Consider the following 461,373-nt stretch of genomic DNA (forward strand, 5'->3'; position numbering starts at 1 on the left):
CCGCGCGACCAGCGTGGGCAGGTGGTTGAGGGCGCCGACACCCGGGTGATGAAGCCGCTGTCGCCCTGATTTCGCGCGGGTTGCGGTGTCTCAAATGTAAGCATCCTGTTGACAGGGATGAACACGCTCGCCCACTCTTCCGGGGTGGGGCGCCGGTCACGGGCTCCCGGGTGGTGCGGCTGTCACGACGGGCGGAGGGGCCTGGACGTAGTCGTCATCGCCTTGCGTTGTAAACGGTTCCGCGTGCCCGCGCGTGGTTCCCGCCGACATGGCGCTGCACCCTTCTGCGGCAAGACTCCCTGGATTTATTGCGCAAGCAAAGGTGTTTCGTCCGCTCATGAAAACGATTTCAAAGCCCCTGGCCCTGACGGCCGCCATCGCGCTCTCGCTGAGCGCTTCCGCCTGGGCTGCTGCCCCGGCCGCCGCCACCGACGCGTTCACCGTGCTGACCCTGGAACAGACCCCGGGTGAGCTGGACGCCGCCGTGGTCGCCGCGCAGCTGGAGCAGCTGCAGGTCGATGCAGTGACCGTGCGCAACGTGGAGCGCCGTGCCGACCGCGTGGATCCGCTGCAGGGCCTGGCCGATGCGCTGGGTTATCACTATCGTTTCGTGACCGCCGATCCGGCCGCCGCGCAGCAGACCGGCAGCGTCGTGCTCACCCGCCTGCCGATCGAGGCCGAATCGGGCACCGAGCAGCCGTCGCTGAATTACCTGCGCCTCAACGATGGCCGCCACGTGGTCGCGCTGTACACCAGCGCCGCCGATGCGGCGGCACTGCCCCCGCTGGTCACCGGTTCGCGCCTGGGCGCGCCGGCCGTGCTGCTGGGCGCGGTCAGTGCCGATGCAGCCACCACCGCAGGCTTCGATCCGTCGCGCGTCGCGCTGGAAGCCAATGAAAGCTACTTCAGCGATGGCTTCCAGTCCGCCACGTCGGCGGCGATCAAGCTGCGCACCCATGACGGCAAGAAGGGCACCACCGCCGCCACGCTGCTGACCCTGGGGTATGCCGCGCCGGTCGGTGGCGACACGCCGTGGATGGACACCGGCCTGAACGCCGATGCCCGTGCCAAGGCGCTGGTCGCGCAGATGACCGTGGATGAGAAGTTCCAGATGCTGCACAGCTACTTCGGGCTGGGCAAGGATGGCGGTCCGCTGCCGGAAGGCGCGGTCGGTTCGGCCGGTTTCGTGCCGGGCGTGCCGCGCCTGGGCATTCCGGCGCAGCAGTCGGCCGATGCCGGTGTCGGCGTGACCAATCCGGGCGGCCTGCGCAAGGGCGACCACGCCACCGCGATGCCGTCCGGCCCGTCCACGGCCTCCAGCTGGAACCCGGATATCGCCTTCGCTGGCGGTGCCACCATGGGTCGCGAAGCCTGGCAGCAGCGCTTCAACATCCTGTTGGCCGGCAGCGTCAACCTGCAGCGCGATCCGCGCAATGGCCGCAACTTCGAATACGCCGGTGAAGATCCCCTGCTGGCCGGTGTGCTGGTCGGTGAGTCGATCCGCGGCGTGCAGAGCCAGCATGTCATCTCCACGATGAAGCACTTCGCGCTCAACGACATGGAGACCTCGCGCAATTTCCACAGCGCCGAGATCGGCGAGCAGGCGATGCGCGAATCGGACCTGCTGGCGTTCGAGATCGCCATGGACATCGGTAAGCCCGGTTCGGCGATGTGCTCGTACAACCGCATCAACGGCACCTACGGCTGCGAACACGATTACCTCATGAACGAGGTGCTCAAGCAGGAATGGAAGTTCCCCGGTTTCGTGATGTCCGACTGGGGTGGCGTGCACAGCGGCTCCAAGGCGGCGCTGGCGGGCCTGGACCAGCAGTCGGCCGGTGAAGTGTTCGACAAGGCGGTCTATTTCGACGAACCGCTGCGCCTGGCCGTGGCCGGTGGCGTGGTGCCGCAGGCGCGCCTGGACGACATGGTGAGCCGCATCCTGCGCACCATGTTCGCGCACGGCAATTTCGATCTGCCGCCGGTGCATGAGCCGATCGACGACGAGGCCGGCTTCCACGCCGCGCAGCGCACCGTCGAAGAAGGCAGCGTGCTGCTGCGCAATGCCGATGACCTGCTGCCGCTGGGCAAGGACGTGCAGCGCATCGTGATCATCGGTGGCCATGCCGACAAGGGCGTGATCGGTGGGGGTGGTTCGTCGATGGTGGGTTGGACCGCGCGGGGCACCAATGCGGTGCCGGGCGTGATGCCGACCACCTGGCCGGGCCCGGTGATCTTCCACCCGTCCTCGCCGCTGGAAGCGCTGCGCGCCGAGCGTCCGGATGCCCGCATCGATTACGTGGATGGCCGCGATGTGGCTGCCGCCGCGCGCGCTGCCGCTGCCGCCGATGTGGCCATCGTGTTCGCCACGCAGTGGTCGGCCGAATCGGTCGATCTGCCGCACATGCAGCTGCCGGACAACCAGGACAAGCTGATCGCCGGGGTGGCCAAGGCCAACCCGAAGACCGTGGTGGTGCTGGAAACCAATGGCCCGGTCGAGCTGCCGTGGCTGCAGCAGGTGCCGGCCATCCTGCAGGCCTGGTACCCGGGCATCCGGGGCGGTGAAGGCATCGCCGCGCTGCTGACCGGCAAGGTCAATCCGTCCGGTCGCCTGCCGGTGACCTGGCCGACCGATGTCAGCCAGCTGCCGCGCCCGCACGTCAACGGCCTGGGCTTCAATCCGAAGAACAAGCCGGATGACACCATCGACTACGACATCGAAGGTGCCAACGTCGGCTACAAGTGGTTCGCCGCCAAGGGCCTGACCCCGCAGTACGCGTTCGGCCATGGCTTGTCCTACACCAGCTTCGGCTACGACAACCTGCAGGTGGTGGTGGACGGCCAGCGTGTGGTCGCCAGCGTGGACGTGCGCAATACCGGCAAGGTCGCCGGTGCGGATGTGCCGCAGCTGTACCTGCAGCTGCCGCAGGGCAGCACCACCCCGATCCGCCTGATCGGCTTCCAGAAGGTGACGCTGCAGCCGGGCGAAAGCCGCCGTATCCGCATTGAAGCCGAGCCGAAGACGCTGGCCAGTTTCGATACCGCTGCCAAGCAGTGGAAGATCGCCGGTGGGCAGTACGAAGTGCAGCTCTCGCGCGCGGCCAATGCACCGGTGCAGCGCGTGCCGCTGGAGCTGGCCGAGCAGGTGGTCCGCTGAGCTGACTGGCGGGGCACGACCGTGGGTCGTGCCCCCGGTTACCCCGGCAGGTGCTCGCGCAGGTGCGCCAGCAGCAGCCGGACCCGGCGCGAGGGCTGGGTGGTGTTGGGAAACACCGCATACACGCCCTGGCGCGGGAAACGATGACGGCGCAGGATCGGCAGCAGCCGGCCCTGCGCCAGATCGTCATCGATCAACCACTGCGGCAACACCGTCGCGCCGGCCCCGGCCAGCGCGAATGCGCGCAGCGTGGAGGCGTTATCGACCGTGACCACCGCATGGGCGGGGTTGCAGGCAAACACCTGGTCGCTGCCATCGGGCGCCACCAGCGGTAGATCCGCCAAGCGCGGATACCCCAAGCGTGGCAGCGTGCGGATCCAGTCCGGGTCATCGCGCGCGGCATCATCGGGCAGCGTGGACAACAACGACGGCGCGGCGACCGCGCACAGCGCGTGCTCGTCCAGCAGGGTCGCGCGCAGCTGCGAATCCTGCAGGCGCCCCAACCGGATCGCCAGATCGAACCGCTCGGGAATCAGGTCCGCCGGTGCCGGTGAGGTGGACAGGTGCAGGCGCAGCTCGGGATGCAGGGCGCGGAAGGATTCCAGCACCGGCACGACCCGGGCGATCGCATACTCCGGCGTGGTGGTCAGCCGCAGCGTGCCACGCAGCTGCAGCTGTTCGCTGCGGGCCTCCTCGATGGCGAGCTCGGCGGTGGCCAGCAGCGTCGTGCAATGCTGGTAGAAACGCTCGCCGGCCTCGGTCAACGCCAGGCTGCGCGTATTCCGCACCAGCAGGGTCACACCCAGTTCCTGTTCCAGCCGCTTGAGGTTGAAGCTCACCACCGCGCGGCTCTGGCCGAGGCGCTGCGCGGCCGCGGTCAGGCTGCCGGCGTCGACAATCGCCTTGAAGGTCTCGAAGCGGTCCAGGCTGACCATGGCGGTGCGCTGACTGTCAAAAAAGGTTTGACAGTCTGGCATCCGGTAGCCCGTATATCCAGCCGCCGCCAACGCGCATGCTGCCGCCTCGCAATCGGAGCGCCGCATGACATACCGGGCCAAGGTGGAAACGCTGTACCTGCTGGGATTCTCGCTGGACCTGGTGAACATGTTCATCGGTACCGTCGCCTATCCGGCCATCGCCGCCGACCTGCAGGCGTCCGTGCCGCAGCTGGCGTGGATCGGCAACGCCTACATGCTCGGCCTGACCCTGGTGATTCCACTGGGCAGCTGGCTGGCCGCGCGCCTCGGCGAGCGCAGGGTGCTGTGCCTCTCGCTGGCCCTGTTCACCGTGGGCGCTGTGCTGGCAGGCACCGCGCCGAGCATCGAGTGGCTGAACGCGTGGCGCCTGATGCAGGGGCTGGGTGGCGGGCTGTTGATTCCGGTCGGGCAGGCGATGGCCTACCGCGAATGCCCACCGGCCGACCGCGCGCGCTTGACCGCACGCATCATGGCGGTGGCGCTGCTGGTGCCGGCGCTGTCGCCGACGCTGGGCGGCCTGCTGGTCGAATGGGGCTCGTGGCGCGGCGTGTTGCTGGTCAGTGTGCCGCTGGCCATGGTGGCCTTGGCGCTGGCGGCCGCGTGGGTGCGCCCGGGTGCGCCGGTGGCTGTACCGGCGCTGGATCGGCGCGGTCTGCTGTTGGGCTCACTGGGCCTGAGCGTGTTGCTGGTTGCGCTGAGCCTGTTGGCAGAGCCGGGGCAGCGGATGCTCGGCGCGGGCCTGCTCGTGGTCGCCACCCTGGTGCTGGCGTTGTATGCCCGCAGTGCGCGCCTTACGGATCATCCGGTCCTGCAGTGGTCGCTGCTGCGGCATGCCTCGCTGCGGCTGGCGATGCTGATCTATCTGCTGGTGCCAGGTACGTTCATCGGCACCCAACTGGTGGCCACGCTGCTGCTGCATCGCCAGGGCTACGGGGCCGCAGCGATCGGGGGTTTCATGCTGCCGTGGGCGATCGCCTCGGCCTGCGCCATCGCCACCACACGGCACTGGCTGCCACGCATCGGGGCGCGCCCGCTGTTGAGTGCCGGCATGGGATGCCAGGCGGTCGGCATCGCGTTGTTGATCGGCCTACCGGCCAGTCAGCCGTGGTTGCCGGTACTGGCCTTCGCGCTGATGGGGCTGGGCGGGAGCCTGTGCAGCAGCAGCGCACAGACGCTCGCGTTCCAGACACTGGCGGACGCGGAGCTGCTGCCGGGCAGTGCGCTGTGGAATCTCAACCGCCAACTCAGCTTCTGTCTGGCCGCCGCGCTGTTGGCCTGTGTGCTGGCAGTGCTGACCTCCGTGCTGCCAGCGCACGCGTTCCCGCTCACCCTGATGCTGGCGGCGGGCATGAGCCTGCTGCCGATGCTTCTGCTATGGCGCCTGCCGGCGTCTTCCCTTGCCTTGAGAGCCTCCCCATGAATGACACGCTTGCCTTCAACGAGATCCATGACCTGCATGTGCTGATCGAAGACTGGTTCACCGGCCGCTCGCCGGTGGCTGCGCTGGACACGCTGCTGGCCCGTTTCAGCGAGGACTTCAGCATGGTCGGGATCCGTGGCATCCGCCTGGACAAGCCCGCGCTCGCCGACCTCTTCGCCTCCGCCCATGGCAGCCGGCCCGGGCTGCAGATCACGGTCGATGCCATGCAGTACCTGCCGCTCGCGCCCGCCGCCTGCGCGGTGCGCTATCGCGAGGATCAGATCGGCGCGGAGGGCACCGGCCATCGACGTGAGGCCTTGGCGGTTCTCGTGAGCCGCCCGGACGGCACGCTGCGCTGGCAGGCTTTGCACGAAACGGTGGTTGGCGGCTGAATGCGCGAAATGGCCACGGAACAGGCCGATCGGCATCTACCGGCGCAGGCCGCGCGGCGCTAGGCTGCGGGAGTTGCCATCACTGCCGGGAGAGCCCCATGCGTGTGCGTGTAGTGCCAGTTGCGCTGTTGAGTCTGATGGTTGCCGCCAGTGTGTCGGCGCAGACCTCGCCGATGACCCCGGACATCCCCGCCAAGGGCTTCGTGACGCCCACGGCGCAGGACAACTACGACAAGCGCGTGGTGATGGTGCCGATGCGCGATGGGACGAAACTCTACACGGTGATCGTGGTGCCCAAGGGCGCCAGGCACGCGCCGATCCTGCTGACCCGTACGCCTTACGATGCCGCCAACCGTGCCAAGCGCATGGATTCGCCGAACATGCGCGACATCCTGCCGCAGGGGGATGAGGTGTTCGTTGATGGCGGGTACATCCGGGTGTTCCAGGACATCCGCGGCAAGTACGGCTCCGAGGGCGATTACGTGATGACCCGGCCGCTGCGCGGGCCGCTCAACACCACGAAGGTGGACCACGCGACCGACGCGTGGGACACCATCGATTGGCTGATCAAGCATGTACCCGAAAGCAATGGGAAGGTCGGCATGCTGGGTTCGTCCTATGAGGGCTTCACCGTGGTGATGGCGCTGACCAACCCGCATCCGGCACTGAAGGTGGCTGCGCCGCAGAGCCCGATGATCGATGGCTGGATGGGCGATGACTGGCTCAATTACGGTGCGTTCCGGCAGGTCAATTTCGGCTATTTCACCGGTCAGCTGGCCAAGCGCGGCAAGGGGCCGTCCATTCCCAGCGTGGGCTACGACGACTACACGACCTTCCTGCGCGCCGGCTCGGCCGGGGACTACGCCAAGGCCAATGGTCTGGATCAGTTGCCGTGGTGGCACAAGCTGATCGAACACCCCAGCTACGACGCGTTCTGGCAGGAGCAGGCGCTGGACGCGCGCATGGCCAAGACCGAGCTGAAAGTACCCACGATGTGGCTGCAGGGGCTGTGGGACCAGGAAGACATGTGGGGTGCGGTGCACAGCTATGCGGCGATGGAGCCGCGCGACACCGGCAACACGCTGAACTATCTGGTGATGGGGCCGTGGCGGCACAGCCAGGTCAACTACGACGGCAGCAGCTTGGGCGCCTTGAAGTTCGACGGCGATACCGCGCTGCAGTTCCGCCGCGATGTGCTCAAGCCGTTCTTCGATCAGTACCTGGTGGATGGCGCGCCCAAGGCGCAGACGCCGCCGGTGCTGATCTACAACACCGGCGAGAACCACTGGGACAAGCTGCAGCAGTGGCCGCGCAGCGTGGCGCAGCCCAGGCCGCTGTATCTGCGCGCGGGCGGCAAGCTGTCCTTCGAGGCACCGCAGGCAGGTGAGGCCACGTTCGAGGCCTATGTGTCCGATCCGGCCAAGCCGGTGCCGTTCGTGCCGCGCCCGGTCCGGTTCGCCGACCGCGATATGTGGACCAGCTGGCTGGTGAAGGATCAGCGCTTCGTGGATGGCCGGCCGGACGTGCTGACGTTCGTCAGTGAGCCCTTGACCGAGCCGCTTCGGATCGGCGGTGCGCCGCAGGTCAATCTGCAGGCAGCCACGAGCGGCAGCGACAGCGACTGGGTGGTGAAGCTGATCGATGTGTATCCCGACCAGACGCCGTCGACGCCGGAGATGGGCGGCTACGAGCTGTCGGTCTCGATGGCGATCTTCCGTGGCCGGTACCGGGAGAGCTTCAGCGATCCGAAGGCGATCGCGAGCAACCAGGTGCTGGACTATAAATTCGGTCTGCCGACCGCGAACCATGTGTTCCAACCGGGTCATCGGGTCATGGTGCAGGTGCAGTCGAGCCTGTTCCCGCTGTATGACCGCAATCCGCAGACGTTCGTGCCGAACATCTACCTGGCCAAACCGGGCGATTACCAGAAGGCGACGCAGCAGATCTGGCACGCGCCGCAGCAGGCCAGTTTCATTTCATTGCCTGTGTACTGAGCGCCGGAGTATCGCCCGCACGGATGTTGCCGGATGCATTGCATCGCCAAGGGACAGGCGCTAGCGTGCAGCTCCACTTTGCATGATGCGACCGATGAAAAGGATGTTCGTGGTAGGCGCGCTGATGTCGCTGGCAGGCGGCGCGCCGGCGCAGTCGTTCACCGTGCTGGGCAATAGTTTCGGCGCCGAGGCGCTGGTGTCCCTCGATGGCCGCCTGCTGGTGCCGCCCAATGGCGCGCGCATGCATCGGCTGTCCGCCGACCGCTGGATGCGTGCGCAGGGCCCCACCACGCCGCAGCAGTGGTACGACGATGCAGGACGACTGCTGCGTGAGGACCGCGGTTATACCGAGTACCACGAACGGTTCGTGCTGCCGCAGGCCGCACCCGGTGATCCGTTGTGGGAGGCGTTCATCCAGGCCGATGGTGAGGCGGTCGGTGGCCGGGGCGTGGTGGATGCGCTGGGTCAGGTTCGTTTTCCAGCGCTGAAGGATGGCGAATGGGTGCCATTGGCGATACCCGATCGCGTGCTGTGGAACGCCCGCAGTGGTCCGCTGCGCTTCCATGACCTGCGCGGGCGCGCGGTCATGGAACTGGACGAGCGGCAGGTCCAGTGGGTGGCTGGGCCGTTCGCCGGCCGCCACGTGTATGTCGCGTGCAGTGTCCAGGTGCCTGAGCACTGCGACGTGCGGGATGAATCCGGTACGACGCTGTTTTCCGATGACATCGACGCGCTGCTGCCGGTCACCGACGGTGGCTGGTGGCTGCGGCGGGGCGAGCTGTGGCGGCGGGTGGATGCACAGGGCAGGGCGACGGACAGCGCGCGCTACCACCAGGATGGCCTGTATCCCCGTTATCGCCAGTATGGCGGCACTGCGGGCCGGCGCGACTGGCCCGAGCAGGTCAACCGGCATGCCACCGGCAGCGCCGACGACACGCCCGAGCCCGGCTGGCTGATGGCCGACGGACACTTTGCCGCACGGCACGGCAACGTGCGCCTGGACTACTGCGGTGGCCGCTGGCAGGTGCTGGACAAGGAGGGCGTCCGCCCGCCCACCGCTGCCCCGGCCGCGCTGGCGGTAGTACTCGACGAACCCGATGCCGAACAACGGCAGGCACCGCCGTGGCGCGTGCGGCATCCCACCGAGACCGAGACCGCAGCGGTGCTGGACTGCAATGGCGAGGTCGTGTTCGCGCCTTCAGACGTGACCCGGTTCGACGCCGTCGGCACTGGATTGCTTGGAAGGTTCGTCGGCGAATCCGCGCCGCGCCTGTGGTGGGATGGACGCACGGCCTACACGGTGCCTGCCGACATGGCCATCGACGAAAACCACGTCGCCCCGCCCTTGCTGGTGCTCCGGGAGCAGGCCGCCGGCGTCAACCACCTGTACAACCTCGAGCGTGGCCGAATCGTGGGTCGTCCGTTCGAAGGTGTGGTGCGCATGGACGGTGGCCGGGTGGTGTTCCGCCGGGACGGAAAACTGGGCATGATGCTGGCCGATGGCAGCGAACCGGCGCCGCCGGAGAGTTTCGATATCCTGCCCTGGGGCACGGATCGCACCTGGACGCGCCGCTATCTGGACGGGGGCGATGAGGAACTGGTCCTGCTGGAGGCCAACCATCAGGTGCTGCTACGACGACGCCTGCTGTTCAGCGGCGTGGAGCTGCAGTCCACCTGGCAAGGGGATGTGGAAAGCCAGCCGCTGACGCTGGTGAATCTCGGCACGATGCGCTTTGCCGATGGCGAATACTTCGTCCAGCAATGGCTGGACCGCGACGGACAGGTGCTGCTCAGTGACATCAGCTGCCCGGCACCCGGCAATGGCCCGCCCTCGAAGGGGAAGGGCGTCCTGCTCGGGCGCGGGTGGCGCGTGGACAGTGTGCCCACGCGCCCCTGCAAGCTGCCCCGGGCGCTGCTGCCGGTGCTTGCCGGCGGCGATGTGACCGATGCGATGCGCGACCGGTAACCGCGCGCGGATCAGCCTGAAACGCTGGGGTAGTCGGTGTAGCCGTGCGCACCGCCGCCGTACAGCGTGTCCTGGTCCAGGTCGGACAGCGCTACGCCGAGACGGAAGCGCTCGACCAGATCCGGGTTGGCGATGAAGGGGCGGCCGAACGCGATCATGTCGGCATAGCCCGACGCCACGGCCGCTTCCGCGCGTGCCTGGTCATAGCCGTTGTTGGCGATCCAGGCACCGGTGAACTTGGCGCGCAGGGCGGCGTAGTCGAAGGCGATGTTGTCGCGTGGGCCACCGGTCGCCCCTTCGATCACATGGATGAAGGCCAGCGGGCCGATGGCATCCAGGCGCTCCACGACGCGTTCGAACAAGGGCTGCGGGTTGGAATCCTCCGCGTCGTTGGCCGGTGTCACCGGCGACAGGCGCACACCGGTGCGTTCGGCGCCGATTTCCGAGACGATCGCGCGGACCACTTCATCGAGCAGGCGGGTGCGGTTCTCGATGCTGCCACCGTAGCCGTCGGTGCGGTGGTTGCTGCCATCGCGCAGGAACTGGTCGATCAGGTAGCCGTTGGCGGCATGCACTTCCACGCCGTCAAAACCGGCGGTGATCGCGTTGCGCGCGGCCTGGCGGAAGTCCTGGATCAGGCCGGGAATTTCGTCCAGGCGCAGGGCACGTGGTTCGGAGACCTCTTCAAAGCCCTTGGCCGTGAACGTTTTGGTGTTGGCACGCAAGGCACTCGGTGCTACCGGGACCTCGCCCTCGGGCAGCAGGCTGGTGTGCGAGATGCGGCCGACATGCCACAGCTGCAGCACGATCTTGCCGCCGCGTGCATGCACCGCATCGGTGACCTTCTTCCAGGCGTCGATCTGGGCTTGGCTGTAGATGCCGGGTGTGTCGAGATAGCCCTGGCCCATCGGGCTGATCTGGGTGGCCTCGGCGATGATCAGGCCGGCGCTGGCGCGCTGCTCGTAGTACTGGATGGCGAGCGGATTGGGGATGCGGTCGTTGATCGCGCGGTTGCGGGTCAGCGGTGCCATTGCGACGCGGTTGGCGACGTCGATGGCCCCCAGGCGGGTGGGGGAGAACAATTGGCCGTCATTGGAGTCTGTCATGGGTTTACCTTGGGGGAGGGCGGCCGCCATCGGCGGATGAAAGAAGGGATGTGGGCGTACGACCCCGAGCATAGGCCCAGGTGCGTTTCAGTGATGGGAAGGATTGTTGCGAAGCATCCTGTGCACGTTCTGTAACGTTTTCGCGGCGTATGGTCCAGGCATGGGCAGGTACTGCCCGCAGCCTTATTCCAACCCGAGGAACAACGCGATGATTGATTATCAACTCAAGGGAAAGGTCGCCATCGTCACCGGCGGCGTCTCCGGCATCGGCCTGGCCGTGGCTGAGCTGCTGGCCGATTCCGGTGCAGCGGTAGCGGTGTGGGATCTCAAGGCCGACGCCGTCGAGAAAACCGCCGAGACGCTGCGGAAGAAAGGCGTGAAGTCGATCGGCATCGCCTTGAACGTCACCGACGAGCACGCCGTTGAAGCGGCCGTGAAGCAGACCGTCGAGGAACTCGGCGGGCTGGATATCGCGGTGAACAACGCCGGTATCGGCGGGCCGTCGGCGGCCAGCGGCGACTACCCGGTGGAGGGCTGGAAGAACGTCATCGACGTCAATCTCAACAGCGTGTTCCTTTGCCAGCGGGCGCAGATCCAGGCGATGCGCAGCGCGGGCAAGGGCGGCAGCATCATCAACATGGCCTCCATCCTCGGCCAGGTCGGTTTCAACAACTCCGCGGCCTATGTCGCGGCCAAGCATGGGGTCGTCGGTCTGACCCAGACGGCGGCGTGGGAGCACGCCGCGGACAACATCCGCATCAATGCGGTGGGCCCCGGGTTCATCGCCACGCCGTTGCTGGACAAGATGGACCCGAAGGTGAAGCAGGCGCTGGAGAGCAAGCACGCGCTCGGCCGGCTCGGCACCCCGGAGGAAGTCGCTGCGCTGGTGGCCTGGTTGGCCAGTGCGGACGCCAGCTTTGCCACCGGCACGTACTACGCCATCGATGGCGGTTATCTGGCGCAGTAAGCCTTGCAGCGGCAGGCTCACCCGGGCCTGCCGCTGGCTTCACGGTGCTAAGACGCCCTTGTCTGCGACGCTCCGTCCATTGCAGGATGAGAGGTGCAGATGGGACTGGAACAAGATCTATCAATCCTGCTGCGGATCGCCGTGGCAATGTTGCTCGGCGCCACGCTCGGCATCGAGCGGGAGATGGGCAAGCATGCGGCTGGGCTGCGCACGCACATGCTGATCGCCGGTGCCGCCGCCCTCATTGTCGGGCTCGGTGACAGCATTGCCGAGCACTTCCAGGAAGAGCGCTACCGCGACCTGCTGCAGGTCGATCCGGTCCGTCTGATCGAAGCAGTGGTGGCCTGCGTCGGCTTTGTCGCCGCCGGTACGATCCTGCGCGGTTCGCGCGACGATCAGGTCAGCGGCCTGACCACGGCCAGCTCACTGATCATGGCCGCAGCGATCGGTATCGCGGTCGGCATCGGCGAGTACGTGATCGCTGTCGGAGTGAGCGTGTTGTGCCTGATCGTGCTGGTGGTGTTCAGCCGTATCGCAAAAAAACTGGAGTCGTCATGAGCAGCGAACGTCCCTTCGAGATCCAGCGCATCGACCATGTGGTGCTGCGCGTGCAGGATCTGCCACGCGCGGTACGCTTTTACTGCGACGTCCTGGGCTGCACGGTTGCCCGCGAGCGGCCCTCGCTGGGCATGGTGCATCTGCATGCCGGCGAATCGCTGATCGATCTGATCAGTGTCGACGGCCCGCTGGGGCGCGAAGGTGGCGCAGCACCTGGGCGGGAAGGGCGCAATGTCGAGCATGTCTGCCTGCGCGTGGAGCCGTTCGACGCCGAACAGGTGCGCGCGCATCTGCAGGGGCTGAAGGTGGCGCTGAGTGGACCGGCCGAGCGCAACTACGGCGCGGAGGGCGACGGTCTGTCGCTGCGCCTGCGCGATCCCGATGGCAACTCGGTCGAGCTCAAAGGCCGCTCCAACGACTGCGGCTGTTAAATGGTACTACCAATAGGCGAGCCTAGACCTATGGTCTAATAGGCTCGCCTTGCGTTTGGCGTTTCAATGCGGGCAGTTTCAACGACTTCCATGAATATTGGTACTACCAATACGCATCGTTGAACGTTCTTGGCTCGTGCGGTGATGACCGCGCGGGCCCCTGTCCGTCTTGATGAGATCCGCCGATGCAGGCCTGGCAACAACTGTATGACCCCGCTGGCAACCTCTGGCTGTCCAGCCTGATCGCGCTGCTGCCGATCGCCTTCTTCTTCGTCGCCCTGGCTGTGCTGCGCATGAAGGGGTGGCTGGCCGGCACGATCACCGTAGCGATCGCGTTGGCAGTGGCCCTGCTGTTCTACCGGATGCCGCTGTCGCAGGCGTTCGCGGCGGCCGGGTATGGCTTCGTCTATGGCCTGTGGCCGATTGCCTGGATCATCCTGGGCGCGGTGTTCCTGTACAAGGTCTCGGTCAAGACCGGACAGTTCGACATCATCCGCGCCTCGATCCTGTCGGTGACCGAAGACCAGCGCCTGCAGATGCTGATGGTCGGGTTCGCGTTCGGCGCGTTCCTGGAAGGGGCGGCCGGCTTCGGTGCGCCAGTGGCGATCACCGCCGCGCTGCTGGTCGGGTTGGGCTTCAAGCCGCTGTATGCGGCCGGCCTGTGCCTGATCGTCAACACCGCGCCGGTGGCGTTCGGCGCGATGGGCATTCCGATCATCGTGGCCGGGCAGGTGACCGGGCTGGATCCGTTCGAGATCGGGCAGATGGCTGGACGCCAGCTGCCGTTCCTGACCCTCATCGTGCTGTTCTGGATCATGGCGATCATGGATGGCTGGCGCGGGGTCAAGGAAACCTGGCCGGCGGTGCTGGTAGCCGGCGGTTCCTTCGCGATCGCGCAGTACCTGACCTCCAATTTCATCGGCCCGGAGCTGCCGGACATCACCGCTTCGCTGACGTCGCTGGTCTGCCTGACCCTGTTCCTGCGCAGGTGGAGGCCCGTGCGGATCTTCCGCTTCGATACCGAGACCAGCGCTGAAGCCGCCGCCCAGGCACTGGAGGCCCCGCGCTATTCCACCGGCCAGATCATCAAAGCGTGGTCGCCGTTCCTGATCCTGACCGCGATGGTCACGATCTGGAGCATCGCGCCGTTCAAGGCACTGTTCGCCGCCGGCGGCGCGCTGGAGCACTGGGTGCTGAAGATTCCGGTGCCGTCGCTGGATCAACTGGTGCAGAAGATGCCGCCGATCGTGCCGGTGCCGACCGGGTACGAGGCGGTCTACAGGTTCGATGCGGTCTCGGCGACCGGCACGGCGATCATGCTGGGCGCGGTGATCGCAATCGTGCTGCTGAAGATGCGCCCGGCCGCGGCGCTGCGCACCTTCGGCGAAACCGTCAACGAGCTGAAAGTGCCGATCTATTCCATCGGCATGGTGCTGGCGTTCGCCTTCATCGCCAACTACTCGGGGTTGTCGGCAACGTTGGCGCTGGCCCTGGCGCATACCGGCAAGGCCTTCACCTTCTTCTCGCCGTTCCTGGGCTGGCTGGGCGTGTTCCTGACCGGTTCGGACACCTCGTCCAACGCGCTGTTCTCGGCGCTGCAGGCCACCACGGCACAGCAGATCGGTGTGTCCGAGGTGCTGCTGGTCGCGGCCAATACCACTGGCGGGGTAACCGGCAAGATGATCTCGCCGCAGTCGATCGCCATCGCCTGCGCGGCGGTCGGCCTGGCCGGCAAGGAATCGGACCTGTTCCGCTTCACGGTCAAGCACAGCCTGATCTTCACCGTGATGGTCGGCATCATCACCACGGTCCAGGCCTACTGGCTGACCTGGATGATTCCCTGAGCCCATGCGCGGCATTCCGGCCACCGGCATCGACCCCATCGCCCGCCACGCGGGCGACAATGGCGGCATGAAAAATGAACGCCTGTCCGACAAGGTGGCCGCGCAGCTGCGTGGCCTGATCCGTGAGCAGAACCTGCAGCCGGGCGACCGGCTGCCGGCCGAGCGACCGCTGGCGGTGCAGCTGGGGGTGTCGCGGACGGCGCTGCGCGAAGCGATCGCGCAGCTGGCCAGCCAGGGCCTGCTGAGCGCGCGGGTCGGCGGCGGCACCTACGTGAGCGAGCCGGCGGCCCGGGCCCGGCAGACCATCGATGAGCCGTTGATGCCGTACCTGCCGCTGTTCCAGGGGGACCCGGAATACCGCTTTGATGTGCTGGAGATCCGCCACGCGCTGGAAGGGGCGACCGCCTGGCATGCGGCATTGCGCGCCACCGACGAAGACCGCGCCAAGATCCGCCAGGCCTTCGACACCATGATGGCCGCGCACGGCAAGGACGATCCGGCCGGCGAGGCACAGGCCGATGCGGCCTTCCACCTGGCCATCGCCGAGGCCTCGCACAACCTGGTGCTGCTGCAGGTCATGCGCGGCCTGTTCGACCTGCTGCAGACCAATATCTCGCAGAGCCGCGAGAAGCTCTATACCTCGGCCCGCACCTTTGAGCCGCTGTCGGTCCAGCACCGCGAGATGATGGATGGTGTGCTCTCCGGCGACCCCGAACGCGCACGTGCCGCCGCGCACGCGCACCTGGAATTCGTGCACACCTCCCTGCGCACGCTCGACGACAACGAAGCCCGGCGCGCACGTGCGTCGCGGCTTCCTTCTTCCCACGGTTGACCCATGATCATTTCCGCCTCCACCGATTACCGCGCCGCGGCGCAACGCCGCCTGCCGCCGTTCCTGTTCCACTACATCGATGGCGGCGCGTACGCCGAGCAGACCCTGAAGCGTAACGTTGCCGACCTGTCGGACATCGCACTGCGCCAGCGCATCCTGCGCAACATGTCCGATCTGAGCCTGGAAACGGAGCTGTTCGGCGAACGCCTGGCGATCCCGGTGGCGTTGGCGCCGGTCGGACTGACCGGCATGTACGCGCGCCGCGGTGAGGTGCAGGCGGCGCGGGCGGCGGCGAGCCGGGGGATTCCGTTCACGCTGTCCACGGTGTCGGTCTGCCCGATCGAGGAGGTGGCCCCGGCCATCGATCGGCCGATGTGGTTCCAGCTGTATGTGCTCAAGGACCGCGGCTTCATGCGCAATGCGCTGGAGCGGGCCAAGGCGGCCGGCGTGACCACGCTGGTGTTCACCGTGGACATGCCGACGCCGGGCGCACGTTACCGCGATGCGCATTCGGGCATGAGTGGCCCGAACGCGCCGGCGCGGCGCATGCTGCAGGCGGTGACCCACCCGCGCTGGGCGTGGGACGTCGGCCTGTTCGGCCGCCCGCACGATCTGGGCAACATCTCCACGTATCGCGGCAGCCCGACCGGCTTGGCCGACTACATCGGCTGGCTGGGCAACAACTTCGATCCCTCCATTTCGTGGAAAGACCTGGAGTGGATCCGCGAGTTCTGGACCGGCCCGATGGTGATCAAGGGCATCCTCGATCCGGACGATGCGCGCGATGCCGTGCGTTTCGGGGCCGACGGCATCGTGGTCTCCAACCACGGCGGGCGCCAGTTGGACGGCGTGCTGTCCACCGCGCGGGCCTTGCCGGCGATCGCCGATGCGGTCAAGGGTGAGTTGAAGATCCTGGCCGATTCGGGCATCCGCAACGGCCTGGACGTGGTGCGCATGATCGCGCTCGGCGCGGACAGCGTGCTGCTCGGCCGCGCCTTCGTCTATGCGCTCGCCGCGCAGGGCGAGGCCGGCGTGGCCAACCTGTTGGATCTGATGGCCAAGGAAATGCGTGTGGCGATGACGCTCACCGGCGCGAAGACCATCGCCGATATCAGTGCCGATTCGCTGGTGGACGCCACCCGGCGCCTTGCGGTCGCACCGTGAGCGGCGTCGGCAGCGATAGGGCCACGTTGCTTGCGCAGCTGCGCGGCATCGTCGGCGACGCGCACGTGCTGTCGGGCGACAAACCGACCCGGCGCTTCCGCAGGGGCTACCGCTTCGGCGACGGCCCGGTGCTGGCGGTGGTACGCCCGGGCACGCTGCTGGAACAGTGGCGCGCCCTGCAGGTCATCGTGGCGGCCGATGCCATCGTGATCATGCAGGCCGCCAACACCGGCCTCACCGGCGGCTCCAGCCCCGATGGTGCCGATTACGACCGTCCCGTGGTGATCCTCAGCACGCTGCGCCTCACCGGCGTGCAGCTGATCAACGCGGGCCGCCAGGTGGTGTGCCTGCCTGGGGCGACGTTGGACCGTCTGGAGAACGTGCTCGCGCCGCTGGATCGCGAGCCGCACTCGGTGATCGGTTCGTCGTGCATCGGCGCGTCGGTGCTGGGCGGGGTCTGCAACAACTCCGGTGGCTCGCTGGTGCGGCGTGGCCCGGCGTATACCGAGATGGCGCTGTTCGCCCAGGTCGATGCCCACGGCCAGCTGCAGCTGGTCAATCATCTTGGCATCGCGCTGGGCGACACCCCCGAGCAGATCCTGGAACGGCTGCAGCGCGGCGACTACGCGCCCGCCGATGTGGACAACGGCAACGGCCGCGCCGCCTCCGACCCGCGGTATGCCGAGCAGGTGCGCCAGGTCGATGCAGCCACGCCGGCGCGCTACAACGCCGATCCCTCGCGCCACTACGAAGCCTCCGGCTCGGCCGGCAAGCTGGCGGTGTTCGCGGTGCGGCTGGATACGTTTGCGCGCGAGCCGGGTGAGGTGTTCTACATCGGCAGCAACGCGATGGAGGATCTGACCGCGATCCGCCGCCATCTGCTGACCGCGTTCGAACGCCTGCCGATCTCCGGCGAGTACCTGCACCGCGAGGCGTATGACATCGGCGAGCGCTACGGCAAGGACACCTTCCTGCTCATCGATCGCTTCGGTACGGCCCGGGTGCCGGCCGCGTTCGCGTTGAAAAGCCGCGTCGATGGCTGGTTCGAAAGTCTCGGCCTGCGCGGGGTCACCGACCGGGTGATCCAGTGGGCGATGCGCTGCCTGCCACGCCATCTGCCCGCGCGCATGGGCCAGTTCCGTGACCGCTACGAGCACCATCTGCTGCTCAAGGTGTCGGCGGTGGATGCCGCCGCAACCGAAACCTTCCTGCGCAATCACTTCGCTGACGGCGAGGGCGACTTCTTCCAGTGCACCGCCGGGGAGGGGCGCAAGGCGTTCCTGCATCGCTTCGCCGTGGCCGGCGCGGCCGTGCGGTATCGCGAAGTGCACCGGCGCGAGGTCGAGGACATCGTGGCCCTGGACGTGGCACTGCGACGCGACGACCGCCAGTGGGTGGAACACCTGCCATCCAACCTCGATGCACGCCTGGCCGGCAAGCTGTATTACGGCCATTTCCTGTGCCACGTGTTCCACCAGGACTACATCGTGCGCAAGGGGGAAGATCCATTGGCCATCGAGCACGCGATGTGGGCGCTGCTGGATGCGCGCGGTGCCGAGTATCCGGCCGAACACAACGTGGGCCACCTGTACCCGGCCAAGCCGCCGCTGGCGGCGTTCTACCAGCAGCTGGATCCGAGCAATACGTTCAATCCGGGCATCGGCCAGACCCCGAAAACGCGCGGATGGGGCAGCTGCGACTGCACCACCCACGGGTAGAGCCACCCCATGGGGTGGCTCTACCCGCGCGGAATCACTCGCAACGGACGGCGGTGATCACGTTGTCCTTGTCGATGAACACCCGCAGGCGATCCTGGCGCAGGTCACGGGTGGTGATCGTGGCCGGGCCGATCGGGTTGATCAGGCCGGCGCCGCTCTGTAGCAGCAGCTTGCGCATGTTGGCTTCGTCGGCCGGCTGGCCAACAGCCCAGCCCAGCGCATCGGCCTTGCACAGGCCTGGGCCCTTGATTTCCGGCCCCGGCGTGCTGACGCAGGCGGCCAGTGACAGGGTGCCTGCGAGCATGATCGCGGCGAGGGGATAGCGGTAAAGGGATGTCATCGGGTCGCTCCTGCGGGGTCAGGCGCCGACCATACCACCGCGGTGCGCAGGGACGTGTGGTGGCTACCCTGGCGTTACACTGACGGCCTCTCACGATCGATCATGCAGGGAGTCGCAGGTGCTGCACGTGTTCATGCTTGGCGGGCGCCATGCCCGGGCCAGGATCGAGGTCCACGATGTGGCCTTCGCCAACGTCGATGTCATCGAAGAGGCCTACCCGCAGTTGCGCCAGGAGTGGTTCGGCGAACGCAAAGGGCTGCATGTCGATGGCTGGCTCGCGGTGGATGGGGTGGAGGCGTACCAGGTGCGCTTCGGCGAGGTGGCCCCGGCGGCGGGCGCGCCGCGGCTCTACTTTCTCAATCTCGGCGGGTATGCCGCCGGCGCGCTGGGCGAGGCCCATGACTACCGGCTGCTGGTCGCCACCAGTGTCGAAGAGGCCAAGCACAAGGCCAGGGCGCTGCGCGATGTCAGCTGGTTCAAGCCGCATACCGATGCCCTGCTGGAGGTCGATGACTGCATCGCCATCGATCAGGTCGGCGGCCGGTATGTGCAGCTTGAGCGCGGGGAGCACCAGGGCATCGCGCTGGTCAGTGACTACATCGTGATCGGCTGAACGGCCCCGATTGCCCGCGGCCGTGCCGCTGGCGCATAGTGTCGCGGTCTTGTGAGGTCCGGCGATGTCGCCGCGACAGGTCAACCAACGGAAGTAGCGCATGCAGAGCAGGAAGATCACCGCCGCAGTGATCGTGACGCTGGGAATGATGATGGCAGGCAACGCCGTGGCGGCCGAGCCGGACGCACCGGTGTTCGGTGGCTGGCGCAACCTGCATTCGGCCAGTGGCGCCGAGCCGGTACTGAGGAACCAGCCGTTTGCGATCCTGCCGGGCGAGGTTGCCAAGGGCGAGCGCTTCGCGATCCTGGACCGCGAGAACAAGCAGGCAGTGTGCTGCCTGGTGGTGGACAGCGACCGCCTCGATGCGATCGCGCTGGAGACCCGCTACCGGCTGCCCGGGGTATGGATCGCCGATCTGCTCGGCAACGAGGACTACAACCGCCGGCACGGCGACCCGCATGTGTTCGCGATGAAGCGCGAAGGCGAGCTGGTCGACCACGTCTTCTCGCAGGAAGGCGGCGGCTACAGCGACCTCGGAGGCCTGCTGCTGCCGGCCGGGGCTGCGCTGGATGCCGGCGGCAGCATCAAGCTCGGCACCGTCATGTACCGCCTGCAGGTGCAGTCGCAGCGGTTCGCCGATGACAACGGCGCGCTGGATCGTTACACCCTGCAGCCGCCGGCACCGGCCGCGCCGGTGGTGGTCGAGGTGCCGTACAGCACCTACTGACACGGAAGCGACAGAACCGGCACGGTACAATCGCGCCCGCCCACCGGCCGTGCCGGCCGGGCCCGCATCCTTGTCCGAGCCTGTCCGTGATCGCCCGATTCTTCCTGTCCTGTGCGCTGCTGCTGTTGGCCGCCTGCGCCACGCCGGCCCGGCCACCGGCCAAACCGCCCGCCAATCCAGACGCCCTGTGGGGCATCATCCAGCGCGATTGTGCCGGCGATGCCGCCCCCCGTGGCAGCTGCCTGGCGGTGGCCGCCGAGGCGCAGCGCCGCGATGTGCTGCTCAAGGATTCGCACGGCCACTACCAATTCCTGGTGTTGCCGCTGGACCGGGTCTCGGGGATCGAAAGCCCCGCGCTGCTGCGGGCCGGAGCACCGAACTACTTCGCCGCGGCCTGGGCCGCCCGCAGCCACACCGAGCAGGCGCTGGGCCGGTCCCTGCCGCGCGACGTGGCCAGCCTGGCCTTGAACTCCCCGCATGGGCGCTCGCAGCACCAGTTGCACATCCACGTGGATTGCCTGCGGGCGGATGTCCTGACCCAGCTGCGCCGGCTGCAGCCCTCCATCGGCGCGGACTGGCAACCACTGCCGGAGCCGCTGCGCGGGCATGCCTATCTCGCCCGCCAGCTGCCGGGTGCCGAGCTCACCGCGAATCCGGTCCGTCTGCTGGCCGCTCATCTGGCCGAGCCTGCCGATATCGGCAACTGGTCGCTGGTGGTGGCCGGGCAGACGGACCCCGCCGGTGCCCCGGGCTTCGTGCTGCTGGCCACCCGGCTGGACCTGGCAGCGGGCAACAAAGCCAGTGGCGAGGAACTCCAGGACCATGCCTGCGCCGTGCTGACCGGTGCAACCGGGCCGCTGGAGGGCGTGCTGTGAGGCGCACCTGGGCGTGGGCGGTATGGATGGTGCTGCCACCGTTGCCCGCGTTGTGCTGGGCAGCGGCGGATGACGCGGGTGCACGCCTGCAGGACGTGTCCGGCAATCGGCTGATACCGCTCGCGGCAGCGCCTGCAGGGGCAAGTGATGCGGCGGCCGGCGACCAAGGGTTCGACCCGCGCTGGTACTGCAGCGCGGACCAGCACTGGTGCGTGCGCGTGCAGCCGGGCGACGACGAGGAACAGGTGGTGCTGATCGTGCGTGAGCGCTCCGCTGGCAGGGATATCTCCCGCCGCGCGCTCGCGCTGGCCATCGGCAACGCCGAGGGCGGCCTGCAGCCTTGGCCGGCCCTGGTCAAACTTGGCCCGGCCGCGGGGGGCGGTGTACTGGTCGGCGTGGATGCCCAGGCCAGCACGATGTACTCCGGCGGCGGCGCCAGCGTGACCGAGCGGGTCGTGGCGCGCGTCATGCGCCACGCAGCCGACGCCGACTCTGGCGAGGTGCTGCGGCTGCCGGTGCAGGGCCATGCCAGCATCCGCGCCTGCTTCAGCGAGCGTGATATGGACCTCCGCGCCGGCGCCTGTCACGACGAGTATGGTTTCGATGCAGCGCTGAGCCTGGATCCGGCTGGCGAGGGCATGCCGGTGCTGCGCTATCAAACGCACGCGCACCGGTTTCCTGCGTTTGCCTCACGCAACCAGGATTCGCTTGCGCATGGCCGGGTAAAAACGTCGGAACTGCGCACCGTGTCGGATCCGGCCTGCTCGTATCAGCGGGTGTACCGCTTCCAGAACGGTGCCTATATGGCCGATCAGGCATTGCCGGACTGCAGCGAATTCACCGAACTGTAGTGGGGCGCGGGAATCCAACGCGCGATTGAAATAAAAACCGCGGACGTGGCACGTTATAGTGGCCGTTCAATGCGGTTCCCGCTTTCGCGCCCGGGCTGACTGGCGCGTCGTATCCGACTTAATCCATGACTGCTGAAACCACGACTCCGCTCGCCGCTGCGCCGTCCCAGGCCACCGGTCCGCTGTTCTACCAAGCGCCCGTGCCGCTGCGCTCGGATCTGCATGCCGCCTGGCGCCTGGTGCCCGACACCGCGCATTTTGCTGCCGACACCAATGCGATCCCCGCCGTGATCGGCGAGTTCGGCTCGCTGGCCCAGCATTACCCGATCATTTTCACCGGGAAGGACGCGATGCCGCTGGTGGCCGTTGGCCTGGCCCAGCGCAACCTGTTCGTTGCCGATGGCGTATGGGACGAGCAGAGCTACGTGCCGGCCTACGTGCGCCGCTACCCGTTCGTGTTCATGCAGGCCGGTGAGCAGGACGAGTACGTGCTCGCGCTCGACTCGGCCGCCAAGCAGGTCAACCAGGGCCAGAGCGAGGACGGCGTGCCGCTGTTCCAGGATGGCAAGGCGACCGAGATTGTCGACAACGCGATGCGCTTCTGCGGCGATTACACGCGCGAGCATGATCAGACCCGTCGCTTCACCGCCGCGCTGATCGAGAACGATCTGCTGATCGACCGCAACATCGACGTCACCCTGGCCGATGGCCGGCAGATGTCGATCAACGGCTTCCAGGTCGTGGATGTGGAGAAGTTCGCCGCGTTGCCGGACGCCACCGTCGTGGCCTGGCACCGGAGTGGCTGGCTGGCGCTGGTGCATCACCACCTGAGCTCGCTGGCACGTTTCAGCGCGCTGGTGAGCCGTCAGAGCGCGCTGCCTGCCGACGCCTGATTCAAGGCGCACGGGCCATCACGGAAACGGCGGCCGCAGGGCCGCCGTTTTTCGTTGTGCAGGGCAGGGCGCGGATCAGTCGCGGGTGCTGACTTCCCAGTTGGCATGCACCACGCCCGGCTGCCGCTGCAGGCGGGCGACCACGGCATCGAGCTCGTCGGCACTGACCGCCGTGCTGACCAGGATCGCGACCAGCTCGACCGGGCCGTCGCCGTGTTCGATCACCTGCACGTCGCTGACCGGGTACTGCGCGGCCTCCAGTGCGTCCACCAGGCGTTCGCGTGCCAGGGGCGTGGCGGCAGGGTCCACGCTCAGGCGCACCTCGTAGGTCGCTTCAGAGGCGGCCTCATTGATCGGGATGCGGTTGATCGCGTTGACCAGCGGGCGCAGCAGCGTGTTGCCGGCGATGATCAGCACCGTCAGCAGCGCGCCTTCGGCCAGCATGTCCGCACCGGTGCACGCACCGACCGCCGCCGAGCACCACAGCGTCGCGGCGGTGTTCAGGCCACGCACGTTCATGCCTTCCTTCATGATCACACCGGCGCCGAGGAAACCGACCCCGGACACCACGTAGGAGATCACCCGCACGGCTTCAGCGTTGCCGGCGATGCGCATGCCCAGATCCACGAAGGCCGCTGCGCCGACCGCGACCAGCACATTGGTGCGCAGCCCGGCGGTGCGCTGGCGGTACTGCCGTTCCGCGCCGATCAACGTGCCGAGCACGAACGCGGCGACCAGGCTGACCACGGTGTCCAGGAAGGGATGCAGCTCGAAGGTCTGGATGAAGCGCATGCGGAGTCCTTGCAGGGCAGGGCTTAGGCGAAATCCCGATAAGCATATCCCGGGCGGTCATTTCCCCCTTTTCCGCCTGTTCAGCAGAATCACGGCCCCTCCCTCACTACACTCTGGCACGGGCCTGCCCGCGCCGGTACGTAGCTCTTTTACCGGAAATCTGCATGTCTGTGCTGTATCGCCCGCTGCGTCGGCGGGTCCTGGTTCTGTCGTTGCTGCCCCTGCTCGGCGCAGGTTCCATGGTCCACGCGGCCGATGCGCCCACCCAGCTCGATGCCGTCACGGTCACCGGCTCGCGCATCCCCCGCGCCAGCGTGGAAGGCCCATCTCCGGTCACCGTGATCACCCAGGAGCAGATCGAGGCGCAGGGCTACCGCAGCGCCTTCGAAGCGCTCAGCGCGCTGACCGAGAACACCGGCAACGTGCAGGGTGAGGATTTCGGCAACACCTTCACGCCGGCCGCCAACACCATCAACCTGCGTGGCCTCGGCCCCAACCGCACCCTGGTGCTGGTCAACGGTCGCCGCCAGTCGGATTACCCGCTGGCCTACGAGGGCTCGGTCAATGTGGTCAACCTGGCCAACATCCCGAGTGCGTTGATCGACCGGATCGAAGTGCTGGCCGGGGGCGCCTCGGCGGTGTATGGCTCCGATGCGATCGCCGGTGTGGTCAACATCATCCTCAAAAAGACCTACGACGGCGTCGGCATCAATGTGCGCGCCGGCACCACCGAACAGGGCGGCGGCGACAACCAGCGCCTGCAGGCGGTCGGCGGCGGCTCGGGCGAGCAGTGGGACGCGATCTTCGGGCTGGAGATCGCCAACCGCAAGGCCATCTACGGCTCGCAGCGCGATTTCATGGATTCGCTGACCGACGATCCGCGTGGCGTGGCACCGCTGGCGACGGCGGTGGCGTATCGCCGCAACGCCTCCACCAATAATTACATCGATCCCGGTGCCGACGGCTGCGATGCCACCAGCACGCTGTATGGCGACAGCGTGTTCCGCGCGCAGAATCCGCGCCAGGGCTGGTACTGCGGCAGCAATGAGGCCGCGCCCACGTTCTGGACCGTGCAGACCGAGAAGCGCAACATCGACGCCTACAGCGCGGTGACCTGGCGCTTGAACGATCGCCAGGAACTGTTCGCCGATGCGGCCATCGGCACCGCGCGCATCTACAACAACACCCGCGCACCGAGCTGGACCTCCTCGCGCAATTACTTCTACAACCAGAACAGCGGTCAGCTGGAAAGCTGGTACCGGCGTTTCGCACCGGAAGAGATCGGCGGCGTGCAGCGCAATGCCAACCGGTTCCTTGAGCAGTCCTGGTCGTTCAACGTGGGCGCGCGTGGCAGCATCGGCGGCTCGGACTGGGATTACGAAGCGGCCTACAGCCGCTCGCGCTATGAGAACAAGACGCAGCGCCCGGGCCTGTTGATCGGTATCAACGAGTACCTGCTCGGCCCGCAGCTCGGCACCCGCAATGGCGTGGAGGTCTACGCACCGGATCCGTCGCGCCTGTACCAGCCGCTGACCCCGGGCGAGTACGAGGGCCTGTCGGACCGTTACGAGAGCCGCAACGCTGCGTGGCTGCAGACGGCCAGCGTCAGCGTCAACGGCCAGCTGTTCGATCTGCCCGGTGGCCGTGCCGCGCTGGCAGCCGTTGTCGAAGCGGGCAGCCAGGGCTACAGCAACCGCCCGGACCCGGCGTTGGCACAGGGCGTGTTCTGGAACCTCAATGCCGGCATTCCCGCCGGTGGCGAACGTGATCGCTATGCGGCCGGCGTAGAGCTGCAGCTGCCGTTGCTGGAGCGCCTGACCGCCACCGTGGCTGGACGCTACGACCAGTACCGCGCCGCCGGGGACCACCTGGGCAAGACGACCTGGAGCACGGGCCTGGAGTTCCGTCCGTTCGATACGCTGCTGCTGCGCGCCAGTGCAGCGACCAGCTTCCGTGCGCCGGACATGAACTACGTGTTCGCCACCGAAACGCGCGGCTACAACCCCGGCATGACCGACTACTGGCGCTGCCGAAGTGCGGGGCAGGCATACGATGACTGCGACTTCAGCGGGCTGGCGATCGACTACACCAGTGGCGCCAACCCACAACTGCAGCCGGAAACCGCTACGTCCTACGGTCTGGGCTTCGTGTGGTCGCCGTCGGCCAACCTGGACTTCACCGCCGACTACTACGACATCCGGATCGACGACGAGGTCACCAACCTGGATGCCACCCGCATCCTGAAGGACGAAGCGGACTGCCGCCTTGGCCAGACCGTGGGTGGCGACGCACGCGACATCGGCTCGGCACAATGCCAGGACGCGTTGCGTCGCGTGATCCGCAATCCGGCCGATGCCGCCGTGCAGCCCAACCAGGTGGTGCGCGTGCTGATCAATCCGATCAACGCCGCCTCCGAAACCGTGCGCGGCATCGACCTGAAGTCGAACCTGCGCTGGGACGCGGGCCGCTATGGTCGCTTCTCGGCCCGCGTCGCGTACTCGCTGGTGATCGATCACAGCTACCGCCAGTTCGCTGGCGATGACGTGCAGGACCAGCGCAACTCGCTGGATTCCTACCAGTGGCGCAGCAAGGTCAACGGCAGCGTCACCTGGGCGATCAACGACTGGACCGCCACCCTGTACGGCATGCGCTACGGCTCGCTGCCGAAGACGGACGGCAGTGGTCGCATCGCGCCGTACATGACCTACAACGCCAGCCTGTACCGCAAGCTCAACGACAACGCCACGCTCGGCCTGATCGTCAACAACCTGCGTGACAGCCGCCCACCGGCAGACAAGAACGGCGGTGGTTGGCCGTTCTACCCGGTCGGCAACTACGACCCTTACGGCCGTCAGTTGTGGCTGGAGTTCGACTACCGCTTCCTGTAATCCGCTCGCGGGCCCGGCAATGCCGGGCCCGCTGCGTCTGGGTCACAGGCGTCGAAGCTGCTCAGATCACAATCGCGCCCAATACCGCCAGTGCCAGGATGATCAGCAGCACGCCAGACAGGCGCTCGATCCACGGCAGCGCTGCGTTTAACCGGCCCATCGCTGCCGCGCGCCCAACCATACCGGCCATCAACAGGTCCCAGCCGAGCACCACCGCGAACATCCACACCGCATAGAACAGCCGTGTTCCGGCGGTAGTGTCCGGCCCACCCAACATGGCCGCCAAGCTGGCGTAGAACAAGGCGTTCTTGGGGTTGAGCAGGGCGGAGGTGGCGCCCAGTCCGAGGGCTCGGAACCACGCCGAACGCTGTGCCAGGCGGGACAGCTCCGCCGGTTGCTCACCCGGCAGACGCAGTGAGGCGGTCCCGGCATGGCGCAGGAACAGCAGGCCGATGTAGAGCAGGAAAGCGCAGCCCGCTATCTGGATCACCTGAAACAGCGCGCTGCCCGCCTGCAGCCCCGCGACGCCGAAGAATGCCAGCGCAATATAGGCCCCATTGGCCAGTGCAACCCCGATGCAGGCGCCGCTTGCAACACGCCAGCCCTGACGGATTGCGGTGCGGGTGATCAGAAAGAAGTCCGGCCCGGGCGACAGCAACGCCAGAAAGTGCACGGCAGCAACGAGCAGAAACTGTTCCATGGGGGGTAGGCAGGCTTCAATGGGGCGCCTGACTGTGCCGGTGTTGCGGGTTGATGTATTGCACGATATTGCGCAGTACTCAGCGGCGATAACGGCCTGGCGTAATACCGGCGTGAGCCTTGAACAGGCGCTGGAAATGGCTCTGGTCTGCAAAGCCGAGCGCGTGTGCGACCTCGGCCAGCGGTTGCCCTTGAGCAAGGCGCTCGCGGGCGAGATTGATCCGCCGATTGAGCTGCCAGGCATGTGGCGTCAGCCCAGTGGCCTTGCGAAACGCCCGGATCATCGCGTAGCGGTCCATCCCCGTGCATGTGGCCAGATCGGCCAGCGACACGCTCGACATCGGCGCGGCATCCAGCAGGGCGAATGCTGGCTGCAGTCGCCGGTGTTGCGCTGCGCTTGCGTCCGGGGCGGGAACCGGCGCCCCGGCAGTGACGTCGAGATCGTCGATGAAAGCGACGATGGCTGCTTCTTTTTCTCCGGGATCGGCACCGGAGAACAGCAGGGCATTCATGTCGCAGAACGTCCGGTAGCGCGCAAGGCTGCGGTCGATCCGGATCAGCGGCGCCGTTGGGGCGCTTTTGTCGATGGATTGCATGTCTTCTGTGACTGCCGCCACCCATGCCGCATCCAGATGCAGCATCTGATAGCTCCAGGCGGTGTTGGGCGCCGGATTGCAGGCGTGTACACGGTGCGCCGGCACGATGACCAAGGTGCCTGGTTGAAGGCGGTGCTGTCCGCCAGGCGCGCCGCTGAAAATGCTCTCACCCGCGTCCACGGCGCCGATCGACCAGGTTGGATGACTGTGCGGGCGGTAACAGGCCCGGCTGTTGCACGCGCGGCGTGACTCAACCCAAGGCAGCCGGGGGTCGCGCCAGACGTCATTATCCGAGGCAATGCGGCCGGAAGGGCGGCGCTCGCGTATGCTCACCGCCTGACACTCACTGCAATCCATGCGCCATGGTAAATCACCTTCACTACCGCCGTGCGCTGCCAGACGACGCCGCTGCCTGCATCGATCTGCGCGGACGCACCCGCGAGAACGCCTTCTCCGCCGCTCAGCTGGCCGAACTGGGCATCACCGAAGACAGCTGGGCGGCCGGTATCCGTGACGATGCATTGCCGGGGCATATCGCACTCGAAGACGGGCGGCTGGTCGGCTATTGCTTTGGCGATCGCGAAGGCGGCGAGATCGTGGTCCTGGCGTTGCTGCCGGCCTATGAAGGGCGGGGCATCGGTCGGCACTTGCTGGATCTGGCCATCGCCGATCTGGTCGAGGCGGGCCATACGCGGCTGATCCTGGGGTGTGCAGCGGATCCGGCGGTGCGCTCGCACGGGTTCTATCGTTATCTCGGCTGGCGGCCGACCGGTGAGATCGATGCGCTGGGCGATGAGGTGCTCGAGCTGCACGTGGGCGCCACGCCGTAGGATCGGGGTAGGGCGTAGCACTGACTCCGTGTCGGGATCATCCGCGTCGCGCGTCCAGCGTGCGGCAGGTCACGGCTGGGGATGATGGGCCGGGGAGATGCTGCAGCCTCCTGGAGGGAGCTGAGCCATGCCTGTGTGGATGTTGGCCATCATGATGAGCGCTGCAGCGAGCGAGGCTTCTCCGCGGCAGGTGCACACCTGTGTCGTGGAAGGCAACCGTCAGTACCAGTCCACGCCGTGCAGCGGCCGGACCGAGCGCATCCGTGACATGCCGCCGCCTGTGGATACGCGCGCCAATGCGTTGTACATCGAATCGCTTCGCCAGGAGCTCAAGTCCAAACGGCGCGCAGAGACCGCACCGGCGCGCCCGCGCCGGTCGCCGCGCCGCAACGTGCGGCCGGCGCCCGCCTTCCGGGGCGCAGTGATCTCGGTACATGCCGATCCGCTCCGGTGCGATGCCGCGCGCCGCCAGCGCGAGGCAACCTACGCAAAGGCGGGTGACCGCCCGAGCCTGGCACTGAGCCGGCGGATGGATGACCTGGTGCACGATGCCTGCCGATGAGGTGCAGGCATCGTCGGCAGTCACTGCCGTCAGTGGCGGTCCATCAGATAGCGCGCCACGGCATCGAACGCCGGCAGGGTGGTCGGGTCATTGGCGCTGTTGCCGGCCACCGGGTGCGAGCCGAACCGCGCGATCACCACGCGTGCGGTGGGATCGATGTACAGCGCCTGGCCGTGCACGCCGCGCGCCATGTAGGCGCCATGGTCGTTGTGCGATATCCACCACATGCCGCGATAGCTCCAGCCCGGCAGCTGGGGATAGCCGGCCTTGGCGAAGGCCTGCTTGTTGCCGCCAGCGCGGATACGGGCGATGGCGGCGGCGGGCACGATGGGCTGGCCGTTGATCTTGCCATCGTCAAGCAGCAGTTGGCCGACGCGGGCCAGATCACGCAGGCCGGCATTGAAGCCGCCGCCCGCAAACGGCGTGCCGGTGGAATCAACGGTGTAGTACGCGTCCTGCTCGGCGCCAACGCGTTGCCAGATCCGCGATTGCAGCACCTGTGCAACCGACTGCCCCGTACGCCGGGCGATGATCCAGCCCAGCGCGTCCGTATTGATCGTTTTGTAGCCGAACGCCTCGCCGTGGCGGCCCTGCTTCTGCACGGTCTGCAGGTAATCGTAATAGCTGCGCGGCCCGGTGTAGCCGGGGGCAGGGGGCAGGGTGCTGCCCGCGGCGGAAAACGCCCAGACCTCGGCGTTGGGGTCGGCGTAGTCTTCGCTGTAGCGCAGTGCCGTGGTCATCTCCAGTACCTGCTTGACCGTGGCATCGCCGAACGCACTGTCCTTCAGCTCGGGAACAATCGCGCTGACGCGCTGGGTTTCATCGATCACCCCCTCGGCGACCAGCATCTCGCCGAGCAGGCCGGTCATCGACTTGCTGACGGACATCGCACCGTGCTGGCCGTGCTCGTCCAGGCAGCCGCTGTAACGTTCGTAGACCACCACCCCGTCGTGCAGCACCACGATGCCGTCGGTGTAGTTGGCCGACAGCGACTGTGCCCAGGTCATCTGACGGTTGGTGCCGGTGGGCGTGAACGACAGCGCGTCGATCGCGGCATCCAGCCGACGCGGCAGGTCATGCGCGGCACCCGGTCCCCGGCTGACGCCCACGGTGGGCATCAACTGGCGGAAATGGCAGGCCGTCCAGCGCAGCTTGGGGAAGCTGAAATAGTCGTCATCCGTGTAACGGATGCGCTTGTCTTCCGGCGGCGGCGCGCCCTGCATCCAGCCCAGCCGCCTGGGATCGGACGCTTCGGCCGACAGTGGCGGCGATGCGGGCGGGGCCGGGGCGGCAGGGGCGGCGACCGGCAGGGCGAGCGCGGCAACCAAGGCCGCGGCCAGCCGTGTGCGGGAGGACACCAGGGCGGCGCGCGCGCGGGACAGGGCGCTACGGGGGCGTGGAACGGGCATGGTGCACTCCTTGCTGATGCGCAGTACGTCTGCGCCACCAAGGGTACTGCACCGGAAAGAACGACGGCGCCCTCGGCGCCGTCTGTCACGTGCCCTGCAACTACAGGGCGTCATGCCGTTACGGGTTGCCGGGGTTGCCCTGCTGGGTAGGGTCCGGCGTGGCCGTCTCGGCCGATGGCAGCGATAGTGCCGGGTTCAGCTGCTGGGCCTGCAATGTCTGGATGCGCTGGTTGAGCGCGTCCAGTTCGCTGTGGCTGCTGCGCAGGTCCGTGCTCAGGCTGACCGCCTGCTGCTTGGCCTGTTCCAGCGAAGCGCTGACCTGCAACGACTGTTGGCGCTGGAGATCTGCTTCCTGCTGCAGGCTGCGCAGCCGCTCTTCGTTGTAAGCGACCAGATTCTCGGTATAGCGCTTGCCGGCCTGCAGGCGGGTGGTGTCGATATACACCTGGGCCAGCTGCTCGGTCTGCTCGACGAATGTGCGGTAGACCTTCTCGGCATTGTCGACCGAATCGGTCTTGATCACGCGCCAGAAATCCTTCTCGTGGAACAGCGCCACGTAATAGTTCAGCGTGCTGGTATTGAACAGCAGGCTGGCACCATAACTGCCGTTATAGGTGGTGCGCAGCTCGGTGAGCTGCTTGGAATCGACCAGCTGACGCAGTTCATCCACGGTATTGCGGACCACCGGCGCCGGGCGCGCAGCGGCATCCACGGCCGGCTCGGCACGCGGTGCGCGCGCGGCCAGGGCCTGCGGGACCACGCTCAACGTCAGCAGCAACACAATCCCACCGGTCAGCGCGTGCGCGACGATGGAACCAACCCCTTTTCTCTCTCGCATATTCAGGCCATCCACGAGTGGATTATCAGTGAAGTAAAGTCCCCGCCGGAGTCTAGCACGCACAATCGCGTGGTCTGCACTCCGCCGCAGCGTCAATAAACCAACTGCGCCGGGGTGCACTGGATGGACTGCATGTGCACGTCGGTCCGGCCCAGCTCCAGCCCGAGTATCTGGGCCAGGGTCTGCGAGAGCAGGGTGCCGACGCCGTTGAGGAGCGGCTTGAGGGTCTCCAGCACCGGGGTCAGTGCCAGGCACAGCAGGCCGCTGCAGCGGACCTGGTCGGTGCCGGGGTCGGTCACCCCGGTGCCGCCGCCGAGGTCCTGCAGGCCGCCGGGCCGGGTCTGCATGTAGGAGGCCAGGTTGGATTTCACGCAGTTGTTGTAGTTGAGCAGGCTGCTGAGCAGGCTGTTGCAGCGGTTGATCACCAAGCCGCCAAGCAGAGAGCCGAGCAGGCCGCTCAATGCTCCCATGCCTTCGCCGGTGACCGTAGCGTTGTAGCCGTCCCAGACGGATCCCGCCTTGAAACAGGTATCGAGATACAGAATCCCGCATGCGAACGGCACGCCATTGGGTACAGTCCAGTCGCCCAATGCACCGACGCCATGCACCGGATCACCATGGCGCAGCAGCTCGATGGTCTTCTTGGCATCGTAGAACCCATTACCCGGATTGGCCGCCTTGAGATACTGGTCCGCCAATCGATTGGCGATAGCAGCGTCGGTGGTGCCCTGCTTGCCCGGGGTGACCACGTTGCTCAGAACGCGCAGCAGCTCGCTCACCAGGCCTGAGACGGCCGATCCGACCTGCGCCTGGTTGAAGTAAGTGGACGCGGTCTCTCCGGCGGCCAGGGTGATGGCTTCATCGTGGGTGAGCGCAGTGAGGGAAATCTTGTCGGTGACCAGCGGCGCCCCCAGCAGGGTCAGCAGCTGCTCGTTCTGCAGCCCGGTATCGCACACGTTGCGCTGCGAAAACTGACTGGCCGCATCCACACGGCCGACGCAGGCGCGCAGCAGCGACGACTGCACCCGCACCGTGGCCGTTGGCGGGGTGGCGCCACAGTTCAGTGCTTCCAGCGTGCCCATCGCGTTGGTCACATCGGCATAGATCGGCAGGTTCAGACGGATGCCCAGCGTATTGAGGATGGGGCCGAGCAGCGCCAGGCCGCCGGTATCGATATTGATCTTCAGCCGGACCTGCGCATTGTAGGCGCGCGTGCCGACACCGCCGATGGCGATGGACGGCGGTTCAATGATCGCCGCCTGCGTTTTGACCATGCCAAGGATGTCCAGATTGTTGACCGTGACCCCGTTGCCGCCATTGGCGATGCTGATGCTGGTGGTGATCAGGTCCAATGCGCTGACGTCGGCCTGCAGTGCCGGCGCTGCCGGGCCTTCGGGAGCCACGATGTGTGCGAACAGGCCGCCCGCGGCATCGGTGCTGCCCAGCTGGATAGTGAGTCGGTTGAGATCGAGCTTTGCCGCGAGTGCATTGCGCAGTGCACTCAGGTCCACGTTGGCGACACCCCTGTTGGTCAGCACGGTGGCCGTGGCATCCAGCAGCTGCCCGAGCGAGACCCGGTTTGCGGCCAGCAGTGCGTTGAACTCGGCGACGCCGATATTTGCGTTGACTGGAATTCCCAGTGCCTGCAGCAGGCCGCCCGGGCTGACCTTCGCCTGGGCCAATCCGTCATAGCCAAGCAGGGTGGTCCGGTCCAGATTGACACCCACCAGATTGAGCACGTTGCCCAACGGCGTCGTGCCATTGACCCGCAGCAACTGCGAGCCCACCGAGAACACCGCGATCGGCGGGGCGCGGGTCGCCACGGCCTCCGCACGCAGCGTGGGCAGGCGCGTGTTCTGGCCGAAGAACGGCACGACCGAGCGCGTCGCGACCACTTTGACCGCGTTGAGCGGGCTGGCCGCGTCCAGGATCATGCTGAAATGATCGTCCGCACCGCGGCTCGGGTTCCAGTTGCCGCACTGGATCGCCAGCGTGCCGGTGAAGCCGTTGTCCTTCTGCGCGTTGCCGCGGGCGGCGCTGTTGTCCGTGCGGTTGGAATTGCACAGGTCCAGCCGCTGCGCGCCGGCCATCGAGGCCAGGTCCACCACCTTCTGCGCATCGCGCTTGGCCCAGTACAGATAGCCCACTTCGACCAGGCCGAGCATGCCGACCAGGCCAAGCAGCACCAGCATCATGGTGACCGACATCCCGCCGCGCAGCCGCCGTCGGGACGGCCGGGGTGCGTAGGCGCTGGAGTGGTGCATGGCCTTGCCCTCCTTAGTTGGTGTCCGCGACGTCCTTCTTGACGCTGGTCTTGAGGAACTCGGGAATCTCGTGCTCGAAGCTCTTGAGGTAGCGCGCGTAGCTGGCGGCGGCCTGGTCACCCAGGATCGGCAGCCGTGCCCCGGCATGGGTGCCCTGGGCCTGCATGCGCAGCAGGTCGCGGGTGGTCTGGCCGATCTCGCCGCGCGGTGGCGGGGTGGTGCGCGACACCCGCTTCGAGCAGCGCCTGCTGGCTGCCGGGCACTTCCGCGCGTGTCTACAGCGGTTGGTCTTTCCCGAATTCAGCCTGGACAGTGGCGCGTACTCGCTGCCGATCTTCGCCAGTGGCAGCTTCGGGCAGGGCGTGATCGCCCTGGCGATGGCCGTCTCCTGCGAGCAGCCGATGTGGGCCAACGGACGCTGGGTCCCGGCCGGGCAGGTGATGGTGTTCGCCGAGGACAGCGAACTCAACGTGCGGCCGCGTCCTGGTGGCTGGCAATGGGCGGTGCTGCTGATCCCGCGTGACGTGCTGCAGCGTGAAGCCGTGGCCAGAATGGGGCGCGAACTGCGGTTGCCGCGCAGCGGGTGGTGCAGCCGCGCTGCCGCGCCTGCCGATGCGTGGAACCTGCGCTACGGCGTTTCCAAGGCGCTGGAGGCGGCCGCCCATGGGGAGGGACTGGTCACGCCGGAACAGGTGGCAGCGCAATCGGCCCTGCTGCTCGGGGCGTTCGTGGACGCGGTCAGCGTGACTGACACCGGGCCATCGCGAGGCGCGGACCCGAGCTGGATCGAACGCCAGCGCGATGCCGTGGTACGCCGGGCAGAGGACTACCTGAAAGCGCAGCTGGATCGCCCCTTCGACAGCCGCGCGCTCTCGCTGGCGCTGGGGGTGGGCGAACGCCAGGTGGAACGCCTGTTCCGTGATGCCTACGGACACGGCCCCTGTCATTGGCATCAACTGGCCCGGTTGAATCAGGCCCGCAGCGCGCTGCTGCACGCGGACTGCCAGGACAGCGTTACCGACATCGCGCTGCGACTGGGCTTCGGGCACCTCGGGCGCTTTTCCGTGATGTATCGAAATGTCTTCGGTGAATGTCCGCGAGACACCCTGCGACGCTGAATGCAGGGCTGAACAGCGTGTCCCTGGGCGGATGAAACAGTGTGCCTCGCATCACGACCCCATCACGCGGTGACTCGCATGTTCGGCAGGCTGCCGCTGCACCGCGATGCCATGAGCGGGCGCCTTCGCGCTGGTTATCAGGCACCCGTGCACCGGCAGGTCAATCAGGGGATGATTGAAGCCAATGGAGGCAGTGCAATGAGCGTTTCGTGCGCGCAGTCGGTGTCTGTGCCCTTCCGCAAGGTGGTCGTCGCTGACGACCACATGCTGGTGGCGCAGGGCATCGAAAGATTGCTGATGGACTGTTTCGAATCGATCGTGCTGGTGTCCTCCGGCGAGGAACTGCTGGACTCGCTACGCCGCGAATCGCCGGACGTGGTCGTCTCTGACATCAGCATGCCCGGTATCAGCGGCATCGACGTGATGCGTCAGGCCCGCAGCGAGGGGTGCCTGACGCCCTTCGTGTTCCTCACCATGCACGACGAATCCAGCATGGCGGCCGAGGCCATCCGGGCAGGCGCGCGGGGATATATTCTCAAAAGTGCGGCCGGCGACGAGCTGGTCCGCGCGATCAACGGGGTGATGGACGGCCAGACGTATGTGACGCCGACACTGGCGGCCAACGCGATCGTGGCATCGGGTCGCTGCCAGTATGTACTGACCGACAAGCAGCTGCGCATTCTGGAATACGTGGCGCGCGGCCTGCGCTCCAAGCAGATCGCTTACGAGCTTGGGGTATCGGTGCGGACGATCGAATCGCACAAGTACGCGATCATGCAGGAACTGGGCGTACACGGCACGCTGGAGCTGGTGCGCAAGGCCGAGTTGGAAGGTCTGATCCGCCACTAGGCCGCCCGCCTGCGGGTGGGCAAGTAGATTTACTTGCCCGCCAACGGTTGTTTTTCCCTTGTTACCGTACTGTGTCCGGCCACATCATCGTGGCAGGCATCGAGCGGGCGAGTGCGATGAATGCTGTCCGTGTGTTGCTGGCCGAGGATGGATGCGCGATGGGGCGGCAGCTGCGTAGCCTGCTGTCCCAGCAGTTCCAGGTGATTGGCCTGGTCCAGGATGGCGCCTCGCTGGTGCAGGCGGCGCAGAGCATGTTGCCGGATGTGGTGGTCACCGATATCGCGATGCCGGAAATGAACGGATTGGAAGCCGCGCGCCGGCTGCGCCTGCAGCGGCCTGTGCTGGGCGTGGTGTTCATCACGGTGCATGCCGAGCCCCAGATGGTCACGCAGGCGATGGGCCTGGGAGCGTGCAGCTATGTGCTCAAATCCGACGCAGGCGATGACCTGCTGCCGGCGGTGGCGGCCGCCCTGAAGGGCGAATCGTTCGTCTCGCGCTCGCTGCGCGGCCCGCGCAAGGGCTGATCCCGCTACTGGCGCGGGCAGTCAGACCAGGATGCCGAGCAGCTTGCGGGCCAGCTCATCCACCGACATCGCCAGCAGCACCAGCGGCAGCAGAGGCACGATGGCGTGCAGGGCGATCCACAGCAGATTCCAGCGGTTCAACGGCAGCACCGACATGCTGGCCAAGCCCTTGTATACGCCGCTGAAATCAGCGAACGCGGATGCATCGCCATGGTCCAACAGGGAATCCGCGTCGGCCCCCTGTCGTGACCCTGATCGCCAGCGCTGGTCGAACAGCGCCGCGGCCCGATTGCCCAGCGCATCGAAGCGGTACAGCGCATGGCGCTTGGCCCGCATCATGCTTGGCATCATGACCAGCAGCGGCGCCACCAGCAGGAGCGTGGCACCGATGACATAGCCGGCCAGCAGGTGGCGCAGGTCATACAGACTCTCGCCCAGATAGTGAACATGATTGACGCACGCACCGGCGACCAGAATGCCGCCGGCCAGGGCGAGCACCGCGAAGCGTTCCTGCGCCATGCCCAGGAACGCCAGGCCGCCAGCGCCATCCGGGTGCTCTGCGTGCAGTGCCAGTCCTACACGCGGCAGTCGCCAGAGCAGGCCGGTCCACAGCACGAAGCGCCACAGCCAGAGCAAGGCCAGCAGCCGGAACAGCGGCACGGCGACCCATTCGTACCAGCGTCCGGCGGCCGTCAATGCACCGTGCTCCAGCCGCCAGTCGGCGACGCCCGGCAGCAGGCTCACGCTGTCCGTGCCGAACAGCAGCGGCAGCCATGCGATCACCACACAGAGCGCTTCAGGCAACCAGCCATCGCGCCAGCGGCGCACCTTCGCCAGCAGTGCGGCCAATCTTTCCTGTCGCTGCGGTGGCACCAGGCCGGCGCGGGTCAATTGGCGGAACGCATTGCGCAGCAAGGTGTCCGAGCGCGGGGCGGCAAGCACCAGCAGAGGCATCGCCAGCAGCACGCGGGCGAGGGTTGCGTAGTCGCCCAGCAGCGGCATGCCCGGCGGGGGCGTCCACAGGGTGCCCGCGCGCGCGGTCATCACCACCAACGGCGCCAGCGAGATCACCACCAATGCCACGGCGATCCACAGCGAGAGCCGGGCGGTGCCGCGCAGCATGCCGGCGGCCTGCAGCAGCCGGTGCACCAGTCCGCCGCGCATCAGGGAGTAATGGTGCTGGTCCAGGTGCATGGGGGCAGCCCGTGGCGAAGAAAGAGAAGGCGCGGCTGCAGCGGGCAGCGGACGCGATGTCGCTGAGCATAGCGCTGCCTTTCCACGCGTTGGACGCAGTAAAAATACTGGGGAGGTTGCAGTAACAACTCGATTGTGTGGCTACCGGGCGGCGCCCAAGCTGGAGGCCTGACGCAAGGATCCCGCCCATGCTCCTGGTGATCGATATTCTGACGCGCTTCTGGACCGACATGATCGATCGCGCGGATGGCCCCATGACCTTCCGCTTCTTCCTGCAGCCGACGATGGCACTGATCGCGGCGTTGATCGATGGCATCAAGGATGCCAAGGCGGGCAAGGCGCCCTATGCCTGGTTGATGGCGCACAGCTCTGCGGGTGACCGGCTGGTCGCCTGGCGCGAAGGGGTCACCGCGACCGCCCGGATTCTTCTGCTGGGGGTCGGCATGGATGTGATCTACCAGTTCCGCATGTTCGGCGGTTTCAAGTATCCGGTGGAAGCCTTCGTCATCGCGGTCGTGCTCGGGTTCCTGCCGTATCTGATCCTGCGCGGCCCGATCACCCGCATCGCCAGCTACTTCCTGCACCGCAAATGACCCCCTCACGAGACGACCCGCCGATGAGTGCCCAGGACCCCCGCGAGCAGCTGACCGAGCGTGCGCTCACCATCGAGCAGGCCAAGACGCTGCTGGGCGGTGCCGATGCCACCTCGATGGAGCTTTCCTCGCGGCGCACCGGGATGTCATTCCAGCGCACGCGCATGAGCGCGGATCGCACGCTGATGTCGATCATCCGCACGGCGCTGTCGCTGATCGGCTTCGGTTTCACCATCTATCAGTTCTTCGGCCACATGCTGGAGGTGCCCGGCGTTGGCCTGCGCCCGCATGCGCCACGCAACTTCGGCATCGCGCTGGTCGGCCTCGGCATGGTTCTGCTGACCCTCGGCATCCTCTATCACATCCGCTACATGCAGGGCCTGCGTGCCGAGCGCGAGGAGATGATCCGCGAAGGCCTGATCCACGGGGAGAGTCACTACCCGATCTCGCTGACCCTGATCACCGCCGGCCTGCTGTGGCTGCTGGGCCTGCTGGCGATCGTCAGCATGACCTTCAACGTGGCACCGTTCGCATGAGTGTCGTGGCCGATAGCATGATCGAGCTGGCCGGCGGGGTCTTCAGCATGGGCTCCAACGATCACTATCCCGAAGAGCGCCCGGCGCACAAAGCGCGGGTAGGGCGGTTCCGGATCGATCGCTACCCGGTGACCAACCGGGAGTTCGCCCGCTTCATCCGGGCCACCGGCCACGTCACCGCAGCCGAGCAGGCAGCCGACCCGCGTGACTATCCGGGTGCGGACCCGGCGCTGCTGCAACCGGCCTCGGTGGTGTTCGTGCAGCCGCCGCACCCGGTGGACATGGGCAACACACACAACTGGTGGCACTACATTCCCGGGGCCGACTGGCGGCATCCCCGCGGTCCGCTGTCCAGCCTGCAGGGCCTGGAGGATCACCCGGTGGTCCACGTCACCTTCGCCGACGCGCTGGCCTATGCCCGGTGGATGGACAAGGACCTGCCGACCGAGGCCGAGTGGGAATTCGCGGCGCGTGGCGGCCAGCAGAGTGGTGAGTTCGCCTGGGGCGACACCTTCATCCCCGGCGGCCGCCACCAGGCCAATACCTGGCAGGGCGAATTTCCTTGGCAGAGCCTGGAGGAGGACGGCCACCGCTGGACGTCACCGGTCGGCAGCTATCCGCCCAACGGATACGGGCTGTACGACATGATCGGCAACGTCTGGGAATGGACCCGTGACTGGTATCAGCAGCATGACCAGCTGCAGGGCAAGCCGTGCTGCGCGATCGACAATCCGCGCGGCGGGCTGCGTGAGCGCAGCCACGACCCGCGCGATCGAAGCGCGGTTCCGCGCCGGGTGATGAAAGGAGGCTCACACCTGTGCGCGCCGAACTACTGCAGGCGCTACCGGCCTGCGGCGCGCATGGCGCAGCCGATCGATACCTCCACCTGCCACCTCGGCTTCCGCTGCGTGGAGCGCGGATGAACCCGAACCCCCCGCACTGCGATGCCTACCGGAGCCCCGACGATGCTTCCTCTCAAGGCGTGGCTGATCGCCATCACCGAACCGGTGGTGGTGATCATCGACGCGATGGCCCTGGTGCTGATCGCGATGGCCACCGTGGTGGTGTTCGTGAGGGCCGTGCGGCTGGCGCTGCGCGGCCATCTGACCAACGTCGAGCGCCGCGACCTGTGGTTGGGGTACGGGCGCTGGCTGGTGGCCGGGCTGACCATGCAGCTCTCGGCGGACATCATCGAATCGTCGATCTACACCAGCTGGGACGCGATCGGGCAGCTGGCCGCGATCGCGGTGATCCGCACGTTCCTGAACTACTTCCTGGAGCGCGACATCGCCGATGTCCGCGAACGTCAGCGTGCCACGCGGCCGGCGCCGGAGCCGGAGCCGCTGTGAGGTGCGTATCCATGAACCTGCACCCGTGCCGGAGGGCCACCGCATGACCATGTCCTTTCTCCGCCTGCCGCGTCGCTGGCCACTGGCCCTCGCGCTGGGCTCGCTGGCTGCACTGTCCGCCGCGCCGGCATGGGCGACCGAGGGCGCGCTGGGGCGCTCGATCACCGGCATGCAGATCACCTCGTACGCCGGTGTGATTCCACCGGAGCCGGGCATGCAGTGGTCGCTGAGCTACATCCGCTACAACGGCAAGATCAGCGGCGACCGCCCCGCGCCCATCGCCGGGCAGATCTCGCTGGGCCTGGAGGCCGACGTGAACCTGACCGCTGCCACCGGGGTGTGCGTGTGGCCGACCAAGCCCGGGCGCTGGAACTTCGCTTCCATGCTGACCGTGCCGTACATCGATGCCGAGGTCACCGCCAACCTGGCAGGCCCGCTGGGCAACCGCTTCCAGACCAAGGACCATGCCTCCAACCTGTTCGACGTGTACTTCGCCCCGGTGATCGCCGGGTTCCACATCAGCGAGGTGCAGCACCTTTCCTTCGGTGTGTACGTGTATGCGCCCACCGCCAAGTACGACCCGAACCGGTTGGCCAATCCGGGCATGAACATCTGGACGTTCTCGCCCAGCGTGGGCTACACGCACCTGTTCCAGAAGGGCACGCTGGAATTCAGCGTGCTGGGCGCCACCGACTGGTACACCCGCAACGACGATACCGACTACAAGAACGGCGTGGTCGCACGGGCCGATGCGCTGCTGGTCAAGCGCACCGCCAGTGGCTGGGGGTTCGGGGCCGCCGGTGGCTGGATCCAGCAGCTGCAGGACGACAAGGGCGACACCGCCGACCGCCTGGGGGGCTTCAAAGGCCGCTCGTTCGGTATCGGCCCGGTGCTGACCTACGGCAAGAAATGGTCCGGCGGCGAGCATGTGGATGTGTCGTTCCGCTATGTCGGCGAATTCAGCGTCAAGAACCGCTTCGAAGGCGACCCGTGGAGTCTGTCGATCAGCGGCGGCTTCTGATCCCGGCCGCCTGCCGGCGGCCACCTGTTTACCGTGCCATGGAGTAACGGTCATGTCCTCTGCCATTCCCCCGGTTGCGTGGTCGGCCTGCCTGATGCTGGCCGCGCTGGTGCCCGTCGCGCACGGCGCTACCCGTGTTGCCACTGCCGCACCGCCCCCGGCTGCACCGGCCGACGCCCCCGAGCGCGATCCCGAGGCGTTGGCCGCCCTGGACCGCATGGGCGCTGCGCTGCGTGCGCTCAAGCAGTTCTCGCTGAGCTCCGACGCCAGCACCGAGATCGTGCTGGAAGACGGCCAGAAGGTGGAACTGGATGGCGTGGTGACCTACAAGGTGCGCGCCCCGAACCAGCTGTTCCTGGAGCTGCGCAGCGATCGTCAGTTGCGCCAGCTGTTCTACGACGGCAAGGCGCTGTCGCTGTATTCGCCGCGCCTGAAGTACTACGCCCAGGTGGACGGACTGAACAGCACGCTGGGCGAACTGGTGGAGGATGCCGCCGCCCGCTATGGCATCGACATGCCGCTGGCCGACATGTTCCTGTGGGGCACCGACAAGGCGCCCAAAACCGCCATCCGTGGCGCGCTGCACATCGGCGGTGGCACGGTGGACGGCGAGCCGATCGAGCAGTACGCGTTCAAGCAGGACGGCGTGGACTGGCAGCTGTGGGTCAGCAAGGCCACCGCATTGCCGAAGAAGCTGGTGATCACCTCACTGGATGATCCGGCGCTGCCGCAGTACCGCGCCCACCTGCGCTGGGACACCCGCAGCGCCGTGCCCGCGACCGCCTTCCAGTTCACGCCGCCGGCCGATGCCGCCCGCATCAAGCTGGTGCCGGTCGCGGTGGTCGTCACCGATGCTGGGCAGGAGAACTGACATGCGTACCGTGATCAACCGCTTCTTCGTGGCCTCCTCCCTGGCGGCGGGCATGCTGCTGGCGCTGCTGCTGGCCGTGTCCGCACCGGCCAGCGCGCAGCGCAGCGGGTTCCATGGCGGCGGCGCGCGCGCCAGTGCCCATACCAGCATCAACCGCCCGGTACAGCGCCCGCAGGGCGGCAACGTGAACCGCGGGGCCAACATCAACCGCAACATCGACAGCAACCGCACCGTCAATCGCAACGTGAACCGCAACGTCAATGTGGATGTGAACTACCACGACGACCACTGGAACCACTGGGACGATCATCCCTTCGCCACCGCTGCAGCGGTGACGGCGGGCGTGGCCGTGACCTCGGCGGTGATCGGTTCGATCGTCAATTCGGTCCCGCCCAGCTGCGTGACCACGGTGATCAACGGCATGGCCTACCAGCAGTGCGGCAACGTCTGGTATGAGCCGCGCTATGCCGGGACCACCGTGCAATACGTGGTGATCAATCCGCCGCGTTGACTCGGTAGTTTTTCCCGCCTCTCTACCGTAGTTATGCGCATTACGCGTGGCCGGCAGTGCACTACCGTGGGGCTGTAACCACCGGCCACCACGGCCCGCCCCAGGACGGCTGCGACCGCAGCGCGTCTTTCCATCCCGCCTTTGGAGACTCGCGTCATGAAAGCCTTTGCCATCGCCGTCCTGGCGACCTCCCTGGTTGCCTGTGCATCCACACCGACCGTCAAGACCGACTTCGATCCGTCAGCCAGTTTCGCCTCCTACAAGACCTACACCTGGGCGATGAAACCCCAGGCAAGCTCGCCGCTGGTGCAGCAACGCATCATCGACGGCATCAACGCACGTTTGCAGGCCAAGGGCCTGCGCGAAGCGCCCAACGGCGACATCGCCCTGGCAGCGCATATCGCCACCGGCCAGAAGCAGACCCTGGATACGTTCTACTCCGGGACGGGCATGGGCGGCTGGGGCTGGCGGGGCGGTGGCTGGGGTGGCGGGATGGCCATGGGCAATGCCACCACCACGGTGCACACCTATGACGTCGGCACGCTGGTCGTGGATATGTTCGACGCCAAGACCAAACAGGCGGTCTGGCGCGGCACCGCCAGTGGCACCGTGCCGACCTCGCCGGACAAGGTCAACGCGGCGGTGGAAGCCGGCCTGGACAAGCTGTTTGCGGCGTTCCCGCCGGGCACGACCGCCGCACGCTGATCGCTGCGGCACGGCCTGAGATGCGTTCAACCGCGTGGGCCCGCGCCGGGCTGTTCCCTCCCACCGGCCCGGGCCCGCGCACTTGGCTTCCCATCCCCGAGGTGCACCGTGTCGATCGGCCATGCCGTACGCCTGCTCTCGCTGTTGGGCGTGCTCACGCCCTGCGCCGCGATCGCCCAGCAGCCCGCCGCTCCATCGCCTGCGCCGGCGCCCGCGGCCGCTCCGGCGCCGCGGGCGTCCCTGTTCCGTGACGCGCAAGACGGCCGGTTCGACATGTCGCGCTGGTTGCTGGAGCACCGCGGTTTTCTGCCGGTGCCGATCATCGTGACCGATCCCGCCGTGGGCAATGGCGGCGGCGTGGCGCTGGCGTTCTTCCATCGGCCACCGGCGTCGGCAGCGGCAGGTGAGGGCGGCACCCCGAAGATGGTCACGCCGGACATCTATGGCGGTGGCGCGATGCGCACCTCCAATGGCAGCGAAGCGTATGGCGTGGGCGCCTCGCTGCACTTCGACGATGACCGTTGGCGCTACCGCGGCGGCGTCGCCAAAGCGTCGTTCAATCTGGGCTTCTATACGCCCGGCACGGTGCTGCCCGCGCAGAAGATCGACTACAACATGGACGGCCTGATGTCGTTCCAGCAGGGCTTCCGGCGCCTGGGTGACCGCGATCTCTATGTCGGCCTGGCCTGGATCTACATGGATCTGGATATCGGCTTCGATGTCGCCTCCGACCGCGATCGTTTCCAGCCACACGAACTGTCCAAGCGCAGCTCCGGGCTGGGCCTGTCGCTGGAGTACGATTCGCGCGACAACCCGTTCACGCCTTCCAGCGGCTGGCTTGGCATGATCGAAGGCAACGCGTATCTGCCGGGAATCGGCAGCGATGCCAGTTTCCAGAGCTATCGCGGGCACGCCTACGGTTACTGGCCGATGGGCAAGCATTTCGTGCTCGGCGGGCGCGCGGATGCCCGCTGGGCCAACGGTGAGATTCCGTTCTATCGACTGCCCTACATCGACCTGCGCGGCATCGGCTCGGCGCGTTACCAGGACACGCGGGCTGCGGTGCTGGAGAGCGAGCTGCGCTGGAACATGACCCAGCGCTGGGCGCTGATCGGCTTCGTCGGTGCGGGGCGCACCTGGGGCCGGCACAACAGTTTCAGCGACGGCGCCAGCCAGGTGTCAAAAGGCGCGGGCGTGCGCTATCTGATCGCCCGCCAGCTGGGCATGCATGTCGGCGTGGACTATGCGTGGGGGCCGGAGGACGACACGTTCTACATCCAGGTCGGCAGCGCGTGGCGCTGAAACGCCCCGGGCACCGTGTATCGCGCGCCTCGGCGCTCGCCGTGGCGTGGCTGTGCGCCAGTGGCGCCCTGTCGCCGCTGCAGGCCGCCGAACCGGTGGTTGCTGTCGCTCCGGCAGGCCAGGCAGACCACTGCGGCGTGCGCGGCCCGGGCGACACCCGGCCACGGGTCGGGCTGGCGCTGGGCGGCGGCGGCGCACGCGGTATCGCACACGTGCGTATCCTCAAGCAGCTGGAGGCGCTGCACGTGCCGGTGGACTGCATCGCCGGTACCAGCGCCGGGGCGCTGGTTGGCGCCCTGTATGCCTCCGGCTCCACGCCCGAACAGATCGAGCAGCTGGTGCTGAGCACCGAATGGCTGAGCCTGTTCACCGACACCCTGCCACGCCGTGAGCGTTCGCTGCGACGCAAGGCCGACGACTACGCCCAGCTGGCACCGATCGGCATCGGGCTCGGCGGCGAGGGCAAGGCGGTGGCACTGGCCGGTGGCGTCTCCGAGGGCGAAAAGCTGATCGCCCTGTTCGAGCGCGCCACCGGCGGCGGCCGGGTCAATGGCCGCTTCGATGACCTGCCGATCCCGTTCCGGGCGGTCGCCACAGACATCAATACCGGCATGCCGGTGGTGCTGGCCGAGGGCAGCCTGCCGATGGCGATGCGCGCGAGCATGTCCTTGCCGGGCATCTTCCGGCCGGTGGTGATCGACGGGCACGTGCTGCTTGATGGCGGCCTGTCCAACCAGGTGCCGATTGATGTGGTGCGCGCGATGGGGGCCGACCGGGTCATCGCGGTGGACGTCGGCACGCCCTTGAGCGCGCTGGATCGCGACGCCAGCCTGGTGGATGTGATCAGCCAGCTGAGCGGATTCCTGACCACCCGCAGCGCGCAGGCACAACTGGACAGTCTGGGCGCGCAGGATCTGTTGATCTCGCCCGATCTGACCGGCAAGGTGGCCACCGGCGATTTCGACAAGGCGCCCGAGGCGTTGCGGATCGGCCAGCTCGCCGCCGACCAGGCCGCGCCGGCGCTGCAGGCGTTCGCGCAGGCGCCGCAGGAGTACACACGACTGGCCGCCGAGCGTGCCGGTCGCACGCATCCGGTGGCACCGGCCATCATCGATTTCGTCGAGGTCGACAACCACACCGGCTATGCCGATGCGCTGCTGCTGTCCTATCTCCCGGTCCACGTCGGCGCGCCGCTGGATATCGAGGCGATGCAGGCCGGTGTACTGCGCGCCTACGGCATGGGAACGCTGGCCAGCATCAACTATGAGGTCAAGCAGCGTGACGGACGCACCGGCGTGGTGGTGTCCGCGTATGCCAAGCCCAACGGACCGGTGTACCTGGAAGCCGGGCTCAGCCTGAGCAATGATCTGGAAGGCAATCACGAAAGCAACCTGCGCGCCGGCCTGCTGTTTTCGCCGCTGTCGCCCTACGGTGCCGAAGCGCGTATCGCCCTGCAGATCGGCAGCGAGCCGGGGCTGACCGGCCAGTACTATCATCCGTTCGATCTGCACGATCGTTACGCCTTCCAGGCGGGCGGCGGGTTCCAGACCCGCAGCTTCAATCTCTACGACGATGACGGCGACAAGATCGCGCGCTATCGCGTGCGTCGTACCGGTGCGACGCTGGCCGTGTTCCGCAATGTGTCCAATGTGCTGGCGCTGTCGGTCGGCGTGCAGCGCTATACCGGCAATGCGGAGGTGGAAGTGGGCGACCCCACCATTCCACGGGTGAACTTCGACGAGGGCGCGTGGATCGCGCAGGCGACCCTGGACGATATCGACAGCGTGTACTTCCCGCGCGATGGTTATCTCGTCACGGCGGGGACGTATCAGTCCAGCCCGAGTCTCGGCGCAGATGCCCGCTTCGGCCAGATCGATCTGGATGCCGTGGCCGCCAGATCGTTTGGCAAGCATGCGCTGCAGCTGGGGCTGCGCTATCACGTGACCGCGTCGGGCACGGCGCCGGTGCAGAATCTCTACCGCCTCGGCGGGCGCTGGCGGCTGGCCGGGTTCCAGCACAACCAGTTGACTGGCCAGGACTATGCGCTCGGGTTCGCCGGCTATACCTATGAGTTGGGCAAGCTGCTGGGCCGCTCGGCGCAGGTCGGGGGCACGGTGGAGTACGGCAATGCCTGGCAGCGACGCAGCGACATGTCACTGAGCGACGGCATCTGGAACGGCAGCGTGTTCCTCGGCTTTGATTCGTGGGTCGGCCCGTTGATCTTCGGCATGGGATTCCGCGAAGGCGGCGAGAACGTGCTCTTCATCGAGCTCGGGCAATCGCTGTGATGCCGGCCAGCGGCCGGCACTGCCAGTCACCACACCTGCGAGAGAATCACCCCGAGCGCGCCGCACCAGCAGACGATCACGAACCAGGCCAGCACCGCATTGGCACTGATGCCGCGGTGGCGGACGAACAGGCTCAGCACCAGCGCCGCCACCAGGGGCAGGACGAACAGGCTGACGATCCAGACCAGCGGATGGCCATGCATGGGAACTCCTTGGCCTGCCGGCTCAGTTCAACGTCTTGTCGGGGTAGTAGCGGGTGCCTTTGACGGTCAGCTCCGCCGCCAGACCGCTTTCGGTCATCTGGTACACCCAGACGTTCTCGGAAATCTGCACCGCGCCGGTGAGCCCACCGCCGGCCTTGTCCACCTTCGCTGCCAGCGTTGCCTGGCCGCCGATCTCGATGCCGCGTGTGATGAAATCCTGATACGCCTCGGGCGTCTTGAATACCCAGACCAGATCGAAGGTCTTGGCGCCAAAGCCCAGTCCGGCCTGGATCTCCACCATGCGCATGAAGGTTTCCTGCCCGCTGCGGTTGTCGATGGCCACGCCATGCCCACCGCCGCCGCCGGCAATCAACACCTTGACCCCGAAGCTGCGGAAGACCGCGTACCCCGCCGATTGCTCCACGGCCTGGCGCGCACCGGGCTGTGCGGCATACAGCCGCGAGAGCACTGCGGCGGTGGCGGTACGCGCCTGGTTCTGTGCCTCGCTCTTTTCGGTGGAGGGCGGTGCGTCGCTGCGAGTGGGCGTGGAGGTGCTGCAGCCGAGGGGGGCCACGCCCAGCAGGATCAGGGCGGTGCCGGCAAGGAGAGAACGGTTCATGGGAAGCTGCCTCATTCGGGAAAGACCAGGGTCACGATCAACCGGCCGGTCCAGCGACTGGCGTACTGCGGCCGGTCCACGTTGTAGAAGCCGCCGACACCGATGCTGACCGGGGTATGGCCGAGCCTGAGCACTTTGGAGACAGTGGCGCCCAGGGGCACCGTCCAGGCATCGCCGCTGGCCGCCTTCCAGTTGTAGTTGGTTTCCGAGGTGACGCTGAGTGACCAGCCATCGGGCAGATTGCGGGTTACGAACGGCTGCACGCTGGTGCTGCTGACGTCCTCGCGGCCGCCGTCGCCACCGACCGACCAGACATGATTGGCCAGTGCGCCGACGGTCCACGCCTTGGTCTTGTGGACCAGGATGAAGGCCGGGCCGAGCGAGTATTTTCCCGTGCCGAGGCTGTCGTGCGACGCGGTATCCAGCAGCGCGGCGAAGCCGTAGCCGAATTCGGTGCCGTGCGCTTCAGCTGCAGTCTTGGGGATGTAATACCCCTGCACGAACAGGTCCCCGGTGCCGTGCTTGTCCTGCGGAAACTGGTTCCAGCTGAGCGGCAGGATCGGGCGCAGGATGAACTTGCCGTTCTCGCTGACGAACGGAATCACCGGCTGGATCTTCAACTGCTGGTTGTGCGCATCGCCGCCGGGCCCGACCGAGCCCTGGTAGTTGTACTGGAACGGCACGGAGATCAGCGCCGCGCCGGGATCGGCGAGCTTGCGTGCGATGTCGTCGGAGGACGCCGATCCGGCCGGCGCCTGCTGCGCGGCGAGGGGCGCGGCACCCAGCAGGGCGAGCAGCGCCAGCCAGACCGGATGCCGCCGGCACCTCATCGCGGCGCATCCACGACGATGTACTGCACCGTGGTGCCCGCATAGCGCGGCTGATACCAGGCGTTGTCGCACTGCTGGTAGCCGATGCCGTTGACGACGACCGTGCTGCAGTCCACCGGCAGCGAGTAGACGATCGATCCGATCACGGCCGACGTAACGGCCACGCCTGCGGTGAACGCGGCGGCATCCCAGAAGGGATGGTCCCAGTACGGCGGCGGGGGCGGCGGAGGGGGTGGCCCGGGCGGATGCGGCCCGGGGCCAGGGCCAGGGCCAGGTCCAGGCGGATGAGGTCCCGGGCCGGGTCCCGGCCCCGGAGCAGGGTGGGGGCCGGGACCGGGGCCAGGATGCGGGCCCGGCTCCGGGCGCGGGCCCGGGCCGGGATGCGGGGCGGGGCCCGGCCCCGGCGGGTGCGGGGTGAATCCACCGCCGCCGTGGGGCATGCCACCCCCGCCGAAGCCGCCGGCATGGGCGATCGAGGGGTGGGCAAAGCCGCGCAGCCCGGGGCGCGCCCCGGCATCGGCAGGCAGCAGTGCGGCGCCGAGCATCAGTGTCATCAGGGCCGGGGCCAGCGCGGCGCGCAGGCAAGCGGAACGGTCCATGCTCAGTTCTCCCCGTCAGTGGTCTGTACGGCCAGCGCGACCGGTACGAACACGATCTTCGTCGCACCCTTGGGATCGAACGCCAGCTCTTTGGCGGTCACCGTGCGCCGCGTATCCCAGTTCAACGTAGCCTGGTAGGTGGGCAACGCGGGATCGCTGTGGCTGGTGATCGCCAGCTGGCGGGGCAGGTGGGTCGTGTCGGAAATCCAGACCTGCCAATCCACCCCGGGTTGCCGGAAGGCGTAGTGCTGGGTGGCCTCGCCCCCGATGCGGGCGCTGCCGATGCGCAGCGCGGACTGCAGCTGATCGGTCGGAAACGCCGGCGTGCCCCACAGGAACAGATCGGCCAGCGGCAACTCGATGCCATAGGTCGTCGCCGATTCGGTCAACAGCGCCTGGCTGCTCTTGTTCAGGCCCTCCAGCGTGGCGTAGTACTTCAGCCGCGGCGAGTAGATCGTCAGCGCCTTGCCGTCGTAGAACAGCTGGCGGTGCTGGTCCTCGCTCTGTATCTCCACGAAGAAGTGGTCCGGGCCCAGCACGCGGTACGCGACGGTGCCGGGCAGGGCGATCTTCTGGCCGTCGTCGAGCACATACTCGGTGCTGGTGGTGGCGTTGAGGGTGAAGTGCGGCAGCGCGCGCAGGGCCGCGCCCATGCGCGTGAGCGCCTGTACGGCCTGGGCATCAACGCTGGCCGCTGCGGGCTGCGCCGTAAGCGGAGGAGGAAGCAGGAGCAGCGGTCCGGCCAGGACCAGCGCCAACAGCAGGCCCGATGAGGTGCGCGGCATGACAGTCTCCAGAGTGTCGTCGGTGGGGCGCGCGACGGGCCGACCCTGCCGACACTCTGCGCACCGCCCACGCGGCGGACAACCGGAGTTACACGGTAACGCGCTAGGTATTTATACGCAGGCACCGGCCAGCGGCCGGCGGCTGTGCAGGGGCATCATGGTGTCCGGGGGGAGGCCGGTCCGCCGGCGGCGATCCAGGCGTCCACGGCCTGGCTGACCACTGTCATGGGCATGGCCCCGTTGCCCAGGATCAGGTCGTGGAACGCACGGATGTCGAAGCGGTCGCCCAGCTCCCGGCGTGCCTGCTCGCGCAGTTCCAGCAGCCGCAGTTGGCCCATCTTGTAGGAGGCGGCCTGACCCGGCTGCACCAGGTAGCGGTAGACCTCGATACGCACATCCGCCGGGGTCATGCCGGTCTTGTCCTGCATGTAGGCGATGGCCTGCTCGGGCGTCCATCGTTTGCGATGCAGGCCGGTGTCTACCACCAGCCGCACCGAGCGGAACATCTCGGCCTGCAGGCGGCCCAGATCACCGGCGGGGTCGTCGCGGTACACACCGGTCTCGGCCATCAGCTGCTCGGCGTACAGCGCCCAGCCTTCGCTGAACGCACTCGGGTTGAGGCTGCGGCGCAGCATCGGCAGCTCGGTCAGGGTCTGGCCGATCGAGATCTGGAAATGATGCCCCGGCGCGCCCTCGTGATAGGTGAGGGTGGGAATGCTCCAACGCGTATTGGAGGTGATGTCGCCCAGGTTGATGAAGAACGTGCCCGGCCGCGAGCCGTCCATCGCCGGTGGGTAGTAGTAGCCGCCGGGCGAGGTGGCCTGCATGTGCGCAGGGACCGGCTGCACCAGCAGCTTCTGCGTCGGCAGGTGGCCGAAGTAGGTGGGCAGGATCGGATCGAGAGCGCGCAGGCGCTGTTCGATGTCGCCGATCAGCTGCCTGCGGCCAGCGTCGCTGTCCTCATACAGGTAGCGCGGGTCCTTGCGCAGCTGTTCGATGCGGGCGGCCACGCTGCCCTCGCGCAGGCCCAGCTGCTTCAGGCGGTCATCCATCGCCGTGTCCAGCCGCGCCACTTCGCGCAGGCCGATCTGGTGGATGGCATCGGCATCCAGATCGGTGCTGGTGTACCAGCGCAGGGCGGCATCGTAGTAGGCCTTGCCCTCGGGCAGTGCCCACATGCCGTTGTTGCCGGGATGGGTCGCCAACGTGGCCTGCACGTTGTCGAGCAGGCGTTGATAGCCCGGGTTCACCGCGTCCCGCACCGCGGCGGTGGCCTGCGCGATCAGTTCAGCACGACGGGCCGCCGGGATGGACGGCACCTTGTCCAGCTTGCGCTGCAACGACAGCACCCACAGGCTGTCCTGCGGCGCCGGTTTCAGCAGTGCACGGTACTGGTTGGCCGCGCCTTCCAGCGCAACCGCCGGCGGCACCACGCCCTGTTGGGCCTGCATGTCGACGTTGGCGCGGACCTGGTCCAGCTTGGTGCCCATCGCCTGCAGCCGTTCAATATAGCGGCGGGCGCTGGTCTCGTCGGTCACCGCGTGCTGGTTGTCCATGAACTGTGGCAGGTTGACCGGCAGGCTGAACAACTGGTCGATCGCGTAGGTGCTGCCGCCGACCGGCAACCACGCCGCGGCCCATGGCACGGCCATCAGATCGATCTGGGTCTGGTAGAACCAGCGTGCCAGGCCGTCGCTCAGGCGTTGCTGTGGGTCCAGCGGCGCGCCTTTCCAGGCACGGATCTGCGCCAGGTTGTCGACAAGAAAGCGGCGGTTGACCTCGCGCCGGGCCAGCGAGACGTCGGTCAGCTGGCCGGACAGATCACCGCTGGCATCGTCGCTGATGCCGAGCATGGTGCGCAGTTCCGGATCGGCGTTGATCGCAGCCATCGTCTGCGCATCGAGCAGGGCGTTGAACGAGGCGGTGGCCGGTGTGCTCACCGTGGACGGCGCCTGCGCATGTGCATCGGCTCGCGGCAGCAGCAGTGCGCCTGCGATGGCCAGTGCGAGCAGGACAGGGACACGGCGGGCAGGCGAGGTCGTAATCACAGGGCGATCTCCGTTGGCGGCAGGCTGCGGGCAGGCTACGCCTGCACGGGTGCGGCTGCACCTGCGGATCGTCATGTCTGCGCAGGCGGGCAGATGCGGGCAGCGTGCAGGCACTGCCGGCCGCGCACGGTTGGCTATCTGGATATGCCCGGAAGTAAGGACATCGGTGCGGCGCCGTTGGCTGCGCCGAATGAAATCAGTGACTTGCCCCGCACTCGTTACCCACCTGCGCACCGGGGCGCGAATGCACGCGTCCGCACCGATTGACGCTCTGCAACAAGTTTGCAACATGTCCCGCAGGGTCACCTGGGGACGTGTCTTGCCTGCTTCGAATCTGCCACGGCGATGTCGCCGCTGACGTACCGCCTGCGCTGTTCCATCGTCTTCTTCGGGCGTGATGCCCGATCTCTTCGGAGTTGTCATGAATCCTCGCGCCACCGTGCTGCGACGTCGCCGTCTGTCCGTCGCCGTGCTTGCCAGCCTGTTCACCACCGTTCCGGTCCATGCTCAGACCGTGGCAAGTGCGCCGGCGGTCACCCAGCTCGACCAGCTCACCGTCCTCGGCAACCGCACCCAGGCCCGCACCGTGCTCGAATCGCCGGTGCCGATCGATGTGCTGAGCGCGCAGGACATCCGCAGCAGCGGCTACACCGATATCAGCCAGATCCTGCAGTCGCTGTTGCCCTCGTTCAATTTCCCGCACCCGACCACCCCGGATGGCAACACCCACATCCGCTCGGCGACGCTGCGCGGGCTGTCGCCGGACCAGACCCTGGTGCTGGTCAACGGCAAGCGGCGGCATGCCAGTGCGTGGGTTAACACCGGCGGCACGGTGGGCAAGGGCGCGGTCTCGACCGATCTCAATGCGATCCCGGTGAGTGCGATCGAGCGGATCGAAGTGCTGCGTGATGGCGCGTCTGCCCAATACGGTTCCGATGCGATTGCCGGGGTGATCAACATCGTGCTGCGCGAGGATGCGGGCGTTGAAGGGCGGGTCAGCCGCGGCACCACCCGCGACGGCGGTGGTGGCACCACGGCCGTCGCCCTGGACACCGGCGTGGCCTTTGCCGACGGCGGCGGCCTGCACCTCACCTGGGACTATCGTGACCGCAAGGCCGCCAACCGCGCCTTGCCCGATACCCGTCAGCAGTACTTCGGGATCGGCCGCAACGGTGCACCGGTGGCGCCGTCGGGCACCTTCGGCTCCGGTACCGGCCTGGCCCCGATCGGGGGCGCGGCGGCGGGTGCAGTGGCCGACCCACGCGAAGCCAGCATCGACCGCGATGCGCTGTGGCGCTTCGCCGACTCGGCCGACACCGTGGAAAAGACCGTGTTCGGCAACCTGCGCAAGCCGCTCGCCTGGGCGGAAGGATGGGAGGCGTATGCGTTCGGCGGCTACGGGGTAAGCGAGGGCAGTTCCAACGCCTCCCTGCGCCGCGCTGGCCAGGTCGAGAACGTGCGCGCGATCTACCCGGACGGGTTCCTGCCGTGGGTCGATACCCAGAGCACCAACGCCTCGCTCGGCGCAGGCATCAAAGGTCTGCTCGGCGACTGGCACTGGGACCTGAGCAGCGTCTACGGCCGCAACAAGCTGGTCTACCGCACCCGCAACACGCTCAACGCCACGCTGGGTGCGGCCAGCCCCACCGCGTTCTACAACGGTGCGCTGGAGGCCTCGCAGTGGACCACCAATCTGGATGCGAACAACAGCATCGAGCTGGGCTGGCACGCACCGCTGCGGCTGGCGATCGGGGCGGAGTTCCGCCGCGATACCTACGGCATTTCGCCCGGCGAGCTGAACTCCTACGTCTGGGGGCCGGCGCGGGTGCTTGATGGCCCCTCGGCCGGCGCGGTGCCGACGATCGGCTCGCAGGGCTTCGCGGGCATCCAGCCGGCGGACGCCGGCAACCATCACCGTCACAACGTCTCGGCCTACGCCGAAGCGGAAACCGATGTGACGGATCGCTTCCTGGTCTCGCTGGCCGGGCGCTGGGAGGACTACAGCGATTTCGGCAGTACCACCAACGGCAAGCTGGCCCTGCGCTACCAGCTCGACGGCGGGGTGGCGGTGCGCGCCTCGGTCAGTACCGGCTTCCATGCGCCGGCCTTGGCCCAGCAGTACTTCAGTTCCACCAGCAGCCGCACGCTGAACAACGCGGTGACCGGGGTGCCCGAGTACGTGCTGGTGCGCACCGCACCGGTGGATACGGTGGAAGCCCGTGCCCTGGGGGCGCGCTCGCTGGAGCCGGAGCAGGCGACCAATGTCACGGCGGGCCTCACCTGGGGCATCGGCGGGCTGAGCGCGTCGGTGGATGTGTACCGGATCGACATCGACGACCGGATCTTTCTTTCCAGCAACTTCGTCGATGCGGCCGGGTCCACCGCGATCCGTGACTACCTGGCCGCACTGGGCTCACCGGGCGTGACCAGCGTGCGCTACTTCAGCAACGCCGCCGATACCCGCACCACCGGCGTGGACGCTTCCGCGCGCTACCGTTGGGAGCTGGCGGACCATGGCAGGCTCACCGCGACCGTCGCGTACAACCGCAACAAGACCGAGCTGACCCATGTCGCCTCGACCCCGGCGCAGCTGACCGCGCTCGGCGTGCGCACGCCGTTGTTCGATGTCACCGAGCGCACCCGGGTGGAGAAAGGCCAGCCGCGCGACAACCTGACCCTCGCGCTGGGCTGGGATGTCGGCCGCTGGGGCCTCCACCTGGGCACGCACCGCTATGGCGAGATCGAAGGCGTGGCGGCGACCAACCAGAGCGCGGCCAATGTCGCCGCCTTTGCGCAGGGCTCGACCCGTTTCCGCACGCTGCCGACCGAAGCGGGTAGTGCTGGCAATGTCGATGTGATCCAGAAGCTGGAGGCGCGCTGGGTCACCGATCTGGACATCGCCTTCCGTGCGACCGAGACGGTGACGTTGGTGCTGGGCGCCAACAATCTGTTCAATACCTATCCCACCCGCAACATCGCCACCACCCCGCAGGTCTCCGGCGCGGATACCTTTGGCGTGTTCCCGTACAGCGAGCTGTCGCCGTTCGGTTGGAGTGGCACCTACTACTACGCACGCCTGGAGGCCCGTTTCCAATGACCCGTTCCACCACTGCAGGCCACCTGCCTGCCGATCCGCAGCGCCGCTACTGGCTGCGTGCCGGGCTGACCAGTGCCGCAGCGGTCGCGCTGGCGCCGGCCGCTGGATCCGCTGCACCGGCCGCTCCGGCAGGCGTGACGGCCGCCGGGAGCCCCACGGACCTGCTGCGGCTGGACCTCAATGAAAGCAGCTACGGCCCGTCACCTCGGGTCGGGCCCGCGGTACAGCGCGCGCTGGCGGAGGCGCCGCGGTATGTCAGCGCCGCGCAGCTGCAGGCGTTGCAGAGCCAGATCGCCACGCTGGAAGGGGTCGCGTCCGAACAGGTCATCGTCGGTGAAGTGCTCGAAGCATTGGGCCAGCATCTTGCGCTGAGCCAGGGCGCGGGCGGTTTCATCTACAGCGTGCCCGGGTATGGCGCCCTGGTGGATGCGGCCAGGCCCTTTGGCGGCCGGGCGGTGGAAGTGCCGTTGAACGCGCGGCTGGAGAATGATCTGCCCGCATTGCTGGCGGCGATCGCGCCGGATACCCGCGCGCTGTTCGTGGTCAATCCGCACAACCCGTCCGGCACGCTGAGCCCCGGGGCCGAGTTCGATCGTTTCGTGAGCGCCGCGCAGGCGCGCACGCTGGTGATCGTCGACGAGGCATACCTCGACTACCGCGAGGATGCCGCCACGTTGAGCGCGGTGCGCCTGCTGCGGCAGGGCCAGAACGTGGTGGTGTTCCGCACGCTGGGCAAGATCCATGCCCTGGCCGGGCTGCAGGTCGGGTATGCGCTGGTGCCTGCGGCGCTCGCCGGGGCACTGCGCCAGCGCGGCGTCGGCGGCGCGCACGCGCAGAACCAGTTGTCGCTGGCGGCTGCATCGGCCGCGCTTGCCGATCCCGCCCACGTGGCCCAGGTCCGGCGCAGCGTGGCGGCGGAGCGGCGGCACTGGCAGCAGGTCCTGAGCGGGCTGCGCCTGCGCTCGACCGAAGCGGCCGGCAATTTCGTGTTCGTCGATACCGGGCACCCCCATGCAGCCGTCGCCGCCGGGCTCCTGCAACAGGGCGTGCGCATCGCCCGTGTGTTCGCCCCGTATGACACCTGGGTGCGGATCACCGTCGGCACGCCGGCGGAGAACCGGCGTGCACAGCAGGCATTGCGCAGCGTGCTCGCCCAGCTGGGCAAGGCCCAGGGTGGGGCGGCGGCGTAGACGCTGCCCGACGCGCCGTCAGCCGCCGATGCGCTCGAAGCCATCCGCGCTCCACTCCTCACTGCCCACACCGTGATGGATCACGAACAGGCCCTGCGGATCGTAGCGGCGCTTGGCGGCCTGCAGCCGGGGGTAGTTCGGCCCCCAGAACGCCTGCTGCCAGTCTTTCTGGAAGTAGTCGCTCTCCGAGACATAGGCCGGGGCCGAGGGCGCCACCACGCTCAGGGCCTTGTAGGCGCGCGCCACGTTCAAGGCGCCCCGGCGTGCCCGGGGCTCATCCACCGTGCGCCCCAGGCCCGGATACACCGGCCCGCTGGCATTGCCGATAATCGCCAGCGCGAAGGCGTCCAGCACGGCCGGATGGGTGGCCGTGTCGCGGCTGGCGGCCAGCGCCGCCGCCGGCGCACCGAACAGGCCCTTGTTGCAGTGCAGGCCGACATCCATGTGATCGGCGGCCGCACAGATCGCCGCGGCCGCCTGCTCACGCTGCGCATCGTCCAACAGCCCCGATGGCAGCCACGCCGATGCGTAGCCATGCAGGAACCAGCCGACCTGGCCCTGGTCGCCCTTCCACAGCATGTGCCGGGAGGAGGCGCCGTCGCGGGTGTCCTCGGCGATGAGGGCAGGGGCGTGCCGGCGGAAGAAGTCCGCGTCCCAGAAGTCTCTGGCCGGCATCGCCAGTGCCTGCAAGGGTTCGATGAGGGTGTAGGCCGGCCGGGCGCGGATCCAGTCCAGGAACGGCGTCCAGGTCGCTTCGGCGGCGTCGCGCGACAGGCCCTGGAACACCATCGAGATCGACAGCCGGCGCGTGTCCTTGAAGGTGAACTGCTCACCCCAGTGCGGGTTGCACAGGGTGTCGCGGTAGAAGCGGAGCATCTCCACCGCCAGTGCCTGCCAGCTGGCGTCGTCGCTGGCCTGGATCTGGCAGGAGACGCCGCCGAAGGTGTCGGGCAGGTCATGGGTCCGCAGCGTCATCCGGGTGACGATCCCGAAGCTCGCCGCGCAGCCGCCCTTCAAGGCCCAGAACAGGTCCGGGTCGTTGTCGGCGTTGACAGTGCGGATCTGCCCGTCGGCGGTGACGATCTCGGCTTCGAGCAGGCTGGCCGCGGCCGTGCCATGCGCTTTGGAGAAACTGCCGAAGCCGCCGCCGGTGACCAGGCCGGTCACGCCTACCGAGGTACAGCCGCCGCCCTGGACATAGCGCCCACCGCGGGTGGTGACCGCATCGTAGGCATCGATCCACATCGCCCCGGCGCCTACGCTGACCGCCGGCTGCGGCGCCGTGCCCGCGCGGGCGTTGTGGGCGACGAAAGCATCGTGCAGCTCGACCTGGTTCATCGCGCGGGTCCAGACCAGCAGCGAATCCGGCGCGCAGGAGGTGCCGTGATAGCTGTGCCCGCCGCCTTTGACCACCAGGCGCAGGCGGTGGGTGCGGGCGAAGTTCACCGCCGCGGCCACATCGGCGCTGTTGGCGGCGGCCACCACCTTCGCGCTGGGCACTGACCGCCACGTGCCGAAGTAACCACTGGTCTGGGTGAGCGCGGGCGCATCGCCGAGGAAGAACGGATTCTGCAGCTGCTCCAGCGCCGCGGTGCGGGTGGCGGCATCAGCGAGGAAGGGGGACTGCGGCACCGACAGCCGACCGCCGACGGCACGCGACAATCGGTCCCACTCGGCGGCAGCGGGCCACCCTGCTGCGCCCGGCCGGACCCTCGCACGCGTCGCTGCGAAGGCAGGGCCGGCCTTGAGCAGCATCGGCAGCAGCGGCAGGGTCAGCCCGGCCTTGAGGCAATCGCGTCGTTTCATGAGGGTCGTTCCTGCGGCAGTAGCGGGGTTGATGCCAGCGAGTGTGTTCCCGCAGAGGCCCGCCGGCCTTGGCCTGGGGCCGGATGTCGGTGATCAAGGGACGAGTGGCGGGGGCTCGGGGGCGGGCGGCGCCAACCGCAGACACGTCGGTCCCGCGCCGATTGACGCATGCCCGACGCGGCTTACCCTAGTCTGGTTCCATTGCGCTCGCGGCCGTCGCTGGGCGAGTGCCCCACGACATCTGGATCCATGCCCACCTCGAACGACCCCGCCCCCGGCGCACTGGCCACCTTCACCCCGGCCACGCGCGATTGGTTCACGGCAGCCTTCGCTGCGCCCACGCCAGTGCAGGACCATGCCTGGGCGGCGATCAGCGCCGGCCAGCACACCCTGGTCATCGCGCCGACCGGCTCGGGCAAGACCCTGGCCGCGTTCCTGCACGCGATCGACCAGCTGTTCCGCAGCGGTGAGCAGCAGGGCGGTGGGCGGCCGGCGACGGCGACGCCGACGCCCACCAAGCGCGGCACCCGTGTGCTGTATCTCTCGCCGATCAAGGCGCTTGGCGCCGATGTCGAGCGCAACCTGCAGAGGCCCCTGCAGGGGGTGAGTGCCGAACGCCAGCGGCGCGGCGATCCGGCGGTCACCCTGTCCGTCGCGATCCGGACCGGCGACACCACCCCGGCGGAGCGGGCGCGGCTCCTGCGGCGTCCGCCCGACATCCTGATCACCACGCCCGAATCGCTGTTCCTGATGCTCACCTCACAGGCGCGCGAGACGTTGCGCGAGGTGCATACCGTCATCATCGATGAAATCCATGCGGTGGCCGGCAGCAAGCGCGGCACCCACCTGGCGTTGAGCCTGGAGCGCCTGGATGCCCTGCTGCAGGTGCCCGCGCAGCGCATCGGGCTCTCGGCCACGGTGCGCCCGGTGGAGGAGGTCGCGCGGTTCCTCGGCGGCGACCGCCCGGTCAGCGTGGTCCAGCCGCCGTCGCGGCGGGCGCTGGAGGTCCGGATCGTGGTGCCGGTCGAGGACATGGCCGACATTCCGCCGCATCCCGCGGCCGCCGATGCACCCGCTTCCGCCGGCCGGGTCGGCTCGATCTGGCCGCATGTGGAGGCCAGCATCCTGGACCAGGTGCTGGCGCGACGTTCGACGATCGTGTTCGCCAACTCACGGGGCGTGGCCGAAAAGCTGACTGCCCGGTTGAATGAACTGCATGCCGACCGTGTCGCCCGTGGCCAGCTCCCGGCGCTTGCATCGATAGCGGCGGCTGCCCCCGAGCACTACGGGTCGTTCAACGGCGGCACCGCCGGGCGGGCCGCTGGAGCGGACGCGCTGATCGCCCGGTCGCACCATGGTTCGGTCTCCAAGGAACAGCGCCGTGAGATCGAACAGGCGCTCAAGTCCGGCGAGCTGCGCTGTGTCGTGGCCACCTCCAGCCTGGAGCTGGGCATCGACATGGGGCTGGTCGATCTGGTGATCCAGGTCGCCGCGCCGCCGTCGGTCGCCAGCGCGCTGCAGCGGGTGGGGCGGGCCAGCCACCAGGTCGGGGGCATCTCCACCGGCCTGGTCTACCCGCGCACACGGCGCGATCTGATCGATGCGTCCGTGGCGGTCGAGCGCATGCTGGCCGGTGGGATCGAAGCGATCGATCCGCCGCGCAACCCGCTGGACGTACTGGCCCAGCAGACAGTAGCCGCGGCGGCGATGGAGACACTGGACGTGGACGCCTGGTATGCGCGCGTACGGCGTGCCGCGCCGTACCGTTCGCTGCCGCGCAGCGCGTTCGATGCCACCCTGGACATGCTGGCCGGGCGCTATCCCTCCGATGATTTCGCCGGCTTCCGCCCGCGGCTGGTCTGGAACCGGGACACCGGTGCGCTGAGCGCGCGGCCGGGCGCGAAACAGCTGGCGGTCACCAGCGGGGGCACCATCCCGGACCGTGGCATGTTCGGTGTGGTGCTTCCGGAAGGCGAGGAACGTGCCGGGTCGCGCCGGGTCGGTGAACTGGATGAGGAGATGGTCCACGAATCACGGGTCAACGATGTGGTCACCTTGGGCGCCACCTCGTGGCGGATCGAGCAGATCACCCATGACCAGGTCGTGGTGACTCCCGCACCGGGGCGTTCGGCCCGCTTGCCGTTCTGGCGCGGTGAGGGCGTCGGCCGCCCGGCCGAACTGGGCGAGGCGGTGGGTGCCTTCATTGGCGCGCTGGATGCCGGTGTCGCGGAAGCGGGCATGCCGGCCGGGCTGCGGCAGCGGCTGCAGGCCTGCGGATTGGCGGACAACGCGATCACCAACATCGCCGGCCTGCTGGCCGAACAGCGTGAGGCCACCGGCGTGCTGCCCACCGACCGCACGCTGGTGCTGGAGCGCTGCCGCGATGAGGCCGGTGACTGGCGGCTGATGCTGCATTCCCCCTATGGGCGGCGCGTACACGATCCCTGGGCGCTGGCGGTGGCCGCGCGCATCCGCGAACGCTGGGGCGTGGATCCGGCGGTGGTGGCCAGCGACGACGGCATCATCGCGCGGCTGCCCGACGCGGAGGGGCGCCTGCCGGGCGCGGAGCTGTTCCTGTTCGAGCCGGAGCGGCTGCGCAGCGACGTCACGCGCGCCGTGGGCGGCTCGGCCCTGTTCGCCGCGCGCTTCCGCGAATGTGCCGCACGCGCACTGTTATTGCCGCGGCGCACGCCGGGTCGTCGCTCGCCGCTGTGGCAGCAGCGCCTGCGCGCCGGTGAACTGCTGGCCATCGCGCAGGGCTACCCCGAGTTCCCGATCCTGATCGAGACCGCACGTGAATGCCTGCAGGACGTCTACGATCTCGATGCGCTGGGCATGCTGATGCAGCGGCTCACCGACGGCCGCGTGGCGATCGCCGATGTCACCACCGAGGTGCCGTCGCCGTTCGCGGCGAACCTGCTGTTCGGCTATGTCGCCGAGTTCATGTACGGCACCGATGTGCCGCTGGCCGAGCGACGCGCGTCGGTGCTGTCACTGGACAGCGGCCTGTTGGGCGATCTGCTCGGCCAGGTCGATCTGGGCGACCTGCTGGATGCGGGCGTGGTGGAGCAGGTGGGCAGCGAGCTGCAGCGCCTGGCGCCCGACCGCCAGGCACGCGGCAAGGAAGGGGCGGCCGATCTGCTGCGCGAACTGGGCCCGCTCACCGATGAAGCGATGGCGCTGCGGCGGGTCGATGACGATCCTGCCGGGCATCTGCACGATCTCGCCGCCGAGCGGCGTGCGATCCAGGTCCAGATCGCCGGCCGCCTGCACTGGGCGGCCATCGAAGATGCCGCGCGCCTTCGCGATGCGCTGGGGGTCACCCTTCCGCGCGGCATCCCCGAGACCTTCCTGCAGGCCTCATCGGACCCGCTGGGCGAGCTGCTGGGCCGATATGCGCGTACCCATGCGCCGTTCACCACGGCCGAGGTGGCGGCCGCGTTCGGAGTGGGCGTGGCCGTGGCCGATGCGGCACTCACGCAGCTGGAGACGCAGGGCAAGCTGCTCAAGGGTCGTTTCGGTGTGGCGCGTCGCGATGCCGAGGCCGTCGGCGCGGCCGCCGAGCCGGCGCCGCTGGCCCGTCACGAATGGGTGGGTGAGGCGGTGTTCCGTCGGCTGCGGGTGCGCTCGCTGCAGGCGGCACGCGAGGCGACCCGGCCGGTCACGCGCGACGCCTATGCCCTGTTGTTGCTGGAGCGGCATGGGCTGCTGGCCGATGCCGAACAGGCTGCACGTGGCATCACTCACCGCGGGCCGGGTGCGCTGGAGGGCATCGACGGCGTGCTGCGCGTGGTGGACCTGCTGGCGGGCGTGGCGCTGCCGGCGTCGGTGTGGGAACAGCAGATCCTGCCTGCGCGCGTGGTCGATTACGCGCCGGCGATGCTCGATGAGCTGCTCGCTACGGGCACCGTGGTGTGGGCCGGGCACGGGCGGCTTGGCGAGGAGGATGGACTGGTCTCGCTGCACCTGCAGGAATTCGCGGCAGAAACGCTGCCCGCGTTGGCGGTGGCAACCGCGCTGTCGCCGCTGCAGGACGCGCTGCTGCAGGCGCTGGCCGACGGTGGCGCTTACTTCGCGCGCCAGCTGGTCACTGCGGTGGGCACGCACGGGGCGCGGGCCGGCAGCCCGCCCATGGAGATCACCGCCGCGCAGCTGCACGATGCCTTGTGGGGCCTGGCCTGGTCGGGGCACCTGACCACGGATCTGTGGGCGCCGCTGCGTGGCATGGCCGGTGGCCGCGCGCTACGGCCGCGGGTCGCGCGCGCCTCGCGGCGCGGTCGACGCGTCCGTGGCATCCCGATGCACGACACGCCCTTGGCCGACGGCGCGCCGGCGGTGATCGCCAGCTTTGCGGCCCCCGCGCTGGCCGGGCGCTGGTCGCTGTTGCAGCGTGAGGCGATCAGTGACACGGCGCGCGCGGTGGCGCTGGCCGAGGGGCTGCTGGACCGGCACGGCATCGTGACCCGCGGGGCCGCGATGGCCGAAGGGATCGCCGGCGGCTTCCCGGCGCTGCAACAGGTGTATCGCGGCATGGAAGATGCGGGACGGGTGCTGCGCGGGCGCTTCGTGGACGGGCTGGGCGGGGCCCAGTTCGCCGACCGGCTGATCGTGGATCGGCTGCGTGGCGTCGCCGAGGCCCTGCGGCCCGGTGCTGCCGAGGTGGCGATCGGGTTGTCTGCGGTGGACCCGGCCAATCCGTTTGGCACCGTGGTGCCCTGGCCGGTGCACGGCTCGGCGGTCCGGCCGGTGCGACGTGCCGGCGCCGTGGTGGTGATCGGCGGCGGGCGGCTGCTGATGTATCTGGCCCAGGGGGGGCGTCAGCTGCTGACGTTCTTCGACGCGGACGATGTGTCCCTGGCAGGTACGACGGCTGCCGCGGCGCAGGCGCTGGCCAGCGCACTGCGGCGGGGCCGGCGCACCTCGTTCACCGTGGAGCTGATCGACGATGCGCCGGCCCGACGCGATGGCCTGATGGACGCGCTGCGGGCCGCCGGTTTCTCCAGTGCGCCAAAAGGCATCGGCTGGGAAGGATGAGCAGGGGAGGCGAAGACTTACTGATGCGATCTAAGTAGAAACACGCTGGCCGCCATCGCGACCCACACCGACTATTGAGCACCACCGTCGTCGGAGAAGTGCATGGCCAGCTCATCCGCAAAGAAGAAGCCCGGTTCATCCGCAAAGAAGCCCAACATCCTCGTCATCTGGGGAGACGACATCGGCATCTCCAACCTGAGCTGCTACTCGCGCGGGTTGATGGGCTACCAGACCCCCAACATCGACCGCCTGGCCAACGAGGGCATGCTGTTCACCGACTCCTACGGCGAACAGTCCTGTACCGCCGGCCGCTCATCGTTCATCACCGGGCAGAGCGTGCTGCGTACCGGTCTGTCGAAGGTGGGCATTCCCGGTGCGCCGGTCGGGATGAACGAGAAGATCGTCACCATTGCCGCGCTGCTGAAGAACGAGGGCTATACCACCGGGCAGTTCGGCAAGAACCATCTTGGCGATCTGAACCACATGCTGCCCACCAACCATGGGTTCGATGAGTTCTACGGCAACCTCTACCACCTCAATGCCGAAGAAGAGCCGGAGATGTACGACTACTTCCCCAAGGACGAGTTCGGGGATTTCATCGAGACCATCAAGCCGCGCGGGGTGATCCACAGTTTCGCCACCGACAAAGATGACAGCACCGACCAGAAGCGCTGGGGCAAGGTAGGCAAGCAGAAGATCGAGGATACCGGCCCGCTGGACCGCAAGCGCATGCTGACCTGCGATGACGACTTCGCCGAGCGCGCCAAGGGCTTCATCAAGAAGGCGAACGACGACGACACGCCGTTCTTCGTCTGGGTCAACTTCACCCACATGCACCTGTATACGCACACCAAGGAAGAGAGCAAGGGCCAGGCCGGGCGTTGGCAGTCGCCGTACCACGACACCATGGTCGACCACGACAAGAACGTGGGCTCGCTGCTCGATTACCTCGACGAACTGGGCATCGCCGAAGACACCCTGGTGGTGTACTCCACCGACAACGGGCCGCACCGCAATTCGTGGCCGGATGGCGGCATGACGCCGTTCCGCAGTGAGAAGGACACCAACTGGGAAGGCGCGTTCCGGATTCCGCTGGTGGTGCGTTACCCGGGCAGGATCAAGCCGGGCTCGGTGTCCAACGAGATCGTCCAGCACCATGACTGGCTGCCGACCTTCCTGGAACTGGCGGGCAACAAGGGCGTGGTCAACGACCTCAAGAAAGGGGTCAAGGCGATCGGGCGCACCTACAAGAACCACATCGACGGCGTCAGCCTGCTGCCGTATCTCACCGGCAAGGAGGAAAAGTCGCCGCGCAAGCTGTTCGTCTACATCTCCGATGATGGCGACATGCTCGGCATCCGCTACGACAACTGGAAGGTGACGTTCATCGAGCAGCGCTGCAAGGGCACCATGCAGCTGTGGGGCGAACCGTTCACGGTCATGCGCATTCCCAAGATCTACAACCTGCGCACCGATCCGTACGAGTTCGCGGATGTGACCTCCAATACCTATTGGGACTGGTACATCAACCACGTCTACATCGTGTACGGGGCGATCGCGCTGCTCACGAAATTCAACGAGACGTTCGTGGACTTCCCCAAGATCCAGAAGCCGAACACGTTCACGGCCGACCAGGCCGTGGAGAAGCTGCAGGAAGCAGTGACGGGCAAGTAGCGGCTGCGGCCATCGCGTGGAAGGATCGACGAACGGGGGGGCGGAATGTCCCCCCATTCGCGTGCCCGTTCCGTCAGGCGGCCTCGGAGGCTGCCTGTTCGTGGGTCGGGGCGTACGCCGGGTAATCGACGTAGCCGGCCGCGCCGCCGCCATAGAACGTTTCGCGATCGGCAGGGGCCAACGGCCAGCCATGCTGCAGGCGTGCCACCAGGTCCGGGTTGCTGATGAAGGCAGTGCCGAAGGCCGCCAGGTCGATCAGGCCCGCATCGATCAGCTGCTCGGCGCGCTCGCGGGTCATGCCGCCGGCGAGGATGAGTGCGGTCCCGGGCAGATGCGGCTTGAGCGTGCGCAGCAGGCCACTGAAGCCCGAATCGCCCGCGCCATCGACCGACTTCTGGCCGACCTTGAAACCGGACTGGTCCATCAGGTGCACATACGCCAGGCCGCGCTGCCCGATGGCCTGGATCAGGGCGGTGTAGGTCGCGTCGATCTCCGGGTACAGCGGCATGTCGAACAGCTGGCCATAGGGCGACAGACGGATCGCGGTGCGCGACGCGCCGATGCGGGCGACCACCGCGTCGATCACCTCCAGCGTGAAGCGCAGGCGGTTGTCGAGCGTCTGCGGACCATACGCGTCGGTCCGATCATTCACGAGCGGGTTGATGAACTGCTCATGCAGGTAGCCGTTGGCGCCGTGGATCTCCACGCCGTCGAAGCCGGCCTCGATGGCATTGGCGGCCGCCTGTGCGAAGTCGGCCACGATGCGCGGGATCTCATCGGTCTGAAGCTGGCGAGGCGCCGGTGAGGCGACCAGCGCGGGCGTGCCGGTGTCGTCATAGCCGAACGCCTGCGCGCCGACCGGCAGCTTCGAACTGGCGCTGACCGGACGCGCAGCGTCGGCCTGGATGGTCGGGTGGGAGACGCGGCCCACATGCCAGAGCTGCGCGAACATGCGGCTGCCCAGGGCATGGACCGAATCGGTGGTCAGGCGCCAGCCGGCGATCTGCTCGGCGGTGAAGATGCCCGGGTTGAACAGATAGCCCTGGCCTTCGCGGGAAATGGGCGTGCCTTCACTGACGATCAGGCCCGCGGTGGCGCGCTGGGCGTAATACAGCGCGGTGCGCTCGTCGGCGGCGTCATGCGGGGCGCGTGCACGGGTCAGCGGGGCCATGACCACGCGGTTGCGCAGCGGGATGCCCGCGAGGTCGAACGTATTGAAAAGGGAGCTCATGGGGGTTCCTGAGGGTGCGAGGGGGAGGGGCGTGGCGGGTCCGCCATGCGTTCCCCTCATCGTATGGGCGTGCGATATCGGCCACAATGCGATGATTCGGCAAATGACTATTGCTGAAACAGCAATCAGGTTCCCAAGGCGCCCACCATGCAGCTCAAAGCCCTCCGCTATTTCCTCACCGTCGCCGCCACCGGCAGCTTCCTGGCCACGGCGCGCCAGTACCGGGTGCCAGCCTCATCGGTGTCGCGCTTCATCGCGGCGCTTGAACAGGACGTGGGGCACCAGCTGTTCTACCGGAGCACCCGGGCGGTGCGGTTGACCGAGGCGGGCGAGCAGTTCCACCAGCAGGTGCGCGACGCCGTGGATCTGCTCGATGACGCGGTCGGGCAGCTGGAAGGCCGCGACGCCGAGCTGCGCGGCCTGATCCGCATCAACGCCCCCGAGTCGCTGGGGCGGCTGCACATCGCGCACATCGTCAACACGTTGCAGGCGCGGTATCCCGAGCTGATCGTCGAGCTGACCCTGACCGACACGCTGATCGATCCCGTCCAGGAAGGCGTGGATATCATCATCCGGGTCGGGCTGCTGATGGATTCGGGGCTGATCGGCAAGGTCATCGCGCCCCACCGCAACATCCTCGCCGCCAGCCCGACCTATCTTGCCGCGCATGGCACGCCGGTGGTGCCGGAGGATCTGCTGCAGCATCAATGCCTGGTCTACAAAGGGCAGCTCGGCATCCAGAAGTGGTATTTCCGTTCCTCGCCGGAGGTACCGTTCAAAGCGGTGAACGTGACCGGCCCCCTGCGCAGCAACAATGCCGAAGCGCTGCTGGCGGCAGCCATTGCAGGGCGTGGCGTGGTGCTGTTCCCCACCTGGCTGTTCAACGCGGAAATGCTGCGTGGCGGCAGCATGGTCACGCTGCTCGGCGACTGGGAGTTTTCCCCGCAATCCGAACGGGTGTATCTGCAGCTGCTCTCGCCGGAAAACAGACTGCGCTCACGCAAGGTCCGCGAAGTGTCGGCCTTCCTCACCGAGGCGATCGGATCGCCGCCGTACTGGGATCGTGCTGATCCGTGAGCCATGGGCACCCCCATCACACCGGGGGTGGCAGGATCGGAAGAGATTCGCCCCCTCACCAGGAGACCACCATGGCTTCGACCGTTGTCCTGACCCGATCATGGGTCATCCATCCGTTCCACGCCGCTGTACTGGGCGGCGTGCTGCCGCTGTTCCTCGGCGCACTGCTGGCGGACTACGCATACTGGAGTTCGTACGAGATCCAGTGGGCCAACTTTGCGTCCTGGCTGCTGATCGGTGCGATGGTGATGACCACGCTGGCCCTGCTGTGCGGGATCGTTGGTCTGGTCCGTGGCAGTCGCAACCTCGCTTACGTGGTGATTCTGGCGGTGATATGGGGCGTGGGCTTCATCAACTGCCTGCACCATGCGCGCGACGCTTGGGCAGTGATGCCGGCGGGGCTGGTGCTCTCGGTGATCCTGACGGTGCTGGCGCTGGTCGCCACCTGGGTGGGCCTGTCCAGCCTGCGCGTGGGAGGTGTGCGATGAGCCGCCAGACGACGTTCCGCCTTCTTTCGGTGTCCGCGCTTGCGGTCGCACTCGCTGCCTGCAGCGGCAAGGCGCCCGAGCTGGAGCAGTATGGCGGCAACCCGGAGATGCCCAAGCCGCATCGCGGGTTGATGCCGGACATGACCATCGCCAAGCCGGCGCAGTGGGGCGACATGTTGCCGACGGTGCCGAAGGGCTACCGCATCTCGGCGATCGCCACCGATCTGGGCATTCCGCGGCAGACCCTGGTGCTGCCCAACGGCGATATTCTGGTCGCTGAAGGTCGTGGCGGCAGTGCGCCTGCCCTCAAGCCGAAGGATGTCATTGCCGGCAAGATCAAGGCCAAGGGCAACACGTCAGTCAAGAGCGGCAACCGCCTGACCCTGCTGCGCGACGCTGATGGCGACGGCACCTACGAACTGAAAACAGTCTTTGCCGACAAGCTCAACGCGCCGTATGGCCTGGCGATGATCGGCAATGCGATCTACGTGGCCAACCAGGATGCGGTGGTGCGCTTTGACTACCAGGAAGGCCAGACCAAGGCGAGCGGCGCACCAGTGAAGCTGACCGATCTGCCCGCGGCGATCAACCATCACTGGACCAAGGCGATGACCGCCAGTGCGGATGGCCGCTATCTGTACGTGGGTATCGGCTCCAACAGCAACATCACCGAGCGGGGCATGGCGGTGGAGATCGACCGCGCGCGGATCTGGCAGATCGATGTGGCCACCGGCGCGCACAAGGATTACGCCACCGGTATCCGCAATCCCACCGCGCTGGCGATCCAGCCGGGCACCGGCACGCTGTGGGCGGTGGTCAACGAGCGCGATGAGATCGGCCCGAACCTCGTGCCCGATTACCTCACCTCGGTGAAGGAGGGCGGCTTCTATGGCTGGCCTTACAGCTACTGGGGCAAGAATGTGGATCGCCGGGTGATGCCGCAGAATCCGGAAAAGGTCGCCTCGGCCATCGCACCGGATTACGCGCTGGGCTCGCATGTGGCCGCACTCGGGGTGGCGTTCTCGTCGCCGGTGATGGGCACCCGGTTTGCCGATGGCGTCTTCGTTGGCGAGCACGGCAGCTGGAACCGCAATCCGCCGGTCGGCTACAAAGTCGTCTTCGTGCCCTTCAGCAATGGCCGTCCGGCCGGCGAGCCGATCGATTTCGTGAGCGGTTTCTTCGGCGAGGACGGCAAGACGCGCGGCCGCCCGGTAGGTGTCACGGTCGACCCGCGTGGTGCACTGATCGTTGCCGATGACCTCTCCAACACGATCTGGCGGGTCACTCACGACGGGACGCCCGCCCAGCCATAATCCTTTACGGGGACGGAGGGGATTAATAATTACCTCCGTCCCCGTTAAGAGGGGGCTTGACCTTCCCATGATGGGAATCTTTAGGGTGGCAGGTAACCTCACCCCAAGGACTGCCCCATGTCTTCTGTTGCTTCCCGGTCCGGCGCGCCGCTCAGCCGCCTGAGCCTGCCCATCGAGGGCATGACCTGCGCCTCCTGCGTGGGCCGGGTGGAGCGCGCGCTGACCGCCGTCCCCGGCGTGCAGACGGCGTCGGTCAACCTGGCCACCGAGCGGGCCGATCTCAGCTTCATCGGGGCGCCCGATCCTCAGGCGGCGGTCCGTGCCATCGAACGCGCCGGCTACACCGTGCGCGAAGCCACCACCGAACTGAGCATCGAAGGGATGACCTGCGCGTCCTGCGTTGGTCGCGTGGAGCGCGGCCTTGCGCAGCTGCCGGGCGTGATCGCGGCCAGCGTCAACCTGGCGACCGAACGGGCGCAGGTGCGTCATCTGGCCGGTACGGTCTCCGTCGCCGATCTGCTGGCTGCCGTGGAAAACGCCGGCTACACCGCGCGCGTTGCAGGCGTGAGCACGGCTGCGGCCGGTGATCAGGAGGAGGAACGCCGCGAAGGTGACGCCCGCGCGCTGCGCCGCTCCCTGTTGCTGGCGGCGCTGCTGACCCTGCCGGTGTTCATCCTGGAAATGGGCTCGCACCTTGTCCCGGCCATGCACCACTGGGTGATGCATACCGTTGGCCTGCAGACCAGCTGGTACCTGCAGTTCGCGCTGGCCACGCTGGTGCTGTTCGGGCCGGGCCTGCGCTTCTTCCGCAAAGGCGTGCCGGCACTGCTGCGCGGCGCCCCGGACATGAACTCGCTGGTCTCGCTCGGCACCGCGGCGGCCTATGGCTACTCGGTGGTCGCCACCTTCGCCCCGGGCGTGCTGCCGCCGGGCACCGCCAACGTCTACTTTGAAGCGGCGGTCGTCATCGTGACCCTGATCCTGCTCGGGCGAACGCTCGAGGCGCGGGCGAAGGGCCGTACCTCGCAGGCGATCAAGCGCCTGGTCGGGCTGCAGGCGCGGACTGCACGCGTGCAACGTGGCGGTGAGAACGTCGAGGTGCCGCTGGACGAGGTCACGCTCGGCGATGTCGTACTGGTCCGCCCGGGGGAGAAGGTGCCGGTGGACGGCGCGGTGGTGGAGGGGGCGTCCTATGTGGATGAGAGCATGATCACCGGCGAGCCGGTACCGGTGGCCAAGGCCGTGGGCGCCGAGGTGGTCGGGGGCACCCTCAACACCACCGGTGCCTTCAGCTTCCGTGTCACCAAGGTGGGCGGGGATACCGTGCTGGCCCAGATCATCCGTCTGGTCGAGCAGGCACAGGGCTCCAAGCTGCCGATCCAGGCGCTGGTCGACCGGGTCACCATGTGGTTCGTGCCGGCGGTGATGGCTGCAGCCGCGCTGACCTTCCTGGTGTGGCTGGTGTTCGGTCCGGCACCGGCGCTGACCTTTGCGCTGGTCAATGCGGTGGCGGTGCTGATCATTGCCTGCCCTTGTGCGATGGGCCTGGCCACGCCGACCTCGATCATGGTCGGCACCGGCCGCGCGGCGGAGCTGGGCGTGCTGTTCCGCAAGGGCGAGGCGCTGCAGGCACTGCGCGATGTGAGTGTGATCGCGCTGGACAAGACCGGTACGCTGACCAAGGGCCGTCCCGAACTGACCGACCTGGAGCCTGCCGATGGTTTCCAGGCCGATGAGGTGCTGGCGCTGGTCGCTGCGGTGGAAACCCGCTCGGAGCATCCCATCGCCGAGGCCATCGTGGCTGCCGCCAAAACGCGTGGGCTGGCACTGGCGCCCCTCGAGCGCTTCGAGGCGGTGCCCGGCTTCGGTGTGTCCGCGCAGGTCGGTGGCCGCACCGTGGCCGTCGGCGCGGACCGCTACATGACCCGGCTGGGTCTGGATGTGACCGCCTTCCGGCCCACCGCGCAGCGGCTCGGCGAGCAGGGCAGGAGCCCGCTGTATGCCACCATCGATGGGCGTCTGGCGGCGGTGATCGCCGTGGCCGACCCGATCAAGGAAAGCACCCCCGCGGCGATCCAGGCCCTGCACGCGCTGGGCCTGAAGGTGGCGATGATCACCGGTGACAACGCGGCCACGGCGGCGGCCATCGCGCGCCAGCTGGGCATCGATGAAGTGGCCGCCGAGGTGCTGCCCGATGGCAAGGTCGCCGCGCTCAAGCGTTTCCGTGCGGGTGGCGCCAAGGTGGCCTTCGTCGGTGACGGGATCAATGACGCACCGGCGCTGGCCGAGGCCGATGTCGGCCTGGCCATCGGCACCGGCACCGATGTGGCGATCGAGGCGGCCGACGTGGTGCTGATGTCCGGCGACCTGCGCGGCGTGCCCAACGCGATTGCCCTGAGCCAGGCGACGATCCGCAACATCAAGCAGAACCTGTTCTGGGCCTTCGCCTACAACGCGGTGCTGATCCCGGTGGCCGCTGGCCTGCTGTACCCGTTAAACGGCACGCTGCTCTCGCCGATCTTCGCTGCGGCGGCGATGGCATTGTCCAGTGTATTCGTGCTCGGCAATGCGCTGCGGCTCAAGCGATTCCATGCACCGATGCAGGCCGATACGCTGGGCACCGGCATGGTGGAAAGTGAGATGAGGACCGGACGATGAATATCGGTGAAGCCGCGACGTTTTCGGGCGTGTCGGCAAAGATGATCCGCTATTACGAGCAGATCGGCCTGATCCCGCCGCCGGCGCGCTCGGAGGCGGGCTACCGGCACTACAGCCCGCAGGACGCACACAGCCTGCGCTTCATCCGCCGCGCGCGCGATCTCGGTTTTTCAGTCGAACAGATCGGCGAACTGCTGGTGCTGTGGCAGGACCGCGAGCGTGCCAGTGCCGACGTCAAGGCGGTGGCGCTGTCGCACGTGGGTGGGCTGAAGGCGAAGATCGCTGAGCTGCAGGCGATGGTGCAGACGCTGGAGCATCTGGCCGCGCACTGCCACGGCAATGACCGGCCGGATTGCCCGATCATCGCCGGCCTGGCCCAGCCCGTTTCCGCGCCGGCGGAGACCGCATCAGCCGGCAAGCCTCGCAAAACCCCGTTGTTCGGTGCGGATACGCCGGTGTCCTCGCGCGGGCGCGCGGCCCGCACGCCACAGTCCTGATCGACCCGGTGGCGTTCATGCCCTGCACAAAGGGCGCGGACGCGTTAAGGCCTTGACCTTGCCACGTTGTCATCCCCGACAGTGGGCTGACACCCACCACGGCGAGGTCGCCCGATGCATCGTTTCACCCTTCCCACCATGACCTGCGGCGGCTGCGCCCGCTCCGTCACCAAGGCCCTGCAGGGCGTTGATCCACACGCACGCATCGAGACCGATCCGCCCGCGCGCGAAGTACGCGTGGAGAGCGACCGCGAGCGGGCCGCCTTCCTGGCCGCGCTGGCCGATGCTGGATTCCCTGCCACGCCATGAGTTGGCGGTCCCACGCCATCCCGGAGGACAACGCATGTGCATGAAACATCTTCTGCCGCTGCTGCCGTCCCTGGCGGCGTGGGGCACCGTGAAATCCGATGCCGTCGCGGCGGCTCAGGCCTTGGTGGCGGACGCGAGTCGCTTCACCAGCACCTCAGCCGCTTCGGCCGACGAGGCCGGATTCTGGCCGGTGATCAGCAAGCCATCGCTGACCACATACGAGCCCCAGTCCGGTCCCTTGGAATAGTGGCCGCCCGCCGCCTTGAGCATGTCCTCGACCAGGAACGGCACCACCTCGGTCAGGCCGACGGCATCTTCTTCGGTGTTGGTGAAGCCCGTGACCTTCTTGCCCTGCACCAGCGGGGCACCCTCGGCAGTCGTGACGTGACGCAGCACGCCCGGCGCATGGCAGACCAGCGCGACCGGCTTGCCGGCGGCGATGAAGGCTTCGATCAGCGCGATGGAGTGGGTGTCTTCGGCGAGGTCCCACAGCGGGCCGTGGCCGCCGGGATAGAACACGGTATCGAACTCGGCCTGCGAAACGCTGTCCAGCCGCACGGTGTTGGCCAGCTGCGCGTTGGCATCCGCGTCTGCTTCGAAACGGCGGGTGGCGTCGGTCTTGAAGTCCGGTTCGTTGCTTTTGGGATCCAGCGGCGGCCGCCCACCCTTGGGCGAGGCCAGCACGATCTCGGCGCCCGCATCCTTGAAGGTGTAGTAGGGCGCGGCCAGCTCTTCCAGCCAGAAGCCGGTCTTCTTGCCGGTGGCGCCGAGTTCGTCGTGCGAGGTCAGAACGATGAGGACTTTCATGGATGATGCTCCTGTGGGTGCTTGATTAGACTGGTCGTCTAGTGATGGGGCCGAGAAAAACACGCCGATGCCGGCGTGCGTGAGACAGGCCTTTGTCAGGGGGCGGTATGCAGAAGGCGGGCGGTCAACGCCACGGCGTCATCGAACGGGCCGGTGGTGCGGGCGATCTTGACCATGATGCTGGTCCCCAGCCACAGCTGATACAGGCTTCGGGCGACCGCCTCGGGCGGCTCCCGTGTTGCCACCGATCCGTCGGCCAGACCCGCTGCAATCGCACGCGCCAGCTGATCGGTGATCCCCGTGGTGCCCCGCTGGAGTGCGGCCCGCATGGGTTCGGAAAGGTCCGCCACTTCGGCACCGAGCTTGACGGCCAGGCACTTGCCCTGGCAGTCCTCGAAGGACTGGCTGTCCTGCCAGGCGCGGAAGTACACCGCCAGTTGCTCGGCCTTGGTCTGGCCCGGCTGGCGGAAGATGCGGTCCATATCGGCGAGATAGGCGCTGAAGTAGTCCTCCAGCAATGCCTCGCCGAAGGCTTCCTTCGAGGCGAAGTAGTGGTAGAACGAGCCCTTGGGAACCCCTGCCGCGGAAAGGACCTCGTTGAGGCCGACGGCGGAAAAGCCTTTGGCGCCCATGATCCGCTGGCCGGTGGCGAGGATCGTGTCACGGACAGGGGAGGCGGTGGTGGGCGAGTTCATGGACGCCACTGTACGCTTGATTAGACCGGTCGTCTAGTGCCTGCTTGCGTGGTCTACGGGAAGCCGGCCAGCGGCCGGCACTCCCTCGTTCGCGGGCGGCGATCGCAGACTCGGAACGGCCGGATCAGGGTATATTCCCCGGCCCCATTTTCATTGCCAGATAGCGCCCCGCCATGAGCACGCCCCGCAAGCATTACAAACACCCCGCAGAATCCGAGATCGGCAACGGCACGATCTACCTCGAGGCGCAGGGCGATGTGATCGTCCGGCAGGTGGAGAGCTACCGCAGTGTGCTGGTCTGGGCCGACAAAACCGGGCAGGCCGATGAGCGCTTCCCGCTGTCCGATCAGCCGCTGTCCTGGCTGGATCTGGATTCGGATGACGCCATCACCGCCAGCCAGTTTGAAGCCGTCTGGAAGCAGGCCAAAGCCGTTTCCGGCTGAGCGGGCCGAAAGGCTGGCGTCACACCGTCCAGCCGGGCCTTTCCGCCGCCACATGCATCAGCTGATCCAGCTGGCGCAGCGCCCGGTGCAGTTCCTGCCGGTTGGCGGCGGCACCCAATGAGATCCGCACCGCATCGTTGATCGCCACCCCTTCGGGCGTGAACGCCGATGACGGTGCGATGCCCAGCCCCTGCAGGCGCGCGGCGTGGGTGAGGCTGGCATCGGTCCAGTGCGCGGGAAGACGGCACCAGGCGTGCACGCCCGCGCAATGCTGCAGGAACCGCGGCGACAACGCCGACCGCGCCAGATAGCGTCGTTCGGCCGCTTCGTCCTGCACCAGTGTCAGCATGGCCTGGGCGGAGCCGTCCAGGATCAGCTGCGTCACCAGGGCGTTCATCAGTGGCGGTGCCATCAGGTTCACCGCGCGCAGCGCATCCAGCATCGGCTGCCGGTCCATGCCTTCGGGAAGGCGCACGAAGCCGGTGTGCAGGCCTGGACTGAGGCACTTGGAGAGCGTGGAGATGTAGCAGGCGTGCCGTGGCGCCAGCAGCGCGAGCGGGGCAGGGGCGTCCTCCAGCAGCAGCCAGTAGGGGTCGTCTTCGATCAGCTGCAGGTGCTGCGCGCGGATCACCTCCGCCAACGCTTCGCGGCGTGCCTGCGGCATCGTGTGGGCGGTGGGGTTCTGCGCGGTCGGGTTGAGATAGACCACGCGCGCACCCCGTTCTTTCGCGGTACGGGCCAGCCCATCCGGGCGCATCCCGTGCTCGTCGCACTCGACCACCTGAAGGTGCCGCTGCAGCACCCGCGCGGCATGCAGCAGCCCGGGATAGACCAGCGGCTCGCACAGAATCGTGTCACCGGCGTCGGTCAGCGCCAGCAACAGGGCGGACAGCGCAGCCTGCGCGCCTTCCGTGACGATCAAGGTGTCGGCATCCAGCTTGCCGAGGATCGGCTTGAGCCACTGTTGTGCAGCCCGATGATCCGCCCGGCTTCCGCCGCCCACGTGATAGGTCATCAGGTTGCCGACGTCGCTGCGGGTCAGCACCGATGACAGGCCACGCTGCAGCATGTCCGCGACCTGGCCGCCGCCGGGGCTGGGCGGCAGGTTCATGCTCAGGTCCACCAGCTGGGCAAGTTCCACCTGCGGCGGCGCGACGAACGACCCCAGCGGGCCACGCGCATCGATCAGCCCGCGCTTGCGTGCCTCGGTGAACGCACGGGTGATGGTGGTGAGGTCCACCTTCAGCTCGGTGGCCAGCGCACGCTGTGCGGGCAGGCGCTGGCCGGGACGTAACGCACCGGACCACACCGCACGTTCCAGCGCCTGCACGATGCGCAGGTACACCGGCCCGTGGCCATCGGCGATGAGGGGGCTCCATTCCATGCGCGCATGGTACGCGCGCCAGGGCGAGCGGCTGCGACAGTGTGTCGCATCATGTATGGATCATGTCGTTGCCTAACGTACGCGGCTGCGGCGGGCACCCTCCATGCATATCGGTCATGCAGGGGGGTGTTCGCCACTTTTCATGATCCGGGCCGCCCGGCCCGGCACTGCGTTGGAAGGGCCGTCACGCATGAACCCCGCTACACACTCCGCTCTCCGCGCCACGCTGGCCGGTCGAGCCCGCGCCGGACGCTGGTTCGGCCTGGCAGCGCTGCTGCCGCTGCTCACAGGCTGCAAGAACCTGGAGCTGTTCAATCCCATGGGCAGCATCGCCGAGCAGGAAATGCAGCTGATCCTGGTCTGCACCGGCCTGATGCTGCTGGTGGTGATCCCGGTGATCATCCTCACGCTGTACTTCGCGTGGCACTACCGCGAGGCGAACAAGAAGGCCACCTACGCACCCAACTGGTCGCACTCCACCGCGATCGAAGTGGTGGTGTGGACGATTCCGTGCCTGATCGTGGTCGTTCTGGGTGTGTTGATCTGGAAGAGCACCCACGCGCTGGATCCCTACCGCCCGATCGAATCGGACACGCCCGCGCTGCGCGTGGAAGTGGTCTCGCTCAACTGGAAGTGGCTGTTCATCTATCCGGACCACAACGTGGCCACGGTCAATGAACTGGTGATGCCGGTCGATACGCCGGTCGCCTTCAAGCTGACCTCCGAGTCGATGATGAATGCCTTCTTCGTGCCGCAGCTGGGCAGCATGGTCTACACCATGCCGGCGATGCAGACCCGCCTGCACCTGATCGGGCACACGCCGGGCACCTATGCCGGGATGTCATCGGCCTACAGCGGCGCGGGCTTCTCGGACATGAAGTTCGATGCGCGGGTGATGACGGCGGCGGACTTCGACCAGTGGCTGGCGCAGGCGCGTGGCACCGCCCAGCACCTGGGCCAGGCCCGTCTGGCTGAACTGGAGAAGCCCACCCATGGCGCGCCGATGCAGCGTTTCGCCAGCGTGGATACCGGCCTGTTCAACAGCATCCTGCGCCGCTATGGCGACATGCCCGACGACGAAATCTGCCTGCCCGGAGAAGAGCCCGGCGCGAAAACCCAACTCGTGAGCCTGGCCGCGTCTGCCAGCCGTACCGCGGAGAACTGATTGTGCTTGGAAAGTTGAACCTCGAAGCGATTCCCTACCACGACCCGATCATCATGTCGGCGCTGGTGGGCTCGCTGCTGCTGGGCGTGGCGATCGTCGCGGCCATCACGTATTACAAGAAGTGGGGCTACCTCTGGACCGAGTGGATCACCTCGGTGGACCACAAGAAAATCGGCGTGATGTACATCATCCTGGCCCTGGTCATGCTGGTGCGTGGCTTCGCCGATGCGCTGATGATGCGTGCCCAGCAGGCCATCGCCGCCAATGACAGCGCCGGCTACCTGCCGCCGGAACACTACGACCAGATCTTCACCGCGCACGGCGTGATCATGATCTTCTTCGTGGCCACCCCGCTCATCGTGGGCCTGATGAACATCGTGGTGCCGCTGCAGATCGGCGCGCGCGACGTGGCATTCCCGTTCGTCAACTCGCTCAGCTTCTGGCTGTCGGCGGTGGGCGCAGTGCTGGTGATGCTGTCGATGTTCGTCGGCGATTTCGCCGCGACCGGCTGGGTGGCGTATCCGCCGCTGTCCGGCATCGAGTACAGCCCCACGGTGGGCGTGGACTACTACATCTGGTCATTGCAGGTCTCCGGCATCGGCACCACGCTGACCGGCCTGAACTTCATCGTCACCATCCTCAAGATGCGTGCGCCGGGCATGGACCTGATGAAGATGCCGGTGTTCACCTGGACCGCATTGATCACCAACATCCTGATCGTGGCGATCTTCCCGGTGCTGACCGCGACCCTGGCGCTGCTGACCATGGATCGCTATTTCGGGATGCATTTCTTCACCAATGACGCCGGCGGCAACGCCATGATGTACGTCAACCTGATCTGGATCTGGGGCCACCCGGAAGTCTACGTGCTGATCCTGCCGTGCTTCGGCGCGTTCTCGGAGATCATCGCTACGTTCTCGGGCAAGCCGCTGTTCGGCTACCGCTCGATGGTCTATGCCACCTCGTCGATCGGCATCCTGTCGTTCTTCGTGTGGCTGCACCACTTTTTCACCATGGGCTCGGGTGCGAACGTCAATGCCTTCTTCGGCATCATGACCTCCATCATCTCGATCCCCACCGGGGTGAAGCTGTTCAACTGGCTGTTCACCATGTACCGCGGCAGGATCCGTTACCACTCCTCGACGATGTGGACCATCGGCTTCATGGTCACCTTCGCGCTGGGTGGCATGACCGGCGTGATGCTGGCGATCCCGGGTGCGGATTTCGTGCTGCACAACAGCCTGTTCCTGATCGCGCACTTCCATAACGTGATCATCGGCGGCGTGGTGTTCGGCTGCCTGGCCGGCATCAGCTTCTGGTTCCCGAAGGCCTTTGGCTTCACCCTCAACGAGCGCTGGGGCAAGATTTCGTTCTGGTGCTGGCTGGTCGGCTTCTATCTGGCCTTCATGCCGCTGTACGTGCTGGGCTTCAAGGGCATGACCCGCCGCATGAACCACTACGGGGTGGAGGGTTACCAGCCGTGGCTGATCGTGGCCGCCATCGGTGCGCTGGTGATCGCCGCCGGTATCGCCGCGATGTTCATCCAGTTCTATGTCAGCGTGCGTGACCGCAAGGCCAACATGGACCTCACCGGCGACCCGTGGAATGCGCGCAGCCTGGAGTGGGCCACGTCCTCGCCACCGCCGTTCTACAACTTCGCCAAGCTCCCGGCGATCACCTCGCTGGAGCAGCATTGGGACGACAAGCAGCACGGCCGGGCCTGGCAACGCCAGGACACCTACGAGGACATCCACATGCCGCGCAATACCGCGTCGGGTGTGGTGATCTCGGTGTTCAGCCTGGTGCTGTGCTTCGCCCTGGTCTGGCACATGTGGGCGCTGGCCGGCATCGGCCTGATCGGTGTGATCGCGACCTTCGTGCTGCGCTCGTATGACCGTGATGTGGACTATTACGTGCCCGCCGCCGAGGTGAAGCGCATCGAAGAGGCGCACTTCGCGCAGATGGAAGGAGCCAAGGCATGAGCGGCGATACCCTGACCGCTGCCACGCAGCACGGGCGGCTCGCGGCCGGTCATCACGACCACGCCCACGAGCACCACGACGACGGCAACAAGACCGTCGTCGGGTTCTGGATGTACCTGATGGGCGACTGCCTGATCTTCGCGGTGCTGTTCGCCACCTTCGGCGTGCTGCTCAACGGAACGGCCGATGGCCCCAGCGGCAAGGACCTGTTCAAGCTCGGCTTCGTGCTCTCCGAAACGGTGGTGCTGCTGCTGAGCAGCTTCACCTTCGGCCTGGCGATGCTCGGCATGCAGGCCGGCAAACGCAACCAGGTGGTGGGCTGGCTGGCCGTGACCGGCGTGCTCGGTGCGGTCTTCATCGGCATGGAGCTGTATGAGTTCGCCGAGCTGATCCATGAAGGCGCCACCCCGGATGTGAGTGCCTACCTCTCGGCGTACTTCACGCTGGTGGCCACCCACGGCCTGCACGTCACCTTCGGCCTGCTGTGGCTGGCGATCATGATCCACCAGGTGCTGACGTTCGGCCTGGACGGCATCGTGCGGCGCCGCCTGGCCTGCCTGAGCCTGTTCTGGCACTTCCTGGATCTGATCTGGATCTGTGTGTTCACCTTCGTCTACCTGAGGGAGTTTGTATGAGCGGCCACGCCACTCTGAAGGGCTACATCCTCGGCCTGCTGCTGTGCCTGGTGCTCACCGGCGCCTCGTTCGGCGTGGTCATGACCGATCTGGTGCCGCAGCCGCTGCGGCTGACCGCCATCGTGGTGCTGTGCGTGGTGCAGCTGGTCGCCCAGTTGGTGCTGTTCCTGCATATCGGGGCAGGGCGCAGCCAGCGCGAGAACACCGGCATCTTCCTGTGCACCGCGTTCCTGATCGCCATCGTGGTGGCCGGTTCGCTGTGGGTGATGCACAACGCCAACCTCAACATGATGCCGATGCAGATGTCGGCCGCGCCATGAGCTGGTCACGCTCGGGTGTCCTGGCTGCCGGGCTGCTGTTGACGTGTTCCGTGATGCCGGTGGTGGCTGCGGCCGCGCAGGCCCACACCGCGGCAACGGTGTCGGTCAGCGATGCGTGGGTGCGCCTGCCACCGCCGGCGGCGAACGTGGCGGCCGGGTATGTGCAGCTGCATAACGGCGGCGGCGAGGACCGGCTGCTGTCGGCCGCGTCCCCGGCGTTTGCCGAGGTGCAGATCCATGCCATGCGCATGGACGGGGAAGTGATGCGCATGGAAGCGCTGCCCGATGGCCTGGCCTTGCCGGAGGGCCAGACCGTCGCGCTGCAGCCCGGGGGATACCACCTGATGCTGCTCAACCCGAAGCGGCCGGTGTCGGCCGGCCAGACGGTGCGGGTGACGCTGCAGTTTGCCCGCAGCGCAGCGCAGGTGGTGGAGTTCAGTGTGCGCGATGGCCTGGTGCCGCACGGGGCGGTGAAGTGACGCGCTGGGCAGCGGCGGGCCTGCTCACGCTGGCGCTGCTGGGCGGCTGCGCCGACCGCCAGGCGCCGGTGATGGGCCAGGCGGCACTGGGGGCGGTCAAGTTTGAGAGCAGCGACGGGCGCACGCTCGCCATCCGCGATCTGCAGGGCAAGCCGACCCTGCTGTTCTTCGGCTTCACCCATTGCCCCGAAGTGTGCCCGCTGAGCCTGGTCAAGGCGGTTCAGATCAAGCAGCTGCTGGGCCCGGCGGCAGCGCAGCTGCAGGTGGCCTTCGTCACCGTCGACCCGCAGCGCGATACGCCTGCGCACCTGCGCGAGTATCTGGCGGCCTTCGATACCACGTTCCTGGGCCTGGCCGCTGACGAACCCGGTACCCGCGCCATCGCCGAAAGCCTGGGCGTGAGCTATCGGCGCGTGGGTGAGGGCGACATGGCCACCTTCGAGCACACCGCCTCGTGGTTCCTGCTCGGCGCTGACGGGCAGCTGCAGGATGTCTACGGCTATGCAATGAACGAACAGGACATCGTCGAGAAGCTGCGCGTGCGGCTGCCGGTGGCGGGAGGGATCGCGCGGCCATGAGCCGGGCCGGCACGCACCGCGCGGACGCCGTGCTGCTGCTCGGCTCGGCCGGCTGCGCGCTCACCGTGCTCGATACCAACGTGGTCGGCGTGGTCCTGCCGACCATCGCCCGCGATCTGTCGGCCTCGTTTGCAGACATCGAATGGGTGGTCAGTGCCTATGTGCTGTGCTTCGCCTCGCTGCTGCTGCCCGTCGGCACCCTGGCCGACCGGATCGGGCGTCGCCGCCTGTTCCTGATCGGCTTGAGCCTGTTCGCGCTGACCTCGGTCGCGTGCGGTATCGCCGGCACCGCCATGGCCTTGTACCTGGCACGGGCCGGGCAGGGGGCGGCCGCAGCGTTCATGCTGGCGCCAGCGCTGTCGCTGATCGGCCATGCGCACCGGACCCCGACATCACGCGCGCGCGCGTGGGCGATCTGGGGCGCGATCATGGGCCTGACCATGGTGCTCGCGCCACTGATCGGCGGCGCTATCGCCACCTGGTTTGGCTGGCGCTGGGCCTTCCATATCAATCTTCCGCTGTGCCTGCTGCTGGCGAGCCTGAGCTGGGCCTTCGTGCCCGAGTCGCGCGATCCGGTCAGCCGCCGCATCGATGTGCCGGGCGTGCTGCTGTTCGCCGGCAGCATGCTGTCCTGGACCTGGGCGCTGATCCGTGGCCCCGTGGAGGGCTGGGGCAGTGCCGCGGTGCTGCCGTGGCTGCTGGCCGGCACCGCGTTGGGCGCGGGCTTCATCGTGGTCGAGCAGCGCCGTGCCCAGCCCATGCTGGATCTGCGCCTGTTCCGTGCGCCTGCACTGGTGGGCGCGGTGCTGGCGATGTTCGCCTACGCCGCCTGCGTGCAGGTGATGGCCTCGTTGCTGCCGTTGTTGCTGCAGAACGCCCGCGGTGACAGCGTGCTGCAGGCCGGCATGCACATGCTGCCGTTCGCGCTGGCGATGCTGCTGCTCCCGTTCGCGGGGCGCCGGCTGGGGACGCGGTGGGTGTCCGGTCGGATCCTGGCGCTGGGCCTGGGCGTTGCCGTGATCGGCAACCTGGGCATCGCGTTGGCGCTGTGGCTGCACAGCGATTCCGGTCTGCTGCTGGCGATGGCCGTGCTCGGCAGTGGCGGTGGCCTGCTCAACGGCGAAACACAGAAGGCGATCATGAGCGTGATCCCGCCGGACCGCGCCGGCATGGCCTCCGGCATCAGCACCACCGCGCGCTTCTCCGGCATCCTGATCGGGTTCGCCACGCTGGGCGCGGTGTTGTCCAGCCACGTACGCGACGCCGCCCGCGGGGCGCTGAGCGAGGCAGGGCAGACAGGGTCGCCGGCGCTGATCGAGCGCGTGGTGGTCGGCGAGCTGTCCGTGTCCGGAGCGGCACACGACACCCTGACACTGCTGGCGCGCCAGGCGTATGCCGATGGCGCCGCGTATGCATTCGTGACCGCAGCGGCGATGGCGCTGGTAGCGATGCTGCTGACCAGCACGCTGATGGCCAGGCGCTAGACAGTCCGAAGCTGGCGTCCGCGCAGGGCGTGGATCCGGCCGGCCGTCACCACGCGCGGGCGCGCACGTCCCAGCAGGCAGCCGTGAACGTCACTGAATCGGCGTCGACGAACGGCTCGAACGCACGCAGCACCGCGTCGATCACCTGCGTTCGGACGTCCGCGACAAGGTCGCCGTTTCGCAGCGCGCTCCCGACCGGTCCCAGCAGCGAAACGTACGTTGCCAGATCCGCGCGTTCGATGCGGCACACCACATCCAGCGGCAGCAGCTCGATATCCTCCCAGCCGCTGTCCCTCAGGATCTGCTCGACCCGGGCCTGGTCGGCAAACGCAAACTGACCCGGTGCCCCGGGCTGGCGAGGTGGCAAGCTCAGCCAGGGTGCCGCGGCGCGCTCGGCGCTGGTCATGAACGCGTTCTCGTCCGGACCGCGCCAGGCCAGCGCCTGCAGCACGCCGCCGCGTTTGGCGGCGCGCTGCAACTGACCGAAGGCCTGCACTGGGTCATCGAAGAACATCACGCCAAAGCGCGACACGATCCGGTCCAGACTCCCGGGTGCGAACGCATGCTGCTGCGCATCGGCGACGATGAAGTCCACTGCCAGCCCGGCGCGCTGCGCGCGTTCACGCGCCAAGGCGAGCATCGGGGCCGAGATGTCGACCCCGGTGACGTGTGCCTCCGGACCCAGCCGCCCGGCAATGGCCAGCGCCACCGCGCCGGTCCCGCAGCCCACATCCAGCACCTGGGCATCGGTACCCGGCGCGATGGCATCGAGCAGGTGAGTGGCCAGCGGTGCGAACATCTGATCGAGGATGCGCTGCGCCTCCACCCAGGCCTCACCGGCCGGGCCATTCCATAACGCGTGCTGCGAGGTGTCGGTCATTGCAGGGCTCGATCTGGCATTGCCAGTGGAATAAGGAGGCTGCACTGTGCCACCTCAACCAACGTTGAGGTCAAGTGGCCAGGCCTCAACCCCGCCACACATCCACGAGAAGTTTCACGTTCAACACGATGATCAACCCGCCGATCAGCCACGACAGCACGATCAGCCAGCGTGGCGCCACCAGCGCCCCCATCTTGGCCTTGTCCGAGACGAACCGCACCAGCGGCACCACCGCGAACGGCAGCTGCATCGAGAGCAGTACCTGGCTCAGCACCAGCAATCGCGCGGTGCCTTGCTCCCCATAGATCGCGGTGACCACCACCACCGGCACGATCGCGATGCCGCGGGTGATCAAGCGCCGTGCCCACGGGGCGATCCGCAGGCGCAGGAAACCCTCCATCACGATCTGGCCGGCCAGCGTCGCCGTCACGGTGGAGTTGATGCCCGAGGCGAGCAGGGCGACCGCGAACAGGGTCGAGGCCAGCCCGACGCCGAGCATCGGCGCCAGCAGCTCATACGCCTGCTCGATCTCCTGCACGTCGGTACGGCCCTGCGCATGGAACACGGCGGCGGCCAGGATCAGGATCGAGGCATTGATGAACAGCGCGAGCATCAACGCGATGGTGCTGTCCGTCACCGCCCATCGCAGCGCACTGCGGCGTCCGGCATCGGTGCGCGGATAAGCGCGGGTCTGCACGATGGAGGAGTGCAGGTACAGATTGTGCGGCATCACGGTGGCACCGATGATGCCGATCGCCAGGTACAGCGCCTTGGGGTCGCTCACCACCTGCGCGTGCGGAATGAACCCGGCGAGCACCGCCTGCAGCGGCGGCGCAGCGATGATCATCTGGATCGAAAAGCAACCGAAAATCACCAGCAGCAGCGCGATCACGAACGCCTCCAGGGCGCGGAAGCCGCGGTTCATCAGCAGCAGCACCAGCACCACGTCTACCGCCGTGATGATCGCGCCGGCCAGCAGCGGGATGCCGAACAGCAGCTTCAAGGCGATCGCGGTGCCGATCACCTCGGCCAGGTCGCAGGCGATGATCGCGATCTCGCACAGCAGCCACAGCCCCAGGTTGACCGGACGCGAGTAATGATCGCGGCAGGCCTGCGCCAGATCACGCCCGGTCGCGATGCCCAGGCGTGCCGACAGCCCCTGCAGCACGATGGCCATCAGGTTGGAGAGCAGGATCACCGAGAGCAGCAGATAGCCGAACTGCGCACCGCCCGCGATATCGGTGGCCCAGTTGCCGGGGTCCATGTAGCCGACCGAAATCATGTAGCCCGGGCCGAGGAAGGCCAGCAGGCGGAACCACCAATGTCCGCCCGTAGGCACCGCGACGCTGGCGTTCATCTCGCCCAGGCTGGGCGTATGCCCGGCCGACGACGGCCAGGCGGGGGAGCTCTCGGGGCGGCGTTGACTGTCCACGGCCGCAATATAGCAGAGGCTATGTTAGTAAGGCTTTGCAATCTGAGGCATCCCAACGCCTTAACCCTGAACCGCGTATCGTCACCGCTCTTTTCAGCTGGAGTGGGTGCATGCGTTGGATCGTGTTGTTGGCCACCTTGGCCATGCCCGTGGTGGCGTGGTTCTCACAGACCGGCATGTTCGGCCCGACCAACGGTGCAGTCTCCGACCAGTACCCCACGTTGCTGGTCGCTGCCGGGTACGCCTTCGCGATCTGGGGCCTGATCTTCCTGTGGGATGTGCTGTTCGGGTTCTGGCAGTTGCGCCTGCGCAAGCCGGACATCATCGGGGTCCGCCCCTGGGCCGCGGCCGGCTTCGCGCTGACCGCCGCCTGGATGCCGGTGTTCTCCAACCAGTGGTTCCTGCCGGCGCTGGCCATCATCTGGGCTGCCTTGCTCTGCCTGATCGTGGCCGCCTACCGGGCCTCGCCGATCACCGCCCCGGGCGGTCAGCGTGCCTGGGCGGCGTACCCGCTCGGGCTGCACGCCGGCTGGCTGTCGTTGGCGGCCTACCTCAATACCGCCCAGGTGATCGTCGCCTACGGCTGGCTGCCGACCGACAACATGCTCGGCTGGAGCCTGGTGCTGCTGGTCCTGGCCACGCTGCTGGTGCTGGTGGTCAACCAGCTGCTTCGCGGGCATTTCGCCTATCCAGCCGCCGTCATCTGGGCGCTGGCCGGCATGTACGTCAAACAGTCCGGCTGGGACCTGCCGGGCGCGGCCAACATCGCCACCCTGGCGCTGGTGCTGATCATCATCGTGGTGATCCAGACGGTCTGGCTGCGCGTACGCGCATACCGCCAGCCGCGCGCGATCGCCGCCGCCCACCGTCATCGCCGTTGATTCCTTCTGCAGGAGACACCCCCATGAACATCGTGATGAAGGAGCGCTGCTGATGCGCGCTGCCATCCATACCGCCTTTGGCGATCCGACCCAGATCCTGCACGGCGGCGATGTGCCGCAGCCGACCCCCGCGGCCGGTGAGGTGCGGATCCGCACCGTGCTGGCGCCCATCCACAACCACGACCTGTGGACCGTGCGTGGCCAGTACGGCTACAAGCCCGAGCTGCCTGCGGTCGGCGGCAGCGAAGGCACCGGCGTGATCGAGGCGCTGGGCGAGGGCGTCGAGGGCCTGAAGATCGGCCAGCGGGTCAGCTCCGCCTCGGTGCATGGCACCTGGGCCGAGTACTTCATCGCGCCGGCGCGCATGGTCATCCCCATGCCGGACAGCATCGATGACAACACCGCCGCGCAGCTGATCGCCATGCCGCTCAGTGCCCTGATGCTGCTGGAATTCCTGCAGGTGAAGGAGGGCCAGTGGATCCTCCAGAACGCCGCCAATGGCGCGGTCGGCAAAGCCTTGGCGATGCTGGCCAAGGCGCGTGGGGTGCACTGCATCAACCTGGTGCGGCGCGATGCCGGCGTGGCAGAAATGGCTGAGCTCGGCATCGACCACACCATCTCCACCGCGCAGTCGGACTGGATGGCGCAGGTGCAGGCCAAGGTCGGCAAGGCCTCGATCGCCGCCGCCGTGGATTCGGTCGGCGGACGCGCCAGCAGCGAGCTGATGACGCTGCTGGGCGATGGCGGCACGCTGGTCTCGTTCGGCTCGATGACCGGCGAGCCGATGCAGCTCAGTTCGGGCGATGTGATCTTCAAGCAGGCCACGGTGAAGGGCTTCTGGGGCAGCAGGGTCAGCCAGGCCATGGCGCCGGAGGACAAGCGTCGCCTCGTTGGCGAACTGCTGCAGCTGGCCGCGCGCGGTGGATTGAGCCTGCCGGTGGACGGCGTGTTCGGGCTGGACGAGGTGGCCGCTGCCGCCAAGGCCAGCCTGGAGCCGGGCCGCAACGGCAAGGTGCTGCTGCGTCCCTGATGTACACGGTCGGTTCTACCGGCCTGCGCGCAACGCCTCGATCACGACCTTCATGGCGCTCGAGGATTGCCGGCGGCTGGGATAGTAGGCGTAGTACCCGTCGAAGGGATCGCACCAGTCCTCCATGACACGCCGCAAGGTGCCGGCGGCGATGTCATCGCGCACCATGTCCTCGGGCAGATAGGCCAGGCCCGCACCAACGAGTGCGGCACGATGGATCGCGCTGCTGCCGTTGAAGGTCCACTGACCATCCACGCGCACGTTCACTTCCTCGCCGTCCTTCTCCAGATCCCACACCATCAGCCCGCCGTGGGTGGGCAGGCGCAGCCCGATGCAGTTGTGCGCGGCCAGGTCGGCCGGCAGCTGCGGCGCGGCATGCGTGGCGAAGTAGGCCGGGCTGGCCACGATCGCCATGCGCAGCGGCGGGCTGATCGGCACGGCAATCATGTCCTTGGCCACGCGGCCGCCCAGGCAAATGCCGATGTCGTAGCGCTGGGCGACGATGTCGGCCAGGCCATAGTCGATGGTCAGTTCCACATGCAGGTCGGGGTAGGCGGGCAGCACGGCGGACAGCCGGGGCCACACGAGCGTGTTGGCGGCATGCTCGGCCGTGGTGATGCGGATCGTGCCAGCGGGCCGGTCACGGTACTCGCTGATCGCGGCGACCTCGGCCTCGATCTCCTGCATGCGCGGTGCGACAGTGTCATACAGACGTTCACCGGCCTCGGTCATGGAGACGCTGCGCGTGGTGCGGGTCAGCAGACGCACCCCGAGGCGCTCTTCCAGCCCGCGCACCGTGTGGCTGAGTGCGGATTGCGAGACACCCAACTGCGCCGCCGCACGGGTGAAGCTGCGCTCGCGCGCGACGGTGACGAACACCTGCAGATCGTTGAAATTCTCGCGGGCCATGGGGCAGTGCCAAGGGCGCATGGCAGTCATGCGCGCCCATGATGAGCGCGGCGGACTGATGAACTCAAGCGGCTTTCTTTCGTGATTGATGAGCTGCGGTCATGGCTGCATGCCGATCGGGGCGGCTAGTGCCCGTGCGGGGGCAGGCCTACAGTGACCCTCCCGGCGGCGCGAACCGCCGCTCCCCACAGGAGATCGCTTCATGGACCTGTTCACCGCAGCACTGTCGCTTTCCATGGTGGCCACCGTACCCGCCGAGACCGCGCCCATCCGCATCACCAGTGCCGGTACCGCCCCTTCGGCGGCCGGCCCGGCGGACTACTTCACCGGTCGTGTGCGCATCGATGCACCGTTCCAGACCGATGCGCCGGCGCGCGTCGGCGGGGCCACGGTCACTTTCGAGCCCGGCGCACGCACCGCGTGGCATACCCATCCACTGGGTCAGACCCTGATCGTCACCGCAGGAGTGGGCAGCGTGCAGGAATGGGGCAAACCCGTGCGGGAGATCCGCCCGGGCGACATCGTCTGGATCCCGCCGGGCGTCAAGCATTGGCATGGCGCGAAAGCGGCCACCGCAATGACCCATATCGCGATCGCCGAAGCAGTCGATGGCTCACCGGTGACGTGGATGGAGCAGGTCAGCGACGCGCAATACAGCGGCAACTGAACCACGCCCCGCGATGGGGACGGCCGTGTCACATCCACCTGCGTACCCTGACAGGCGGATTGAAACAGGAGAACCGTCTTGAGCACTGTCTTCATCGTTGGCGCGGCCGGCAAGGTCGGCCGTCATCTGGTCAAGCAGTTGGCCGACAAGCAGCATCACGTACGTGCGCTGCATCGACGCGCCGAGCAGGCCGCTGAACTGAGCGACCTGGGCGCAACGCCGGTCACCGGTGATCTCACCGCCACCGACGTGGACACGCTGGCCGGCCAGATGCGCGGCAGTGACGTGGTGGTGTTCACGGCCGGTGCCGGTGGCGCAGGGGTGGACGTGACCAACGCCATCGACGGCCGTGGTCTTGAACTGGCGGTGGATGCCGCCCGGCAGGCGGGCGTGCGCCGCTTCCTGCTGGTCTCGGCATTCCCGGAAGCCGGCCGCAACAAGGGCATGGGCGAGGGCTTCGAGAATTACATGACGGTCAAGAAGCGCGCCGATGTGTATCTGGCCGCGACCGATCTGGACTGGGTGATCCTGCGCCCGGGCACCTTGAAAGATGCAGCAGGCACGGGCCGCGTCACGGCCGGCCCGGCGATCGCCTATGGCGATATCCCGCGCGCGGATGTGGCTGCCGCGTTGGTGGCGCTGGTGGAACATCCGAAGCTGCGGCACACGATCATCGAGTTGACCGACGGCGATCAGCCGGTCGATGAGGCGATCGCGCAGCTTGGCCGAGGGTAAGCGGTAAGCGGGAGGTGGGAGGTGGGAGGTGGGAGGTGGGAGGTGGGAGTCCGGGTGGGCGGCAATGGTAAAATCACCTTTCCACCCGCAACACAGACGAGCACGCCATGACCAATGCCCCCTTCTATCCCATCGGCACCCCCGGCCAGCCCTGGGGCGCAGCGGAGAAGGCGCAGTGGCGTGCCCGCCAGGTGCCGCAACGGCGTTATGCCGATGATGTCCTGCCAGCGGTCGACGCGCTGCGCGATGCGTTCGATGTGAGCCAGTACGGCACGCTGGATTACGCGCCGGACCAGTACCCGCTGTTCGCGGTGCGCAGCCGCGACTGGAATCCGGCGTTGCCGACGATGCTGGTCACCGGCGGCATCCATGGCTACGAAACCAGCGGCGTGCAGGGCGCACTGCAGTTCCTGCAGACCCGCGCAGCGGAGTATGCCGGCCGCGCCAATCTGCTGGTGGTGCCCTGTGTCAGCCCTTGGGGTTACGAACGCATCCAGCGCTGGAACGCCGAGGCGATCGATCCGAACCGCTCGTTCATGGCCAACAGCCCGGCGGCCGAGTCCGCGGCGCTGATGGCCCTCGTCGCGCCGCTGCGCGGCAGCATCGCGATGCATATCGACCTGCACGAAACGACCGACACGGATGAGACCGAGTTCCGCCCGGCCCTGGCCGCACGCGACGGCAAGCCGTTCGAACCGGGGCTGATTCCCGATGGTTTCTATCTTGTCGATGACAGCGAGAACCCGCAGCCTGCGTTCCAGACCGCGGTCAATGCGGCGGTGGAGCGGGTGACCCACATCGCGCCGGCCGACGAGAAGGGCGAGATCATCGGTTCCCCGGTGGTCGCCCCGGGGGTGATCGAGTACCCGCTCGAAAAGCTGGGCCTGTGCGCCAGCGTCAGCGGTGCCAGATACACGACCACCACCGAGGTGTATCCGGACAGCCCGCGCGCCACCCCGCAGCAGTGCAATGACGCCCAGGTGGCGGCGATCTGCGCGGCGATCGATTACGCGTTGGCTGGCCCCAGGAACTGATCCAGCAACCACAGCGCCGCTGGCCCCAGCGGCGCGCCTTTGCGCCATACCGCATCGGTGGAGACCAGCCGCGGCCAGCCGGGCAGGGGCAGCTCCACCAGCATGCCCCGGCCATAGCGCGTCACCAGGGCGCGCGGCAGTTCGGCCCAGCCGAAGCCGTCCTCGGCCATCTCCAGCACCATCAGGTAATCCGAGGCCGACCAGGTGCGGCCGCGTGCATGGCCCTCGCGCGCCGCGTCGCCGCTCAGGCAGATCTGGCGATGGCTGGCCAGGTGCGATTCCTCCGGCGCCTGCAGAGCGGCCAGCGGGTGATCGGCGGCAACAAACACCGCCATCTCCGCGCGCAGGGGCAGGGCGCGCACCGCCAGTTCGGACGGGTAGGCCGGCTGATGCGGCATCAGCCCGAGATGGGCACGCCCGCGCTGCACCACGTCCAGCACGTCACTGCCTTCGGCATCCAGCCATTCCAGTTCGATATCCGGAAACCGCTGTTCGAACCGGCGCAGCAGATGCTGATCCGGGTTGAGCTGATAGATGTCCGAGAACACCAGGCTCAGGCGCGGCTCGACCTCGTCGGCAAGGCGGATGCTCAGCTGTTCGAGGCGATCGGCGGCAGCGAGGATTTCCTGCGCATGGCCGAGCACCTTGAGGCCGTCCTCGGTCAGGACCGGGTAGCGGCCGCTGCGGTCGAACAGCGTGAGTCCCAGGTCGGCCTCGAGCGTGGCGATCGCGGTGCTGATGGCCGACTGGGTCTTTTTCAGGCGCCGCGCGGCGGCGGAGAACGAGCCAAGGGCGGCCGCTTCCACGAAGGCGTGTAGGGATTCGGGGCCGTAGCGCATGGATGTATCGCCTTTATCGATGGATTCCATCTTTGGCCTGATGGAAATGCCGATGATACTGGCCGCGTCGCTTGGGTGTCATGCCCCGGCCGCAATCAAGGAGTTTTCCATGCACACACAGGTGCATCCACAACCGCGTGCCCGTGGCGGTCTGATCGCCTGGGCCTGCCTGACCGTGGCGATCGTCGCTGAAGTGGTCGGCACCTCATTCATGGCCGATGCCGCCCGTCATGGCGGCTATCTGGGCTATGTCGTGATGGCCGTCGCGCTGGCCATTTCGTATTACTTCCTGGCGCTGTCCGTGCGTGGCATTGCGGTCGGCGTGGCCTACGCCGTGTGGGAAGGCCTGGGCCTGACGCTGCTGACAGTGGTCGGCATTGTCGTGTTCAAGGACAGTCTGTCCGTGCAGCAGATGATCGGGCTGGTGATGGCGGCGGTCGGCATCGTCTGCGTCACCCTCGGCGAGGCGCACACGTCATGAACCTCACTGCCTTCCTTTTCGTGCTGTGCTCGGCACTGATCGATATCGCGGCCAACATGATGGTGGCCAAGTCCGATGGCTTCCGTAAGCCCGCCTGGGGTTTGGCCGCGATCGTGCTGGTCTGGATCGCCTTCGCGCTGCTCGGCCAGGCGGTCAAAACCATGGATCTGGCCACGGCCTATGCGATGTGGGGTGCCATCGGCGTGATCGGCACGGCCCTCTGCGGGCGCGCGCTGTTCGGCAACCGCCTGCGCCCGATCGGCTGGGTGGGGATCGCGCTGGTCACCGGTGCGGTGGTGGTGCTGTCCAGTCACTGAGCCCGATCAACGGAACAACTGGTTCAGCACTGCCCCGGAGGCCGCATCGGCGAACCCGTCGAAGCGGCCCTCGTCCATCAGCAGCTGCGAGGCCCGCATCATCCCGCCCCAGGCGGTGCGCGCCATCGCACCTCCGACACTGACCCGGCGCACGCCCATACCGGCGATGTCCTGCAGGGTGAACGGCAGCGCGCTGCCAACCAGCAGGTTGACCGGTCGCGGCGCCACCGCGGCCACCACCGCTTCGATCTGCTCGCGGGTGGTGATGCCCGGCGCATACAGGCAATCCGCACCGGCTTCTGCATAGGCACGCAGACGGGTGATCGCATCGTCCAGGTCGGGGCGGCCGACGAAGAAGTTCTCGGCGCGGCCGATCAGCAGCACGTCCTGGCCAGACGCGTCGATTGCACGGCGCGCGGCACGGACCCGTGCTACCGCATCGTCCAGCGGGCGCAGCGGATGCGCAGGATTCAGGCTGGCGTCTTCAATGGAGATGCCGGCCACGCCGGTGGCGATGGCGCGGATGACATTGCCGCCCACCGCGTCCAGCGTGCCGAAGCCATCGCCGAAATCGGCGTTCAACGGCAGCGGGGTCGCAGCGGCGAGGGAATGGAGATGGGCGAGTGTTTCATCCAGCGTCAGCGATCCATCGGCCTGGGCCTGGCTCCACGCATAGCCGGAACTGGTCGACGCCAGCGCCTGGAAGCCGAGACTGTGCAGGTAACGTGCGCTGCCCGCATCCCACGGATTGGGCAGCACGAAGCAGCCCGTGTCATGCAGTGCACGGAAGGCCGCGCGGCGCGGGCGGGGATCGAAGGACAGGGCCGTCATGGTACGCATCCGTTAAGCAGTCACCCGATGGTAACGCCAGCGGCCGCCGCGCCCTTGTTGCGCTGCGCGACCACGTGGGCCGCGCAATGTGCAGGCACCTCAGAACGCGATCGTGCCCTGCAGGTACAGCGTGCGCGGCTGGCCGACGAACTTGCCGCCGTTGTTGTCGGTGGAGCGCGTGTAGTAACGGCGGTCGGACAGGTTCTTGACCCCGATCGCCAGCTTCAGATCGTGCAGCTCCGGCCCGAAGTCGTAGCCGGCGCGCACGGCCACGGTGGCGTAGCCGGGGATGTCGCCGAGGCGGCCGGTCGGGTCTTCCTCGGTCACATAGGTGGCGCCCGGGTTCGGGGTGCCCGGCGAGCGCTGGCCGGACTGGGCGAACACATCGGCGTTGAAGGTCCAGCGGTCGATCGCATAGCGCGCGCCGAACGAGCCCACATTGCGTGAGTACAGCGGCAGGTCCTTGCCGGCAAACGCGCCGGCACGGGCGGTGGCCTCGGTCCAGGTGTAGGTCATCGAGAGCTGGAGGCCGGCCAGTGCGTCGTTGAACTGGCCCATCTCGTAGCGCAGCGCCGATTCCGCGCCGCGGTGACGGGTCGCGCCCAGGTCGGTCCACATGCCTTCGCCGACGATCGAGCGGGCCAGCTGCAGTTCCTTGTCGAAGTCGACGTTGAACAGGGTGAACTCACCGCTCAGGCCGTTGCCGGTGTAGTGCGTGCCCAGCTCATACGTGGTCGCCGACTCCGGGTGCAGGCCTTCGGTGGTCGAGGCCAGCTGGCTGTACTGCTGCGGGCCGAATGACTTGCCGCCATTGGCGAACAGCGACCAGTGATCGGTCAGGCGGTACAGCACCGACAGCGTCGGCAGGGTCTCGCGCGAGTCGATGCTTGGGGTCAGCACGCTGGTGACCGCGCCACTGGTGGCCAGGTTGGTGACGGTGTTGAAGGTGCGGATGTCTTCCACGCGCACGCCCGGGGTGATGGTCCAGTTGCCGATGTCGATGCGGTCATCGATGTAGAACGCGTTGGCGGTCGTGCCGCCGCGGCTGGTCTGGTAGGGCAGCAGCGGCAGATCGACGCCGGCCGCCGCAGCGTTCGGGCGGTAGTAGCTGGTCCGCGAGGCCACCTCGCTGCTGGCTTCCTTCAGGTAGCGGTAGCCCACGCTCACTTCCTGCACCACGGTGCCGGTGGTGAACAGGCGCGAATAGCGCGGCTCCACGCCCAGGTAGTGGTAGCTGCGCGGGGCAGCGGTGAGCCGGCGCTGGCCGTTGCTGGCACCGCTACCGTCCTGCTCGATGTAGCTGCCGCGGAAGGAATCCACGTAGTAACCCAGCACCTCGACGTTGTTGCTGCCATCGCTGTAGCTGTATTTCAGCGAGCCATCGCTGCGGCGCCCGTTGAACACGTCATACGGGCGGGTGGACTGGAACGGATCGGCCGCGTACTCGGCGGTGGTCAGGCCTCCGGGCATGCGCCCGCTGCCTTCGAAGTGATGCAACGACATCGCCAGGTCGCCCGCGTTGCCCAGCGCATAGGACGCCTTGAGCAGGACATCGTCGATGTCGGTCTTGTCGTTGCTGCTGCGCCAGCCGTCGCCATGGGTGCCGGAGTACAGCAGCGCCGCGCCGAGGCCACCGTCGGTGGTGCCGCCCAGGAACACGCTGGGGACGGTCTTCAGGTTGCCACCCTGGCCGTACATCTCCGACGCGAAGCCCAGCGAGCCGGCGAAGTCCTTCGGAATCGCGCGCGTCACGAAGTTGATGATGCCGCCCACGTTCTGTGGCCCGTAGCGGACCGAGCCGGCGCCGCGCACCACGTCCACCGATTCCAGATTGCCCAGCCCGACCGGGGCCAGCGACAGCTGCGGCTGGCCATAGGGCGCGTAGGACATCGGCACGCCGTCCATCAGCACGTAGGAGCGCGGCGACAGGCGCGAGGTCAGGCCACGCACGCCCACATTGAGCGACACATCGCTGCCGCCGGTGCCGTTGCTTTCCTGCACCTGCACGCCCGGGATCTGGCGCAGCACGTCACGCACGCTGGTCGAGCCACTCTCGGCGATGCGCTGCGCTTCGACGATGCTGCGCGCACCCGGGTGGTCGAGCAGCTTGGCTTCGGTGGGGTTGTCCAGCCAGTTGCCGGTGACCTTGACCGTGTCCAGGTCCGTGGCGGTGGGCGGGGTGACCTGGGCTGCTGCCAAGTGCGGCGCGCTGGCCAGCGCCAAACCGACGGCGGCCGCGATCGCGGCGAGAGAGGGGCGTGCGGGAAGGGTGTGCATGCGTACGGCGGTCCGGAGCGGGCAGGGGCAGGTCGCGCGTGCGCGCCTGGGAAAAAGCCGGCGGATCGTACAGCAAATGGGAATCATGTGCGTTATCGCGGCCGGGGCATTGCCCGGGCCCGCGCCACATGCAACGCTGGCGCAGCGCCCGCAGCCCGGGCCAAGGAGGCAGGCATGCTCGAGGTGATCGATCTGCTTTTGGCGCCGCTGTTCAGGGTCAGCCCCATCCGTTATCTGCGTGACCCGGCCTACCGCCAGCGCCTGCGCCGCGAACAGGGCAAGGCCGCGCGCTGGCGCATGATCTTCCTGATGGTGCTGGTACTGAGCGCGATCATGCTGCTGGCGCTGGTGATCCTCGCGCGTTACGGGCGCTAGCGTCTGAGCGGCGTGGGCAGCCTCAGGCGCGCACCCACCGCGCGCACAGCCCCACCAGCACCAGGGTCACCGCCACCGCGCTGAACGCGAACACCAGGCTGCTGGCCTGCGCGACGAAGCCGATCAGTGCCGGGCCGGCCAACACACCGGCATAGCCGAGCGTGGTGATCGCCGGGATGGCCAGGCTCTCTGGCATGACCTTCTGGTTGCCGGCCATCGAGAACAGCGCCGGAACGATGTTGGCGCAGCCCAGGCCGACCAGCGCATAGCCGCACAGTGCCAGTGGCATCCAGGTGGCGAACGTTGCCAGGGCGAAGCCGGATGCCGCCACCAGGCTGCCGATCAGGATCGAACGATGGCGGCCGAGCTTGGCCACCACGCCATCGCCGACCAGCCGGGTGATCGTCATCGCGATGGCAAAGGCCAGATAACCGAGGCCGGCGCGGGAGGGATCTACGTGCTGCACTTCATGCAGGAACACCGCGCTCCAGTCCAGCACCGAGCCTTCGGCCAGGAACGCCACGAAACACAGCACGCCGATCGCCAGCACCACGCCGTGCGGCACCGCGAACATCGGCGCATCGCTGGGTGCCTTGTCGGTCCGCCAGTACGGCAGCGAGATGGCCAGCAGCCCGGCCATCACCGCCGAGGCCAGCAGGCACACCAGCCACGGCGGCAGGTGAAGCGCCAGCAGGGCGGTCATCGCACCGGCGCCGACCGCACCGCCGATGCTGTAGAAGGCATGGAAGCCGGACATCATCGGCCGGCCGCTGTCGCGCTCCACCATGATCGCCTGCATGTTCATCACGCAGTCGCAGGCGCCGACGCCGGCACCGAACACGAACAGCACCAGGCCCAGGGTCACTGGCGAGGGCGCGATGGCCAGCAGGGGCAGGGTGGCGATCACCATCACCAGCGTGGCGATCATGACGGCGCGGCAGCCGTGGCGTGCGGCGAGCATGCCCGCGATCGGCATCGCCAGCAGCGAACCGGCGCCCAGGCACAGCAGCACCAGGCCGAGTGAGCCTTCATCCAGACCGGTGCGGTTCTTGGCGAACGGGACCAGCGGCGCCCAGGCGGCGGTGGCGAAGCCGGGCAGGAAGAAGGCGGCGCGGGTGGCGTGCTGCTGGCCGCGGGCGAGGAGGGACGAGGGCGCGGAAAGTGTCGACATGGGTCCGGACCTCAGTGTTGCGCGGCGCGCTGGAGAGCAACGCCACGACGCTCGAACGCGGCGACCTGTGCAGGCGGCGCGTCGGCCTCGACGACCAGCAGATCGATCTGGTCCACATCACCGATCCGGTGCGAGGCCTGCGCACCCAGCTTGTCGTTCGTGGCCACCACCACGCAGCGGCTGCTCGCGGCGAGCAGGGCGCGCTTGAGCGTTGCTTCCTCGCCATCCACCGCCCAGATGCCAGCGTCGGCATCCACCGCGCAGGTGCCGACAAAGCACACGTCCACGCGCAGTGCGGCGACCGCTTCCAGCGCCTGCGCGCCCACGGTCGCGCCGATGCGCGGGTCCACGCGGCCGCCGACCAGGCTGACCTCGATGCCCGGACGCGCGATCAAGGCCAGCGCGATATCCGGGGCGTTGGTCACAACGCGCACGCCCTGATCCGCGGGCAGGCAACTGGCAATCACGCTGTTGGTCGAACCGGCGTCGAGAAACACCAGCTCACCGGGCAGCACCTGCGCGGCCGCGATCCGGGCCAATGCGAGCTTGCGGTCATGGTCCTTTTCGTGGCGCTCGGCCAACGCCGGAAACGCCGGAGCTGCCGGCAGTGCGCCGCCGTGCACCTTGCGGCACAGACCCTGCGCGGCCAGCTCACGCAGGTCACGGCGGATCGAATCCTCCGAGACCTGCAGTTCGACGGCCAGCTGGGCGGACATCACGCGGCCGTGTTCGCGCAGCAGGCGCAGGATGGTCTGTTGGCGCTCGCCCGGCAGGGCGTCCTGGGTAGTCATGGGTAACCTCGGGTCAGGGCGGAGGCGCGGCGGCGGCTTGCCTGAACATGCACGAAAGTGCACGTATGCGCCTGTATCTGGAGCGAACCTTAGCATGAAACGACGATTCGCGTGCGCATGTGTGCACGAAGGTGCGCGAATGCGCGGGTTCATTCAGATCGGGCGCGCACCACGCTCTCACGCCTGCGGCAGCAGCTCCGGCCGGATCACTGTGGCCGCCCATTCCATGAACGCCGCGACCCGGCGCGGCAGATGGCGGCGCTGGGCGTACAGAAGGGAGACCGGCATCGGCTCGGCCAGACAGTCCGGCAGGATCTCCACCAGCGTGCCGTCCGCCAGCGCGCGTCGGACGCCCAGCCGGGGGACCTGGATGATCCCCAGCCCGGCCAGCGCCGCAGCGGTATATCCGTCGCCACTGTTGACCGTTACCGCGCCGCGCATCGGCAGGCTGCGATAGCCCTCGCCATCGTGGTACTCGAAGCCGGGCGAGCGCTGGCCTAGTGTGCCCACGTAGTGCACCAGGGCATGGCCGGCCAGATCATCCAGCGTGACCGGTATACCGCGCGCGGCCAGGTACGCGGGACTGGCGCAGTTGACGATCAGCAGCCGTCCCAGCGGGCGGGCCACCAGCGTGTTGTCATCCAGCGGCCCGACCCGCAGCACACAGTCGAACCCCTCGCGGATCAGATCGACCCGGCGGTCGGTACCGCTCAGCTCGATCTCCACCCCCGGATGCTGCGCGAGGAAGCCCGGCAGCTGTGGGATCACCAGCTGCCGGGCCAGCCCACTGGACATGTCCACCCGCAGGCGGCCCTTCAACTGGCTGGTATCGACCCGGAACATGCCCTGCAGGTCGTCCATGTCATGCAGCAGATCGTGGGCGCGGGTCTGGAACTGGGCACCATCGGCGGTGAGCTGCACCCGGCGCGTGGTCCGGTGCAGCAGCTGTACGCCGACCTCCGCCTCCAGACGTTGCACCGCCAGCGATACGCTGGCCTTGGGCAGGCCGAGGCTGTCGGCCGCGCCGGTGAACGAGCCCAGTTCGGCGACCCGCAGGAAGCAGCGCAGTTGATCGAGGCGATCCATTGATTGTTCGTGATGTATGGACAGTCAAATCAGCATCCGCCGATTTATGCAGCCCTGCAACACCAATACGCTGGTCTCCCATTCCCCAGGCAGGTGCACTGACATGAGCAAGACAACCCGAGTCGTTCTGATCACCGGCGGCAGCCGTGGCCTCGGCCGCAACGCCGCCCTCGCACTGGCGGCCGATGGCGCCGACATCATCCTCACCTACCGCAGCCAGGCCGAGGCCGCTCAGGAGGCGGTCGCCCGCATCAACGCGTTGGGGCGCCGTGCCGCCGCGATTCCGTTGGACATGGCCGACAGCGCCGGCTTCGGTGCCTTCGCCGGCCAGGTTCGCAGCGTGCTGGAGGGCTGGGGCGAGTCCCATCTGCAGGGGCTGCTCAACAACGCCGGCGAAGGCCTGCACGCGATGATCGCCGACACCACGGTCGCGCAGTTCGATGCACTGGTCGCCGTGCATCTGAAGGGGCCCTACTTCCTGACCCAGGCGGTGCTGCCGCTGATCGCCGACGGCGGTCGCATCCTCAACGTGTCCAGCGGGCTGGCGCGGTTCTCGCTGCCGGGCAGTTCGGCCTACGCGATGATGAAAGGTGGCATCGAAGTGTTTACCCGTTACCTGGCCAAGGAGCTGGGCACACGTGGCATCAGTGCCAACACGCTGGCCCCGGGCGCGATCGAGACCGACTTCGGCGGCGGCCGGGTGCGCGACGATGCGCAGGTCAACGCGATGGTGTCCTCGGTGACCGCGATGGGCCGTCCCGGCAAGCCCGATGACATCGGCCCGGTGGCGGTGGCGCTGCTGTCGCCGCAGACGGCATGGATCAATGCGCAGCGGGTGGAGGCGTCGGGCGGCATGTTCGTCTGAGGGCGCATCACCAGGATGACGCGCAATGGCCGTGCCGGCAGCGGCGGGCCGGAAGAAGGCGCGCGCCACGACGGCGCGCGCTGCGATGGATGGGGATGGGGATGGGTCTCATGGAGCGGGAAGGCGTACAGGTCCGATGGCGCGTGGCGCTGGCGGTTTGTGAACGCGTTCATTAAAAAAGTGTGACGAATTGCCTGCTGACTGATGGGACGGCGCTGCTTTCCACGGTTGTTAGGCAAAGGGGCACTTTTTGCACTCCAGGGGGAACCACCATGAAGCAGCTGCTCATCTACGAACGTCCGATCCAGCTCAACCGCGTCGCCCATCGCCACCACCGGGTGGTGGCCACTCCGGGCGATTTCGCCTTCGCCGCGGCGCTCAACTCCGTGCCGCTGGCCTGCGTGGAATTCGCGCCGGTCGCCCGCGAATACCCGATCCTGTTCGCCGGCAACAGCGCCGACGCGGTGGTACCTGCCGCACTGCTGGGCCTGCGCGCCGGCCAGAACCTGATGGTCGATGCGCAGGGCAGCTGGGCCGAAGGGGCCTATGTCCCGGCGTTCCTGCGCCGCTATCCCTTCGTGCTTGCCGAACGCGATGAGAAGGGCAGCGACTTCACCGTGTGCCTGGATGAGGCCTATGCGGGTATCCGCGAAGGTGGTGAGGAAGGTGCGCCGCTGTTCGATGACGAGGGCAAGGACAGCCCGCTGCTGAGCAACGCACTGCACTTCCTGCAGGAATACCAGGTACACCTGGCGCGTACGCGTGCCTTCAGTGCGGCGCTGGCCAGCCATGGGCTGCTGGTGCCGCGGCAGGTGAACGTGCAGACCGCGCTGGGCGAGGGCTTCTCGCTGGATGGCTTCTTTGTGGTCGATGAGCAGAAGCTGCGCGAATTGAAGGGCAAGGCGCTCCAGGATCTGGCGCGTTCGGGCGATCTTGGGCTGATCTACGCCCATCTGCTTTCGCTGGGCAATGTCGAGCTGCTCAGCCGCGCGCTGGACAGCCGTCCAGCCGCTGCCGCAGCGCACTGATCCCTTCCCAGTAACGCCACCGAGCGGCAAGGCACGCATGCCTTGCCGCGACCCTTGCTGGCCCGCGGTTGCCCCGCCAGCCACTGCCCGGAGCCTGCCATGAACCATCGCGACCCTTCGTCCTGCCCGTCTTCCGCCGTGCGTAACGCGCAGCTGGGTCCCCATCGCCTGCGCCCTGCCGGACTGGCCGTGGCCATCGGCTCCGTGCTGGGGCTGGCGTTGCCAGGCAGTGTGATCGCCGGCGATGACGGCAGCGCGATGGTCACCGATGGCCGCACCGACACCCACGTGACGCGGCAGGGCAACGATCCGCACTGGCAGGTGACCACCGGCACAGTGAAGGGCGCGGCCGGCAACCAGGTCGCCTTCAACTCCTTCCGGCAGTTCGGCGTGGAACTCGGCCAGACCGTTGATCTTGTGCTACCCACCCAGGGTCAGCAACAGGTGCACAACCTGGTCAACCTGGTCACCGACGCGCGTGCGTACATCAACGGCAACCTCAACAGCGTGCTGGAATCGACCAATGCGGTGGGCGGCAAAGTGTTCTTCGTCGCCCCGGATGGCCTGGTGGTCGGCAACGGTGGCGTGCTCAATGTCGGCTCGCTGTCGGTGGCCACGGCCAACCGCGCCACGGCCAGCGACATCCTCGGCGCCGGAGAGAGCCTGGATGCCCTGATGTACGGCACGCTGACGCCGGGACAGCTCACCGACAAGACGGTGGAGCTGCACGGGACGGTGAACGCACGCAACGGCATCCGCGTACAGGCCAGGGCCATTGATGTCACCGGTACGCTGTACGTGCCGGCCGGCCCGCGCGATGCCGATGGCGATCTGCAGGGCATCGGGGCGGCCGTCAATACCGGCGCCTCGCAGCCGCTGGTCCTGGTCAACGAGGGCGGCCGGATTCAGCTGCGCGCGGCGGCGATCTCCGATACCGGGCTGGGCGTGCGCAGTGCCGATGCTTCGGTGACGGTGGGCGGCAACGCACGTCTGGAGGCGGACGATATCGAGTTGACCACGCTTGCGGTCATTGATTCCGGCTACGACAAGGACGGTGCGGTATTCGACGAGATCAAGGCCGACCTCGTCAACAGCGTCACCGACTCCAGCAACCTCACGGACCTCGGCGATGCGCTGGTGAACCTGGGGGCGGACAAGCTGCTGGGGGAACAGATCTCGTTCCTGCACGGCGCCACCACGGCGCGGGTGGAAGTGAAGGACAGCGCGGCGCTGACCGCGCGCGATGACATCACGCTGCACGCCAGCACCCGGCAGGCCATCGACAATTCGGCCGCCGGAAAGACGTACGAGAAGGGCGATGTGGTGACCGATGCCAACGGCGACCCGGTGAAGGATGCCAATGGCAACCCCATTCCGAAAAAGCACCTGCTCAGCCTGGGCGCGGCATACGGGCAGATCAACGCCACCACGGAAGCCATCGTGCGCTCGGGCGCAACGCTGGTGGCGGGCGGCGATGTGGCGGTGAAGGCCGATGCCGATACGACGCTGAAGCTTGCGGCCGAATCGTTCGCGGTGAACAACACGACCGCTGCGTTCACGGCGGCGATCAGCAACGTCAACGTTGACACCCGCGCGGTGATTGAAGCCGGTGGGCCACTGCTGCAGGCCGGCAGTGTCAACGTTTCGGCGGTCAACGCGGTCTCTCTGGACACCTCCGCCACGGCGCGCGCCGACAAGAATGGCGCGGTCGGCCTGGCCGGCGCGATCAGTCTGCAGGATATCGCGGCCGAAGCACGCCTGGACCGTGATACCCGCACCACGGCGGGCGACGTCACCGTGCAGGCGGCCAGCATCACCCGCCTCAACAAGACCAGCACGCTGATTACCGGCCCGAAGAGCGAACCGCTGCCGGGCCAGGAGCAGGTGGAAGCGATCAGCAGCGGCAGCGATGGGCTGATGAGTGTGGCGCAGTCGCTTGCCGGCGCCGGCATCGGTGGCGCCATCGCCAAACTGACCGGCAGCCAGGAAGGCGGCAGCACGCCGCCGGCGACGACCCCGACCACGGCGTCGCCCTTCCGCCTCGGCGGGGCGATCAGCGTTGTCGACGGCGACCATGCGGCCACCGCCAGCATCGGCGCGGGCACCAAGGTCGACAGCGCCGGCGCGATCGTGGTCGACAGCCAGGTAACCGATGCACAGATCGGCAACCATGCGATGAGCAATGTGCTGGCCAAGGGCAAGAGCGCGGATGGTTCAGCGTTCGCGTTGTCCGGGGCGGTCAATATCGCCAACCTCACCCATGAGGCACGGACCCTGGTGGGCAGTTCGGCCGAGCTCTCGGCGCAACGCATCGGGTTGTCGTCGGATGTGCGCCTGCCGCGTGACTTCAGCGCGCTCACCGGTGCCGTCCCGGATTTCAGCAGCTTCGACGCGTTCAAGGCCTCGATCTCCGCCGCCAAGGACCTGATCACCGATCCATCGGAGCTGTTCGCCTCGTACGCGGCGGCGCGGGGCTCGGCCGAGGAAGTGGCCATCGGGGGCGCGGTCAGCTGGTTCAAGGCCACCAACAGCGCACGTACCGATGTCGCCGCTGGTGCCTCGCTGACCACCCGCGACACCAGCACCGCGGCGTGGAGCGCCGCGCTGGAGGGTGAGGACCATGCCGGCGCTGCGCGCAGCCGGACGTTTGACGCCACCACCACCGTGCGTGCCAACACCGATGTCACCGGTCTGCACGCGGCCGGTGATCTTGCCCTGAAGAACCTCAAGGACAGCAACGTCGGCAAGGGTGGAACTGCCCTGGGCGGCAGCGTCGGCTATATCGACTACCAGAACACGGCGGCAGCGATCATCCATGATGGCGTCCGCGTCGACGCCGGTGCAGGCAGCCTGGCAGTGCAGGCCGACAACAAGGAAACCGTGGTGGCGTTGGCGCTGCAGTCCGGCCAGGGCGGCAGCATCGGTGTCAGCGGAACCGCCACCGCGCTCGACCTGGACAGCACCACGCTGGCCGGTATCAGCAACCGTGCCGACATCCGTGCCGCCGCGGTTGGCGTGCGTGCCGATGAAGACCTGTTCGTGTGGTCCGTGGCCGGCGCGGTTGCGATGAGCGACAGTGTGTCGGTGGGGGCCAGCGTCGCCTACCAGCAGCTGGACACCGATACCCGCGCCTTCATCGGTGCGGTGCCTGCAGCCTTCGCCACCGGCAACAGCACGGCGCCGGCTGGCGCGATCACCACGGGTGAGCTGGCGGTCAACGCCACCAGCGGCGGGCTGGCCGGTGCGGTGGCCGCAGCCGGCGCAGTCGCCAAGAGTTCGTCCGAGCAGCTGCAGAAGGCCCAGGACGAGCTGGCGGCGAAGCAGAATGCGGAGAATCCTGGCTTCCTGGATTCACTCAAGACCCGTGCGCTCGGCAAGGTCACCGCGCTGGAAGGCATGGCCAACAAGGCAGACAGCAACGGCAGCGCCGGGCTGACCGCGTACTTCGACAAGGCCAAGGGCCTGCTGGGTAGTGGGAATGCAGCACCGGGGCAGGGGCAGGGCGCGCAGACGCCACAACCCAAGTTCGGCATCGCCCTGTCCGGCAGTGCGACGGTGAATCGTGCCCGGCAGAACACCAAGGCGGACATCAGCTCGGCCGTGATCAAGGACAACAGCGGCAAGGGCCTGAAGCTGGATCTTGCCGCGACCAACCAGACGCTGCTGGTCAGCGTCAGCGGCGCGTTGTCGGTGGCCGCGGCCGGGTCGGACAACACTCAGGGCAGCGCATCGCTGGCCGGTGGCGTGGCCTACGGTGACATCCAGAACACGACCACCGCGCAGTTGCGCGACAGTATGGTGGAGGATGCCGGCACCATCACGGTGACCGCACGCAACGAAAGCGAACAGGTCAACGTCGGGCTGAGCGTGGGCGTGAATGCCTCCTCCAACCAGAGCTCGGCCGGTGCCGGCGCGATCTCGGCGACCGTGGCGATGTCCCACAACGATACGGCCGCCAGCATCGTCGGGGGCAGCCTCCGCGGCATGAGCGGCGCGGACGCCGATGTCGATGTCAAGGCCGTGAACGCCTCCAAGATCGCCAACGGGGGTGGTGCACTGTATGCGGGTGGCAAGGCCGGCCTGGGGGCGGCAGTGACGTATGCCGAAGTGGGCGACAGCACCCGCGCGTCAGTCAGTGGCGCCGACATCGAAGGCGTACAGGACGTGCGCGTGCGTGCTGCCGATGCATCGCGGATCGTGGCGGCGGCTGCCAGTGGGGGCGCGTCCACGCGCAGCGACGGCGTGGCGATCGCCGGTTCGGTGCTGGTCAACCAGATCGCCAGCCAGACCGCCGCCAGCATTGACGGCGGCAGCCGCATCACTGCCAGTGGTGACATCGAAGCCTTCGCCGGGACGGCGACGATCGACGACGTGCGTGGCACCGGTGACGGCTGCGGCTCGGGCTTTGCGGTCGATTACTGTGGCGCCGGGATCGGCCCCATCGAGGTGGATGCCAATGCCGATACCGCCAGCACTGAGGATACGCGGGTGGATGCGGCGGGTCGCAACAATGCCCGCAGCTCGATCATCGCCGTTGCCGGCATGGTCCAGGTGGGTGGCAACAATGCCGGCGTGGCCTTCGCCTACAACACCATCAACAACATGCACACCGTCTCGGTCAACGATGCCACGCTCAATGCCGGGCGCATTGCGCTCACGGCCACCGACCAGTCCGACATCCTGGCAGTGAGTGCCGGCATCGGCGGCAGCACCGGCAACTTCACCGGGGTGGGCAGTGCGTCCTACAACGCCATCGGCAACACCACCTCGGTGCTGGTCGGCCGTGGCATGGCGGACGCGCAGGGCCAGGCCCCGCGCGATGGCGCACAATTCAACGCAGGCAGCATCCAGCTGCAGGCGCGCGATGAATCGTTCATCGGCTCGTTGGCGGGGGCGGCAACGCTGGGCTCCAAGGTGGCTGTGGGTGCGGCGCTGACCATCAATGACATCGGCAACACCACGCTGGCGCTGGTCGATGATGCGCAGCTGACCGCCGGCACCGGCCGGGTCGATGTCGAGGCCGCCAATGCCGCCAGGATCCTGTCCGGTGCGGTTGCCGCAGGCGCAGCCAACAACGTCGCCATTCAAGGCTCGGTGGGCTGGAGCATGATCGACAACCATGCCGAGGCCGCATTGCGGGAAGGCAGCGTGCAGGCAGGCATCGTGCAGGTGGCAGCCAGCAGCGAATCGCGTATCCACACACTGGCCGGTGCGGTCGCCGGCAGCGGCACCGCCGCCATCGGCGCGGCGATCAACGTGGCCACCATCGGCGATACCACGCTGGGCGAGGTGGATGGAACCGCGCTGGAGGTGAGTACTGCGCTGGATGTCAGTGCGGCGTCGGCCGCCACCACCAAGACACTGGCCATTGCCGGTGCGCTGGGGGGCACCGCGTCCATTGCCGGCAGCAACACCACCAACCTGATCGACACCCTCACCGAGGCCCGCCTGCGGGGTGTCACCGGGCAGGGCAGTGGCATCACCGGTGCGGTGTCCGTCAGCGCCGACACCTCGGGTGCGGCCTATTCGTTGGGGGGCGCGCTGTCGGCCGGTGGGACGGCAGGCATCGGCGCAGCCAGCAGCGTCAACGACATCGGCGGCCGTACCCGTGCCGTGGTGGACAATGCCACGCTGGGCGGCGCCAGTGCGCTGAGCATCGATGCGGCCAACCGCAGCCTGGTGCGTACCGCGGCCGTGTCCGGTGCGGGGGCGGGCACGGCTGCGGTGGCCGGCAGTGTCACCACCAACCTGATCCATTCCGATACCCAGGCCAGCCTTACTGACAGCAGCCTGCACAACGCGTTGGCCGATGTGAAGGTGAGCGCCCGTGACGAGCGCAGCATCGATTCGCTGGCGGGTGGCGCAGCGGTCGGCGGCAGCGTGGGGGTGGGCGCGGCAGTGGCCTACAACGATATCGGCGGCACTACCTCGGCGGTGGTGGCCGGCAGTGCGCTGGAGCTGGATGTCCGCAATCTGCTGGTGCAGGCCGATGCCTCCGGAAAGGCCGGCGGACAGGGCAACCGCATCCGCACCGTGGCCGCTGGCCTGGGCGGCGGCGGCGCGGTCGGTGGCGCAGCCTCGGTGGCGGTCAACCGGATGAAGGGCGCCGTCTCGGCACGGATTGAAGCAGGCGCCAATGTCCTGGCACAGGACAACGTCGGCGTGCTCGCCGCGCAGGCGCAGCAGATTGACGTGTACGCCGGCAGCATCGGCGGGGGCGTCAACGCGGGCATCGGCCTGGGTACCGTCGTCAACCTGGTGGATGGCAGTACCGAGGCGGCGATCACCGGTGCCGGAACTGCCGTGACCGCGCTGGGCCTGGGAGATGCGCTGGCAGGCGTGGACAGTGGCCGGCGCATGGCGGGCAATACCCACAGCACCCGTACCGACGCCGCCGGCATGGCCTTCGATACCGTGGACCTGGGCACCGGCCATATCGACGTGCATGGCATCGCGGTCAATGCGGCCACGCGCCAGCAGGTCAGGACCATCGGCGTCAGTGGCGCGCTGGGTACCACCCCGATCGCCAGTGGTGCGGTGGCGGTGATGGCGGCCGTCAACGACATCGCCGGCAGTACCACCGCGATCATCAAGGACGCACGGATCAACCAGCATGGGCTGGGCACCAGCAGCGACCCCGACCAGGACAGCGCAGGTCTCGCCGCGGCGGAGCAGAGCGTGGATGTGCGCGCCAGCCATCACGTGGCCTCGGCCAATTATGTGGCCGGCATCGCTGCCAGCGCGGGCGTATTCTCGGGCGCAGGGGCGCTCTCGACCAACCTGTTCGACAGCCATGCCAGCGCCAGCATCGAGGGCGCCACCCTGTCGGCCGCCGACGCGGTGACCGTGGAGGCCAATGCAAGCCAGAACGCGCTGGCGATCGTGGTCGGCGCGGCCGCAGGCCTGACCGGCGGCGCCGCCACCGGCGTGGTCAACAATTTCACCACCGATACCCGCGCAAGCGTGCTGGGCGGCACCCTGCGGGCGGGCTCCCTGGCGGTCAACGCCAACAGCGACAACGCCGCCTCGCTGGTGGGCGGCGCAGGCGCCGTCGGGGGTGGCGCGGCGGTGGCCGGCACCGCGCTGGTCAACATGGGCACCGCAACCACGCTGGCGCAGGTGGGCGAACGTGGGCGCGCGACCAACATTTTCGTGTCACGCGACCTCGACGTGAACGCGCGCAGCCGCTCCGATTTCAACGGCGTGGCGGTGAGCGGCGCGGGTGCCGGCGCCGCCGGCATCGCCGGCATGGCACAGGTGCACCTGCTGCAGAACGACACCCGTGCGCTGGTCACCCAGGCCTCGGTGGATGCCACCGATATGGCGGTGGTGGCCGAGGATATCCTGCTGCTGTCCGCGTACTCCGGTGCGGTGGGCGTGGGCATCGCCGGCAGCGGTGTAGGTGCCGGCGCCTCGGTGGCCATTCTTGGCAGCACCGTCAAGGCCACCGTGGAAGACAGCACGCTGTCGACCACGGGGAGCATTGATGTGAATGCCTTCTCCGATCGCGCGGTGGACATGGTCACCGTGACGGCTGGCGTGGGCGCCACCACCGGCATCGGCGGCGCTGCCGGGCTGCTGCTGGCCGGCATCGGCGACCGCGGTGACAGTGATACGGAACTGGGGGGCACCTTTGCCAGCCTGAAGCAGCTGGGCAATGGCCAGAAGATCGACGCCGCCGCGCTGGACGGCACCCTGGGGGCGCAGGGCGCCGGCGCGCTGAACAGCCGCGCCCAGGTGGATATCGGCAGTCTGCAGGGGCGTGGGGACCTGGTGAGCGCCAGCATCCGTGGCGGCAGCGTGCAGGCACGCGCGCTTGAGGTGAGCGCACAGACCCTGATGAGCAGCAGCAACACGGTCGGTGGCCTCGGCGCCGGTGGCCTCGGCGTGGGCGGCGCATTCGGCATGACCGGCCTGTATGGCAGCACCGAGGCAGTGCTGGCGGCGAACACCACGCGGGCCGGTTCCATCGCGGTGCTCGCCAACGCCGGCGACGGCAGCGCAGGCAAGGCCGCAGGTCTGGACGTCTATGCCGGCGGTGCCGGCCTGGTGGGCGTCGGTGCGGCCATCGGCTTGGCGCGCCTGGAACAGACGGTATCGGCCACGGTGGCCGGTGACCTGCAGGCAGGCAGCCAGGGCCAGGGTCTTGCGGTCCGTGCCAGCGATGCCAGCACGCTGGATGTGACAGCCACCGGCATGGCGGCCGGTGCACTCGCGGCCGGTGCGGTCGTTGCAACCGCGGCACGCAACGCCAACGTCCAGGCGTGGTTGCACAACGACAGTACCTTGGCCGGCTTTGGCAACGTGACCTTCGCCGCCAGCTCGCTGGGCGGCGCGCATGCAGGCGCGTGGGGTGCGGCCGGTGGCGTGTTGGCCGGCGTCAGTGCCGCCGTCGCACTGGCCGACGATGGCTCCGACGTGCGCGCCTGGCTGGGCGAGCGGACACGCGTATCCGGGGTGGGCGGCAGCATTGAGGTGCATGCCGAGGCCACCCCGCAGGTCTCGGCCGAGGCCTTCGGTGCTGCACTGGCCGGCGGGCTGGCGGTCGGTGCGGCGGTCGCTGATGCCACCTCCCGTGCCAAGGTGGACGCCCATGTAGGCAATGGTGTGGTGCTGTCCAACCGCGGTGGGCTGGACATCCTGGCCAGCGTCCACGGCGGGAGCGTGGAGGCACGCGCGGTCGCCGGTTCCGGTGGCCTGTATCTGGCCGGCGCCGGCGCCTTCGCCACCGCTGCCAGTACCAACGCGGTGCAGGCAGCGCTGGGGTCCAACGTGGTGGTGCAGGGTGAGGCCTATTCCACCAACAACATCATCGACTATGCGCGCGGCGGCACGATCGCGATGCGCGCAGTCAACAACAGCAATCAGCATGCCGATGCCACCGGGCTGAGCGTGGCGGGGCTGCTGGCCGCTGGCGTCGTCGATGCCAACGCGCGGTCCTCGGCGACCACCGGCGTCACCGTGGGGGCCGGGAGCCTGCTGTACGCAGGCAACACCACGCTCGCCGCCAGCGGCAAGGACGAGAATCGCGCCAACGCCACGGCGGGCACCGGCGGGCTCATTGCGGGCAACGCCGCGCTGGCAGCGACGCACACCGACAGCACCACGCAATTGACCATCGGCCGCAACGCCGTGCTGGATGTCAGCCGCCTTGACGCCCGGGCGCTGCACGACAGCAACTACGCGGGCAGCGCGAACAGCACCAGCGCAGGCGTCCTCAACGCCAGTGGCGCCAACGTGAACAACCGTGCGGACGCGACCGTCGGGCTGCTGGTGGACGAGGATGCCCAGATTGTCTCGGCCGGATCGCTGGTGCTGCGCACCGACAACAACTACACCGGCACGCTGGGCAGCGAGCTTGCCGCCAGCGCGGCCGGCGGCGGTGTCCTCAGTGGCAGTGCCGCACAGGTGGTCACCCGGCTGGATGGCAGCAGCACCATCGATATCGGCAAGGGCGCCCTGCTGCGCGCCGGTGTTGCACCGACGCCGGGCGATGGTGGCGCGCTGGACATCGTGGCAAACACCCGTGCGAACACCGATGACCGGGCGGGGCTGACCACCGGCGGGGCGATCAATGCCGCCGTGGTCAAAGCACGCACCAATGCGGTGCTCGGCAACCGCGTGAACATCGGCGATGATGCGCGCCTGCAGAGCAGCTACATGCTCAACGTCGGCACCTACGCCGCGACCGACATCGGCGCCACCGCGCTGGTGAACACCTGGGGTGTGCTGGCCGCAGTCGGCATCTCCGACGCGGACGTGGCGCTGGCAATGGACCAGCAGGTCAATGTCGGCCGCGGCGCGAAGCTGGAATCGCTGCACAACGCTTTCGTCTCCGCCGGCCAGGACGGCATGAATGGCTGGACCTCACGCCTGGCCGCCAATGCGGTCTCGCAGGGGTACAGCCGCGGGCTGATCGCGGTGCCGGACTCCTCGGCGTCCTCCACCGTGGACAGCAATGCGAGCACCGCTCTGGCGGCAGGCAGCGAGCTGCTCAGCGGCGCATTCGTATCGCTCGGTGCCTACGGTGAAAATGTTTTCCGCAACGCCGATGGCGCCGCCACCGGCTACCAGTTGGGGTTCATTCCGGTCACCGTGCGCGACAGCCGCAGTGGTGGCAGCACCCGCGGTGATGTGCTGATCGATGGCCGCGTCGTTGCCGGGCGCTACAACGTGCTGGATATCCTGATCGATGCCAATGGCAAGCTGACCAGCAGCGGCGCGGGCGGCGATGTGCTGCCGTTCGATACCCAGCGCGAGCTCAGCAGCGCGCTGAAGGCGCGACTGAACGTGTCGGGCATCCACGATTTCGATGCGATCGCCGGCAACGCGCTCTACACCCACACCATCGGCGACCTGTATGCGGCCGGCGGCGATGTGATCCTGTATGGCCGCAACATCCGCGGTGGCGGCTCGGTCACCGCCAAGGGCGCGCCGAAGATCACCATCACCAACCGCAGTACCGACAACCTGCTGCTGGCCGGCGATATCCTGGTACCGGAGTACAGCGGCGGCAATGTGCTGTTCACCGGCAACAGCAACCAGGCCGTGGGCATCGGCGTCAGCCAGAACCCGGGGCAGAGCAATGCGCTGGTGAGCATCCGCAACGAGGCGACCACCGGCACCGCTGCGATCGGTGCGGGCGGGCTGATCTCGGTCACGGGCGGCGAGCTGGACATGTACAACGCGCTCGGCAACATCCAGAGCTGGGGCGAACAGCTCGCCGAAAGCGTGACGATCAATGCGCCCAACGGTGAGGTCGGCTACAACCGGGGCTCGGAAAACTGGTACGGCAGTGTGGTGAGCGCGCTGTGGGCACGCCACAGCGTGGCATCGGGCATCACCGATGCCGACGACGCCGCGGCGTACATCGCCAACGCGAAGTACGGCGCCGCGGCCGCCGCGGCCGGCATGAGCTTGACCGACTATCTGCTGTATGGCACCGGTAACGACGTCAACAACCCCAGCATCCTGGTGTTTGGTGCATGCCGCTATCGCATCGGCGACAAGGACTGCACCGCTTCAGCGCTGGGCGGGCAGTATTACGACGGTGGCGTGGTATCGCGGTACAGCCACAAGGACACCAATTACCTGCCAAAGGTGAATGCCCGGAATCTGCGCACCCTGCTCACCACGCAGCCCGACGACGTCAGCAACGCCAGCCTTGGCCAGGTGCCCAGCACGGGCAGCGGTGTGAACGCCGGCAGTGGCATCAAGATCACGGCCAACTACATCGACGTCAACGTCGCGCTGAAGGCGGGCCGGCCGGTCGACTACTCGGCGATCCTGGTCGAAAGCAGCGCGTTGCGCGCCTGGATCGACGGCAAGGACAACCAGGCCAGCAAGGGCATCTTCGATGTGCCTGCCATGTTCGTGGCGAAGTCCGGCGCAGATTCTTCCCGCATCGCCCTGAAGTACGATTCGCTCAACCGCCAGTTCATCGTGCCGGACATTTCGGCCAACGGGGGCGGTTCGATCTACCTCGATGGCCGCATCGTCAGCACATCCACCGCCGGCTCGCTCAATGTGGTCAGTGGCAAGGGCTCGGTGGTCATCAACAATGGCCTGGCCGATGTGGGCCTGCAGCTTGGCAACATCCTGGTCGGCAACGGGGCGCCCGGGCAGATCACCATCCGCGACCGTGAGCTCAACACCGCGTCGTGGTATCTGCGCGACGGCAACGGCAACGTGAAGGGCTATCAGGGCGGAGTGAATGCCCTGAACTGGGATGCCCCGGGGGTATCGGCCATCAGCAACACGACCGCGTATGACCCGCGCGCCGGCATGTTTGCGAGTTGGACACAGACGGCCCGCATCGCGCGCAACATCCAGTCCGACAACGGCGTGCTTACTGCCGAGAACTGGCGCTGGGTGGACAGGGACAACAACACCGTCTTCAACGGCCAGCAGTGGGAAACCTCCGGCGTCACGTACGGCAACAAGGCAGGCGGCGTGCCGGTGTTCGAGTCGCAGCTGACCGGCGACTTCGGCAGCAACCTCAATTCACGCGTCAACTACCGCTGCGAAAAGAAGAACGAAAGTGGCTGCCGCTACAACTACGGCTTCCCCGGCAGTAATGAGTTCGATGACGGCGGCACGTGGCGCACGAGCTGGTACCAGCGTGCCCCGCGCACTGGCACGCTGGTCGTCACCAACACGGCCAAGGCCGACAACCGGATCGGCATCAACTTCAGCGCCAACGATGCAGGCCTGCTCGACGTCGACTCCGGCCAGACCATCCGTATCAATGGTGTTCTGAAGAACACCGATGGCCGGACCTTCCTGACCAGCGAGAACGGCAGCATCGTCAGCGCATCACGTGACGCCAGGATCATCACGAACCAGTTGACCCTCGACGCGGCCGGCAGCATCGGCAGCATTGTCGGCGCCCAGGTCGGCGAGGCCGCCAATCCGCTGGATGTCCAGATGGTGTCCTACACCAACGCCAACGGCGCCACCGTGGCCGCCGGCAACCTGGTGGCCCGTGCGGGCGGTGACATCGCGCTGGACGTGGATTCGGCGGCCAAGGTGCTGATCAACGCCGGCAGTGGCACCGGCCGTGGCGATGTGTGGCTGCGCGCCAAGTACGACATTGAAGGTGCGGCCACCGGCAATGCTGCGTCGATCATCGGTGCCGACATCACCCTGGACAGCGTCTACGGTGCCATCGGCTCGCTCTCCCGGCCCTTGGTGGTCGATGCCGGCGAGCGTACCCGCAGCGACGGCGTGCTGGAGGGTGGGCTCATCTCGGCGCGGGCGACCGGTGACATCGCGCTGCGCGACCTCGGCGGCGACTTCTGGGTACAGCGCATCGAGTCGCTGGCCGGTGACGTGCTGATCGAGGCCCCCTCGGGCTCGATCTACAGCGGCGCCCAGCGCGCCTCGTCCAGCTTCCTCAACGAAGCACAGCTGGCCAGCCTGCGCGACAACCTCAAGCTGTTCCAGGGCGGCGGCCAGCAGTCGATCGTCAGCTACCAGAGCCAGGTCGACGCCAGCTACGCCGAGTACTTCCAGCTCCACGCGCTGGGCAGTGTCGTCGATGGGCGCTATCTGGCCGGTGGCACTGCCATCAACCTGTTCCGCTCCATGGCAGAAGCCGCGCGGGGCGGCAGCCTGGACGATGCAGGGGTAAGTGACTACCTCGCCGAGCGCTTCAACCGTCTGGGGACGGTGTTCACCGACGCCTTCGGCAGCGGCTGGCAGCAGGAAGCGATCTTCGCGTCCTTCAACGCGGGGTACCGCTATGAGCTGGCTGCCAGCGGTGGCGACAGCGCGATGGTCGCGGCACGCAAGGCGGCACTTCTTGATGGCATGACGGCTGACTCTCATTGGAGCCAGGACCAACTGCGCTACGTGTTCAACGCCAATGCGCTGGAACCCTCCACCGGTTCAGCCCTGAATGCCGAACCGGTGATCATCGGGCGCAATGTCAGCCTGCATGCCCGCGATGACCTGGGCCGCCTGGACAAGGAATACACGGTCAGCCTGGCCGACGTGAACAGCGGCAACCTCAGTGCCGAGGCGATGCTGGCCATGCGGCTTGCGACCACGCCGGGCGATGTGCAGATGCTCGACGCGGCCGGCAATGTGCTCACGCCCGATCAGGTGCGCGGCGGTGCCGTGGTGGTCTCGCTGCGCATCCGCAGCACGGCTCCGGTGGTGCTGGCAGCCACGGGCGGGATCGAGGCCGATGTGGGGGGCGATGCCTACCTGCATGGCAGCACGTCACTGGCGCTGAACAGCTTCGACGCCGGTGGCGATGTACGTATCGGCAGTGACGGCGATATCACCGATAGCGGTGGCAGTGCGGCCGGTGCGACCCTGAGGGTCGGCAAGGACCTCAGCTTGAGCGCCCTGCGCAGCATCATGGGCCACGATGGTCAACCGCTGCGCGTGCAGATCAACGGCCGGCTGCTGCTTGCCAACGCCGGTGAACACGTGCGCTTGGCGCAGCAGAACGGAAACCTGCGTATCGGCCTGGTGAGGGCGAACCAGGACGTTGTACTGGACGTCGGCGGTGGCAGCCTGCTGTCGTACCTGAAGGGCGTGAGCACGCTGACCGGGCGCGACATCCAGCTCGCCGTGCGCGACGACATCCGCGACGAGGACGGCGGTTCGCTGGCCTTGCGCATCGTTGCCGGCGGTCGGCTGGATGGCGCGGCAGGGGGCGAGGTGCGTCTTTCCAGCGACGTGGATATGCCGATCGGCACGCTTACCGCAGGGGGCGACCTGCAGCTTTTGAGCACGGCGGGCAAGCTGAGCGCAGTGCGTTTGCAGGCCGGTGGCGATCTGGGCGCCACCGGGTACAACGGTGCCGACCTGGGTTCGGTGCAGGCGGCGGGCGACGCGATTGTCAGCGCCCCGATGGGGGATGTCCGCATCGGCAACCTGCGCGCTGCCTCCGCCAATGTCGCCGCCGGTGGCGGCCTGCAGTTGGGGGATGCCGCCATTGACCAGGTCCTGCAGCTGCTCTCGCTGCAGGCCACATCGCTGGCGGCAGGCGCGCAGGTCAGCGCCGGCGACAGCGTGCAGATCGACGCGGGTGGCTTCGCGATGGGCGCCGGAAGCCAGTTGAGTGCTGGCCGGGTGGTCGCGGTGCGTTCCAGCGCGGATATCAGCGTGGGCCAGATGGCCGTGACCGGTACCGCGGCCACCGGCAACGTGATGCTCGAGGCGGACGGTCGTATCCACTCCAATGGGGATGCCGCGGTCAATGTCGGTGGCGGCAGTCACGTGCTGGCCAGCCTGCAGGCGGGCGACGGAATCGGCAGTGACGCGCAGGCCCTCACGGTCGATGTCGGCCGGCTTGTCCTGGCACGCAGCGATCACGGTGACATCCACCTGCGCCTCCCCAACGGGGGTGCTGTGGGTGACGTGGTTGCCGCATCGGGTGCGCTGTTGCTGCACAGTGACGCGCACCTGCAGGCGGATCTGCTGGATGCGGCAACCGATGTCCGGCTGGCGACGGCCTCCGCCGACATCGGTTACCTGGAGGCTGGCGCGGATGCCGTCGTGACCAGCGCCGGCGGACTTACCCTGGGCCAAGGCAGGATCGGTGGCGATGCGCAGCTTCGCAGTACCGGGGCGATGGGCATTGGTGAACTGCAGGCGCAGGGCGCAATAAACGCGGCTAGCGGTGCTGCGCTGGTAGCGCAGACACTGTCTTCCGGCGCGGCGATGCAGTTGGAGGCGTCGGGTGCGATGGATGTGCAGCAGCTGCGCAGCGGGGGCGATCTGGCCGCCACGGCAGGTGGGCTGCTCGCCATCGGCGATCTGGTGGCCGATGGCGATGCGCGCCTTGAAGGCGACGCGGATGTACGCCTGGCCCAGGCGGTGATCGGGCAGTCGCTGAACGTGGCGGCGGCCGGGGCGCTGGATATGCGTACTGCCACGGTCGGCGGCGATGCGCAGCTTCGCAGCGGCGGGGCGATGGGCATTGGCGAGCTGCAGGCGCAGGGCGCAATGAGCGCGGCTACCGGTGCCGCGCTGGTGGCGCAGACACTGTCTTCCGGCGCGGCGATGCAGTTGGAGGTGTCGGGTGCGTTGGATGTTCAGCAGCTGCGCAGCGGGGGCGATCTGGCCGCCACGGCAGGTGGGCCGCTCGCCATCGGCGATCTGGTGACCGTTGGGGAGGCACGCCTCGACGGTGACGGCGATGTGCAGCTGGCCCAGGCGGTGATCGGGCAGTCGCTGGACGTTGCGGCGGCCGGCACGCTGGACATGCGTACTGCCACGGTCGGCGGCGATGCGCAGCTTCGCAGCGGCGGGGCGATGGGCATTGGCGAACTGCAGGCGCAGGGGGCGCTGAGCGGAATCACTGGTGCCACGCTGGTAGCGCAGACGCTGTCCTCCGGGGCGGGGATGCAGCTCGAGGCATCCGATGCGTTGGATGTGCAGCAGCTGCGCAGCGGGGGCGATCTGGCCGCCACGGCAGGTGGGCTGTTCGCCATCGGCGACCTGGTGGCCGATGGCGATTCGCGCCTTGAAGGCGACGCGGATGTACGCCTGGCCCAGGCGGTGATCGGGCAGTCGCTGGACGTTGCGGCGGCCGGCACGCTGGATATGCGTACCGGCAAGGTCGGTGGCGATGCGCAGCTTCGCAGCGGCGGGGCGATGGGCATTGGCGAGCTGCAGGCGCAGGGCGCAATGAGCGCGGCTACCGGTGCCGCGCTGGTGGCGCAGACACTGTCTTCCGGTGCGGCGATGCAGCTGGAGGCATCCGATGCGTTGGATGTGCAGCAGCTGCGCAGCGGGGGCGATCTGGCCGCCACGGCAGGTGGGCTGCTCGCCGTGGGCGACCTGATGGCCGATGGCGATGCGCGCCTTGAAGGCGACGGGGATGTACGCCTGGCCCAGGCGGTGGTCGGGCAGTCGCTGGACATTGCGGCGGCCGGGGCGCTGGACATGCGTACTGCCACGGTCGGCGGCGATGCGCAGCTTCGCAGCGGCGGGGCGATGGGCATTGGCGAACTGCAGGCGCAGGGGGCGCTGAGCGGAATCACTGGTGCCACGCTGGTAGCGCAGACGCTGTCCTCCGGGGCGGGGATGCAGCTGGAGGCATCCGATGCGTTGGATGTGCAGCAGCTGCGCAGCGGGGGCGATCTGGCCGCCACGGCAGGTGGGCTGCTCGCCATCGGCGACCTGGTGGCCGATGGCGATGCGCGCCTTGAAGGCGACGCGGATGTACGCCTGGCCCAGGCGGTGATCGGGCAGTCGCTGAACGTTGCTGCGGCTGGCAGGCTGGACATGCGTACCGCCACCGTCGGCGGCGGTGCGCAGCTTCGCAGTGGCGGGGCGCTGGGCATTGGCACGCTGCAGGCGCAGGGGGCGCTGAACGGAACCACTGGTGCCACGCTGGTGGCGCAGACACTGTCTTCCGGTGCGGCGATGCAGCTGGAGGCGGCCGGTGCGCTGCAGATCCAGCAGCTGACCAGCAACGGCGACCTCGCTGCGAACGCTGGAGGTCTGCTGGCCATCGACGATGCCGCCGTGGGGGGGCAGGCAAGTGTGGATGGCGGCACGGATGTGCAGCTTGGCAATGCAACGGTCGCGCAGTCACTGGTGATCAACGCTGCGGGTCACGTCGATGTCGGTAACGCACGCATCGGCGGCAATGCCCAGGTGGGCAGCGGTGGCGACACCCACGTCCAGCGTTTCGATGGCCGCGGCGATCTGGTGGCGAATGCTGACGGCGCCATCACCCTCGGCAGCGCGGCGGTCGACGGCTCGATGACGCTGCGCGCCGGCCAGTCCATCGATGTGGGCACGGCCGTGATCGGTGTGGATGGTGACTGGCTCGCAGGCACCAACCTTTCCGCCGATGAGGTAAGTGTGGGTTGCAACTTCCGCGGCGATGCCGGTGTCGCACTGGTCATCGGCACGCTCAACGTGGGCTGCAATCTGGGGCTGTCGTCCAGCGAGGCGCTGCGGTTCGACGCCCTGCAGGCGGCCGGCGGCATCGCGCTGGCATCGCGCGGCTCGGATGTCCTGGGCCGGCAGGTGGACGCGGGAAGGGCACTGCAGGTGCAGGCTGCGGGCGATATCCGGATCGAAGCGGCCAGCGCCGGCAGCGACCTAGTGGCCACCAGCGGCGGCACCCAGCAATGGGGTGTGTACCAGGCCGGCGGCGATGCAGCGCTGCAGGCGGGTCGGGATATCCATTTCGGTGACGGTCGCAGCGGTGGCGCACAGTCGATCATTGCGGGTGGCAGCATCGGCTTCGAGCGGGCCAGCGCAGGCACCACGGCCTACATGGACGCCCAGGCAGGTTCGCTGGCCGGTGGGCAGTTGCAGGCGGCGTCTGCACAGCTGGCCGCACGTGACACCTTGTCGTTGGCACAGGCGATGGTCGATACCCGTCTGAACCTGGCCGCCGATGAGCTGCAGGCGCAGGTAAGTCAGTCCGATGCTGGCCCAGGCCTGCTGACGACCACGCTGACCGGCTACCGCAATGGTGTCGCCCGCCGGATCGTGGTGGACGTGCAGCCGCGTGATGCCTGGCTGATCGATGCGCTGCGGGCAATGGAGGCAGAGCTGACGTCCTCCTCTGCGAAGGTCGCCATCGCCGATGGCCATGTGGAACGCACCATGACCCTGACCACCCCGGCGCTGCACGTGCTGATGGACAACACCAGCCCGGCGCTGCGCCCGGCGGACGCGCAGCTGCTGCAGTTGAACCGCCGCTTCCACCTGGCGACCGATGGCCGCCTGCTGGATACCGACGCCTATGTGCTGCGGTTCAACGATGGGGTCGGGGTGAGCAGCCCGAACTACAACCGCGACCACCTCGAGGCCGGGCCGGCCTACCTGGGCGAAAGCGCGGTGCGCTACCTGGGCCGCATGCTCAATCTCCGCTCGCCGGAGATGGCGGTACCCGCCCGTGCGCCCGCGGAAGGTGATGAAGCAAACGCCCGCGATGTGGTGGCTCCGGCCCCGGGCGGCGCGGTCAACCTAGGGGCGCCCAACTGATGAACGACGGAAAACACACCATGTACCGAGGGATGTTCCTGATCGGCAGCGCGCTGCTGCCCTGTCTTGCACATGCGCAGAACAGTAGTGGCACCGCGGGGAAGGACACCGCACAGCGCATTGACGGCTACTACGAGCAGCGCCAGCCGCTGCAGCCGGAGCGCCCGGTGGTGGACCCGGTGCAGCCGGCGCCTCCGCCGGCCGGGCAACGCGGGCTGGCCGATGTCCGTGGCAGCTTCGTGCTCAACGAGGTGCGTTTCAGTCCATCGGCGCTGCTGCCGAAGGCCACGCTCGATGCGATCGCCGCCTGCTACCAGGGGCGCGAGGTCCACTTGGCCGAGCTGGAGACACTGGTGGCCGACGTCAATGCAGCTTACGAGGCAGCCGGGATCAGTACGGCACGCGCGCTTCTGCGCGAGCAGTCGATCAACGAAGGGCGCGTTGACGTCACCCTGCTGGAAGGCACGCTGGGTACGCTGGAGGTGACCGGGGAGGGCAAGGTGCCGGTGCGCTTTGTGGAGCGGCGGGTGCGGCAGCCGGTAGGGGAGGTGGTGCGCAGCGATCACCTGCGCGATGAGCTGATCTACCTCAACCGCACCACCGATCTGCAGGTGCGTGCACTGATGCGGCCCGGCCAGGCCGCCGGCCAGACCGATATCGTGCTGCTGGCGGAGGTGCCGGACCGAAGCAACTGGGGCGTATTCGTCGATAATTCCGGCGTAGAGACCACCGGCCGCGAGCGCTACGGTGCGCATGGCCAGTTCTGGGGTCTGGCGGGGATCAGTGACCTGCTGGCCGGCTCGGTGGCGTGGTCGCGCGGTGGCCTGGAAGGGCGCATCGGCTACTCCGGTATCGTCAACACGCGCAACGGCCGTGTCGGCGCCAGCGTGTCGCGCAGCCAGATCAACATCATCGACGGTGCCTACCGCGCCCTGGACATCACTGGCGAGTCGACCAGCTATGGTCTGGATTTCACCCAGCCGTGGGTGGCCACGCCGAACTGGCTGCTGTCCACCATCGCCAACGTCTCGCGCAGCAACTCCGTGTCCGATATCGGTGATGTGCGGGTGTCGGAGGTCGATTCGACCACGGTGACCCTGGGTGTCAGCACCGGCTATCGCAATGACGGCTACGACTGGACGTTCTATCAGGGCGTCTCGCGCATCCGCACCGATGAGACGCTGGCCGAAGGGCGTGCCTTCACGACCGCCAACGGATCCACCAGCTGGACCCAGCGCATCGGCAGCAGCGGCCTGCTGTACCGCGCACAGCTGGGTTGGCAGTTCAGCAACGGCGACTTCCTGCCCTCAAGCAACCTGTTCCAGGTGGGCGGCATCGGCAGCGTGCGTGGCTATGTTCGCGGCACCCTTTCCGGGGTGAAAGGCTACTTCGGCAGCGTCGAACTGCACCGGCCCTATCGGCAGGCGCACGATGTCTACGTGTTCTTCGATCATGGCGAGGTACGTGGCGACTACCCCACCTCGGCCAGCATCAGCAGCGTCGGCGTCGGCCTGAATGGACAGCTCGCCAAGCGCTACAGCTACAGCCTTGACCTGGGCCACCCACTGGACAAAGTGCTGCAGGACGATGACAGCATGCGCGCCGACTTCCGCATCAGTGCACGCTGGTGATCGGCAGGGCCGGCGCCGCATGCTGAGAATGATTCGCATCAAAACCGTTCGCTGGCTATGATGCGGGTCCTTTCCGTTACGACCCCGAGCCCATCTTGAAGCGTGCCTTGCCAATCAGCCCCATGGGCCGCGTGTTCGCCACGGTCGCTTTCGTTGAAGCCCTGACCTGGGCCGGCCTGTTGATCGGCATGTACTTCAAGTACCAGGCAGCCGATCCGACCCCGGTCGGGGTCAAGATCTTCGGCCCGGTGCACGGTGTGGCCTTCATGGTCTACGTGGTTGTATCGGTGCTCGCCGCGATCCGCCTGCGTTGGCCGTGGTGGGCCGCGCTGCTGGCATTGGCTGCTGCGGTGCCGCCGCTGGTGACGCTGCCGTTGGAGTGGTGGTTCAAGAGTCGTGGGCTCTTGTTGGCGCCGATTACACGGAATGGCTGACGACAGCATCGGGCCTCTATGTTCGCTGGCCATATGAAGTAAAGAATGGAGTGCTGTCTGCAATTGCAGATAGCGCTTCAATTGAAGTGATGTGTCCCGGTCGCGGGTTTATTATCGGAGTGGTTTGGACGTAGAGCTTGCCGATGAGCTAGGGAGTTCGATTGCGATTCAATATTGATAGGCACCCGAAGTAGTCGCAGACCAAGGTTGGCCTGCGACGATTCCACGTGGCGATCTCCCCCTACCTCAGAATGTCTGTAGCTAGTTCCGAGTGGTCTCTGCAAGCTTGCATGCAGTTCGCATACTCCTCCCTACACTTTACCGGCTCCTCCCCTATCCTCAGGCAGGCCTTGTAACCATAGTCGCATTGCTTTTCACAGAACGGAGGTGCGCCTTCCGCCACGTATGCTGTGAATACGGCGACCCCCGAGATGATAGCTGCGGACAATAATCTGACCATCTGCATGATATCTCTCCGTCATGGGCCTGATCATTCAGGCACGCTGATAGTGGATGCAGAGCATTTCGATTTTTGCAACGCAACGCCCAATGTGAGTTTGGATCGAAAGATCTAATCGACTCAGTGCGTTTAAGAGGCTGCAATCCGTATATGCCGATAGGCCCAGTTTGTCACGGCGACGTGGCGCACTGGCGAGGCGCCAGCCAGCGGCAGTCGCGCCGCATTAGCGAGTCCAAACGTGCACATATGCGTCATCCAGCGCCCAGCACGCCAAGAATCTGCTTCGGCGACTGGAATCCCGCCAGCCGCGCGGTTTCGTGACCGTCGCGGACCACCAGCAACGTGGGGGTCTGGCGCAACCCGAGCTCGCGGAACAATCCCTCTCCAACCGTCTCGAGTCTGACCTTCAGCAGGGTCATGCCAGCGTCTTCAATCGCGCCAGCGACACTGGCCAACGACATCTCCAGCATCCGGCACCCCGGGCAGTCGTCCTTGTGGAAATCCACCAGCAGGGCCGGGTGCTCGCGCAGGGCGGCGTGGTAATCCTCAGCGGTCTGGGCGTGCAGGGTCAGCATGTCGTAGGGCTCTGGGTATGGGCCAACACGGTGTCGGTCCAGTGGTGGATGGTGTGGGTGTCTTCGGCGCCGTGCGGCATCTGCTCGATCTCCAGCACCGGGTACGGGGCGCCGAAGAACCGCGCCAGCCGGTGGGCGGCGCCGCAGTAGTACTCCTCGCCCCATTGGGTCTCGCCGGTACCGAATACCGCCACCGGGAACGGCAGTGGCAGCCCGAAGCGATCACGCAGCGCGGCCACGCAGTCCTTCATCTCCGCCGGGGTACGCCCGGCGTTGTCCGTCCAGGAACCGACCAGGCACAGGGCAGGCGGCTCTCCCGCCAGCGCCACGGCCGCGTCAACGGCATCCACGTCGACCCAGTCCACCCGGTGCCCCAGTGCCTCGCAGCGCGCCCGGATCAACGTGGCCACCTCGCGGGTGTTGCCGCTCAGCGAGGCGAAGGCCAGCAGGATGTGCATCGCCATGCCTCCTTACAGGTCGTCAAACCCGTTGTCCGCGTTGGTCTTCTTGTAACTGGCGTTGCGCATTTCGAAGAAGTCGGTCTTGGTCTCGGTGAAGTTGTCGGCGTAGGCCTTGATCCACGGCATCACGTTGACATTGGTCTCGCTGTACAGCTTCTCGATGCCCAGCATGCCGGCCATCTTGTTGGCGCGGTACTTCACGTAGCGGATCATCTCGTCCACGTCGATGCCGTCGATGCCGTCCAGCACCTCGCCGGTCCAGCGCGTTTCCAGCTGGATGGCGTGCTCGAAGGCCTCATGCACGTAGGCGGTCAGCTGCTCGCCCTGCAGCGCCGGATTCTCGCCGATGATGGCGCGGATCAGTTCGCTGATGAACTTGGTGTGGGCCAGCTCGTCGCGGTTGATGAAGCTGATGATCTTGCCGGTACCGGTCATGCGGTTCTGGCGGACCAGGTTGTAGAAGAACGCGAAGCCGGAGTAGAAGTTGATGCCTTCCAGGATCGAGGACTGGATCAATGCGCGGATCAGCGTCTCGGCGGTCTTCTCGCGCATGAAGTCATCGTAGGACTGCATGATCGGCGCGTTGCGGGCCAGGATGGTCGGGTGGGTACGGGCGATCTCGAACACGCGGTTCTGGTCGGCCAGCCCGGCGATCGAGGCGAGTACGTAGCTGTAGCTCTCGTTGTGGATCACTTCCTGCTGGCCGATGATCGCGGCATTGGCGTGCGCGGCGGGATCGGTGATGTACTCGGCAACGTTGTAGATGAAGCGCGTCTGCGGCGAGTCCAGCGTGGCCAGCAGGCCGATGATCGAGTCGTAGGCGTTCTTCTCGCGCGCATTGAGCTCGCCGTACTGGCGCGCGTCGCCCTTCATGTCGACTTCGTCGGGAATCCAGAAGTTGGTCGAAAGCTCCTTGTACGCGCGGTAGAAGGACGGGTAGGGGATATCGTTCCAGTTGAGGATGCCGCTGGTGCGGCCGTTGATGATGCCGGTGGAGCGGTTGGGGTGGCGCGGTTCGAGGATCTTGATGCGTTCGAGGGGGATGGCCATCGGGGTGTGTCCTAGTTTCTCTTCTGGCAGTGCGAGTTGCCGGCCAGCGGCCGGCACTACCGGGGCATGTGTGGGGTTGCCGGCCAGCGGCCGGCACTACCGGTCAGTGCGCTGACGACCAACGGTCGTCAGCTACCGGGCTGACGTACGTCAGCTGCTGCACCATTCGCACTCAGAAATGTCTATGTCGTTGGAGCGCACGTAGTAGGTCGTCTTCAGCCCTTCGCGCCAGGCACTCATGTGCAGCGCGAGCAGGGTGCTGGCGCGGATGGTGCTCGGCACATACAGGTTGAAGCTGATCGACTGGTCCACGTGGCGCTGGCGGCGGGCGTTCTGGCGGATGCTGGCGAACTGGTCCACCCGGTAGGCGCCTTTCTCGTAGTACGGGTAGGTCTCCAGCGACAGCCCCGGTGCGGCGACCGGGCGGCGGAAATCCTTCTTTTCTTCGTAGTAGAACGCGCCGTACACCGGATCGATCGAGGCCGTGGAGCCGGCGATCTGGGCGGTGCTCATGTTCGGTGCCACCGCCATCAGCCAGCCGTTGCGCAGCCCGTTGACGCCCACCTGCGCCGCCAGTTCCCGCCAGGCCGGGCTGTCATAGCCACGGGCGCGGAAGTACTCACCGTTCTGCCAGTCGCTGCCGACGAACGCGCTGTAGCGCCCCTTTTCCTTGGCCAGGGTCATGCTGGCCTGGATGGTCAGGTAGTTGATGCGCTCGTACAGGCTGTCGGCGTAGTCCTCGGCCTGGGCGGAGTTCCATTCGATCTGCTGCAGGGCCAGCAGGTGATGCCAGCCGAAGGTGCCCAGCCCGATCGCGCGGTACTTGCGGTTGGTGATGGTGGCCTGTGGCACCGGCAGCTGATTGAGGTCGATCACGTTGTCCAGCATCCGCACCTGGATTGGCACCAGCCGCTCAAGTACATCGCTGCTCAGCAGGTCCGGGGCGGCCGTCACCGCGCGGCCCAGGTTGATCGAAGACAGGTTGCACACCACGAAGTCGCCGGCCTGTTTGGTCGTCACGATCTGGTCGCCGCTGATCATCTCCTGGATCATGCGGGTGGGGCTCATGTTCTGCAGGATCTCCGTGCACAGGTTGCTGGAGTAGATGCTGCCGGCATGCTTGTTCGGGTTCATCCGGTTCACTTCGTCCCGGTAGAACATGAAGGGGTTGCCGGTCTCCAGCTGGCTGACCATGATCCGCTTGAACAGCTCGATGGCCTTGAGGGTGCGCCGGCTGATGCGCTCGTCGGCGACGACCTCCTCGTACTTCGCGCGGAAGCTGCCCTGGCCGCGCTGCTCATCGTGGAAGTCCTGCAGGTACCAGCCCTTGATCCGCTTCACCTCATACGGGTCGAACAGGTACCAGTCGCCGCGCCGCTCCACCGCTTCCATGAACAGGTCCGGCAGGCACACCGAGGTGAACACATCGTGCGCGCGCAGGCGCTGGTCGCCGTTGTTCAGGCGCAGATCGAGAAACGCCTCGATGTCGCGGTGCCAGACATCCAGATACACCGCGATCGCGCCTTTGCGCTGGCCGAGTTGATCTACGCTCACCGCGGTGTTGTTGAGCTGCTTGATCCACGGCACCACACCGCCGGAGGAATTGGCCACGCCGCGGATCGAGGAGCCCGCAGAGCGTACATAGCCCAGATAGGCGCCCACGCCGCCGCCGTGCTTGGAGACTCGCGCCACGTCGGTGTTGGAGTCGTAGATGCCCTGCAGGCTGTCGTCCACCGTGTCGATGAAGCACGACGACAGCTGGCCGCCCACTTTGCCGGCATTGGCAAGCGTCGGCGTCGCCACCGTCATGTACAGGTTGGACAGCGCCCAGTAGGCCTCACGCACCAGCAGCATGCGCCGCCGCCGTGAGCGCTCGCCGTGCTCGTGTTCGTGCTGCATCAGGTACAGCGCGATGGTCAGCCAGCGCTCCTGCGGCAACTCGTAGACGGCGCGCGAGTGGTCGGTGGCGAGGTAGCGGGTGGCCAGCAGGTACAGGCCGTTGTAGGCGAACAAGGTGTCGCGCTCGGGCTCGATCATCTGCCCGGCTTCCTCCAGTTCGTCCTTGGAATAGGCCTTGAGGATGTCGATCGAATACACGTTGCGGTCCGCCAGGCTTTCCTGCAGACCCACATACGAGCCGTACTTCAGCGTGGCATCGTAGAAACGGTTCTTGCTGGCGCGCTTGTACAGGCGGCGCAGATAGAGGCGGGCGGCGAAGTGCTCCCAGTCCGGCGCGGTCAGGTCGATGCGCGATTCCGCCTCGCGGATCAGCAGGTCCACCATTTCATCGGCGCTGAGCTGCTGTCGGCGTGCGATCTGCCCCAGCACGCTGCGCAGGTAATCGGCCACGTCCAGCTGCGGGAACTCGCCATGCACGCTGTGCACGGTGCGCTCCAGCCGCGCCTGGTCGAACGGCATGCGTCGGTTGCCGCCCTCCTTGGTGATCCACAGCGTCTCACTGCAGGTGGCCGCATCAACGGGGGTGTCCGTGGGCGGGGTGAGGGTCGAAGCGACGGTGTCGTCGGTGTTCATGCGTTCTCCATGCATGGCGCAGAGCCCAGCAGGCGGCGCGGCAGAGCCGTGCGGCAGCCGGACAGAGGGCGTGATTGGTGGGCAGGCCCTGCGTGTGCAGGAATACGTCGCCGCAGGCTCACATCGGTGGCGACGGGCCATGCTTCCAGGCGCCGGTCAGGTGGGCGCAACGGGGCGTTCAACAGCAACGCGGCGTTGCAACGGTGCACCGGGCCTGGCGGAAGCGGGGAGCCGATGGACACAACATAGTGGGGTAGTGGGGGCTCGTCAACCGTATATGTAGTGTCTTTTTGTCGCAGGGGGTGTCGCCTGCGCACCTGAACATGCGATACAGATTGCACTATCAAACGCAAATGCGAGCCGTTATCATTTGATGGATCACAGGGCGGTGATGCGTTCGCAACCGGATGGCAGAACCGCGCGCGCGTCGGCGCACCGCGTGGTTCAACTTCTTATTGGCTGTGGTGTTCAATGTCTTCACGTCCTGTCGTTTCCGGTTTGCCCGCCCTCGTTTCCGCCGCGTTGCTCGGCACCATGGCGATGATGGCGTTCGTATCCGTGATCGGCCCGGTGGTGCGGGTGTTGGGCCTGGCCGAGTGGCATGCCGGCCTGTCGGTCACCGCGGCCGGTGTGTTGTGGATGCTGTCGGCGCGCCGCTGGGGTGCACTCAGTGATCGCATCGGGCGCAAGCGCGTGCTGCTGATCGCATTGGCAGCCTACGCGGTGATCTACGTGGCGCTGGCGGTGTTCGTGGATGTGGCGCTGACCTCACCGCCAGCGATCTGGCTCTCCGTGCTGGTCCTGGTCGGCACGCGTGCCCTGGTCGGGCTGTTCTACGCCGCCGTGCCGCCGACCGCCGCGGCCATCATCGCCGACCAGGCCGCCCCGGGGCAGCGCGGCAGCGTGATGGCCAAGCTTGGCACCGCCAATGCGCTGGGCATGGTGCTGGGCCCGGCCGCCGCCGGTTGGATCGCCTACCAGAATCTCTCGCTTACCCTGTATGTGGCCGCGTTGTTGCCGTTGTTGTCGCTGCTGATGATCTGGTGGCGCCTGCCGAATACGCCGCCCGTCGCGCCGACGCACACCGGCCCGAAACCAACGCTCGGCCTGGGCGATGCGCGCCTGCGCCTGCCATTGCTGGCGGTGTTCGCCGCGATGATCTCGGTCACCGTCGCGCAGGTGACGGTCGGCTTCTTCGCGATTGATCGGCTGCAGCTCTCCCCGGCAGACGGCGCGCGCATGGCCGGGCTGGCCCTGACCGCGGTCGGTGTCGGCCTGATCTTCGCCCAGGGGCTGGTGATGAAGCTCAAGGACATCCGCCCGACGCGCTGGATCCTGGTCGGGGCGCTGATCTCCGGGCTGGGCTTTGCGTCGGTCGCGCTGGTCAGTGTGCCGTGGCAGCTGCTGGCCAGTTATGCGATCGCCGCGTTCGGCATGGGGTTCGTGTTCCCCAATTTCCAGGCGCTGGCGGCCGATTCGGTGGAGGCGCATGAGCAGGGCGCTGCGGCAGGTACGGTAGCGTCGGTGCAGGGCATGGGCATGGTGGTCGGGCCGATGATCGGCACACTGTTGTATCGGTGGTCGCCGAGCGCGCCGTACCTGCTGGTGGGCGTGGTGCTGCTGATCCTGGCGGGCTCTGCCGCCCTGCATCGTGCGCGGGGTGCGGCATGAACGAGATGCTCGCCAGCGGCGTGGCCGATGAGATGACCGACACAGCCACCGCTGATGCGGCCGACGCCCCGTACTTCCTGCTGCGCAGCCCGCAGCAGGCGATGGAAGCGCACGGTGTGCGCGCGCGGCTGCCGTCCGGTGCCACCGCCACCTTGGCCGGGCGCGTCGCCGCGTTCTTTGCCGCGCCGCGCTCCGGCCCGCGCCTGCTGGTGGGGGCGGTACCCTTTGATCCCGAGCAGGGCGATGCGCTGTATCAGCCGGATCAGGTGTCTGGCCAGCCCACGGTGGTCCGCGTGGAAACGCCGACCCTCGTTGGCGATGTGCTCGCCGAACCGTCTGCCGATGCGTATGCGCAGGCGGTGGCGGCTGCCGTCACGGAACTGCAGCGCACCGACTGCCCATTGGAAAAAGTCGTGCTCGCGCGCAGCCTGCGGGTCACCACCGCGCAGCCGCTGCATCCGCGCGTGCTGGCCGCACGCCTGGGCAAAGACCCCAGCGTGGCGACCTACGTGGTCCCGGTACCCGCAGCAAGTGCGGGCGACGCGGCCTGGCTGGTCGGCGCCACCCCGGAGCTGCTGGTCTCCCGACGCGGTGACCGTGTGCTCTCGCATCCGCTGGCCGGCTCGGCCCGTCGTTCGGCCGATCCGGCCGAGGATGCACGCGCCGCGGAGACGCTGCTGGCCTCGGCCAAGGACCATGACGAGCATCGCCACGTGGTCGAGGCCATCGTGGCCGCGTTGGCACCGCTGTGCCATCACGTCGAGGCACAGCCGCGGCCGTCACTGCACGCCACCGCCACCATGTGGCATCTCGGTACCCGCATCCACGGCACGCTGAAGGATCCTTCGGTGTCCTCGGCCGCGTTGGTCGCACTGCTGCATCCCACCCCCGCGGTGTGCGGCACGCCGCGCCAGCCGGCACTTGAACTGATCCGTCAGGCTGAACCGGTCGCACGGGGCTTCTATGCCGGCGCCGTCGGCTGGACCGATGCGCAGGGCGATGGCGATTGGTATGTGGCGATCCGCTGCGCACGCGTGCAGGGCACCGAAGTGCGCCTGTATGCCGGTGCCGGCATCGTCGCCGAGTCCCAACCCGATCTCGAGGTGGCCGAAACGGCTGCCAAGTTCATGGCCCTGCTGACCGCGCTCGGCGTCCATGACGTTCGTCCTTTCTGATGTGCGGGAGCTGTCCATGAACGCATCCTTCTCTTCCGCCCGGGTGCCGCTGCGCCAGGTCTGGCCGCCGGCCCTGGTCGCGCGCTATCGCGCGGCCGGCCATTGGCGCGGCGAGACCTTTCCGGGCTTCCTGCGCGAACGCGCCGAGCGCTTCGCCGGTGATATCGCAGTGGTCGGCGGTGATACGCGCCTCACCTATGCCCAGCTGTGGCAGGAGGCCGGCCGCATCGGCGCCGGCCTGCTCGCGCAGGGCTTGATCCCGGGTGACCGGGTGGTGGTGCAGCTTGGCAACGTGCCGGAATTCGTGACCGTGGTCTGCGGGTTGTTCCGCGCTGGTTTGATTCCCGTGTATGCATTGCCCGCGCACCGCATCACCGAGGTCGTGCATTTCGCCCGCAAGGCCGAGGCCAATGCCTATATCGCTGCCTCCAGCTACGAGGGGTTCGATTACCGCACCCTTGCGCGCGAACTGCAGGCGCAGGTACCCGAGGTGCAGCACGTCATCATCGCCGGTGACGCGGCCGGGTTCACCGCGCTGGCATCGCTGGCAGGCGATCTTGATCAGCTGCCGCCCGATCCCGACCCGCAAGCGGTTGCGTTCCTGCAGATCTCCGGGGGCAGCACCGGCCTGTCCAAGCTGATCCCGCGCACGCACGACGACTACCTGTATTCCTTCCGCGCCAGCAACCAGATCTGTGGCATCACCCAGGACAGCGTCTATCTGGTCGCGCTGCCGGCCGCGCACAACTTCCCGATGAGCTCGCCTGGGTTCTTCGGCACGCTGTACGCCGGTGGCCGTGTGGTGCTGAGCCCGGGCGCGGGCCCGGAGACCGCGTTCGTCCTGATCGCGCGCGAGCGGGTGACCTGTGTCGGCCTGGTGCCGCCGCTGGCGCTGCTGTGGGCGCAGGCGGCCGCAACGACCACGCACGATCTCTCCAGCCTGCAGGTGGTGCAGGTCGGCGGCGCCAAGCTGGTGCCGGAAGCCGCGCGCCGGGTGATCGCGGGGCTGGGCTGCACCCTGCAGCAGGTGTTCGGCATGGCCGAGGGCCTGGTCAACTACACCCGCCTGCACGACAGCGAAGACATCATCGTTTCCACCCAGGGCCGCCCGATCAGCGAAGACGACGAGGTGCTGGTGGTCGACGACCACGGCAACCCGGTTGCAGACGGTGAGACCGGCCATCTGCTTACCCGCGGCCCGTACACCATCCGCAGCTATCACAACGATCCCGCCGCCAACGCACGCGCCTTCACCGAGGACGGCTTCTACCGCACCGGCGACAGGGTGCAGCGCCTGCCGGGCGGCTATCTGGTGGTGCAGGGCAGGGCCACCGATCACATCAACCGCGCCGGTGAGAAGATCTCCGCCGAAGAGATCGAAGACCATCTGCTGGCACACCCGAGCGTGTTCGATGCGGCGGTGGTCTCCATTCCCGATGCCTACCTTGGTGAACGCAGCTGCGCTTTCATCATTGCCCAGGGCGAGCCGACCAAGGCCGCCAGCCTCAAGGCCTGGGTGCGCAGCCGTGGCCTGGCGGCGTTCAAAGTGCCGGACCAGATCGTGTTCGTCGATGCCTTCGGCACCACCGCTGTCGGCAAGATCAGCCGCCGCGAGCTGCGTGCCCAGCTGCGCGAACGTTTCATGCAACAGACAGGAGAAACGCGCTGATGGCGCTGCCCAAGATCCAACCGTACCCCCTGCCGACCCAGGCCGAACTGCCCACCCCGCGCGGCGCGTGGCAGCCGCAGACCGAGCGCCTGGCGCTGCTGGTGCACGACATGCAGCGTTATTTCCTGGCCGCGTTCGCGCCGGATGCGGCGCCGCTGGCACCGGCCGTGGCCAACATCGCCCGCCTGCTCGCGCATTGCCGCGCCCGTGGCATCCCGGTGTTCTACACCGCCCAGCGGGGCAACCAGGATCGCTGCGACCGGGGCCTGCAGGCCGACCTGTGGGGCCCGGGCATGTCCGCCACCGAAGAACACGAAGCCATCGTCGAGGCCGTGGCCCCGGCGCCGGGCGATCACGTGTTGGTCAAGCACCGCTACAGCGCGTTCCAGCGCAGCAATCTGGAGACGATGATGCGTGCGCGAGGCCGCGATCAGCTGCTGGTCACCGGCGTGTACGCGCACATCGGCTGCACCGCCACCGTCGCCGAGGGCTTCCAGCGTGACATCGAGAGCTTCATCGCTGCCGATGCCGTCGCCGATTTCTCGCGCGCCGATCATGACTTCGCCCTGCACTGGATCGCCCGTACCTGTGGCGTGCCGATGACCACCGATCACCTGCTGGAGACCCTCGCATGACCGCACTCACCCTGGCGCGCATGCGCGCCGATGTCGCCGAGATGCTCGGCGAAGCGCCCGAGGACATCAGCACCGAGGAGAACCTGATGGACCTCGGCCTGGATTCGATGCGTGTGCTGGGGCTGGTGCTGGCCTGGGGCAACACCGGGATCGCGCTGGAGTTCAGCCATCTGGCCGAGCACGCCACGCTCGGCGGCTGGTGGACGGTGGTGCAGCGCCTGCAGGCACAGGCGGCGGCCAGCGCATGAAGGCCCGTGCGGTGCCGGGTGCGGCCGAGCCCATCGTTCGCGGGCTGAGCGAGGCGCAGGCTGGCCTGTGGTACGCGCAGCGCCTGGCGCCGGACAACCCGGCCTTCAACACCGCCCATGCGGTATGGATCGAAGGGGCGCTGGACGTCGCGGCCTTCGTGCGCGCCGCCGACCAGGCCGCGCAGGAGGCCGAGGCACTGGCGCTGCGCATGGTCGAGAGCGCAGAGGGCTTGCCCGTGCAGTGGGTCGATCCACAGCACACGCCGGCGCTGCAGGTGATGGATCTGTCCGATCAGCCGGACCCGGCCGCGGCGGCGCGCGAGGCGATGCAGCGCGACCGCCTCAACCCGGTCGATCCGGCCCGCGACCGGCTCAGCCAGCAGCGTCTGTTCCTGCTTGGGCCGGCACGCAGCGTCTGGTATCTGCGCGTGCACCACCTCGCCACCGATGGCTATGGCATGGGCCTGCTCACCGAGCGGGTCTGCGCGCTGTATGCGGGCAACGCATCACACGCCGCACTGGCGCCACTGGCCCCCGCGTTGGAGGAAGACGCCGCGTACCGTGCCAGCGAGCGCCGCACGCGCGATGCCACCTACTGGCGCGAGCTCATGGCCGATGCGCCGGGCGCCACCGGTCTGCAGGCCGGGCTTGCTGCCGCCGCACCGGATGCACTGCGCCACGTACAGCCGATGGCGCCGGCCCTGCGCGAGCGCCTGCACCGTGCCGCCGCCGCGATCGGCCAGCCCTGGCCGGACCTGTTGACCGCGCTCGGTGCCGACTACTGCCGCCGGATCAGCGGCGAAGCCGAGGCCATCATCGGCGTGCCGTTCATGGGCCGGCTCGGCAGCGTTTCCGCCCGTGTGCCGGCGATGGTGATGAACGTATTGCCGCTGCGGGTCACGGCCGGCGAGGGCAGCGTGGATGCCTTCGTGCGTGAGGTCGCCCTGCGCCTGATGCGCGGCCGCCGCCACGGGCGTTACCGCGGCGAGCAACTGCGTCGCGATCTCGGCCTGATCGGTGGCCAGCGTCGCCTGCATGGCCCGCTGGTCAACGTGCAGCCGTTCTATCGGCCGCTGCAGCTGGCCGGCGTCCACGCCACGCTGGAGGTGCTGTCCACCGGTCCTGTCGATGATGTGACGCTTGGCTTCCGTGGCGATGGCAGCGCCGTGCTCGATCTGGAGATCGAGGCCAATCCTGCGCTGTATACCGCCGCGCAGGTGCAGGCGCACGCCGCACGGCTGCTGCATTTCGTGTCGGCCGCGCTGCAGGTGCAGGCCGATGGGGGCGAGATTGCAGCGGTGCCGCTGTGCACGCCAGAAGAAGCGCAGCGCTATCTATATGACATCAACGCCACCGCGCACCCCGTGCCCGAGGTCAGCCTCGCCGCACTGATCACCGCGCGCATGCACCGAACGCCCGAGGCCGTCGCCGTGGTCTTCGGCACGCAGCAGCTCACCTACGCTGCACTGGAGCAGCGCAGCCGTGCCTTGGCGCTGCAGCTGCAGGCGCAAGGCGTCGGCCGCGAGGCGAGGGTGGTGGTCGCGCTGCCGCGCTCGCTGGAGCTGATCATCGCCCTGGTCGCGGTGCTGCGGGCCGGGGGTGCTTACCTCCCGGTGGATCTGGCCCACCCGGACGAGCGCCTCGCTCGGATCCTGCGCTCGGCCGAACCGGCGTGCGTCCTGGCCCTGGAGCAGGACCGCGTCCGCTTCCCGGGCACCGCCGTGCTCCCCCCCTCGCAATGGCAGCACGCCAGCGACGCGGCACTCGGCACCGCACCGGCGCCCGCAGACGCGGCCTACGTCATCTATACCTCCGGCTCCACCGGCGAGCCCAAGGGCGTGTTGATCGAGCACCGCGCCATCGTCAACCGCCTGGAGTGGATGCGCGAGCACTATGCCTTCCAACCGGACGACCGCATCCTGCAGAAGACCCCGGCCACCTTCGATGTCTCGGTCTGGGAGTTCTTCCTGCCGCTGATCAGCGGCGCGACGCTGGTGGTGGCACCGCCTGAGGCGCATCGCGATCCCCTGGCGCTGGCCGCATTGATTCGCGAGCACGCCATCACCACCCTGCATTTCGTGCCGGCCATGCTGGCCGCGTTCCTGGCGGCCCCTGCCGCACGTGGGCTGCAACTGCGACGCGTGTTCACCAGTGGCGAAGCACTCGATGCCGCGTTGCGTGACCGCTTCCATGCCACCGTCCACGCCGAACTGCACAATCTCTATGGCCCCACCGAGGCGGCCGTGGATGTCAGCTTCTGGCCGGCCAGCCGCGACGACACGTCCGCGCTGGTGCCGATCGGTCATCCGGTCTGGAATACCCGCCTGTATGTGCTCGATGCCCGGATGCAGCCGCTGCCGCCCGGCGTGGCCGGCGACCTGTATCTCGGCGGGGTGCAGCTGGCACGTGGCTATCTCGGCCGCGCCGACCTCACCGCCGAGCGCTTCCTGGCCGATCCGTTCGTGCCCGGGGGCCGCCTGTACCGCACGGGTGATGTGGCGCGTTGGCGCGAGGATGGGGCCGTGGAGTACCTCGGTCGCAACGATCACCAGATCAAGCTGCGCGGCCTGCGTATCGAACTCGGCGAGATCGATGCGGCACTGCGCTCTGCACCCGGCATCACCCGTGCCGAGGTGCTGCTGCGCGAAGATCGCCCGGGCGAGGCGCGGCTGGTGGCCTACCTCAATGCTGGTGGCCCGGAGCAGGAAACGCTGCGCACGCATCTGGCCGCGCGCCTGCCGGACTACATGGTGCCCAGCGCCTTCGTGGCAGTGGAACACTGGCCGGTCACCGCCAACGGCAAGCTGGATCGCGCCGCGTTGCCCGCGCCCACCCAGGCAGTCTCCACGGGCGTGGCGCCGGTCACTGCAACTGAGCAGGCGTTGGCGACGCTGTTCGCACAGACCCTCTCGCTGAGCGCGCCGGTGAGCGCCGACGCCGATTTCTTCGCATTGGGCGGTGACTCGCTCAGTGCCGTGCACCTGTTGCTGGCCATCCAGCAGCAGTGGCGTTGCGATCTCGGCCTGGGCGCGGTGTTCGCCGCCCCGACGGTGGCCGGACTCGCCGCGCGCATCGATGCACCGCCGGCGGCCACCGATCATGGCCTCGCGCCGATGATCCGGCTGGCCACGGGCGATGCCGCGCTTGCGCCGCTGTTTGTGGTCCATCCCGCAGGCGGCATCGCCTGGAACTATCGTGACCTGGCCCGGGCGCTGTCGCCCACGCGCGAGGTGCAGGGCCTGCAGTCGCCCGTGCTCGATCCCGACCCGCCGCTGCCCACCAGCATCGAGGCCCTGGCCGCGGACTATGCAGCGCGCATTCTCGCGTTGGGTCGGCCCGGCCCGGTGCATCTGCTGGGCTGGTCGGTCGGCGGCATCCTCGCCCAGGCGATGGCGGTACACCTGCGCGGCCTCGGCCATGAGGTGGGCGTGCTGGCGCTGCTCGATGCCTACCCCAGCGAGTGCTGGCGGGCCGAGCCCGAGCCGGACCCGATAGCCGCGCTGCGCGCCTTGCTCGCCATCGCCGGCCACGATCCGGATGCACACCCCGAGCTGGACACCCGCGCGCGCATCCTGGCCTTCCTGCGCCGCGGCGACAGCGCGCTGGGCAACCTGCCGGATATCGTTCTCGATGGCGTGGTCCGGGCCGTCACCGGCACCAACCGCCTGATCCGCGCCCATCACCACACGCACTACGAGGGTCCGCTGCTGCACGTCCGGGCCGGCCGCGACCACCTCAACCGCCCGCAGTTGCAGTCTGCCCTGTGGCAGGCCCATGCAGCGCAGGTGGAGGCGATCGAACTCCCTTATCTGCACGCCGAGCTCACCGGGCGCGATGCCGTGGCGCAGATCGCGCCGTGGCTCGATGCGCACCTTCAGCGGCACGACGCACTCAGGACATCGGCATGAAACTCACCGGATTCGACGGCACCATCGCCCTGGTCACCGGCGCCAGCGGCGGCATCGGCGCGGCCCTGGTCACCTTGTTGCGTGACAGCGGCAGCATCGTGGTCGCCACCGATATCACCGCGCCCGTGCTCGAGCAGCGGGCAGGGCAGCCGCCCCTCCACGCCCGCGCACTGGATGTCACCGATTCCGGCGCGGTGGAGGCGCTGGTCGAGTGGATCGAACGCGAGATCGGCCCGATCGGCTTCGGCGTCAACGTGGCCGGCGTACTGCAGGTCGGCACCGTCACCGGCATCGATGATGCGCAGTGGCGGCAGGTCTTCGCGGTCAACACCGATGGCGTCTTCCACGTCTGCCGGGCACTGGCCCGGGTAATGAGCCCACGCCGGGCCGGTGCCATCGTCACCGTCAGCTCCAACGCCGCAGGCGTCCCGCGCCACGGCATGGCCGCCTACGCCGCCTCCAAGGCCGCCGCGACCATGTTCACCCGCTGCCTGGGGCTGGAACTGGCACCGCTGGGCATCCGCTGCAACATCGTCGCCCCGGGTTCCACGCTCACCCCCATGCAGACCGGCATGTGGGCCGACGACCACGGCGCGGAGCGGGTCATCGCCGGCTCGCTGGAGACTTACAAGGCCGGCATTCCACTGCGCAAGCTGGCCACCCCGGACGACATTGCCCAATCGGTGATGTTCCTGCTCTCCGACCAGGCCGGGCATATCGCCATGAGCGATCTCTACGTGGACGGCGGCGCGACGCTGCGCGGGTGACCGGCAGCCGCCGTCCTCCTTCCCGAGGCAGGGCGTTCAGGCGCAGACCGTAGCGCTGATCGTGGCTGGCAATAGTGATAGCCACTGCAGAACGCGAATTATGCAACTCGAGTCATAGAGGCCGGGCAGCGACTTCTCCTATCCTCAAGGTGTCCCCGGTCCTCGGGGAACGCGCTGCCTGCTGCGTCGTTGAGCGCCCCGCGACAAGGTCGCCCGCTTGACCCACACCGCAGTTGCCGCCGCAGGACGCGGCGTGAGCAATCAATGCGCGCGCACCGATTCCAACGACGAGGTCTTTGCCATGAAACGCATCCTGCTGGCGGACGACCATCCCGTCGTCCGCACCGGTCTCCGCTCGGTTCTTGCTCACGTACCGGAGTGGGCGATCGTCGGTGAGGCGGCCGACGCCGCGCAGCTGGAGGATCTCCTGCTCCTGCACCGCTGCGAACTGGTCATCACCGATCTCTCCATGCCCTTCGGGCAACGGCCGGACGGCATTCGGATGCTGGCCGATATCCGCCGCAATCATCCACGGGTGCGCCTGCTCGTGGTGACCTCCTTCAGCAATCTTGTCGTGCTGCGCGCGGTGGCGCGGCTGGGGGTTGAAGGCATCCTTGAGAAAACCTGCGCATTGGCGGTACTCACCGAGGCCGTCAGCACGGTCCTGGCGGGCGGCCGCTTCTACTCCGGCGATCTGGCCCAGCGGCTCAAGGCGTCCGCCACCGGCACGCGTGCGCTGAGCGCCAAGGAAAGCGAGGTGGTGCGGCTGATGGCACACGGCCTGAGCATCAAGCAGATCGCCGACATCCATCGGCGGACGGTCAGCACCATCAGCAGGCAGAAAGGCGCGGCGATGAAGCGGCTCAATCTGAAATCCGACTACGAGCTCATGCTCTATGCCAAGTCCATCGGCCTGTCGCCCAGCGGAAGTTGAGCCGCGCAGAGTGCGAACAGGTCCGCCCTTCTCGAAAGTAACGGAATTTTATCAAGTTGTTGCATGGTGCCGCGCAACGCGGCTGCCTACTGTGAGGTGCTGGTCGGGAAGGGCGCGCAGCGCTCCCCACGTTTCCCGGCCAGCCTCCCCAACTACAACACCAAGGAAAGAACCCGATGAACCTGATCACCAAGCTGTTCGCTGCCGCTGCCCTGGCAACCGCGTCGATGTCCGCCCATGCGGTACAGGCCGACATCACCGTCTGGGCCGATATCGACCCGACGCTTGCGCTGCTCAAGGCCGATGGCACCCCGCTGAGCGATGTGGTCGAGCTGGGTTACCGTGCGGGTAGCGGCACCACTGCCGGCCTGGTGCCGTGGACCGACCAGGTGCGTGTGTTCTCCAACGACATCACCAAGGACATCACCGTGCGCCTCGGTTCGGCACCCAGCCTCATCCCGACGATGGCAGGCCCGACCGCAACGGCCGTGCCGCTGTCGGTCCATCTGAACTCGGTCGCGCTGACCGCCGCCGGCGTGGATTTCACTGCCGCCTCGCTGTTCCCGGGTTCCAACTATCCGGGCGCCTCGATCGTGCTGCCGCTGACGATCTCGCAGACCACCGCAGGCCCGATCGCCGTTGCCGGCCGCTATGAAGGCATCGTCAGCCTCGTCATGGTGCAGAAGTCGTAACAAACGCCTGTGCAGTGCAGCCGCCGCCTGACCGGGCGGCTGCGCTGTGGGCTACCTGCCATGCACACTCCTTACCTATCCTGTTCCCGCCTCGCCATGGCCATGGCTGCCGTGCTCGCCTGCGCCGCTGCGGGCGCGCGCCCGGTGCCCGCCGGATTCGAGGACCTTGTGGCCGGCCAGACCGAACAGCTCGACGTCCGTTTGATGGGGCGCTCGGCAGGCGTCTGGCCGGTGTTCGTCACGCCCGACGGCGTGCGCCTGCTGGATCCGGAGCCGGTGCTGACCGCGCTGGAGCTCAGTGAGGAGGCCAAGGCCGCACTCGTGCCGGCACTGTCGGCCACGCTGCCGCGCAATGGTCACCTCGCCTGCGACAACGTGGCGCCGGACAGTGGCTGCGGCTACCTGGCGCCCACCGATGACCCGACCAGCATCGGGGTGATCCACGATGAAAACGAAGGCGTACTGAATCTCTTCCCGGCACGCCAGTGGCTGCCGTCGGCAAGCCCGGTGCGTGACCGCTACCACCGCCCCAACGAGGCCGCGCAGAACGCCCTGCTGCACCAGCAGATGTTCAACATCAGTGGTGGCAGCGGCTACATGAGCCTCTCGGCGATGGGCACCGGCATGCTGGGGGTGTTCCGCGACGGACACATCGGCGTGGACTGGACCTACAACCGGCAGCAGCAGCGCGGCCGTGGCAGCCGCGATACGTTGTCCTTCAATGACCTGTACCTGCGCAATGATCTGGCGCGCAAGCACTATGTGCAGGTGGGCCGCATGGACCGCCGCAACCTCTCCAGCGCCGAGGGCGGCAATTTCGCTTTCAGCATGCTGCCGCTGGACCGCTTCGAGGGGGTCCGCTTCGGCACCACCCAAGCCTATCTGGACCGGGCGGTGATCGGGCAGGGCAGCCCGCTGACCGTGCTGCTCAGCCGCAACGCACGCGTGGATGCCTACGATGGGCAGCGCCTGCTGCAGAGCTTCTACCTGGACAGCGGCATCAATGATCTGGACACCACGCGGTTTCCGACCGGCAGCTATCTGGTCAACCTGCGCATCTTTGAAGATGGCGTACTGGTGCGCACCGAAGACGCGCCGTTCAGTAAATCCGGTGCCACCTGGGATGAGGACAGCAGGCAATGGTTCGTGCAGGGCGGGCGGCTGATCACGCACGATGAGCGCGATCACCGCGGCGCGCTGCAGGCCGGCCTGCGCCTGCCGCTGCACCCCAACCTGGCCATGACCGTGGGCTCGGCCATCGTTGACAACATCGCCTACGGCGAGCTCCGCCTGGAGGGCCGCAAGGCGTTGGGCACCCATGAATTCACCGGCAGCAGCGCGATGCTGCGCGGCGATGACGGCAGCCGCGGCCTGCAGCAGCAGGCAACGTACCGCCATCGTGTGTCGGGCACGGTCTATCACCAGCGCATGCGTGGTGGGGCCTGCAATGGCAACTACATCAACCCCGAATCCCTGGGCTGCAGCGATGCGCTCAGTGCCTCGCTGTCCACCCCGTTGGCGGGCGGCAACCTCTATTTCGGCTATACCCGCCGTACCACCTACACGCTGGGCCGCGAGCAGAACCTGCTGCCGTGGTTCGAGGGCGGCCTGCCGCCCGGTGCGCCGTGGCGCCCGGGAGACCGCGAAGGCCAGCTCACCCGCACGCTGCAGGCCAACTACAGCCGCAGCTTCCAGTGGCGGGGCATGAGCCTGGCCACGCGCACCGGCGCATTCACCCAGCACACCGGCGCCAGCCAGGGCCCCCGCCGCGACAACGGGGTGTACGTCAACCTGGCCGTATCCCGCGTGGTCCGCACACCGATGACCACCCGCCAGGACCGCGTTGGGCTGGACCTGCAGCACGGCCGCGAGGAGCAACCGCGCACCGGCTATCGCATCGGCCGTACCCGCCGCTGGGAGTGGGGCACCGGTTACCGCGAGCTGGGCGGCGAGTTCAATGGCCGCAGCAACGGACAGAACAGTGCCAGCGCCAGCGTGCGCCAGCAGGATGATTACGGCGCCACCGCCGCCACCGCCTCGCACTACCGCAGCCGCGACCAAGGGGAAACCAGCTACACCGCCACACATACCTCCTCCTTCGCGTTGAGCCGGGGCGGGCTGTTCTGGGGCAGTGAGTACGGCAGCGGTGCAGGGGTCGCCGTGCAGGTGGACAACCCCGAAGACATCGAACTCAACGGCCACGCGGCCGAGGTGCGCGTGGCCGGTGCACGCCGCCAGACGCTGCGCTTCGGCCAGCGCCGCCTGCTGCCGCTGAGCAGCTACACCCTCACCCGTGCCGAAGTGCAGGACGTCAGCGCGCACGACGTTGCCGCCGCCGTGCGCGTGGAGGGGCAGGGCAGTGGCCAGTCCCTGTTCCTGCCACCTGGAAAACTCTGGATGATGCCCATCGAACTTGACCTGACCTACACCTTCATCGGCAGCGCCCACGACGATGAGGGCGTCGCCCTCCACGGCGCACGCATCCTCAACGCGCCGTTGCCTTCGCTGGGAAATGACGGCGGCTTCATCGCCGATTTCCCGCAGCGCGAAAAGACCCTGTATCTGCTGCAGGAAAACCGCCTGATGGAGTGCCCCCTGCAGGTACGTGAGCGCCGCAGCGTGGTGTTCATGGTGGGCGCGGTGCGCTGCCAGCCATTGGCCGTTGACCGGCTACCGTCGAAGATCCAGCAGCAGGCGCGGGTGCAGCGGTTGCTGCGCGAGCAGGCGCTGGGCGAGCAGCTGCCTTCGGTGGCGGGGGCGCAGCCATGAGGGCGCTGGATTGGATCATGGCGCTGAGCATTCTGGTTGGCACAGCACTGCCGGCAAAAGCGCAGCGCCCGCCGGAAGTCAGCCCATCGGACAAGCATGAGCGCATCGCACTCACTTACGACCGGAGCGTGATGCCAGGGGATCAGATTCTCTTTCCGGCCCGAACGATCCTTGCGCACAGCTATGCGGAAGGCGATGGGTACGGCGGCGTGTACATGGTCTGTAGATCCAATTCTGACCCAAGTCACGGCCGATGCCCCACGGCGGACACGGGCGAGCCGGTGGGAAGTGGCAGTGAGATTCCGCTCCGCTTCCGGGAGCGTCGGAGTGGTTTGACCGTTGAGCTTTCGGTACGTGGCCATTTGTCTCGCATCGAACGCACACAAAACTGCTTTCGCGACTGGTGGCAACCGGCACGCTACCCCTTGTCCTCGTCAACGTCGGCGGTGTGCGTCGTCGATAAGCCAGTTGGAACAGGCGCAGAAATCACGCTTCCTTCGAGCGAGTTTGCCAAGCTTGTAGCGGGCCGGTGGGACGCCACGCTTGAGCTCACGCTGCAGAGAGAGGGCGGGCGCTTGGCAAGCTATACCTTCACCTTCGATCTCACCATCACCGACCACGACCGCGTCAGCATCTACTTCCCCCAGTACGACCAGGCCACCCCGCATGTCGGGCTCAACGTGAAGTACAACCCCGTCAGCACGCCCTCGTTGTCCGGTCGGCGCGATCTGGATATGTGCCTTTACGACGGCCTCGGCTCACAAAGCCCGTACCTGGAAATAAGCGTCACCGATACGGGCCGGCCCGCGCCCGGGCGCCCGCCCGAACGGTTCTCGGTCTGGAATGCGGCGGCCATCGGCAGCGACGAACGCGACCGGCTGGATTACACCGTCACCCTGCGCCATGCCGGCGTGCCGATCCAGATGCAGAACGGACGGCTGGAGCCCTTGAATGGCATCGATAGTGCGGAGCTGCGCCTGGTAGTGCTGCCGGGCATGGCGCTGCCGGTGTACTGCGTGCCCACGCCGCTGACCCTGGAGGTGCCGCGCGTGGATGCCTCGTCCAAAACCGAAGGCTACTACCAAGGCAATTTGACCATCGTCCTGAACGTTCCCACGGGCACGCCCTGATGGCCCCCCAACGAGACACCGTAATGAACAGCCCCATCGCTCGCCTGCAGGCCCTCCTTTTCCTGGCGGCGGCCGCATTGGCCGCGCCCGCAAATGCCAACCTGAGCGTGCACCCCATGCGCCTGCCGGTGCACGATGGCCATACCGGGCAGATCCGGGCGCATTCGCAGACCAGCCGCACCCAGTACGTGCAGACCCGGGTGCTGCGCCTCGAGCATCCGGGCACCGAAGAAGAAACCGAGGTCGAACTTGCACCCGGCCACCGCGATGGCGTGGCGGTCACCCCCGGCAAGTTCGTGCTCGCCGGGGGCGGCAACCGGCTGGTCCGGGTCATTCCGTTGGCATCGGTCCAGCAGGAAACGCCGTACCGGGTGTATTTCGAGGGTGTCCCGCCGCCGCGCGAAGAGAGTGCCGAGCAAGAGCCGGACAACCCGGTCGCCAACGTCGGCGTCAGCCTGGTCTGGGGCGCACTGGTCCACGTCATCCCGGCCCAGCCCGTACCGGACATGCGTATTGATGGGGGCGAACTGCACAACGTCGGCAACGTCCGCCTGGGCGTGACCAGCATCCGGGCGTGTACGGCCGCGACGCAATGCACCGAGCACGCCGTGGAACGCAGCGTGTATCCGGGTGCGCGCATGGCGCTGCCGTTCGATCCCGCTGGCACCTCGCAGATCACCGTGTCCTATCGCCTGAGCTACCAGGGGTATCGGGACCACCACCAGGTGCTCACGCCCTAAGACGGCCGCGCTGTATTCCGGTCGCCGCCGCAAACGGCGCGGCCGGGTATCTGCTCGCTTCCCTTCTGCTACCGCGGCACCGCCGTGGACGGCAACGCTTTGCCTTTTTCTTTTCTTGACCCATGGAGTACTTCAGCGTGAACCACATTTACCGCCTCATCTGGAACACAGCCCTTGGCTGCTGGATGGTCGCCAGCGAGCACACCAAGGGCCGCGGCAAGCGCGCCAGCGGCGCACGCGCCGTGGCAACCGCCGCCGTTGCGCTGGTGCTTTCGCTTCCGGTCATGGCTGCGAACGATGTTGCTGCGGACGATGCCGAAGAGCAGCTGCGGTTCACCGTGGTGCCGGAAGCCGTGATGTCGCCGTTCGCAGCGCAGGGCGTCGCACCACGAGCCGTCGCGGGCATCCTCAATGTCCACAATCAGACTGCGCTCACCTCCGATTCTTCCTACAAAAACGCGACGCTGAGCGGCGATCATTCCATCGTGCTCGGCTCGCGCTCCGCGGTGAGCGGCGGCTATTCGACGGCATACGGGAACCAGGTGGTGGTGAACGGGCCCGATGGCAGTGCCTTTGGTTTCGGTGCCAATGCCGATGGTATAGGGGCCACTGCGTTGGGTGCGAAGGCGCGGGCGTCCCACTTTGCGTTGGCGGTTGGCTACTCGGCCTCCGCCACGGGCACTGCCGACGTGGCGATTGGTAATAAAGCTGTAGCATCCGGCACGTACAGCAACGCCATGGGTTACTCGGCGACCGCCACAGGCGCGAACAGCGTGGCCATCGGCACCCTCGCCAAAGGGGCAGCCAGCAGTGCCGTCAGCCTCGGCAACCGCGCCGAGGTCGCAGCCGCGGCGACAAATTCGGTGGCTTTGGGGAGTACCTCGAGCGCTACGGCGGCCAACACAGTGTCGGTCGGCAACGCGACGCTGAAGCGCAAGATCGTCAATGTGGCCGATGGCGCGCTGACTGCCAGCAGCACCGAGGCTGTCACTGGCAAACAGTTGAACGCGACCAATCAAACCATCTCCACCAACGCGGCCAAGGTCCAGAGCCTTATTACCGAGGCATCGTCTACCGGCACGGTGCGCGTAGGTATCGGTAACGAAGGCGTACGCCTGGATGTACGGAACAAGGACAATCAGAGCCGCACGCTGACGGGCGTGAGCGACGGTGCGCTGAGCGCCACCAGCACGGAAGCGGTGACCGGCAAGCAGCTGCACGCCACAGACGGCAAGGTGACCGCCGTCGACAACAAGGCCGTTGCGGCGCAGACCACCGCCACCGCCGCGGCCACGGCCGCCAACAAGGCGCAGACCGGTGCGGACTTGGCCACCACCACCGCCAATACAGCCTTGGCAAAGCTGGCCAGCACGAGAGTCGAGCTGGGCGAGGGCGCCGCCGCGACCGGCACCCGCGGCACGGCCATCGGCACACGTAGCGCTGCCAGCGGGCGTCTGAACGCCATTGCACTCGGTACGGATGCCAAGGCCAGCGGCGATGCCTCGTCGGTGGCAATCGGCACTGAATCACACGCCGATCACCAATACGCCGTTGCCATTGGGCACCGCGCCAAGGTCACCGGCAACACATCCACCGCGATCGGGTATGAAGCGCTGGCCTCCGGGGCTGGCGTGACAGCCATTGGCCGGTCCGCCACCGGCAGCGCTGACTACACCGTGGCGCTGGGCCATAATGCCAAGGCAAGCGGTGCCAGCGCGATCGCATTGGGTCACGGTTCCGTTGCTACGGTAGCCAACACGGTGTCGGTTGGTAGCGCGAGCCAGCAACGCAAGATCGTCAATGTGGCCGATGGCGTGCTCAGTGCAGCCAGCACCGAGGCGGTGACCGGCAAGCAGCTGCACGCCACAGACGGCAGGGTTGCCGCCGCCGACAACAAGGCCACCGCAGCGCAGACCACCGCCACGACGGCAAGCACCACGGCCAACAACGCCGTTGCCAAGCTGACCAGCGCGCAGACTGCCTTGGGCAAGGACGCTGTCGCCACCGGTCTCAATGCCACTGGCGTAGGCATCCACGCAAAGGCCTCCGGGGCCAATGCCACTGCACTGGGCACCGGCGCTGAAGGTGCTGGCTCCTCGGCGGTTGCTCTCGGCGCGGGCACCAAGGCCATGACCTCCGGCGCCGTGGCGCTGGGACAGGCAGCCAGTGCCTCACAGGCCAATGCAATGGCCATGGGAGCACAGGCCTCTTCGACCAATAGCTACGCCACTGCGGTCGGCTATCAGGCCGCGGCCAGTGGCTCAAGCGCGGTAGCCATCGGCTCTGTCTCCAGCGCTGCGGCGCAACACTCGCTGGCGTTCGGCGACCGTGCATCGGTTGCTGCCACCTCCGCAGCGGGCATGGCCTTGGGCCGCGGTGCGAAGGTGGACGAGAACGCGAGCAAGGCCGTTGCGCTGGGTACTGAATCGGTAGCCACCGTGGCCAATGCGATCTCGGTTGGCAACGCGACCCTGAAGCGCAAGATCGTCAACGTGGGCGACGGCCTGGTGGCGGCCGGCAGTAGTGAGGCGGTGACCGGCAATCAGCTCAGTGCCACCAACACCAACGTAACCGCCGCAGACAACAAGGCCGTTGCGGCGCAGACCACCGCCACCGCGGCTGCCACGGCGGCCAACAAGGCGCAGACCGGTGCGGACCTGGCCAACAGCCTGGTCAGCCAGGTCTCGGCCACGGGCAATGTGCGCTTGGGTGCGCAGAACACCGGCCGTACGCTGGATGTGCGTAACCAGGGCGGCCTGACCCGCACGGTGTCGGGTGTAACTGACGGTGCGCTGAGCGCTACCAGCACGGAAGCGGTGACCGGCAAGCAGCTGCACGCCACCGACGGCAAGGTGACCGCCGCGGACAACAAGGCCGTTGCAGCGCAAACCACCGCCACCGCCGCGGCCACGGCGGCCAGCAAGGCGCAGACCGGTGCGGACCTGGCCAACAGCCTGGTCAGCCAGGTCTCGGGCACGGGCAATGTGCGCTTGGGCGCGCAAAACACCGGCCGTACGCTGGATGTGCGTAACCAGGGCGACCTGACCCGCACGGTGTCCGGTGTGACCGATGGTGCACTGAGCGCCACCAGCACCGAGGCGGTGACCGGCAAGCAGTTGAACGCGACCAATCAGACCATCTCCACCAACGCGGCAAAGGTCCAGAGCCTTATTACCGAGGCATCGTCTACCGGTACGGTGCGCTTGGGTATCGGTAACGAAGGCGTACGCCTGGATGTACGGAACAAGGACAATCAGAGCCGCACGCTGACGGGCGTGAGCGACGGTGCGCTGAGCGCCACCAGCACGGAAGCGGTGACCGGCAAACAGCTGCATACCACCAACACCAACGTGACCGCTGCCGACAACAAGGCCACCGCGGCGCAGACCACGGCGACCGCCGCGGCCACGGCTGCCAGCAAGGCGCAGACCGGTGCGGACCTGGCCAACAGCCTTGTCAGCCAGGCCTCGGCTGCGGGCAATGTCCGCTTGGGTGCGCAGAACACCGGCCGTACGCTGGATGTGCGTAACCAGGGCGACCTGACCCGCACGGTGTCCGGTGTGACCGATGGTGCGCTTAGCGCCACCAGCACGGACGCTGTGACCGGTAGCCAGCTGTTCGCCACCAATGAAGTGGTCAAGAACCAGCAGGAGGTGGTGGCCGGCAACACCCGGCTTATCGGCGATAACCGCAGCAGCATCGCCACGCTGCGCACCGACCTTGATGCAGCGACGGCAGATCTGGACTACGCGGTGATGTTCAACAAAGAGCGCACCGTGGTGGATCTGGGTAACGCCCGGATCAGCGGCCTGGCGGCGGGGGACATCGGCCGGGCCGACAGCAGGGAAGCGGTGAACGGGGGGCAGTTGTTTGCCACCAATGCACGTGTTGGTTATCTTGAGGACCAGCAACGCTACGTAGCGGTGGGTTCAGACGAATACAGCGAAGCGGCCCGCGCTGGTTGGGGCGGTGTTGCAATCGGCACTGGAACCGAGGCAGCGGTTGATGGCGAGGGCGCAACCGCTTTGGGGAGCTTTGCAAAAGCCGCTGGTGACAATTCAGTTGCGCTCGGGCGTGCTGCACACGTACATGCTGGATCTGCTGGCGGCTTCGCGCTGGGTACTCTTTCTCAGGTTGCCGTACAAAATGGTGTCGCATTGGGGACCGCAAGTGAAGTCCGAGTTGGGGCTCAAAGTAGTGTGGCGCTCGGTTATGCGTCCATTGCGACCGAATCCAATAGCCTGTCAATCGGCAACTCCAACCTCAAGCGCCGGATCGTCAACCTCGGCGCTGGCATCGCCGACGATAACGCGACAACCGTCGCCCAGCTCAACGGTGCGCTGGATGGTCTCGGCGGCGGCGCCAGCGTTGACGCCACCGGCGCGATCACGGCCCCCGAGTATGTCCTGAGCGGTGGCACCTACGACAACGTCGGTACGGCATTGCTTGCATTGGACGCCGCCGTTGTCACCACGCAGGCCGATATGGATGCCCTGGGCAGCCAGGTCAACCGCCTGTTCCAGGAGGAGACCAGCACCCGCACCGACGGCCCCGGCCGCCTGAACCTGGGCGGTGCCCACGGCATGGTGCTGGGCAATGTGGCCAACGGTCTGATCGCCTCTGGCAGCCGCGATGCGGTCAACGGTGGCCAGCTGTATGAGGTGCAGAAGAACCTGCAGGGCCAGATCGATACGCTGGAAGGCCGCGGCAGTGAGCCGGTCGCGATGATGGCCCGGATGGGTACGCCGGTGGAAACGCCGGTGGACACCCCGGTCGCCAAGGTCGACACGCCCGAGCCGGTGGTCAAGGCCGATGGGGACAACGCTGTCGCCGTGGGCAGTGAAGGCAAGGAGCGCAGCATCCGCCACGTGGCCAAGGGCACCGCCGATACCGATGCGGTCAATGTCCGCCAGCTCAATGATGTGCTCACGCAGTCCAACGAGTACACCGATCTGGCGGTGGAAGGCTTGAACAAGCGCCTGGATGGCATGGACAAGCGCTTCAACCGGATGGCGGCGATGAGCAGTGCACAGAGTGCGATGGCGATGAACACCGCCGGCCTGAATACCTACAACCGCCTCGGCGCGGGTGTGGGCCATTCCGATGGCGAATCGGCTCTGGCGGTGGGCTACCAGCGGGTGATGAACGAACGTGGCTCGGCCACCTTCAGCCTCAATGGCGCCTTCACCAACAGCGGTGAGAAGACCGTCGGTGTGGGCGTGGGTATCGGCTGGTAAGCGGCACGTAGCCCTGCGGCTTGTATAGGCTGCCCGGGTCGGTATGACTGGGCAGCCGGTAAGGGCGCTTGATCTGGCGCGGTTCGCTTCTGGCGGGCCGCGCCTTTTTCATGCGGCGTGGCGCGGCCATTTTTCATTGGTGTTGTATGGAAGTCGGGTGAGGGGTGCCATTAGCGTGATGGTGAGGCGCGCGCAGTCCGCGCGATGCCCCTTGCGCTGGAGGCGCGTGAATGAGTGATCGCACCCGGGGAGTGGCCGTGGCAACCGTTGGGGAGGCCGGCCTATGATCGCTTCGCAGGCGTCTGGACGCGCCTTGGCCGGGGCTGGGCGGCCCGGCTCCGGGGGCGGGAGAGTGGCCCACCGTGTCGCACTGCGTGTGGTGTCGTTCGCCATCGCCCTTGCCGGTGCATGGGCCGGTTGGACACTGCTGTCCGCCCCCAGGCTGCAGGTGACTCCCGAGGCCGCGCACGTCTGGATGCTGGCGCTGGACGACCGCATCCGCAAGCGCGCGCAGGCAAGTTACGAAGGGCCGGAGGTGCTCCGCTTTCACCAGCGCGTCGCGAGGCCAGGCACCGCGGAGGGCGCGGGCCCCGGGGCTCACCGAATACAGCAGGTCCGTGGTGTGCTGCTGGAGCCGGCCGCGTTGCGCTACCAGCAGAGACTGCTGCAGGACATCGCAGCCCTGATCCTGGCGCTGGACGAATGCGGCGAGCTGCACTGCCGTGAGGTGGATGCGTATGTTGCGATGCTGGGGGCGGTGCGCGAGCACAGTACCGATGCGGTGTGGCGCAGCGCGGCCCAGCCAGACTGGGGCGGTCCGCATGGCCATGAGGTGTGCCACATCCAGGACGTGCATGCGTACCGCGATACGCTGTGGGACATCGTCGGCATCCATGCCGATCTTTCCAGCCGCTACTATCACCAGCACCGGGCAGTGGCCGTGCTGCAACTGCTGCAGCGCCGCCTGTTCTGATAGCCAAAGGGGTCCCGGTGCCCGTCTGCCTTTTGTGTATGCGTGGCAGGGCATGCGCCTCGAGAGGCGCGAAGGGTGAGCTATCGGCGGCTTGGCCGCGTCAGACTCATCAGGCAAGTGTCATATCGCGATCGCATTGGACCTCTTCGGTTCATCAGCGGATACCGGAACAACCAGACGGCCAGTACCAAGACGACACCGCCGGCGCCCCTTTTTACGGCGGGGATCAGATTTGCTGCGCCACGCTTTCCGTGGTCGGTTAGATAGTCAGTCCAGCGGTCAGTCCACCAGACGCTGCCCCCGTAAAAATGCTGCCGGGCATAGGCCAAGGCGTCCTTTGCTTCCGACAGCAACGGCCAGGGCGACTGCTGCTGGCCGTACGTTTCTAGATGGCTCAGTACGTGGCGTGCACGTCTGAGATGCAAACGGCGCAACGAAGGTGGTACGTCAGCCGGCCAATTCTGCGTGGCACAGCGTTCCATCTCGAGTTCAACAAGGTTGATGTCCATCTTGCCCAGCACGAGCCCATAAACAGCGAGGAATGCGTCCGCATGTCCAGTGGCGCCATAGCCGGCCTCGTAGAGAACGGCATGGGTGAGCTCGTGGGCCACTGTCAGCTGGAACGGGTATGCTCCCCACTGGACGAACTCGCGTTCACAGGCTTGGCCGATGGTGATCCTGCGGGCCTGCATGTTGAAGGTTGCTTTCGCAGAAGCCAGGCCTGGCCGGTCGAACACGAGCGTGGGCAGTTTTTCAGCCGGGAAGCCAAGATGCGTGGCTAGTTGATCATACAACGCACGCATTTGCGGGCGATGAGTGCCTGCTGATGGTGCCGCGAGCGGCAATGGTGTGTTCATCCCTCTTCCTTGGGCTGCCACGGCTGGACGTGACAGACAGGTTAGCGGTGCCGAGCAACGCAAGCCAGCGCCAGGCGCGTCCTGCGCACGGCAGCATCCTGTTGAAGAGGGCACGCCGGTGATAAGCGCGTGGGAGGCGATAACCGTCGCCCAGCTGTAGGAAGTGCAGAAGAACCTGCAGGGCCAGATCGACACCCTGGAAGGCCGCGGCAGTGAGCCGGTGCGATGAACACCGCCGGCCTGAATACCTACAACCGCCGAGGAATCACTGCTCGCGCTGCAAGGCGAGGGCGGCGGCTTCGCCGACGTCAATCACTACAGCACCGCGCTGTGGGAGATCGTGGATATCCATGCCGAGATGACCGAGGCCTTTGAGCGCGAGCACCGTTTCGTGACCGTGCTTCAGTTGCTGCTCGGAGGCACGCCGTCCACGCCATCGGCCGGGGCCGGGCTGAGACTGGCCACCAGTGCCCAGACCTGCGCATCGGCGGGGTCGCCGTTGATGGCATGCGCTTTCAGGCAGCGCTGCAGTTCGCACAGGGTGGGCACGGTGTCCACGTCGCCCACCATCGAGGCCGCGCCCTGCATGCGGTGCGCCATGGCCAGCGCACCGCGCCAGTTCTGCACACGGATCGAAACCTCCAGCCCGGTCCGGTCGAGCTGCATCTGGTGATGGTAGATTTCCATCACGCTCACGCCTTGCTGTACGGGCACGACGGGCGCCTTCGCATCACGCACCGGTGCGCCGCTGGCGGCATCGAAGGCGACCCAGTCGATGGGCTTGCCAAGATAGACATCGACCCCGGCGCGGCGGTAGGCCGCGCGGTCCATCACGTCGGTGGCGGCGGAGACAGACAGCAGCCTTGCGGGCGGCCAATCGTGGCGGCGTTCGATCGCGCGGATCTCCTGGGCGATATCGCTGCCATCGGCGTCCATCAGGTCGCCATCCACGGTGATGATGCCGAACGGCCCCTCTTGATTCATGAGGCGGATCGCCGCGGCACCGGAGCTGGCGATGACCGTCTCGAACCCCAGCCCGCGCAGCCGGCGGACCATGATGTTGGCGATCGCGGGTTGATCCTCGATCACCAGTGCGCAGGCCACCTGGGGTGCAGAGGCCCGGAGAAGGGGCGAGGTCATCTCCGGCGCGGTATCGCCGAGTTGCCCGCGTAGCGTGGCCACGAAGGTCGCACCCGATCCTGGCCGGCTGGAGACGGTCACGTTCCCCCCGTGCGCGCGCGCGATACGTCGGCACAGGGAGAGTCCGATGCCGGCGCCGTGTTTGAGCTGGCCGGTGCGGGTGGCGCTGAAAGGCTCGAAGATGCGTGCCATGTCGTGGGCTGGAATCCCGGGGCCGACATCGGTCACGCGAAGCACGACCGTTCCGGTGTTACCGACGCCAGGCAAGAAGCAGAGCCCGATCGTCACCTCGCCGTGGTCACTGAACTTGATGGCGTTGGAAATCAGGTTGCTGGCGATATGGTGCAGGGCGCGCGCATCGCAACGCGCCTGCAGCGTAGCCTCACCGTCCATCTGCAGCACCAGGTGAAGCCCCTTGCAGCGGGCCAGCGGCCGCATCGCCGAGAGGCATTCGGCCACGATGCCGTGGGCGTTGTGCAGGAAAGCGGCATCGGCATGCTCGGGCGCATCACGGAACATGAACTCCAACGCGTTGGTCAGGGTGTGCTTCAGCGCATCGGCAGCCGACCGGGCCGATTGGAACAGCCGGTTGCGTTCGTCCGGGTCCGCCTCGGCCTCCAGCAGATCGATGGCTGAAATGACCGAGGCCGCGCCGTTGCGGACTTCATGATTGACCAGGGTCAGGATGCGCGCTGCACTGGCCTGGCGTGAGGCCAGTGAGCGCGCATTGCGCTGCGACTGGGCGACGGCCAGCAGGAACGCCAGCAGGAACAGGCCGAGTAGTGTGATAGGCACGCGGTAGTGGGACAGCACCGCCCGCAGTGTGGGTGGAGAGCGGTACAGCGTGTTCAACCAGCGCTCCAGGATGTCCTGGCGGGTATCCAACGGCAGCGACAGGAAGGTCTGGTGCGCCATGGCAATCTCGCCGGCGCGCTGCGGCAGCGAGGCCACCCGCATCTCCACCGGTGGGCCATCCGAAACCAGATGCACCTCCAGCCGCTCGCCGAAGCGCTTGCGCGCCAGCGGCGCCAGCACGGCATCCACACCGAGCGCGGCGTCGATGCCACCGCTGTCCACCGCCTCGAGCATCGCATCGACGCTGGGCAGGGGATACACGTCGATACCGGGGAAGTGCTCAGCCAGATAGCCGCGATACTCCCCATGGCCGATCACGCCCACGCGCATCCCGCTCATCGCCGACAGCGCGCGAAAGGCCGCTGTCGGGCGCGTCACCATGACCGTGGTGCCGCTGTAGAAGGAGGGCGAGACCGCGGCGGTGTCGGGCAGCATCTTGGCGGTGGAGGGCAGGGAGAAGGCCATTCCGTCCACCTGCCCGTTGTGCAGCAGCAGGACTGCACGCTCGATGGAGGGCGCGGTGACCAGCTTCAGCGTGAGCCCGGACAGCGCCTCGACTGCCTCCAGATAGGCACCGGGCCCGCCTTGCGCGGCATCCCCGGCCAGGCCGTGCTGGCTGGCCATCTGCGGGCCGATGGCCAGGCTGAAGGGCGTGCGCTGTGCCGTCGGGGAGGACAGGACCAGCCAGAGCAGGCTGCCGGCGATAGCGAAGGTGGCCGTGAGCCATGCCACGCGCCACGGGCTTTGTCGCCGGCCGGTGGTGCGCAAAGGGGAGGAAGCACGCGGGTCCATGCACCAGTCATCCGACAAAAATATCCCCCACAGATACGCCGGCATCGCACGGCGGGGTATGCAACAAGTACGAAAGTTCCACCCAGCATGGCGTCTCCGCAGGCCGCGTCACAAAGCCATACCCGTCGCCTCCCGGCGTTCATATGAACCCGGTTTTCATAGTGCTTGCATGGCGATGCGGTTCCCGATTCGTCATGGTGATCGAAGGACGGGGCTGGCGTCAGCGCCCAGAGGGAATGGACACTCCATGGCAACACGCATTGTGGTCATCAGTGACCACCCGCTCACTGTGTTTTCCCTTTGTTGCCTGCTCGGCAGCGTGCCGGCGTGCCGGGTGGTCGACGATGCCGGCAGCTGGTCGGCATTCCGCGAGCGGGTCGGGGAGGATGAGCCCGAGTTGGTGATCCTCGATCTGCCTGCCTGCATCCGTCAGGGTGCGGAGGCAGTGGATATGATCGGTGCTGTGCGTGGGCAGACCAGCGCGGCGGTCATGGTGTTGACCGACAGCGCCCACGCCGACGGGTTGGCGAACCTGCTGGACGCCGGGGCATCGGCCATCGTGCAGCGCCGCGCGCCGCTGGCGGTTTATCTGGACGCAATGACATCCGTCATTGCCGGGCGCCGCTATGTGCATGACGGCTGGGCGGAACGCACCTTGGAACAGGACGCACCGCGGCAACCCCCTTTGTCGGCGTTGTCGCGATGCGAGCGGCAGGTATTGGCGCTGATCGCCAAGGGCAACTCGGTCAGCGAGATCGCCGGATGTCAGGCCAAAACCGTCAGCACGGTGAGTCGGCAGAAGCGCACGGGGATGCGTAAGTTAGGCGCTGCCAATGACAGAGAGCTTTTCGATTTACTGCGTGCGCATCCAACAGATCGCTGACTGAATGGAAACGGCGCCAGGCTGAACAATTGCAGTGACGCCGCTGTGTTTTGCAAGTTCTTGCATGTACCTGCCCGCAGGCCGCTGCCACTCTCGCCGCACTTCCGCTGACCTGGTCCCGCTTTGAGCGGGCAACACCCCGTGCCGATACGCATGAGCCCATCGCTTTCCCATCGCGCGCCGCATCGGCAGCGTCGGGGAGGCGCGCGTGTCAGCACACTGGCGGCGGCGCTGGCCGGCTGCTGGCATGGTCTGGCCATGGCCAGTGGCAATGGGGCACCGGTGGAGCTGGCATTCAATGCCGATTTCCTCATGGACGGCGCCAGCGATGCCGATCTGGAGCGCTTCCGCCACGGTAATCCGGTTGAAGCGGGCGAATACGATCTGGACGTCCACCTCAATGACAGCTTCCTGGGCCGTCACGGCATCACGTTCCATCCCGGCGCCGATCCTCTGCGTGCCGAGGCCTGCCTGCCGCGCACGCTGCTGGAAGACGGCGGCGTCAAAGCCGAGCACCTGCAGGAGGACGTGCGCGGTTGCGTGCCGCTGGTCGGCCGCGTTGAACACGCCCAGGCGCATTTCGATACCCACGCGCTGCGCTTGAACCTGAGCGTACCGCAGCAGGCGTTGGAGACCCAGGCGCGTGGCACGGTCAACCCGGGGCAGTGGGACCCTGGTGTCACCGTCGGCATGCTGGATTACGACTTCAACGCGCAGCGCAATGACAGCGGTGTGGCAGCGTACGCAGGCCTTTCCTTCGGCTTCAACCACGGGCCGTGGCGGCTGCGCCATCGGGGCACATGGCGGCGGCACGAGGGCGACAGCGGCTACCAGGCCGGGCATACGTATCTGCAGCGGGATGTGGTGCGCTGGCGCAGCCAGTTGCTGGTGGGGCAATCCATGACCACCGGCGAACTGTTCGACAGCATTGCCTTTACCGGGGCGCAGCTGTCCACCGATGAGCAGATGCTGCCCGATGCCCTGCGCGGTTATGCGCCCCTGATCCGCGGCATGGCGCGCTCGGCGGCTACCGTCACCGTGCGCCAGAGTGGTTATGTGATCCATGAGATCCGGGTGGCAGCCGGGCCGTTCCTGATCGATGACCTGTACCCCTCCAATTACGGCGGCGATCTTGACGTGGTGGTCACCGAGGCCGATGGCAGCGAGCAGCGCTTCTCGGTGAACTTCGCCGCGGTGCCGCAGGCACTGCGGCAAGGTGCCTGGCGCTACAGCCTGGCGGGGGGGCGTCGACGCACCTCCGGTGAGCACGATGGGCTGTCCGACCCGGTGTTCTTCCAGGGCACCTGGGGCAGGGGCATGAACAACTGGCTCACCCTGCTCGCCGGTACGCAGGCCACGCAGGGCTACCACGCCGCATTGGCTGGCGCGGCAATCAACACGTCCATTGGCGCGTTCGGCGCAGACCTGACGCACTCGCAGGTAACGCTCAACGGCCATGGCGTGCGCCGGGGCAACAGCGTGCGCGTCAACTACCAGCGGCACATGGCCAGTACCGGCACCAACATCGGCTTGGCCACCTATCGCTACAGCAGTGGCGACTTCGTCACCCTGGAAGAGGCGATGCAGTGGCGCGCCAAGCCGGGCGACGCGTCCGGCCAGGCCATCCTGCAGCGCGCCAAGCGCCGCATCCAGCTGGATTTCTCGCAGCAACTGGGCACGCGCTCGTCTGCCTTCGTGCGTGCCAGCCATGTCAGCTACTGGGGCGCAGCCCAGGCACAGACCGACTACCAGATCGGCCTGCAGAGCCGTTGGCGGCGTGTCAGCTGGAGCCTGAGTGCGATGCGCGTGCGCTCGAGCACCGGCCGCCGTGATGACCAGGTCCAGGCACAGTTCGAGGTGCCGCTGGGGGGCGCCGAGCGCCCGGCCTCGGTCAGCCTGTCACTGGCGCAGCAGCAGGGAGGCACCAGCCAGTATGTCAATGTCAGTGGCCGGGCCCCCGGCTCGCTGCCGGTTGACTACGGCGCGGGCCTGTCGCGCTCGCCCGATGGCAGCAACAGCGCCAATCTCAGCGCGCAGCTGCAGACACCGCTGGCGCGCGTCAGTGCCGGCTACATGTACAGCGAGCACGATCAGCGGATCACCGCCGGTGCATCCGGTGCGGTGGTATGGCATCCGGGCGGCCTCAATCTGGGGCCATCGCTGGGCAACACGTTCGGCATCGTCCGCGTGGACGGTGGCAAGGGGGCCCGCGTCGGCATCAACGGCGCCAGAGTGGGCCGCAACGGCTATGCCCTGTTGCCCGGCCTGAGCCCGTACCGCTGGAACGAGGTGACCATCGCCTCGGACGGCCTGTCACTGGACCTGACGCTGCTGCAGAACAGCCGCCGGGTGGCCCCCACGGCGGGAGCAGCGGTGGCGCTCTCGTTCGAAACGCAGCAGCGGCACGCCGCGTTCGCCTACGTGACCCACCCCGACGGCAGCGCGCTGACCCACTTCGGCAGCCAGGTATACGACAGCGAAGGCGCCGTGGTCGGCGTGGTGGGGCAGGGCGGCATTGTCCACCTCCATGCGCCGATCAACGGTTGGCTGACCGTGGGCACCGGCACCACGGTGCACTGTGCGATGCAGTTCAGCCAGGCGGAGGTGCGCAGGGAGCGCGGCCAGCGCTGGGCCGAATCGGTCTGCCAGGACAGCGCGACCACGGCCGGTGACGACCACCAGCCCCCTGCTGCACCAGCACCACCCGTAACACCCCTCATCGAGCAGGCCGCCTCCGCGGCTGATCTCACCTCTCCTCTTACTTCGATAGGTTCTCCATGACCACCACCTTCGCATGCGCGGCCCGGGCGGGTACCGCGCTCATCGCCCTGGCGCTCACCGCCTTTCCGGCGGCTGCACAGAGTCGCGCCACCGCCAACTTCGCATTGACTGGCCAGATCGAGGCCGGCACCTGCGCCATTGGCGCAGTCAACCGCACCATGCCCACCGCCTCGGCCAGCGACTTTCCCAATGTCGCGGCCACCGCCGGCGGTGCGACACCCAGCTTTGATACGTTCAATCTTGCGCTGACCGGCTGCAGCGGCGTGACCGGTGCCACGATCACCTTTGGTGCGGCCGCCGATGCAGCCGATGGCCAGGCCGACGCGTTCAAGAACAAGGCAGCGACCAACCCGGCGCCGTATACCGGCCTGCTGTTGAAGGAGACCAACTGCGCCACCGGCGCAACCGTCACGCCGGGCAAGACCTTGAACCGCACTTTCGCCACCGCCACCCACAACGTGCCGTTGTGCGCGCAGTACTACAAGCTCGCGGGCGGTCTGGTCACCAAGGGTTCGATCAGCACAGCGTTCACCCTCACCGTGACGTTCCTCTGAGCCATGGCAAGCCTGCATCCACCGCTGCTGCTGCTCGGCCTGGTGCTGCCCGGTATTGCCGTGGCCCAGGCGGGGTCCACGGCAGGCTTCGCCATGGGCGGGCAGATCGAGGCCGGCACCTGCGCGGTGGGCTCGGTGAGCAGGACAATGCCTGAGGTGACGGCCGATTTCTTCTCGCAGAACGCCGCCGGCAGTGCCGGTGTTCCCTCCAGCTACACCTCCTTCGTACTTGCTCTTACGCGCTGTGCCGGCGTGCTGGGTGCGGAGTTCGTGATGGGCACCCATGCCGATGCCGAGCCCACGCATACCAATGCATTTCGGAACAAAGCCGCGGATGCGGCGCCGTTCACGTCGATCTGGCTGAAGGCCGGCACCTGCACATCGTCCGCCACGATCACACCGGGGAAGGCGTTTTCGCGCGACTTCTCAACACCGGAGTACGACCTCGCGCTGTGCGCGCAGTACCACAAACACCGCGGCGGCCTGGTGACCCAGGGCGGCATCAGCACCGATTTCACCGTGACGATTACCTACCGATGAGGGTCATGATGCGCATAGTGTTCGTCCTGCCATTACTGGTGCTGGTGTGCGGGCTGCCTGCGCGTGCGCAGAGCACCGGCACATCCAACGTCGCGCTTACGGGCCGGATCCAGCCGGGCACCTGCACGGTGGCGGCGGTCAATGAACGCTTTCCAACCGTCATGGCGAACACGTTCAACAACAATCCCGCAAGCGAGAACAGCAATGCCGCCAGCTGGCTACCGTTCAATCTCACATTGACCGGTTGTGCAGGAGTGACCGGCGCAACGCTGGTGTTCGGGACAGCCGCAGATGCAGAGCCATCCCGCGCGTCGATGTTCCGGAACAAGGCTACGGCGGATGCCGCACCGTACGCGGCTATCTGGCTGCGGCCCACCACCGATTGTGCCACTGGCGGAACCATCGCGCCCGCCAGTACGCGCAACGAAACCATCAGTGGGTCGACCCACGAGGTGCCGCTGTGCGCGCTGTACGTCAAGCTTGCCGGCGGCGTGGTCACGCGGGGTGCGATCAGCACCCGCTTCACCGTCACGATCACCTACCAATGAGGGCGCGCATGACCCTCGCCAAGGCGCTGGTCACCGTGCTGCTCGCGGCGCCGCTGCCGGCGGCGGCACAGGAGATTTCGAGAGCGCGCATCGATCTCAACGGCACGCTCCTGGCCGGTACGTGCACCGCGACGGCCGTGTCGAAGAACATGCCCGCCGTGGGCGTGAATGCTTTCCCGCAGACCGCCGCCGGCAAGGGGGGGGCCGCGGCCAGCTATACCGATTTCACGATCAATCTGACGGCCTGCTCGTCCGTCACCGGCGCGACGTTCGTCTTCGGCACCGATGCGGACCGTCACGCCACCGAGCGCGACAGCTTCCGCAATAAAGGCGCTGGTGGATCGCCCTACATCGCCATCTGGTTGCGCGGCAGCTGCAGCGCGGGGCCGACCTATCAGCCTGCGCAAGCCGTCACGAAGACCTTCACCACAGCAACCTATTCGTTTCCGCTGTGCGCTCAGTACTACAAGTCCGCTGGTGGCCTGGTCACGCAGGGCCCGGCCAGCACCAGCTTCATCGTCACGATCACCTATCAATGAGACCGGGATGAACCTTCTCAACTGCCTTCCGCTACTGGCCCTGTGCGCCTGCCCGTTGGCTGCGGCGCAGAGCACCGTGCGCGTTGATCTCAATGGAAGCATCCAGGCGGGTACCTGCACAACGGCTGCGGTAACCAAGACAATGCCCGCCGTCAAGGCCAGTGCGTTCCCGCAGACCGCTGCCGGCAAAGCGGGGGTGGCGGCCAGCTACACCCCATTCGACGTCGCATTGACCGGGTGTTCCGGCGTGACCGGCGCGAACTTCGTGTTCGGCGCGGCTGCCGATGCCGAGCCCCAGCAGACCGACAGCTTCCGCAACAAGGCCACCAATGGTGCGCCCTTCACCGCCATCTGGGTGCGGGAGACGGCGGCGTGCAGCACCGGCGCCACCGTGCGCCCGGGAGCGACCCTGAGCAAGACCTTTGCCACGGCAACGTACACGCTTCCGATGTGCGCCCAGTACTACAAATTCGCCGGCGGCCTGGTCTCGATGGGGCCGCTGACCACCACCTTCACCGTCACGGTGACGTACCGATGAGCACGCATCTGCTTTCCTTGCTGGCGCTGGTTGGGATGCTCGCCTGCGGCGCCGATGCAGCGGCCCAGAACAGTGCCCGCGTCGATCTCAACGGCAGCATCGATGCCGGCACCTGCTCGGTGGCTGCCGTGAGCAAGTCCATCCCCGCGGTGGGTGCCAATGTCTTCCCCCAGGTGGCAGGCAACACCGGCTCGGCCCCGGCCAGCTACACGGATTTCGAGATCGCCTTGACCGGTTGCTCCGGCGTTACCGGAGCCACGTTCCAGGTGGGGGCGGTGGCCGATGCCAGCACCCAGGCCAATGTGTTCCGGAACAAGGCCACCAATGGCGCGCCGTTCACCGGCTACTGGATCAAGGAGGGCACCGGCCGTTGTACGGCGGGCGCCACCGTCGCCCCGGGCGCATCCATCACCAAGAACTTCACGACTGCCACGTACCAGCTCTATCTGTGCGCCCAGTACGTGAAGATCGCCGGCGGCCTGGTGACGATGGGCCCGCTGTCCACCAATTTCACCGTCACCATCACTTACCGCTGAGGCCTTCCATTATGCGATTTCCTGCCTGCATTGCGATCATGGCGTCCGGGCTCCTGCTGGCTCCCGTGCACGCACAGAACGTCAGCCTGACCGGGACCGTTCGCCCGGGTACCTGCACCCTCAACAATCCCACCCACACCATGCCCGCGGTCAGTGCCGACAAGTTTCCGGCCACGGCCGGCGGTGGGGTGGCGGACAGCTACACGCCGTTCTCGCTGGCGCTGACGGCCTGCAGCGGCGTCAAAGGTGCGCGCCTCACCTTCGGCGCCGCCGCCGATGCAGCACCTGCACCGAGTGCCACGATCTTCCGCAACAAACTGACCACCGGCGCTGCCCCCAATACCGGCATCTGGCTGCAGCAGGGCGCGTGCTCGGCCACCGGTACCACCGTGGCGCCGGGCAGCACGCTCACCCGCACCTTCACCGGTACCCATACCGAAGCGTTGTGCGCGCAGTACACCAAGGTCGGCACGGGTGAGGTCACTGCGGGTGACATCAGCAGTACCTTCACCGTGACTGTCGATTACCAATGAGTCGCACGCGCGCCAGTGCAGCACCGCAGCGCGGCAGGGCGATCGCGCTGTGCATGATCCTCCTGCCGTGGCCGCGGCCTGCGTTGGCCGATGGGGTGGTCGATCTGGCCGGCAGCGTGCGTCCCGGCACGTGTGAGGTACACACCGAGGACCAGGCCAAACGGGTGGACCTGCCCAGGGTGCAGTTGCACGTGATCGGGGCGGCTACCGGGGTGGTGGCCGCCACGGCACTGGACTGGGAGTTTCGCCTGGTCAATTGCCGCGGCGTGCGCCGGGTCGCGCTGGTGTTTGCCGGCCCCCCGCATGCCGCCGGTCAGCCGCAATACGCCAACCACGGTACTGCCACCGGCGTGAGTCTGCACCTGGTGGAGCAGGGCTCGGAGGCCGTGATGCCGGCCGCCGGTCACCACGCCAGCCTGGCGGTGGCCAGCGGCGCGGCGACATATCAGGGCCGCAGCTACTTCTATCGGCACAACGGCAGCCCCCTCCAGCACGGCAGCTTCAAAAGCGCCGCCACGGTCGTGGTGACCTACGACTGAAACCTACGCGCCGATCTGTCGCTTGAGCAGGCCGGACCACTGCATATCCCTCAAGCCCACTTCAAAGGAATTTCCCATGAAACGACCCATGACCGCCCTGCTGTTCGCCGCCCTGCTGCTGCCCGCGCTGGCCTCGGCCAACACCATCGATTTCGACGGCGAGCTGGTGGCCAGTACCTGCACCGTCACGGCGGCGGCGAAGGTGGACGTCAAGTTCGGCAAGCTGGATGTATCGGCGCTGTCGGCCGCCGGCAATGAGACCGGCCGCGCCTCGATGCCGATCACGCTCACCTGCCCGGGCGCAGCGCCCACCGGCACGGTGGCGGTGCGCTTTGAGAGCCCCACGCTTGGGGACAACGCCACCGGCAACCTGCGCCTGACTGCCGCCAGCACCGCCAAAAATGTGCAGATCGGTATCGACAACGCCGCCGGCACCCGCCAGATCATCAATGGCCTGCCGACCGCCGATTCGTTCGTGCCGATCACCACCGGTGCGGTGAAGCTGGACTACACCGCGGTCTACGTTGCCGTTGGCGGCGCGGCCGGTGCGGGCACCGCCAAATCCAATGCCACCTTCACGGTTGCCTATCCCTGATCCCACGCAGCCCGGGGCCGCAGCTGCGGCTCCGGCGAGGCGGGCGCCCGGCCAGGCCGGGCCTGACTGGAGTTTCCTCATGCATCGCTTTTCTTTCCGCCCGCTGTTGGCCGCTGCCTTGATGGCCGGCGCATCCATGGCCATCGTTCCCCACGCCCATGCCGGCGTGGTGATTGTCGGCACCCGCATCATCTTTGATGCCAACGATAAAGACCGCACCATCCAGCTCAACAACCAGGACGATGCACCGGCAATGATCCAGGCGTGGATCGATGCGGGCGACGCCGACGCCAAGGCCAGCGAGATCCGGGTGCCGTTCGTCCTGACCCCGCCGCTGGCGCGCATAGAGCCGCGGCAGGGCCAGTCGCTGCGGCTGCTGCACACCCCGCAGGCAATGCCGGAGCTGCCGACGGACCGTGAGTCGGTGTTCTATTTCAACGTGCTGGAGATTCCCCCGCGCCGCGAGGCCGCGCCGGATGAGAATCTGCTGCAGCTGGCCGTGCGCAGCCGGATCAAACTGTTCTATCGCCCCGTGGGCCTGGAGGGCAAGCCGCGCGAGGCGGCCGCCAACCTGCGGTGGAGCAGAGGGCGCGATGCCGATGGGGAGTACCTTGAGGTGCACAACCCCAGCCGCTATCACGTCTCGCTTGCGACGGCCTCGGTGGGCGGTGCCAGCGTGACTGAGCCGGGCATGATTGCGCCGGGCAGTTCGCTGCGCATGGCGCTGGACAAGGCGCCGGGCGCAGGGCAGCCCGTGCAGTTCGACTGGATCGACGATTTTGGTGGGCACCTGAGCGCGTCGGCGGCGCTGGCGCAGTGAGCAGGTGGGCCGCGGCAGGCCTGCGATGGCGCAGCTGGCTGGCCGCCAGTGTGCTGCTGGTGCTGAGCGTGCCAGCGTGGGCGGATTGCAATGCGAGCAACCCCGGGGTAAGAGCGCTCGCCGCGCCCACCAACGTGCCTTTACCGGCGATTGGCCAGACGGTATCGACCAGCAACGGCACCAGTTTTACGTTCTCAGGGTGCTCCAAGGGGATCCGTATTCACCTCACGATGTCGAGCGGGTCCACGGATGCGGCCACCCTGGCCCATTACAATACATACAGTGCCAATGTATTCGGCGTGCGGGTTCGGGTGAACGGCGTCCTCAGGCCTCTGGGCACCACAGACATCATGAGCGCACCCTCGTCAGGGACCTATTCGGTGGCATTCGAGGTCATCCGACGTAATGGCACCACGTTTACTCACGGCTCTGGAGCGCCCACCATCTGGGTGTGGATCTGCGAGGTCAATGCGTATTCGGGCTGCCCCAGCGTAGACAGCAGGACGTTCCGGACCGACTTTACCTTCGGCATGCTGCCGGGGTTCTGCCGCCTGGCCAATCATGCTCCGCCTTTGGCGGACGTGCGCGCGACGGACCTGGGGGCAGTGAACAGTACGGTCACTGCCAATGCGGGGTTCATCATGCCGCTGACCTGCACGGGGGCGGTCACCATGACCACCAATGTGCGCTTTACCCTGCGTGATGCCCACACCACGGGAAGCACGAGCAACCTGCTGGCGGCGATCCCGGGCAGCACCACCAGCAAAGGGCTGCAGCTTCAGCTGTTGCGGAAGAATGCCTCGGGCACCTACGTGGTGCAGAACATGGGATCGAGCTGGACGCAGGCCAAGACGGCCGCCAACGTAACCGCGCCGTTGGAGTTTGCCGTGCGCTACATCCGCACGGGCGCATTGACCCCGGGCACGATCGGCAGCGCGGTGACGTTGACGATGGACTATCCGTAGTGGGGGGCGTGATGTGACCTGACAGCGAGTGGACCTATCCGAGCCATGACGCCGCCGCAACGCACTCGCATCATCCTCACGATGATTCCACGCGCTGCTGCTTACCCGCCTCCTAAGCTGGAGCTCCCATCAAGACGCTTCCCCCACCCATGACCACAGCACTGCAGGATCTCGACGCACTTGAACCCATCGATATCGATGGACTCAAGGCACAGGGCGTGCCGCCGGTCGCCCAGTACCTGGTGGACCAGGAAAAGTTCGTGTTGCTCGGCGGCAAGCGCGGCATCTATCGCCTGGCCGGGACGGAGACCGTCTGCTACTTCACCAGCCTGGATCAGATCCGGCTGCATCTGCTGGGGCAATCCTTGACCCGATTGACCGTGGAGCTCGCCTAGGCGGCGCCTCAGATTCCGCCGTGGCGCGGCAACGGCGCAGGCACGTTCAAAACTGGCCGCCCGCGGCGACATAGGCCGCCAGCGCTTCGCCCTGGCTGAGCAGATGCCGGTTCATCCTCTGCTCGGCGGCTTCGGCATCGCGGTTGCGGATGCATTCCATCAGTGCGCGATGCTCGGCCAGTGACTGGGCCATGCGGCCCGGGGTCAGCAGTTGCCGGCCGCGGTGCATCTTGAGGATGCGATGCAGATCGTGCGTCACCCGGATCAACCACGGGTTGCCCGCGTGGTTCTGCAGGCTTTCATGGATCAGGTAATTGTTGCGGTAGTACTCGGCAAGATCGCCCGCGGCGGCGGCGACCTCCATCGCGTCATGCAGGGCCTGCAGCTGCGCCACGCCGTCCGCATCGATACGCTTGACCGCTTCATGCACGCAACGGCCTTCCAGCATCGCCATCACCGGAAACAGCTGGTTGAGGTCTTCCAGGGTGAGCCGGGTGACGCGGCTGCCGCGGCCGGCATCGAGCTGGACCAGCCCTTCGGCGGCCAGCAGTTTCAGGCTCTCGCGCAACGGGGTACGGCTGATGCCCAGTTCCTCGGCGAGCATCGGCTCATCGATCCATTCACCCGGCGGCAGTTCGTAGTCGTAGATCTTCTGGCGCAGCTGCTCGGCCACCTCTTCATAGAGCGGCACGCGTTTCTTCGACAGGCGGGGACCAGGGGCCAGGGGCATAGCAGGGCTTCATGGGCAGGTGTGCAGCATTCTAACGGGTCAGGGCGGGCCTGCCGGAGCAGGCCCGCCATGGGGTCACATCCAGCCCGGTACCACGAACAGCAGCCACGCCAGCAGCGGGCCGAACGCCACCACCAGCCCGCTGTAGACCAGGAAGCGGCGGAACAGCGCTTCGCGCTCTTCCTTCGCGGCCGAGGCCACGACCAGCGCACCGTTGGTGGAGAACGGGCTCACGTCCACTACGGTGGAGGAGATCGCCAAGGCGCAGATCACCCCCGCAGCGCTCAGATGCCCCTGCATCAGGAACGGCACGGCCAGGGGAATCGTGGCGCCCAGCACCGCCGCCGAGGACGCGAACGCCGACACGATGCCGCCGACATAGCAGACCAGCAGCGCACCCAGCAGGGGGATGCCGATCGCCCCCACGCCATGCCCGATGTAATCCACCGCGCCGGCCTGCTGCAGCACGGCCACGTAGGTGACCACGCCGCTGATCAGCAGCACGGTCGACCAGCTGATGCCATCCACCGCGCCCTTCTGTGAGTTCGGCGAGAGCAGGGCCAGCACCACCGCGACGGTGATCGAGACCAGGCCAACGTTGAGGTTGTAGACCAGTGCGGCGATGCCCAGGCCCAGCAGGCCGATCAGGGTGAACACGCGCTCACGGTTGATGCGCACGTCATCCAGCGCGTCCGGATCATTGGAGAGCGTGCCACCACCGGCCGAGACCAGGGCGCCGTGCCCTTCGATCGCAAACTGGCGCGAGGAGGCCTGGCTGCCGGCGATCAACGGCTCGGTCGCGGTCGGTGCGCGACGCATCAGGGCCAGCCCGCCAAAGGCGAAGAAGCAGATGATGCCCATCAGCAGGTTGAAGCCCAGGCTGGTCAGGAACACGGCCATTTCCGTGACTTCCAGGCCGGCCTTCTGCACCACTTGGTTGGTGATGCCGCCATACACGCTGATCGGCGAGAAGCCACCGGCCTGCGCGCCATGGATCACCAGCAGGCCCATCATCAGCGGGTTGATCTTGTACTGCTTGGCAAAGCGCAGCGCGACCGGACCGATGATCGCCACCGCGGCCGGGCCGAGCGCGCCGAAGGCGGTCAGCACCGCGGTGACCACGAACATCACCCACGGGATGGCCACGATGTGCCCGCGCACGGCCTTGACTGCCCAATGCACGAGCAGATCGATGGTGCCGTTCTTCTGTGCGATGGCGAACAGGTAGGTGATGCCGACCAGGGTCAGGAACAGGTCGCCCGGGAAGCCGGCCAACACCTCCTTGCCCTCCATCCCGACGAACAGGCCGCCGATGATGAAGGCCAGCGCGAAGGCCACCGCACCCATGTTGATGGGCAGCGCGGTGGCCACGATGAACATGATCACCAAGCCGATGATCGTTGCGATTTGCGGACTCATGCGCCCTCCCGAGACACTTGATACGCGTGCAGCATGATGGCGACCCGCCATCCGGGGTTACGTGGTGCTGCGGTTACCGGCAGACCTTCATGCGCGTGCGCATGCACCGTCCACCCACTCCAGAACGCCCTCCAGCGTCTGGAAATCCTCCACGGAACGCGCCTCGAGCTGCGGATGCAGCTCGCGTGCACGACGGCTCAACGCCGCGCCCGGGCCCAGTTCCAGAAATACGCGCCCACCGCGCTCGACCGCCTGCTGCAGCACGGTCTGCCACTGCACGGACTGGGCGATCTGCGCCGACAAGGTGCTCACGACACGCCCAACATCGCTGACCAGGCGGCCGTCGATGCCGGCCAGCAGGCGCAGATGGGGGGCGTGCAGTGGCAGTGCGCGCAACGGCTTCTCAAAGCCCTGCGCCGCTGCGGCCAGCAACGGGGTATGCGCGGGCACATCCACTGGCAGCGGGACGGTGCGGGCACCGTGGGCAGCCACGTCGGCGGCGACGGCCTCCAGCCCAGGCCGCAGGCCGCCAACGACCACGTGGTCGGGCCCATTGACGATGGCCAGGAACACCCCGTGCGTCGCGCACAGATGTGCGATGTGAGCCTCGTCCAGCCCGATCACCGCCAGCAACCCGGCATCGACCGGCGCTGCAGCGTCCATCAACCGGGCGCGCTCGCGCGACAGCGCCAGACAGGCGGCCGTGTCGAAGCTGCCCGCCACCGCGTGCGCGGCCAGCTCGCCGGCGCTGTAGCCGGCGACGGCGGTGATGGCCGGCAGCTGCGTCTGCAACGCCGCCCAATGTGCCAGCGCCGCGGCGCAGACCAGCGGCTGGGCCACTGCGTTGTGGAAGCGCGACGCATCGGCCGCCATCTGTGCGACGGGTGCGCCGAGCAGCGTGCTGGCCAGATCGAGCACCGGCTGCGCCTGCGCATTCGCGCGCACCCGCTTGAACATATCCGGATGCTGGCCGCCTTGACCGGGGCAGAGCAGGACCAGGCTCATGCGCGCTCCTGCAGGTGCAGGAACCACGCGCAGGCCAGCAGATCGGCGCTGCCGCCCGGGCTGAGTCGACGCGCTTCGAACGCGTCGCACACCGCCCCGAGCCGTGCCCGCCAGCCGGACTCGAGCGCGCCGCCCTCGGCAAGGAAGCGACGTGCCTGCTGCTGTGCAAAAGCCAGCCCGCGTTCGCCGCCGCGATGCAGGAGGTTGAGATCGGTAGTGACCGCGACGAGCGACATCAGTGTCTGCACCATCGCGGTCTGCCGGTCACCGGTGGCGCGCAGGGTGGCCTGCAGGGTGGGCAGGGCCACCTCGCGCAGCAGCGGGAATCCCTGCGCCGCCTGTTCGCGCACGCCGGGCACGCCATGCCGCTGGCGGGCGCGCTGGCCAGGGCTGGTGCTGTTCAACGGTGCGGCGAGCAGCGCGGACGCCCAGTGCCCGCGCACCGCATGACAGACCGCAGTGCCTTGGGGCGCAGCATGTTCGACATGACGCAGACGTGCGGACGCGGCGACCAGCAGGCCGAGACTGAAGATCGCGCCGCGATGGGTGTTGATGCCACCCGTCGCCCGCAGCATTGAGGCTTCCGCCTCGATGCCGAGCATGCGCAGATCATCGAACGGCACGTTGTGCGCACCGGCGGCGGCGACCGCCACGAAATAGCCACGCAGCGCGAACAGGCTGCGCAGGAAGGTGGCCGCGTCCATGTCATCGTGGCTGCCGCGGCTCCACGGTGTGACCAACCCGGGTTTGGGGGCGCAGGCCAGTTCGGCATGCAGGCTGGTGATCGCCATCCGGGCCAGCCGATGCGCAGCCGCCGTGGGGGAGGGCGGTGGCAACGGGGCGGGGCGCGGCACGGCGTTCATGCGGCCACCGGCTGCGTGAGCAGGGCATCGCGTGTGGACAACCAGCAGGCGTCATCCGATTTGACGAGGAGGCGGGCGGCACCGCCGGCGTACTCGCGCCAGCTTACGCATTGCCCGCCGGGGAAACGCAGCTCGCCATCGATGCGCAGGCCGTGCTCGCGTTCCCAGCGGCGCATGCGTTCGGTGAGCGCCGCGGCGTGCGTGTGCTCGGTGATCTGCCACAGCAGGTCCAGATCGGAGCCGGCGTGCAGATACGGCAGGCCGGTCAGGCTTTGCCAGGCGAAGCTGCCGAACACGCGGGGCGGTGGGGTGGGCTCGGGCAGGTCGGCCAGCAAGGGAGGCAGCGCATCGCGCCAGGGGGCGGCCAGTGCTTCGGCGACCTCGGGCAGCAACGGCGGCGGCGCGGTGCGCTGCACGTGGGTGCGTTCGATCCGCAGCGACAGCCGCTGGCGCTGCTCGGCCAAGGGCAACGGCACACCCAGCCGCAGCTGATCGCCATCAGTGACCGGATCGCGTCGCGCCACGACGAAGGGCAGGCGTGCTTCGGCCCACGCCCGCAGGCGCGCATCCGCGCCCGGGGTCAGCACCTGCCACGGTGCCTGCGGAGCAAGCCAGACCAGGTCGTGGCGGCGCATGGTTCAGGCCTCCCCTGCGGCCACGGCAGCGGCGACATCGCGTGCCAACCGGCGGCCACCGCGCTCGGCGCCCCGTTCGCGGCGTTGATCGCCGATGACCTGCGCCTGCAGCGCATCCACCAGCGCCTGCGCGAGGTCGCCCTCCCAGATGGCCTCCACGGCGCCCATGCTGACGTAGTTCTCCACCCCCGGCGCGAACACCGGCGAGCTTTGGCTCAGTGCCTGCAGTTTTTCCAGCGGTTGTTTGGTGACGCGGGCCATCGCGCGCAGATCCATCACCCGCACCTGCGCTTCGGGCAGGGCGAAGATGCGATCAGCCATCAGCCCGAACGAGAGGAAGCCGCCGCTCACGGACTCGCCATACACCAGGCTGACCAGTGGCGCGCCGCGGCGGCGGGCCAGATCCAACGTGCGCGCCAGGTGCGCGAAGTAACTGTTGATGCCGAGCATTTCATCGCGGCGCGCCAGGCGCTGACCGGCGGTGTCCACCAGCATCACGATCGGCCGCTGCGGATATGCGCGGGTGCTGGCCAGCACGGTGGCGGCCAGCGCCAGTGCGTGATCGACGCCCACCTCCAGCTTGTTGGCGGTGCCGATCACAGTGACCTCGCCGGCGGCGGTGGTGGCGGTGCCGCCCAGCACATCGTCCTTGCGGGTGACCGCGTGGCCGAGCGGGAACAGGGCATCGAGCAGGGAAGTCAGTTCCATGGCAGGCTCCGGTCCTTGACGGCGTCAAGGAAGTCAGCGGTCTCCAGCAGCGGCAGCTGCTCGGCATCGGCAATGCCCTGCATCGGCATCGGCAATGCCCTGCAGGCGCCAGACCTCCAGGCCATCGCGGCAGCCGCCATAGGCGTTGATCCGCGCACCCAGCTGGGCCTGCGCCTGTTCCAGCGCGCCCAGCGGATCCTGCGGCTCGGCATGTGCGGTCATCAGCGCCGTGGCGGCATCGGCAAAAGCCTCGATGCGATCCGGCACGAGCTGCACGGCATCGCCGATCAGATAGCGGTGTTTGCCGCCGGTCACGCGCCACACCAGGGCACGGTCGCGCGAGTCGAACTCTTCCACACCGCGCACGGTCTCGATCACTTCCGGGCCGGACAGCGAGAGACGGCCTTCTTCGGACATCACCACCGCCGTGCAGCAGCGGGCGACGATACCCATGCCACCGAACGCACCGTTGCCGCTGCCGATCAGCGCGAACACCGGAATCCCGGCGGCGCGCGTGGCCAGCACCGCACGCATGATTTCGGAAATGGCGATCAGGCCGGCGTTGGCCTCATGCAGGCGCACGCCACCACTGTCGAGCAGCAGCAGCACCGCCTCTGGACGCACCGCAACGGCACGCTCCAGCAGGCCGGTGAGCTTGGCGCCGTGCACTTCGCCCACGCCGCCGCCCATGAATTGGCCCTGCTGCGCGGCGATCAGCACGCTGCGACCGTCCAAACTGCCCGTGCCGACCACGATGCCGTCATCGAACGCGCCCGGCTGATCCAGCTGGGCCAGGTGCGGGCTGATGATGCGGCGGGCCGGGCCGACGAACTCGCTGAAGCTGCCGGCATCGAGCAGGCCGTGGATACGCTCGCGGGCATCGGCCTCGTAAAAGCTGTGACTGCTCACGCGGCGTCTCCTTCCTGCAGAGTTTCCAGCGCCTGCTGCAACCGCAGGCTGACCACCGCCGGGGTCGCACCGGCATCGTTGATCGACAACCGCACATTGCGCAGCGGGTGGCGGGCGGCAAAATCGGCCAGCACGGCCTGCCAGATGGTGTCGAAGCCGGTGGCCGAGGTGATCACCTCGATCTCCATTGCGCCGTCCAGTGGGGTGGGTTCGATCAGCACTTCCAGATTGCCCGAGGCGACCACGCCGACCAGCGCGTGGTGATCGCGCTCGGTGAGATCGTGCTGCCCGGGGAAGCGATAACGCAGGGTTTCCATGGCGTGCCCCTTACCAGTTGCGGAAGCGTTTGGGCGGGTTGTACAACCCACCGGACCAACGCACGAGATCCTTGACCGAGCGCGCGGCGAGCAGATCGCGGCTGGCATCGCGGGTGCGGATGCCGAGGTCTTCGGGGCGGCGGATGATGCCGCGGTCGCGCAGGTTCTCGACCATCGCGCGGTCACGGCCCAGGCCGACCGCGGTGTAGCCGGCCACGCCGCGGATCGCCTGTTCGCGTTCCTCAGGGCTGCGACACAGCAGCAGATTGGCGATGCCTTCTTCGGTCAGCACGTGGGTGACGTCATCGCCGTAGATCATCACCGGCGGCAGCGGCATCTTGGCGCGCTCGGCCAGGTCCCATGCATCCAGACGCTCCACGAAGGCCGGCGCCATGTGCTCGCGGAAGGTTTCCACCATCTGCACGACCAGCTTGCGCCCGCGCGGCATCTGCCCGGGCAGGGCCGCTTCCTGGCCCGCCTTCAGCCAGGCCGGGCTGGCATGGCGGCGGCCGCGGGCATCCGAGCCCATGTTGGGCGCGCCGCCGAAGCCGGCGATGCGATCACGGGTGGCGGTGGAACTATTGCCCTGCAGATCGATCTGCAGGGTGGAGCCGATGAACATGTCGCAGGCGTACAGCCCGGCGGTCTGCGAGAACGCGCGGTTGGAGCGCATGCTGCCGTCGCTGCCGGTGAAGAAGACATCCGAGCGCGCCTCGATGTAGCGCTCCATGCCCAGCTCCGAGCCGAACGAGTGCACCGACTGCACGAAGCCGGATTCGATCGCCGGGATCAGCGCGGGGTGCGGATTGAGCGCCCAGTGCGTGCCGATCTTGCCCTTCAGGCCCAGCGATTCGGCATAGGTCGGCAGCAGCAGCTCGATCGCGGCGGTATCGAAGCCGATGCCGTGGTTGAGGCGCTGCACACCGTACTCGGCGTAGATGCCCTTGATGGCCATCATCGCCATCAGCACCTGGATCTCGGAGATCTGTGCCGGGTCGCGGGTGAACAGCGGCTCGATGTAGTTCGGGCGAGGCGCCTCGGTGACGAAGTTGACCCAATCGGCCGGGATATCGACGCGGGGGAGGGTGTCGACGATTTCGTTGACCTGCGCGATCACGATGCCGCCACGGAACGCGGTGGCCTCGACAATCACGGGGGTGTCTTCGGTGTTGGGGCCGGTGTAGAGATTGCCGTGGCGGTCGGCGGCCTGGGCGGCGATCAGCGCGACCTGCGGGGTCAGATCGATGAAGTAGCGGCCGAACAGTTCGAGATAGGTGTGGATCGCCCCGATCTCGATCCGGCCTTCGGCAACCAGATTGGCGAGCCGGCCGCTCTGCGGGCCGGAGAACGAGAAGTCCAGGCGCTGGGCAATGCCGCGCTCGAAGACATCCAGGTGCGAGGGCAGGGACAGCACGGACTGGACCATGTGCAGGCCGTGGACCTGCGCCGGATCGAGCTGGGCCAGGCACTCGGCCAGGAAATCGGCCTGCTTCTGGTTGTTGCCCTCCAGGCAGACCCGGTCGCCGGGTTCCAGCACGGTGTGCAGGAGCTGTGGGACCTCCGCATACGGCACCAGGCGCCCAAGGCCGGCATCGGTGGCCCGCTGCAGCCGTGCCTGGCGGCGATCCGCAAGCGTGTTCCAGTCTCGAGCCATCTGCTGCCTCTACATAATTACGCTGTAATTACGAAACTACCATCCAAGATTGGCGGGGGCAAGGGGGCTGGAATGAGATTGCTGGAACGGCGTATTCATGTTTGCAGCGTTGAATGCCTGCCTCGTTCAAAATGCGTGTTGACCGAGCGCCCGCGCGGACCCTGCCCAGGGCGCTTGGACGAGTTGGAGCCGGTGGGCTACAAAAGACAATAGCCCCGAATGGTTCGGAGTACAGATGCCATGGCAATGAACAAGAAAACGCGCTTGGAGACATTTGATGTGGCCGAGCACCTGCGAACACCCGACGAGATGGCGGCGTATCTCGATGCTTGCATCATCGAAAGTGACGGCGATGCGGCGTTCATCGCCAAGGCGCTTGGGGAGATCGCGCGCGCAAGGCATGAGTAAAGTGGCGCGTGATGCGGGTCTGTCGCGTGACCCTGACGATCAGCTAGGCGCCTTGCCCGCACGCGGCCGCCGCGGCTTCGCCCCCCGCGGCACCACCTTCGGGGTTGCCACGAGCACGCCCCACTGATGCAGGTGTTCCATGCCCGACAGCGCGTCCAGGTACGCCATGAAATGCGTCAGGTAGCCGGGCGAGGTCTCTTTCATCAGCGTCAGCGCGCGATGAACGAGTACACCGGAGTTCAACGGCCCACCATTGGTGGGCATCTGGGCCAGTGATTCCTTGAGCTGGCTGGCATTGCGAAGCCTGGCCCACGTCGCACGGACCTCGCCCAGCACCGGCAATTCCGGATACGCAGCACTGTGCTGCCCGGTCAATTCCGTGACCAGCGCCTGCAGGCCGATGCGCCCGGCTGACGGGCCCGGCGCGGTCACTACCGATGCCGACGCATTGGCAACCCGCTCAGCGTAACCTGCGACCAACGCGTCCAGCTTCCGTTGCAACAGCGCCCGCACCTCACCGTCATGCATCTGTGCGCGGGCATGCAGTGCCTCGATCACCGCAAAGCGCGTGCGGTCCAGCCCGTCGAGCTTGTCCGCCCGCCAACGTTGGAGAATCTCAGCGGTTGCGACTGGGTTACGGGGCATCCGCGGCCTTGCTCGCCTTGGGTTTCGGGATCGGGGCGATCTCCACGCGGCGGTTCTTCGCGCGGCCCTCCTCGTCGGCGTTGGAGCTCACCGGCTGCTCGGAACCGAATGCTGCCGCGAAGACCGCATCTGAGGGCACGCCCTCGGCGATGAGGGTACGGGTCACGGTCAATGCGCGCTCGGCAGAGAGTTCCCAGTTGTCGGCGAAACGCCAGTTGCCGTCGCGCACCTGCTGGTCGTCGGTGAAGCCACTGACCATCAGGATCTCCTCGCGCGAGGCCAGGTAGCCTTTCAACGGCCCGGCAAGACTCTTGAGGACGTCGGCACCTTCCGGTTGCAGCTGATCGGAGTTCAACGCGAACAGCACGTTGCCGCGGATCCCGATGCGGCCATCCACCAGGGTCACGCGTCCGGCCGCGAGCGGGCCGGCGAGGGCCTGCTCCAGCGTCTGCCGACGCTGCACTTCGGCCTGGCGCTGCTTGACCTCTTCATCCAGCCGGTGGGTCAGCTCCAGCTGCAGTGCGACCACCCCGACCAGGATCAGCACGAACGCACCGAGCAGCACCGACATCAGGTCGCCGAAGGCGGCCCAGATCGGGGCGCCTCCGTCGGCCTCGACTTCGATCTCGTCGCTCATGCCGAGGCGGCTCCGGCCTTGCTGCTGCGGCGGCCGGCCAGCTGCTGCAGCTCATCGATGATCTGCTTCTGCGAGAGCACGCTGAGGTCGATGACTTCGCGCGCCTGGGCCACGTAATAGGCCAGCTGCTCGTCACTGCGGGCCAGCGAACCATCCAGCGAGGCGGCGATCTGGGCCAGACGCTCGTTGAGACCGTCGCTGGCCGTCCCGAAGGACTGCACGGCGCTGCCGAGCGCATCGGCCAGGCTCGCGACTTCCACCGCACTGCCGGTGACCTGCACGGCCACGCTGCCCAGTTTGCCGGTCTCGGCTTCGATGTGGTCGGTAAAGCGGGTGCCGACGCGGTCCAGCAGCTCGGCGGAGGTCGAGACCAGTGCATCGACGGCGACGCGCTGTTCGTTGGCGGCGTGGTTGACCGCATCCAGCAGGGTCTCCACGGTGGCCAGCAGGCGGCTGCGTTCTTCCAGCGTGGCGGTGTCGCGGACCAGGCTGTCGGAAAGTTTGCTGCGCAGTTCGGCCACGACATCGGCCGCGGCCTTGGGCGCTTCCGAAGCGGCCTGCACCAGCCGCGAGATTTCGCTGATCGTCTCGCTGGCGTGCGCCTGGGCCTGCTGGGTGATGTCGTTGGCGGTGCGGGCGAGGGTGTCGCAGATCTCCTGCTGACGGCTGGCCACGCTGGCGCCGGTCTGCTCCCAGCGTTCGCCGAGGCTGGCGCTCATGCCGGTGAAGGCATCGGTCCACACGCTCAGGCGCTGTTGATCGCGCGCTTCCAGTGCGTCCTGCAGCTGGGTATGTGAGTGCTGCATCGCCTCGCCGAGCGAGACCGCCTGCGCCTGCAGCGTCGCGGCGGCGGCATCCAGCGCGTGCTGATGGCGCTCGCTCAGTGCGGTCGCAGCGGCATCCTGGCGCGCGAGGGCGTGCTGCCATGCCTCGGCGATCTGCGCGGTGGTGGCCTCCATGCGGCTGCCGACCGCGTCGATCAGGCCGGTGGCCCGGGCGTCATGTGTGTCGGTGAAGCTGGACAGTGCGCTGCGCAGATCGGCAGTCAGCGCGGCATGGGTCTGCTGCTGCGCAGCCTGAGCCTCCTGCCAGCGCTGCGCGGTCGCGTTGAGCTCGGTCGAGACGGCTTCAAGCAACGCGCTGGAGCGCTCGCCATGCTGCTCGGCGAACTGGGCCAGTGCACTGCGCAGCTCGGTCGCCATGGCTTCATTGGTCTGCTGCTGTTCGGACTGTGCCGCCTGCCAACCGTCAGCGGTGCTGACCAGCTTCGCGGAGACCGCATCGAGCAGGCCAAGTGCGCGTTGATCATGCTGCGCGGTGAACCCGTCCAGCGCGGCGCGCAGGTCGGTGGTCAGGGCGGTATTGGTTTGCTGCTGGCTGTCCAGCGCGGCTTGCCAGGACGCGGCGGTGGCGGCACGGCTGGCATCGAAACCCTGAGTCAAACCGGCCAACTGGCGCTGCACCGCATCGGTCACCGTTTCGTGCATGGTGGCGTTGGCACGCGCGATGCCGGCGAGCGTGGTGTCCATCACCGGCTGCAAGGCCGCACCGACCGCACGTGCGCTCTCGGCGACGCTGGCCTTGAGCGATTGTTCGATGGCCGCAGTCAGGCGGGCATATTCCTCGTCCGCCTTGGCATGGAAACGCTGCTGGTTAGCCAGCAGGCGGTCACCCGAGGCGCTGCTTTGCTGCTCGATCGCGGTGGTCATGGCCTGCAGCCGATCCACCAGCGCCGGCATCAGTTCGGCCTGTTGCTGCAGCAAACGGAAGGCTTCATTGCGCTGCCAGGATTGCGAATGCGTGTGCAGGGTAGTGGCGATCTCCACGTCCAGCCGCTGCACCGCTTCCAGACGTTCACGCCGGCACAGGGCCGAGAGCAGGCCCAGCATCGCGGAGGTGGCGACACCGGCGATCGAGGTGCCGAAGGCGACCGCAAGGCCCTCCACCGGCGCACCCAGCGAGCCGCGGATGGCCTGCAGGTCGGTCGCGCTTTCCAGCGCCAGTCCGGTGCCGCGCAGCGTCGCCATCATGCCGAGCAGGGTGCCGAGCATGCCCAGCAGCACCAGCAGCCCGACCAGGTACGGGGTCAGGACCGGGCCGGGCAGGGCAACGCGCTCGCCTTCCACGCGCAGGCGCACCGCGTTGCGCAGGCTGGGATGCAGCTGGCCCAGCCAGGTGGCGAGCCCGGCGCTGGCGGTGCCCGCACTGGTGCTGGCTGCCGTGAGCGAGGCGGTCGCCTGCCGGTAGCGATACAGCTCGAGGCCACCGGCGAGGTAGCAGATAGCGATCAGCAGGGCGACCGCGAAACCGACCGGATTGGTGCTGGCATAGCCCGCGCCGATCCAGCACACCGCAACAAGGCCAAGCAGGAAAACAACGTAGTGAAGACTGGTTCTGAACATGACGTCCCGGTTAGTGGGTGCGAAGCGCTGCAAGCAGGCCTTCGATCGGTTGAAAACGGATATCCAGCTCGGCCAGCAGCAGGCTCTGCATGTCGCGGCGGAACACCTCGAGCCAGGCATCATCGGTGCCGTTATCGCGCAGGCGTTCGAAATGCACCCTCAGCAGCACCGGCACCTTGGCCAGCAGGCTGTACTCCCGCGCACTCAGGGTCTGCTCCATCAGCGCATCCACCTCGGCCAGGCGCGCCATCTCGGGCGAGCTGCGGGTCAGCATGTCGCGCAGGCGCCCCCGCAGACGGCTGGTGGCGCTGAGCATGGCGCGCTGCAGGCTGAGATAGCGCTCGCCGTACACGGTGTATTCGATGGGGGCGTCGGCACCGTCGGCGTCAACCACCCGGCGAGGCGGTTTGGTGGGCTCAGGTTCCTGAACAATACTCGCCTCCAGCGCCGCGCGGATCCGCTGGCATTCCGCGTCCTCGTCTGCATCGAAGTCCGGCCCCTCGACCGCGGCCGGCAGCCGGCCATCGAGCGCCTTGGACAACGTCACCGCCCGCTTCCAGTCCACCCACTCGCTGAGCCGGTCTGACAGGGCAGGGCCCGTCGAAGACAGGTTGCTCTCAGCGAGGCGGGCCAGCAGCCGGATGAAGGCCGGGCCCGGGACAGGCGTCCGTTGCGCGGTTTTGGCCATTGTTCCGGTTAAAACGATGAATTTTACACCGTAATGACCGGTGGCCGCCCGGCCCCGGGGTTCAGCCTCGGCGGGCCCTCACTTCGCCAGCAGGGGCCAATAGCCGTCCAGTTGCCGGCGCTGGCGGGCGGTGAGCTCACGGCCCAGTGCGGTCCTGAGCCGGTCCGCTTCAGCGGGCCGGCCGGCCAGGATCGATTCGCGCGCCAGTTCCAGGCGGGCGCGTTGGCGCACGCTGAGATTACCGAAGGGGTCGAACCAGGAATCCAGACGGCGCACATCCTTCACCCCGGTCCAGGTGAATCGTGCCTCGCCGGCGGCCGCCGCAATCTGTTTGTAACGCCCGATCGCCTCGGCGCGACTGATGCGGCCCTACAGCAGGTCCAGCCGCGTCGCCAGCAACTGCAGCTCAGCGGTAGCGCTGCTGCCGGAGAGGGCGTCCACCGTTTCGCGCAGGAAGGCATCGTCGCGGTTGCCGGTCTGTGCCTGTCTGCCGAGCAGGTTGAAGCTGGCGACCGCGAAGCGGTACGCCGGCAGTTCCTGCCGCTGGATATCCGCATCGCTCGGGGCACCCAGGCTCGACGGCTGCACCACCACGATGCCGGGCTCATCGGCCAGCACAGCATCGATGTCGCGCTTGTGGAACTCACCGACCACCACGACCACGGTGCCGCCTGGATGCGCCCGCGCGGCCGCCGCGATGCGCTTGGCCTGCAAAAAGGTGCGATACAGGAACAGGCGACGCGGCAGGTCCTGCGCGGTACGTGTCGCTGGGGTGAGGCTCCATTGCGTGGAGCGCGCCACGTTCTGCGGATCGTCGGCGTGGAAAAGGGTCCGGTGCAATTGCGCCGGTTCGGGAAAGGTGAGGAACTGTTGGAAGCCCCGGATCGGCCGGATCTCAGGGATCGCCTCCAGGTCCATGCCGAAGCCCAGTTGCGCGTCTTCCGTCGAGGGATGCCAGTCGAAGGGGCACACGTCGATGTTGCGCTCCCGGGCGAACGGCACCACCACGTCCTGCACTTCGTAGGTGAACTCATAGAAATCGTTACGCGCAAATGCCTCCGGCGATCGCTCTATGCAGATCGCATCGGGTGCAGCGCGATCCAGGAACGCCGCCAGCACCGCCGGCCGATCCTCGCGCGCCACCAGTTGTGCGGCATGATCCACGCCCAGCACGATCACCTGGGTTGCCGCTTCAGGCGGAGCGCCCCTTGCCGGCAGCGATAGCATTGCCAACACCACACCCACGACCAACATCCTGTTCATTACGGCTCCTGTGCACACGTTGTGTTTCACAGGGTGGCAGGGTGCAGAGCCGAATGCAGGTGCCGGAAGTTGTAGTCAGGTGCGTCTCTTCAACACGGCTACGGCCAGCTCAAGGGCGGCCAAGGCAACCAATGCCCAGATGAACACGGCCTTGCCGGCGGTGACCAGCAGCCAACCGCCGAAGGGCGGGAATCCGAAGATGCCGATGAAATAGGCGACGACAAACCAGGTCAGTGCTGCGTGGCGGTCTTCCTGGCGCGCTCCGTGGACCGCCCAGGTCTGAATCACCGGATAGAGCAGGCCGTAACCGGCGCCGGTGAGGACAGCGGCGGCAATCTGGAACGCCGGATGCACCGGCACCCAGAGCAGGCACGCCAGCCCTGCAATCAGGCAGCCCAACAGACAGCTGATCAACGGGGTCCGCGACCATGTGGGCAGAAGACGTGCCAGCAACAAGCGTGCTATCACGGCGGTGCCGGCGTGAACCGCAAAAAAGGTGGTGGCACTCGCCCGTGTACCTTCGCTCAGCGATCCCTGGAAGGCCATCATGCCGGAGAAGACGGCGCCACCGAATCCGGCCATCACAATCGGACGAATGGCGGCGCTTCTGCCGAGCGTGGCGATGCTGCGCACCCACGGTCGCAGCGCGCCCTCGCGTGGGCAACGCGGTTCACGCAGAGCGAATACGGCCAGCAGCAGTGAGGCCACCAGTCCGCCCACGGCTACGCCGATGAATGCAGTACTCAACGGAAACCCGCCGTGTGTCACTGCCAGCGCGAGCAGGATCGGGCTTCCGCAGATACCCGTCATCTGGAACGCGCTGAAGCGGGTGAAGGCAGTGCCCCGGGCGCTATCGGTCAGCCGCTCGGACAAGGCGAGAGGCGCACCTAGATAGAACATTCCCCAGCCCAAGCCAATCAGCAGCGCAGCCAGCCCAGGCAGGTGAGCCGGTTCCAATCCGCGGAGACTGGCCAGCAGGGCATAGCCGCAGGCGAGGGTGAACGCGCCCAGGGCCGCCAGACGCGCCGCATCGATCCGGCCAGCGCTCCAGCCAACCGCAGGAACACCGATCAGGGTGCCGATCAAGGCCATGCCAAGGGTGCTGCCAGCATCGATATCGGTTCCGCCGTGCGCGCGGAACCATAGCGAGATGAGGAAGGTGGCGCCATAGCCCGCGGCGGTGAGCAGCGTGCCCAGCATGATGAACGGCGTCGATCTGGGGTGCATGGCGCATGTGCCTGAAGCAGGGTTGTCGATGCAGCGTCCGCCGTCGATGCGCTCGCTTGCGCGTTGTGCTGTCTGTCGCGACGCGCTTCGCGGGGGGCAAAAGGCGTGTGCGCAGTCTAGAAAGGCCGGGCATCCGAACAGTAGAGGCAAATGCGTCAATAAACGGAATCCAAACCACCGCCACGGCTGGCGGATCGACCTGCATCGGCGTTCTTGCGGCGGCGAACGATGCGTGCCTGCGGGGCTGCATACAGGATGCATACATCCCTATGCACTGCGCACACACTCGGTTGCCTACGGTGGACCCAGAGTCAGAGTGCAACCGCGCTCGGCTTTCCCCATAAGGAGTAGATGATGAGTCAGCAGATCCCCGAAGGTACCCTCGTTGTTGTCGCCGATGGCGGCTCGGCCCGCGTGTTCACCAACGTCGGCACGTCGCATAAGCTGCAACTCAAGCAGGAGGGGGAACTGCAGCTGCAGGCCGTCAGCGAAACCGGCGCGTCCGGGCAGGGCCCGTCCGGCTCGGTGCCGCAGGAAATGACGATTTCCCAGCTCAACGAGGCGACGTTTGCCAAGCAGGTTGCGGCGCAGTTGAACGAAGACGCGTTGAAGAACCGCTACGCACATCTGATCCTGATCGCCGATCCGCAGACACTGGGCCGTATCCGCCCACTGCTGCACAAGGAAACGCAGGAGCGCCTGATCAAGGATCTCGCCAAGGACTTCACCAACGCGCCGCTGGAGGATATCCAGCGCGCACTGTCCTGAGGACCGCCCATGGCCTTCGTGCGTGAGTACAGCCCATCGGACATCACCCGCGCCGAGATCGATGCGGGCAGCGGATGGGTGCTGCTGGAATTCGGCACCGGCTGGTGCGGCCATTGCAGTGCCGCCCAGCCCCTGTTGCAGAAGTTCCTTGGCGGCTACGATGCGACGCACCTGAAGGTCGAGGATGGGAAGGGGCGGCCATTGGGCCGCTCCTTTGCCGTGAAGCTGTGGCCGACCGTTATCCTGTTTCGCGATGGCCAGGAAATCGCGCGGGCGGTGCGGCCGCATGAGCGCGAGGATCTGGCGCCGCTGATCGACGCGCTGGAACGCGGCCAGTAGCGCCAGGGAAACAGCTTGAAACACGCTGTTCCATGCGCCGCAGACACGCATGGAGGGGATCGAGTGCGCCAAGTGTAGTAATATGGTCCGCTTGATCACCCCCGGGCCATTGCCCGCTTCCTGGTCATCCATCCCGCAGCGTCGCTGAGTCCACGCGGCCGTCCGGGATCGTCTGTTGCAACCCCTCTTCGCGCGTCGCGCTGTGTCATCAGAGGCGGTATTTCCTGTGCCGTGCGCGGGACCTCGGGCGCCGCGATGGCCTGCTTCCAGGAGAACGCAGATGCAGGACCTGCCTGCCGCACACGCTCATTTCGGCTGGTTCAAACGCCGCCGCCAGATGCATGTCGACGAAGTCACCGTCGTTGATCGCCCCATGTTGAAGAAGGCCGTTGGCGCCGCCGCGCTCGGCAATGCGATGGAGTGGTTCGATTTCGGTGTCTACGGCTACCTCGCCGTCACCCTCGGCCACGTGTTCTTCCCCGACAGCAGCCCGACCGCACAGCTGATCGCCACGTTTGCCACCTTCACCGTCGCCTTCCTGGTGCGCCCGCTGGGCGGCCTGGTGTTCGGCCCGCTGGGTGACAAGTACGGGCGGCAGAAGGTGCTCGCGGCCACCATGATCCTGATGGCCGCCGGCACCTTCAGCATCGGCCTGATTCCCTCGTACGACCGTATCGGCATCTGGGCGCCGGCACTGCTGCTGCTTGCCCGCATCGTGCAGGGGTTCTCCACCGGCGGTGAGTACGGGGGCGCGGCAACCTTCATCGCCGAGTATTCGACCGACCGCAACCGCGGCCTGATGGGCAGCTGGCTGGAGTTCGGCACGCTGGGCGGCTACATCGCCGGTGCCGGCACGGTCACCGCGCTGCACATGGCCCTGACCAGCACCCAGATGCTGGACTGGGGCTGGCGCATTCCGTTCCTCGTCGCCGGCCCGCTGGGTCTGCTCGGCCTGTACATGCGCATGAAGCTGGAAGAAACCCCGGCCTTCCGCGCGTATGCCGAAGAGGCCGAGAAGCGCGACCACGAACGCCCCGGCCTGGGCGCGTTGTTCCGCGTGCATTGGGCACAGTTGCTGATCTGTGTCGGCCTGGTGCTGGTGTTCAACGTCACCGATTACATGCTGCTGACGTACATGCCCAGCTACCTCAGCGTCACGATGGGCTATGCCGAAAGCAAAGGCCTGCTGCTGATCATCATCGTGATGCTGGTGATGATGCCGCTCAATGTGCTGGGCGGGTTGTTCAGCGATCGCCTGGGCCGCCGCCCGATGATCATTGGTGCCTGCATCGCGCTGTTCCTGCTGGCGATCCCGTGCCTGAAGCTGGTTGGCAGTGGCAATGACTGGCTGATCTTCCTCGGGCTGATGCTGCTCGGCGTGGCGCTGGTGTGCTTCACCAGCTCGATGCCGTCCACGCTGCCGGCGCTGTTCTATACGCCGGTGCGCTACAGCGCGCTGTCGATCGCCTTCAATGTCTCGGTTTCGCTGTTCGGTGGCACCACGCCGTTGGTGACCGCCTGGCTGGTGGAGCGCACCGGCGATCCGCTGGTGCCGGCGTACTACCTGATGGGCGCGGCGGTGATCGGCGTGATCACCATGCTGTTCGTGCGTGAGACGGCCGGGATGCCGCTGCGTGGTTCGCCGCCGGCGGTAGCCAGCGAGGCCGAAGCCCGTGCGCTGATGCACAGCGACGAGCCGGTCACGGTGGATGCGACCCAGCCGACGCTGCCGGTGGCTGCGGTGCCGGAGGATGCGCGTCCCGCGTAGGCGCCGTCCGCTCGGCCCGGCGCCGGCAACACCCGCACCGCAACATGTCAGCTCGATCGGCCAGTGCTAGGATCAACCTCACCTGAATCGATCTAAATTCAACGCCATGATAAAAACGGGGACGGTGCGGTGGTTGGGGCTCGCGGTAGGCGCGATGTTGGTGGCCGGCACGGCCACGGCGGCACCGGCGAAGCTCGGCGAACGCGCCTATGCGGCGGTCGATCCGTTCATCGGCACGGCCGGGGAGGGGCACACCTATCCCGGCGCGACCGTTCCGTTCGGGATGGTGCAGCTCAGCCCGGACACCCGCATCCAGCCGTGCGAGAAGGCGTATGGCTGGGCGGCGGGCTACCGGCATGACGACACCAGCATCGTCGGCTTCTCGCACACGCACTTCTCCGGCAGCGGCCATTCCGATCTGGGCGATGTGCTGCTGATGCCGGTGCGCACCGATGCCAGCCTGGAGCGGGGCGATCCGGACAAACCCGGCAGCGGCTATACCTCGCGCTTCCGCCACGACGACGAGCGCGCCGAACCAGGCTACTACGCCGTCACCCTGGATGATCCGAAGGTGCGCGCCGAGCTGACCACCAGCACCCGCGTCGGCGTGCATCGCTATACCTATCCGGCCAACCAGCCCGCACGCGTGCTGCTGGACCTGCGCACCAGCCTCTACGACTACCCCGGCAAGATCATGTGGTCGCGCCTGCGCGCCCGTGAGGACGGCACCATCACCGGCTTCCGCGAGACCCGCGGCTGGGCACCGGGGCGCCAGCTGTATTTCGCGATGCGCTTCTCGCGGCCGCTGACCGGTCACGCCTTCCACAACACCGAAACCGACATCGCCTACAAAGGCTTCCCGCCGCCGGGGCATCAGAGCCCGGCCCAGCGTGCGCAGATCGAAGGCCGCCAGCTGGTCGGCACCTTCGATTTCGGCACGCTGGACACGCCGCTGGTGGTGACGGTGGCGATCTCGTCGGTCAGCGAGGCCGGTGCGATCGCCAACCTGGAGAGTGAAGTACCGGGCTTCGATTTCGACCGTGTCCGTGCCGAGGCGAAAACGCAATGGACGCAGGCACTGTCGGTGCTGGATATCGACGGCCCCGAGCACGACCGTCGCAGCGCCTACACCGCGCTGTACCACAGCCTGCTCGGGCCGACCGTGTTCATGGACAGCGATGGCCAGTACCGCGGCTCGGACAATGCCGTGCACCGCGCCGAGGGCTATACCAACTACTCGACGTTCTCGCTGTGGGACACCTACCGCGCCCTGCATCCGCTGCTGACCCTGGTGCAGCCTGAGAAGCGCAACAGCGATTTCATCAATTCACTGCTCGCGCACCAGCACAACAGCGCCTACGGGATGCTGCCGGTCTGGGCGTTCCACGGTCAGGAAACCTGGTGCATGATCGGCTACCACGCCGTGCCGGTGATCGCCGATGCCTACCTCAAAGGCATCCGCGGGTTCGATGAGAGCAAGGCGTTGGCGGCGATGGTGGCCACCGCGAATTACGGCCCGTACGACGGCATCGCGCAGTACCGCGAGCTGGGCTGGGTGCCGATCGATGAAGAAGGCGAGGCCGCCAGCAAGACACTGGAATATGCGTTCGACGACTGGACCATCGCGCGCATGGCCAAGGCGATGGGCAACACCCAGGTCGCCAGCGAGTTCGAGAAGCGCGCCACGAACTGGCGCAATGCCTATGACAAGGACACCGGTTTCATGCGGGCGCGCAAGCGCGATGGCAGCTTCCGCACGCCGTTCGATCCGAGCGCCAGCGGCTACGGCACGGATTACACCGAAGGCAACGCCTGGCAGTACTCCTGGTATGTGCCGCACGACGTGGCCGGCCTGGCCGCCGCGCACGGTGGCAGCGACGCGCTGCTGGCCCGTCTGGACCAGGTGTTCGAGGCCAAGGTCGACCCGTCCATCTTCGAGCACATGGAAGACATCACCGGCCTGATCGGCTGGTACGCGCACGGCAACGAGCCCAGCCACCACGTGGCCTACCTGTATGCCCATGCCGGCCAGCCGTGGCGCACCCAGGCCCGGCTGAAGCAGATCATGGATACCCAGTACGCCGACCGTCCCGATGGCCTGGCCGGCAATGACGACCTGGGCCAGATGTCGGCGTGGTACGTGTTCACCGCGCTGGGCTTCTACCCGGTGGCGCCGGGCAGCGGCGAGTACATCATCGGCCGTCCGTTCCTGCCCAGGGCGGCGCTGCACCTGCCCAACGGCAGGACCTTCACCATCGTCACCGACGGGCTGGGCAAGGGCCACGACTATGTCGGTTCGGTGACCCTCAATGGCCAGCCGCTGCAGCGCACCTTCCTGCGCCACGACGAGATCCTGGCCGGCGGGGAGCTGCGCTTCACCCTGCAGGCCGAGCCCAACAAGGCCTGGCCGGGGCAGGGCGCCGAGCAGCCGTACTCGATGTCCCACTGACCGGCAGCCGCCCCCCCCCTCTGGCCAAAATGGGATTTATGTCCAATTTGGCCAGAAGGGGTATAGTGGGCACATCCCGTCCTGGAGCGTGCCATGACCCTGCCACTGGATCTGCCCGGCCTTGAGAAGGCCACGGCCTCGTCGGTGAAAACCCGCGGCTGGCCCAGCCTGATGCGCACCGTCCGCGAGAAGCAGGCACTGGTGATCACCAACCACAATCACCCCGAAGCGGTGATCGTGGACATCAAGACCTACCAGGAACTGCTGGCCAAGGCCGCCGGCGGCGATGCCGACGAGCGCCTGGGCGAGCTGGAACGTCTGCGCGACGCCTTCGATACCACGCTGGCCAGCCTTGGCCGCGATGGCGGGTTGGGCAAGGTACTGGGGCAGCCGATCCGCCGCGGCCGCAAGGTTGCCCTCGGCAGTCCGCTCTGACCGATGGGACGCATTCTGGTGCTGGCCGGCGTCAATGGCGCCGGCAAGAGTTCGCTGCTGGGCATGTGGCTGGAAGAAGAAGGCCTGACCTGGTTCAACCCGGATACGTTCACCCGCCGCCTGGTGGAGACGGGCTGGTCGCTGGGCGAGGCCAATGCCGCGGCGTGGAACGAAGGCGCGCGCCGGCTGCGGCAGGCGATCGACGAAGGCACCGACTTCGCGTTCGAAACCACGCTGGGCGGCAATACCATCCCGCGCCTGCTACGCGAGGCCTGCGACCGCCACGATGTGGCGATCTGGTTCTGCGGCCTGCAGAGCGTGGCGCTGCACATCGAACGCGTGGCCGCACGGGTCAGCCGCGGCGGGCATGATATTCCCGCCGACAAGATCCGCGCCCGCTACGATTCATCGCGCGAGAACCTGCTGGCCCTGCTGCCGCACCTGGCTGAGCTGCACGTCTACGACAACAGTGCCCCGGCCGATGCCGATGGCGCCGAACCGCTGCCGGTGCTGCAGTTGGACCGCAACGGGCTGCACTATCCGGCCTCGGCGATCGAGCTGCTGCAGACCCCGGACTGGGCCAAGCCGATCGTGATGCGCGCCATGGAACTGCACGACATCCGCTGAGGCGCACCTCGCGCCTGCGCCCGAAGCTGGCCTCAGCCCACCGGCTCGTGGATCGGACACCCATTGAACCGCGAGCGGAACTGACGCGAGGCGGCCATCACCACGCGGCGAGCGCGATTCAAGCCGCCGAGTGGACGATGCTCGGCCAGCGCGTGCCACGGCGCGAACGCCAGTGCATCCTCGATGCCGGGCGAGGTGTCGGGCTGCCACGCCTGCTGCTGCGCCACGCTCAGGCGCGCCACCGGGAAAAACGGGCTGTCGGCCTCGGGCCAGGCGACCGATGCATCCTCGATCGGCATGCGCTCCACGTCCCGGCACAGCTGCACCCGCAGCTCCCACTCCACCGGATTGGGGAGGTCGGTAAAGAAGGCCACCACCGCCTCGCGCTGTGCATCTTCGTCCGAGCCGATCTTGTCACCGGTCAGTGCGAGCAGGGCAGGCGAGACAGGGGCCAATGAGAACTTGGCCATGTACGGGCCGTAGAGGAAGGGCACCTGGCTGAAGAAGGTCTCCCCCAGCGGGTGATGCTGCGGCTCGCCGCCCATGCCCTTCAACGTGGCGCTTTGCCCGCCGAGCGCTTCAAGCGCCGCCTCCGCACTGCGCAATGTCGCCGAGATCATGCGTTTGGTGCGGGGCATCCGCTCGGTGGTGGCGGCCAGCAGTTTGGCCGCGCGCAGGAAACCGGCCACGCCGGGTGTGTTGAAGGCCGGGCCGTTGACCATCAGGAAATCCTGCGTGTGCTGTTCTTCGGCACCCTCGGCACGTGGGCCTTCCACGCCGATGACCTTCAGCGCCATCGCGCGTGGAGTGGACACGGCATCGGGGAGCTGCTCGGCCGGCGGGGAGGAAAGGCGCACCCGTGCGTCGTAGCTTCCCGGCCGCGCGAACAGGCCGTGGCGCAGCTCCGCTGGCAATCCATCCAGCACGCGCAGCCGCCCCTTCAACAACCCCTGGCCCTTGGCATGGACCGCACGATGCGCATGGCCTTCCTGCTCGGCCACGGTCAACGCCATGCGCGCGAATACCTCGGTCAGCTCGCGGATGTGCGTGGCTTCGTCCGCGTCGGCGTATTCGAGCGAGGCGTGGTAGAGAACGGGTGGGCGCAGCGACATGCAAGGCTCCTTTGTGGTGGCGATCAGGCCGCAGCGGCCTTGGCATTGCCCCCGCCGGCCAAGGCCAGCAGGGTCAGCTTCTCGTCGGTGTCTTTCTCTTCCTTGAGCGTTTCCAGCAGCAGTGGCACCGCCGCCTTGTAGCCCAATTGCTTGGCCAATGCGGCGATGGTGCCGTACGAGGCGATTTCGTAATGCTCGACCTTCTGCGCACCGCCGATCAGTGCGGCATCACGCACCGGGCCTTCTTCGATGCTGTCGATGGCCTCCTTGCCTTCCTCGACAAGGCCTTCCATCGCAGCGCACTTGATCCGCTTGAGCCGGATGCCCAGCAGTTCGACGACCTGATCGATGCGCTCGATCTGCCCCTGCGTTTCGTCCAGGTGCAGGGTGAAGGCGGCGGCCAAGTCCGGGTTGGAGGCGGCGCGCGCCATCCTGGGCAGCGCCTTGGTCAGCTGCTTTTCTGCACTGTAGATATCCGAAAGTTCGTGGATGAACAGGTCTTCTGCGGTCTTGATCGCCATGGAGGTGCTGCCGGTGGGTTTGAGCGTCCGACGCTAGGCGCGTGGGTGTTAGTCCGGTGCACTTTGTTGTGAAGGGGCTCTGCACGCGCTCAGGGCGCGTCTGGCCACGCTTTCAGCAAAGGCAGCGGATCGTAGGCGCCGTCGGCTCCATAGATGCCCCAGTGCAGATGCGGCGGCGTGCCCTTGGCATTGCCGGTGTCACCGACGTAGCCCAGCACGTCGCCCTGCGCGATGATGTCGCCACGCGCCAGGTCTTCGCGCCAGTCATCCAGATGGGCGTAGTAATAGCGCTCGCGCGCCGGCCCCATTACCCAGACCTGACGCCCGCCCAGGCCGCTCTCGCGGATATCGGCAACGATCCCCGGGGTGGCGCTGCGCACCTCGGTGCCCCGCTTGGCGAAGATATCCACGCCGGCATGCGTACGGTCGCGCCCGCGAGGTGCACCGAACGTATCGGCCACCTGGCGTGCGGCAACGCCGGCTACCGGCACAGGCAGGGCAGTGGGGGCGGGCATCTGCGAGAGGCGCCACAGCGCCCGGGGCGATTCGGCGATGGGGCTGTTCCACACCACCCCGGCCACCACGATGCAGACGACAAGCACGAACACCCGTACGAGCCAGCGTCGTACGCGGCGGGCGGGGGAGGTGGCGGACGATGAGGCACTCACGATGTGGTCCCGCCCCTCTTCTTCGCCGCCGTGCGTCCCGACACATGCAGATGCGCCGGTACATGCCAGCGCCACGGAAACTCGATCGCCTTGCTGATGCCGATCCGCGGCCCGACCACCGGGGCCTGCGGTGGCGCCATCCCATCGGACACGATCCGGATGCCACGGTCATTGCGCACCAGATCCGCGCCGTCCAGGGCGTTGGTGATGCCCATCGCCTGCGACAGCCGGCCCGGGCCACTGGCCAGATCGCGCGCGCGCTTGATCGCCGGCCGCGCCTCCTGGATCAACGCCAGTCCCGCCACCGGCTCCAGCGCCCGCAGCAGCACGCCCCAGCCTTGGCCGATCTCGCCACACACCGCGTTCGAGCCCCAGTGCATGCCATAGCTGAAATATACGTACAGATGACCCGCTTCACCGAACATCGTGGCGGTGCGCGCGGTCATGCCGCGATACGAATGCGCCGCCGGGTCCTGGTCCCCTGCGTACGCTTCCACTTCCACGATGCGCCCCGCGCGACCGTCATCGCGCACCAGCAGCTTGTTCAGCAGCTCGGGCGCCACCTCGGCCGGGTGGCGCTGGTAGAAGCGCCGCGGTAGAACCTTCCACGTCTTCATGACCTTCCGCGCAATGGTTGCACCTTGTCAGCCTGGAACCAGCGCTTACTGTGACGCGGCGAGGGTCAATGCACGATCAAGGCGCCGGCATCGTCACGCCATGCTCGCCTGGCATTCGCGGCAGGTTGATTGGCGCAGGGCAATCCTCGAGGCCTGTCTCCGCCGCCATGCAGCACGTACCATGCCTGCCAGAAAGCGCCTGAAAATCGCGACCTTCAACGTCAACGGCGTGCTGACCCGGCTGCCGCATCTGCTCGCGTGGCTGGCGCGCGAACAACCGGATATCGTTGCCCTGCAGGAACTCAAGGCGACCCAGGAGGCCTTCCCGGAGGCCGCCATCCGCGATGCAGGCTACGGGTGCATCTGGCAGGGACAGCGCTCATGGAATGGCGTCGCGCTGCTGGCGCGCGGCCAGGACCCGATCGAGAGCCGGCGTGGCCTGCCTGGCGATCCGAAAGACGACCAGAGCCGCTATTTGGAAGCGGCTGCGCATGGTGTGATCGTGGGCGGCCTGTACCTGCCCAACGGCAATCCGCAGCCGGGGCCCAAGTTCGACTACAAGCTGACGTGGATGCAACGCCTGCATCGGCACGCGAACAGCCTGGTCACGCTGCCGCACCCGGTCGCGTTGATTGGCGACTTCAACGTCGTGCCCACGGATGCGGATATCTACGACCCCAAATCGTGGCGCAAAGACGCGCTGCTGCAGCCCGAGGTGCGCGATGCGTATCAGGCGCTGCTCGGGCAGGGCTGGACCGACAGCCTGCGTGCGGTGCACGGTGACACGCAGATCTTCACGTTCTGGGATTACTTCCGCCAACACTTCGCCCGCGACCGAGGGCTGCGCATCGATCATCTGCTGCTCAATCCGGTGCTTGCGCCTCGCCTCAAGGACGCGGGCGTGGACCGCTGGGTGCGGGCGCTGGAAAAGCCCAGCGACCATGCACCGACCTGGATCGAAATCGTGGCGCCACCCAAGCCCCGATAGCCGCACCGGCCCGATATCGAAAACACGCTGGACACGCTACAGTCCTCCGGCAGGTCGTTTGCGAGGGTATTGCCATGCCATATCGGAAAAGGGACATCGCCCCAAGCGTCGGCGAAGGTAAACGCCTGCCGGCCGGCCCGGAAACGCCCGTGTTCTGCCGGGCGCGCGAGTATCCTGCCGGCACGATCATCGCGCTGCATCACCATCCGGACCGCCATCAACTGGTCTACGCCGAAACCGGCGTGCTGGTGGTTCAGGCCGGGGCAGGGCGCTGGGTAGTGCCCAGCACGCGCGCGATCTGGATCCCGGCCGGCATGGGCCACAAGGTCAGCTGCATCGGCGCGGTCGGCATGCGCAGCCTGTACATCCTGCCGCAGGCGATCGCCCACCCGCCGGCCAGCGCGTCAACCGTATCGGTGACGCCGTTGCTGGCGGCGTTGATCCATGCCGCGATGGAGGTGCCGCCAGCGTACCGGCCGGATTCGCGCGACGGGCGGCTGATGCAGTTGATTCTGGATGAGCTGCAGATGCTGCCGGTACTGCCGTTGCACCTGCCGCAGCCCGCCGATCCACGTTTGCAGGCGATCGGCCGGCAGCTGGAATCCATGCCCGACGATCCGTCCACCCTGCAGGACTGGGCCGGCCGCCTCGGCGTGGATGTCAAAACCATCCAGCGCCTGTGCGCACGCGAGCTGGGCATGACCTTCGGGCAATGGCGGCAACAGGCGCGCCTGCTGCGTGCACTGGAACAGTTGGCGCACGGCGAAAAGGTGATCGACGTGGCGCTCGCGCTGGGCTATGCCAGTCCGAGCGCCTTCACCGCGATGTTCAAAAAGCGCTTCGGCCAACTGCCGAGTCAGTTCTTCCACTGAGGCAAACGCCTCAGTGCATCGTCGTCTTCGGCAGGAACGCCGTCGCCAGCCCGAGCAGTGGCAGGTACGAGGTGAAGTGGTAGACCCATACGATGCCATGCACGTCGGCCAGGTTGCCCAGCCCGGCTGCACCGATACCGCCGATGCCGAACATCAGGCCGAACATCAGGCCCGACACCATGCCCACGCGGCCCGGCACCGCTTCCTGCGCATACACCACCAGTGCGGCGAATGCCGAGGACATGATCAGCCCGACGGCCACTGCCAGCACGGCGGTGCCCATGAGGTTGGCGTAGGGCAGGGCGAGCGCGAACGGCGCCACGCCCAGGAAGGAAATCCAGATCACCGCCTTGCGACCGATCCGGTCACCGACCGGGCCGCCAATGAAGGTGCCCAGCGCGACCGAAGCCAGGAAGATGAAGAGGTACATCTGGCTCTGCTGCACGCTCAGGCCGAAGCGTTCGATCAGGTAGAAGGTGAAGTAGTTGGTGAACGAGGCGATGTACACGAACTTGGCGAACATCAGCACCGCGATCACCGCGATGGCCTGGATCACCTTGCCACGGCTCAGCCCGACGCCATGGCTCTTGGCCAGGCTCTTCATCTTGGCCTGACCATGCTGCACGGTCCAACCGGTGAGGCGGAACAGCACGGTGATGGCCAATGCGGCCGCCAGCATGAACCAGGCGATCGCACGCTGCCCATGCGGAATCACGATGACGGCGGCGAGCAGCGGCCCGATCGCCGAGCCGGTATTGCCACCGACCTGGAACGTGGATTGCGCGGTACCGAAGCGACCGCCCGAGGCCATCCGCGCTACGCGCGAGGCTTCCGGATGGAAGGTGGCCGACCCGATGCCAACGATGGCCGCGGCGATGAGCAGCATTTCGTAACTCGTGGCCATCGCCATCAGCGCGATGCCGACGAACGTGGCGATCATCCCCGAGGGCAGCAGATACGGCAGCGGCCGCTTGTCGGTGTACATGCCCACCCACGGCTGCAGCAGCGAGGCCGTGACCTGGTACACCAGGCCGATGATGCCGATCTGGCCAAAGGTGAGCGAGAACTCGCTCTTGAACATCGGGTACACCGCCGGCAGCACCGCCTGGATCATGTCATTGAGCAGGTGCGCGAACGCTGCGGCACCGACGATGCGGATCGCAAAGCCCTGGTTGGGGGCGGGGGTGAGGGGTTCGGTGGGGAGGACGGGCGGGGCAGCGGTTTCAGTGGTCATGGGGGCAGGATCAGGAGCGGATGGAGCCATGGGCATCGACGGGGCAAGCGTAAGCCGTGTATGGCACCGCGTCTCTCGCGATCTGGGCGGATATCGTCGCGTTAAGGACATGCCGGCGTCTGTGACATTACAACTAATTGCATATCTTCAAGAGGGCAGCGCTCCTAAAGTCGTCGGCTTCATAACGACCGGCTATCCCGACATGACCACTCGCACCCTCAGTCGCCTGAACCGTCTGCGCCCGCTTTCGCTCGCCATTGCCGCGACCTGCGCGTGCAGCGGGCCCGTCCTGGCCCAGAGCCTGGGGCCGGTCGTCGCCGATGGTCACCCGCTCGACGTCATCTCGGGCAGCTATGCGTCCGCCGATGACGGAGCCGCCGGGTATGTCTTCCACGCGCTCAATGGCGGCAGTATCGGCTCCGGCGGGCCCGTATCGCTTACCGCCAGCGGTGCCAATACGGCCGCCGCCCGCGCCGAAAGTGCTGGCACGCTCATCTTCGCTGCGGGCGACATCACCACCTCGGGGGCCAGTGCGGTTGGGCTTTCTGTCGCCACGGGCGGCCGCATCGAGCTGCAGGCCGATGCTGGCGGACAGGGCACCAGGGTCGCCACGAGTGGCCGGGGCAGCACGGCGGCGCAGGTCGATTCGGGCACGCTGGTGATGGGCAATGCGACGCTGGAAACCACCGGTAGCGGGTCGCACGGGCTGGTGGCCACCGGCACTGCGCAGGTGGAGATGGTGGGAGGCCGGATCCAGACCAGCGGTGACCGGTCCCACGCCGTGATGGCAGACAACGCGGTGGTGACGCTGCGCGATGCACGGATCCAGACCGGTGCCAGCTACTCTGACGGCCTGTATGCGCTCAATGGTGGACGCATCGAGGGCGACAACGTGCAGGTCAGCACCGCAGCCGATGGCAGCGCCGGGGCGCGGGTGGCGGGGGGCGCTACGCTGTCGCTGATCAATTCCGATCTCCACGTCGCCGGCGAATACGCCATGGGCGTTGAACTCAGCGGTGGCACCTTGCGCATCGAGAACAGTGCACTGCGCTCGGACCACGAGCGTGGCGATGGTGTTTACCTCAGGGCGAACAGCCGGGCCGACATCATCGGGACGACGATCACGGCCGGGGGCTACGGGATCAACATCAACGGCGACGGCAGCGATGTGCGGCTGAGCGATGTGGAGATCACCGCAAACCGGCGCAGCGGCATCTGGATGCCCAGAGCGTCTGCTTTGACCATGCTTCGCGGCAGCATCACCACCAGCGGCGATGGTGGGGTGGGCATCGACAATCGCCAAGGCGTTGCAACGCTGGATGGGGTGACGATGCACACCGGTGGCGCCTCGGCGCATGGTCTGTATGCGTCCTACGACACGGGTGGGCGGCAGCCGCTCTTCGAAGCCGATGGCGTCGACGTCACCACCACCGGCGCAGGCAGCATTGGTGCGGTCGCACGTCTTGGCGGCATCGTGCATCTGCGCGACAGCACCCTGCTGACCACTGGCGCCAAGGGCTACGGCGTGCTCAGCGGTGGCCCGGGGGAGCTGACGCTGCGCGACACGCACGTGCGCACCCAGGGCCTGGAGGCCTATGCAGGCGTGGTCAATGCCAACGGCCGGCTGGATATCGATGGCGGCTCGCTGATCAGTGAGCGCCATGCTGCATTGTGGGTGCGTACCGCGCGTGAGGTGGCAGCACGCAACGGCGCCCAGCTGATCGGCGGCAATGGGACGTTGATGGATGTGGATGCTGCTTTCTCGAGCCCGTTCGAGCTCCACCTGGACCAGGATGTCTACGCGCAGGGCGACATCGCAATCACCCCGGAGGACATTGCCGCCGGCGTACCGGTACTGGCCGACATCCGCGTACGCCTCAACGGCCGTTCGCACTGGGTGGGCGCCACTACCGCGGTCAACCAGGTGGCGCTGTCCGACAACAGCCGCTGGACCCTCACGGGGGACGCCAGCGTCGGCCAGCTGAACCTGCAGGACAGTACCCTGGCCCTGTCGGCAGCGGGCAGCACGAGCTTCAACCGGCTCACCGTGTCCGGCGACGTCGAGGCGAACAATGCGCTGCTGATCTTCAACGGCGCGCTGGGCGATGACACCTCGCTGATCGACTTCCTGCACGTGCGCGGCGACACCCGCGGCAGCGCGGGCATCCAGGTCAACAATGTGCACGGCCTGGGCGCGCAGACGAGCAACGGCATCCAGCTGATCCAGGTCGATGGCCGGTCCGATGCGGCTTACACCTTGAACGGGCGGGCCGTGGCAGGCAGCTATGACTATTTCCTGCACAAGGGCGGCGTCACCACGCCCGGCGATGGGGGTTGGTACCTGCGCTCTGCGCTGACCCCGACCCCGCCGGACCCGTGCGATCTCGACCCGACTGGCCCCGGCTGCGTCACCGTACCGCCGCCGGACCCCTGCGATCTCGACCCCACTGGCCCAGGCTGTGTCATCGTGCCGCCGCCGGAACCGTGCGATCTCGACCCCACTGGCCCAGGCTGCGTCATCGTACCGACGCCGGAACCGTGTGAGGCCGACCCGACCGGCCCCGGCTGCGTCATCGTACCGCCGCCGGAACCGTGTGAGGCCGACCCCGCCGGCCCTGGCTGCGGCATCGTACCGCCGCCGGAACCGTGTGAGGCCGACCCCACTGGCCCCGGCTGCGGCATCGTACCGCCGGATCCCTGCGAAGCCGCGGAAGGCGACACCGCCTGCGATCGCCCGCCGCCGCCGCAGATCGTGCGGCCCGAAGCGGGGGCCTATCTGGCCAACCAGGCGGCCGCCGTGTCCCTGTTCCAGCATCGGCTGCAGGACCGTAATGGTGCTGACGGCATGGGCGAGGTGCGCGGTGCCGGTTGGCTGCGTGTCAGCAGCAGCCAGACCCGGCAGGACGTCGCCGGGCAGCTGGCACTGACAGGCCGTGCAACGGTGCTGATGGGCGGCCTGGATGTGTTGCATTGGGGCGGGGCCAGCCAGGGCAGCGCCGGTGTGCTGCTGGCGGCCGGGCAGGCCTCGACCGACGTGCGTTCGCGGCTGAGCGGTTATGCGGCGACGGGCACGGTAAAGGGCGGTGCGCTGGGCATCTATGCGACGTGGCTGCAGCGTCCGGGCGAAGGAACGGGCGCGTATGCCGATGGCTGGGTCCAGCATGGCCGCTACCGCAACACCGTGCAGGGCATCGGTCTGGCGAAGGAGCGTCAGGACGCGCAGACGCAGGCCGCCTCGGTTGAGACCGGCTACGCGTGGGCCATGCGGATGCGCAGCGGGACCCAACTGATGGTGCAGCCGCAGCTGCAGCTCACCTACACCGACTATCGTGCCGACCGGATCACCGAACACAACGGCACCCAGGTCGCCGTCGGTGCCGCGGGGGGGCTTTCCTCTCGATTGGGCGTGCGCCTGAGTGGTGACGTGCGCACCGAGGAGCGCCGCGTGCAGCCGTTCGTTGCTGCGCACTGGCTTCACGAGGGTGGCGGAAACCGGATCTGGATGGACGATGCGCTGATCGAGGGTGCGGTGCCGAAGAACCGTTACGAAGTGCGCGGCGGTGCGATGCTGCAGTTGGGGACGCGCTGGTCGGCGTGGGGCGACCTCGGCCTGCAGCGTGGCGATGCTGGGTATCGCAGTGTGAGTGCGCAGCTGGGCCTCAACGCACGCTGGTAAGCAGCGGCAGTACGCAAAGCACCAGCAGGTGAGCAGCGTCTGGATCGGCAGGGCTGCCCTGTGGATGCGCATGCAGCGCGGTTGAGGAGCGCATGCATAATCCATCTCACGGCCGGGCCGAAGCCCCGTGCACGCGAGGACCGGATGGTGTTGATCAGATTGCTCACCTTTGCGCTGCTGTTCGTCAGCGCCAGCGTCTGGGCCGCCACACCGGCGGCCCCTGTTTCGGCCCAACAGATCTTCAATCGCTGGCTCGCGGCCTACAACGTCGGCGATCCGGACACACTGCGGACCGTGCTGTCGACCTACGGCATCGACCACACCGCGCAGCGGTATCTGGATATCCGCGAGACCTTCGGCCCGTTCGAGGTGCTGACCAGAACCGTGGAGACACCCGATACCGTCGCGGCCATCGTGCGCGGCACAACCAGCGATCGCGGGGTGCTGATCACCGTGGCCATCGATCCTGCCAACAGACCGCGGCTCAAGACCTTGCAGCTGGAAGGCGTGGAGATACCCGTCGCCTTCCGGCCCGCGCGGCTTGAGATGCCCGCGCTCATCGCGCAGAGCCCTGCCCGTCTGGATGCGCTGGCAGCACAGGACAAGCTCTCCGGCACCTTTCTGCTGGCGCAGGACGGCAAGGTGCTGATGGCGTGGCAGGGCGGGCTGGCCGACCGGGAGCAGGGTATTCCGGTGGATAGCACCACGACATTCAGGCTCGCCTCGTTGAACAAGATGTTCACCGCGGTGGCGATCCTGCAGTTGGCCGAGGCGGGCAAGCTGACACTGGACGATAGGATTGCCCAGCATCTGAAGCATTACCCCAATCCGGCCGTCGCCACCGGTGTCACGATCCGGCAGCTGCTCAACCACACCAGCGGCCTTGGAGAGATCTTCGACGAGGCATTCGAGGCGCGGAAGACATCGCTCAAAACGCTGGCCGACTATTGGCCCGTCTATGGCGCTGCGGCCCCGGCCTTCAAACCCGGCACCCAGGACCAGTATTCCAACTACGGCTACATCCTGCTTGGCTCGATCATCGAGGCGGCATCGGGACAGTCTTACGATGCCTACGTCGAACAGCACATCTTTGCGCCGGCGGGCATGACTTCCACGGGAGCGGCGCCCGAGGCGACCCTGGTGCCAGGCCGCGCGGTGCCCTACACGCTGAGCGAGGGCCATTGGGTGCGCGAGACCAAGAGCCTGCCGTTGCGCGGTACATCGGCGGGCGGCGGTTACAGCACCGCCCAGGATCTGCTCCGGTTCGCCGAGGCGTTGCGCAGTGGCCGGCTGATCCCGGCCGCGGCATTGGACGCGGCCACCTCACCGCAGAATACCAAGGGCTGGTACGGCTACGGCTTCATGGTGAGCGGTGAGGGAGAGCAGCGCCAGTATGGCCACGAGGGTGGGGCGCCCGGTGCGAATGCCGCGCTCATCGTGCTGCCCAGCAACGGCTACGTGGTGATCGGGCTGAGCAATGTCGATCCCGATGCGATGGAGAACGTGGTCAACTTCGTCGGCAACCGTCTGCCGCTGCCGCAGCGCGGCCTCAGCGCCAGCCCAGCAGCGCCGGCAACGACGAGGCCAGCAACGCGATCCCGGACACGGTGAGCAGGCTGAGCACGATCTGCCGGAACCGCAGGTCGCTGATGCCGATGTACAGGCGGGTGCCGAGCAGGGTCGGGATCAACATGGCTGGCGCCACGATGGCAAACATCGGCAGCATTTCGCGGGTGACGATGCCGGTGCCGACATAGGTGCCCATAGTCACCAGCAGCATGGACAGGTTGAAGTTCTGGACCACGGAGCGCTGCACGTCACGCTCATAACCGCGCAGCGTGCACCACAGCGTCGGCAGGGTGCCGGTGAAGCCGCCCAGGCCGCCCATGATGCCGCCGGCAAATCCCACCACACCATCGGCCGCCCGCCCGCCCGCCGTGACCCGCGGCAGCTGGCGGGACAGCAGCATCGCCGGGCACCACAGCACCAGCAAGGTGCCCAGGATCGCCTTGAGCCAGTGCATGTCGAGCAGGGGCAGCAGGTAGACGCCCAGCGGAATGCCGGCCAACCCGCCCAGCACGAAAGGCAGCAGGGTCTTCAGATTGAAGCCGCGGCGCACGGTGAACGCCGCCAGCAGCTGGCCGGTCAGGGCACCGAACACCGAGAGGGTGGCCGCCAGCCTGGGATCCAGCACCCACGCCCAGAAGGAGAGCGCCACCAGCCCGAACGCGAAGCCCGACAGCCCCTGCACAAAGCCCGCCACGATGGCGCCCAACGCCACCACCAGGTAGATCGAATCCACGACGACTCCTTACTGCGCGTCCGCGAACGCATCCGTCGCGCGCACCAGGGCATCGGCGGTCGCCGGTTCCGTTGCGCTGTGACCGGACACCACCATCTGCAGCGAGGCCTCGGGCCAGACACAGGCCAGGTCCCACGCACTGCGGGCCGGGCAGATGATGTCGTAGCGGCCCTGCACGATCACGCCCGGCAGATGCCGGATGCGGTCGATATCGCGAAGCAGCTGCGCATGATCGAGGAAGGCATGGTTGCGGAAGTAATGCGCTTCGATGCGCGCCTTGGCCAGGGTGTGCAGCGGATCGTCACCGGACACCGCGTCGACGTCGTGTTCCAGCGTGGCAGCGTGATCTTCCCACCCCAGCCAGGCCTGCGCGGCGGCGATGCGGGTCGCTTGGTCCGGACTGTCCAGGCGACGCCAGTATGCGGCGATCATGTCGCCGCGTTCGTCTTCAGGGATATGCGCCTCGTAGGCCGCCCAGCGCTCCGGGAACACCCAGCGCGCACCGCCATCGGCTTCGGCAAACCAGCGATTCTCTTCGGCACGGCCCAGATAGACCCCTCGAAGAATGAGGCCGGTGGCGCGTTCCGGATGGGCCTGGGCGTAGGCGAGTGCCAGCGTGGAGCCCCAGGACCCGCCGAACACCAGCCAGCGCTCGATGCCCAGCCGCGCGCGGATGATCTCCACGTCGGCGACCAGGTGCTGCGTCGTGTTGTCCCGCAGCTCACCGAACGGGGTGGAGCGGCCGCTGCCGCGCTGGTCGATCAGGACGATGCGATACCGTGACGGGTCAAAAAAGCGCCGGTGGGTGGGCGATACGCCGGCACCCGGCCCGCCATGCAGGAACACCACCGGGATGCCGTCCGCAGCGCCGCACTCCTCGACGAACAAGGTGTGCAGGTCATCGACCGCCACCTGATGGGTGCGGAAGGGTGTGATCGCGGGATAAAGCGTGCGCATGGTGGGCGTCCTACGGAAAACTGACGCCCCATGATACCGCCCGGGTTCGTCGAGCCGCGTCCGTGACGCGTCACAATGGCGGCGCGCTGTCCCTGTCGCGCTGCACCCGCGTCCGATACGCCGCCACGTTGTCACCGCGGATGCGTCGCTCCTGCGTGCCGATCACCGTATCGACCTTGCGGTCCGCGCCGGTCACCGGCTTGGCATCGATCGCGGTATCACGCTCGAACGCATGCGATTTGTCGGTGTTGCGGTAGTACCGGTACAACGCCCAGTACAACGCCGTGGCACCGGCGGGGCCGGCGGCAAGCAGCCAGAGTCCACTGTCATCGCTCATGAGGCAGCTACCAGGAAGAAGAGAACGAGGGCTTCAATGATGGTGCCGGTGGTCAGCGCGGCCAGCAGCAGCTTCCACTGCTGCACCGGCACGCTGCCCATGGTTTCACCGGTGCGGCCATTCACCGCGATGTAGTGCAGCATGCCGCCATTGCGGCCCGGCTGGTGGTACGAGTACAGCCACACCGGCAGGTACATCGATACCCAGCGCGTGCCGTGCACATCCACGCGCTCGCGTTCCCAGCGCACGCCACGATCGTAGCGGCGCACCGAGCCTTCCACCTGGGCGCGGGCGATCGACAGCAGCTGGTCTTCCAGCCGTGGGCGCAGCTTTTCCACGTCGAGGTTGCGCTTTTCCGAGGTGAAGCCGGCCAGATAGGAGGCGTTCCACTTCAGGGCGTTCTTGGTGTCGAACGGAAGGATCGCGTTGATGATGTTGTTGGTGTTGGTCTGCGTATCGAGGTTGCCACGCTCGGCCGAGGATTCCATGGTGAGATCGTCCACGGTGAAATCCACCTGGCGATCCACCTGGTAAACGTCGGCGTCGTAATACGTTTTCTTGTTCTTCTCGGTGCCGCGCGTGTACTGCCGGGTCTGGATCTCGCCCTTGCCCGATACGCTGGCGCTGACATTGCTGTCCACCACCATGTAGGGCAGGTAAACGCCGGAGACATTCTCGGGCGTGAACTGATCCTTGAACGCCTTCAGTGCGAACAGGCGGCGCTTGTCCACGAACTGGCGGATCCGCGCGACCGCATCGTCCTTGCTGATATGGAACGGCAGCACCGCATCGGGCACCGCGCCATTGGAGATCTGCTCGTTGACCCCGAACACATGGCGGCACCAGTGGCAGCGTGCGGTCATGGTGCTTTCGGTGTTGATCGTGACTTCGGCACCGCAGCCAGTGCACTTGAAACTCATCAGGCTGGCGGTATCGGCTTCGATGTCGCGTGCGCCCGAGGCGATGACCGTGCCGCGCAGCTCACCGATGCCTTCACCAAAGCCAAAGGCCTCCTCAACGCGCTCACCGTGCCATTCGTGCCGGCAGAACTGGCAGACCAGCACATCGGTGCCCAGCTTGAGCCGTATATCGCTGGAGCCGCACTTCGGGCAGCGGTTGAGACCGTCCTTCAGCTCGGCCGCGGCGGTGTCCAGCGCGACCGGATCCGGGGCCTGCACCTCATCGCGGATGGGCTGGGGCAGGGTGGCTGGATCCACCGGGAAACTGCCCGGCAACGGCGGCACCTCTCGGGGCGAGCCCGGGCCAGTGACCGGGGCCACCGGGGAAGGCGGCAACGGCGGCGGAACCGCCGGGATCGGCGGTGGAATCTTGGGGTCGGACATGGTGTCGGTGCGCTCGGTGTCTTACAGCCCCAGCGCCTTGGCCTTGAGCTTGTCGTAGTCGTCCTGGGTGATCAGGCCGAGGTCCAGCATCTCTTTGGCCTTCTTGAGCTTGGCGACCGGATCGTCCGCCGCCGGGGCAACCGGCTGCTGCATGCCGCCGACCCCGAGCATGCCCGAGGCCATGCCCACGCCGACCAGGCCGGCCGCGCCGCCGTTCTCGCCCGCCGACTGGATGCCCTGGGCCACACTGGCCTGCAGGTTGGAATTGCCACGCGAGCCGGCCAGGGCATCGGCGCGCTGCACGGTCTTGAGCAGCTCGCGGGTGTTGGCGTCGTACTCGATCGAGACAATGGCGGTCTTGACGATGGCCAGGCCACGGTCGGACTTCCATTGGTAACCCTGCTCGACGGCAGCGGACAGGCTCTGCGCAAAGCCGAGCGAATCCTGCTGCAGCTTGGTGATGCGGTTGCCCTTGCCGGGATCGTTCGTATACAGGCTGAAGGCTGGCGCGAGCGAGCCCACCACTTCATTGAACAGCTGGCTGGCGGCGGCGTTATCCAGATCGGTGAAATCGAACACCTGGCCGGGCTGGAGGTAGCTGGCCGGCACGAAATTCTTCACGAACAGGATCGGATCGACGATCTTCAGCGTGTACGAGCCGCGCGTGACCGCGCCGACCTGCGTGCCGAGGAAACCGTCATCCCAGTAGATTTCGGACTGCGTGCCGAAACGGTTGTCCGGCAGTTCCTTCAGTGAGACGAAGAACGCCGCCTGCTGCGACCCTGGCTGGCCGCCGAACTTGAAGCGCTCCCAGCTCTGCTTGATCAGCGGGCTGACGAACCCGTCGCCGGCGAAGATCGACTGCGAATTGGTATCGTCCGAGCGCCATTCATAGCCACCCGGTTCGGCAACGAAGCCGGTGATCGCGCCGTCCTGGAACAGCAGCAGGCCGTACCCTTCGGGCACGACGATCTTCGAGCCGTTGGTGATGATGTTGGAGGAGGCGCTGGTGTTGGAGCCGCGCCCGGCATTGGTGCCACGCGGCACCGCCGCGAACAGCGCTGCCGTGGAGGGCAGGCCCGTCGGCACGGTGTAGAAATCCTTCCACTGGTCGGCCAGAACGCCACCGACTGCCCCTGCCACTGCCTGACGAAGACCCATGACCCACTCCCTGAGATTCGTGGACGGGCACCGTGCCCGCCATGCTCGTCTGACTATATCAGCAGCCAGTGCGCCGGCAGTGGCGCCCTGATCCGGCCGCGGTGCCGGTCAGGTAGCGGCTGCATCCAAACGGCTCCGCCGCCCGTAGACCGCCCATGAACCCCAACTCGCCGATCGCCCGGAAGTGGCCTACGATGGACGCTGACCTGCCTGCTGCAAGGATGACGCCCTTCGAGGCTGCCCGGATGACTGCCGCGCCTGCTCAACACCCGGTGGAGCTGAAAGCCTGGGCTGCGGACGTGGCGGCGATCGCCAGTACGCGGGATCGTGAGTGTTTCATGCGGATCTACGATCACTTCATGCCGCGCCTGTGCCGATATCTGAACGGGCTGGGCGCGCCCCACGGCGTGGCCGAGGACCTGGCCCAGGAGGTCCTGCTCAAGTTGTGGAACCGCGCCGATCTCTACGATCCGATGCGGAGCAGCCTGGGCACCTGGCTGTACCGGGTGGCCCGCAACCTCCATATCGATCGCGTGCGGCGCGAGCACATCTGGGTGCATGCCCATGACGTGGTGGAGCAGGCGGCAGAGCAGGACGACGGGCGCGGCTCTCTGGCCGAGCTGCACACCGAGCATGTCCGGCTCAAGCAACGGCTGGATGAACTGTCCGCCACCCAGGCACGGTTGATCCGGATGTCCTATTTCGAAGCAAAGACCCATGCCGAGATCGCCAACGAGTTGAACATGCCGCTGGGCACGGTGAAATCACATATCCGGCGGGCCTTCCTGCAACTGCAGGCGTTGATGGGAGAGCAGCGATGAATCCTCGGCACCATCTGGATCCGGCCACCGTGCTGGGGTTTGCGACCAGTACGTTGGCCCCGGAGATGTCCGTGGTCGCCGCTGCCCATCTGGAAGGGTGCGCCCACTGCCGGGAGCAGCTGCGTTCGGCCGAGCGTTTGGGGGGCGTGTTGCTGGAGCAGCAGTTGTCGCCGCCCGCCGACGAACATCGGCAGGCCGCGTTGCGTGAGGCGATGCTGGGTAGGCTGGAGGCCACACCCTCCGCTGGGCCACCAACGCTGCGACGGGACGACGTGGAGCATGGCACCGCGGGCGCGCACGATCCGGATCGGATGCCGGCCGCGCTTGAGCCGCATTTCGGCAGCTCCTACCGCTCGCTGAAATGGCGCTGGATGGCGCCGGGTGTCCACTGCATACGTGCACCGGCGCACCCGTCGTTGATCATGCTCAAGATCGCCCCTGGCAAATGCCTGCCCATGCACAGCCATGGCAACAGCGAGCTGACCCAGATTCTCCGCGGCGCTTATGACGATTCCCTGGGGCATTTCGCTCCCGGCGATGTGGCCGATCTGGACAGCGACGTCGAGCATCAGCCCGTGACCACCCCCGGTGTGGCGTGCATCTGTGTGTCAGCGCTGGATGCGCCGCTGGTCTTCAGCGGGTGGTTCGCGCGCAAGCTGCAGCAGGTGTTCAAACTCTGACGGGGCGCGGTGTGATCGCGGCCTGTTCGAACACCTGCATCACCGCGGCCGGCGCCATGGGCCGGGCAAGCAGGTAGCCCTGCACTTCATCGACCCCCATCGCGGCCAATAAATCCACCTGCGCCTGATGCTCGACCCCCTCGGCCACGGTGAGGTAGCCCAGCTCGTGGGCCAGATGATGGATGGCCGAAACTTTGGCGCGCGCGCGCGAACTGCTGGCGATGCCGTCGATCAGTGACTTGTCCAGCTTGACCGTGTGGATGGGAAGGTCGGACAGGTAGCTGAAATTGCTGTAGCCACTGCCGAAGTCATCGATCGCCACCGTGATGCCGGCCTGTGCCATCGCCGCGATGTGGCCGATGGCCGGCGATCCCGGGCGCAGCCATTCGCCTTCGGTGATCTCCAGTTCGATCATCGAGAACGGCAGCGCCCTGTGCTCCAGCTTGCTGCGGATGTCCTGCCAGGCCGAGGCATTGGACAGATAGCTGCTGGACAGGTTGATCGAGACCGGAATGTCCTGTCCTTGGGCGCGCCACGCCTGGACCTGATCCAGCGCGGTGTCCAGGACCCAGTGGGTGACCTCGTCCATCAGCGCCGTCCGCTCGAAGACCGGAATGAACTCGCCCGGGCTGATCGGCCCCAGGGTAGGGTGGGTCCACCGGATCAACGCTTCGGCCGAGACCGGGCGCCGACCGTCCAGGGTGAAGCGCGGCTGGTAGTCCAGGTGGAAGTCACCGGCCTGCAGCCCGCGTTCGGCATCCGAGGCCAGGCGGTAGGCACGGTGCATCGTGTCGTCGCGCTGTTCGGAGTACCAGCAGAACGGCTGTCGGGCATCGAACGCACCCTGCGTGCTGACCAGCAGCCGTCGCAGCAGGTCGTGGCTGTCCTCTTCGTCCGGATCGACGGCACAGATGCCGGCATGGAAGCGGGGTGACATCGGGACCGCAGCGGCCATCAGCGGACGCAGCATGCGCGTTCTCAACTCCAGGATCAGCGCCTCGACCTGTGCCGCGGCAGGCATCTCGACCACGAAGGCGAACCGCGTCACCCCCACGTGGTAGACCGTCGCCACGCCCTCCAGCGCGGCGCGCAGGCGGACACCGGCGCGCCGGATCAGGGCCTCCAGCGGGCGCAGGCCCAGCACCTGGCCCACCTGGTTGGCCTGCGGAATGTCGAGGATGTCCACCGCAACGGCATAGGCCGTTCCTTGGGCGCAACGCGCGAGGATGCCGGGCAGATCCGCATGGAACTGGTGCCGGCTTGGCAGGCCGCTGACCGGATCCAGCCGACCGGACATCGCCCGCAGCTCCAGCTGCGCGACCACCAGTTCGGCCAGGGTGCTCAGTTGCTCCTGATCCCCCTGATCGAACGTGCGCGGGCGCGTGTCCATGATGCACAAGGCCCCGATGGGCACGCCGTTCTTGGCCACCAGGGGGGCGCCGGCGTAGAAGCGCAGATGCGGGCTGTGGGTGACCAGCGGGTTGTCCCGGAAGCGGGGGTCCTGCTGGAGATCGGGCACCACCAGCACGCCCTCGGAGGTGACGGCGTGGGCGCAGATCGAGGCGCGGATGTCGGTCTGCGCCATGGGCAGGCCGATCCGGGAAAGGAAGCGCTGCTCCACATCCCCGAGGATGGAGACGAACGCCACCGGGGCATCGAAGGTGTACCCGGCAAGTGCCGTAAGCCGGTCCAGCGCAGGCACGGATGCCAGGCCATCGAGCTGCATGGCACTGAGGACCGCGCTGCGTTCGTCGCGTTGTGAGGTGGGGGGAGTCATTCCACGCTATACGGACGAAACACGCCCCTGGATGCGCTTACCAGTCGGTCGGCGCGTAGTCCTTCAGGAACTGGCCCCAGACATGTTCGCCGGTGTTGAACCCGTGGATGATCGGATCAACGATGCGCGCAGCGCCGTCGACGATATCCAGCGGCGGATGGAAGCGCTCTTCCTTCACCTTCTTGGCCGCGATGTCCGCCGGATCCTCGTCGGTCACCCAGCCGGTGTCCACACTGTTCATGTGGATGCCGTCGTTCTGGTAATCGGCGGCCGAGGTGCGCGTCATCATGTTCAACGCGGCCTTGGCCATGTTGGTGTGCGGATGGCGGGTGGTCTTGAAGTTGCGGTAGAACTGCCCCTCCATCGCCGAGACGTTGACGATGTGCTTGTCACGCTCAGGCGTGCGCAGCATCAGCGGCTTCAGGCGCGCATTGATGATGAACGGCGCGATGGCATTGACCAGCTGGGTTTCCAGCAGTTCCACCGACGGCACTTCGGCCATCAGCATGCGCCAGGAGTTGCGACCGCGCAGATCCACCTGCTGCAGGTCCTGATCCAACCGGCCATCCGGGAACAGATGCTGCTGGGCGACCAGCTCATCCTCCAGCAGCGGGACCTGCGACAGCTCGGCGGCACGGGTCAGACCATTGGCGGCATTGAAATCACGCCCCTGGACCACCGGCAGCGCGGCCGAGGCGGTGGTGCCGAGCAGTTCGGCACTGCGCAGGCCCTCGTAATCGCCGATCAGCTTGCGCAGCGTCTCGGGCACCTCATGCAGCGCGGCGGTTTCGCCGGCCATCATGTGCGCATAGAACTGCGGCGGGCGGCGCACGGTCTGGCAGGCGTTGTTGATGATGAAATCCAGACGCGAACGGGTGGCCAGCAGCTCGTTGCAGAAGGCCTCCACGCTCGGGGTATGGCGCAGGTCCAGGCCGTACACCTGCAGGCGGTGGCCCCAGACGCCGAAGTCCGGCTCTTCGGCGTAGCGCGCGGCCGAATCCCGCGGGAAGCGCGTGGTCACGATCAGCTCGGCACCGGCCCGCAGCAGCTTCAGGCCGGCCTGGTAGCCGATCTTGACCCGGCCGCCGGTCAGCAGCGCGACGCGCCCGGTGAGGTCCGCCGTCTCGGTGCGCTTGACGAAGTTCAGCTCGGCGCAGGCCGGGCACATCTGGTCATAGAAGTGGTGCAGCTGGGTGAACTTCTGCTTGCAGACATAGCAATGGCGCAGTTCCGGGGAATGCACCGGTTCCGGCGTGGCCGCCGCATTCTGGCCGTTGGAGGCGTCATGCAGGCCGGCCGCGTGCGGCGGGAAATAGTTCGGGGTGCTGAACACCGGCTTGCGGCGCAGGGCGCGGATACCGGTCTGCGCCAGCAGCGCCTCGGACTTGGCCACCTTTTCCTGGTGCCGCGCCTTGGCCTGCTGCTTCAGCTTGGCCCGGCGGGCCTTGGGCTCGGGGTGATACACCTTGGCCACCACCTGGTGCAGGCGCACGCGGTCTGCTTCGGGCAGCGTATCGAGCACGCTGCGGTCGGCTTCGATGGCCTCCAGCAGGTCCAGCGCGGTGCGCAGGCGGTCGGTCAGGGGCAGGTCGTCGTCGGCAAGGGGCAGGGCGGTGGTATTCAATTCGGATCCGGAAAGCAGCAGGAAGACAGGCATGGGCCGCCGCGCGACGGCCCCTGATGGGGGCATCCGCCAGCAGCCCGGGGCATACGGTGGGTGGCTATTGTCCCTGATCCTGAGTCTGCTTGCTTTCCCGTCGCCATCAACCTGAATGGAGAAAGCGTGTGCGGGCCCATTTCAGGGTCACACCGTTCCGCTTGCCCTTGGGCACCAGCTTCAGGCCCTCCGGATCAAGGGTCAACGTATAGACCTCGTCGTCGATCTGGACTTCCCGGCGGAGTGGTTTATCGAGTGGCGTCATGACGTGCTACGGCTTCGGCGGCGATTCGCGCTTCGGCTCCGCACCGGTCCCGGTGCCATGCCCGGAGTCCTGCTGTTCGGAGGCGGCTGTACCACTGCCGCCCCCGGGCACGTTACGGGCGGGCTCACTGCCTGCCGCCGGGGCAGGCTGCTCGATGGTATCGGCGTGCTTGCCCTGATCGGTAGGCTCGGCCTGATTGCAGGCCGACAACGCCATCGCCGCGAGGGCACTGAACAACAGGGTTCGCATGGCAACTCTCCGGAACTGAGACTAGCCCGCGTTGTAGCGCTGATTCCGTGCGCGGTGCGTGAGTCATCACTTATCACTCCGTGATGACAGACAGGGGGAGTAGCCTTGTCGCCGTCGAAGCTTAGCCGTTCCGTGGTCTACGGGCGGGGAGCCGGCGTGTTACGGAGCAGAGTTCACATCATGAGTATTCCCGAGGGATTGGACGAGCATCGTCGGGGGCAAGGCCTCACACGACGAGGCTTCCTTCTTGCGGTCGGTTCGGTTTCACTGCTCGCAGCCTGCCGTGACAAAGCGCCTGCCGTTGCAGGGCCGGCCGCAACAGCGCCCGCGGCCAAGACCGACACCGCCTTCCTCGAGCTCTCTTACGCGCTGACCGGTAAGACCGATCTGGACCCGGCCACGGCCGACCGGATCGAGCAGGCGTTCGCCCAACTTCAGCCCGAGCTGCATGCGCAGTTCCCCACCCTGGTCACCCTGGCAGGGCAGGTCAGTGGTGCGCAGGCGCTGGTCGCGGCCGCCGGCGATGCCAAGCCGGCGGCGTTGGCCATCATCACCGCGTGGTACACCGGCACCGTGGGCAAAGGCGTGCACGCCGTGACCGTGTCCTACCGCGATGCGCTGATGCAGCGCTGCGTGGATGACGGTCTTTCACCACCGACCTACGTCCAAGGCGGCCCCGCCTGGTGGACCGCTGAGCCGCCGGCCCCGATTCGAGCACGCGCCTAAGTCCGCGCGGCCATCTTTCTTCTGTTCTAGATCTGGATTCCTCTCATGAAAGCTCCGGTTTTCCGTGATGGCGATGCCGATGCCGACGTCGTGATCGTCGGTTCGGGCGTCGTCGGTGCATTGATCGCCCACCAGCTGGTGCGCGCCGGTAAATCCGTGCTTGTGCTCGAGGCCGGGCCGCGCCTGAATCGCGCCGACGTGGTCGAAAACTGGCGCAACGTCAGCTTCGAACGACGCATCGGCAGCGATTTCCAAGGCCCGTTCCCGCAATCGAAATTCGCGACGGCGCCACTGTATTTCCCCGCCAACGATTACGTCGGCCTGACCGGCCCCGATGCCAGCAGCTTCCACCAGGGCTTCATCAAGGCGGTTGGTGGCACGACCTGGCACTGGGCTGCCTCCTGCTGGCGCCATCTTCCGGTCGATTTCAAAATGCAGTCCGCCTACGGGGTCGGGCGCGATTGGCCGATCAGCTACGAGGACATCGAGCCGTATTACTGCCGCGCGGAGGAAGCCATGGGCGTCTCCGGGCCGAACGATCCCGCGCAGCAGAGCCCTTCGGAGCGCTCCAAGCCGTACCTGGCCGACATGATTCCGTGGGGCAACGGCGATAAGGTATTCGCCGAGGTGGTCAATCCGCACGGCTACAACCTGGTGCCGATTCCGCAGGGGCGCATGATCAAGCCCTGGAACGATCGCCCCGCGTGCTGTGGCAACAACAACTGCCAGCCGATCTGCCCGATCGGGGCGATGTACAACGGCGTCCATACCGTGCAGGCCGCCGAAGCGCTGGGCGCCAAGGTGCTGGCCGAAGCGGTGGCGTACAAGATCGACACCGATGCGCAGAACCGTGTCACCGCCATCCACTGGTATGACAGCGACAAGGTCAGCCACAAGGCCACCGGCCGCAGTTTCGTGATCGCCTGCAATGCGCTGGAGACGCCGCGTCTGCTGCTGCTGGCCGCCAATGAGCAGAACCCGAACGGCATCGCCAATTCGTCCGATCAGGTCGGCCGCAACATGCTGGACCACTCCGGCTTCCACTGCTCCTTCATTGCCGACCGCCCGATCTGGCTGGGGCGTGGCCCGGCGCAGTCCAGCTGCATGGTCGGGCCGCGTGACGGCGCGTTCCGGTCGGAATACTCTGCGACCAAGATCATCCTCAACAACATCAGCCGGGTGGCGATCGCCACCGACCAGGCACTGAAAATGGGGCTCGCCGGTGAGGCGCTGGACGCGGAAATCCGACGCCGCGCGATCTACGGGGTGGATCTGTCGATCAGCCTGGAGCCGCTGCCCGACCCGAGCAACCGGCTGACGCTGTCCACGACCCGCGTCGATGGCCATGGCCTGGCCTGCCCGGACATCCATTACTCGCTGGGCGACTACGCGCGCAAAGGCTACGACAAATCCTGCGAGCAGCTGCGGCACATCGGCACGCTGTTCAACGCCGAAGAGTTCGTGATCACCACGGCGCTCAATGCCAACAACCACATCATGGGCTCGACCATCATGGGCGCGGATCCGCGCGATTCCGTGGTCGACGGCGATTGCCGCGCGCATGATCACCCAAACCTGTGGCTCCCAGGTGGCAGCGCGATGGTGTCGGCCAGCGTCGTCAACAGCACCCTGACCATGGCCGCGCTGGCCCTGCGTGCGGCCGATGCCATCGAGCGTGCCGTATGAAGGCCTTTCTGCTCATCGCATTGGGCCTGTTGGCTGGCGTCAGCCACACTGCGCGCGCCGATGACACCATCGAACGTGGGCGCTACCTGTCCGTGGCCGCGGACTGCGTGGCGTGCCACACCAGCCCGAAGCAGGGCAAGCCCTACGCCGGCGGTTACGCGATCGCCTCGCCGCTGGGTGAGATCTGGGCGAGCAACATCACTCCGTCCAAGTCCCACGGCATCGGCAACTACACGGAGGCCGATTTCGCCCAGGCCGTACGCGAAGGTGTACGCAAGGACGGCGCCCACCTCTATCCGGCGATGCCGTACACCTCCTACGCCAAGCTGACCGACGAGGACATCCACGCGCTGTACGTCTATTTCATGCAGGCGGTCGCACCGGTCGATGAGGAAGCACGTGCCACCGAACTGCCATTCCCCTTCAGCGTGCGCTCGTCCATGGCGGTGTGGAATCTGCTGTTCCTGGACAAGACCCCGTTCAAACCGGATCCGGCACAGAGCGCGCAGTGGAATCGGGGTGCCTACCTGGTGGAAGGGTTGGCGCACTGCTCCAGCTGCCACAGTCCACGCGGGTTGATGATGCAGGAGGTGGGCGGTAAAGCCTTCGCCGGTGGTTCGCTGGGCGATTGGTATGCGCCCAACATCACTTCGCACCCGATCAGCGGGATCGGCGGGTGGACCGATGACGAACTGGCCCAGTACCTGAAGACCGGTCGGGTTGAGGGCAAGGGGCAGGCCGGTGGCGGTATGGCCGAAGCGGTGACGAACAGCCTCTCCAAACTGCGCGATGAAGACATCCGTGCCATCGTGACTTACCTGCGCACCGTGCCTGCCGTGGCCGACAAGGACGCCACGCGTGCGGCCTTTGCCTGGGGTGACCCCACCGCGGCGCCGGGCGAACAACCGGTGCGTGGCACCGATGCACCCCTGGCTTCCGGTGCAGTGCTGTATTCCGGGCTGTGCGCAAGCTGCCATGGCCCCAAAGGGGAGGGCAGCAAGGACGGCTATTACCCCTCGCTGGTGCACAACAGCACCGTCGGCATGACCCGGCCGCAGAATCTGGTGGCCACCATCATCGGCGGCATCGACCGCGAGGTGGACGGCCAGCACGTAGTGATGCCGCACTTTTCGGAAGGCTCGTACGTGCAGGCGCTGAGCGATGCCGATGTCGCGGCGGTCGCGAGCTATGTGCGGACCAGCTTTGGGCCCGGTGACCAGGTCACGGAAGCCCAGGTCGCGCTGATCCGCGATGGCGGTGAGAAACCGCTGCTGGCCAAGATCGCGCGCCTGTGGCTGCCGCTGCTCATCCTCGGGCTTGCGGCGTTCGTGGTGGTGATCCTGATGGTGCGACGCGCCTGGAAGAAACGCAGGCTGCGGAGGGCCTCGACATGAAACACACCCCTTATCTGATCAGCCTCGGGCTGATGGCGATCGCCGCCAGCCTACCGGCCTGGGCCGCCGCCAGCGATGCGCCCACGCCCAAACCGGTGGACACCATTGCCCAGACCCCGCTCAGCGCGGACTGGGCGGCCCGGATCTGGCTGCAGGACCGGGGCGTGACGCCGAGCGCCCGCATCGTGATTGCCACGGGCGTCAACAGCGACGGCTACAAGGGCACCGGCTGGTCCACCGCCGAGCACGTTGATTTCGGTGCCATGATCGATACCGGCAAGGCCTTCGGCTTCGACGGCACGATGCGGGTGGTGTTCTCCGACCGCTTCGGCAATGCGGTCAATGACCGCTCGACCGGTTCCTACGTGCAGAACCAGGCGTTCTATGGCCAAGGGCAGAACCTGCGCTTCAACGAACTCTCCTACGAGCGCTGGCTGCTGGACAAGCGGCTGAGCCTGAAGGGCGGCTTCTACTCGATGGGCAACGACTTCGGCGGCTTGCCGTACACCTGCAATTTCAACAACAACGGCCAGTGCGGGCATCCGCTGGGGCCGATCTACAGTTCCGGCTGGCTGGACAACCCGACCGGCCAGTGGGGCATGCGGGTGAAGTGGGCCGATCCCTCAGGCTGGTACGCACAGACCGGCATTTACGATGTCGTGCCGATGCGAAAGCAGGAGGGCAGTGGCTTCCGCGTGTCCGACCGCGGCAAGACCGGCCTGTTCCTGCCCGTGGAAGTGGGCTACAGCCACGGCAACACCGGCGAGCATTACGGCGGTGCCTACAAGGCCGGCTACTACCTGGATACCTCCAACGCCGACGACATCGGCAATCCGGCCGCGCCGCGCGCTTCGCATCGCAGCGGTTCGTACATCCAGCTGGCGCAGCGCGTGCTGAAGCCCGAAGGCGACACCGTGCGCGGCCTGTCGGTATTCGGCGTGGCCACGCGTGCCGATGCCAAGACCGGACTCATGCGGTATTCGTGGGAAGCCGGCCTGAGTTGGCGCGGTGTGGTGGCCTCACGCGAGGATGATGTGCTCAGCCTGGCGTGGACCCGGCTGGACATCTCCGACCGCCTTGCCCAGTACCAGCGCATCACCGGCAAGGACGTGCAGAGCAACGAGCAGTTCGTGGAGCTCAATTACGGTGTGCAGGTGACCCCGTGGCTGATCATGCGGCCTGCGGTGCAGTATGTGGCCCGGCCGGGGGCGTATGAGAGCCGGCCGGACAGCTGGGTGTTCACGCTGCAGGCGCAGGCGACGTTGTGATCACGCGGGACGGTCGTCCAATGCACGCACGCTCCACATCCGGGTGCCTAAAGTGATGCCCACACCATCGAGGCTGGCACGCGTGAATCCGCAGACGACCGTTTCCCCACCGTTTCCCCGCCGCGCGATGCCCGACAGCTGCCACTTCGACCTGCTGGATGTGAGCGCGCTGCAGGATCCCTGCAGCGGCCGCATCGTTCACCTGTATTCGATGGTGGCGCGCTGCCTGTCGTGTGAGGTGATCTTCAAGGCGCAGGAAGGCGCTGGTTTTGTCAGCAACGCGGCCGCGCGGGTACTGCGTTGCCCCACCGGCTGCGGCGAGCAGTCGCTGAAAGCCGCCACCCTGCGCCAGTGGACGCCGAACGCCGCCTGAGACGGATGTAGCGTCACGGCAGCCCGACGACACGGTTGCACCGTTAGCGCATCAGCATCGCTACAGCAGCAGCAACGCCGCGATCAGCGCCGGCGGCATCACCAGTACCCCCAGTTTGAAGAACTGCAGGGCGCTGACGTTCTCGCCCTCCCGCCGCAGCGCGACCAGCCACAGCATCGTGGCGAGCGAGCCGGTGATCGACAGGTTCGGCCCGAGATCCACGCCGATCAGCAGCGCCGCGCGCGTCTGCGCCGGCAAATCAGCCATCTGCCCCAGTGATCCGGCGACCAGCCCGATGGGCAGGTTGTTGGCCAGATTGCTCGCCATGGCGGCGGCAATGCCCGCAGCCCAGCCGGCCTCGCTCGGCGAGGTTCGTGCGAGTGCTTCCAATGTGTGCGCGGCCGTGCGGATCACGCCGGTCTGCGCGACGGCTTCCACCAGCACGAACAAGCCTGCCACCAGCGGGAGCACCCCCCAGGCGACGTGCCGCAGTATCGGCATGGCACTGCGACGCTGGCGCAGGCGAACCGCCGCCAACGTGAGCGCACCGGCGCAGAAGGTGGTCAAGCCGAGCGGGCCGTTCATCGCCGAGGTCGCCAGCAGCACGATGCCGGTGAGCCCGACACCGATGGCGCACAGGCGACCGCCCTCGGACAGGGCGCGGTGCTCGATCCGCTCCGCCAGCGGGTGCGCGATCTCACGGCGCTGAGCCAGGCGCAGCACCAGGTACGTCATCGCGATCGCGGCCAGCGACGGCAGGCTGAACTGCCGCAGCCACTCCGGCAGCGAGGGCATGTGGCTGCCGAACACCACCAGGTTGGCGGGGTTGGAGATCGGCAGCACGAAGCTGGCTGCGTTGGCGATGAACGCGCAGACGAACAGGTAGGGCAGGGGATTGGCGCGGGCCGCTTTGCAGGCCGCGTAAACCGCCGGTGTGAGCACCACGGCGGTGGCGTCGTTGGACAGGAAAATGGTCACCAGCGTGCCGACCAGGAAGACCAGGTCAAACAGGCGCCGTCCAGACCCCTTGGCATGCTGGACGGCATACATGGCCAGCCAGTCGAACAGGCCTTCGTGACGCGCCAGCTCGGCCAGCACCATCATGCCGATCAGGAACAGGTAGACATCGCCGCCTTCAGCGACCGCCGCGATGGCCGTGGGGATGGGCACCAGCCCGGTCGCGACCAGCAGCACGGCAGCGCCCAGTGCCCAGACATACTCGGGGATCCGCCAGGGACGGAAGATGACGCCGCTGGTGGCAACGGCGGTCACTATCCAGATGATCAGGGAGGGTGTGGGGACGTGCATGGAGGGGTTGCTTGGGCACACAGCTTGGCGAACGCGACATCATACCCAGCGGACGAGGGGATCACGCCTGCGCGCCCAGATGAAGCACCCTGGATACGTCGCGTTTGCCAACGCGTTAAAATGGCCCACCGCCGACGCCGTTCCAAGGCCCATCGCAATGCCTTACGCCACCCGCGACGCGATCCAGCGTCTGCGCGACCAGATCCCCACCTTCCGCTGCATCGTGGGGTGTACGGACTGTTGTGGCCCGGTCACCGCCTCCAGCGAAGAAGTGGCGCGGCTGCCGGTCAAGAGCGATGCCGAGCACGCTGCCGCGCTGGCGGACCTGAGCTGTCCCTATCTGGGCAAGCAGGGCTGTGAGGTCTACGAAGAACGTCCCTTGATCTGCCGCATGTTCGGGACGACTCCGAGCCTGCGCTGCCCCAACGGCCAGCGGCCGGTCTACATGCTGGATGAATCGGTGGAGAAAGAGATCCATCACTTCCTGCGCAGCACCCGGCAGGTGCTCATCTAGCAGCGCGAGGCCTCCAGCGAGGCCCAGGATCAGTTCGACCTGCGGGCACCCAGCCGCCATATCGCCAGACCCCCGTACAGCACCAGCAGCGCGAGCAATGTCCAGAGCTCGTGGCTGACTTCACCCAGGCGGGCATCCATCTGATTCAACCGCACCATCAGGTTGATGCCGGGGGTGGTGGGCAGCAGGTGCGCCAGCGCGACCAGCGCCGGCGGCGAAGTGACCGCCGGCCAGGACAGGTTGGCCAGGAAGAACAACGGTATCGAGCAGGCGATCACGACCTGGAACGCACGCTCGCGGGTAGCGAAGAAACTGCCGACGAACAAACCGAATGCCACCGTGGCGGCGATGAACAAGGTGCCGCCCAGCAGCTGCCCGAGTGGATTACCACCGCGCGGGTAATCCTGCACCCACGCGGTGAAACCGGCGTAATAGAGCAGCCCGAGCAGGCCGATGGCACCGAAGCCCACCGCCATGCCGGCCAATGTGGGCAGATCGAAACGCAGGCGCCGACCCAGCGCCAACCGCCGGGCGCCAAGCAGCACGCCGATGCCCATCAGCAGCGTCTGATGCACGATCAGCTCGGCCACGCCGGGCACGATGGCGCTGCCGTACCCTTCCTGCGTGTTGAAGAGCGGCCGCTGCACCAACGTGATCGGCGGTGCCTGGGGTGCCCCCATGAACGCCGCCTGGGACACGGCCGCCTCGCGCGCGAACGCGGTCAGGGCCTCGGCCACGCCGCCGAGCACCCAACTGGCGCGGCCAAGGTAGGCACCGTTGCCCATCAACACCAGATAGCCGTGGCCGCCGCGCAGGACGTCCCGTTCAAGGTTGGCCGGAATCAGCAGAATGCCCTCGGCCCTGCCGGCCTCCATCTCGTCGCGGGCCTGGTCGATGCTGGCCGGCTGATCCACGATGCGTACCGTGTGCAGCGCGTCCACCCGGCGCAGCAATTCCCGACTGGTGGCGCTCTGATCATGGTCGACCACCACGATGGGCAGGTTGCTGGCCACCTGGTGGCGGTAGGCGGCCGGGTAGAAGAACGAGTACAGCACTACCGCGCCGACCATGAGCACGACGGCATAGCGATCGGTAAGCACCGTGCGCAGGGTCAGGCGCAGGCTGTCGACGAAGCGGTTCATGCGCGGGTCTCGCGCGGTGCACCCGGCAGCACCGGATCGGCGTTGCGCGCGGCCGCCATCAATCGCCAGCCACCGATGCCACCGGCCACCAGCACCATCAGCAGCAGCGTGCCCAGCGGCCACAGCGAGACACTCCACGGCGCGCCGACGAACTGCTGCTGGGTCTGCAGCTTTACGTAGGCGGTCAGCGGCAGCAGGAGATTCCAGACCCGGGTGAACAGCGGCGCATCGACCACCGGGAAGGTGGCCCCGGAAAACGCCAGCGCGGTACCGATGCTCAAGCCGATCGCCGACAGTGACGTGCCCATGTCCCGGGTGAGCCCGACGAACAGCAGGGCCACCGCCGCGCAGGCCAGGTAGAACAGCGGTTGCCCCAACATCAGCAGCAGGGCACTGCCGGCGATGCCGTCGCCACGGAGCAGGGCAAGGTAAAGCACCCCGAGCGCACCGTAGACCGAGAACAGCAGCACGTACGGCACGACCTTGCCGGCGATCGCCGACCATGGGGCATCGCCGAGCCATTCGCGCAGGTGCCCGTCACGCACTTCGCGCCCCAGACTGGCCGCGACCGTCAATGCCAGCCCCAGCGACAGCACGGCCGGGAACAGCAAGGGCAGCAGGAACAACTCATAGCTGCGCGCCGGGTTGTGCAGGATGTCCGACTGCACCGCGATCGGCGGCGCGCGCAGCTTGCCCGGGCCCACCTGCTTGCCGATGCGCTCGCCCAGCAGCCGCGCATTCCAGGCGCTGACCGCTTCGACGATATCGCGCACGGCCGATTGGCCGGTGGTGAGGTAGGTGGCGTTGTAGTACGCGAACACCGTGCCCTGTTCGCCGCGCAGTGCCTGCCGCGTGGCATCGCGCGGCACCAGTACGACTGCAAAGACGTCCAACCGGCGCAGCTGCGATTGCGCCTCGGCCAGGCTGGACGGCTGGCTGGCCACGCTGACGCCGGGACTGGCATCGAGCATGCGGGCCAGCTGTCTGCTTTCCGCGCTGCGGTCCAGGTCGACGATGGCGATGGGGATATCGCGCATCACCGAGGCGGCAAACAGCCAGGCCATCACGCCCAGCATCAGCGCCGGCAGCAGGGTGATCAGCAGCAGATCGGCACGATCGCGGCGCAGGTGCTGAAGCTCGCGCTGGAACGACGCCGCAGCGCTCGCCCACACCGGCCGGGTCATCCCTGCGGCCACCCGAACAACACGCTCATCCCGGGGCGGAAGCCTTCCACCGGGGCGACTGGGCGCAGCCGGATTTCGAAGCTGCGCACGTCATACCCGGAGGACTGCCGGGTGGCACGCCACGTGGCGTAGTCACCGGCGGGATTGATGAAATACACCTCGAATTCCGCATCACGATCCAGCGCGGGCACCGTGCCACGCAGACGGGCGCCGACCTTCAGGCCCCGCATCTGCGATTCGCGCAGGTTCACCGAGACCCACATGCGGTCGATGTCGACCAGCGTGAAGACCGGGTAGCCGGCCGGCACCAGCTCGCCGATATCCGACATGCGCTTGTTGATCTCGCCGGCCACGGGCGCGCGGCCATTGACCTCCTCGCGGGCGGCGTTCACTTCGGCAACCGCGCCCTGCGCCTGGCGAACCTGACCCTGTGCGGCGCGCTTGTCCTGGTCGCGTGCGCCCGCCAGTGCCTGGTCGTACTGGGCGCGTGCGGCATTGGCCAGCTCGCGCGAGCTGCGCGCCTGGGCCAGTGCTTCGTCACGTTTCTGGCGGGTCATCACCCCTTCGTTGAAGAGGTTCTGCACGCGCTGATAGGTCGCATCGGCCAGGGTGGCACCGGCCTCGGCACGTTTCCAGTTGGCCTGCGCGGCGCGGATGTCCTCGCTGCGCGCGCCTTCATCGGCTTTGTCGGCCACCGCACGCGCCGCTTCGAGTGCACCGTGCGCCTGTTCCTCCTTGGCAGCGACTTCCGGGCTGTCCAGCACGAACAGCACCTGACCGGCGGCGACCCGGTCACCCTCGCGTACCTTCAGCTCGGCCAGCCGCGCGGTGATCTTCGCGGCCACGTTGATGGTGTCGGCGTCGGCCATGCCCTGCAACTGTTCGGCCGGGGTGCGCCAGGCCAGCCACAGCCCGACCACCACCACGATCGCCAGCACCAGCCCGATGAGGAGGCCGACCTTGCGTTTTTTCGGCGGCGGCGCGTCGGCCGGTGCCTGCAATGTGTCATTCATGCGTGATCACCTCGTCGCCCCGGCGGCGGAATTCTTCATATCGGTCCATCTGTCCACTGATCTCCAACAGCTGGGCCAGCGCCACGTCATATTGATAGGCAGCCTGTGCGCGTTCCACCTGCGCGCCGCCCAGCCCCAGGCGTGCATCGATCACATCCAGCGAGGTGGCCTGGCCCTCGCGGAAGGCCAGCTCCTGCAGGCGCAGGTTTTCGCGGTTCTGTTCGATGCTGCTGTCCAGCAGCAGGTACTGCTGGCGGGCGGTATCCAGTTCGTACCAGGCCTTGCGCACGCCCAGCGTCACCTGGTTCTCGGCCTCGCGCAGGCCGGCTTCGGCCTGATCCTGCTGCGCGCGGGCGGCGCTGATCTGGGCGGGGCGCGAGGTGGGGGAGAGGAAGGTGTACTTCAAGCCGATGCCGAATGCCCAGTCCGGGTCGGTGAGCATCTCGTCGCGGCGGCGGAAATCGTACTGGCCGAACAGGAAGATGGTTGGCTTGAGCTTGGCCTGCTGCACACGCACGCCTTGTTCGGCCTGCGCCACCACGGCCCGCAGCCGGGCAATCTGCGGCTGCCGGGCCTGTGCATCGCGTTCGAAGGTGGGCAGCGCACCGATCGGCGCGCGATGCACGAACAGAGGCGACAGCGGCCGGACTTCACCGCCGCTGCGCAACAGCGTGGCCAGTGCCGCTTTCAGGGTCTGCAGATCATTCAGCGATTTCTGATACTCGCGCTCGGCCTTGTCGCGGGCCACGTTGGCCTGCAGCCGCTGGGCGCGGGTGGCGAAGCCCTCGCGTTCCAGCTTCATCGCATCATCAAGGTGACGCTGCAGCCCATCGCGCACCTCGCGGCGCACGTCTACGGCCTGCTCGGCAAGACGCTGGCCGAAATAGGCCTGGACCAGCTGCACGCTCAGCGACTGGCGCTGCGATTCGCGCTCGGCGCTGGCCTGGTCGGTCGCGCCTGCCGCGGCCTGCTGGGCGGCAGGGATCAACCCACCGGTGTACAGCGGCAACACCGCAGTGACCACCGGGCGGGTGCGCCAATCGCGCTCGGTGAACTGCAGCGGCGAGTCGATACCGAACGCCTCGGCCACCGGGGCCAGCGAACCGAGGGGCAGGGTCAGCGTCTTCTGGAACTGCAGGCGGCGCACTTCACCGGTGATCTCCGGCAGGCGCAGCAGCCGGGTGGCGTCCTGCAGGTCCTGCTTGTTGCGCACCGACGCGTCCGCGGCGGCCAAGGCATCGGAGACCTGCTCCAGCCGCTGGTGCGACTGTTGCCAGTCCAATGCCGGGATTGCAGCGCCGTCGGGCGCGACCTGGGCGGCTGCAAACGCACTGCAGAGGATCAGGGGGAGACTGGTAAGTCCTTTTAACGCGCGCGTTGGCGGCCATTGCCGGCTCACGAGGGGGCAGCTCCATGGGGGTGTGACGGCAAGAGGGTAGTGTGCGCCGCGTGAAGTGCGGGTCTTCACACATGTCGGTACCCTTGTTGTCTTTGCCCATCAATGGACTGACCGTGGACAAGCGCTACATCACTGCAGGCACGTTGGCCGTCATTATCTACCTCGCCGCCACAACTGCATCGGCACAGCCCATGTTGGACGAGAGCTGCACCGTGGCCAATGCCCGGGTCAGCCTGGCTAGACTGCATTGCAAAGCGGAGAACGCCAACGCGTGCGGATGCCGGTGGCCGGTCGTATCCGGATGCCGGTGAAGTTCGAGATCGGCGGGCGGCAGAGGCCCGTCGACACCATGCACATCCCGGCGATTCCGCCCGCCGAATAAGGCGATCAGCCCGGCATTGATACCGCCATCGTCGTTGCCCCCGTGCGATCTGCGCGCTCAGCCTCGCCCCAAACGACAGCGGGGTGGCGCACCGCACATTGACAATTCTCCCATCAGGACGTTTATATCCCATTCGGGATGATTGCCTGCCGCATGGGTCAGTCCTCCCTTGAACGCTCCCCGGGCCGGATCCGCGGGGCGGCACGCGCTTCAGTACGCCATTCAAGAGAGCACGACATGACAGCAGTAAAGGGTTGGCGGCGGTTTTGGCGATGGGTGAAGTGGATCCTGCTGGGTCTGCTCGCGCTCGTGATCCTTCTCACCCTGGTCGGGGTGGTGTACGAGGCGCTGGCGCGCCGCAATGCAGAGGTGGACCACCCGCTGCGCGGCCAGATGGTCGATATCGGCGGACGCCAGATGCATATCGAGTGTCGCGGCAGTGGCACCCCGACCGTGATCTTCGAGTCCGGCCTCGGCACGGGCGGCACGATGGACTGGACCCGGGTGCACGACCGGATCGCCGGCTTCACCCGCGCCTGTGCCTACGACCGCGCCGGCATCATGCGCAGCGATGCGAAGGACACCCCGCAGCGTGCGTCGGCCGTGGCCGATGACCTGCATGCCCTGTTGAAAGGGGCGGGCATCACCGATCCGCTGGTGCTGGTCGGCCACTCCATCGGCGGGCCGTACACCCGCACCTATGTGGGGCGCTACGGCGAGCAGGTTGCCGGGCTGGTGATGGTCGACCCCTCGCACCCGGATCAGATCGCCCGGCTCGGCAGCGTGGTGAGCATCGATGTCCACCCGAAGAAGGTGTCGCTGTTGATGCATACGGCCACCACACTATCGCGGACCGGCCTGGTGCGCTTCCTGTTCTCGCGCGCCGATCATGGCCCACGCCCGAAGGATGAGGCCGCGGAGATCACTGCCTTCTCCAGTGCCTCGGTCACGGGCGCGACCGCTGAACTCGACGGCTTCGACAGCACCATGGACGATGCCCGCGCGGTCACGTCGTTTGGCGACCGCCCGGTGATCGTGCTGACCGCGTTGAAACCGTTCAAGCCCGACGAGCTGAAGAAGATGGGCCTGACGGCGGAGGAGGGCGCGCGGTTCAAGCAGGAATGGCGCACCCTGCATGCCGAGCAGGCAGCCCTGTCCAGCCGTGGGCAGCAACAGATCGTGAGCGATTCCGGTCACTACATCCAGATCGATCAGCCTGACCGCGTCGTGGATGCGGTTCGCGAGGTCGTGGATGACGTGCGTGCGCAGGCGCGCACCGACAAGGAGATGCAATGATGAAGCGCACCCTGCTCTGGGCGGGCGTATCGATGCTGTTCGCCGCCAATGCGGCCGCCGCCGACTATGACCTGGTGATCCGCGGTGGACGCGTCCTCGACGGCGCCGGCAATCCGTGGGTCCGTGCCGATGTGGCGGTCAAGGAGGGGCGCGTGGTCCGGGTGGGTCAGGTCCCCGGGCAGGGCACCCGCGAGATCGACGCGACGGGGCGCTATGTGTCGCCCGGCTTCATCGACATGATGGATCAATCCGGCGCGGCGCTGCTCAAGGATGGCGCGGCGGAGAACAAGCTGCGGATGGGCGTGACCACGCTGATCGGCGGCGAGGGCGGACCGCCGGTGCCTGCGGCGGGCATGCCGGGCTACTTCAAGCAGCTTGAAACCCAGGGTATCGCGGTCAACTTCGGCACGTACTACTCCTCCACCCAGGCCCGCGTGCATGTCATGGGCGATGCCGCCGGTGCGCCGACCAGCAAGCAGCTGGATGCCATGGGCGAGCAGGTGAAGATCGCGATGGAGGCCGGCGCGTTCGGTATCTCCAGCGCCTTGATCTATGCACCCAGCAGCTTTCAGAGCACCTCGGACCTGGTCTCGCTGGCCAAGGTGGCCGCGCAATGCGACGGCTTCTACGCCACGCATATGCGTGATGAGAGCGAGGGCGTGGTCAAGGCGATCGAGGAAGCGATCGAGATTGGTGAGAAGGGCGGGGTCAAGGTGGAGATCTTCCACTTGAAGGCTGCCTATGCGCCGGAGTGGGGCAAGCTGATGCCGCAGGCATTGGCGACGATCAATGCCGCGCGGGACCGTGGCGTCGATGTAGCCGCCGATCTGTATCCGTACACCGCCGGCGGCACCGGGCTGGAAATCATCGCACCGAGCTGGGTCTGGGCCGACGGGCTTGAGAAAGGTATCGAGCGCGTGCGCGATCCCAAGGTGCGCGAGCGCATGAAGAAGGAGGTCGCCGCCGGTTCGATGCCGGGCTGGTCGAACCTGGTGCATGCATCGGGTGGCTTCCAGAACGTGCGCCTGGCCAACAGCTTCAGTGACAAGTACCGTCGCTTCCATGGCAAGACGCTGGCCGAGATCGGTGCCGAGCTGAATCTGGATCCGGCCGATGCGGCCTGGGACATCGCGCTTGAAGGGCTGCCCAATCGGGCGGTCGCGCTGTATTTCATGATCAGCGAAGAGGATGTGCAGCTCGCGCTGCGCCAACCCTGGGTCAGCATCGGCAGTGATGCCGCCGCGGCGGTGAACTACGGCAGCGACGGTGCCATCGGCCTGCCGCACCCGCGCGCGTACGGCACTTTCCCACGCATCCTCGCCGAGTACGTCAAGCGGCGCCATGTGCTGACGCTGGAAGACGCGGTCCGCAAGATGACCAGCTGGCCCGCACAGCGGATGGGGTTGAGCGATCGCGGGTTGATCCGCGAGGGCATGCGCGCCGATATCGTGCTGTTCGATCTGGACACGCTGGACGATGTGGCGAGCTGGGATGCGCCCGCCGGCGCGCCGACCGGCATCGAAACCGTGATCGTCAACGGTGTGGTGAGCTTCGAGGGCGGCAAGCACACCGGCGCCCGGGCGGGCTCTGCGCTGCGCCACCCATGCCGCGCGCGGTGATCCACGTGCGCGCCTCAACAGACACAGGACACACCTCATGATCCGACACGCCTCCGGCTGGAGTCTTCTCTCTCTGGCGCTCGCCGCCTCCGCGCCGGCACTGGCCGCCGCACCACCGATCACCAGCGCGGAGGATCTGGGCACCGCGGTCTCGGCACAGATCGCCTGCGCCGGCATTTTCGTGGCCAACCGCGCTGAGGCCGACGTGCTGCGCGATGACATCCACGCACTGGCGCCGTTCACCAGGACGGTGGCGCTGGCGGTCGATCGCAAGGCAGGCACGGTCACCGCCTCCGCGCCTGGTACGGCCACCCGGACGGCGTTGCATCGCCCGGCGGTCGGCTGCACGCTGACCGCGGGCGACGTGCCGCTCACCGCGCTCAAGGCCCAGGCGGCCCAGCTCACGCCACTATCGCCACTGGCGGCGCGGCCGTGGCCGCAGGGCGACCGCCCGGTGCCGGCGCTGCAGGCCGCCGCAGAAGCGAAGCTCGACCGTGCCGCACTGGACGCGGCCGTGAGTGCGGCCTTCGATGAGCAGAACGTGGGCGGTTACCCGGACACCCGTGCGATCGTAGTGGTGCAGGGTGGGGCGATCGTTGCCGAGCGTTACGCGCCCGGCTTCAACCAGAACACCCGCATGCTGGGCTGGTCGGCCACCAAAAGCATCATGGGCACGCTGGTTGGCCTGCTGGTGGATGACGGCGTGCTCAAGCTGGATGACCCCGCTCCGGTGCCGGAATGGAAGGGCGAAGCCGATCCACGTGGCGCGATCACACTGCGCCAGTTGCTGACGATGTCGAGCGGGTTGGCCTTCGTCGAGAGCTACAAGCCCGGCAACGAATCGATCAAGATGCTGTTCGAAGCCGGTGACATGGGCGCGCTGGCCGCCGCGATGCCGCTTGAACATGCGCCAGGCACGCACTGGAGCTATTCCTCGGGCACGACCAACATCCTGTCGCGGATCGTCTTCGAGGCCACCGGCGGCACTCTGGAGGGCATGACCCGATTTGCACAGACACGGTTGTTCGAGCCGGCCGGCATGCGCAGCGCGCTGATCGAGCCGGATGAGTCCGGTGTGCTGGTCGGCAGCTCCTATGGATATGCAACGGCGCGGGATTGGGCACGCTATGGGCTGCTGCATCTGAACCACGGCGAGGCCGGTGGCAAGCGGCTGCTGTCGCCGGAATGGCTCCAGTTCGCGGTGACGCCCACGCCGGCATCAACGCGCCCCTCCTACGGCGCGCAGCTGTGGTTGAACCGGCCCGCGGCTGCAGAAGAAGGTCGAAAGGTGCTGCAGGACGTGCCACCCGATGCCTTCATGGCGATGGGCCACAACCATCAGATCATGGCGGTGATTCCTTCGCAGGATGCGGTGATCGTGCGTCTGGGCTGGACGCCGGAAGGGCAGAAGTTCGACTGGAACAAGTATCTGTCGCAGATCGCGGCCGCACTTGCACCGGCCCCGGTACCTGCGAAGTAATCCGTAACGCGTCACGAGGGAGGGGGCGCCGGACACGGCGCCCATTGACAGTTCTCTTTCCGGAGAACTAATGTCTCAATGTGAGAATTACTCACCTTGAGGCAGGGAAACCAGATGTACTCGATCAAGCTGTTGGCAACGCCCGCTGTGGCGCGTGACGTGGCCGCATCCGGAGTGAACGCCTGATGGCCCGCCTCACCCTCGGCATCGCGGTCGACGCGCTGCGCCTGGCCGCGCCGTTCCGCATCGCCAGCCACGTCTTCGACAGCCGGCTGGCCTGCCTTGTCACCCTGGATGACGGCACGCACATCGGCCGCGGTGAGGCGACCGGCGTCTATTACCTGGGCGAAGACGAGGGTCGGCAGGGATTCGTGTAAAAACGGGCCGAAAGTGAGCTAACTGCCTGTCGCAGCTGGCTTTATTGGCCGCTCCAGAAAATCGAGGGTTGGGCAGCACTCTCCCGCCGGCACTTGGGCGCACCGCGCTATTTTCTGTTCGAGATCCCTCTCCAGCTGTCGCAGCTCGCGGATTCGTAGACGGACATCGACGAGCTTTCGCTCGGTCAGCTGACGGGTCTGCTCGCAAGAACCTTCGCCTGTGATCTCTAGCAGGCCAGCGATCTCGTCGAGGCTGAATCCCATCATCTGAGCGCGCCGGATGAACTGAAGCCGATTGACATCGTTTTCGTCGTAACGACGCACGCCTCCTATGGGTCGCTCGGGTTGACGCAGCAGCCTACGCCGCTGGTAGTAGCGCACGGTTTCGACGTGCACATCGGCCGCCGCCGCCAGCCGGCTGATCGTAAACGTGTTCGGACGCACGGCTTGACTCCGTACCTAGGTACAGAGGCTAGTATGCTCTGATGCAAACAACCCCGGCCAAATCGTCTGTTCCAGCCATCGTTGGCGCGAGCATCGCCGCCATTGGCGCATCGGTCTGCTGCGTCGTGCCGCTGGTGCTGGTCCTGCTGGGCATCAGTGGCGCCTGGATCGGCACCCTGACAGCTCTCGATCCCTTGAGGCCCTGGTTCAGCGCCGCCGCCGTACTGTCCTTGGCCGTGGCGTTTTGGATGCTGTATCGACCGGCGGCACGGTGCGGTGTGGATGGCAGTTGCATCGCCCCGGACGCTCTGCGACGCAGGCGACGTTGGCTCTGGTTGGCGACAGCCCTCATCGTCCTGTTGCTGCTGTTTCCCTATTACATCGTCTGGATTCTGTAGGAGGCGCGATGCACAAGTGGATACTGGCCCTGGTGGCTGCTCTGTCGGTCGGTGCCGCTCTTGCGACGCCCGCAACCGTAGTGATGCTCGATGCTGAGAACATGACCTGTCCCGCCTGCGGCATCACCATCAGGAAGGCGCTGGAGAAGGTGCCGGGCGTGGCCGATGTGAAGGTGGACACCCGGGCTGAAACAGTCACGGTGACGTTCGAATCGAGCCAGACGGATGCAGCCGGAATCGCGCGTGCAGTCACGGAAGCAGGCTTCCCGGCCAAGGTGCGGACTGGCGGTGAGTGACGTCAAGCTGGAAAGCATCTTGACCTGCCCGGAGTGCGGCCATCGGGCGACCGAGACAATGCCCATCACAGCGTGTCAATTCTTCTATGAGTGCACGGGCTGTGGAGCGGTTTTGCGTCCGCATCAAGGCGACTGCTGTGTGTTCTGCTCGTTCGGAACAGTGCCATGTCCACCGATCCAACAGAACAATCCCTGTTGTGGTTGAACCGCGGACTCCGATAATAGTTGGACAGACAGGCTGCGAGATCGACTGTGCCACCCTGGAAAGCGCGCCGCTCAACCAGCGGTGTGCATGCGAAGTGGTCGACATCCTCCGTCTGCACGAGTCGATCCGGGGTGCCTTTCCGGAGTTCACGACTGATCCCGCCGTACACGCGCACTTATTTTCACCCTATGCCTTGTTCGTTGATCGGCCCGCGTTGGAGGCCATGGGACGAGTCGCGGCGGCGGTCTTCGACGTCGCAGGAAACCCGGGATATAGCCAACGGGTCCTGCAATGGGCCCCTGACATTGCAACCCATGATCCGGGTTCGGCGGGGGGCGTCCTGGGTCTGGACTTTCACCTGACGGTCGATGGCCCGCGGCTGATCGAGGTCAACACCAATCCAGGCGGTCTGCTCCTCAATGCCTTGTTGCTCGATGCCGTGCGGTCTTGCGCGCCGCCAGCATGGGCCACCTGGACCAACGCGGCCCAAGCGCGTGATGCGGCCGTCACGGCCTGGATGGAGGATGCTCGGCAGCAATCCGGGCGCACGCCGTCGCGCCTGGCCATCGTGGACAGCACTCCGCGAGCGCAGTTCCTTTACCCCGAGTTTGTGCTGTACGCGAACGCGTTTCGGGACCATGGCGTGGACTGCGTGATCAGCGCTCCCGAGGATTTGTCGTTTGGTTCGGACGGGCTTGAGGATGCCCACGGTCGAATCGACACTGTCTACAACCGGTTGACCGATTTCGCGCTCGAGGATGCCTCGCATGCAGACATTCGTGAGGCTTACCTGGCAGGGGACGTCGCGCTGATGCCGCATCCCCGAGCACACGCGCTGTTTGCCGACAAGCGCAACCTTGCGGTGCTCGGGGACCCGGCTCTGCTCGGCGGGTTCGGGGTCGATGCGGGTTCGACGGCACTGCTGGGCCAGGTGATCCCGCCCACGGTCGAACTCGTGCCCGCGAACCGGGATGCGTTGTGGGCAGTGCGCAACGGATATTTCTTCAAGCCTGCAGCAGGGTTTGGCAGCCGTGGGAGTTATCGGGGCGACAAGTTGACCCGGCGGACTTGGGCGTCTATGGCGTCGGCGACCTACATCGCACAGGCCTTCGCGCCACCGAGCATGCGGATCGTGCATGGGGGCCAGTCCCTCAAGGCGGATGTGCGCTGCTTCGCGTCCGAGGCGGGTGTCCTGTTGTTCGCGGCCAGGCTGTACCAGGGCCAGACCACGAACATGCGCACCCCCGGTGGTGGATTCGCAGCGGTGCTCACGTCGTCACGGATCGAGGAGTGATTCCCCACCGGAGCCGACCCTTGGGGCGTGTCGTGGCTACAGCCAGGCGAGTGCCGATTCAGCCAGTTCGCGCTCCTCATCGATCGCGACGTTCCATATGCTCGGCCCGCCCCCGCGGTCGATCCGCGTGGCTCCAGCATCGTTGACGTCAGGTGCCAGCGCCAGGCCGAGCCAGGCCAGTCGCGCGACGATGCGAGCCCGCAAAACCGGCGCGCGATGGCCGATGCCGCCGGAAAAGACGACATGGTCGAGACCGCCAATTGCCGTGGCCATGGCCGCGATGGACTGCGCAATCCGGACTGCAAAGAGCTCCACGGCAAGCTGGGCCTGCGGGCCGGGATCCGTCAGCAACACGCGCATGTCGCCATGGCCGGCGATTCCGGCAAGGCCTGCACTGCGGTACAGGCCGTTTTCAAGCGCCTGCGCATCCAGGCGTTCATGCCTCAGCAGATACAGCAACGCGCCGGGATCGAGATCTCCGGAGCGGGTAGGGCTCGGGATTCCACCCAGCGGAGTGAGCGCCATGGTGGTGTCGCGGCTGCGGCCGCCCTCGACGGCGCAGACGCTGCAGCCACCCCCCAGATGCGCGAAGACAGCGCGGCCCTTCAGGATTCCAGCGTCGTGGCTGGCCACTATGCGGAGCGCGGAGGCAAAGGCGAGTCCATGGAAACCGTAGCGGCGGATGCCCAGCGCATCCCATGCTTCAGGGACAGGCAAGCGCCGGCTCCAGGGCGCGAGCGACGCGTGGAAGTCGGTGTCGAAGGCCACGCCTTGGCGCGCGTGCGGCCAACGCATGCGCGCGGCACGCGCGAAAGCGAGGGCTACCGGCTGGTGCAAGGGTGCGAACGGCACCAATGCATCCAGTTTCGCGAGCACGGTTTCGTCGAGCTCGCGGGCGTCGTGCAGGTCACCGCCATGTACGATTCGGTGCACCACCACGTCGGGGCTGGGCCACGGCTCCGACAATGCCTCGAGCAGGGTGGCAAGGCGCTCCTGCGCATCCACGCCGACTGGAATTTCGGCCCGGGAGCGCTCGAGCAGACGAGACTGCGCGCCGTGTCCCTCAGTGTTGAACAGATAGGACGCGCCCTTGAGGGTGGACGAGCCAACGTTGAGTGCAAGAAGCCGGCGCGTGGTCACAGGTGTCCCCGAATCATGTTCATGGGGACCGCACCGCCCGGCGCAACAACTGCGCATTGATTGCCACAACGACGGTGCTCAGCGACATGAGCACTGCCCCAAGCGCAGGTTGCAGCAGGATCCCCCATGCGGCGAGAACGCCAGCGGCGAGAGGGATGGCGACGATGTTGTAGCCGGCGGCCCACCACAGGTTCTGGATCATCTTGCGATAGGTGGCCTTGCTCAATTCGATGATCGCTGGCACGTCGCGCGGGTCGCTGCGCACGAGTACGACGTCGCCGGCCTCGACCGCGACGTCCGTCCCTGTGCCGATGGCGATGCCGACGTCGGACGTGAGCAGCGCCGGAGCGTCATTGACACCGTCACCCACCATCGCGACGCGCTTGCCCTGGGCCTGCAGCTCCTCGATCTTTGCCACCTTGTCCTCGGGCAATACCTCGGCGAAGACGGTGTCGATGTTGAGTTCCTTCGCGACCGCGTTTGCGACCGCCGTGGAATCACCCGTCAGCAGGACAACCTCCAGTCCTTCGTCGTGCAGCCGCTTGACCGCGTCGAACGATTCGGGACGGATGGCATCCGCGATCGCAAATACGGCGAGCACCCGGTCGCCTTCCACCAGGTAGGTTGCAGATTGACCATCGGCTGCCGCTGATTCGGCAGCCCGCCGAAGCGTCTCCGGCGGTTCGACCGCGAGCATTCTCAACAGACCCGGCCCGCCAACGTGAAGCGAGCGCTCCTCGACGACTGCGCGCACGCCGCGTCCCGGCATGGACTCGAAGTCCTGCGACATCGGAACGTCGATGCCATGTTCCTTGGCGCTGGTCATCAGCGCCTGCGCGATCGGATGTTCAGCGTCGCGCTGGACCGACGCGGCCACGCGAAGCACCTCGTCGTCGGTGAGTCCATCGGCGGCAGTGGTCTTCACGACGCGGTGCGAACCGAGCGTGAGCGTGCCTGTCTTGTCGAACACGACCGTGTTCAGCAAACGGGCCTCTTCCAGGCCGCGTCGATCGCGCACGAGCAGGCCGTTCCGTGCGCCAATCGTGGTCGAGATGGCGGTCACCAGCGGGATGGCCAAACCCAGCGCATGGGGACAGGCGATCACGAGCACGGTCACTACGCGCTCGATCGTGAAGCTCCACGGTCGACCGAGGAGTGGCCAGACAATGGCGGTAACCGCGGCGGAGACGATGGCGATGATCGTGAGGTAGAACGCCGCCCGGTCCGCCAGGGCCTGGGCGCGCGAGCGCGACGTCTGGGCCTGCTCGACGAGCCGCATGATACCCGCGAGCGCGGTCTCGTCGCCGGTTCCCGTCACCTCGACACGCAACGAGCCCTGTCCGTTGACGGTGCCGGCGATCACCCGGTCGCCCGTCGACTTGTCCATCGGCTTGGACTCGCCGGTGATCATCGCTTCGTTGACGGCGCTGGTCCCTTCCTTCACGACGCCGTCGGCGGGAATGCTCGCGCCGGGCCTGATGAGCAGCAGGTCGCCGCGCTTCAGTTCCGCGACAGGGACTTCCTTCGCGGTACCGGCCTCATCCAACCGCACCGCCATATCAGGCAGCAGCTTCGCGAGTTCCTTGAGAGCGCCCTGTGCCTGGTTGATCGAACGCATCTCGATCCAGTGGCCGAGCAACATGATCGCCACCAGCGTCGCCAGCTCCCACCACAGGTCCAAGCCCTCGACAACGCCGAGCGTGACCAACGCGCTGTAAAGGAAGGCGACGGTGATCGCAAGCGAGATCAGCGTCATCATGCCCGGCAGGCGATTTCTCAGCTCGTGGTATCCGCCGCGGAGGAACGGCGAGCCGCCGTAGAAGTACACGATCGTGCCGAACACCGCCGGGATGTACGCCGACCCCGGGAACTGTGGTGCGGTGTAGTCGAACCAATGCTGGATCATCCCGCTCCAGATCAGAGTGGGGATGGTCAGCAGCAGCGTGAGCCAGAACTTGTCGCGGAAGCTCGCCACGCTGTGGCCGGCATGCTTGTCGTGCCCGGCATGGACGTCACCTTCAGCACCCGTGCGGGGATGCGGCGGTTGCTCGCCGTGCGCCTGATGATCTTGATGATGATGATTGTGTTGCGTCATGGGTCTGCCTTCCTGGATGCACTGATGCGCCGGGCACCAGCGGGGAGATAGATCAGTGTTCTGTTACAAGTGTCCCGATCTGGCGATGGCCATCACCAGCCGCAGTGAGAGCAATCCCGCAGCAGCGAAAGCCACCATAGCCAGGAAAGGCATGTGACCGAACACTTGCGGGCCGTCGGAATGCAGGCTCAACAGCGCACCGCTTACGTACAGGCCCAAGGTGACCAGGGCCAACGCCAGCCGGTTGCCCGTGCGCGCGATTGCCTCCTGCGTGGAACTCAGGCCATGGTGGTGTACGGAGAAGGCGGGTCGTCCGTCGCTCAGTTGCGCCTGCCGCAACAGGTCGGTGGCGATCTGTGGCAGTTGGCGCGCAGTGCGGGCCAGCCGCATGGCAAGCGGCCTGTTGCCGCTGGGGCGGCTGGCTTCGGCAATGTCGGCGATCGCGGCCGCCTGCGCGGACAGCGTCCCCAGCAGGTCCAGATTCGGATCCAGCGCCCGCAGCGTGTTCTCGACCAGGAACAGCGTCCGGATCAGGGACAGCAGGTGGGCCGGAAGCCGGAAGCCAGCGCCCTGCCCAATGCGTGCCACGCGCCAGATTGCCTCGGCAATGGACCACTGCGCCAGCGGACGGCTGGCCATCTCGGCCAGGATCAGGTGGATCTCGCGCACATGCGAGCGGCGGTCGACCTGCGACGGGAAGAAGCCCATGGCGATCGCTGCATCCAGCACGCCCTCGGCGTCGTCGGCCGCAATGGCCTCGACCATGCCGCCGAGCGCGAGCCGGGATGCAGGGTCGAGCACGCCGATCGATCCAAAGTCATGCAGGCACAGGCGACCGTCGTCAAAGAAGAACAGATTCCCCGGGTGCGGGTCGGCATGGAAGACGCCGGCGCCGAAGAGCTGATGCACGTAGGCACCGAGCAGCGCCCTTGCCAGTGCGGGAGCGGCCGCTGTGCCGTACGCGGCCTCCAGACGGGTCCCGTGGCTTCGATCCTGCACAAGCACGTTGCGGGTGGCATACGGCTCGACGACGTGCGGCTGGGTGATGCCGGGCAGGGCATCCAGCACCTTGGCCATGCGCCGCATGTTCTGCGCCTCGTGACGCATGTCGATCTCGTCACGCAGGAATGCGCCTAGTTCGTCCACCAGTTCGAGCGGCCGGTGGCGTTTCAGTGGCGGCCAGATCCACTGGGCGACGCGCATCGTGCGCCGCAGGAGCAGCAGATCCGCCTGCACCTGGGCATGGATCCCGGGGCGGGTGATCTTGACGACCACATCGCGACCATCATGCATGCGCGCTGGATGGATCTGGGCCACTGAAGCCGCGGCCAGGGGCTTGTCATCGAAGCTGGCGAAAAGTTCGCCGACCGGCGCGCCAAACGCCTGTTCGACGATACGCATGGCCTCCTCCGCCGGGAAGGGGGGCACATCGCTGTGCAATCGCGACAGCGCCTCGCGATAGGGCGCCGGCAGCAGGTCCCAGCGCAGGCTCAAGCCCTGGCCCAGCTTGACGAAGGTGGTGCCCAACCCCACCAGTGTGGTGCTGACGTATGCCGGAAGCAGGTCGGGTGCACGTCGGCGCAGGCGCAGCACGGCGACGCCGAGCTTGAGTCCCGCCCAGGCAATCTGGCCTCCGCGCCGCACCGTGCCCGCCATCAACGCGCGCTCCCGGTTGGACAACTCATGGCGTCGACCCACTTGCAGGACGCAGGATCGTGGCCGGATCGCCCCGACCATCCACTGCCGCCAGCTCCGCTTCCGACAACAGGCCGCCCCGGGACTGGCCGAGGACGCCCGCGGCCGCATCGACCACGTGCGCCCAGGTGCTGCGGTTGGCGAACAGCAGTCCCGGCACGTCCAGCGTGCCGCCGCGGTTGACGAAGCCGAGCGCCGCGGTCGTGGCCGGGCCAGTGTCGAGCCGGCGCAGCGCGCCCAGGAAGGGCTCGGGCCGCGTATGCGTGACGAATATGCGCGGCCGTTCCGCCGGGAACAGTGCATGGACCTCGCTGTCGGAGTGCACGTACCGCGCCTCGTCCGGATCGCGCGGCGTGCGGAACCGGCCGGGCTCGCCGAGATAGACGATCGCGGCCGACACGCCACGTTCAACGAGGCGCACCTGCGCGTGGCGCACTTCCTGCAATTGGTAAGCACCGGTGGCGACCAGCAGGATCGCCGCTGTCGCCGGGTTGCCGGCCAGGCACAGCGCACCTTGGGTGGCCAGCGCCTGCGCCTGCGTCGGTGTCAGCTCGTGCGGCACCGGTCGCTTGGGGACGACCAGGGTGGTGACCGTGCCGCGTTGCGCGTAGGCGTGGGCGAGGGCCGCGGCGGCGCCGTTGGCGTCCGGGGGAAACACCACGCGCGATATGTCGGCCATTTCGCCCAGGAGCGCCTCGGCCATGGTCGAATCCTGATGGGACTGCTCGTTCTTCGCGTTCTCCCACGTGTGCGAGGTCAGCACGAGAGGCACGCCCAGCCAGCCGGGCGGTCGCCCCGCCTGTGCCTGGTGACGCGCGAAGATCAATTCCTGGCGCACGGCGCCAAGCATCTTCGGTGCGAACGCCTCGTAGGTGACCACCAGGTTCAGCCCGCCCTTGTTGCCGAGCGCGGCGCATACCACGGCTTCCTCATTAAGCGCGGTGATGACCGCGCCAGTGGTCGATTCCGCGACACCGGGCTCGGGCTCGTGCACCCGGTGCTTCATTGCGTCCAGGGTGCGATCGAGCTTGTTGCTGCGCAGCTCGTCAGGATTGCCCACGCGCACGCGCAGCCCCGGGTTCGCTTCGGCGATGGCGACGAACTGCTCGTCGAGCGCGGTCATCGGCGAGCTCTCGCCGCCGGCGCCGCGGTCGGCGATCGCCGGGACGCGGGGCGGTTCCACCTGGCGATCGGCCAGCGCATGGTCGCGCTCGCGCACGCGCTGCTGGAGGTCGTGGCTGTTGAGTGCGGCAACAGCCTCCTCGAGCTCGGACGCGGCCACGAACAGCGCCGCGGCGCCTTGATTGAAGAGCGCGCGTGCCTCGGCCTCCTTCGACGGATTCCCGGGCAGGGGCAGGTTGTGCGAGGCGTTGGTCCCGGCGCCGGGGAATCCGAAGCCCTTCACGGTTTCGGCAATGCCATAGGGCAGCCGCACGTCGGCATCGGGAACGGCGGCGCCCGCTTGCAGGCGCGACTCCATCACATGGATACCCCACGCGATGCTGGCCGGATCGCGCCCGTCCAGCGCGATCGGATCAAAGCCGTTCAATCGCAGGTGCCGGTCCAGCCACCGCTCGCCGCCCTGCTGGGCGATCTGGCTGCGCTGTTCGATGCGCCGCCCGTTGAGGATGATGATCGGGCTGACCAGCCCGCTGTCCTCGGCACGCCACCAGCGCGGCGCCCAGTCGCTGCCGCGCTGTTCCTCGAACGCACCGTCGCTGAGGAACGCCACCAGGCGTTCGTCCTTGAGCGGTGCATGCACGTACTGCAGTTCGGCAAAGCCGAGATAGCCGCCTTCCATCACGCCCCCGGCGGTGTGCGCATTGACGTGGGAGCCCAGGGGCGACGCCGGTGTTCCGTCCGGATTGAGGGTGTAGGCATAGAAGTCGCCGACGAACCGGCTCAGCCCCGCGTCGGAGCGGTCGTAACGTTCGGCGTGCCGGGCGGTCATGTTGCCAACCAGCACGTTCAGCGCGTCGATGGCGGCCACGCAGTGCCCCTGGCCCATCATCCATGCGCGGGTGACGCCATCCAGGGCGTCCATCAGCAGGTAGCCGGCGTAGGCCGGCACCATGTTGAGGGACCCGCCAGTGTGGCCTTCGGGCGTGGCCTTGAAGTCATCGGCCTCGAGGGCCGCGCCGTCGGTGCGGACCCGCTGGCTGTAGGTCATGTGGGCCACCAGCCACATGCCGGCGCTGGTGACGCGATCGGCCGCGGCGAGCCGCTGCCAGGCGGTGCCGGCATCGGGCGTGCGGCCCAAGGCCACCAGCTCGTGCACCATCTGGCGGACCCGGAGCTGGGTGAGCGGGTCATGTCGGATCACGCCGTAGCCGGCCGCCCAATGGTCAAACGCGGGATCGGCCCGCCGGTGGGCGTCGGCGAGTTCAAGGGTCCGCTGGCGCTCGGCGGCCGACAGCTGGTCGGCGGTGCAGCAGTTGAGATGCAGGTTCATGGGTCCTCCGGGGAGTCGGCCGAAGCGGACATCAGGGTCGATGCCGCGTCAGCGAGGTCCGCGCCGAGCGCGATCGCGTTCGACGGGTGGGCAATGGTGTCGGTACTGACGATGCGGGCCAGACCTGCTTCCTGCAGGCGGGCATAGGCATCGCCGGCGAACACCGGATGGATGGCGACCAGCAGTGGCGGCGGCAACGACAACCGGCGCAGGTGTGCGAGGGTCTCCAGGATGGTGTGGCCGGACGACACGATGTCGTCGATCAGGACCGGGGTCCGGCCCGCCACGGCCTGCGGGTCGGGCAGGCTGACGCGCACGTCGTAGTCGCCGTGCCGCTCCTTGGCCAGCACCTGGTAGGGCATGCCGGACAGGGCGGCGATGTCCGCTACCCACTGCTCGCTCTCGCTGTCAGGGCCGATCAGCACAGCGTCGGGGACGGTCTCAGCGATCCAGCGGGCCACGGCCGGCGTCGCCGATACGTGGACCGTCGGAATGCGGTAGAGCGACTGCAGGCGCTCGACGCGGTGCAGGTGCGGGTCCACGGTCACCAGCCAGTCGAAAGCCTCTTCGAGGAATTGCGCAAACAGCGGTGTACTGACCGCCTCGCCGCGATGGAAGCGGGTGTCCTGGCGCATATACCCCAGGTAGGGTGCGATGAGGCCGACCGAACGAGCCCCGAACTCGCGCGCGGTCCGGGCGGCGAAGCGCAGCGGGAGGGCCAGGGCATCGGCGTTGCGCAGGCTGGCCAGGATCGCCACATCGGCGCCGTCCAGTGCGTCGTCCAGGGTGACCAGCGACTCGCCATCGGGGAAGTGCCGCCAGGCCACGGGTGCAATGCGCGCCTGCAGGGGCTGGTTGATGGTGCCGGCCAACACTGCATCGGCCGGGAAGGGCATCAGCACACGGGTCATGGAACCTCTCCAAGCACAAAGGGTTGCAGCGTCGCGGCGTGCTCCAGGGCGTAGGCCAGTTCTCCCGGCGACTCCGCATGCAGGGTCATCATGGGCTGTCCGCGCTCGACCGTATCGCCGATCCGCAGACCGGTTTCGAGGCCGGCGGTGGGGGATGTCGGGGCGCCGGCCAGCTTGGCCAGTTTGGCCAGCCTGCGGTTGTCGATCGCCGCGATGCGGCCCGATGCAGGCGCCGGGACGTCGGCGGTGAACGCCGCCCGTGGCGGTTCGCGGAAGCCTCCCTGGGCCTCGCAGATCGCCAGGAACTTGGCCAGCGCCGCCCCGGAATCCAGCACGCCGCGCGCGCGCTCCAGTCCGGTGCCGGCGTTGCTGCCCGCTGCCATGTCCAGCAGCGCCGCGGACAGCGCAAGTGCGCGTTCGCGAAGGTCGGCGGGTGCATCGGCCGCGTTGCGCAGCACCTTGAGCACGTCGTGCGCCTCGAGCGCCGGGCCGATTCCCCGACCCACCGGCTGGGTGCCGTCGGAGCGATGGATGCCCAACTGCAATCCCAGCGCGCCCGCGGTGTGGGCAAGCCGCGTGCCGAGGCTGTGGGCCGCGGCCTCACCTCGCACCTTGGCCGTCGGACCCACCGGCATGTCGATCAGGACGTGGGTGGAGCCCGCGGCTATCTTCTTCGACAGCACGCTGGCGACCAGTTGGCCGTCGCTGTCGAAATCCAGCGGGCGCTGGACCCGGATCAGGATGTCGTCGGCCGGGCTCAGGCGCACGTTGCCACCCCACACGATGCAGCCGCCCTCGCGCTCCACCACCCGGCGCATCGCCGCCAGGTCGAGCGCCACCGGCGCCATCACTTCCATGGTGTCGGCGGTGCCCGCGGGCGACGTGATCGCGCGCGACGAGGTCTTCGGGATGCGGTAGCCCAGCGCAGCCACGATGGCCACCACGATCGGGGTGGTGCGATTGCCCGGCAGGCCACCTACGCAGTGTTTGTCCAGCACCGGCCCTTCGCCCCAGTCCAGGCGCTGGCCCACGGAGATCATGGCTCGCGTCAGCGCGGTCGTCTCCGCATGGTCCAGGCGGTCACCCGCGCTGGCAGTGACGAAAGCTGCAAGCTCCAGGTCCGACAACCTGCTTTCCATCACGTCCTGCACCAGGGCGAAGTACTGCGCGTCGTCCAACCGGGCGCCGAACACCTTGGCACGGAGCGCGCCCGCCGACGCCGCGGGTTCCGCGTGCCTGACGCCGGCGAGGGCGTCGGGCGCGGGATCGAGGAGCGTCCACGCGGCCTCCGACAACGCCACCTCGTCCAGGCCGAGCCGATCGTCGATGACCACGTTCAGCGTCGCCACCAGCGTGCGGGCGTCCACGTCCAGCCTGACGCGCGTCATCGCGGCAAAGCCTTCCGAGCGACAGACCTCGCAGTCGCGGTGCATATAGACCACCGGCTGCTGGTAGGTGTCGATGCCGGCACGGGTGACGCGCAGGCGGGTGTGGCCCGGGGCCTGCGTGGTCATCTCGCATCCTCCAATCCGACTTGCTCCAGGTGCCCCGGCACGCGCGCACGCCAGCCCAGTTCACGCTGCACGCGCCCGCGCAGCGTGTCTGCAGCGTCGGGCTCGCCGTGGGTGAGGTAGACCATGCGCGGCGCGGACGGCGCGGTGCGCATCCAGTCCAGCAGCTCCCCGGCGTCGGCGTGGCCGGAGAAGCCCTCCAGCTGCACCACCTCGGCGCGGATGGGGACCTCGCGGCCGAACATGCGCAACGTGCGCTTGCCTGCCGCCAGCGCGGCACCGCGTGTTCCTCCGGCCTGGTAGCCCGCGAGCAGGATCGCGTTGCGGTCATCGGGGCCGAACGCCTCGATGTGGTGCAGCACGCGCCCGCCGGTGATCATGCCGCTGGCCGAGATGATGATCATCGGCCCGCGCTGGCGGTTGAGTGCCTTCGACTCTTCTACAGTGTTGACGAAGGTGGCCACGTCGAACATCCGCTGGCAGTCCTCGTCGGACACGTGGTGCTCGGAGTGGTGGTCGTGGTAGTGCCGGGTCGCGTTGATCGCCATCGGGCTGTTGAGGTAGACCGGCACGCGAGGGATGTCCTTGCGCTCACGCAGCCGGGCGATATGCAGCATGAGCGCCTGGGCGCGGCCGATGGCAAAGGCGGGAATGACGATCACGCCCCCGCGGGCGGCAACGCGGCGGATGATCGGTGCCAGCTCGGCTTCTTGGTCGATCGGAATGTGTTCCCGATTGCCATATGTGGATTCGCAGACCAGGACGTCACAGGCGGGCAGGGGCGTCGGCGGATTCATCAGCGACTCCTGCTGCCGTCCCAGGTCGCCACTGAAGTGCAGGCGCTGGCCCTGGACGTCAAGGCTGACATGGGCAGCGCCCAGGATGTGGCCGGCAGGATGGAAGCGGATCGTGACGCCTGATGCGACCTCGATGTCGCGACCATAGTCATGCCCCTTGAGCTGCTTCAGGCTGCGGCGGGCGTCATCCTCGGTATAAAGCGGCCGTGGTTCCTTGTGCTTGGAGTACCCCTTGCGGGCCGCGTACTTGGCCTCCTCTTCGAGCAGGTGTCCGCTGTCGGGAAGCAGCAGGCCGCACAGGGCCACGCTGCCATGGGTGCAGTGGATCCGGCCGCGGAACCCTTGTTTGACCAGTGCGGGCAAGTAGCCCGAATGGTCCAGGTGGGCGTGGGTCAGGACCACCGCGTCGATTGATGACGCCTCGACGGGAAACGGAGCCCAGTTGCGCTCGCGCAATTGCTTGTAGCCCTGGAACAGGCCGCAGTCCACGAGCACGCGCTGACCGTTGGCCTCGACCAGGTAGCGCGAGCCGGTCACGGTGCCCGCGGCACCGAGGAATTGCAGGGTGGGGTTGGAAGACGCTGTCATGGTGTGGCTCCTGTCCTGGAAGGGAAGTGATTGCGGAGGGCATGGCGAGGGCCGAGGCGCATCTGCATCGCCCGCGCGCCTGTCAGGGGCGGATCAGCTCCACTGTGTCGTTGACCTTGGGGCTCCCGGAGATCACTTCAGCCTCCGCGTAGTGGCTGTCGAACAGTTCGACGATGCGCACTTGGCCAACGTTCTCGCGGCGGTAGCGTGGACCGCCGGCCCGCGAATGCCGGATACGGCGCTTGTGCCGGATCACGTCCAGCACCTGCCCGACCTGGGCACCGTCGGCCTGCCCGACACAGACCACAAGCGTTCCGTCCTGCTTTTCCAGCACCTGGCCGCGCATCAACACGTTGTGGCGGAACCCACCCTCGTTCGCGGAGACGACCCCCGGCAATGCGAACGCGAGCGCGAGGGCCAGTGCGGCGACCCAATGGCTGCGATTGGTACCTCGGGGTCTGGAATGGGCGACGTGTGTGACCGTATTCATGGTGTGGACTCCTTAGATGGGCTGCGAGGGGTGGCGGCATCCGCCAGTGGAAGGCGTTTGAGCAGCAACGCGTTGAGGGCGACGATCACCGAACTGCCCGACATCGACAGCGCGGCGATTTCTGGCGACAGCACGAACGGATAGAGCACACCGGCCGCCAGCGGAAAGGCCAGCACGTTGTAGCCCACGGCCCAGCCCAGATTCTGATGCATCTTGCGCAGAGTGGCGTGGGCGATGGTGGTCGCGCGAACGACGTCATAAGGGTCGCTGTGCATGAGCACGATGTCGGCACTCTCGATGGCGACGTCGGTGCCGGCGCCGATCGCGAACCCAACGTCGGCTTGGGTGAGCGCCGGTGCGTCGTTGATGCCGTCGCCCACCATGCCGACCTTGAGGCCCTGCGACTGCAGCTTGATGACCTCATCGGCCTTGCCGCCCGGCAGCACGTCGGCCAGCACGATGTCGATTCCCAGGTCCTGTGCCACGCGCTCGGCCGTGGGGCGGTTGTCGCCGGTGATCATCGCCACCTTGATGTTGCGCCGGTGCAATTCGTCGATGGCCGCGCGCGAGGTCTCCCGGATCGCGTCGGCAATCGCGAAGAAGCCTGCGAGCCGGTCACCCACCCCGGCATAGATCACCGTGCGACCGGCACCGGTGAGGCGCGCAGCCTCCGCTTCCAATACCGAGAGGTCGATGCCGTGCTCGACCATCAGGATCCGGTTGCCCAGCACCACCTGCACCCCGTCAACCACGCCGGTAGCGCCCTGGCCATCGATGTTGGTGAACGCGGTAGCGCGCTCGGCTACCGGACCGGCACGCTTCAGGATGGCCTGCGCCAGCGGGTGCTCGGAGTGCGCCTCGACCGCGGCGGCCGCGGCCAGCAACCGCTCCTGCGTCCAGCCCGGCGCGACCGCCATGTCGACCACCTCGGGGGCGCCGACCGTCAGGGTGCCGGTCTTGTCGAAGATCACCACGTCCAGGCGTGCGCTCTTCTCAATCGATTCGGCATGCTTGAAGAGGATGCCGTGTCGTGCCCCCAGGCCAGTGCCGATCATGATCGCCATCGGCGTGGCCAAACCGAGTGCATCGGGGCAGGCGATGACGAAGACGGTGATCGTCAGCGTGAGCGCGAACAGCAGCGGCTGTCCCAGCCACCAGAACCAGACCGCGAAGGTCAGCAGCCCGATCACGATCGCAGCCAGCACCAGCCATTGCGAGGCGCGGTCGGCGAGCAGCTGCGCGGGCGCCTTGGAGTTCTGCGCGGTCTGGACCAGCTTGATGATCTGCGCCAGTGCCGTGTCGCTGCCGATCTTGGTGGCGGTGTAGGCGAATGCGCCGCTCTTGTTGATCGATCCGCCGACGACGGACTCTCCGGGATCCTTGCGCACCGGCATCGACTCGCCGGTCAGCATGGATTCGTCGACCTGAGAGCTGCCTTCCGTCACGATGCCATCGACCGGGATCTTCGCCCCGGGCCGCACGATCACGGTCTCGCCGACCAGCACTTCAGCGGTGGGAATGTCGAGCTCCTGCCCCTCGCGCCGGACGACCGCGCGGGGTGGGGACAGCTTCAGCAGCGCTTTCATGGCGTCCGAGGCGCCGGCGCGAGCCCGCATCTCGAGCCAGTGGCCAAGCAGGACGAAGGTCAGCAGGACGGCCGAGGCCTCGTAGAAGTTCGGCCCGTCGAAGAAGAACGTCGACGCGATGCTGAAACCGTAACCTGTGCCCACGCTCAGGAGCACCAGGACCGCCATGTCCAGCACACCCCGTCGCAGGGACCGGATCGCGGCGCTGAAGAATGGCCAGCCCGGATACAGCACGGCGCCGGTCGCCAGCAGGAACAACCAGACGTTCTCGCGCAGTCCGAACGGCACCGGCGGCGGCTCTATCAGCCCGCCCATGGGCGACCACACGAATACCGGGATCGCGAAGGCGAGGGCGACCAGGAAGCGGCGGCCCATGTCGCGCGCCGCGGCGTGCAGATCGCTGCCGTGGTTCATGCCCGCATGGGCGTCGTGGCCCCCGGCATCCGTGGCGTCATCGCCGTGGCCGGCGTGGGCGTCAGCGGGGCGCTCTGCGGCCAATTCCTGTCCGTGCCCGGCATGCGCAGCATGGGCGTGCGCGCCTGCGGCGGGGTCGGCATCGGGCATCGGCGCGTTGCATTGGAAGCCGCAGTCGCGGATCGCGGTGGCGACCGCGCCCGCCGACAGGCGGGCCGGGTCGTAGGACACCTGCAGGGTCGCGGTAGCGAAATTCGCGCTGGTGGCGTTGACTCCAGGCAGCGCGGCCACGGCCTTCTCCAGCGTGCGCGCGCAGCCGGCACTCACCATGTCGCCGATGGGCCAGGTGCGCGTGCGCACAGTGGGTTTGTGGACGTGCGTCATCGGGTTTCTCCTTGGGATGGAGCGGGGCCGCGCCGGCGTCGCGGGATGAAGGCCGGCACTTCCTGCATGTAGCGGACGTAGTCGTCGCCGAAGCGGCTCAAGCAGTCTTTTTCCTCACGACGCGCCAGGCGGGCATAGGCCCACACGAGCACTGGATAGCTGGCGAGCGTGAGCAGCGTGGGCCACTGCAGCAGGAAACCGGTCAGCACGAGCAGGAAGGCGACGTACTGCGGGTGACGCATGCGCGCATACACGCCCTCGCGGGCGAGCCGGCCTTCACGCTGTGCCCGATACAGCACCGGCCAGGCGGCCGACAGCAGCCAGAAGCCGCCGCCGATCAGGACGAAGCTTGCGATGTGGAATGGGCCGAAATGCGGGTTGGCGCGCCAGCCGAACCACATCTCGAGCAGATGGCCCGCGTCATGGCTCAGCCAGTCCACCTGCGGATAGTTGGCGCTGAGCCAGCCGCCCAGGACGTACAGCGTCAGCGGGAAGCCATACATTTCCGCGAACAGGGCCACGACGAAGGCGGAGAACATACCGAACCCACGCCAGTCCCAACGGGTCAGCGGTTTGTAGAAGCTCCAGGCGAAGAAGATGAAGAACGCGGCGTTGATGGCGGCGAGGAGCCAAAGACCGTAGCCGGAGTCGGGTGCCTGCATGTCAGTGCCCTCCGTTCGAGGTGTCGGACGTTTCGTCGTTCAGTGCCCGCTTGCTACGGCTCTCATGCTGGCCATGGGGTGTGTCGTCGGCATTGCCGTCGCGCCCATGACTTCCGGAACCTCCATGACCGCCATGCCCCTTGTGCATGAACACATGCATCAAGGGACATAGCAGCAGGATGGCCAGGGGCAACCAGCGAAGCGTCCCCCCAAGGTGGGCGCCGTGCTCGACGGCGAGATAGAACACGGCCAGCGCCAGGAAGATCCAGAAGACCCAGCGTCGGGAGCCTGAGGGGGCAGGACTGGAGGCTGTCATGGCAAATTCTCCTCTGTGGGGCGGCGTCCAAGAAGTCGCCGGGGGGTGGACTTGACGAACCCGCCGCCTTCAGCAGCGGCAACAGATTCGATCAATGCGCAGACGTCATCGCCAGTCGGAATGGAGTCCGGAAGCTCCGCCCAGGCGTGGATGGCACGCTCCATTCGTCCGTGCATGGCGAGCAGCCTGTCCAGTTGTTGGCGGGTGTCGTCGAGCCTGCGCCGAATGATGTCCCGCACAAGCGGACAGGGACTATGTCGCAGCAGGCTGTGGTGGATGATTTCCTCGATTTCCCCCAGCGTGAAGCCAAGGTGTTGCGCCGTGCGAATGAAGTGCAGGCGAAGGAGCTCCGAGGTGGAGAACAACTGGTAGCCGCCCTCGGTATGCGTGGCCGCTTGCAACAGACCGCGCCGCAGGTAGTTGCGCACCACATGCACCGTGACATCGCCCTGCCGTGCCAGCTGGCGGACCGTCATCAGCGGCAGCGTCACTTCTTCCTTGGTCGTCATCGGCTTGCTCCCGGCGAGGTGTTGATCAGGCTAGACCTGTGTCTCGCACACAGGTCAACCGGCCTTGCGGTGGGCGAAGCCAGTAACGCGCGAATTGGCCGTGGACGGACGGATGTTCGCGGCCACAGTTGCATGAGCCGTCGGTCCCTGCCTGCGTTGAACGGCCCCATCACTACTTCTCCTTGGGTAGTGCGGAGGAGGGGTGCGGCTTCCTGGCCAGCTGCCGCTGCTTGATCAGCGAGTACAGCGCCGGGATCACGACCAGGGTGAGGATGGTCGAAGACACCATGCCACCTACCATCGGCGCAGCGATTCGGCGCATGACTTCCGAGCCAGTACCGCTGCTCCACATGATGGGCAGCAGGCCCGCCATGATCGCGACCACGGTCATCATCTTCGGGCGCACGCGGTCGACCGCGCCTTCGATGATGGCCTCGCGCAGGTCCCGTGAATCCAGTGCCCGGCCTTCGGCCTGCCTCTGCGCGGCACGCGCTTCAAGTGCGTGGTCGAGGTAGATCAGCATCACCACGCCGGTTTCCGCGGCGACGCCGGCCAGCGCGATGAAGCCCACGATCACCGCGACGCTGGTGTTGTAGTCGAGCATCCACATCAGCCAGATGCCACCGACCAGTGCGAAGGGCACCGACAGCATCACGATCAGCGACTCGGTGACACGGCGGAAGTTGAGGTACAGCAGCAGGAAAATCAGCGCCAGCGTCACCGGAACGACGACACGCATCTTCTCCGCGGCACGTTGCATGTATTCGTACTGTCCACTCCAGGTCACGTAGTAGCCAGGCGGGAACTGCACCTGCTCGGTGACCGCTTCCTGCGCAGCCTTCACGTAGCGGCCGAGATCGCTCTCTCGGGTGTCGACGTAGATGTACGCCGCCAGCATCGCGTTCTCGGTGCGGATGCTCGGCGCACCCTTCCTGACCTCAATCCGCGCCAGTTCGCCCAGCGGCACCTGGGCGCCGCCGGGCACCGGCACAAGGACTTGGCTGCCTATCCGGTGCGGATCGTCGCGGAGTTCGCGGGGATAGCGCACGATCGCGCTGAAGCGTTCGCGGCCCTGGAGGATGGTGGTGACGATCTCGCCGCCCAGCGCGGCGGCCACCACGTTCTGCACCTCGCCCAGGGTGACGCCGTACTGGGCCAGGCTGCCAAGGTCGGGGGTGATGTCGAGGTAGTAGGCGCCGGTCAGGCGTTCGGCGAACGCGCTGGTCGTGCCCGGCACTTCGCGCACCACGGCTTCGATCTCGGTGGCCAGCGCGTCGAGTTGCTCAAGGTCCGTGCCGAAGAGTTTGATGCCCACGGGCGTGCGGATGCCGGTGGCCAGCATGTCGGTGCGCGCCTTGATCGGCATCGTCCAGGAGTTGGCGACGCCCGGGAACTTCAGCGCCGCGTCCATCTCGGCGATGAGCTTGTCGGTGGTCATGCCGTCCCGCCATTCGTCCTCGGGCTTGAGGTTGATGACGGTCTCGAACATCTCCAGCGGTGCGGGATCGGTGGCCGTCAGGGCACGGCCCGCCTTGCCGAACACCGACTCCACTTCCGGGAAGCCCTTGATGATCCGGTCCTGCTGCTGCAGCAGCTCCGAGGCCTTGGTCACCGACATGCCCGGAAGCGACGCGGGCATGTACAGCAGCGTGCCTTCGTTGAGGGTTGGCATGAACTCGCTGCCCAGCCGCGATGCAGGCCACAGGCTTGCAAACAGGGCGGCCAACGCAAACATGATTGTGGCCATGCGATGCCGCAGAACGACGTTGATCACCGGCCGATAGGCCGCAACCAGGAACCGGTTCACCGGATTCTTGTGCTCGGGCACGATCTTGCCGCGCACGAACAGCAGCATGAGTACCGGTACCAGCGTGATCGACAACAGCGCGCCACCGGCCATCGCGAAGGTCTTGGTGAAGGCCAGCGGCTTGAACAGGCGACCTTCCTGAGCCTCCAGGGCGAACACGGGCAGGAACGAGACGGTGATGATCATCAGGCTGAAGAACAGCGCCGGCCCGACCTCGCGACAGGCATCGATGATCAGCTGGGTCCGGCTGCGGGAGCCGTCGGAGCGCTCGATGTGCTTGTGCGCGTTCTCGATCATCACGATCGCCGCGTCGACCATCACGCCAATCGAGATCGCGATGCCGCCCAGGCTCATGATGTTGGAGTTCATGCCCAGCATGCGCATCGCGATCACCGCGATCAGCACGCCGACGGGCAGCATGACGATCGCGACCAGCGCGCTGCGCGCATGGAACAGGAATACCAGGCACACCAGTGCGACGATCAGGCTCTCCTCGAGCAGCGTCGTGCGTAGCGTCTTGATCGCGCGCACGATGAGATCGGAGCGGTCGTAGACCGCCTGGACGCTGACGCCCTCGGGGAGTCCACTCGCAAGCTGGGCGATCTTGTCCTTCACCCCCCCGATCACGGCCAGGGCGTTTTCGCCGAAGCGCGCAATGACGATCCCGCCCACAACGTCGCCTTCGCCGTCCAGGTCGACGATGCCACGGCGCTCATCGGGTACCAGTTCGACCCGGGCGACGTCGCCGATCAGCACCGGTGCGCCCCCTTCGGCGCGCAGAACCAGGCTCTCGATATCCTCGATACCGCGCAGGTAGCCGCGGCCCCGCACCATGTACTCGGTCTCGGCCATCTCGATCACGCGGCCGCCGACGTCGCGGTTGCTCTCGGCGATCACCTCGGACACGCGTGAAATCGGGATGTCGAACTCGCGCAGCCGGACCGGATCGACGGTGATCGAGTACTGGCGCACGAAGCCGCCGACGCTGGCGACCTCGGCCACGCCGGGCGCGGTGGTGAGCTGGTAACGCAGGTACCAGTCCTGCATCGCGCGCAGCTCGTCCAGCGAGTGGCGGTCGCTCTGCAGCACGTACTGGTAGACCCAGCCCACGCCGGACGCGTCGGGTCCCAGTGCCGGTGCCACGCCAGCCGGCAGGTTTTTCGACGCGACGTTGAGGTTCTCGAGCACGCGCGAGCGCGCCCAGTACAGGTCCGTGCCTTCTTCGAAGATGACGTAGATGAAGGAGGCGCCGAAGAACGAGAAGCCGCGGACGTCCTTCGACTTCGGCGTCGCGAGCAGGGCGCTGGTCAGCGGATAGGTGACCTGGTCCTCGACCACCTGGGGCGCCTGCCCCGGGTACTCCGTGAACACGATCACCTGCACGTCCGACAGATCCGGTTGTGCGTCCAGCGGCGTGTTCATCAGTGCGTAGATGCCACCGGCGACAATCGCCAGCGCCATCAGCAGCACCAGGAAGACGTTGCGCACCGACCATTCAACGAGACGGCCAAGCATGTCAGTGCCCCTCGTGGCCGGTGGGGGCGGGCGGAGTCTCTTCCGGGGTAGCCGGCATGGAATGACCGGCGTGCGGATCAGAGGCCTCGTCACCATGACCTGCGTGCGGGTCGGCGGCGTCCTCGCCGTGCCCGGCGTGTGGATCCTCAGCGGTGCCCGAAGGCGCGCCGTGTCCTGTGTGACCCTCAAGACCCTGGAGTGCCGACTGCAGGTTGCTTTCGGCGTCGATCAGGAAGTTGGCGGAGACCACGACCTGCTCGCCCTCGGTCAGGCCGTCGAGGATCTCGATGCGATCGCCGCCGCGCCGCCCCAGGCTGACATCGCGCGGTGCGAAGCGGCCAGGGCCGGTCTCGACCAGCACCACCTGGCGCGTGCCGCTGTCGAGCACGGCCGAGCGCGGAACGGTCAGGACCGGTCCAGCCCCCGGCTCCTCCAGCACCACCGTCCCATACAGCCCGGGCCGCAGGTCGCCAGCGGGGTTGGGCAGGGCGATGCGCACATCCACGGTGCGCGTCATCGCATCGATGACGGGCTGCACGAAGGTGACCTCGCCCTCGGCCACCTGGCCCGGCAGGGCCACGGTTTCAAAGCGGGCCGTTTGGCCGGGCTGGATACCCGCGGCCTGCGCCGCCGGCACCTTGGCGATCACCCACACCTTCGACAGGTCCGCCAGGCGCAGGATGGTTTCGCCGGGCTCGAAACGCGCGCCCTGGACCACCGGCTTCTCGATCACGACCGCGTCCGCGGGCGCGGTGAGCACCAGGCCCGTCTTGCCCATCTGCGCGTCACTGATTTCCCAGTTGCGCAGGCGGGTGCGGGCGGCATCGCGCAGGCGGACCATCGACGCCGCGCTCGCGGGATCGGACCCGGCCAGCCTGCGGGCGGTCTCGTCGGCCAGCCGGTATTCCTGCTGCGCCGCGGCCAGCTGCGGGCTGTAGACGGAGAGCAGCGGCTGCCCGGCGCTGACCCGCATGCCGGTCTGGTTCGCGTACAGCCGCTCCACCCAGCCTTCGAAGCGCGGGGCGATCGCGTACTGCCGGGTCTCGTCGACCTCGACCGTGCCGCTGGTGCGCACGGTAGCGGACAGGGCTCCGCGCTTGACCGCTTCGGTGCGCACGCCCAGCGCCTGCACCTTGTCCGGCGGCAGCACCACCGTGCCCGGTGCCGCCGGCGGTGCGTCGTCGGCATAGACCGGGACGTAGTCCATACCCATCGAATCCTTCTTCGGCACCGGCGACGTGTCCGCCAAGCCCATGGGATTGCGGTAATAGAGCACCTTGCGTTCTGCGGCCGGGCCGTCGATCGACGTGCCCGCGGTCGGGGAGTCGTTCGTGGCGCGGCCGGCAATCCAGCCGACGGCGAGGGCGGCGAGTGCAACGCCGATGGCGAGCGACAGGGTCTGGACACGGGTCATCGGATCTCTCCTTCGATGGCGCGCACGGCGGCGGCGCCCAACAGTTCGTCACGCAGTGCATCGACCCGTGCGAGGTCGGCGCCCTGCCATTCATTGAGTGCTTCCAGCAGCGTCCCGAAGTCGACTTCACCGACCTGGTAGCTGGCCAGGGCGGACTGCCAGGTGGCGTCGGCCTGCGGCAGCAGCGTGTTCTCGATCAGTCCGCGACGCTCGCGCGCGTTGGTCCACTGCGACCAGGCGGAAGCGCCGCGTTCCTCGACGGCCCGCAGCGTGGCGTCCCTGCGGGCAAGCGCTGCGTCTTCGAGCAGGCGCGATTCGCGCTCGCGCTCGCGGCGGGCACGCTGCTGGAACGGGATCTCGACCTCGAACATCAGCTCGGTGCTCTCGATGCCGTTGCCGAACTGCATCGCACCCACGCCCAGGGTGATGTCGGGAAAGCGGTTGCGACGCTGCAGTACCACGTTCGTGCGCGCCGCCTCGGCGCGAGCCTGCTGCGAGCGCACCGCGGGATGCGCATCGGCGTCATCCAGTGCCTCGGCAAGCGAGGCGCTGTGGACGGCGAGGCGCGGCGCCTCGTCGGGAGTCGCCAGCGGTGCATCGGACCGGCGCCCCAGCACCGCGTTCAAGGTGGCGGCCGCCTCCTGCTTGGTCGCGAGGCGTTCGATCCGCTCGCGCTGGAGGCTGGTCTGCTCGACCTGGGCGCGGATGGCATCCTGCTGCGCCGCGCGACCCAGGGCGTAGCGCACGCCGGCCATCTCTTCCACCTGGCGGAGCAGGGCGATGCGGCGATCAAGCACGGCCACGGCCTGGTCGGCATGCCAGTAGCGTGCGTAGGCCGCCTCGGCGTCGGCCAGCAAGTCGCGCGCAGTGGTGAGGCGATCGAGTCCGACCGCGACCGCGTCCTGGCTGGCCGCGGTCCGCGCCAGGGCGCGCTTGCCCCAAAGCGGGAGGCGCTGGCGCAGCGCGTAGTTGACCTCGCGCTCGGCACCGGCGGAGCGCCAGGGCTTGTCCGGATCGAGGCCGCGGAATCCAAGGGAAGCCGTCGGGTCGGGTAGGGCGCCCGCTGGCTGGATCCGTGCTTCGGCGGCCTGGGCCTCGAAGTCCATGGCCCGCAATTCCGGGTTGTGTTCCAGAACCCAGGCGCGGATCGACTCGAGGCTGTGCCCCGGGACGGGTTCGGTGGCGGTCACCGGCAGCGCCAGGGCCCACAAGGCGCCGGCAAGCACGCCGGCAAGAAGGTGCCGGAGCGGTGGCAGACGGCGGGACAGAGGGCGAGGGTGCAGGCGCCTGGCCGGCAGTCGGTCGAACGGGGATGCCATATCAGTGTCCTTGGGCCGACGCGACGCAGGTCGCTCGGACGAGGGCAGGAACACATGCCGTGACGCAGCCACGGCGCGAACGCACAGGACTGCGCCGCACAGACGTGCGGAGCAGTCAGCGTCCAGGCATCAGATCAGCAGGAGTGCCGCTGGATGGGCGGTAGGTCGGTGCCAGGCGGGTCTGGGCGGCGAATCCACCCATGTAGCCGTGACACCTGGCGCAGCATCCGCAATCGCGGCGATCGCAAGCCAGGAGAACCAGGCTTCGGCCAGCAGCGGCGGAATCGAAGGGATGCGCCCACTGTCCGCCGAGATGTCACCCTCGGTGCAGTGCGCGTCGCACACTGCCTTGCTCGCTGAGGGGAGCTCGGCATCGCAGCCGTGGCCATGGTCGTGTCGGGTGTCGGTGGCGGCAGCGACAAACGCCGCCGGCGTGACTGGGAGATCCAGGCAATCGCCATGGCCTGCGAGCGCGAACTGGGACCAGAGCAGGGCCACCATCGCGAGGAGGGCGGTGCGCTGGAACAAGTTCCGATGGCGGATGTGGACCATGGCGTGAGCTTACCTCTTACTGGAACCGATGCAATTGATCCAAGTCAATCCTTGGCCAGGCCCAGGGGCTGGCGCGGCACAGATGTGGTCGGCGAGGACGGTACGGCGGCCGACTTGGCAAGGCGAAGGGCGTTGGCCACCACCGACACCGAGCTCAAGCTCATCGCAAGCGCCGCGACCATCGGGCTCAGCAAGATCCCGAATGCGGGGTAGAGCACCCCGGCCGCGACCGGCACCCCCAGCGCGTTGTAGAGGAACGCGAAGGTGAGGTTCTGCTTCATGTTGGCCACGGTGGCCTGGGAGATCTTCCGGGCGCGCAGGATGCCCCGCAGGTCGCCCTTGACCAGGGTGATCTGGGCACTGGACATCGCGACGTCGGTGCCCGTGCCCATGGCGATGCCGACGTCGGCCGCGGCGAGCGCCGGGGCGTCGTTGATGCCGTCGCCCGCCATCGCCACCCGCCGGCCTTCGCGCTTGAGGCGCTGCACCAGCTCGGCCTTGTCCTCGGGGCGGACTTCGCCATGCACCTCGTCCAGGCCCAGCTCGGTGGCCACGGCCCGTGCGGTGGTGAGCCCGTCGCCGGTGGCCATGATGATGCGCAGCCCGGCGGCGTGGAGCTCGTTGATGGCCGCCGCGGCCGACGCCTTGATCGGGTCGGCAACCGCGACCAGCCCCGCCAGGCGCCCGTCCACGGCCAGGAACATGGCGCTCGCGCCCTCGCGGCGCATCCGCTCGGCCACGTCGACGTGCGCAGCGGGATTGGCGCCCAGGTCGTCCATGAGCGCGGTATTGCCCAGCGCAAGCGCATGGCCGGCCACGGACCCGCGCACACCCATGCCGGTCACCGAGTCGAAGTCCTCCACGCGGTCGAACTCGAAGTTCCGGCGTCGAGCCTCGGCGACGATGGCGTCGGCCAGCGGGTGCTCGCTGCCCTGGTCCAGGCTGGCGGCCAGGTGCAAGACCCGGTCGGCGTCGAAGCCCTCGAAGGCCACGACTTCCTTGAAGGCGGGGCGCCCCTCGGTGAGGGTGCCGGTCTTGTCGACGATCAGGGTGTCGATGCGGCGCATGTGCTCGATGGCCTCGGCGTCGCGGAACAGCACGCCCACCTGCGCCGCCTTGCCCGTGGCGACCATGATCGACATCGGCGTCGCCAGGCCCAGCGCGCAGGGGCAGGCGATGATCAGTACCGAGACCGCGTTGAGCACCGCAAAGGTCCAGGCCGGCTCCGGACCGAAGGAGCCCCAGATAAAGAAGGTGGCCACCGCGATCGCCAGCACCGCGAGCACGAACCAGTAGGCCGCGATATCGGCCATCCGCTGCATCGGCGCGCGGGAGCGCTGCGCCTGCGCGACCAGCTGCACGATCTGCGACAGCACGGTGTCGGAGCCCACCTTGGCGGCGCGGATCACCAGCGCGCCGGTGCCGTTCTGGGTCGCGCCGATGACCTGGTCGCCTGCGGTCTTCTCGACCGGAATCGGTTCACCCGTGAGCATCGACTCGTCGACGCTGGAGCGGCCTTCCACCACTTCGCCATCCACCGGCACCTTCTCGCCGGGACGCACGCGCAGGTGGTCGCCGACGTGGACGTGGGTCAGCGGGATGTCTTCCTCGGTGCCGTCGGCGTTGACCCGCCGGGCTTCCTTCGGCGCCAGGCCAAGCAGGCCCTTGATCGCCGCGGACGTTTTCGAGCGCGCCCGCAGTTCCAGCATCTGGCCGAGCAGGGTCAGCGAAACGATCACCGCCGCCGCCTCGTAGTACACCCCGACGCGCCCATGTTCGGTAAACGACGGTGGGAACAAGCCGGGTGCCAGCGTGGCGACCAGGCTGTAGCCAAAGGCGGCCGCAACGCCAATCCCGATGAGGGTGAACATGTTCGGGCTGCGGTTGCGGATCGACTGCACGCAGCGCTCGAAGAACGGCCAGCCGGCCCACAGCACGACTGGTGTGGTCAAGACCAGCTCGACCCAGGTCTGCACGTCGATCGACAACGGCAGGATCTGCACGTCGCCCAGCACGACACGCGGGAGGTACTGGCCGAACATGGCCAGCACGAGCGTCACCACAGTCAGCGGAAGCGTCCACCAGAACCGGCGCGAGAAGTCGCGAAGTTCCGGATTGTCATCGTCCTCCAGGCTCGGCATTTCCGGCTCCAGCGCCATGCCGCAGAAGGGACAGTTGCCTGGACCTTGTTGCCGGACTTCCGGGTGCATCGGGCAGGTGTAGATGGCGCCGGGCTGTGCCACCTCGGGTTCGTCCTGGGGCGTCAGATAGCGCTCCGGATCGGCCACGAACTTCGCGCGGCATCGCTCCGAGCAGAAGTGGAAAGGTGTGTCGGCGTGGGTCGCATGATGCTGCGTCGTGGCGGGCTCGACCTGCATGCCACAGACCGGATCGGTGACCCGTCCATCCGCAGCCTCGACAGGGGCTGCGCCTGCAGAATGGTGATGGTCATGGGACGACGGTGAGTTCATGCCGATGCTCGCTTTAGTGGGGATGGACTGCCAAGGCAGTGTGCCATTGCGGGTTACACAGCTATTCGGGGCTGAGCGTCCCGAGCACTGAAACAACAATCAGGATCAAGATGGCCAGCGCGGCCTCAGCCGTAACACTCTGCCGCAAAGCCCGCACCTCCTGCGCGGGATCTCCGCTGGTCAGCGCTCGTTCCAAGCGCGGCACCAGCGTCCATCGGTGCAGCGCTCCCAAACCCAGCATTCCAGCGAACAGGGCCAGTTTGAACAGCAGCAACTTCCCGTAGGTGCTCTGGAACAGGGCCGAAAACGACCACGCGGTGAGATCCCCGTAGTGCGCGATGCCGGACACGATGAGCGCACCAACGAAGATCGTTCCCAGCGTCGAAAAACCATGCAGAAAGTCATGCGTTGATCGCAGACGCCCGCTGCCGTTCGTCTCTTTGCCGCGCAGCAGCATGGCAAGGAACATCAGGACCGCTGCGATCCAGCCGCCTGCCGCGAGAAGATGGACGATGCCTGCAGCAAGCCGGACCGCGCCTGCCAAGCCCTCGCCAGCGGCGGCGTGGCCGTTCCATGCCAGCGAAGCGAGTGCGCCGCCCGCCAGCATCGCCCCCAGCGGGAAGGCGGTCTCCACCTTCCCGCGGCGACGATGCCATCCGAGCACGAACATCAGGGCGACCAGCAGCGCGCCTCTCGCCATGGCTGCCCGGCCCGCGGACGTCTCGAGCAGATACCAGCCAAGCGATGCGCGATCAACCTCGGCAAGCGGCATTCCCATGATGCCCGCGGTCTTGAAGACGACATCGAGCCCGGTGAGCACGAGACCGGCTACGGCACCCGCCAATAGAACGCCCATGAGTGACCACCCGGCCAAGGCGTCGGCGAGTGCCGATCGACGCGACCCGTACCAACCGAAGAGTGGAACCCCGAAAAGAACCATGATGACAAGGTATTCCAGGAATCTCAGTGCATAAGCCGACAGGTCGAACATTCGCGACTCCTCAGCGCACCGTGAAGCTGAAGCTGCCCGGCATGGGGTGGTTGTCACCACCGACGGCGCGGTATTCCACGGTATAGACGCCCGGAGTCAGCGGCTGGGGCAACTTGGCACGCAGGGTCTTACCGTTGTTGACGATCTCGGTCGTGAAATTCTCGATCGGCATGGTGGAACTGCCGTGCTTCATGAGCAACTTGAGACGCGACGCCCGCGGAATCAATGTTTCGTTGAACACGAGATCGATCTGGCCCGGCGAAGCCACCACCGCATTTGCCGCCGGTGTGGACTGCTGCAGCGCGGCGTGGGCGTGCGCGATCTGCAGGGAGAACTGCCCAGCCGCAATCGCGAGGACGAGCGCGAAGGAGCGAAGGACGTTTGATGATTTCATAGGGATAAATCCTCATTGCGAATGTGATGCAAAGCCCCGTTCGGCGCCGTGCTGTGTTGGATCCGACAAGCGTTAGGTGTCGGGCTGTCACCGAAACCACGGTTGGTCGGCTTTTGATATTTGAGATGAGGATCCCGCCGCTCAGGCGGGATCCTCGACGCGTCAAGCCGCCATGGCGCTGCAGCTTTCCGCGCAACGGCGACAAACTTCGGCGCAGCGCGCCATCTCCGGGTCGTTCATGGCGTCGCATGCTTCGGCGCACTGGCGGCAGATCTCCGCGCAGGCACTGCAAACCACCGAGTGAGCGCTGGCGCCACGCAACATGGCGTCGGCGCTGGTGGCGCAGATATCGGCACACGTCGCCAGCAGGGCGATGTGCTCCGGGGCTGCGTGGGCACCTCCTTTGCTCAGGCAATAGTTGATGGTCTCAAGGCAAATCGCGTGGCATTGCGTGCAGTTGTCGATGCACTCGTTCATGGCCTGAGACCGGTGGTCTTCGGAATGGTGAGTCATGTGGATCTCCTGCTTCATCGCGGACGAGAATCGGCGCGCCCGCAACACCGCCCCCTGTTGCTCTTGCGGATCAATGCTGTGCGAAGGGTTCGGTGGTTCCGTCGTGATGGACCAGCTCGACCGTATACGGCTGCTGGCGTCCTTCCGGGACCTCCATGCCCGGCGAACCGAGCGGCATTCCGGGCAGGACCAGGCCGCGTGCGTCCGGCTTTTCTTCGAGGAGGCGCTTGATGTCCTCGGCCGGGACATGGCCTTCGATGACGTATCCGTCGACCTCGGCCGTGTGGCAGGAGCCCTTTGCATAGGGGACACCCAGGCGCTCCTTGACCGGACCCAGGTCATCCATGTCATGCACATCCACGGTGAACCCCGCCTTCTTCACGTGGTCGATCCAGCTACCGCAGCACCCGCAGGTCGGGGTCTTGTGGACGGTCATGCGTGGCAGGGCGGCTGGAGTCGCGTCGGCTGTTTCCGGGACGACCTGTGCAGTGGGCGCGATGGTGGATTGCGCGGGTGTAGCCGCTTGGGTGCAGGCACCCAGGCCGGCGACCGCAAAAGCCGCCCACGCCAGTCGGTTCAATCTGCAGGTTTTCATTTCTGGTTCTCCGCTTAGCGCTTGGTCCGCGAAGACCAGTGGATGTGGGCGATCCGCCAACCGTCGGTGGTCTGCTTCAGCACCATGGTCTCGGTGCTCTGGACGGTCAGTGGCTTACCGTCTTTCTGGGCGTGCAGCTCGCTTTCGGTTCCGACCCATGCGAACTCACCAGCGGTGCGTGCACGCTGACGGAGCAGCTGGCGATGGGCGCCCTTGAGGAATGCCGCATCGCTGACTGCGTGATGACCCAGATATTCCTCGCGGCTGCGCTCGGCACCCCCGGACTCGAGGATGAGGACGTCGGCAGCGAGCAGGGCTTCGACCGTGGCCAGATCGCCGCTAGACAGGGCCCTGTTGAAACGCTCCGCTACGGCGACCGCGGCCTCTGCAGTGACTGGGACGTCGACGTCCGCAGATGCCGCGGCAGCGGGGTGATGTGCGTGCGGCTGTGTCGCCTGCGCCATTGCGGGGGACACGACGGCCAGTGCCAGTGCGAGGGTGAACGAGATTGCTGTTGCGTTCATTGCGTGGGCTCCAAGGAGATCAATGGGTGTGCGCATGGCCGTCATCGGCCACGGGCGTGTGTGGTGCAGGGTGCGACTCCACCTTGCCGTCGGGATGGCCGTGGCTCACCAACCCGACTTCCGTGTCGCTGGGTGTCGGGCCGTGGTGATCGTCGTCCACGCCCGGCGGGTGCGCATGCGGCATGGAGTTGTTGCCCGGCTCGAATAGGGCAGGGTGATCCTCGGCCTTTTCGTCGTCATGGTGGCCTTGCGTCTCGCCGCCGCCATGCGAATGACCATCACTGCTGGCCACCAACGCCTGGTAACCGGCCTTGTCCAGCGTGGGCAGCTTCTGCAGGAAGGCCGACATGTTCCAGATGAACTCATCGTCCATGCTGCCGCCCCACGCGGGCATGCCGCTGGCCTTGATGCCGTGCTTGATCACCCAGAACGCCTCAGCTGGAGCGACCGACTGTTTGCTTAGGTTCGGTGGCGCGGGGTACAGGCCCTTGCTCATCTCGGTGGCCGCCGCCTCTGGCGAAAGATGGCAGGTCACGCACATGGCGTTGTAGTTGCCCGCACCCTGGCGGATACGCTCAGGATCATCCAGGTTCGTGGGCACCTGAAGCTTGGCGGCGCGCACCTCAATGGAACGCTCGCGCGCCGTTTCAAGTAGCGCATACACCGGGCGACTATGCGGATCGTCGGCGGCCACGTTGTACACGCCCAGAGAGACCGTGGCAGTTGCCGCGACCGCAACCAATCCCACGCCGGCACCGAGCCATACCCACATCCTTTTGTTGGATTTCATTGTCAGTTCCCCTTAGAACCAGGTACGAAGGCCGATGACCAAGCGCGTGTCTTCAAAGGACTCGCCATGCTCGCGTCGCATGTCTGCGGTATTGCCAAACGCGCGCTCGTACACCACGCCGATGTAGGGAGCGAACTTTCGGGTGAACTCATAACGAAGTCGTAGCCCCGCCTCAGCGGTACTCAGACCCGAACCTATCCCGCGCAATGGATCGTTCTTGCCATAGGCGGTGACTTCCACCAGCGGCTGCAAGATCAGCCGGTTGGTTAGCAGCAATTCGTACTCGGCCTCGACATTGGCGGCAGTCTGGCCCCCTTCGCCGAGATAGGCTGTGGCGGACACTTCGAACTTCATCGGCGCCAAGCCCTGTACACCGATAGCGGCGAAGTTTTGAGATGCCCCAGGCTTGAAGTCATGACGCACACCGGCCACCACATCCCACCACGTGGAGATACTGCGGCCGTAGAGCACTTCCAGATCAGCCGACTCGGTCTGACCATCCGTGCGTTCGCCTTCACTGCGGAGCCAGACGCGATTGAGGTCCGTACCGATCCAAGCCTGGCCCTCCCAGCCCAGCCCGGTGCCCGGATCGGCATCCCAGGCTTCCAGGCGATTGAGCAGCACGTAGCTCTTGATCGAGTTGTCATGCACCGGATGCGCGTGTTCCGGCGCGATGGCCGCCTTGCGATCCGCGTCCGTCACCGCGGGTATCGGGGTGCGCGGCTGCGTTGGCACTGCAGGCCCGTGTCCCATCTGACTGTGGTCCATGCCCTGCATCGACTGTGTCTGCGCTTTGGGCGTTGCGGGCGTGCTCGGAGGCGCGCCGTGCCCCATCTTGGAATGGTCCATCCCCTGCATCGCAGGCGTGGCCGTACTAGAGGTGTCGGCTGCAGCGGGTTGTGCCATCTGACTGTGATCCATGCCCTGCATCGACTGCGCCTGTGCTGTGGGCGCCGCAGGTGTGCTCGCGGGCGAGACGTGCCCCATTTGCGAATGGTCCATGCCCTGCATGGCAGGCTCGGCTGCTTTAGCCTGCGGCGCGGCGTGGCCCATCGTCGCATGATCGATCGTCGCTTCGCTCGGCTTGGCCGGTGTTGCAGGCTTTTGGGCTGGCGCAGGTTTTGATGTCGGCGCCTGTTGTGCAGAGTGATCCTGAGTCTGGGTCTGCGCGCCCTGCTCCATCGGCATGGAGCCGTGCTGCATGGATTGGGCGCTGGCCGCATTGGCCAGGGCCAGCGAGATAGCCAGCGTCAGCGCAGTCAGGGTGGTATCGCGTCTATTGATGTTCATTCGTCGACCCTCACCGTGCGCATCATTCCGGCTTCCATGTGATAAAGCAGGTGGCAATGGAACGCCCAGCTGCCCAACGCATCGGCACGCACGCGATACGTGCGTCGGCTACCCGGCGGCATATCCACCGTGTGCTTGCGCACCATGAAGTTGCCGTTGTCGTCCTCCACGTCACTCCACATGCCGTGCAAATGGATGGGATGGGTCATCATCGTGTCGTTAACCAATACGATGCGCATACGCTCGCCGTAGTTCAGCCGCAGCGGCTTGACATCGGAGAACTTCTGACCGTTGAAGCCCCAGGAGAATTTCTCCATATGTCCGGTCAGATGCAGCTCGATCTCGCGACCGGGGTCGCGTCCGTCAGGGTCTTCAAAGGTGCTCTTGAGCATGGAATACGTCAGTACATGACGGCCGTTATCGCGCAGGCCATTACCCGGATCATCCAAGCGCGAACTCACGCTCATGGCCTGGTTGTCCAACAGGGGATTGTTGGTCTCGCTGGCAGGGTGTGATTGCATGCCCCCGTGCTGCATGCCTGCCATGGCACCATCGCCGGCGGCGGGCATCGCATGGCCTGCATGGGCCGAGGTCGCGTTACCGCTGGCAGGTGGGGTCATGCCAGGCATGCCCATGGCCGCACCACAGCCGCCTTCCATGCCCTTGCTGCCGCCAGACATATCCATCGATCCATGATCCATGCCCATGTCTGCCATCGTCAGCAGCGGCCGGGGATCCACAGACGGAACGGGCGCGCGTAATCCTTCGCGCACGGCGAGCGTGCCGCTGACGTAGCCGGTGCGACCGGAGTCTTGGGCAAAGATGGTGAATGCGTCCTGCCCGGAGGGCTCCACGATCACATCGAAGGTTTCTGCTACCGCGATGCGGAACTCGTCGACGGAAACCGGATGGACATACAAGCCATCTGCTGCCACCACGGTCATCTTTAGCCCCGGAATACGCACATCGAAGTACGTCATGGCAGAGCCATTGATGAAACGCAGGCGCACCTTCTCGCCACTGCGGAACAAACCGGTCCAGTTGCCCAGCGAGGTCGTGCCGTTCATCAGGTAGGTGTAGGTGTTGGCGTTGACGTCGGACAGATCCGTGGGCGTCATCCGCATCACGCCCCACATCTTGCGATCTTCCAACGTGGCCGACAGGCCGTTGCGCTTCACATCGCGCGCAAAATCGCCGACCGTGCGCTTGTAGTAATTGTCATGGCCCGGCATCTTCTTCAAACGATCGAACAGGGCCGTCGGGTCCAGGTCTGTCCAATCGCTCAGCATCACGACGTAGTCGCGATCGAAGCTGAAGGGCTCCGGCTCCAATGGGTCGATGATGATCGGGCCATAGAGCCCGGCTTGTTCCTGGAACCCCGAGTGGCTGTGGTACCAGTAGGTGCCGCCCTGATGCAGGGTGAACCGGTAGTGGTAGGTCTCACCACGTCCGATACCGTCAAAGCTCAGGCCCGGCACGCCGTCCATGTTGGCCGGCAAAATGATGCCGTGCCAATGGATGGAGGTGTCCGCGCCATGGAGGGAGTTAGCGGGCAATGCATTGGAGACACGCAGGTTGACCGTGGTGCCTTCCCGCCAACGCAGCAACGGCGCCGGAACGGACCCATTGACGGTGATCGCGGTGCGGGTCTTGCCGGTGAAGTTCATCGGCGTCTCGCCGATGGTTAGGTCAAACTCGGTGCCCGATAGTACGTTGGGTTGTCCCGGGCCCTTGAGCGCCCAACTGGCTTTGGGCCAGAAACCTAATCCTGCGACTGCGCCTCCCAAGGCCAAGCCCTGGACAAATCGCCGCCGCGAAGGTAGCAGCGGCGGTCCACCGTGTGGACCACGAAAATCATCATGCGACATGAAAATGCTCCAAGCGTCGTGTTGCCACCGGCGGGCGGTGGTACAGAGCGGGCGGCTGGCCTATAAATAGGCATGCAAGCCACACCAACGGCGCCATTGCGGCGCTTAGGGACGCTTAGCCGATCGGTGGTCGGATCAGATGAGGCAAGGCAGGTGCCGCATGCCCTAGGGGCAGCGGCATGACATCCAGGCCCAAGGCCAGTTGCACCGAAACATGCAGGCGCGCCGGAAGTGCGCTCGCGCACGCGTGTACGCAGGCGCACCGGCACGCAGAAGACTTGCAACAGTCGGGACCGGCATGGTCGCCATGCCCAGTGCCAGCCCTTTCAATCGAGGTGGCATCGGGATGATTCTCAGCACTGTGATGGGCGACGCAGTCTTCGTCGCCTTGCACCGCGGCAGCCACTTCGCTGGCCTGCGCTTCCATGGCCGGGTTCATACTGATCGACGCAAATGCCGACCACGCGCCGTTAAGCACGAGCATGACGATCAGGAGCAGTCGCAGTAGAAGTGAGGAGGCTGACACGGGCGACATTGTAAATCACTTTAGACAAGGCGCGTGTGTATCGGTCGTGAACAAAATCTCAAGTAGGCCTGAGATGCCGCCACTTGTCAGTCGCACTAGTCACGGCCACTGCAGCTCCCTCCAGGAGCGCCCAATGGGCGGGTTGAGGCGAAGGGTTGCCCATAGGGCTAGCGCTTGTTCGGTTTACTTCTCGGGTGTGGCCTCGATCAGCTTCACCAACTCCCGCTTCTGCTGCTTGCTTAGCGAGCCCCAGCGCAGGAGCAACTTGGCCAGCAGATCATCGTCGGTGTAAAGGAAGGCGGCGGGGATCCCCAACGCTTGGGCCAACCGCTTAGCAGTCTCCAGCTTGGGCTCGTGCTTGCCACGTTCGTACTGGTTGACTCGGGGGCTGGCCACGTAAGGATCCAGACCGGCCCGGATGCCCAACTCCTTCTGCGACAAACCCGTGTGCAGGCGGGCTTGTTGGAGGCGTCGAGCGAAGGTCGGTGTTGAGTCGACGGACAAAGTCACGCGCACCCCCCATGGAAACCCCATAAGGATGGCGGATGTGGGGTTAAGCCGAGATACGTGCAAAAATGCCCCCCAGAATTTTTTTTTCTTCCGTGAAATCATTTGGTTGCCGGATTTTTGTTGGTACCTGAACTGTCGGCGCGATCGGGCCGCAACTGCGCCAGCAACTGCTCCAAGGTGTCCTGGCGCACACCGGCACGCAACGCTTCGGCCTCGGCTTGTTCACGCCGTTCTCGCTCCTTGGCCAAGTCGGCGTGAGCATTGGCCAGCTTGACCCGTGCGCTCTCCAACGCTTGGGCGTCCTGGGTCCAGCGTGCCAGCAAGGCCTGGTACTCCGCAGCCGTAAGCCGCAGCGCGTCCAGCTCCTTCCGCTGGTCGTCCGCAGCTTGCCGCACCTGCGCCAGTTCCCTCTCTAGGCGGCTGTGGCGTTCCAGCCACTGCCCGTTGTCGCGGTTGAGCTGAACCAGTTCGTGGTTCTTGGCGGTCAGCGCCTCGTTGGCCTGGCGCAGCGCGACCTGCAGTTCCTGCACCTGGTGCTCGTGGCGGCGCTGTTCCTGTTCGCGTTGGTCCTTGACCGAGGTGCGGTAGTGCTCCAACGCCTCGCGAGCATGCTGGTGCTTCTGCTCCAGCGACTGGGCATGCGCCTCGTGCTCCGCCAGCCGCGCGGTCAGTCCCGCGATCCGTTCGCCGAGCTGCGCGACCTCGGTGACCCGTTCGGCCAAGGCCTGCTGGGCTGCGGCGTGGGTCGTCTTTTCTTCGCGTAAGGCAGTTTCAATGCGCTGAAGCTGCGCGCTCAGCGTGGACGCCTCCTGCTGGGTGCGTTCCAGCGCCTCGCTACGCTCCTGCAAGTGCGCTTCGAAGCGCTGCCGGGCCTCGGCGATTACAGCCTCGGCCTCCTCGTGTAGGCGACCGGCAAGCCGACCGACCAGGTCCTGTAGCGCGTCGCTGACCGCGACCTTGGCGCCAAGGCCTTGCCCTTCATCTTCTTCCAGCTCCTTCAGGTAGCGGTGAATGGTTGTCTTGGAGCCGGTGTTGCCCAGCGCCACCCGCACCGCGTCCACCGACGGGTGTTTGCCCTGTGCCCGCAGCGCATCGCGGGCCTTCTGGATGTCGCTCTTGTACAAGCCGCCGCGTGCCATCGCACTCTCCGACTATTTCGTAATGTATTACATACCACGTAATTACATACCAATCAAGTTACACTACTCGCCGAGTACGGGTCGTATCTAAAGGCGGGATAATGTGGAATTATCCCGCGTAACCAGCGTTTCGGCCATTTCAAGTCGTCAAAACAGTACGAAACCGCCCAAGGCTGGCGATCCCTGGGTAGTATGGCCCAGAGCGGAAAGGAGGCCAGCCGGGGTGCAAGCAGGCGCCGCCACCGAACTCGTTGGCCATCAAAGGACTGTGCATGCCGATCGAACGTATCGTCATCGACAATTTCAAGTCGTTTCGCCATCTGGACCTGCCCCTCAACGCCCACATGAACCTGGTGGTGGGCGACAACGAGGTCGGTAAGTCCACCCTGCTGGAGGCCATCCACGTGGTGGTCACCGGGCAACTGCATGGGCGCAATCTCGCCTACGAGCTCACGCCCTACCTGTTCCACCAGCCCGCGGTGCAGGAATATCTGGCGACCCTTGCTGCAGGCACGCCGGCTTCGCCGCCACGGATCTCCATCGAAGCCTATCTGGGCGCAGATGTCGCGCTGGCGTCGTTGCGCGGCACCAACAACTCCCTGCGCTTGGATACCGCCGGCATCCGGCTGCTGGTCGAGCTCAACGACGACTACCGCGAGGAGTTCAACGCCTACCTGCAGCAGCACCAGGGTGCGGTCAGCCTGCCGGTGGAGTACTACACGGTGCGCTGGTATTCCTTCGCCAACAATGGCGTCACCGCTCGCAGCATTCCGTTCGATTCGACCATCATCGACACTCACGGCATCAAGACCTTGTCCGGTGCCGATCGCTATATCGCCGGCATCATCGATCAGGCACTGACGCCTGCGCAGCGCGTCTCGCTGTCGTTGAGCTTCCGCCGCATGCGGCAGAGTTTTTCCGAAGAGGCGGACGTGGCGGCCATCAATGCGTACCTGACCGAGCACACCGGGGACATCAGCCACCGGGCGCTGACGGTGGGTGTGGACACATCGCCGCGCTCAACATGGGAAACCAGCTTGTCACCTTACCTGGATGAGCTCCCGTTCACCCAGGCCGGCAAGGGTGAGCAAAGCGCGGTGAAGATGAAGCTGGCGATGCACGCGGCCGGCGCTGCCCACGTGCTGCTGATCGAGGAGCCGGAGAACCATCTGTCCTATTCCAGCATGACCCAGCTGATCGACAAGATTGCGGCCCTCTCCACCGCCCAGCAGGTGATCATCGCCACCCACAGCAGCTTCGTGTTGAATAAGCTGGGCGTGGACAACGTGATCCTGTTCAGCGCGCAGGGCCAGATGAAGCTGGACCAGCTGCCGAGCGATACCCATGACTATTTCATGAAGCTGCCGGGCCACGACACGCTGCGATTGATCCTGGCCAAGCAGGCGATCCTGGTGGAAGGCCCTTCCGACGAGCTGATCGTGCAGCGCGCCTACAGCGACCACCATGGCGTGGCGCCGATGGCTCGCGGCGTAGACATCATTTCGGTCAAGTCGCTGGCATTCAAGCGCTTCTTGCAGATTGCAGATCGGCTGAAAATCCAGGCCAAGGTGATCACCGACAATGATGGCGATATCGCCGTTGTGCAGGAGCGCTATGCCGAACACATCAACGCGATCTATTACGATTCCGACGAAAGCGCCCCATCGCTGGAAGAGCAGCTGATCAAAGCCAACTCGCTGGCCGAACTCAATACCGTGCTGGGCAAGACGTTTGCCGATGAGGTGGCGCTGCTCAAGTACATGAAGGGCCATAAGACCGATACGGCCCTGGCGATCTTCAACAGCCCGCACTCGATCAGGTTCCCGGACTATGTCCAGCGCGCCATCACCTAACCGGGTCCTGCTTTCGGCGGCCGGCTCGGGCAAGACCACCTTGCTGGTCCGGCAGGCCCTGGAGCGGCCTGGGCGTCGCATCGCGATTGTCACCTACACGCTGGAGAATCTAGAAGAGATCCGGCGCTCGTTTGAGGTCCACGCCGGTGCGGTCCCCGTGCATGTCACTTTGCACAGCTGGTATGGCTTCCTGCTGTGCCAGTGCATCCGCCCGTACCAGGCAGCGCTTTGCCCTGAGCCTCGCATCGAGACCATCCTGTTCGTAGAAGGTGTCACCAATAACAGGGCCCCACGCACCCAGGTGGCGCGCCACTACTTGGCAGGCAACCGGATGTATTCGGACCGGGCGGCCGATTTCGCTGTGCGCTGCGATGAGCTCACCCAAGGTCAGGTCATGGCACGCCTGGCGGCCATGTACGACGAGCTCTACATCGACGAAGTTCAGGACCTCGCCGGCTTTGATCTGGATCTGGTCGAGCGGCTGTTGAAGAGCGGCATTGCCATCACGTTGGTGGGTGATACGCGGCAGGCGACGTATGCCACCAACTATGCTCAAAGGCACAGCCAGTATCGTGGACCCAATCTGGCAGCGCTGTTTCAGATTTGGGAGGCGGACGGCTTATGCCAGCTGGATCACCGCCTCATCAGCCTTCGCTGCGTCCAGGCCCTGTGCGATATGGCGGACACGCTCTATCCGCAGATGCCGCGAACCCAATCAGGCAATGGCGAGGTCACCGGGCACGATGGCATCTACCTCGTCGCTCCAGCGGATGTTGAAGCGTACATGCAGGAGTTTGCGCCCACCGTGCTCCGGCATGACCGGCGGCAAGCGTGCGACGGACTACCGGCCGTGAACTTTGGGCAGTGCAAGGGCCGCACCTACAGCCGGGTCCTCATCTTTCCGAACGGCCCGCTGACACAGTACCTGCGCACGGCAGATGCAGCGCGTATCACCGCCCCACCAAAGTACTACGTGGCCTTCACCCGGGCGCGGCAAAGCGTGGCCTTTGTGTATGCCGGCGCGTGCGCGTTGCCGGGTTATCAGCTCTATGCGCCCGCCAACGCAGACGCATAGAGCCACGGGCGATCACATTTTCTTCAAGGGCGCCGCGGTGGGCTGTGGTGGCACCGGACCCGGGTCGTTGAAGCACAGCATGACCTGATCGATGTCAAATTGATCGGCCAGCACGCGGGCGATCACCGCATGCACCAGGTCCAGGTCGACCGAGGGCGCAGCGACGGTGATGGTGGCCGCGATCGCACGACCGCGCTCTTTGGCGGGGACTAGGCGCAGGTCATCCACCGCTTTCACGCCGGGGTCGGTAAACATCGCCGTACGCACTTGTTCCAGCTCGGCTTCATTCATGTTGGCGGTGACTCCAGGGAATGTGATTGTCAGGCGGGATAGGTCTGAATCTTGCAATCAAAAAACACCGGCCTTGCCAGCAAGGTTGGTAGGCGGGGGACAGGCTCCGGCCGATGACGACTGTCGCCAGCGACCGCTGCAACCCTGAGCGCGCATCTTTGAGGCTCCGGTGGGCTTCGGGCGCATTGAAACCAGAAGTCGCCACCACGGACCTACCTCGGGGTATTGCTTCCGGCCGGTAGAAGACCTCCACAAACGTGATCTCGATGCGCCACCTCTCACAGAGCGAGACTGACGACGGGTGGTCCCATCCGCCCTTGCGTCATATTTGTCGCGCTCGCAGTTGTCAAGAATTAGCCTCCATGATTTGGATTGGTTGATCGGATCCTATTTCCTGCGAGGCTTGGACCGAAGCCCCGGTGGTCTGCGTTGCTTAATAGGTTGCTTCAATCTCCACCGGCTCCATTCACTAGTAGATCCTTCAGCTATGAAGGTGACCAGAACCCACTTCAGTAAGGGAGAGAACCCCACCTCAGCATCACGAAGCAGGTTGGCCCAATACCTTCCGACTAGGAAGGAGAATAGACTCATGGCAGTGACAGACGATGCGAACCACGGCCAACTGATGTCACTGACGTTCGCTTGGATGCCTTTCTTGTACATGTAAACTGCAAACACCAGAGCAGCGCACTGCATCGAGATCACAACCGCGGTCGGCGTCGCCCGGGCTCTGTGGAGGGCGGCGGCGAAGAGAGTCTCCGCAAACGAGAAGCCGATCAGCAATAGAGCTGCACTCAGCATCGCTGGACCGAACTCCGCAATTCCGGCGAGTGACAGCACGATTGGAAGGAATGCAAAGGGGAGTGGCTCCAAGCAGAGGGTTGGATAGAATTTCACGAACAGTGGCCATCTCTTTACCGCGACCAGAATGATGTCTTGCATCATCGCAACTACCAATGCAGCAGCCGCACTCGTTAGCGCAATCGACACCGGTATCCAAAACATCATCTCTTCTGATGCCGGCGCGAAGGGCACCATGGCCGCTGCGCCCCAAATCGCTGCGGCCAAGAACGCGCCAATTGGGAGTGCGGCTGGCTTCCACATGGTCATACTCTGATCAGAATACGTGGCCAAATAGTCAGGCGCTCAAGGTCTGCACTGACGGCTCTGCAGCCATGTCTACGCCTCACCGTCATAGGGCCTCCCTTCCCCGGGGGGGGGGCATAGGCCTTGATGGCGGTATCAGTCGATACCCAACCCGCGGCAGCGTCTGGATCATCTTTTCCTCAAACGGACCATCAATGCTTCGCCGCAGGCTGGACATCTGTGATCGCAGAAGATCCCCGTCGGGCAGGTCGTCACCCCAGAGAGTGTGCTCAAGCTGCCGCCTGGTCACAGCGGCAGGACTTGCCCGCATCAGCGCTTCAAGGAGCTTCCTGCAAGCTGGGTACAGATGCAGTCGTTTTCCAGCCCGTGTGGCCTCCAACGTTCTCAGGTCCAACGTGAGCTCTCCGATCAGCAGCCGCCTCCTTGTTACGCGTCCCTCCGTACGGGAAACCAACGCCTCTAGGCGAACTTCGAGCTCCGGGAGCTCAAAAGGCTTGGTCACATAGTCATCTGCACCGGAGCGGAAAGCGATGATTTTGTCCGAGAGCGCAACCTTTGCAGCCAACATCACAACAGGAACTGAAACACCGTGATTCAACCGCAGCCTTCTCAGAACCTCCGGGCCTTCCATGCGAGGAAGCATCCAATCAAGAATGACTGCGTCGTAACCATTGGACGCCGCAAAGTGAAGGCCGGCGATGCCGTCCCCGATGGTATCAAGCTGATGCCCTCGGGCCTCGAAGTAGGCCAGAATCTTCAAAGCGACTTCTCGATCGCGCTCAATCACTAGAATTCGCATGTCACGACTGACGGAAGCCAAGGAGCCTCAGCGCATTGAATACAACCAACAAGGTTGAACCTTCATGCACTGCCACAGCCGGTCCAATGCCAAGACCTAGGATGGTCGCAGGAACCAACAACGCTACGACGCCCAGGCTCACATACACGTTCTGACGGATCACCCGTTTCGTGCGTCGACTAAGCGCTACAGAGAATGCAACCTGTCTCAAATCCTCAGACATAAGCGCGACGTCGGCAGTCTCCAGCGCTACGTCCGAAGAGGCGGCACCCATTGCAATTCCGACGCTGGCACTAGCCATTGCGGGTGCGTCATTCACACCGTCGCCGACCATTGCCACTCGCTCCGTCTCCTTCAACTGACGTATTGCCTTCACCTTGTCGTCAGGCATGAGATTTCCCCATGCCTCGTTTAGACCCACGTCCGTTGCCACGGCTTGAGCTACAGTCTGGTGGTCGCCAGAGATCATGATCATTCGTTGGATGCCCAAGCGCCTTAGCTTGTCCAGGGCTTCACGCGCCTCTGGCCGGGGCGTATCCATAAGGCCGATGACACCTAGGTCGCGATCACCTAGGCGAACGGCCATCGTGGTTCTGCCGGCGTTACGGAGCTCCTCAATGGCAGACTCCGCACCCGCGGATAGAGCGCCAATGCCGTCGTTACCGAACATTTCTGCCTTTCCTATCCACACGTCAATGCCGTTCACCTTCGCCTGAACGCCTCTTCCAGCGAAGTTAGCGAGGTCTGTCGCTACCATGACCGGTCCATCGCCCAGGCGAGTATTACCATCTCGAACGATAGCTGCGGCCAAAGGGTGGTCACTTAAAGCCTCGACGGCGACGGCAACGTGAAGCAGTTCCTGCTCTGTCGTTCCCTGCATCACTTTGATGTCGGTAATTCGCGGCTTGCCTTCAGTGAGCGTTCCAGTCTTGTCGAACGCGATGGCGCGGATCATTCCTAGCTCTTCGAGTGGCGCCCCACCTTTGATGAGCACACCACCACGTGCCGCTCTTGCGATGCCCGCCAGAACAGCACTTGGCGTGGCTATGGCCAGTGCACAGGGGCTCGCTGCCACCAAAACTGCCATAGCACGATAGAAGCTGTCACGGAATGGCTCATCAACCACAACCCAGGAGAAAAGGAGGAGCACAGCCAGAATCAACACCGCGGGAACGAATACTCTCTCGAACTTGTCCGTGAAGCGCTGCGTGGGCGACTTCCTAGTCTCAGCCTCACTTACCATCTTGACGACGCGGGCCAGTGCCGATTCGCCTGATCGACGCGTGACTTCAACCTCCAGGGCGCCGGAGCCATTGATAGTGCCGGCGAAAACACGTGACTCCATTACCACCGAATCAGGTCGATCCCGTGCTAGAGCAGCGTCATTGACTGCCAGCTTATCAACCGGGATGCTTTCCCCGGTGACAGGGGCTTGGTCAACGCTGCTAGCCCCTTTGATAACGAATCCGTCCGCCGGCATCCGGTCATTGGGACGTACGACCACCACATCTCCAGGTATCAACGATTCAACCTGGACTTCCACGACCTGCCCATTCCTCAGCACCCTGGCAGTTTCTGGGGCAAGCTTGGCGAGAGCTTCTATCGCACGTTTAGCCCGGCCCATCGCGTAGTGTTCAAGGGCGTGACCGAGACTGAAGAGGAACAGAAGCAAGGCGCCTTCGGCCCATGCGCCGAGCGCGGCTGCGCCTGCCGCTGCAACCAGCATCAGCGTATCGATCTCAAAGCGCTTCAGCTTGATGTTCCCGATCGCCTCGCCAAGCGTGAACCAGCCGCCAAAGACGTAGGCTGCTACGTAAAACGCTGTGGGGATCCAGGGCGTTTGGGTCAACCCAAGCTTTTCAATCGCAAATCCCACGATCAGGAGCAGGCCGCAAGCAAGTGAGAAGATCAGCTCACTATTGCCACCTAGCGTGCCCCCGTGGGAATGACCGGGGTCCTGTCGGTCCTTGTGATCGTGTCCTTCGTGCTGATCCTTCAAATCTCCCCTCGGACTCGGTGGCTCTTGCGCTACACCCAGCGCCTCAAGCTTCGCTCTCAGCTCCGCCTCGCCTGTCTTGGCTCTCTCGTACTCGATGCTTATGCCACCAGCTGGGCTGGTGGTGGCTTCAATGACGCCTGGTACGGCCTGCACTTGCGCCGCAATTGTCCTTGCCTTTCGTGCGTGAACGGCCGAACCAAGCTCCAAGAAAAGGTGGCCATACCGATCACCCAACTCAATGCCCACGGATGCCGCCACCTCTCGCACTCGCTGAAGCGAGACGATCTCGGGGTCGTAATGAATGCAGAGCGTTCCGAGAGCTTCGTCGCTACCCTCGCGAATGTGCACGCGCGATACTCCCTCCATGTCCTGAAGACCAGCGACCAGCCTCTGGACGCAGCTGTCGTCCCGAGAGACACCTGGGAGTATTACTGGCAGTTCGAGTTCTGTGGTCAGGTTCATTTGTTCCCTCCAACGTCATAAAAATGGAACGGGAAGTCCGGCAGGCAGATGCTCTGCCGGGCCCAAACACTCCATCATTCAGTGGACAGTTTCCGGTTGCCCTTTCGGGCCTGCCTTGGCCAAGCGCCCCGCAAATGTCGGCAGCACAAGAAGTGTCAGTACTGTTGCGGTCAACAGGCCGCCAATGACCACCGTGGCGAGAGGCTTCTGCACCTCAGCACCAGATCCACTCGCAATAGCCATTGGAATGAAGCCAACGATCGCCACCAGCGCGGTGGTCACCACCGCGCGAATTCGGCTGCCGGCACCGTTCATTGCAGCGATCAATGGACTGTCACCTGCATCAAGCCTCTCTCTGATGGCTTGCATGAGCACCAATCCATTCAGGGTCGCAACACCCGATACCGCGATGAATCCGACGGCGGCAGATACCGAGAACGGCATACCACGCACCAGCAACGCGAGAATTCCGCCAACCAGGGCCAGTGGGACGCAGGTGAACACCAGGCCCGCCTCCTTTGCGCTGCCCAATGCCATGAACAGCAGGCTGCCGATCAATAGGAAGACAATCGGAACAACTGTCATGAGTCGCTTTTCAGCCCGCTGCAAGTTCTCGAACTGACCTCCCCACGTCATGTGGGCGCCCGGCGGAAGCTGTACGTCCTTCACCGCCGCCTGGGCCTCTCCAACAAACCCGCCCAAGTCACGACCGCGAACATTTGCCTGCACCACCACACGACGGCTTCCATTGTTTCGACTGATCTGGTTCGGCCCCTCGCTGATCTCAATGCGTGCGACAGAGGAGAGCGGCACGATGCCCCCAGTTGGAGTTGCAATCGGCAGTGACGCGAGCTGATCGGGGTCATTGCGTGCATCGTCGCCGAGGCGCACAACAACATCGAACCGGCGGTCGCCCTCGAAGATCTTGCCTGCCGCAGCGCCGCCAATACCGGTTGAAAGCGCGTCGCTCACGTCCGCTGCCGTGAGGCCATACTGCGCAGCTGCAAGATGATCGATTGCCACATTGAGCGTGGGCAGGCCGGAAATCTGTTCAACACGGACATCCGCTGAGCCCTGGACATTCCTCAGCTTCAGCGCGACCTGATCGGCAACAGCTTGCAGTTGCTCGAAGTTGTCGCCGTAGATCATGACGGCCAGGTCCGTACGCACGCCTGAGATCAGCTCATTGAAGCGCAGCTCGATGGGCTGGCTGAATTCAAAGCTGTTGCCTATCTGCGAGGCGGCGATCTTCTCAAACCTTGCAATCAGATCCTCCTTGCTCAGGGAAGAGTCTGGCCACTCCTTTCTCGGTTTAAGTACGATCACACTGTCGGAGATGTTGGTCGGCATGGGGTCGATAGCTGCTTCTGCAGTACCGGTCCGCGAGAAGACCGTCACAACCTCTGGTTCAGCAGCAATGGCCTTCTCCAGCGCCAATTGCATAGCCAACGATTGCTCAAGCGACGTAGATGGCACACGCAACGCTTGCATAGCGAGATTTCCCTCATCAAGCGTTGGCATGAACTCTCGACCCAGCATCGTAAAGCCGACCACGCCCATTGCGAGCATCACGAGGGCGCCAGCGAACACTGCCTTGGGCCTACGAATCGCCGCTTGGATCACCGGTTCGATGCGGCCGCGCAGGACGCGGATGATGGCTGTCTCATGTTCTTCGTCCTGGTCGCCCTCGTGTCCTTCCTTCTTCGCGTGGAGCTTGGGCTCCCTGACCAGCAGGGCAGCCATCGCCGGTACGAAGGTAAAGGAGAAGATGAATGCGCCAACGAGGGCGAGCATGAAGGTGGCGGCCATCGGGTGGAACGTCTTGCCTTCCACACCTTCCAAGGTAAGGATCGGTGCGAACACCAACAGGATGATCACCTGACCGAAGGCTGCAGGACGCGCCATCTTCCTCGCCGAGTCGGCGGCTACACGCAGTCGCTCCATGGCATTGAGGGGTCGGCCAAGTTCGGCACGCCGCTTGCCAAGCATCAGCAGGGTGGACTCGATCACAATTACCGCGCCATCTACAAGGATTCCGAAGTCCAGCGCACCCAAGCTCATCAGGTTGCCGCTGATACCGAACTTGTTCATGCCGATAACAGCGAACAGGAACGACAGCGGAATGACCAATGCGGTGATGGCTGCCGCACGCAGGTTGCCCAGGAGCAGGAACAGCACAACTACGACCAGCAGGGCACCTTCGGTCAGGTTCTTGGCGACAGTCTTGACAGTGGAGTTAACCAGCACACTACGGTCCAGCACTGGCTCTGCGAAGATATCGGCGGGCAGAGATTCATTGACCTGTGCCAGGCGCTCAGCTGCAGCTTGAGCGACGGTGCGGCTGTTGCCGCCGGCGATCATGAGCGCCGTGCCCAGTACCGCCTCATGACCATTTCGGCTAGCTGCACCAAGCCGTGGGGCGCGCCCCATACCGACCTCGGCAACATCGGCCACCCGGATGACCACACCGTCCTTGGTGGCAACGGGCGACTGAGCCAAGTCGTCGGTCGTAAGGGCAAGGCCGTCGGCCCGAACGACCAGGCCTTCGCCCGCACGCTGGACGAATCCGGCGCCAGCCTGGACGTTGGAGCGTTCCAGTGCTTGGACCAGATCGGCCAGACCCAAGTTGTATGCCGCCAGTCGAGCGCTGTCGGGGTAGATGCCGTATTCCTTGACGTACCCACCCACCGTATCAACACCGGCCAGGCCGGGGCTGGAGCGCATCTGTGGTGCGATGATCCAGTCCTGGACAGTACGCAGGTACGTTGCGCGCTCCTGGGCGGTTCCAAGACGATCGCCCTCTGGTGTCAGGTAGACCTCACCCTCTTGCCAGCCAGCCTGGCCGGGCTTGGCCAGCTTCTTGGGGTCGAATGGCTTGAAGTCCACCGTCCACATGAGAACCTCGCCCAGCCCGGTTGTAACCGGGGAGAGCATGGGGGACACGCCCTCGGGCAGATCTCCGGCAGCCTCCCGCATCCGCTCTGCCACCTGCTGGCGGGCGAAATAGATGTCGGTCTGATCAGTGAAGATCGCGGTGACCTGAGAGAAGCCATTGCGTGATAGGGAGCGAGTGGTGTTCAGACCTGGGATGCCGGCCAAGGCCGTCTCCAGAGGATAGGTGACCTGGCGTTCAATCTGCTCCGGAGTAAGGGCAGGTGCGATGGTATTGATCTGAACCTGGCGGTTGGTGATATCTGGTACAGCATCGACTGGCAGCTTGCTCAGTTGGAACAAGCCAAAGCAGGCAATCGAAGCAGCCAGAAACACCACGAGCCAACGGAACTTGACCGCTGCTTCAATGATGATCTTGAACATGGTGTATGAGTTCCCTTAGTGGCCGTGCTCGGCTTCGCCCTTGGCCAGTTCGGCCTTGAGCAGGAAGGCATTGGCGCCTACGAGGCGCTCACTACCTGTCAGACCGTTAAGGATTTCGATTCGATTACCTGCACGACGGCCAGCGAGTACCGGCGTTGCCTTAAAGCCTCCCTCGACAGCAACGAACACAACACTTCTGCCATCAACGCTTTGGACCGCATCCGCCGGGACGCTCATGCCTTCAGCTGCGCCATCGGCGATGATGACGGCCGAAACGGGGGAGCCGGCCGGTGGCAACTTCTCCGAAATTGGTTTGGCGCGAATGGTCGCGGTGCCTCCCTGCTGCATCACATTCGCAGCGGCGGCAATCACCTCAGCTTCGAAGCTTCCGCCCGGGCCAGTCACTTCCAGCTTCATTCCGGGCACCGCGAGAGTGGCCAGTGCTGGCGGTGCAGTGAATACGAGTTCATTCATGTCCGGATTGGAAACCTCCGCAACAAGCGTTCCAGCTGAGACGACACCACCGGGCGTCACTTGGACGTTGCCAACCACGCCAGCGACAGGACTGGAGATTGTCACCCGGCCGGAACTGTCCGGAGATCCACTGGCCGCTACCTGTGCACGTGCAGCACTAGCGGCGGCATCAGCGGCCAAAGAGCGCGCGCGCGAGGCCTCCAGCTCCTGGCGAGCCACTACGCCCTGCTCGACAAGAGACTTGTCGCGGCCGTAGGCCAGGCGGATGGCTTCGGCCTCCGCCGCAGCGGCAGTGGCGGCGGCTTTGAAGGTCGCAGCTTCTCCACTGACAATGATCACCAGGGGCTGGTTGCTCTTGACGGCTGTACCCGGCGCAACAAGCACGCGCTCAACGCGGCCGGTGACCGTTGAGGCGATGGCAGCACGCCCCCCGATGGCCGGCTCGACGCGACCTGCAAGGCGGGTCGATGCGCCACCGCCGCGGCCGACAGCCACCACGCCGATGCCAGATGCCTTGATCTGGTCAGGCGTCAGCTTGACTACACCTTCCTCGGACTCCTCTTCGCCATGTTCGCCATCACCATCACCTTCACTGTGCGCCTCGGCGGAGCCCGGCTTTGCGTCAGCTGCGTGATCGTCGTGACCATCATCCTTTCCAGCCGGCTTTTCTGCCTCCGTACCGGTGGATTTGGCATCCTCCTGCGCCCCGCCACTGCATGAGGTCAGCGCGCCGGTCATCATCAAGGTAGCCAGCAGCGTCGCTCCGATGAGCGTCTTGTTTCCGTACTTGTTCATTTTGCCTCCACAAACGGTGCGCGCCCTTCAAGGCGGGCGAGGTCGATTTCTGCTGCCACCCGGCTAAGACGGGCATCCACAGCACTGCCACGCGCAGCGATCAGGGTTGATCGCGTGCTGCGCAGCTCCAATTGCGATATACGACCTGCCTCGAATCCGATGCGGGCCAGCCGATAGGCTTCATCTGCGGCCTGTACGCTTTCATCCGCTGCTCGTACGCGGCTGTTGGATGCCTTGAGACTCGCTACCGCTCCCAAACGGGCCGCCTCACTGTCACGCCTCTGAGCCTCCAGAACCGCTTCGGCAGCACGTTGTTCCGCATAGGCCGCCTGGATCGCACCGCGGTTACGATCGAATAGGGGGATCGAAAGGCTGATGCCCACGTTGTAAGCTTGGTCGCCCGCTTGGCGGAAGCGCGTCTGAGCCACGGATGCACTCAGTTGTGGCAACGCACGCTTGCGCTCGACATCGATAAGGCGGCCGGAGGCTTCCGCTTCAGCTTGGGCAATGCGAACGGCAAGCGGGGCGACCTCAATAGCGACTGGGTGAGAGGGCACGCGGTCAAGCAGGCTTTCACCGATGTCGGTCAGGGGGCTGTCCACCAAGGACACGCCGGCCAGGCGAGCAAGCGCCGCATCCCGGTAGGCCTCGGCCTCATCCAGGCTTGCCTTTGCATTGGCGACCTCGCTCCGTGCCTGCACACCGCGCAGGTTGGGCTCACGTCCCTCGCTGACCATCGCAGCTACCGCCTTGGCGTCCTGTTCAATCAAGGCCAATGCCTCGCTGGCCAACTCATATCGGCGCAGCGCAGCCTCTGCTTCGGCGTATGTCGCCGCCAGGCGACCCGCTGCGTCACTGCGCATCAGATCACCCCGCAAGCCTGCAGCCCCAGCCTCCGCACGCGCGGCGCGCACTCGGGCCCCTCGTTGACCCCAAATCTCCAGCGGCTGGGAGAGGGTGACAATGCTGTCAGCGTTTGAGAAACCTTTGTAGGGACCAGTGCCGTAGGCGTTCTCCGCTTCGATGGAGACCGTCGGATTGGGCAGTGCCCGAGCCTGTTGTACCCGCGCCTCGGCTGCCTCAGCCAGCGCGACGCCTTGGACCGTCGCAGGCATCTGGTTCAAGCGAGAAAGCAACGATTCGTAAGATGGTGCAGTTTGAGCAGCTACATGTCCGATTGGCACCAACGCCAACAGAATAGCGACAGTCAACCCGGTCGCTGAAAGCGACCGGCCTGGCAAAATCGACATAAAAACTCCCGTAAATTATCTGAGCGAACGACCCGCAAGTGCGAGGCAGAGCCAGATCAGATACGGGGGGGGCGCATGGGACCGTCGAGTCGTAGCGCGTAGACGTCCACGTGCTCGGTACTGTGCAGCGAGATCCGGCCATCGGCGAACAGATCGTCGTGACCGGCAGCTGGGAGGCTTGCCGTTGAATGGTGGCAATGCCCATGGCCACAGGCATCGGCACTGGACGAATCCTTGCTCTTGCTCGACTCGGAGTCTGAATCACTTTGCAAGGCGTGCACATCGCCCACGCTGACCGTCGCTTCTTGCGCGCACGCCAATGCCTCGGCCACAGGCACGACCACGAACGCCGCCAAAAGCAGCAGCATCAGGTATATACGAATAGCAGGCAGAGAGCGACGCATTGGGAAAGGTTAGCAACCTCTTTTGGACGGATACAATTACATAAAAACACTACGGTGGCTGTGCTTGAACGCACCCTAGCCCCGTTCAGGTCGGGACCCAGGGAATCAACCCACAAGGATAACGGCCCATGTGAGGGCGACATTGCAAAGAGCCACGAACACAGCGGCCGAACCCATATCTTTAGCGCGACCCGCCAGCTCATGGATCTCTGGGCCATACCGTTCGATAACCGCTTCGATGGCGGAGTTCAGCAGCTCCAAGGCCAGAACAGCCAGCACGCTCCCCATTAGAAGTGCTCGCTCAACCGCTGAGTGGCCCAGCAGAATCGCTGCCGGTAGTGCCACCACGGCCGCGACAACCTCGAGTCGAAACGAGGATTCATGCAGCCAAGCTGATCGTAGTCCTTGGAGGGACCAGCGGAGCGCCTTGAAAACGCGGGCAATGCTCCGCGGACGATGACCGTACATATCTGCCACTGTGTTGCTTCCTTAATTTAGGACCCCAAGAGCCGCTGCTGGGCGCTTCCAGCAGCGTGCTCGTTGTCGCCCGTTATGAAGTGGACCCGGCGTTGATGGAACAACCGGAGAAAAGATTCAGGCTTTCGTCCAACGACTTCGTCCGGACGTTCATGAGGCCGAGTACAGAATGGAAGAGGTTGTCGTGGCTGGCCGGGCGGTTTGATCGGTCCCGGACACATTGAAGGTCCAGGTTGTTGCTGCTCTTCATGCCCTCGGACATCCACATGACCATGGGCACTTTGATCTGAGTGTCGGGAGCAATGGCATAGGGGAGACCGTGGAGATAGACGTTCGCCTCTCCCAGTGACTCACCGTGGTCGGAAACGTAGATCAATCCAGTGTCATGGCTCTGATCCTGCTCAAGCATCCGGATGGTCTTTCCAAGGAAGTCATCTGTCGCAAGGACTGCGTTGTCATACGCATTGACGATCTGCTGGCGCGTGCACTTGCCCAGATCTGCATTGCGGCAGTCAGGCGTGAACTTCCTCAGATCCTCGGGATATCGCTTGTAGTAGCTCGGCCCGTGGTTCCCCAGCTGATGCAGAACGACCACAACATCACCCGGATTGTCATCGATAGCGTCATGCAATCCCCGCAACATGATCTCATCGCGACACGCTTGGTCATCGCACAACCCATCCTTGGTAGGCACGCGGAAGGACTCAAACGCCAGGTCCGCGCAAACCCCCTTGCAACCTGTCTGGTTGTCCCGCCATAACGTCTTGATGCCAGCTCGCTCAAGCACATGGAGCAGCGACTCTGAGCCCCTGATCTTGTCTCGATCGTAGTCTCGCCTTCCATACACCGAGAACATACAAGGCACGGAAACTTCAGTATTTGACCCGCAGGCAGTCACGTCCGAGAAGTTGACGACGTCCAACGCTGCCAACTGTGGCGTTGTCTGTCTGCCGTATCCATTCAAACCCCAGTTCTGCGCACGAACCGTCTCACCTACAACGATGACCAAGAAGTGGGGCTTCGCGCCTGGCGGATGAGGCGTCATCATGGCATCGGGGCCAACCACTTGGATCGGACCGCGCTCCGCACGGGTGTCTTCTCGCACAACCTTCGCAATGGAAGCGATGTAGTTTCCAGGGTTTGCAAGGTATCTGACTTGCTTGTGATTGCGTATGAGTGATGAGAGGTCGTCGAATGACGCAATTGCCGCGCCAACGATTACAACAACCGCCATGCCAAGTAGAAGCACTCTTGCAAGTATCGCCCGCGTCACATTGGAAGAACGTTGGAGCCTTACCATGCATACCGCGATAGCTGGCACGACGCCTTTAATTAGTACCGCAAGAAAGAAGCCCCAGGTCAGCAACTCTCCGGCTTCAGCGCCGTCGGTCTTCAGCACATTTCGTACCATGCTGGCGTCGAAGTAGACGCTGTAATTGTCTGAATAGTAGGCAGCAGTAGCGGACACGACGAGAAGCAATGCAAGAACCGGCTTCACCGTCCATCGAACGCATAGCAATCCGAGAATGAGCACATTCAAGGCAGTGAGGATCGCTCCCGTAGAGATAACAAGTAGCGCACGAGCTGCTCCGTCCGCACCACTCTTCGCAATTACTTCTGCGAAGAACGCGCTGTTGAGAAAGAACGTGAAGTACATCGCCACGATGATAATCAACGTGTTGACGCCCAGCTGCGGGCCGCAGATGGGCTTGCCAAGACGGCCCAGTGGATCTGAGCCTAGGCCCCCGCGCGAACTGCCTCGGTTGAATTCTGTTTTCACGTAATGCATTGGTGATTCCTTTTTATTGACCACCGCGCGCGCCCCTAGCGCACACGGCCGCCATTGCGCGTTCCTAGATGGAAAGCCATCCACACATATGCAACGCCTGACACCAGCGAAGGGGCCAGGACCGCGGTCCGCAGGTTTTGGGTCAGTGACAGCAGTGCAGCCGAGATCCACATGAAGAGACGCTTGTCTGGGTGCAGCTCCGCTCCCCGACGCGGGAACAGCGAGCTTCCGGTTGCCACCATTTGGGTGGCAACCAAGGCAAATCTCGGTTCGTCGACAGGCCCAAAATCGCGCACACCAAGAGATGCGCCGATGGCAAGCACGGAGGTTGCCATCAGTAGTGCCGCTCGATCGCGTGCAGTTCGGAGATTGGTAGATGTTGAGAAGGGCATTCAGGTCGCCTTCTTCAAGGCGGCGCAGTACTGGCCGGCGACTGCACGTGCAGCCACGCGTCGGCCGAGCGCACGGAGCGCCCAGCAACAAGATGTGTTCATGGAAAGACCTACACAAAGGTGATCGCAGAAGGACTGACAGGCGCGTTGCGCCTTTTATGCGATCAAAGCCTGGGAGGTCTAATCAGCGTGTCCGGGATGTGGGACGTCATGGGCTGTTCGTAGAACGTGTGCCCGCCTTCATTTCTTGCGGCTTCGGCACTGGTGAAACCGTTGGACGCCACAAAAGTGCTGCTGTGGTGGCAGTGACCGTGACCACAAGCGGCATGCGCCTTATCGGGGTGGCCATCGCCTGGCCCTGCCACTTCCTGGTGTGACTGCTCCTCAGAGAAGCAGACCGAAGCATCAACGACAGGCACGATGATCATCACTGCGAGCAGCAGTGCCAGAGCGTAGCGCTTGGCATGGATGACAATGGAAGGCACGTGTGGCTAGGACTGATACATTTGAGGCCGGAAAGATACCTTGGGTACCGCTCATCAGCAAGCTGACGCTTATTCATCAATCTCGCGGGCTCGAGTGGCCTCTGCGAGTCAGGTGGCCAGGCAAAAGCTGGCGCGGGAAATTGACGGAATCCGGCATCCGAAGAACAGAAAGTTAACGTTTTGCCTGAGCTTCCGCACGGTCACGCAGATTGAGCTGCGACGGATTAGGTCGGGGGCCAGCTGCGCCACGTGACAGTGCCGGGTTCAAGCGCAGCCGCCAGAGTCCGAGCTCAGTCGGCCAAGCCTGGTCATGCAGCCGTCTTGCGCGCGTCGGCACCTGCCCGGCGGGCATCACCTAAAATCTCGAAGGCTTCCTTGATCACATACAGGCCGATCAGGGCGCCGATCACGAAATCCGGGTACGGGCTGGCCAGCCACCACACCAACAGACCGGCCAGGATCACCCCAACATTGGCGACCACATCGGCCCGCGTGAACAGCCACGTCGCTCGCAGATGCACTTCGCCGGACTTTAGCGGTGCCAGCATGCGCAGCACCGCCATATTGACCGCCAGCGACAGCAGGGCGGTGCCAATCATCCAGCCGCTGACCGGCTCGGCGCCGTACATCACCCGGCGGCCCACCTCAACCAACACGCCCACACCCAGCACAAGCAGCACGCTGCCGCTGACCCAAGCGGCATTGGCCTTGAAGCGCGCCGTGCGCCCGATAGCGACCAGGCCAATGGCATAGGCGGTGGCATCGGACAGCATGTCCAGAGCGTCGGCCAGCAGGCCAGTGGAATGGGCAATCCAGCCGGCGATGCCGCCGATCACGGCCATCGCCGCGTTCAACGCTAGGGCGATCCAGAGGACGCGCCGCTCCTGCGCATTCTTGGCCTCGTGGTGGCAGCCGCAATCACTCATCGGAACATCTCCAGTCGCAGGGAAGCCGGGCCCGGGCGGGTCGCTGGCATGACACAGCAGGTGAGTGTAAAGTCCGTAGCTACTACGGAGTCAAGCGTACTACGAATGAAAATCAGTGAGGCTGCCGACGCCAGTGGATGCCACCTGGAGACGATCCGCTATTACGAGCGGATCGGCCTGTTGCCGCGCCCGGGGCGCTCGGGCAATGGCTACCGGGTCTATGGCCCGGCCGACATCGAGCGGCTGCGCTTCATTGCGCGCGGCCGGGACCTAGGCTTCAGCCTGGAGGAGGTCCGCAGCCTGCTGCAGCTGGCCGGCGATGAGGAGCTTTCGTGCGGGGACGTGGACCGGCTGGCACGCAGCCATCTGACCGACGTGCGGGCGCGCATGGCCGACCTGGAGCGCATGGCCACCGAGTTGGAACGGGTGATTGCCAGTTGCCACGGTGGGCAGCGGGCTGAATGCACCATCCTGTCGACCCTGCGGCAGCCGGTCGCTGTGGAGGCCACGCGCCAGTGACCGAACTGGACCGCTACCTCGATGCAGCCACGCGCCAGAACACGGTGCGCAGCTATGCGTCGGCGCTGCGGCACTTCGAGGTTGAATGGCAAGGCCACCTCCCAGCGACACCGGACAGCGTGGCGCGGTACCTGGCCGCGTATGCGCAGACCCTAGCCGCCAGCACGCTTCGCCACCGGCTGGCCGCCATTGCCTCTTGGCACCGCGACCACGGCTTTGTCGACCCGACCCGGTCGCCGCTGGTGCGCAAGGTGCTCAAAGGCATCCAGACCCTGCACCCGGGCCAGGTCAAGCAAGCCGCGCCGCTGCAGATTCGGCGGCTGGTCGAGCTCGATGACTGGTTGGCTGCCGCGATCGCGGCGGCGCATGCCCGGGGCGACGGAGCGGCGGCGCTGCGCCATCAACGCGACCGAGCGTTGGTGCTGCTCGGATTCTGGCGGGGCTTCCGTGGCGATGAACTGCTGCGTCTGGACGTGGCCCATCTCACGCTGGTGCCGGGACAGGGGATGACCTGTTTCCTGCCGCGCAGCAAGGGCGACCGCCAGGCCGCCGGCGTCACCTACAAGGTGCCGGCGTTGTCGCGGTTGTGCCCGGTGGAGGCGACCCAGGTGTGGCTGCAGGCGGCCGACCTGCACGAAGGGCCGGTGTTTCGGGCGGTTAACCAATGGGGCCAGGTGAGCGCCGAGGGCCTGCATCCCAACAGCTTGGTGCGCCTGCTACGCGAGTTGCTGACCAGTGCCGGCTTTGCCGATGCGGGGCTCCACAGCAGCCATTCGTTGCGCCGCGGCTTTGCCAGCTGGGCCAACGACCAAGGCTGGGACATGAAGGCGCTGATGGAGTACGTGGGCTGGCGCGATGTGCAGTCGGCCATGCGCTATCTCGACGGGCGTGACCCCTTTGCCCGTGACCGCATTGAAGCAAGCCTGCCCAGTCCAACCGCGCCGGTACCGGCGATGGCACTGCCGGCGCCCGAGGGCAAACCGGCCTTGCAGCTGCGCCTGCGCATGGTGCTGACCCCGTTTGCCCGCACGGGCCGCGGCGCGGCCAAGGCCCGAGGCCGGATCGAAGAGATCTGCTTGGCCCCGTTCCAGGCTGTGCGCCTGAACACTGCCAGCAGCGAGTACCAGTTGACTGTTCCCACCGATCCCGACCGGGATCTGGATGAAATCCTGGCCACGTTGCTCGATGACATGCACCGCATGGCCGATACGCACCAGTGTTTCCTGGAAGCGTCTCTCAATACAGACGACGGCCGGCACTGGGATTGATCCCCTCATAACCTCCGGATCCAATGGCTACCCTTCACGAGACCGCCTACCCGCGACTGAAGCCTGATCCCACCGCCAAGGAACTGGAGGAGATCTATACCCCCACCGCCGCTGAGATTGCATTCGCCAAGCAGCTGACCACCCAGCCGGGACCGCAGCTGGCGGTACTGATTCATCTCAAGCTCTTCCAGCGCCTGGGTTACTTCACGGTGTTAGCCGAAGTGCCCGAGCGGATCCGGAAGCACATCGCCAAGGCCGCCCGACTCGGGCGCGTATTGGACACCGACCAGCTCGAACGTTACGACGCTTCCGGTAGCCAGCGCCGCCATATGCCGCAGCTTCGGCAGTTCATCGGGGTACATCCCCTGGACAAATCAGGCTTGGCCTGGCTGGACACGGTGGCCACCGGAGCAGCCCAGACCAAGCACACCATCCCGGACATCGTGAACGTCCTGCTCGAAGAGCTGGTGCACCACCGCTACGAACTGCCAGGCTTCCGCACCCTGGAGCTGGCCGCCATCGGCGCACGTGAGCGGGTCAATCTGGGCTACTACCGCAGCATCAGTCACGCGCTGACGCCTGCCACGCGCACGCTCATTGACGAATTGCTGCGCGCACCGGAAGGCTCCAGATTTACTGGCTGGCAATCGCTCAAGCGCGAGCCTGGCCGACCGACCAACAAGGAGGTCCGGTTCTATCTGCAGCACATCCGCATGCTGCAGCAGTTGGCCGAGCAGCTGCCTCCCATCGATGTGCCGGTGCCCAAGCTCAAGCAATTCCGTGCAATGGCTCGCGCCTATGACGCCAGCGAGTTAGCCGAACTGGCTCCGGACAAGCGCTATGCGTTGGCCACCATCTTCATTCGCGCCCAGCATGCCAAGACGCTGGATGACGCAGCCGAGCTGTTCATCAAGCAGGTGCGCGGGCTGGAGAACACGGCCCAGCAAAAGCTGCTGGCCTACCAGCTCGAACATGCCAAGCGGGCCGACTTCCTGATCGGCCAGCTCAAGGAAATCCTGCAGGCCTATCAGCTCGACGGCAGCGATAGTCAGCGCGTGGATGCCATCGATAACAGTCTGGAAGCGGAAGTGTCGACCTTGTTGGCCGAATGCGAAGAACATATGGCATACGCAGGAAAGAACTATCTGCCTTTCATGCTGCAACCCTACGGCGCGGTCAGGCCGCTGCTGTTCAATGGGCTGGAGCTGATGAACTTGCGGGCAACCAGCCACGATGCCGGCATGGAGCCGTTGATTGCAGCGGTGCTGTCGCTGCGCAACCAACGCCGTGAGCTGATCGAGGTCGCATCCCTCGGCCTGGACCCGGAAAAGGACTTCGATTGGATGTCCAAGCTCTGGCGTCAGCACGTGTTTGGCAAGCGGGCCAGCGCGGCAGGCGCCGGCTGGATGCACCGTAAGTACTTCGAGCTGGCCGTGCTGGTGCAGGTCAAGGACGAACTGAAGTCGGGAGATCTCTTCATCCCGAGCAGCGAACGATTTGACGACTACCGCGAGCAGCTGGTCGATGAAGCCACCTTGGCCCAGGAACTGGAAGCCTATGGCCAGGTGTCAGGCTTGCCCACCGACGCTGCGACTTTCGTGGCCGGGTTGCGCGCACAACTGACCGACTTGGCCGACGAAGTTGACGAGCGTTTCCCCGAGAATGTTCATGCGGACATTCTGGAAGGACGCCTGGTACTGCGGAAGGGGCAACGCGCCGAGGTCTCAAGCGCCATTGCCACCGTGGACCGCCTCATCGCCGAACGGCTCCCGGAGTCCAGCATCGTCGATGTCCTGATCGACGCCAGCCAATGGCTGGATCTGCACCGATTCTTCCGTCCGATCGCCGGCACCGAGAGCCAGGTTGAAGATCTCCCTCGACGGGTGATCACCACGCTGTTTTGCTATGGCTGCAACTTGGGTCCGACGCAGACGGCGCGGTCGATCAAGGGCTTCAGCCGTCGCCAGGTCGCTTGGCTCAACCTCAAATACGTGACCGAAGATGTCCTTGAGAAGGCCATCGTGGAGGTCATCAATACCTACAACAAATTTGACCTGCCGGGCTATTGGGGCAGCGGCAAGAGCGCGTCAGCAGATGGCACCAAGTGGAGCGTGTACGAGGACAACCTGCTGTCGGAGTACCACATCCGCTACGGCGGCTACGGCGGCATCGGCTACTACCATGTGTCCGACAAATACGTGGCGCTGTTCAGCCACTTCATTCCCTGTGGCGTGCACGAGGGCATCTACATCCTCGATGGCCTGCTGGCCAACACGTCCGACATCCAGCCCGAGATCGTCCATGGCGACACGCAGGCCCAAAGCTATCCGGTCTTCGGTTTGGCCCACATGCTGGGCATCCAGCTGATGCCCAGGATACGAAACATCAAGGATCTGACATTCTTCCGGCCCGAACCTGGTAGGACCTATAAGAACATCCAGGCACTGTTCGGAGACAGCATCGACTGGCAACTGATCGCGACCCATCTCCACGACATGCTGCGGGTGGTGATCTCAATCCGATTGGGGAAGATCACCGCGTCCTCGATCCTGCGCCGGCTGGGCACCTACAGCCGGAAGAACAAGCTGTACTTCGCCTTCCGGGAAGTTGGCAAGGCCGTCCGAACGCTGTTCTTGCTGCGCTACATCGACGACAACGAGATTCGGAAAACGATCCATGCTGCGACCAACAAGAGCGAGGAGTACAACGGCTTCGTAAAATGGGTGTTCTTTGGCAGCCAGGGGATCATTGCTGAGAACGTCCAACACGAGCAGCGCAAGATCATCAAGTACAGCCAGCTGGTCGCCAACATGATCATCCTCCACAACGTAGAAGGCATGAGCCGGACCTTGGCTGAGATGCGGAAGGAGGGGATTGAACTGACCCCCGAGATCCTGGCCGGCCTGTCGCCGTATCGGACCAGCCACATCAATCGCTTCGGCGACTACCATCTCGACCTTGATAGGGAAGTGGCGCCGCTGAGCTATACAGCGAAAGTCCTTGAACAGGCCCCATAGACGGGGAGATCCGCTATCGGGATAAGGCAATTATCATTTCGTTTCAATTGCTTAGGCAGCTTTTGGCCCTGTACGTAACGATTCCCTGCCGACCCTCAAGACATCGAGACCATGCGCATCCAGCTAGAAGCGGTGCGTGATGCCATCGAGGCACACCCCACGCGCGAGGAACTGCGCACGATCCTGCCAGCCGGTGGCGCACGCAACGCGGTGGATGCCGCCCTCTGGGAGCTGGAGTCCAAGCAGGCGGGCAAGCCCGTCTGGGCGCTTGCCGGGCTGCCCCCGCCGCGGCCGCTCCCCACGACCTTCACGGTCGGCGCCGATGAGCCCGCGGCCATGGCGGCCGCCGCCGTCGCGTATCGCCAGGCGCGTTCGATCAAGGTCAAATTGACCGGTGATCTCGACCTGGACATCGCACGCGTCGCAGCGATCCGTGCGGTGCGCCCCGAGGTATGGCTGGGGGTCGATGCCAATCAGGGTTACCAGGTTGGCGATCTCGAGCGGCTGGTGGCTGCGATGGTGGACGCCGATGTGGCGCTGATCGAACAGCCACTGGCCCGCGGGCGCGAGGCCGATCTGGATGGATTCGTGTCGCCGATTCCTCTGGCCGCCGATGAAAGCGCGCTCACCCTGGCCGATGTCGACGGCCTGAAGGGTCGCTTCAACGTATTCAATATCAAGCTCGACAAATGCGGCGGCCTGACCGAGGCGCTGCTGATCGCCGCCGCGGCACGCGAGGCCGAGCTGGGCGTCATGGTCGGCTGCATGGTCTGCAGCAGCCTGGGCGCTGCGCCGGGCTTCGTGGTCGGGCAGTTGTGCGATCTCGTCGACTTGGACGGGCCCACGTTCCTCAAGCAGGACCGCACCCCCGGGGTGCTCTATCGCGACGGCACGATCTGGTGTGACGAAGCGGTCTGGGGCGCTGGACGCTGAGGTTCGGGGCGCACCTGGCGCATGAATTCATGTCAATGCTGCGACGCAGGATTGACAGTTCTCTGAACAGGACTATTGTGTCCTACATGGGCTTACACATAGCCATTCATCCCAGGAGCGTCACTGCCAGGCCGGCCCCCACCCCAGCACGACGGGGTGCCCTGACTGCCGCATTCCGTGCCCATTGCCGTGGGCGTCCAGCTTCGCTACCGAGGTCTCATCACATGAGTCACTGTTCGCTCCGAATGAACGCGTTGTCGCTGGCCTGCACTGCAGGCATCCTGGCCCTGGGCTGCAGCGCCACGGCACTGGCACAGGTCGCCGCCGAGAACCCCAACCGCGACGACGTACATACGTTGGGCACCGTGACCGCGACCGCGCAGAAACGCGTGGAGGTGGTCACCGATATCCCGATGTCGATCAGCGTCATCAGCGAAGAGCAGCTCGACCGCCTCCAGGTCAACAACATGAATGACCTGGCCGGGCTGGTTCCCGGCCTGCAGATCACCAGCCTCGGTGCGCCGGGCCGCTCGACGATCTCGATCCGCGGCATCACCCCGATGGGCAACACCGCCGCGACCTCGATCTACGTCGACGACGTGCCGCTGACCGCCAATGGCTCACTGTCCGGTGCGACCTCCGGCATGTTCGACCTGTTGCCGTACGACGTGCAGAACGTGGAAGTGCTGCGCGGCCCGCAGGGCACGCTGTACGGTGCCAGTGCACTGGGCGGCGTGGTCAAGTACGTGACCAAACGGCCGGACCTGGAGTACTTCTCGGGCCGCGCCGGTGCCACGATGCGCGTTGTCGACGATGGCGGCCGGGTGGGCCATTCCGAGCGCGCCGCCGTCAATGTGCCGCTGGTGAAGGGTCAGCTGGCCCTGCGCGCCAGCTACGCCGAGCAGACCAGTCCGGGCTGGATCGACAACAGCGTCCTGCATCGCCGCGACACCAACGATGTGTACCAGAACGCCGGCCGCCTTTCGCTGCTGTGGAAGGCCTCCGATACGGTGGACGTGCTGCTCACCGCGATGCGCCAGGAAAACAAGGGCGACAATTTCGCGACGGTCGCGCTCGACCCGGCCACCTTCAAGCCGAAGCTGCCCGGTTACTCGAACGAGTATCTGTTCCTGCAGCCGAGCACGATCAAGTACGACGTGTACGGCCTGACGGTGGACTGGGATCTGGGCTGGGCCGACTTCACTTCCGCCAGCAGCTGGATGAAATCCAACTCCTGGCGCCTGCAGGACCAGTCGGTGGAGTACATCCCGTTGCTGGGCCAGAAGCCCGGCGTGGGCCCGGTGATGGCATACGCCGGCCTGGACACGGATATCGAACTGAAGAAGTGGACCCAGGAATTCCGCCTGACCTCCAAGGGCGACAGTCGCCTGCAATGGCAGCTTGGCGCGTTCTATACCGATGAAGATGCCGCCTACATCGAGCGCGGCAGTGCATTGAGCCCGGCGTTCAATCCGGTGCTTGATCTGTTCACCGCCTCGGTGCTGACCACGTATAAAGAGAAGGCGCTGTTCGGCAATGCCACCTGGAAGTTCACCGACCGCTTCGATCTGGCCCTGGGCGTGCGCCATGCGCGCAATGACCAGCAATTCCGCCAGACCCTCGGCGGTCCGCTGGGCGGTGACGGGGTGCAGCGGATCACCGACTCCTCGGAAAGCGTGACCACCTGGAGCGCCAGCCCGCGCCTGTTCCTGGGCGAAGACACCATGGCCTACGTGCGCGTGGCCACCGGCTACCGCGCCGGCAGCCCGAATCCCATCCTGCCGGCCGCCCCGGAGGTGCCGTCGCAGGTCAAGTCGGACACGCTGATCAACTACGAAGCCGGCCTGAAGAGCCACTTCTGGGATCGTCGTGCACTGGTGGAAGTGGCGGCCTTCCGGATCGACTGGGATGACATCCGCTTGAACCTGCTCACGGCGCAGGGCATCTCCTATGGCGTCAATGGCGGCGAAGCACGCAGCCAGGGCGTTGAATTCACCGGCGCGCTGATGCCCGTCGACGGCCTGCGCCTGAGCGGCAGCCTGACCTACACCGACGCGAAGCTGACCGCGCCGATTCCCCCGGCGCGCCCGGGCGGCCCGAACCAGGCCGAATCCGGTGCCCAGCTGCCGCAGGTGCCCGAGTGGGCCGGCAGCCTGCAGGCCGACTACCAGTTCCCGACGAGCGGCGAATGGGGCTGGAGCGTCGGTGGCGCGCTGCGCTATTACGGCGAGCGTGCGGCATCGGTGGCGGCGACGCAGTCCTTCGACCTGCCCAGCTACACCACCGTTGACCTGACTGCCGAAGTGAGCAGCCAGAACACGACGGTGCGCTTCTTCGTCACCAACCTCACCAACAAGGACATCTACGTGGCGGCCGGCAGGACGATTCCTGCCGCCGGCGCGCAGCAGTACCGCCGCTGGAATGCGGTGATGATGCAGCCGCGGACCGTGGGTGTGTCGCTCGATTACAGCTTCTGATCGAGCGGGGCAGGGCGGCGCGGCACCTTCCCGGTGCCGCGCTGGCCGACAACGCTACGAAGGCCTGCAACGCGGGCCGATACGCGTCGCCGAAGCAGATATGCTTGCACGGGTCCGCCCCACACCCGCAGGCCGCAGCGCGATGCGTTTCAGACTGGATTCCCTCCTGCGTTCCGCCGCACTGCTGGTGTGTGCGGCGCCGCTGTTGACGGCATGTGCCCGGACCAACAGGGAAACCGTGCTTTCCTCGGACACGCTGAAGGTCGTGGCCGTGACCGAAAGCCGACTGGACATCAACGTCAGCAAGTATCAGCACTACACGACGTACGTGCTGTACGTAGACGGCAACAGGCTGTCCGACCAAGGATTCTCGGCGCTCCTGCAGGATCCTGAAGCGGCGGGCGATCAGTTCGTGCATACCGATGCCGTGGTGCTGGACGAAGACGCGGTGCTGATCGCCTCGCATAACCGTGACGGGTCACGCTGCTGGGCGACGCGGCTCGTCGCACGCAATGGCACGCCGACGCTGGACACGATCATGAAAGGGACCGCCGACTGCAGCCTCCGCCCGGCAGCGCCGGGCTGGCGGGCGCTTTACAGAGATCCCGGCGATCTGATCCTGGTCCGTGAGCGGCCCTTCCAGGTCCGTCCCATCGCGGGGTACTGGTACGCGCTGTGGATCGACGGCGACACCGTTGCCCTGTACCGGAAGGACCGGGACCATGAGCGCCTCGTCGTCAGGCTGGCACGGATTTCTTCGGATACCCCGCTCGCCGAGCAGACCCTGCCGATGCAGACCTATGCGGAACCCGACCTGCTGCATGCCCCGCCCGAGCAGCGACGGCAATGGCTGTTCGACAACTTCACGGTCTCCACGGGCGCCTCTCCCTCGATCGCGCTGCGTTCGGACCATCGACTCGACACGATCACGCCCGAGGTATGGGCGGAGTATCAGGAAATCGAGCGGCAGAACAAGGAACGGGATGCCCAGGCACGTGCCGCCGGGGATGCCTGGATCGAGGCCCAGCGCCGGGAGCTGATCGAAGCGGACGCGACGGAGCGCGACGCCCCGAAGTAACGCTGTCCGGCCCTCGTCGATGATGGCTGACGAGCAGCAGCATCATGACCAGCCCCTCCCGCAGGCGCGTTCTGGCCAATGTAGCGATTTGGTATGTTGAACACCCTCAATCCCGGTATTCAAGAGGTCTGGTGTTTCAGTGATAGAGACCCGCCTGCTCCAACAGTTCATTGCCGTGGCCGAGGAGCTGCACTTCAATCGCGCCGCCGAGCGGCTGCACATGGCGCAGCCGCCGCTGAGCCAGGCCATCCGCAAGCTGGAGGCCGCCGTCGGAGCGCCGTTGTTCGAGCGCACCCCTCGCAGCGTCGCGTTGACACCGGCGGGCGCTGCCTTTCTTGAAACCGCGCGCCGTACCGTGCAGTCGCTGGAGGAGGGCGTAGCGCAGACGCGCCGCGTGGCCCAGGGCATGGAGGGCCATCTGACCCTGGCTTTCATCAACATCGCCCCATATGCCTCGTTGCTGCAGGCGCTGCGCCACTTTCGAGAGCGCAACCCGGGCATCGCCTTCACGATGCGGGAGGCCACCACCCAGGAGCAGGTCAACGCCCTGGAGCAGGGAGAGGTGGATATCGGCTTCATGCGGACACCGGGCACCACGACGCCGCACCTGCGCATGCAAAGGCTGCTGAGCGAACGGATCTGCGTCGCGCTGCCGGCCGGTCATCCGCTGGCGGCGAAGGCGCGCATCGACCTGGCATTGCTCAGCAACGAAGCGTTCGTCGCCTCGCCCCGGACACTCGGCAAAGGATTTCATGACCAGCTGATCGGCCTGTGCCAGACAGCCGGGTTCGTGCCCGACATCGTGCAGCACGGCCGGCAGATGCAGACCTTGATTGCATTGGTGGCTGCGGGGTTCGGTATCGCGCTGCTGCCCGCTTCGCTGGCGACGGAAACGCGCGAGGACGTTGTGTTCCGGCCGCTCCAGGTGGATGCGGCCGAGGACGTGTCACGGCTGGACCTGTTCATGGCGTGGAACGAGACCCGGACCTCAGCGATCCGCGACCGGTTGATACAGGCAGTCCTGCAGACCCTTACTCTGCCTTGAGGTGACAGGACGCGCGGCGTCTTGCTGCGGTATGTAAACCGTCCTTCACCCGCACAGGGCGAGGCACTAGGCTTGCGCAGCTCTGCTGTATAGGACCTGCGATGCCTGCTGCTATCTATGTGTTTTCCCTGTGCGCGTTCGCGTTCGGGCTCTCCGAGTTCGTGGTTGCCGGATTGCTGACCACGATTGCCGATGACCTGGGGGCGCGGATATCCCTCGTCGGCACGGCCATTGCCGCCTATGCACTGGGCGCGGCCATCGGCGCACCGTTCATCACCGCCCTGGTCGCGCACTGGCGGGACCGGCAGATCCTGCTGCTGGCCACGGCATTGCTCGGGCTGGGCAGCCTGCTGATGAGCGCCTCGCCCAATCTGATCACACTGCTGGCCATCCGCTTCGTGGTCGGCCTCGGCCACGGGGTCTTCATGGCGGTCGCCTCCGACGCGGCGACCCGGCTCGTGGACCCGCAGCGATCCGGCCGGGCGCTGTCGGTTGTGTGGATCGGGTTGACCCTCGCGCTGGCGTTCGGCGTTCCGATCGGCACGTACCTGGGCAGTCTCTGGTCGTGGCGCGTGGTCTTCCTGCCCATCGGCGTCCTCAGCGTGGTCGGCATGCTGGGCCTGGCGTTGTGCATGCCGAGGGGGGCTGCCCGCTCGGCCTCGTCCCGCGGCGGCGCATGGAAGGGCATCCAGGCCATCATCCATCCCCAGCTGCTGGCGACGGCCGGGATCGGCGCGCTGGTGAGCGTCGCGACGTTCTCGTTCTTCACCTTCGTCTCGCCGTACCTGCAGCAGATCACCGGTGTGGGCGTGCAGTGGCTGAGCCTGGGCATGCTGTTGTTCGGCGTCTGTGCGATCGCAGGCAATCTGCTCGGGGGCGCGCTGGGCGATGCGATGGACGGGGAGCGCAGCCTTCAGGTGGCGCTGGTCGCGTTGGCGTTGAATCTGCTCGGGCTCTACGTGTTCGCCAGCACGCCGGCCATGATGATGCTGCTGATCGGTACGCTGGGCATCTGTTTCTTCTGCATCGTGACCCTGCTGACACTGCGTCTGCTCAAGCAGGCGCAGCGCTTGATTCCCGCCTACAGCCCGGTGGCGGCGGGGTTGAACATCGCCTCCTTCAACCTGGGCACCGCGCTTGGGGGCGCCATGGGCAGCCTTACGATCAGCTATGCAACGTTGGCATCGGTACCGCTGACAGGGGCCGTGGCCGCGGTACTGGCGGGCACCGTGTTGTATCGCCTTGCTCGCCGCAGACACTCATAAGGTGTACTGGCGCGCCCATCCTTGATGTCCGAGAAATGGCGACGAGAGGATTGCAGCTGCCCGGTGGGAATCACCGCTTCTACCAGTTCCAGCGCATGCCCAGCTTGCCGTTCCACGCGGTCTCGTCGCCGTTGAAACTCCAGCTGTAGTCGATATCGGCATACAGGTAGCCGGTCTGGGTGACCTGCCAGGTCCCGCCGATGCCCACTTCGCCCCATGAGCCGCCCATGTCGACGGCGAACGGCACGTAGCCGCTGTTGGTGGCGAACGCGGCGCGGGGCGTGCCCCGGAACTCATGCCACACGTTGGCGCGCAGCCAGGCATTGCTGCTGCGGGCCTCACCCTGCGCGGTCTCGTGCTGCCCGGTGCGATTCAATCGCGCGCCGATGCGCCCCACCAGCGAGTCGCCGTCGCTGAAGTGCACCTGCGCGGTGTGATCATCGAGGTCGTCGACGTCGATCTGCTGCCAGATCACCTGCGCCTGCGGCTCCAGACGCCAACGCCCATCCTCTCCGGAGGACCCGTCGCCCTCGTTGAGGATGAACGGCCAGCCGCCTTCCAGCGACAGCGCCAGCCCATCGGCGTCGACAAAACTGTCGGACGTGCGCGGGGACTGCAGGCGCATGTCATACCACGTGTACTGGGCCACGGCGTCGATATAGGCGCCTTTGGCGGAGAACGCTGTCCAGTAGCCGCCGACCGAGCCGGCCTTGAACCGGTTCGTGCCGGCATGGAAGCGGTAATCCAGGAGGTTGTGCCGCACCTCGCCCTTGCCTTTGCCATAGGCGAGGTAGAAACCGGCATGGCGGCGGCGCAGGTCATCGGCATCCACGCGCCGGTAGAGGTCGGTGCCGATCTGCAACGCATCGAAGCGGTAGTCGAAGTCGGGGCCGCGATCGCCATAGACGCCGCGTCGGCCACCATCATGTTCGCCGTCGTGGCCGAGATAGCGCATCCACGCGCCATTGAATCCACTGCGTCCGGTCTCCAGGTCGCCGCGCTGGTGCAGCAGCTGCTCGTCGCCGACCCGTTCGTGCAGGGTATCGATCAGGGTGCGGCCGTACACCTGGGCCATCGCGGGTGCGGCTGCGATCAGCGACACCTCCTGGCGATAGGCCGGGGGCGGCGCCGGGGTGGGCGGTGTAGGCGGTGTAGGCGGTGTGGGCGGTGTGGGCGGTGGCTCCGGTGGTGGCTGGGGCGGCTCGGGCGGCGGGCTGGGGCAGGCGGGTGCCGGTGCGCCCGGGCTGGCGCAATCGATCACCGAGCGCAGGTACCAGCTGTTCTCCACGTCCGGGCCGGAGAGCGTGGCTGCACCGCCGCGGTACAGGAAATACTCGTAGGGGCCGGCCACGACCGGCGCGGACAACGCAAAATTGTCCGCCGTGCTGGTGGCGTTGATTGTCTGCACCACGCCGATGCCATCGGCCAGCGTAAGGTCGCCCCGGCCGCCACTGTTGCGGATCTCCAATGCGCCGGGGCCGCTGCTGCTGCCGTCCACCACGACCAGCTGATCCGAAGGGGAGGCATCGTCACCCAGCCAGGTGTTCAGCGCGAGCGTGCCATTGCCGCTGTAGCGCGACACGGTCAGGGTTTTGTAGCTGGCCCCTTGGGCGGGATCTCCGCCAGGCACCGCGAACGCGATCCGGCTGCGATCATTGAGCAGCGTGGTGAGCGTGGAGCTGCCGGTCAGATTCCACAGCGTGTCGTGCAGCGCCACATTGGAGAGGCTGCCGGGCAGGGTGATCGCGGCGCCGGTGAGCACGCTGGCGGTCGCGGCGATGCTGGCAATGGTCGGGGTGTCGGCGGCCGGCAACAGCGGCATCTGCATCGGCACCGCCATCGCCATCGCCAAGGGCGCTGCCGGATCATCCGGCGGCAGGTCTGGCGGGAGCACCGGGACCGCCGCATCGAGCCCATCGAAATCGGCGATGGCACCGACCTTCAGCCATAGATCGCGCCCGCCTACCGTCGCGCCGGTCAGGCCGATCTGCGCCGCGCCAATGGCGCCCACGCCGGGGCCGTCCGCCCCGGAGAGCGTGGACTGCGTAACGAAGGCCGACGCGGGGGCGGGATCGCCGCGGACCAGCAACGCCGCCGCGCCGGGACCGGTCGTGGCCAGCGTGGTATCCGCTACGTCCAACCGCCCGCCGTTCCATGCCACCGCAGCGTGGGCCAGCGCACCACGGGTCGTCACGCGGCTGCCGCCGCCCAGCAGCAGGCGCCCATTGTCGGCCCAGGCAATCAGTCCGTGTGCCTGCACGCCGGTGGTGACGATGGTGCTTGCCGTCGCGGTCAGCAGACTGTCGGCATACGCAGCCAGCCCGTAGCCATGCAACCCGCTGGTGGTGACGGTCATGCCGCTCGTACGGATCTGCCCGGCCCCCGCCGCGCGTGCGCCGATGGAATCGGTGCCGCGTGTGGAGACACTCACATTGGCCAGGGTCGCGATCGTATCCACGCCCTGGATGTTGAAGCCTTCGCTGGCGTTGCCCAGCGTGGTGATGCTGCTGCGTGCGCCGTCGGCCTGACCCGTCACCGGAGTGACGTTCATCCAGACCCGGCCGCCGGCCGTGCCCACGTATACCCCATGCCCGGAGATGCCCGAGGGGACGAATCCGGCGGGATCGGTCACCGCATTGCCGCCGGCATCCACCGGCCGCCCAAACGTCGGCAGCGCCAGATCCGTTCCCAGCAGCACGCCCGTGTGGAGGGTGTCGCCGCTGGAGATCAGCGTGCCAGCCGTGCCACCGCTGGCGTTGAGTGTCATCCCGGGGCGGCCGGCATTGATGATGGTGGAGCCGGCGCTGTCGATGGTGCCGCCCGTCGCGTTCAGGCCGATGCCACCCGCGCCACCGCCGCCAATATAGAGATTGCGCGCGGTGATGCGGGTTGCCGCGCCATCGGCACGGATGCCGCCGCCGCCTCCCGAGGTGGTCAGGGTACTGTCGGTCACGTTGATCTGCGCGCCAGCCTGGCCATACACGCCGTTGGCATTGAGATCCGTGGTGCGTGTATCCAGGCGCAGCAACGTGGCCTGCGGTCCGGTGGTGCCGGCCGTGCCCTGGACCAGTACGGCATTGGCATTGATGCCGTGCGTGGTGATCACCGTGTTGGCCGCCTGCAGCCGCGATGTCGCCGAGGCGGCCTGGGCCACGAGTACGCCGGTGCTGTTGTTGCCAAACGTTTCGATGCGCGTGGCGGTGGCCAGCGGCGAGCCGTCGGCGGCCACGTCCAGGCGCAGCGTGCCGCCGCTGGACGACACCTGCGCACCATTTGCGCCGGTGGTGCCGGTGGCCACATAGGCGGCCGGATCGGTCGTGACAGTGCCACCGGCATCCACCGGCAGGCCATAGCTGGCCGCGGAAGGATCCGTACCGAGCTGTACGCCCGTGAGCAGGACATTGCCTTGGCTGAGCACCGTGCCGCCGCTGGCCGCCTGCAGACCAACCGCCGCATTGCCACCGGCAATGCCGGAGGTGTAGATCGCACTGCCGCTGAGCGTGAGCGTGGCTGAGGTCAGCGCATGGGCACCGATGGCGCCGTTGAGCAGCGTTGAGAGGCGCAGCCCGTTTGCCGTGAGCGCGCTGCCACTGCCTTCGGCGCGCAGCGCATTGCCGGTCTGTCCCGCAGCAATGACGATACCCGGCGCACCTGCCAGTGTGACCGTGCTGCCGCCCCCGGCCAGCACGCCGTGCGCATTCTGCCCGGCCACGCGGATGTCCAGCCCATCAACCTGCACCTGGGAGGCGCCAGCGGCCGACAGCCCGTGTGCGGTGGTGCCGGTGGCGTTGATGGTCAGCCCGGACATGATGCCTTGCGCATCAGCGAACACCAGGCCGGTCGCGCCGGTGCCGGTGGTATCGATGGACAGCTGGGATGCCTGGAGGCGCGAACCGGTGGCAAAGCGTCCACCACTGTTGTTGTTGCCTCGGGTGAGGATGTTCACCGCGTGCACGTCGAACTGCGCGCCGCTGGCGCCGAGCAACCCGTGGCTGCCATTGGTTGCACCGGCGCCGGCGCCCAGGATATGGATCGATGTGGTGCCACCCGTGGGAATGCCGGCGCTGTCCACATTCAACCGGACGGTGCCGTCAATGGCACTGATGCCGTGGGCCGCCGTTGCGGCCTTGCCCACGTAAGCGCTGGGATCGGTGAGGAGATTGCCGCTGGCATCCACCGGCAGGCCGTAGGTGGCGGGGTTGCCGGGTTGCGTCCCGAGCAGTATTCCGGTGGCAATGACATCGCCGCTGCCGGCGAAACTGCCGCCCGCTACCTGGAGGCCTTCGCTGTTGGCCAGGGACGTGTAGAAGCGCGTGCCGTTCGAGGTCAGCGTGGTGCCTGCCTCCAGGCGGGCAGCAGGCCCTCCGGCGCCCAGTCGGCTGACGGTGGAGCCAGCCGCCAGGAAGTTGACCGCGCCCGCGTTGGTCGAGCAGACCGTGGCCGTGTTGGCGGCACTGGTGATCAACGCCACCGCGCCGGTAGCGTTGATCACGCCGGCATTGGCGGCATAGAAGGCCGGTGCACCGGCGGTGGTCGGCGCGTACGTGCCGCTTGCGACGGTCTGGACCGTACCGTTCGCACGGACCTGCTGGGCGGGTACGGTGGCCGGCACCGTAATGCAGCTGGCGGCGTCCACGCTCTGCGCCAGTGCGGACCAGGGCGCCGCGGCCGCCAGACCGACCACGAGCAGGCTGCCGCGGATAGATTGCGGTGACACGAACGTACCCGCACACGTCACGCCGGATGCTGCTCGGCGACCAGATCGGGAAGTTTCCACGTTTTATCCATGAATTGTTTTGTCGGTCCATACGCGCGGAACATGACTTCGAAGCCGCGCTGCGGCGCTGTAGGAATCCAGTTGGCGTCCTTGCCCTGGGGGGCGACGGGCCCGAAGTACAGATCCACCGAACCATCCGGATTCCTGGCCAGGTCCGCGATGTTGGAGGCGCGACTGGCGCGCGGCATCTCCCGTATCAGCGCATGCGTCTGCCGGTCGTAGGCAGTTACGGACCAGTACTGTTCCACTGGCACGTTTGCCGGTACGTGCAGGCGATAGGTGCGGCTCCCATCCAGTGCGGCTCCCGTGCTGTCTTTGAGCGCGATCATGTAGAACTGCCCCGCGCCCATGCGTTTGATGCCGATGTAGGCGTAGGTGTAGGCAAGGCCGCGAGCGTCCACGGGATAGGCGTCAGGCTCGGTGAACCCGGCCTGTGCGGATTTGATCAGCAGTGGATATGCGGGCAGCGTCCAGTGGGTGCCCTCATAGAACGCTGGAAACCCCTTGTCATAGGTGGCCGCCAGCCGTTGCTGCGCCTGCTTGATACCGGCTACCAGCGCGGGGCGTATCTCGGGGCTGGGTGCCTGGGGTCTACCTTTCTCGATGCCCAGGCTCCGTAGTTGATCGATCATCAGGCTGTCGCGGGGCAGCCACGGCTCTTCCTGCACGATGCGATCCAGATTCTGGAAGAAGGTCTCGTCGTAGCGGATGGTGGAATCGAAGTCGATGCCGGCCACATCGGTGAACACAGTGGCGGGTGCGTTCGCAGCCTGCGAAAGCGGGTAGACGCGGACCTGCTTTCCATACGACACGGAGCTGGCCACATCCGTATCGGAATGGCTGGTCAGCGTCGAGCGGATCAGTGCATAACTGCCGAACGTGCCCGGCTCCAGCACCTGGAAGCCCGGAGGCACTTTCCCGGTGTGGCCTGGCGGAACAATGACGAAGCGAATGCCTTTGCCTTCATCGATGCCATGCGCACCGGCGTCTTCCAGCGGAACCTGCCAGGCATTGACGATATTGGCGTTGATCGACCCCGCCGGACCTGCTGGCGGGATATCCAGCACCATGGGGCCTTCCTCCTTGGTATCGAGGAAGGCCATGAAATAGATGGTGTCCGGATTGGGCGTGAGCGTCTGGTTGTGCCAGTCGAGAGGACGCCCCCAGTAGATCACCTGGTTCACCTTGCCTGGCGTCTTGTCCAGCATCTGCTGGCGCATCAGGTCGTAGTTGACCGCCGGCATCCCCCAGATCACGGCCTCGGCCGCGCGATGCTCAACCCACTGTGAGGCCGACGGGGTGGGGGGCGCATCTGCAGGCTCGATCGCGCTCGTGGGCGCCGGCGCCGCGACGGTGCCGGGCTCGGGCGCAGTAGGTGTACGGCTGCACGATGCGATGAGCATGCAGATTAGTGCGATGCCGAAAAGCCGGGGCTGCTCACGCATGGTGGATCCTCTGCAAGGGGGGGTGCTCGCCACGGCGCAGCTCAGGCCACCGGTTCAAAGTCCGGGAGCGGCCAGGTGCGGTCGAAGTAGGGCTGCTGCGGCTCGTAAAGCCGGAAGTAGGCGAACCAGTTCCGGCCAGCCACGGTAGGAATCCAGTTCTGTTCGAAGCCGGCAGGCGCGTGCGGCCCGCAGAAGATATCGACCGATCCATCGGCATTCGTCTTCAGCGGCATCCGTGACGAACGGTCGGCAACCTTCGCCTCATTGAGAATGAGCGCGCGGGTATCCACGTCGTACACCGTCACCGACCAGAACAGGCCCACCGGCGGATCCGGCGGCACCCGCAGCCGATATGATCGCCCGCCATCCAGCCATTCGCCGGTGCTGTCACGGTAGGCGCCCAGGTAAGCCGACGAGGGGCCAGGGCGCTTCGGAGCCATGTCCGGCCCGGCGCTGACGGCCTCGTAGAACCAGGCCGCACGCTCGTCGAGCAGGTTCCAGAACGCATCGGGATTGTCGGCATCCAACTGCAGTGCGAAATCCCACCGCACGCCCGGCCGGTACTTCACGTCGGCGAAGCGGCGATCGGCCGTATTGGCCTTGGCCATGGCTTCGCCCACCAGTGCAGCCTCGGTAAGCAGCTGGGCCTGGCGTTCATCCGGCGCAAATGGCGCGCCCCGTTCGAATCCCAGCGGGCGCAGCATCGCCCAGAAGAAGGTATCCCGCTCCTGCGCCGGCTCGCGCTGCAATACCTTGTTGACCAGTGCCCAGTACCCCATGCCACGCGACGGCGTCGCGCTCCACGCTGTATCGCCGGCATCGAATATCGTGGACGCGGGCGGGGCATTGCGCTGGGCGTAGGGATAGACCTTGATCGCGGCAAGGGCGGCGCTCATCTTGGCTGGATCGGTGGTGGTGAGACGAACCCCGATCATGATGTTCATGGTCGGCGATACCCGCACCTCCAGCCCCCCCGTTTCTTCTGGCGTGCCGGCGCCAGGCGCGACCAACAGGTAGCGCCCCGCCTTTTCCGTGCCGGGCAGGCTGCGCTGCCAGGCATCGATGATGCCGCCACGCACGCCATCGGGCATCTCCATGATCAGCGGCCCATCGGACAGATCCGCAAATCCGATGTAGTAGGGCGTGGTGGCGTTGGCGGTCAGGATGCCCTTGCGCGCCTCGTAGGTGAGGAACGCGGCGATCTGCCCATTGCCGGCTCCCAACCCGAGCACACCCTCCTGCCATGCCACGAACGAAGCGGCGGGCAGGGCCCAGAGATACGCTTGGCAGGCGCGCTGGAAATCGCGCGCGTTGAACAGGGTCTCCAGCGTGTCTTCGGTGGGATAGCCGTTGGCGAAATCGTGAGTGAACTGCAGGGTCCCTATGCGGGACTCCACACGCTGAAGCGTGTCACGTTGTGTGGTCATGGGACCTTACCTGCGAGGGCAGCCTGCCGGGACGCGACCTGGTGGCGCCACGCATGGCGGGCACCGGGTGTCACTCGAGTCTGGCAACAGCGCTCTACCCGCTCAACCGCAATACATGCGGGATGAGGGCAGTAAAACTACCGGCACCCGCGGGGCACAGCATCCCGCAGACAGGCGACGCAGCGCTGACATCCGCCCGGGTATAGTGATCCTGACTTCACCGCAAGGATCGAAGCAATGCAGAAGGGCTCGGATCTACTGGTCAAGGCGCTGGAGAACGAAGGCGTCGACCGCATCTTTGGTGTCCCGGGCGAGGAGAATCTGGACTTCCTCGAGTCGCTCCGGACCTCGCATATCGAGCTGGTGCTTACCCGCCACGAGCAGGCGGCCGCGTTCATGGCCGCCACCCACGGCCGGCTCACTGGCAGGCCCGGGGTCTGTCTGGCCACGCTCGGCCCGGGCGCGCTGAATTTCTCCACCGGCGCCGCCTATGCCCACCTCGGCGCGTGGCCGATGATTCTCATCACGGGGCAGAAGCCGGTGATGAGCGCCAAGCAGGCACGGTTCCAGATCGTGGATATCGTGGCCTCGATGAAGCCGCTCACGAAAATGACGCGTCAGATCGTCAGCCCGGCCGCGATTCCGGCCACGGTGCGCGATGCCTTCCGCGTGGCCATGGAAGAGCGCCCCGGGCCAGTGCATCTGGAGCTCCCGGAAGATGTCGCCGGCGAGGAGGTGGAGGATATTCCCGTCATCCCGGCCCATCCACTGGAGCGTCCGATCGCACCGTCTGCCGCGCTCGACCGCGCAGAGGCGGCCATCCTGGCCGCCAAACGGCCGCTGGTGATGATCGGTGCGGCAGGAAGCCGCCCGTGGCTCGCCGAGGCGCTTTCCGCGTTCGTCGCGCGGACCGGCCTGCCGTTCTTCAACACGCAGATGGGCAAGGGCGCCGTCACCGGCGGCTCCAACCTGTACATGGGAACGGCCGCGCTCTCCGAGGGCGACTATGTCCACGAAGCGGTTGCCCGCGCCGATCTGATCATCGCCATCGGCCATGACACGGTCGAAAAGCCACCCTTCCTGATGAAGAGCGGCGGCGGGCCCAAGGTCATCCATATCAGCTTCCAGTCCGCCACGGTGGAGCAGGTGTATCACCCCGATATCGAGGTTCTGGGCGACATCGGTGCCTCGGTGGATGCCCTGGCCGGGCGGCTGGAAGGCCGCTTGGCGACTGACGAAGGCATGATCGAGCTGCGCCAGAAGATCCTGGCCCGCCTCAATGACCGTGCCGAGGAGGACCGCTTCCCGATCACGCCGCAACGGGTCGTGCATGACGTGCGCGAGGCCATGCCGGAGGATGGCATCGTCTGTCTCGACAACGGCATGTACAAGATCTGGTTCGCGCGGAACTACCGCACGCATGTCGCCAATACATTGCTGCTCGACAACGCGCTCGCCACGATGGGCGCTGGGCTGCCGTCGGCCATGATGGCCGCGATGCTGTACCCGAAACGCCGCGTCATGGCCGTGTGCGGTGACGGCGGCTTCATGATGAATTCGCAGGAGATGGAAACCGCCGTGCGGCTGGGACTCAACCTGGTGGTGGTGATCCTCAACGACAGCGCCTACGGCATGATCCGCTGGAAGCAGGCCGTGGATGGCTTCGAGGATTTTGGGATGCGCTTTGGCAATCCGGATTTCGTGAAGTATGCCGAGGCCTATGGCGCCAAAGGGAGCCGGGTGACCGCGGTAAGCGACCTGGTGCCCATGATCGAAGGCGCCTTCGCTGGCGGCGGCGTCCACGTGCTGGATGTGCCGATCGACTATGCCGAGAACACCCGCGTGCTGGTGGATGAGCTGCGCAACCGCGCGCCGGATGTGGGCTGCGCATGATCGCCACTGCTGATCCTTCCCAGAGGAGCTCAAGATGTTGACCGTCTTACAGGCCTTTGACCGCGCGCCCATCGCCGAGATCGGGTTCGACACTGCCGCAGCGCTGGAGCGCAAGCTCGACGCCGCCGAGCGGGTCTTCAAGGACCGCGACGGCTGGCTCGCCCCGCACCAGCGCATCGCCATCCTGCGCAGGCTTGCCGCCCTGATGGACGCCAAGCGCGATCACCTCGCCCTGCAGATTGCACGCGAGGGCGGCAAACCGCTCCCGGATGCGATCATCGAGACCACACGTGCGATTGATGGCGTCCACAACGCGGCCGACGAGCTGCGCAACTTTGCCGGCCGCGAAATCCCGATGGGTCTTTCGGCAGCGTCCGAGGGCCGCTGGGCGTTCACGACCCGGGAGCCCATCGGCATCGTGGCGGCCATCTCGGCGTTCAATCACCCGCTCAACCTGATCGTCCATCAGGTCGCGCCGGCCATCGCGGTGGGTTGTCCGGTCATCATCAAGCCCGCCTCGGCAACGCCGCTGTCCTGCCTGGAATTCGTGGCAATGGTGCATGAGGCCGGGCTGCCCGAACCGTGGTGCCAGAGTTTCCTCCCGGACGGCAACGACCTGGCCGAGGCGCTGGCGACCGACAGACGCATTGCCTTCCTGAGCTTCATCGGTTCGGCGAGGGTAGGGTGGTCGCTGCACGCCAAGCTGGCACATGGCGCACGTTCGGCGCTGGAACATGGCGGGGCTGCGCCCGCCCTCGTCGATCGCAGCGCTGACCTGGCCAGGATCATCGAGCCGATCGTCAAGGGCGGCTACTACCATGCCGGCCAGGTCTGCGTGTCCACACAGCGCATCTTCGTCCACAACGACATTGCCGACGACTTCACCCAGGCCCTCGTCGCCCGGGTCGAGCAGCTGCGTACCGGCGACCCCACCCTGAAGGACACCGAGGTGGGCCCGCTGATCCAGCCGCGCGAGGCCGACCGCGTGGCCGAGTGGATTGATGAGGCCGTTCGTGGCGGCGCGCAGCTTGCCACCGGCGGCAAGCGCCTCTCCGAGACGATGTTGCAGCCCACCGTATTGCTCGATCCAGCCAGCGACGCTCGGGTAACCACGCTGGAAGTGTTCGGGCCGGTGGTGGCGGTGTATCGCTTCGCGGACCTCGACGAGGCGATTGCTCGCGCCAACGACTTGCCCACCGCCTTCCAGGCCAGCGTGTTCGCGCAGGATATCGATATCGCCATGCGCGCTGCCAACCGCTTGGATGCCTCGGCCGTGATGATCAATGATCCGACTGCATTCCGCACGGACTGGATGCCTTTCGCCGGCCGCCGCGAATCGGGTTATGGCACGGGCGGGATTCCGTACACGATGCGGGACATGTCGCAGGAAAAGATGATTCTTATGCGGAGGAGCTGAGTACTTCCTGATGCCTGACACCTGTCACTTGTGATGGGTCGGTGCAAAGCGAGAATGGACCCATTCCCGCGCGGCGTTGCATCGCCGGCACCCACCCACATCAAGGACGTCCTGTGAACATGCTGCTGAGCCTCATCTCGAGTACCCCTGTGTGGGTCTGGGCGCTTCTGGTCTTTCTGGTCACCCGTGGCGTCAGCGCCATGAAACCCGGTGAAACCTCGCTCACGAAGCTGGCGATCGTGCCGGTCCTCTTCACCGCTTGGGGAGTCTGGTCGCTGGGCCACCGCTTCGGTAGCTCCTGGGAGGCGTGGGCGGAATGGCTGGTCGGCATCGGTGCGGGCATGGGCCTTGGGTGGATGCTGCTGCGACGGGCAACGCTCACCGTCAACATGTCCACGGGGAGGTTGTGGCGGCGTGCGGACTACAGCCTGCTGCCGCTGCTGCTGCTCACGTTTGTGGTGAAGTACGGCTTCGAGGTCGCACTCTCCGTTTCCCCTTCGCTCACCTTCGATGTCGGCTTCCGCGCCGCCTATCTGTTGCTGTCGGGCGGATTCACCGGCGTCTTCATCGGGAAGTACCTGCGATACCTGCGTGCCTCGCGGCTTGCCACGCCGCCCTCGGCGCTGGAAGCGGCGGGCTGAGGCCACCTGGGGTATGCCCCGGCTCTGTGATGCCGACGTCGATCTGGCGAGAGGCTTGGTGTCTGCCCCCGATGGCGGCACACTGCTTCTGGACGTGGCATATCGCCACCAGGCAGGAGAGGTATGCGTGACGGATGCTGCAAAAGAAGCGCTGGCGATGCGTCGCGCCAGTGTGGCCGATGCGCCCGCTGTACTGCGCTTGTTCGATGAGGTGATTGCCTGGTTCGTGGCCATCGGCAACCCGCAGCAGTGGGGTAGCCAAGCGTGGTCATCGATTCCGCGCCGTATCACCCAGGTGACCGACGCCTGCGCGCTCCCGGGTGCGTGGGTGGCTGAAACCTCACAGGGCGAGGTGCGTGCGTTCCTGGCGTTGGGGGACGCCATGCCTTACGTGCCCGCGGCGGTCGAGCCAGAGCTCTACGTGCGCGTGCTGATTGCTTCGCGCGATCCGCGCGTGCGCGGTATCGGCCGCCGGCTGATGGCGTTCGCCGACGAGCAGGCACGTGCCGCGGGTGTCGCTTACGTGCGCGTGGATTGCTATGCCGGGGGCAGTGGCGACCTGGTGCGTTTTTACGAATCGTGCGGATACGAGCGGCTGTCGACCTTCAACATGGAAGGTTGGCCGGGCCAGGTGCTTGGCCGCCGCTTGTGAGGCAGCCGCTGGCTAAAGGGCCAGCAAAGGCCTCGAGACAGACGCCCGTGTGACCAGCTGGTGGGGCAGCACATGGTCCACGGTCGCGCGCGCCGAGGACGCGGGATGCCGGATCGCGCGCAGCAGGATATCGACGGCGGTGTCCGCCATCTCGGCCACCGGCTGATGGAGGGTGGTCAGTTCCGGCCACACCATCGTCGCCGCGGAGGTGTCGTCGAAACCCACCACCGAAAGATCCCCTGGCACCTCCAACCCGCGGCGATGCGCTACGGAAACCACGGCCGACGCCATGTCATCGTTGCTGGCGAAGATCGCGCTGGGCGGCTGGGGCAGCGTCAACAACCGTTCGGCCGCCTCCAGCCCGGAGCGGTAGGTGAAATACCCCGGCTGGACGAGGGTGTCGTCGTAGCCGATGCCGGCGTCAGCCAAGGCGTCCCGGTAGCCCTGCCAGCGGTGCGCGCTGGCGGTCTGATTCGGATCGCCGGTGATGTAGCCAATGCGGGCATGCCCGTAAGCGATCAGATGCGACACCATGTCGTGGCTTGCCTGGCGATCATCAATGCGCACGCACGAGAGCCTGTCGCTGAACTGGCTGGATGCGATGGCGACGACGGGAATGCCGGCGGTCACGAAGGTGTCGACGATGTCCTGTGATTCGCACAGCGGCGGCGGAAGAATCACGCCCGCCACGCTGTTGGACAATTGCCGTGCTGCCTCGCGACGTTGCTGGGTGCCCAGTTCATCCCAGGTGGCGATCACCAGCTGTGCCGCTGCCCGGGTGGAGCCGCGCAGTGCGCCCACCAGCAGTTCGCGCAGGTAGCTGGAGCTGGGGTTGGTATAGATCAGTGCGATGCAGGTGTGCTGCGCCGCGGCCAGTGTGCTCGCCGCAAGATTGGGGCGGTAGTCCAGTGCCAGCACGCTGCGCATGACGCGCTCGCGGTTACCGTCACGCACGCCCGCATGGCCATTGATGACGCGCGACACCGTCATGGCGGACACGCCGGCGTGCGCTGCGACGTCGTCGATGGTGATGGCGCTGGCTTTCCGACGCACGACTTTCTGGCTGTTTTTCAGGACACACGCTCCTTTGCTGCGCTGCATGATGACAAGCGCGACCCCGGATGATTAGTCTGCGGCCGTGACGTGATGGTAGCGCTACCACTTGGCCGGGGTAAGGGCCAACGGGTACCCCCCCTTTACCACGCGGCTGTTCTGGCAAGCCTGAAAGCGAGTGTGAGTCGCAGCAAGCGCACAGCGCGCTGCGATGTTCGGTGTGGAAGACGGGCATCGCCCGTACGTGCCCCCAGGAGGGGCGGTACATCCATTCGATCGTTATGTCAGAGGGGAGAGTCATGAGCGCTTCTACGTTCCGTCGTACCCAAGGCCGGGGGGCTCGTTCATGAGCCGCACGCTGGCGAAGTTCACCTCCAGGGCCATGTTCACGTTTGTCGGTGGCGTCCTGGTCATCAATCCTGCATTTGCACAGGACGCGCCAACGCCGGCGGCCGTCGCCCAGCCGCAGGCCCAGCCCAGCCCGACCCAGCTGGACACCGTGCAGGTCACCGGCATCCGCAACAGCCTCAGCCAGGCGATGGACATCAAACGCGACTCGGCCGGCGTGGTGGATGCCATCAGTGCCGAGGATATCGGCAAGTTCCCGGATACCAACCTGGCCGAATCGCTGCAACGCATCAGCGGCATCTCCATCGAACGTCGTGATGGTGAAGGTGCACAGGTCACCGCGCGTGGCTTTGGCCCGCAGTTCAACATGGTCACGCTCAACGGGCGGCAGATGCCGGGCGCGGATGCGTTCGGCGCGTCCGGGCAGGTCGCCATCGGCGGCGTGGACGGAGGTACCCGTGCCTTCAACTTCGCCCAGCTGGCCGCCGAATCCATCAATGGCATCGAGGTCTACAAGACCAGCCAGGCCAATGTCCCCAGCGGTGGGATCGGCGCCACCATCAACATCCTGACCGGACGCCCGTTCGATCATGACGGCACCGTCGCCAGTGCCGGTGCGAAGGTCGTCTCCGACCAGAGCCAGCCGTTCGACAACGACCTGACGCCCGAACTGTCCGGCATTTTCAGCTACAGCAACCCGGAAAAGACCTTCGGCGTCGGCGTGAGTGCGAGCTACCAGAAGCGCAAGGGTGGCTCGGTGCAGGCCACCAACAACTACTGGAACATCCAGCCGTGGACCGGCACGATGCCCGGCAACCCGACCGTGGTCAATGCCCCGGCGGTGGGCGCACTGTACGGTCGCCCGAACGACCTTCGCTATGCGTTCTCCGAGTTCGAGCGTGAGCGCATCAATGGTCAGGCGATGCTGCAGTTCGCACCGACCGACGCGGTGACCCTGACCCTGGACTACACCTATTCGACCAACGAGATCACCGAGAATCGTGGCGAACAGGGCATGTGGTTGCAGAACAGCAACTACACCGATGTCACGTTCGACACCAGCGGTGCGGTCGCGACGCCGGTCTATATCCGTGAAATCGCGGGCACCAAGGATTTCGGGCTTGAGCAGCAGCGCAGCATGCAGAAATACAAGCTGGGATCGCTCGGTTTCAACGCCCTGTGGAACGTCACCGACCGGTTCAAGCTGACCTTCGACGCGCACGATTCCAAGAACGAAAGCCGGCCGAACGATCCGCTCACCGGGGGCGGCTCCATCTTCAGCAGCATCGCCGGCACCAACAACTGCACCACCGGGCCGCATTGCGGTGGGTCGTGGGTGCAGGAAATGAACTTCAACAACGGCTTGCCGGTGGGCACCCAGGTCTGGTACCCGAGCACGGCCGATGCCATCGCCAAAGCCAATGGCGTGGTCAACCCGGGCTTCGTGCCGGGCGAGATCGGCTCGCAGGTGCTGCGCATCAATTCGCAGACCCAGGTCAGCGAGATCAAGCAGGGGCGCATCGACGGTGAGTGGAGCTTCGACAAGGGGCGCTTCCAGTTTGGCGTGGACTCGAGCAAGCAGACCACCCACCGCATCCAGGCCGCGGAAAACTACAGCACGCTGGGCGACTGGGGCGTGGCCAACGTCGACGGGGATGTGGCCAATGGGCTGATGGACCTGCTGCAGCCGGTCAACATCGTCGGGTTGTTCAACGACTTCAATGCCAACAGCTTCACCGCCTGGCGCGGCGATGCGGGCCGCCTCGCGCAATGGGCGGCGGACAACTATGGCGCCAGTCTTGGCGTGAGCCCGCAGCGGGCCGCCGACAACCTGGTGGAGGAGAAGACGAAATCGGCCTATTTCCAGGTCGAGCTGGATGGCGAGCTGGGCGGCCTGCGCACCAATACCCGCCTGGGCGTGCGCTATGAAACCACCGATGTGGTGTCCACGTCGGTCATCGCCATCCCGGAGGCCATCGAGTGGCAGTCCAACAACGACTTCCGCGTGGTGCTGTCCGATGAGCAACAGCCGTTCACCGAGAAGAACAGCTACAGCTACATCCTGCCCAACCTCGATTTCAGCATCGACCTCATGGACAACCTGAAGGGGCGTGTCTCGTTCGGCAAGAGCATCGCGCGCGCGCCGATCGGCAACCTCTATGCAGGCCCGACCGCACAGCAGCCGTTTGGCTCGGTGCTCATCGATCCGTCTTCGCGGGCCAGCGGCACCGCACAGAACCCGCAGCTGAAGCCGCTGGAGTCCGACAACCTCGACCTGGCACTGGAGTGGTACTTCGCCGATGCGAGCTACGTGTCGTTGACCTACTGGAACAAGTCCGTCAACAACTTCATCGGCAACACGATCGTGCAGGAGAATCTGTATGGGCTGAGGGATCCCACCGCCGGTCCGGATGCGCAAGCCGCGTTGGCCTTCCTCAACAGCGGCGCCTGCATCACCCAGGTCGGTGCGGCCAATGCGGCGGCCTGCTCGGCCAACGATACGGCCCTGTTCACCGCGCTGGCCCTGTTGCGCAACAACCCGGCCGGCCTGGGCGCCTATAACGGAACCGACGCGCAGGTGCTGGCCACCGAAGCGGCCTACGATCTGTACGGGGAGGGTGATGACCCGCTCTATGCGTTCAACGTCAACCGACCCATCAACCAGAACCAGGCCAAGCTGCATGGCTGGGAGCTGGGTGGCCAGTACTTCTTCGGCGATACCGGCTTTGGCGTCCTCGCCAACTACACCCTCGTGAACGGCGATGTCGGCTACAACAACGGGGGCGACCCGGCCATCGACCAGTTCGCCTTGACCGGCCTCAGTGACACCGCAAACGCCGTGCTAATGTACGAAAAATACGGTTGGTCGGTCCGCTTGGCGTGGAACTGGCGTGACCAGTATCTGATTCTGGCCAACCAGGGGGCCAGCCGGAATCCGTACTACGTGGAGGCGTACGAACAGTGGGATCTCAGCGTGAACTACACGCTGGACGATCACTGGTCGTTCGGCCTGGAAGCGATCAACCTGACCGGTGAGGACGTCCGTTGGCGCTCGCGCACCTCGCAGATGATCGTGAAGCTGGCTGACCAGAGCCCGCGTTACATGCTCGGCGTTCGTTACAGGTTCTGACGTGTGGGGGTGCCGCTGCCCTGGCAGCGGCACCCGTTCAAGGGTCCTGATGGGGTGGGAAGAACACCATGCCGCGTTACGAAATGCTCAACAACATCGCCCACCGCGATCTGCGCGTGGCCACCGATTTCGGGCCCGCGTTCGGCGATGCGGTCGGCATGGTGCCGGCCTACCCGAGCGAGTTCGCCGAACTGCAGCGGGAATATCCCATTTTCCTTCGCAAGGACGCCGCCACGGGCCAGTGGCAGTCCGTGGTCCTGCTCGGGTTCGAGCAGCACGAGAATCTTTACCTGCAGGACGGCCGATGGAATGCGTCCTACCTGCCCGGGGCGGCGGCCAAGGGGCCGTTCCTGATCGGCTTCCAGGAGAACCAGATCGATGGCACGCTCACCCAGGAAGCGGTGCTGCACGTGGATCTGGATCACCCGCGCGTGACGGCGATGCAGGGCGAGCCGGTATTCCTGCCGCAGGGGGGCAACACACCTTATCTGGACCACATCGCAGGCGTGCTGCGTGGTATCCACGAGGGACACGCCTTCGGGGCGGCGATGTTTGCCGAGCTGGATGCGAAAGACCTCATTCAACCGATCACGCTCGACGTGCAGATTGCCCAGGAGCATCGGGTCGGTGTCAACGGCCTGCACGCCATCGACCGTGACCGGCTTGCCCAGCTGGACGGTCCGGCGCTGGCCGAACTCAATCGCGCCGGCTACCTGGAAGGTGCGTACCTGATGCTGGCGTCGCTGCACAACATGCGTCGCCTGATCGCAGAGAAACAGAAACGTCTGCGTCTGCAGGATGCCGCCGCGGCGGCGGGCAGGAACTGACCGGTGCTGGACGTCACTGCCATGCGGACACTGGAAGGCCTCGCGCCTGGCGCGCTTCCGCTGGAGGCGCTGGTGGATGCCGGCGAGCCGGTGGTGCTGCGCGGCATCGCGCGCGACTGGCCGATGGTGCAGGCAGGATTGCGCTCCACGCAGGCGGCACTGGGCTATCTGCGCGGCTTCGAGGCAGGTGTGCCGGTCACGTATTCCTTCGGCGGGCCGGAGATCGAGGGGCGCCCGTTCTATAACGAGGATTTCACCCGGTTGAACGTCGAGGTCCGGCGTGGATTGTTGACGCAGGTGCTGGACGACATTGAAGCCACCCTCGAGGCACCGCGGCCGCCCACCTACTATGTCGCCTCCCTGCTGATCGAGCGGGCACTGCCGGGCTTCGCGCAGCACAACGATGCCGGCCTGGCCGGGCAGGGCATCGACGCTTCAGCGAGCATCTGGATCGGCAACCGGGTAACCGCTTCCTGCCATTTCGACACGCCCGACAACCTGGCGTGCTGCGCCGTGGGCCGGCGCCGGTTCACGTTGTTTCCGCCGGAGCAGATCGACAACCTGTACCCGGGCCCGCTGGACCCCACGCCGGGGGGGCAGGTGGTCAGCGTGGTGGATATCGACCGCCCGGACTTCGCGCGCCACCCCCGGTTCCGTGATGCATTGGCAAGCGCACAGACCGCCGTGCTGGAACCGGGTGATGCGATCTTCATTCCGAGCCTGTGGTGGCACCACGTGCGCAGCCTCGCCCCGTTCAATGTGCTGGTGAACTACTGGTGGCGCAGTTCGCCGGCCTTCCTGTCCTCGCCGCTGCCGGCACTCCATCACGCGATGTGGGCGGTGCGCGATCTGCCCCCGCGCGAGAAGCAGGCCTGGGCAACGATCTTCGAGTACTACGTCTTCGGCCCGGGTGAGCGTGCAGGGCAACACCTGCCCGACGCCGCCCGGGGCGCGCTGGCACCGTTCGACGAGACGCAGGCGCGCCACATGCGCGCGCAGCTGCTGGCTCGACTCAACCGCTGATGGGAGCACCGCATTGAACGTGGCGAACACAACGCAGGGACGGATCCGCAAGATCGTCATCGCCGGTGGCGGCACCGCTGGCTGGCTGGCCGGCTGTGCGCTGGCGCACCAGTTCCGCGACCAGCTGGACATCACCCTGGTGGAGTCCGAGCAGATCGGTACGGTGGGTGTCGGCGAGTCGACCGTGCCCCCCATCCGCACGTTCCACCGTTTTCTGCAGATCGATGAGCAGGAGTTCCTGCAGGCCGTCGCCGGCACGTTCAAGCTCTCGATCTCGTTCGAGAACTGGCGTCGCCCCGGGGAGCGTTTCATCCATCCGTTCGGCACGATCGGGCAGGGGACCTGGGCCACGCCGTTCCACCATTTCTGGCTGGACAGCCTGCGCCGCGGGATGCCATCGGACCTGGGCGATTTCTGTCTGGAAAGCGCGGCCTCGCGGCAAGACCGGTTCTCGCTGCAGACCCAGCCCCAGGTCAACTACGCCTATCACTTCGACGCCGGGCTCTACGCGAAATTCCTGCGCCGCAAAGCCGAAGGCCACGGGCTGCGACGGGTGGAAGGCAAGATCCGCGAGGTCCGCCAACATGCCCACGACGGCGCCGTTCAATCGCTGGTGCTGGAAGACGGACAGGTCATCGAGGGCGACCTGTTCATCGACTGCACGGGCTTCCGCGGCCTGTTGACCGAGCAGACCCTGCATACCGGCTATGAGGACTGGCACGAATGGTTGCCCAGTGATCGTGCCGTTGCGGTGCAGACCGCGTCGGTCGGATCGCCGGTTCCGTACACCCGCGCCATCGCACACGAAGCCGGGTGGCGGTGGCACATCGCGCTTCAGCACCGGGTCGGCTGCGGGCTGGTGTTCTCCAGCCGCCACATGTCCGATGACGAGGCGCACGCCAAGCTGCTGCGCGACGTTGACGGCCCGCCCCTGCGCGACCCCTGGCTGGTGCCGTTCCGCAGCGGAAGGCGGTTGAAGGCCTGGAACAAGAACGTGGTGGCACTCGGGCTTGCCAGTGGTTTCATCGAGCCGCTGGAATCGACCAGCATCCACCTGACCATCAGCGCGGTGGTACGCCTGATCCAGCTGTTCCCGTCCGACGGCATCAGCCCGGCGCTGGTGGACTTGTACAACGAGGTCAGCCGGCAGGAGATGGAGCACGTGCGCGACTTCATCATCCTGCACTACCACGCCAACCAGCGCGACGAGCCGATGTGGAAGGCCTGTCGTGAGATGGAACTGCCCGAATCGCTTGCGGTCCGGCTGCGTGCCTGGCGCGAACGTGCGCATGCCTGGCAGGACCCCGGCGAGCTGTTCCGGGTCGACTCCTGGACGAGCGTGCTGATGGGGCAGGGGATCCAGCCGGGACCTGCGCATCCGCTTGCAGCCGCCATCGGGGACGCGGACCTGCGCACGCTGTTGATGCGGATCCGCCAGCCGGTGGAGCAGGCGCTCGCGACGATGCCGTCGCAGGCAGCGTTCATCGAACGCTACTGCAAAGCGGCGCAGGACGTATGGCCGCGGGCCTCCGCCTTGGCATAGCACAGACGCACGCTGTTGCCCGGAAATGGTAGCGCTACCTTCAAACACCCACGGGATGGACTACATGGATCTGGTTGCCGGAATCGATGCAGGTACGCAGAGTCTGAAAGTCGTGGTGTACGACCCTGCCGGGCGGCATCTCATTGCCAGCGCCAGCGCGCCCCTGGAACTGACCTCCACTGCCGATGGCAGCCGTGAACAGGACCCGGCAGCATGGGTCGCAGCCCTTCAGGCCTGCTTCCGTGCGATCGATTCCAAGATCAGGTCCCGCATCTGCGCGCTGGCGGTCTCGGGCCAACAGCACGGCTTCGTACCCGTCGACGTCGCCGGGCAGGTCCTGGCACCGGCCAAACTGTGGTGCGACACCAGCACCTCGGCCGAGTGCGTGCAGATCATGGAGGCGGTCGGCGGAACAGCGCGCACCATCGCGCTCGCCGGCAACCCCGTCCTTACCGGTTACACCGCGTCCAAACTGCCCTGGACGAAGACGCACCGGCCCGAGGCCTACGCCAGGCTCGCAACGATCCTGCTGCCGCACGACTATCTCAACCTCGTGCTGACCGGCCAGCGCTTCTGCGAATACGGGGATGCGTCGGGCACGGGCTGGCTGGACGTGCGCACCCGCACGTGGTCGGCCGAGTTGCTGCGTGCGACCGATCCGGAGCGTGACCTTGCGCTCTGCCTGCCGCGCATCGCCGCACCCGACGAGCTGTTCGACATCGATCCGGCCGCGGCGGCCAGACTGGGGCTGCCTAACACCGTGAAGGTTGCCGTTGGGGGCGGTGACAACATGATGGCGGCCATCGGTACCGGCTGCGTTGCACCGGGCCGCCTGGCGATGAGCCTGGGCACCTCGGGCACCCTGTTTGCCTACTCCGACACGCCCGTGGTCGATCCCGACGGGGCGTGGGCCGCGTTCTGCTCCTCCACCGGCGGCTGGCTGCCCCTGATCTGCACGATGAACTGCACGGTGGTGACCGAACAGGTCGCCGACGCCTTCGGCTTCAGCACCCGCTACGGCGATGGCCACCTGCGCGCCACGTCGCCCGGCGCCGACGGCCTGGTGATGCTGCCGTTCCTCAACGGCGAGCGCACGCCGGATCTGCCGCTCGGCAAGGGCGTGCTGGCGGGGCTGGACACCACCAACATGACCCCGGCGCATTTCTATCGCGCGGCCATGGAAGGGGCGACGTACAGCCTGAAGTACGGCTTCGATGCCTTCGTGGGCGCCGGCATGTCGTTCGAGCGCATCGTGCTGACCGGCGGTGGCAGCAACAGCACCGAGTGGCGGCAACTGGTGGCCGATGTATTCGGCCTGCCGGTGGATGTGCCGATCCACGCCGAAGGCGCGGCGTTCGGCGCCGCATTGCAGGCCCTGTGGGCCTTCGGCAAGGCACGCGGTGATGCCACCTCCATCGCCGCTATCGCTGACCAGCATGTCGCGCTCGCGCCGCAGCTGTCCGCGCGCCCGGATCCGGCGCGCGCCCAGGCCTATGCCACCGCGTATGCACGTTTCCTGCGTCATCTCGACGCCCTCACGCCGCTGTATCGCGGCTGATCCCCCTTTCCGCGACCCCTCGCACAACGACAGGACGAGCCACCATGAGCACGCAGCCCTTCATCGGCGCCAAGGAATACTTCCCCGGCATCGGCCGCATCCCCTTCGAAGGCCGGGACTCGGACAACCCGCTCGCCTTCAAGGTCTATGACGCCCACAAGATCATCGGCGGCAAGACCATGCAGGAGCACCTGCGCTTTGCGGTCTGCTACTGGCACACCTTCTGCAACGCCGGGCATGATCCGTTTGGTCCAGGCACCCGCCATTTCCCTTGGGAAGCCAGCTCGCCGATGGCGACCGCCGAGGCCAAGGTGGATGCGGCCTTCGAGTTCTTCACCAAGCTGGGCGTGCCGTACTGGTGCTTCCACGATATCGACCTGGCGCCGGATGCCGACGATGTCGGCGTGTACGAAAAGAACCTCAAGCACATGGTGGGCCTGGCCAAAGCGCGCCAGGACGCCACTGGAATGAAACTGCTGTGGGGCACCGCCAATCTGTTCTCGCACCCGCGCTACATGAACGGTGCCTCGACCAATCCCGATTTCGCGGTGGTGGCGCGGGCGGCGGTGCAGGTGAAGGCGGCCCTGGAGGCAACGGTTGAACTGGGTGGCGAGCATTACGTGTTCTGGGGTGGCCGCGAAGGCTACGCCTCGCTCGTGAACACGCAGATGAAGCGCGAGGTCGACCACCTCGCACGGTTCCTCACCATGGCGCGGGACTACGGCCGCAGCATCGGCCTGAAGGGGAACTTCCTGATCGAGCCCAAGCCGATGGAGCCGATGAAGCACCAGTACGATTTCGACAGTGCGACCGTGGCGGGCTTCCTCAAGACGCATGGCCTGGACAAGGACTTCAAGCTCAACATCGAGGCGAACCACGCCACGCTCTCCGGCCACACCTTCGAACACGATCTGCAGGTCGCCTCGGACAGCGGCCTGCTGGGCAGCATCGACGCCAACCGCGGCAATGCCGAGAACGGCTGGGATACCGACCAGTTCCCGAGCGACCTGTACGACACCGTGGGCGCCATGCTGGTGGTGCTGCGGCAGGGTGGGCTGGAGGGCGGATTGAACTTTGACGCCAAGGTCCGCCGTGAATCGACCGACCTGGACGATCTGTTCATTGCCCATATCGGCGGCATGGATGCGTTCGCCCGCGGGCTGGAAGTCGCCCACGCCCTGCTGCATGAATCGCCGTGGGAGCAGTGGCGCAAGGAACGTTATGCCAGCTTCGACAGCGGTGCCGGCAAGGAGTTTGAGCGCGGCGGGCTCAGCCTCATCGATCTGGCCGCGCTGGGTGCCAAGGGTGGCGAGCCCCGGCAGATCAGCGGCAAGCAGGAACGCTACGAAAACCTGATCAACCAGTACCTGCTGCGCTGAGCGCGGCGGCAAGGAGAGCACCATGACCCACCACCACCCCACGTGCCGCACCGGTTTTCTGGTGTCGGTGCTGCTGCTTGCGCTTGCCGCCTGCAAGGGCGAGGACAAGGCCGCGGCACCTCCCCAGGCCCAGGCCCCGGCCAACCCATGGCCGGCGGTGACCTGGCCGCTGCCGCCCGATGCCGCACTGGAAAGGCGGATCACCGACCTCATGGCCACCATGACGGTGGAGGATAAGGTGGGCCAGCTGGTGCAGGGGGATATTGCCAGCATCACGCCGGAGGACCTGCGCCGGTACCGGCTGGGCTCGGTCCTGGCCGGGGGCAACTCCGACCCCGGCGGCCGCTACGATGCCTCGCCTGCCGAATGGCTGGCGCTGGCCGATGCGTTCCATGCCGCTTCGATGGATACCTCGCACGGCGGCAAGGCGATTCCGGTGCTGTTCGGTATCGACGCGGTGCACGGCCAGAGCAACATCATCGGCGCGACCCTGTTCCCGCACAACATCGGCCTGGGCGCGACCCGCAACCCGGAACTGCTGCGCCGCATCGGTGAGATCACCGCCCTGGAAACCCGCGCGACCGGGATGGAGTGGGCGTTCGCGCCCACCGTGGCGGTACCGCAGGACGATCGCTGGGGACGTACCTACGAAGGGTATTCCGAATCGCCCGAGGTGGTGGCCAGCTATGCCGGTGCGATGGTCGAGGGCCTGCAGGGCAAGGTGGGCTCGCCAGCCTTCCTTGACGGCCGTCATGTCATCGCCTCGGTCAAACACTTCCTCGGTGACGGCGGCACCACCGATGGCAAGGACCAGGGCGATACCCGGATCAGCGAGGCCGAGCTGGTCCGCATCCATGCCGCCGGCTACCCGCCAGCGATCGCGGCTGGCGCACAGACGGTCATGGCCTCGTTCAACAGCGTCAACGGCGAAAAGATGCACGGGCACACCGGGTACCTGACGGACGCGCTGAAGGGCCGCATGAATTTCGGTGGTTTCGTGGTGGGCGACTGGAATGGCCACGGGCAGGTCAAAGGCTGCACCACCACCGATTGCCCGGCCACCATCAACGCCGGCCTGGACATGGCCATGGCGTCGGACAGCTGGAAGGGCTTCTACGAAACCACACTGGCGGCGGTCAAGGCCGGCACCATCACCCAGGAGCGCCTGGATGACGCCGTGCGCCGGATCCTGCGGGTCAAGATGAGACTCGGCTTGTTCGAAGCGGGCAAACTGTCGTCGCGCGCGGTCGGCGGCCAGTTCGCGCTGATCGGTGCGCCGGCGCATCGCGAGGTTGCACGCCAGGCGGTGCGCGAATCGCTGGTACTGCTGAAAAACCAGGGCGGCGTACTGCCGCTGTCGCCGAAGCAACGCATCCTGGTGGCCGGCGATGGCGCCAACGATGTCGGCAAGCAGTCCGGCGGCTGGACGCTGAACTGGCAGGGCACCGGCACCACCCGCAACGACTTCCCGAATGCCGATACGATTTACGAAGGCATTGCACAGCAGGCGAAGGGCGCCGGCGGCGAGGCGCTGTTTGCGGTGGATGGCAGATACACGACGAAGCCGGATGTGGCCGTGGTGGTGTTCGGCGAGAACCCCTATGCCGAGTTCCAAGGCGATCTGCCCACGCTGGCGTACAAGCCGGGAGATGACACGGATCTTGCGCTGCTCAAGCGGCTCAAGGCCGACGGCATTCCGGTGGTGGCGGTGTTCCTTAGCGGGCGGCCATTGTGGGTGAACCGTGAGATCAACGCTGCCGATGCCTTCGTGGCGGCATGGCTGCCCGGCTCGGAAGGCGCCGGTATTGCCGATGTGCTGCTGCGCAGACCGGACGGCAGCGTGCAGCACGACTTCAAGGGAACGCTGAGCTTCAGCTGGCCGCGCACGGCAACGCAGTACGCCAACAATGTCGGGCAGAAGGACTACAACCCGCAGTTCGCCTTCGGCTTCGGCCTGACCTATGCCGACAATGGCGATCTGGCCGCGCTGCCGGAAGCGTCGGGCGTCACCGGCAACGAAGGGGCGGCCGGTGTGTTCTTTGCGCGCGGGGATGCCGGCTCCGGCATGGCCCTGCGGCTGGAGGACAGCACAGGGCAGGGGGTGACCGTCACCCAGGTGCCCGAATCGCTCGAGGGCGATCTGCTGAAAGTCACCGGCGTGGATCACCTGGCGCAGGAAGATGGCCGTCGGCTTGCGTGGTCGGGCAAGGGGGAGGCGATCGTCGCGCTGCAATCGCACACGCCGCTGGACCTGCAGCGCGAGAGCAACGGCGATCTGATGCTGTTGACCACGCTGCGCGTTGACGCCGCCCCGCATGGCGAGGCCTGGTTGGCGGTCGGTTGCGGCACGGGCTGCTCGGCGCGCATTGCGATCGGACCGGCCCTGGCGAGCCTGCCCGCAGGCAAATGGACGCGCGTGGGAGTGCCGTTGAAATGCCTGGCGGCGGCCGGCGCGGAGGTCGGCAAGCTGGATCGCCCCTGGTCGCTGGCAACGTCGGGAACCATGACCGTCTCGGTGTCACGCGTCGCGCTGGGTGCCTTGAATGAAGCCGAGACCACCATCGCATGCCCGGGCGCGTGACAATGCGCCCTGCGTCATCGGCACTCGGGTGGGCTCGCGACCGAATCGCGCATCACCAGCCGGTGTGGCACGACGTGGTCGGTCAACACGCGGCTATCGTCCGTCCTGCGGCGGATGGTGCGCAGCAGGATATCGATGGCAGCATCGGCCATCGAGGCGATCGGCTGATGAATGGTGGTGAGTTCCGGCCAGACGGTGGTTGCGGCCGAGGTGTCATCGAAGCCCACCACCGACAGGTCGCGCGGCACCTCCAGGCCGCGCCGGTGTGCGACGGAGATCACCGCCGCGCCCATGTCGTCGTTGCTGGCGAAGATCGCGGTCGGCGGCCGGCGGTGGGACAGCAACTTTTCGGTCGCGGCAAGCCCCGAACGGTAGGTGTAGTCCCCCTGCTGGATGAGGCCGGGTTCCACCTGCAGGCCTGCGTCATGCAGGGCGCTGACAAACCCATCGTAGCGCCGCGCGCTCGCGCTGAGATCGGTGCGGCCACAGATGAAACCGATACGGCTGTGACCGTGCTGGATGAGGTGCTCGGCCATCTGCTTGCCCGCGTGGAAATCGTCGATGCGCACGCAGGAAATATCGTTGCTGAGGTGACCCGATGCGATCGCGACCACCGGGATGCCCGCCTTGACCAGCTCGGTCACGGCAGCCTGCGATTCGCACAACGGCGGCGGCAGGATGACGCCATCCACGCGCCCGCCCAATGCACGTGCGGCCTTGCGCTCGGCGTCGGGATCGAAGTTGTCCCAGTAGTGGATGACCAGCTGGATGGCGGCGTTGGAGGCAACCCGCAGCAGGCCGACCAACAGCTCCCGCAGGTAGGCACCGCTGGGATTGGTGTAGATCAGCGCAATGCGCGTGTGCTGCGCGGCGGCCAGCGAACTCGCCGCCAGGTTGGGCGTATAACCCAGCTCGCGCACCGCGCGCATCACGCGCTCGCGGGTGACATCGCGCACCTTGCCCTGGTTGATCGCGCGCGACACGGTCATCGGCGATACCCCGGCCAGCGCCGCCACCTCGTCGATCGTCACACCGCTGGTTTTGCGGCGGACCGATTTCTTCGGCTTGTCCAATACGCGTTGCCTTTCTTCTTTGTGACGCTGCCGCAAGGCGGGCACGTCCGCAGCTTACAAGGTTTGCTGGCAACGCTGCTGCTCCGCCGGAATGTCGAGCGGTGTCACTGGATGTTGGGTGTCGCCCTGGCACTTTTCGCCTGCGCGGGCAGCGTGCGCGCAGAGGATGGCTACGCCCTCTGGCTGCGCTACGCACCGCTGGAACCTGCCCTCGCGACCGACTACCGGACACGGCTGGGCGGGGTCGTGGCCCCCGATCAGACCCCGACGCAGCGTGCCGCGCGCGAGGAGCTTGTGCGTGGCCTCACCGGCCTGCTGGGTCGCGCGCCGCGGATGCAGATCGCGCCCAGCGCGGAGGCCAGCGTGGTGCTGGGCACCCCCGATTCGTCGGCCGTGATCGCGCCGCTCCGCAAGGAGATGGAATCACTCGGCGACGACGGCTACCTCCTCAGGCGTGCGCACATCGGCGGGCGCGAGGTGCTGCTGGTGGCCGCACGCCAGGATATCGGGGTGCTGTATGGCGTGTTCCATCTGCTACGACTGCTGCAGACCGGTGCGTCACTCGATGACCTCGAGGTTCGCGAATCGCCACGGCTCGGGCTGCGCGTGCTCGACCACTGGGACAACCTGGACGGCTACGTGGAGCGCGGCTATGCGGGCCGCTCGCTGTGGGACTGGCAGACCCTGCCGGAGTGGCGGGACCCACGCTATACGGACTATGCGCGTGCCAACGCCTCGCTCGGCATCAACGGCACCGTACTGAACAATGTAAACGCGAGCGCGCAGAGCCTTGCGCCGGCATATCTCATCAAAGCGGCCGCGCTGGCGGACATGTTCCGGCCGTACGGCATCCGCGTGTACCTGAGCGCGCGCTTCAGCGCCCCCATCGAGCTGGGCGGGCTGAAAACCGCCGATCCGCTCGACCCGGACGTGCGACGTTGGTGGCGCGACAAGGCTGACGAGATCTACGCGCGCATTCCGGATTTCGGCGGCTTCCTGGTCAGGGCCAATTCGGAAGGACAGCCCGGACCGCAGGACTATGGCCGCTCGCATGCGGACGGCGCCAATCTGCTGGCTGACGCGCTGGCACCGCATGGCGGCGTGGTGATGTGGCGCGCCTTCGTCTACGCGCATGAGGTGCCCGAGGACCGCGCCACGCAGGCCTACACCGAATTTGCCGGCCTGGACGGTGACTTCCGCCCGAACGTGATCGTGCAAGTAAAGAACGGGCCCATCGACTTCCAGCCGCGGGAGCCGTTTCATCCCCTGTTCGGGGCCATGCCACGCACGCCGCTGATGATGGAGGTCCAGATCACCAAGGAGTATCTCGGCTTCGCCACACATCTGGTGTACCTGGGGCCGCTGTACGAGGAGGTGCTGCAGTCCGATACCCATGCAGGCAGCGCGGGCGCCACGGTCGCGCAGCTCCTGACCGGGATCGCCGGCGTTGCCAACATCGGCAGCGATCGCACCTGGAGTGGGTCGCACTTCGACCAGGCCAACTGGTACGCCTTCGGTCGTCTCGCCTGGAATCCCCAGCGCTCCAGCCGCAAGATCGCGGCGGACTGGGCGGCGATGACGTTCACGCCGGATCCCGAGGTGGTGGCGCCCATCGTCGACATGATGATGGCCTCGCGCGAGACCGCGGTGAACTACATGACGCCGCTGGGCCTGCACCACCTGATGGCGCGCGGGCACCATTACGGGCCGGGCCCCTGGGTGGACGGCGGTCCGCGCGCGGACTGGACCGCCGTGTACTACCACCGCGCCGACCGCGATGGCATCGGCTTCGATCGCACCGCGCGCGGCAGCAACGCGGTGGCCCAGTACTCCCCCGAGGTGGCCGCCGTGTACGGCGACCTGGCACGGGTGCCGGAGCCGCTGCTGTTGTGGTTCCACCATGTCCCGTGGGATCACCGCATGGCCTCAGGACGACCGCTGTGGGACGAACTGGTGGGGCGTTACTCCCTGGGTGTACGCCAGGTAGAGGGCATGAAGGCCACCTGGGCAGGCCTGCAGGGCAGGGTGGATGCGCAGCGGCATGCGCAGGTCGCCGCCTTCCTCGGCATCCAGCGGCGCGAAGCGCAGTGGTGGCGCGATGCCAGTGTCGCGTACTTCCAGTCGGTCAGCGGCAGGCCCTTGCCTGCGGGCGAAACCGCGCCGCCACACACGCTGGCGTGGTACCAGCGCCTGCAGTTTCCTTCCGCGCCGGGAGATGGGCGATGAGTCGGACACGGGTGATCGTCTGGATGCTGGCGACCGCCGTGGCATGCGCTGCCATGACGGCCGTGGCACAGGAACCGGCAACACCGCTGCTGCATCCGCTGTTCCAGGATCACGCCGTGCTGCAGCGCGACCAGCCGATTCCGGTCTGGGGCCATGCTGCGCCCGGCACCCCGGTCTCCGTGGTCTTCGCGCGACAAACCGTCACCACGCGCGCGGACGCCGGCGGCCAGTGGCATGCAACGCTGAAACCCATTCCCGCCGGCGGCCCTCACGACATGACCGTCCGCGCAGGGACGGCCACCCAGAACGTGCATGACGTACAGATGGGCGATGTCTGGTTGTGTTCCGGGCAGTCGAACATGGAACTGCCGGTGTGGCGCGCGCTCGACGCAGACAGTGAGATCGCCTCCGCCACGCACCCGACGATCCGCCTGTTCACCGTGCCCAAGGCCGCAGCCGTTACGCCGCAGAGCACGTTCCCGGCGCCGACCGCGTGGAAGCCGGCGTCGCCAGCCGCGGTGCGCGACTTTTCCGCCGCCTGCTTCTACTTCGCGCGTGAACTGCAGAAGACCGTCGACGTCCCGATGGGGCTGATCCAGGCGGCGTGGGGCGGCTCGCGGATCGAGGCGTGGACCAGCGCCGACGCGCTGCGTATGCAGGGCGGCATGGACCCCGCGCTTGACCTGCTCACGGTCTACGCAAGCAACCCTGCGGCGGCAACCGCGGGCTGGGGCGAGGTATGGCAGCAGTGGTGGTCGATGCGCGACGGAGCCTTGCAAGGCGACACTCCCTGGCAGCCGGGCGAAGACAACACGGCATGGCACACGGCCCCCGCCGGGCTGGGCGCATGGGAGCGCTGGGGCGTGCCGGCGCTTGCCGACTACAACGGCATGGTCTGGTACCGCACCCAGGTCACGCTGACCGCCGCGCAGGCGGCGCAGGGCGCACGGCTTGCGCTGGGCGCCGTCGATGAGACGGACATGACCTGGGTCAACGGCGTGGCGGTGGGCAGCCAGTACGGTGCAGCGGAGGCGCGGCGTTATACCCTTCCCGCCGGTCTCTTGAACGCCGGCGAGAACACGGTGGTGATCAACGTGCTGGATACCTACGGCGAGGGTGGGCTGTCGGGACCGGCCGACGCCCATGCGGTGGAGCTGGACGACGGCACGCGCATCGTCCTGGACGCGCCGTGGCACTACCGGGTGGCGGCCGGTGCACAGGCACCGCCGCTGGCGCCCTGGCATGCCGCCACGGGTCTGTCGACGCTGTACAACGGCATGATCGCGCCGCTCGGCGGCTATGGCCTGCGTGGAATGCTCTGGTACCAAGGCGAGTCCAACACGGATGACGGCGCCGCTTATGCCAACCGGCTGCGCAGCCTGCGCGATGACTGGCGCAGCCGGTTCGGTGCGCGGATGCCGCTGCTGGTGGTGCAGTTGGCCGGCTATGGGCAGCCGCCTCAAGCCCCGGGCGAGAGTGGCTGGGCACAGGTGCGCGAGGCGCAGCGCCGCGTCGCGGCGGAAGACCCGCATACCGGGCTCGCGGTGGCGATCGACATCGGCGACGCGTACGACATCCACCCGCCCAACAAACAGGAGCTGGGCCGGCGCCTCGCCCGGGTGGCGCGTCACGTGGTCTACGGCGAACGGGCGCTGGCACCTTCCGGCCCGACGGTTCGCACGGCGTCGCGCGCGCAGGGCGAAACAAGGCTCGCGTTCGACAACGTCACCGGCACCCTGGCCACGACCGGTGCGAACGGCCCCATAGGATTCGAGCTCTGTGATGCCGATGCGCGGCATTGCGACTATGCCGAGGCCGTGCTGGAGGGGCGTGAGGTTGTGTTGGATTGCATGGATTGCGTGGAGCCGGCCAGCGGCCGGCACTACCGGAGCGGCGCGTTGCGTGTGCGCTATTGCTGGGCGGACGGCCCGATCTGCACACTGCGCGACAGCAGCGGTGCGCCGGCCGGCCCCTTCGAGATTTCCCTCACCGCCGCGGAGGTCCCCTGATGCGCCTGCTGATTGCCACGCTGCTCCTGCTGCTGCCTGCTGCGCCATCGCTCGGTGCCACGCCCGCGCCACCGGTGTACTTCGATTGGTTCGAATATGCCGGTCACGACGCGGCCTTCGAGACGCCGCTGCCCGCCGGTCACTACCGCAACCCGATTCTTGCCGGCTTCCATGCGGACCCGAGCATCGTCCGCGCCAACGGACGGTTCTATCTGGTCAATTCCAGCTTCACCTACTTTCCGGGCATTCCAGTGTTCGAAAGCGTTGATCTGGTGCACTGGAAACAGATCGGCAACGTAATCGACCGCCCCACGCAGCTGGACTTCGATGGCCTGAGCGTCTCCCGCGGCATCTTCGCCCCAGCCATCGAATACCACGACGGCGTGTTCTATGTGGTCACCACGGCGGTCGACAGCGGTGGCAACTTCATCGCGACCGCGCGCGATCCGGCCGGCCCCTGGTCTGATCCGCACTGGCTGCCCAGCATCGAGGGCATCGACCCGTCCCTGTTCTTCGACGACGACGGTGCCGTCTACCTGGTGAACAATGATGTTCCGCCCGGTCCGCCACGCTATGAGGGTCACCGCGCGATCTGGATGCAGCAGCTCGATCTGGCCGCGTTCACACCGGTCGGGCCGCGCAAGGTACTGATCGACGGAGGTGTGGAGCCGGCGAAGAATCCGATCTGGATCGAGGGGCCGCACGTCTACAAGCACGACGGCTGGTACTACCTCTCCGACGCGGAGGGCGGTACCGGCCCGCAGCATTCCCAGGTGGTTCTGCGCAGCCGCCAGGTGTGGGGGCCGTACCTGCCCTATGCGGGCAATCCGATTCTCACCCAGCGCGACCTGCCGGACGACCGGCCGCTGCCGATCACCAATGCCGGGCACGCCGACCTCGTGGAAGGTCCGGACGGCACCTGGTGGGCCGTGTTTCTGGCCAGCCGCAACTACCAGACACGGCACTACAACACGGGGCGGGAGACGTATCTGCTGCCCGTGCAATGGCGTGACGGCTGGCCGGTGATCCTGCCGGCCGGGCAGACCATTCCGTATGCGGTCAAGGCACCGTCATGGATGCAGGGCGATGCCGCGCAGGCACCGTCGACCGGCAACTTCATCGATCGCGACAGCTTCGATGCACCCACGCTTGGCACCGGATGGGTGCAGGTGCGCGTCCCCAAACAGGCGTGGGCAGACCTCAGCCTGCGTCCGGGCGCACTGGCCGTGCATCCGCTGACGGAGAACCTGGACACGCTGCGCAATCCCGCCTTCCTTGGCCGCCGCCAGCAGCACCTGCGCTTCGAGGCCAGCACCGACATGACGCGGCCGGCCGCGGGTGTGGCGGCAGGCCTTGCCGCCTTCCAGAACGAGGCGTACTGGTACTTCCTTGGCGTGCGCAGCCTCGGCGGGGACCGCGTGGCGATCTTCCTTGAAGCGCGCGACGGCAGCGGCGTGACCCGCACGTTGGCCACGCGTGAGGTGACCGCAGCCACGTCGTTGCGCTTGAAGATCGCCGGTGACGAGGGGCGCTATGCCTTCGCGTTCGATACGGACGAAAGGCGTGGCTGGCAGACCCTCGCCGCCGACGTGGACGGAACGGTATTGAGTACGGATCGCGCAGGCGGCTTCGTCGGCGCCCTGCTGGGACCATTCGCGCGCGACGAGCGCGCTTTGAGGAGCAACTGATGACGCGTACGTCTTCCCTCCACAGCGGCCGTCGCGGCCCCATCTTCCGCACGCTGGCGCTGTGCGCTGCCATGACAGTGGCGAGCACCGGTCACGCCGCCGAGACCCAGCCGTGGCTGGATACATCGGCGAGCTTTGAAACCCGCGCCGCCGCGCTGGTGGGACAGATGACCTTGGAAGAAAAGGCCGCGCAGATGCAGAACGCCGCGCCCGCCATCGAGCGCCTGGGCGTTCCGGCCTACGACTGGTGGAACGAAGGCCTGCATGGCGTCGCGCGGGCAGGGCAGGCCACAGTGTTCCCGCAGGCCATCGGGCTGGCCGCCACGTTCGACGTGCCGTTGATGGGGCAGGTGGCCACCACCATCAGCGACGAGGCGCGAGCCAAGCATCACCAGTTCGTGCGCGAGGGGTCGCATGGCCGCTATCAGGGGCTGACCTACTGGTCGCCGAACATCAACATCTTCCGCGACCCGCGCTGGGGGCGGGGCCAGGAAACCTACGGCGAGGACCCGTACCTCACCGCGCGCATGGGCGTCGCCTTCGTGCAGGGACTGCAGGGCGACGACCCGGTGTACCGCAAGCTGGACGCCACGGCCAAGCACCTGGCCGTGCACAGCGGCCCCGAGGCCGACCGCCACCATTTCGACGCCCGCCCCAGCAAGCGTGATCTGTACGACACCTATCTGCCGGCGTTCGAGGCGTTGGTGAAGGAGGGCCAGGTGGATGCGGTGATGGGGGCCTACAACCGGGTCTACGGCGAATCCGCCAGCGCCAGCCATTTCCTGCTGCGCGACGTGTTGCGCCGTGAGTGGGGGTTCAAGGGCTACGTGGTGTCGGACTGCTGGGCGATCGTGGATATCTGGAAGCATCACAACATCGTCCCCACCCGCGAGGCTGCGGCGGCACTGGCGGTCAAGAACGGCACCGAACTGGAGTGCGGCCAGGAGTACGCCACGCTGCCGGCCGCGGTGCGCCAAGGCCTGATCAGCGAAGCCGAGATCGACGATGCGGTGACGCGCCTGTTCACCGCACGGATGCGGCTGGGCATGTTCGATCCGCCCGAGCGCGTGCGCTGGGCGCAGATTCCGGCCTCGGTGAACCAGGCCCCGGCGCACGATGCGCTGGCCCTGAAGGCCGCACAGGCATCGCTGGTGCTGCTGAAGAACGATGGCGTGCTGCCGCTGCCACGCAACCTCAAGCGCATCGCCGTGGTCGGCCCGACCGCCGATGACACCATGGCATTGCTCGGCAACTACTTCGGCACACCGGCGGCACCGGTGACAATCCTGCAGGGCATCCGCGATGCGGCGAAGGGCATCGAGGTGCGCTATGGGCGTGGTGTGGACCTGGTCGAAGGGCGCGACGATCCCAGCGCGACGCCGCTGATCGAGGCGGCGTATCTGCGGCCCTCGGCCGACTCCCCGGAACGTGGCCTGCGCGGTGAGTACTTCCGTACGCCGGATCTGTCAGGGACGCCGGCGCTGGTGCGCACCGATGCCCAGATCGGGTTCCGCTGGGACCGCGGCTCGCCGACCGACAACCTGCTGGCCCGCGGCGAAGCGGCGCCAGGGCAGGGCATTCCCAACGATGGCTTCAGCATCCGCTGGCGTGGCCAGCTGCTGCCGCCGGTATCGGGCCGCTACCGGATCGAGGCGGCGGCCGACGACGGCTTCCGCCTCTACGTGGATGGCAAGCGGGTGCTGGACCACTGGGCCAACAGTGATCGCCTGCGCAGCGACGGTGTCGATCTGGACCTGCAGGCGGGACGTGCCTATGCGCTGACGCTGGAGTACTACGATGCCGAGCGCGACGCCGGCGTGCGGCTGGGCTGGCGCATGCCCGGGGCGAAGCCGCCGTTCGAAGAAGCCGTCGATGCCGCCCGGAGTGCGGACGTGGTGGTGTTCGTCGGCGGCCTGACTGGTGATGTCGAGGGCGAAGAGATGACGGTCAACTATCCGGGCTTCGCCGGCGGCGACCGCACCGACCTGCGTCTGCCCGCTACCCAGCGCGCCCTGCTGGAAGCGCTGCACGCCACGGGCAAGCCGGTGGTGATGGTGCTGACCGGAGGGTCGGCGCTGGCGGTGGAGTGGGCCCAGACGAACCTCTCCGCGATCCTGATGAGCTGGTATCCCGGGCAACGCGGCGGCACCGCCGTGGGCGAGGCGCTGTTTGGCGACGTCAATCCGGCCGGCCGGCTGCCGGTAACGTTCTACCGCGCAGACCAGGCAATGCCCGCGTTCGATGATTACGCGATGGAAGGCCGCACCTACCGCTATTTCCACGGCACCCCGCTGTATCCCTTCGGCTACGGGCTCTCCTATACCCGGTTCGACTACGGCAAGCCAAGCCTCGACGCGCCCCGCATCGCCGACCACGGCACGCTCAAGGTGCAGGTGGAGGTGGCGAACGCCGGCAAACGCGCGGGCGATGAAGTGGTGCAGCTGTACGTGCGGCGGCTGGCGGCTGGGGCAGGCGATGCGCAGCAGACGCTGCGCGGCTTCCAACGTGTTCACTTGGCTGCGGGCGAGCGGCGCACCGTGACCTTCGATCTGGACGCGCAACAGGCACTGCGCGAGTACGACGACGCGCGCGGCGCCTATGTCGTTCCGGCCGGGGCGTATGAGGTGCGGATAGGCGGCTCAAGCGCCGATGCCCGCGTGCGGAGCCGCTTCACGGTGGAGGCGAATCGTGACTGATGCCCGCCACGGCGATACCCCCGAGCACACGCTGTCGGTCCGGGAGAAGCTGGGCTACAGCCTCGGCGACCTTGCGGCCAACCTGATCTTCCAGACGCTGATCACCTATCTGGCGTTCTTCTATACCGATGTGTACCGGTTGCCGCCCGCCACGGCGGCCACGATCATCTTCGTGATCGGCCTGCTGGGTGCCTTCGTGTTCACCCCGCTGATCGGCATTGCCGCCGACCGCACCGTCAGCCGGTGGGGAAAGTTCCGGCCCTGGATCCTGTGGACGGCGATCCCGTTCGGCGTGCTGTCGCTGCTCGCCTTCAGCACGCCGGACCTGGGTGCGCAGGGCAAGGTTCTCTATGCGCTGGTGACCTATGGCCTGCTGATGTTCGTGTACGCGGCCAACAACCTGCCGTACTCCGCGCTCAGCGGCGTGCTCACCGGCAGCATGGCCCAGCGCAACAGCCTCTCTGCCTACCGCTTCGTGGCGGTGATGATCGCGCAGTTCATCATCCAGGTCCTGCTGTTGCCGCTGGTGCTGATCCTGGGCGACGGGGATCGGGTGCAGGGCTTCGAGCGGGTGATGACGGTGTTCGCGGTGGTGGGCACGCTGTTCTTCCTGGTCACCTTCGCCACCACGCGCGAGCGCATCGTGCCGGCCAAGGAACAGACCGGCGGGGTGATGCAGGACCTGTCCGACCTGCTGCACAACCGGCCGTGGAAGGTGATGCTGGCCCTGACGGTGCTGGTCTTCATCAACCTGGCCCTGAAGGGCGGCACCTACATTTACTACTTCCAGTACTACATGAGCGAGGCCGCACTGGCGGGCTTCCTCGACACCTCCGGCTTCAACCGCTTCATCGGGGGATTGAACGCCACGCTCAATGGGTGGGGCCTCTCCGGCTTCACCTGGCCCGAGGATCCGGCGACCTCGGCATTCAGCCTGTTCAACGCGTGCGGCATCCTGTGCATGATCCTGGGGATCGGGGTGTCCCGGCGCCTGGCCGACCGCTTCGGCAAGCGTGACGTGTTCGGTGGCGCACTCCTGGTATCCACCGTGTTCCTGCTGGTGTTCTACTTGTTTCCGCCCACGGCGGTCGGCGTGGCCTTCGGCGCCTTCATGCTGCACGGGTTCTGCTACGGCATCACCATCCCGCTGCTGTGGGCGATGATCGCCGATGTGGCCGATTACTCCGAATGGAAGAACCATCGCCGCGCCACCGCGATCATCTTCTCCGCGATGCTATGCGGGTTGAAGATCGGGCTCAGCATCGGCGGTGCGCTGGTCGCCGGCATTCTTGCGCACCACGGCTATCAGGCCGGCGCGGAACAACAGCCGCAGGCGGTGGTGGACGGCATCCGGCTGACGGTAAGCGTCTACTGCTCCCTCCCATTTCTGGTCGCGGTCGTGCTGCTCTTCTTCTACAAGATCGACAAGCGCATGGAGACGCGCATCGAGCAGGACCTCCATCTGCGCCGGCAGGGAAACACCCTTGATCAACTCACGGCGCATGCGATCTCCCCGCCGCTGGTGACCCACATCTACACGGCTGACCCCTCGGCCCATGTGTTCGAAGGGCACCTGTACATCTATCCGTCGCACGATATCGACGGCGGCGCGTCCTTCGACGACGAGGGTGGCCACTTCCGCATGGAGGATTACCACGTGCTGCGGATGGACTCCCCCGAAGGTGAGGCCACCGACTGCGGCCTAGCGCTGCATCTGCGCGACGTGCCCTGGGCCGCGCAGCAGATGTGGGCGCCGGATGCGGCCCACCGCGACGGCCGCTACTACCTCTATTTCCCGGCCAAGGACGGGCAGGGCATGTTCCGGATCGGCGTCGCCGTGGCGGATCGTCCCGAGGGCCCGTTCACCGCCGAGCCCGAGCCGATCGAGGGCACGTACTCCATCGACCCGGCCGTGTACGAGGACGACGACGGCACGCATTACCTCTACTTCGGCGGCATATGGGGCGGCCAGCTGCAGAAGTACCGTGACAACCGCTTTAACGCGGAACATGAGGAGCCCACAGGCGACGCACCGGCACTCGGTCCGCGTGTAGGGCGGCTGGACGCGGGCATGACCCGACTGGCGGAGCCCACGCGCGAGATCGTCATCCTGGACGAGCACGGACAGCCGCTGCGGGCTGATGACCACGCGCGCCGGTTCTTCGAAGGGCCGTGGCTGCACAAGTACGATGGGCGGTATTACCTGTCGTACTCGACCGGTGATACGCACCTGCTGTGTTACGCCATCGGCGACAGTCCGTACGGACCGTTCACCTATGGCGGCGTGATCCTGAAGCCCGTGGTGGGCTGGACCACGCACCACTCCATCTGCGCGTTCGAGGGCCAGTGGTATCTCTTCTATCACGACGCCTTGTTGTCCGGCGGCGTGACCCATCTGCGCTCAGTCAAGTGCGCGCCGCTGCACATGGAGGCGGACGGCAGCATCCGGACGATCGATCCGTATGGCGTTTGAAGCGGCGTCACCCAAGGATGATGCGCAGGCGCCCCTGCATGGTGGGCGCCTGTACTGGTTGCGCGCGGGCAGGCTGGAGGTCGCGCTTGCACCGGACGCCGGTGGCCGTATCGCCCAGATGCGGTACGACGGTGTGGACTGGCTGGTGGGCGAGGACGAGGGTGGGGCGGCCGCCATTGGATGGGGGTGCTATCCGATGGTGCCTTGGGCGGGCCGGATTCGGCAGGGGCGCTTTGTGTTTGATGGCAAGGCGTTTGAGCTCCCACCGAACCTTGGGGCGCATGCCATCCATGGCGTAGGGTTCTCACGGCCGTGGCGGATTGAGAATCTTGGGGCGGATACCGCGACGCTGTCACTGGCGCTGCCTGAGGATGGGCATTGGCCTTTCGGGGGGCGTGCGACGCAGGCGATCCATGTGCTGCCCGACCGTCTGGAGCTTCGGCTGGCGGTGCAAGCCGGCGACCAGGCGATGCCGGCGGTACTCGGCTGGCACCCCTGGTTCCGGAAGCCGGATCAGCTGCTGTTCTCGCCCAGTGCGATGTATCCACGGGACGGGGAGGGCATCGCTACATTGCCCCGTGTTACTCCCGCGCCCGCGACCGGGCCTTGGGATGACTGCTTCATCAACCAGGCTGAGGTGGTGCTGGTGTCTGGGGCGCAGCGGCTGGAGCTGCGGGCGGACTCGGATCACTGGGTGGTGTATGACGGGACTGCGCACGCGACCTGTGTGGAGCCTCAGACTGGGCCGCCTGATGGGTTCACGCTGGCGCCGAAGCGGCTGGAGTCGGGGCAGACGCTGGAACTGAGGTTCGAGCTGCGTTGGGGCAATGTAACTACCCCACGCGCGGAATGACGCGGGACAGCGCAGCATGGGATGGAGCGAAACGCGACATTGCCTCTACCAGCCGGTACCCCCCAAGAACCTGCACATAGCGCGTGGACGCGCGGGCACGCTGCCAGAATGCCCGTGACCGGTCCCGGGCGGGTGTAATCTCGGCTCTAGCGCCTGATGGCGATAAGGCGGTAAGTTTCCACAACACGCCACTGGACGGCGTTGAACAGGGACGTAACGCAATGCACTCGGATCACCGCAACTATTTCAAGTTCACCTCGAAAGCCCGGCTGGACAAGTCCGTCAACGCGCTCATCGGCATCGTCGAAGGTATCGTGATCGACGGCCAGATCAACGCCCTTGAGCTCGACTACCTCAATCTGTGGCTGGCCGAGCACGACGCCGTGCGTGACCAGCACCCCTTCAACGAGCTCGTGCCGGTTGTCACTGCCGCGGTAGCCGACGGCATCCTGACCGAGGAAGAACACGCAGACATCGTGTGGCTGTGTGAACGCCTGCGCTCGACTGAGTTCTACGACGACGTGACTGCCGACCTGCAGCGGTTGCACGCCATCATGGGGGGCATCGTCGCGGACACGCATATCTCCGTGGAAGAGCTGCGCGCCCTGTCCGATTGGATGGCAGATCACGAGCACCTGAAAACATGCTGGCCCTTCGACGAGGTGGGCAGCCTGATCACAGGGGTGCTTGCCGACAAGCAGATAGACGCGAAGGAACACGCGATGCTCCAAGCTTTCTTCGCAGAGTTCACGCCCTTGCTTGACGACCGCACAATCACCAGTCCGCGCGTGTTGGAAGGGCGGCAGATCGTTGGCTTATGCGCGGTGGATCCAGAGATCAGCTTCATGGAAAGGGGCTTCTGCTTTACAGGCGCATCGTCGCGCTTCACCCGCGCCGAATTCGAAGGCGTCGTTAAGAGGCTTGGGGGATCGGCCCATTCATCGCCTTCAAAGAAAGTCCACTACCTGGTCATTGGTGCAGAAGGGAATCCGTGCTGGGCGTTTGCGTGCTACGGACGCAAGGTCGAGAAGGCCATTAAGCTGCGTAAAGCAGGATCTCGGGTTGTCATCGTCCACGAGCTCGACTTTCACGATGCGTTGGCCGATCACGGCAGCTAGTGGGCATGAATTCCCGATAGTTCTAGCGCTCGCGACACCGCAAGCGTCGCGGCCGGCGTCACTTGAGCGGCGTGCTCAAGGGGTCCCTTGGCACCATCCGCAGCAGCTTCCCGTCCACCCCGTCGGTGAGCGCGTAGATGGAACCATCTCCAGCGACCTTGACGTCACGAATACGTTCGCCGCGTTCACCGAGCAACAGTTCTTGGCGCACTACACGGTCACCGTCGCGAACAAGGCGGCGGACGCTCCGCTCACGCAATGCCGGCACCAGGAAGTCGCCCTGCCACCGCTGGAAAAGGGTGCCGTGATAGACGGCCAAGCCAGAGGGTGCGATCGACGGCGACCAGATCACCTCCGGGTCCTCGAACCCCTGGTGATGCGTAAACGGGCTCACCCGGGCAAACGGGTAATCGATTCCGTGACTGACCAGAGGCCAGCCGTAATTGCCGCCCGGTCGAAGCCGGTTGAGTTCATCGCCGCCGCGCGGCCCGTGTTCGCTGACATAAATGGCGCCGGTGACGGGGTCACGCACGATCCCTTGCGGATTGCGGTGCCCTGAGGTGTATATGGCCGCGCCTTTTGCACTCGGGGCGAGCGAAATGCGCATCACTTTGCCCAGCGAGTTGCTTTGGTTCTGGGCTTCCTCCCGGCGTGCACTCCCATCGCCCACCGTCATCAGCAGGGTGTGCGTGTCGAGAAACGCCAAGCGCCCGCCGTTGTTGCCGTCGCTGGGCTTTGGCGTGGATTCGAATAGAACCTCCACCTGATCTATCGACCACTCACCGCCGGCGAAGTTGAGCGCACTACGTATCAAACGGACGCCCACGCCGCGAGGATCACGGTAGCCCTGCGTCAGATAGATGCGGTGGTCCTTCTCGAAATCGGGTGAAAGGGCGATGTCCATCAGACCGATCACGCGCTCCTGCTGATCTCCGGCGGGTATCTTGGAAAGGTTGACGTCCACACGTTCGCCGGCCCGGTCAATCACCTTAAGCTGGCCAGCCATTTCGGTGACGAGCAGTCTTCCGTCCGGCAGTTCCGCCAACGACCAGGGCCATTGGAGGCCGTCGGCGACGATGGTCGCTTGGTATCCCGACGCCGCAGGCGGCTGTGACCGTTCCGGCTTCGGGTGCATCAACAGGAACGACGCAAGCGGCAGCAACACCAGGCAGGCAGACAGCAGGTAAGCAAGGCCACGGTGCAGACGTGGCCCGCGCACGGCACGCGCCGTCAGCGTGTGGCTCACATATCCTCCCACCAGCCCACACAAGCTGAGCACGGCCAAGCCTGGCATCTCCCGGATCGCAGCGATCGCCGGCATCGGGATCACGCTGCGCAGCAGCGCCAGCACGATGGCCAACCCAACCAGACTGGCGAGCAGCGCGCAGGGCAGGGCGCTCAACCCCAACCGCCGCAGGCCCGCCTGCAGACCTAGCGCGAGGACGCCGCCGGCCAGCGAAAAACCAACCATCACAGGTCCGAACCGGGCCAGATCCTCCACGGTAACGGCAGCCCGGGCCTGCCAGCTGACCTCAAGGCCCAGCTGGGTAAGCGCATGCAGATTGATCTGGGTCTGCATCAGGCTGGCCACAGCGGCGGTAGCCAAGGAGGCAGTCAGGGTGATGGAGACCGTTCGCAACCAGGAGCGCATGTAGGGAGTTCGTCAGCGCAAGCCGAAGGCGCACTGTAGCAATGGGGTCCAGTGAACCTCCAGTGATGCGCAGCGCCGAAGAATTCACGGCAGAGGAACTGCACGGCGGCGACCCTCTACGGACCTGCTTTTGAACCGAAGAGTCTCTTTCCATGCCCAACAAGCAACTCACCACGATCAATCCGCTGACCGAGGAAGTGGTCGCCACCTATTCCTACATGTCCGATGCCGAAGCCGCCGCCGTCGTGAAGGCAAGTCATGAAGCGTTTCTGCAATGGCGTCTGCGCAGCCTGGATGAGCGCGCAACCGTGATCGCTGGCATCGCAAAAGGACTCCGCGAGCGTAAGGAAGAGTTCGCACAGCTGATGACCGACGAGGTCGGCAAGCTCATTGAAGACAGCCGCACCGAGATCGAGCTGTGTGCCGGTATCTGTGACTACACCGCCAAGCAGGGGCCGGTCGTGCTGGCCGATGAGGAGCGCGATGTGGACGGTGCCACAGGCATCGTGACCCACGCGCCCATCGGCGTGGTTTACGGCATTCAGCCGTGGAACTTCCCGGCCTACCAGGCGATCCGCTATTCCATCGCCAGCCTGATGGCAGGCAATGGCGTACTGCTCAAGCATGCCGAGAGCTGCACCGGCAGTGGGCTGCTTTTGCGTGACATCTACGAAAGTGCCGGGCTGCCCAAGGGGCTGTTCGGGGTGCTGTTGATCAGCCACGATCAATCCAATGACATCGTGGAAAACGATCTGGTACGCGCGGTGACACTGACCGGGAGCGAGACGGCAGGGCGCACCGTGGCAGCCAAGGCCGGTGCGGCCCTCAAGAAGACCGTGCTTGAACTGGGCTCCAACGACGCCTATCTGGTGCTGGACGATGCCGACCTGGATCTGGCGGTGGCGACCTGCGTCAAGGGCCGCCTGTTCAACAACGGCCAGACCTGCGTCAACGCCAAGCGCTTCATCGTGACAAAGAAGAACTATGACGCCTTCGTCAGCGGCTATGCAAAGGCGTTCGAAGCGATCCGGATGGGCGACCCGAATGCCGACGACACCCAGCTCGGCCCCATGGTCTCCAAGGCGCAGCGCGACAAGCTGCACGAACAGGTGACCAAGAGCGTCTCGCAAGGGGCCCGTCTTCTGGTGGGCGGTGAAGTCCCGGACCGCACCGGCTGGTTCTACCCGGCCACGGTGCTGGCGGATGTGGCGCCGGGGCAGGTGGCCTACGAAGATGAGCTGTTCGGTCCTGCAGCGGCCATCATCCGCGCCGAGGACGATGAGGATGCCATGCGCATCGCCAACGACAGCCGCTACGGCCTGGGCGGGGGCATCTTCAGCCGTGACGTGCAGCGCGCCCGGGAGCTGGCCAGCAAGTACTTCGACACCGGCATGATCTTCATCAACACCTTCGACGTGGCATCGCCAACGCTTCCGTTCGGTGGGGTGAAGGCGTCGGGCTATGGTCGCGAGCACGGTCCGGAAGGTCTGAAGGAGTTTGTGAACGTCAAGTCGATCAAGATTGCGGCTGCGGCGTCGGCTTGATTTCAGCACAGTGGCCTGGCCGCGGATGGATAGGGCATCGATGGCCATTAGACATCATCACCAATATAAAGCCTGGCCGACTCTCGCCAGTTGCAGGTTTGAGACGGTAAGCTTCCCCGAGCTACAAGGGGAAGCTTATGCTCAAAAGGATTTCAGCAGGATTGCTGCTTTTTTCGCTTGCGTGCTCTTCGCACGCTCAATTGCAGTCTGCAACGGGCCCTAGACCCAAGCCGTTGCCTCCGACCCCCAAGGCTGCCCACAACTCGATGTCGAAGAGCACAACGCCCTTCAACTGCCAGGAATTGGCATGGCCGAATCACCCTCACCCGAGTATGAAGGCGTACTGCGATCGCGTTGAGGCCCGTACTCTGTCAGCTGAGGCCCAACGCGCCGGGCGTCCCGGCCCTTCGGACAACGTTATCAACCTGCCTCCCTTGGGGTCAGGCGCCTCGAAGCGTTCGGGAATGGCTTGTATCGGCGGTCAAGCGTTCCGAAAATTACCGAATGGGTGGGAGCAAATCCATGCTCAGGCAGGTGGCTGGCAGCGTTGCCGGGAGCAGTAGCCGGGGGTAGGGGGGCGCTTCCTATGGAAGCGCCTTACACGCACCGGCGCAACCTCGGACCACGGGTCATATCGACCACACTGAATCGCTTGGCTCCGCATGATCTTGGCGCAATCTGATTAGGCTCATGACTGGCCGGGAACGCTCGGAGGCGCCACCCGGCCGCCCTCGCGCCCTCCGTAAGTGGACGTCCTACTTTACTGCTGGCCGATCTCGGCCATTTGGCGGCGCAGACCAATCTCTGCATAGGCGGGAATCCCTGGGCGCGTTGCGCGAGCAAAGCACTCGGCCGGGCGCGTATTGGGACACAGGTCTCAAAAGTTCCATAGCCACGCGCCGGCGCACCTCGATTCCGCCAACAAGGAGCCCCATCGCAGCCGATGGGCCTCACAGAACATTGACACTAAAGTTACGCTGGTGATATCAATCAATCCGGGGAAAAAAGGAGGGGATGGGGATGGAATACACGGAAGTATCCTCTGCACGAACAGGGGACGGCACGCTTGAGGCACAGCACTACAATGGTGTGGTTAAGCTTTTTTCGCCGGACCCTGCGATCGTCTCCAAATTGCTTAAGGAGGTTGGCGCGGGTCCATCCAGCAGCGTCGCAGACGCTACACCTATGCCGAATGACGTGGCGCAACGGTGACAGCATTGCCGGCATTGACACGCTTGTCATCGGCTACCTCGCGTTGATGATGGTGATGGATGGCTCAATGACGCTTGGCATGCTCATCGCATTCCTCACCTACAAGCGCCTGTTCACCGTCAGCGCCATGGGCTTGGTAGAAGTTTCTTTCCGCATCCGTGCTGTGCGTATTCACCTTGATAATCTCATCGATCTAGCACCAAGGCAGCCTGTCCCCTTGAAACCGGATCACAGCGACGCGCACGAGCTGGACTTTTCTCAGCCTATCCACCTGAAAGGCATCACATTCTCCTACCCAGGCTCCGATCAGCCTATTCTTCGGGGCCTTTCCACGTGCCTCCAAGCGGGAAGACGGTATGTGATCAGAGGCAATTCCGGTGTCGGAAAGTCAACGTTGTTGAAGCTACTGCTTCGTATTGCCGATCCTCAAGAGGGGTCGCTCTGGCTGGGAAGCACCGATCTCAGAACGGTCCCACGAGAGAAGTGGCTATTCCACATTGGCGTGGTGCTTCAGGGGGACGGTCTCTTCAGCGGTAGCATTCGCGAAAACATTGCGTTTGGGAGTTCCTCTATCGCAGATGACCGGGTCCGAGAGGCGGCGCGCGCGGGATGCATCGATGGAGAGATTCAGGCGCTGCCTATGGGGTACGAAACGGCATTGGGCGATCGTGGAGGCGGCCTTTCAGGCGGCCAGATGCAACGCCTGCTGATTGCGCGGGCGCTCTATAGGCGGCCTAGTTTGCTTATCATGGACGAGGGAACGGCAAACCTCGATGCCGCCACCGAGGCCAGGATTCTCCGTCAGATCCGCTCCATGGGCATCACTGTCGTCCATGCAGCGCATCGTCAGCAAGTCATTGACGACGCAGATGTCGTGATAACTATTGGCGACATGGACGTTGTCGCCACCGAAAGTGGGCAGATAACAGCATGAAGAGGCGAAACAGGCGAGTTCCTTTCAGCAGCCCTCTCATTCCCTGGGTCATCCTGATGGTGGCCATTTCCGTCAGCGCAGCCCCGGCCAACCGCCAGCCAAGCCCATCGCTGTTGAGTCTGGGGGACGATGGCAGGCAGGGGAACGCGTTCAGTGTGCGCCCGGAGATCTCGGCTGACGGCCAAGTAGTGGCGTTCATCTCGATGGCAAGCAACCTTGTGACGGACGCGCGCCCAGGCTTGAATATCTACGTTCGTGACGTAGGTCTTGAGACCACGCGTCTCGCTTATCGTGACGCTGGAGCAATTGGTGCGGTTGACACGGATCCGACCATTTCCGGCAACGGGAAGGTGGTGGCGCTGGCGTCGACGGTGGGCATCGGGTTCCACACGTCGGCGCGCCAGATAGTCCTAGTAGAAGGCGATGAGAGAGATGTTGTGAGCCGCAACGATGACGGCGACGTGTCAACAGGACAGAGTGTCACCCCGTCTTTGTCGTTTAATGGCCGCCGCGTCGCCTTTGTGGCAGTTGCCGAAAATCTGGCGCCGGGCTGCAGCGAACGGTTCTCGGCCATCTACCTGCGCGACCGCGCCACCGGTACCACACGTTGCCTCAGTGTTGGCAAGGACGGCCAGCCTGCCGACGGGGCAAGCCTTCAGCCCGTGATATCGGCCGATGGGATGTTTGTTGCCTTCCGGTCCGCAGCGACTAATTTGGTGGCTGGTGATACCAACGGCGTTGATGATGTGTTCGTTTACAGTGTGGGTGAAGCAACATTGCGGCGGGTCAGCGTGGGTGCCGATGGTGCCCAGGCCGAAGGGGAGAGTAGTGACCCTTCCATCTCGGGGGATGGAACGAACATCGCATTCCTGTCCCGAGCTGGAAACCTAGATCGCCGTGCTATGAACGGCGAATACGCGGTGTTTGTACGTGATCTCAGCAATTCCACAACGCGGCTCGCCAGTGTGTCTAGCAAGGGTAAGGCAGCAGAGACCTTCTCGGGGCAGCCGCGGATATCGGCCGATGGCAGGTATGTTGCATTCCTGAGTCCGTCTTCCGTGCTCGCCGGGAAGCGATCAAACGGTAAACGCCAGATATATCGTCACGACCTAAGCACCGGCGACACCATCCTGGTCAGCCGCGGGCATGATGCGTTGCCAGGGAATGGAAACAGTTTCCAGCCCGCCATTTCCGCTAATGGACAAATGATGGCCTTCCGATCAGCCGCCTCCAATCTCGTCAAGGAGGATACCAACCTGACGGATGACGTCTTTCATATCACTCTCCCAGTTTCCGACCGTTGATCAAGAAGCACAGTAGACCGTCATCGGTCCTAACTACTGTGCCAGACTGGCATAGTTCTTCAAGTCTGGTTTGGGGTCCCCTCGGCTCTGGGGAAGATCGGGCTGACCTAGCTCAACGAGTGGATCGGCTGACCGTACTGGCGTCAGATGATCCGTGCCCTGGCTGCTACTGCTCACTTCAGCAGCGTTGATCTGTTACCAGGATCCTTGTCCATTCGCTATGACCACTCGTAAGCTCCCCCGGCAGCCAGACACCCGATAAGTAGAACTTTTTGGCATCTTTAACCAGCCAGGAGGTTGCATGCGCACATCAAAATTCACCGAGACGCAGATCATCACGATCCTTAAGCAGGGCGATGCCGGGCTTGCGGTGAAGGATCTATGTCGCCAGGCCGGCATCAGCACGGCGACGTATTACCAGTGGAAGAGCAAGTACGGCGGGCTTGAGGCGTCCGAGCTTCGTCGAGTCAAGGACCTCGAAGCTGAGAACGCCAAGCTCAAACGCATGTATGCGGAAATGGCGCTGGATAACGCGGCACTGAAGGACCTGATCGCAAAAAAACTGCAGGGCCGGGTCAGAAGCCGGTGGGTCATTACATCACTGCGTGGGAGTCAGATCTATTGCGCCGGGAGGAGACCTTGTCGAGGCGTGAGTACGATCCGCATCGTCGGCTTGACCCCTGAGCGATCTGTGGCGTCAAAAAACGTACTTACGCCGGACAAAGTACAAATATAGTTGGCGCAAAAGTACAAATTTAGTTGTCCCGTCAGCAGGGAGGAAAGACTTGATCCACAGCCAGACCAGTTTCAGCCTGCCAAAGTTCATTTCGCATAATGTATACAGAGTCGCTCGCGGAATGCCCCACAGCCGCCTGTGCGTCGCCGGGAGAGGCGAGGCCGACCCCTAGCGTTAGGGCCATAGCGGTTGCCGCAAGTCGCCGCCACACGGCCTTCTCCTCGCGACTAATAGCCCGCGCCTCTCCGACCACGCCAAGCACCTGTGCAAGGGGAATTCCCGTAATCCCCGCGATAGTTGCGCACGTCACCGTATCCGGAAACTTCTTGCCGCCGCGCCAGTTGCTCACGGCCTGACGGGACACGCCCAGCTTCCGGGAAAGGTCGCTGTCAGACGCAGCACCGCTTGCCTCAACTGCGCGGTTGAGGATCTCCTCGAAATTCATTTGTCCACCCGTCGTTGACATGTTGTCCACCCCCAGTGTACTTTCCCGCCTGTCCACCGGCGGTGGACACCCGCCAGCCGGTCCCCCTAGGCCGCTGGCGGGAATCTAGGGGCTGGGGGCAGGGGTAGGGGATGCACGGATACATGTTCGCCATCGTGGCCGCAGCAGCGCTTGTGGTTGTGATCGGAATTGCTCGACTCGTTGCGTGGGGTATCGACCGCAAGGAAGAGCAGGGGGCCAAGGCAATCCGTGACGCCATGCGAGTGGCCCAGGCACGCGCGGAATTCCTGCCGACACCGAGTCAGATCCGCCATGCCGCCGGGGCGCGTCATGACCACTGACGATTACGTCTATCTCAACCTGCTGACGCTCGTCGTGTTCGGTCTGATTCGCGGCGCGCTCTGGTACTTCAAGTGGAGGCGTGGCGATGAGTGATCGCTCCGGCCACTGCAACTTCTGCGGCGAACCGACCGTCTATTTTTTTGCTGGAGGCATCTGTGCTGCCTGCACGGGTAAGAACGCACGGATCAAGCTCGATGGCATGACGCCTGCGCCGCGCGCAGAGCTTGCCGCGTTTGATGACGCCATCGGTGTGATGCACGCCTCCGCACGTCGCACCGAAATGGCCTCAGAGGCAATGCAACGCAATAAGCGCGCTTCCGGCGCTTCTCTTAAGTCGTACCTCGCAGCGGCTCCGATCGCGTTGACCCCGGAGGGCCAGCGCGAAGCGCTGGCCCTTGGGCTTGTCCATTACAAAACAAGTGACAACGCGCCGAAGCACGGCCGTCTGTCAATCGAGATAGACCCGCTGCTGGCGCGGGCGCAACGGCTGCGCAAGTCCGTCATTACGAGTGCACGACTTCATGACCAAGAAGCGAAGAAAGGATCGCGCCGTGGCGCGTGGTACATGCTCACGCTCACCTACCGAGACGGAAGCAATAGCGGCCCTCGTGACGTTAGCGAGCTACTTAAGCGCATGCGGGGGCACTTCAATGGAATTGTCTCTCGGGCCCGACGGTTCGCGGGTGAGGTGTTCCGTTATTTATGGGTCGGCGAGCTTACCCAGCGCGGCCGCCCCCACTACCACCTCCTGATCTGGGTGCCCAAGGGCATCTACTTCGGCAAGGTTGATCGTCGCGGCTGGTGGCCTCACGGCAGTAGCCAGATCGAGAAAGCCCGCAACGCTGTTGGCTACCTCGCAAAGTACGCATCGAAGTTCACCAGTGTCATTGCTGGAGCGTTCCCCAAGGGGTTTCGCACGCATGGCTGCGGTGGCCTCGACACAGAATCCCGCCGCGAACTGCGGTGGTGGAAAGCCCCTGTATCGGCCCGTGAAGCGCTCGGCGGCGAAGCCGACATTCGCAAATGCCAGGGCGGCTATTTCGACAAGCTCACCGGGGAGTTCTGGTCGTCCCCATGGAGAGTCGCTTTTGCATTCGGCCGGACCATCGCTTGGAAGGTAATCCCACTATGAAAGTCCAGATTCTCACTGAGTCCGTCTCCGTCCGCAGCTTCCCTGCACGCGACGGCAAAGCCGCTGTCAACTTCACCGAACAGAAGGCCGCTGTCATTCGTGACGGCGACTTCCCGCTCCCGTTCACCATCGGCCTTGATGAGGGCCAGCAGCCGTACAAGGCAGGCACCTATGAGCTGTGCCCCACGTCGCTCCAGAGCGGCAAGTTCGGCGGTCTGGAATTCGGTCGCCGTATCAAGCTGCTGACCCCGTCACCTGCGCCCGGCCCGACGCCGGTCAAGGCGTAAACCATGGCTCTGTGCGTAGCCCTGCAGCCTGACGGCACTCTCCTGCCCACCGGACAGTCGGTCACGGAGTGTGCGGGCTACGTACTTGTCAGTGCGTCGGAACACGGCGTGTACGCGGTAGTACAGCAAGCATTTTCGATGCCCACACCGGAAGAGGCCCTTTTGTGGTCAACGACCTGTTGTGGCGCAGTTCTCCTGTGGTTCGTTGTGGGGCGCATCGCCGGTAGCGTCGCCACGATTTTTGACAGATAACCGGCAAAAACCAATCAATCAACTCATGCAAGGAGATACACCATGGAACAGATTCTCGCTGGTCTGGACGTCGGCCCCGCCACCATCGCTCTCACCGGTGCCTGCGCACTGATCGCGCTGGTGGGCTTCACCAAGTGGGCGGGTAAGAAGGTGGCCGGCCTCTTCGGCTGATGCAGGGCAGGGCGGGGCGGTGTTTCGACATCGCCCTTGCTCTATGTGGGGATCGAAGGGAGTCCAGGACATGATCGTTTTGGTGTTGTGTGGATTCATCGGCGCATGCTGCGGTATGGCCGGTGTCAAGGGAATGGACGCGTGAGCCTCTTGCGTTCGTTCACCGTCCTTCAGTTGAAACGCACGATATGGCTGCTGGCGCTGATCGTTGCTTGCGGCTTCGCCGCACCTTCCGCGTTCGCCGTTGACCAAGGCGAGGCGTTTCAGGAGTGCCAGACCTACACGCCCGTGAACAACGCCATCGTCTCCGTTTCTAGGCGCAGGTGTGACATGGAAGGTCTCGATGCTAGCGGCAAAGGTCGTTACACGATGGTTTATTGGGGGCTCAACGCCGACGGCAATGAAGTCGGCGCTTACGGCGGCTATATCTTTGAGTTTCAATCTACGTGTGCCAAGCGTCCAGAGGAAACCGGCTGGAAGGGTAGCGGTGCTGCGGGCACTGGCTCGGTCTGCCACAACGGTTGCGCATACGAGGGCTCTGTCTATGCAGGGTCCCCGACTGGCCGACTGTTCACCGCTAACGGCCAGACCTGCAAGAACAGCGATCTTCCCTCACCTGAGACACCTGATCCGGGTGACGGCGATGGCGATGGTGGCGGTGGTGGCGAAATTCCCGGCGACGGTGATGGTGGTGGCGGCGACGGCGGTGGAGATCCGGGCGGCGGCGGTGGTGATGGCGGCGGCGGGAACGGCGATGGTGACGGTGACGGTGACGGTGATGGCGACGGTGATGGCAATGGCAGCGGCCCAGGCACCGGCCCCGGCCCCGGCGATGGCGAAGGCGATGGCGACGGCTCAACGCTTCCCGAAGGCGAAATGTGGAAGGCCCCCAAGGACACGGTGCAGAGCGTGTTCGATGATTTCTATGACAAGGCCAAGAAGACCAAGGCGGTCGATGGCATCACGAATTTCCTAAAGGTATCGGGCGGCGGATCTTGCCCGACCTTCACTTTGCCAGCGTCCATGTTCTGGCGTTCTATGACCTACAACGCTCACTGCTCGGGCGACTTCTTGGCGATGTTGCAGCTGTGCGGATTCGTGATCTTCGCGTTCGCCGCATATGCCGCTGTCCGCATCTCTCTAACCTGAGGAACTCCAATGCTTGCTGGCTGGATTGACGATTTCAAACAGTGGCTATGGAACCTCGTGTTGAAGATGTTTGACACGTTGTGGGACATGGTTATCGCGTCGATTGTTCGCACCTTCAAGATGCTCACGGAACTGATCTTGTACGTGCTGGCGAAGCTGCCCTTGCCGGAATTCATGCAGAACACCAGCATCGGCGACATCTTGTCGAAGGGTGGCAACACCGTCATGTGGTTTGTGCAGCTGTTCCAGATTGGCCCGTCTCTCGCCATGATCGGCGTCGCCATCGTGTTCTATCTGCTCCGCCGCGTACTTACGCTGGGAATCTGGTAATGCTCGTATTCAATGAAGGTGTCCCGCGTGCGGGCAAGAGCTATGACGCTGTAAAGAATCACATCCTCCCGGCCCTGAAGAAGGGCCGTCGTGTTTATGCCCGATTGAACGGCCTGCGCCACGACAAGATCGCAGCGCACTTGGGCATGGCTGAAAGTGACGTTCTGGCGCTGCTCATCTTGGTGGACACCAAAGAGGTGTTGACCATGTTCGCCTGCAGCCAGGACGACACCGGCAAGTGGTGCATCCCGGATCACTTCAAAGATGCGTTGGTGGTGATCGATGAGGTGCACGAGTTCTATGTCAACGAGCGCAAGCCGCTGGAACCGGCTGTAGAGAATTTCTGGGCGCTGCTCGGTCAGAACGGTGGTGACGGCGTCATCATGACGCAGTGGATCAACCGCCTTCACCCTGCGGTCAAGGCGCGCATTGAGCGCAAGAACACGTTTCAGAAGCTGACCGCGCTGGGCGCAAAATCGCGCTATCGCGTGACGTTTTTTCACACGACGTCGCCGGGCAAGTTCGAGAAGGTCGGCGGCCAGACGCAGAAGTACGACCCGGCCATTTTTCCGCTGTATGACGGCTATGCGCCGGGCGCGGACAACACCGAGGTTTACGAGGAAGGCGGAAAGACCGTATGGGCCGCATTGGCCTTAAAGGCCGTTTTCATGCTGGTGCTTGGCGCTGTCGGCCTGTACTTCTTGGTCGGGTTCTTCCGCACGGACAAGCCCAAGACGGCCCCGGCACGCTCTACCGCCTCTCAGCCCGCGCAGGCGCGTTCTCAGCCCGTGGGGCAGGGCGCAGAGCAGGGGCGGGGCATACAGGGCGAACAGGCGCATCCTGAGCCGGAACCCGACCCGCTTGCCGACCTGACCACAGAGCAGCGGTACATCGTGGAGCTTGGCGAAAGGGGCCGTATCCGTCTGGCGATGCTCGCCCAGGTCGCGGGCGAAGATCGAGCATGGGTGCAGTGGATCGCCAACGACACCAACGAGGTCATTGAGCAGCTGGACATGAGCCAGCTTCGGGCACTGGGCTATCAAGTCGCCGTGGAGTCGTATGGCCTTCGCCTGTCGGCCGGTAGCCATGTGGCGGTTGCTACGGCATGGCCGTACAACGCGCCTATTCGCGAGAAGGATGCGCGCCTGTACAACCTCTCAAGCGACGGTTCCGGCACTGCGACTGCGAGCGCAGCGAGTGGGAGCGGTGCTGGCACCGTCGCGCATGGTGCCATCGGCGGAACGCTGGTCAGCGTCGGTACGCGCCCGGTAGGCACGTTCCCCGAATCGGTCCAGAACCGCTACTCTGGCCGCTGACAAGGAGGCCTTATGACTGACGACGGCGCGATACTGCTGTTCTGCATCACGGTGATTCCGGTCCTCATAGGGCTGGCATGGGGTGAAGCTGAGGCCTACTTTCGCCGTCGCCGGGATCGTCGGTCCGGGGTGTAGGGGCAGCGCCCCTACGGGCAACGCTTTATCCGCGCTTGGGTCCTCGTGGCCCACGTGACATATGGACCACGTTGGAAGGTTCGGCGCCGGTACCGGGATCACCCATGCCCAACCGCCGTTCTCTGCGAGTTCTGACGTACTCGCGCAGGTATACGACGCTGGAATCCATTGTGGTGCAGCGCTTTCCAGATGCTGCCGATCGCGTGGGCCGCGGCCGGGCTTCCTCCATCATCAGCCGCCATTCCCTTGCGATGTTGCAGGTCAGTGACCACCAGGTCATGTCGCAGGGTTCAAGGCTGTGGCCCTCAGGGGTGAACATATGGCCCCCCTGAAAACCGAAACCGGCCCAAGGGCCGGTCATGTCGATGCGGTCGTGCGGGTCCATCGTGGTCATGCTGCGATCTCGTCCTTGTTGGGCTCCCGGGCAGGGAGGCAAGACTTGATCCAGATCCAGATCCACACCAGACGCCTCGTTATCCTATTTCGCATAATGTATATTATGTAAAGACGCTGGCGGCCATAGTGAGGTACCTCGTGGGCCTGCTCAAGCTACTACTGGCGTCGCTCTAGCCTCATCGAGGCTCCACGGAAAAACCAGCATTGATGCACGGTCCACGACCTGACCGGCCCCACCTTGATCGCCATAGGCGTCACCCCTACACGCCGTTACTTGCAGGCGGCGTACACCTTGTCGTCCATCTGCCGACTAAGCTCAAACGAACGCTTGATGCCAGCTGCACGGTAAACCGCGTCCCGATGATCTTTGGCCGCTTGGCAGCGATCAGGCTCTTTGTACTGGCTTACCACGACACCCCTGACACCACCACCAGACGATGCCTGGTAAGACTGCCGTTGATCACGCTGACGCATGTCCTGCCGTATACGCTCCAGGCGCAGCTGGTTTTCGTATGTGTCGTATTGCGGCGTGGCATCCCACGTCTTTTGGGGCGCGCTGTTGGCGCACGGTGCAGATTGGTAACTGGTCTTCCCACCTTCAACGCACTTATGCACCTGCTGTGCAGATGCCGAGCCGGCAGCCATAGCCGCCAGCAACAGAATAGCTCTCACGTCCATGTAGCCCCCTATAGCTGAGGACATCATAGCTCCCGCGGCCGTGACCGGTCACATCGAACCGAGCTGCAAGGCTGCTGCCAGGCGCTTCACAGGACGCAAGCGGTTCAAGGGCGATGATGAGTATCAGCGTGATTACATGCGTCGACTCGACCGGATCAGCCTCAACGTGCTTCAGAACCTGCTTCATTTCGCCCCACTGATAACCGCAGCCATGACCTGCGTGACGGCGTTGATCTGGGTCGTCTACCTGAATTTCTTCCTGCGCAGCTACCGCCGCCAGCAGCGTCCTTCCATCCTGATCACGTCGGGCGCGGGCAAGGACTTGGATGCGCACTGCTTCGTGACCAATCTGGGACTTGAACCGGTCTACCTGCTCGATGTGGTCATCGACCTGATTGAGCCTACTGGGAAGGTGGTCCGCGCGATCATTCCCGAACGCACAGAGCGTTGGAGCCAAGCGATTCCCGGCGACGACGACGATGTCCGCCGTGCGACCAACGTGGGTGCGCTCAGCAGCGGCGGCGAACGAGACCTGGGCCGATTCCGGACCTTGATCGAGCGCGCCAGCATGGAGAACCCCGACATCGCCGCCGAGAACGCCTTCACCAGTCTGGAAGTCACCGTGGTGACGGTCACGGCGAGCCAGGCAGAGCTGTGTGGCGCTTCGCGCTGCTACCGCATCGAGCAACGCGCCGGTGGCAACGCTCGACTGAGAGCAAGAACCATCAAAGCACGCCAGCTGCAGGGGTACTTTGCGCGCCGTAGTCTGACTCGCCTGTTGACTGACCAGTTGAAGTCCTTGGATACAGCGTAATCCCATTCACGCCCCTCGTTGTGGTGGGTAGTCGGCACTGCCCTGCCCTCGAACCTAGAGGCCGCTGACGATTGACGGCCGCACTGTACCGACGGCCTGAGGTTGCGCCACGGCCACCCGGGCTGCTCGATCTCTCCCCGCCTTCACAGCTACCACGCCACCCCGAATGCAACTATGAAGGCCGCGACCTGCCCCCCTCGGTAAACCATGCCCCACTTTCGTCGTCTTTTTGGTCGTTGGCTCCGCCTGCGTCGTCTTGTCCGTTGGCGTTGGCGGGAGCGCCAGGCCTCGGTTCCGGCCATCGAAGCCACCGAGGTTCCCCTGCGTGCGGCGCTGTACAGCGTTGAACAGATGGAGGTGTACGGCCGCGCACTCGCGCGCCAGCACCGGGTGCGGATGCGACCTGGCGCAGAGCGCCTGCTCGATCGCCTGCAGGCCAACGAACGTGTCCTGGAAGATGCCAACACGCTGCTGAGCAACGTAGTGCGCGAACAGCGGCCGGTGACCCCGGCCGGGGAATGGCTGCTCGACAACTACTACCTGATCGAAGAACAGATCCAGACCGCGCGACGCCACCTGCCGCGCGGCTACAGCCGGCAGTTGCCTTCGCTGGTCGCCGGCCCCTCGGCCGGGTTGCCGCGCGTGTATGAGCTGTCGATGCAGGCGATCGCGCACGGCGATGGCCGCATTGATGGCGATACGCTGGGCCGCTTCATCGCCTCGTACCAGTCGCTGGCGCCGCTGAGCCTGGGCGAACTGTGGGCCGTTCCGATCATGCTGCGCCTGGCCCTGCTGGAGAATCTGCGGCGCATGGCGGCGCGGGTGATGCGCGACGGGACGGACCGTGGCCTGGCTGCCCAATGGGCGGACAGTCTCAACCGCGCGGCGTCCGACACCCCGACCGATGTCGTGCTCGTGGTGGCGGACATGGCACGCTCCGAGCCACCCTTGACTGGCGCCTTCATCGCCGAGCTGACCCGGTCGCTGCAGGGGCGCGGCGGCGCGTGGGCCATGCCCGTCGCCTGGCTGGAACAGTGGGCCGCCGCGGCTGGGCAGCGCATCGACGAACTGGTCGCCGCCGAGGGGCAGCAGCAGGCGGCTGACCAGGTCTCCATCGGCAACAGCATCGGCAGCCTGCGCTTCCTCTCCACCATGGATTGGCGCACCTTTGTCGAAGACATGAGTGTGGTCGAGCAGCGGCTGCGGGAAGACCCGATGGCCGTCTATCCGCAGATGGATTTCGGCACCCGCGATGCCTATCGCCATGTTGTAGAGAAGATCGCGCGCGGCAGCCGCGTCGCGGAAGAACGCGTTGCGACCATCGCGCTGGATCTAGCACGCGCGGCTGCGCCGCACGATGGGCCACGTACGCACGTGGGCTATTGGCTCGTGGGCGAAGGCGTGGACGCCACCGTGGCCGCGGTGGCCGAGGCGGCACCCCGCCACCGCAAGGCACGGCGGCTGGCGCACCGCGTGCCCCTTTCGCTGTACCTGCTGCCGATCGTCCTGCTGGCGGTAGTGGCCACCGCTGGCCTGCTGGCCTCGGGCAGTGGTTCGGTGCCCGTGTGGCTGGCCGCGCTGTTCGGGCTCCTGGTGTTCAGCGAGCTGGGCATCGTCCTGGTGAACTGGACGGCGACGGTACTGGTCACGCCCAGGCCGCTTCCCAAGCTCGATTTCAGCGAAGGCATCCCTGCGGCCTGCTCCACCGTGGTCGCGGTCCCCTCGATGTTGTCCAGCATCGACGGCATCGATGTCCTGACCGAAGCGCTGGAGGTCCGCTTCCTGGCCAATCGCGACCCTCAGCTGCGCTTCGTGCTGCTGACGGACTTCCTCGACGCTGCGGCCGCCGAGACGCCGACGGACGACACCCTGCTCGCGCACGCCGTGGAGCGCATCGAGGAATTGAACAGTCGCTATGCGGCCGAGCGCGGCGATCGCTTCTACCTGCTGCACCGCCCCAGGCAATGGAACCCGGGTGAAGGGGTGTGGATGGGGCACGAGCGCAAGCGCGGCAAGCTGGCAGCGCTCAATGCCCTGCTCCGCCAGGGCGATGCGGTCGCGTTCATGCGCACTGTCGGTGACACGGCGGCCCTGATCGGCGTCCGCTACGTCATCACCCTGGATTCGGACACGCAGCTTCCGCGGGATGCCGCACGCGCCTTCGTCGCCACCCTGGCGCACCCGCTCAACCGCCCGCGCTTCGATCCGGCCCTGCAACGCGTGGTGGAGGGCTACGGCATCCTGCAGCCCAGCGTCGGCACCAGTCTTGGCACGCGCCGCACCTCGCGGTTTGCGCGGATGTTCGGCAGCGAACCCGGCATCGATCCGTACTCGCGCATGGTCTCGGATGTCTACCAGGACCTGTTCGACGAAGGCTCGTTCGTCGGCAAGGGCATTTATGACGTCGAAGCGTTCGAGCATGCGCTCGAGGGCCGCCTGCCCGAGAACCGTATCCTCAGCCATGATCTGCTGGAAGGCTGCTATGCACGTGCCGGCCTGGTCAGCGATGTGCGCCTGTACGAGGACTATCCCGAACGCTACGCCGCCGATGCCAAGCGCCGTGCGCGCTGGATCCGCGGCGACTGGCAGCTGTTGCCCTGGTTGATGCCGTGGACACCGCGCCCGGGATCGGGCTGGGAACGCAACCGGCTCAGCCTGCTGTCGCGCGGCAAGCTGCTGGACAACCTGCGCCGGAGCCTGGTGCCGATCGCTGCCTTGGCCTTGCTCGTGGCGGGCTGGCTGTATGCCGAAAGCCCGGCTGCGTGGACGGCATGGGTGCTGGCACTGTGGTTCGCGCCGCCGCTGATCGGCATGCTGCGCGATGCGCTGAGCGTTCCGGACGACACCCCGCTGGAAGCGCACTACATCATGGTCGGGCGCGGCACGCTGCAGTCGTTGCTGCGCGCGGCCACCCAGGTCGCGTGTCTGCCCTACGAAGCGTTGCTTGCCGGTGGCGCGGTGCTGCGCACGCTCTGGCGCATGACCGTCACCCGCCGCCATCTGCTGCAATGGAACCCCTCCAGCGAAGTCGAGCGCCGCCTCGGCAGCGACCGCGGCGCGGAATGGCGGGTGATGGCGCCGGCATCGTTGCTGGCAATTGCGCTGGCGGCAGTGGTGGCCAGCGTGGCTCCGCAGGCGCTGCCTGTCGCCCTGCCCCTGCTGTTGGCGTGGACCTTCGCGCCCGCGTTGATGGCGTGGCTCGGCCGGCCGCCGGCTGCAAGCGTGGCCGAACTTTCGGTGACACAGCGGGCATTCCTGGGCCGGCTGGCACGGCGCACCTGGTCGTTCTTCCAGGCGTGGGTGCGCGAGCAGGATCATTGGCTGCCGCCGGATAACATCCAGGAGCATCCAACCCTGGTGGTGGCGCGGCGCACCTCGCCGACCAACATCGGCTTGTCCCTGCTGGCCAATCTGTCGGCGTGGGATTTCGGCTGGCTCCAGCTGGGCGCGGTCGCGGAACGTACCGCCCTCACCTTCGATACGCTGGACCAGCTGCCGCGCCATCGCGGCCACTTCCTGAACTGGTACGACACCGAAACCCTGGCGCCGCTGCAGCCGCGCTACGTCTCCACCGTGGACAGCGGCAACCTGGCCGGCCACCTGCTGACGCTGCGCCAAGGCCTGCTCGCGCTGGTGGACGCGCCGGTGCTGGCGCCACACACCTTCGACGGCCTGGCCGATACGCTCGGCGTACTGGAAGAGGAACGGCAGCGCCATCGCCCCGCTGACGCACCACTGGGCGAGGCGCTCAACCACCTTCGCCAGCGCCTGGCCTCAACGCGTACCGATCCACCCGGTGGCACGGCGCAGCTGCTCGCCCGGTTGCAGGAGCTGGCCGGTCTGGCCGACGCCGTACTGGCGCAATGGCCGGCACCGGAGTCGCCCGAGGAAGGTGCGCTGCACTGGCCGGCCCTGTTCGCTGCCGAATGCCATGCCGCCCATGCAACACTCGCCGACCTCCCTGCCGATGCCGGCGCCGACGACGAGGCGCAAGTACCGAGCCTGCGCGAGTTGGCCGCCCTGCCCGGCTCCGTCGGTGCGGACGCGCGCGCGCGCATCGAGCAGCTGCAGGCGCTGGCGCATCGTGCCGGGCAGTTCTCGCTGATGGAGTACGGGTTCCTGTTCTACCGCACTCGGAACCTGCTCTCGATCGGCTACAACGTCGACGACCATCGCCTCGACAACAGCTTCTACGACCTGCTGGCTTCCGAAGCGCGGCTGTGCGCCTTCGTCGCCATCGCCCAGGGCCAGTTGTCGCAGGAAAGCTGGTTCGCGCTCGGGCGGATGCTCACCGAGGTCAACGGCACACCGACGCTGTTGTCGTGGAGTGGCTCGATGTTCGAGTACCTCATGCCGCAGCTGGTGATGCCCAGCTATCCCGACACGCTGCTCGACCAGACCGCGCGGCATGCGGTGGAGGCGCAGATCGTCTACGGCCGCACCTTGAATCTGCCGTGGGGCGTGTCCGAGTCGGGCTATAACGCTGTGGATGCGCGCCTGAACTACCAGTACCGCGCGTTCGGCGTGCCCGGGTTGGGGCTCAAGCGCGGCCTGGGCCAGGATCGGGTGATTGCGCCCTATGCCAGCATGATGGCGCTGATGGTGGCGCCGGAGGCGGCGTGCCAGAACCTCCAGGCACTCGAAGGGCTGGGGTTCTCCGGGCGCTTCGGTATGTACGAGGCGATCGACTACACCCCCGCCCGGCTACCGCCGGGGCAGGATCACGTGCTGCTGCGCTCGTTCATGGCCCACCACCAGGGTATGGGCCTGCTGTCGCTGGATTACCTGTTGCGCGACCAGCCGATGCAGCGCCGTTTCGTTGCCGATACCGAGTTCCAGGCCACCTTGCTGCTGCTGCAGGAACGCATTCCGCGCATCGGCGTGTTCCATCCGCATGAGGTCGAAGCCCTCGGCGAGCACTCGGCCATGGCCGAGCACGAGACCTCCCTACGCGTCCTGCGCGACCCGGCTGGCCCGCGCCCGGAAGTGCAGCTGCTCTCCAACGGGCGCTACCACGGCATGCTGACCCATGCCGGCGGCGGCTACAGCCGCCACGGCGACCTGTCACTCACCCGCTGGCGCGAAGACGGCACCACCGATGCCTGGGGCACGTTCTGCTACCTGCGCGACGTGGACAGCGGCGAGTTCTGGTCTGCCGCCTACCAGCCCACCTGCGTGGCGCTGGACCATTACGAGGCGATCTTCTCCGACGCCAAGGCAGAGTTCCGTGGTGCCCGCCGCGGCTGCGAGAGTCATCTGCAGGTCGCCATTTCCGCCGAGGACGACATCGAGCTCAGGCGCCTGCGCCTGACCAACCGCGGCCGTCGCCAGCGCACGGTGGAGATCACCACCTATGCCGAAGTGGTGCTGGCGCCCGCAGCCTCCGACGATGCGCACCCGGCCTTCAGCAACCTCTTCGTGCAGAGCGAGATCCTGGCAGCCAAGCAGGCCGTGCTCTGCACGCGCCGGCCACGTTCGCACGACGAAGTGCCACCGTGGATGTTCCATCTGGTCGCCGTGCATGACGCCGAGGTGGTATCGATCTCGTACGAAACCGACCGTGCGCGCTTCCTGGGCCGTGGCAACACGCCGCGGACGCCGCAGGCGTTGACCACCGATACCGACCTCTCCGGCACGGACGGCTCGGTGCTCGACCCGATCGTGGCCATCCGCGTGCGGGTGGTGCTGGAGCCCGAGCAGACCGTGCAGCTGGACATGGTGTATGGCATCGGCGCGGACCGCTCCGGGTGCGAGGCGATGGTCGACAAATACCGTGATCGCCGCCTGGCAGACCGCGTCTTCGACCTGTCCTGGACACACAGCCAGGTGGTGCGCCGGCAGATCAACGCCAGCCAGGCCGAGGCGTCGCTGTACGAGCGCCTGGCCAGCCACGTGTTGTATGCCAATCCGCTGCTGCGCGCGGGCGACGCCGTCCTGCAGCAGAACCAGCGAGGGCAATCCGGGCTGTGGGGCCATGCCATCTCGGGCGACCTGCCCATCGTCCTGCTCAAAGTCACCGACGCGGAGAACGTGGAACTGGTCAGGCAACTGGTGCAGGCGCATGCGTATTGGCGCCAGAAGGGACTCAACACCGATCTGGTCATCTGGAACGACAGCAAGGCCGGGTATCGACAGGAACTGCAGGACCAGATTCTGGGGATGGTCGCCGCCAGTTCGGAGACGGGCCTGCTCGATCGCCCCGGCGGCATTTTCGTGCGGCCGGTGCAGAACATGAGCCACGAGGACCGCATTCTGTTGCAGGCGGTTGCGAGGGTGGTGCTCAGCGACGAGGACGGCACGCTGGCCGCCCAGGTGGGGCGTCAGCCCCTGCCCGTGAGACGCATTCCGGCCCTGGTGCCGCAGGCGGAGCAGCAGGAGCTCGTCCTGGCGATGGAAGAGACGCCCGGGCTGGCCATCGTCGCCGACCCCGGGCCCGAACCCGGACTGCCCCCGGGCGTTGAGCACGACGAAGAGGTGGACGACCCGTGGCCGTTCCTTCCGTACCGCGGCGCCGGCCTGTTCGACAACGGCACCGGCAGTTTCAGCGAGGACGGCCGCGAATATGTGGTGGTGGTGCGCGAAGGTGCCCCGACCCCGGCGCCTTGGGCGAACGTGATCGCGAACGCCCGTCTGGGCACGGTCGTCAGCGAGAGCGCACCGGGCTACACCTGGTTCGAGAATGCACACGAATTCCGCTTGACGCCTTGGCTCAACGATCCGGTGTCTGATACGGGCGGCGAAGCCTTCTACGTGCGCGACGAGGACACCGGCCGTGTCTGGTCGCCGATGCCGCTGCCGTGCCGGGGTACCGGCGCGTACCGTACCCGCCATGGCTTCGGCTACACCGTCTACGAACACATCGAAGACGGCATCGTCAGCGAGTTGTGGGTCTTCGTCGACGTCACCGCCCCGCTGAAGTTCTCGGTCCTGCGGTTGCACAACCTCTCGGGCAGGCCACGGCGGCTGTCGGCCATCGGCTACGTGGAATGGGTCATGGGTGACCTGCGCCCGAAGTCGCGTATGCACGTGGTCACCGAACGCGACCCGCAGACCGGGGCGCTGATGGCGCGCAACAGTTACAGCACCGAGTTCGGCGGCCGGATGGCCTTCTTCGACACCGATGCCGAAGGCTGCGGCTGGACCTGTGACCGCCTGGAGTTCATCGGTCGCAATGGCGGCCTGCACGCACCGGCGGCGTTGCGGCGCGAACGTCTGGATGCACGGGCGGGTGCGGGGCTGGATCCCTGCGCGGCGATCCAGGTGCCGCTGGAGCTGGCGCCGGGCGATCGCAGTGAAACCACGTTCCGCCTTGGCGCGGGGCGCGACCGCGAGGAAACGCTGGCGTTGGCACGAAGCCGCCAAGGCAATCAGGAAGCCATCGATGCACTGGACGCCGTGCGCATCCACTGGCGCAATGTGCTGGCCACGGTGCAGGTGCGCACGCCGGACCCGGCCTTCGACGCACTGGCCAATGGCTGGCTGGTCTACCAGACCCTGGGCTGCCGCTACCTGGCACGCAGTGGCTACTACCAGTCAGGCGGCGCATTCGGCTTCCGCGACCAGCTGCAGGACGCGCTCGCCCTCGTACACGCGCGCCCGGACCTGACCCGCGAACACCTGCTGCTCTGCGCGGCACACCAGTTCACCGAAGGCGATGTGATGCACTGGTGGCACCCGCCGCAAGGCCGCGGCGTGCGCACCCGTTGCTCGGACGATTATCTGTGGTTGCCCCAGGGCGCATGCCGCTACCTGGAGGTCACCGGCGACGCCAGCGTGCTGAACGAAGTGGTCGGCTACATCGAGGGGCGCGCGGTGACACCGGAAGAGGAAGGCTACTACGACATGCCCACCCTTTCGGCGCAGCGCGGCACCCTGTATGCGCACTGCGTCGTCGCGCTGGAACGCGGGTGCCGGTTGCTCGGCGAGCGTGGGCTTCCCTTGATGGGCAGCGGCGATTGGAACGATGGCATGAACCGCGTCGGCGACCAGCAGCGCGGTGAAAGTGTGTGGCTCGGGTTCTTCCTGCACGACACGCTTCGCCGCTTCATCGGGCTGGCCAACGCGCGTGGCGATGCCCCGCGTGCACAATGGTGCGAAGAACAGGCCGAACGCCTGCGCCAGAACCTGGAACACCATGCGTGGGATGGGGCGTGGTATCGCCGCGCCTGGTTCGACAACGGCGCCATGTTGGGCTCGTCACAGAATCAGGAGTGCCGCATCGATTCGATCTCCCAGAGCTGGTCGGTGCTGTCAGGCGTGGCCGCGCCTGAGCGTGCCACGCAGGCCCTGGATTCGCTGTACACGCATCTGGTGCGAAAGGACGCCAAGCTGATCCAGCTCCTCGATCCGCCGTTCGACCAGACCACGGAGGACCCCGGCTACATTCGGGGTTACGTACCGGGCGTGCGCGAGAATGGCGGCCAGTACACCCACGCGGCGGTGTGGGCGGCAATGGCATTCGCACAGCAGGGCGATGCAGTGCGTGCCTGGGAGCTGGCCGGCATGATCAACCCCCTCAACCACACACTGGACGCCGAGGCGGTCCAGACCTACCGCGTCGAACCCTATGTGTTGGCGGCCGATGTCTATGCCGTGTCGCCGCACGTCGGGCGAGGTGGCTGGACGTGGTACACCGGGTCGGCCGGCTGGATGTATCGCCTGCTGGTGGAATCCCTGCTCGGCATCCGTCGCGACGGTGATCGTCTTTCGCTCGAACCTTGCCTGCCCGATCATTGGCCGTCCTTCGAACTGAGCTACCGCTTCGGGCGCAGCCTGTATGAGTTCGTGGTGACCCGCACGGCGCAGGGTCGGCCGACGCTGCATGTGGATGACGTCCTGCAGCCGGACCTCAGCGTCCTGCTCCGCGACGACGGCCATTACTACCGTGTCGCGCTTGATCTGGATGCACCGCCGGGATGAACGTGCGTCCCGACATACAGGTGCAGCTCGATGCGCTGGCCGGGATGCTGGTCCACTGGATGGCGCAACTGCGCCATCCAGCGCAGTTCTGGCCCCAGTTCGAGGTGCTCGCTGGAGAGATTCTGGATCAATGCGCGCAGGCAGAGAGAGACCACGCGTGCGCGTGCATTCAAGCCATGCTCAAAGAGCATGCCCTGGAGATTCCGGCGTGGCACGAGCGTGATGACAGCGTGCCGCCGAGAGAGCCAGGTGCGTGATGACCATTGCTATCGAAAGTGGCCAGCAGCAACATCATTGCATGACTGCGGGATCTACTGCTGCCAGATGAATCCGACGATAAGAATGATCAGCACCTGGGCAAGCAGGACCATGGCGACCGGGTGTTTGCGTACGAGTGCCGCTGCGATCACACCCGCCACAACGGCGCAGGCCGCGCCGACAAGCAAAAGTAGAAGAAGCGAGCTTGATTCCCACATCGATAGCGGTTGCGCCGCCAACGTGTAGAGCACAAGAATCAGGAAAGCGCCGAATGCGGCAAGCGCAGAGCGCTTCAAGTAGTCCATCAACGCCTTCGTGGTTCTACCTGCTCCAGCAGCAGGCCATACCAATTGATGCGAGCCTTCACCCAGGTTACCGCCAACATGCTGCCGAGTCGTACAGCGTACTATTGGCGCCGATTCCGACGCCACGTCTACGATGTGGTTACCACAGTGCACTGCGTAGTGCTTGAACGGTCCTGGGTACTCGTCGTCAGCGAAGGTACCAGCCGCGACAAAGTCCAAAAATGTTGATTTGGAGTAGATTCGCAGTTGCTCGCCCTGCCATTCCTCTGTGTCATCCCAGCGGCAGTAAGATTCATCTCGAACCGCTTAGCTTACGTAGGTTCCCCAGATCAACTCGAAACGACGAGAATCCGTGGTCACCTCGATCGGCCGGATACCGCTGAGCGAGACGCCGTTGATTTCAATTGACTCCGTCCGATCCAGCACGAGCGCTTCATCAACTACGATGCGAAGCGCATTCTCTTCGGGCTCTCCGATCTCGGCAAGAATGAGGTGTTCGCAGGTATCCAACTGCTCAGCTGAGGTCATATCGTTCATCAGGTTAGGGAACTCAGTCTGGTACGGCCACATTGCCTGTCCAAACCCCCACGCCAACTGCGCAAGGGGTTCTTGTTACTTGCCGGGAGCGCGTTCGCCCTGAAGGGCCGACTCAAGCAGATTGACGTAAGTGTCTACTCGGGTGCGCAACCCGATCAGCAGCCAGCCCGCCGCATACAGAAGCACCATCATCCAGATGAGCAGGCCAGCCACTAAGTTCACATCGAACGCCGACGCCCAATCGCCCCATTTCCAGTTGCGGAACTGAAGATAGAGCGCGACCAGCACCGGGAAAATACCCAGGCGCTGAAAGCCGCCGTAAACAAGGCCCATCCGCTCATTCATGCGATCGCGCAATGCGCTGGCGAATCTCAGCATCTCCTCCCGCTGCGCAAGCGGAAACCCACTCAGCTCTGCAACGAGCTCGCGCCAGTACGCAAAATCGAAGTCCATCTCGGCAGCATGCGCCAATCGCGGCTTGAGCAGCTGAGGCAGTTCACGCTTTGCCATGAGAATCAGGTGGGTCGCGAACCCGGCAAGCTCCACCGCCAGACAGGCGGACAGAACCCCTGCTGCCAGCTGTGGGGCAATGACACGCGGCGACAGAGCGGCAACGAGCAACCCCACGCCAGCGGCACCTACCCCGACCCAGACCGACGCACGCTCCACGCGGGATGGCTTCGGATAGCGACTATGAGCAACGTACGCTGCCACTTTATCGTGCAGCCAGGAAAAACTCAGCGCGAGCCCAGCATCCCGCTGTCCAGATGTTCGTGATTCCGCCGTGGCATCCATTCCTTATCCTTGAGGTCTCCATGCCAAGACCAGATCATAGCGCCAGAGTCGAGCGCAGGAAGAACGCCCCTCATTCCACCCAGTACACCGTCTTCAACGCCTCCGCCAATCGCGATGCCGCCTCCTCCTGCGCGAACGGCGGCGTGCGCGGCGGATCGTAGACCTCCGGGCGCGTTCCCGCCACGACCAGATCGATCGCGTAGCAGCCGCCGTCATGGACCGCGCGGTAGCTCTCCGCGTTGACGTAATGACTCATCGCGGCATCGCCGACGGTGAAGTGGGTGAACGGCACGCCGCCGATATCGACCGTGGCCGCCACCGCAGGACCGGTCGCTTCGGCAGGCATCTCCAGGCAGGTCTTGATTGCCGCGGCATCTTCGCCTCGCCCGATCCGGAGCTCACCGGCGGTCAACCGATCCGAGCCGTCCAGTACCAACGCCACCAGCGGTGTGCCCACGCTGTCCGGCGGTGCGAACAGCTTCCACGTCGGCGAGGCAAGGTAGTCGCGCTGGAAATCGTGCGCCACCCGCGTCCCCGCGACCGGACCTACCGCAACGCCCGAAGCGCCCTCCTGATAGACCGGTGCTGGCCGCCCGGCCGTGCTCACGGCGCCCCCGGGATCGGCGGCTTTCGCCGCCCCCGGGTCCGCGCCGCTGGGCGACACGATCGGGGCGGCATCCCCCTGACCCTGCGGCGAACAGGCGCAGAGCAGCATCGTCAAACCGACCGCGGCCAACCCTGCCTTGATTCGGATCTGGTTCTGCATGAGGGGCTCCACTGGCAATGGTCCCAGACTGCATCGCCCACCGTTAACGGCGCGCCACGTTCTCCGTGAAAGGCGCCCGCGCCAGCGCCGGCGGGCAGGGAGTCCCTCCCCCGCCCGCCCCGCCCTGCTCCCTCAGTAGTCATAGCTCACGCTGACCCGCAGCGATCGCGGTGCCTGCCGAATGGTCGCTGCGCCATACAGCGGATCGGGCTGGCCCGGATCCAGCTCGGAGTACGGCGACTTCCACAGCGCCACCTGGCGGTTGAACACGTTGAAGACGTCCAGATTGAAGCCCAGCCGCCCCTCGGCCACCGCGGGGCGGTAGGACACCCCCAGGTCCAGCTGCTTCAGCCACGGCAGGCGCCCCTGGCTGCCCGGAGGCGCCGGCTGCCCGTTGTAGAAGTGATACGCGATGCCATAGCCGGAAGGGTCTTCGAAGTCCGGTCCATACGAGCCCAGTGCACTGAACGGCGAGCCGGAGAGCACCTTGAGATTGGCCGAGACCAGCCACTCCGGCGTCAGCTGGTAATAGCCGTGCAGCTTGAACTGATGGGTGTGATCGTTGCTCTGCGGACCGTTGGTGTGCTCCATCAGCTGGGCGTAATCCCACGCCTGGGTCGTGGACACGGCGGTCTGGCCGATGCCGGAGAGCAGCTGCCCTTCGGTGGTGCCGTAGCTGCGCGACCAGGTGTAGTCGCCGCGGGCATACCAGCGGCCATCAAACGGATGTTCCAGCGAGAGGTTCACCGCGTAGTAGTTGCGCTTGAACCGCGGGAAGCCCATTTCCGCGTTGCTCAGCGGGACGGTCACGTAATTGCCGCCGGTGTCGACCAGATTGAAGGTGTTGGCGCGCCCGGGGTTGATCAGCCAGCAGCTGACCGGGTTGCTGTCCTTGGTCACGTTGTAGCCCAGGCTGCTGGCCTTGCCGAGCACCGCATCGATATCGCAGTAGTCGTCCACACCGCTGCGCAGCACGCGGTAGGTCGCCTTGGCCCCGTACACCCAGTTCTGCCCCAATGCCTTGCTGAAGCCGAGGATGAACTCGTCCTGGTAGGACGGCTCGATGCCGGAGGTGGCCACCGTCTTCGCATCCGGCAGCAGGCCGTAGTTGTTGTTGGCCGACACCGCGCCGGAGAACTGGGTGAGGTCGGTCGGGTAGCCGTTGCTGTCGATGCCGCCGTAGGTGTAGTACGTCGAGGTGGCAAGCGTCGCACCCGCCGCATTGAAGGCCGGGTTCAGCGGCAGTGCGAGGTAGTAGCGCCCCACGTTGCCGAACACCTTGAACCGCCCATCGCCATCGACGTCCCAGCTGAACCCAAGACGTGGCGCCCACTGACCGCTGGTCTGCTTGATGTAGGCATCGCCATCGCGGTTGAAGTTGGTGAACTGATCCAGGCGCAGGCCGAGGTTGAGCAGCAGGCGATCGGTCACCTGCCAGTTGTCTTCGATGTACTGCGCCCGCTGCGACGCACGCACCGAGGCCAGCGCACTGTAGATGTACTGCCGCACGTAGTAGCCGTCTTCGCCATTGCGGATGCCGCCGGTGGCCGGCACGCCCAGGCCGGTGTTGATCGGCACGTTCGGGTTGGACTGCCCGTAGATCCAGTAGTAGCCATCGGCCGAGGCGACCGAGCCACGGTTCAAGGCACGGGCGTTCTGGTTGTCGATGCCGACGGTGATGCTGTGGTCGCCCCACACGTAGTTGGCATCCAGCCGCAGGTTGTTGCTGCGGTTGCCCCGGTCCGGGTTGACCAGCAGCGAGGTGGTCTGCGCATTGGTGATCGGCACACCACCGGTCAGGGCCGGGTTCTGCAGCGTGGGGCTGTTGATGTACGTCAGGCTGCCGTCGTAGGCCGGGTTGCCGATGTAGTCATCCGTGCGCATTTCGCCGTACTGCGCGCTGACAGTGAGCCGATCGGTGAGGTACCCGGTGTACTTGGCCGTCCACAGGTCGCCACCGGTCTTGGTGGTGTCTTCCTTGCCGCGCTGGGCGCCACGGGTGAGCGTGTCGTAGTCGTAGGCGAAGATGTCGCCCCGGAAGGCGTTGCGACTGGAGGCGCCGGTCACTTCGAGCAGGTGGTTGTCGGTGATGTTCCAATCCACCTTGGCGTACCAGCGCGGGCGCTCGTACTCGTAATTGGAATACGCATTGGTGGCCTCGACATTCTTGACGTCGGTGCCCTCGCGGCGCTCCAGCTCGTAGGAGCCAAAGAAGAACAGCCGGTCTTCGATCAGCGGGCCTCCAGCGTAGATGCTCTGCGTGCTGACCCACTCGCGGTCCTTGCTCTCCGGCGCATACAGCGCACCGTCACCCGGATACCGCACGTCATCTTTGTCCGAACGCGCTGACGCCGGTTCCCAGGTCGCCTGGCCACCGAAGTGCCACGCGTTGGTGCCGCGCTTGCCGACCGCATTGATCACGCCGCCATCGGAGCGGCCGTACTTGGCGCTGTAGCCGCCGGTATAGATTTCCTGCTGGTCGATGCTGCCGTAGGGCAATGTCAGGCCGCCCAGGCCGCGCAGTGGGTCGGTGCTGTTGAAGCCGTTGATGTAGTACGCGTTCTCTGCGGCAGACGAACCGCCGAAGCTCACCAGCTGGGCGCCGGTCGGGCCGGCATACGTGCCGTTGCCGCTGTTGCCGATCACGCCGGGCGCGAGCTGGGCAATGGCCTCGGCCGAGCGGCCCAGCGGCAGCCGTTGCAGCTGCTCGGCCGTGATCACGGTGCGCGAATCCACGCTGCTGACATCGATGGCCGCCGCGGCGCGGTCGGCGCTGACCTGGACGCCATCCAGCCGGGTGACCTCGGCGAAGGAGACCTCGGTGCTGGTGCCGACGGTGAGCGCGACGTTCTGCCGGGTCTGCAGCACGTTGCCGTCGGCATCACGCGCCTCCACCGAGTAACGACCAAGCGGCAGCTGGGGGATGGTGTAACGACCGCGCGCGTCCACCGTCACTTCACGGGTAAGGCCGGTGTCGCTGCGAACGAACATGCGCTGCGCCGATGCAGGCGCCTGACCGGCGATCGCGCCGGTGGTGGACTGTGCATGTACCAAGGGAGATGCGGTGGCGAGCAACACCGCCACTGCCAGCAGGTGCGGGCGCAGGGAAGAACGAGCTATTGTCATCGTGGGGCAATCGGTAGTGGGGGAAGCGATTTCATTAATCCCGCTCCTGCCCCAATGCAGAAATGCGCAGGCGTTATGTCGTGTTCGCCGATGGCGATATCGCGTGCGACCCAACCATGACATTCGTCACCGCGCGAGCGCCATGGCAACGCTACGCAGGCGAAGCGCGCAGGCTGGCTGCACGCGCCTTATCACGGCAAGGCCTGCCGTCATGAGCAATCCGAATCAAGGGGATGCGGCCGGAGCTGCCCACGCTTCCTACAATCAGGCACGCCTCCTGCCCTGCCTCCCCTTCTGGATTCCTCAATGCGCCTTGCTCTGTCCCTTGGTCTGCTGGGTGTGGTCACCCTGCTACCTGCCTGCACCCCTGCCCCCGCCCCCGCTGCCACCGCCACGCCTGCTGCGACCGGGCAGGCGCCTGCGGAAATTGCCTGGCGCCACGGCGACGTGGACGACGCCTTCGCCGAGGCGCGCGACAGCGGCAAACCGGTGCTGCTGTACTGGGGCGCGGTGTGGTGCCCGCCCTGCAACCAGCTCAAGGCCACGCTGTTCAAGGATCCGGCCTTCATCGCGCTGACCCGGCAGTACGTGCCCGTCTATCTGGATGGCGACGAAGAAGGCGCGCAGGCCTGGGGCGAGCGCTTCGGCGTGCGCGGCTACCCGACGCTGATCGTGCTCGACCCCGAGCGCAACGAGCTCACCCGCCTGGCCGGTGGCAACGACAGTGAAGCGCTGACCCGCGCACTCACCCTGGCCGCCGGCCGCCGCACGGCCGTCAGCGAGGTGCTGCAGCACGCCCTGAGCACACCCGGGGACGTCAGCGCCGACGACTGGCGCGTGCTCGGCGATTACGGCTGGGAAGTGGATGCCAATCGCCTCGCCGGTGATCGTGATGCAGCGTCATTGCTGCAGCAACTGGCCAAGGCGGCGCCCGAGCCTGCGCTGCAGCGGCGGTTCGCGTTACTGGCGCTCGGCGCCGGCAAGCCGGACAAGACACCCACACCGGCGCAACGCACCCGCACCCGCACCCTGCTCGATGCCGTTCTTGCAGCACCCGCGGAGGTCCGGGCCAATCGTGACCTGCTCGGCTACCAAGGCCCTGCCCTGGTGGCGCTGGCCAGTGCCACGCCGGAACAGGCGCAGCAGCTGGGAGTGCAGCTGCTCAAGGCGCTGGATGCCGCCGACCACGCACTCGGCGACAAGGCCGATGCGCGGCTGGGCACGGTGATCACCGAACTCGCCCTGCAGCGCCAGCAGCACCCCGACCAGGCCATTCCGGCCGCGCTGAAGACAAGGGCGACGCAACGCGTCGCGGCCGCCGATGCGGCCGCGACCACGCTGCACGAGCGCCAAGCGACGATCAGCACCGCGGTGTACGTGCTGCGCCAGATCAACGACGACGCTGCGGCAGAGAAACTGCTGCTCGCCGAGCTTGATCGGAGTGAGACGCCGTACTACTACATGCCTGAATTGGCCGACCTTGCCGAAGAACGCGGCGACAAGGCTTCGGCCATCGCCTGGCTGCACAAGGCCTACCAGGGCGCACAGGGGCCGGCAACCCGCGTGCAGTGGGGCGTGCTGTACGTGGAGGGCCTGCTGCGCCTGAGCCCGGATGATGCGGCGGCGATCGAGACCGCCACGGGCGAGGTGATCGCCGATCTCGCCGTGCAGCCGGCCGGCTACCACCAGCGTACCCGCCAGCGCTTCGAACGGCTCGGTACCGCATTGCAGGCGTGGAGCCGCGAGCATCACGGCGCGGAGAGCCTCAGCCGGCTGCAGGCGCGGATGACCGCAACGTGCGCAAAGGCGGCCACCTCGGACGACGGCAGTGCGGGCTGCCAGGGGTGGCTGAAAAGCTGATGCGGGGCGTCGCCTAACCCTTGAGGCGCTCCTCCAGCGCATGCAGTCGCTGCAGATAGGGTGCGCCGGGCACCAGCTCTGCCTCCAGCAGTGGCTTGGCCTGCGCGATCTGCCGGCGCGCAGCCTCCCGCTCGCCGTTGGCCTGCAGCGCCTCGGCCAGCGGTACGCGGTAGCGTGCCACGGACGGCGCTTCTGCCCCGAACAACGCAACATTGCCCTCCAGCACCGCGCGCCAGCGGGTCGCCGCCAAGGCGGCCTGCCCGGCACGCAGCGCCGCTTCGGCCTGCATCTGCTGGTAGCGCAGCTGCAACGGCGGCGACATCGACGGTACGATCGGCGCCATCGCCAGCAGCGCCTGCTCTGCCTGCGCCGATTGCCCGCGGTGGATCATCCACTCGATCTCGCCCAGGTGCGAAATGCGCAGATCCGGCGCGTCGGCCGGGCTGATCCGCTGCCAGATCGGCAACACGCGCTGGATCAGCGGGCCGGCCTGGTCGGCACGACCGCTGCGCATCAGCAGCCGCGCCAGGTTCATCTCTGCCCGCAGGCTGGAAGGCTTGTCCGGCCCCAGGACCTGGCGGCGGATCGCCAGCGAGCGCCGGTACAGCTGCTCCGCCTTGCCCATATCGCCGCGGGCTTCTTCCAGGTTGGCGTAGTTGTTGAGGTTGATCGCGTGGTCGATGCTGTCTTCGCCACTGGTGAGCGCACTGATGCGCAGACAGGTATCAAAGCCCTCCGCACTCTCCGTGTAACGACCGAGATCCATGTGCAGCAAGGCCAACTCGCAGTACGCCAGGGCCGTGCGGGAACTGTCCTGTCCATACAGCTGCAGGCTGAGATCGCGCGACTGCAGCAGCAGCGGTGCAGCCTCGTTCGGCTTGCCGCCTTCCTGCAGGGTCATGGCCAGTGCGTGCAGTCCGTGCTGGTAATCGGCACTGGTCTCACTGCGGCGCCGTTTGATCTCCAGCGAGTCGCGCAGCAGCTGCTCGGACTTGTCCAGCTCACCGCGGTTGCGGTACATCAGCCCCATGTTCTGCATCACCGTGGCGGTGCCGCCTTCCGTGCCCGGCTCGCGGACGGTGCTGCGCATTGCCAGCGACTGCTGGAACGCCGCCTCGCTCTGGGGATAGCGTTCCAGCTGGCTGTAGGCCAGGCCCAGCGAGTTCAGCACATGTGCGCGCGTGCGTGCATCGTCTTCGCGATCAAGCAGCTGCAGCGCACGTTCGGCGTACTTCAGGCCTTCTTCGCCCCGCTTGCCGTTGCTCATCTCCACCGACAGATCGCTGTAGGTCTGCGCCGCCAGGCGCGCGCGATCGACCGACGGCGATGCCAGGCCTTCAGCCGCGCTGCGCAGCAGCGTCTCGGCCTGCTTGGGCAGGCCGATGTTCTGGTACGCGCGCCCCAGCACGCTCTGCAGGCGCGCCCGCAACGCCGGCGAATCGGCCAGCTCCGCATCGACCTGCGCCGCGCTGGCATCGAGCACTGCGCGTGCACTGACATCTTCGGTGCCGCGTGCACCGCGCTCGCGCGGATCGGCGGCATCGAAGGCGGCGACCAGGAACTCGCTGACCTGCTCGGCGATCGCCGCTTCTTCCTGAGCGCGCGCACTGGATTCGCTCAATCGCCAGACGAAGCCGCCCGCCATGGCCGTCACCGCGACGGCCACGCCGGCCGCCTGCCAGTGCCGACGCAGCCACCGGTGCGTGCGGTAGCCCGCTCGCCCGCCTCGCGCCCGCACCGGGTGATGCGTCCGCCAGCGCTCGATGTCATCCGCCAGCGCCTCCACCGAGCCATAGCGCTGGGCGGGGTCACGTGCGCTGGCCTTGGCCGCGATCGCATCGAGGTCTCCCTCCAGGTGCTTTCGCCACGCGCACGATGGCCGCGCCCAGCGGCTGGGCAACGGAACCGCGGCACCCGCCGGCTGCCCATCATGGCCAAGCCGGCGATCGGCCAGCATCTCGACCAGGATCACACCGAGGCTGTACACGTCGGTGGTGACACCCACCGGCTCGCCCGCAATCAGTTCAGGGCTGGCGTAGACCGGCGTGTAGAAACGGTCGGCGCGGGACTCGGCTGCGCTGTCCAGCCAGCGTGCGATGCCGAAATCCAGCAGCACCGGCTCGTTGTCCGCGCGCACCAGGATATTGCTGGGCTTGAGATCGCAGTGCACGACCAGGCGTGCGTGCGCGGCCTGCACCGTACGGCAGATCCGAACGAACAGCTGCAGGCGCTGGGAAAGATCGAGCGGACGGTCACAGCAGGCGCGGTCCAGTGGCTCGCCGTCCACGTACTCCATCACCAGATAGGGTTGGCCGGAAGGGGTGCTGCCACCGTCGTACAACCGGGCGATGTTGGGGTGCTCCAGCCCGGCCAGCATCTGCCGCTCGGCGGCCAGGCGCTGGCTGATCTCGGTCGTCGCCAAGCCGCGAAGCAACTTGATCGCCACCCGTTGCTGGTAGGTCTCGTCAGCGCGCTCGGCGAGGAACACCGCTCCCATGCCGCCACTGGCCACGCGCCGGGTGAGCCGCCAAGGACCGATCCGTTCACTTACCTGCACATCCGGCTCGGCAAGCTGGACAATCAACTCGCGCAGGGGGCGCTGCGCGCTGTCCAGCGCCATGGTCTGCGCTTCCAGCAGCTCGATCACCTCATCCAGCAGGGCCGGATCGTTGGTCATCCGCCCCAGCTCGGTGCGCCACGCGGTCGGCGGCAGTTCGCACGCCGCATCGAACATCGTGCGCAGCTGCTGCCAGCGGTCATCCGTCATTGCCCCATCCCCCTGTCACGATAACGCCCCCGATTAGGCCAGGCGCTGATTGAGCCAAGCCTTCGCAAAGCGCAGATCGCGGTCGACCGTCGGCACCGACACCTCCAGCACGACCGCGATTTCCTGGCGGTCCATCCCGCCGAAATACATGTATTCCACCGCACGTGCGGCGCGCTCATCGTGCCCGGCGAGCTGGATCAACGCCTGGTGCAGCGCCAGGACCTCGTAGTCGCAGGTCGGCGCATAGGGCACGTCCTGATCAGCATGCGACAAGGTCAGGTTCCACGCCCCGGCCCCGCGCTTGGCTGCCGCGCCACTGCGCGCAAAATCCACCAGCACCGCGCGCATCTTCAAGGCCGCCAGCGCGAGGAAGTGCGCGCGATCCACGAACTCCACGTCCGAGCCCATCACCCGCAACAGCGCTTCATGCATCAACGCGGTCGGCCGCAGGGTCACGTCGGCATGGCGCTGGCCGATACGGGCTGCTGCCATCTCGCGCAGCGCGGGATAGATCAGATCAAACAGATGCGCCTGCGCCTGCGGATCCCCGCGCCGCCACCGGTGCAGCCACTGCGTGACATCGCCACTCATCATCCCCGCTCCCAAGACGCCAGCCTCTCCGGCCAGACGCCCCCGTCCCTGATGGCCGATGATAGCGCACGGGCGCCTTGGCACCAGCGCGCCGGCGGGGGGCGGGAACGGGGGGCGATCAGGCGCGCGGATGGGCCAGGGCGAAGTCCAGGCCAGCGCATACCGCCGCGACCTGTGCATCGTTGCATTCCTGCGGCGAGGTCCGCGGGCTGTCCGGGTACACCTCGGTGGTGGTGGCGTACAGCGCGTCGGTGAACCCGGCGCAGGCGCCGATCGAACGCGATTCGCCCCAGACCACGCCCGGTGACTGCAGCGGCATGCCGATCAGCTCGCCATTGGCGTCGGCGGGGGCGATGTGCGTGATCTTCTCCACCGCGGCGATCAACGCCTGCTGGAACGCCGGCTGCGGATCTTCGCTGTTGCCGATCACGTAGAAGCCATCGGGAATGATGTCCGGCACCAGGGCGATGCCATCGCGGGCGCAGCGCGCCGGATCGAACTCATGCAGATCGCTGTCGGTCGTTTCATGCAGGTCCAGGTGCACCAGCAGATCATCGCCACGCGCGGCCATCCAGCGCATCAACGAGGCCGCTTCTTCGATCTGGCCCTCACCGCGGAAGCTGCGGTTGGGATCGATCGCATCGGGATTCCAGCGCTGGATGCGCTCATAGCCCCACGGGCTGACGCAGGGCGCGACGATCAGATTGATACGGCCCGCATACGCCTCGGCACGCTGATCCAGGAACTGCAGCGCGCCATGCACGCCGCTGGTTTCATAGCCATGCACGCCGCCGGTCACCAGCGCGGTCGGCAGTGCCGGATCCCACGCATGGCTGACCACCGCAAACAGCGGGTAATGATCCGGCGCGTAGTCCAGCTGGCCGTACTGCACCACATCGAAACGCTCGCCCAGGCGCTCGAGCGCAGCTACCACATCGTCGTGGTAGCTGCGCTGGCGCTGCTGATTGGCGCGCCACTGGGCCCGTTCGGCATCGCCCCACGGCTGGCCGGGGGTGCCGATCGGATAAAAATGCGTGTTGCTCATGGCCGTACTCCAAGGAGAAATCCGGTCGCTGCGGCCGTTGGCTGCGTGCGACATTGCGGCAGACATTCTAGCTGCGGGCGGGCATCCGGCGCTGTGCGGACTACCAACGCTGACACGGAGAAAGAGGACCGGTTGCCCGGCCCTCTTCTCGTTCCACATCGACGGTCAGGCCGTCTGCGCCGCCTCATACCCATTCAAGCGCATGTCGCTGGACGCGCGCCCCTGGGTCAGCGAACGCAGCGAGGTGGTATAGCCACCCAGTCGCGCCAGCGGTGCATAGCCGAGCACTTCCGCCTGCCCATCCTGGTCCTCGATCGAGGCCACCCGTCCGCTGCGACGGTTGAGGTCACCCACCACATCGCCGACATTGCCCGACGGCGCGTGGATGGCGATCTCCATCACCGGCTCCAGCAGCTGCGTGCCCGCTTGGGCCAGCGCCGCTTTCACCGCCTCGCTGCCGGCGCGATGGAAGGCCATGTCCGAGGAGTCCTTGACGTGGGTCTGCCCGTCGACCAGCGTCACCTCGATACCCACCACCGGATAGCCCAGCGGGCCTTCACCGAGTGCAGCGCGAACGCCCTTCTCCACCGCGTTGACGAACCCGCGCGGGATCGCACCGCCGACGGTGCGGTCGACGAAGGTCACCTCGCCATCCTCGCGCGGCATCACATCGATCAGCACCTGGGCGAACTGGCCTTGGCCGCCGGTCTGCTTGGCGACCTTGCCTTCCACCCGCTGCACCGCACGCTTCGGCGTTTCCTGATAGGCCACGCGCGGCTCGCCGGTGCGGATGGTGACGCCCCACTCCGTGCGCAGGCGCTCGACCATCACCTCCAGATGCAGCTCGCCCATGCCCCAGATCAGGGTTTCACCGCTGTCCGCATCGGTCTCGACACGGAACGACGGATCCTCCTGCGCCAGGCTGGCCAATCCTTGGCTGATGCGGATCAGGTCCGAGGCCTTCTCCGCCGTCAACCTCCATGCCAGCACCGCATGCTGCGCCTGGATCGTATCGAGCAGCAGCGGGCGCGAGGGTGCACTCAGCGTTTCACCGCTGACCGCATCCTTCCAGCCCAGCACCGCGACGATGTCACCGGCCACGGCCTGCTTGATGTCGTGGGTCTGGTCGGCCTGCACCCGCACCAGGCGGCTGACGCGTCGCCCTTGCGGATGCTGCGAACTGGCCAGTGGATCGCCCACCTTCAGCGTGCCCGAGTACACCCGCACGAAGCTCAGCGCACCGTGGTTCTGGTGCGTGATCTTGAACAGCAGCGCCGCAAGCGGGCCCTCCGGATCCGGTGGCAGCAGCACCTCGCTGCCGTTCTCGGTGGCGACCACTGCCGGCCGATCCAGTGGCGAGGGCAGATAGTCGACCACCGCATCCAGCAGCGTCTCCACCCCCTTGCTCTTGAACGCGGCGCCGGCCAGCACCGGGACGCCCGCACCGGCCAGGGTGCCGCGACGGATCGCCGCGCGCAGCTGTGCGTTGTCGATCACCACGCCTTCCAGCCACGCCTGTGCCAGCACGTCGTCGGCATCGGCCACGGCCTCGATCAGCGCCTCGCGCTGCGGCAGCCACTGGGCAGCCTCATCGGTCGTCCAGGCATGACGCAGGGCGGTGCCCTTGTCATCCCAATGCACGGTGCTGCGGTCGACCAGGTCCACCCAGCCATTGAACTGGCTTTCGGTCCCGATCGGCACGCCCAGCGCCCACGGCGTCGCACGCAGTTTCTCGCGCAGTTGGGTCAGCACGCGTTCGAAGGACGCCCCGGTGCGGTCCATCTTGTTGGCGAAGGCAATCAGCGGCACCCCGTGGCGACGCGCCTGGCGCCAGACCGATTCGGACTGGGGCTGCACGCCGTCCACCGCGGAGAACACGGCGACCGCACCATCCAGCACGCGCAGGGAGCGCTCCACTTCGATCGCGAAATCGATGTGGCCGGGGGTGTCGATCAGGGTCAGGTGATGGATGGGCTGGTCGCGCGGGGCCCAATGGGCCTGCACGGCGGCCGCGCCGATGGTGATGCCACGCTCGCGCTCGATCGCCGAGAAATCGGTGGTCGCCGCGCCGTCGTGCACCTCACCGACGCGATGGATCTCGCCGGTTTTCCACAGCAGTCGCTCGGTGAGCGTGGTCTTGCCGGCGTCGATGTGGGCAATGATGCCGAGGTTGCGCCGGAGGGTAAGGGTCTGGGTATGGGTGTTCATGGGATAGGTCTCGCTGCCAACATCGGGGAGCCGCACGCCGCCGTTGGCTAACGGGCGTGCGGCCAGGTTTGGGGCTCGGCGATCTGGTGCATGGCACGTTCTCCTTCAAACAGTTCTGCTGCGTGGAAACGAAAAGAGCGCCCGGTGGGCGCTCTGCGTGGGGTCCAGGGTGACCGGTATTCCGGTCAGCAGCCTCGCACTCCGATTGGCAGACGCGCCCGTGCCGCGACATCGCGGGTCAGGGTAAAAAACGTCAGAAGCGGCATCGAAGTCATGAGGGTCACCTGGGGTGTAGCCGGCATTGTAGACCTCTGATGGCCGGCAACAAGCCCCAATTAGCACCACCATTGCAACACTGATCGTCATTTACACACATTTACACCATTCATGGCGGGGGATTCTGGGTCGGCCCACCCCGCATGTGCGAATGTGTCGCAATTGCGAATGGGGCGACAATCCTTAAAATGGGGCCATATGCGTCGCCTTGACGACGCCCGCGAGGCTGGCGCCACCCGACCCCGGAAGCCGAGCCAGCGCCCGCGCCCCCTTCCTCCGCGTTGTCGAGTTGTTGCCCATGCCCTGCTCCCTGACCCTGTATCCGCGCCGGTTGCGCCCCAACCTGCTGGCCCTGGCCTGTCTGGCCGCTGCGATCGTTCCCACCGCCCACGCCCAGACCGCCACCGATCTGGACGCCGTACGCGTCAATGCCTACCGGGCGGCCAACAGCACCAGCGGCGCGACCAAGACCAGCACCGCGCTTGCCGAAACCTCGCAGTCGGTCTCGGTGATCGAGCGCGCCGAACTGGATGCTCGTGGCGTGCAGTCGCTCAACGATGCGATGCGCTATGTCGCCGGCGTCAGCCTGGAAAGCTCGGGCATCGACAACCGCGTGGACGATTTCCGCATCCGCGGGTTCGATGCCGGCAGCTGGTCCAACAACGTCACCCTGGATGGCATGCGCGCACCGCAGGGCAGCCAGTGGAACCGCAGCATGTTCGACAGCTGGAACCTGGAGCGGGTGGAAGTGCTCAAGGGGCCGTCCGCCGTGATGTATGGCCAGGTGGCCCCGGGCGGCATGGTCAACCAGGTCAGCAAGACCCCCACCCCCGACCAGGTGCAGCAGTTGCGCCTGGGGGTCGATGCGAATGGCCAGTACAGCGCGGCCTTTGACGTGGGCGCCGGCACGGCCGGTGATGATCACCTGTTCCGCCTGGTCGGCCTCTATCGCGATGGCCAGACCCAGATCAAGCACACCGCGCAGGAGCATTGGTTCCTTGCCCCCAGCTACACCTGGCAGCTCGCCGAGCGCAGCCGTCTGACCCTGCTGGGCCTGTACCAGAAGGACGATGGCGGCTCGACCTACCAGTTCCTGCCGGCCGCCGGCACGCTCCATCCGACGACGTCGGGCTACATGAAGAACAGCACCTTCATCGGTGAGCCGGACTGGAACACCTTCAGCCGCACGCTGTGGACGGCCGGCTGGATGTTCGAGCACCAGTTCAACGACCACCTCACGCTGACCCAGAGCGCGCGCCGCACGCATGTCGATTCGCTGTTCCGCAGCGTGGTCACCTTCGGCGCACTCAATGCCGATGGCCGTACCCAGAACCGTCGCGGCGTGATGGGCACCGGCGACTCCGATGGCGATACCTTCGATACCCGCCTGCAGGCGCGTTTCAGCACCGGCGCGGTGGATCACACCGTGCTGCTCGGCTGGGACTGGCAGCGTGCGGACTGGGAGGGCGTGCGCAGTGCCATGAGCAGCCCGCGCCCGATCGACATCTTCAACCCGGTGTATTCGACCTACCGCCCGACGGTGAGCACGGAAACCCCGACCGCCGGCATCAACCGGCAGAGCGGCGTGTATCTGCAGGACCAGCTGGCGCTCGGCAACTGGCGGATGACGTTCGGCGGCCGCTACGACTGGACCAAGGACGACAGCAGCAGCGCCAACCGCAATATCGCCACCGGCATCTCCACGCCGGGCGGGCGCAATGTGATCAAGAGCGAGGCCTTCACCGGTCGCGCGGGCGTGCTGTATGTATTCGAGAACGGTCTGACCCCGTATGTGAGCTACGCCGAGTCGTTCCAGCCGTCGACCAAATCGCCGTTGGACAGCTTCACCCAGACCGCATTCGAGCCGGTGACCGGCTCGCAGTGGGAAGCCGGCCTGAAGTATCAGCCCGCCTCGGTGGATGGGCTGGTGACGTTGTCGGTGTACGACCTGCGCCAGCAGAACATGATCGTGGATGATCCAGTGGCGTCGCATCGCAACTGCGGCGCGACCGGCACCGCCACCTGCTCGATCCAAGGCGACGAGGGCCGCGTGCGCGGCATTGAACTGGAAGGCCGGATCACGCCGATCGAGGGCTTCAGCCTGATCGGCGCCGCGTCCCGAATGGACTCGGAGATGACGCGTTCGGCGCCCTACCAGGGCAAGGAACTGGCAATGGTGCCCGACTACAGCGCCTCGTTCTGGGCGGACTACACCTTCCAGGCCGGCGCGCTGCAGGGCCTGAGCCTGGCCGCGGGCGCGCGCTACAACGGCGTCAGCTACGGCGACAGCGCCAACCTGTACCGGATCCCGTCCTACACGCTGTTCGATGCGGCGATCCGCTATGACGTGGGCCAGATCGGCAGCACCCAAGTGCAGCTGGCACTCAACGCCAGCAACCTGGCTGACAAGCGTTTCGTATCGACCTGCACCGGCGTGTCGTCGTGCTACTACGGCAGCGGCCGCACCGTGATGGCGACCGCGCGCTTCGGCTGGTAATCCTTCATCGACGGGGCCGGCCACTGGCCGGCCCCGTCACACCGTCAGCGCGCCGGTCACCACCCCCAACGGAACCAGGCTGGCATGAGGTCAGTAAAGTGCGAGTTCGCCTCGCGGTTTCGGGCTGCTTACGACATCTCTTGCTCATATATCAGCAAGATCGGTATCGGCACTTTCATTTTTCTGGGCGTCCGTAATACCTGTTTCGATTCTGCGCCTACATCGGTATTTCTCAATGCCATGACGCTAAATATCGGCGTGCCACGCAGCAGCGGGTATTAATGGGGAGTTCATTGCCAAACACAGACCTTCGAGCAACCGGGGGCTACACCCCACCCACCGAAGGAACCTGCGATGAAATCGATTGTTGTCACGCTTGCCATGTCAGCGGCGCTGGTGAGCCTTGCCGGCTGCTCGCATTTTGATGATGGCAGGCACCACGGCAGCCAGGCGTCCGAACGCGCCCGTGCGCCCGAACGCGCCAATGTGTCCGAACGCCCCCGTGTGTCCGAACGCCCCCGCGTGGGAGAAGAGGCACGCGTCATTCGCAGCCGCGATGACTACCGGCAATGACGCGCTGAGCATCAGCGTCGTTGGTCGTGTCGGCCGCTCGCGGGCACCGGCGACATCGCGATGGCGCCGGGGTAACTCCCGGCGCTACGCGTCGGTCACCACCACCAACGGAACATCGCGCTGCGGATGCCGCAGCACCAGCACCGGCTGCTGGTAGACACGCTCGATGTGCTCGCGCGTCAGCACCTCGGTCGGCGTGCCATCGGCCGCCACGCGACCCTGTTCCAGCAACACGATCCGGTCCGCATACGCGGCGGCCAGATTCAGATCATGCAACACCACGATCACGCAGGCGCCGGCATCGGCCAGGTCGCGGACCGCGCGCAGCGTGCGCTCCTGATGACGCAGATCCAGGGCAGCCGTCGGCTCATCCAGCAGCAGCAACGGGGTGTCCTGGGTCAGCACACGAGCGAAGGTCGTGCGCGCCGCCTCGCCACCGGAGAGGTGTTCCACTTCCCGCTCGATCAACGCATGCAGGTCCGCCCGCGCCAGCGCATCGGCGATGCAGGCCGCATCTTTGACCGGATCCGGTGGATGCGGCAGCCGCCCCATCGCCACCACTTCATGCACACGGAAGGCGAACCGCACCGCGTGCTCCTGCGGCATGACCGCGCGCTCGCGTGCCAGCGGCTTGGCTTTCCAGTCCGCCAGCGCCTGCCCACGCAGCAGCACCTTGCCCTGCTCCGCTTCCAGATCGCCTGCGGCCACCGCCAGCAACGTCGACTTGCCCGCACCGTTCGGCCCGACCAGCGCCGTGACCGTGCCCGGGACGAAATCCAGCGTGATGTCATCCAGAATGCGCCGCGCGCCGCGGCTCAACTGCACCGACTGCAACTGCAGCAGCGCGCTCATGCGCCGCTCCGGTGGCGCTGACGCATCACCAGCCACAGGAAGAACGGCGCACCCAGCGCGGCCGAGAACAGGCCCAGCGGAATCTCCGACGGTGGATCCAGCGTGCGTGCGGCGGTATCGGCCACCACGATCAGCAACGCACCGGCGACGGCCGAGACCGGCAGCAGCCAGCGATGGCCGGGGCCGACCAGCAGACGCACAACGTGCGGCACCACCAGACCCACGAAGCCGATCGAGCCGGCAAAGGCGACGGCGGCACCGACCAGCAGCGCGCTGAAGGCAATCAACTTGAGCCGCGTGCGCTTCACATCCAGCCCCAGGTGCTGGGCCTGGCGCTCACCGAGCGCGAGCATGTCCAAGGGGGTGGCCAGACGCAGCAGCGCGATCGTGCCGAGCACGAACACCGGCGCCACCGCGACCACATCCATCCAGTCGGCCTGGGCCAACGAGCCCATCTGCCAGAACACCAGCGATTGCAGCTCGCTCTCGCTGGCGATGTAGGTCAGGAACCCGATCATCGCCGAGCAGAATGCCGCGATCGCAATGCCGACCAGCAGCAATGTCGCCGTGCCGGTGCCCTGCCCCGGCCGCGCCAGCAGATACGTCAAGGTGATCGCGCCACCGGCACCGGCGAACGCCGCCAGCGGCAGCGTCCACGCACCGAAGGCACCGGCACCCAGCACGATCGCTGAGACCGCGCCCAACGCAGCGCCCTGGGTCACGCCGACAATGCCGGGGTCGGCCAGCGGATTACCAAACAACCCCTGCAGGCTCGCGCCGGCCATCGCCAGTGCGGCGCCCACCATCGCGCCCAGCAAGGCACGCGGAATGCGCAGCTGCCAGACCACGGCCAGATCGCGGGTACTGACGCTGGCCGGATCGGCCAGCCCCAGCTTCACGCCGATCGCCTGCAGCACCTCCATCGGGGGCAACCGCAACGGGCCCACCGCGAACGAGGCAATGACGGCGATCAGCAGCCCCAACGCGGCCCAGATCAACACGGTCGCGCCGCGGCGACGCGCAGGACTCAACACCGCCATACCTCAAGCACTCACGGGCGCGGAACGGTTGCAAATGCCGCGGCCAGCGCCACCGCACCACTGCCCGAGGCGACGCTGGCGGACTTCAACTCCACATCCGGCATCACCCACACGCGGTTGGCCGCACCGGCCGGCGTCTGCCGGAGCGTCGGATAGGCGCGCCACAGCCCGGCCTGGCCACCAAACAGGGCCAGATCATTTTCGGTCACCAGGATCACATCGGGCGCCGCAGCCACCACGCCCTCGTTGCTCAGCGCGGAATAGTTGGCCACACCGGCTTCGTCGCCGATGTTGATGCCGCCGGCGAGCGTGATCAGCTTGCCCGAGGCGCTGTCCGAGCCTGCCACGGTCGGCGCACCGCCGGCACCGGTCGCGGACACGTGGATCACGCGCGGGTGCCATGCCAATGCGGCACCACTGGCCTTGGCCGCATCCAGCTGCGACTGCACTTTCGTGGCCAGCGCGTCACCCTGCTCGGCCATGCCGACGGCGGCGGCGACCTTGCGCACCTTGTCCGCGGCCGGCTGCAGATCGTCGACGATCACCGCCGCTTCGCCTGCACCGCGCAGCTTGGCGGCGAGATCGGAATGGCGGCGCAGGCTGTTGCCCAGGAACAGGGTGCCCTGCAGGCTCAACACGCCTTCCACACCGGTGGTGCGGTTGAACAGAAATTGTTTGGGGGCCTTGCGGCCGGACGCGGTGGCCGAGCGCAGCGGCGCGGCGTACACCTGGTCGTCCAGACCAAGCGCTTCGAGCACGGCGATGATGTCATCGCCACCGGCAATGATCTTGGAGGTATCGGTCACCGTCGTGGCCACACCATCATCGGAGGTGACCTGTGCCGGCAACTGCTGGGTGGCGCCGTCGATATCCGGCACGTCCACGCCCACCACGCGCTGCCAGCCCTCCGGCAGTGCTTCGGCGCCCTGCACGGCGGGGGCCGCGGCGGTATCGGCAGCCGGCGCGGCAGGCTCTTTCGAGCACCCGGCGATCACAGCGACCAGGGACAGCGCCAGCAGGCTGCGGCGCACAACAATCAACTTCATGGCAGTTCCTCTTCCATCAGAACGGCGGGGCTGTTCGCCCCGCCGCCAGTGCAACGCACTGCGCGAACCTCAGTTCGCGCGGGTGCTGATGCGGGTGATGCGGTCGCCCTTGGGATCCTGGGCATCACGCGACTTGTTGACGGCAAACACGTTGCCCTTGCCATCTTCACGCACATGGTTCGGGAAGGTACCGCCATCCAGGTTGCCCACCACCTTGCCGTTGCCATCGACCACGGTCACCGTGCCGGCACCGCGATTGGTCACATAGGCCAGCTTGGACACCGGCTCGAAGGCGACGTTCAGCGCACCCGCGCCGACCGGCACGTCGTGCAGCACCTTGCCGCTGGCGACATCGACGATCAGCAGGTTGTCAGTGCCCTGCGAGGCCACGTACAGGCGACCTGCCGAGGCGTCATAGGCCACGCCGGAGGCACTGATCGCGTTGCCCAGATCGATGACCTTCTCGACCTTGCCGGTGGTGGTGTCGATCACGGCCGCTTCGGGCGTGCCGATGCTGACGGTGAACAGCTTGCCGGCCGCTTCATCCAGCACCAGGCTCATCGGGACGAACTTCTTGTCGTCCACGCCCGAGGCCAGGGTGATGGGCTCCAGCGGCTGCAGGGTGCGGGCATCGAACACCGAGAGATGATCCTCCCCGGCGGCCGAAGCGAACACCTTGCCATGACGACCATCGACCACGATGTCGCGGGCATGCGGTACGGCACCGACATCGAACTGGCGCACCAGCGAGAGATCCTTCTGGCGATACACCGCCACGGTGTCCTGGCGGGTATTGGTCACCCACACGTTGCCGTTGGCATCATCCACGCCCACGCCATAGACCGCGAACACCGCGCCGCCCTTGCCGCCGGGCACTTCCGCCGGGGTGATCTTGGCCGTGACCTTCAGCGTCTTCGGGTCCAGCTTGAGCAGCTGCGACTGGGTGACCGGCGGGCGACCGACGGCAGCGGTGACGAACACCGCATTGCTGGCCGCGCTGTACGCGGACTGGTACAGGCCCTGGACCAGCTTGGCCGAGGTCTGGTTGAAGTTCTGCTGGCCGCTCAGCGGCAGGTTCGGCGAGACGCGCAGCGACAGCACCGCGGCGGCGGACGGCTGGCTGGCACGCACGATCACCGGCTGCTGGCCGGGCACGGCATCGGCCGGAATCGCGACCTTGCCCTTGAAGTTGCCCTCGGCATCGACCACGTACGGGGTGGCATTGAGCACCGTCTCACCGCGCAGCAGGGTGACCTGCTGGCCCGGCACGAACTGGCGGCCGATCACCTCGGCATCGCTGCCCGGCACCACGTTCTGGCCGCGGCTGACCACTTCACCACGGAAGCCGTTGGCCGGCGCATCGAACACCGGCTGGGCGAACACGGTCGGGCTGGCCAGCGACAGCGCAAGGGCCAGGGTGGCGACGCGCGGGAGGGTTTTCAGGGTGTACATCAGCAGACTCCTTCTGTTGGGGGCGCGCCGGTTGGCGCGTTGTCACAGTGCTTGCCTTGGCGTGGCCGCGGTCCGTTGCGGCGGTGGCACAGGGCCACGGAACTGCCTGGGTAACGAAAAATATCAGGGGGCCGGCGCGGGCGTGCCGCTGCGATCGGCGATGCCATACAACTGGCTCAGCGTTGCCTTGAGCGATGCCGGCAGCATCGGCCCATGGCCGAGGCCGGGGAATTCGCGGTACTGCACGGTCAGGCCCGGCACCTTGGCCAGGCGGGTGGCCAGCTGCTGCGCTGCATCGGGGGTGGCGCCACCAATGCGGCGCAGATGCGCGACCACGCGCGGATTGGTCATGTCACGCACGCCGCGGTTGCCGGTGCGCTCATCACCACCGAGCATCACCGTGACCTGTGCCGGCTGGCCCTGGGCGTTGGCGATGAACTGGCGCTCCATGTCGCCCAGCGGGGCGCCCTGGCTCCACCACAGTGACGGGCTGGCCGACACGTAATGCTGGAACGCGGCCGGGCGGGTATACAGCGTGCTGACCACGAACAAACCGCCCAGCGAATGGCCCCACAGCGACTGCTGCTGCAGATCGATGCTGGCACGGCGCTGCACTTCCGGCTTGATCCGGCGCTCGATCAGATCGAGAAACGCATACGCACCCCCGCCACTGGACTGCGACGTGCCGTTTTCGTCATCGGCGGTATCGATCCACGCGGTGTAGTCGAGCGTGCGCGCCGGGGAATCGATGCGCAGGTCGTTGTCGTAGCCGATGAACACCAGCACCGGCGCGGCATGCGCGGCCAAGTCGGCAAGCATCGCCTGGTCGAGCACCATCGCCGCGGCATTGCCATCGAGCATGTACAGCACCGGCGCCGGCGTGGCTGCAGCCTTCGCCGGCATGCCGACATTCACCCGCCAGCGGCGGGCGTGATCGGGGCTGTCCAGCACGAAGTGTTCGAAACGATAGCTCTGCGCCGGCTGGTCCAGCACCGTCTCACCGACTTTCTGCTCGGGATTGCGCTGCTGCGCCGAGGCCGGCGACAGCGCCGCCATGCCGATGGCGGTCGCTACGCCCAGCGTGCGCAACCACGGCGATACGGAAGAGATCAGCGACGACGAAACAATCATGACTACCCGGAGCGAGGGACGGTGCTATCGCGCCAGTGTAACTCAAATGAGAATGGGTATCACTGACGTTGCGCCACCGGGTTCAGCGCGCGCAATCGCCCGAAGCCTCGCGCGCCGCACCTACCGTCGCGCCGCCCTTGCCACTGGCGGACATCCAGCCCTTCAACGACATCGTGTCCGGCACGCTCTCCGCCATGGGCGCCGCAGCGATCGCCAGTTCGCGCGATGTACCTACCGGATCCAGTTCGGCCAGGCGTGCCGCCTTGTCACCGTCGGTGCTGACGGTGTCATCCGAGCCGGACGGCGGCGTCCTGGTGGTGTTCTCCGTCTTGGTCAGCTTGATCCGGATCTCGCCGCCGGCCGCATGGGTGATCGCTACCGCGTACAGCTCCTTGCCATAGGCCCAGGACGTCTCGCGCTGCGCTGTCGATGTCTGTCCTTCGGCAGGCAGCGCCAGGGCATCACCTGTGATCCCCTGCACCATCGCCATGCCCCCCATCACCGCCATGTACATGCCGTACGCACGCATCTGCTTCTCTTCCGGGGTCTTCGCCGCAGGCGCACCCGGCCAGCTCGCCTCGAGATTCAGATGTGCCTTTCCCTTGCACAGGGTCAGCACGACCGGCTGACCCTCACCGTCGCCGAGGCTGATCAGGCTGTCGCCGTTGCGGAACTGCTGCACACGCCCGACCAGTGCTGCGCCGCTCGCCGGCACCTGGTTGACCTGCACACTCGAGGCCGCCTCAAGGCGCGCATTCAACGAAACCGTCGCAGCGGTCGCCGGCAACGCCGCACCGATCGCGGCGGCAAGTGCAAGAACAGGCAGGCAAACGCGCATGGCATCCAGTCCAACAGGGCGGGACATCATACGCGCCTGATCCTCCGCGGCGCCGAGCATGACACTGCCAAACAGACGTAGAGCGCTCAGCCGCGCGCAACCATCGCAACGATCGTCGCCGCCAGTTCGCGCACGGCCTGCTCAGGGCTGATGTCGCCCGTCGTCGCCGCAGACGAGAGCCCTTCGGCCGCGCCCAACATGCCCCATAGGCCTGCCAAGGGCAGCGCGCCCGCCGGCGCGAACGGTGAGAGCAGCGCGCGGCACTGTTCGAGGAACACCACGTCGTACTCGCGCTTGATGCGCGCCAGCTCGGGTGAACCGGCCAGCGCGGCGATCACGCCGGGAATCTCACGCCCCTGCTTCATCACACAGGCCACGTAGGCATCGGCGATGACCTGCGCTTTCTCCGCAAGCGTCGAACCGCTGTCGGCAAACCGCGCGTCCATCACCACGCCCTGGCGCGCATCGAAATCCTGGTACAGCGCCGCCAACAGGCCGGCCCGGGTACCGAAATGGTCATACACCACCGGCTTGGTCACCCCGGCCTGCTCGGCAAGGCGCCCCAACGTCAGCGCGTCCGTGCCCTCCTCGCGAATCAGCCGCCAGGCCACTTCCAGCAACTGGCGCAGGCGGTCGTCGCGGCTCATCCGGCGGCGAGGGGCGGCAGACGCTGCTGGAGCGTGTGGACTTGACATCGCTATATACCAATCGTAGCTTACGGACCGTAACTTACCAAAAGTATACAGCCTCCCCCGCCTCCAGGAATTTCATGCATACCCTCATCGTCACCTCCCATCCCGATCCCGGCGCACTGACCCATGCCGTCGCCCGCCGGATTGCCGACGGCATCACCGGAACCACCGGCGCCACCGTCGAACTGGCCGACCTCGCTGCAGAGCGCTTTGACCCCCGCTTCACCCAGAACGACCTGAAGGGCCATCATCGCCAGGCACCCTTTCCCGCCGATGTTCTGGCCGAACAGGCCCGCCTGGACCGCGCTGACGCGCTGGTCCTCGTGTTTCCGGTCTACTGGTGGAGCATGCCGGCGCTGATGAAGGGGTGGATCGACCGGGTCTTTACCGGTGGCTGGGCCTACGACGACAGCAGCGGCCAGGGCGTCCTCAAGAAACTCGGGCACCTGCCCGTCCACCTGGTCGGCCTGGGTGGCGCCGACGAACGCACGTGGCAGAAGCGTGGCTATACCGAGGCGATGAAGACCCAGATCGACACCGGCATCTTCGACTACTGCGGCGCGCCGGTGCTGTCCTCCACGCTGTTGCTGGACACGGACCACGGCGATGCACACGCCCATCTGCAGACGGCGCATGCGCTGGGGCAGCGCATTGCCACCCTGCCTGGCGCGGGAGCCCACTGAGACGACCCGTTGCCACTGCAAAGCCCAGGCATCGCGCGCGCAATAAACAAGGCCCTGCAAACGCGGGGCCTGCTTCCTATCGGCCAGGGACATCCGGATACGGCCCCAGCGCACAATCCTGCCGCAGCCGATTGATGTTGCTGATGCGCCACTGCCCTGAACTCAACTTCACCACCTGCACATCGATGTCATTCCAGGCCGCGCCATCGGGGTAGGTCGCACGGATACGGTAGCGGACCCAGTCCTTCCGCCGCGCCACTTCGGCCGCGGGATACGATGACGACAGCGCCTCCTGTGAACCGGTCAACGGGTCGTAGTTGATGGTCGGGACCAGATCCGTCGGTGCGCCCGGCGCGTCCAGCGCCCGCTGGTAACGAACGCATCGCGCCAGCAATCCGGGGCTCAGCATCGACCGCAACGCCGGAAATGCATCTGGATACGCCGGGCCGTGTGTCGCACGAAACCCATACAGCGCGTCCACCACCGCGCGCGCAGGATCACCCGTCGCAGCGAACGCAGGCATTGTGATCGCCATCGCGATCCCCGCCAGCACGGAAACAACAGGAATACGCCTCAAACGGGGAGCCGCAGCAGCAAGCTTGCGCATCGCTCTACACCCTGCTTTACCTGACCGGATCACAATTCCAGCACATCTGCGGCCTTCGGTGCGTGCAACTGTGATGGGCCGCGCTCGGCAGCTGCCGAATCAGCGCTAGGCTCGACACCGATTCGGCCCACCCTCCGGTCGCTGTGACGCGACGGCAGGCCACCACACCCTGAACTGAGATGTCCCATGCCCGCCGCCAGGCTGCTTGCCCTTTTCCTGCTGGTTGCCTCACCCGCCGCCCACGCACTCACGCTGGCCAATGCACGCTGGCAGGTGGACATCGACCCGGCGACGCTTGCAGTCACCGCCACCACCCGCGACGGCGTGGACACCGTGATCTCCTCCGCCACAGCGCGCGACACCATCCTGGACCTGGTGCAGACACCGGTGAGTGCGCAGTGGCAGCGCGGCGGCGCCACCACCATCCACGCCACACTGGAGCAGGACGCCCTGCAGCTGCGCTTTGAGCGCAGCTCCGCCGGTGTGGTGACATGGCCCACGCTGCCGACCGGTGCCGGCGCGCTGCTGCTTCCGCTGCACGAGGGCTATTACATTCCCGCCGGCGACACCGCCTGGCGCGATGAACTGCTCAGCGCATATGGGGAGGTCAATACCACCGAAGACCTGACCCTGCCCGTGATCGGCCTCGCCTGGCCGGACCGGGTGCTGTCGATCCTGTTCGCCACGCCCTTCAACAACACCGTGCGCTTCAGCGCCGATGGGGCGTCCCTCGCGCTCACCGCAGAGCACGACTTCCATCCCCTCAACCAGACCGACCCCTATGTTGTGATCGTCAACCTGGATGCCCCGGATTGGCTGGCGCCAGCCAAACGTTACCGGCAATGGCTGCAGGCGCAAGGCGGCTTCATCGCGCTCAAGGACAAACTGGCGCGTGTGCCGGACGGCGACAAACTGATCGGCGCCAGCCACCTGTACCTCTGGGGCGACCGGGTACTGGCCGAACAGGACGTGCGCGACTGGCGCCAGCTGAAAGCCCTCTTGCCGCACGCGTGGGTCGGCAAGGACAAGGAGGCACGCGAGGCAGTGACCGCCCCGCACAGCGGCCCCTATGTGCAGCAGGTGCTGGTCAGCACCATCAACGCCGCACTGGCCGAGCAGTTCCCCGGCGAGACCGCCGATGCCCTCCAGCAGCGTCGACACGCGCTGGACGCGACGCTGGGCAAGGCCCTGCAGCCGGAAGCAGCACGCGGCGACACGGCATCGCCGCGGATGATCCACGCGCTGCAGGCCGCGGGTCTGCCACGACTCTGGCTCGGGCTGCCGGACTGGACCGCCGCCTGGGCTAGCCCGGGCGCGGTGGACACGGCCATACAGGCAGGCTATCTGGTCGCACCCTACGATTCCTATGACACCGCCCTGCCCGACGGTAACGACAATCCCGCCTGGCTCTCAGCACAGCTGGGGCAGGACGCATTCGAGCGCTGCGGGATCATGAAGCCCGACGGCCAACGCATCAAAGGCTTCCAAGGCAGCGGGGTGTACACCAATGCCGCCTGCGTCCGCCCGCTGATGGAACGCCGCGTACGCGCCCTGCGCGTTGATACCCCCTACAACAGCTGGTTCCTCGATGTCGCTGCCACCGGCATGCTGTTTGACGACAGCGACCCGGCCAAGCCCACTTCGCAGGCGCAGGACGCGGCGAACCGCAGTGCCGCGCTGGCCTGGCTGGCCGATAGCGAAAAGCTCGTGGTCGGCTCGGAAGTCGGCGCAGCGACGGTCAATCGCCACGTCGCCTTTGCCCACGGTGCGCAGACCGCCGGCTTCGGCTGGGGCGACCCGCAGATGCGCCGTGAACGCGCGTCGCCTTACTACCTCGGCGCGTGGGCGCCCGAGCATCAGCCGGCCTTCTTCTTCAGACAGAGCCAGCTCAAACCGCGCTACCAGCAGCTCTACTTCAACCCGTCGCGACGCCTGCCGCTGCTGCAGGCGGCCTTCCACGACAGCGTGGTCAGCACCCATCACTGGACCCTGGACAGCCTCAAGTTCCGCGAGAGCCGCAGCACCACCGAGCTGCTACAGCAGCTGTACAACGTACCACCGCTGCTCAATCTCAGCGTGGCCACCGCCGCGTCACGGATCGCCTACCTGCGCCATCTGGACGCCTTCTTCCGGCCACTGCATCAGGCCCTGTTCGATCAGGCGCTGGTCGACTTCCGCTGGCGCGATACCGCCGGCCAGGTGCAGCAGACTACGTTCGCCGATGGCAGCGTGATCGTGGCCAATTTCTCCGATCAACCGCAGCAGGTCGATGCGCACGCTTTGCCCCCGCGCAGTGCGATCGCGCGATTGGCCGGGGGCGAGGAGCACCGCTTCACCTCGCCCGCCGAGGGTGGCGACCGGCACACACCCTGACCTGCAGGATCCGGCACCGGCGCCTCACCAGTGGGCGCGGACTCCCCATTGCGCGGCGGCACCGCGATAGCGCTGGCTGCCACGCTGAAGGGCCAGTTCGCCCCAGCCCGACCAATGTGAGCCCCAGGACACCAATGCGCCGGCCCGCACTTCCTTTCGATGGCCCGGCGCAGCACCCCGCACGGGCTGGTCATCCAGCAGGATGCTGTTGCCGCGGGGGTCGCGCAGCCAGTTGACGGCAAGGAAGGGTTGAACACGGTCCGCGGCGTGCACTGCCTGGGAGAGGCGCAGCCCCAGACGCGAGGACAACCCACCGGCGGCACCGGGCTGCACGCGCGTTCCGTTCTGTTCGACCAGGCCATCACTGCGATGCGCCGTGTGGATCCATTGTGCCTGGGGCTGCAGCAGCAGCTGGCGATCGCTGCGGCCCAGCGCCCAGCCGTACCCGGCCTCAAACGACACCGCCCGCGTGCGCGAGCGATAGCGCTCGCGCGCCAGTGCGGTGCCTTCCACGGAATTGCGGTAGCGGCCCTGCTGCGCCCAGACATCGACATAGGCGCCGGCGGGACTGTGCGGCCGCTGGTACCAGCTGCCGTAAAGGCCCAGTGCCGTCCCGCGCACGACGCCTTTGGCGGCATAGCCGGTCAACGGCGAAACGGCCTCGTGGCGTGCCTGGCCTGCCCCCAGCATCACCCCGACATGGGCGTGCTGCACGTTGCCCCACCTGAGCACGTCGACACCGGCCTGCAGCACCGAGGCGTGCCGGTCCAACAAGAGTCCGTCGCTCGCCCCAAGTTGCTGGTTCTGGCTGGAAACCCGCATCCATGCCGCGGCGTCACCCAGCGTGCCCGGCCCTGCACCGCGATCATGCAGCCGATGCTGGAACAGACTGACGGCGGCCCCTTGATTGGCCAGATACGCCCCGACCTCGGGCCGCAGCAGTGCCGGTGGCCGGACCGTACAGGCCGCTTCAGGGTCGACCTCGCAGGGCAGAAATCCAGGGCCAGGGCCTGGCCCCGCCTCGCCCCCATCGCACACGCCCTCGTCTACGCAGTCCTCTACCGGCGGCGACACATCACCACACCCCGGCGCCGCGGGGTCCAGCTCGCAGGGCGTACCGGGGCCGGGGCCCGCTGGCCGTTCGGAACGAAGATACCAGTGCCCATCGCCTGGGGTGCTTACGCCGCCCTGGTACAGCAGGTAGTCATACGCGCCGGCAACCGCCCGGCCGATCAGCTGGAATGAGGCGCCGGAGGTGCCATCCACACGTACCAGCCGGATGCCATTGATCGTCTGGTCGCCCAAGCCGCCCGCATTGTGTACCTGCACGTAGGCCGTGCCACGGGTATCCCCCTGGATGTGCAACTGGTCGAAGGGCGACAGATCATCGCCGAGCCTGCCCCGGAAATGGAACCGTCCGTCAGCGCTGTCAAGATCACCCGCTACCTGCAGAGTGTGGAAACCAACGTCGGGCGCGGTGGACAGGATGACCGCACTGCGGTCCAGGGCCAACGATCCGATCCGCGCGTCACCGGTCATCGTCCAGCGGCTCTCGCCGGCCATGCCCAAATGGTTGACGACACCGGTAGTGCCGCGCCAATGCGAGCGACGATCAAGCCGCACTCCGATATCCGCGCGCACCGGGACGCCAGCAGCCAGATCCTCGGCCGTGATGACAACGTCCCCCTGCGCCCGCGCGTCGCTATCGAGCGCCATATCGAATGGCCGGTTGAGCGCCGCATCCACGGCCATCAACACGCCATTGCCACCGGATACCTGTGCACCATTGCGCAGCACCAGGTGGCGGGCCTCGCGCACCCACAGGGCGCCATGCGCCTGGCTGACCAGCGTACCGCCGTCCATGTCCAGATACCCATTGCCATTGACCACCGCCGCCCAGGCGTCCGCTCCGTGCGTGCGGATGTTGGTGTTGTAAAGCGAGAGCGTGCCGGCGCCGCCGGTCAGTACCCCATAACCGCGGGCGCCGCGCGTGACCAGTTCACTGTCGCGCAGCGTGATCGCACCGCCCAGGCGCACGACCGCGCCGATGCTGCCGGCGCCCCCGCTCTGTACGCTCACCCGGTCCGCATCGAAAATCGGCTGGCCACTGCGTCCATCCATCGAGGCATACAGGCCGTGAGAAGAGACGCCGCCCGTGGTGACGGCCACATCACGCAGAACCACCGCACTGGCCCGATTGTCGATACCCAGCGCCTGCTGGCCCGCCGTGGTGATGCCGCTGTCGGTCAGCCTCAGCACCGACGCATTGGGCAGCCATACACCGCTGCCAATCACACCCCTGGTGTCGATGGTGATCTGGTTTGCTTCCACGGTGTTGCGCTGACCGTTGATGTTCAGGCCATATTGGTCGGCCTCGATGCGCGTCCCGTCGAATCCAGCCTGCACGCCGCTCATGATCAGCACCCCGCTACTGTCTGCCGCCAATGCCTCGATCGAACCGCCTTCCATGCGAAGGGTGCCGCCGGTCATTTCCACGCCCCGCGACTGCTCACCATACACGCGGATGTCCGAATCGCGTGCCGTGATGTCCCCGGCACCGTGCAGCGCGGAGGACACGCGGCCGTGCGTCTCGATCCAGGCAGTGGTCAGGTTCAGCGCGCCACCGGCCTGGGTGGTCGTGGCCCCCGCACCGATGCCCTGCGCGATGAGTGTCAGGCCATCGCCATCGACCCGCCCGCCCGCCCGGATCATGAGCGCTTGCGTGCCTGCCCCCGCGGTGAGCACGCGCGTACCGCTCAGATTTGCCTCGCCATTGGCCACCAGCAGACCATAGGCATTGCGACCGATGGTGCGGATCGCCCCCCCGTCGAGCTGCGCGATGCCGCCATTATCCAGGTGCAGCCCGTGCGCGGCATCACCACGCGTGGTCAACATCGCGCCGATCAGTTCAACGCGCCCCTGCTGAGCCTGTACGGCGTGCGCGCCCAGGGCGGTCGTAGACACCGCCACCCCCGCGCCACTGGCATCGAGCCGCGTATGCAGCCAGCCACCACTGGCAACAGACAGGCCGAACGCCGAGACGCCCTCCGTGCTGACCGTGCCACCATGCAATGCTATGCCGCCACCACTTGCCGCATGCGCACCCGCTGCCGACGCACCGCGGGTGACCAACGTAGCACCGCCCACGGCGGAGATGGTGCCGCCATTCAACGCGTGGAACGCGTGCCCATCGATACCGTCGAGCTCTGTGATGTAACTGCGGTAGACCGCATCATGATCGATGCCATCAGCAACGACTGCACCGCGCTCCTCGAACGCCGCCGCGGGTGTGGTCAGTACGGCGCTGATGGCCAACGTGAGCAGATGGCGCGAGCACAGCAGCGAGGAGGCATCGAGGCGCATAGGTCGGGATCCAGAGTGGTTGAGGCAACCTCAACCTAGCTCCGCCATACCTCGGCTTACATAGAGGAATGTTCAAGCTTCGCTGGCCCACCCTCGGGATGGCATCGACCCCGTCACTCCTTCACTGTTTCGGCCTTCCACACTGCCACCTTTCCGCGCGCCTGGGCCAGCAGCGCATCCAGCGCTTTGCGGTCATACCCTTGGCCGCGCAGCACCACGTACTGGATGCCACGCGTGGCCTCGATGTCCTCCAGCGGATTGCGCTCCAGCAACACCAGATCGGCAGCCTTGCCCGGCGCGACCGCGCCGTAGCGGTCCAGCGTACCGAACCAGGCCGGGCCCGCGCGCGTGGCCGCCGAGAGTGCCTGCGCCGGGGTCAGCCCTTCCTTGACGAACAGTGACAGTTCGTCATGCAGGCCGATGCCCGGATAGTTGAACGAGTTGAGGAAGCCCGCATCGGTGCCGGCCATGATCGTGACGCCGGCCTGCTGCAGCATCGGTAGTACGGCGGCGACCTGGTGGTATTGCTGATGGCGGGCCTGGATCTGCGCCGGGGTTGCCTTGGCGGCGCGCTCCACACGCCAGGCGTAGGTGGCTTGGAGTTTCGGGCCGATGTAGGCCAGGTAAGGATCGTCGTGATGGTCGTCCTGATCCAGGAAGTCCAGGATGCGCCCGCCATTGAGGGTCGGCGTCACGAACACCCCCTTCGCCGCAAAGCCGCGGTAGGCGGCCATGGCGGTATCACGATCAAATCCAGCATCCAGCCGTGCGTTGGCCTGGGCACGATCAATCCGCTTGGCAGCGAAGTCCGCCGCGATGGCCGCCTCATCCTTGACCCCGGCTTTGTAGGCGTAGTCCAGGTGTTCGATCGAGCTGATACCGGCATCGACGGCCTGCTGCACGGTCAACGCCATCGGGATGTGGCCGGAGGCACGCAGCCCATTGGCGCGCGCCCCGCGCACGGCAGCCAGGAACAACCCAGGCGTCAGCGTGCTGTCGGTGATCTTGACGAAATCGACGCGGTCGCGCTTGAGGCGCACGAATGCCGCATCCAGGTCCGCCTGCGAACCCACTTCAATGGTGCCCTTCCAGACCGGCTTGATGCCTTCGATCTTGGCGCCCGAGGTGAACAACTGCGGGCCAGCCAGGCGGCCGTCGGCGATCTCCCCGCGCCACTGCAGCACCTGCTCGGGCAGATCGCCGGACGCATCACGGATGGTGGTGATGCCATGGGCGATATACAGCGGCAGCAGCGCCTTGTTCTCTTCGATCAGATCCGGGCCACCCCCGAAGTGCACGTGCATGTCCCACAACCCGGGGATCAGATAGCGACCCTTGCCGTCCACCTGATGCCTGGCCCGCCATGCCTTGCGCATCGCCCGGTCGGTGCCGACGGCGACGATGTCCTGACCACGGACCACGACCGTCTGGTCGGCCAGCGTCGTGGCGTGCTCGACGTCGACCACGGTGGCATGCCGGATCATCAGATCCGCCTGCTCGGCCGCGAATGCGGAAGGGGTGGTCAGTGCAAGCAGCACCGGGATGGCAAGACGCAAAGACATGGAGTGCATACCGGAAAAGAGAACCGGGCCACCTTACGGTCAGGCCCGGCACATTCACCAGTTAAATTTCAGCATGAAGCACATGCATGATTGCGATGCTGCGCGCTGCAGGATCCGGCTGCGTCAATTCTCGCCCTGCATCGCCGGGCGGGCCTGCACCCGCTGCAGCCAGCCGGCCACCGCCGGATGCGCATCCACCACCGCTCCCAGATGGGTGCCGTAGCCCACCACCTGGCCTACCACCAGATCCACCAACGAGTACGCCTCACCAAGCATCCACGACTGCTGCGACAGGCGCGCCTCCAGCAGATCCAGCAGTTCGTTGGCGGCACGGATGCCCGCCGCAGCATGCTCCACGCTGCGCAGCGCATCGTCCACGGTCGCCAGCCATACCCGCCCGAGCACTGCTGCGTAGGTCACGTACGCCCACGTGCACCAGGACATCGCCTCCAGTCGAGCCGGGGTCCCCACCACCGGCCACAGGCCCTGGCCCACCCCGTACTGCTCGCCCAACCACAGGTGGATCGCCAGACCTTCAAACAGGGGCGTGCCGTCCACCACCAGGCACGGGACCTTGCCATTCGGATTGATCGCCAGATACGCCGGCGTGCGCTGTTCGCCGTTGCGGATGTCGATCTTGACCCGATCGTGCGGGACGGACAGCTCGGCCAGGGCGCACGCGACCGGGGTGGCGCTGGACATGGGGTGCCAATAGAAAACGAGGGACATCGAAGAACTCCTTGAGAGGGGTGGCAAGGTGCGGCGGAACCGGTGCTGCACCGTGCGCTCAAGACTAGGCAACATTGCGGACAGAATCGGCCCGCAATGACTGCTACGCTGCCGCGCATGCTGACCGCCTCCGCCCGCCTGCTGAGCCTGCTTTCGTTGCTGCAATCCCGCCCGCACTGGGCCGGCGGCGAGCTGGCCGAACGCATGGCCATCCACCCGCGCACGCTGCGGCGGGACATTGATCGCCTGCGACAGCTTGGCTACCCCATCCACGCCAGCACCGGCATCGCCGGCGGCTATGCGTTCCGCCCGGGGCGTGCATTGCCGCCGCTGTTGTTGGATGACGAGGAAGCGCTGGCGGCGGCGGTTGCGCTGCGCACCGCCGTGACCGGCACCATCAGCGGCATCGAGCAGACCGCGATCACGGCGCTGGTGAAGATCGAACAGGCCATGCCACCGCGACTGCGCCCCCGGCTGGCCGCGCTGCGTTCGGCGGTTCTGCCCGCCAATCCAATCGGCCCGCAGGTGGATGCCGGGCGGCTGACCACCCTGGCCTGCGCCTGCCGCGACCAGGTCCAACTCCGCTTCGACTACACCGACCGTGAGGGCATCTCCAGCGCACGCCAGGTCGAGCCACAGGGCGTGGTGCATGCCGATCGCCGCTGGTATCTGGTCGCCTGGGACACCGGGCGCAACGACTGGCGCACCTTCCGCATCGATCGGATCGCCAGCGCACCGGTGGTGGGTGCGCACTTCGCGCCGCGCACAGGGCCCGGCGAGGGCGATCTGCGCCAGTGGGTCGCCCGCGCGCTCTCGCTGGGCCAGCACCACGACCTGGCGCGGATCATCCTGCACGCACCGCTGTCGGTCATGCGCCAGCAGATCCCGGCATCAGCCGGAGAACTTGAGGCGGTCGATGACCGGCGCTGCCTGCTGCGCTGCGCCGCCAACCCCTTGGGCACGGTGGTGTATTGGTTGCTGGCGCTGGGTCTGGATTTCGAGGTGCTGGGACCCCCTGCACTGCACCAGGCCATGCGCGAGGCAGGTGAGCGGATCAGCCGCAGCCTGGCCCGTAGCGAACCGTCGGAGGCCTCGGCAGGCACCAACAGCACCTGACCGCATGCGCGTCGGTGTTGGCGCCGACAGCCATTGCGATTCACAATGACGGCATGACCGCAAGTGAAAAACCGAATCGCACCCTGTTCGATCTGGACCTGCTGCGCGCCATGGTGATGGTGGCCGATTGCGCCAGCTTCACCACGGCCGCCGCGCGCCTGCACTCCACGCAATCCACCATCAGCCAGAAAATCCGCAGGCTGGAGGAGATGGCCGGCCATCCGCTGCTGGTGCGCGGCAACCGCGACGTGCACCCCACCGATGCCGGGCAGCTCGTGCTCGGTCATGCACGCCAACTGCTGGCGCTCAACGATCAGCTGCTGGAAGCGCTGGCCGGCACCACGGTCGCCGTCACTGTGCGGCTGGGCGTGCCGGAGGACTTCGTCAGCGCCGCGACCACCCAGCTGCTCGGCGCCTTCAACCGCGAGCACCCCCAGGTGAAGCTCGAAGTGACCAGCGGCCTCAGCCGCGACCTGGCCAATGGCTACGATCACGGCGAACTCGATCTGATCCTGGTCAAGCAGCGGCGCAACAGCCGCGCCGCCGTGGCCTGCTGGCCGGAGACCATGGTCTGGATCGACAGTGCCCGCAATGGCTGCATCGGCCTGGACCCGGTGCCACTGGTCACCTTTCCGCCGCGCGGGCTGTATCGCGACGACATCATCGACGCGATCGAAGCGCTCGGCCGCCGCTGGCGAATCAGCTTCACCAGTTCCAGCCTGAGCGGGATCCAGGGCGCGGTGGCCGATGGCATGGGCATCAGCCTGTTGCCGGCGCGCGCCCTGAGCCGTGAGCACACCGTGCTGGGCCCCGAACAGGGCCTGCCGCCGATCGATACGTTCGAAATCGCCCTGCTCCATCGCGCCACCGCCGACCCGCTGGTCAAGACGCTGGCACTGCGCCTGGCGGGGCTGCTCAATCAGGAGCGCGCGGGCGCGCTTACTTGAGCTGCAGCGGGTAGCGCTGCCAGAGCACGTGCACCAGGAAGCCGGTCAGTTCCGGATCCTTGGCGGTGATCGAGGCGCGGATCTTGTCCAGCAGCACCATGTCGCTGCAGTTGCGCACATCGGCGTGGCCGGCCTGACCGGCACGGCGCGCACGGTAGCGGGCCGCACGCTGTGCATCGGTCATCGCGTAGCCGAACGTGGGCGGACGGCCGCGCTTGCGCGGCAGCGTCAGTTCCAGTGTTCCGGGGTCTTGTTCATCGCGCATGACGGACGAGGATGCAAACGGGGGCGCGCACGATATCGTGATACATCACTTTAATCCAGCGTTTTCCGTGGATTTCTGCATTTGCGACGCACGCGTCAGCGCCACGCCTCTGCCACGCGCGCGCCAGCCCACACCAGCAGCATGCCGCCGAGCAGACTGATGCCCAGATACAGCGGCACCATCAGACTTCGATCGGTACGGGTGAACACCAGCGACTCCAGCATCATCGACGAAAACGTGGTCAACCCGCCTACGATCCCCACGATCAGGAATGCGCGCCAGTACACCGCGGCCGTGCCCCGACTCTGCAGCCAGATCATCACGTAACCCGCCACAAAGGCACCAACCAGGTTCACCGTCAGCGTGCCCCACGGGAAGCCAGTGCCGAACTGGCGCAGCATCGCATCGCCGATCATGAAACGCAGCGCCGCGCCCAGTGCGCCACCGGCCATCACCAGCCCGAGCTGCTGCCACCAGACGCCCAGGCCTTCCATCAGTCAGTGCCTTTCTCGGCCCGCGCCTGCGCACGTGCGGCACGCAGGCGATCCAGCTTCTCTTTCAGCTTGATCTCCAACCCGCGCGGCACCGGTTCGTAATACACGCGCTCGCCCATCGCATCGGGGAAGCCGGTCTGATCCAGCGCAATCCCACCGTCCGCGTCGTGATCGTATTGATAGGTCTTGCCGTAGCCCAGCTCCTTCATCAGCTTGGTCGGCGCGTTGCGCAGGTGCAGCGGCACCTCCTGGGTACCGGTCTCGCGCACTTCCTGCTTGGCCTTGTTGAAGGCGGCATAGCCGGCGTTCGATTTGGCGGTACTGGCCAGATACAGCACCAGCTGCGCAAACGCGAGCTCGCCCTCCGGGCTGCCCAGCCGCTCGTAGATGTCCCAGGCCTCCAGCGCCATCGACTGCGCGCGCGGATCGGCCAACCCGATATCCTCGATCGCCATCCGGGTCAGGCGACGTGCCAGATACGACGGATCACAGCCACCATCGAGCATGCGCGTCAGCCAGTACAGCGCGGCATCCGGGTTGGAGCTGCGCACGGATTTGTGCAGCGCCGAGATCTGGTCGTAGAACTGCTCGCCGCCCTTGTCGAAGCGACGGGTGCGATCGGCCAGCACCTGCACCAGCATCTCCGGACTGATCCGCCCGCCGTCGCCAGTGGCCAGCTCGGCCGCGATCTCCAGCAGGGTCAAGGCCCGGCGCACGTCGCCGTCAGCGGCGGTCGCGACTTCCAGCAGCGACTCGGGAGCCACCTGCAGGTCTTCGCTGCCGAGGCCGCGCTCGCTGTCGTGCAGCGCACGCTCAAGCGCCTCGACGATGTCGGCCGGCGACACCGATTCGAGCACGTGCACGCGGCAGCGCGACAGCAGCGCCGAGTTCAGTTCGAACGAGGGGTTTTCGGTGGTGGCGCCAACGAACACGATGGTGCCGCGTTCGATATGCGGCAGGAACGCATCCTGCTGGGCTTTGTTGAAGCGGTGCACCTCGTCCACGAACAGCACCGTGCGGCGCCCCTCGGCGAAACGCTGCGCGGCTTCGGCCAGCACCTGGCGCACCTCCGGCAGGCCGGACAGCACGGCGGAGATCGCACGGAACTCGGCATCGGCGTAATGCGCCAGCAGCAGCGCCAGGGTGGTCTTGCCGCAGCCCGGCGGGCCCCACAGGATCATCGAGTGCACATGGCCGGACTCGACCGCCCGGCGCAGCGCACTGCCCGGTGCGAGCAGGCGCTTCTGGCCCACCATCTCATCCAGCGTCTGCGGGCGCATCCGCTCGGCAAGCGGGCGCATATTGTCCCGATCCACGGTCAGCAGATCGGGCCCGTTGAAAGTCGTTCGGTTTCTGGCCACGTCTCTATTCTATCGCGGCCGAACGCCCGCGGCCTTTACTCGCCGATGACGTCCACACCCTTGGCCGGGGTAAAGCTGAAGGTGCCCGAGGCGAAGCTCGGGTTGCGCTTCCACCCGGTGAAGCTGATCACCGTGCGCTGGCCCACCGCATCTACTACTTCCATGCGGGCCAGGCCCTGGCCATTGAAGCCCAGCGCGGCGTACTGGAAGGCAGTGTCGGTCTCACGCTTCGGGCTCAGCGACAGCCACTGCAGGCCATCGCGCACGGCGGCCTCTTCGCTGACGTCGTATTGCTTGTCCAGCAGGGCCGGATTGATCAGCGCGGTCAGCGGGCTGTTCTGCTCCTCCTGCCCCTGCGGGCGCACGCTGGCCTGCTCCAGGTCCGGCTCGTAGACCCAGACCTTCTTGCCATCGGCCACGATCAGCTGCTCGTGCGGCTTGATGTACTCCCAACGGAACAGGCGCGGCGCGGACAGTGCAACGCGGCCGCTGGTGTTCTCCTTGACCTTGCCCTTGCTGTCGAACACCTGCTGGCTGAACTGCCCGTCCAGGCCCTTCAGGCCCTGGGTGAAGCGATTGAGCTCATCACGGGCGCCTGCCCAGGCCGAAGCCGAGCCGACACTGGCCACGACCAGGGTGGCGGCAAGCAGGGAGCGGCGGAAGGTGGTGTGCATGTGAGGTATCCAGGCAAATGGGAAGGATGGAAGGCAGTGTGCCCATTCAATCCTGAATGGGCGATCAGGGGCACATTATGCGCTGGAAGCCGCTTGCCTAACGCGGTTTACGGCCCGGCCTGCACCGTCTTCAGATCCCCATACACCACCTGCCCGCGGAAGCCGCGACGGACCTGCTGGTACAGCTCGCGGAAGGCGGCGTAATCCTGCGGCTGGCACAGCGCATCCGCCCCGCGCACGGCCCGCTGGTGCAGCCGATGGTGCGCGGTGATCAGCTGCCCCTCGCGCGTCCAGTCCACCTGGTACTCACCCGCCGCATTGCCGAAGTGCTGGCTGCGCGGGATCGCCACGATCGGCACGTTCGCCGGGAACGTCAGCTGGTAGCGCTCATCGCGCAGACTGTCGTTGCAATAGAACGGCGTGGCGTTTTCCGGCGCCGACGTGCTGGCATACAGGTCACGGAACGATTGGCTGCCCGGGGCGTCAGGCAGCACCATTCCGCCGACCACGCCAAAATCGACGTAGTCGCTGGCCAGGAAGTCATAGCGGAAGTTGAACGGCCGGGTCAGGTCCTGCGGGTCGCCCAGCAGTGTCAGTGCGCCACTTCCGTCGAAGCCGGAGGCGGCCATCATCGATTCTTCGGCACGCGCCCGGTTCTGCGCGTTGAGCCGTGCGAAAGCTCCGCGCATGCCAATTTCGGTCACACCACTGGGGTGCAGCACGGTCTGGCCAGACAGATTGCCCGCCGGATCGAACCGGAACGCCGCCTCGATCCCGGTGCCGTTGCGCGAGGCATCGTTGGCCGGAGTGCGCGCCACCACGGCCTGACGGGTATGCAGCACCGGCGCGCCAAGATCGCCCTCCGGCAGCTGGCCAACACGCGCATAGGACGCGGTCGAGTCCAGGTACAGGTCGAACTCGGGGATGTAGGTGATGGCGTGGTCGAAACGGCCCAGCAGCGGAATCGCCGGCAACGTCGGCCCACCGCCGGCACCGATCAGCACCGGCGTGCTCTGGATGCCACGCGCAGCCAACAACGCCTCCAGGATCACGACATGGTCTTTGCAGTCGCCGTAGTGGTTGTCGAGGATGCTCTGCGCCGGGTTGGGTTCCAGCCCGCCGTTGCCGAGGTACACCGCCACGTAGCGGATGTTCTGCGCCACCCAGCGGTACAGCACGGCGGCCTGCTCGCGACGGTCGGTGATGCCACGGGTGAGCTCGTCGGCCAGCGCCTGGATCTGCGGCGTGACAGCGGCGGCCTCGCCACCCTTGAGCTGGTAGGCCTGCGCCACCTGCGACCAGTCACGGTACGTACTGGCCATGATGGTGGGGCTGTACTCCCACGCGGCGGCGGACCAGTTCTGCGCCTTCAGCGGATCCGTACGCCGGTACGTCCATTCCCAGTGCGCCATGCCATTGCGCACACGCGGCACCTGGCTGCCCTGCACGCCCCGCTGCTCCACCTGCATGGGCAGATCGGCAGGCGCGCTCAGGGTCACGCGGGCATCGTCGTACTGGGTGAACGCGCTGAAGGTTTCCCACAGGCCGAAGTAGCCCGGGAAGTACGGCGTGTTCTGGGTGCGCCGGGTCTGGTAGACCACGCGCGTACCGGGCGCCAGATTCGGGAACACCACCACGCGCACCTTGCGGTCGGCGTACATCGCCGCAGCCGCGCTGGAATAGCTTTCCTGCGTGTAGATGCGGTCGGCCGGCACGTCCCGACGCTGACCATCGGCGGTGAGGGTGTAGGCCTGCAGCACCTCCAGCGTTTCCATCTTCTCGCTGTAGCTCAGCCGCACCTGGCTGAATTGCTCGACCGCCGATGTGGTCTTGAGCAGGATCTCGTACGCTTCGGTCTGCGTATTGCCCGCATCCGGGCGCACCACGTAGTCGGCGCGATAGCGCACGAAGCTGAAGTTGTTGTTGGCCTGCGCTTCAGCGCCTGCGGCCGGGCCGCCCTGCCCGCCCGGGCTGGTCGGTGCTGCGGGTGTCACGGGTGCCGGCACGGGCTGGGCATCGGCCCACGCCACTACGGGCGCGAGCGTCATGGCGCCCAGCATCGTCCAGATCATCGGCTTCATTGCAGGTTCCTTGTGCTCGGCAACACCCGGGCCGCGCCCGGGTTCTACGCAGCCAGGCCGGGGCCGGCGTTACTTGGGCGGAGGCGGCGCCAGCACGCTGCGGTCGCCGTTGTGCTCGGGCGGGCTGACCACGCCAGCCGCCTCCATCGCTTCGATCAGGCGCGCGGCACGGTTGTAGCCGATCTTCAGGCGACGCTGCACGCCGGAGATGGAGGCACGACGGGTTTCGGTGACGATGCGCAGAGCCTCGTCGTACAGCGGATCGGACTCATCGCCGCCACCGCCTCCCGCCTCGGGCAGGCCACCGGGGCCGACCACGACGCCATCGCCCATCATCTGCACTTCGTCCAGCACGCCGGTGATGTAATCGGTCGGGCCGCTGGCCTTGAGATGTTCGACCACGCGGTGCACCTCCTCATCGGAGACGAACGCACCATGCACGCGGTCCGGCAACGCGGTGCCCGGCGGCAGATACAGCATGTCGCCGTGGCCCAGCAGCGTTTCCGCGCCGGACTGATCGAGGATGGTGCGCGAATCGATCTTCGAGCTGACCTGGAAGCCGATACGGGTCGGGATGTTGGCCTTGATCAAGCCGGTGATCACGTCCACCGAGGGGCGCTGGGTGGCCAGGATCAGATGGATGCCGGCCGCACGCGCCTTCTGCGCCAGGCGCGCGATCAGCTCTTCCACCTTCTTGCCGACGATCATCATCATGTCGGCGAATTCGTCGATGAAGATGACGATGAAGGGCAGCGTCTCCAGCGGGCGCGGGGCCTCGCCGAGTTCCGGGTTGGGCTTGAACAGCGGGTCCATCATCGGCTGCCCGGCGTCCTGGGCATCCTTGACCTTCTTGTTGAAGCCGGCCAGGTTGCGCACGCCCACTGCGCTCATCAGCTTGTAGCGCCGCTCCATTTCGGCCACGCACCAGCGCAGGCCGTTGGCGGCCTCCTTCATGTCGGTGACCACCGGCGCCAGCAGATGCGGGATGCCCTGGTAGACGCTCAGCTCGAGCATCTTCGGGTCGATCATCAGCATCCGCAGGTCTTTCGGCGAGGCCTTGTACAGCAGGCTCAGCACCATCGCATTGACCGCCACGGACTTGCCCGAGCCGGTGGTACCGGCCACCAGCAGATGCGGCATGCGCGCCAGGTCGGCCACGGTCGGCCGGCCGGCGATGTCCTTGCCCAGCGCGAGCGTCAGCACGCTGGCGGACTTGTCGTACTCCTTGGAGCGCAGCAGTTCGGAGAGATAGATCATCTCGCGGGTGACGTTGGGGATCTCCAGACCCACCACCGACTTGCCCGGGATCACATCGACCACGCGCACCGACTTCACCGACAGACCGCGCGCGATGTCCTTGTCCAGCGAACTGATCTGGCTGACCTTGATGCCAGGGGCCGGCTCGATTTCGAAGCGGGTGATGACCGGGCCGGGATAGGCACCGACCACCTGTGCATCGATGCGGAAGTCCTTGAGCTTGAACTCGATCTGGCGCGAGAGCGTCTCCAGCGTGCCTTCGTCGTAGCCCTTGGGCTGCGGCTTGGGATCATCCAGCAGCGCCAGCGGCGGCACATCCGAGCCATCGCCATTGACCCCGCGGAACATCGGAATCTGGGTCTCGCGCTTGGCGCGATCACTCTTCTCCAGCACCGGCTCCGGGCGCGGCTCGATCTTGACCGGCTCGCGCTTGGCGCGGACCTCGGCGTCGACCTTGCGCACTTCCTGGCGTTCCTCGCGCATCGCGCGGGTCTGCTGCCACTCGGTGGCCTGCTCTTTCTTCTTGTTGAACAGCGGCGGCAGCGCCAGCACCCAGTTGCCGATCTTCTCCATCACCACGAACCAGGAAATGCCCGTGGCCAGGGTGATCGAAGCCAGAAGCAGGACCAGTACGAACAGGTTGGCGCCCAATGCGCCGAAACCGACGCTGAGCGAGCTGCCCACCAGCTTGCCGAGGATGCCGCCGGCATGGGCCACATCGGCCACGAACAGGCGCAGGTGCAGGAAGCCGGTGCCGGCGATCAGGAACCCGACCAGGCCGACCAGGCGCAGCGCCGGATCCAGATCATGCTCGCCCTTGGCCTCGCGCTTGAGCCCGAACATCGCGATCCAGGCCAGTGCGCCCAGCACGATCGGCAGCACAAAGGCCATGTAGCCGAACAGCTGCAGCAGGACGTCGGCGATCCAGGCACCGGCGCGACCGCCCATGTTGTGGACCGGCGCGACCACGCTGCCGGTGTGCGACCAGCCGGGGTCGGTGGCCGAGTAGGTGAACAGACTGGCGACCAGATACAGCAATGCCGGGGCGACCGCGATCAACCCCAGGTCGCGCCACAGGCGCTGCCGGCGCGGATTGTCCTCGCCAGCCGGTTTGCGCGGCGCTGCCTTGCTGTCGGACGCCTTGGCTCGTTCCGGGACCTGTTTCGCCACCTTAGACCACACCTTGGGAATGCACTGTTAGTGCTTGATAATAAACGACTGGACCCCACCCCGGTAGGTGCCGGCCGTCGGCCGGCACGGTCAGCGTCAAAACTCCGGCACCGGGATGGGCGTCGTGCTTTGCGGGTCGCCGCGTTCCACTGCGCGCCTTGAATCGCCCCGCCCCTGCCGCCACTCTATGACTTCGCTCGGACGCCGCGCAATCACCCTGCCAGCGTCCCGCCCTACCTTCTATTGCGAGCTTACATGAGCAACTCCAAGCACTCCCGCCTGTTGATCCTTGGTTCCGGCCCGGCCGGCTGGACCGCCGCCGTCTACGCCGCGCGCGCCAACCTCAAGCCCGTCGTGATCACCGGCCTGCAGCAGGGCGGCCAGCTGATGACCACCACCGAGGTCGACAACTGGCCTGGAGATGCACACGGCCTGATGGGCCCGGACCTGATGACCCGCATGCAGGCGCACGCCGAGCGCTTCGAGACCGAGGTCATCTTCGACCACATCCACACCGCCGATGTCTCCCAGCGCCCGTTCAAGCTGATCGGTGACAGCGCCGAGTACACCTGCGATGCCCTGATCATCGCCACCGGCGCCACCGCCAAGTACCTGGGCATCCCCAGCGAAGAGGCCTTCAAGGGCCGCGGCGTGTCGGCCTGCGCCACCTGCGATGGCTTCTTCTACCGTGACCAGGACGTGGTCGTGGTCGGCGGCGGCAACACCGCCGTGGAAGAGGCCCTGTACCTGTCCAACATCGCCCGCAAGGTCTACCTGGTCCACCGCCGCGACACCCTCAAGGCGGAAAAGATCATGCAGGACAAGCTGTTCGCCAAGGTCGCCGCCGGCAAGATCGAGACCGTGTGGCACCACCAGGTGGACGAAGTACTGGGCAACGAGGCCGGCGTGACCGGTGTGCGCGTCAAGTCCACGCTGGACGGCAGCACCCGTGACATCGAGGCCCATGGCTTCTTCGTGGCGATCGGCCACCACCCCAACACCAGCCTGTTCGATGGCCAGCTGACCATGAACAACGGCTACCTGGACATCCGCTCGGGCCTGGGCGGCAACGCCACCCAGACGTCGGTGGAGGGCGTGTTCGCCGCCGGCGACGTGGCCGACCAGCACTATCGCCAGGCGATTACCTCGGCCGGCTTCGGCTGCATGGCCGCGCTGGATGCCGAGCGCTATCTGGATGCGAAGGGTCAGGCGAGCTGATCTGCCGCCCGTATCGCGCAGCCCACGAAGGCCGGTGAATCATTCACCGGCCTTTTTACTGACCGGTACGTTCCGCACGCCCTGCGCCCGTCCCGCCTGCTCTATCCTCTGTCCATGCCCGATCCACGTTTCCTGCATCGCCTGTCCGATGTCCCCGCCGCTGCCTGGGACGCCCTGCACGACGGCCGCAACCCGTTCCTGTCGCACGCCTTCCTGGCCGGCCTGGAAGAGCACGGTTGCCTGCGCCCGGAGTGGGGCTGGCGCCCGCGCCACTTCACCCTGTGGGACGGGGGCGCCCTGGTCGCGGCGATCCCCGGCTACCTCAAGGACAACTCCCACGGCGAGTTCGTGTTCGATCACGCCTGGGCCCACGCGTACGCCCAGCACGGGCTGGACTACTTCCCCAAGTGGCTGGGCGCGGTGCCGTATTCGCCGGTGACCGGCCCGCGTTTACTTGCCGGCACCACGGAGGATCGTGGCGCGCTGCTGGCAACGCTGGCGGGCGAAGTGGCACGCCTGGGCTGGTCCTCGGCCCACATCAACTTCCACCCCGCCGATGAAGACCCGGCCTTCAGCCCGGACTGGCTGCTGCGCGAGGACATCCAGTTCCAGTGGCACAACCCCGGAAGCTGGGAGACCTTCGACGACTTCCTCGGCGCGATGGACCACAAGCACCGCAAGAACATCCGCCAGGAACGCGCCAAGCTCGCGCGCAGCGGTGTCACGTATCGCATCGTGCATGGCGATGAGGCGACCGAGGCCGACCTGCGCGCCATGCATGGCTTCTACCTGCAGACCTTCGCCGAGTACGGCAACTCGCCCGCGCTCACGCTCCCGTTCCTGCAGCATCTCGCCCGCACGATGCCGCGCGCGCTGGTGATCTTCCTGGCGGTGCTCGATGGCGAGCCGGTCGCCGGCGCGCTGTGCCTGCGCGGTGCGGACACCCTGTACGGGCGCTACTGGGGCGGTGCCACCTTGCCCGGCCTGCATTTCGAGACCTGCTATTACCAAGGGATCGCCTACTGCCTGCGCGAAGGTCTGACCCGCTTCGAGCCCGGCGCCCAGGGTGAGCACAAGCTGGCGCGCGGCTTCCTGCCGCACCGGGTGCGCAGCCGGCACTGGATAGCCCAGCCTGCATTCGCCGAGGCACTGATGGCGTGGTGCGCACAGGAACGCGCCGAGGTCGCCCACTACGCACGTGTGCTGGCGTCGCACAGTCCGTTCAAGGCCGACCCGGCATGACCCGCCGCCTGCCCTGGCGCCTGGACGACGCGCCGGACGCCCCCTTCCCGCCCGCCGAGACCGCCCTGCGCGATCCCGACGGCCTGCTCGCCCTCGGCGGCGACCTCTCGCCGGTGCGGCTGCTCAATGCCTATGCGGGCGGCATCTTCCCGTGGTTCTCCGAAGGCCAACCGCTGCTGTGGTGGTCGCCGGACCCGCGCATGGTGTTCCGCACCGACGGCGTGCACCTGTCCAGCCGCTTTCGTCGCTCCCTGCGCCAGAGCACCTGGACGCTGCGCGCCGATACGTGTTTCGAGCAGGTGATCGATGCCTGCGCAGCCAGCCCGCGCCCCGGCCAGGACGGCACCTGGATCACGCGTGACATGCGGGATGCGTATGTCGACCTGCACCGGCTCGGCTTCGCGCACTCGGTGGAGGTATTCGATGGCGATGCCTTGGTCGGCGGCATCTACGGGGTGGCGATCGGGCGGATGTTTTTCGGGGAAAGCATGTTCAGTGCGGCATCGGGCGGCTCCAAGGTCGCCCTGGCCGGGCTGGCCCATCGGCTGGCCAGCTGGGGGTGGCCGCTGATCGATGCGCAGGTCGAAAATGACCATCTGCTGCGCATGGGCGCTGAGCACTGGCCCCGGCAGCGCTTTCTCGCGCTGGTCCGTGAACAGGCCCTACAGCCAGCCGCCGCAGGCGATTGGGGGGATATGTTCGGCACGCTGGCCGCCGCCGACATCGCTGATCCGGACCGGCCTTAACCAAAACTTTGCATCAAACGCCCGACGCGCGTAAAATGCCCGCTCTTCAGGCCAGCTCGGCCGGTTACAGAACTGCACAGGACTACATGTCGAAAGACGACTCCATCGAGTTCGAAGGCACCGTCAGCGAGACGCTGCCGAACACCACTTTCCGCGTACGACTGGAAAATGGGCATGAAATCATCGCCCACATCTCCGGCCGCATGCGCAAGAACTACATCCGCATCCTGACGGGCGACCGCGTCAAGGTCGAAATGACCCCGTACGACCTGACCAAGGGTCGCATCACCTACCGCATGAAATAAGCGGTCCGGGGGTTGTTCCCGCCAGAAGGCCAGCCAGGTGCTGGCCTTTTCGCGTGGGCGGCATTCAGCCGGCAGCGGCCTTACCCTGCCAAGCGGCACCCTGACCCAGTGCACCCTGACGTCGGTCAGGATGCCTTGATGCAGATTCGCTCCGGCCTGCAAGCAGCCACGCTGGCGGTCGATCCAATCCGGATCACGACCCGATGGCCCCGCCATGAAGTACCTGTCTCCCCTGCTCCTGATCACCTGTCTGGCCGCCGCGTCGGCCCAGGCCGCCGAACCCACCGCCCCCGGCGACTGCATCACGCTCTCTGCCGATCAACAGCTGGTACGCAACAGGGCTGACCGCGATGTGCTGCTGCGCAATGGCGCCCAGCACTACCTGGTGCGCTTCGAACGCTCCTGCAGCAGCGCCGCGATGTCGCCGAAACTCGCCTTCGTCACGCCTGGCCGGGGGGGGCAACTCTGCGGCGCAGGGGCCAGCAACCTGCGTACCAATGCACAGAGCTGCGCGATCAGTGCCATTGATCCGATCACCGCCGAAGAATTCACACGTAAGGCACGCGCGCGCCAGTGATCGGCCACGCACCCACGCCCGCGTAAACAAAAGCCCCCTTTCGGGGGCTTTTGTATTCATCTCGACAGCACCTGCCGCCCGATTACACCGTGGCCGGCAACAGACGCTCCGGTTCGGCCTCGGTCTCGACAAACAGCTGGTCGTCGCGGACGTCGATGCTGACCTTGCCACCGTTGACCAGCTTGCCGAACAGCAGCTCGTCGGCCAGCGGACGCTTGATCTTGTCCTGGATCACGCGCGCCATCGGGCGGGCACCCATCAGCGGGTCGAAGCCATGGTGGGCCAGCCAGTCGCGCGCGGTCGGGGTGGCCGACAGGCTGACGTGCTTTTCCTGCAGCAGCATTTCCAGCTCGATCAGGAACTTGTCCACCACGCGCAGGATGTGCTCGAAGCCCAGCGCCTGGAACTGCACGATCGCATCCAGGCGGTTGCGGAACTCCGGCGTGAAACTCTTGCGGATGACTTCCATCGCGTCGGTGGCATGGTCCTGGCGGGTGAAGCCGATCGAACGCCGCGAGGCCTGGGCCGCGCCGGCATTGGTGGTCATCACCAGCACCACGTTCTTGAAGTTCGCCTCACGGCCATTGGTGTCGGTCAGCACGCCACGGTCCATGACCTGCAGCAGGATGTTGAAGATGTCCGGGTGGGCTTTTTCCACCTCGTCCAGCAGCAGCACGCAATGCGGGGTCTTGACGATCTTCTCGGTCAGCAGCCCCCCTTGGTCGAACCCTACATAGCCCGGGGGAGCACCGATCAGGCGGCTGATCGAGTGTGACTCCATGTACTCGCTCATGTCGAAGCGGACCAGCTCGATGCCCAGCTGCAGCGCGAGCTGCTTGGTCACCTCGGTCTTGCCCACGCCGGTCGGGCCGGAGAACAGGAAGTTGCCGATCGGCTTTTCCGGATTGGCCAGGCCCGAGCGGGCCAGCTTGATCGCCGAGGACAGCGTCTCGATGGCCGGGTCCTGGCCGAAGATCACCATCTTCAGGTTGCGCTCCAGATGCTGGAGCACGTCCTTGTCGGTCGCGCTGACCTGCTTGGCCGGGATGCGGGCCATCTTGGCGACGATGGTCTCGATCTCCTCGATGTCGATCAGTTCCTTGCGCTCACCGTCCGGCAGCAGGCGCTGGCGGGCACCGGCTTCGTCGATCACATCGATCGCCTTGTCCGGCAGCAGGCGGTCGTTGATGTGCTTGACCGACAGATCCACCGCGGCCTGCAGCGCGTCATCGGCGTAGGTCACGCCGTGGTGCGCTTCGTACTTGGGCTTGAGGCCCTGCAGGATCTCGTAGGTTTCGCCCACGGTCGGCTCGACGATGTCGATCTTCTGGAAGCGGCGGGCCAGGGCCCGATCCTTCTCGAAGATCCCGCGGTATTCCTGGAAGGTGGTCGAGCCGATGCAGCGCAGCTCGCCCGAGGCCAGGGCCGGTTTGATCAGGTTGGAGGCATCCATGGTGCCGCCCGAGGCGGACCCGGCGCCGATGATGGTGTGGATCTCATCGATGAACAGCACCGCGTTGGGCAGCTTCTTCATCGCGGTCAGCACGCCCTTCAGGCGCTTTTCGAAATCACCGCGGTACTTGGTCCCGGCCACCAGGGCGCCCAGGTCCAGCGAATAGATCACCGCATCGGCGAGCACGTCCGGCACGGAGCCTTCCACGATGCGCTTGGCCAGGCCTTCGGCGATCGCCGTCTTGCCCACGCCTGCCTCGCCCACATACAGCGGGTTGTTCTTGCGGCGCCGGCACAGGACCTGGATGGTGCGCTCGATTTCATCGGCACGGCCGACCAGCGGGTCGATCTTGCCGTTGCGGGCCTGCTCGTTGAGGTTGCTGGCGAACTCGGCCAGGGCATCGCCCTTGCCTTCGCCCTCGGCACCCTCGGTACGGCCCTCGCCATCGGCGGCAGGGGGCACTTCGCCCTCCTCGCCCAGCTTGGCGATGCCGTGGGAAAGGTAATTGACGATATCCAGCCGGGTGACGTCCTGCTGGTTGAGGTAGTACACGGCATGCGAGTCCTTCTCGCCGAAGATCGCCACCAGTACGTTGGCGCCGGTGACTTCCTTCTTGCCCGAGGACTGCACGTGGTACACCGCGCGCTGCAGCACGCGCTGGAAGCCCAGCGTCGGCTGGGTATCGCGCCCATCATCTTCGGCCAGGCGCGAGACCGAAGCCTCGATGGCCTGTTCCAGTTCCTGGCGCAGGCGGTCGGCATCCGCGCCGCAGGCCTTGAGGACGGCCTGGGCGGACGGGTTGTCGAGCAGTGCCAGCAGCAGGTGTTCCACCGTCATGAATTCATGCCGGGCCTCACGGGCGCGCTTGTAGCACTGTCCGATGGTGTGTTCGAGGTCTTTACTGAACATGATTAACTCCGGCGGCAGTTAGGAACAATATGCGGCCAACCTTCACGATTTCCATCACCCTAGCGGATCAGTGCGTTCAGACGGCGTTAGCACTTGCCTGATCGCGCCCGTCCATTCGACGAGCCTCCATCATGCACGAACTTCCGGCCACGAAATGGCAGCTTCACCGTGATGGCGATGTCACGGCCAGCCAAAGGTGGTGCAGCGACAGCCGGTGGCGCGGAGAAGGGCGTGGCGCGCGTGCCATGGTCGGACCGCCAGGACGGGCTTGGCAGCAGGCCCGGCGCAGGGCCACGCCGGCCGCTGCGGGCCGGATGTCATTGTGGGTGGAACAGTGCGGATCGCGGGCACACGCAGTGCAGGCCCGCCAGAACGTCAGCCGTTGGCCTTTTCCATCGTGCACAGCAGCGGATGCTGGTTCATGCGCGAGAACTCGTTGACCTGGGCCACCTTGGATTCGGCGACCTCGCGGGTGAACACCCCGCACACGCCGCGGCCGCGGGTATGCACGTGGAGCATCACCTGGGTGGCCTGGTCCAGATCCATCGAGAAGAAATGCTGCAGGACCGTCACCACGAAATCCATCGGGGTGTAGTCGTCGTTCAACAGCATCACCTGGTACATCGGCGGCGGCGCGACCTCAGGGCGTGCAGGCTCAAGCAGCACGCCATGGTCGTGATGAGTTTCGTGGGAAGTCTCGCGGGGCATCCCCACATTATAGGGCTCCAGCCCCCGGATTGGACGTTGCCCCCTGCCGCCCTTCACAATCTGCACTCTCCAACCAGACCTTCACAGGGATTTCATGAAAAGGATTGCTGCCGCACTGCTGCTGGCCGTGACTGCCACCGGCGCCCATGCGGCCGAGCCGGACAAGGCGGTCGGGCGTGCCCTGGACACGCTGAAGTACACCTACGAGGTGGACGAAGACGGCGACTACAAGATGGTCTTCGACATGGATGATGGCCGCAGCCAGCTGGCCTTCGTGCGCTCCACCGTCGAGGAATTCGGCAAGCACAAGATCCGTGAGATCTGGTCGCCGGCCTACAATTCGCCGGGCAAGCAGTTCCCCGCCGCCGTCGCCAACCGCCTGCTCGAAGACTCGCAGGATGCCAAGATGGGTGCGTGGGTGAAGCAGGACCAGCTGGCGATGTTCGTGGTCAAGGTCGATGCCACCGCCACCCCGGAACAGCTCAGCGACGCCATCGATGCGGCCGTCCGCACCGCCGATGCGATGGAGCTCGAACTGACCGAGCAGGACGAATACTGAGGTGAATGCCGTGCAGGAACCGCGCTGGACGCCCCATGTCACCGTGGCCACCGTGGTGGTGCGTGATGGGCGTCTGTTGCTGGTCGAGGAGGCGATCGACGGGCGCCAGGTGCTGAACCAGCCCGCTGGGCACCTGGAGCCGGACGAATCGCTGGCGGCGGCCGCCGTACGCGAAACGCTGGAAGAGACCGGCTGGACGGTGCGCCTGAGCGCCTTCATCGGTACCTACCAGTGGACCGCCCCGGATGGCACGCCGTTCCTGCGCTTTGCCTACGCGGCCGAACCGGTGTCGCACGATCCCGGCCGGCCGCTGGACGACGGCATCCTGCGCGCGCTCTGGCTGACCCCGGCCGAGCTGAAGGCCGATCCCGGCCGCCTGCGCAGCCCGCTGGTCTGGCAGGTGGTCGCCGATTACCTGGCAGGCCAGCGCCACCCGCTCTGCATCGTCAAGGAGGCTGCATGAGCACCCCGCGCATCATGGTGGGCGTCTCCGGCGGCGTGGACTCCTCCGTCGCGGCCTGGCGGCTGGTCCAGCAGGGCGAGCCCGTAGCCGGGCTGTTCATGCAGAACTGGGCCGATGACGGCAGCGGCGATTGCCGCGCCGAAGATGACCGCCGCGATGCCGTGGCCGTCTGCGGCCTGCTCGGCATCCCGTTCCACTTCCGCGATTTCTCCAGCGAGTACTGGCAAGGGGTGTTCGAGCACTTCCTGGCCGAGTACGCCGCCGGCCGCACGCCCAATCCGGACGTGCTGTGCAACCGCGAAGTGAAGTTCAAGCATTTCCTCGATGCCGCGCGTGAGCTCGGCGCCGAGCGCATCGCGACCGGGCATTACGCCCGCATCGCGCAGGTCGGCGGCCGCTGGGCGCTGCTGCGCGGCGCCGACCGCAGCAAGGATCAGAGCTACTTCCTGCACCAGTTGGGCCAGCAACAGCTGGCCGCCACGCTGTTCCCGATCGGCGATCTGCAGAAGAACGACCTGCGCCGGATCGCCCGCGACGCGCGCCTGCCGACCCACGCCAAGAAGGATTCCACCGGGATCTGCTTCATCGGCGAACGCGACTTCCGCGAGTTCCTCGGCCGCTATCTGCCGGCGAAAACGGGCGAGATCCGCGATCCGGATGGCGCCCTGATCGCCGAACATCCCGGCGTGTTCTATTTCACGCTCGGCCAGCGCGAGGGCCTGAACATCGGCGGCGTGCGAGGCCGGCCGGCGGCGCCGTGGTACGTGGTCGGCAAGGATGTCGCCAGCAACGTGCTCTACGTGGACCAGGACCGCGAGAGCCCGTGGCTGCAGTCCACCCGGCTGCACTCCGAGGCCGCCCACTGGATCGCCGGCGCCCCGCCCGCGCGCCGGTTCGAGTGCACCGCCCAGACCCGCTACCGTCAGCCCGACGAGCCGTGCACCGTCACGGTGCGCGACGATGGCACCCTGGAGGTGCGCTTCGCCCGCCCGCAGCGTGCCGTCACCCCCGGTCAATCGTTGGTGTTGTATGACGATGAGGTCTGCCTCGGCGGCGCCGTCATCGCCGCCACCGATGCCCCCCTGGAACAGCGCCTTCGCGCCACCCCTTCTCCTTTCGAGGTATCTGCTGCATGAGTTTTTCCGTCGACGACCGCGTTCTTGCTCTGGCCGGCATCGCCCAGGCCCTGCAGCAGGTCCGCCGCATCGCCGAAACCGGCCACTCCGAAGCCGCCGTGGTCCGCACCGCGGTGGAGAGCGTGTTCCGCATTGACGCGGCCAGCCCGCAGGAGATCTACGGCAGCGCCAGCAATGTCGCCCCGGGCCTGCGCCTGCTGCACAACTACCTGAGCAGCCAGGGGCAGGACGAGCACCTGCCTCGCCTGGCCTTGTCCGTGCTGCAGCTGGAGCGCCGGTTCGTGCGTGAGAACGAGATCGTGGCCAAGGTCAGCACCGGCATCGAGCGCGCCCAGGCCCAGGCCAGCGAACTCGGCGACAGCGCCCACCCGGATGTGCTCGCCGCGCTGGGCGGCCTGTACGCAGACACCATCAGCAACCTCAAGCCGCGCGTGATGGTCCAGGGCAATCCGCACTACCTCGGCCAGGCCGGCGTGGTCGCCGAGATCCGCGCCCTGCTGTTGGCGGCGGTCCGCTCGGCGGTGCTGTGGCGCCAGACCGGCGGCCAGTACTGGGACTTCCTGTTCTCCCGCAAAACAATGCTCGAAGCGGTCGCGCGCCAGCTCCGCTGAGCCGCCGTGGAGGGGCCGCCGACGGGATCGGCGGCCCAGCGTTGTGCCCCTTGGATCGAGGCAAGTGCGTATCGACGGGCGGAAAAATCATGAGGACGGCTAAAGCAAACCGGGGTACGGCCGATACAGCATCCGTGCACCTCCCCGAGAACGTCCATGTACTCACGCCTCTTCATTCGTCTGGCCGCCCCCCTGGCCCTGACCCTTCTGCTTCCCTTTGCCATCGGCTTCGAGTGGCCCGCCGCCCTGCGTTGGGCGATCCTGAGCACGATGACGCTCAGCTGGCTCGGGTTTGCCTGGTGGAGCGCCCGCGCCCAGACCCAGCGTTCGCCTGAGCAGGCCCGCATCCTGCGCGAGCAGGACCAGTTGCTGACCGAGCTGCGCTCGTTTGTCGGCAACGAAATCGAGGGCTCGCGTGGCGAAGTCGAACGTGCCCGCGATCTGATCCGTCATGCGGTCGGTGGCTTGGGCAGCAGCTTCGATGCCATGAACCGCAAGTCGCGCCAGCAGAGCCAGGCCCTGGCCCGCATCGTCGACCGCGCCGGTGACGAAGGTGGCGCCGGCGTCGACGTGGCCCGTTTCGCCCAGCATGCCAGCCACCGCATGGAGCAGCTGGTCGAGGCGCTGGAGCAGGTCAGCGGCCAGAGCAGCACCACCGTGCAGCACATCGACCAGATGGCGCAGCACCTGGATGGCATCTTCGCGCTGCTGGAAGACGTCAAGTCGATCGCCGACCAGACCAACCTGCTGGCCCTGAACGCTGCCATCGAGGCCGCGCGTGCCGGTGAAGCCGGCCGCGGTTTCGCGGTGGTCGCCGATGAAGTCCGCAATCTGTCCGAGCGCTCCACCACCTTCAACGAGCAGATCCGCAAGCTGGCCCACAGCTCCAAGGACGCCATCGCCAAGGTGCGCGAGACCGTCTCGCATATGGCCTCCCGCGATATGGACCGCTCCCGCGAAGCGCGCCATGAGGCGGCGCAGATGCTGGACAACGTGGCCCAGATCAACGCATCGCTGGGTGACGGCATGCGCGAGATCTCCGAGTGCGGCCGCGCCATCGACAGCAGCGTCGCCGAAGCCGTGCGTGCCCTGCAGTTCGAGGACATCGCCACCCAGGCCCTGGGCGGCGTGCACACCCACCTGGATCGCCTGACCGCGATCAACCGCGAAGCGGTGGCCCTGCAGGAACTGCTGCACCGCAGTGGCGGCGTGTTCGACGAAGAAGTCGTGACCGCCCTGCAGCGCACCGGCACCCGCCTGCGCGACATGCGCACCGAGTGGGAGCGCCCGCCGCACAAGGCCGTTGCCCAGCAGAGCATGGCCGCCGGCGCGGTCGAGCTGTTCTGATCCAGCGGCACCGTGCCCCTCCGGGCACACCCTGCGGCCCCGGTTTACCCCGGGGCCGTTGTGCTTGCACTACCCGCCTTGGCTGCAGATGATTACCTGATGTTGAACGCGTCCATGCTGTCCGTTGCATCTGTTGTCCCCGCCGAGCTGGAGCCGGCGGTGCCGGGCAGTGACGCCGTCACGCTCGCTGCCGCACCTGCCGCACCTGCCGCTGCGGCAGCGCCACTGCAGGGCCGCGCCCTGATCGCCCGGCTGGAGCAGCTTGCCCAGCAGGAGCTGGCGCAGCTGGCCAAGCGACCCTCGCCCGCCCTTGCCGCACTGCCACCCGCGATCGACCCTGCCCTCGCCGGCCTGGCGTGGGATCTGGGCTTGAGCGGTGATGATCTTGGTGCTGCTGCGCGCTGAAGGCGCGGCATCCGCCACGCCTCCCCGATCCGCCTGTATCGACGCAGTTACCGGCGCACAATTGCTCCGTCGCGGATCCGCGAAAGGCATTCAACATGGATATCCTCCCGCCTTGCCTGGCGTGAGCCTGCCGATGCGCGACTACTACCGGATCGAATGCTGCACAGCCGAACGTAAACGCACGCTCGGCTATTGCTGCCTGCCCATCCCGTTGTGAGACACGCTGGTGGCGAGGATCGACTGCAAGGCCCGCCGCGGGGAGGGTCGATTGCAGGTGGGCGCTCCACCGCTTTGCCGCGTTCAATGGATGTGAGGCTGGCGACGCCGTTGGCACCCCCGCCTGACGCACCGTGTCAGGTCAGGCGGGCAGCCCCGCACAGGGCGACGTCGGCCGCCCTCAAACGCTTTGCGTCACCGCCGCATAACTCTCGCGTGGCGGCGTCTGGGTGCCCAGCTTCAACCACTGCGCCAGATCACGCGGCGCCAGCGGCCGCGAGTACAGGTAGCCCTGGATCTCATCGCAGCCCTGGCGCCGCAGCATCGCCTCTTCCTGCTCGGTCTCCACGCCTTCGGCCACGACCTTCATGCCCAGCGCGTGGCCCAGGTGCACGATCGCCTGGGTGACTTCGGCGGTGCCGGCATCGTGCAGCATGCCCTGCACGAAGCTGCGGTCGATCTTGAGGCGGCCGACCGGGAAGCGGTTGAGATAATGCAGGTTCGAGAAACCGGTGCCGAAATCGTCCACGGCCAGCGGCACGCCGTGCCGTTCCAGCACATCGAAGCAATGACGCAGCACCTCGGTGTCACGGATCAGGGCGGACTCGGTCAGCTCCAGCTCGAGGCGCTGCGGCGGCCAGCCGTGGGCGTGGCAGATGTCGATCACGCGCTCGGCAAAACCGCGGTCGCGCAGCTGCACGGCTGAAACGTTCACCGCCACGCGATCGAACTGCAGGCCGGCAGCATCCCACGCGGCGGCTTGGCGGCAGGCTTCGGCCAGCACCCAGTCGCCAATCCGGACGATCTCGCCGCACTTTTCGGCAATCGGGATGAACTCGGCCGGGCTGCAGTAGCCGATGCCGGGGCGATGCCAGCGCAGCAGCGCTTCGATCGCCGGGGGCTGGTCGTTCTCGGCATGCATCAGGGGCTGGTAGGCCAGGGTGAACTCTTCGCGTTCGATCGCGCCAAGCAGCGCGTGCTCGATCTCCAGCTTGCGCTGGATCTTGGCCAGCGCGTCCTGACTGTAATACTGGTACGTGTTGCGCCCGGCTTCCTTGGCCGCGTACATCGCCGCATCGGCAGCGCGCAGCAGCGATTCGAAATCCTGGCGGCTGTCGTCGAGCATCGCGATGCCGACGCTGGCGCCGACCTTCAGCGTGCTCTCGCCGCGGTGCAGTGGTTCGGCCAGCGAGGCGATCAGCTTGCGTGCCACATGCCCGGCATCTTCCGGGGCGGCCAGGTCGCGCAGCACCACGATGAACTCGTCGCCGCTGAAACGGCCGAACAGGTCGTTGTTGCGCAGGCTCTGGTGCAGGCGCGAGGCGGCCGCCTTGAGCAGCGCATCGCCGGTGGCGTGGCCGAAGGTGTCGTTGATGGTCTTGAAGCCATCCAGATCGATGAACAGCATCGCCAGCGGGCTACCACGATCGCGCGCCACCTCGATGGCGTCGGCCGTCTGCTCGCGCAGCAGCATCCGGTTCGGCAGGCCGGTGAGCAGGTCGTAATGCGCCAGCAGCTCGATGCGCTCGTTGGCTTCGCGCTCGCGGGTGATGTCACGGAACAGCACCACGAAGCGGGTCGGCAGGCCGTCGCGGCGGTCCAGTTCGATCAGCACCTGCACCCAGATGCGCAGCCCGGACTGCCGGTAGAAACACAGGTCCAGCTGCTCGGGCAGCCCGCCTTCGGCGATCCGCAGCAGCGCGGCCTCGAAGGCGTCGCGCGAGTCCTGGGTGTACAGGCTCAGCGCCTGGTCCAGGCTGATCGGCTCTTTGCGCAGGCCGTGGATGCGGTAGCACTCCTCGGTCCACTGCATGTGGCGGGTGCCCACCTCGATCTCGCAGCCGCCGATGCGGCCCAGCGCGGAGACGCGGTTGAGCAGCTCGGTGCGCCAGCGGATCAGCGCATCGGTCTGGTGTTGTTCGGTGATGTTCTGGACCTGGCCGAGCAGGCGCTGGATCCGCCCGTCCGGCCCGATCAACGGCTGCATCCACACGCGCAGGTGCAGCGCGCCGCCGTTGTCACGGATCAGCTCCAGCTCCAGCGTGGTGGCCGCGCCATCGCGCCACATCCGGCGCCAGGCGCCACGCAGCCGGCCGCGGGAGTGCGGCTCCAGCTGACGCAGCCAGTGGCGGCGGCCGTGCAGCGGTGCGTCACCGGTCTCCAGCAGCGCCCGGAACTCGGGCGACCACCAGAACTGGCGCGCCTCCGGATCCCACGACCAACTGCCCATGCTGGCGATCCGCTGGGCTTCGCGCAGGTGCACCTGCTGCTCGCGCAGCTGGGCTTCCATCTGCTTCTGGGCCTGGATGTCGGTGTGGGTACCGACCATGCGCAGCGGCTGGCCGTCGGCCGTGCGGGTGACCACGCGGCCGCGGTCCAGCACCCAGCGCCACTCCCCGTTGGGGTGGCGGGCACGGAACTGGGTGGTATAGGCCTCGCTATCGCCGCGCAGGTGGGCATCCATCGCCACACGCACCGCTGGCTGATCGTCCGGGTGGACGTTCTCCAGCAGCGCGCTGACACCTTCGGCGTGACTGTGTGACTCCTCGATGGGCTGACCGTCCCAGCGCCGAGAGCGGCGCACGCTGTCACTGGGCAGGTCCCAATCCCACAGCCCGTGCCCGGCATGGTCCAGGGCCACCTCCCAGCGGCTTCCCGCGTAGGCGGCGACCGGCTCGGGCACGCTCAGGGTGAAGGCAAGCAGGTGCCCATCCGGATCGTGCACGGCGCGCATCCAGCCATCGAAACGCCCACCGCGCCCGCCGGGAAGCTGGCAGGGCACCAGCCCGCCATCTGCGGCGAGCAGGCGCAGGTCTTCCAACACCTCCCCGTAGGCGGCGACCGTTGCAGGCAGGCCATGCTCACGCGCGGCCGGGTTGGCAGCGATCGGGCGACCGGCACGGTCGAGGATCACCAGCGCCGAGGCCAATGGGTGCTGCAGCAGACTCGCGATAATCCCTTGGTCCACGCCCTGTAACTCCGATAACGCACCCGACAACCGGGGAACGCAATCGTTAACGGCGGAGATTGCGGTTTATTGAGTTCCCTGGCGTCCTGCATCCTCGCCCGGGGCAGGTAAGATGACACTCGCCTTGTCCGATTGGCCCCGCCCTGCCCCATGTCGACCCACCTGCCAGGCCCTTCCGAACCCGCTGCCGAGACCCCGCTGGCACGCGATCTGCGCCGGGACCGCTGGCGTGTGGTCGTGGCCTACCTGGTACTGGCCATGGTGTGGATCCTGAGCAGCGACGCGGCGGTCAAGGTGGTGGCCTCGGATCTGCAGACGGCCGCGCAGTGGCAGACCCTCAAGGGCACATTCTTCGTGGTCGCCAGCGCCGCACTGATCTATCTGCTGCTGCGCCCGCTGGCCCAGCACGTGCTGCACACCCACGCGCGGCTGGAGAGTTCGGAAACGCGCCACCGGCAGATGTTCGAAGGCAATCCCGGTCCGATCCTGGTCTACGATCTGGAATCGCTGGCCATCCTTGACGTCAACCCGGCCGCGGCCAGCTTCTTCGGCTTCAGCCGCGAGGCCTTCACCGCGATGCCGATCACCGCGCTGTGGCCGCCGGGGCACGAGGCCATGCTCGAGGCCAAGCTGGACCACATCCGCGCCAACCCCGAGCAATTGTGCGTGATCACCGCCGACCTGCGCCTGAGTGACGGCAGCACGCGGCGGATGGAGATGCGCAGCAATTTCATCGATTACGGCGGCCGCCGCGCGCGTCTGTTGATCGCGATCGACCGCACCCGCGAAGATCAGGCCCTGTTGCGCCGCGACCAGGCGCTGGCCCGGGTGGAAGAAGCGCACGAGATGGCGCGCATTGGCGCGTGGGAGATCGATCCGGCCACCGGCCTGGGCCGGTACGCCAATCAGGTGTATCGCCTGCTCGGGCGGCGCGCGCCCGAAGCCCGGCGCTGGCACCGGTTCGATGAGCTGCTGGTGCCGGCCGATCCGGCCACGGCGGCGCTCAGCGAACAACTGTTGCAGGAGATGAGCTCCGGCGAGCCCGTGCAGATCGATGTGCTGCTGCCGCTGCTGGCGATGGACGGGCGCGCCCTGATGGTGCACCTGCGCGCTGAGAGCGGCCAGGACGACGCCGGCCGCCCGCGCGTGCTGGGCACCCTGCAGGACGTCACCGAGCGCGAGCAGTCGCGGCGCCTGCTGCGTGAGCGCGAAGAACAGTTCCGCGAGCTGGTGCGGGTGCTGCCCGATGGCGTGGTGATCCTGTCCGAGGAGCACGTGCTGTACGCCAATGCCTGCGCGGCCACCCAGTTCGGCTACGGCCACAACACCCTGCTCGGCGAGCCGCTGGCCGCGCTCGTCACCGACGATGACCTGCCCCGGGTGCGGGCGCAGTTGTTCGCCCAGTTGCCCCTGCAGAGCGCGGGGGCTGGCGAAGTGATCGGCATGCGCCGCTTCAACGGCCAGGCGTTCCAGGCCGGCCTTGCCGTTGGCGATGTGCGCTACGGCGGGCGCAACTGCAAGCTGTTGATCGTGCGCGACCTCAGCGAGCCCGAGCGCATCCGCGAGGCGCTGGAAACCAGCAACCGTGAGCTGCAGGCGATGGCCGGCCGGCTGTTTTCGCTGCAGGAGGACGAGCGCCGGGCGATCTCGCGCGATCTGCACGACGACATCGGCCAGGCGATCACCGCGATGAAACTGTCTGCCTACGCCGCCCAGGACGAGCAGGACGCCGCCCGCCGCGATGAAGACCTGGCGCAGATCATCCAGCTGGCCGATGCGACCGTCGGCAAGCTGCGCGACATTTCCACCCTGCTGCGCCCACCGCAGCTGGATGCGCTGGGTCTGGAAGCGGCGCTGCGCTGGCAGGCCGGCGTGCTGTTCCGCTCGGCGGCGATCGAACTGCTGCCGGACATCCAGTCCCTGCCCCGGCGCCCGGCTGGCGACATCGAACAGGCGTGCTTCCGCATCGCACAGGAAAGCCTGACCAACGTGCTGCGCCATGCACGCGCCAGACAGGTCAACCTGCACCTGCGCGATGTGGACGACCACGGCCTGCACCTGCAGGTGCGCGACGACGGCGAGGGCTTCGACCCGGACGGCCCGCGCGGGCTGGGACTGATCGTGATGCGCGAGCGCGCGCAGAGCGTGGGTGGCACATTGCGTATCGAATCGGCGCACGGCGCCGGTACCCTGATCGACCTTTACCTGCCGTACCGCGCCACCGGCGCGACGGCTCACGACACCCTGGAACACTGAGCTCATGTGGAACCCTTCTCTGCCCCTGGTCAGCATCGAGGACGCCCCGCCCCGCCTGGGCGCCGGCAACCCCGAACTGCAGGCGATGGTGACCGAGGCCGCCTCCGGCGGCATGCCGCTGATGCTGATGCACGTGGATATCGACCACTTCGCTTCGGTCAACGAGAACATGAGCGCGGAGGTCGGCGACCAGGCGCTGGTGCTGGTCGCCCAGCGCCTGCAGCACCACCTGCGCGGGCGCGGCAAGCTGTGGCGCCACGGCAGCGATGAATTCCTGCTGGCCGTGCCGCGTACGGCCGATATGCCACTGCCCGAGGACCTGGCCGAGGAAATCCGCCAGCAACTGGAGCTGCCGCTGTCGGTGCTGCCGTACACGCTGTTCATGACCGGCAAGCTGGGCGTGAGCCTGTGCCCGGAGCACGCCACCGGTGTCTCGCGTCTGCTCGACCACGCCGAAGACGCGCTGTACCAGGCCGCCCGCGAAGGCGGCAATGCGGTGCGCATCCACGCCGTGGATACGCCGTCCAGCGCGCACAGCGAGAGCATCATCGCGCGCCAGATTGTCGACGCGATCCCCAATGGCGAGCTCAAGCTGCGTTACCAGCCGCTGGTCAGCGCCCGCGACGGCCACGTGGTCGGCATGGAAGCACTGCTGCGCTGGCAATCGCCCACGCTGGGCATGCTGGTGCCGGAGCGCTTCATGCGCACCGCCGAACGCCTGGGCATCATCGTGCAGATCGGCACGTGGGTGCTGGAAGGCGCCTTGAAGCAGGCCAAGCTGTGGCGCGACCAGGGCTTCGACGATTTCACCATCGCGGTCAACGTCTCCACGCTGCAGCTGCTGCGCCCGAACTTCTTCGCCGAGGTGATGTCGCTGCTGCAGGCCGCCGGCGTGCCGGCGCACATGCTCACGCTGGAGATCAACGAAAGCGCGCTGACCAACAACGTCAACTTCGTCCACGAGACGCTGGTCAACCTGCGCAACGAAGGCATCAGCCTGAGCCTGGACAACTTCGGCACCGGTGATTCCAGCCTCAGCGCGCTGGTCCGCTACCCGGTGGACAAGCTCAAGATCGACCGCAGCTTCATCAAGAGCGCGCCGGCCGGCAACCGCGAAGCCGCGATCGCCCGCGCGATCATCGCCATGGGCCACCAGTTGGGCATGACCGTGATCGCCAACGGCGTGGAATCGCAGGCCCAGCTCGGCTTCCTGCGCCGCAACGACTGCGATGTGTTCCAGGGCTATCTGTTCGGTGAGCCGATGTCGGCCGATGCCGCTGGCATGACCCTGCGCCGCCGGTACCTGCGCCCGGAGGCCTTCGCAGAAACCCGTCCGGACCGCACGCTGCTGCTGCTGGACGACGAAGAAAACGTGCTGCGTTCGCTGGTGCGCCTGTTCCGCCGCGACGGCTACCGCATCCTGGCGGCCGGCAACGTGCGCGATGCCTTTGATCTACTGGCCATCAACGACGTGCAGGTGATCCTGTCCGATCAGCGCATGAGCGACATGAGCGGCACCGAGTTCCTGGGCCGGGTGAAGATGCTCTACCCGGATACGATCCGCCTGGTGCTGTCCGGCTACACCGACCTCAACACCGTGACCGACGCGATCAACCGTGGCGCGATCTACCGGTTCCTGACCAAGCCGTGGAACGATGATGAGCTGCGCAAGCACATCCACCAGGCATTCCGCACGCATGAGGAGCAGCGCCGGGCGAACACGGCACCGGCGCCAGCGCTGCCGGCAGTCGACGCGGATTGAGGCTGCCTGAAAGCCCGCGCAATGCGGGCCAGCGGCCAGCGCGCCCGCTGCCGGATCAGCGCGGCTGTTTGATCGGCAGCACCAGCCGGAACTTGGAGCCCACACCCGGCGTGCTCTCCAGATCGATGCGGCCGTGGTGCTTGTTGATGATGCTGTAGGAGATCGACAGCCCCAACCCGGTGCCGCTGCCGACCGGCTTGGTGGTGAAGAACGGATCGAAGATGCGCTGGCGCAGGTCCGGCGAGATGCCGCCGCCGGTGTCTTCGAACTCCACCCAGACCGTGTCGCCGTCCACGCCGGTGCGCACATGGATCGTGCCGCGGTCGGCAATGGCGTGGCCGGCGTTGAGCAGCAGGTTCATGTACACCTGGTTCAACTCCGACGGCAGGCACTCCACCAGCGGCAGCTGGCCGAACTCGCGGTGCAGGGTCACCTTGTATTTGAGCTCGTTCCAGATGATGTTGATCGTGGATTCCAGGCCCGCGTGCAGGTCCACCAGCTTCCACGACTCATCCCGGCCAGAATACGAGAAGTCCTTCAGATCGCGTACGATCCGGGTCACCCGCTCGATGCCCTCGCGTGATTCGGCCATCAGCTGCGGCAGATCGCGGCTGATGAAATCGATGTCGAAGCGTTGGCGGATGTCATCGATTTCCGGGATCAACGCCTTCGGATCTGGTGCGCGCAGGGCGCGCTCGTAAGCTTCGATCACGGTGAACAGGCTGCGCAGGTATTCCTGCAGGCTGCCGAGGTTGGAGTGCACATAACCGATCGGGTTGTTGATCTCGTGCGCCACACCAGCGGCGAGCTGGCCGATCGAGGCCATCTTCTCCGACTGCAGCAGCTTTTCCTGGGTGCCGTTGAGGCGCAGGTACGCCTGGCGCAGTTCGGCATGGCGCTGCTGCAGCTCGCGCTCGTAATCCTCTTGGCCTTCGATGCGGCGGAACAAGGCCAGATAGTGTCGCTGGCCGCCATCGTCGTGATGGTAGACATGGGCGATGACCATGCGCTCGCCGACCGGCAGGCTGCCGTTCCAGTGGCCGTTGAGGCGCGCCTGTTCCAGCGCATCCGGTGGCAGCAACTGGCGCAGCCATTGCGCTGGAGTCAGTTCGGCATCGCGCTCGGCCTGGCCGAGGATCTCGCTGACGGCGGCATTGGCCAGCGCCACGCTGCCATCCTCGCGGAACAGCAGCACGCCCTCCTTGATCCGTTCAAACAGGGCAAGCAGGACCGGATGCGGGGGCAACGGGGCGGTGACAAGGGCGGAAGTTACGGTCACGGTCACATCGAGGCGGCGGGAAACAGGCGCTCAATATACGCGGTGACGTTCACATCGGCAGCCTGGGGCCGCCAGATGGGGAGATCAGGCGACCGCGAGCGGCCGCCGGGTGTTGAGCGTGTGCGACTGGCCCTTGGCATCGTACGACGCGGCATCTTCGCTGCGGCCGAGCTGGCGCAATGCCCAGTTGACCTCGCGGCGGCGCCGTGAAAGCAGTACGCCGTTGGCACGGTTGCGCTCTGCCAGTTCCTGCACACGCTCGGCCTGGCCAAGCGGCAGCGCGGCTTCGAGTGCCCGCAACGCCTCCAGCTTGGCGCCGGTCGCGCGGATCAGGGCCTGCACGTCATGCTCGACCAATGCCTGGCGTTCGACGTCCAAGGCATCGCTGAGGCGCTGCAGCGGCTCGCTCATCGCCAGCTTCATCCCTGCAGCTGCTGGTCCAGCTCAAGCATGCGCGAGGCGATCGCGTCGGGATTGATCTTGTAGGTGCCGTTCTGCAGCGAGTCGCGCACGGCCTGGACACGGGCCGCGTCGATCGCCGGGGCCGTGGACAGTTCGCGCTGCATCGCCTGCAGGCTGGTGGCTTCGCCGGTCAGGCGCAGGCTGTCAGCGGCTTCCACCGGGCGGGCCGGGGCATCGGTGCTGACGCTCGGCTTGTTGCCGGGAGCGACGCTGCGCAGATGGGCGGTGGCCTGCAGGTTGCCGTCGATTTTCTGGCTCATGGAGTTGTCCTGGGAATGCGGTTCACAAGGGATAACGGCCGGTCGGGCGCCATCTTTAGGGGAATATTGCAGGTTTTACGGGAAATGTGGCCCGTATTCACAATCGTGTTCAGCGCGTCACTAAAACGTCACCGCTGGCTGCGACGGTGCCTTGCACGATCTTGCGGGACGACAGGTTCTCAACCGAGACCCGCTCATTCTCGCCGGCATCGGCCATGGCGCGCCCCGCCACCCGGACCTCCACCCCGCCCCGCCGCGACACCAGCGCGACACTGTCGCCCCGGCGCACCAGGCGCTGCGCGACCAGGTCATTGGCCGAGATCAGACTGCCAGCACTGAGGGTCCTGCGCGCCACGCGGCCGACGGCGGCGGCCGGATCGGCCAATGCAGCGCCGGCGATCCGGGCCGCATCACGCTGGCCAGTAGTGATATCGGCCGCCGACAGGGTTTCTCCAGCGGCCACGCCCCGATTGAGGATCAGCACAGTCTGGTTGCGACGCACCTTTACCGGCACGAACAGGCGCCAGCCGCCTGCATCCGGGCAGCTGACTTCCACGGTACTGGTGCCGGTCGGCTGGGCCGCCAGCGGCTGAGCGCAGGCAGGCAGGCGCAGCGCCGAATCCAGGGTGGTGTCGCCCTCGCTGCCGGCCGGCAAGGTGCCGAGCGCGGCCTGGCGGATGCTATCCACCGGCTGCCAACCGCCGGCCGCCCAGGCGGGCGCCGCCAGCAGCAGCGCGGCAAAGACAAGAGATCGCATGGGCACTCCATGGGCAAGGAACATGCGCAGCACGATGCAAGCCCCATGCCGAACTACCCTCTACGCGGCGCTCAAGTCACCGCCGCTCCCGCCGATACCAAGCCCATGTCTCATGACCTGCTCAACCGCATCGACCAGCGTACGCGCCTGGCCGGCCACAATCGTCTGGCCCTGCTGCTGTTCCGGCTGGGGGGACGTCAGCTTTTTGGCGTGAATGTGTTCAAGGTGCAGGAAGTCCTGCGGCGCCCGGATCTGTTCCAGGTGCCCGGGCTGCCCAGCCAGTTCGCCGGTGTGGCCGATGTGCGTGGCCGCTCGGTGCCGGTGCTGGACCTGGGCCTGGCGATCGGCCATCCCGAGCGTGAGCCCGATGCCGACAAGGCGCCGGGCTACCTGGTGGTGACCGAGTTCAACCGCTCCATCCAGGGCTTCCTGGTCAGCGGTGTGGAACGCATCGTCAACATCGCGGTGGAAGACATCCACCCGCCACCGGAACTGGGCGCCGAATCTAGCTATCTGACGGCGGTGACCCGCTTCCAGGGTGAGCTTATCCAGGTGATCGACGTGGAAAGCGTGCTGGCCGACATCGCCGAGATCCGTGGCGAAGCGGTGCTGGACCCCTCCATGGCCTTGCCTCCCGATGCCCCGCCGATGCAGGTGCTGGTGGTGGACGATTCGCGCGTGGCCCGCCAGCAGATCCGCAGCGTGCTGGACCAGCTGGGGGTCGGGGCGACCCTGCTTTCGGACGGCAAGCAGGCGCTGGACCACCTGCTGCAGATCCACGCCTCGGGCGAAAACCCGGCCGAGCGCTACGCCATGGTGATCTCCGATATCGAGATGCCGGCGATGGATGGTTACACCCTGACGACGGAAATCCGGCGTCACCCGGGTCTGGCCGGCCTGTACGTGCTGCTGCACACGTCCTTGTCGGGCGTGTTCAACAACGCGATGGTCGAACGGGTCGGCGCGAACGCCTTCGTGGCCAAGTACTCCCCGCATGAGCTGGCGGACTTCCTGCTGGACCGCCTGCGCAAGGTCGCAATGGCGGCGTAAGGGGCGGCCGGCCCTGGTGTCGGCGCCCTTCCTCCGGTGGGTTGACGGCATCCACGCATGGCGTGGATCTACCCGGCCCTGCGGGTCGGTGGATTTTCCCGGCGTGAATGATGCCGCCGGGCACCGGCCCCTCCCCTCTGGCGCCCCTCTGGCACGCCGCTTGCACTGCCCCAGGCATCGTCCCGTGGGAGTGCGTCATGCCCAATCTGATTTCGAACTATCTGGGTGTCCATGCCCAGGCCATGCCGTTGCGCGAGCAGCGGATGAAGCTGATCGCCAGCAACCTGAGCAATGCCGACACCCCCGGGTACAAGGCCCAGGACCTGGACTTCGATGCCGCCCTGCGCAATGCCCAGGGGCTGGATGGCAACGGCCTGCTGAAGACCACCAGTGAAAAGCACTATGAGATCGGCGGCGGGTTGAACCCGTTCCAGATCGCCAAGGAAGGCGTGCAGCCGAGCATCGACGGCAACACCGTCGACCCGGATGCCGAGCGTGCCGCCTACGGCCGCGCCGCGCTGGAGTACCGCGCCTCGCTGAGCTTCGTCGAATCCAAGGTGCGCTCCATGCTCACCGCGATCACGGGGCAATAAGCCATGAGCAATCTGCCCATTTTCGATATCGCCGGTTCCGCGCTGCAGGCGCAGTCCGTGCGCATGAGCGCCATCGCCTCCAACCTCTCCAACGCCGACACCGTCGCCGGTTCGGCCGATGCGGTCTATAAGCCGCTGGAGCCGATCTTCCAGTCGGTGACCAGCCGCACCGACCCGAACATCACCACGGTGCAGGTCAAGGAGATCAGCCAGAGCAACGCCGCGCCGATCCAGCGCTACGAGCCGGGCCACCCGCTGGCCGATGCCGATGGCTACATCTACCAGCCCGACGTGGACCCGGTCGCGCAGATGGTCAATCTGATCTCGACCTCGCGCAATTACCAGGCCGGCGTGGAGATGCTGACCACCGCCAAGGAACTGGCGCTGGCCACGCTGACCATGGGTCGCTGACCCTCTTACCGCAGGAATCCCCTCCCATGAGCAGCACCAACGGCGTTGGCCAGAACAGCAGCGACATCTACAGCGCGCTGGGCCTGAACGCGCCCAACAGCGACACCAGCAAGAAAAAGAGCACCCTGGACCAGGCCGATTTCATGCGCCTGATGACCGAGCAGCTGCGTCACCAGGATCCGCTCAAGCCGATGGACAACACCCAGATGGTCGCGCAGATGGCGCAGCTGTCGCAGGTCCAGGGCATCACCGACCTCAACAACACGGTCAAGGGCTTCCAGGATTCGATGTCCAGCGACCAGATCCTGCGCGGCGCGGCCCTGGTCGGCCACGAGGTGCTGGTGCCGTCGGAGAAGCTCGCGCTGGAGAAGGACGGCGATGTGACCGGCATGGTCGCCGCCCCCGGCGCCGGCTTCGTGACGGTGGACATCACCGATGCCAACGGCGTCAAGGTCAACCAGATCAGCGTGGAAGCCAAGGCCTCCGGCGAAGTCACCTTCGACTGGGACGGCAAGGACGCCAACGGCAACCGCATGGCCGAAGGCACCTACACCATCGCCGCCTCGCATACCGACACCGCTGGCACCAAGACCAAGCTCAACACCTACGTGCAGGCCCCGGTGGAGAGCGTCACGGTCGGCACGGACGGCCTGTACCTCAACCTCAAGGGTCTGGGCACGGCCCCGATCGACTACGTGCTCCGCATCAGCTGAGCCGCCTTACCCGCATCCACAGGAGCATCCCATGGGCTTCAACGTCTCGTTGTCCGGCATCAACGCAGCCAATGCCGATCTGAACGTCACGGCGAACAACATCGCCAACGTCAACACCACCGGCTTCAAGCAGTCGCGCGCCGAGTTCGCCGATCTGTTCTCGGCCACCAGCTATGGCCTGTCCAAGAACGCGGTCGGCTCGGGCGTGCGCCTGACCAACGTCGCCCAGCAGTTCTCGCAGGGCAACAACGAACAGACCGGGCGCAGCCTGGATATGGCCATTTCCGGCGAGGGCTTCTTCACCCTGACCATGAACGGTGCCCGCGTGTACTCGCGCGCCGGCAACTTCCAGACCGACCAGGCCGGCTACGTGACCAACCCGCAGGGCGCGCGCCTGCAGGTGTTCGCGCCCAATGCCGACGGCACCAACTTCGATGCCGGCCGCCTGACCGATCTGCAGCTGCTGACCACCGACAGCCCGCCCAAACAGACCGGCAAGGTCGATGTCAGCTTCACCCTGCCGGCCAACGCCAAGGAACCGACGGTTGGTACCTTCGACCCGACCGATTCCAACAGCTACAGCCACTCCACCGGCGGCATCACCGTGTACGACTCGCTGGGCGTGAGCCACACCCAGACCTCGTACTTCGTGAAGACCGAAAACCCGAACGAGTGGCAGGTCTACAACTACGTGGACGGCAAGGCCGCCGGTACGCCGACGCTGCTGAAGTTCTCCGACAGCGGCGCGCTGACCGAGCCGGCCAACGGCCAGATCGTCATGGATCCGTTCACCCCGACCACCGGCGCCGGCGTGCTGTCGATGTCGCTGAACCTCAGCGGCTCCACCCAGTACGGCGAGAAGTTCGCGCTGCGCAACACCCAGCAGGACGGCTACGCGGCCGGCAAGCTCAACGAGATCACCGTCTCCGAGGAAGGCATCGTCTACGCGCGCTACTCCAACGGCGATGACAAGCCGCTGGGCCAGGTCGCACTGACCACCTTCAACAACGCACAGGGCCTGGAAGCCAAGGGCAACAACCTGTGGGTGGAGAGTTTCGCCTCCGGCACCCCGCGTACCGGTTCGCCGGACAGCTCCAACCTGGGCAAGATCCAGGCCGGTTCGCTGGAAGCCTCCACGGTCGACCTGACCGAGCAGCTGGTCAACATGATCACTGCCCAGCGCAACTTCCAGGCCAACTCGCAGATGGTCTCCACGCAGGACCAGATCACCCAGACCATCATCAACCTGCGTTGATGAGCCACTGACCGCAACACGGGATTACACCGATGGACAAGGCACTCTACGTCGCGATGACCGGTGCACGCGCTTCCCTGCAGGCGCAGGGCACGCTCTCGCACAACCTGGCCAACACCGACACCCCCGGCTTCAAGGAGGCGCTCGCCAACACCGAGGCCTTCCCGATCAAGGGGACCGGCTACGCCTCGCGCGTGGATGCCCTGCACGTGGACGCCGGCTTCAACCGGCGCATGGGCGCCCAGCAGATCACCGGCAACCCGCTGGATCTGTCGCTGCAGGCCGGCAACTGGCTGGCCGTGCAGGCACCCGGCGCCAATGCCGGTGAGGCGTATACCCGGGGTGCGGCGCTCTCGATCACGCCCAATGGCCAGCTGGTGACCGCCGGCGGCCATCCGGTGCTGGATGAGAACAGCAATCCGATCGCGATCCCTCCGCACCAGGCGATGGACATCGGCAACGACGGCACGATCTCGATCATTCCGCTGGGCGAAGGCCCGCAGACGATGGCCAACGTTGGTCGCATCCGCGTGGTGCAGGCCGACGACGCACGGCTGGAGCGTGGCCTGGACGGGCTGATGCGCAACACCGATCCGCAGCAGCCGTTCGTGCAGGCCCAGGGCAAGTCGCTGGAAAGCGGCCAGCTGGAAGGCAGCAATGTGGATGCCGCCGGTGCGCTGGTGCAGATGATCCAGCTGCAGCGCCAGTACGAAATGCAGGTGAAGGTGATCAAGCACGGCGACGACAACGCCCGCAGCGCCAACAGCCTGCTGCGCCTGGGCGGCTGACCATCGCCGGTGACGTAATCCCGGCGCGGTTCTGGCACGCGCCATGCATTGCCCTTCGCAAGGGCCGCACCACGCGGCCATCCGCTACAACACAGGAATGACGCCATGAACCAGGCATTGTGGATCGCCAAGACCGGACTGGATGCGCAGCAGACGCGCATGTCGGTGGTTTCCAACAACCTCGCCAACACCAACACCACCGGTTTCAAGCAGGACCGTGCCAGCTTTGAAGATCTGCTGTACCAGCAGGTCCGCCAGCCCGGCGGCGCTTCCTCGGCGCAGACGCAGTTGCCCTCGGGCCTGCAGCTGGGCACCGGTGTGCGCGTGGTCGCCACCTCCAAGAACTTCGAGCAGGGCAGCCAGCAGCAGACCGGCCGCGCGCTGGATGTGATGGTCAACGGCCGCGGCTTCTTTGAAGTGCAGATGCCGGATGGTTCTTCGGCCTATACCCGCGATGGCTCGTTCCAGCGCAACCAGGATGGCGAGCTGGTCACCAACAGCGGCTACCCGGTGCAGCCGGGCATCCAGATTCCGGAAGGCGCGCAGTCGCTCACCATCGGCACCGACGGCACCATCAGCGTGAAGATGGCCGACGACGCCGCCTCGGTGGAAATCGGCGCGCTGACCCTGACCGACTTCGTCAATCCGGCGGGCCTGCAGGCCCGCGGTGAAAACCTGTTCCTGGAAACCACCGCCTCCGGCCCGGCGCAGAACGGCAACCCCGGCCTCAACGGCCTGGGCACCGTGGTGCAGGGTGCGCTGGAAGGCAGCAACGTCAACGTGGTGGAAGAACTGGTCTCGATGATCGAAACCCAGCGCGCGTACGAAATGAACGCCAAGGCGATCTCCACCACCGACGCGATGCTCGGCTACCTCAACCAGAACGTCTGATCGGTCGATCCGGAAACCTGCCATGTCGCGTCTTGCTCCTACCCTCCGCCTGCTCGCCGCCGCCGTCATCGTCGCCACCCTGAGTGGCTGCGTGATCGCCGGCGATGTCCGGCCCTACCCGGCCATGGCGCCGGTCGAACCGATCATGCCGCCCTCGGCCCAGGCCACCGCCGGGGCGATCTACGCTGCCGGCCCGGGCCTTCAGCTGTACTCGGACCGGCGCGCCCGCGATGTCGGTGACCTGCTCACGATCACCCTGACCGAGAGCACCACCGCGCAGACCACCGCCAACACCTCCACCTCGAAAGAGTCGGAGCTGAGCATCGGCACGCCGACGATCTTCGGCGCCCCGGTCACGCTGGGCGGCAAGGACATCCTCAGTGCCAGCGCCGCCGGCTCGCGCGATTTCACCGGCAAGGGCACCAGCGCGCAGAGCAACCGCCTGCAGGGCAGCGTGACCGTCACGGTGATCCAGCGCCTGCCCAACGGCAACCTGGTGGTACAGGGTGCCAAGAACCTGCGCTTGAACCGCGGCGATGAGCTGGTGCAGGTGCAGGGCATCGTACGCGCGGCGGACATCTTCCCGGACAACACCATTCCTTCCAGCCGTGTTGCCGATGCCCGCATCGTTTACGGCGGCCGCGGTGCGATCGCCCAATCCAATGCGATGGGCTGGTTGAGCCGCTTCTTCAACTCGGCGCTGGCGCCGTACTGAGCCTGACATGACTTTCTTCCTCTCCCTCATTTGCCGTCAGCGAAGCGCCGAAGCGTGCCCAGAGGCGGCGCGGTCAGATCCGGGCGCGTGGCGACGCCTCGAGCCGACCGGCGCCCTCTGGTCATGGGGCGCGGCGTCGCGCTACACGACACGCGCTATCGTGGCGCTGCTGGCCGTGTTCGCGCTGGCTGCGCCTGCTTCCGCCGAGCGCATCAAGGACCTGGCCCAGGTCGGCGGCGTGCGCGGCAATGCGCTGGTCGGCTACGGCCTGGTGGTTGGCCTGGATGGAAGCGGCGACCGCACCAGCCAGGCCCCCTTCACCGTGCAGAGCCTGAAGAATCTGCTCGGCGAACTCGGCGTGAACGTGCCCGCGAACGTCAACCCGCAGCTGAAGAACGTGGCGGCCGTGGCGATCCATGCCGAACTGCCGCCGTTCGCCAAGCCCGGCCAGCCGATCGACATCACCGTTTCCTCGGTGGGCAACGCGGTCTCGCTGCGCGGCGGCTCGCTGCTGATGGCGCCGCTGCGCGGTGCCGATGGGCAGGTCTATGCGATTGCCCAGGGCAACCTGATCGTGGGTGGCTTCGGCGTGCAGGGCAAGGATGGCTCGCGCGTCTCGGTCAACGTGCCCAGCGTCGGCCGCATTCCGAACGGCGCGACCGTCGAACGTGCCCTGCCGGACGTGTTCAGCGGTGGTGGCGACATCACCCTGAACCTGCACAAGAACGACTTCACCACCGTCTCGCGGATGGTCTCGGCATTGAACAATGCGTTCGGTGAAGGCGCCGCCCGCGCGATCGATGGCGTCACCGTTGCGGTCAACGCACCCTCTGATCCGGGCGCACGCATCGGTCTGCTGGCTCGTATCGAAAACCTGGAACTCACTCCCGGCAGTGCGCCGGCCAAGGTGGTGGTCAATTCGCGGACCGGCACCGTGGTCATCGGTTCGCAGGTACGCGTCGGCGCGGCCGCGATCTCGCATGGCTCGCTGACGGTGACCATCAACGAGAACCTCAACGTCAGCCAGCCGGGCGCGTTCAGCGGCGGCCAGACGGCGGTCACGCCACAGTCGACCATCACCGCGACCAATGATGGCAGCCGCATGTTCAAGTTCAGCGGCGGCACCACGCTGGATGAAATCGTGCACGCGGTGAATGCCGTGGGCGCCGCCCCGGGCGATCTGATCGCCATCCTGGAAGCCCTCAAGCAGGCCGGCGCGCTCAGCGCCGAACTCGAGGTGATCTGACATGCGTATTCAACCGGCCCTGGAACTCAATCCCGCCCAGCCCAACAGCCCGGCCAAGGTCGACAAGGTCGCCCGCCAGCTGGAAGGCCAGTTCGCGCAGATGCTGATCAAGAGCATGCGTGAAGCGAGCTTCGGCGATTCGCTGTTCCCCGGCGAAAACACCATGTTCCGCGAAATGTACGACCAGAAGATCGCCGATGCGATGACCCGCGGCCGTGGCCTGGGGCTGTCGAGCATGATCGCGCGCCAGCTGGGTGGCCCCGAGGGCGAGGCGGCCAAGCCGGTCGATACCACGCTCAACCCGGCCGCCGCGCTGCGTGCCTATCAACTCAATGCACCGGCCGCCGCCATGCCGCTGCCGGCCAGCACCGCACCGGCCGCGCCGCGCGAGGTTGACCTGCTGCAGCAGCTCGGCGGTGGTGAGCCATCGGCCGTGCTGCAGCCGATGGAGCGTGCCCTGGACCTGATTGCCGGCCGTGAAAGCAGCCAGATGCATGAGGCGATCGGCCGCAGCGATCCCTACGCGGCAGTCGCCGATACCGATCCGGCCAGCGCCCACTGGGCCATGGCCGATGACCGCTGGACCGGCGTGAACCGTACTGCGGCCACCGGCCCGAGCGCCGCCGATACCCTGGCGGCCAACACGGCTGCCGCCGAGCTCGGCCCGCACACGCCGGAAGGCTTCGTGGCCAGCATCTGGGGCCATGCCCAGCAGGCCGCACGCGAGCTCGGCGTGGATGCCAAGGCGCTGGTCGCCCAGGCCGCGCTGGAAACCGGCTGGGGCCGCAAGCTTGTCCGGCGCAGTGGTGGCGACAGCTCGCACAATCTGTTCGGGATCAAGGCCAACGGCTGGCAGGGCGAACGTGCCACCAGCGGCACCCATGAATACGTCAACGGCGTGCGCCGTAACGAAACGGCGAGCTTCCGCGCCTACAACTCGGTCGGCGAGAGCTTCGCCGACTACGTGCGCCTGCTGAAGACCAGCCCGCGCTACCAGAACGCCCTCCAGGCCGGCAGCAACGTGCGCAGCTTCGCGCAGGGGCTGCAGCGCGCCGGCTACGCCACCGACCCGACCTACGCGGCCAAGATCGCCGCGATCGCCGGCGGCCCGACCATCGAGCGCGCCGTCGCGGCGGTGAGCGATGCCGGCGAGCGCCTGGGCCGCACCTTTGCCAGCACCGCCAGCCCGACCGGGCTGGGTGTCATCCGTCGTTGAGGTAATCCATGTCCAGCGTACTCTCCACCGGCACCAGCGCCCTGCTCGCTTTCCAGCGCGCCCTGGCGACCACCAGCCACAACGTCGCCAACATCAAGACCCCGGGCTACAGCCGGCAGAAGGTGGACTTCGCCACGGCCGACCCGCAGAACTACGGGTACGGCGACGTGGGCAATGGCACCCGCATCACCGACGTCCGCCGGGTGGCGGACCAGCTGGCGATCTCGCGGCTGCTCGATGGCAGCGGTGAACTGGCGCGCCTGAAGCAGCTCTCGACCATGGCCGATCGCGTGGATGCGATGTTCTCCGACACCGCGACCAACGTCGCCGGGGTGTGGTCCAACTTCTTCGATTCGGTCAGCGGGCTGTCCTCCAATGCCTCCGGCAGTGCCGACCGGCAGAACATGCTGGACAGCGGCAAGACCCTGGCCAACCGCTTCCAGCAGCTCAACACCCAGCTCAACAACCTCAATGGCGAGGTCAACAACGGCCTGATCGCCGGCGCCACCGAGATCAACCGGTTGGCCCAGGAGATTGCCCAGCTCAATGGGTCGATCGGCGGCAATGCCGCGACCGCCGCGCCGGATCTGCTCGACCGCCGCGACCAGCTGATCGCCAATCTGGTCGGCTACACCGGCGGCACCGCGGTGATGCAGGACGGCGGGCTGATGAACGTCTACACCGCCGGCGGCCAGGCGCTGGTGGTCGGCACCACGGCCTCCAAGGTCACCACCGTCACCGATCCCTATCAGCCCGAGCGGCTGCAGCTGGCGCTGGAAAGCCAGGGCCAGAAGATCACCATCGAGGGCAAGACGCTCGGTGGCCAGATCGGTGGCCTGCTGGAGTTCCGCGACACCGTGCTGACCCCGGCCCAGGCCGAACTGGGCAAGCTGGCGATCGGCATGGCCAGCAGCTTCAACGACGTCCACCGCCAGGGCGCGGATCTGTACGGCAACATGGGCGGTGACTTCTTCACCATCGGCAACCCACGCATCACCGCCAACAGCGCCAACGTCGGCACCGCCAGCATGAGCGCCAGCTTCGGCGACCTCTCCAAGCTGGACGGCCAGAACATCGTGATGAAGTTCGATGGCACCCAGTGGCAGGCCACCCGCGCCGACACCGGCGCCGCCATCCCGATGACCGGCGCCGGCACCGCAGCCGACCCGCTGGTACTCAACGGCGTAGCGCTGGTCATGAGCGGCACGCCGGCCAAGGACGACCGCTTCCTGCTGCAGCCCACCGCAGGCGTGGCCGGCAGCATGGCCGTGGCGATCACCGATACCTCGCGCATCGCCGCCGCCGCCCCGATCAAGGGCACCGCCGCGATGGCGAACACCGGCACCGGCAAGCTCACCGGGGTCAAGGTGACCGACCCGGACAACGCCGCCCTGCGTAATCCGGCGGCGATCGTGTTCATCAGTGCCACCGAATACACCATCGATGGCGGCCCCCCCAGCACCTACACCGCCGGCCAGACCATCACCGCCAACGGCTGGAGCTTTGTCCTCGACGGCGCGCCCAAGACCGGCGACACCTTCAACATCGGGCCGACCTCGGCCGGTTCCTCGGACAACAGCAATGCCCTGCTGCTGGCCAAGGTCGAGCAGGCCAAGACCTTCAATGCGGGCACGGTCACGCTCAGCGGCGCGCTCGGCGGCCTGACCACCCAGGTCGGCGCGGCCGCACGCTCTGCGGAGTACTCGCTGATGGCGCAACAGGTGATCACCGACCAGGCCCAGGCCGCGCGCGACTCGATCTCCGGCGTGAACCTGGATGAGGAGGCCTCGGACATGCTCCGCCTGCAGCAGGCCTACCAGGCCGCCTCGCAGCTGATCTCCACTGCCGACAACATGTTCCAGACCATCCTCGGAGCCGTCTCGCGATGAACAACCGCATTTCCACCGGGATGATGTTCAATCAGTCGGTGTCCCTGATGCTCGCCTCGCAGGCGAAGATGAACCATCTGGAGCGCCAGATCGCCACCGGCAGCAAGATCGTGTCGGCCAAGGACGATCCGGTCTCGGCCGGCAGCGCGGTCGGCCTGGACCGCACCCTGGCCTCGCTGGACCGCATGCAGCTCAACGCCGGCAACGTGCAGAACCGGCTGGGGCTGCAGGAAAACGCGCTGGCCCAGGTGGGCGACATGATGGGCCGCATCACCGAGTTGACCATCTACGCCAACAACCCGGGCCTGGCCGCCGCCGACAAGCAATCGATGGTCACGGAAATCGAGGCGATCCGCGGCAATCTGCTCGCGGTGGCCAACAGTACCGACGGTACCGGCCGCTATCTCTTCGGTGGTACGGATGACGGCAGCCCGCCCTTCAGCCAGGTGGATGGCCGCATCGTCTACAACGGCGACCAGAACCAGCGCGAGGTGGAGGTTGGCCCGGACACCTACGTGAAGGACGCCCTGCCCGGCAGCGAGATCTTCATGCGCATCGTCACCGGCGACGGGCATGTGGATGGCAAGGCCAGCCCCGGCAATACCGGCAGCGCCGTGCTGACCAACATCACCCGCGACAGCGACGGCAGCTGGAATGGAGAAGGCTTCAGCGTGCGCTTCACTGGCGCCGACAGCTATGACCTGCTGGATGCCGGTGGCGCCGTGGTGTCCAGCGGCACGCTCAAGACCGGCGACGACCTGGTGGTCAACGGCGTGCGCCTTCACATCGAAGGTGCGCCCGCCGCGGGCGATATCGTCGAGGTCAGCCCCGCGTCCAGCCGCGACATCTTCGGCACCCTGGATTCGCTGATCGGCGCACTGAAGATGGATACCGGTACCCCCGCCCAGCAGGCAGCCCAGCAGAACCTGCTGCAGAGCGGCCTGCGCGACGTGGCCCGCGCCTCGGAGCGGATGATCGACTCCCGCGCCGCCGGCGGCGCCCAGCTCAAGGCGCTGGACAACGCCTCGGACATGCGGGAATCGAACGTCGTCACGCTCAAGACCACCCTCTCGCAGATGCGCGACCTGGACTACGCCGATGCACTGAGCCAGTACCAGCTGGAGAAGACCGCCCTGCAGGCGGCCCAGACGCTGTTCTCGCAGATGCAGTCGATGTCGCTGTTCAACATGATCCGCTGACCCCCCTGCAACCCGGGGTGGCCTCAAGGCCGCGATGCTTCGAGCATCGCGGCCTTTTTCGTTTTGGGGCGTGAAATCGGGCCGCCTCCGCCTCCCCTGCAGATCCGCGTGAATCTCCGCCTAAAGGTTGTTGACAAAGCGCCGTTATTGATTTGGCAACAGCGAAGCACACAGCCAAAAACAAAAAAACGGCGGCGCTTCGTTCCATTCACCACCGGGATTCCAATAAGGGAGACGACCCATGGCACAGGTAATCAACACCAATACGATGTCGCTCAACGCTCAGCGCAACCTGAGCACCAGCGGCAGCTCGCTCGCTACCACCATCCAGCGCCTGTCGTCGGGCCTGCGCATCAACAGCGCAAAAGACGACGCCGCCGGCCTGGCAATCTCCGAGCGCTTCGGCACCCAGATCCGCGGCACCGATGTCGCGATCCGCAACGCCAATGACGGCATCTCGCTGGCCCAGGTCGCGGAAGGTTCGCTGAGCGAGATCGGCAACAACCTGCAGCGCGTCCGTGAACTGGCTGTGCAGGCCTCCAACGCCACCAACTCGGCCAGCGACCGCAAGGCACTGCAGGCCGAAGTGACCCAGCTGGTCAGCGAAATCGACCGCGTCGCCAAGCAGTCCGACTTCAACGGCACCAAGCTGCTGGACGGCAGTTTCACCAGCCAGCTGTTCCAGGTAGGTGCGAATGCGGGTCAGGCGATCGCGATCAACAGCGTCGTGGATGCAAAGGCGACCTCTTTGGGCGCCACCACCTTCGTCGACGCCGGCAGCATCACGCTCAACGCGGCAGCAGTTACCACTGCAGCGGGAAAGATCGAAGGCGTGATGGTGGGTGAGATCAGCATCGGCGATGTCGAGTTCGACTACACCGTCCCCGCCGGCACCACGGCGGAACAAGCGGCGACCGCGACCAAGAATCAGGAAAACGCCACCAAGGCCATGATGGCGGCCATCAACGGCAAGTTGAGTGAAACCGGTCTGCATGCTGCACAACAGACCGACGCGGCGGGTGTTGCCACTCCTGGTGTCATTACCCTGACCTCGATCAAGGCAGACAACAAGGTGGCCGACGTGGCCGTTACTTCCGCTGGGACGCCTCCCGCCGCCTTGAACACGCCTGCCGCGGGTGGCGGTCCGTCGCATGTCTCTGACATCAAGATCGACACCGTTGCCGGCGCCCAGCAGGCTCTGGAAATCGTCGACAAGGCGCTGGAATCCGTCAACAGCGTCCGCGCCGACCTCGGCGCCATCCAGAACCGCTTCACCTCGGTGGTGGCCAACCTGCAGACCTCCTCGGAAAATCTGTCGGCCTCGCGGAGCCGCATCCGCGACACCGATTTCGCCAAGGAAACCGCGGAACTGACCCGTACCCAGATCCTGCAGCAGGCCGGCACCGCCATGCTGGCCCAGGCCAACCAGGTTCCCCAGAACGTGCTCAGCCTGTTGCAGCGCTGACATGCGACGCCCCTGAAGCACGTCAGGGGCGGCTAACCCAACTCACGTGCAACTGCTCAAGGACCCTTCCTCATGGCACAAGTCATCAACACCAACACGATGTCGTTGAATGCTCAGCGTAACCTGAGCACCAGCGGCAGCTCCCTGGCCACCACCATCCAGCGCCTGTCGTCGGGTTCGCGCATCAACAGCGCCAAGGACGACGCGGCTGGTCTGGCGATCTCCGAGCGTTTCGGCACCCAGATCCGCGGCACCGATGTGGCCATCCGCAATGCCAACGACGGCATCTCGCTGGCCCAGGTCGCCGAAGGTTCGCTGAGCGAAATCGGCAACAACCTGCAGCGCGTCCGTGAACTGGCCGTGCAGTCGTCCAACGCCACCAATTCCGCCAGCGACCGCAAGGCCCTGCAGGCAGAAGTCACCCAGCTGGTCAGCGAAATCGACCGCGTGGCCAAGCAGTCGGACTTCAACGGCACCAAGCTGCTCGACGGTTCGTTCTCCAGCCAGCTGTTCCAGGTCGGCGCCAATGCTGGTCAGGCCATTGCCATCGATAAGGTGGTGGACGCCAAGGCGAACGCTTTGGGAGGAACGACCTTCGCTACCGGCGGCACCCTTAAGGTGGACGGCGCCACGCTGGACAGCGGAACGATTGCATCAATGAAGGTCGGAAAGATTGACCTTGGTGAAGTTAAGTTCGATTTTGTTGACCCGGCCGGTGATGCCACCATCCAGGCGTCGAACGCAGCCAACGCTGTCAAGGCGATCACGGCAGCTATCAATAGCAAAATCGGTGAGACCGGCCTGCATGCCGCGCCGACAGTTGATGAGGCAACTGGAGCTGTAACCGCAGGGTCGATTACCCTCACCTCAGTCAAGGCGGACAACAAAGCGACTGACATCGCTGTGACAGCTGGTGCCACCACGCCCGACGGCCTGACTCTGAATACAGATGCCGCCAATGGGACCGCCGCATCGCACCTGTCCGATCTCAAAATCGACACCGTTGCCGGTGCCCAGCAGGCTCTCGAGATCGTTGACAGTGCACTGGGCTCGATCAACAGCACCCGCGCTGACCTCGGCGCCATCCAGAACCGCTTTACCTCGGTGGTGGCCAACCTGCAGACCTCGACCGAAAACCTGTCCGCGTCGCGTAGCCGCATCAAGGACACGGATTTCGCCAAGGAAACCGCAGAGCTGACCCGCACCCAGATCCTGCAGCAGGCCGGTACGGCCATGCTGGCCCAGGCCAACCAGGTGCCGCAGAACGTGCTCAGCCTGCTGCGCTAAGCCGCACTCCAAACACCTGCGCCGAGAGATTCGCCGCAGGTGTAACGATCGATTCACGATCCACCGCCAAAGGAAACCACCATGGCACAAGTCATCAACACCAACACGATGTCGTTGAATGCTCAGCGCAACCTGAGTACCAGCGGCAGCTCCCTGGCCACCACCATCCAGCGCCTGTCGTCGGGTTCGCGCATCAACAGCGCAAAGGACGACGCCGCCGGCCTGGCGATCTCCGAGCGTTTCGGCACCCAGATCCGTGGTACCGATGTAGCCATCCGCAATGCCAACGACGGCATTTCGCTGGCCCAGGTCGCCGAAGGTTCGCTGAGCGAAATCGGCAACAACCTGCAGCGCGTCCGTGAACTGGCCGTGCAGTCGTCCAACGCCACCAACTCCGCCAGCGACCGCAAGGCGCTGCAGGCAGAAGTGACGCAGCTGGTCAGCGAAATCGACCGCGTTGCCAAGCAGTCTGACTTCAACGGCACCAAGCTGCTTGACGGATCGTTCTCCAGCCAGTTGTTCCAGGTCGGTGCCAATGCAGGACAAGCAATCGCCATCGATAAGGTGATCAATGCAAAGTCCGACTCACTGGGCACAACCACGTTCGCGACGGCTGGCACGATCACCCTTGCCGACGCAGACGCAAGCCTGGGAACGGGCAAGATTGCAGGCGCGACCGTAGGTGACGTCAAGCTGGGCGACATCAGCTTTGACGTCGTCAAAGCTGCGACCGCGGACGCGGCGGACGTTGCTGCGGCTCTGGCATCGACGAAAGAGAACGCTGTCAAGTCGATCTCCGCCGCAATCAACGCGAAAATCGGCGAAACGGGTCTGCACGCGGCTGCAAGCGTGGATGAAACAACGGGCAATGTCGTCGCCGGCAAGATCACCTTGTCGTCCGTAAAGGCAGACGTCGACGTGGCAAAGCTGAAGGTGTCCGGCGTTGTTGCTGATGCCAACATCGCCCAGGTTGCGGAAGGCACCGCCGCTTCGCACCTTTCAGACCTGCGCGTTGATACCGTCGTTGGGGCACAGCAGGCTCTGGAAATCGTCGACAAGGCATTGGGTGCCATCAACAGCACCCGTGCAGACCTCGGCGCCATCCAGAACCGCTTCACCTCGGTGGTGGCCAACCTGCAGACCTCGACCGAAAACCTGTCCGCGTCGCGTAGCCGCATCAAGGACACGGATTTCGCCAAGGAAACCGCAGAGCTGACCCGCACCCAGATCCTGCAGCAGGCCGGTACGGCCATGCTGGCCCAGGCCAACCAGGTGCCGCAGAACGTGCTCAGCCTGCTGCGCTGATCCACGGCTGCATCGTCCCGCCGCCGGCCCCGGCCGGCGGCGCGGGCAACCCGAGGCATCGCAAAGCACGCGCAGGAACGGGCCATGGCCATGGACCGGACTCTCTCCCGGTCGCCACATCGTCGTGGCCATGGCCCGCCCCTGCGGCAGAACTGTTATCAGCGCTGTTTGTTTGACTGAACACCCCGGGTGGCTTCGTCTCCCCCCGCTTTTCAGTAGCCTGACCCCTCCTCTGCATTGGAGGAGGGTTTTTTACAGACCACCTATCAGAGGCGCGGACCGCCGCCCCTGCCCCAGGGCTCCTGCAACCGGCGTGCCAAACCCGCCCTTGCCCTGGCTGGCACAACTCCTGCATCAACGTGGTTCTAAAGACCCGGCGGCTACGGCCGCTACTTTCGTTGATGGCATCGCCCTGCAACTTCACGGCAGCGGCTACAAACAGGAGATACAACGTGGCGGACTTCGGTTACGGCGGCATCGGTTCAGGACTGGATATTTCCGGCATGGTCAGCAGCCTGGTGGCGGCCGATCGCAAGCCGGCGGACAACGCACTGAACCTGCAGCAGTCCAAGGCCAAGATGCAGCTCTCGGCGATCGGCACGGTCAAATCCGCGTTCGACACGCTGAATACGGCACTGAAGGCACTGAAGGCCAATACGGCGTTCGACGCACGCACGTTCACAGCCAGCAAAGCCGGTACCGACGAGATCTTGACGGTCAGCGGCACCAACTCCGCTGCGGCTGGCACGCACCTGATCAATGTGGAAAAGCTTGCTACCGCACACAAGCTGATTTCGGACACCGCGATACCGAAGACAGACACCTTCGGCGCCGGAACCCTGACGCTCACCGTAGGCGTCGGCGACAAGCAGAAGACGCTGGACATCAACGTCGAAGCCGACGACACGCTCAGCTCGATCCGGACGAAGATCGAGAAAGCCGGCCGCGCCTCGGGCGTACAGGCCACGCTCATCGCGTCGGGCGATAACCAGATTCTGTCCCTCTCGCAGGAGAAGTCGGGCGCCGCCAACGCCATTACGCTGACTGCCTCACCAGGCAACACCAAGCTGGCCGACCTCGCTGCCAGCCTGAAGGAGCGTACACCGGCCGCAGACGCCAAGCTGACCATCGACGGCGTGGCCATCACCAGCAGCGAAAACACCGTCACTGACGTGGTGCCCGGCCTCACCCTGAACCTGAAGAAGGAAGGCGAAAGCACCGTCACCATCACCACCGACGTTGCCGCGGCACGCAAGGTGATGCAGGACTTCGTCACGGCGTACAACGGCGCCATCGCGGCAATCAACACCGCGACCAAGTACGACATCGAGAACAAGGAGCCCTCCTCGCTGACCGGCGATGCGCAGATGCGCGGCGCCTCCAGCCAGCTGCGCAGCATGATGGGCGGCATTCTCAAGGACCTCTCGGCCGCCGGCCTGGATCCCAAGAAGATCGGTCTGCAGACCCGTGCCTATCCCAACGCTGATGGCAGCCTGGTGCTGGATACCGCAAAGTTCGACGCGGCCCTGGTCAACCAGGGCGGCGCCGTGCGTGAGGCGTTCACCGGCGATGACGGTGCGGCAGCGAAGTTGTTTGCGATGGTGGATGGCTACGTCAGCACCACCGTCGGCAAGGAAGGCGCGTTCGTTTCGCGCACCAAGAGCATCAACACCACGCTGACCGATATCGACAAGCGCCGCAAGGCGCTGGATGTCCGCATGGAAGGCGTGTCCGAACGTTACAAAAAGCAGTTCCTCGCGCTCGATGCCCTGATGAGCAAGATGAGCCAGACCATGAGCAGCCTCACCTCGCAGCTCTCCCAGCTCAGCGGCTGATGCATGCCGGCCGCGGACTCAAGTTGAACCGGTCCGCGGCCGATATCACTGGCAGGACACCCCGCAGGCTCCACCCGGTGCCGACGATGTCGCGAACCTCGCGGCCCCGCATGAAGGAGACATGATTGATGTACGGTTCCAACCGTCAATTCACCGAGCAGTACCGCAAGGTCGGCGTGCAGAGTTCGGTTACCGATGCCGACCCGCACAAGCTGGTCGCGTTGCTGCTGGCCGGTGCCTGCGAACGCCTTCGGCTTGCCCTGGCCTGCATGGAACGCGGCGACCAGGCACGCAAAGGCAAGGCGATCGGCGAGGTCTGCGCGATCGTCGGCCACCTCAATGGCTCGCTGGACCATGAGGCCGGCGGCGAGATCGCCGGCAACCTGTCCTCGCTGTATGACTACGTGATGCAACGGTTGACCGAAGCCAATCTGCACAACGATCCGGCCGCATTGTCCGAAGCCCTTGAACTGCTGGGCGAGATCGATGCGGCCTGGAATGCCATCCCGCAGCAGCAGCGCCAGACCGCGCAGGTCGCCCCGTGACCTCGCTTGGCGCGCTGAACGCCCGTCTGGATGCGCTGGAAACCGCGCTGCACGCCGAGAACTTCGACGAAGCGGGCCTGCAGCTGGATGCGCTCGACGCGGCCCAGCGTGACTACCTGGCGGGACCCTCTGCCGGCTTCGATGTTCCTGGCCTGTCCTCGCTGCAGGCACGCCAGCAGCGCATCATGCTGTTCATGATGCGGCAGCGCGAAGATGCCAGCCGGCACATCCACAACGGCCACCAGTCCCTTCGCGCCGCGCAGGCGTACCTGACCGCAGAATCCCTGTCATGACCGAGCTTCGCACCAGCGCCATCCATCACCCGGCCGAAAGCGAGCTGTTCGATGAGACGCTGAGCTGCGAACTGGCGCTGCCGGCCGAATACCGCATCGGCAGCGCGGTGATCCGCCCCGGCACCGCCGAAACCCTGCTGCGCAGTGTGGCGCTGGTTGAAGACGCCCGCGGCGACGACGGCCATGACGACCGCAGCGATGCCACCCTGCAGGTGCAGCGGCTGGAGGCCAAGCTGGATCTGGTCATGGTGCTGCTGGGCCGGCTGGTGCGGCAAAGCAGCCAGGACCTGCCGCTGCGCCCCCTGCGCTGGTCGCGCCGTGGCATCCGCCTGGAACAGGGCGCGCGCAGTGGCGCCGCACCGGGCAGCATGGGCGTGATCCGCCTGCAGCCCTGCGACTGGCTGCCCGACCACATCGACCTGCCCGTGGTGATCGTGGCCGAGGCCGCCAATGGCGCCGGCGCGCATTACCTGTGGCTGCGTTTTGAAGGGCTCAGCGATGCGCTGGAGATGGCCCTGGAGCGGCATCTGTTCCGCCTGCACCGCCGCCAGATCGCCGAAGCACGACGATTGCGCTGACCGTACGCTCGCGACTGTGACGCATTCGGCTTGGCGGTGGGCCTTCACTCCGTTAAGGTGACGGCCTCCCCGCTCCCCTAGCAGCCTGTGCGCGTTCTCATCGTCGATGATCACACCCTGGTCCGTGCCGGCCTCAGCCGCCTGCTGCAGGGCTTTGCCGACGTCGAGGTCATCGCCGAGGCCAGCAACGCCGAACAGGCGCTGCAACTGAGCGTGCAGCATTCCCCGGACGTCGTCCTGATGGACCTGTCCCTGCCGGGCCGCACCGGCCTGGAAGCCCTGAGCGACATCCTGCTGCGTACGCCCGGCTCGCGCGTGGTGATGATGACCATGCACGACGACGCGGTGCACGTGCGTGATGCGCTGGACCGGGGCGCGGTCGGTTTCGTGGTCAAGGATGCCGCCCCGCAGGAGCTCGAACTGGCGCTGCGCGCCGCGCATGCCGGCCAGGTGTTCCTGAGCCCGCAGATCTCGGCCAAGATGCTTGCCCCGATGCTGGGCAGGGAAAAGCCGGTGGGCGTGGCAGCCCTCTCGCCGCGGCAGCGCGAGATCCTGCGCCAGATCGGCAAGGGCGAGAGCAACAAGGAAATCGCCGCGGACCTGGGCATCAGCGTCAAGACGGTGGAGACCCATCGCGCCCGCATGATGGAGTCGCTGGGCTGCCGCCGTGCCAATGATCTGGTGCTGCTCGCCGCCCGTCACCAGCACGAGCTGGAGTGATCTGCGCCGGTTCTCCGGCACACAGGCCTTGCCCGCCGCGCATGGCGACGGATTTTTGAAGCCCGACCCGACGGGTGGGCACGGAAGGACAAGGTCTCGCCCCCGGACACCCGTCAAAATACCGCGCCGATGTAGGGGTTCCCCCTACACGCTGTCAGGGATTTGACGACCCGACTCAGGAACCCCCTGATTCCCGGCGTACGGGAAGAGAAGCAAGATGTGTTCCATAACGCACCGGGGAGTCGGTGCGAACGGGACATCACTTTGAAAGCCTCCATGTCGACCCAGATGGGTCAGCAGCTTCACCTCACCCCGCAACTGCTGCAGTCGATCCGGCTGCTCCAGCTCGACGGCATGCAGCTGGAGCTGGAAATCCGCCGCGCGCTTGAGACCAACCCGCTGCTCGAGATTGAAGAAGCCCCGGAGCCGGCGGCCGCCGAGACTGCCGAAGCCACCACCACCCAGGACGTGGCCGCCTTCGACGAACTGCCCGAAAGCACTATGTGGGATGTGGCCGGTGCCGGTTGGCAGGACGGTGACGATGACCGCATGCAGCGCGTGGCGGCCGGGGAATCCTCCGATCCGCAGCTGCGTGCCCTGCAGCGCCTGGCGATGGAGCTGGATGACCGCGAACTGGCCGTGGCCGGTTTCTGGCTGGAGCACTGCGACGACGCCGGCTATCTGGATGCCCCGCTTGCCCAGCTGACCCTGCTCGCCAGTGCGCGCTGCGATGTGGACGCTGCCGGTGTCGAAGCGGTCCGCCAGCAGATCCTGCACGGCGATCCAATCGGCCTCGCCGCGCAGGACCTGTACGAATGCCTGAGCGTGCAGCTGCGCGCCCTGCCCGGCCGCGTGCCGGCCCGCCACCTCGCCCAGCGTGTGCTCGACGACGGCCTGACCGCGCTGGCCGCACACGATTACCCGGCCCTGGCCCAGCAGCTGGACGCCGAGGTCGCCGACATCCATGAGGCCGTCCGGCTGATCCTGTCGCTGCAGCCGCGCCCGGGCGAGAGCCTGTTGCCGGACAGCAATGGCGTGGTGATTCCGGACGTGGTCGCCTGGCATGCCGATGGCCAGTGGCGCGTCGCGCTGAATCCAGCCACCAGCCGCCGCCTCAGCATCAACCCGCAGTACGAACAGGCTCTGGCCGAGACCAGCGAAGCTGCACAGCCACTGCGCGACATGCTGCAGGAAGCGCGCTGGCTGACCCGCGGCCTGTCGATGCGTTACGACACCCTGCTGCGCACGGCGCGCGTGATCATCGAACGCCAGGCCGGCTTCCTGACCCGTGGCGAAGAAGCCATGGCGCCGCTCACCCTGAAGGAAGTGGCCGACGAGATCGGCATGCACGAGTCCACCGTTTCGCGCATCACCACCGGCAAGTACCTGCAGACCCCGCGCGGCACGCTGGAGCTGAAGCACTTCTTCGCGGTGCGCCTGGAAGGTGCCAGCGTCTCCGGCCAGGCCGTCAAGGCCATGGTGCGCCGTCTCATCGAATCCGAACCGGCGGCGCGCCCGCTCGCCGATGAAGCCATCGCCGGCCTGCTTTCGCGCCAAGGGGTGAACATCGCCCGCCGTACCGTTGCAAAATACCGCGAACAACTGGACATCGCCCCGGCGCGCGAACGCCGCCGCAGCCATGCCAGCACCCCGCACCTCCTGGCCCGGGTGGGCTGAAGGAAATGGAAGACATGAACAAGCTCACCGTCCTGCTGGTCGACGACCACGAGGGTTTCATCAACGCCGCCATGCGCCACTTCCGCAAGGTCGATTGGCTCGATGTGATCGGCAGCGCCGCCAATGGCCTGGAAGCGATCGAACGCTCCGAGTCGCTGCGCCCGAAGGTGGTGCTGATGGATCTGGCCATGCCGGAGATGGGCGGCCTGCAGGCGACCCGCCTGATCAAATCCCAGGATGACGCGCCGTACATCGTCATCGCCAGCCACTTCGATGACGCCGAACACCGCGAGCATGCCCTGCGCGCCGGGGCCGACAACTTCGTCAGCAAGCTGTCCTACATCCAGGAAGTGATGCCGATCCTGGAAGGCCTGAAGGGGAACGGATCATGAGCGAATCACGCATCCTGGTACTGGACAACGACGCCGTCCGCGCCGAGCGCACCGTCGCCCTGCTGGAGTTCATGGATTTCAACCCGCGCTGGGTGGCCGATGCCAACGATTTCGAAATCACCCGCCACCGCCCGAACGACTGGATGGCCGCGATCATCGGTGGGCTGGACACTTCCGAGCGCAGCGACGCGCTGTTTGCCTGGCTGGGCAAGGGTGCCCTGCCCCCGCCGGTGATGCTGATCGACGGCGACACCACTGCCTTCGCCCAGCAGTTCGGCCTGCACGAGGCCAATGTGTGGCCATTGGAAGCGCCGCTGCGCCACGCGCAGATGGAAGGCCTGCTGCGCCGTGCCAGCCTCAAGCGCCTGGATGCCGAGCACCAGGCCGGCGCCGTGCAGGACCAGGGGCCAACCGGCGATGGCGCGGCCGTCACCCAGCTGCGCCGGATGATCGAGCAGGTCGCCGCGTTCGACACTACCGTGCTGGTGCTGGGCGAATCGGGCACCGGCAAGGAAGTGGTCTCGCGCTCGATCCACCAGCGCTCGCCGCGCCGCGATGGCCCGTTCGTGGCGATCAACTGCGGCGCCATTCCGGCCGACCTGCTGGAAAGCGAATTGTTCGGTCACGAAAAGGGCGCCTTCACCGGCGCACTGAGCGCCCGCAAGGGTCGTTTCGAAATGGCCGAGGGCGGCACCCTGCTGCTGGATGAAATCGGCGACATGAGCCTGCCGATGCAGGTCAAGCTGCTGCGCGTGCTGCAGGAGCGCAGCTTCGAGCGTGTCGGTGGCAACCAGACCATCCGCTGCAACGTGCGCGTGATCGCCGCCACCCATCGCGATCTCGAATCGCGCATCGCCGACGGCAAGTTCCGCGAGGATCTGTTCTATCGCCTCAACGTGTTCCCGATCGATGTGCCGGCCCTGCGCGAGCGCAGCGAAGACCTGCCTGCACTGGTCACCACCATCGCCGGCCAGCTGGCCCGTACCGGGCGTGGCGAAGTGCGCTTCACCGGCGAAGCGCTGCAGGCCTTGGCCGCCTACGAGTGGCCCGGCAACGTGCGCGAGCTGACCAACCTGGTCGAGCGCCTCGCCGTGCTGCACCCCAGTGGCAACGTGCGCGTGCAGGACCTGCCGGCCCGCTACCGCGGTGACTTCGCTGCCGCCGCGCCGGTGACCGTCGCTGCGCCAGCCGCCGTGGCCGACGAACGCCTGGACCTGCGCAGCTTCTCCTTCCACACCCCGGGCGCCCAGAGCACCCCGGCCCTGGACAACGGCATCGGTCCCGTCAGCCGCGCGCCGGCCCTGCCCGACGATGGCCTGGACCTGCGCAACCACATGGCCAACATCGAGTTGAACCTGATCAACGAAGCGCTGGAACGCACCCAGGGCGTCGTCGCCCACGCCGCCCAGCTGCTCGGCCTGCGCCGCACCACCCTGGTGGAAAAGCTGCGCAAGTACGGCATCGAACGCGACCAGACCGAACTGGCTGGCTGAGCCGATCAACACATGGAAACCAGACGCCCGGGCATGTCCCGGGCTTTTTTGTGGTTCTGCTCGCACGTATCGCGCAACCTCCGCCGGTTTTCCGGCGTCGACTCTCCGGCACGCCAGCGCGTCACACCGCCGCTCGGCCGCTCCCCGGCGCCTCACGAACATCACGGCCGCGCCTGCAGGCGCCGCTGAATACGCAAACCCGCGCCACCCCTACAAAACTGAACCACTCATCCGTTTCGGCACAGCACTTGCAACGTATTCCCGTGTAACCCACCCCTGCTTCGGAACGTTCCAGATGTCGCACTCCGTCACCTCGATCCTTTCTCAGATCCGCACCTTCCAGACCCAGATGGGCCAGCCCACCGTCAGCCCGCTGACGGAGGTGCCGCGCAGCAATGCCATCCAGGGCCTGGTATCCCCCCAGGAGATCCAGGGCCCCAGCTTCACCGAAACCCTGCGGGGCGCCATCGCCGGCGTCAACGATGCGCAACAGAAATCCGGCGCCCTGGCCAAGTCCTTCGAACTGGGTGAACCCGGTGCGGACCTGGCCAAGGTCATGGTCGCCTCGCAGCAGTCCCAGATCGCCTTCCGCGCCACCGTGGAAGTCCGTAACCGTCTCGTCCAGGCTTATCAGGACGTGATGAACATGCCGCTGTAAGGATAGAAACGCATGGCCCTGTCGCTCTCCAAAGAATCGCTGAACACCGAAAAGGCTGGGCAGTGGTTCGACCGGCTGCAAAGCCTGCAGATCACCCGTCGGCTCGGCCTGATGGCGATGATCGCCGTGGCCGTGGCGGCAGGGCTGTTCGTGTTCTTCTGGTCGCAGAAGCCGGGCATGGTGCCCCTGTACACCGGTCTGGACCAGAAGGCCACGGCCGAGGCCACCGACCTGCTGCGCGCGGCACAGATTCCCTTCCAGCTGGATCCCGCCACCGGCGGCATCACCGTGCCGGAAAAAAACCTGCACGATGCCCGCCTGAAGCTGGCCGGCTCCGGCCTGACCGACAGCGGCCGCCTGGGCTTTGAACTGATGGAGCGTGACCCCGGCTTCGGCGTCAGCCAGTTCATGGAAAACGCCCGCTACCAGCACTCGCTGGAAACCGAGCTTTCCCGCACCATCAACACGCTGCGCCCGGTCCGCGATTCGCGCGTGCATCTGGCCATTCCCAAGCCCAGCGCCTTCACCCGCCAGCGTGACGTGGCCAGCGCCTCGGTGGTGCTGGAGCTGCGCGGTGGCCAGCAGCTTGAACGCGGCCAGATCGATGCGATCGTGCACATGGTCGCGGCCAGCATTCCGGACCTGGCGCCCGAGCGCGTCACCGTGGTCGACCAGAGCGGGCGCATGCTCAGCGTCTCCGACCCGAACAGCGAAGCGGCCATGAACGCCGCGCAGTTCGAGCAGGTGCGCCGCCAGGAAACCTCGTTCAACCAGCGCATCCGCGAGCTGCTCGAGCCGATGACCGGTCCCGGCCGCGTCAACCCGGAAGTCAGCGTGGACATGGACTTCTCGGTGATGGAAGAAGCCCGTGAGCTCTACAACGGCGAGCCGCAGAAGCTGCGCAGCGAGCAGATGAGCGAAAACAGCAGCAACGTGCCCGGCCCGCAGGGCGTGCCCGGCGCGGCCAGCAATACCCCGCCCGGCCCGGCGGCCGCGCCGGCCACGGCGCAGGCGCCGACGGAATCCTCCAAGAACGCGACCCGCAACTACGAGCTGGACCGCACCCTGCAGCACACCCGCCAGCCGGCCGGCCGCATCAAGCGCGTCTCGGTGGCGGTACTGGTGGACAACGTGCCGCGCGCCGGTGCCAACGGCAAGATGGCCGACCAGGCCCTCTCGGCGGCCGAGCTGACCCGCATCGAAGCGCTGGTCAAGCAGGCGGTCGGCTTCGATGCCGAGCGTGGCGACACGGTCTCAGTCATGAATGCCCCGTTCGTGCGCGAAGTCACCCCGGTCGAAGGGCCGAAGTGGTGGGAGTTGCCGCAGGTGCAGGACGCATTGCGTCTGCTGCTCGGCGCGATCGTGGTGCTGGCCCTGGTGTTCGGTGTGCTGCGCCCGGCGCTGCGCTCGATCACCGGCCAGTCCAAGTCCAACGATGACGAGCTGGAACCCCATAGTGCCGATGTGCAGCTGGTCGACGATGGCGAAGGGCTGCCGGCGATCGGCAGCGAGCGCCTGCACGCGGCCGGACATGAACCGCTGGCGCTGCCGGTGGACTCTTACGAGGAACGACTGCGCATGGCGCGTGAAGCTGTAAAGACCGATTCCAAGCGCGTGGCCCAGGTGGTCAAGGGCTGGGTGGCCAATGATTGATGCACCTCCCCCGCTGACCGGCGTTCAGCGCGCCGCCGTCCTGCTGCTTTCGCTGGGTGAACTGGATGCGGCCGAAGTGCTGCGCCACATGGAGCCCAAGGAAGTCCAGAAGATCGGCATCGCCATGGCGACCATGACCGACATCACCCGCGAGCAGGTCGAGCGGGTCATGGACCAGTTCGGCAGCGAGCTGGGCTCCAAGACCTCGCTGGGCGTGGGCTCGGACGACTACATCCGCAACATGCTGGTGCAGGCGCTGGGCACCGAAAAAGCCGGCAGCCTGATCGACCGCATCCTGCTGGGGCGCAACACCACCGGCCTGGACGCGCTGAAGTGGATGGATCCGCGTGCCGTGGCCGACCTGGTGCGCAACGAGCACCCGCAGATCATCGCCATCGTGATGGCGCACCTGGAAACCGACCAGGCCGCCGACGCGCTCAAGCTGCTGCCCGAACGCACCCGCGTGGACGTGCTGCTGCGTATCGCCACGCTGGATGGCATTCCGCCGAACGCGCTCAATGAGCTCAACGAGATCATGGAGCGCCAGTTCGCCGGCAACCAGAACCTGAAGTCATCCAACGTGGGCGGCGTGCAGTGTGCGGCCAACATCCTGAACTTCATGGACAGCGGCCAGGATCAGGCGATCCTCGGTGAGATCGCCCGCATCGATGCCCCGCTGAGCGGCCGCATCCAGGACCTGATGTTCGTGTTCGACGATCTGGTGGACCTGGACGACCGCGAACTGCAGCTGGTGCTGCGCGAAGTCAGCGGCGAGCGCCTCGGCCTGGCCCTGCGCGGCGCCGACATCAAGGTGCGCGACAAGATCACCCGCAACATGTCCCAGCGTGCCGCTGAAATCCTGCTCGAAGACATGGAGGCCCGCGGCCCGGTGCGCCTGTCCGATGTGGAAGTGGCGCAGCGCGAGATCCTGGCGATCGTCAAGCGGATGGCCGATGAAGGCACCGTCACCATTGGCGGCAACGCGGAGGCCATGCTGTGAACAACGCCGTGCGCTGGCTTGCCCCGGACCTGCTGGCGGTGCCCGAGCCGCCGCCGGAACAGCAGTTCGAACTCACCGAACCGGATCCGGACCACGAGCCGGAACCGCTGCTGCAGCTGCCGACCCTGGAAGAAATCCAGGCGATCCAGGACAACGCCGAGAAAGACGGCTTTGATCACGGTCACGCCGAAGGCCTGGCCCAGGGCCAAGCGGAAGTGCGCCGGCTGATCGCCCAGATCGAAGGCATCCTGGACAACTTCAGCCGGCCACTGGTGCGGCTGGAGAACGAGGTGGTCGCCGCACTGGGCGAGCTGGCGGTGCGGGTGGCCGGCAACCTGGTCGGGCGTGCCTACGAGGCCGAACCGGAACTGCTGGCGCAGCTGGTCAACGAGGCCCTGGATGCCGTCGGTGGCGCGAGCCGCGACGTGGAAGTCCGCCTGCATCCGGACGACATCGCTGCGCTGGCGCCGGTGCTCAACCTGGCCCCGAACCAGCGCCTGACGCCGGATCTGAGCCTGAGCCGCGGCGACCTGCGCGTGCATGCCGAGGCCGTGCGCATCGACGGCACGCTCGACGCTCGCCTGCGCGGCGCCCTGGATGCGGTCATCCGCAAAGCCGGAACCACCCCATGAACACCGAGACCCTGCCCCCGCCCGCCGATTGGACTGCCGCACGCAACCTGCGGCTGGCTTCGCGGCTGGACAACATCCGCCCCGATACCGCCCATGGCCGCGGCCTGATCCGCGAAGGCGTGCTGCGCCGTGCGGTCGGCCTGACGCTGGAAGCAGTCGGCTGTGAAGCGCCGATGGGCGCCAGCTGCAAGGTCGAAGTGGCCGACGGTGGCTGGGTCGATGCCGAAGTGGTCGGCTTCGCCGGCGAACGCACCTACCTGATGCCCAGCGCCGAACTGCACGGCCTGCTGCCCAATGCGCGGGTGGTGCCCTCGCTCGGCCGGGGCGGTGTGGAAGTGGGCGAAGGCCTGCTCGGGCGCGTGATCGACAGCGACGGCGTGCCGCTGGATGGCAAGGGCCCGATCCGCGCCGAAGGTACCGTCGGCATGGCCGGCGTCTCGATCAACCCGCTCGCACGCGAGCCGATCACCCAGCCGCTGGACGTGGGCGTGCGCGCGATCAACGCCCTGCTGCCGATCGGCCGTGGCCAACGTGTCGGCCTGTTCGCAGGCTCCGGTGTCGGTAAATCGACCCTGCTGGGCATGATGACCCGCTACACCGCCGCCGATGTCATCGTGGTCGGCCTGATCGGCGAGCGTGGCCGCGAAGTCCGCGATTTCGTGGAAAGCACGCTGGGCGAAGAAGGCCTGCGCCGCGCCGTGGTGGTGGCCAGCCCGGCCGACCGCCCGCCCTTGGCCCGCCTGCACGGTGCCTACCGCGCGACCGCGATCGCCGAGTGGTTCCGCGACCAGGGCTTGAACGTCCTGCTGCTGATGGATTCGCTGACCCGCTTCGCGCAGGCCCAGCGCGAAATCGGCCTGTCGGTCGGTGAGCCGCCGACCACGCGCGGCTATCCGCCGTCCGTGTTCGCCAAGCTGCCGGCCCTGGTCGAGCGCGCCGGCAACGGCGCCAAGGGCCGCGGCTCGATCACCGCGTTCTACACCGTGCTGACCGAAGGCGATGATCCGCAGGATCCGATCGCCGATGCCGCACGCGCGATTCTTGACGGCCACATCCTGCTCTCGCGCCGCGTCGCCGACAGCGGTCTGTACCCGGCCATCGACGTGGAATCCTCGGTCAGCCGCGTGGTCACGGAAATCGCCGACGAGCCCTGGCGGCTGCGCATCCGCAAGCTCAAGCGGCTGGTCTCGGCGTATTCGTCCAACCGCGACCTGATCGCGATCGGTGCGTATCAGCGCGGCAACGACCCGGCGACCGACGAGGCGCTCGAGCGCTGGTCGGACATTGTTGAATTCCTCGGCCAGGACGTCGGCAAAGCCGCCGACCTGCCGCACAGTCAGGCCGCCCTCAAGCGGCTGGTGGAACCAGAGAGTTAAGCCATGATCCAATCCAAGCGCTTCGACCCCTTGCTGAAACGAGCCCAGGACCACGAAGACGAGGTCGCCCGCGACCTGGCCGAGCGCCAGCGTGCGCTCGACACGCATGTGTCGCGCCTGGATGAGCTGCGCCGTTATGCCGAGGAGTACGCCGGTGCCCAGATGTCGGCCACCAGCCCGGCCCAGCTGATGAACCGCCGCGCCTTCCTGGATCGCCTGGACAGTGCGGTCGCCCAGCAGCGCCAGACCGTGGACAACAACCGCGAGAAGGTGGACGCCGAGCGCGCCCGCCTGTTGCTGGCCAGCCGTGACAAGCAGGTGCTGGAACAACTCGCCGCCAGCTACCGCGCGCAGGAGAAGGTGGTCACCGACCGCCGCGACCAGCGCGAGATGGACGACCTCGGCGCCCGCCGCTCGCGCCAGGCGCAGCGCGAAGACAGCGAGACCGGAGGCACCCCGTGATGCCCCCCGCCCTGCTCGGCGGCGCCGCATCCGCACAGAATGCGGGCGGCACCTCGGCCAGCCCCCGCGCGGACAGCGCCAGCGGCACCGACCGTCGGGACTTTGACGCGCTGCTCAAGCCGGGCAATGAGGCACCGCGCAACGACACGCCGCGCAGGTCGGGCAGCAGCCGCGATGCGGCCAAGAGCACCACCACTACCACCACTCCGCCCGGCCAGGACAAGGACGCAGCGACGCGCCCCTCCACGCCCGGCGCCAAGAAGGCCGACGACAAGGTCGCCACCACCGATGCCACTGCCACAGCACCGGCCACGGCGGAGAAGCCGGCCGCCGAACCGGCCGACGACACCGAAGCCGCATGGCCACCGCTGGGGCTGGCCGGGCTGGCATTGAACGGTCTGCCGGTACCGGCGCCCCCGCCGGTCACGCCCGTCACACCCGTGGCGACCGGTGCCGCCGCGGGCGCCAATGCGGCCCTGCCGGCCTTGGCCACCGCAGCCCCGGACGCCAACACCACCACCCCGGCGCTGGCCGCCGCGCCATCCACCGACGGCAGCATCGCCCTGCCCGCCTTGGCCACCGACGCCGCGCCGGCCGACGATGCCCCGCTGCTCAAGACCTTCTCGGACGCCTTGAACGCGGCCACCAACGACGGCCCCGATGCCCCTGCCAGCCCGCTGCTGCATGCGCTGCAGGGCATGACCGAGGCCAAGCCCACGGTGGCCAGCCTGTTCACCGGCTCGCCTACCGCCACCCCGCACCTGGGGGGTGAGGATTTCGACGATGCCGTCGGCGCGCGCGTCGGTTGGCTGGCGGACCAGAAGATCGGCCACGCCCACATCAAGATCACCCCGAACGACCTCGGTCCGATCGAGGTGCGCCTGCAGCTGGACGGCGACAAGGTCCATGCGACCTTCACCAGCGCCCACGCCGACGTGCGCCACGCACTGGAAAGCAGCCTGCCGCGCCTGCGCGACCTGCTTGGCGAGCAGGGCTTCCAGCTTGGCAATGCCGATGTAGGCCACGAGCAGAACGCGCCCGATGGCGGACGTGGCGATGGCCGCGGAGGAATGAACGGCGACGACGGAGAACCGGCGCTGGCCGACACCACGCTGTCGCCTTCGCAGTTGATCCGCCAGCGCGGCCTGGTCGACGCCTACGCGTGATCGCACGCGGCGGCGCGGGCCCAACCGCGCCGCCAGAAACCCGACACGCGTCATCTTCAGCATTCAGGCACGACCTTTGCATGTAGGCAGGAAGCAATCCTCTGGAGCTTCCCCTCGTGGCCGCAGCCGCCGATAAAACCAAAAAATCCGCCGACAAGGACAAGACCGCCAAGCCGCGCAGTCCGCTCCTGGTCACCGCCCTGGTCGCGGTGCTCGCCGCTGGCGCCGCCGGCGGCGGGGTCTGGTACTTCACCCAGTCCAAGCACGATGACAAGGCCGCCAAGCCGGCCGCCAGCAAATCCGCGGTGCCTGCCCCGGCCCAGTACTTCGGCCTTGAGCCACCGTTCGTGGTCAACCTCAACAGCAGCTTCGACGGCCCGCGCTACCTGCAGGTCGAAGTGCAGCTGATGAGCCGCGACCCGGCCGCGATGGAGGCGATCAAGCTGCATGCGCCGGCCATCCGCGCCAAGCTGCTGATGCTGTTCTCCCAGGTCGAGCCGAGCGACATCGCCGACCGCGCCGGCAAAGAGCGCCTGCAGGCCAGTTCGCTGGCTGAAGTGCAGAAGCTGCTCAAGGCCGAGACCGGCAAGCCCGGTGCCGACGAATTGCTGTTCACCAGTTTCGTGACCCAGTAAGGGCGACCATGAATGACCTGCTTTCCCAGGACGAGATCGATGCCCTGCTGCATGGCGTGGACTCCGGTGCGGTCGAGACCGACATCGATGCGCCCACGCCCGGCGAGGCGCGCTCGTACGATTTCGCCAGTCAGGACCGCATCATCCGCGGCCGCATGCCGACCCTGGAAATGGTCAATGAGCGCTTCGCGCGCCTGTGGCGCATCGGCCTGTTCAACCTGATCCGCCGCTCGGCCGAGCTCTCCGTGCGGGGCATCGAGCTGATCAAGTTCAACGACTACATGCACTCGCTGTACGTGCCGACCAACCTCAACCTGATCCGCTTCAAGCCGCTGCGCGGGACCGGGCTGATCGTGTTCGAGCCGACGCTGGTGTTCGCGATCGTGGACAACTTCTTCGGCGGTGATGGGCGCTACCCGACCCGCATCGAAGGCCGCGAGTTCACCGCCACCGAGATGCGCGTGATTCACCTGCTGCTCAAGCAGACCTTCGCCGATCTGCAGGAAGCCTGGGCGCCGGTGATGGATGTGGAGCTGGAGTACATCAACTCCGAGATCAATCCGCACTTCGCCAACATCGTGACGCCGCGCGAGTACGTGGTGGTGTGCCGCCTGCATGTCGAGCTTGACGGGGGTGGCGGCGACATCCACGTCACCCTGCCCTACTCGATGCTCGAGCCGATCCGCGAGCTGCTTGACGCGGGCATCCAGAGCGACCGCAACGACCGCGACGCCAGCTGGGGCGTGATGCTGCGCGAGCAACTCAACATCGCCGAGGTCACGCTCTCCACCGTCCTGGCCACCAAACGCATGAGCCTGCGCGACCTGACCAAGCTGAAGATCGGCGACGTGCTGCCCATCGAGCTGCCCAAGCAGGTGCCGGTGTGCGTGGAAAACGTGCCGGTGTTCACCGGCGAGTTCGGCGTCGCCAACGGCTTCAACGCGGTGAAGATCACCGCCACCCATCCCCCGGGCACCCGCCCACGCGTTCCCGTACTGCAGGAAGACCCGCAATGAACGATATCGAATCCAACGCGCCGGCACCGGCGCAGTTCACCCAGCTGCAGTCCGATGACACCACGGTCGGCGACGAGCTCAACCTGGATGTGATCCTGGATGTGCCAGTGACGCTGTCGCTGGAAGTGGGCCGCGCCCGCCTGCCGATCCGCAACCTGCTGCAGCTCAACCAGGGCTCGGTGGTGGAACTGGAGCGCGGTGCCGGCGAATCGCTTGACGTGTTCGTCAACGGCACCCTGATCGCCCATGGCGAGGTGGTGGTGATCAACGACCGCTTCGGCGTGCGCCTGACCGACGTGGTCAGCCCGAGCGAACGGATCCGGAGACTGCGTTGAGTGCCGGGCTGCTGATCGCGGCCGGCGCCTCGACCGTCAAGGTCGGCCAGCATGCCGCCGCTGCACCGGGCATGTTCGGTGCGGTGCTGGCACTGCTCGGCGTGCTGGCGTTGATCATCGGGCTGGGCTGGCTGCTCAAGCGCATGCCCGGCAGCGGCTTCCGCCCGGCCGAAGGGCTGCGCGTGGTCGCCAGCCTGACCGTCGGCGCGAAAGAGCGCGTGGTGGTGGTCGAGGTCAATGGCACCCAGCTGCTGCTGGGTGTCACTGCCGGCGGCATCAACACGTTGCATCAGCTGCCCGAACCCCTGCCGGCCCCGACGCCGGCGCGCCTTCCCGATTTCAAACACCTCCCGAATTTCGCCCAGCTGCTGCAACAGCGGCTGCGCAAGGAACCCTGACCATGCGTGGCCCCCGTACTTCCTGGACCCGATACCTGCCGCTGTTGCTCACTGCCCTGCTGTGCGCGCTGCCGGCCCTGGCCTGGGCCGCACCCGGCGTACCTGGTGTGCCGGCGCTGCCGGATGTGAATGTCGGCAAGATCGGCGGGCAGCCGGTCAGCCTGCCGCTGCAGACGTTGCTGCTGATGACGGCGATCACCCTGATTCCGTCGATGCTGCTGGTGCTGACCGCGTTCACCCGCATCATCATCGTGCTGGGCCTGCTGCGCCAGGCGCTGGGCACCGGCCAGACCCCGTCCAACCAGGTGCTGCTCGGCCTGGCGCTGTTCCTCACCGCGATGGTGATGCTGCCGGTGTGGCAGAAGGCGTGGGGCAGCGGCATGGCGCCGTACCTCAATGGCGAGATCGATTTCCAGACCGCCTGGACCCTGACTACCCAGCCGCTGCGCGCCTTCATGCTGGCGCAGATCCGCGAGACCGATCTGATGACCTTTGCCGGTATGGCCGGCCACGGCACCTACGACAGCCCGGATGCCATCCCGTTCCCGATCCTGGTCGCCTCGTTCGTCACCAGCGAGCTCAAGACCGCCTTCGAAATCGGCTTCCTGATCTTCATTCCGTTCGTGATCATCGATCTGGTCGTGGCCAGCGTACTGATGTCGATGGGCATGATGATGCTCTCGCCGATGCTGGTCTCCGCCCCGTTCAAGATCCTGTTGTTCGTGCTGGTGGATGGCTGGGTTCTGGTGGTGGGCACGTTGGCCGCCAGCTTCAATGCGGTCTGACCGCCCCGCCCTGTTGATCGATACGGACCCGAGACTGACATGACGCCCGAACTTGCCCTGACCGAACTGCGTGGTGGCCTGATCACCGTGCTGTGGGTTGCCGGCCCGCTGCTGCTCACCGTGCTGATCGTCGGCGTGGTGGTCGGCGTGGTCCAGGCCGCGACCCAGCTCAATGAGCCCACCATCGCCTTCGTCGCCAAGGCCGCGGCATTGACCGTGGTGCTGTTCGCGCTCGGCAGCCTGCTGATCGGCCACCTGGTCGAATACACCACGCTGCTGTTCCAGCGCATTCCACATCTGATCGGCTGAGGCAGCCGCCGTGGATTCCGCGACCCAGATGGCCGCCGATGGCCTGCAGGCCTTCGGCATGATCGGCACGATCCTGTGGACCATGCTGCGGATCGGCGCGATGCTGATGGCCATGCCGCTGATCGGTACGCGCGCGGTGCCGTCACGGATCCGCGTGCTGCTTGCCGGCGCATTGGCGATCGCGCTGTCGCCGATGCTGCCGCCGGTGCCCGAATGGACCGGCTTCGATGCGGCTACGGTGCTGACCATTGCCCGCGAACTGGCGATCGGTGTCTCGATCGGCTTCGTGCTGCGCCTGGTCTTCGAGGCCGGTGCCATGGCTGGCGAGCTGGTCGCCCAGGGCACCGGCCTGGCCTTTGCACAGATGAGCGATCCGCTGCGCGGCGGCAGTTCCGGCGTGATCGGGCAGTGGTTCTATCTGCTGTTCGGCCTGCTGTTCTTCACCGTCAACGGCCACCTGGCGCTGATCTCGCTGTTGATGGACAGCTACAAGGCCTTGCCGATCGGCACCTCGCTGCCCGATCCGCAGGCGTTCCTGAGCATCGCCCCGACCTTCCTGCTGCAGGTGTTCCGTGGCGCGCTCACGCTGGCACTGCCGCTGACCGTGGCGATGCTCGCGATCAACCTGGCCTTCGGCGTGCTGGCCCGTGCAGCGCCTGCGTTGAACCCTATCCAGCTCGGCCTGCCGGTCGCGCTGTTGCTGGGGCTGTTCCTGCTGACCGTGCTGGCCGGTGAGATGGGCCCGCCCGTGCAACGCCTGTTCGATGCGGCGTTCGATGCCGCCGACAGCGTCAGTCGCTGACCCGGGACACGCGGCGGGACACCGCGTGCCGCCATGGGTTGGGGGCACCAACGCCACTTGCGGGGCACCGGGGGCCTGACGGTAGTCTTGACCGCTCGGCCGCACCTGCCTTTGCAACGCAATGACAAAATCTTCACCGTGTCTTTGCGGTGATGGCCGGGTGTCCTGTCGTATCGCTCAGATGTTGACCAGGGAGAGTGTCTTCCATGCTGATCGGCAGCTATACCCCGTGGTTGGTGGTGATTTCGTTTCTCGTCGCAGTACTGGCCTCCTTCACCGCACTGGATATGTCCAGCCGGGTGACGACCGCCACCACGCGCCGCACCACCTGGTTGTGGTTGGTCGGCGGCGGCTGCGCGATGGGGCTGGGCATCTGGTCGATGCACTTCATCGGCATGCTCGCCTTCCAGTTGCCGATCCCGCTCGGCTATGCGCTTGGCCTGACCACCGTCTCGCTGCTGGCCGCCATGGCCTCCTCCATCTTCGCGCTGTGGCTGGTCTCGCAGCCGACCCTGCCGCACGGGCGGCTGGCACTTGGCGCCGTGCTGATGGGCAGTGGCATCGCCTCGATGCATTACCTGGGCATGGCCGCGCTGCACATGCAGCCCGGGATCGACTACCACGCCGGCTGGGTGGCGCTGTCGCTGCTGATCGCAGTGGCGGCCTCGTGGACGGCCCTGTTCATTGCCTTCCGCCTGCGCAGCACCCACCGGCGCCTGCGCGACCGCGCCGCACCTGCACTGGTGCTGGGCACCGCGATCGTGGGCATGCATTACACCGGCATGGCCGCCGCCCGCTTTCCGGCGGGCAGCATCTGCGGTGCTGCGGCCGGTGATGGCCTGCAGGCGCAATGGCTGGCACTGGTGGTGCTGGCCCTGACCATCGCGATCCTGGCGGTGGTCTTGATCGTGTCCTGGCTGGACCAGCGCATGGAGGCGCAGCTGCTGCGGCTGCGCAATACCGACCTGAGCAGCTCGCTGGATGATGCGCAGGCGGAGTTGACCCAGGCCGCCTTGCACGACCCCCTGACCCGCCTGCCGAACCGCCGGCTGCTGCAGCAGCGCATCGAGCAGGCCCTGGCCGAGGCCGAACAGCGCGGCAGCCGCTTCGCGGTCATGTTCATGGATCTGGACGGCTTCAAGCAGGTCAACGATGCCTACGGCCACCAGACCGGCGATGCGCTGCTGGTGGCCGTCGCCGACCGCACCCGCAAGCTGCTGCGGCCGGCGGACATGCTGGCGCGGCTGGGCGGCGATGAGTTCGTGCTGGTGGTGCCGATCGAGAACGACGAGGACGTGGCGACACTGGCCAGTCGGCTCATCCAGACCGTCGGCAACGAGCCACTGCTGCCGCGCCACGACCTGCAGGTGACCGCCAGCATCGGCATCGCGATCTGCCCGGACCACGCCGCCAGCGAGCGCCAGCTGATGGCCTTCGCCGATGCGGCGATGTACCAGGCCAAGGAAGCCGGTCGCAACGCCTACGTGCTGTTTGCGGACTGGATGAATGACAGCGCCGAGCAGCAGTTCCAGCTGCTGGCCGACCTGCGCCGCGCCATCGGCAGCGAGCAGCTGTTCCTGCACTACCAGCCCAAGACCCGCGTCGCCGGGCAATCCATCAGCGGCGCCGAAGCGTTGATCCGCTGGCGGCATCCGCAACAGGGCCTGATTCCGCCGGACCGTTTCATCCGGCTGGCCGAGCGCAGTGGCGTGATCAACGAGATCGGGCGCTGGGCACTGGATGAAGCCTGCCGCCAGCTGCGCGTGTGGCACGACGCCGGGCATGACGGCTGGACGGTGTCGGTGAATCTCTCGCCGGTCCAGTTCGCCTCGCCCAACCTGCTGAAGGAAGTGCGCGAGGCGCTGCAGACCCATCGTATCGAGCCGCGCCGGCTGATCCTGGAGATCACCGAAAACACGGTGATGCGCGATACCGAGGCCAGCCTGACCCTGTTGCAGGCCATGGCGGCGTTGGGGGTGGGCATCTCCATCGATGACTTCGGTACCGGCTACTCCAGCCTGTTGTATCTCAAGCGCCTGCCCGCCACCGAGATCAAGATCGACCATGCGTTCGTGCGCGACCTGGAAAACAGCTCCGAGGATGTGGTGATCGTTTCGGCGATCGTGGCCCTGGGGCATGCGCTGGACATGGATATCGTCGCCGAGGGGGTCGAGACCGTCGGTCAGCGCGCCTACCTGGAACGGTTGGGCTGCGATTACCTGCAGGGCTATCTGCTGGGCAGACCGGTAGACGCCCAGCGCTTCATGCAGCTGCATGATCTGCCCCGCCCACGGGTGGAAGTGGCGGCGGGCTGGAAGGCGCAGGCGCGGCCAGGGGCCTCGGCCGGGTGATGCAGGGTCAGTGAGGGAGTGCCGGCCGCTGGCCGGCTCCTCGAAGACCAGCGGGCGTCGCCTTGAGCCGGCCAGCGACCGGCACTACCTTGGCTCGCGGCTCACGGAACGGTTCTTGCACGGACCCGGGTATCTCCTCCCGTGTCGTGCCCTGATGTCCGAGAACGAACAAGCCGGCGAAAAGACCGAATTACCCACCGAAAAACGCCTGCGCGATGCCCGGGAACAGGGCAACATCCCGCGCTCGCGGGAGCTGGCGACGGCGGCCGTGTTCGGTGCCGGCGTGCTGGCGCTGATGGCGTTCTCCGGCACCATCGCCCGCAACGCCAAGACCTGGATGCAGTTCGCGCTCAGCCCCGAGCCGGGCCTGCGCCTGCATCCCCAGGCGCTGTTCGGCCACTTCGGCGAGCTGCTGCTGCGCCTGCTGCTGGGCATGTGGCCGCTCGTGGTGATCTGCCTGTTGGCCAGTTTCCTGTCGCCGGTGGTGATGGGCGGGCTGCGCTGGTCGAACAAGTCGCTGATGCCCGATTTCAAGCGGCTCAGCCCGATGGCCGGCATGAAGCGCCTCTACGGGCCTGAGGCGATCGCCGAGTTCACCAAGTCGCTGCTGCGCATCGCCTTCGTCGGCACCGCGGCGGGGCTGGTGGTGTGGCACGGCGTGCGGCCGCTGCGCGACCTGCTCAACCAGCCCCTGGAAGCGGCGATGGTGCAGGGCCTGGGCTTCACCCTGAAGCTGATGCTGGCCACCGGCGGCGCGATGATGCTGCTGGCCGCCATCGATGCGCCGTACCAGCGCTGGAACTGGATGCGCAAGCTGAAGATGACCCGTGAAGAGCTGCGCCGGGAAATGAAGGAAAGCGAGGGCAGCCCCGAGGTCAAGGGCCGTATCCGCCAGCTGCAGCAGCAGATGTCCAACCGCCGGATGATGGAAGCGGTGCCCACGGCCGATGTCGTGGTGGTCAACCCCACCCACTACGCGGTCGCCCTGAAGTACGAAGGCGGAAAGATGGGCGCGCCTACCGTGGTCGCCCTGGGCGTGGATGAAACCGCCCTGCGCATCCGTGAAGTGGCCGACGGCAACAAGGTCGCCATCGTCTCCGCCCCGCCTTTGGCACGCGCCTTGTATCGGGAAGGTCAACTTGGAAAGGAAATTCCCGTGAGACTGTATTCGGCCGTGGCCCAGGTGCTCTCCTACGTCTACCAGCTGCGCAGCTGGGGGACCGGCCCGATGCCGGCGGCACCGAGCATCGATATCGATGAATTCGGCAAGGGAGGCCGCCCATGAGCGCGCAACCTGCCGGGATGAACGTGCGCCGCGCGCTGGACATGATCCGCCACGGGCTGGGTGCCCCGCTGATCGTGCTGGCCCTGCTGGCCATGGTGGTGGTGCCGCTGGCACCGCCGGTGCTCGATGCACTGTTCACCTTCAACATCGCCATCTCGCTGATGGTGCTGCTGGCGGTGGTCTACGTGAAGCGCCCGCTGGACTTCACCATCTTCCCGATCGTGCTGCTGGTCACCACGATGCTGCGGCTGGCCTTGAACGTGGCCTCCACCCGCGTGATCCTGCTCAACGGCCAGAACGGCCACGAAGCAGCCGGCAAGGTGATCGCCTCGTTCGGTGAGTTCGTGATCGGCGGCAACTACGCGGTCGGCATCGTGGTGTTCGCGATCCTGACCATCATCAATTTCGTGGTGATCACCAAGGGTGCCGGGCGCGTCTCCGAAGTGACCGCACGCTTCATCCTCGATGCCATGCCCGGCAAGCAGATGGCGATCGACGCCGATCTCAACGCCGGTTTGCTGACGCGTGAAGAGGCCAAGGCCCGTCGTGAGGAGGTCCGCGAGGAAGCCGACTTCTACGGTGCGATGGACGGTGCCAGCAAGTTCATCCGCGGCGATGCGATCGCCGGCATCCTGATCCTGTTCATCAACCTGGTCGGTGGCCTGGCGGTCGGCGTGCTCCAGCACGGCATGCCGTTTGGTGATGCCGCCGCGACCTACACCCTGCTCTCCATCGGTGACGGCCTGGTCGCCCAGCTCCCGGCGCTGCTGGTGTCCTCGGCGGTCGCCATGCTGGTCACCCGCGCCTCGCGCTCGCAGGACATGGCCCAGGCCATGATGGGCCAGGTGTTCGGCCAGTACCGCGCGCTGACCATCGCCGCCGCGATTCTGGCGGTGGTCGGCCTGGTGCCGGGCATGCCCAACGTCGCCTTCTTGACGCTGGCCGCGATCCTCTTCTTCATCGCCTGGAAGGCCTGGAAGAAGAGCACGGCCGAAGCCCGCGCCGCCGAATCTCCCGCCGCCAACCGTTCCGATACCCTCGGCCTGCCCGGCGCGGCGCCCTCGCCCACCGCCGAGCTGACCTGGGATGAGCTGCGCCCGGTCGATCCGCTCGGCCTGGAAGTCGGCTACCGTTTGATTCCGCTGGTGGACAAGAACCAGGGCGGCGAGCTGATGGCGCGGATCAAGGGCGTGCGCCGCAAGCTCACCCACGACATCGGCTTCCTGATTCCCTCCGTGCATATCCGCGACAACCTGGAACTGCCGGCCACCGCGTATCGCCTGCTGATCCACGGCGTGCCGGTGGCCACCGCCGAGATCCACCCCGACCGCGAACTCGCGTTGGACCCGGGCAGCGCCCTGGGCACGCTGGAGGGCATCGCCGGCAAGGATCCTGCCTTCGGGCTGGATGCGACCTGGATCCAGCCACACCAGCGTGCCAATGCCGAATCGATGGGCTACACCGTGGTCGACCCGGCCACCGTGGTCGCCACCCATCTGTCGCACCTGATCCGCGAGCACGCCCCGGAGCTGCTTGGCCATGAAGAAGTGCAGCAGTTGCTGGCCAACCTGGCCAAGAGCGCGCCGAAGCTGGTCGAAGATCTGACACCCAAGTCGCTGCCGCTGTCGGCCGTGGTGCGCGTGCTGCAGAACCTGCTGATCGAACGCATTCCGATCCGCCAGCTGCGCAAGATCGTTGAATCGCTGGTGGAAAGCGCGCCGACCAGCCAGGACCCGGCCGTGCTCACCGCTGCCGTGCGCAATGCGCTGGGCCGTTTCATCGTGCAGGAGATCGCCGGGATGTCGCCGGAGCTGCCGGTCTTCACCCTCAACCCGCAACTGGAACGCGTCTTGCAGGAGTCCACACAGGGCAACGGCGCCGCGCTGGAACCCGGACTCGCCGAGCGACTGCATCAAAGCCTGGCCGAATGTGTCGGCAAGCAGGAAGCGAAGAACGAGCCGGCGGTCGTGCTGGTGCCCGGCCCGGTACGTGCCGCGCTGGCACGGCTGGTACGCCACAGCGTCCCCTCGCTGTCCGTACTCGCATACAGCGAGGTGCCCGAGGACAAACGGTTGAAGCTGGTCGGCACGATCAGTTGAGCCGGACACCCGACGGCACCGCGACAGAAAACAGACACCTCATTCGATTTCACCGCAGCAGGAAATAAAGGGACTCCCTGACCGTGCAGACCACCGACAACCAGCGTTTCCCTTCCACCACTCCGCCGCCCCAGTCCCGGTACCACAGCATGAAAATCAAACGCTTCGTCGCCTCCGATATGCGCTCGGCCATGAACCTGGTGCGCAAGGAACACGGGCCGGACGCAGTGATCCTGTCCAACCGCCGGATCGCCGAAGGTGTCGAAATCGTGGCGGCGGCCAACTACGACGAAAGCGCCGTGCAGCGTGCGCTGGAAGCGGCCCGCAAGGACGTCGCGCCGCCGGCACCGCGCCCGCGCAGCGCCGCCGATGCCGTGATTGCCGCGGTGACCCGCCGCAAGGCCCCGGTCGCCACGCCCGAGCCGGTGGCCGCAACCACCTCGGCCGTGGCCGCACTGGCCCGCGCCGCCGTCGGCGCGACCGGTCGCACCCTGGATACCGCCAACGAAATCGTGCCGCCGCCGGGCAGCGACGGTTTCGCTGCCACCCTGGCCCGCGCCAGCGTCAGCCCTGCCGTCAATGAACCGTCGCTGCCGGAGCAGATCTTCGCGCCGTTCAACGTCGAGCAGGCCGCGGCCGCCTCGCCTGCCGCACCGGTAGACGCCGTCGCCGCACCCGCCCCGATCAACCGCGCCCGCTTCGTGATCGATCCGCCGCTGGAGGAGTCGGACGAGACCTTGCTGCCGGTCGCCGCTGCGCTCGCGCCCTTGCCGATCGTCGCTGCTGCCCTGCCGCCGGCCCTCCCGCTGCCGATCGCCGAGACCATCATCGCCGCCGCCAATGAACCGGCACCGGTCGTGGCCAGCGTGCCGGAACTGACGGTCATCCAGCGCGATGACGAAGAAATCCGCCAGCTGCGCCATGAAGTGGCCGGCATGCGCCATGTCATCGAGCGCGAGATGCACCGCTTCACCGATGAGCGCCTGCGCGGCTCGCCGGTGCGCGCCGCCGCACTGGACCTGATGGACGAATACGGCTTCGACGCCGGCATCAGCCGCGACGTGGCCATGCAGATTCCGCTGGATACCGAGGCCCACCGTGGCCGCGGCCTGATGCTCGGCCTGCTCTCCAAGAAGCTGCCGATCGCCCCGGTCGATCCGCTGGAAGCCGGCGGCGTGATCGCCCTGGTCGGCCCCACCGGCGCCGGCAAGACCACCACCATCGCCAAGCTGGCCTCGCGTTTCGCCGAGGCGCATGCCGCCCGCGATGTCGCCCTGGTCACCACCGATACCGGCCGCATCGGCGCCCGCGAGCAGCTGTACGGCTTCGGCCGCCAGCTCGGCATCGCCGTCCACGAGGCCAGCAGCGGCAGCGATCTGAACCAGCTGCTGGAACGCCTGAAGGACTACAAGCTGGTCCTGATCGACACCGCCGGCCTGGGCCCGCGCGACCGCGCCCTGGCGGCCCAGCTGCAGTGGCTGCGTGCCGCCGAGCAGATCCGCACCCTGCTGGTGCTGCCGGCCAACACCAGCTTCGGCGACATGGACGAGGTGGTCCGCCGCTTCAGCGCCGCCAACCCGCAGGGCGTGGTGCTGAGCAAGCTGGACGAAACCGGCCGCTTCGGTACCGCCCTGTCGGTGGCCGTGGATCACCGCCTGCCGATCACCTGGGTCACCGATGGCCAGGACGTTCCTGAAGACCTGCACCGTGCCAGTGCGGCCAATCTTGTACTTCGCCTTGAAGATTTGCGCCGCGCGGCCGATATGCCCTGCAACCCGGAGTTGAACCATGCCGTCGCGTGAGTACGCCAAGCTGACCAAGACCTTCCCGTTGTCGGCTACCCGAAGCCAGCCGCTGGGCCCGGTCCGCACCATCGCCGTCACCGGCGGCAAGGGCGGCGTGGGCAAAACGAACGTTTCGGCCAATCTGGCCGTGGCGCTGGCGGACATGGGCAAGCGCACGCTGCTGCTGGATGCCGACCTCGGCCTGGCCAACATCGACGTGATCCTCGGCCTGCAGCCGAAGGTGACCCTGGCCGACCTCGTCGCCGGGCGCTGCACGCTGGAAGAAGTGATCATGGAAGGCCCTGGCGGCGTGCTGGTGGTCCCGGCCGCCTCCGGCCGCCGCCACATGGCCGAGCTGCAGCCGGCCGAGCACGTCGGCCTGGTCAACGTGTTCTCCGAGCTCGAGCGCGAGCTGGACATCATGATCGTGGATACCGCCGCCGGCATCAACGATGGCGTGCTGACCTTCTGCCAGGCCGCACAGGACACCGTGGTGGTGGTCTGCGATGAGCCGGCCTCGATCACCGACGCCTACGCGCTGATCAAGGTCCTCTCGCGCGAGCGCGGCGTGGACCGGATCCAGGTGGTGGCCAACATGGTGCGCGACCCGAACGAAGGCCGCGTGCTGTACGAAAAGCTGAGCCGCGTCTGCGAGAAGTTCCTCGCCGATGTCTCGCTGAACTACCTGGGCTGCGTGCCGCAGGATGACTGGCTGCGCCTGTCGGTGCAGCGCCAGCAGCCGGTGGTGAAGGCCTACCCGTCCAGCCCGGCCGCCCTGGCGCTGACCGAGATCGCGCGCCGCACCGCCCGCTGGCAGGCCCCGACCGAGCCGCGTGGCGGGGTCGAATTCTTCCTGGAACGCATCCTCAAGCAACGCGGGGTGACGGTATGAAGGGCGCAGCACAATACAAAGAGGTCCAGCGGACCGCGGCCAACGAGTGCATTGCCCAGCACTCGGATCTTGTCCGCCGCATCGCCCACCATCTGGCGGCACGTTTGCCAGCCAGCGTGGAGGTCGACGACCTGATCCAGGCCGGCATGATGGGCCTGATCGAGGCCTCGCGCAGCTACGACGCCGACCAGGGCGCCTCGTTCGAAACCTACGCCTCGATCCGCATCCGCGGTTCGATGATCGATGAAATCCGCCGTGGCGACTGGGTGCCGCGCTCGGTGCACCGCCGCGCCCGCGATGCCGCCGCGACCATCCGTCGCCTGGAGCAGAGCACCGGCCGTGCCGCCAGCGCCACGGAAGTGGCCGCCGCGATGGACATGCCGCTGCCGGATTACCTGCGCCTGATGGAAGACGCCTCGCGGGGCCAGGTGCTGAGCCTGGAATCGCGGATCGAGGACCAGGGCGAACTGGACACCGTCGCCCAGGGCGGCCCGACCCCGCAGCAGGTGCTGGAGCGCGGCGAGTTCGGGCGTGAGCTGGGCAACGCGATCGGCCTGCTGCCCGAGCGCGAACAGCTGGTGCTGTCGCTGTACTACGAGCAGGAACTGAACCTGAAAGAGATCGGCGCCGTGTTGGGTGTCAGCGAATCGCGCGTGTGCCAGATCCATGGCCAGGCCGTGCTGCGCCTGCGGGGCCGGCTGAAGATCTTCGAGGCGGCAGACGCCGGCCTCGAGAACCATTGAAATCGAGGAAAGTGCTTTGAACAAGAACATGCGTATCCTGATCGTCGACGACTTCTCGACCATGCGTCGTATCGTCAAGAACCTGCTGGGCGATCTGGGCTTCACCAATACGGCCGAAGCCGAGGACGGGCATGCCGCGCTGGCGTTGTTGCAGAGCCAGCCGTTCGATTTCGTGGTCACCGACTGGAACATGCCGGTCATGACCGGCATCGACCTGCTCAAGGCCGTGCGTGCCGACGCCAAGCTCAAGACGCTGCCGGTGCTGATGGTGACCGCGGAAGCCAAGCGCGAGCAGATCATTGAAGCGGCGCAGGCCGGCGTGAACGGGTACATCATCAAGCCGTTCACCGCCCAGACCCTGGAAGAAAAGCTCGGCAAGATCTTCGAACGCCTGGCGGCGAGCGCCTGATGGAAACCCTGAGCGACAAATCCGCGCTGGTGCAGCGCCTGCAGGATGCCCTGGCCGCGCTGGAAAGCGGTGACGAAGCCGGTTGGCG

At 66.5% G+C, this 461,373-nt stretch carries 380 protein-coding genes and 5 pseudogenes (2 of these 385 cut by a window edge); 230 read left to right on the forward strand and 155 right to left on the reverse strand.

What is annotated here, in order from left to right:
* Together AC06E9_RS06230 and AC06E9_RS06235 are read left to right on the forward strand one after the other, a co-directional pair.
* On the forward strand, positions 1-69 hold the end of the coding sequence (locus AC06E9_RS06230) for a winged helix-turn-helix transcriptional regulator (RefSeq protein WP_478055703.1). The gene continues 375 nt to the left of window position 1, outside the view; the window shows 69 of its 444 coding nt (coding positions 376-444); the start codon falls outside the window, past its left edge; it ends in the stop codon at positions 67-69.
* A 268-nt stretch (positions 70-337) separates the two neighbouring features.
* On the forward strand, positions 338-3,157 hold the full coding sequence (locus AC06E9_RS06235; RefSeq protein WP_478055704.1) for a beta-glucosidase: 2,820 nt from the start codon (positions 338-340) through the stop codon (positions 3,155-3,157).
* Positions 3,158-3,195: 38 nt separating this feature from the next.
* On the opposite strand, the gene AC06E9_RS06240 is transcribed toward AC06E9_RS06235, so the two are convergent.
* The gene (locus AC06E9_RS06240; protein WP_461769955.1) at positions 3,196-4,092 is read right to left on the reverse strand and encodes a LysR family transcriptional regulator; all 897 of its coding nucleotides are present in this window, start codon (positions 4,090-4,092) and stop codon (positions 3,196-3,198) included.
* A gap of 106 nt (positions 4,093-4,198) precedes the next feature.
* Here AC06E9_RS06240 and AC06E9_RS06245 point away from each other — a divergent pair, with 106 nt between their 5' ends.
* The 4 genes from AC06E9_RS06245 (at position 4,199) to AC06E9_RS06260 (ending at position 9,906) form a co-directional block, all read left to right on the forward strand.
* On the forward strand, positions 4,199-5,554 hold the full coding sequence (locus AC06E9_RS06245; protein ID WP_478055705.1) for an MFS transporter: 1,356 nt from the start codon (positions 4,199-4,201) through the stop codon (positions 5,552-5,554).
* Entirely contained in the window at positions 5,551-5,946 is a 396-nt protein-coding gene (locus tag AC06E9_RS06250) for a hypothetical protein (RefSeq protein WP_121037046.1), read from the forward strand. Before AC06E9_RS06245 ends, AC06E9_RS06250 begins: the two co-directional genes overlap by 4 nt.
* Positions 5,947-6,044: 98 nt before the next feature.
* On the forward strand, positions 6,045-7,940 hold the full coding sequence (locus AC06E9_RS06255) for a CocE/NonD family hydrolase (protein WP_478055706.1): 1,896 nt from the start codon (positions 6,045-6,047) through the stop codon (positions 7,938-7,940).
* A 94-nt stretch (positions 7,941-8,034) separates the two neighbouring features.
* Positions 8,035-9,906, forward strand: coding sequence for a hypothetical protein (locus AC06E9_RS06260; RefSeq protein ID WP_478055707.1), 1,872 nt, complete (start codon positions 8,035-8,037; stop codon positions 9,904-9,906).
* 11 nt (positions 9,907-9,917) lie between these two features.
* On the opposite strand, the gene AC06E9_RS06265 is transcribed toward AC06E9_RS06260, so the two are convergent.
* The gene (locus AC06E9_RS06265) at positions 9,918-11,012 is read right to left on the reverse strand and encodes an alkene reductase (protein ID WP_478055708.1); all 1,095 of its coding nucleotides are present in this window, start codon (positions 11,010-11,012) and stop codon (positions 9,918-9,920) included.
* Between the two features lie 208 nt (positions 11,013-11,220).
* Here AC06E9_RS06265 and AC06E9_RS06270 point away from each other — a divergent pair, with 208 nt between their 5' ends.
* From AC06E9_RS06270 to dld, 7 genes are all read left to right on the forward strand, one after another.
* On the forward strand, positions 11,221-11,979 hold the full coding sequence (locus AC06E9_RS06270; RefSeq protein ID WP_478055709.1) for an SDR family NAD(P)-dependent oxidoreductase: 759 nt from the start codon (positions 11,221-11,223) through the stop codon (positions 11,977-11,979).
* Positions 11,980-12,078: 99 nt separating this feature from the next.
* Positions 12,079-12,537: an MgtC/SapB family protein gene (locus AC06E9_RS06275; protein WP_121037036.1), complete on the forward strand. Its 459-nt coding sequence runs from the start codon at positions 12,079-12,081 to the stop codon at positions 12,535-12,537.
* Positions 12,534-12,968 carry a VOC family protein gene (locus AC06E9_RS06280; RefSeq protein ID WP_121037034.1) on the forward strand — a complete coding sequence of 145 codons (435 nt, stop codon included), beginning with the start codon at positions 12,534-12,536 and terminating at the stop codon, positions 12,966-12,968. Before AC06E9_RS06275 ends, AC06E9_RS06280 begins: the two co-directional genes overlap by 4 nt.
* A 185-nt stretch (positions 12,969-13,153) precedes the next feature.
* Entirely contained in the window at positions 13,154-14,812 is a 1,659-nt protein-coding gene (gene lldP, locus AC06E9_RS06285; RefSeq protein ID WP_478055710.1) for an L-lactate permease, read from the forward strand.
* 67 nt (positions 14,813-14,879) lie between these two features.
* Positions 14,880-15,644, forward strand: a complete 765-nt coding sequence (gene lldR, locus AC06E9_RS06290; RefSeq protein WP_121041082.1) for a transcriptional regulator LldR — start codon at positions 14,880-14,882, stop codon at positions 15,642-15,644.
* A 3-nt stretch (positions 15,645-15,647) separates the two neighbouring features.
* Positions 15,648-16,808 (forward strand): FMN-dependent L-lactate dehydrogenase LldD, encoded by a 1,161-nt coding sequence (gene lldD / locus AC06E9_RS06295; RefSeq protein WP_478055711.1) that lies wholly within the window; start codon positions 15,648-15,650, stop codon positions 16,806-16,808.
* Complete coding sequence (gene dld, locus AC06E9_RS06300) at positions 16,805-18,526, forward strand: D-lactate dehydrogenase (protein ID WP_478055712.1); 1,722 nt, start codon at positions 16,805-16,807, stop codon at positions 18,524-18,526. The genes lldD and dld overlap by 4 nt, the downstream gene beginning before the upstream one ends.
* Before the next feature lie 34 nt (positions 18,527-18,560).
* On the opposite strand, the gene AC06E9_RS06305 is transcribed toward dld, so the two are convergent.
* A complete protein-coding gene (locus AC06E9_RS06305; RefSeq protein WP_478055713.1) occupies positions 18,561-18,866 on the reverse strand; it encodes a hypothetical protein in 306 nt (101 codons plus the stop codon).
* A 118-nt stretch (positions 18,867-18,984) separates the two neighbouring features.
* Between AC06E9_RS06305 and AC06E9_RS06310 the strand changes: the two genes are divergently transcribed.
* From AC06E9_RS06310 to AC06E9_RS06330, 5 genes are all read left to right on the forward strand, one after another.
* The gene (locus tag AC06E9_RS06310; RefSeq protein WP_478055714.1) at positions 18,985-19,479 is read left to right on the forward strand and encodes a DUF1543 domain-containing protein; all 495 of its coding nucleotides are present in this window, start codon (positions 18,985-18,987) and stop codon (positions 19,477-19,479) included.
* A gap of 100 nt (positions 19,480-19,579) precedes the next feature.
* The gene (locus tag AC06E9_RS06315; RefSeq protein WP_121037024.1) at positions 19,580-20,206 is read left to right on the forward strand and encodes a decarboxylase; all 627 of its coding nucleotides are present in this window, start codon (positions 19,580-19,582) and stop codon (positions 20,204-20,206) included.
* An 86-nt stretch (positions 20,207-20,292) separates the two neighbouring features.
* A complete protein-coding gene (locus tag AC06E9_RS06320; RefSeq protein ID WP_282259875.1) occupies positions 20,293-21,081 on the forward strand; it encodes a CDP-diacylglycerol diphosphatase in 789 nt (262 codons plus the stop codon).
* Complete coding sequence (locus tag AC06E9_RS06325; protein WP_478055715.1) at positions 21,078-21,932, forward strand: hypothetical protein; 855 nt, start codon at positions 21,078-21,080, stop codon at positions 21,930-21,932. The genes AC06E9_RS06320 and AC06E9_RS06325 overlap by 4 nt, the downstream gene beginning before the upstream one ends.
* A 125-nt stretch (positions 21,933-22,057) precedes the next feature.
* Positions 22,058-22,825 carry a SapC family protein gene (locus AC06E9_RS06330; protein WP_478055716.1) on the forward strand — a complete coding sequence of 256 codons (768 nt, stop codon included), beginning with the start codon at positions 22,058-22,060 and terminating at the stop codon, positions 22,823-22,825.
* A 75-nt stretch (positions 22,826-22,900) separates the two neighbouring features.
* On the opposite strand, the gene AC06E9_RS06335 is transcribed toward AC06E9_RS06330, so the two are convergent.
* Positions 22,901-23,617, reverse strand: a complete 717-nt coding sequence (locus tag AC06E9_RS06335; RefSeq protein WP_121037020.1) for an MgtC/SapB family protein — start codon at positions 23,615-23,617, stop codon at positions 22,901-22,903.
* Positions 23,618-23,781: 164 nt separating this feature from the next.
* Here AC06E9_RS06335 and AC06E9_RS06340 point away from each other — a divergent pair, with 164 nt between their 5' ends.
* Entirely contained in the window at positions 23,782-26,505 is a 2,724-nt protein-coding gene (locus AC06E9_RS06340) for a TonB-dependent receptor plug domain-containing protein (RefSeq protein WP_478055717.1), read from the forward strand.
* A gap of 61 nt (positions 26,506-26,566) precedes the next feature.
* Here AC06E9_RS06340 and AC06E9_RS06345 read toward each other — a convergent pair whose 3' ends face one another.
* Positions 26,567-27,205 (reverse strand): LysE family translocator, encoded by a 639-nt coding sequence (locus AC06E9_RS06345; RefSeq protein WP_478055718.1) that lies wholly within the window; start codon positions 27,203-27,205, stop codon positions 26,567-26,569.
* Between the two features lie 79 nt (positions 27,206-27,284).
* A complete protein-coding gene (locus AC06E9_RS06350; RefSeq protein ID WP_478055719.1) occupies positions 27,285-28,157 on the reverse strand; it encodes an AraC family transcriptional regulator in 873 nt (290 codons plus the stop codon).
* A gap of 5 nt (positions 28,158-28,162) precedes the next feature.
* Here AC06E9_RS06350 and AC06E9_RS06355 point away from each other — a divergent pair, with 5 nt between their 5' ends.
* Positions 28,163-28,630 carry a GNAT family N-acetyltransferase gene (locus tag AC06E9_RS06355; protein ID WP_461769947.1) on the forward strand — a complete coding sequence of 156 codons (468 nt, stop codon included), beginning with the start codon at positions 28,163-28,165 and terminating at the stop codon, positions 28,628-28,630.
* 154 nt (positions 28,631-28,784) lie between these two features.
* Positions 28,785-29,192, forward strand: coding sequence for a hypothetical protein (locus AC06E9_RS06360; protein ID WP_478055720.1), 408 nt, complete (start codon positions 28,785-28,787; stop codon positions 29,190-29,192).
* Positions 29,193-29,221: 29 nt separating this feature from the next.
* On the opposite strand, the gene AC06E9_RS06365 is transcribed toward AC06E9_RS06360, so the two are convergent.
* From AC06E9_RS06365 to AC06E9_RS06380, 4 genes are all read right to left on the reverse strand, one after another.
* Positions 29,222-30,601, reverse strand: a complete 1,380-nt coding sequence (locus AC06E9_RS06365) for a serine hydrolase domain-containing protein (protein WP_152151365.1) — start codon at positions 30,599-30,601, stop codon at positions 29,222-29,224.
* Positions 30,602-30,719: 118 nt separating this feature from the next.
* Positions 30,720-31,439 (reverse strand): DUF2968 domain-containing protein, encoded by a 720-nt coding sequence (locus AC06E9_RS06370; RefSeq protein WP_478055721.1) that lies wholly within the window; start codon positions 31,437-31,439, stop codon positions 30,720-30,722.
* 92 nt (positions 31,440-31,531) lie between these two features.
* Complete coding sequence (locus AC06E9_RS06375; protein WP_478055722.1) at positions 31,532-33,703, reverse strand: TadG family pilus assembly protein; 2,172 nt, start codon at positions 33,701-33,703, stop codon at positions 31,532-31,534.
* Positions 33,704-33,716: 13 nt separating this feature from the next.
* A complete protein-coding gene (locus AC06E9_RS06380; RefSeq protein ID WP_478055723.1) occupies positions 33,717-33,932 on the reverse strand; it encodes a DUF3613 domain-containing protein in 216 nt (71 codons plus the stop codon).
* Between AC06E9_RS06380 and AC06E9_RS06385 the strand changes: the two genes are divergently transcribed.
* From AC06E9_RS06385 to AC06E9_RS06395, 3 genes are all read left to right on the forward strand, one after another.
* Positions 33,922-34,821 (forward strand): helix-turn-helix domain-containing protein, encoded by a 900-nt coding sequence (locus AC06E9_RS06385; protein WP_478055724.1) that lies wholly within the window; start codon positions 33,922-33,924, stop codon positions 34,819-34,821. The genes AC06E9_RS06380 and AC06E9_RS06385 overlap by 11 nt on opposite strands.
* A 198-nt stretch (positions 34,822-35,019) precedes the next feature.
* Positions 35,020-35,670 (forward strand): response regulator, encoded by a 651-nt coding sequence (locus tag AC06E9_RS06390; RefSeq protein ID WP_478049650.1) that lies wholly within the window; start codon positions 35,020-35,022, stop codon positions 35,668-35,670.
* Between the two features lie 116 nt (positions 35,671-35,786).
* Positions 35,787-36,194, forward strand: coding sequence for a response regulator (locus tag AC06E9_RS06395; RefSeq protein ID WP_147433834.1), 408 nt, complete (start codon positions 35,787-35,789; stop codon positions 36,192-36,194).
* Between the two features lie 21 nt (positions 36,195-36,215).
* Here AC06E9_RS06395 and AC06E9_RS06400 read toward each other — a convergent pair whose 3' ends face one another.
* Complete coding sequence (locus tag AC06E9_RS06400) at positions 36,216-37,388, reverse strand: hypothetical protein (protein ID WP_121036994.1); 1,173 nt, start codon at positions 37,386-37,388, stop codon at positions 36,216-36,218.
* A gap of 188 nt (positions 37,389-37,576) precedes the next feature.
* On the opposite strand from AC06E9_RS06400, the gene AC06E9_RS06405 reads away from it, so the two are divergent.
* The 10 genes from AC06E9_RS06405 (at position 37,577) to AC06E9_RS06450 (ending at position 46,564) form a co-directional block, all read left to right on the forward strand.
* On the forward strand, positions 37,577-37,981 hold the full coding sequence (locus AC06E9_RS06405; RefSeq protein ID WP_121036993.1) for a hypothetical protein: 405 nt from the start codon (positions 37,577-37,579) through the stop codon (positions 37,979-37,981).
* Positions 37,982-38,004: 23 nt separating this feature from the next.
* On the forward strand, positions 38,005-38,517 hold the full coding sequence (locus AC06E9_RS06410; protein ID WP_102789330.1) for a YidH family protein: 513 nt from the start codon (positions 38,005-38,007) through the stop codon (positions 38,515-38,517).
* Positions 38,514-39,440, forward strand: coding sequence for a formylglycine-generating enzyme family protein (locus AC06E9_RS06415; protein ID WP_478049649.1), 927 nt, complete (start codon positions 38,514-38,516; stop codon positions 39,438-39,440). Before AC06E9_RS06410 ends, AC06E9_RS06415 begins: the two co-directional genes overlap by 4 nt.
* 42 nt (positions 39,441-39,482) lie before the next feature.
* Positions 39,483-39,866, forward strand: a complete 384-nt coding sequence (locus tag AC06E9_RS06420) for a DUF1622 domain-containing protein (RefSeq protein ID WP_121036991.1) — start codon at positions 39,483-39,485, stop codon at positions 39,864-39,866.
* A gap of 43 nt (positions 39,867-39,909) precedes the next feature.
* Positions 39,910-40,887 (forward strand): SphA family protein, encoded by a 978-nt coding sequence (locus AC06E9_RS06425; protein ID WP_478055725.1) that lies wholly within the window; start codon positions 39,910-39,912, stop codon positions 40,885-40,887.
* Between the two features lie 52 nt (positions 40,888-40,939).
* Positions 40,940-41,758: a DUF2092 domain-containing protein gene (locus AC06E9_RS06430; protein ID WP_183073645.1), complete on the forward strand. Its 819-nt coding sequence runs from the start codon at positions 40,940-40,942 to the stop codon at positions 41,756-41,758.
* 1 nt (position 41,759) lies between these two features.
* On the forward strand, positions 41,760-42,269 hold the full coding sequence (locus AC06E9_RS06435; RefSeq protein ID WP_282261024.1) for a hypothetical protein: 510 nt from the start codon (positions 41,760-41,762) through the stop codon (positions 42,267-42,269).
* A 156-nt stretch (positions 42,270-42,425) separates the two neighbouring features.
* Entirely contained in the window at positions 42,426-42,974 is a 549-nt protein-coding gene (locus tag AC06E9_RS06440; RefSeq protein ID WP_070470735.1) for a DUF4136 domain-containing protein, read from the forward strand.
* A gap of 108 nt (positions 42,975-43,082) precedes the next feature.
* Positions 43,083-44,276, forward strand: a complete 1,194-nt coding sequence (locus AC06E9_RS06445) for a BamA/TamA family outer membrane protein (protein ID WP_478049645.1) — start codon at positions 43,083-43,085, stop codon at positions 44,274-44,276.
* Positions 44,267-46,564, forward strand: a complete 2,298-nt coding sequence (locus AC06E9_RS06450; protein WP_478055726.1) for a patatin-like phospholipase family protein — start codon at positions 44,267-44,269, stop codon at positions 46,562-46,564. The genes AC06E9_RS06445 and AC06E9_RS06450 overlap by 10 nt, the downstream gene beginning before the upstream one ends.
* A gap of 26 nt (positions 46,565-46,590) precedes the next feature.
* On the opposite strand, the gene AC06E9_RS06455 is transcribed toward AC06E9_RS06450, so the two are convergent.
* The 6 genes from AC06E9_RS06455 to AC06E9_RS06480 all read right to left on the reverse strand — a co-directional run bounded on the left by AC06E9_RS06455 (position 46,591) and on the right by AC06E9_RS06480 (position 51,648).
* Positions 46,591-46,767, reverse strand: a complete 177-nt coding sequence (locus AC06E9_RS06455) for a hypothetical protein (protein ID WP_167390385.1) — start codon at positions 46,765-46,767, stop codon at positions 46,591-46,593.
* A 22-nt stretch (positions 46,768-46,789) separates the two neighbouring features.
* Positions 46,790-47,386: a lipid-binding SYLF domain-containing protein gene (locus tag AC06E9_RS06460; protein WP_183073642.1), complete on the reverse strand. Its 597-nt coding sequence runs from the start codon at positions 47,384-47,386 to the stop codon at positions 46,790-46,792.
* Between the two features lie 11 nt (positions 47,387-47,397).
* Entirely contained in the window at positions 47,398-48,216 is an 819-nt protein-coding gene (locus tag AC06E9_RS06465; RefSeq protein ID WP_478055727.1) for a hypothetical protein, read from the reverse strand.
* Positions 48,213-48,362: a hypothetical protein gene (locus AC06E9_RS06470; RefSeq protein ID WP_220668926.1), complete on the reverse strand. Its 150-nt coding sequence runs from the start codon at positions 48,360-48,362 to the stop codon at positions 48,213-48,215. Before AC06E9_RS06470 ends, AC06E9_RS06465 begins: the two co-directional genes overlap by 4 nt.
* Positions 48,363-48,817: 455 nt before the next feature.
* Positions 48,818-49,600, reverse strand: a complete 783-nt coding sequence (locus AC06E9_RS06475; RefSeq protein WP_478055728.1) for a DUF2092 domain-containing protein — start codon at positions 49,598-49,600, stop codon at positions 48,818-48,820.
* Positions 49,601-49,755: 155 nt separating this feature from the next.
* Positions 49,756-51,648: a DUF885 domain-containing protein gene (locus AC06E9_RS06480; protein ID WP_478055729.1), complete on the reverse strand. Its 1,893-nt coding sequence runs from the start codon at positions 51,646-51,648 to the stop codon at positions 49,756-49,758.
* Between the two features lie 421 nt (positions 51,649-52,069).
* On the opposite strand from AC06E9_RS06480, the gene AC06E9_RS06485 reads away from it, so the two are divergent.
* On the forward strand, positions 52,070-54,745 hold the full coding sequence (locus tag AC06E9_RS06485; protein WP_478055730.1) for a TonB-dependent receptor plug domain-containing protein: 2,676 nt from the start codon (positions 52,070-52,072) through the stop codon (positions 54,743-54,745).
* Positions 54,742-55,935, forward strand: coding sequence for a pyridoxal phosphate-dependent aminotransferase (locus AC06E9_RS06490; RefSeq protein ID WP_282260262.1), 1,194 nt, complete (start codon positions 54,742-54,744; stop codon positions 55,933-55,935). The genes AC06E9_RS06485 and AC06E9_RS06490 overlap by 4 nt, the downstream gene beginning before the upstream one ends.
* Positions 55,936-55,953: 18 nt before the next feature.
* Here AC06E9_RS06490 and AC06E9_RS06495 read toward each other — a convergent pair whose 3' ends face one another.
* Positions 55,954-57,741: an FAD-binding oxidoreductase gene (locus tag AC06E9_RS06495; RefSeq protein ID WP_478055731.1), complete on the reverse strand. Its 1,788-nt coding sequence runs from the start codon at positions 57,739-57,741 to the stop codon at positions 55,954-55,956.
* Positions 57,742-57,990: 249 nt separating this feature from the next.
* On the opposite strand from AC06E9_RS06495, the gene AC06E9_RS06500 reads away from it, so the two are divergent.
* Both AC06E9_RS06500 and AC06E9_RS06505 read left to right on the forward strand, forming a co-directional pair.
* A complete protein-coding gene (locus AC06E9_RS06500) occupies positions 57,991-62,775 on the forward strand; it encodes an ATP-dependent helicase (RefSeq protein ID WP_478055732.1) in 4,785 nt (1,594 codons plus the stop codon).
* Between the two features lie 102 nt (positions 62,776-62,877).
* A complete protein-coding gene (locus AC06E9_RS06505) occupies positions 62,878-64,449 on the forward strand; it encodes an arylsulfatase (protein ID WP_121036977.1) in 1,572 nt (523 codons plus the stop codon).
* A 73-nt stretch (positions 64,450-64,522) separates the two neighbouring features.
* On the opposite strand, the gene AC06E9_RS06510 is transcribed toward AC06E9_RS06505, so the two are convergent.
* Positions 64,523-65,680 carry an alkene reductase gene (locus AC06E9_RS06510; protein WP_478055733.1) on the reverse strand — a complete coding sequence of 386 codons (1,158 nt, stop codon included), beginning with the start codon at positions 65,678-65,680 and terminating at the stop codon, positions 64,523-64,525.
* A gap of 147 nt (positions 65,681-65,827) precedes the next feature.
* On the opposite strand from AC06E9_RS06510, the gene AC06E9_RS06515 reads away from it, so the two are divergent.
* The 6 genes from AC06E9_RS06515 (at position 65,828) to AC06E9_RS06540 (ending at position 72,022) form a co-directional block, all read left to right on the forward strand.
* On the forward strand, positions 65,828-66,757 hold the full coding sequence (locus AC06E9_RS06515) for a LysR family transcriptional regulator (RefSeq protein ID WP_478055734.1): 930 nt from the start codon (positions 65,828-65,830) through the stop codon (positions 66,755-66,757).
* A 71-nt stretch (positions 66,758-66,828) separates the two neighbouring features.
* Complete coding sequence (locus tag AC06E9_RS06520; protein ID WP_152151373.1) at positions 66,829-67,245, forward strand: DUF2231 domain-containing protein; 417 nt, start codon at positions 66,829-66,831, stop codon at positions 67,243-67,245.
* Entirely contained in the window at positions 67,242-68,558 is a 1,317-nt protein-coding gene (locus AC06E9_RS06525; RefSeq protein ID WP_478055735.1) for a PQQ-dependent sugar dehydrogenase, read from the forward strand. Before AC06E9_RS06520 ends, AC06E9_RS06525 begins: the two co-directional genes overlap by 4 nt.
* 117 nt (positions 68,559-68,675) lie before the next feature.
* Positions 68,676-71,216 (forward strand): heavy metal translocating P-type ATPase, encoded by a 2,541-nt coding sequence (locus tag AC06E9_RS06530; RefSeq protein ID WP_478055736.1) that lies wholly within the window; start codon positions 68,676-68,678, stop codon positions 71,214-71,216.
* On the forward strand, positions 71,213-71,713 hold the full coding sequence (gene cueR / locus AC06E9_RS06535; protein ID WP_121036971.1) for a Cu(I)-responsive transcriptional regulator: 501 nt from the start codon (positions 71,213-71,215) through the stop codon (positions 71,711-71,713). The genes AC06E9_RS06530 and cueR overlap by 4 nt, the downstream gene beginning before the upstream one ends.
* A gap of 114 nt (positions 71,714-71,827) precedes the next feature.
* The gene (locus AC06E9_RS06540) at positions 71,828-72,022 is read left to right on the forward strand and encodes a heavy-metal-associated domain-containing protein (RefSeq protein WP_070473916.1); all 195 of its coding nucleotides are present in this window, start codon (positions 71,828-71,830) and stop codon (positions 72,020-72,022) included.
* A gap of 114 nt (positions 72,023-72,136) precedes the next feature.
* Here the strand turns inward: AC06E9_RS06540 and AC06E9_RS06545 are convergent, their stop codons facing one another.
* Together AC06E9_RS06545 and AC06E9_RS06550 are read right to left on the reverse strand one after the other, a co-directional pair.
* Positions 72,137-72,829: a type 1 glutamine amidotransferase domain-containing protein gene (locus AC06E9_RS06545; protein WP_121036970.1), complete on the reverse strand. Its 693-nt coding sequence runs from the start codon at positions 72,827-72,829 to the stop codon at positions 72,137-72,139.
* A gap of 95 nt (positions 72,830-72,924) precedes the next feature.
* Positions 72,925-73,524: a TetR/AcrR family transcriptional regulator gene (locus AC06E9_RS06550; RefSeq protein WP_478055737.1), complete on the reverse strand. Its 600-nt coding sequence runs from the start codon at positions 73,522-73,524 to the stop codon at positions 72,925-72,927.
* A gap of 173 nt (positions 73,525-73,697) precedes the next feature.
* Between AC06E9_RS06550 and AC06E9_RS06555 the strand changes: the two genes are divergently transcribed.
* Entirely contained in the window at positions 73,698-73,967 is a 270-nt protein-coding gene (locus AC06E9_RS06555) for a hypothetical protein (RefSeq protein WP_121036968.1), read from the forward strand.
* Positions 73,968-73,986: 19 nt separating this feature from the next.
* On the opposite strand, the gene AC06E9_RS06560 is transcribed toward AC06E9_RS06555, so the two are convergent.
* Positions 73,987-75,351, reverse strand: a complete 1,365-nt coding sequence (locus AC06E9_RS06560) for an aminotransferase-like domain-containing protein (RefSeq protein ID WP_478055738.1) — start codon at positions 75,349-75,351, stop codon at positions 73,987-73,989.
* 190 nt (positions 75,352-75,541) lie between these two features.
* Here AC06E9_RS06560 and cyoA point away from each other — a divergent pair, with 190 nt between their 5' ends.
* Genes cyoA through AC06E9_RS06595 form a run of 7 tightly spaced genes read left to right on the forward strand, consistent with a single transcriptional unit; the run spans position 75,542 to position 81,994 of the window.
* Complete coding sequence (gene cyoA, locus AC06E9_RS06565; RefSeq protein WP_478055739.1) at positions 75,542-76,516, forward strand: ubiquinol oxidase subunit II; 975 nt, start codon at positions 75,542-75,544, stop codon at positions 76,514-76,516.
* Positions 76,517-76,518: 2 nt separating this feature from the next.
* Complete coding sequence (gene cyoB / locus AC06E9_RS06570; RefSeq protein WP_461769915.1) at positions 76,519-78,498, forward strand: cytochrome o ubiquinol oxidase subunit I; 1,980 nt, start codon at positions 76,519-76,521, stop codon at positions 78,496-78,498.
* Positions 78,495-79,133 carry a cytochrome o ubiquinol oxidase subunit III gene (cyoC, locus tag AC06E9_RS06575; RefSeq protein WP_478055740.1) on the forward strand — a complete coding sequence of 213 codons (639 nt, stop codon included), beginning with the start codon at positions 78,495-78,497 and terminating at the stop codon, positions 79,131-79,133. The genes cyoB and cyoC overlap by 4 nt, the downstream gene beginning before the upstream one ends.
* Complete coding sequence (gene cyoD, locus AC06E9_RS06580) at positions 79,130-79,453, forward strand: cytochrome o ubiquinol oxidase subunit IV (protein ID WP_121036963.1); 324 nt, start codon at positions 79,130-79,132, stop codon at positions 79,451-79,453. Before cyoC ends, cyoD begins: the two co-directional genes overlap by 4 nt.
* The gene (locus AC06E9_RS06585) at positions 79,450-79,932 is read left to right on the forward strand and encodes a copper chaperone PCu(A)C (RefSeq protein ID WP_152151392.1); all 483 of its coding nucleotides are present in this window, start codon (positions 79,450-79,452) and stop codon (positions 79,930-79,932) included. Before cyoD ends, AC06E9_RS06585 begins: the two co-directional genes overlap by 4 nt.
* On the forward strand, positions 79,929-80,510 hold the full coding sequence (locus tag AC06E9_RS06590) for an SCO family protein (protein ID WP_478055741.1): 582 nt from the start codon (positions 79,929-79,931) through the stop codon (positions 80,508-80,510). Before AC06E9_RS06585 ends, AC06E9_RS06590 begins: the two co-directional genes overlap by 4 nt.
* Complete coding sequence (locus tag AC06E9_RS06595; RefSeq protein WP_478055742.1) at positions 80,507-81,994, forward strand: MFS transporter; 1,488 nt, start codon at positions 80,507-80,509, stop codon at positions 81,992-81,994. Before AC06E9_RS06590 ends, AC06E9_RS06595 begins: the two co-directional genes overlap by 4 nt.
* Before the next feature lie 46 nt (positions 81,995-82,040).
* Here the strand turns inward: AC06E9_RS06595 and AC06E9_RS06600 are convergent, their stop codons facing one another.
* Both AC06E9_RS06600 and AC06E9_RS06605 read right to left on the reverse strand, forming a co-directional pair.
* On the reverse strand, positions 82,041-82,874 hold the full coding sequence (locus AC06E9_RS06600) for a class I SAM-dependent methyltransferase (protein WP_478055743.1): 834 nt from the start codon (positions 82,872-82,874) through the stop codon (positions 82,041-82,043).
* Positions 82,875-82,959: 85 nt separating this feature from the next.
* A complete protein-coding gene (locus AC06E9_RS06605) occupies positions 82,960-84,306 on the reverse strand; it encodes an Nramp family divalent metal transporter (protein WP_478055744.1) in 1,347 nt (448 codons plus the stop codon).
* Positions 84,307-84,416: 110 nt separating this feature from the next.
* Here AC06E9_RS06605 and AC06E9_RS06610 point away from each other — a divergent pair, with 110 nt between their 5' ends.
* Both AC06E9_RS06610 and AC06E9_RS06615 read left to right on the forward strand, forming a co-directional pair.
* Positions 84,417-85,187, forward strand: a complete 771-nt coding sequence (locus tag AC06E9_RS06610; protein ID WP_478055745.1) for a hypothetical protein — start codon at positions 84,417-84,419, stop codon at positions 85,185-85,187.
* A 52-nt stretch (positions 85,188-85,239) separates the two neighbouring features.
* A complete protein-coding gene (locus tag AC06E9_RS06615; protein WP_478055746.1) occupies positions 85,240-86,217 on the forward strand; it encodes a zinc-binding dehydrogenase in 978 nt (325 codons plus the stop codon).
* 15 nt (positions 86,218-86,232) lie between these two features.
* On the opposite strand, the gene AC06E9_RS06620 is transcribed toward AC06E9_RS06615, so the two are convergent.
* Complete coding sequence (locus AC06E9_RS06620; protein ID WP_478055747.1) at positions 86,233-87,126, reverse strand: LysR family transcriptional regulator; 894 nt, start codon at positions 87,124-87,126, stop codon at positions 86,233-86,235.
* A 202-nt stretch (positions 87,127-87,328) separates the two neighbouring features.
* On the opposite strand from AC06E9_RS06620, the gene AC06E9_RS06625 reads away from it, so the two are divergent.
* The 3 genes from AC06E9_RS06625 (at position 87,329) to AC06E9_RS06635 (ending at position 89,562) form a co-directional block, all read left to right on the forward strand.
* Complete coding sequence (locus AC06E9_RS06625; RefSeq protein WP_121036954.1) at positions 87,329-87,793, forward strand: (R)-mandelonitrile lyase; 465 nt, start codon at positions 87,329-87,331, stop codon at positions 87,791-87,793.
* Between the two features lie 78 nt (positions 87,794-87,871).
* On the forward strand, positions 87,872-88,528 hold the full coding sequence (locus AC06E9_RS06630; protein ID WP_478055748.1) for an SDR family oxidoreductase: 657 nt from the start codon (positions 87,872-87,874) through the stop codon (positions 88,526-88,528).
* Between the two features lie 107 nt (positions 88,529-88,635).
* Complete coding sequence (locus tag AC06E9_RS06635) at positions 88,636-89,562, forward strand: M14 family metallopeptidase (protein ID WP_461769906.1); 927 nt, start codon at positions 88,636-88,638, stop codon at positions 89,560-89,562.
* On the opposite strand, the gene AC06E9_RS06640 is transcribed toward AC06E9_RS06635, so the two are convergent.
* On the reverse strand, positions 89,535-90,401 hold the full coding sequence (locus AC06E9_RS06640; RefSeq protein ID WP_478055749.1) for a LysR family transcriptional regulator: 867 nt from the start codon (positions 90,399-90,401) through the stop codon (positions 89,535-89,537). The genes AC06E9_RS06635 and AC06E9_RS06640 overlap by 28 nt on opposite strands.
* A gap of 109 nt (positions 90,402-90,510) precedes the next feature.
* Here AC06E9_RS06640 and AC06E9_RS06645 point away from each other — a divergent pair, with 109 nt between their 5' ends.
* Together AC06E9_RS06645 and AC06E9_RS06650 are read left to right on the forward strand one after the other, a co-directional pair.
* Positions 90,511-90,882: a DMT family transporter gene (locus AC06E9_RS06645; RefSeq protein ID WP_478055750.1), complete on the forward strand. Its 372-nt coding sequence runs from the start codon at positions 90,511-90,513 to the stop codon at positions 90,880-90,882.
* Complete coding sequence (locus AC06E9_RS06650; RefSeq protein WP_152151411.1) at positions 90,879-91,199, forward strand: DMT family transporter; 321 nt, start codon at positions 90,879-90,881, stop codon at positions 91,197-91,199. Before AC06E9_RS06645 ends, AC06E9_RS06650 begins: the two co-directional genes overlap by 4 nt.
* Positions 91,200-91,205: 6 nt before the next feature.
* Here AC06E9_RS06650 and AC06E9_RS06655 read toward each other — a convergent pair whose 3' ends face one another.
* The gene (locus AC06E9_RS06655; RefSeq protein ID WP_478055751.1) at positions 91,206-92,030 is read right to left on the reverse strand and encodes an isocitrate lyase/PEP mutase family protein; all 825 of its coding nucleotides are present in this window, start codon (positions 92,028-92,030) and stop codon (positions 91,206-91,208) included.
* Between the two features lie 99 nt (positions 92,031-92,129).
* Positions 92,130-94,307: a TonB-dependent receptor family protein gene (locus AC06E9_RS06660; RefSeq protein WP_478055752.1), complete on the reverse strand. Its 2,178-nt coding sequence runs from the start codon at positions 94,305-94,307 to the stop codon at positions 92,130-92,132.
* A 174-nt stretch (positions 94,308-94,481) separates the two neighbouring features.
* Between AC06E9_RS06660 and AC06E9_RS06665 the strand changes: the two genes are divergently transcribed.
* Entirely contained in the window at positions 94,482-94,682 is a 201-nt protein-coding gene (locus AC06E9_RS06665; RefSeq protein WP_152151417.1) for a hypothetical protein, read from the forward strand.
* A 22-nt stretch (positions 94,683-94,704) separates the two neighbouring features.
* On the opposite strand, the gene AC06E9_RS06670 is transcribed toward AC06E9_RS06665, so the two are convergent.
* From AC06E9_RS06670 to AC06E9_RS06680, 3 genes are all read right to left on the reverse strand, one after another.
* Positions 94,705-95,853 carry an MFS transporter gene (locus AC06E9_RS06670; protein ID WP_121036946.1) on the reverse strand — a complete coding sequence of 383 codons (1,149 nt, stop codon included), beginning with the start codon at positions 95,851-95,853 and terminating at the stop codon, positions 94,705-94,707.
* Positions 95,854-95,864: 11 nt separating this feature from the next.
* Positions 95,865-96,644 (reverse strand): DeoR/GlpR family DNA-binding transcription regulator, encoded by a 780-nt coding sequence (locus AC06E9_RS06675; RefSeq protein ID WP_461769901.1) that lies wholly within the window; start codon positions 96,642-96,644, stop codon positions 95,865-95,867.
* Between the two features lie 177 nt (positions 96,645-96,821).
* Entirely contained in the window at positions 96,822-97,730 is a 909-nt protein-coding gene (locus AC06E9_RS06680; protein WP_152151421.1) for a LysR family transcriptional regulator, read from the reverse strand.
* A 103-nt stretch (positions 97,731-97,833) separates the two neighbouring features.
* Between AC06E9_RS06680 and AC06E9_RS06685 the strand changes: the two genes are divergently transcribed.
* From AC06E9_RS06685 to AC06E9_RS06705, 5 genes are all read left to right on the forward strand, one after another.
* The gene (locus AC06E9_RS06685; RefSeq protein ID WP_461769900.1) at positions 97,834-98,595 is read left to right on the forward strand and encodes an SDR family NAD(P)-dependent oxidoreductase; all 762 of its coding nucleotides are present in this window, start codon (positions 97,834-97,836) and stop codon (positions 98,593-98,595) included.
* A 272-nt stretch (positions 98,596-98,867) separates the two neighbouring features.
* Positions 98,868-99,623 (forward strand): SapC family protein, encoded by a 756-nt coding sequence (locus AC06E9_RS06690; protein ID WP_478055753.1) that lies wholly within the window; start codon positions 98,868-98,870, stop codon positions 99,621-99,623.
* A 99-nt stretch (positions 99,624-99,722) separates the two neighbouring features.
* Positions 99,723-118,091, forward strand: a complete 18,369-nt coding sequence (locus AC06E9_RS06695; protein WP_478055754.1) for a leukotoxin LktA family filamentous adhesin — start codon at positions 99,723-99,725, stop codon at positions 118,089-118,091.
* Positions 118,092-118,111: 20 nt separating this feature from the next.
* Positions 118,112-119,722, forward strand: a complete 1,611-nt coding sequence (locus AC06E9_RS06700) for a ShlB/FhaC/HecB family hemolysin secretion/activation protein (RefSeq protein WP_478055755.1) — start codon at positions 118,112-118,114, stop codon at positions 119,720-119,722.
* Positions 119,723-119,844: 122 nt separating this feature from the next.
* Entirely contained in the window at positions 119,845-120,156 is a 312-nt protein-coding gene (locus AC06E9_RS06705; RefSeq protein ID WP_478049709.1) for a DUF3817 domain-containing protein, read from the forward strand.
* A gap of 711 nt (positions 120,157-120,867) precedes the next feature.
* Here the strand turns inward: AC06E9_RS06705 and AC06E9_RS06710 are convergent.
* The 4 genes from AC06E9_RS06710 to AC06E9_RS06725 form a co-directional block, all read right to left on the reverse strand.
* The gene (locus AC06E9_RS06710; RefSeq protein WP_478055756.1) at positions 120,868-121,191 is read right to left on the reverse strand and encodes a thioredoxin family protein; all 324 of its coding nucleotides are present in this window, start codon (positions 121,189-121,191) and stop codon (positions 120,868-120,870) included.
* The gene (locus AC06E9_RS06715) at positions 121,185-121,649 is read right to left on the reverse strand and encodes a flavodoxin (RefSeq protein WP_121036937.1); all 465 of its coding nucleotides are present in this window, start codon (positions 121,647-121,649) and stop codon (positions 121,185-121,187) included. The genes AC06E9_RS06710 and AC06E9_RS06715 overlap by 7 nt, the downstream gene beginning before the upstream one ends.
* Positions 121,650-121,661: 12 nt before the next feature.
* Entirely contained in the window at positions 121,662-122,702 is a 1,041-nt protein-coding gene (locus tag AC06E9_RS06720) for a ribonucleotide-diphosphate reductase subunit beta (RefSeq protein WP_088434232.1), read from the reverse strand.
* A gap of 150 nt (positions 122,703-122,852) precedes the next feature.
* Entirely contained in the window at positions 122,853-125,234 is a 2,382-nt protein-coding gene (locus AC06E9_RS06725) for a ribonucleoside-diphosphate reductase subunit alpha (protein WP_121036936.1), read from the reverse strand.
* 471 nt (positions 125,235-125,705) lie between these two features.
* Between AC06E9_RS06725 and AC06E9_RS06730 the strand changes: the two genes are divergently transcribed.
* The 14 genes from AC06E9_RS06730 to AC06E9_RS06795 all read left to right on the forward strand — a co-directional run bounded on the left by AC06E9_RS06730 (position 125,706) and on the right by AC06E9_RS06795 (position 147,782).
* Positions 125,706-126,905, forward strand: a complete 1,200-nt coding sequence (locus tag AC06E9_RS06730) for an MFS transporter (RefSeq protein WP_121036935.1) — start codon at positions 125,706-125,708, stop codon at positions 126,903-126,905.
* On the forward strand, positions 126,902-128,080 hold the full coding sequence (locus AC06E9_RS06735) for an isochorismate synthase (protein WP_121036934.1): 1,179 nt from the start codon (positions 126,902-126,904) through the stop codon (positions 128,078-128,080). Before AC06E9_RS06730 ends, AC06E9_RS06735 begins: the two co-directional genes overlap by 4 nt.
* Before the next feature lie 16 nt (positions 128,081-128,096).
* Positions 128,097-129,749 (forward strand): (2,3-dihydroxybenzoyl)adenylate synthase, encoded by a 1,653-nt coding sequence (locus AC06E9_RS06740; RefSeq protein WP_478055757.1) that lies wholly within the window; start codon positions 128,097-128,099, stop codon positions 129,747-129,749.
* On the forward strand, positions 129,749-130,384 hold the full coding sequence (locus AC06E9_RS06745) for an isochorismatase family protein (RefSeq protein WP_121036932.1): 636 nt from the start codon (positions 129,749-129,751) through the stop codon (positions 130,382-130,384). Before AC06E9_RS06740 ends, AC06E9_RS06745 begins: the two co-directional genes overlap by 1 nt.
* Positions 130,381-130,632: a phosphopantetheine-binding protein gene (locus AC06E9_RS06750; RefSeq protein ID WP_121036931.1), complete on the forward strand. Its 252-nt coding sequence runs from the start codon at positions 130,381-130,383 to the stop codon at positions 130,630-130,632. The genes AC06E9_RS06745 and AC06E9_RS06750 overlap by 4 nt, the downstream gene beginning before the upstream one ends.
* Positions 130,629-134,540 (forward strand): amino acid adenylation domain-containing protein, encoded by a 3,912-nt coding sequence (locus AC06E9_RS06755; RefSeq protein ID WP_478055758.1) that lies wholly within the window; start codon positions 130,629-130,631, stop codon positions 134,538-134,540. The genes AC06E9_RS06750 and AC06E9_RS06755 overlap by 4 nt, the downstream gene beginning before the upstream one ends.
* The gene (locus tag AC06E9_RS06760) at positions 134,537-135,307 is read left to right on the forward strand and encodes a 2,3-dihydro-2,3-dihydroxybenzoate dehydrogenase (RefSeq protein ID WP_121036929.1); all 771 of its coding nucleotides are present in this window, start codon (positions 134,537-134,539) and stop codon (positions 135,305-135,307) included. Before AC06E9_RS06755 ends, AC06E9_RS06760 begins: the two co-directional genes overlap by 4 nt.
* Before the next feature lie 217 nt (positions 135,308-135,524).
* On the forward strand, positions 135,525-136,241 hold the full coding sequence (locus tag AC06E9_RS06765; RefSeq protein WP_147433832.1) for a response regulator: 717 nt from the start codon (positions 135,525-135,527) through the stop codon (positions 136,239-136,241).
* Between the two features lie 176 nt (positions 136,242-136,417).
* Positions 136,418-136,933, forward strand: a complete 516-nt coding sequence (locus AC06E9_RS06770; protein ID WP_259259932.1) for a CS1 type fimbrial major subunit — start codon at positions 136,418-136,420, stop codon at positions 136,931-136,933.
* Positions 136,934-137,035: 102 nt separating this feature from the next.
* The gene (locus tag AC06E9_RS06775) at positions 137,036-139,702 is read left to right on the forward strand and encodes a TcfC E-set like domain-containing protein (RefSeq protein ID WP_478055759.1); all 2,667 of its coding nucleotides are present in this window, start codon (positions 137,036-137,038) and stop codon (positions 139,700-139,702) included.
* 17 nt (positions 139,703-139,719) lie between these two features.
* Positions 139,720-140,832: a CfaE/CblD family pilus tip adhesin gene (locus AC06E9_RS06780; RefSeq protein WP_478055760.1), complete on the forward strand. Its 1,113-nt coding sequence runs from the start codon at positions 139,720-139,722 to the stop codon at positions 140,830-140,832.
* A 23-nt stretch (positions 140,833-140,855) separates the two neighbouring features.
* A complete protein-coding gene (locus AC06E9_RS06785) occupies positions 140,856-141,572 on the forward strand; it encodes a pilus assembly protein (RefSeq protein WP_259259935.1) in 717 nt (238 codons plus the stop codon).
* Between the two features lie 137 nt (positions 141,573-141,709).
* Positions 141,710-146,809: an ESPR-type extended signal peptide-containing protein gene (locus AC06E9_RS06790; protein WP_478055761.1), complete on the forward strand. Its 5,100-nt coding sequence runs from the start codon at positions 141,710-141,712 to the stop codon at positions 146,807-146,809.
* Between the two features lie 352 nt (positions 146,810-147,161).
* Entirely contained in the window at positions 147,162-147,782 is a 621-nt protein-coding gene (locus AC06E9_RS06795; RefSeq protein WP_478055762.1) for a hypothetical protein, read from the forward strand.
* 80 nt (positions 147,783-147,862) lie between these two features.
* Here AC06E9_RS06795 and AC06E9_RS06800 read toward each other — a convergent pair whose 3' ends face one another.
* Together AC06E9_RS06800 and AC06E9_RS06805 are read right to left on the reverse strand one after the other, a co-directional pair.
* Complete coding sequence (locus AC06E9_RS06800; RefSeq protein WP_461769888.1) at positions 147,863-148,639, reverse strand: hypothetical protein; 777 nt, start codon at positions 148,637-148,639, stop codon at positions 147,863-147,865.
* Positions 148,640-149,041: 402 nt separating this feature from the next.
* Entirely contained in the window at positions 149,042-151,426 is a 2,385-nt protein-coding gene (locus AC06E9_RS06805; protein ID WP_478055763.1) for an ATP-binding protein, read from the reverse strand.
* 247 nt (positions 151,427-151,673) lie between these two features.
* Between AC06E9_RS06805 and AC06E9_RS06810 the strand changes: the two genes are divergently transcribed.
* From AC06E9_RS06810 to AC06E9_RS06875, 14 genes are all read left to right on the forward strand, one after another.
* A complete protein-coding gene (locus AC06E9_RS06810) occupies positions 151,674-152,309 on the forward strand; it encodes a LuxR C-terminal-related transcriptional regulator (protein WP_478055764.1) in 636 nt (211 codons plus the stop codon).
* A gap of 153 nt (positions 152,310-152,462) precedes the next feature.
* Positions 152,463-155,090 (forward strand): fimbria/pilus outer membrane usher protein, encoded by a 2,628-nt coding sequence (locus tag AC06E9_RS06815; RefSeq protein ID WP_478055765.1) that lies wholly within the window; start codon positions 152,463-152,465, stop codon positions 155,088-155,090.
* Positions 155,087-155,644, forward strand: a complete 558-nt coding sequence (locus AC06E9_RS06820) for a fimbrial protein (protein WP_478055766.1) — start codon at positions 155,087-155,089, stop codon at positions 155,642-155,644. Before AC06E9_RS06815 ends, AC06E9_RS06820 begins: the two co-directional genes overlap by 4 nt.
* A gap of 3 nt (positions 155,645-155,647) precedes the next feature.
* Complete coding sequence (locus AC06E9_RS06825) at positions 155,648-156,184, forward strand: hypothetical protein (protein WP_478055767.1); 537 nt, start codon at positions 155,648-155,650, stop codon at positions 156,182-156,184.
* An 8-nt stretch (positions 156,185-156,192) separates the two neighbouring features.
* Complete coding sequence (locus tag AC06E9_RS06830; protein WP_478055768.1) at positions 156,193-156,732, forward strand: fimbrial protein; 540 nt, start codon at positions 156,193-156,195, stop codon at positions 156,730-156,732.
* Positions 156,733-156,740: 8 nt separating this feature from the next.
* Complete coding sequence (locus tag AC06E9_RS06835; RefSeq protein WP_183073632.1) at positions 156,741-157,271, forward strand: fimbrial protein; 531 nt, start codon at positions 156,741-156,743, stop codon at positions 157,269-157,271.
* A gap of 7 nt (positions 157,272-157,278) precedes the next feature.
* Positions 157,279-157,809 carry a hypothetical protein gene (locus AC06E9_RS06840; RefSeq protein WP_461769883.1) on the forward strand — a complete coding sequence of 177 codons (531 nt, stop codon included), beginning with the start codon at positions 157,279-157,281 and terminating at the stop codon, positions 157,807-157,809.
* Positions 157,806-158,345: a fimbrial protein gene (locus AC06E9_RS06845; RefSeq protein ID WP_478055769.1), complete on the forward strand. Its 540-nt coding sequence runs from the start codon at positions 157,806-157,808 to the stop codon at positions 158,343-158,345. The genes AC06E9_RS06840 and AC06E9_RS06845 overlap by 4 nt, the downstream gene beginning before the upstream one ends.
* 38 nt (positions 158,346-158,383) lie before the next feature.
* Positions 158,384-158,878 carry a fimbrial protein gene (locus tag AC06E9_RS06850; RefSeq protein ID WP_282261114.1) on the forward strand — a complete coding sequence of 165 codons (495 nt, stop codon included), beginning with the start codon at positions 158,384-158,386 and terminating at the stop codon, positions 158,876-158,878.
* Positions 158,875-159,417 (forward strand): fimbrial protein, encoded by a 543-nt coding sequence (locus AC06E9_RS06855; RefSeq protein ID WP_282261112.1) that lies wholly within the window; start codon positions 158,875-158,877, stop codon positions 159,415-159,417. Before AC06E9_RS06850 ends, AC06E9_RS06855 begins: the two co-directional genes overlap by 4 nt.
* Positions 159,418-159,493: 76 nt before the next feature.
* Positions 159,494-160,012 carry a fimbrial protein gene (locus tag AC06E9_RS06860; protein WP_152154291.1) on the forward strand — a complete coding sequence of 173 codons (519 nt, stop codon included), beginning with the start codon at positions 159,494-159,496 and terminating at the stop codon, positions 160,010-160,012.
* A gap of 79 nt (positions 160,013-160,091) precedes the next feature.
* Positions 160,092-160,832, forward strand: coding sequence for a fimbrial biogenesis chaperone (locus AC06E9_RS06865; protein WP_478055770.1), 741 nt, complete (start codon positions 160,092-160,094; stop codon positions 160,830-160,832).
* Positions 160,833-160,882: 50 nt separating this feature from the next.
* Positions 160,883-161,797, forward strand: coding sequence for a fimbrial protein (locus AC06E9_RS06870; RefSeq protein ID WP_478055771.1), 915 nt, complete (start codon positions 160,883-160,885; stop codon positions 161,795-161,797).
* 149 nt (positions 161,798-161,946) lie between these two features.
* Entirely contained in the window at positions 161,947-162,192 is a 246-nt protein-coding gene (locus tag AC06E9_RS06875) for a hypothetical protein (protein WP_121036908.1), read from the forward strand.
* Positions 162,193-162,200: 8 nt separating this feature from the next.
* Here the strand turns inward: AC06E9_RS06875 and AC06E9_RS06880 are convergent.
* The 9 genes and pseudogenes from AC06E9_RS06880 to mdcA all read right to left on the reverse strand — a co-directional run bounded on the left by AC06E9_RS06880 (position 162,201) and on the right by mdcA (position 170,432).
* Positions 162,201-162,922, reverse strand: a pseudogene (locus AC06E9_RS06880) (GntR family transcriptional regulator).
* A 75-nt stretch (positions 162,923-162,997) separates the two neighbouring features.
* Complete coding sequence (locus AC06E9_RS06885) at positions 162,998-164,341, reverse strand: SLC13 family permease (protein WP_123729373.1); 1,344 nt, start codon at positions 164,339-164,341, stop codon at positions 162,998-163,000.
* 87 nt (positions 164,342-164,428) lie between these two features.
* A complete protein-coding gene (gene mdcH / locus AC06E9_RS06890; protein ID WP_152154297.1) occupies positions 164,429-165,346 on the reverse strand; it encodes a malonate decarboxylase subunit epsilon in 918 nt (305 codons plus the stop codon).
* The gene (gene mdcB, locus AC06E9_RS06895) at positions 165,343-166,209 is read right to left on the reverse strand and encodes a triphosphoribosyl-dephospho-CoA synthase MdcB (RefSeq protein ID WP_478055772.1); all 867 of its coding nucleotides are present in this window, start codon (positions 166,207-166,209) and stop codon (positions 165,343-165,345) included. The genes mdcH and mdcB overlap by 4 nt, the downstream gene beginning before the upstream one ends.
* Positions 166,206-166,844, reverse strand: a complete 639-nt coding sequence (gene mdcG / locus AC06E9_RS06900) for a malonate decarboxylase holo-[acyl-carrier-protein] synthase (RefSeq protein WP_152154301.1) — start codon at positions 166,842-166,844, stop codon at positions 166,206-166,208. Before mdcG ends, mdcB begins: the two co-directional genes overlap by 4 nt.
* A gap of 3 nt (positions 166,845-166,847) precedes the next feature.
* Positions 166,848-167,552: a biotin-independent malonate decarboxylase subunit gamma gene (mdcE, locus tag AC06E9_RS06905; RefSeq protein WP_121036903.1), complete on the reverse strand. Its 705-nt coding sequence runs from the start codon at positions 167,550-167,552 to the stop codon at positions 166,848-166,850.
* Positions 167,543-168,461: pseudogene (locus AC06E9_RS06910) on the reverse strand (biotin-independent malonate decarboxylase subunit beta). The gene mdcE and the pseudogene AC06E9_RS06910 overlap by 10 nt, the downstream one beginning before the upstream one ends.
* Positions 168,458-168,778, reverse strand: a complete 321-nt coding sequence (gene mdcC / locus AC06E9_RS06915) for a malonate decarboxylase acyl carrier protein (protein WP_121036901.1) — start codon at positions 168,776-168,778, stop codon at positions 168,458-168,460. Before mdcC ends, AC06E9_RS06910 begins: the two are co-directional and overlap by 4 nt.
* 10 nt (positions 168,779-168,788) lie before the next feature.
* Entirely contained in the window at positions 168,789-170,432 is a 1,644-nt protein-coding gene (gene mdcA / locus AC06E9_RS06920) for a malonate decarboxylase subunit alpha (protein WP_282260058.1), read from the reverse strand.
* Positions 170,433-170,672: 240 nt separating this feature from the next.
* Between mdcA and AC06E9_RS06925 the strand changes: the two genes are divergently transcribed.
* Positions 170,673-170,840, forward strand: coding sequence for a helix-turn-helix domain-containing transcriptional regulator (locus tag AC06E9_RS06925; protein ID WP_226956713.1), 168 nt, complete (start codon positions 170,673-170,675; stop codon positions 170,838-170,840).
* Positions 170,841-170,879: 39 nt separating this feature from the next.
* On the opposite strand, the gene AC06E9_RS06930 is transcribed toward AC06E9_RS06925, so the two are convergent.
* From AC06E9_RS06930 to AC06E9_RS06960, 7 genes are all read right to left on the reverse strand, one after another.
* Positions 170,880-171,485: a DUF2894 domain-containing protein gene (locus AC06E9_RS06930; RefSeq protein ID WP_478055773.1), complete on the reverse strand. Its 606-nt coding sequence runs from the start codon at positions 171,483-171,485 to the stop codon at positions 170,880-170,882.
* Entirely contained in the window at positions 171,475-172,122 is a 648-nt protein-coding gene (locus AC06E9_RS06935; protein ID WP_478049594.1) for an OmpA family protein, read from the reverse strand. The genes AC06E9_RS06930 and AC06E9_RS06935 overlap by 11 nt, the downstream gene beginning before the upstream one ends.
* Entirely contained in the window at positions 172,119-174,524 is a 2,406-nt protein-coding gene (locus tag AC06E9_RS06940; protein WP_478055774.1) for a DUF802 domain-containing protein, read from the reverse strand. The genes AC06E9_RS06935 and AC06E9_RS06940 overlap by 4 nt, the downstream gene beginning before the upstream one ends.
* Positions 174,525-174,534: 10 nt before the next feature.
* A complete protein-coding gene (locus tag AC06E9_RS06945; protein WP_478055775.1) occupies positions 174,535-175,212 on the reverse strand; it encodes a DUF3348 domain-containing protein in 678 nt (225 codons plus the stop codon).
* A 78-nt stretch (positions 175,213-175,290) separates the two neighbouring features.
* Positions 175,291-175,497, reverse strand: a complete 207-nt coding sequence (locus AC06E9_RS06950) for a hypothetical protein (protein ID WP_478055776.1) — start codon at positions 175,495-175,497, stop codon at positions 175,291-175,293.
* An 84-nt stretch (positions 175,498-175,581) separates the two neighbouring features.
* Positions 175,582-176,475 (reverse strand): hypothetical protein, encoded by an 894-nt coding sequence (locus AC06E9_RS06955; protein ID WP_478055777.1) that lies wholly within the window; start codon positions 176,473-176,475, stop codon positions 175,582-175,584.
* Positions 176,476-176,550: 75 nt separating this feature from the next.
* Entirely contained in the window at positions 176,551-177,963 is a 1,413-nt protein-coding gene (locus tag AC06E9_RS06960; RefSeq protein ID WP_343182207.1) for an MFS transporter, read from the reverse strand.
* A gap of 93 nt (positions 177,964-178,056) precedes the next feature.
* On the opposite strand from AC06E9_RS06960, the gene AC06E9_RS06965 reads away from it, so the two are divergent.
* From AC06E9_RS06965 to AC06E9_RS06990, 6 genes are all read left to right on the forward strand, one after another.
* A complete protein-coding gene (locus AC06E9_RS06965) occupies positions 178,057-178,470 on the forward strand; it encodes a host attachment family protein (RefSeq protein ID WP_121036892.1) in 414 nt (137 codons plus the stop codon).
* A 9-nt stretch (positions 178,471-178,479) separates the two neighbouring features.
* A complete protein-coding gene (locus AC06E9_RS06970; RefSeq protein ID WP_152154314.1) occupies positions 178,480-178,809 on the forward strand; it encodes a thioredoxin family protein in 330 nt (109 codons plus the stop codon).
* A gap of 280 nt (positions 178,810-179,089) precedes the next feature.
* The gene (proP, locus tag AC06E9_RS06975; protein WP_152154316.1) at positions 179,090-180,577 is read left to right on the forward strand and encodes a glycine betaine/L-proline transporter ProP; all 1,488 of its coding nucleotides are present in this window, start codon (positions 179,090-179,092) and stop codon (positions 180,575-180,577) included.
* 106 nt (positions 180,578-180,683) lie between these two features.
* Positions 180,684-183,026 carry a GH92 family glycosyl hydrolase gene (locus AC06E9_RS06980; protein ID WP_478055778.1) on the forward strand — a complete coding sequence of 781 codons (2,343 nt, stop codon included), beginning with the start codon at positions 180,684-180,686 and terminating at the stop codon, positions 183,024-183,026.
* A 93-nt stretch (positions 183,027-183,119) separates the two neighbouring features.
* The gene (locus AC06E9_RS06985) at positions 183,120-183,461 is read left to right on the forward strand and encodes a type II toxin-antitoxin system prevent-host-death family antitoxin (RefSeq protein ID WP_121036888.1); all 342 of its coding nucleotides are present in this window, start codon (positions 183,120-183,122) and stop codon (positions 183,459-183,461) included.
* Positions 183,462-183,464: 3 nt separating this feature from the next.
* Positions 183,465-184,088, forward strand: a complete 624-nt coding sequence (locus AC06E9_RS06990; RefSeq protein ID WP_121036887.1) for an ATPase — start codon at positions 183,465-183,467, stop codon at positions 184,086-184,088.
* A gap of 32 nt (positions 184,089-184,120) precedes the next feature.
* Here the strand turns inward: AC06E9_RS06990 and AC06E9_RS06995 are convergent, their stop codons facing one another.
* The 4 genes from AC06E9_RS06995 to AC06E9_RS07010 all read right to left on the reverse strand — a co-directional run bounded on the left by AC06E9_RS06995 (position 184,121) and on the right by AC06E9_RS07010 (position 187,006).
* Positions 184,121-185,200 carry a catalase family protein gene (locus tag AC06E9_RS06995; RefSeq protein WP_121036886.1) on the reverse strand — a complete coding sequence of 360 codons (1,080 nt, stop codon included), beginning with the start codon at positions 185,198-185,200 and terminating at the stop codon, positions 184,121-184,123.
* A gap of 23 nt (positions 185,201-185,223) precedes the next feature.
* Complete coding sequence (locus tag AC06E9_RS07000; protein WP_121036885.1) at positions 185,224-185,721, reverse strand: YciE/YciF ferroxidase family protein; 498 nt, start codon at positions 185,719-185,721, stop codon at positions 185,224-185,226.
* Positions 185,722-185,810: 89 nt separating this feature from the next.
* A complete protein-coding gene (locus tag AC06E9_RS07005; RefSeq protein ID WP_478055779.1) occupies positions 185,811-186,389 on the reverse strand; it encodes a M23 family metallopeptidase in 579 nt (192 codons plus the stop codon).
* Positions 186,386-187,006: a DNA-3-methyladenine glycosylase gene (locus AC06E9_RS07010; RefSeq protein WP_121036883.1), complete on the reverse strand. Its 621-nt coding sequence runs from the start codon at positions 187,004-187,006 to the stop codon at positions 186,386-186,388. The genes AC06E9_RS07005 and AC06E9_RS07010 overlap by 4 nt, the downstream gene beginning before the upstream one ends.
* A 181-nt stretch (positions 187,007-187,187) precedes the next feature.
* Between AC06E9_RS07010 and xth the strand changes: the two are divergent.
* A pseudogene (xth, locus tag AC06E9_RS07015) lies at positions 187,188-187,988 on the forward strand (exodeoxyribonuclease III); the annotation flags it as partial.
* An 80-nt stretch (positions 187,989-188,068) separates the two neighbouring features.
* A complete protein-coding gene (locus tag AC06E9_RS07020; RefSeq protein WP_152154324.1) occupies positions 188,069-188,866 on the forward strand; it encodes an AraC family transcriptional regulator in 798 nt (265 codons plus the stop codon).
* A gap of 10 nt (positions 188,867-188,876) precedes the next feature.
* Here the strand turns inward: AC06E9_RS07020 and AC06E9_RS07025 are convergent, their stop codons facing one another.
* The gene (locus tag AC06E9_RS07025; protein WP_121036880.1) at positions 188,877-190,100 is read right to left on the reverse strand and encodes an MFS transporter; all 1,224 of its coding nucleotides are present in this window, start codon (positions 190,098-190,100) and stop codon (positions 188,877-188,879) included.
* A 202-nt stretch (positions 190,101-190,302) separates the two neighbouring features.
* Between AC06E9_RS07025 and AC06E9_RS07030 the strand changes: the two genes are divergently transcribed.
* Together AC06E9_RS07030 and AC06E9_RS07035 are read left to right on the forward strand one after the other, a co-directional pair.
* Entirely contained in the window at positions 190,303-193,776 is a 3,474-nt protein-coding gene (locus AC06E9_RS07030; protein ID WP_478055780.1) for an autotransporter outer membrane beta-barrel domain-containing protein, read from the forward strand.
* Positions 193,777-193,920: 144 nt separating this feature from the next.
* The gene (locus tag AC06E9_RS07035; RefSeq protein ID WP_121036878.1) at positions 193,921-195,387 is read left to right on the forward strand and encodes a serine hydrolase domain-containing protein; all 1,467 of its coding nucleotides are present in this window, start codon (positions 193,921-193,923) and stop codon (positions 195,385-195,387) included.
* Here the strand turns inward: AC06E9_RS07035 and AC06E9_RS07040 are convergent.
* The 5 genes from AC06E9_RS07040 to AC06E9_RS07060 all read right to left on the reverse strand — a co-directional run bounded on the left by AC06E9_RS07040 (position 195,326) and on the right by AC06E9_RS07060 (position 199,876).
* A complete protein-coding gene (locus AC06E9_RS07040; RefSeq protein WP_152153127.1) occupies positions 195,326-196,078 on the reverse strand; it encodes a sulfite exporter TauE/SafE family protein in 753 nt (250 codons plus the stop codon). The genes AC06E9_RS07035 and AC06E9_RS07040 overlap by 62 nt on opposite strands.
* A 9-nt stretch (positions 196,079-196,087) precedes the next feature.
* Complete coding sequence (pip, locus tag AC06E9_RS07045; RefSeq protein ID WP_282260027.1) at positions 196,088-197,035, reverse strand: prolyl aminopeptidase; 948 nt, start codon at positions 197,033-197,035, stop codon at positions 196,088-196,090.
* Positions 197,036-197,105: 70 nt separating this feature from the next.
* Entirely contained in the window at positions 197,106-197,372 is a 267-nt protein-coding gene (locus AC06E9_RS07050) for a hypothetical protein (protein ID WP_461769868.1), read from the reverse strand.
* Entirely contained in the window at positions 197,369-198,715 is a 1,347-nt protein-coding gene (locus tag AC06E9_RS07055; RefSeq protein ID WP_121036874.1) for a TFIIB-type zinc ribbon-containing protein, read from the reverse strand. The genes AC06E9_RS07050 and AC06E9_RS07055 overlap by 4 nt, the downstream gene beginning before the upstream one ends.
* A 21-nt stretch (positions 198,716-198,736) precedes the next feature.
* Positions 198,737-199,876, reverse strand: a complete 1,140-nt coding sequence (locus AC06E9_RS07060; RefSeq protein WP_121036873.1) for an SPFH domain-containing protein — start codon at positions 199,874-199,876, stop codon at positions 198,737-198,739.
* 194 nt (positions 199,877-200,070) lie between these two features.
* Between AC06E9_RS07060 and AC06E9_RS07065 the strand changes: the two genes are divergently transcribed.
* Positions 200,071-200,697: a sigma-70 family RNA polymerase sigma factor gene (locus tag AC06E9_RS07065; RefSeq protein WP_282260023.1), complete on the forward strand. Its 627-nt coding sequence runs from the start codon at positions 200,071-200,073 to the stop codon at positions 200,695-200,697.
* Complete coding sequence (locus AC06E9_RS07070) at positions 200,694-201,377, forward strand: ChrR family anti-sigma-E factor (RefSeq protein ID WP_478055781.1); 684 nt, start codon at positions 200,694-200,696, stop codon at positions 201,375-201,377. The genes AC06E9_RS07065 and AC06E9_RS07070 overlap by 4 nt, the downstream gene beginning before the upstream one ends.
* On the opposite strand, the gene AC06E9_RS07075 is transcribed toward AC06E9_RS07070, so the two are convergent.
* From AC06E9_RS07075 to AC06E9_RS07090, 4 genes are all read right to left on the reverse strand, one after another.
* Positions 201,367-203,154 carry an EAL domain-containing protein gene (locus AC06E9_RS07075; RefSeq protein ID WP_478055782.1) on the reverse strand — a complete coding sequence of 596 codons (1,788 nt, stop codon included), beginning with the start codon at positions 203,152-203,154 and terminating at the stop codon, positions 201,367-201,369. The two genes, AC06E9_RS07070 and AC06E9_RS07075, sit on opposite strands and share 11 nt — an antisense overlap.
* Before the next feature lie 37 nt (positions 203,155-203,191).
* A complete protein-coding gene (locus AC06E9_RS07080) occupies positions 203,192-204,778 on the reverse strand; it encodes an SDR family NAD(P)-dependent oxidoreductase (RefSeq protein WP_478055783.1) in 1,587 nt (528 codons plus the stop codon).
* Between the two features lie 139 nt (positions 204,779-204,917).
* A complete protein-coding gene (locus tag AC06E9_RS07085) occupies positions 204,918-205,076 on the reverse strand; it encodes a hypothetical protein (protein WP_478055784.1) in 159 nt (52 codons plus the stop codon).
* A gap of 6 nt (positions 205,077-205,082) precedes the next feature.
* Positions 205,083-205,325, reverse strand: coding sequence for a hypothetical protein (locus AC06E9_RS07090; RefSeq protein WP_121036869.1), 243 nt, complete (start codon positions 205,323-205,325; stop codon positions 205,083-205,085).
* 180 nt (positions 205,326-205,505) lie between these two features.
* On the opposite strand from AC06E9_RS07090, the gene AC06E9_RS07095 reads away from it, so the two are divergent.
* From AC06E9_RS07095 to AC06E9_RS07115, 5 genes are all read left to right on the forward strand, one after another.
* The gene (locus AC06E9_RS07095) at positions 205,506-206,051 is read left to right on the forward strand and encodes a sugar dehydrogenase complex small subunit (protein ID WP_478055785.1); all 546 of its coding nucleotides are present in this window, start codon (positions 205,506-205,508) and stop codon (positions 206,049-206,051) included.
* A 45-nt stretch (positions 206,052-206,096) separates the two neighbouring features.
* Positions 206,097-207,737 (forward strand): GMC family oxidoreductase, encoded by a 1,641-nt coding sequence (locus AC06E9_RS07100; protein ID WP_478055786.1) that lies wholly within the window; start codon positions 206,097-206,099, stop codon positions 207,735-207,737.
* A complete protein-coding gene (locus AC06E9_RS07105; RefSeq protein ID WP_478055787.1) occupies positions 207,734-209,131 on the forward strand; it encodes a c-type cytochrome in 1,398 nt (465 codons plus the stop codon). The genes AC06E9_RS07100 and AC06E9_RS07105 overlap by 4 nt, the downstream gene beginning before the upstream one ends.
* On the forward strand, positions 209,128-210,399 hold the full coding sequence (locus AC06E9_RS07110; protein ID WP_478055788.1) for a carbohydrate porin: 1,272 nt from the start codon (positions 209,128-209,130) through the stop codon (positions 210,397-210,399). The genes AC06E9_RS07105 and AC06E9_RS07110 overlap by 4 nt, the downstream gene beginning before the upstream one ends.
* An 82-nt stretch (positions 210,400-210,481) precedes the next feature.
* Positions 210,482-210,772: a hypothetical protein gene (locus AC06E9_RS07115; RefSeq protein ID WP_121036864.1), complete on the forward strand. Its 291-nt coding sequence runs from the start codon at positions 210,482-210,484 to the stop codon at positions 210,770-210,772.
* Between the two features lie 60 nt (positions 210,773-210,832).
* On the opposite strand, the gene AC06E9_RS07120 is transcribed toward AC06E9_RS07115, so the two are convergent.
* The gene (locus AC06E9_RS07120; RefSeq protein ID WP_478055789.1) at positions 210,833-212,080 is read right to left on the reverse strand and encodes an arsenic transporter; all 1,248 of its coding nucleotides are present in this window, start codon (positions 212,078-212,080) and stop codon (positions 210,833-210,835) included.
* 157 nt (positions 212,081-212,237) lie between these two features.
* Between AC06E9_RS07120 and AC06E9_RS07125 the strand changes: the two genes are divergently transcribed.
* The gene (locus AC06E9_RS07125; RefSeq protein WP_282259992.1) at positions 212,238-212,594 is read left to right on the forward strand and encodes a YkgJ family cysteine cluster protein; all 357 of its coding nucleotides are present in this window, start codon (positions 212,238-212,240) and stop codon (positions 212,592-212,594) included.
* A gap of 29 nt (positions 212,595-212,623) precedes the next feature.
* Here the strand turns inward: AC06E9_RS07125 and AC06E9_RS07130 are convergent, their stop codons facing one another.
* Genes AC06E9_RS07130 through AC06E9_RS07145 form a run of 4 tightly spaced genes read right to left on the reverse strand, consistent with a single transcriptional unit; the run spans position 212,624 to position 217,278 of the window.
* Entirely contained in the window at positions 212,624-213,736 is a 1,113-nt protein-coding gene (locus AC06E9_RS07130) for an ABC transporter permease (protein ID WP_121036862.1), read from the reverse strand.
* Positions 213,733-214,920, reverse strand: a complete 1,188-nt coding sequence (locus tag AC06E9_RS07135) for an ABC transporter permease (protein ID WP_478055790.1) — start codon at positions 214,918-214,920, stop codon at positions 213,733-213,735. Before AC06E9_RS07135 ends, AC06E9_RS07130 begins: the two co-directional genes overlap by 4 nt.
* The gene (locus AC06E9_RS07140; RefSeq protein WP_121036860.1) at positions 214,917-215,933 is read right to left on the reverse strand and encodes an HlyD family secretion protein; all 1,017 of its coding nucleotides are present in this window, start codon (positions 215,931-215,933) and stop codon (positions 214,917-214,919) included. Before AC06E9_RS07140 ends, AC06E9_RS07135 begins: the two co-directional genes overlap by 4 nt.
* A complete protein-coding gene (locus AC06E9_RS07145) occupies positions 215,926-217,278 on the reverse strand; it encodes a TolC family protein (protein WP_282260069.1) in 1,353 nt (450 codons plus the stop codon). Before AC06E9_RS07145 ends, AC06E9_RS07140 begins: the two co-directional genes overlap by 8 nt.
* Before the next feature lie 712 nt (positions 217,279-217,990).
* Between AC06E9_RS07145 and AC06E9_RS07150 the strand changes: the two genes are divergently transcribed.
* From AC06E9_RS07150 to AC06E9_RS07165, 4 genes are all read left to right on the forward strand, one after another.
* Positions 217,991-219,010, forward strand: a complete 1,020-nt coding sequence (locus AC06E9_RS07150) for an alpha/beta fold hydrolase (protein ID WP_478055791.1) — start codon at positions 217,991-217,993, stop codon at positions 219,008-219,010.
* A complete protein-coding gene (locus AC06E9_RS07155) occupies positions 219,010-220,629 on the forward strand; it encodes an N-acyl-D-amino-acid deacylase family protein (protein ID WP_282259982.1) in 1,620 nt (539 codons plus the stop codon). Before AC06E9_RS07150 ends, AC06E9_RS07155 begins: the two co-directional genes overlap by 1 nt.
* Before the next feature lie 37 nt (positions 220,630-220,666).
* Positions 220,667-222,109, forward strand: a complete 1,443-nt coding sequence (locus AC06E9_RS07160; RefSeq protein ID WP_478055792.1) for a serine hydrolase domain-containing protein — start codon at positions 220,667-220,669, stop codon at positions 222,107-222,109.
* Between the two features lie 185 nt (positions 222,110-222,294).
* Positions 222,295-222,486: a hypothetical protein gene (locus AC06E9_RS07165; protein WP_478055793.1), complete on the forward strand. Its 192-nt coding sequence runs from the start codon at positions 222,295-222,297 to the stop codon at positions 222,484-222,486.
* Positions 222,487-222,504: 18 nt separating this feature from the next.
* Here the strand turns inward: AC06E9_RS07165 and AC06E9_RS07170 are convergent, their stop codons facing one another.
* Positions 222,505-222,930, reverse strand: coding sequence for a MerR family transcriptional regulator (locus tag AC06E9_RS07170; RefSeq protein ID WP_017355167.1), 426 nt, complete (start codon positions 222,928-222,930; stop codon positions 222,505-222,507).
* Positions 222,931-222,971: 41 nt separating this feature from the next.
* Here AC06E9_RS07170 and AC06E9_RS07175 point away from each other — a divergent pair, with 41 nt between their 5' ends.
* From AC06E9_RS07175 to AC06E9_RS07190, 4 genes are all read left to right on the forward strand, one after another.
* Entirely contained in the window at positions 222,972-223,328 is a 357-nt protein-coding gene (locus AC06E9_RS07175) for a mercuric transporter MerT family protein (RefSeq protein ID WP_017355168.1), read from the forward strand.
* Between the two features lie 8 nt (positions 223,329-223,336).
* Positions 223,337-223,624, forward strand: a complete 288-nt coding sequence (locus tag AC06E9_RS07180) for a heavy-metal-associated domain-containing protein (RefSeq protein WP_017355169.1) — start codon at positions 223,337-223,339, stop codon at positions 223,622-223,624.
* Positions 223,554-223,829: a GDCCVxC domain-containing (seleno)protein gene (locus AC06E9_RS07185; protein WP_465251337.1), complete on the forward strand. Its 276-nt coding sequence runs from the start codon at positions 223,554-223,556 to the stop codon at positions 223,827-223,829. The genes AC06E9_RS07180 and AC06E9_RS07185 overlap by 71 nt, the downstream gene beginning before the upstream one ends.
* Before the next feature lie 94 nt (positions 223,830-223,923).
* Entirely contained in the window at positions 223,924-225,123 is a 1,200-nt protein-coding gene (locus AC06E9_RS07190) for a hypothetical protein (protein WP_017355170.1), read from the forward strand.
* 36 nt (positions 225,124-225,159) lie between these two features.
* Here AC06E9_RS07190 and AC06E9_RS07195 read toward each other — a convergent pair whose 3' ends face one another.
* From AC06E9_RS07195 to AC06E9_RS07330, 28 genes are all read right to left on the reverse strand, one after another.
* A complete protein-coding gene (locus AC06E9_RS07195) occupies positions 225,160-226,263 on the reverse strand; it encodes an acetate/propionate family kinase (RefSeq protein WP_036196077.1) in 1,104 nt (367 codons plus the stop codon).
* Between the two features lie 19 nt (positions 226,264-226,282).
* Positions 226,283-228,358, reverse strand: coding sequence for a heavy metal translocating P-type ATPase (locus AC06E9_RS07200; RefSeq protein WP_082316348.1), 2,076 nt, complete (start codon positions 228,356-228,358; stop codon positions 226,283-226,285).
* Positions 228,359-228,421: 63 nt separating this feature from the next.
* Complete coding sequence (locus AC06E9_RS07205; protein ID WP_017355174.1) at positions 228,422-230,014, reverse strand: ABC1 kinase family protein; 1,593 nt, start codon at positions 230,012-230,014, stop codon at positions 228,422-228,424.
* Positions 230,015-230,039: 25 nt separating this feature from the next.
* A complete protein-coding gene (locus AC06E9_RS07210) occupies positions 230,040-232,505 on the reverse strand; it encodes a phosphoketolase family protein (protein ID WP_478055794.1) in 2,466 nt (821 codons plus the stop codon).
* On the reverse strand, positions 232,502-233,416 hold the full coding sequence (locus tag AC06E9_RS07215; RefSeq protein ID WP_017355176.1) for a ribose-phosphate diphosphokinase: 915 nt from the start codon (positions 233,414-233,416) through the stop codon (positions 232,502-232,504). Before AC06E9_RS07215 ends, AC06E9_RS07210 begins: the two co-directional genes overlap by 4 nt.
* Positions 233,413-234,930, reverse strand: coding sequence for a thymidine phosphorylase family protein (locus tag AC06E9_RS07220; RefSeq protein ID WP_049404647.1), 1,518 nt, complete (start codon positions 234,928-234,930; stop codon positions 233,413-233,415). Before AC06E9_RS07220 ends, AC06E9_RS07215 begins: the two co-directional genes overlap by 4 nt.
* Positions 234,927-236,261: an MBL fold metallo-hydrolase RNA specificity domain-containing protein gene (locus AC06E9_RS07225; protein WP_229301209.1), complete on the reverse strand. Its 1,335-nt coding sequence runs from the start codon at positions 236,259-236,261 to the stop codon at positions 234,927-234,929. The genes AC06E9_RS07220 and AC06E9_RS07225 overlap by 4 nt, the downstream gene beginning before the upstream one ends.
* Positions 236,262-236,394: 133 nt before the next feature.
* Positions 236,395-236,802, reverse strand: a complete 408-nt coding sequence (locus AC06E9_RS07230; RefSeq protein WP_049436410.1) for a hypothetical protein — start codon at positions 236,800-236,802, stop codon at positions 236,395-236,397.
* Positions 236,799-239,186: a heavy metal translocating P-type ATPase gene (locus AC06E9_RS07235; RefSeq protein WP_049404642.1), complete on the reverse strand. Its 2,388-nt coding sequence runs from the start codon at positions 239,184-239,186 to the stop codon at positions 236,799-236,801. The genes AC06E9_RS07230 and AC06E9_RS07235 overlap by 4 nt, the downstream gene beginning before the upstream one ends.
* Positions 239,183-239,848 (reverse strand): methyltransferase family protein, encoded by a 666-nt coding sequence (locus AC06E9_RS07240; protein WP_017357195.1) that lies wholly within the window; start codon positions 239,846-239,848, stop codon positions 239,183-239,185. The genes AC06E9_RS07235 and AC06E9_RS07240 overlap by 4 nt, the downstream gene beginning before the upstream one ends.
* 1 nt (position 239,849) lies before the next feature.
* On the reverse strand, positions 239,850-240,164 hold the full coding sequence (locus AC06E9_RS07245; protein ID WP_088434186.1) for a DUF2933 domain-containing protein: 315 nt from the start codon (positions 240,162-240,164) through the stop codon (positions 239,850-239,852).
* The gene (locus AC06E9_RS07250) at positions 240,161-240,673 is read right to left on the reverse strand and encodes a MerR family transcriptional regulator (protein WP_017357196.1); all 513 of its coding nucleotides are present in this window, start codon (positions 240,671-240,673) and stop codon (positions 240,161-240,163) included. Before AC06E9_RS07250 ends, AC06E9_RS07245 begins: the two co-directional genes overlap by 4 nt.
* Positions 240,674-240,845: 172 nt before the next feature.
* Positions 240,846-243,995, reverse strand: a complete 3,150-nt coding sequence (locus tag AC06E9_RS07255; protein WP_049404640.1) for an efflux RND transporter permease subunit — start codon at positions 243,993-243,995, stop codon at positions 240,846-240,848.
* Position 243,996: 1 nt separating this feature from the next.
* Positions 243,997-245,409, reverse strand: a complete 1,413-nt coding sequence (locus AC06E9_RS07260; protein WP_017357198.1) for an efflux RND transporter periplasmic adaptor subunit — start codon at positions 245,407-245,409, stop codon at positions 243,997-243,999.
* A complete protein-coding gene (locus tag AC06E9_RS07265) occupies positions 245,406-246,599 on the reverse strand; it encodes a TolC family protein (RefSeq protein ID WP_229296417.1) in 1,194 nt (397 codons plus the stop codon). Before AC06E9_RS07265 ends, AC06E9_RS07260 begins: the two co-directional genes overlap by 4 nt.
* A gap of 258 nt (positions 246,600-246,857) precedes the next feature.
* Positions 246,858-247,280 (reverse strand): hypothetical protein, encoded by a 423-nt coding sequence (locus AC06E9_RS07270; RefSeq protein ID WP_017357200.1) that lies wholly within the window; start codon positions 247,278-247,280, stop codon positions 246,858-246,860.
* A 44-nt stretch (positions 247,281-247,324) separates the two neighbouring features.
* A complete protein-coding gene (locus AC06E9_RS07275) occupies positions 247,325-249,751 on the reverse strand; it encodes a heavy metal translocating P-type ATPase (protein WP_478055919.1) in 2,427 nt (808 codons plus the stop codon).
* 61 nt (positions 249,752-249,812) lie between these two features.
* Entirely contained in the window at positions 249,813-250,742 is a 930-nt protein-coding gene (gene copD / locus AC06E9_RS07280; RefSeq protein ID WP_017354978.1) for a copper homeostasis membrane protein CopD, read from the reverse strand.
* 10 nt (positions 250,743-250,752) lie between these two features.
* Positions 250,753-251,136, reverse strand: coding sequence for a copper homeostasis periplasmic binding protein CopC (gene copC / locus AC06E9_RS07285; protein WP_017354979.1), 384 nt, complete (start codon positions 251,134-251,136; stop codon positions 250,753-250,755).
* 162 nt (positions 251,137-251,298) lie between these two features.
* On the reverse strand, positions 251,299-251,649 hold the full coding sequence (locus tag AC06E9_RS07290) for a four-helix bundle copper-binding protein (protein ID WP_026070601.1): 351 nt from the start codon (positions 251,647-251,649) through the stop codon (positions 251,299-251,301).
* Positions 251,650-251,719: 70 nt separating this feature from the next.
* A complete protein-coding gene (locus AC06E9_RS07295; RefSeq protein ID WP_229301210.1) occupies positions 251,720-252,244 on the reverse strand; it encodes a DUF411 domain-containing protein in 525 nt (174 codons plus the stop codon).
* Positions 252,245-252,258: 14 nt separating this feature from the next.
* Positions 252,259-252,768 carry a nuclear transport factor 2 family protein gene (locus tag AC06E9_RS07300; RefSeq protein ID WP_026070602.1) on the reverse strand — a complete coding sequence of 170 codons (510 nt, stop codon included), beginning with the start codon at positions 252,766-252,768 and terminating at the stop codon, positions 252,259-252,261.
* A 19-nt stretch (positions 252,769-252,787) separates the two neighbouring features.
* Complete coding sequence (locus tag AC06E9_RS07305; RefSeq protein ID WP_026070603.1) at positions 252,788-253,558, reverse strand: c-type cytochrome; 771 nt, start codon at positions 253,556-253,558, stop codon at positions 252,788-252,790.
* Between the two features lie 12 nt (positions 253,559-253,570).
* Complete coding sequence (locus tag AC06E9_RS07310; RefSeq protein ID WP_017354984.1) at positions 253,571-254,848, reverse strand: copper resistance protein B; 1,278 nt, start codon at positions 254,846-254,848, stop codon at positions 253,571-253,573.
* Positions 254,845-256,716 (reverse strand): copper resistance system multicopper oxidase, encoded by a 1,872-nt coding sequence (locus AC06E9_RS07315; protein WP_017354985.1) that lies wholly within the window; start codon positions 256,714-256,716, stop codon positions 254,845-254,847. Before AC06E9_RS07315 ends, AC06E9_RS07310 begins: the two co-directional genes overlap by 4 nt.
* Before the next feature lie 115 nt (positions 256,717-256,831).
* Entirely contained in the window at positions 256,832-257,251 is a 420-nt protein-coding gene (locus AC06E9_RS07320) for a CopL family metal-binding regulatory protein (protein WP_080354476.1), read from the reverse strand.
* Positions 257,252-257,425: 174 nt separating this feature from the next.
* Entirely contained in the window at positions 257,426-257,854 is a 429-nt protein-coding gene (locus AC06E9_RS07325) for a helix-turn-helix domain-containing protein (protein WP_478055795.1), read from the reverse strand.
* Entirely contained in the window at positions 257,851-258,891 is a 1,041-nt protein-coding gene (locus AC06E9_RS07330) for a DNA-binding protein (RefSeq protein ID WP_017354988.1), read from the reverse strand. Before AC06E9_RS07330 ends, AC06E9_RS07325 begins: the two co-directional genes overlap by 4 nt.
* A gap of 272 nt (positions 258,892-259,163) precedes the next feature.
* On the opposite strand from AC06E9_RS07330, the gene AC06E9_RS07335 reads away from it, so the two are divergent.
* Both AC06E9_RS07335 and AC06E9_RS07340 read left to right on the forward strand, forming a co-directional pair.
* On the forward strand, positions 259,164-260,744 hold the full coding sequence (locus AC06E9_RS07335; protein WP_017354989.1) for an ATP-dependent nuclease: 1,581 nt from the start codon (positions 259,164-259,166) through the stop codon (positions 260,742-260,744).
* Entirely contained in the window at positions 260,722-261,819 is a 1,098-nt protein-coding gene (locus AC06E9_RS07340; RefSeq protein WP_017354990.1) for a UvrD-helicase domain-containing protein, read from the forward strand. The genes AC06E9_RS07335 and AC06E9_RS07340 overlap by 23 nt, the downstream gene beginning before the upstream one ends.
* Positions 261,820-261,831: 12 nt before the next feature.
* Here the strand turns inward: AC06E9_RS07340 and AC06E9_RS07345 are convergent, their stop codons facing one another.
* From AC06E9_RS07345 to AC06E9_RS07400, 12 genes are all read right to left on the reverse strand, one after another.
* Positions 261,832-262,110, reverse strand: coding sequence for a hypothetical protein (locus tag AC06E9_RS07345; protein WP_027080079.1), 279 nt, complete (start codon positions 262,108-262,110; stop codon positions 261,832-261,834).
* Between the two features lie 387 nt (positions 262,111-262,497).
* A complete protein-coding gene (locus AC06E9_RS07350) occupies positions 262,498-263,220 on the reverse strand; it encodes a hypothetical protein (RefSeq protein WP_017354992.1) in 723 nt (240 codons plus the stop codon).
* A gap of 82 nt (positions 263,221-263,302) precedes the next feature.
* Complete coding sequence (locus AC06E9_RS07355) at positions 263,303-264,016, reverse strand: response regulator transcription factor (RefSeq protein ID WP_017354993.1); 714 nt, start codon at positions 264,014-264,016, stop codon at positions 263,303-263,305.
* Between the two features lies 1 nt (position 264,017).
* Positions 264,018-266,477: a heavy metal translocating P-type ATPase gene (locus AC06E9_RS07360; protein WP_017354994.1), complete on the reverse strand. Its 2,460-nt coding sequence runs from the start codon at positions 266,475-266,477 to the stop codon at positions 264,018-264,020.
* A gap of 78 nt (positions 266,478-266,555) precedes the next feature.
* On the reverse strand, positions 266,556-269,792 hold the full coding sequence (locus AC06E9_RS07365; RefSeq protein ID WP_017354995.1) for an efflux RND transporter permease subunit: 3,237 nt from the start codon (positions 269,790-269,792) through the stop codon (positions 266,556-266,558).
* A 15-nt stretch (positions 269,793-269,807) separates the two neighbouring features.
* Positions 269,808-271,061, reverse strand: a complete 1,254-nt coding sequence (locus tag AC06E9_RS07370; RefSeq protein ID WP_014159610.1) for an efflux RND transporter periplasmic adaptor subunit — start codon at positions 271,059-271,061, stop codon at positions 269,808-269,810.
* Complete coding sequence (locus tag AC06E9_RS07375; protein ID WP_017354996.1) at positions 271,058-272,311, reverse strand: TolC family protein; 1,254 nt, start codon at positions 272,309-272,311, stop codon at positions 271,058-271,060. The genes AC06E9_RS07370 and AC06E9_RS07375 overlap by 4 nt, the downstream gene beginning before the upstream one ends.
* A 56-nt stretch (positions 272,312-272,367) precedes the next feature.
* Positions 272,368-272,679: a hypothetical protein gene (locus AC06E9_RS07380; protein ID WP_017354997.1), complete on the reverse strand. Its 312-nt coding sequence runs from the start codon at positions 272,677-272,679 to the stop codon at positions 272,368-272,370.
* 141 nt (positions 272,680-272,820) lie between these two features.
* Positions 272,821-273,192 (reverse strand): diacylglycerol kinase, encoded by a 372-nt coding sequence (locus AC06E9_RS07385; protein ID WP_017354998.1) that lies wholly within the window; start codon positions 273,190-273,192, stop codon positions 272,821-272,823.
* A gap of 73 nt (positions 273,193-273,265) precedes the next feature.
* A complete protein-coding gene (locus AC06E9_RS07390; RefSeq protein ID WP_017354999.1) occupies positions 273,266-274,981 on the reverse strand; it encodes a phosphoethanolamine transferase in 1,716 nt (571 codons plus the stop codon).
* Positions 274,982-275,537: 556 nt separating this feature from the next.
* Positions 275,538-275,858, reverse strand: coding sequence for a hypothetical protein (locus tag AC06E9_RS07395; RefSeq protein WP_062167471.1), 321 nt, complete (start codon positions 275,856-275,858; stop codon positions 275,538-275,540).
* Between the two features lie 308 nt (positions 275,859-276,166).
* Positions 276,167-276,784 (reverse strand): cation efflux transmembrane domain-containing protein, encoded by a 618-nt coding sequence (locus AC06E9_RS07400; protein ID WP_014159605.1) that lies wholly within the window; start codon positions 276,782-276,784, stop codon positions 276,167-276,169.
* 105 nt (positions 276,785-276,889) lie between these two features.
* On the opposite strand from AC06E9_RS07400, the gene AC06E9_RS07405 reads away from it, so the two are divergent.
* From AC06E9_RS07405 to AC06E9_RS07440, 8 genes are all read left to right on the forward strand, one after another.
* Positions 276,890-277,303 (forward strand): MerR family transcriptional regulator, encoded by a 414-nt coding sequence (locus AC06E9_RS07405; protein WP_014159604.1) that lies wholly within the window; start codon positions 276,890-276,892, stop codon positions 277,301-277,303.
* The gene (locus AC06E9_RS07410; protein WP_017355000.1) at positions 277,300-278,571 is read left to right on the forward strand and encodes a site-specific integrase; all 1,272 of its coding nucleotides are present in this window, start codon (positions 277,300-277,302) and stop codon (positions 278,569-278,571) included. Before AC06E9_RS07405 ends, AC06E9_RS07410 begins: the two co-directional genes overlap by 4 nt.
* A gap of 23 nt (positions 278,572-278,594) precedes the next feature.
* On the forward strand, positions 278,595-281,588 hold the full coding sequence (locus AC06E9_RS07415; RefSeq protein WP_017355001.1) for a Tn3 family transposase: 2,994 nt from the start codon (positions 278,595-278,597) through the stop codon (positions 281,586-281,588).
* Between the two features lie 111 nt (positions 281,589-281,699).
* Positions 281,700-282,521 carry an enolase C-terminal domain-like protein gene (locus AC06E9_RS07420; protein WP_478055796.1) on the forward strand — a complete coding sequence of 274 codons (822 nt, stop codon included), beginning with the start codon at positions 281,700-281,702 and terminating at the stop codon, positions 282,519-282,521.
* 224 nt (positions 282,522-282,745) lie between these two features.
* Positions 282,746-284,998: a TonB-dependent receptor gene (locus AC06E9_RS07425; RefSeq protein ID WP_478055797.1), complete on the forward strand. Its 2,253-nt coding sequence runs from the start codon at positions 282,746-282,748 to the stop codon at positions 284,996-284,998.
* A 142-nt stretch (positions 284,999-285,140) separates the two neighbouring features.
* A complete protein-coding gene (locus tag AC06E9_RS07430; protein ID WP_478055798.1) occupies positions 285,141-286,076 on the forward strand; it encodes a hypothetical protein in 936 nt (311 codons plus the stop codon).
* A gap of 139 nt (positions 286,077-286,215) precedes the next feature.
* Entirely contained in the window at positions 286,216-287,121 is a 906-nt protein-coding gene (locus tag AC06E9_RS07435) for a LysR substrate-binding domain-containing protein (protein ID WP_152153163.1), read from the forward strand.
* A 101-nt stretch (positions 287,122-287,222) separates the two neighbouring features.
* Complete coding sequence (locus AC06E9_RS07440) at positions 287,223-288,386, forward strand: MFS transporter (RefSeq protein ID WP_478055799.1); 1,164 nt, start codon at positions 287,223-287,225, stop codon at positions 288,384-288,386.
* A gap of 79 nt (positions 288,387-288,465) precedes the next feature.
* Here the strand turns inward: AC06E9_RS07440 and AC06E9_RS07445 are convergent, their stop codons facing one another.
* The 3 genes from AC06E9_RS07445 to AC06E9_RS07455 are packed head-to-tail and all read right to left on the reverse strand — an operon-like array spanning position 288,466 to position 296,035.
* Positions 288,466-293,103: an autotransporter outer membrane beta-barrel domain-containing protein gene (locus AC06E9_RS07445; RefSeq protein WP_478055800.1), complete on the reverse strand. Its 4,638-nt coding sequence runs from the start codon at positions 293,101-293,103 to the stop codon at positions 288,466-288,468.
* A 17-nt stretch (positions 293,104-293,120) separates the two neighbouring features.
* The gene (locus AC06E9_RS07450; RefSeq protein ID WP_478055801.1) at positions 293,121-294,608 is read right to left on the reverse strand and encodes a DUF1254 domain-containing protein; all 1,488 of its coding nucleotides are present in this window, start codon (positions 294,606-294,608) and stop codon (positions 293,121-293,123) included.
* Between the two features lie 41 nt (positions 294,609-294,649).
* Positions 294,650-296,035 carry a DUF1254 domain-containing protein gene (locus AC06E9_RS07455; protein ID WP_478055802.1) on the reverse strand — a complete coding sequence of 462 codons (1,386 nt, stop codon included), beginning with the start codon at positions 296,033-296,035 and terminating at the stop codon, positions 294,650-294,652.
* A 237-nt stretch (positions 296,036-296,272) separates the two neighbouring features.
* Here AC06E9_RS07455 and AC06E9_RS07460 point away from each other — a divergent pair, with 237 nt between their 5' ends.
* The 4 genes from AC06E9_RS07460 to AC06E9_RS07475 all read left to right on the forward strand — a co-directional run bounded on the left by AC06E9_RS07460 (position 296,273) and on the right by AC06E9_RS07475 (position 300,638).
* Complete coding sequence (locus tag AC06E9_RS07460) at positions 296,273-297,928, forward strand: acetolactate synthase large subunit (protein ID WP_478055803.1); 1,656 nt, start codon at positions 296,273-296,275, stop codon at positions 297,926-297,928.
* A 34-nt stretch (positions 297,929-297,962) separates the two neighbouring features.
* A complete protein-coding gene (locus tag AC06E9_RS07465; RefSeq protein WP_478055804.1) occupies positions 297,963-299,345 on the forward strand; it encodes an aldehyde dehydrogenase family protein in 1,383 nt (460 codons plus the stop codon).
* A gap of 119 nt (positions 299,346-299,464) precedes the next feature.
* Positions 299,465-299,986 (forward strand): DUF6622 family protein, encoded by a 522-nt coding sequence (locus AC06E9_RS07470; RefSeq protein WP_121036846.1) that lies wholly within the window; start codon positions 299,465-299,467, stop codon positions 299,984-299,986.
* A 127-nt stretch (positions 299,987-300,113) separates the two neighbouring features.
* A complete protein-coding gene (locus tag AC06E9_RS07475) occupies positions 300,114-300,638 on the forward strand; it encodes a GNAT family N-acetyltransferase (RefSeq protein WP_478055805.1) in 525 nt (174 codons plus the stop codon).
* A gap of 12 nt (positions 300,639-300,650) precedes the next feature.
* Here the strand turns inward: AC06E9_RS07475 and AC06E9_RS07480 are convergent, their stop codons facing one another.
* A complete protein-coding gene (locus tag AC06E9_RS07480; protein ID WP_478055920.1) occupies positions 300,651-301,712 on the reverse strand; it encodes a LacI family DNA-binding transcriptional regulator in 1,062 nt (353 codons plus the stop codon).
* Positions 301,713-302,037: 325 nt separating this feature from the next.
* Here AC06E9_RS07480 and AC06E9_RS07485 point away from each other — a divergent pair, with 325 nt between their 5' ends.
* From AC06E9_RS07485 to AC06E9_RS07515, 7 genes are all read left to right on the forward strand, one after another.
* Positions 302,038-305,169, forward strand: coding sequence for a TonB-dependent receptor (locus AC06E9_RS07485; RefSeq protein ID WP_478055806.1), 3,132 nt, complete (start codon positions 302,038-302,040; stop codon positions 305,167-305,169).
* Between the two features lie 68 nt (positions 305,170-305,237).
* The gene (locus AC06E9_RS07490) at positions 305,238-305,996 is read left to right on the forward strand and encodes a SapC family protein (RefSeq protein WP_478055807.1); all 759 of its coding nucleotides are present in this window, start codon (positions 305,238-305,240) and stop codon (positions 305,994-305,996) included.
* A 21-nt stretch (positions 305,997-306,017) separates the two neighbouring features.
* The gene (locus AC06E9_RS07495) at positions 306,018-307,019 is read left to right on the forward strand and encodes a cupin-like domain-containing protein (protein ID WP_478055921.1); all 1,002 of its coding nucleotides are present in this window, start codon (positions 306,018-306,020) and stop codon (positions 307,017-307,019) included.
* A 13-nt stretch (positions 307,020-307,032) separates the two neighbouring features.
* Positions 307,033-308,562 carry a tryptophan halogenase family protein gene (locus tag AC06E9_RS07500; RefSeq protein ID WP_478049565.1) on the forward strand — a complete coding sequence of 510 codons (1,530 nt, stop codon included), beginning with the start codon at positions 307,033-307,035 and terminating at the stop codon, positions 308,560-308,562.
* 64 nt (positions 308,563-308,626) lie between these two features.
* On the forward strand, positions 308,627-310,120 hold the full coding sequence (xylB, locus tag AC06E9_RS07505) for a xylulokinase (RefSeq protein WP_478055808.1): 1,494 nt from the start codon (positions 308,627-308,629) through the stop codon (positions 310,118-310,120).
* Positions 310,121-310,164: 44 nt separating this feature from the next.
* Positions 310,165-311,499, forward strand: coding sequence for a xylose isomerase (gene xylA, locus AC06E9_RS07510; protein WP_121036839.1), 1,335 nt, complete (start codon positions 310,165-310,167; stop codon positions 311,497-311,499).
* A 22-nt stretch (positions 311,500-311,521) separates the two neighbouring features.
* Entirely contained in the window at positions 311,522-314,080 is a 2,559-nt protein-coding gene (locus AC06E9_RS07515; RefSeq protein ID WP_478055809.1) for a glycoside hydrolase family 3 protein, read from the forward strand.
* Positions 314,081-314,094: 14 nt separating this feature from the next.
* Here the strand turns inward: AC06E9_RS07515 and AC06E9_RS07520 are convergent, their stop codons facing one another.
* Entirely contained in the window at positions 314,095-315,153 is a 1,059-nt protein-coding gene (locus AC06E9_RS07520) for a LacI family DNA-binding transcriptional regulator (protein ID WP_478055810.1), read from the reverse strand.
* Between the two features lie 111 nt (positions 315,154-315,264).
* Here AC06E9_RS07520 and AC06E9_RS07525 point away from each other — a divergent pair, with 111 nt between their 5' ends.
* The 8 genes and pseudogenes from AC06E9_RS07525 (at position 315,265) to AC06E9_RS07560 (ending at position 328,216) form a co-directional block, all read left to right on the forward strand.
* The gene (locus AC06E9_RS07525) at positions 315,265-317,379 is read left to right on the forward strand and encodes an alpha-glucuronidase family glycosyl hydrolase (protein ID WP_478055811.1); all 2,115 of its coding nucleotides are present in this window, start codon (positions 315,265-315,267) and stop codon (positions 317,377-317,379) included.
* Positions 317,376-319,388 (forward strand): sialate O-acetylesterase, encoded by a 2,013-nt coding sequence (locus AC06E9_RS07530; protein WP_461769839.1) that lies wholly within the window; start codon positions 317,376-317,378, stop codon positions 319,386-319,388. Before AC06E9_RS07525 ends, AC06E9_RS07530 begins: the two co-directional genes overlap by 4 nt.
* The gene (locus AC06E9_RS07535) at positions 319,388-321,076 is read left to right on the forward strand and encodes a glycoside hydrolase family 43 protein (protein ID WP_478055812.1); all 1,689 of its coding nucleotides are present in this window, start codon (positions 319,388-319,390) and stop codon (positions 321,074-321,076) included. The genes AC06E9_RS07530 and AC06E9_RS07535 overlap by 1 nt, the downstream gene beginning before the upstream one ends.
* A gap of 71 nt (positions 321,077-321,147) precedes the next feature.
* Positions 321,148-323,772 (forward strand): glycoside hydrolase family 3 C-terminal domain-containing protein, encoded by a 2,625-nt coding sequence (locus AC06E9_RS07540; RefSeq protein WP_478055922.1) that lies wholly within the window; start codon positions 321,148-321,150, stop codon positions 323,770-323,772.
* Positions 323,765-325,246, forward strand: a pseudogene (locus AC06E9_RS07545) (MFS transporter); the annotation flags it as partial. The gene AC06E9_RS07540 and the pseudogene AC06E9_RS07545, both read left to right, overlap by 8 nt.
* Before the next feature lie 33 nt (positions 325,247-325,279).
* Positions 325,280-326,245, forward strand: a complete 966-nt coding sequence (locus tag AC06E9_RS07550) for a glycoside hydrolase family 43 protein (RefSeq protein WP_478055923.1) — start codon at positions 325,280-325,282, stop codon at positions 326,243-326,245.
* Complete coding sequence (locus tag AC06E9_RS07555) at positions 326,235-327,098, forward strand: aldose epimerase family protein (RefSeq protein ID WP_478055813.1); 864 nt, start codon at positions 326,235-326,237, stop codon at positions 327,096-327,098. Before AC06E9_RS07550 ends, AC06E9_RS07555 begins: the two co-directional genes overlap by 11 nt.
* A gap of 221 nt (positions 327,099-327,319) precedes the next feature.
* Positions 327,320-328,216, forward strand: a complete 897-nt coding sequence (locus AC06E9_RS07560; RefSeq protein ID WP_282261927.1) for a BRCT domain-containing protein — start codon at positions 327,320-327,322, stop codon at positions 328,214-328,216.
* 58 nt (positions 328,217-328,274) lie between these two features.
* Here the strand turns inward: AC06E9_RS07560 and AC06E9_RS07565 are convergent, their stop codons facing one another.
* Positions 328,275-329,867: a PQQ-dependent sugar dehydrogenase gene (locus tag AC06E9_RS07565; protein WP_478055814.1), complete on the reverse strand. Its 1,593-nt coding sequence runs from the start codon at positions 329,865-329,867 to the stop codon at positions 328,275-328,277.
* Between the two features lie 152 nt (positions 329,868-330,019).
* Here AC06E9_RS07565 and AC06E9_RS07570 point away from each other — a divergent pair, with 152 nt between their 5' ends.
* The 4 genes and pseudogenes from AC06E9_RS07570 to AC06E9_RS07585 form a co-directional block, all read left to right on the forward strand.
* The gene (locus AC06E9_RS07570; RefSeq protein ID WP_152153198.1) at positions 330,020-331,411 is read left to right on the forward strand and encodes an aldehyde dehydrogenase family protein; all 1,392 of its coding nucleotides are present in this window, start codon (positions 330,020-330,022) and stop codon (positions 331,409-331,411) included.
* Positions 331,412-332,603: 1,192 nt separating this feature from the next.
* Positions 332,604-333,557 carry an ATP-binding cassette domain-containing protein gene (locus AC06E9_RS07575; protein ID WP_478055815.1) on the forward strand — a complete coding sequence of 318 codons (954 nt, stop codon included), beginning with the start codon at positions 332,604-332,606 and terminating at the stop codon, positions 333,555-333,557.
* Positions 333,558-333,613: 56 nt separating this feature from the next.
* Positions 333,614-334,861, forward strand: a complete 1,248-nt coding sequence (locus AC06E9_RS07580; protein ID WP_461769834.1) for a TolB-like translocation protein — start codon at positions 333,614-333,616, stop codon at positions 334,859-334,861.
* 301 nt (positions 334,862-335,162) lie between these two features.
* Positions 335,163-335,423, forward strand: a pseudogene (locus AC06E9_RS07585) (transposase); the annotation flags it as partial.
* 205 nt (positions 335,424-335,628) lie between these two features.
* Here the strand turns inward: AC06E9_RS07585 and AC06E9_RS07590 are convergent.
* The gene (locus AC06E9_RS07590) at positions 335,629-336,063 is read right to left on the reverse strand and encodes a DUF3693 domain-containing protein (RefSeq protein WP_478055816.1); all 435 of its coding nucleotides are present in this window, start codon (positions 336,061-336,063) and stop codon (positions 335,629-335,631) included.
* A gap of 122 nt (positions 336,064-336,185) precedes the next feature.
* Here AC06E9_RS07590 and AC06E9_RS07595 point away from each other — a divergent pair, with 122 nt between their 5' ends.
* The 8 genes from AC06E9_RS07595 (at position 336,186) to AC06E9_RS07630 (ending at position 341,021) form a co-directional block, all read left to right on the forward strand.
* Positions 336,186-336,383, forward strand: a complete 198-nt coding sequence (locus tag AC06E9_RS07595) for a hypothetical protein (protein WP_478055817.1) — start codon at positions 336,186-336,188, stop codon at positions 336,381-336,383.
* A gap of 200 nt (positions 336,384-336,583) precedes the next feature.
* Positions 336,584-337,516, forward strand: coding sequence for a rolling circle replication-associated protein (locus AC06E9_RS07600; RefSeq protein ID WP_478055924.1), 933 nt, complete (start codon positions 336,584-336,586; stop codon positions 337,514-337,516).
* Positions 337,513-337,803 (forward strand): single-stranded DNA-binding protein, encoded by a 291-nt coding sequence (locus tag AC06E9_RS07605; protein WP_478055818.1) that lies wholly within the window; start codon positions 337,513-337,515, stop codon positions 337,801-337,803. The genes AC06E9_RS07600 and AC06E9_RS07605 overlap by 4 nt, the downstream gene beginning before the upstream one ends.
* A gap of 3 nt (positions 337,804-337,806) precedes the next feature.
* Positions 337,807-338,055, forward strand: coding sequence for a hypothetical protein (locus tag AC06E9_RS07610; protein ID WP_478055819.1), 249 nt, complete (start codon positions 337,807-337,809; stop codon positions 338,053-338,055).
* A 42-nt stretch (positions 338,056-338,097) separates the two neighbouring features.
* Positions 338,098-338,226 (forward strand): capsid protein, encoded by a 129-nt coding sequence (locus tag AC06E9_RS07615; RefSeq protein WP_478055820.1) that lies wholly within the window; start codon positions 338,098-338,100, stop codon positions 338,224-338,226.
* Between the two features lie 141 nt (positions 338,227-338,367).
* Positions 338,368-339,375, forward strand: a complete 1,008-nt coding sequence (locus AC06E9_RS07620; protein WP_478055821.1) for an attachment protein — start codon at positions 338,368-338,370, stop codon at positions 339,373-339,375.
* Between the two features lie 9 nt (positions 339,376-339,384).
* A complete protein-coding gene (locus AC06E9_RS07625; RefSeq protein WP_478055822.1) occupies positions 339,385-339,705 on the forward strand; it encodes a phage coat protein in 321 nt (106 codons plus the stop codon).
* Entirely contained in the window at positions 339,705-341,021 is a 1,317-nt protein-coding gene (locus AC06E9_RS07630) for a zonular occludens toxin family protein (RefSeq protein ID WP_478055823.1), read from the forward strand. The genes AC06E9_RS07625 and AC06E9_RS07630 overlap by 1 nt, the downstream gene beginning before the upstream one ends.
* 160 nt (positions 341,022-341,181) lie before the next feature.
* Here the strand turns inward: AC06E9_RS07630 and AC06E9_RS07635 are convergent, their stop codons facing one another.
* Together AC06E9_RS07635 and AC06E9_RS07640 are read right to left on the reverse strand one after the other, a co-directional pair.
* Positions 341,182-341,550 carry a DUF3653 domain-containing protein gene (locus AC06E9_RS07635; protein ID WP_478055825.1) on the reverse strand — a complete coding sequence of 123 codons (369 nt, stop codon included), beginning with the start codon at positions 341,548-341,550 and terminating at the stop codon, positions 341,182-341,184.
* 272 nt (positions 341,551-341,822) lie between these two features.
* Positions 341,823-342,254, reverse strand: coding sequence for a hypothetical protein (locus AC06E9_RS07640; RefSeq protein ID WP_461769824.1), 432 nt, complete (start codon positions 342,252-342,254; stop codon positions 341,823-341,825).
* 16 nt (positions 342,255-342,270) lie between these two features.
* On the opposite strand from AC06E9_RS07640, the gene AC06E9_RS07645 reads away from it, so the two are divergent.
* The 3 genes from AC06E9_RS07645 (at position 342,271) to AC06E9_RS07655 (ending at position 352,220) form a co-directional block, all read left to right on the forward strand.
* The gene (locus AC06E9_RS07645) at positions 342,271-343,044 is read left to right on the forward strand and encodes a hypothetical protein (protein ID WP_152153206.1); all 774 of its coding nucleotides are present in this window, start codon (positions 342,271-342,273) and stop codon (positions 343,042-343,044) included.
* Between the two features lie 207 nt (positions 343,045-343,251).
* Positions 343,252-351,963, forward strand: a complete 8,712-nt coding sequence (locus tag AC06E9_RS07650; protein WP_478055826.1) for a GH36-type glycosyl hydrolase domain-containing protein — start codon at positions 343,252-343,254, stop codon at positions 351,961-351,963.
* A complete protein-coding gene (locus AC06E9_RS07655) occupies positions 351,960-352,220 on the forward strand; it encodes a hypothetical protein (RefSeq protein ID WP_478055827.1) in 261 nt (86 codons plus the stop codon). Before AC06E9_RS07650 ends, AC06E9_RS07655 begins: the two co-directional genes overlap by 4 nt.
* Positions 352,221-352,274: 54 nt before the next feature.
* Here the strand turns inward: AC06E9_RS07655 and AC06E9_RS07660 are convergent, their stop codons facing one another.
* The 5 genes from AC06E9_RS07660 to AC06E9_RS07680 all read right to left on the reverse strand — a co-directional run bounded on the left by AC06E9_RS07660 (position 352,275) and on the right by AC06E9_RS07680 (position 357,750).
* Complete coding sequence (locus tag AC06E9_RS07660; RefSeq protein WP_478055828.1) at positions 352,275-352,526, reverse strand: hypothetical protein; 252 nt, start codon at positions 352,524-352,526, stop codon at positions 352,275-352,277.
* A 306-nt stretch (positions 352,527-352,832) separates the two neighbouring features.
* Positions 352,833-353,063: a hypothetical protein gene (locus AC06E9_RS07665; RefSeq protein WP_478055829.1), complete on the reverse strand. Its 231-nt coding sequence runs from the start codon at positions 353,061-353,063 to the stop codon at positions 352,833-352,835.
* Between the two features lie 75 nt (positions 353,064-353,138).
* Positions 353,139-353,858, reverse strand: coding sequence for a hypothetical protein (locus tag AC06E9_RS07670; RefSeq protein ID WP_478055830.1), 720 nt, complete (start codon positions 353,856-353,858; stop codon positions 353,139-353,141).
* A 70-nt stretch (positions 353,859-353,928) separates the two neighbouring features.
* Positions 353,929-354,624, reverse strand: a complete 696-nt coding sequence (locus AC06E9_RS07675) for a hypothetical protein (RefSeq protein ID WP_478055831.1) — start codon at positions 354,622-354,624, stop codon at positions 353,929-353,931.
* Positions 354,625-354,756: 132 nt separating this feature from the next.
* Positions 354,757-357,750 carry a TonB-dependent receptor gene (locus tag AC06E9_RS07680; protein WP_478055832.1) on the reverse strand — a complete coding sequence of 998 codons (2,994 nt, stop codon included), beginning with the start codon at positions 357,748-357,750 and terminating at the stop codon, positions 354,757-354,759.
* Between the two features lie 306 nt (positions 357,751-358,056).
* On the opposite strand from AC06E9_RS07680, the gene AC06E9_RS07685 reads away from it, so the two are divergent.
* Entirely contained in the window at positions 358,057-359,610 is a 1,554-nt protein-coding gene (locus tag AC06E9_RS07685) for a thioredoxin family protein (protein ID WP_152153223.1), read from the forward strand.
* A gap of 13 nt (positions 359,611-359,623) precedes the next feature.
* On the opposite strand, the gene AC06E9_RS07690 is transcribed toward AC06E9_RS07685, so the two are convergent.
* From AC06E9_RS07690 to fusA, 4 genes are all read right to left on the reverse strand, one after another.
* Positions 359,624-362,377, reverse strand: coding sequence for a tetratricopeptide repeat protein (locus AC06E9_RS07690; RefSeq protein ID WP_478055833.1), 2,754 nt, complete (start codon positions 362,375-362,377; stop codon positions 359,624-359,626).
* 33 nt (positions 362,378-362,410) lie between these two features.
* Complete coding sequence (locus tag AC06E9_RS07695) at positions 362,411-362,968, reverse strand: ECF-type sigma factor (protein ID WP_183073619.1); 558 nt, start codon at positions 362,966-362,968, stop codon at positions 362,411-362,413.
* A 118-nt stretch (positions 362,969-363,086) separates the two neighbouring features.
* The gene (locus AC06E9_RS07700) at positions 363,087-364,013 is read right to left on the reverse strand and encodes a M14 family metallopeptidase (protein ID WP_461769815.1); all 927 of its coding nucleotides are present in this window, start codon (positions 364,011-364,013) and stop codon (positions 363,087-363,089) included.
* A gap of 165 nt (positions 364,014-364,178) precedes the next feature.
* On the reverse strand, positions 364,179-366,221 hold the full coding sequence (gene fusA, locus AC06E9_RS07705; RefSeq protein WP_478055834.1) for an elongation factor G: 2,043 nt from the start codon (positions 366,219-366,221) through the stop codon (positions 364,179-364,181).
* Between the two features lie 574 nt (positions 366,222-366,795).
* Between fusA and AC06E9_RS07710 the strand changes: the two genes are divergently transcribed.
* Both AC06E9_RS07710 and AC06E9_RS07715 read left to right on the forward strand, forming a co-directional pair.
* The gene (locus AC06E9_RS07710; protein ID WP_478055835.1) at positions 366,796-368,994 is read left to right on the forward strand and encodes a TonB-dependent siderophore receptor; all 2,199 of its coding nucleotides are present in this window, start codon (positions 366,796-366,798) and stop codon (positions 368,992-368,994) included.
* Positions 368,995-369,348: 354 nt separating this feature from the next.
* Positions 369,349-369,567 (forward strand): hypothetical protein, encoded by a 219-nt coding sequence (locus AC06E9_RS07715; protein WP_121036798.1) that lies wholly within the window; start codon positions 369,349-369,351, stop codon positions 369,565-369,567.
* Between the two features lie 84 nt (positions 369,568-369,651).
* On the opposite strand, the gene AC06E9_RS07720 is transcribed toward AC06E9_RS07715, so the two are convergent.
* From AC06E9_RS07720 to AC06E9_RS07750, 7 genes are all read right to left on the reverse strand, one after another.
* Positions 369,652-370,419 (reverse strand): heme ABC transporter ATP-binding protein, encoded by a 768-nt coding sequence (locus AC06E9_RS07720; protein ID WP_259260864.1) that lies wholly within the window; start codon positions 370,417-370,419, stop codon positions 369,652-369,654.
* On the reverse strand, positions 370,416-371,450 hold the full coding sequence (locus AC06E9_RS07725) for a FecCD family ABC transporter permease (RefSeq protein ID WP_478055836.1): 1,035 nt from the start codon (positions 371,448-371,450) through the stop codon (positions 370,416-370,418). The genes AC06E9_RS07720 and AC06E9_RS07725 overlap by 4 nt, the downstream gene beginning before the upstream one ends.
* A 20-nt stretch (positions 371,451-371,470) precedes the next feature.
* The gene (locus AC06E9_RS07730; RefSeq protein WP_478055837.1) at positions 371,471-372,505 is read right to left on the reverse strand and encodes a heme/hemin ABC transporter substrate-binding protein; all 1,035 of its coding nucleotides are present in this window, start codon (positions 372,503-372,505) and stop codon (positions 371,471-371,473) included.
* Positions 372,506-372,574: 69 nt separating this feature from the next.
* Positions 372,575-373,957, reverse strand: a complete 1,383-nt coding sequence (locus tag AC06E9_RS07735; RefSeq protein WP_478055838.1) for a YncE family protein — start codon at positions 373,955-373,957, stop codon at positions 372,575-372,577.
* 123 nt (positions 373,958-374,080) lie between these two features.
* Complete coding sequence (locus AC06E9_RS07740; protein ID WP_478055839.1) at positions 374,081-375,088, reverse strand: alpha/beta hydrolase; 1,008 nt, start codon at positions 375,086-375,088, stop codon at positions 374,081-374,083.
* 82 nt (positions 375,089-375,170) lie between these two features.
* Positions 375,171-375,953 (reverse strand): hypothetical protein, encoded by a 783-nt coding sequence (locus AC06E9_RS07745; RefSeq protein WP_478055840.1) that lies wholly within the window; start codon positions 375,951-375,953, stop codon positions 375,171-375,173.
* 59 nt (positions 375,954-376,012) lie between these two features.
* Positions 376,013-376,573 carry a TetR/AcrR family transcriptional regulator gene (locus tag AC06E9_RS07750; protein WP_259462067.1) on the reverse strand — a complete coding sequence of 187 codons (561 nt, stop codon included), beginning with the start codon at positions 376,571-376,573 and terminating at the stop codon, positions 376,013-376,015.
* A gap of 122 nt (positions 376,574-376,695) precedes the next feature.
* Between AC06E9_RS07750 and AC06E9_RS07755 the strand changes: the two genes are divergently transcribed.
* The gene (locus AC06E9_RS07755; RefSeq protein ID WP_121036791.1) at positions 376,696-377,301 is read left to right on the forward strand and encodes an NAD(P)H-dependent oxidoreductase; all 606 of its coding nucleotides are present in this window, start codon (positions 376,696-376,698) and stop codon (positions 377,299-377,301) included.
* A gap of 76 nt (positions 377,302-377,377) precedes the next feature.
* On the opposite strand, the gene AC06E9_RS07760 is transcribed toward AC06E9_RS07755, so the two are convergent.
* A complete protein-coding gene (locus tag AC06E9_RS07760; RefSeq protein WP_478049532.1) occupies positions 377,378-377,908 on the reverse strand; it encodes a hypothetical protein in 531 nt (176 codons plus the stop codon).
* Between the two features lie 186 nt (positions 377,909-378,094).
* Between AC06E9_RS07760 and AC06E9_RS07765 the strand changes: the two genes are divergently transcribed.
* Positions 378,095-380,281 (forward strand): glycoside hydrolase, encoded by a 2,187-nt coding sequence (locus tag AC06E9_RS07765; RefSeq protein WP_478055841.1) that lies wholly within the window; start codon positions 378,095-378,097, stop codon positions 380,279-380,281.
* A gap of 24 nt (positions 380,282-380,305) precedes the next feature.
* Here the strand turns inward: AC06E9_RS07765 and AC06E9_RS07770 are convergent, their stop codons facing one another.
* The 3 genes from AC06E9_RS07770 to AC06E9_RS07780 all read right to left on the reverse strand — a co-directional run bounded on the left by AC06E9_RS07770 (position 380,306) and on the right by AC06E9_RS07780 (position 385,935).
* Positions 380,306-383,644: an autotransporter family protein gene (locus AC06E9_RS07770; protein WP_478055842.1), complete on the reverse strand. Its 3,339-nt coding sequence runs from the start codon at positions 383,642-383,644 to the stop codon at positions 380,306-380,308.
* A 113-nt stretch (positions 383,645-383,757) separates the two neighbouring features.
* Positions 383,758-385,206 carry an amidohydrolase family protein gene (locus AC06E9_RS07775; RefSeq protein WP_478055843.1) on the reverse strand — a complete coding sequence of 483 codons (1,449 nt, stop codon included), beginning with the start codon at positions 385,204-385,206 and terminating at the stop codon, positions 383,758-383,760.
* Positions 385,207-385,329: 123 nt separating this feature from the next.
* Positions 385,330-385,935, reverse strand: coding sequence for a glutathione S-transferase family protein (locus AC06E9_RS07780; RefSeq protein ID WP_121036788.1), 606 nt, complete (start codon positions 385,933-385,935; stop codon positions 385,330-385,332).
* Between the two features lie 96 nt (positions 385,936-386,031).
* On the opposite strand from AC06E9_RS07780, the gene AC06E9_RS07785 reads away from it, so the two are divergent.
* Together AC06E9_RS07785 and AC06E9_RS07790 are read left to right on the forward strand one after the other, a co-directional pair.
* Positions 386,032-387,051: a helix-turn-helix transcriptional regulator gene (locus AC06E9_RS07785; RefSeq protein ID WP_478055844.1), complete on the forward strand. Its 1,020-nt coding sequence runs from the start codon at positions 386,032-386,034 to the stop codon at positions 387,049-387,051.
* A 53-nt stretch (positions 387,052-387,104) separates the two neighbouring features.
* Positions 387,105-387,998 (forward strand): LysR substrate-binding domain-containing protein, encoded by an 894-nt coding sequence (locus tag AC06E9_RS07790; protein ID WP_478055845.1) that lies wholly within the window; start codon positions 387,105-387,107, stop codon positions 387,996-387,998.
* Here AC06E9_RS07790 and AC06E9_RS07795 read toward each other — a convergent pair.
* From AC06E9_RS07795 to AC06E9_RS07820, 6 genes are all read right to left on the reverse strand, one after another.
* A complete protein-coding gene (locus tag AC06E9_RS07795; protein WP_259260879.1) occupies positions 387,991-388,263 on the reverse strand; it encodes a hypothetical protein in 273 nt (90 codons plus the stop codon). The genes AC06E9_RS07790 and AC06E9_RS07795 overlap by 8 nt on opposite strands.
* Before the next feature lie 95 nt (positions 388,264-388,358).
* Positions 388,359-388,757, reverse strand: coding sequence for a fluoride efflux transporter CrcB (gene crcB / locus AC06E9_RS07800; RefSeq protein WP_478055846.1), 399 nt, complete (start codon positions 388,755-388,757; stop codon positions 388,359-388,361).
* Positions 388,757-390,058: a replication-associated recombination protein A gene (locus AC06E9_RS07805; protein ID WP_478055847.1), complete on the reverse strand. Its 1,302-nt coding sequence runs from the start codon at positions 390,056-390,058 to the stop codon at positions 388,757-388,759. Before AC06E9_RS07805 ends, crcB begins: the two co-directional genes overlap by 1 nt.
* Positions 390,059-390,153: 95 nt before the next feature.
* Positions 390,154-390,792, reverse strand: coding sequence for an outer membrane lipoprotein periplasmic chaperone LolA (gene lolA, locus AC06E9_RS07810; RefSeq protein ID WP_121036783.1), 639 nt, complete (start codon positions 390,790-390,792; stop codon positions 390,154-390,156).
* 107 nt (positions 390,793-390,899) lie between these two features.
* The gene (locus tag AC06E9_RS07815) at positions 390,900-392,864 is read right to left on the reverse strand and encodes a DUF3857 domain-containing transglutaminase family protein (protein ID WP_478055925.1); all 1,965 of its coding nucleotides are present in this window, start codon (positions 392,862-392,864) and stop codon (positions 390,900-390,902) included.
* Positions 392,865-392,942: 78 nt separating this feature from the next.
* The gene (locus tag AC06E9_RS07820; RefSeq protein ID WP_121036781.1) at positions 392,943-395,300 is read right to left on the reverse strand and encodes a DNA translocase FtsK; all 2,358 of its coding nucleotides are present in this window, start codon (positions 395,298-395,300) and stop codon (positions 392,943-392,945) included.
* A gap of 255 nt (positions 395,301-395,555) precedes the next feature.
* Here AC06E9_RS07820 and trxB point away from each other — a divergent pair, with 255 nt between their 5' ends.
* The 5 genes from trxB (at position 395,556) to AC06E9_RS07845 (ending at position 399,388) form a co-directional block, all read left to right on the forward strand.
* The gene (gene trxB, locus AC06E9_RS07825) at positions 395,556-396,518 is read left to right on the forward strand and encodes a thioredoxin-disulfide reductase (protein ID WP_121036780.1); all 963 of its coding nucleotides are present in this window, start codon (positions 395,556-395,558) and stop codon (positions 396,516-396,518) included.
* A gap of 114 nt (positions 396,519-396,632) precedes the next feature.
* Positions 396,633-397,760: a GNAT family N-acetyltransferase gene (locus tag AC06E9_RS07830; RefSeq protein WP_461769802.1), complete on the forward strand. Its 1,128-nt coding sequence runs from the start codon at positions 396,633-396,635 to the stop codon at positions 397,758-397,760.
* Positions 397,757-398,506 (forward strand): leucyl/phenylalanyl-tRNA--protein transferase, encoded by a 750-nt coding sequence (aat, locus tag AC06E9_RS07835; RefSeq protein ID WP_152150803.1) that lies wholly within the window; start codon positions 397,757-397,759, stop codon positions 398,504-398,506. The genes AC06E9_RS07830 and aat overlap by 4 nt, the downstream gene beginning before the upstream one ends.
* Positions 398,507-398,592: 86 nt before the next feature.
* Positions 398,593-398,811, forward strand: a complete 219-nt coding sequence (infA, locus tag AC06E9_RS07840) for a translation initiation factor IF-1 (RefSeq protein ID WP_005409596.1) — start codon at positions 398,593-398,595, stop codon at positions 398,809-398,811.
* Between the two features lie 214 nt (positions 398,812-399,025).
* Entirely contained in the window at positions 399,026-399,388 is a 363-nt protein-coding gene (locus tag AC06E9_RS07845; RefSeq protein WP_478055848.1) for a hypothetical protein, read from the forward strand.
* Between the two features lie 82 nt (positions 399,389-399,470).
* Here the strand turns inward: AC06E9_RS07845 and clpA are convergent, their stop codons facing one another.
* A complete protein-coding gene (clpA, locus tag AC06E9_RS07850; protein ID WP_123729238.1) occupies positions 399,471-401,750 on the reverse strand; it encodes an ATP-dependent Clp protease ATP-binding subunit ClpA in 2,280 nt (759 codons plus the stop codon).
* A 375-nt stretch (positions 401,751-402,125) separates the two neighbouring features.
* The gene (gene clpS, locus AC06E9_RS07855) at positions 402,126-402,458 is read right to left on the reverse strand and encodes an ATP-dependent Clp protease adapter ClpS (RefSeq protein ID WP_478055849.1); all 333 of its coding nucleotides are present in this window, start codon (positions 402,456-402,458) and stop codon (positions 402,126-402,128) included.
* A gap of 94 nt (positions 402,459-402,552) precedes the next feature.
* On the opposite strand from clpS, the gene AC06E9_RS07860 reads away from it, so the two are divergent.
* The 7 genes from AC06E9_RS07860 to AC06E9_RS07890 all read left to right on the forward strand — a co-directional run bounded on the left by AC06E9_RS07860 (position 402,553) and on the right by AC06E9_RS07890 (position 407,196).
* A complete protein-coding gene (locus AC06E9_RS07860; protein ID WP_121036774.1) occupies positions 402,553-403,017 on the forward strand; it encodes a type III secretion system chaperone family protein in 465 nt (154 codons plus the stop codon).
* A gap of 1 nt (position 403,018) precedes the next feature.
* The gene (locus AC06E9_RS07865; protein WP_152150796.1) at positions 403,019-403,480 is read left to right on the forward strand and encodes an NUDIX hydrolase; all 462 of its coding nucleotides are present in this window, start codon (positions 403,019-403,021) and stop codon (positions 403,478-403,480) included.
* Complete coding sequence (gene mnmA / locus AC06E9_RS07870) at positions 403,477-404,616, forward strand: tRNA 2-thiouridine(34) synthase MnmA (protein ID WP_478049519.1); 1,140 nt, start codon at positions 403,477-403,479, stop codon at positions 404,614-404,616. The genes AC06E9_RS07865 and mnmA overlap by 4 nt, the downstream gene beginning before the upstream one ends.
* Positions 404,613-405,227 carry a high frequency lysogenization protein HflD gene (gene hflD / locus AC06E9_RS07875; RefSeq protein WP_152150794.1) on the forward strand — a complete coding sequence of 205 codons (615 nt, stop codon included), beginning with the start codon at positions 404,613-404,615 and terminating at the stop codon, positions 405,225-405,227. Before mnmA ends, hflD begins: the two co-directional genes overlap by 4 nt.
* A 156-nt stretch (positions 405,228-405,383) precedes the next feature.
* Positions 405,384-406,574 (forward strand): methyl-accepting chemotaxis protein, encoded by a 1,191-nt coding sequence (locus AC06E9_RS07880; protein WP_478055850.1) that lies wholly within the window; start codon positions 405,384-405,386, stop codon positions 406,572-406,574.
* Positions 406,575-406,673: 99 nt separating this feature from the next.
* Positions 406,674-406,979, forward strand: coding sequence for a hypothetical protein (locus AC06E9_RS07885; RefSeq protein WP_478055851.1), 306 nt, complete (start codon positions 406,674-406,676; stop codon positions 406,977-406,979).
* The gene (locus tag AC06E9_RS07890) at positions 406,954-407,196 is read left to right on the forward strand and encodes a hypothetical protein (RefSeq protein WP_478055852.1); all 243 of its coding nucleotides are present in this window, start codon (positions 406,954-406,956) and stop codon (positions 407,194-407,196) included. Before AC06E9_RS07885 ends, AC06E9_RS07890 begins: the two co-directional genes overlap by 26 nt.
* Positions 407,197-407,376: 180 nt before the next feature.
* Here AC06E9_RS07890 and AC06E9_RS07895 read toward each other — a convergent pair whose 3' ends face one another.
* A complete protein-coding gene (locus tag AC06E9_RS07895; protein WP_478055853.1) occupies positions 407,377-410,163 on the reverse strand; it encodes a bifunctional diguanylate cyclase/phosphodiesterase in 2,787 nt (928 codons plus the stop codon).
* 150 nt (positions 410,164-410,313) lie between these two features.
* Between AC06E9_RS07895 and AC06E9_RS07900 the strand changes: the two genes are divergently transcribed.
* Positions 410,314-412,419, forward strand: coding sequence for a sensor histidine kinase (locus AC06E9_RS07900; RefSeq protein ID WP_478055854.1), 2,106 nt, complete (start codon positions 410,314-410,316; stop codon positions 412,417-412,419).
* A 4-nt stretch (positions 412,420-412,423) separates the two neighbouring features.
* Complete coding sequence (locus AC06E9_RS07905) at positions 412,424-414,181, forward strand: EAL domain-containing protein (RefSeq protein ID WP_478055855.1); 1,758 nt, start codon at positions 412,424-412,426, stop codon at positions 414,179-414,181.
* A 55-nt stretch (positions 414,182-414,236) separates the two neighbouring features.
* Here the strand turns inward: AC06E9_RS07905 and AC06E9_RS07910 are convergent, their stop codons facing one another.
* From AC06E9_RS07910 to flgA, 4 genes are all read right to left on the reverse strand, one after another.
* Positions 414,237-415,460 carry an ATP-binding protein gene (locus tag AC06E9_RS07910; protein ID WP_121041042.1) on the reverse strand — a complete coding sequence of 408 codons (1,224 nt, stop codon included), beginning with the start codon at positions 415,458-415,460 and terminating at the stop codon, positions 414,237-414,239.
* An 84-nt stretch (positions 415,461-415,544) separates the two neighbouring features.
* Positions 415,545-415,877, reverse strand: coding sequence for a flagellar protein FlgN (locus tag AC06E9_RS07915; RefSeq protein WP_183073736.1), 333 nt, complete (start codon positions 415,875-415,877; stop codon positions 415,545-415,547).
* Between the two features lie 2 nt (positions 415,878-415,879).
* A complete protein-coding gene (flgM, locus tag AC06E9_RS07920) occupies positions 415,880-416,182 on the reverse strand; it encodes a flagellar biosynthesis anti-sigma factor FlgM (RefSeq protein ID WP_088435084.1) in 303 nt (100 codons plus the stop codon).
* A 109-nt stretch (positions 416,183-416,291) separates the two neighbouring features.
* The gene (gene flgA, locus AC06E9_RS07925) at positions 416,292-416,939 is read right to left on the reverse strand and encodes a flagellar basal body P-ring formation chaperone FlgA (protein WP_478055856.1); all 648 of its coding nucleotides are present in this window, start codon (positions 416,937-416,939) and stop codon (positions 416,292-416,294) included.
* A gap of 105 nt (positions 416,940-417,044) precedes the next feature.
* Here flgA and AC06E9_RS07930 point away from each other — a divergent pair, with 105 nt between their 5' ends.
* From AC06E9_RS07930 to AC06E9_RS08150, 45 genes are all read left to right on the forward strand, one after another.
* On the forward strand, positions 417,045-417,989 hold the full coding sequence (locus AC06E9_RS07930; protein WP_070471614.1) for a chemotaxis protein: 945 nt from the start codon (positions 417,045-417,047) through the stop codon (positions 417,987-417,989).
* 197 nt (positions 417,990-418,186) lie between these two features.
* Entirely contained in the window at positions 418,187-418,582 is a 396-nt protein-coding gene (flgB, locus tag AC06E9_RS07935) for a flagellar basal body rod protein FlgB (RefSeq protein ID WP_152150781.1), read from the forward strand.
* Between the two features lie 3 nt (positions 418,583-418,585).
* A complete protein-coding gene (gene flgC, locus AC06E9_RS07940) occupies positions 418,586-418,993 on the forward strand; it encodes a flagellar basal body rod protein FlgC (protein WP_478055857.1) in 408 nt (135 codons plus the stop codon).
* Between the two features lie 26 nt (positions 418,994-419,019).
* Positions 419,020-419,706 carry a flagellar hook assembly protein FlgD gene (locus AC06E9_RS07945; protein WP_121036762.1) on the forward strand — a complete coding sequence of 229 codons (687 nt, stop codon included), beginning with the start codon at positions 419,020-419,022 and terminating at the stop codon, positions 419,704-419,706.
* A 31-nt stretch (positions 419,707-419,737) separates the two neighbouring features.
* A complete protein-coding gene (gene flgE / locus AC06E9_RS07950; protein ID WP_461769794.1) occupies positions 419,738-420,961 on the forward strand; it encodes a flagellar hook protein FlgE in 1,224 nt (407 codons plus the stop codon).
* Positions 420,962-420,993: 32 nt separating this feature from the next.
* The gene (locus AC06E9_RS07955; RefSeq protein WP_121036760.1) at positions 420,994-421,749 is read left to right on the forward strand and encodes a flagellar basal body rod protein FlgF; all 756 of its coding nucleotides are present in this window, start codon (positions 420,994-420,996) and stop codon (positions 421,747-421,749) included.
* Positions 421,750-421,854: 105 nt separating this feature from the next.
* Entirely contained in the window at positions 421,855-422,640 is a 786-nt protein-coding gene (gene flgG, locus AC06E9_RS07960) for a flagellar basal-body rod protein FlgG (RefSeq protein WP_102788470.1), read from the forward strand.
* Positions 422,641-422,662: 22 nt separating this feature from the next.
* Positions 422,663-423,355: a flagellar basal body L-ring protein FlgH gene (gene flgH, locus AC06E9_RS07965; RefSeq protein ID WP_070471594.1), complete on the forward strand. Its 693-nt coding sequence runs from the start codon at positions 422,663-422,665 to the stop codon at positions 423,353-423,355.
* Positions 423,356-423,512: 157 nt separating this feature from the next.
* Positions 423,513-424,601 (forward strand): flagellar basal body P-ring protein FlgI, encoded by a 1,089-nt coding sequence (locus AC06E9_RS07970; RefSeq protein ID WP_478055926.1) that lies wholly within the window; start codon positions 423,513-423,515, stop codon positions 424,599-424,601.
* A gap of 1 nt (position 424,602) precedes the next feature.
* The gene (gene flgJ / locus AC06E9_RS07975) at positions 424,603-425,817 is read left to right on the forward strand and encodes a flagellar assembly peptidoglycan hydrolase FlgJ (RefSeq protein ID WP_478055858.1); all 1,215 of its coding nucleotides are present in this window, start codon (positions 424,603-424,605) and stop codon (positions 425,815-425,817) included.
* Between the two features lie 8 nt (positions 425,818-425,825).
* Complete coding sequence (gene flgK, locus AC06E9_RS07980) at positions 425,826-427,706, forward strand: flagellar hook-associated protein FlgK (RefSeq protein WP_478055859.1); 1,881 nt, start codon at positions 425,826-425,828, stop codon at positions 427,704-427,706.
* The gene (flgL, locus tag AC06E9_RS07985; RefSeq protein WP_152150774.1) at positions 427,703-428,905 is read left to right on the forward strand and encodes a flagellar hook-associated protein FlgL; all 1,203 of its coding nucleotides are present in this window, start codon (positions 427,703-427,705) and stop codon (positions 428,903-428,905) included. The genes flgK and flgL overlap by 4 nt, the downstream gene beginning before the upstream one ends.
* Positions 428,906-429,146: 241 nt before the next feature.
* Positions 429,147-430,370 (forward strand): flagellin, encoded by a 1,224-nt coding sequence (locus AC06E9_RS07990; protein ID WP_121036755.1) that lies wholly within the window; start codon positions 429,147-429,149, stop codon positions 430,368-430,370.
* Between the two features lie 72 nt (positions 430,371-430,442).
* Positions 430,443-431,657, forward strand: a complete 1,215-nt coding sequence (locus AC06E9_RS07995; RefSeq protein WP_152150772.1) for a flagellin — start codon at positions 430,443-430,445, stop codon at positions 431,655-431,657.
* An 81-nt stretch (positions 431,658-431,738) separates the two neighbouring features.
* Positions 431,739-432,962 (forward strand): flagellin, encoded by a 1,224-nt coding sequence (locus tag AC06E9_RS08000; RefSeq protein ID WP_152150770.1) that lies wholly within the window; start codon positions 431,739-431,741, stop codon positions 432,960-432,962.
* 452 nt (positions 432,963-433,414) lie between these two features.
* Positions 433,415-434,797: a flagellar filament capping protein FliD gene (gene fliD, locus AC06E9_RS08005; protein WP_121036753.1), complete on the forward strand. Its 1,383-nt coding sequence runs from the start codon at positions 433,415-433,417 to the stop codon at positions 434,795-434,797.
* A gap of 128 nt (positions 434,798-434,925) precedes the next feature.
* The gene (gene fliS, locus AC06E9_RS08010) at positions 434,926-435,342 is read left to right on the forward strand and encodes a flagellar export chaperone FliS (RefSeq protein ID WP_121036752.1); all 417 of its coding nucleotides are present in this window, start codon (positions 434,926-434,928) and stop codon (positions 435,340-435,342) included.
* Complete coding sequence (locus tag AC06E9_RS08015) at positions 435,339-435,635, forward strand: hypothetical protein (RefSeq protein ID WP_461769788.1); 297 nt, start codon at positions 435,339-435,341, stop codon at positions 435,633-435,635. Before fliS ends, AC06E9_RS08015 begins: the two co-directional genes overlap by 4 nt.
* Complete coding sequence (locus AC06E9_RS08020; protein WP_121036750.1) at positions 435,632-436,213, forward strand: PilZ domain-containing protein; 582 nt, start codon at positions 435,632-435,634, stop codon at positions 436,211-436,213. Before AC06E9_RS08015 ends, AC06E9_RS08020 begins: the two co-directional genes overlap by 4 nt.
* Before the next feature lie 87 nt (positions 436,214-436,300).
* Positions 436,301-436,933 (forward strand): response regulator, encoded by a 633-nt coding sequence (locus AC06E9_RS08025; protein ID WP_121036749.1) that lies wholly within the window; start codon positions 436,301-436,303, stop codon positions 436,931-436,933.
* Between the two features lie 264 nt (positions 436,934-437,197).
* Entirely contained in the window at positions 437,198-438,610 is a 1,413-nt protein-coding gene (gene rpoN, locus AC06E9_RS08030; RefSeq protein ID WP_461769787.1) for an RNA polymerase factor sigma-54, read from the forward strand.
* A gap of 14 nt (positions 438,611-438,624) precedes the next feature.
* Positions 438,625-439,002, forward strand: a complete 378-nt coding sequence (locus AC06E9_RS08035) for a response regulator (RefSeq protein ID WP_026070040.1) — start codon at positions 438,625-438,627, stop codon at positions 439,000-439,002.
* Positions 438,999-440,495 carry a sigma-54 dependent transcriptional regulator gene (locus tag AC06E9_RS08040; RefSeq protein WP_478055860.1) on the forward strand — a complete coding sequence of 499 codons (1,497 nt, stop codon included), beginning with the start codon at positions 438,999-439,001 and terminating at the stop codon, positions 440,493-440,495. Before AC06E9_RS08035 ends, AC06E9_RS08040 begins: the two co-directional genes overlap by 4 nt.
* Before the next feature lie 295 nt (positions 440,496-440,790).
* Positions 440,791-441,153, forward strand: coding sequence for a flagellar hook-basal body complex protein FliE (fliE, locus tag AC06E9_RS08045; protein WP_121036746.1), 363 nt, complete (start codon positions 440,791-440,793; stop codon positions 441,151-441,153).
* A 12-nt stretch (positions 441,154-441,165) separates the two neighbouring features.
* Entirely contained in the window at positions 441,166-442,806 is a 1,641-nt protein-coding gene (fliF, locus tag AC06E9_RS08050; protein WP_478055861.1) for a flagellar basal-body MS-ring/collar protein FliF, read from the forward strand.
* 13 nt (positions 442,807-442,819) lie between these two features.
* Positions 442,820-443,806: a flagellar motor switch protein FliG gene (fliG, locus tag AC06E9_RS08055; protein WP_026070041.1), complete on the forward strand. Its 987-nt coding sequence runs from the start codon at positions 442,820-442,822 to the stop codon at positions 443,804-443,806.
* Positions 443,803-444,438, forward strand: coding sequence for a FliH/SctL family protein (locus AC06E9_RS08060; protein WP_282259446.1), 636 nt, complete (start codon positions 443,803-443,805; stop codon positions 444,436-444,438). Before fliG ends, AC06E9_RS08060 begins: the two co-directional genes overlap by 4 nt.
* Positions 444,435-445,814, forward strand: a complete 1,380-nt coding sequence (locus AC06E9_RS08065) for a FliI/YscN family ATPase (RefSeq protein WP_121036743.1) — start codon at positions 444,435-444,437, stop codon at positions 445,812-445,814. The genes AC06E9_RS08060 and AC06E9_RS08065 overlap by 4 nt, the downstream gene beginning before the upstream one ends.
* Positions 445,815-445,817: 3 nt before the next feature.
* On the forward strand, positions 445,818-446,276 hold the full coding sequence (gene fliJ, locus AC06E9_RS08070; RefSeq protein WP_478055862.1) for a flagellar export protein FliJ: 459 nt from the start codon (positions 445,818-445,820) through the stop codon (positions 446,274-446,276).
* On the forward strand, positions 446,276-447,442 hold the full coding sequence (locus tag AC06E9_RS08075) for a flagellar hook-length control protein FliK (RefSeq protein WP_478055927.1): 1,167 nt from the start codon (positions 446,276-446,278) through the stop codon (positions 447,440-447,442). Before fliJ ends, AC06E9_RS08075 begins: the two co-directional genes overlap by 1 nt.
* A 116-nt stretch (positions 447,443-447,558) precedes the next feature.
* Complete coding sequence (locus tag AC06E9_RS08080; protein WP_121036740.1) at positions 447,559-448,077, forward strand: flagellar basal body-associated FliL family protein; 519 nt, start codon at positions 447,559-447,561, stop codon at positions 448,075-448,077.
* 8 nt (positions 448,078-448,085) lie between these two features.
* The gene (gene fliM / locus AC06E9_RS08085) at positions 448,086-449,093 is read left to right on the forward strand and encodes a flagellar motor switch protein FliM (RefSeq protein ID WP_121036739.1); all 1,008 of its coding nucleotides are present in this window, start codon (positions 448,086-448,088) and stop codon (positions 449,091-449,093) included.
* Positions 449,090-449,428: a flagellar motor switch protein FliN gene (gene fliN / locus AC06E9_RS08090; RefSeq protein ID WP_121036738.1), complete on the forward strand. Its 339-nt coding sequence runs from the start codon at positions 449,090-449,092 to the stop codon at positions 449,426-449,428. The genes fliM and fliN overlap by 4 nt, the downstream gene beginning before the upstream one ends.
* The gene (gene fliO, locus AC06E9_RS08095; protein WP_121036737.1) at positions 449,425-449,826 is read left to right on the forward strand and encodes a flagellar biosynthetic protein FliO; all 402 of its coding nucleotides are present in this window, start codon (positions 449,425-449,427) and stop codon (positions 449,824-449,826) included. Before fliN ends, fliO begins: the two co-directional genes overlap by 4 nt.
* A gap of 2 nt (positions 449,827-449,828) precedes the next feature.
* Positions 449,829-450,611 carry a flagellar type III secretion system pore protein FliP gene (gene fliP, locus AC06E9_RS08100; protein WP_121036736.1) on the forward strand — a complete coding sequence of 261 codons (783 nt, stop codon included), beginning with the start codon at positions 449,829-449,831 and terminating at the stop codon, positions 450,609-450,611.
* Positions 450,612-450,650: 39 nt separating this feature from the next.
* Complete coding sequence (locus AC06E9_RS08105) at positions 450,651-450,920, forward strand: flagellar biosynthetic protein FliQ (RefSeq protein ID WP_019184809.1); 270 nt, start codon at positions 450,651-450,653, stop codon at positions 450,918-450,920.
* A 10-nt stretch (positions 450,921-450,930) separates the two neighbouring features.
* The gene (gene fliR / locus AC06E9_RS08110; RefSeq protein ID WP_121036735.1) at positions 450,931-451,722 is read left to right on the forward strand and encodes a flagellar biosynthetic protein FliR; all 792 of its coding nucleotides are present in this window, start codon (positions 450,931-450,933) and stop codon (positions 451,720-451,722) included.
* Positions 451,723-451,928: 206 nt separating this feature from the next.
* On the forward strand, positions 451,929-454,073 hold the full coding sequence (locus AC06E9_RS08115) for a putative bifunctional diguanylate cyclase/phosphodiesterase (RefSeq protein ID WP_461770316.1): 2,145 nt from the start codon (positions 451,929-451,931) through the stop codon (positions 454,071-454,073).
* A gap of 154 nt (positions 454,074-454,227) precedes the next feature.
* The gene (gene flhB / locus AC06E9_RS08120) at positions 454,228-455,358 is read left to right on the forward strand and encodes a flagellar biosynthesis protein FlhB (RefSeq protein WP_121036729.1); all 1,131 of its coding nucleotides are present in this window, start codon (positions 454,228-454,230) and stop codon (positions 455,356-455,358) included.
* Entirely contained in the window at positions 455,355-457,457 is a 2,103-nt protein-coding gene (gene flhA, locus AC06E9_RS08125; protein ID WP_478050569.1) for a flagellar biosynthesis protein FlhA, read from the forward strand. The genes flhB and flhA overlap by 4 nt, the downstream gene beginning before the upstream one ends.
* Positions 457,458-457,606: 149 nt before the next feature.
* A complete protein-coding gene (gene flhF / locus AC06E9_RS08130; RefSeq protein WP_478055863.1) occupies positions 457,607-459,259 on the forward strand; it encodes a flagellar biosynthesis protein FlhF in 1,653 nt (550 codons plus the stop codon).
* Positions 459,246-460,133 (forward strand): MinD/ParA family ATP-binding protein, encoded by an 888-nt coding sequence (locus AC06E9_RS08135; protein WP_478055864.1) that lies wholly within the window; start codon positions 459,246-459,248, stop codon positions 460,131-460,133. Before flhF ends, AC06E9_RS08135 begins: the two co-directional genes overlap by 14 nt.
* On the forward strand, positions 460,130-460,876 hold the full coding sequence (locus tag AC06E9_RS08140) for an RNA polymerase sigma factor FliA (protein ID WP_019182907.1): 747 nt from the start codon (positions 460,130-460,132) through the stop codon (positions 460,874-460,876). Before AC06E9_RS08135 ends, AC06E9_RS08140 begins: the two co-directional genes overlap by 4 nt.
* A 16-nt stretch (positions 460,877-460,892) precedes the next feature.
* Positions 460,893-461,285, forward strand: coding sequence for a chemotaxis response regulator CheY (gene cheY, locus AC06E9_RS08145; RefSeq protein WP_179459007.1), 393 nt, complete (start codon positions 460,893-460,895; stop codon positions 461,283-461,285).
* Positions 461,285-461,373, forward strand: the 5' portion of a protein-coding gene (locus tag AC06E9_RS08150) for a protein phosphatase CheZ (RefSeq protein WP_121036727.1). Its footprint extends 526 nt past the window's final position; the window shows 89 of its 615 coding nt (coding positions 1-89); its start codon is at positions 461,285-461,287; its stop codon lies off the right edge, out of view. The genes cheY and AC06E9_RS08150 overlap by 1 nt, the downstream gene beginning before the upstream one ends.

The sequence above is a fragment of the Stenotrophomonas sp. Steno-Z10-BAI genome, from assembly GCF_056393115.1.

Coding starts and splice junctions, on each gene's coding strand:
- AC06E9_RS07590 (WP_478055816.1), bottom strand. CDS start 336,063: ATGTCAACGACGGGTGGACAAATGAATTTCGAGGAGATCCTCAACCGC.
- AC06E9_RS07065 (WP_282260023.1), top strand. CDS start 200,071: ATGGACGCTGACCTGCCTGCTGCAAGGATGACGCCCTTCGAGGCTGCC.
- AC06E9_RS06560 (WP_478055738.1), bottom strand. CDS start 75,351: ATGGAATGGAGCCCCCTCATCGCCGATGGCCACGGGCCGGTGTACCTG.
- AC06E9_RS08035 (WP_026070040.1), top strand. CDS start 438,625: ATGAACAAGCTCACCGTCCTGCTGGTCGACGACCACGAGGGTTTCATC.
- lldD (WP_478055711.1), top strand. CDS start 15,648: ATGATCATTTCCGCCTCCACCGATTACCGCGCCGCGGCGCAACGCCGC.
- copC (WP_017354979.1), bottom strand. CDS start 251,136: ATGAAATCATCAAACGTCCTTCGCTCCTTCGCGCTCGTCCTCGCGATT.
- AC06E9_RS06555 (WP_121036968.1), top strand. CDS start 73,698: ATGAGCACGCCCCGCAAGCATTACAAACACCCCGCAGAATCCGAGATC.
- AC06E9_RS07680 (WP_478055832.1), bottom strand. CDS start 357,750: ATGACAATAGCTCGTTCTTCCCTGCGCCCGCACCTGCTGGCAGTGGCG.
- AC06E9_RS06430 (WP_183073645.1), top strand. CDS start 40,940: ATGTCCTCTGCCATTCCCCCGGTTGCGTGGTCGGCCTGCCTGATGCTG.
- mdcG (WP_152154301.1), bottom strand. CDS start 166,844: ATGCGCCGCCACGACCTGGTCTGGCTTGCTCCGCAGGCACCGTGGCAG.
- AC06E9_RS07440 (WP_478055799.1), top strand. CDS start 287,223: ATGCCTGCTGCTATCTATGTGTTTTCCCTGTGCGCGTTCGCGTTCGGG.
- AC06E9_RS06540 (WP_070473916.1), top strand. CDS start 71,828: ATGCATCGTTTCACCCTTCCCACCATGACCTGCGGCGGCTGCGCCCGC.
- AC06E9_RS06695 (WP_478055754.1), top strand. CDS start 99,723: ATGAACCATCGCGACCCTTCGTCCTGCCCGTCTTCCGCCGTGCGTAAC.
- AC06E9_RS07720 (WP_259260864.1), bottom strand. CDS start 370,419: ATGAGCGCGCTGCTGCAGTTGCAGTCGGTGCAGTTGAGCCGCGGCGCG.
- AC06E9_RS07555 (WP_478055813.1), top strand. CDS start 326,235: ATGGCGTTTGAAGCGGCGTCACCCAAGGATGATGCGCAGGCGCCCCTG.
- AC06E9_RS06355 (WP_461769947.1), top strand. CDS start 28,163: ATGGTAAATCACCTTCACTACCGCCGTGCGCTGCCAGACGACGCCGCT.
- AC06E9_RS06940 (WP_478055774.1), bottom strand. CDS start 174,524: ATGTTCAGAACCAGTCTTCACTACGTTGTTTTCCTGCTTGGCCTTGTT.
- AC06E9_RS07245 (WP_088434186.1), bottom strand. CDS start 240,164: ATGACAGCCTCCAGTCCTGCCCCCTCAGGCTCCCGACGCTGGGTCTTC.
- AC06E9_RS07235 (WP_049404642.1), bottom strand. CDS start 239,186: ATGACGCACGTCCACAAACCCACTGTGCGCACGCGCACCTGGCCCATC.
- xylB (WP_478055808.1), top strand. CDS start 308,627: ATGGATCTGGTTGCCGGAATCGATGCAGGTACGCAGAGTCTGAAAGTC.
- AC06E9_RS07460 (WP_478055803.1), top strand. CDS start 296,273: ATGCAGAAGGGCTCGGATCTACTGGTCAAGGCGCTGGAGAACGAAGGC.
- AC06E9_RS06585 (WP_152151392.1), top strand. CDS start 79,450: ATGAGCTGGTCACGCTCGGGTGTCCTGGCTGCCGGGCTGCTGTTGACG.
- AC06E9_RS07695 (WP_183073619.1), bottom strand. CDS start 362,968: ATGAGTGGCGATGTCACGCAGTGGCTGCACCGGTGGCGGCGCGGGGAT.
- AC06E9_RS07220 (WP_049404647.1), bottom strand. CDS start 234,930: ATGACCACGCAGGCCCCGGGCCACACCCGCCTGCGCGTCACCCGTGCC.
- AC06E9_RS07765 (WP_478055841.1), top strand. CDS start 378,095: ATGCCCGCCGCCAGGCTGCTTGCCCTTTTCCTGCTGGTTGCCTCACCC.
- flgK (WP_478055859.1), top strand. CDS start 425,826: ATGTCCAGCGTACTCTCCACCGGCACCAGCGCCCTGCTCGCTTTCCAG.
- AC06E9_RS06635 (WP_461769906.1), top strand. CDS start 88,636: ATGACCAATGCCCCCTTCTATCCCATCGGCACCCCCGGCCAGCCCTGG.
- AC06E9_RS06410 (WP_102789330.1), top strand. CDS start 38,005: ATGAGTGCCCAGGACCCCCGCGAGCAGCTGACCGAGCGTGCGCTCACC.
- AC06E9_RS06840 (WP_461769883.1), top strand. CDS start 157,279: ATGAACCTTCTCAACTGCCTTCCGCTACTGGCCCTGTGCGCCTGCCCG.
- AC06E9_RS06240 (WP_461769955.1), bottom strand. CDS start 4,092: ATGGTCAGCCTGGACCGCTTCGAGACCTTCAAGGCGATTGTCGACGCC.
- AC06E9_RS07380 (WP_017354997.1), bottom strand. CDS start 272,679: ATGCTGCTGCTTTTGGCGGCGTTCGTGGTCGTGCCTGTGGCCGAGGCA.
- flgE (WP_461769794.1), top strand. CDS start 419,738: ATGGGCTTCAACGTCTCGTTGTCCGGCATCAACGCAGCCAATGCCGAT.
- flgM (WP_088435084.1), bottom strand. CDS start 416,182: ATGAGCCAGAAAATCGACGGCAACCTGCAGGCCACCGCCCATCTGCGC.
- AC06E9_RS06315 (WP_121037024.1), top strand. CDS start 19,580: ATGCAGAGCAGGAAGATCACCGCCGCAGTGATCGTGACGCTGGGAATG.
- AC06E9_RS07565 (WP_478055814.1), bottom strand. CDS start 329,867: ATGCGCTCCTGGTTGCGAACGGTCTCCATCACCCTGACTGCCTCCTTG.
- AC06E9_RS06830 (WP_478055768.1), top strand. CDS start 156,193: ATGCGCATAGTGTTCGTCCTGCCATTACTGGTGCTGGTGTGCGGGCTG.
- AC06E9_RS06875 (WP_121036908.1), top strand. CDS start 161,947: ATGACCACAGCACTGCAGGATCTCGACGCACTTGAACCCATCGATATC.
- AC06E9_RS07135 (WP_478055790.1), bottom strand. CDS start 214,920: ATGACCCGGCCGGTGTGGGCGAGCGCTGCGGCGTCGTTCCAGCGCGAG.
- flgG (WP_102788470.1), top strand. CDS start 421,855: ATGAACCAGGCATTGTGGATCGCCAAGACCGGACTGGATGCGCAGCAG.
- AC06E9_RS06350 (WP_478055719.1), bottom strand. CDS start 28,157: ATGGATTGCAGTGAGTGTCAGGCGGTGAGCATACGCGAGCGCCGCCCT.
- AC06E9_RS06260 (WP_478055707.1), top strand. CDS start 8,035: ATGAAAAGGATGTTCGTGGTAGGCGCGCTGATGTCGCTGGCAGGCGGC.
- AC06E9_RS07255 (WP_049404640.1), bottom strand. CDS start 243,995: ATGCTTGGCCGTCTCGTTGAATGGTCGGTGCGCAACGTCTTCCTGGTG.
- AC06E9_RS07845 (WP_478055848.1), top strand. CDS start 399,026: ATGAAGTACCTGTCTCCCCTGCTCCTGATCACCTGTCTGGCCGCCGCG.
- mdcE (WP_121036903.1), bottom strand. CDS start 167,552: ATGGAACTGACTTCCCTGCTCGATGCCCTGTTCCCGCTCGGCCACGCG.
- AC06E9_RS06955 (WP_478055777.1), bottom strand. CDS start 176,475: ATGAACAGGATGTTGGTCGTGGGTGTGGTGTTGGCAATGCTATCGCTG.
- AC06E9_RS06440 (WP_070470735.1), top strand. CDS start 42,426: ATGAAAGCCTTTGCCATCGCCGTCCTGGCGACCTCCCTGGTTGCCTGT.
- AC06E9_RS06400 (WP_121036994.1), bottom strand. CDS start 37,388: ATGCACCTGGACCAGCACCATTACTCCCTGATGCGCGGCGGACTGGTG.
- AC06E9_RS07780 (WP_121036788.1), bottom strand. CDS start 385,935: ATGTCCCTCGTTTTCTATTGGCACCCCATGTCCAGCGCCACCCCGGTC.
- AC06E9_RS07340 (WP_017354990.1), top strand. CDS start 260,722: ATGTCCAGCGCGCCATCACCTAACCGGGTCCTGCTTTCGGCGGCCGGC.
- AC06E9_RS06525 (WP_478055735.1), top strand. CDS start 67,242: ATGAGCCGCCAGACGACGTTCCGCCTTCTTTCGGTGTCCGCGCTTGCG.
- AC06E9_RS07130 (WP_121036862.1), bottom strand. CDS start 213,736: ATGAACCGCTTCGTCGACAGCCTGCGCCTGACCCTGCGCACGGTGCTT.
- AC06E9_RS07735 (WP_478055838.1), bottom strand. CDS start 373,957: ATGTACACCCTGAAAACCCTCCCGCGCGTCGCCACCCTGGCCCTTGCG.
- AC06E9_RS07260 (WP_017357198.1), bottom strand. CDS start 245,409: ATGACCCGTGTCCAGACCCTGTCGCTCGCCATCGGCGTTGCACTCGCC.
- AC06E9_RS07175 (WP_017355168.1), top strand. CDS start 222,972: ATGCAAACAACCCCGGCCAAATCGTCTGTTCCAGCCATCGTTGGCGCG.
- AC06E9_RS07050 (WP_461769868.1), bottom strand. CDS start 197,372: ATGAGCGATGACAGTGGACTCTGGCTGCTTGCCGCCGGCCCCGCCGGT.
- AC06E9_RS06680 (WP_152151421.1), bottom strand. CDS start 97,730: ATGGATCGCCTCGATCAACTGCGCTGCTTCCTGCGGGTCGCCGAACTG.
- AC06E9_RS06515 (WP_478055734.1), top strand. CDS start 65,828: ATGCAGCTCAAAGCCCTCCGCTATTTCCTCACCGTCGCCGCCACCGGC.
- AC06E9_RS07730 (WP_478055837.1), bottom strand. CDS start 372,505: ATGAAGTTGATTGTTGTGCGCCGCAGCCTGCTGGCGCTGTCCCTGGTC.
- AC06E9_RS06780 (WP_478055760.1), top strand. CDS start 139,720: ATGGCGCTGAGCATTCTGGTTGGCACAGCACTGCCGGCAAAAGCGCAG.
- AC06E9_RS07070 (WP_478055781.1), top strand. CDS start 200,694: ATGAATCCTCGGCACCATCTGGATCCGGCCACCGTGCTGGGGTTTGCG.
- AC06E9_RS06345 (WP_478055718.1), bottom strand. CDS start 27,205: ATGGAACAGTTTCTGCTCGTTGCTGCCGTGCACTTTCTGGCGTTGCTG.
- fusA (WP_478055834.1), bottom strand. CDS start 366,221: ATGAACACCCATACCCAGACCCTTACCCTCCGGCGCAACCTCGGCATC.
- AC06E9_RS06815 (WP_478055765.1), top strand. CDS start 152,463: ATGAGCCCATCGCTTTCCCATCGCGCGCCGCATCGGCAGCGTCGGGGA.
- AC06E9_RS08020 (WP_121036750.1), top strand. CDS start 435,632: ATGACCGAGCTTCGCACCAGCGCCATCCATCACCCGGCCGAAAGCGAG.
- mnmA (WP_478049519.1), top strand. CDS start 403,477: ATGAGCACCCCGCGCATCATGGTGGGCGTCTCCGGCGGCGTGGACTCC.
- AC06E9_RS06305 (WP_478055713.1), bottom strand. CDS start 18,866: ATGACATCCCTTTACCGCTATCCCCTCGCCGCGATCATGCTCGCAGGC.
- AC06E9_RS07815 (WP_478055925.1), bottom strand. CDS start 392,864: ATGATCTGGACGATGCTGGGCGCCATGACGCTCGCGCCCGTAGTGGCG.
- AC06E9_RS07995 (WP_152150772.1), top strand. CDS start 430,443: ATGGCACAAGTCATCAACACCAACACGATGTCGTTGAATGCTCAGCGT.
- AC06E9_RS06785 (WP_259259935.1), top strand. CDS start 140,856: ATGAACAGCCCCATCGCTCGCCTGCAGGCCCTCCTTTTCCTGGCGGCG.
- AC06E9_RS06465 (WP_478055727.1), bottom strand. CDS start 48,216: ATGAGGTGCCGGCGGCATCCGGTCTGGCTGGCGCTGCTCGCCCTGCTG.
- AC06E9_RS07755 (WP_121036791.1), top strand. CDS start 376,696: ATGCATACCCTCATCGTCACCTCCCATCCCGATCCCGGCGCACTGACC.
- AC06E9_RS07580 (WP_461769834.1), top strand. CDS start 333,614: ATGGTGGCCATTTCCGTCAGCGCAGCCCCGGCCAACCGCCAGCCAAGC.
- AC06E9_RS07355 (WP_017354993.1), bottom strand. CDS start 264,016: ATGCGAATTCTAGTGATTGAGCGCGATCGAGAAGTCGCTTTGAAGATT.
- AC06E9_RS07830 (WP_461769802.1), top strand. CDS start 396,633: ATGCCCGATCCACGTTTCCTGCATCGCCTGTCCGATGTCCCCGCCGCT.
- AC06E9_RS07215 (WP_017355176.1), bottom strand. CDS start 233,416: ATGACCCGTGTGCTGATGCCCTTCCCGGCCGATGCAGTGTTGGCCGGC.
- AC06E9_RS07350 (WP_017354992.1), bottom strand. CDS start 263,220: ATGACCATGTGGAAGCCAGCCGCACTCCCAATTGGCGCGTTCTTGGCC.
- AC06E9_RS06550 (WP_478055737.1), bottom strand. CDS start 73,524: ATGAACTCGCCCACCACCGCCTCCCCTGTCCGTGACACGATCCTCGCC.
- AC06E9_RS07455 (WP_478055802.1), bottom strand. CDS start 296,035: ATGACCACACAACGTGACACGCTTCAGCGTGTGGAGTCCCGCATAGGG.
- AC06E9_RS06740 (WP_478055757.1), top strand. CDS start 128,097: ATGAACGCATCCTTCTCTTCCGCCCGGGTGCCGCTGCGCCAGGTCTGG.
- AC06E9_RS06735 (WP_121036934.1), top strand. CDS start 126,902: ATGAACGAGATGCTCGCCAGCGGCGTGGCCGATGAGATGACCGACACA.
- AC06E9_RS06485 (WP_478055730.1), top strand. CDS start 52,070: ATGAATCCTCGCGCCACCGTGCTGCGACGTCGCCGTCTGTCCGTCGCC.
- clpA (WP_123729238.1), bottom strand. CDS start 401,750: ATGTTCAGTAAAGACCTCGAACACACCATCGGACAGTGCTACAAGCGC.
- AC06E9_RS06945 (WP_478055775.1), bottom strand. CDS start 175,212: ATGGCCAAAACCGCGCAACGGACGCCTGTCCCGGGCCCGGCCTTCATC.
- AC06E9_RS07490 (WP_478055807.1), top strand. CDS start 305,238: ATGCCGCGTTACGAAATGCTCAACAACATCGCCCACCGCGATCTGCGC.
- AC06E9_RS08000 (WP_152150770.1), top strand. CDS start 431,739: ATGGCACAAGTCATCAACACCAACACGATGTCGTTGAATGCTCAGCGC.
- AC06E9_RS06520 (WP_152151373.1), top strand. CDS start 66,829: ATGGCTTCGACCGTTGTCCTGACCCGATCATGGGTCATCCATCCGTTC.
- AC06E9_RS07140 (WP_121036860.1), bottom strand. CDS start 215,933: ATGAATGACACATTGCAGGCACCGGCCGACGCGCCGCCGCCGAAAAAA.
- AC06E9_RS07685 (WP_152153223.1), top strand. CDS start 358,057: ATGCGCCTTGCTCTGTCCCTTGGTCTGCTGGGTGTGGTCACCCTGCTA.
- AC06E9_RS06935 (WP_478049594.1), bottom strand. CDS start 172,122: ATGAGCGACGAGATCGAAGTCGAGGCCGACGGAGGCGCCCCGATCTGG.
- AC06E9_RS06370 (WP_478055721.1), bottom strand. CDS start 31,439: ATGCGAGAGAGAAAAGGGGTTGGTTCCATCGTCGCGCACGCGCTGACC.
- AC06E9_RS07090 (WP_121036869.1), bottom strand. CDS start 205,325: ATGCGAACCCTGTTGTTCAGTGCCCTCGCGGCGATGGCGTTGTCGGCC.
- AC06E9_RS07020 (WP_152154324.1), top strand. CDS start 188,069: ATGCCATATCGGAAAAGGGACATCGCCCCAAGCGTCGGCGAAGGTAAA.
- AC06E9_RS07250 (WP_017357196.1), bottom strand. CDS start 240,673: ATGACGACCAAGGAAGAAGTGACGCTGCCGCTGATGACGGTCCGCCAG.
- AC06E9_RS07635 (WP_478055825.1), bottom strand. CDS start 341,550: ATGACCACGATGGACCCGCACGACCGCATCGACATGACCGGCCCTTGG.
- AC06E9_RS06760 (WP_121036929.1), top strand. CDS start 134,537: ATGAAACTCACCGGATTCGACGGCACCATCGCCCTGGTCACCGGCGCC.
- AC06E9_RS07615 (WP_478055820.1), top strand. CDS start 338,098: ATGGAACAGATTCTCGCTGGTCTGGACGTCGGCCCCGCCACCATCGCT.
- AC06E9_RS06375 (WP_478055722.1), bottom strand. CDS start 33,703: ATGCACCACTCCAGCGCCTACGCACCCCGGCCGTCCCGACGGCGGCTG.
- AC06E9_RS06510 (WP_478055733.1), bottom strand. CDS start 65,680: ATGAGCTCCCTTTTCAATACGTTCGACCTCGCGGGCATCCCGCTGCGC.
- clpS (WP_478055849.1), bottom strand. CDS start 402,458: ATGCCCCGCGAGACTTCCCACGAAACTCATCACGACCATGGCGTGCTG.
- flhB (WP_121036729.1), top strand. CDS start 454,228: ATGTCCGAGAACGAACAAGCCGGCGAAAAGACCGAATTACCCACCGAA.
- AC06E9_RS06835 (WP_183073632.1), top strand. CDS start 156,741: ATGACCCTCGCCAAGGCGCTGGTCACCGTGCTGCTCGCGGCGCCGCTG.
- AC06E9_RS07360 (WP_017354994.1), bottom strand. CDS start 266,477: ATGAACCTGACCACAGAACTCGAACTGCCAGTAATACTCCCAGGTGTC.
- AC06E9_RS07125 (WP_282259992.1), top strand. CDS start 212,238: ATGCCTTACGCCACCCGCGACGCGATCCAGCGTCTGCGCGACCAGATC.
- AC06E9_RS06925 (WP_226956713.1), top strand. CDS start 170,673: ATGGCAATGAACAAGAAAACGCGCTTGGAGACATTTGATGTGGCCGAG.
- AC06E9_RS08075 (WP_478055927.1), top strand. CDS start 446,276: ATGCCCCCCGCCCTGCTCGGCGGCGCCGCATCCGCACAGAATGCGGGC.
- AC06E9_RS07760 (WP_478049532.1), bottom strand. CDS start 377,908: ATGCGCAAGCTTGCTGCTGCGGCTCCCCGTTTGAGGCGTATTCCTGTT.
- AC06E9_RS07595 (WP_478055817.1), top strand. CDS start 336,186: ATGTTCGCCATCGTGGCCGCAGCAGCGCTTGTGGTTGTGATCGGAATT.
- AC06E9_RS07390 (WP_017354999.1), bottom strand. CDS start 274,981: ATGCATTACGTGAAAACAGAATTCAACCGAGGCAGTTCGCGCGGGGGC.
- AC06E9_RS07990 (WP_121036755.1), top strand. CDS start 429,147: ATGGCACAGGTAATCAACACCAATACGATGTCGCTCAACGCTCAGCGC.
- AC06E9_RS08040 (WP_478055860.1), top strand. CDS start 438,999: ATGAGCGAATCACGCATCCTGGTACTGGACAACGACGCCGTCCGCGCC.
- AC06E9_RS06600 (WP_478055743.1), bottom strand. CDS start 82,874: ATGACCGACACCTCGCAGCACGCGTTATGGAATGGCCCGGCCGGTGAG.
- AC06E9_RS06475 (WP_478055728.1), bottom strand. CDS start 49,600: ATGCCGCGCACCTCATCGGGCCTGCTGTTGGCGCTGGTCCTGGCCGGA.
- AC06E9_RS07330 (WP_017354988.1), bottom strand. CDS start 258,891: ATGGCACGCGGCGGCTTGTACAAGAGCGACATCCAGAAGGCCCGCGAT.
- AC06E9_RS06455 (WP_167390385.1), bottom strand. CDS start 46,767: ATGCATGGCCATCCGCTGGTCTGGATCGTCAGCCTGTTCGTCCTGCCC.
- AC06E9_RS06505 (WP_121036977.1), top strand. CDS start 62,878: ATGGCCAGCTCATCCGCAAAGAAGAAGCCCGGTTCATCCGCAAAGAAG.
- AC06E9_RS06435 (WP_282261024.1), top strand. CDS start 41,760: ATGCGTACCGTGATCAACCGCTTCTTCGTGGCCTCCTCCCTGGCGGCG.
- AC06E9_RS07180 (WP_017355169.1), top strand. CDS start 223,337: ATGCACAAGTGGATACTGGCCCTGGTGGCTGCTCTGTCGGTCGGTGCC.
- AC06E9_RS07075 (WP_478055782.1), bottom strand. CDS start 203,154: ATGACTCCCCCCACCTCACAACGCGACGAACGCAGCGCGGTCCTCAGT.
- cyoD (WP_121036963.1), top strand. CDS start 79,130: ATGAGCGGCCACGCCACTCTGAAGGGCTACATCCTCGGCCTGCTGCTG.
- cueR (WP_121036971.1), top strand. CDS start 71,213: ATGAATATCGGTGAAGCCGCGACGTTTTCGGGCGTGTCGGCAAAGATG.
- AC06E9_RS07905 (WP_478055855.1), top strand. CDS start 412,424: ATGTGGAACCCTTCTCTGCCCCTGGTCAGCATCGAGGACGCCCCGCCC.
- AC06E9_RS07570 (WP_152153198.1), top strand. CDS start 330,020: ATGCCCAACAAGCAACTCACCACGATCAATCCGCTGACCGAGGAAGTG.
- AC06E9_RS06530 (WP_478055736.1), top strand. CDS start 68,676: ATGTCTTCTGTTGCTTCCCGGTCCGGCGCGCCGCTCAGCCGCCTGAGC.
- AC06E9_RS07030 (WP_478055780.1), top strand. CDS start 190,303: ATGACCACTCGCACCCTCAGTCGCCTGAACCGTCTGCGCCCGCTTTCG.
- AC06E9_RS08115 (WP_461770316.1), top strand. CDS start 451,929: ATGCTGATCGGCAGCTATACCCCGTGGTTGGTGGTGATTTCGTTTCTC.
- AC06E9_RS06245 (WP_478055705.1), top strand. CDS start 4,199: ATGACATACCGGGCCAAGGTGGAAACGCTGTACCTGCTGGGATTCTCG.
- AC06E9_RS06390 (WP_478049650.1), top strand. CDS start 35,020: ATGAGCGTTTCGTGCGCGCAGTCGGTGTCTGTGCCCTTCCGCAAGGTG.
- AC06E9_RS06885 (WP_123729373.1), bottom strand. CDS start 164,341: ATGAGTCCGCAAATCGCAACGATCATCGGCTTGGTGATCATGTTCATC.
- AC06E9_RS06275 (WP_121037036.1), top strand. CDS start 12,079: ATGGGACTGGAACAAGATCTATCAATCCTGCTGCGGATCGCCGTGGCA.
- AC06E9_RS08140 (WP_019182907.1), top strand. CDS start 460,130: ATGAAGGGCGCAGCACAATACAAAGAGGTCCAGCGGACCGCGGCCAAC.
- AC06E9_RS07310 (WP_017354984.1), bottom strand. CDS start 254,848: ATGAACATCAATAGACGCGATACCACCCTGACTGCGCTGACGCTGGCT.
- fliE (WP_121036746.1), top strand. CDS start 440,791: ATGTCGCACTCCGTCACCTCGATCCTTTCTCAGATCCGCACCTTCCAG.
- AC06E9_RS06490 (WP_282260262.1), top strand. CDS start 54,742: ATGACCCGTTCCACCACTGCAGGCCACCTGCCTGCCGATCCGCAGCGC.
- AC06E9_RS07530 (WP_461769839.1), top strand. CDS start 317,376: ATGAGTCGGACACGGGTGATCGTCTGGATGCTGGCGACCGCCGTGGCA.
- AC06E9_RS07465 (WP_478055804.1), top strand. CDS start 297,963: ATGTTGACCGTCTTACAGGCCTTTGACCGCGCGCCCATCGCCGAGATC.
- aat (WP_152150803.1), top strand. CDS start 397,757: ATGACCCGCCGCCTGCCCTGGCGCCTGGACGACGCGCCGGACGCCCCC.
- AC06E9_RS07415 (WP_017355001.1), top strand. CDS start 278,595: ATGGCTACCCTTCACGAGACCGCCTACCCGCGACTGAAGCCTGATCCC.
- AC06E9_RS06625 (WP_121036954.1), top strand. CDS start 87,329: ATGGACCTGTTCACCGCAGCACTGTCGCTTTCCATGGTGGCCACCGTA.
- AC06E9_RS06595 (WP_478055742.1), top strand. CDS start 80,507: ATGAGCCGGGCCGGCACGCACCGCGCGGACGCCGTGCTGCTGCTCGGC.
- AC06E9_RS06280 (WP_121037034.1), top strand. CDS start 12,534: ATGAGCAGCGAACGTCCCTTCGAGATCCAGCGCATCGACCATGTGGTG.
- AC06E9_RS07210 (WP_478055794.1), bottom strand. CDS start 232,505: ATGAACCTGCATCTCAACTGCTGCACCGCCGACCAGCTGTCGGCCGCC.
- AC06E9_RS07060 (WP_121036873.1), bottom strand. CDS start 199,876: ATGGGTCTTCGTCAGGCAGTGGCAGGGGCAGTCGGTGGCGTTCTGGCC.
- AC06E9_RS07670 (WP_478055830.1), bottom strand. CDS start 353,858: ATGGATGCCACGGCGGAATCACGAACATCTGGACAGCGGGATGCTGGG.
- trxB (WP_121036780.1), top strand. CDS start 395,556: ATGAGCAACTCCAAGCACTCCCGCCTGTTGATCCTTGGTTCCGGCCCG.
- AC06E9_RS07945 (WP_121036762.1), top strand. CDS start 419,020: ATGAGCAGCACCAACGGCGTTGGCCAGAACAGCAGCGACATCTACAGC.
- flgC (WP_478055857.1), top strand. CDS start 418,586: ATGAGCAATCTGCCCATTTTCGATATCGCCGGTTCCGCGCTGCAGGCG.
- AC06E9_RS07535 (WP_478055812.1), top strand. CDS start 319,388: ATGCGCCTGCTGATTGCCACGCTGCTCCTGCTGCTGCCTGCTGCGCCA.
- AC06E9_RS06745 (WP_121036932.1), top strand. CDS start 129,749: ATGGCGCTGCCCAAGATCCAACCGTACCCCCTGCCGACCCAGGCCGAA.
- flgJ (WP_478055858.1), top strand. CDS start 424,603: ATGCGTATTCAACCGGCCCTGGAACTCAATCCCGCCCAGCCCAACAGC.
- AC06E9_RS06655 (WP_478055751.1), bottom strand. CDS start 92,030: ATGACGGCCCTGTCCTTCGATCCCCGCCCGCGCCGCGCGGCCTTCCGT.
- AC06E9_RS06965 (WP_121036892.1), top strand. CDS start 178,057: ATGAGTCAGCAGATCCCCGAAGGTACCCTCGTTGTTGTCGCCGATGGC.
- AC06E9_RS07790 (WP_478055845.1), top strand. CDS start 387,105: ATGACCGCAAGTGAAAAACCGAATCGCACCCTGTTCGATCTGGACCTG.
- flhA (WP_478050569.1), top strand. CDS start 455,355: ATGAGCGCGCAACCTGCCGGGATGAACGTGCGCCGCGCGCTGGACATG.
- flgH (WP_070471594.1), top strand. CDS start 422,663: ATGTCGCGTCTTGCTCCTACCCTCCGCCTGCTCGCCGCCGCCGTCATC.
- AC06E9_RS07010 (WP_121036883.1), bottom strand. CDS start 187,006: ATGAAGACGTGGAAGGTTCTACCGCGGCGCTTCTACCAGCGCCACCCG.
- AC06E9_RS07315 (WP_017354985.1), bottom strand. CDS start 256,716: ATGTCGCATGATGATTTTCGTGGTCCACACGGTGGACCGCCGCTGCTA.
- AC06E9_RS07930 (WP_070471614.1), top strand. CDS start 417,045: ATGTCTCATGACCTGCTCAACCGCATCGACCAGCGTACGCGCCTGGCC.
- AC06E9_RS06645 (WP_478055750.1), top strand. CDS start 90,511: ATGCACACACAGGTGCATCCACAACCGCGTGCCCGTGGCGGTCTGATC.
- AC06E9_RS07305 (WP_026070603.1), bottom strand. CDS start 253,558: ATGAAATCCAACAAAAGGATGTGGGTATGGCTCGGTGCCGGCGTGGGA.
- mdcC (WP_121036901.1), bottom strand. CDS start 168,778: ATGGAAACCCTGCGTTATCGCTTCCCCGGGCAGCACGATCTCACCGAG.
- AC06E9_RS07295 (WP_229301210.1), bottom strand. CDS start 252,244: ATGAAAACCTGCAGATTGAACCGACTGGCGTGGGCGGCTTTTGCGGTC.
- AC06E9_RS07710 (WP_478055835.1), top strand. CDS start 366,796: ATGCCCTGCTCCCTGACCCTGTATCCGCGCCGGTTGCGCCCCAACCTG.
- AC06E9_RS06960 (WP_343182207.1), bottom strand. CDS start 177,963: ATGCATCCTGTATGCAGCCCCGCAGGCACGCATCGTTCGCCGCCGCAA.
- AC06E9_RS07400 (WP_014159605.1), bottom strand. CDS start 276,784: ATGAGTGATTGCGGCTGCCACCACGAGGCCAAGAATGCGCAGGAGCGG.
- AC06E9_RS06665 (WP_152151417.1), top strand. CDS start 94,482: ATGCTCGAGGTGATCGATCTGCTTTTGGCGCCGCTGTTCAGGGTCAGC.
- flgB (WP_152150781.1), top strand. CDS start 418,187: ATGCCCAATCTGATTTCGAACTATCTGGGTGTCCATGCCCAGGCCATG.
- AC06E9_RS06970 (WP_152154314.1), top strand. CDS start 178,480: ATGGCCTTCGTGCGTGAGTACAGCCCATCGGACATCACCCGCGCCGAG.
- AC06E9_RS07745 (WP_478055840.1), bottom strand. CDS start 375,953: ATGTCCCGCCCTGTTGGACTGGATGCCATGCGCGTTTGCCTGCCTGTT.
- AC06E9_RS07750 (WP_259462067.1), bottom strand. CDS start 376,573: ATGAGCCGCGACGACCGCCTGCGCCAGTTGCTGGAAGTGGCCTGGCGG.
- AC06E9_RS06620 (WP_478055747.1), bottom strand. CDS start 87,126: ATGGCCCGCGAGAATTTCAACGATCTGCAGGTGTTCGTCACCGTCGCG.
- AC06E9_RS07515 (WP_478055809.1), top strand. CDS start 311,522: ATGACCCACCACCACCCCACGTGCCGCACCGGTTTTCTGGTGTCGGTG.
- AC06E9_RS07675 (WP_478055831.1), bottom strand. CDS start 354,624: ATGCAGAACCAGATCCGAATCAAGGCAGGGTTGGCCGCGGTCGGTTTG.
- cyoA (WP_478055739.1), top strand. CDS start 75,542: ATGAACCCCGCTACACACTCCGCTCTCCGCGCCACGCTGGCCGGTCGA.
- AC06E9_RS07120 (WP_478055789.1), bottom strand. CDS start 212,080: ATGCACGTCCCCACACCCTCCCTGATCATCTGGATAGTGACCGCCGTT.
- AC06E9_RS06615 (WP_478055746.1), top strand. CDS start 85,240: ATGCGCGCTGCCATCCATACCGCCTTTGGCGATCCGACCCAGATCCTG.
- AC06E9_RS07230 (WP_049436410.1), bottom strand. CDS start 236,802: ATGAATACGGTCACACACGTCGCCCATTCCAGACCCCGAGGTACCAAT.
- AC06E9_RS06805 (WP_478055763.1), bottom strand. CDS start 151,426: ATGGACCCGCGTGCTTCCTCCCCTTTGCGCACCACCGGCCGGCGACAA.
- AC06E9_RS06250 (WP_121037046.1), top strand. CDS start 5,551: ATGAATGACACGCTTGCCTTCAACGAGATCCATGACCTGCATGTGCTG.
- AC06E9_RS06365 (WP_152151365.1), bottom strand. CDS start 30,601: ATGCCCGTTCCACGCCCCCGTAGCGCCCTGTCCCGCGCGCGCGCCGCC.
- AC06E9_RS07085 (WP_478055784.1), bottom strand. CDS start 205,076: ATGACGCCACTCGATAAACCACTCCGCCGGGAAGTCCAGATCGACGAC.
- AC06E9_RS06545 (WP_121036970.1), bottom strand. CDS start 72,829: ATGAAAGTCCTCATCGTTCTGACCTCGCACGACGAACTCGGCGCCACC.
- AC06E9_RS07690 (WP_478055833.1), bottom strand. CDS start 362,377: ATGACGGATGACCGCTGGCAGCAGCTGCGCACGATGTTCGATGCGGCG.
- AC06E9_RS07890 (WP_478055852.1), top strand. CDS start 406,954: ATGATCTTGGTGCTGCTGCGCGCTGAAGGCGCGGCATCCGCCACGCCT.
- AC06E9_RS07420 (WP_478055796.1), top strand. CDS start 281,700: ATGCGCATCCAGCTAGAAGCGGTGCGTGATGCCATCGAGGCACACCCC.
- AC06E9_RS06705 (WP_478049709.1), top strand. CDS start 119,845: ATGGGCCGCGTGTTCGCCACGGTCGCTTTCGTTGAAGCCCTGACCTGG.
- AC06E9_RS06495 (WP_478055731.1), bottom strand. CDS start 57,741: ATGAAACGACGCGATTGCCTCAAGGCCGGGCTGACCCTGCCGCTGCTG.
- fliS (WP_121036752.1), top strand. CDS start 434,926: ATGTACGGTTCCAACCGTCAATTCACCGAGCAGTACCGCAAGGTCGGC.
- AC06E9_RS06415 (WP_478049649.1), top strand. CDS start 38,514: ATGAGTGTCGTGGCCGATAGCATGATCGAGCTGGCCGGCGGGGTCTTC.
- AC06E9_RS06335 (WP_121037020.1), bottom strand. CDS start 23,617: ATGCGCTTCATCCAGACCTTCGAGCTGCATCCCTTCCTGGACACCGTG.
- AC06E9_RS07560 (WP_282261927.1), top strand. CDS start 327,320: ATGCACTCGGATCACCGCAACTATTTCAAGTTCACCTCGAAAGCCCGG.
- AC06E9_RS06255 (WP_478055706.1), top strand. CDS start 6,045: ATGCGTGTGCGTGTAGTGCCAGTTGCGCTGTTGAGTCTGATGGTTGCC.
- AC06E9_RS07025 (WP_121036880.1), bottom strand. CDS start 190,100: ATGACCACTGAAACCGCTGCCCCGCCCGTCCTCCCCACCGAACCCCTC.
- AC06E9_RS07370 (WP_014159610.1), bottom strand. CDS start 271,061: ATGAACAAGTACGGAAACAAGACGCTCATCGGAGCGACGCTGCTGGCT.
- AC06E9_RS07155 (WP_282259982.1), top strand. CDS start 219,010: ATGAAGCGCACCCTGCTCTGGGCGGGCGTATCGATGCTGTTCGCCGCC.
- AC06E9_RS06855 (WP_282261112.1), top strand. CDS start 158,875: ATGAGTCGCACGCGCGCCAGTGCAGCACCGCAGCGCGGCAGGGCGATC.
- AC06E9_RS07425 (WP_478055797.1), top strand. CDS start 282,746: ATGAGTCACTGTTCGCTCCGAATGAACGCGTTGTCGCTGGCCTGCACT.
- AC06E9_RS06725 (WP_121036936.1), bottom strand. CDS start 125,234: ATGAACACCGACGACACCGTCGCTTCGACCCTCACCCCGCCCACGGAC.
- AC06E9_RS06685 (WP_461769900.1), top strand. CDS start 97,834: ATGAGCAAGACAACCCGAGTCGTTCTGATCACCGGCGGCAGCCGTGGC.
- AC06E9_RS07185 (WP_465251337.1), top strand. CDS start 223,554: ATGCAGCCGGAATCGCGCGTGCAGTCACGGAAGCAGGCTTCCCGGCCA.
- AC06E9_RS07575 (WP_478055815.1), top strand. CDS start 332,604: ATGACGTGGCGCAACGGTGACAGCATTGCCGGCATTGACACGCTTGTC.
- AC06E9_RS07335 (WP_017354989.1), top strand. CDS start 259,164: ATGCCGATCGAACGTATCGTCATCGACAATTTCAAGTCGTTTCGCCAT.
- AC06E9_RS07640 (WP_461769824.1), bottom strand. CDS start 342,254: ATGTCCTCAGCTATAGGGGGCTACATGGACGTGAGAGCTATTCTGTTG.
- AC06E9_RS06820 (WP_478055766.1), top strand. CDS start 155,087: ATGACCACCACCTTCGCATGCGCGGCCCGGGCGGGTACCGCGCTCATC.
- fliP (WP_121036736.1), top strand. CDS start 449,829: ATGCGTGGCCCCCGTACTTCCTGGACCCGATACCTGCCGCTGTTGCTC.
- AC06E9_RS06990 (WP_121036887.1), top strand. CDS start 183,465: ATGGGACGCATTCTGGTGCTGGCCGGCGTCAATGGCGCCGGCAAGAGT.
- AC06E9_RS07900 (WP_478055854.1), top strand. CDS start 410,314: ATGTCGACCCACCTGCCAGGCCCTTCCGAACCCGCTGCCGAGACCCCG.
- flhF (WP_478055863.1), top strand. CDS start 457,607: ATGAAAATCAAACGCTTCGTCGCCTCCGATATGCGCTCGGCCATGAAC.
- AC06E9_RS07600 (WP_478055924.1), top strand. CDS start 336,584: ATGACGCCTGCGCCGCGCGCAGAGCTTGCCGCGTTTGATGACGCCATC.
- flgA (WP_478055856.1), bottom strand. CDS start 416,939: ATGCGATCTCTTGTCTTTGCCGCGCTGCTGCTGGCGGCGCCCGCCTGG.
- AC06E9_RS07525 (WP_478055811.1), top strand. CDS start 315,265: ATGTTGGGTGTCGCCCTGGCACTTTTCGCCTGCGCGGGCAGCGTGCGC.
- AC06E9_RS06980 (WP_478055778.1), top strand. CDS start 180,684: ATGATAAAAACGGGGACGGTGCGGTGGTTGGGGCTCGCGGTAGGCGCG.
- AC06E9_RS06500 (WP_478055732.1), top strand. CDS start 57,991: ATGCCCACCTCGAACGACCCCGCCCCCGGCGCACTGGCCACCTTCACC.
- AC06E9_RS06420 (WP_121036991.1), top strand. CDS start 39,483: ATGCTTCCTCTCAAGGCGTGGCTGATCGCCATCACCGAACCGGTGGTG.
- AC06E9_RS08135 (WP_478055864.1), top strand. CDS start 459,246: ATGCCGTCGCGTGAGTACGCCAAGCTGACCAAGACCTTCCCGTTGTCG.
- AC06E9_RS06755 (WP_478055758.1), top strand. CDS start 130,629: ATGAAGGCCCGTGCGGTGCCGGGTGCGGCCGAGCCCATCGTTCGCGGG.
- AC06E9_RS07430 (WP_478055798.1), top strand. CDS start 285,141: ATGCGTTTCAGACTGGATTCCCTCCTGCGTTCCGCCGCACTGCTGGTG.
- mdcB (WP_478055772.1), bottom strand. CDS start 166,209: ATGAACGCCGTGCCGCGCCCCGCCCCGTTGCCACCGCCCTCCCCCACG.
- AC06E9_RS07405 (WP_014159604.1), top strand. CDS start 276,890: ATGAAAATCAGTGAGGCTGCCGACGCCAGTGGATGCCACCTGGAGACG.
- fliM (WP_121036739.1), top strand. CDS start 448,086: ATGAATGACCTGCTTTCCCAGGACGAGATCGATGCCCTGCTGCATGGC.
- AC06E9_RS07105 (WP_478055787.1), top strand. CDS start 207,734: ATGAAGGCCTTTCTGCTCATCGCATTGGGCCTGTTGGCTGGCGTCAGC.
- AC06E9_RS07290 (WP_026070601.1), bottom strand. CDS start 251,649: ATGACTCACCATTCCGAAGACCACCGGTCTCAGGCCATGAACGAGTGC.
- AC06E9_RS06995 (WP_121036886.1), bottom strand. CDS start 185,200: ATGTCGCTGCGCCCACCCGTTCTCTACCACGCCTCGCTCGAATACGCC.
- AC06E9_RS07275 (WP_478055919.1), bottom strand. CDS start 249,751: ATGAACTCACCGTCGTCCCATGACCATCACCATTCTGCAGGCGCAGCC.
- AC06E9_RS07795 (WP_259260879.1), bottom strand. CDS start 388,263: ATGCGCGATGAACAAGACCCCGGAACACTGGAACTGACGCTGCCGCGC.
- AC06E9_RS07775 (WP_478055843.1), bottom strand. CDS start 385,206: ATGTCTTTGCGTCTTGCCATCCCGGTGCTGCTTGCACTGACCACCCCT.
- AC06E9_RS06675 (WP_461769901.1), bottom strand. CDS start 96,644: ATGACTACCCAGGACGCCCTGCCGGGCGAGCGCCAACAGACCATCCTG.
- copD (WP_017354978.1), bottom strand. CDS start 250,742: ATGTTCGACCTGTCGGCTTATGCACTGAGATTCCTGGAATACCTTGTC.
- AC06E9_RS07110 (WP_478055788.1), top strand. CDS start 209,128: ATGAAACACACCCCTTATCTGATCAGCCTCGGGCTGATGGCGATCGCC.
- AC06E9_RS07320 (WP_080354476.1), bottom strand. CDS start 257,251: ATGTCGCCCGTGTCAGCCTCCTCACTTCTACTGCGACTGCTCCTGATC.
- mdcH (WP_152154297.1), bottom strand. CDS start 165,346: ATGAGCCTGGTCCTGCTCTGCCCCGGTCAAGGCGGCCAGCATCCGGAT.
- lldR (WP_121041082.1), top strand. CDS start 14,880: ATGAAAAATGAACGCCTGTCCGACAAGGTGGCCGCGCAGCTGCGTGGC.
- AC06E9_RS06750 (WP_121036931.1), top strand. CDS start 130,381: ATGACCGCACTCACCCTGGCGCGCATGCGCGCCGATGTCGCCGAGATG.
- AC06E9_RS06860 (WP_152154291.1), top strand. CDS start 159,494: ATGAAACGACCCATGACCGCCCTGCTGTTCGCCGCCCTGCTGCTGCCC.
- AC06E9_RS07630 (WP_478055823.1), top strand. CDS start 339,705: ATGCTCGTATTCAATGAAGGTGTCCCGCGTGCGGGCAAGAGCTATGAC.
- AC06E9_RS06720 (WP_088434232.1), bottom strand. CDS start 122,702: ATGGCCATCCCCCTCGAACGCATCAAGATCCTCGAACCGCGCCACCCC.
- AC06E9_RS07200 (WP_082316348.1), bottom strand. CDS start 228,358: ATGACGCAACACAATCATCATCATCAAGATCATCAGGCGCACGGCGAG.
- flgL (WP_152150774.1), top strand. CDS start 427,703: ATGAACAACCGCATTTCCACCGGGATGATGTTCAATCAGTCGGTGTCC.
- fliJ (WP_478055862.1), top strand. CDS start 445,818: ATGATCCAATCCAAGCGCTTCGACCCCTTGCTGAAACGAGCCCAGGAC.
- AC06E9_RS07715 (WP_121036798.1), top strand. CDS start 369,349: ATGAAATCGATTGTTGTCACGCTTGCCATGTCAGCGGCGCTGGTGAGC.
- AC06E9_RS07035 (WP_121036878.1), top strand. CDS start 193,921: ATGGTGTTGATCAGATTGCTCACCTTTGCGCTGCTGTTCGTCAGCGCC.
- AC06E9_RS07805 (WP_478055847.1), bottom strand. CDS start 390,058: ATGCGCCCGCTTGCCGAGCGGATGCGCCCGCAGACGCTGGATGAGATG.
- AC06E9_RS07770 (WP_478055842.1), bottom strand. CDS start 383,644: ATGCGCCTCGATGCCTCCTCGCTGCTGTGCTCGCGCCATCTGCTCACG.
- AC06E9_RS06360 (WP_478055720.1), top strand. CDS start 28,785: ATGAGCGCTGCAGCGAGCGAGGCTTCTCCGCGGCAGGTGCACACCTGT.
- AC06E9_RS07165 (WP_478055793.1), top strand. CDS start 222,295: ATGGCCCGCCTCACCCTCGGCATCGCGGTCGACGCGCTGCGCCTGGCC.
- AC06E9_RS06610 (WP_478055745.1), top strand. CDS start 84,417: ATGCGTTGGATCGTGTTGTTGGCCACCTTGGCCATGCCCGTGGTGGCG.
- mdcA (WP_282260058.1), bottom strand. CDS start 170,432: ATGGCTCGAGACTGGAACACGCTTGCGGATCGCCGCCAGGCACGGCTG.
- AC06E9_RS08065 (WP_121036743.1), top strand. CDS start 444,435: ATGAACACCGAGACCCTGCCCCCGCCCGCCGATTGGACTGCCGCACGC.
- AC06E9_RS07885 (WP_478055851.1), top strand. CDS start 406,674: ATGTTGAACGCGTCCATGCTGTCCGTTGCATCTGTTGTCCCCGCCGAG.
- AC06E9_RS07450 (WP_478055801.1), bottom strand. CDS start 294,608: ATGCGTGAGCAGCCCCGGCTTTTCGGCATCGCACTAATCTGCATGCTC.
- xylA (WP_121036839.1), top strand. CDS start 310,165: ATGAGCACGCAGCCCTTCATCGGCGCCAAGGAATACTTCCCCGGCATC.
- AC06E9_RS06715 (WP_121036937.1), bottom strand. CDS start 121,649: ATGCACATCCTGCTGGCCTTCGCCTCGCTGAGCGGCAACACCCGCGAG.
- proP (WP_152154316.1), top strand. CDS start 179,090: ATGCAGGACCTGCCTGCCGCACACGCTCATTTCGGCTGGTTCAAACGC.
- AC06E9_RS06850 (WP_282261114.1), top strand. CDS start 158,384: ATGGCGTCCGGGCTCCTGCTGGCTCCCGTGCACGCACAGAACGTCAGC.
- AC06E9_RS06660 (WP_478055752.1), bottom strand. CDS start 94,307: ATGCACACCCTTCCCGCACGCCCCTCTCTCGCCGCGATCGCGGCCGCC.
- AC06E9_RS06700 (WP_478055755.1), top strand. CDS start 118,112: ATGTACCGAGGGATGTTCCTGATCGGCAGCGCGCTGCTGCCCTGTCTT.
- AC06E9_RS06810 (WP_478055764.1), top strand. CDS start 151,674: ATGGCAACACGCATTGTGGTCATCAGTGACCACCCGCTCACTGTGTTT.
- AC06E9_RS07785 (WP_478055844.1), top strand. CDS start 386,032: ATGACTGCTACGCTGCCGCGCATGCTGACCGCCTCCGCCCGCCTGCTG.
- lolA (WP_121036783.1), bottom strand. CDS start 390,792: ATGCACACCACCTTCCGCCGCTCCCTGCTTGCCGCCACCCTGGTCGTG.
- AC06E9_RS07610 (WP_478055819.1), top strand. CDS start 337,807: ATGGCTCTGTGCGTAGCCCTGCAGCCTGACGGCACTCTCCTGCCCACC.
- AC06E9_RS06340 (WP_478055717.1), top strand. CDS start 23,782: ATGTCTGTGCTGTATCGCCCGCTGCGTCGGCGGGTCCTGGTTCTGTCG.
- AC06E9_RS07880 (WP_478055850.1), top strand. CDS start 405,384: ATGTACTCACGCCTCTTCATTCGTCTGGCCGCCCCCCTGGCCCTGACC.
- AC06E9_RS07160 (WP_478055792.1), top strand. CDS start 220,667: ATGATCCGACACGCCTCCGGCTGGAGTCTTCTCTCTCTGGCGCTCGCC.
- pip (WP_282260027.1), bottom strand. CDS start 197,035: ATGCGCACGCTTTATCCCGCGATCACACCCTTCCGCACCCATCAGGTG.
- AC06E9_RS06640 (WP_478055749.1), bottom strand. CDS start 90,401: ATGCGCTACGGCCCCGAATCCCTACACGCCTTCGTGGAAGCGGCCGCC.
- AC06E9_RS06425 (WP_478055725.1), top strand. CDS start 39,910: ATGACCATGTCCTTTCTCCGCCTGCCGCGTCGCTGGCCACTGGCCCTC.
- fliN (WP_121036738.1), top strand. CDS start 449,090: ATGAACGATATCGAATCCAACGCGCCGGCACCGGCGCAGTTCACCCAG.
- AC06E9_RS07655 (WP_478055827.1), top strand. CDS start 351,960: ATGAACGTGCGTCCCGACATACAGGTGCAGCTCGATGCGCTGGCCGGG.
- AC06E9_RS07650 (WP_478055826.1), top strand. CDS start 343,252: ATGCCCCACTTTCGTCGTCTTTTTGGTCGTTGGCTCCGCCTGCGTCGT.
- AC06E9_RS07740 (WP_478055839.1), bottom strand. CDS start 375,088: ATGATTGTTTCGTCGTCGCTGATCTCTTCCGTATCGCCGTGGTTGCGC.
- AC06E9_RS07055 (WP_121036874.1), bottom strand. CDS start 198,715: ATGTCCGACCCCAAGATTCCACCGCCGATCCCGGCGGTTCCGCCGCCG.
- AC06E9_RS07485 (WP_478055806.1), top strand. CDS start 302,038: ATGAGCCGCACGCTGGCGAAGTTCACCTCCAGGGCCATGTTCACGTTT.
- AC06E9_RS06800 (WP_461769888.1), bottom strand. CDS start 148,639: ATGAACACACCATTGCCGCTCGCGGCACCATCAGCAGGCACTCATCGC.
- AC06E9_RS06265 (WP_478055708.1), bottom strand. CDS start 11,012: ATGACAGACTCCAATGACGGCCAATTGTTCTCCCCCACCCGCCTGGGG.
- AC06E9_RS06405 (WP_121036993.1), top strand. CDS start 37,577: ATGCTCCTGGTGATCGATATTCTGACGCGCTTCTGGACCGACATGATC.
- AC06E9_RS06395 (WP_147433834.1), top strand. CDS start 35,787: ATGAATGCTGTCCGTGTGTTGCTGGCCGAGGATGGATGCGCGATGGGG.
- AC06E9_RS06845 (WP_478055769.1), top strand. CDS start 157,806: ATGAGCACGCATCTGCTTTCCTTGCTGGCGCTGGTTGGGATGCTCGCC.
- fliF (WP_478055861.1), top strand. CDS start 441,166: ATGGCCCTGTCGCTCTCCAAAGAATCGCTGAACACCGAAAAGGCTGGG.
- AC06E9_RS07325 (WP_478055795.1), bottom strand. CDS start 257,854: ATGATTTCACGGAAGAAAAAAAAATTCTGGGGGGCATTTTTGCACGTA.
- AC06E9_RS06770 (WP_259259932.1), top strand. CDS start 136,418: ATGAACCTGATCACCAAGCTGTTCGCTGCCGCTGCCCTGGCAACCGCG.
- AC06E9_RS08105 (WP_019184809.1), top strand. CDS start 450,651: ATGACGCCCGAACTTGCCCTGACCGAACTGCGTGGTGGCCTGATCACC.
- AC06E9_RS06825 (WP_478055767.1), top strand. CDS start 155,648: ATGGCAAGCCTGCATCCACCGCTGCTGCTGCTCGGCCTGGTGCTGCCC.
- AC06E9_RS06235 (WP_478055704.1), top strand. CDS start 338: ATGAAAACGATTTCAAAGCCCCTGGCCCTGACGGCCGCCATCGCGCTC.
- AC06E9_RS06985 (WP_121036888.1), top strand. CDS start 183,120: ATGACCCTGCCACTGGATCTGCCCGGCCTTGAGAAGGCCACGGCCTCG.
- AC06E9_RS06930 (WP_478055773.1), bottom strand. CDS start 171,485: ATGCCCCGTAACCCAGTCGCAACCGCTGAGATTCTCCAACGTTGGCGG.
- AC06E9_RS06730 (WP_121036935.1), top strand. CDS start 125,706: ATGTCTTCACGTCCTGTCGTTTCCGGTTTGCCCGCCCTCGTTTCCGCC.
- AC06E9_RS07470 (WP_121036846.1), top strand. CDS start 299,465: ATGCTGCTGAGCCTCATCTCGAGTACCCCTGTGTGGGTCTGGGCGCTT.
- AC06E9_RS07660 (WP_478055828.1), bottom strand. CDS start 352,526: ATGGACTACTTGAAGCGCTCTGCGCTTGCCGCATTCGGCGCTTTCCTG.
- infA (WP_005409596.1), top strand. CDS start 398,593: ATGTCGAAAGACGACTCCATCGAGTTCGAAGGCACCGTCAGCGAGACG.
- AC06E9_RS07000 (WP_121036885.1), bottom strand. CDS start 185,721: ATGGCGATCAAGACCGCAGAAGACCTGTTCATCCACGAACTTTCGGAT.
- AC06E9_RS07270 (WP_017357200.1), bottom strand. CDS start 247,280: ATGGTCCACATCCGCCATCGGAACTTGTTCCAGCGCACCGCCCTCCTC.
- AC06E9_RS06775 (WP_478055759.1), top strand. CDS start 137,036: ATGGCTGCCGTGCTCGCCTGCGCCGCTGCGGGCGCGCGCCCGGTGCCC.
- AC06E9_RS07625 (WP_478055822.1), top strand. CDS start 339,385: ATGCTTGCTGGCTGGATTGACGATTTCAAACAGTGGCTATGGAACCTC.
- AC06E9_RS06710 (WP_478055756.1), bottom strand. CDS start 121,191: ATGCTGACCCTGCACGCCCAGACCGCTGAGGATTACCACGCCGCCCTG.
- AC06E9_RS07495 (WP_478055921.1), top strand. CDS start 306,018: ATGCGGACACTGGAAGGCCTCGCGCCTGGCGCGCTTCCGCTGGAGGCG.
- AC06E9_RS07300 (WP_026070602.1), bottom strand. CDS start 252,768: ATGAACGCAACAGCAATCTCGTTCACCCTCGCACTGGCACTGGCCGTC.
- AC06E9_RS07605 (WP_478055818.1), top strand. CDS start 337,513: ATGAAAGTCCAGATTCTCACTGAGTCCGTCTCCGTCCGCAGCTTCCCT.
- AC06E9_RS07860 (WP_121036774.1), top strand. CDS start 402,553: ATGAAAAGGATTGCTGCCGCACTGCTGCTGGCCGTGACTGCCACCGGC.
- AC06E9_RS06650 (WP_152151411.1), top strand. CDS start 90,879: ATGAACCTCACTGCCTTCCTTTTCGTGCTGTGCTCGGCACTGATCGAT.
- AC06E9_RS06865 (WP_478055770.1), top strand. CDS start 160,092: ATGCATCGCTTTTCTTTCCGCCCGCTGTTGGCCGCTGCCTTGATGGCC.
- AC06E9_RS07700 (WP_461769815.1), bottom strand. CDS start 364,013: ATGAGCAACACGCATTTTTATCCGATCGGCACCCCCGGCCAGCCGTGG.
- AC06E9_RS06460 (WP_183073642.1), bottom strand. CDS start 47,386: ATGAACCGTTCTCTCCTTGCCGGCACCGCCCTGATCCTGCTGGGCGTG.
- AC06E9_RS06690 (WP_478055753.1), top strand. CDS start 98,868: ATGAAGCAGCTGCTCATCTACGAACGTCCGATCCAGCTCAACCGCGTC.
- AC06E9_RS07540 (WP_478055922.1), top strand. CDS start 321,148: ATGACAGTGGCGAGCACCGGTCACGCCGCCGAGACCCAGCCGTGGCTG.
- cyoC (WP_478055740.1), top strand. CDS start 78,495: ATGAGCGGCGATACCCTGACCGCTGCCACGCAGCACGGGCGGCTCGCG.
- hflD (WP_152150794.1), top strand. CDS start 404,613: ATGAGTTTTTCCGTCGACGACCGCGTTCTTGCTCTGGCCGGCATCGCC.
- AC06E9_RS07365 (WP_017354995.1), bottom strand. CDS start 269,792: ATGTTCAAGATCATCATTGAAGCAGCGGTCAAGTTCCGTTGGCTCGTG.
- AC06E9_RS07375 (WP_017354996.1), bottom strand. CDS start 272,311: ATGTCGATTTTGCCAGGCCGGTCGCTTTCAGCGACCGGGTTGACTGTC.
- AC06E9_RS07205 (WP_017355174.1), bottom strand. CDS start 230,014: ATGGCGGGCACGGTGCGGCGCGGAGGCCAGATTGCCTGGGCGGGACTC.
- AC06E9_RS06330 (WP_478055716.1), top strand. CDS start 22,058: ATGACTGCTGAAACCACGACTCCGCTCGCCGCTGCGCCGTCCCAGGCC.
- lldP (WP_478055710.1), top strand. CDS start 13,154: ATGCAGGCCTGGCAACAACTGTATGACCCCGCTGGCAACCTCTGGCTG.
- AC06E9_RS06670 (WP_121036946.1), bottom strand. CDS start 95,853: ATGTCGACACTTTCCGCGCCCTCGTCCCTCCTCGCCCGCGGCCAGCAG.
- AC06E9_RS07665 (WP_478055829.1), bottom strand. CDS start 353,063: ATGAACGATATGACCTCAGCTGAGCAGTTGGATACCTGCGAACACCTC.
- AC06E9_RS07345 (WP_027080079.1), bottom strand. CDS start 262,110: ATGAATGAAGCCGAGCTGGAACAAGTGCGTACGGCGATGTTTACCGAC.
- AC06E9_RS07100 (WP_478055786.1), top strand. CDS start 206,097: ATGAAAGCTCCGGTTTTCCGTGATGGCGATGCCGATGCCGACGTCGTG.
- AC06E9_RS07955 (WP_121036760.1), top strand. CDS start 420,994: ATGGACAAGGCACTCTACGTCGCGATGACCGGTGCACGCGCTTCCCTG.
- crcB (WP_478055846.1), bottom strand. CDS start 388,757: ATGGAAGGCCTGGGCGTCTGGTGGCAGCAGCTCGGGCTGGTGATGGCC.
- AC06E9_RS07240 (WP_017357195.1), bottom strand. CDS start 239,848: ATGCAGGCACCCGACTCCGGCTACGGTCTTTGGCTCCTCGCCGCCATC.
- AC06E9_RS06270 (WP_478055709.1), top strand. CDS start 11,221: ATGATTGATTATCAACTCAAGGGAAAGGTCGCCATCGTCACCGGCGGC.
- AC06E9_RS07095 (WP_478055785.1), top strand. CDS start 205,506: ATGAGTATTCCCGAGGGATTGGACGAGCATCGTCGGGGGCAAGGCCTC.